Genomic DNA, 461,373 nt, shown 5'->3' on the forward strand with positions numbered 1-461,373 from the left:
GCGACCGAAGTGCGCGCGGCGGGGCGTGCCTTTTTGAATATGCGCGCCCGGATCGAGCGTCAGATCGAGCAGCGCACGATGATGCTCTCCGGGGTCAGTCATGACTTGCGCACGCCGCTGACCCGGATGAAGCTGAGCCTGTCGATGCTGGAGGATGCGGACCGGAAAGAGCTGGAGCAGGATGTGGAGGAAATGTCGCGCCTGGTGAACAGTTTTCTCGATTTTGCGCGCGATGATTCCGAAGCGGAAGGCACGGAAGACTGTGATGCAACCGATATTGCCCGTCGGGTGATCGACAAATTTGCCCGGGCGGGAAAAGAGGTGCAGAGCGGCCCGCTTCAGGCGCAGGGCAGGATCCCGCTCAGGATTGTGGCCATTGAACGGGCGCTGGAAAACCTTTTGGGCAATGCGATGAAATATGGCAGTCAGGTGCGCCTGTCCGTGCTTGAAGGGCGGGGGGACCTGCGCTTTGTCATCGAAGATGACGGGCCGGGCATTCCCGCAGATCTGCGCGATGAGGCGCTGAAACCCTTTTCCCGCCTCGATGCCGCCCGCAATCAGGACAAGGGCAGCGGGGTGGGGCTTGGCCTTGCCATCGCCAATGATGTGGCGCGCAGTCACGGGGGGCATATGCGGCTGGGGGAAAGCGCCGATCTGGGCGGATTGAAAATCGAACTGGTTCTGCCGCGGTGAGAACGAGTTTTGCCCCCTCGCACGGGATCTGATGTACCAAGCTGATGTCGCAAACGCGCCCTGTCCGGAGCGTTTTGGCAAGTCCTGTCGCGGTCCCTCTACTAATCTGATCCTAAAAGAAGGCCAAATGGGAGGCGCCGATGACCCAACATATCTCGCAAATTCAGGCCAATTTTGGTCATTGGCAGGAACGGGTTGACCTCGCGGCCGCCTTTCGCTGGACCGCTCGGCTGAAGTTTCACGAGGCGGTGGCAAATCATTTCTCGCTGGCGGTGAATGAGGAGGGCACGCAGTTTCTGATGAACCCGAACCAGCGTCATTTTGCGCGGATCAAGGCGTCTGACCTGTTGCTGCTGGACGCAATGGACCCAACGACCATGGAGCGCCCGGATGCGCCGGATCCGACGGCCTGGGGCCTGCACGGGTCGATCCACCGGCTGTGCCCCCATGCGCGTTGCGTGATGCATGTGCATTCGATCCATGCCACAGTGCTGGCCTCTCTGGAGGACAGCAACCTGCCACCGATCGACCAGAACACCGCGACGTTTTATAATCGCTATGTGATTGATGAGGGCTTTGGTGGGTTGGCGTTCGAAGAAGAGGGGACACGCTGTGCGGCGATGCTGTCTGATCCGAAGGTGAAAACCATGATCATGGGCAATCACGGCGTCTTGGTCATTGGCGACAGCGTGGCCGACACGTTCAACCGGCTTTATTACTTCGAACGCGCTGCGGAAACCTATATCCGTGCGCTGCAAACGGGCCAGAAACTGCGGATCCTGTCGGATGACATCGCTGAGAAAACCGCGCGCGAGCTGGAAAACTATCCCGATCAGGCCACCCGCCATCTGGAAGAGTTGAAGGCGATTTTGGAGGAGGAAGGATCGGATTTCGCCAGTTAGATCCGATCCCGGGCGCCGATCTGAGCGCAAAACACATCATTCAGATAGGCTTGGTCATTGATGCGAAAATGGGTGTTGCCGATCTTGCGAAAACCGAGCTTTTCATAAAATTGAATGGCGTTTGTATTTTCAGAGTTGGTTGCCAGCCAGACCGCTTCAATTCCGCGCGCTCGGCAGACCTCAAAGACCTGATCCAAAAGCGCCTTTCCGGTCCCACGCCCATGATGACGTGGTTGCACGTAAAGTGTTGTGATTTCGGTTGTCGGGGTGCCATTTATGGGAGCAGGCTTGTTCCAGCTTATGCGGGCAAAGCCGTCGATCCCTTCTCTATTCTCCGATACGATGACATGTTCCATCGGGTCGCGCAGCATTGCCGCGATCTTGTCCACGGTGAATTCCTGCAGGGCATAATCGGCAAATACCCCGTTGATCCCGTGCTTCAGATAGGTGCCGATCCAGACCTCAAGCGACAATGCGGCAATGCTGGAGGCATCACTCTCGTTGGCTTTTCTGAGGAGCATCTCTTTCCCTGACAGTATAGAAGAAAGTCTGGTAGGCCCGGCAGGATTTGAACCCGCAACCAAAGCGTTATGAGCGCTCTGCTCTAACCGTTGAGCTACAGGCCCACCTTGCCCCCTAGGTATCAAAGTTTCGCCCCGCGTCAAGCAGACCGTGGACTCTTTCCTTCATGTAAGCTATCGCGTGCGTGAAAATATGAGCTTCGATCTTCGGGGGACGACATGAGCGACGGCAAGAACGGCATCACTTACGCAGATGCAGGTGTGGATATCGACGCAGGCAATGCGCTGGTGGAGCGGATCAAACCGGCCGCCAAACGCACCAATCGCCCCGGTGTCATGGCAGGGCTTGGCGGTTTTGGCGCGCTGTTTGACCTGAAAGGGGCAGGGTTCAAGGACCCGGTTCTGGTGTCGGCCACGGATGGGGTCGGAACCAAGCTGCGCATCGCAATTGATACTGGAAACGTGGACACGATCGGCATTGACCTTGTGGCAATGTGCGTGAACGACCTTGTCTGTCAGGGCGCAGAGCCGCTGTTTTTCCTTGATTATTTTGCAACCGGAAAGCTGGAGATCGACACCGCGGCCCGGATCATCGAAGGCATCGCCAAAGGTTGTGAACTGTCGCGCTGTGCGCTGATTGGCGGCGAGACCGCCGAAATGCCGGGCATGTATGATGAGGGCGATTTTGACCTTGCCGGTTTCTCTGTCGGGGCGATGGAACGTGGCGAAGTGCTGCCGCGCGGTGTGCGCGAAGGGGACGTGCTTCTGGGCCTGGCCTCGGACGGGGTGCATTCGAACGGCTATTCGCTGGTGCGCAAACTGGTTGAAGTGTCCGGCCTTGGCTGGGAGGCAACCTGCCCGTGGGATGACAGCATCACCCTGGGCGAGGCGCTTTTGGCTCCGACCCGCCTTTACGTGACCCAAGTGCTCGAGGCGATCCAGTCGGGGGGTGTTCATGCGCTGGCACATATCACCGGCGGTGGTCTGACCGAAAACCTGCCGCGCGTTCTGCCCAATGGCCTTGGCGCACTGGTCGATCTCGACGCCTGGGATCTGCCACCCGTGTTCAAATGGCTTGGCGCAACCGGTGGCATGAACGACGCCGAAATGCTTAAAACCTTCAATTCCGGCCAGGGCATGGTCCTGGTTGTCGATGCCAGGGAAGCCCAGAAAATCACCGACCTGCTGACCAAGGCAGGGGAGCGTGTCAGCCGTCTGGGTGTGATCCAGAAGGGAGAAGGCGTGAAATATCTGGGCTCGCTTCTGTGAGCAGCGCCGCCGGACACGCCGACAAGAAACGGGTCGCCATCCTGATTTCAGGGGGCGGCTCGAACATGGTGACGCTGGCGAAATCCATGACCGGCGATCACCCGGCGCGCCCCTGTCTGGTTCTGTCGAACGTGCCGGACGCAGGTGGGCTTGAAAAGGCCCGCATGATGGGAATTCCCACGGCGGTTGTCGATCATCGCGACTTCAAAGGTGATCGGGAAGGGTTTGAAAAGGCTCTGAATTCCGAGCTGGAGAGGCATGCGCCCGATATCATCTGCCTGGCGGGGTTCATGCGCATCCTGACCGAAGGTTTTACCGGCCATTGGGCCGGGCGCTGCCTGAATATCCACCCGTCACTTTTGCCGAAATACAAGGGGCTTGATACCCATCAGCGCGCAATTGATGCGGGCGATAAGGTGGCCGGCTGTTCAGTGCATGAGGTAACTGCCGAGCTGGATGGTGGCCCGATATTGGGTCAGGCACGTGTTCCGATCCTGCCCGGCGATGACGCCGCAGCTCTGGCTGCGCGGGTGTTGGTGGAGGAGCACAGGCTCTATCCCACCGTGCTTGAACGCTTTGCGCGCGGGGATAAAACACCTGTCCAACTGCCCTGAGACCTGCCCGATACGACCTGTCGCATCCGGTCTGTGCCCCTCGGGCTTTTCTTTCCGCAAAATTCCCCGTAAACACGCGCAAACTGGCAAGATCTATTGATCAGGATATTCGAATGATAACGATCACCACCACCGACGCCCTGGCCGAATTCTGCGCGCGGGCCGCGCAGCATCCTTATGTCACGGTGGATACCGAATTTCTGCGCGAACGCACCTATTATTCCAAACTGTGCCTTGTGCAGATGGCGGTGCCCGGTGACGCGGAAGAGGATGCGGTGCTGGTGGATCCGCTGGTGGACGGCCTGTCGCTCGAACCGATGTATGAGCTGTTCCGCGATGAACGGGTGGTGAAAGTATTCCACGCAGCCCGGCAGGACCTCGAAATCTTTTTTGTTGAGGCCGGCGTCTTTCCAAAACCGCTGTTCGACACACAGGTCGCGGCCATGGTTTGTGGCTTCGGGGATCAGGTGGGATATGAAACGCTTGTGCGCAAAATTGCCAAGGCGCAGCTGGACAAATCCAGCCGTTTTACCGATTGGTCACGCCGCCCGCTGACCGCGGCGCAACAGAATTACGCGATCGGCGATGTGACCCATTTACGGGTGATCTACGAATGGCTTGCCAAAGAGCTGGAAAAATCCGGTCGTGGCGCCTGGGTCGAAGAGGAGCTGTCGGTTCTGACCGATCCCGCGACCTATACCATCCACCCGGAAGACGCCTGGCAGCGCGTGAAAACCCGCACCAATTCGGGGCGTTTCCTGGGGATCGTGCGCGAACTTGCCCGGTTTCGGGAATTCTACGCCCAGTCCCGAAATATCCCGCGCAACCGGGTGATGAAAGATGACGCGCTGCTGGAGCTTGCGTCGACGAAGCCTGCGAATATTCAGGATCTCGGCCGGTCGCGCCTGTTGCTGCGCGAGGCCCGCAAAGGCGAGATCGCGGACGGGATCCTCAAGGCCGTGGCGGACGGGCTGGCCTGCCCGCAGGAAAACCTGCCGAAAGTTACCGACAAGGCCAAGGAAAAACTGCAGGTCAACCCCGCGCTGGCCGACCTTCTGCGCGTGCTTCTGAAAGCGCGCTGCGAACAGGAGAAAGTGGCGCAGAAACTGATCGCCTCTGCCGCAGACCTTGATGCGCTTGCGGCGGGCAAACGGAATGTTCAGGCGTTGAAGGGCTGGCGCGCGCAGGTGTTTGGCAGCGATGCTGTGCGCCTGTGTGATGGAAAACTCGCGCTTGCCGCGAAAGGTCAGCGCGTCGAAGTGTTCGAAGTCTGAACAGGGTGAAAGAACGGGGCATTACCCCCGTTCAAACCCCCGCTCAAACCTATGAGACTGCCCAGATTAAAGGGACTACGGGCGCAGCGTTTTGCTGTTCCGTGTTCCGATGATGCGGATGGATTTCACCTCGCGCAGCGCATTGTGGGACAGGAATTTGCCCACATGGATTTCGCGCTGCTGCGGGCGACCATTATTGGTATGTTCGCGCGGTTCTGAAATGCGGAACTCATAGGTCAGCACGCCATCTTCCGGCTCCCCTTCATTCAGGGCCTCAAGCGACGCATCCCAGTATCCAAGACGCGGCGGCAGGCCGGTTGCGCGCACGATCACTCCGCCGGGGCTGTTCATGGCCTCAACTCGGGTCACCTGATCAATCAGATACCGCCGGTCCAGATCCTGCTCAAACCCGCCAACAGGGATCAGGGCCACTTTCTTCGGACCAGAAGGGGCAAACCATGTCGTAGGGTTGAGGCTGGCATTTCCGCTGCAGGCGCTCAGCGACAGAACAAGGGTTGGGATCAGGATGAGGGGGGCAGTCAAACGCATCTGCATCAAAGCTCCTAAAGCGTTTCGGGACAAAGCTGCGACAGATGCCCATCCCGAAAGGCCCACAATAGTTTTATCTCTTGCCGCGTTTTGCCTTGTCCTCTCTCAGGTCGAAACCAAAACGCTTTAAGGGTCTGCTACAGGGGTAGCCGATGCAAAAGGGTTTGAAAAGAGCACCTTTGCGGGGCTGGACCTTTTCCTTCGAACCGCTTAGCTAAATCGGACCAAACCCCGGCATCGGGGCGTTTGACGGAGAGACAGATGGCCAGCGCAGCTTTTGAAGACATTGTTGAAGATTTCGAATTCCTCGATGATTGGGAAGATCGCTATGCGACGGTGATCGACATGGGGAAATCCCTGCCGGAAATGGCAGAGGCGCTGAAGGTTCCCGCAACCAAAGTGGAAGGCTGCGCCAGCCAGGTCTGGCTGCAACCAATGATCGAAGATGGCGTGTTTCGCTTTATCGGCGACAGTGACGCGATGATCGTGCGCGGGCTGATTGCGGTTCTCGGGGCGCTTTATAACGGGCTTACACTGTCCGAGGTCGGCGCGGTGGATGCCCCGGCTGAACTGGCGCGTCTTGGTCTGAACGAACATCTTTCGTCGCAACGCTCCAACGGGGTGCGCGCCATGGTCGAGCGTATTCGCCTTCACGCCAGCGAAGCCGCCTGACCAAATTGTCGGCTTGATTTCACGAAGGGCTACCGCTGCCCCCCGAAATTTGCCGCTTTTTCTTGCGTCAAATACCTCGGGGTGAGCGCGCAGCGCGAGGGGCAGAGCCCCTTGGGGCTTCACTTAAAGCGTTTCGGGATAAACCTGAAACACATGCCTATTCCGAAACGCCCACGACATAGAGATCTCTTGCTGCGCTTCGACTTTTCCCTGTCTGAGGTTAAAGTCGAAACGCTTAAGCCTGCAGGACCGCCGTTTCCAGATCGCCATACCCCGTCAATTGACGGCTATAGTCCAACCCAAGCATCTGTGCTGCCGCGCGGGCCTTTTCGTCGAGTTCGGGATTGTCCGTCTGCGCCAGGTACACCAGCCGGGTATAATGACCGAAATACATGTCGCGCAGCTCGGGATGGCGGTCGAGCCCAAGCGGCTTTACCACAAAGCTTTCAAACCCACGGGCCAGAAAGTCGGTCAGGTAGAACACATCAATTTCACCCTCCGCGCGGGCTTCAAACGCGGCATTTCCCTCAAAAAAAGAGTAGCAATGCGGGCCGCGGATCATCTCGATCCCGCGGCTGGCGCAGATCTCGGCAAGTTTCCCACCGGTGCCGCAATCGGCATAGGCCAGAAACACGCTCTCATAATTGCTTTGGTGTTTGTCCAGCGCCTCTTCGACCGCGGCCGGGATCTTGTCCGGACTGTTATGCAGGATCGCGGGCAGGCAGGTCAGCGTGAGGTGATCCAGATTGTTGGCGCGGATGATCGCGAGGATTTCATTGGCCAGCGCCCCGCAGGCAAGAACCAGAACCTGACCCTTCTCGTCGCGGGGGACCAGCCCGTCCCGCGTCAATGTCTCGTCGCTAGGATCTGATGGCAAGGAAAAGGGCATGGGACCTCCTTGGGCCATGGGACGTCTGCCCCCGGCCGGTTCTGTTCGCGTGTCAGATCAGTATTCCTGTCGACCTCATTTCGGGCAAGAGGAAATACGCCAGTTTCCGCCACGCATTCGACCTGCCGGGTGGAAAATTCAGTCTTTCTTGTCAGGGTTTAGCGCGCGAAAGGCGATGCTCGCCAACATGATCAGCGGCAAGACGGCCATCGCAGTCTGCCCATCCAGCTTGCCCGAGGATGCGGCCAGCCCAGCCACCAGAACCGTCAGCCCTCCGGCTGAGATCACCAATGCGAGAAGGAAAAGATACCGCAGTTTGCTCATGCAGCAAATGTGGGGGCTTTGCGGGGGAAAGGGAAGGGGCAAAACGAAAAAGGCCCCGCCAATCTGGCAGGGCCTGTTCCGTAAACTTGTCGGGCGCTTAGCTTGCGACGCCCTGGTTGTGTTTGCGCGACATGAAGTCCTTGGCCATTTCCACGGCCACAGCAGCGTCACGGCAGTAACCGTCAGCGCCAATCGCCTTGCCGAACTCTTCGTTCAGCGGCGCGCCACCGACCAGAACGGTGTAATCGTCGCGAATGCCTTTTTCGACCATCGCGTCAATCACAACTTTCATGTAGGGCATGGTGGTGGTCAGCAGGGCCGACATGCCAAGGATATCCGGCTGCTCGGTCTCCAGCGCTTCCAGATAGTTCTCGACCGGGTTGTTGATGCCCATGTCGTGCACTTCGAAACCTGCGCCTTCCATCATCATCGACACAAGGTTCTTGCCGATGTCATGAATGTCGCCTTTCACGGTGCCGATCACCATTTTACCCATGCGCGGGGCACCGGTTTCAGCCAGAAGCGGCTTGAGGATCGACATGCCGGCTTTCATTGCGTTGGCTGCCAGCAGCACTTCCGGCACAAAGAGGATACCATCGCGGAAATCGGCGCCAACGATGGTCATCCCGGCCACCAGGGCCTCGGTCAGGATGTTGTAGGGCTGCCAGCCGCGTTCCAGCAGAATATTCACACCTTCTTCGATCTCTTCCTTGAGACCGTCATAAAGGTCGTCGTGCATCTGCTGAACAAGCTCTTCGTCGTTCAACTCGCTCAGGATGATATCTTCTTCGTCCGACATGATTGCCTTTTCCCTTGGCTGAAACTCTGCGTTCTTTAACAAATGCGACAAAATGGCCGCGTCGGTCTGAACCGATTACGACACTGAGTGCGCTTTCAACGACGCGAAGGCAAATGATTTATTCGCATGGAAAACGTGAGGTTCTTTCAAATGTTCCCTAAATGTTCTATGGGGGGATATGGAAAGATCAAAATTCCGACAGGTTTCAGCTGATCAGCGCCGCGGACGCGGTGCAACCTGCAATCCGGCAGGGCGGTATGAGGCGTTTGAGCGGGAAAAGATCTGCGACGGATGGGACATTCAGCCAGAGCGCAGCTTGCGCACCGAGGTTCATATCGAATCGCCGCGCCAGATCATCACCCGAAACACCTCTCCCGACCTGCCATTTGACCGCTCGATCAATCCCTATCGGGGGTGCGAACATGGCTGCATCTATTGTTTTGCCCGCCCCAGCCATGCCTATCTGGGCTATTCCCCCGGTTTGGATTTCGAAACCCAGCTGATCGCCCGGCCAGGCGCCGCAGACCGGCTTGCGGCTGAGTTGCAGCGCAAATCGTATCACCCCAAACCGATTGCCATTGGCACCAATACCGATCCCTATCAGCCGATCGAACGCGACTATCGGGTGATGCGTGGCATCCTGAACGTGCTGTTGGAACACCGACACCCGGTCACAATCGTGACCAAGGGGTGCTTGATCGAGCGGGATTTGGACCTGTTGTCGGACCTCGCGCGGTTAAACCTCGTGCATGTGGGTGTGTCGCTGACCACGCTGGACCCGCATGTGTCGCGCCGGATGGAACCGCGCGTGCCGGGACCAAAACGACGCCTCGCCATGATCTCGGCCCTTGCCAGCGCTGGGATCCCCACTCGGGTCATGGTGGCGCCCGTGGTGCCGGCACTGACCGATCACGAGCTTGAAGCGATCCTGACCGCCAGCCGAAAGGCCGGTGCGCTGGCCGCGAGCTATATCCTGCTGCGCCTGCCAGAGGAGGTGTCTCCGTTGTTTCAGGACTGGCTGCTTGAGGCGTTTCCTGATCGCGCTGAGCGGGTGATGGGGCGGATGCGTGACATGCGCGGCGGCAGGGAGTATCACGCCACGTTCACTCAACGCATGGTCGGGCAGGGCGAATATGCCCGCCTTCTGTCTCATCGGTTCCGGATTGCCTGCCGCCGGTTGGGTTTTGTCCGGGACCTGCCCGCTCTGTCCTGCACGCAGTTCCGGGTTCCACCAAAATCCGGGGATCAGCTGTCTCTGTTCTGAGGGGGAATGGCAAAAAGGACCCGAGCAGCCGCACGGGTCCTGTCCTGAATTTGAAATCCGGTGGTGTCAGCCGCGACGGCGGCGCCCGCGGCGGGCAGGTGCCCCGTCATCCTCTCCGGTGCCGTCAGACGCAGATGAGAACCCACCAAGCTTTTCCGCGATCTCTTCCAATGTCGGACGGGTATCGCTTTTCGGACGGGTTTCAAGCGCCTCGCGCATGGCGCGCAGATGCTCCGCCGTGGTGCCGCAGCAGCCGCCGATAATACGTGCGCCGCAATCGCGGGCAATCACCGCGTAATCGCCCATCAGGTCCGGGGTGCCGTCATAGTGGATATGACCATCTACATATTTCGGAATGCCCGCATTGCCCTTGGCAATAATTGGGCGTTCCGTGCCCTGAGCGGCAAAGCCCAGAACCGTGCGAAGCAGATCCGCGGCCCCCACGCCGCAATTGGCTCCGAACGCAATCGGCGGGTTGGGCAGGCTTTCGACCTTCAGCGCCAGATCAGCTGAGGTCACCCCCATCATGGTGCGCCCGGCCGTGTCAAAACTCATCGTGCCGCACCAGGCCATGCCTGCCAGCTCAGCCGCCTTTGCAGCTGCTTTGTATTCGTCAAAGGCCGAGATCGTCTCAACCCAAAGCACGTCAGCGCCACCGGCTTTCAGACCTTCGGCCTGTTCGTGGAACATTTCGACCGCGCCATCAAAGGTCAGGCTGCCCATCGGTTCCATGATTTCACCGGTCGGACCAACTGATCCGGCCAAGATCACCTTGCGACCAGAGGCATCCGCGACCTCACGGCCCAGCTCGGCCGCTGCCTTGTTCAGTTCGAAAACGCGCTTTTCTGCCCCGTGCAGCTTCAGGCGCGACGCGTTGCCACCGAATGAGTTGGTCAGGAAAATGTCCGATCCGGCGTCGACGGCGCCGGCATACAGCGCACGGATCTTGTCCTGCTCGTCCACATTCCAAAGCTCTGGTGCATCGCCCGAGGTCAGTCCCATGTTGAACAGGGTGGTGCCGGTTGCGCCATCCGCCATCAACCAGTCACGTTCTGCAAGCAACTCTGTCAGCGCATCTGCCATATTGGTCTCCGATCTTTGCGAGGCGACCGCCGCGCGTAAACTTGGGGGCATCTGCCCGCCAGATTGTCTGTTGCGTGCTACCTGCCACGGATTTCGTGACAGCGCAAATTCATTCCGTTCATCGAGATGATGAAGACCGTTTTATATCCGGTTTTATACCGGGCCAGCTTTAGGCCTGAGCGGAGGCGCGTCAGGTCTGGGTCATGCAGGCAAACCTAAGGGCGGGACGGGGGTGTTTCCCGTCCATTGTCGGTATCACTGCGGTCGCGAGATTTCGCGCATAACATCCAGCGCGCCCGTCACCAGATCACGTCGCTTTGGCGCCGCCGCATAAAGCGTTTCCCAATTGGGGGCAAAACATGTCTTGAACTGGCGCAGCCCGGCCGCCCCGGTGATCCGGTCCAGCCGCTCGCGAAGCCAGTGAAACACTTTGGGCTCGGTGGATTGTTTTTCATAAGGCACCGCTGCCAGTGACAGGCGATCATATCCTTCTGACGCCGCCTGCCGGATGGCTGCGACCAGCAGGAGATGCATCGTGCCATCTGGTGCCTTGGCGCCCATGCGCATCAGGTCCAGAACCTGCTCCTGCGCGTTTGTATGCAGGGTGATGAAACCGACCAGCTGGTTGTTCTGATAGGCCAGAAAGACCTGGGCATAGGGCAGGGTGGCTGGGGACCAGACGCCCATGGAAAACCCTCTTTGGCCGCCGCGATCAGTGCTCCAAGCCTCTGCAATATCGTTCATATCCGCGATCGGCAGGTTGCTGCCGCCCAACTGGACCCGCAGTGCGGCTTTTTCGGCCTGTCTCAGTTTTCGGCGCAATTGGCGACGTTCGGCCCCCGCGGTGGTAAAGGTCTGTGGATTGAGCCATGCCTCGCGCGCGATGGGTAGGGTTTTCCATCCGTTTTTGCGGGCCAGAGCGGCAAAGCGTGGCCCGATCTTGTAGAAAAATGGCGCGCGATACGTCTCCTGAGCAAGGCGGCGTGCCTGTCGCAGGTAATCCTTTGTGATGCTGTCTGGTGTCAGAGGGTCTGACAAAAGGATGAGGCTTTGCCCCGACAATTTTCCCATTCCTGTTGAGACCGGACCCGTCGTGTCACCTCCGCATTCAACTGCGGCCAGGTTGCCGTGACGCAGCAGCGCGGCCTCGGCGCGCGGGGCGTTTGCCACCTGATGATGCAGGTGGGCGGGCAGTTGGGGCGCGCGCGCGATGTGGGTGATCCTGGCGGATTGGGGGGTGTCACCGTCCGGGCGCGCAGCTTTGCGTGGCCCTCGCATCGTCACAACAGCGGCGATCAGCGCGGGGGTCGCATAATATACGGCCCGAAAGGCGAGGATACCGGCCAGAACCGGCTCTTGTTCCAGATGAGGGAGCAGGACCAGAAGGGTCAGTTCAAATGGCCCGACCCCACCGGGTGTGCCGGATATCAGACCGGCCCCGAGTGCGACGAGATAAGCGGCCATCAGCGGCAGGATCCCGATGGTGCAGTTTTCCGGCAATATCACCCAGAGGGCCGCACCTGCCGCAACCGTATCAAGGGCGGCCAGAGCCACAAAGGCGGCCATGGCGCGCAGGGGAGGCATATTGAAACGCGACAAAAGGGCGGGGCGCCAGAGGGACAGGATCATGAGAAGGCCCGCCCCGCCAAATGCGCCCCAGCCCAAGGGGCGGATCCAGTGGATGCCGGCAAGCTCAACCGGAATGAGCAGGAGGAACACCGCGGTCACCACCGCCCAGGCAGAGAGAAAGGACAGGGCCACCATCATCGAGATATGCAATGCCCTGAGCAAAGTCAGCTCCGGCAGCATACGCCATCGCACGAAGGCAGAACTGATCACGCCAAACCCAAAGGTTTGGGACAGGGCGATTGCGGTTGCCCCCGATATCTGCGCCTCACGGGAGGCGACGGGCGTGCCGATCAAACGGTGCACCACACGGTCATATCGCCCCACGGCCCAGAAGGAGATCGCGGAAAATAGGGCTGCCCCCACCCATTGATGGGGCTGAACCGTTACAAGAGAGGCATGGATATAAGCATAATCAAGCCCCGCGATCCGGTCCCACAGGAGGGCAACGATCGCCACGGCAAACCCGAGCGGCAGCAACTGGCGGACCAGCAGGCGGATCAGGTCCAACCCGGTCTCCTCAGCTGGCTGCATTATGCGCGATGGAAACTCCGCCACGGGGCGCGCACGCTGCGAAAGTTTTCGAAGTTTCAGGATATGTCTGTTCTGTTTTTTCAAGTCGCTCATGAAGCCTGCCTGCCGTTTGATCAGGCCCATCCCGATCAGCCTCCCGGCCTGTGCCACTGTGTGGGCTGGGAGCAAACAGGTCGTTAACAGATCAATTTATAGGTAGATTTTCATAGGCCTGGGGCAGGGGACACATATCCTGATCGGGTTCTGATCGGGCCTTTTTCAGACCAGACATAAAAAAAAGGCGCCCCGCGCGGGACGCCTTTTTGAGCCGTGTGGGCCGCTTACGCGTCGCCCATCATCTCTTCTTTGACCTGTGCCAGGATCTCAGCGCGTTTCGCGCGGACCTCTTCGGCGGTCACGGTGTTCAGGTCGCCCACAACCTTGCGCACGACGTCCTCATGGCCAGCCTCTTCGAAATCGGCAACGATGACTTCTTTTGCATAGGCTTCGGCTTCATCGCCGGTCTTGCCCATTTTCTCAGCCGCCCACAGGCCAAGCTTTTTGTTGGCGCGCGCCTCGGCTTTGAAGATCATTTCTTCGTCATGAGCAAACTTGGCTTCAAAAGCTGTTTCGCGGTCGTCAAAAGTGGTCATTCCGGTTTCCCTATCCTTGGGTGAATACTCTGTTGTCTTTGATATGCCAATCGCGGGCCAGTCTCGCAACCCCGCTAGCGCTCTCACCGGCCAGAAATTGCATTTGTTTTGACAAGAATAGCAGGAAACACGGGATAATTCTGCCCAATTCTTGCCTCAGCGCAAGGAAATGCGTATAGCGCGTGCAACAGGCAGGAGTCGCGTGACTCCTGCAGGCTGCACTTCAATGGCGGAGATCCCATGGCACGGCGCAAAAAACTTTACGAAGGCAAGGCAAAGGTTCTGTATGAAGGGCCGGAAGCGGGCACTCTGGTGCAGTATTTCAAGGACGATGCCACTGCGTTCAATGCCGAGAAAAAAGACGTGATCGAAGGTAAGGGGGTGCTGAACAACCGCCTGTCCGAGTTCTTCATGAACGGCCTGACCCAGATCGGTGTGCCGAACCATTTCATCAAGCGCCTGAATATGCGTGAACAACTGATCCGCGCGGCCGAAATCGTGCCGTTGGAGGTGATTGTCCGCAATTTCGCCGCAGGTTCCATGGCCAAGCGCCTCGGGCTTGAGGAAGGCACCAAACTGCCGCGCCCGATTGTCGAGTTTTCCTATAAGGATGATGCGCTTGGCGACCCGCTGGTGCCGGAAGAATATATCATGGCGTTCGGATGGGCGTCTCAGCAGGAACTGGGGGAAATCGTCGACATGGCGCTGCGCGTGAACGACTATCTCTCTGGTGTCATGTTTGGTGTCGGCATCAAGCTGATCGATTTCAAAATCGAATTCGGTCGGGTCTATGATGGTGATTTCCCGCGCCTGATCCTGGCGGATGAAATCAGCCCCGACAGCTGCCGCCTTTGGGATATCGAGACCGGGCAGAAGCTCGACAAGGACGTGTTCCGCCGTGATCTGGGCAGCCTGACGGATGCCTATACGGAAGTGGCCCGTCGCTTGGGGGTGCTGCCCTCGAACGTGACCCATGCCAACACCAAACCGACCCTGATCAACTGATCCCTTTCCGGCGCCCCGGCAAAACGCGTGGGGCGCCGCAAGACCTAAATCCCGGGCAAAATTCATGCAGAGTTTTGGTCCAGCGCTAAGAGAAGGAAGTGCAGATGAAAGTCCGTGTAGACGTGATGCTGAAAACCGGCGTTCTTGACCCGCAAGGCGAGGCCGTGCGCCATGCGCTTGGCAATCTGGGGTTTGACGGTGTGGAAAAGGTGCGTCAGGGCAAGGTGATCGAACTGGATGTGGCCGAGGGCACGTCGGAAGATCAGATCAAGGATATGTGCGAAAAGCTGCTCGCCAATACCGTGATCGAAAACTACGCCATTCAGGTGCTGTGATGAAAGCGGGGGTCATTGTATTTCCGGGCTCGAACTGCGACCGCGATCTTGCGGTGGCGTTTGAGCGGGCCGGCGCCGATGTGACGATGATCTGGCACAAGGACACGGACCTGCCCGAGGGGCTGGATATTGTGGGCGTGCCGGGGGGCTTCTCCTTTGGGGATTACCTGCGTTGCGGCGCCATTGCGGCGCAGTCGCCGATCACCAGATCGCTGATCAAACACACCGAGCGTGGTGGTTATGCAATCGGGATCTGCAACGGGTTCCAGGTGCTGACTGAAACCGGCATCCTGCCCGGTGCTCTGATGCGCAATTCGAACCTTAAGTTCATCTGCAAACCGATTGGTTTGAAAGTGGAAAACACGGATTGTGATTTCACCGCCGGCTATGAGCAGGGGCAGGAAATCACCGTACCGGTTGCGCATCACGACGGCAATTACACCGTGACGGATGAAAAGCTTGCGCAGCTGCGTGACGAGGGGCGGATTGCCTTTACCTATACCGACAACCCCAATGGATCGACCGGCGATATCGCCGGGGTGATTTCCAAAAACCGTCGCGTCCTTGGTATGATGCCGCACCCGGAGCGCTGCGTGGACAAGCTGCATGGTGGCACCGATGGGGTGGCAATGTTCCGCTCGTTGGTGGACGCTGTGGTGGCTGTTTAAGCAGATCGTCTTGTGACCCCCGGCCATGGCGCGTAAACTTGCGCCATGGCGGACAACACCCAGAAACGCACCCAGAAATTGATGACTGATGCTCCCGCTCCGCGCCCCGGGGTCTCTCTCAGGGGACGGTTGGCGCTGCTGGTCCTGGTCAGTCTGGCCGCTGCGGTTATTTTCTTCTCCAATCGCTGGCTGACCGAACGCTATACCGAAACCACCCGCAACCGGGCTGAACTGCGGGTGGCGCTTTATTCCGGCAACCTGATCAGTGAATTGCAGCGCAATTCGGTTGTGCCTCTTCTGTTGTCGCGCGACCCAGCCCTGATCAACGCCCTGAATTCCGGGGATTTTGCCCATAGTTCTGCCCGGCTGATTTCCTATCTGGATGAGATTGAGGCAAAGTCGCTTGTGCTTCTGGATGGGGATGGGCGGATTGTGGCGGCGACCAATCGGGAAACGCTTGGGGAAAGCCATCGTTCGGAGCCGCATTTCGTGGATGCGCTGCGCAGCTCTGAAACCGTGTTCTCGGCGGTGCCGACCGAGGCAGGGGCCTATGAATTCACCTATTCGCGCAAGATTGAAGCCGGCAACAAGGTGATTGGCGTGATTGTGGTCGAGGTCGACCTGCGCAAGTTTGAAAAAAGCTGGGCCGGGATCTCGGACGCTGTTCTGGTGACCAATTCCGAAGGGAATGTGATCCTGGCCACCGAAGCCCGCTGGCGTGGCAAGCCAGAGAATGAAGCGCTGGAGGCGGTCCCGGCAATGGCCGCGATCCGGCGCAATTTCCGCAATTCCGCCGAATGGACCGCGCTGCCCTCGGAAATGCTGTTCCTCGGGGAAGCGGTGATGCGGCAGGAGGCGCGGGTCCCGTTTCAGGGCTGGCGCATTGCGTCTTTCACCTCCTACGCCTCGGTGCGTGAAAAGGTGAATGCGGTTCTGTCGCTGGAAATCATGGCCTTTGCCATGCTGCTGTCGCTGACCTTTTACCTGATCAGCCGCCGGGCCCAGTTCCGGTCGGTTCGCTTTGCGCAGGAATCCGCAGATTTGCGGTTGCTGAACAACCAGTTGCAGCGCGAAATTGCCGAACGTCAAAGGGCTGAGAAGAACCTGCAGGTGGCTGAGCAGACACTGGCGCAAAGCTCGAAACTTGCCGCCCTTGGCGAAATGTCCGCTGCCGTCAGCCACGAGCTGAACCAGCCTCTGGCGGCGATGAAAACCTATCTTGCAGGGGCCAAGCTGCTGCTGCAACGCAAACGGCCTGACGAAGCCCTGTCCAGTTTCCAGCGCATCGATGATCTGATTGAGCGCATGGGCGCCATCACCAAGCAGCTGAAATCCTATGCGCGCAAAGGGGGCGACGCGTTCGAACCGATGGATGTGCGCGAATGTGTGTCTTCCGCGCTGTCGATGATGGAGCCTCAACTGAAAAGCCGCGAGGTGCGCATCACCCGCAATATTCCACGAGATCCGGTTATGGTGATGGGGGATCGGTTGCGGCTTGAACAAGTGTTGATCAATCTGATGCGCAATGCGATTGACGCGACCAAGACGGTTGAAGCGCCGCAGGTTGATATTATCGTCAGCCGCGGGGATTACGCGTTGATTTCAGTGCGCGACAATGGCGATGGGGTGACGGATCTCGACAACCTGTTTGAGCCTTTCTACACCACCAAGGCCCCCGGAGACGGGGTTGGGCTTGGCCTTGCGATCTCTTCCGGCATTGTCAATGATTTCGGTGGGCGGTTAACCGCTCGTAATGGCCAGGATGGCGGTGCGGTGTTTGAAGTCGAGTTGCCGCTGCTGAAAGAAGACGACAGTGATATTGAAGCCGCCGAATAAGGTGGCCATATGAATGCAGTGCCCGTGAGGGAAAGAGGAGTGGTCATGGCCCAGGTAATGAAAATTGCAATCGTCGATGACGAACAGGATATGCGGCAGTCAATTTCTCAGTGGCTGTCCCTGTCGGGATTTCAGACCGAAACCTACCCGTCGGCAGCGGATGCGCTGAAAACCATCGGCGCGGATTATCCGGGTGTCGTGGTGTCGGACATTCGAATGCCCGGCATGGACGGGATGGATTTTCTGAAAAAACTCATGTCGCTGGACAGTTCGCTGCCGGTGATCATGATCACCGGTCACGGCGATGTGCCGATGGCGGTTGAGGCGATGCGGGTCGGGGCGTTTGATTTTCTCGAAAAACCGTTCAACCCCGACAATATGACAAGGCTGGTCAAGAAAGCATCCCATAAACGCCGCATGGCGCTGGACGCGCGCGCGTTGCGAAAAGAGCTGGGCGATGGCTCGACCATCATGAAAAAGCTGATCGGGGCCTCCCCGGTCATGTCGCGCCTGCGCGAAGATATCCTCGATATCGGTCAGTCAGACGGTCATGTGCTGATCGAGGGGGAAACCGGCACCGGGAAAACCCTGGTGGCGCACGCGCTGCATGCGGTTGGGGCAAAAGCGGGAAAGAAATTTGTTGTGGTGCCCTGCCTCGGCCAGGACGAAGAGGATCTGGGCCGCCGCCTGTTTGGCCCCATGGAAGAGGGCGGACAGCAGCCTTATGTCGAAGAGGCGCGGGGGGGAACCCTGGTGCTCGAAGATATCGAAGCATTGCCAATGGCGCTGCAGGCCCGGCTCCTGACCTGGATCAACGATCAGGGCACCCCGGCCGAGACCCGCATTGTCGCAATCTGCAACCTGCAGGAGCAGGGCAAAACCTGCGAAGATTGCCTGCGACCGGATCTGTTCTACCGTCTTGCCGCCATGAAAATCACCCTGCCTCCGCTGCGCCAGCGCGGCGAGGACATTCTGATGCTGTTTACCGGTTTTGCCGACCAGTTCGCAGAGGAATATGGATGCGCCGCCCCCACCGTCAGCGTGCAGGAAGCAGCCCAGCTGATGCAGGCGCCCTGGCCGGGCAATATTCGCCAGCTGATCAATATTTCGGAACGTGCCGTGCTGCAGTCGCGCCGTGGATCGGGCACCATTTCGTCCCTGTTGATGAATGATCACGAAGAGGCGCAACCGGTGATGACCACCGAGGGCAAGCCGCTCAAGGAATATGTGGAAGCGTTCGAACGGATGCTGATCGACAACACGATGCGCCGCCACAAAGGATCAATTGTCGGCGTGATGGAAGAGCTTTGCCTGCCGCGCCGCACCCTGAACGAGAAAATGGCGAAATACGGCCTGCAGCGCGCCGATTATCTGCAATAAAACGTTTCGACTTTAACCTGAGACAGGGAAAAGTCGAAACGCAGTCAGAAATGTCAATGATGTGGGCGTTTCGGAACAAACATATGTGTCAAGTTTATCCTGAAACGCTTCAGGCGCAGCCGAACCAGATCAAAACCCAAAAGGGGCACCAATAGTCGGCGCCCCTTTTTTCTTGCTGAAAATACCTCGGGGTGAGGCTGAAAGCCGAGGGGCAGAGCCCCTGAATTTCCCTGATGATGGTCGATTACAGCTCCTGACACGCGCCTTACGCGATCAGTCCTCTGGCACGCCGTCCAGCCCCTTCAACCCCTCCAGCATAACCGCCAGCTTGTCTTCATACTGGCGCCAGCGGCCGATCGAGGAATTGTAAAGCGGCTGGCGGGCCTGGTGGATCGACAGGGTCTTCACCTTCCGCTTGTTTTCATAGAAGGACAGGCAGGCGTCCTCCCAGTCCAGCTCACAGAATTTCAGCAGCTTGCGCACCTCAGTTTCCGGGTCCGAGACCAGCTTTTCATATTGGATCTCATAAATCCGGTCCGCGGCCAGCTTGCGCCATGCAGCCAGATACTCAGTAAACAGGCGATAGACCTCAACCAGATCTTCCTGGTCATTGGTGTAGGTATGTGCCCCGCGCACGAAGCGGTTTTTCAGCATCGAAAACAGGTTGTCGCGTGGATCACGGCGCAGGGCGACAATCTTGGCTTTGGGAAGGGCGAGCCAGACCAGCGGCGCCACTTTATAGGTCGAGATCGATTTGTCCGTGACGATATCCGTGTCCGGGAATCGTTTCAGCACCGCTTCGCGATACTCGCGCCCGATCTTTTCCAGCGTTGCGTTGGGCAGATCGTTGATGGAACCGCCATTTGCGACCACTTTATTGGCATGGGTAAACCCGATTGTGTGAAACAGGGACATCTCATCCCCGCCGGTGACACGGGAATGGCTGGCCAGAATCTGCTCGACCAATGTGGTCCCGGATCTTGGCATCCCGGTGATGAAGATTGGGCTGTCCTCCTGATAGCCCACCTGACCGATACGTGACATGTCCATCCCGTCGACAAAGCGCATCATCTTGGTGAAATCGGTCTGCTCTTTTTTCTTGTCATGGGGGAACGCCTCCAGCGCCATGGCATTGGCGGCCTCCAGATAGGGCCAGACCTTGTCGAACTGCTTGTTGTCTTCCATCAGTTTGACCAGCGCATAGGCCAGATCCACCCGTGCGGGCAGATCGGGGTCATTTTCCCACAGCGACAGCATTTCCTGGGCGATCGGATCCTCCAGCGGCAGCTTGCGCCCGCCGCCGATCTGGCGATACACCGCGCCGGATTTCAACCCGGCCTCCAACGCGGTTTTCAACAGGGTTTCGGCCTCTTCAAACTTGCCTCTCTGCTGCATCAGGTTGCCAGTGATCGTGACCACACGCGTATGGGTCGGCGCGCGTTCAAAGGCATCGCGCGCAAGTGCCAGCGCCTCTTCGGGCTTTCCGGACTGATCCAGCGCAACCGCGCGCAGCGCCGTTTGCTCAGGCGTGTTTCGGATCGCTTCTGGCAGGGCATCATAATCCGCCAGCGCTTCATGCGGGCGTTCCAGCATGATCAACGTGTCAATGCGCAGAAGACGCCCCAGCTGATTGCCCGGATCGATTTCCAGAAGGCGATCGAAATAGGGCACTGCGTCATGCGGGCGGCTCAGTTCTTTCAGGACAAATCCCATATTGCCCAGAAGTTTTGGATTGGAGGGAACCTGTTTATGCGCCTGTTCCAGCAACTCATGCGCTTCGTGAAACCGCGACTGTGTGGACAGAAGCTCACCGTAATTGATCATTGCCTCCGCATAATCCGGGGCGATCTCAAGCGCCCTGCGGTAAGCGGCTTCAGCTTCGCCGGGTTTGCGCATGGCGGTCAGGGTGCCGCCGAGGATCAGTTGAATGATCTCGTTTTCCGGATGGGCGGCGGCCAGGGCCAGGGCTTCTTCATTGACCGCTGCCACGTCGCCAGAGTTGAACCGGGTCAGCAGCTCATTGATCTTGGCAGAGGGGATGCCCACGGATTTGCGTACCGTGTCGGAATTGCTGCGGGTCATCTGCGCCAGAAGTTTCTTCTGCCCTGACGCCGAAATGCCCACCTTTTTCATCAGTTTCTGGGCGCGCTTGACCGCGGCCTTGTCCCCGAGCATAGACAATGCATTGGCATAAAGTGACCAGATTTTCGGATCACGTGGAACAAGCCGCGTCGCCTCGTGAAAGGCGCTGACCGCATCCTTGAAACGCCCCTGTGTCATCGCCGTCTGCCCGGACCGCAACGCTTTTTGCGCCTGGGCAATCGCCGGGTTGGCCGACGGGGCAGGGGCAGGACGCCCGGATGCCTGGCTGGCCAGCGGAAACATCGGGGGTCTTGAATTGTTTTGCGACATGGTGTTGGGTCTCCGCGAGCAGGCCATCCGGGCCGGGCCAAATTCTTCCTACTGGCTATCGTGACAGCCATGGAGGCGCAAGAGGGGCGCAGGCAATAGCGCAACCGCGGCGCGCATTTGCCGTTATTATTCTTGACTTATCCCGATTTTCCACCGATAAGCCGCCAATCCGGCTGAGGGATCCCTTTGCCGGAACGATTAATCTCTGCCCAAACGGGCGCGCCGTTCGAGGCATTGGTGGGACCAACCCACCGCCGAAACACCGGGAGATCCGGGGCCGTAGGACGCGGAAAATGAAGGAAGACCAAATGTTTGCGGTTCTGAAAACCGGCGGCAAGCAATACAAGGTTCAGGCTGGTGACATCCTGCGCGTTGAAAAACTGGCTGCTGAAGCTGGCGAAACCGTCCAGTTCAACGAGATTCTCATGGTTGGCGCCACTGTTGGCACCCCGGTCGTCGCTGGCGCCGGTGTGCAGGCAGAAGTGATCGACCAGATCAAAGGCGAGAAAGTCATTCACTTTGTGAAGCGTCGCCGTAAGCACAGCTCCAAGCGCACCAAAGGTCACCGTCAGCAACTGACGCTGGTGAAGATCACCGAAGTGCTGGAAAACGGTGCTGACAAATCGGGCGTGAAAGCTGCGATTGGCGCAGGTTCGGTTTCGGGTGCTGCGGCCCCGGCGGCCAAAAAGGCTGCTCCGAAAGCCGAAGCCGCTGCTGACGATCTGACCCAAATCACGGGTGTCGGCCCCGCCGCCGCCAAAAAGCTGGCAGATGCCGGCATCACCACCTTCGCCCAACTGGCCGCTGTCGACGTCGAAACCTTCGATGCCGTCAAAGTGAAAGCCGAGTGGGTTGAGCAGGCCAAAACTCTGGCCTAATCTTAACTAAGGAGAGATAGCATGGCACATAAAAAAGCTGGCGGTTCATCCCGTAACGGCCGCGACTCAGCCGGTCGTCGCCTTGGTGTAAAGAAATACGGTGGCGAAGCCGTCATCCCGGGCAACATCATCGTGCGTCAGCGCGGCACCAAGATGTGGCCGGGCGCCAATGTGGGCATGGGCAAAGACCACACCATCTTCGCAACCAGCGAAGGCAAGGTGCAGTTCCACAAAGGCCTGAAAGGCCGCACCTTTATTTCGGTTCTCCCGGTGGCGGAGGCCGCTGAGTAAGCCGAAACCTGCAAGGTTTGAAAAATCCAGGGGCCGGCGTGATCGCCGGCCCTTTTTCTTTGGTCCGACGCCTCCCATATGGGGTTTAGGAAAATTTAACCATTTTGACGTCATGCTCCTCGCGCGAACCATGGTGGGGCAGGCAATCAACAGGCAATTCCGGGGCATGGTCCAGCCTGGACCCCGGCTGGAAGTCAGAGCTTTTCGAGGAGGGAAAGCCATGATGCATGATATGATTACCAATCAGCCCGTGATCGAAGCAGATCGGTTCGTGCTGCGCCCGGTGCGCAAATCCGATGCGGGTCCAATGGCGCTTTATGCCAGCGACCAGCGTGTCGCCAACGGCACCCGCTCGATCCCCCATCCTCTGCCGCCCGGTGCGACCGAAGGGTTCATTGCCCGCGCGCTTGAAAGCACACGCAAGCAAGAGGTCTGGGTGATGGATGGCGCCCGGGATGGCCAGCGGGAAGTTCTGGGGGTGATCACACTGTCCCGTCTTGATCGCAACCAGTCAGAACTGTCTTACTGGGTGGCGCCTGCTTTCTGGAATGGCGGCCTCGCGTCCGAGGCGGTTCGGGCGCTGATCGAGGCCAACCCGCTGGATAACAGCACGATCTTTGCCTCGGTCTTTCAAGACAGTCCCGCCTCAGCCCGTGTGCTGACCAATGCAGGGTTCGAATATATCGGGGATGCAGAAAGCTTTTCCGTCTCGCGCAACGCCGCGGTGCCAACCTGGACCTATTCGCGCAAGCTTGCCTGAGGACCGGATGAAAAGGGTGGGGCATGTTGATCGAAACTGAGCGGTTCACGCTGCGCCCTCTTTCGGTGCGGGATCGTGACCAGGTGGTGAAGGGGCTGAATGACTACGAGGTCACAAAATGGCTGACCGTCGTTTCCTTCCCCTATGGTCCGGCAGATTTTGACGGGTTCTTGGCGTTTCTTGAAGACAAACCCGTCCATGAGGCGCTGGCCATCTGCAAGGGAGAGGGTGTTCTGGGCGTGATCGGGATTGGCGACAGTCTGGGATATTGGTTGGCCCGCTCTCATCAGGGGCAGGGCGTCATGACTGAGGCGGCGAGGGCACTGGTCGATTGGTATTTCTGCAATACGGATGCCGACACTCTTTTGTCCGGTCATTTCCATGGCAACCATTCGTCGCGGAATGTTCTGACCAAACTTGGATTTATGTCCACCGGGCAGGTGGAGTCGGCCTTTTGTGTGTCGCAGAACAAGACCCTGGATCTGGTCAAGCTCTGCCTGACGCGTGCGGATTGGGAGGAGCGGACATGATGACGCGCCTCGTAACCCGGCGACTTATGATGCGCCGGACGGAGCCCGCGGATCTGGAGGCCCTGCACGCGCTTGTATCGCATCATGATGTGGTCAAGATGACGGCAACCTGGCCCTGGCCTGCGGAGCGCGATCATACCCGCGTCCGCTGCGTGCCCTCAGATCCGCAATTGGGCATGGTGGGACAGGTATTTCACAAAGGTGAGCTGGTGGGCAGTATGGGGATCGCGTCGCGGGACGGCCAACTGCCCGAAATGGGCTATATGTTCGCGCCTGCCCATTGGGGCCGGGGATTTGCCACGGAGATGGGGCAGGCGCTGATCGCGCATTGCTGGCAACGCTATGACTGGACCGAAATATCGGCCTGTGTGTTCGGGGACAACCCCGCCTCGGGCCGGGTGCTGGAAAAGCTTGGCTTTGTTGCAACCGGCCCCTGTCGGGGATATTGTCGGGCGCGCGACGCGGAGCTTCCGACACTCACCTATCGCCTGTCCCGCCCGTAAGCCCACGGTTTTCGCGGCTTATTGCGCACAAAGCCCTGCAAAGACTTGAGCACGCGCTCATTTCCCTCTATCGCCAGTATTCACTACCACAGCCCACCAGAAAGGCACATGTCATGAAATTTCTCGATCTCGCCAAGGTCTATATCCGCTCTGGTGGCGGTGGGGGGGGCTGCGTGTCTTTCCGGCGCGAAAAGTTCATCGAATATGGCGGACCGGATGGCGGTGATGGCGGCAAGGGCGGGTCCGTGATTGCCGAAGTGGTCGAGGGGCTGAACACCCTTATTGATTTCCGCTATCAGCAACATTTCTTTGCCGATAATGGCCGCCCCGGCATGGGTAATCAGCGCACCGGCGCGGATGGTAAGGATATTGTGCTGCGCGTGCCGGTCGGGACCGAGATCCTCGACGAAGATCAGGAAACCGTGCTTGCCGACCTGACCGAAGTGGGGCAGCGCGTGGTGCTGGCCAAGGGCGGCAATGGTGGCTTTGGCAACCTGCATTTCAAATCCTCGACCAACCAGGCGCCGCGTCGCGCCAATCCGGGGCAGCCGGGGGTGGATCGCACCATCTGGCTGCGCCTGAAATTGATTGCAGACGTCGGGCTTCTGGGGCTGCCCAATGCGGGCAAATCAACCTTCCTCGCGGCGACCTCAAATGCGCGCCCCAAAATTGCCGACTACCCGTTCACCACGCTGCACCCCAACCTCGGTGTGGTCGGCGTGGATGGCGCGGAATTTGTGGTGGCTGACATTCCCGGCCTGATCGAAGGCGCCTCCGAAGGGCGCGGTCTCGGTGACCTGTTCCTTGGTCACGTGGAACGCTGCGCGGTGTTGCTTCACCTCGTCGATGGCACATCTGATGATGTGGCGGGCGACTGGCAGACCATCATCACCGAGGTCGAAGCCTATGGGGATATCCTCGGGGGCAAGACCCGCGTGACGGTTCTGAACAAGGTGGATGCGCTGTCGGATGAGGAACTGGCAGAAAAACAGGCTGAGCTTGAGGCCGTGGCCGGCCCGGTCCTGCTCATGTCCGGGGCGGCGCAGAAAGGCACGATCGATGTGTTGCGGGCGCTGCGCCGGGAAATCTCGGAAGATCGCATTCGCCAGAAACCCGCAGAGGAGCCCGAGAAATGGCAACCCTGAGCGGGACACTGGCCAACGCCCGGCGCATTGTCGTCAAGATCGGGTCGGCATTGCTGGTTGATGCGCAAACAGGGGCCCTGAAATCGGATTGGCTGGCGTCGCTGGCAGAAGATGTCGCCTGGCTCAAGGGGCGGGGCGCTGACGTGGTTTTGGTGTCTTCCGGCTCCATCGCGCTGGGACGAGGGGTGCTCGGGCTGACACCGGGAACCCTGTCGCTGGAACAGGCGCAAGCGGCTGCCGCCGTGGGGCAGATCCGTTTGGCCCGTGCCTATGAGCAGGCGCTGGCCCATCACGGTGCCACCACCGCACAGGTGCTGGTCACGCTGGAAGACAGCGCAGATCGCCGCCGCTACCTGAATTCTCGTGCCACGCTGGAGACGCTGCTGTCCCTGGGCGCGGTGCCGATTGTGAATGAAAACGATACGGTAGCAACGGATGAGATCCGTTTTGGCGACAATGATCGCCTCGCGGCGCAGGTTGCCGTCACCATCGGTGCCGACCATCTGGTGCTCCTGTCGGATGTGGACGGGCTTTATACCGGAAATCCGCGGGTCGATGCCTCTGCCACCCGGTTTGACGTTATTGACGAGATTACCCCGGACATCGAAGCGATGGCGGGGGATGCGGGAACCGGTCTGTCAAAGGGTGGCATGAAAACCAAGGTGATGGCCGCCAAAACCGCAACCGGGGCAGGTTGCGCCATGACCATCACCGAAGGGTCGCGCTTCAATCCCTTGAAAACGCTGGAAGAAGGGGCACCGAGCACTTTGTTTGTTGCACGCACGGACCCCAAGACATCACGCAAGAAATGGATTGCGTCGATGAAGCCGCAGGGCGATATCGTTGTGGATGCGGGTGCTGCCCGTGCGCTGGGTCAGGGAAAGTCCCTGCTGCCCGCCGGTGTCAGTGCCGTCTATGGCAGTTTTGGTCGTGGGGACAGCGTGACCATTCATGGCCCGGATGGGGTGCATATCGGGTCGGGTCTCAGCCGCTATACCGCAGACGAGGCCCGCGCCATTGCCGGAAAACGCTCTGACCAGATCGAGGCGGTTTTGGGCTATTCCGGCCGGGCCGCACTTATTCATCGGGACGATATGTCCCTGTAAATCAAAAAGCTAAACGAAAAACTTCACACGGAGAGTGAGATGAGCGACGACATCAAGACGATGATGACCCAGATCGGTGAACGCGCAAAAGCTGCGTCCAGGGAACTGGCCTTCGCTCCATCCGAGGCAAAGGAAACCGCGCTGATTGCGGCCGCAGAGGCCTGTTGGGCGCGGCGGGATGAAATCATTGCCGCCAATGTGCAGGACATGGCGTATGGCCGTGAAAAAGGGTTGTCGGATGCGATGATGGATCGCCTGATGCTCGACGAAGACCGGATCCAGGCGATGTGTGAGGGGTTGCGCACGGTTGCCCGGCAGGATGATCCGGTCGGACAGGTGACCGAAGAATGGGATCGCCCCTCGGGGCTGCATATCAAGCGGGTGCGCACCCCTCTTGGTGTGATTGGCGTGATTTATGAAAGCCGGCCGAATGTGACCGCCGACGCGGGCGCGCTCTGCCTCAAGGCCGGCAATGCCGTCATCCTGCGTGGGGGATCTGAAAGCTTCCATTCCGCTGGTGTGATCCATGCCTGCCTACAGGATGGGCTGCGTGCCGCCGGGTTGCCCGTGGATGCCATTCAACGCATTCCGACCCGTGACCGCGCCGCCGTCAGTGAACTTTTGACCATGACCGACCATGTGGACGTGATCGTGCCGCGCGGGGGCAAAGGGCTGGTTGGTCTGGTGCAGCGCGAAGCCCGCGTGCCGGTTTTTGCCCATCTCGAAGGCATTGTGCATATCTATATCGACAAGGATGCAGACGCGGAGAAGACCGCGCGCGTGGTGATGAATGCCAAGACCCGACGCACCGGCATTTGCGGAGCTGCGGAATGTCTGCTGATCCATAAGGACGCGCAGGAGCTGGGCCAGAAAGTGATCAATGATCTGATGGCCGCCGGGGTCGAAGTGCGCGTGGGCGCCGGGCTGTCCGGCAGCGTTGCCGCAACCGAAGATGACTGGGGCAAGGAATATCTTGACCGCATCATCGCCGCCAGGCTGGTTGAGGATGTGGATGGGGCCATTGCCCATATCAACCGGTATTCCTCGTCTCACACCGATGCGATCATGACGGAAAATGACGCCACCGCGGCACGGTTCTTCACCCGGCTCGACAGCGCCATCCTGATGCGCAATGCCTCCACCCAGTTTGCAGATGGGGGCGAGTTTGGCATGGGGGCCGAGATCGGCATCGCCACCGGCAAGATGCATGCGCGTGGACCGGTGGGGGCAATGCAGCTGACCAGTTTCAAATATCTTGTGGAAGGTGACGGCACCACCCGCGCCTGATCCCGCTTTGAAAATCAGCAAAAAGGGCGCAAAAAATCCCGCGCCCTTTTTCTTGCGCCAAATACCTCCGCCGGAGGCATTGCGCGCAGCGCAAAAACTACTTCAGAATATCACGTTGATCGAATTGTCAGTCAGGGTGACCTCGGCCTGGCGCCCCTGCCGCGCCAGTTCCGGTGCAATCAGGGCATAATGAACCTGCGCGGGCAGAACGTTGGTGGTTTGGTCCGGCTCGGTAATCAGCGCCCAAAGTGCGGGATCGGTGTTGAACCGGTCGGCCTCGGCCCAGAGGCTCCAATGCCCGTCCTGTTCCGTCACCACGATCTTGCCGCCCCAGGGCATTGCCGTTTCCATACATTGCAGGACGAGAAACGCGAGCTTGACCTGACCGCGCGGCTGATCGCCAACCGGGGTCCAGTGAATTTCAACCCTGCGCCCTTCGCCTCCCGCGGAAAGCACCGCACGGATTTCACGTTCAGCCACATTTTGCCCGTCATTGGCAGATCCGAAAGCCACGCGGAAAAACCGGATCCTTGCATTGGCATTCTGCACACTTTCCGAGATCAGAGCCATCTCCGGGCTGTCCCCAAGGCCAGACAACTCCAAAAGCTCAACCCCATTGCTGATTGCGCCCAAAGGGCTGATAAGGTCATGGCAGATCCGTGATCCGATCAGGGCGGTCAGGTCTCTGGTCTCGGTGGTCATGGGGTGCTCCTGTCAGGAAAGGCTAGATATGAATTCACTTCTGGAACCGGGGATGCTCGTGCGCCATCCCATGCAGCCTGATTGGGGGCTTGGGCAGGTGCAAAGCAATATTGGTGGCAAGGTGACCGCCAATTTTGAACATGTCGGCAAACAGGTAATTGATACGAACGTGGTAGAGCTCATGCCGGTTTTCGATAGTGATGACACTCAATCCTAGACAATTGGTTAAGAAGCGGCAACCAATGCGTGTGCGTGGCGGCGTTGCATCGCGTAAGGGCTCGACGTAAAACCGCGTTGGAAACCGGTGCCGGTGTATGAGGACAAAGCGACATGCAAGGGGCAGAGCCTGTGTTTGAGCTGAGATTGGCGCGTGATGCGGCGGATCTGCGCGCAGCCCAGCGTTTGCGCTATGATGTGTTTGTGCGGGAACTGGGCAGCGGCGGCCCCCTCGTGGACCACGACCAAAAGCTGGAAAAAGATGTGTTCGATCCCTATTTCGATCACCTGATTCTGTTTGACCACGCGCGCGCTGGGTCTCCTGCGGTTGGGGTGTATCGCCTGATGCGGGGCGAGCGGATGACAGCAGAGCAGGGCGGTCCGGGCCGGTTCTATTCCGAAGATGAATATGATCTGACCGTGCTCAAAACCTCGGGTCGGAAACTGCTGGAGCTTGGGCGATCCTGCGTGCATCCCGATTATCGTGGCGGCACCGCCATGCTGCATCTGTGGAACGGTCTGGCCAGCTATGTCGCTGAACATGAAATTGAAATCCTGTTCGGGGTCGCCTCGTTCCATGGCACGGATATCGACGCCTTGAAGGGGCCTTTGTCCCTGTTGCACCATCGCCATCTGGCCCCGCCAGAGCTGCGGACCACGGCGCAGCGTGACGTTTATCAATCCATGAACCTGTTGCCCGAAGACCAGATCGACCGGCCCGCCGCCATGCGCGCTGTGCCTGCGCTGATCAAAGCCTATCTGCGTGTCGGTGGATTTGTGGGAGATGGCGCCTTTGTCGATCACGGCTTCAACACCACCGATGTCTGCCTGATCATGGATACCAAGCGGATGAGCGCCAAGCACAAAGCCTATTACACCGAGGGCAAGACCGGCCCCAGAAATACGGGCCCCAGAAATACGGGCCCCAGAAATACGGAGCAGAAGACATGACCGCTCTTTGGCGTGGGGAAGAGGAGCCAGGGGCGTTTCGTCCCGGATGGGCAGGCGGCATTCGGGCTGTCCTGCGCGGTGTGCCCCTGGCCATCCTCGTCTTTGGCGGCCTGCTGGTGCTGCTGCTTGTGCGCCTGATTGAGCGCCCCTTGTTTGGGCTGCATCGTCCGATCACCCCTTATATCACGCAGTTTGTCTGTCGATCGGCGTTTTTCGTGCTGGGCATCCCGTTCTCCGCGCGTGGTGGGCAAATGCGCGAAAAGGGCGCGGTGGTGGCCAATCACGGGGGGTGGCTTGATATCTTTGCCCTCAACGCCAAGAAACGGGTCTATTTCGTGTCAAAGGCCGAGGTCGCTTCCTGGCCCGGGATCGGCTGGCTGGCCCGCGCGACCGGTACGGTGTTCATCAAACGTGACCGTAAAGAAGCGGCCAGCCAGATCGGAATATTTCGGGATCGTCTGTCCGCAGGGCATAAGCTTTTGTTCTTCCCTGAGGGCACGTCTTCGGACGCGCGCCGCGTTCTTCCTTTTAAATCAACGCTTTTCGCGGCGTTCTTTGCACCTGAACTGCGCAGTTTCATGTGGGTTCAGCCGGTCACGGTGCGGTATTTTGCCCCCGAAGGAGAAGACCCGCGCTTTTATGGTTGGTGGGGGGATATGGCTTTTGCCCCGCATCTGCTGCAAACTCTGGCGGCCCGGCGTCAGGGCCGGGTTGAGGTGGTCTATCACAAACCGGTCAAGGTGACCGATTTTGCAAACCGCAAAGCTCTGGCAGCCCATTGCGAACATGAGGTGCGCAATGGGCTGGGAGAGTTGGATGTCGAAACCACGGATCCCGCGGTGCTGGCGGATCTGGGCAGCGTGCACCAACCCTGAATTGCCGGTTTTCCAACCGGAATTTTGCCGCTAGATTGCCGGGGAAAGGATATACCAAGAGCAGCTGTCGGGTATATCTGTTACATCAATACAGCGTTTCGGCTTTAACCTGACAAAGGGAAAAACCGAAACGCGGCAAGAGAGATCAATAATGCGGGCGTTTCGTGATAAACCATGTCTCAGGTTATCACGCATCGCTTTAGGGTGAAAAAGATGACAAAACGATTTGCGATGATGTCCTGCCTGTTGGCGATGGTGGCTCTGGCGGGGTGTGAAACGGTCAAGGGCGCGTCACGGGATGTGCATTCCGTGGCCGAGACCGTGCAGGGCTGGTTCTGAGCGGTTTTCCACATTTACCCGCTGAAAATGAAAACCCCCGCCTGCCTGTCAGCAAAACGGGGGGAATTTTCGCGCTCTTGTCTGTGGTCTGATCAACCGGCCAGTCCCTCGTCCATGGCGTTGATCAGGGTTTTCAGCGCGGTCACGGGATCTTCCATGCGCCAGATCTCTTCTCCGATGGCAAAAAAGTCGGTGATCGGGGTCAGGGCGCGGATGATATCTGCATCGAGCGCCCCCTCGGCCACAACCGGCACTTCGATCATCTCGCTCCACCAGCCAAACAGCGCGGCCTCTGCGCGGGTGCCATCGCCAAGGGTGGACAGGCCCGCGGGGCCAAAGCTGACATAATCCGCGCCGTTTTCGCCTGCATTCATGCCTTCATGGCGGGAATTGGTGCAATAGGCGCCGACAATGGCATCCTGCCCCAGATCGGTGCGGGTCTTGCGCACGCGGCGCGCGCCATCACCCAGATGGACCCCGTCCAGACCAAGGCGTTCCACCATCAGGGCATGTTCCGAAATTACGATCGGCACGTCGCGCGCATGGGCCACTTCGCGGCACACATCTGCGGCGCGCAGGATCCGGTCCTCATCCGAGGTGGCCAGCGTCAGGCGCAGGCAGGCGATTTCGGCACTGTCAAGCACACGGGCCAGATCGGTGGGGAAGGTCGACAATTCGAATTCAGGCGGGGTCAGCAGGTAGATCTGCGGGCGTTCCAACTCTTGTGCTTCAGCCATATCATGATCCTTTCCGGGTGGTCCGTCCCAATTCTTTTTGCGCTTATTGAGCCAAATCGCATATTTTGCAAGAGGCGGGTGGCGTGACCTCTCTCAGGAGGTCTATTTGGCGGGCAAAGTGGCGACAAACCCCTGTGCCAGTTGCAAAAGCTGTGCACGGGTCTGGTTGTTTTCCAGCGCGTCAGGAGAGACATCGACAAATCCGCCCATCCGGCGCCCGGTGAACGCCATCGGCACCACCCCGTCCAGCGCCAGGGCAAGCCCTTCATTGTCCTTGCCCACGCGATACATCGCCCCGTTTTTGTGCACGCCGCACAGCATGTTTCCCGCCAACAGGAAGGCCACACCGCCAAACATCTTCTTTTCCGAAATGTCGGGCAGCCCAATCAGATCCCGAGCCAGGATTTCGTAGGTTTCCATATCATAGGCCATGGCGCCTCCTTGCAATTCGGGTCGGGGCCAGCGTATCACGGCGCGACGTTTTGGAAAGGTCTTGGTCATGAGCGAAATGGGTCCTGATCCCGCAATTGTGCTGGTACGCCCACAAATGGGCCAGAATATCGGCTCGGCTGCGCGGGCAATGCTGAATTTCGGGTTGGAGCGGATGCGGGTTGTCGCCCCGCGGGACGGCTGGCCGAACCCGGATGCGGTGGCCATGGCCTCGGGGGCCGGGCGGGTTCTGGATGGCGCAACGGTGCATGACAGCGTGGCTGATGCGGTGGGGGATTGTGACTTTGTCTTTGCCACCACCGCCCGGTCACGGGAATTGAGCAAGCCGATTTTCAGTCCGGAAGCGGCGATGGAATACACCCGCCAGATGCAGCGCGAGGGTCGCAAGGTGGCGATCCTGTTCGGGCCTGAGCGCACCGGGTTGGAGAACGAGGATGTGGCGGTGGCCAATGCGATCATCACCGTGCCGGTGAATCCGCAATTTGCCTCTCTGAACCTGGCGCAATGTGTGCTTCTGACCGCTTATGAATTCCGTCGTCAGGCGGTTGATGTGCAGCATGAGGTTCTGTCGATGCCCACGACAGAGACGGCCACGGTGATCGAGGTGGACAAGCTGGCTGAGCATTATGAAACCCGTCTGGATGAGCACGGGTTCTTTTTCCCTGATACCAAGGCTGAGGTGATGAAGGTTGCCCTGCGCAATATGTGGAGCCGCATGCCGCTGACCCGGCAGGATGTGCAGATGTTTCACGGGATCCTGCGTCAGCTTTTGCGCAAAATCGACGGAAAATAACCTCATTTCCTGTCAGAAATGAATGGCCTAGCCGGTCCAATGGTGTCTTCGGCTGGGCGCCTTTGGGGCAATGTGCGCGATCAGATTGCTTTTCGTGCGGCCATGACCCAGATCCCGGCCAGCACCAGAGAGCCCAGCGCGTTCAGGTTGGCCATGGTCACGCCGAACAGCTCCCACGGGATTTCATCACACCGCACCAGCGGGGCGGTGAGGATTGAGTTCAGCAACTCCTCCTGCGACAGCTCGCCAATGGACGACCCACCCGAGCAGGAGCTTGGCCCCTCCCAGAGTTTGCGCTCAACCCCGGAATGATAAAATCCGATGCCGGAGGTGGTCAGCGCCGCCAGGGCGCCAAGCCAGGCAATGATACGTTTTTGCGTGGCAATCGCCGCGCCGCCCAGCGCAATGGCCGCTGCATGAGGCCAGCGCTGCCACAGGCACAGTTTACAGGGCGTGTAGCCAAGCGCCTGAAAGGCGAAAGCCCCGCCAAGCACAAGGATCGACCCCAGCGTCGCAAGTGCCACAAGTTGGGTGAAGGTCAGGTTGCGGATCATGTTCATAGGTATTTCACCAGATAGAAGCCCCCAAACAGGAGCACGATAAAGACGGTAAAGACAAGACCAAGACGGCGTTCGATAAAGTCCCGTATGGGTGCGCCAAACTTCCACAACAACCCCGCGACGATGAAAAAGCGCAGGCCGCGTGCAATCACCGAGGCCACCATGAAGACGGTAAAGTTAAGCCCGGTGGAACCCGACAGGATGGTGATCACCTTGTAGGGGAACGGGGTGACCCCCGCGATCAGCACCGCCCAGGCCCCCCAGTCATTATAAGTGCGGGCAAAGCTGTCGAAACTGTCGGTCTTGCCATAGAATTCCAGCACCGGACGTCCCACGCTTTCAAATACGCCCCATCCGATCAGATAGCCGAACATCCCGCCCAGAACCGAAGCGACCAGGGCCACAGATGCGATCACAAAGGCTTTGCGCGGGGCGGCGATGATCATCGGGATCATCAGAATATCGGGCGGAATGGGAAAGACCGAGCTTTCCAGAAAGGCCACAATGGCCAGCGCCCAAAGCGCGCGCGGATGTTCCGCAAGCCCCATTGTCCAGTTGTAAAGACGCCTGATCATACCCGCTCTCAGCTTATCTGCCTGAAGTCCCGTTCGGTGTTGGGCACCACGAAACATGCGCAAGGGATGAGGTCAAGTCTTGTTGCGTCATGCGGGCTTGTGACCGGGAAAAGGTCGGGTAAACTGATCGTGAGTTCAATGTGGGAGAGTATCATGAAGTGGAAGGGACGGCGCGGCAGCCGCAATATCGAAGATCGGCGGCGGGCCGGGGGGCGTGCGCGCGGGGGGCTTCAACTCGGAGGCTTCGGCATTCTTGCGGTGCTCGCAATCGGCTATTTCACCGGGGTCGATGTCACCCCTTTGCTGCAGGACAGCCTGTCACCGCAAGCCCCACAGCAGGTCGAGATTTCGGAGGCGGACCGGCAAGCCGGGGAGTTCGTGTCCGTCACGCTTGCGGATACGGAGGAGGTCTGGTCAGGGATTTTTCGCGACCAGCTTGGGGCCGCTTACAACCCGGTGACGCTGGTTTTATACAAAGGGGTGACGCAAAGCCCCTGTGGCGGGGCCTCGGGTGCTACTGGACCGTTCTATTGTCCGGGGGACCGCAAAGTCTATCTCGATACGGCATTTTTCACCACCTTGTCCCGGCAATTGGGGGCAAAGGGGGATTTTGCTGCGGCGTATGTCGTGGCGCATGAGGTGGCCCATCACGTGCAAAACGAGCTGGGGATCCTTGGAAAAGCCAATCGTGTGCGCCAACAGGTCAGCCAGGAGGAAAGCAATGCGATTTCGGTGCGGATCGAATTGCAGGCTGATTGTTTCTCGGGACTTTGGGCGCGGGAGGCCGAACAGAAATTCGGAACGCTGGAACGGGGCGATTTGCAAGAGGCGGTGAATGCGGCCCGTCAGATCGGTGATGACACGCTTCAGCGCAATGCGGGGCGCACCCCGATGCCGCATACTTTCACCCATGGCAGTTCCGCCCAGCGCGCCGCCTGGTTCGAGCGCGGATACGGCACGGGTGACATTCAGGCCTGTGATACCTTTTCGGCCAACAGGCTGTAGACAGGGGATTATCGCGGGAGAGTTTTGCAAAATCCGTTCGGAATCTTTCGAAATATAACGCGTTAAGAAAAATGTTGCTTATGCAACGAATTCCTGCTTTGAATGCGGATAAGAGGGTAAGTAAAGCCGACCGCACGGTCGAAAGTGCTTGCCTAAGAGCGCCAAGCCTGCTCTTATCACAAAGACGGATCGGTCACGGCAGCAAGAGGAGCACCGGGACCGGGCTGTGAAACACATGCGTTTTGGGAGGAACGAAATGAAACTAACCTTGAAATCCGCTCTTGTCGGTGTCGTGGCTCTTGGGGCTTCGGCCAGTGCCAGTTTTGCCCAGGAAGTGACCCTGCGCTGCCAGCACTTCCTGCCGCCAAAGGGCTCGACCCCGCTCTATTTCATGGCACCCTGGGCCGAGAAGGTAGAGAAAGACAGCGGTGGCCGCATCAAGGTCGAGCTTTACCCGGCGATGCAGCTGGGGGGTAAGCCGCAGGCGCTTTATGATCAGATCCGTGATGGCGTGATTGATTGTGGCTGGGCTCTGCCTGCCTATACGCCGGGCCGTTTCCCCGAAGCTGAGGCCTTTGAACTGCCCTTCATGACCGGACGCAACGCCGCGGCGTCGTCGAAAGCCGCTTGGGAGTTTTCAGAGAAATACCTGATGGAGCGGATGGGTGACGTCAAACTTCTGGCCACGCATGTGCACGGTCCGGGCGTCATCCACAAGAAAGGCGAGCCGGTCATGCAATTGTCCGACTTTGACGGGCTGAAACTGCGTGGACCGTCGCGTCAGGCCAATGCGCTGTTTGAAACGCTCGGGGCGACCCCGGTTGGCATGCCGCTGCCGACCTTCCCGGAAAGCCTGTCGAAAGGCGTGGTCGAAGGGGGCGTGATCCCGTGGGAAATCGTACCGCCCCTGAAAGTGCATGAGCTTGCCGACAGTCACACCGAGATCCCGGGCGACCGGTCGCTTTACAACACCTTCTTCATCTGGGCGATGAACAAGGACACCTATGCCGGCCTGCCGGATGATCTGAAAGCCGTGATCGATGCCAACTCAGGTCTGGAAACCTCGGCCTGGGCAGGGGCCTCTTTTGACAAAGGGGATGTGATCGGTCGTGAGATTGTTGCCGGAACCGATAACAAGATCCATGAGCTGAGCGCCGAACAGGTGGCCGAGATCAAGGCGATCGGGGATGCCCAGATCGAAGCCTGGGCTGCCGACATGACCTCAAAAGGTCTGGACGGTGCGGGCATGGTGGCCGACGCCAAGGCGTTGGTCGCAAAATATTCCGATCAGTGATCCGCTAATAAACACATCCCTCCGGGCAGGCCGAGATGCCTGCCCGGAGTTTTCTTGAGAACCACCCGAAACATAGCGGGTCGAGAAAGAGGGAGGGGGCATCATGGCAATCGCCAAATCCGCAGAGCAGCGCGTTGGTCGCCTGATGGAATTTCTAAGTCGCTGGATGGCCTATTCAGGGGGCGCCGTGCTGGTTGCCATCGCCATGACCACCGTCATATCCATCGTTGGGCGGGCCTTGTCAGGCTTTGGGCTGACCCCGGTCAAAGGGGATTTTGAAATCGTTGAAATGGGCTGTGCCGTGGCGGTTTTCGCCTTCATGCCCTGGTGTCAGTACAAGCGCGGCCACGTGACGGTTGATATTTTCATCTCGCGCCTGTCCGACCGCAAGCAGGCCCTGTTGGGGTTTATCGGCGATGTTTTCCTGACCGGTGCGGCATTTATCATCCTGTGGCGCCTCTGGCTCGGGTTTGGTGAGAAGTTCCCCTATGGCTCTGACACGTTCCGCACTCTGTTTGGCCTCGGGTCCAAGCCCTTCTTTGCGGAAAGCTCTTATGAACTGGAAGTGCCGCTGTGGATCCCGTTTGGTCTGTGCACCATCGGGGCTGCGTTTTTCCTCGTTGTCGCCACCTATACCATGTGGCGATCGCTCAATTGGGTTCTGGATGGCAAGGAGAGCCACGTATGACCGGTATCGAACTTGCCATCCTCGCCTTTGCGCTCATGCTTCTGGCGATTTTCCTGCGCCTGCCGATTGGTCTGGCCATGGGGCTGACCGGGTTTTTCGGGATCTGGTATATGATGGGGCACCCGAAAGTGACGCTGAGCCAGTTGAAAACGCTGTCTTATGACACGTTCAGCTCTTATTCCCTGTCGATTGTGCCGCTGTTTTTGCTGATGGGGCAATTTGCCACCAAATCCGGCATGTCGGGGGCGCTGTTCAATGCGGCATCCGACTGGCTGGGGCATCGCAAAGGCGGTGTGGCGATGGCGGCCGTTGGCGCCTGTGCAGGCTTTGGCGCGGTTTGCGGATCGTCGCTGGCTACGGCCTCAACCATGGGGCAGGTGGCCCTGCCGGAAATGCGCAAGCGCGGCTATTCTGACGCGCTGTCGACCGGTGTTCTGGCGGCGGGCGGCACGCTGGGCATCCTCATTCCGCCCTCGGTGATCTTGGTGATCTACGCGATCCTGACCGAGCAGAACATCGTCAAGATGTTCATCGCAGCCCTTGTTCCGGGCATTCTGGCCGCACTTGGGTATATGCTGACCGTGGCGGTCATGGTGCGCATCAACCCGGACAGCGCCACCACGGCGGAACGTGTGCCATATGCCCATCGGTTCAAGACGCTCCTGTCGATCTGGCCCGTTGTGTTGATTTTCGGACTGGTCATGGGCGGGATTGCTGGTGACTGGAACTGGACCAAATCCGGGGTGCAGGCGCTGTTTACCCCCACTGAAGGCGCGGCCGTGGGCGCGGTTGCCACCGGGCTTTACGGGGTGATGACCGGCGGGCTGACCTGGAAAGGGTTCCTGCAATCTGTCCTCGCCACGGCGCAATCCACGGCGATGATCTTTTTCATCGTGCTGGGCGCGCAGATCTTCAATTCCTTCCTCGCCTTTACCCAAGCGCCGCAGCAGCTGGCCGAATGGGTGGCCGGGCAGGGATATGCGCCGCTTCTGGTGCTGGCGATGATGCTGGTGGCCTACCTGATCTTTGGCTGCGTGATGGACAGCCTGTCGATGATCCTGCTGACCATCCCGATCTTTTACCCGATCATTGAAGTGCTTGATTTCGGGCTGACTCCGGAAGAAGCCGGGATCTGGTTTGGTATCCTTGCGCTGATCGTGGTGGAGGTGGGGCTGATCACACCGCCGGTGGGGATGAACCTTTTTATCATCAACTCGATGGCGCGCGATATTCCCATGGCACAGACCTATCGTGGCGTGGCCCCGTTTGTCCTGTCTGACCTGATCCGTGTTGTGGTTCTGGTGGCCTTTCCGGGCATCACCCTCTGGCTGGTCGGTGTGTTGTTCTGATCCGAAGGTGTTGTCCCTGGCGCCAGCGTGACCCCGTTTCGTGAAAAACCGAAGCGGGGTCATACTTTATCCAAAAACCGCAATTTCCCCCGTTGACCTCCCCGCGTGGCGATTGTATCCGATGTGAAGTGCCCAAGTGGCGGAATGGTAGACGCAGGGGATTCAAAATCCCCCGCCTTTGCGGGCGTGCCGGTTCGAGTCCGGCCTTGGGTACCACACTCCTCGCCAACCCCGAACCGCGGACCGATGCAAGGTCCGGCTGTTGTGGAGGGGTAATTATGTCCGATCAAAAGAAACTGGCTGATCTGCTGCATCTGCGCGGGCAGGGGCTTTCGAAAGGTGACCCGATCGCCCCACCTCTGGTGAGCAGTTCAATGTTCCACCTGCCAGGTGCTCCGGACGGGTTTGCGGCCTATGGCCGGGTGGATAATCCGACATGGGAAACCCTCGAACATATGCTGTCCCACCTGGAAGAGGCACCCTGTGTAGCGTTTCCCTCGGGCATGGGGGCAATCTCGGCCGCGCTGTTTGCCACGGTCCGGGCCGGGGATCGGGTGCTGATCCCATCTGACGGATATTACGTAACTAGGGTTCTGGCACGCGAATTCCTTGCGGGGCTCGGGGTGGACGTGGTTGAGAAACCCACAAGGGAATATGACCGGGAAGATATGGCCGGTTATCAGGTTGTCTTTATCGAAACCCCGTCCAATCCGGGACTGGATCTATGTGATCTTGCAGAGGTGGCACAACGCGTGCGGGCGTCTGGCGGGATTTCGATCGTGGACAACACCACAATGACCGCTCTGGGGCAGCGACCGCTGGATCTGGGGGCGGATATCGTCGTGGCGTCGGATACCAAAGCTCCGGGGGGGCATTCGGACCTGTTGATGGGCCACGTGGCCACGCGCAACGACGCGTTGCTGAACCGGGTCAGGGACTGGCGCAAGATGTCGGGCGCGATCCCAGCGCCACAGGCGGCGTGGTTGCTGCATCGAGGTCTGGAGACGCTGGAGGTGCGGTTTGACCGGATGTGCCTCTCCGCCGGAAAGATCGCAGCGGCCTTGAGATCACATCCTGCACTGTCGGATCTGTGCTATCCGGGGTTGGAGGACCACCCGTCCCACGCGTTGGCTCAGCGGCAGATGACGCGTTTCGGCTTCCTGGTGACATTGACCCTTGCGGATGAGGACAGCGCGGAGCGGTTCATCAATGGGTGTGATCTGCTGCGCCCGGCCACCTCGTTCGGAGGTGTGCACAGTTCGGCTGAACGGCGCGCGCGCTGGGGGGATGCTGTGCCGGCAGGGTTTGTGCGGCTCTCGGTCGGTTGTGAGCCAACAGAGGCGCTTCTGGAGGCGCTGAGAACCTCTCTGGACAAGCTGTAACCTGTTTGGCACGCCTGCGGGGCCAGCGGCTTGTGCGGCGCCCGACATGTCTGAAAAAGACCGCTGTTGCACAGCCCTTATAGGTAAAAACGCGAGCGTCTTACGGGGAGAGGAGCGTTTTCCTCTCTCTTAAAGCGTTTCGGTTTTAACCTGACACAGGCAAAAAAAACACTGGGCAAAACCGAAACGCGGCAAGAGATATCAATGTCATGGGCGTTTCGGAATAAACATGTGTCTCAAGTTTATCCCGAAACGCTTTAAGCGAGGTTCGTAGGTTCTGGAATTTGCCCGGCTCTCGAATCGGATCTGCCGAGAAATGTTGTTTCTGAATTGATTTCAATGTTCGGGGAAACCGGAAATTGGCGCCCGGAAAACGGGTTTTTCCGGGTCAGATCGCTGTCGAGTTTAAAAAAATTTTATCGTTAATGTTTACCTTAAGTCACCTTCGCGACTATCGCTTAGATCGAAACAAACCCGCGCTTAAGGAGAGGTGGTCTGGGTTAAATTACATCCTAAAGGCGGTGTGAAATTGCCGGTAGCCGCCTTTTCTTGCAGAATGCAACATCTCTGGGTTGTAATTCCGGGTTTGGATGGAAACAATTCTTTTCATGGTTAAGTTGTCATTCCCTCTTCGGTTCCATGAAAATTAACCATTTCGAGACGTTACGGGCAGGTCGGTTGCATTTTTCCCCTTTGGAATGAGAGTAGATTTCGATAAATTGTAACTGCCCGACTGGGGGGTAATGTCATAAGGCCACGGGGGCGGCCGCACGTAAAACATGGAGAAGTCCGTGTATCGAGTGTGTCCGTAATTTGTGCTGCACAGCCATTTGACAGGGTGACGCATGAAAGCAGGTAGAGGTATTCTACCGGTGGTTCATGCTGCGGCTTTGTCTGGCCCGACTTCTCCTCAATAGGGTGTGTAAGGAGTGTGTTCGTATGACTGGGTCGGTTTCTGCTAACCGGCCAGCAAAGTCAGGCGAGCTTGGGACGAAATAGACGCGATGTGGTCCGACATGTCGAGACCGTGCCGGAACAGGGTCAACCTGGCAGGTACGCCTCATCGGTTGGAAACAGAGGTTGGATCGTCCTGCGCATCTCTTACGCGGTAATGTGGGGTTTTGGCACATTGGTTATTGGGAATGCCAAGTGCTTTTGGGGTTGAGAGGAACGTTAGGTGAATAGTGGTTTTTTCTGCATGTGCAATCGGGGGGCTCTTCGTCCGTCCTTGGTATATGCGCTGCCAGTTCCGGACAATTTTCATCAAACGCCGTTTGGTCATACCAAGCGTGAGCTTGCCGTGTTGTCAGAACGGCTTTTCGACGGAATATCCGGCGTACTCTCTTCTATTTATGTGATTTTTGCTGCCAAGCCTGGGACCGCAGCGGATGTGAGCAAAGGGACCAATTGAAATGACTGCCTATACTTATCCGACATTGATCTATCTTGGAAATTTTGCCACGACCGACAGCTATGAGGGGGATTATACCTCTGAATATGCGGGTAATCTTGTGGGGGTATCCAAGGATTACTCTGAAATGCAATTGGTGCAGGTCACCGCGGTCGATATCGATCATGACGGTGTCATGGAAGACGATGAGTGCAACCCCAATTGCGATTACATCAGCTACAATCTGGGATCGGGTTCCACCAGCCAGTATACCGATGGCACGATGGAGCTGAAGGTCCTGCTGACCCTGGCCGATGGCTCTCAGAGCTATGTTGATGTGGTGGCCATGCAGATGCAGAACGGTGACCTGTTCATCTCTGATCTGCTGAACGGAGGCACGTTGGATAATCTTGAGATCTCGAATGTCGAGATTGTTCAGGTCAATGGCGCAAACTATTCCGGCTGGTATACCAATCAGAGCGTGGACAATACCACGCTGGTTGCACCCGACCCCCAGCAGGACGGGATTGTCGAGGGGACTGAAGGCGCGGATGTGATTGATGTCAATTACACCGGTGATCCCGATGGCGATATGATCGACAATGGCGATGCGATCCTGCCAGGCGAGGCGCCGCAGGATGATATTGTCATCGCAAAAGGGGGCGATGACCTGGTGAAATCCGGCGAAGGCGATGACGATGTTTTCGCGGGCGCTGGGGATGACACCGTTTATGGCGGGGCCGGGAATGATCTGATTTATGGTGACAGCGACAATGCGTCGGGCACCCAGACGGTTCGGGAAAGTTTCGAGTGGGACAAAGCCCCGGATCCCCATGACAACACAAGCATTGATAATGACGACTTGCTGACCAGCTTCACCCAGAATACGGGCAATGTGGATGTGAGTTTCACCCTCGTGAACCAGAGCTATGGCTCGGTGACCGAATTCTCCACCGACCAGCAGAACATCAGCGATATCCATGGCGATGGTGAGGTGATCAACGCCAACAGCTCGCTCGACAACGTGTTGAATGGGGCTGGGAACACCGCGACCTACAAGCTTGAGTTCTCGTCGGATGTTGAGAATATTTCCTTCAATATCAATGATATTGATGGTGATGGTGTTGTAAAGGTTTATGCCTATGTGAATGGGGAGCGGGTCGAGGTTGATATTGATGGCGGCTCCAAGCTGCTGCTCAAGGACACCGACGGTCATGCGGGTAATGAGACCATCGACAGCACCGGTGGCTATCTTGAAGACACCAGCGATGAGTATTCTGCGACGATCTCTATCGCGGGGCCGGTCGACAAGATCGTGATTGTTCATTCGCAGGATGGCGACAACAATTCGGGCATCAATATCACCGATGTGTATTTTGATGCCGAGGGCAGCGGTGGATCTGGTCTCGGGGCTGGAAATGACGTGCTGCATGGCGGTGAAGGTGATGACACCATCCTGGGTGAGGCCGGGGATGACAGCATTACCGGTGGCACGGGCAATGATGTGATCGGGCAGGCGCCCAGCACCGGCCCTGGCCCGGAACTTCTTTTGAACGGCTCATTCGAAGACGGCACCCATTCGGCCAACTCGGTTGATGGCCTGACCGGATGGAATACTGTCACGGGGTCGCCGGACAGTGCCGATGACGGCACCGGCGCGGAATCCTGGAACCCGGCGCTGGATGCGTCCGATGGCACCGGTTACGTGACGATGTGGAGCTACACCACCGGGCCACAGGAGCAGATTTCACAAACGCTGAGTGAAGAGCTTCAGGCAGGGGCGGAATACACGTTCAGCTTCAAAGCCTATTCGACCGATTATATCAACGGGCAGTGGTTTACCCCGTCTGACATCCCGGTGACGTTCGAAATCCTCGATCAGAACGGCAATGTTCTGGGCACAACCACCGTGCAGGGGACGGATTACGAGGATTATCAGATCACCTTTACCGCGCCTGCGGGCGTAACCGGCATTCAGCTGCGCCCGAATGGCACAAGCGACAATTCCGGCACCTATCCGGCTGTCACTCTGGACGAGGTGTCGCTGACGCTGACAAATGCGGAGACCACCGATGCGGGTCTTGGCAATGACACGATGGATGGGGGCGAAGGGGACGACCTGATCTATGGTGGTGCGGATAATGACACGATCATTGGCGGCACCGGTCAGGATACGCTGCACGGGGATGATGACCGTGACCTCTTCATCGGCGCCAATGCCGGTGACTTCGTCGATGGTGGCGAAGGCGGGGATGATTTCGATACGCTGGATCTGTCCGGGTCCGGTCCGCTGCGCGTGGATTATGACCCCAGCAATCCTGAAAACGGGACGGTTACCTTCTTTGACCAGTATGGCACCCCGACCGGTACCATGGATTTCATCAATATCGAGAATGTGATCCTGCCTCCGAACCAGGGACCGGATGCCAATGATGATCTGGCAACCGTGGACGAAGACAGCTCGGTCGTGATTGCCGTTCTGGATAATGACACCGATCCGGAAGGGGACCCGCTGACGGTTACCTCGGCCTCGGCCGACCATGGCACTGTCACAATCAATCCAGACGGAACCCTGACCTATACCCCGGACCCCAATTACAACGGGCCGGACAGCATCACCTATTCCGTTTCGGATGGAAACGGTGGCACGGATACGGCCAGTGTTGATGTGACTGTGACCCCGGTGAATGACGCGCCTGTTGCGGTCGATGACAGCGCGACCACTGCCTATAACAGCTCCGTGGTGATCCCGGTTCTGGACAATGATACGGATGTGGATGGTGACCTTCTGACCGTGATCAGCGCCAGCTCGCCGGATGGGGATGTGACAATCAACCCGGATGGAACGCTGACCTTTGACCCGAACCCGGGTTTCGAAGGAGAGGCGACCATCTCGTATACCGTGTCTGATGGCAATGGCGGCACGGATAGCGCCAATGTGACCGTAACGGTTGAAGAGCAGCCCCTGGACGGGATTGTTCAGGGCACCAATGGCAATGACCTGATCGACGTGAACTATACCGGCGATCCCCATGGCGACATGATCGACAATGGCGATGCCATCTTGCCGGGGGAAGATCCTGACGATGATATCGTGCTGGGGTTCGAAGGGGACGACACGATCTTGTCCGGCCTGGGCAATGATGATGTCTATGCCGGCAGCGGGGATGACTCGGTTGAAGGTGGCGTTGGTGACGACCTGATCTATGGCGACAGTGATTTTGATCCCACTGCCGGGGCCGAAGCGGTCACCGTCTCCATCAACATTTCGAATGCAGCGTTCGAGAATGAAGTCTTTGCCTACACGATTGATCCGGACACCGGAGAGATCACCAATGTGGTGACACTGACGCCGAACGCCCATGACAATATCGGTGATAGTTTTGAATATACCACCATCCCAGGTGCCACGATCGGTGTCGGGATTGTCAGCCCTGAAGGCACGTTCTACTCGTCCGGCTATGGCGATAATGTGGATCTGAACCCGGATGGGCTTGTGCACACAACCGGCGTCAGCGAAAACCCCGATGGCTCGATTTCCATTGGTTTTGAAGATCTGAACGGGTTGGGGGATGCGGATTTCGACGATGTTGTCGTGACCATTGACCTCACCAATTCGGGTGTGACCTTTGACAATGCCCATTACGAATACAGCTCACCTGTGCCGGGTGAGGTGATCGACACCGGGGCCAATGGCAATGACACGCTGAATGGCGGCGATGGCGACGATACGATCCATGGTGAGGGAGGCGACGACCTGATCGATGGTGGTGCGGATGATGACGTCATCACCGGCGGTGACGGCTCCGATACGGTTCTGGGCGGGGACGGCAATGACCTCATTGACACCTCCGGATCGGAACCTGCCTCGGATTACGGGTTCGAACCCTATGTCCCGCAAGACACCGATATGGAAAATGACCGCGACAGCGTTGATGGCGGGGCGGGCAATGACACCATCTCGACCGGAGATGACCGCGATACCATTACCGGCGGCACCGGGGAAGACAGCATTGACGGTGGTCTGGATGATGACATCATCGACGGTGGCGCGGACAATGACTCGATCATTGGTGGCCACGGGGCGGATAATATCGACGGCGGCACCGGCAATGACACGATCTGGGGTGGGCTTGGCTCTGGTACGGATGATCTGAACATCATCGACGCCAATGATCCGCGCCCGGACAATGGGCTGGATACGATCCATGGTGGCGAAGGCCATGATGTCATCTACGGTCAGGACGATGACGATATCCTGTATGGGGATGCCGGCAATGACACGATCGACGGTGGTATCGACGAAGACAGTATCTATGGCGGCGAAGGTGATGACAGCCTGCTGGGCGGTCAGGGCGATGACCTGATTGACGGCGGGGCCGGCAATGACCGCATGTTCGGTGGCGATGACCGGGATACCTTTGTCAACGTAAATGCCGGCGATTACGTGGATGGCAACGAAGGCGGAGATGATTACGACACGCTTGATCTGAGCGGCTCTGCGCCCGACAACGGCTCACTCCATGTCACCTATGACCCGAACAATGCCGAAAACGGTGTGGTCGAGTTCTTCGATGAAAACGGCATCAGCACCGGCACGATGGAGTTCTTCAATATTGAGAACGTCATCCCCTGCTTCACACCGGGCACGCTGATCGCAACGCCGAAAGGTGAACGCCGGGTCGAAGAACTTCAGGTTGGGGATCGCGTGATTACCCGTGACAATGGCATTCAGGAAATCCGCTGGACCGGCGCCAAACCGATCAGCTGGCAGGAAATGCAGGGGGCCAACCACCTCAAGCCGATCCTGATCACGGCGGGCTCTCTGGGCAATGGGTTGCCGGAACGCGACATGATGGTCAGCCCGAACCACCGTGTTCTGGTCGCAAACGACCGCACCGCGCTTTATTTTGACGAACGCGAAGTGCTGGCCGCGGCCAAGCATCTGGTCAACAACAAGGGGATCTTCCAGGTCGAGCCGCGCGGCACCACCTATCTCCACTTCATGTTCGACAATCACGAAGTGGTTCTGTCGGACGGGGCATGGACCGAAAGCTTCCAGCCGGGGGATCATTCGCTCAAGGGGATCGGAAATGCGCAGCGCAACGAGCTTTTCGAACTCTTCCCGGAATTGGAAACACGGGAAGGGCTGGAAGATTTCTCAGCGGCCCGCCGCACGTTGAAAAAGCATGAGGCGGAATTGCTGAAATGAGGAAACAGTCGATCTAGAATCGCTTTCTTCAGGTTTCCGCGGGGGCTGAAACCAAGGGGCTCACGCATTAGGCGTGGGCCCTTTCCATGTTTTCATCCCCCGCGTGAAAATTGGACAATTCCGCGGCAGAATTCTGGTGGCTTGATGGGTAAAACACTGAAATTTAGTCGAATTTATCTGTAATTCATGCTGTCTGTTCACATTTTGGGCATGTTTGATCAGTAAGTTCGAGGGACGAAGTGTTTTTCCGAGGTGAGTCAATGTTACTTCTCCGCAATACAGGCCGGTTCGTTGAAAATGAACTGAGTTATCTGGACGTTTTGCAAACCCATGGAGAGCCAGTCTCCTCGGTGAGCCGCGCGTCTGAGAAATTCAGCACATCCGGCCTGTCTTGCAATACGCCGGTAAAAACCGCTCGCGGGACCGTGCTGGCGCGCGACCTTCGTGCAGGAGATCTGGTGCAAACGAAGGATCACGGATTTCAACCGCTTCGTTGGATCGGCCGCTCCCGTCATACCGCAAGTGATGCCGCTTTGGTTCGGGTGTTGAATGACGACTACAGCCGCAGTCAGATGTTGATGACGGCGGAGCATCTTGTGTTGTTTCACTCTGCCCATGCGGAGCTTCTGTTCGGCAAGTCAGAAGTGCTGTGCCCGGCGCGGGGCCTGTCGGTTTCGAACCGGCTGGAATTGGAAATCTCGGCAACGCCAACCATGTGCCACCTGCTGTTCGACGGGTTCGAACTGATCCATGCAGGGGATTTCTGGGTTGAAAGCCTTGTGCCTGACATGGCGCGGATCAAAACAGTCGCCCCGAATTTCGCAAGTGAGATCATTGCCGCTCTGCCGCGGCTTGCGCATGATCAGTCGATTGCCAATTATCTGCAGGATCGGATTGTGCTTGATGAGCGCGAGGCCGGTGTTCTGGTTCAGCTTGAGCAGGACCGCTGCTGATACCTAAAGCGTTTCGAGATTAACTTGAGACACACATTGATTTCGAAACGCCCACGACATTGAGATCTCTTACCGCGTTTCGGTTTCCCCCTGTATCAGGTTAAAACCGAAACGCTTTACCCAATCTTCCTCGGTATCGAGATCCAGAATGGCGGCGTCGCCGGGCAGGGGGATCAGATGGGTCTTTTCCCCGGCCAGTATCTTCTGTGCCCCATGGTCACCGGATAGCTGTGCAATCCGGCCAAACAGACGCCGGGGCAGACGGACAGGATGGCCCGGCGTGTTTTGGCTCGAGCTGTTCTGGCACGAAGCACCACGCCAGATTTCATCCGATTGCCCCGCATGGGCGACGGTTTGCATGTTACCTGATGTAATTTTCGGCATGTCCGCAAGAACAATCAGAACACTGTCATACCGGCCATCAATATGTGCCATGGCCGTAGAGAGGCTCTCTCCGATACCAAGATGTGCGTGAGGGCTGGTGACCGGGGTGATCCCGCATGTGCGGGCAATGTCCCAGCGACCGGGAAAACTCTGTTCCGGTGGCAGGATCAGAACAAGATCCAACCCGCTGCCGCGCACCGCGTCGATCCGATCTTCGAGAAGGGTCTTTTGCAAGCCTGCCCGCGGGACGGGCAACAAAAGCTTGTCAATTGGGGGCTGCCCCCCCATCCGCTGCGACTGGCCTGCTGCCAGAAGAACAACACAAGGATGGGGGGACGCCGTCATTTTAGCAGGGCCTATTTTTCAGGGATCAGGCCACGCGGGCTGAAACGCAGCACCAGAAGCAGGACAATCCCCATCGAGAACAGGCGCATATGTGCGGCGCTGTCCAGCAAATGGGCCTTGAGTGCGGAGCCATCCGCCATTCCCATCGTCACCACCTGCATCAGCCAATTGCCGATCGGTTCCACCTTGATCCAGAAGAACCAGATCAGCAGACCGCCCAGAACAGCGCCAAAATTGTTCCCTGACCCGCCAACAATCACCATGACCCAGATCAGGAAGGTAAAGCGAAGCGGCTGATAGGTGCCCGGTGTGAGCTGACCATCCAGCGTGGTCATCATGGCGCCAGCAAGGCCACAGATCGCGGATCCCAGCACAAAGATCTGAAGATGGCGTTTGGTGACGTTTTTGCCCATCGCCTGTGCCGCGACCTCATTGTCCCGGATCGCGCGCATCATCCGCCCCCAGGGCGACTTCAGCGACAATTGCGCCAGAACCAGAAGACCTACGAGAATGACGGTGAAAATCAGGCCGTAGGACAGTTTCACCGCAATGGTCGAGGCGGTGGTGACATCCACGCCAAGACCTTCGGACTTTGCGATGAACTCTGCACTGTTTTGCAGGTCGATCTCATAGGGCACGGGGCGCGGCAGGCCGATGACATTTTTCACCCCGCGCGCAAGCCAGTCTTCGTTCTTGATCACTGCAAGCACAATCTCGGCAATGCCCAGCGTGGCAATGGCAAGGTAGTCAGACCGCAGCCCCAGCGCGGTTTTCCCCACCAACCAGGCCGCCCCTGCCGCCAAAAGGCCGCCCACGGGCCAGGCGAGGATCGCCATATAGCCGTGATCCTTGTAGCCGTCGGGGCCGCCGGGGTTCAGGCCCCCGATATTGCCGGTCGAGGCCGGATTGATGGCTTCGACACCGGCGACGCCTGCATCAAACACATAACGGAACAGGAAGAACCCCGCAGCCAGAACAGCAAAGAGAACAAGCCCCCGCACCCGTCCAGGGGCCATGCGTTTGAAGGTCATGATCCCGGCGACCACCGTGGCGGCCCCCAAAATGAGGCCAAATACGATCCGGAACCCACCCGCAGACCAGGCGCCCGGCGTTGCAGGCATCGAGATCAGCACGGTGGCCAGACCACCAAGGGCGACAAACCCCATGATCCCCACGTTGAACAGCCCGGCATAGCCCCATTGCAGGTTCACCCCCAAAGCCATGATCGCCGAAATCAGCGCCATGTTGAGAATGGCAAGCGAGGTGTTCCAGCTGCCGGAAAAGACCCAGAATGTCGTGCTTCCTTCCAGCACGAACAGAACGGCCATGATGGCAAACAGGAGTGGCGTGCGCATGTCTTTCGTCATACCGATTGCCCCTTGAAAAGCCCGGTGGGCTTGATCAGCAGAACCACGATCAGGATCACGAAGCTGACCGCGAATTTATAGTCGGTGGAAAGAAGCTGTGCGAGTCCGGAAGGTTCCAGTGCTTCCGGCAACAAGTACGTTGCCACTTTTTTCCACGCATAGGTGATTGTGACCTCGGAAAAAGCGATCACAAACCCGCCAGCAATGGCCCCCAGCGGATTGCCCAGACCGCCAACAATGGCAGAGGCGAAAATCGGCAGAAGAAGCTGGAAATAGGTGAAGGGTTTGAAGCTTTTGTCGAGGCCATAAAGAACACCGGCGATGGTGATCAGTGCTGCCACGATGACCCAGGTTACCATCACAACACGTTCCGGGTTGATGCCGGACAGAAGCGCCAGATCTTCGTTATCAGAGAAGGCGCGCATGGATTTGCCGGTCCGGGTCTTGTTCAGGAACCAGAACAGAAACGCCACAACCAGCACGGCGGTGATGATTGTAATCCCTTGACTGGTCTTAAAGGCCAATCCCTCGCGCAGACCCGTCATCTCTTTGAAATCACGGGCTTTAATGATGAAGCGGGCACCATCGGCAAACCGTTGTTCACCGGGGCCGATCAGGAAACGCACCACCCCGTTCATGATAAACATCACCCCCATGGAGGCCATGACGAACACAATCGGTTTGGCTTTCACCCGTCGGTAAAAACGATACACAACCCGGTCGGTGGCCAGCACCATGAGCGCCGTGCCGAGAATGCCGAAGGGCAGGGCAAGCAGGGCGGTGGGCAGCGGGTCAATCGAGACGCCCATCGACTGGAACCACCAGGTTATGAAAATCGTCACCATCGCGCCAAATGCCATGCTGTCACCATGGGCAAAGTTGGAAAAGCGCAGGATGCCATAGATCATCGTGACCCCCAGCGCGCCAATGGCAAGCTGCGAGCCGTAGGAAATGGCGGGGATCAGAACAAAGTTACTGAGCGCCACAATTGCATTGAGGAAATCCATTGATCAGCCCCCCAGGAAAGATTGGCGGACCTCGGGGTCGGCCAGAAGGGATTTGCCGGTGCCGGTATGCGCATTGCGCCCCTGAACCAGAACATAGCCTTTGTCTGCGATCTCAAGGGCTTGGCGGGCATTCTGCTCAACCATCAGGATCGAGATCCCGGTCCGTGCCACTTCAATGATCCGGTCAAACAGCTCATCCATCACAATCGGGGAAACGCCCGCGGTGGGTTCATCCAGCATCAGAACGGTGGGTTTGGTCATCAGCGCGCGGCCCACGGCCACCTGTTGACGCTGACCGCCCGAGAGCTCACCCGCCGCCTGGTGGCGTTTTTCGCGCAGGATCGGGAACAGCTCATAGACCTGTTCAATGGTTTCCGAAATATCATCGGTGCGGATAAATCCACCCATTTCCAGGTTTTCTTCTACTGACATGGAGCCAAAGATATTGTGGGTCTGCGGCACAAAACCCATGCCCTTGCGCACACGCGCCTGCGGCGTCAGGCGGGTGATGTCTTCGCCATCCAGTGTCACCGATCCCTGGCGCAGGTTGAGCATCCCAAACACGGCTTTCATGCCGGTCGATTTGCCTGCACCATTGGGGCCGACGATCACCGCAATCTCTCCTTTATCAACGGAGATGGTGCAATCATGCAGGATGTCCGGGCCATGTTTGCCATAGCCACCGGTCATCCCTTCACCAATAAGGAAGGGGGCCGTCATTACGCGTCCTCTTTCTTGTTCTTGAGCCCGGTGCCGAGATAGGCCTCGATCACCTGCTCATTGGCCTTGATCTCAGCCAAGGTGCCCTGAGCGAGAACCTTGCCCTCGGCCATGCAGATGACCGGGTCGCAGAGTTTCTCGATGAAATCCATGTCGTGTTCAATCACGACAAAAGTGTATCCACGCTCTTCATTCAGGCGTTTGATCGCATCGGCGATGGTGTAAAGCAGCGTGCGGTTCACGCCTGCGCCAACCTCGTCCAGAAACACGATCTTGGCGTCGACCATCATGGTGCGACCCAGTTCCAGAAGCTTTTTCTGCCCCCCCGAGATCTCGCCCGCCCGGAGGTCAGCGATATGAGAAATGGTCAGAAATTCAAGAACTTCGTCGGCCTTGGCCCGCAGGGCGCGTTCCTCGTCGGCGATGCGTTTGCGGCCAAACCAGGTGTTCCAGAGCGCCTCACCCGACTGCCCGCCCGGCACCATCATCAGGTTCTCGCGGCAGGTCATCGAGCCAAATTCATGCGCGATCTGAAACGTGCGCAGAAGGCCCTTGTGAAACAGTTCATGCGGCGGCAGGCCGGTGATGTCTTCGCCCGCCATGGTGATCCGGCCCGAGGTCGGTTTCAGCACCCCGGCGATCACATTAAACAGCGTCGTCTTGCCCGCGCCGTTAGGACCGATCAACCCGGTGATCGAGCGATCTTCGATCCGCATCGTCGCACCATCCACGGCCCGAAAGCCGCCAAAGTGCTTGTGAACGTCTTCTATGACGATCATGTCTTCCCCTCTCACAACCTTAAGATGGTCGTGTATCTTACTGAAACAGCCCGGAAAAACTCCGGGCTGTTTCATTTTGGTTATGCCAGCAGGATCAGCGGTACTTAACCGTTTCGATCTTACCGTCTTTGATCTCGATCTGGCGGTATCCGCCCGAGGCTTCGCCACCGTTGATCAGCTCAACCGCGGTTGCGCCCACATAGTCGATGTCGCCGCCATCTGCCAGGATCTGCAGACCTTTGGCCAGCTCACCCGGATAGATCTTTTCGCCCGGCGCGTTGGCAACCATTTCCACCTTCGACATGTAGTCGGCGGATTCGGCGGAACCCGCAGCCTGCATGGCCAGAAGGATCAGGGCCGCAGCGTCATAGCTTTCGCCGGTATAGGGGCTGCCCACGGTGAATTTGTCGCCGGCAAGCTCGGCAAAGGTGGCCGCACCCGGGCTGTCGGTGCCAGCCAGCTGACCGGTCGAACCTTCAACTTCGGCGCCGAAGTTCTTTTCAAGGTTTTCACCGATCATGCCATCGGGGAAGTGGAAGCTGTCAAAGGCGCCGGTGTCGAGGGCACCGCGCACGATGCCTGCGCCACCCTGGTCGACGTAACCGGCAACCACCAGAACGTCACCACCAGCCGATGCCAGGGCGCCAACTTCTGCGGTATAGTCGGCCTTGCCATCTTCATGGGCGGCCACGATGGTCACTTCGCCGCCAGCAGCTTCAAACGCGGCTTTGAACGCGTCGGCCATGCCTTTGCCGTAGTCATTGTTGGTGTAGGTCACGGCAACCGAGCCCACGCCGTTTTCTTTCAGAATGTCGGCCATGACTGCGGACTGACGCGCATCCGACGGGGCGGTGCGGAAGAACAGACCGTTATCTTCGGCGTCGGTCAGGCCCGGCGAGGTGGCCGAAGGCGAGATCATCACGATACCGTTCGGAACAGCCACATTGGCCAGAACCGCACCGGTGACGCCGGAACAATCCGGACCAACCAGACCTTTGACACCATCCGAGGTGATCAGTTTTTCAGCAGCAGCGGTGGCTGCGGCGCTGTCGACGCAGGTCGAGTCCGCACGCACCGATTCCACGGTCTTGCCACCCAGCAGCAGGCCCGAGGCCGACACTTCAGCCATGGCCAGCTCAGCACCACCAGCCATATGCGGTGTCAGGCTTTCGATCGGCCCGGTATAGCCCAGGATCGTGCCCAGCTTGACCACATGGTCATGTGCCATTGCGGTGCCGGTCATCAGAGCGGTGGCGGCAGTCGCCATCAGCATCTTTTTCATATATCTTTCTCCCAATTGGAAAATTCTCCCAACCGTCACATTAGGACCGAATAGGGGAAATGAAAAGACCCGCATGCGAAGAAATGCAGTGGAAATCCGTCAGGTTTCAGATGCAATTCCGCCCGGTTCAGGGCAAGGAAATATAGCGTAATCTGAATGTGGTTTCTTGCGGCAATCCAACGGTTTGCTCGGAGTTTCGCAAGGCGGTGAGGGTCGGGACCTCATCGGTTGGACTGGAGGAGACCTCCTGCGCTGCACCTAACGCAGCGTCAAGGGTGTCGGGCCGAAACGTGGTTGCGATATCGGCAAAACGGGTGCGGCGAAGCTGGTCACATCGGTCCTGATTACAGAGAAAACTGAGAACAGGCCGGTAAATGCCTGTAAGCGCGTTCGTGCTCAGAACCTGCCCATCCTGTCTGGCCAGCAGCACGTTCTGATCAGGGTCAAACGGGGTTCGGTCAAGCGTCAGGGTCAGGTGATACTCCGTATCCGGTATGGCAAGGTCATTTGAGATACGTGCGCGGATGTCGGCTTCGATATCGCGCGGGTTTGCACCTTGCTCAGTCCGGCTCTCCCAGATGTAGGGCAGATCGACAGACAGGGAATGGGTGAACTGACCGGCCAGGGTGGGGCGTGTGACCCAAAGATCGTCCGGGTTTCGATCCACCCTTTCGATCTGCGTGGCGGCCTGATGATAGGGAAGGACCTCATCGACCATGTCGACCCTTTGGGCGACGGTGACGAGCGGGGTCAAATCCATCCGGTTGGCATTGCAGAACGCATATTCGCGGAGGAGATTATCGTCTTTCACCGCCCACAGAATTTTACCGCGCTCTGAGCCGCAATACATCGGTTGATGAGGGGTGGAGAACAGGCTTTCAAACAGGCGATCACCATAAAATCCGATGGTCAGGGCAGAAGCGTCAGAGGGCGTGTCGATCAGATACCACCCTTTGCGCCCGTTTCGAAACACAATACGCTCGGTCGTTTCCAAATCGACCAGCGTGACCAGATCCACCCGGGGCAGGTGGCTGGTGTCTTCGCCCCAGATCATGTTGTAAAAGGAGAAAAGCCCGTGCCCAAGAACCAGCACGATCCAGGTCACATAGGCACATGCCGCCAAAACCAGCGCGGCGATCACTCGGATGAAAATCTTCTTCATACTGATAAAATGGCGATACTGGTCAAACTGGGCAGAAGGTCAGGTTTTGGCAGATCCTGATTGGCTGCCCCGTTCCCGATAGGGGGTTGTTTCATAATGCGACCGGTAGCATTTCGAGAAATGCGAGGGGCTGGAAAACCCGCAGGCCAGCGCCACATTGATCACGCTCATATCCGTCTGCATCAACAGGTTGCGCGCTTTTTGCAGGCGCAATTCCATGTAATAGCGTTTGGGAGAGCGGTTTAGATAGCGCCGGAACAGGCGTTCAAGCTGCCGGGTGGACATGCCGACTTCTGAGGCCAGGATCGACGGAGAAATCGGTTCCTCGATATTGCCTTCCATGCGCTGGATCACTTCGGACAGTTTGGGATGGCGCACCCCGATCCGCGTGGGCACCGACAGGCGCTGGCTGTCCCGATCAGTTCGAATAGACGTGTAGATCTGCTGGTCAGCCACGACATTCGCAATATCTTCATCCTGCTGTTGTGCAATCAGCTTCAGCATCAGGTCAATTGACGCGGTGCCGCCCGCAGCAGTCATGCGCGGCCCGTCGATGACAAAGACCCGTTTGGTCAGGTCGACATCATCAAATTCTTCCGCAAAACTGTCGTGATTTTCCCAATGGATGGTGGCGCGTTTGTCCGACAGAAGCCCCGCCCGGGCCATGATATAAGATGCGGTGCACAGCCCTGCGACCTGAACCCCACGACGTGCTTCGCGACGGATCCAGTTCAAAAGCTTTGGGCTGCAGTTGTTTTGGACATTTACACCAGAGCAGATCACGACCACGTCGTCGCGCTTCAGCTCTTCCAGATCCCCGTCCAGATTAAAGCTGGCCCCGGCGGAGCAGCTAACCGTTTCACCGCCTTCACCAAGCAGTCGCCATTCGTAAAGATTACGTCCCGCCGCCCGGTTGGCAATACGCAACGCATCCAGAGCACCAGCAAAGCTGAGCAGGGTGAATTCGTTCACCAGCACAAAAACAAACCGAATGCTCGGATTTGTCTGTGGCTTCTCCTTGGGCAGGCTCTGGTTCATTGGCGACTCACTTGCTTGATGAGGCTGAATTTTGACATGAAGGACACCACACCAGTTTTGACCGGCAGCTTCAAGACGTTTTGCCGCCAGGCAGACACATTCTTGAAACATATCACTGTTTGCACCTCGGACATAGAGGCGCTATCAAGAGGGCCTTATTGCCCCGGAGGAGGGGGCTTGATTGAACATGGAGCAAAGATGATGACGGATTGGAATAAGTCGGCCTGGCGTGAAAAGCCAAGAGTTCAGATGCCCGACTATACCGACCCGGCTGCGTTGGCCGAGGTCGAAGCGCAGCTTGGCAAATATCCTCCGCTGGTCTTTGCTGGCGAAGCGATCCGGTTGAAACAGGAATTGGGCAAGGCATCCCGCGGCGAAGCGTTTCTGCTGCAAGGCGGCGATTGCGCCGAAAGCTTTGCTGACTTCTCGGCTGACGGCATTCGTGACACGTTTAAAGTGATGCTGCAGATGGCCATGGTTCTGACCTTTGGCGCCAAGGTGCCGGTGGTCAAGGTGGGCCGTATGGCCGGGCAGTTTGCCAAACCGCGTTCGGCACCGACCGAAACCGTGGATGGGGTGGAACTGCCCAGCTATCGTGGGGATATCATCAACGAGCTGGATTTCACCTCAGATGCCCGCATTCCCGACCCGAAGAAAATGTTACAGGCCTATACGCAGTCGGCGGCAACACTGAACCTGTTGCGCGCCTATTCCACCGGTGGTCTGGCCGATGTGCACCAGGTGCATCAATGGACGTTGGAATTCACCGAGGGGGGCGAGGCCGAAAAATATCGCGCCATGGCTGAGCGGATCCAGGACAGCCTCGATTTCATGAAGTCGGCAGGCGTGACCTCGGACCGGATGCACACGCTGCAGACAGTGGATTTCTACACCTCGCATGAGGGGCTGCTGCTGGAATATGAAGAGGCCCTGACCCGTCAGGACAAAACCACCGGCAAAACCGTTGCTGGTTCCGGCCACATGCTGTGGATCGGCGACCGGACCCGTCAACCGGACGGGGCACATGTTGAGTTTCTGCGCGGCGTGATCAACCCGATCGGGTTGAAATGTGGCCCGACCACCACCGCAGATGACCTCAAAGTGCTGATGGAAAAGCTGAACCCGGAAAACGAAGCCGGGCGCCTGACCCTGATTGCGCGTTTTGGGGCTGGCAAGGTGGGCGAACATCTGCCGCGCCTCATTGAGACGGTGAAATCCGAAGGGGCCAATGTGGTCTGGTCCTGCGACCCGATGCATGGCAACACGATCAAATCGGCCTCTGGCTATAAAACACGCCCGTTCGACAGCGTGCTGAAAGAGGTGCAGGATTTCTTTGCCGTGCATCAGGATCAGGGCACCATTCCGGGGGGCGTGCATTTCGAAATGACCGGCACCGATGTGACCGAATGCACCGGCGGCGTGCGCGCCGTGACGGATGAGGATCTTTCGGATCGCTATCACACTGCATGTGATCCCCGTCTGAACGCGTCTCAGTCGCTGGAACTGGCATTCCTGGTGGCAGAGGAACTGTCGGCGCTTCGTCAACCGAACGAAACGCGCAAGGCCGGATGAGGCCTCACGCCGAAACGCTTTAAAAGGAAAAACCCTGGCTTCGCCGGGGTTTTTCTTTTTTATCAATGATTTGTTGAAATAACTTCAAGTATTCTTATGCAAAAGCTGCCGCAGCTACCAAGGTGCAGTCTACGGCCAACGCAGGCTCACTCTTCACCTACCAGCCAAAGATGGCCGCGGCGGATGGTTTTGCCGGTTCCTACTTGGCCTTCGGTGTTGCCTGTGTCCTTGTCTTTTGTAGCATTTTGCCGGGAGGAAAGACCGAGATCACCTTCGGCGGCCGGGAAGCTGTATGCATCCTCTGTGTGGCGAAAGATCGGGTGCAAACTGTCCGCGACACTGGGCGGTTCATCCACGATAATGTCCCTGACCGACAGGTCCTGAAAGGTAAAGCGGCGAGGGGCACGGTCAACGCCCCCCTTGATCTGTAGTGCACCAAGAGCACGGGTTACCCGGCCCTGATCATCCAGCATCGGCGCCATGAAAAGCTGCGCATCCAATGCTTTACGGGTAAAGCTACCTTTGCTTGTCAGGCTGGCATGAAGGGTGGCAGGCCCGTCAAACAGACGCCCCAACGCCTCCTGAATCTCGGCCCGCGCCTCGGGCATGAACAGGGATGAGATCGGCATTCCGCGCATTTCCATCCCCAGAATATCATTCAGACCCTGGCCGGACAGGCGGATCTTGGCCATGCCCGGTGCGATTTTCTCCAAAATGAAGGCGTGTTCGAGAATGCCGGAAAGGCCGCGCGGGTCAAGTTCGGACCGGGCTGGCACCAGGCGCTTGCCGCGCAGCCCTTCCCAGTATCCCTCGGCCTGTGCCACTGCCGGAAATTTCATTCCGGTGCGCGCAGCGGTGATTGAAATCACATTCCCGTCTTTTACATAGTCGATCTTCATGTCTCTGTCCCTCAGGCCGGTCTGGATGGGTGACGCCTGAAAGGCGTGACGCTGAGAGCCTTCTGGCTGCTTGTTCCAGTGCTGACCGTCTGCTAACTGAAATCGAGGTAATGCTTACCACATTCTTAATATGGCATATTCTGTTAAAATGTGGTGATAAATCTTATCAAATGGTTAACTGAACAGGATGCCCCATGGCCCAATCAATGACAGGTTTCGCAAGCGCCACCGGAGATAACGGAACCTATAGCTGGAACTGGGACATCCGCTCGGTCAATGCCCGCGGTCTGGATCTCCGGCTGAGGCTTCCGGATTGGATCCCCGGACTGGATGAAGCCATTCGCAAAGCTCTCAAAGGGCATGTGACACGGGGGAATATCTCACTTGGGCTGCGTGTTTCGCGAGGGGAAGAAGGCGGGCAGGCCGCGATCAGTCCTGCCGGGCTTGCGCAGGCGCTTGGCCTGCTGGGAACGATCCGCGCAGAGGCTGAGAACCGGGGACTGCCCGTGGCCCCTGTCAGCCCGTCAGATATTGCCACCATGCGTGGCGTGCTTGAGGTGAAGTCGGGCGGAGAAGAGGAGGTCGGTGCGCTCATGAAAGCTCTGAACGCGCAAATTCCCGACCTCATCCGCCAGTTCGTAGCCGCGCGTGAAGGGGAAGGGGCTGAACTGGTTGCGATCCTGTCTGCCCAGCTGGATGAGGTGGCCGAGCTTGTGGATCAGGCAGAACTGCTTTTGTCTGAACGGCAGGAGGCACAGAAGACCCAGCTAGCCGATGCCATGGCGCGGGTCTTGGACAACACAGACGGAATTGAGCCGGACCGGGTCGTGCAGGAGCTTGCGTTAATTGCCGTCAAATCCGATGTGCGCGAAGAAGTGGACCGCCTGCGCGCCCATGTCTCCGCCGCGCGCGAACACCTTGCAAGTTCGGTGCCGGTGGGGCGAAAGCTCGATTTCCTCATGCAGGAGTTCAACCGCGAAGCCAACACGCTTTGTTCAAAGGCGCAATTCAACGCGTTGACCACGGTTGGGCTGGACCTCAAACATGTGATCGATCAAATGCGTGAGCAAGTGCAGAATCTGGAGTAAGTCCCATGGCCAATTTCGAAAACCGTCGCGGTTTGCTGATCATCCTGTCCTCGCCCTCAGGGGCCGGGAAATCCACCCTTGCCAGACAGTTGATGCAATGGGATGACAGTTTGCGCTTTTCAGTGTCGGCCACGACCCGCGCCCCGCGTGAGGGCGAGGAGAACGGCGTGCATTACCATTTCGTGGACGAGCCCACGTTTAAGGGCATGGTGACAGAGGGTGAGATGCTGGAACACGCCCATGTGTTCGGCAATTTTTACGGGTCCCCCGCCGGCCCGGTGCGCGACGCGATCGAAAGCGGTCGTGATGTCCTGTTTGACGTGGACTGGCAGGGCGCCCAGCAGATTTCCAACTCGGCCCTGCGTGACCATGTGCTGTCGATTTTTGTGCTGCCGCCCTCGATCACGGAACTGCGGCGTCGTCTGGTCAGCCGGGGACAGGACAGTGACGAGGTGATCCAGAAAAGGATGCAGAAAAGCTGGGACGAGATCAGCCACTGGGACGGGTATGATTATGTTCTGGTCAATGATGACCTGGAGGCGACGTTTGAGCGGTTGAAAACCATCGTGTCCGCGGAACGCCTGCGCCGGGCGCAGCAGCCCGGACTTCTGAACTTCGTGCGCGGGCTGCAATCGGAATTTGAGGAGAATGAAACATGATTTATGCATTGGATGGCGTAACACCCGAGATTGATCCGGCGGCCTGGGTGGCCCCGGATGCCAATCTTATCGGTCGGGTTCGGATCGGTGCCAAGGCGTCGGTCTGGTTTGGCTGCACCCTGCGCGGCGACAATGAGCTGATCGACGTGGGCGAGGGCACCAATGTGCAGGAAAACTGCGTGTTCCACACCGACCTAGGATTTCCGCTGACCATTGGCGCCAATGTCACCGTTGGCCATAAGGTGCTTTTGCATGGCTGCACAATTGGCGATGGCAGCCTGATTGGCATGAATGCGACAGTGATGAATGGCGCAAAAATCGGCAAAGGATGCCTGATCGGGGCAGGGGCGCTGGTCACCGAAGGCAAAGAGATCCCGGACGGGTCGATGGTGCTGGGCAGCCCCGGCAAGATCGTGCGAGAGATCGACGAGACGACAAAGCAGTCACTTCTGGCCTCAGCCCATCATTATCAGGTCAACGCAGCGTATTTTGCCAAGTGCCTGAAACCGGTTGGCTAAGCGGCTCGGAGGAAACTTGTTTCTCTGGTCAATCCTGAGACGCCTTAACGGCGCAGACATGTCTAAGGAACCGTAAATCCACCGTAAATCCATGAAAAAGGGCCACCCAAATGGGCGGCCCTTTCACCTTTTTCAAACGCGGGGTGGCTTATGCCACGGCGCTGGCATTGTCTTTCAGCCAGCTCATCACATTCTCCGGCGAGCTTTCGCCATAGGGATCTTCGCCGTGATTGTCTTCGCGGCCCGGCTCTTCGAACCATTTTTCAACAACACCATCCTTGATGATGGCGGCATAACGCCACGAACGGTCGCCAAAGCCCAGGTTGTCCTTGGCCACCAGCATCCCCATCAGGCGGGTGAACTCACCCGAACCGTCGGGGATCACTTTGACGTTTTTCAGTTCCTGGTTGCGCGCCCAGGCGTTCATGACAAAGCTGTCATTCACCGACATGCAGTAAATCTCGTCGATGCCCAGTTTTGCGAATTCTTCTGCGCCCTTTTCAAAGCCCGGAAGCTGGAAGGTCGAACAGGTGGGGGTAAAGGCCCCCGGCAGCGAGAACAGGATCACGCGTTTGCCGGCGAAATAATCATCCGAGGTCATGTCTTGCCAGCGGAACGGGTTGTCACCGCCGATGCTTTCATCACGCACACGGGTTTTAAAGGTGATGTTGGGAACGCGAACGCCTTCTTTCATCTGTCTTGATCCTTCATAAAAGTTCAACTTCTGGCAGGGGAAGAATCAACGTTCCCCTGCGGTTCGCGACTGTTTAGAAACATTCCAAAATCCACTCAATGACTTTCTTTGTCGCAGTTGGGAAAAATCGCAAACGTAACAGAATTGCGCCGAGCGGGGCGGTTCATGTCGGTTTCATGCGCGCCAATTTCGCCAAGCCATGCATTTTTCACATTCCCGCATCCCTGCCGGTGCAGAAGGGTGACAGGCTTCCCCATGCGGCGTATATAATCGGGGAAATCGGAGGACCATTCATGCGTGATCTTAAACTTCCTGAAGAGCGCCACCCGGAAAAAGCGCATCGCAAGGACAACGCTCAGCCCAAGAAACCCAGCTGGATCCGTGTGCGTGCGCCCGGCGGCAAGGGCTATGCCGAGACCCACAAGATCATGCGTGAAAACAAGCTTGCCACGGTCTGCGAAGAGGCTGCCTGTCCGAATGCCGGGGAATGCTGGTCGCAGGGTCACGCCACCATGATGATCATGGGAGAGATCTGCACCCGCGGCTGCACCTTCTGCAACGTGGCCACCGGGCGACCGGATGATCTGGATGTGTTCGAACCGGGCCGCGTGGCGGATGCGGTAAAAAAGCTGAACCTGAACCATGTGGTGATCACCTCGGTCGATCGGGATGATCTGGAAGATGGCGGGGCCGAGCATTTCGCCCAGACCATTCGCGCCATCCGTCACAAATCTCCGAACACCACAATTGAAATCCTCACGCCGGATTTTCTGAAATGCGACCCGTCGGTTCTGGAAACGGTGGTGGCGGCCAAACCGGACGTGTTCAATCACAACCTTGAAACCGTGCCGGGCCTTTATCCGACTGTACGCCCCGGTGCGCGCTATTTCCACTCATTGCGCCTGTTGCAGCGGGTGAAGGAGCTGGACCCGTCAATGTTCACCAAATCCGGCATCATGGTCGGGTTGGGCGAAGATGCGCAAGGTGTGCGGCAGGTGATGGATGATATGCGTGCGGCGGACGTGGATTTCCTGACCATCGGTCAATATCTGCAGCCCACACCGAAACACCACGCGGTGGAGCGGTTTGTGCATCCTGATGAGTTCAAGGATTACGAGAAAGCGGCCTATGGCAAAGGGTTTACCATGGTGTCGGCAACCCCGCTGACACGCTCGTCCTATTTTGCCGGGAATGATTTCGAACGGCTGCGGGCCAATCGCGAAGCTCAGCTGGCGGCAAAATCCTGACAGGACAGATCAGGGGCGCTGCCCCTCGACCCTCCGGGTCTCACCCCGAGGTATTTCAGGCAAGAAAAAGGGCGCGCGGTTTTCCGGGCGCTCTTTTTCGTTGTGTGATTAGGGGCGGATTTTGCTTTGTGAGCGGAAGTCCTGCATCCAGCCCGGCGCGCCGAAGAAATATTCCACGGCAAACAGGGCAAGGCACAGCACCAGCACGGCCAAAAACAGTTTCACGCGTTTTTCAGAGGGCGGGTTTCGCGCCCATCGGGACATCCGCCAAAGCCAGCGCGGGTTCATCGGTCAGGTCTCTTCGACAAAACGCACCTTGCCGATAAACGGCAGGTTCCGGTTTCGCTGCGCATAGTCGATCCCGTAGCCAACGACAAATTCATCGGGGATTTCGAAGCCGGTCCAATCGGCCTTGATGTCCACTTCTCGACGGGATGGTTTGTCGAGCAGGGCAATCGTGCGCAGCTTGCGCGGGGCCTTGGCTTCGAGAAGTTTGATCACCTGGGTCAACGTGTGGCCGGTATCGACGATATCTTCGACCACCAGTACGTCGCGCCCGGCAATTTCGCCCCGCAGATCCTTGAGAATGCGCACCTCGCGTGAGCTTTCCATGGCATTTCCATAGGATGAAGCCTCAAGGAAATCGACTTCAACCGGCAGGTCGAGCTCTCGCACCACATCTGCGATAAAGACAAAAGAGCCACGCAGCAGCCCGACCACAACCAGTTTGTCAGTGCCCTCAAACTCCTCATGAATGTCATGGGCCAGCTGCTCCACTCGCGCCGCAATCCGTTTTGCTGAGATCAGGGTGTCAATCACATAGGCAGGTTGGGTCATGGCGGATCCTTGCAGGTTTGCTGGTATTTTTCGGGGCATCCCCCTTGATTTCCGAGCGCATAATTAGGACATGTTCCGCCACGATAGAAGGGAAAAAGCACATATGCCAACCCATGGGGAAAAACGGATCCTGCCTTATACGCCGGGCCAGATGTATGAGCTGGTGGCTGATGTTGCGAAATATCCGCAATTCCTGCCGTGGAACTCGGCTGCGCGGGTGCGCAAGCGGATCCCGCAACCGGATGGGACGGAAGTGATCGAGGCCGATCTGGTGATCAGTTTCAAAGTGTTTCGGGAGCGGTTCGGATCGCGGGCCCTTCTGGATCCGAACACGCCGCGCCTGGATATGGAATATCTGGACGGGCCGTTCAAATATCTGCGGTCCCATTGGCAGTTTCATCCGCATGAAACGGGGTGTGAAATCGAGTTTTTTGTCGATTTTGAGTTCAAGAGTGCGGTCTTGCAGAAAGTCATTGGCTTGGTGTTCAACGAGGCTATGCAACGGATCGTGCGGGCGTTTGAACTTCGGGCACAGGAACTTTATGGCCCTGCGATAGGGTGAGCCTTGGTGGTGGCTGGGCGGTCTAGACGGAGCGCTTTTCATCAAGCCCTTCATCGCGTGTCCCGCGCGGCCCAGCGCTCGAATTACGTATCGCGTTGCGCAAGCGGGTGGTGTTCGAGCACCAGTGACTTCAACCGTTCCTCCAGAACATGGGTATAGATCTCGGTCGTGGCGACATCGGCGTGGCCCAACAGCGTCTGAATGGTGCGCAGGTCCGCCCCATGCGCAAGAAGATGGGTGGCAAAGGCATGGCGCAGCCGGTGTGGGGTCACCAGATCCGGAGATACGCCCGCCGCCACCGAAATTTCCTTGATCAGGCCAAAAAAACGATGCCGGGTCAGATGGCCTAATTTTCCCCGCGAGGGAAACAGGAACGGGGAGGGGGGGATCTTTTTCTCAATCCGCTGCGTCTCTTCCTGTTCATCGCGGAGCGAAAGCCAGTCTGCAAGCGCATCGCGCGCGGGCGAAGACAGCGGCACCATCCGTTCTTTGCCCCCTTTCCCTTTGACCAACAACATGCGCGGGTCACCACGCGCGCTGCTGACCGGCAGTCCGACCAACTCGCTGACCCGCATTCCGGTGGCATAGAGCAGTTCCATCAGGCAGGTGTTTCGGCATCGGTCAGAGGGGGAACGCCCAAATTGCCTTGCCGCCGCCAACAAGGCATCAACCTGTTGTTCGTCCAGTGTTTTTGGCAGGGATTTTACGCGTTTGGGCCCTTTGATCTGCAAGGCGGGATTGTCGCTGCGCCATCCTTCTTCATAGGCAAAGCGAAAAAGCCCTTTGATCGAGGACAGGCGGCGCGCGCGCGTTGACTGGGCCAGCCCAAGCGCATCACATTCCACCATGAAGTTTTCAATATCTTCACGGGTGACGTTGGAAAATCCCTTGGAGCCAAGGTGATCGGAAAAGGTTTTCAGATCCCTCCCATAGGCAAGCAGCGTGTTCTGCGCACCGTCCAATTCGGCCGCCTGCGCTTCGAGAAAGGCTGATATCCAGCGTGCGTTGTGATCAGATCCGGTCATCCGCGGCGATCCAGTATCAAGAATTGCAAAGCAGCGGCGCGGGCCGTGTCCTCAAGACCAATCTGGCGGAAAAAGGCGATTGCATCACTCACCTCGTCCAGATCACCCAAAGAGCCGTTACTGAACAGGGCGATGGCGCGCAGGATGGCCTCTCCCACACGATCTTGATCCACAAGGCCGCTGAGACGTGTTGGCATGGTGCGGGCAGCAAACCCTTCCAGCACCGCTTCGGTTTCGGCATCTACTGGCACAACCGATGTTGTGTCCCCAAGTGCGATCGCGCGCAGGATGGCGGCACGTGGGGCGGGCCCCGGATCTGCCGGAAGCTGGCGCGCGATCTGTTCGGAGGCGTTGGACATCAACCCCATGCGAAGGGCCACCCATGCCGCCTCTTTTGCGAGAGGAAACCGGTTAAGTTCAGGTCCAAAAATGCGTGAGAAGGGTAGCTCCAGATCGACCTCTTCCAACCGGGTCCAAAGCGCAGGCAGCAGGACGTTCAGCGTATCAATGTCGCGTGTTTTCAAAGCCGTATCAAGGGCCTGCACAGCGGCCATCCGATCCCAGACGCCCCCAGAGGCCGCCGGTTTGCGCTCGGTGTAAAGGCCAAAGATCTGGTTGTCGCTGACGGCTCCCACTCGGGCCAGACGTTCACCCGCTTCCGCGCGTGCTTTCCAGCCGATATTGGCGCGAAGATCTGCCTGCGCAAAGGCGAGAGGCAGGGTGTGGGTGGCAATATGCTGGCCGATTGCCTCGTAAAGACGGAAGGTCAGAGGGGTCGGATTTCCGGGCTTGGGCAAGAAGGGATCACCTTCGAACAGGTCAGGGTCCAGAAACCAGGACAAAAGAAGGTCCTGCTCTTGCGAGATATACCCCAGCGCCCGCGCCGTGCCCAAAGACAGGACCGCCGCATCCCAATCCCCCTGACGAGCAAGGCAAAAGATCCGCGCAGGAAACGTCGGGCTGAGGGCAGGGGCATTGGCAAGGTGGCGACAGGTCAGGTCTTCCTCCCCCAAAAGCAGCGCCGTATCAAACCCACGGCGAAAACTGGCGGGGGTTGTCAGTCCTGCGCGCGCCAAAAGCGCATCGGCCTGATCAAGAGCACCAATATTCAAGAGCCGGTCCACTCGGGCCAGGAACAGCCGGTCATCAGCCAGCGATGTGCCCTTTGGGGGATCAAGTTCGGCCAGAAGAAGGCGGTTCAGAAGGTCCTGCAGGGCTGGCAGCAGGTCAACCGGAAGGCCGCTGATCCGGCGCGCAAGGTCATCCGCGCGCGAGGCCCCCCAGAGATCGGACTGAAATCCGGTCACATGGCTGGGCAAAAGGCCAACCGCGTCGGTTTTTGTGCGTGCAAGAGGGGACACTGTCACCGCGGCCACCGCGGCCGTCTGCGCCACATCGCTTTCGCTGCGACCGCTTTGGGCAGAAGGCGGTGTCGGGGCGGGGAGGGTGATGCTGTTGGACAGCCAGTCAATGGCCGAAAGCGGCTTGTCTGAAGCCCCCTGCTGGGACACCGGCGCGTGCGAAGATTGTTGCGCCATTACCAGTCCGGGTGCACCCAAACCGGACAGGGTGCCCGTCGCCAGCGCACAGACCAGTGACCGGGCAAGCGACCGTGTCAAAACACGGCCCAGCTTTGCCGGGTTGCCTGTTCGCCCAGGTTCAGAAGGACACCCCCTCTTAGCCATCGTTCAAGATCACCGACATGCTCTGCGGTGTGGCATCAGGTGACATGTCCCCAAGGTAGGCGTATCCCAATACGCCGATGCCAGACACGATCGACAGAAAAAGAACGAGTTTGATAATGCGAAGTGCCATGGTTTTCCCTTTTTTCTCGCCTCGCGGTTGCCTCGGTTCATTTTATATATGGCTTTTGCGGCAAGATCACGCCATTGAAGTAAAAACTTCGTAATTCGGCAGATGGGCGCCCCTTTGAGCAAGACTGTGACATATGAACTGAAGAAATCCGTGGTCATGGTGGGCATGATGGGGGCTGGAAAAACCGCCGTCGGACAGGCGCTGGCCAACCGTTTGGGCGTTGCCTTTCTGGACAGTGACGAAGAGATTGTCAAAGCGGCCAACATGTCAATTGCCGAGATCTTCGAACGCGACGGAGAGCCGTTTTTCCGCGATCGGGAAAGCGAAGTTATCGCACGCCTTCTGGAGACGGAACGGGCGGTTCTGTCCACCGGCGGCGGGGCATTTCTGGCTGAGCGGAATCGGGATGTCATCACCGAGATGGGCGTGTCCGTCTGGCTCAAGGCGGATCTGGACCTGCTGTGGAACCGAGTGAAACACAAAGACACCCGTCCCCTTCTTCGCACCGCTGATCCCAAGGCCACATTGACCGAGATCTACAACGCCCGCGTGCCGGTCTATGCCCATGCGGATCTGGTGGTTGAGGCCCGGTCGGAATATGCAATCGGGGATATGGCGGATGCGGTGATTGCCGCCCTTCTGACCCGTCCGGATGTTTTGCAGGAGGTATGAGATGACCACAGTTCACGTTCCCCTCGAAGGGCGCGCCTATGACGTGCGCATTGCCCCCGGGCTGATCAACCGTGCGGGGGCCGAAATCGCTCCTTTTCTGCCGCGCCCGAAGACGTGGATTGTAACGGAAGAAACGGTTGCCGGTCTGCATTTGGATACGCTCAAAGCCGGGTTGGCTGCCGAAGGGATTGAGGCTGAGGCGCTGATCCTGCCACCGGGAGAGGGCACAAAAAGCTGGCCATATCTCATGCAGGTGGTCGAATGGCTGCTGTCGCAAAAGGTTGAACGCAAGGATGTGGTTCTGGCCTTTGGCGGCGGGGTGATCGGCGATCTGGTGGGCTTTGCCTGCGCGATCCTGCGCCGGGGCGTGGGGTTCGTGCAGATCCCGACCAGCCTTCTTGCGCAGGTAGACAGCTCGGTCGGGGGAAAAACCGGCATCAACACGACCCATGGCAAAAACCTTGTCGGCGCTTTTCACCAACCCTCGCTGGTGCTTGCGGACATCTCGGTGCTGGGCACGCTGACCCAGCGCGATTTCCTTGCGGGCTATGGCGAAGTGGTGAAATACGGCGGACTGGGTGATGCGGAGTTCTTCAGCTGGCTTGAGGAAAACGGCCCGGCGCTCGCCGCGGGCGATATGGCATTGCGCAAAGAGGCCGTGCGCCATTCTGTGCAGATGAAAGCCGATATCGTGGTGCGCGATGAAACCGAGCAGGGAGACCGTGCGCTTTTGAACCTCGGCCACACATTTGGTCACGCATTGGAAGCCGCCACCGGCTATTCCGACCGCCTGCTACATGGCGAAGGGGTTGCGATCGGATGCGCGCTCGCCTTTGAAACCTCGGCCCGGATGGGGCTGATCAGCCAGGAAAGCCCCTCGCGCTGGCGCGAACATCTTGCGTCCATGGGCATGAAGAAAGACCTGTCGGACATTCCCGGCGATCTGCCGGACGCAGAAGGGCTTATTGCACTGATGGCACAGGACAAAAAGGTTCAGGCCGGAAAGCTGCGCTTTATCATGGCGCGCGCGATAGGCGAGGCGTTTGTCACCGATCAGGTTGATATGGAGATTGTGCGCGGTGTTCTGAACGACGCGCTGGCGGGTCGGAGCTGATCCCGCTCCGGTCTCGCTCGCTCAGCGCGCGCTCAATGCAGTGTCAATCAATTCCAGCGCGTGGCGTGCTGCGGCAAGGCGCACTTGCGCGCGCCCACGGGCGCCGAATTCCACGGTTTCCGTTGTCACCGCAGTTGTCCCCCCAGTGGTTTCTGCAAGCCCGAAACAGACCCGGCCCTCGGGTTTGTGATCGGATCCACCGGGGCCGGCAATACCTGTAATCGAGACGGCGATATCCGCAGCTGAATGCGCCAGAGCGCCCAAAGCCATTTCCGCAGCGACCTCTTCGCTGACCGCCCCATGGGCGGCAAGGGTCTTTGCCTGAACCCCCAGCATTTCCTGTTTCGCGTCGTTTGAATAGGTGATGAACCCACGATCAAAAACATCGGAACTGCCGGGAATTTCCGTGATCCAACAGCCTACCATGCCCCCGGTGCAGCTTTCAGCCGTTGCCAGTTTCACACCTTTGCTGCGGCACATGTCCAGAAGGCCCGCGACAAGGGGATCACCGGTGAGGGGCGTGGTCGGAATGGGCATCAGAACCTCATCGGGGTTGGGCCAATGATCACCATATGGGCGATATAGGCCGCGAGAATCACGGTGATCGCGGCGGCAATACCCGCATAGACATCATCCAGCATGACACCTTTTGCATCCCCGCGCCGATCTGCTTTTCCAATCGGCCCGAACTTGGTGATGTCAAAGAACCGGAACGCCAAGAAGGCCACGATCCAGCCCGGATAAAGCTGTAAAATATCAGCCCCCATGATCCGCGCTCCGAAAGACACCGGGAAAAGTGCAATCCACATCCCCACCACTTCGTCGATCACCACTTCAGACGGGTCGTGATTGTCGCTCCTCATGGTGTAAATCTCTGTCGCTTTGAGGCCGATGAGATAGGCCAGAATGGTGGCGCCGGTCAGGGCAATTGGCCCCCCGATCATGTGCAAAAGCCATCCCACCGGCAGCGCCGCCAAAGTGCCCCAGGTGCCGGATGCGGGTTTCAAAAGACCAGAATAGCCGAAGGTCGCAATCAGCTTGGCGGTGGATCTGTTCATGACTTAATCCTTGATCAACGTGGCGACGGCCATGGAGGCGATCCCCTCTTCCCGGCCAGTAAATCCGAGCCGTTCTGACGTGGTGGCCTTGACCGAAACCCGGTCCGGTTCCAGCCCCATAATGGTGGCAAGGGCCGCTCGCATGGCGATGGCATGAGGGCCAATCTTCGGCCGTTCGCAGATCAGGGTCACATCCACATTTGAAATGCGATACCCCCGATCACGGACCCGACCGACGGCATGGCGTAGGAAAATATCGCTTTCAGCACCTTTCCACTGCGGATCACTGGGCGGGAAATGCTGGCCGATATCGCCATCCGCCAAGGCGCCGTAAATCGCATCTGTCAGCGCATGCATGCCCACATCCGCATCGCTATGCCCTTTCAGCTTCCGCTCATGCGGAATTTTGACGCCGCAAAGGATCACATGATCGCCCTCTTCAAAGGCGTGCACGTCATATCCCTGACCCACCCGAATATCCATCTTGCTGTCCCTTACGTGATGCTTTGCAACAATAACTCGGCCCGTGCGAAATCCTCGGGCGTGGTGATTTTCAGGTTCTGCTCCTCGCCCGCCACGATCGTGACGTCAAGCCCTGCATGGCGTGCGACTTCGACATCATCGGCGGCCCCGCCCGGATGGGCGCGATGTGCGGACAGGATCTTGTCGAAATGAAACCCCTGTGGGGTCTGTGCGCGATAAAGCCCTTCACGGTTCTGGGTGCCGGAAACTTTACCATCCGTTCCCCGCCAAAGCGCATCCGTGACAGGAAGGGCAGGGGCCGCCCCCGGGCTGAGGGTGAGCGCATCCAGGACTGCGTCGATCACCTTGTCCGACACAAGCGGCCGGGCCACATCATGGATTAGCACATAGTCCGGGTTGGCGCCGATCAGGGCTTCCAATCCACGCCGCACCGATTCATCGCGGTTGGCACCGCCGAAAACTTCCGCCATCTCGGGAAGGTCAGGTCCTTTGGGAAGGCGATCCCAGATCAGGGTTTCGCAGAGTTTCCGATCTTCCGGGTGAATAACCAGCGCAACCATCGAGATACGGGGATGGTTGCAGAACCTTCGGATGGTGGCCTCCGCCACGGACCCGTCGCCCAGTGGACGCCATTGTTTTGGCAGCCCGGCGCCGGCCCGTGTGCCCCGGCCTGCGGCAACAATAACCACGGCCACTTTCGGGGGAATGGAGTGTGTCTGGTGTGTCATGACGCCCTGTTTAAGATGTTTCTGCGAAAAACTGTATCGAAGATTTCAACACGAACGCCCAGCGGAACCTTTGCCTCCATATCCCGAACGTTTTGCGAACCTGCCACGAAAGAGATCAAAAGCCGATAGAGCGCCATAGAAACCGCCTAAAAAATGTGCAATTCATAAATGAGGGCCGATCCCCGCAGGCAAATTCTTGTTTGGTTGCAGGGACCCGCGCATGATTTTCGCAATTGCTCAAGGATTAGGCATGCCTCTCTCTATCGGACATATCACGCTGCCGTCGCCGGTTATTCTGGCGCCCATGGCGGGAATCACCGACTTGCCGTTTCGCCAGCTTGTTGGCGGTTTCGGGGCCGGTCTGGTTGTGTCCGAAATGGTCGCCAGTCAGGAAATGGTGCAGGCCAAGCCGGGGGTGCGGGAACGGGCGGAGCTGGGGTTTGGCCTCTCTGACACCGCGGTGCAACTTGCTGCCCGGGATGTATATTGGGCCGGTGAAGCGGCACGGATGGTTGAGGCCAATGGTGCCCGGATCATCGACATCAATATGGGGTGCCCAGCCCGAAAGGTGGTCGGCGGAATGTCCGGCTCTGCGCTTTTGCGCGATCTCGATCATGCGCTGCGCTTGATTGAGGCCATTGTCGGCGCGGTGCAGATCCCGGTCACGCTCAAGACACGTCTGGGGTGGGATGACGCGATGCTGAATGCGCCGGAGCTTGCTGGACGCGCCGAAGCGGCTGGCATCCAGATGATCACCATCCACGGCCGGACCCGATGCCAGTTTTACAAAGGACGGGCCGATTGGTCGGCGATCAGGCGGGTCAAGGAGGCGGTATCGATACCGGTTATTGCCAATGGGGATATCGTGGACAGCAAAACCGCCCGCGAGGCGCTTGAAAAATCTGGTGCGGATGGGGTGATGATCGGGCGCGGTGCAGGGGGGAAGCCCTGGCTCCTGCAACAGGTGGCCCATGATCTGTTTGGCGCGCCTGCCCCCGTGATCCCGCAAAGCGAAGATCTGGTCCGCATGGTTCAGGACCATCATCGTGCCAGCCTTGACTTTTATGGCGAGGAGCTGGGCGCGCGGGTGATCCGCAAGCATCTTGGCTGGTATATGGATACGGCCTGCACGCCCGCGGACCTGCGCCGCCGGATCCTGTCCTCGCGTGATCCGGTCGAAGTGACCGGGTTGCTTTCGGACGCTTTGCTGCAAGAGGTGCCCGCATGAACGATCTTCTGTGGTCCGCATTGCCCATTCCAGCGCTGATCCTGTCAAAGGATGGGCTGGTTGAAGAGGTCAATGCCGCAGGCGAAGCTCTGCTCAATCAATCCGAGCGGGCCCTGCTTGGACGTGGGATGATCGAGGTGCTGCAACTTGGACCCGAACTTGGGGACGCCATCGAGAGGGTGCGCGCATCGCAGGGAACGATGTATGCGGATGCGGTCAAGTTCACGCCGCATAACGCCCCACCCGGCGAGGTGAACATCCAGATCTCACCAATCGGGGAAGGGGCGTTGCTGCTGTTGCATCCGCGACAGCCGGAACAGTTGGGGCAGGAAAAGGGCAGCAAGGCCGCGCGTCAGGCGATTGGCATGGCGGAAATGCTTGCCCATGAGATCAAGAACCCGCTTGCTGGTATCACCGGAGCGGCACAGCTTCTATCCATGGGGCTCAGCCCGGAAGATCAGGAGCTGACGGATCTGATTGTAGCCGAAAGCCGCCGCATCGTGGCGCTGCTGGATCAGGTGGAACAGTTTGGCGATTTGCGCCCGCCGGTAAAACACCCGGTCAATATCCATGACCTGCTGGATCGCGCCCGGACCACGGCTCGGGTGGGATTTGCCGATGGGTGCAGCATCAATGAACTGTATGACCCCTCACTGCCCCTGACCTTTGTGGATGAAGACCAGCTGATGCAGGTTTTTCTGAACCTGATCAAGAACGCGTCCGAGGCTGCAGGCAGTGCCGGGTCCATCACGTTGCGCACCTTTTACGATGCCGGGTTGCATCGGCGCGCTCCGGATGGCACCCGAGAGCCCCTTCCGCTTCAGGTCGAGGTGATTGATGACGGTCCGGGCCTGCCCCCGGACATTGCCGATCATGTGTTCGATCCTTTTGTGTCTGGCCGGGAAAATGGCACCGGCCTTGGGTTGGCGCTGGTGTCAAAGATCCTCACCGATCACGGCGGGCTGATCACCGTCAACAGTCAACCGGGCCGAACCGTGTTTCGGGTGTCGCTGCCGGTGGTGCCCAATCCCGGACGGGCCAGGAAATAAGGAGTTGAGACAATGGACGGAACCGTTCTGATTGCCGATGACGACCGCACGATCCGAACCGTGCTGACCCAGGCGCTGACCCGCGCAGGCTGCCGGGTGCATGCCACCGGATCAATGATGACGCTGCTGCGATGGGTCGAAGAGGGGCGCGGGGACGTTGTGATCTCAGACGTGATCATGCCCGACGGGAACGGGTTGGAAAACCTGCCAAAGATCTCTGAAATGCGTCCCGACCTTCCGGTGATCGTGATCTCTGCACAGAACACGATCATGACGGCCATTCAGGCGGCCGAGGCAGAGGCATTCGATTATCTGCCCAAACCCTTTGACCTGCCGGACCTGATGAAACGTGTCGGGCAGGCGCTGGAGCGAAAACGCCTGCGTGCGCCTGCAAGCCCGGTTCAGGGGACCTCCACCACCGGGTCGGACCTGCCGCTTGTGGGGCGCAGCCCGGCAATGCAGGACCTTTATCGCCTCGTGGCGCGGGTGCTGAATATTGATCTTCCCGTGTTGATTACCGGGGAAAGCGGCACCGGAAAGTCGCTGATTGCCCAGGCCATACATGATTTCTCAGCCCGCAGTGAGGCCCCATTTGTGGTGGCGACCCCGGATGATCTGCGGCCAGCGGATGCCTTATCGGATCTGACCCGCCGGGTTGGCGGTGGCACCATTCTTTTTGACGGGATCGGGGATCTGGATGGCGAGGCTCAGGCGCGCCTGTCGCGCTTTCTGGATGGGCTTGGCGCATGCGGAAATGGAGGCCCCCGGGTCATTGCCATCTCTCAGGGCAATCTGTCAGAACGCATTCGGCAAGGGGCGTTTCGCGAAGACCTTTATTACCGTCTGGCAGGGGTCGTGATATCCGTGCCGGCCCTGCGTGAACGGCTGGAAGATATCCCCGCCCTTGCGGCGCATTTTATCCAGCGCACCGCACAGGATGGTATTTTGGAACGGCGTCTGTCGAATGAGGCGCTGGAGGCGCTGCGCGCACATCCCTGGCCCGGGAACCTGCGCCAGTTGGAAAACCTGATGACCCGCCTGCTGGTCACCGGGGGCGAGGAAGACATCTCCCTGACCGAAATCAAGACTGCCCTGTCCGGCGATCTTGCCGTGCGCTCCCCCAGTCAGGCCCCCGATGAGCGGCTTTCCGCCTCTGTCGCGCGGCACCTCAAGCATTACTTCGATCTTCACGGCGGGACATTGCCTCCACCCGGTCTTTATCAACGTATTTTACGTGAAATCGAGCTTCCCCTGCTGGAAATCGCGCTGGATGCCACCAGCGGCAATCAAGCCAAATGTGCCGATCTGCTTGGCATCAACCGCAATACCTTGCGCAAAAAGATCACCGACCTCGGAATAGAGGTGACACGCCGCCGGAAGTTGATGTAAAAGAGCAACAAGCGTTGCAAATTGGCACTGGGTCGCTGCGATCCGGGGCAGGAGACGTGAAGTGGTCGGACAAACCGGCGCAGACGTGGTGCTGAACTCGGTGTCACAAAAGTGGCAGTAACGAGCAGCCTGCAGGTTTTGGGGGGCAAATACGTTGGCAGAGCGCAAGATGCGCAAAACCAGCCTTGAGCGGTATATCGCGGCGCGCAACTGGCGCCGCTTGCGCACGATATCGGCCCTTGGCCTGATCATGATGGGACCACTTCTGGCGGTGGGCACTTTCCTTGTGCTTGGGCCTTTTGGTCAGGGCGGGGAAAGCTCCGCGTTGCGTCTCATCCTGATGGCCGATCTTCTTTATGTGATCGTCGTGGCCGGACTTGTTCTGGCAGGTATCGTTCGAATGGTTGGTGCGCGCCGGATGGAAAACGCCGGGTCGCGGTTGCACCTGCGCCTGACCGCGGTTTTTGCCGTTATCGCGCTGAGCCCGACCGTGCTGGTGGCGATCTTTGCCATGCTCACGCTGAATTTGGGGCTCGAGGGCTGGTTTTCAGAACGCGTGCGCCTTGTGGTGGGGAATTCCCGCGCTGCAGCTGAGGCCTATAAAGGGGAAAGCCGCGAGGGGCTTGTTCAGGATGCGCGTGCGATCAGCAATTTCCTTGTGACCCAGCGACAAAGGCAAACCCTTTTGACCGAGGGTGAACTCGGCCAGCTTCTGACAACGGCCCAAGAGCGGATCCAGCGCGGGCTGAGCGAAGCCTTTGTGCTCAATTCCGATGGCGACATTCGGGTGCGCGGCAATCAATCCTATCTGTTCAACTATGACCGCCCCGAAGAAGAAGAATTCAAACAGGCGATGGCAGGGCAACCGGTGGTGATCGAAGACTGGAGCCAGAATGAATTTCGCGTTTTGCTTCTGCTGCCGGGCTTCTCCGACCATTTTCTTTACCTGACGCGCGAGGTGAACGGAGAGATCCTGGACCTGGTCGATGAAACACAGGAAGCGGCCAGACTTTATACCCAACTGGAAAGCCAGCGGGGGAAAACCCTGTTCCAATTTGGTCTTATTTATCTGGGATTTGCGCTGATCCTGATCCTTGCCGCAGTCTGGATGGGCATGTGGTTTGCCGAACGGCTGGCGCGCCCGGTTGGGCGGCTTGCGGGGGCTGCAAAACGGGTTGGGGCCGGGGATCTGGATGTTCAGGTGCTGGAAGAGCGCGGAGATGACGAAATTGCCATGCTCGCACGGTTTTTCAACCAGATGACCCGGCAATTGAAAGGGCAGCGTCAGCGGCTCTTGGACAATACGCAGCAAATTGATGAACGTCGGCGCTTGTTTGACAGTGTTCTGAGTTCCATCACCGGCGGGGTGATGGGGCTTGCGGCCGATGGGTCGGTCACCTTTGTCAACCGCGCCGCCGAACGGCTGCTGGATGTGCAGGATGAAAGCGGACAGGAACATCAGTTGGAGCTGGTTGTGCCCGAGTTTCAGCCCATGCTTGATGAGCTGCGTAACAGCAATCGTGAAAGCGTGCAGAAAGAAGTGCGTCTGACCCGCAGCGGCAAGCAGGAAAGCTTGCTGGTGCGCATTGCCCAACGGCGCAATCAGGATGGTGAGTTGGAAGGCTATGTGATTGCCTTTGATGACGTCACCGATCTGGTATCTGCGCAACGTATGGCCGCCTGGGGCGATGTCGCCCGAAGGATTGCCCATGAGATCAAGAACCCGCTCACCCCAATTCAATTGTCGGCGGAGCGGATCAAGCGGAAATTCTCTCGTGTTGACGGGGTGGATGTTGACGCCCTTGAACAATACACGGATGTGATTGTTCGCCAAACCAATGACTTGCGGCGCATTGTTGATGAATTTTCGAAATTCGCCAGGATGCCGGAACCTGAGCGTAGACGCACGGATCTTGTGGCTTTGACCCGGGATGCGGTGCTTTTGCAGCAGACAGGCCAAGAGGGTATCTCGATACACGCTGACCTGCCGGAAGAAGAGCTTTGCGTGGATATTGACCCGACCATGATTGGTCAGGCCCTGACAAACCTTATCAAAAACGCCGGTGAAGCCATTGAAAGCCTTCAGGAACGTGGCGCACCTGACGGGCATGATCCGCAAGTCCGGATTGCGATGCAAAAAGAAGAGGACGGGGTGCGGATCACTATTGCCGATAATGGGATTGGCCTGCCTGAAGACCGTGCAAAGCTTTTTGAACCCTATGTCACGACACGCGACAAGGGGACCGGGTTGGGGTTGCCGATCGTCAAGAAAATCATCGAAGAACATGGCGGGACGCTTGATCTTGAAGATGCCCCCGTCTTTGGACATCAATCTGGCACTGGGCAGCTACGCCCCGGGGCCATGGCTGTAATTTGGTTGCCGGTGGATGACCCCCTGGTGGCCGCAGTGAGTTAAGGAAAGAGGATAAGATGAGTGACACCAGGGGCGATATTCTGATTGTCGATGACGAGCGGGACATCCGCGAGTTGATCTCGGATATTCTTGAAGATGAGGGGTTCTCAACCCGTATTGCTGGCACCTCGGACGAGGCGGTGGCGCAGGTAAAATCCGAACTTCCCGCGCTGATGATCCTCGATATCTGGTTGAAAGACAGCGACATGGACGGGATCGACATCCTGAAAATGGTCAAGCGCGAACACCCGGAAGTGCCGGTGGTGATCATTTCCGGGCATGGCAATATCGAGATTGCCGTCGCGGCGATCAAACAGGGGGCTTATGACTTTATCGAAAAGCCGTTCAATATCGATCAGCTGATGGTGGTGATTTCTCGCGCGATGGAGGCCAGCAACCTGCGACGCGAAAACACCGCACTGAAACGGCGTGACGGGTCCGCAAAAGAGATGGTTGGATCAAGTTCAGCCTTCAAGGCTTTGAAAAGCAACCTTGATAAAGTCACAAAGTCAAATGGCCGCGTGCTGCTATCCGGCCCGGCCGGGTCGGGGAAAGAGCTGGCAGCGCGCTATATTCACACCCATTCAGACCGCGCCGCAGCCCCGTTTGTGGTGGTCAATTCCGCAGCGATCGACGCCGACCGGATGGAAGAGGTGTTGTTCGGGCGCGAAACAGTGGAACGCGGGGTGGAACCCGGTCTTCTGGATGAAGCCAATGGCGGGGTGATCTATTTCGATGAGGTTGCCGACATGCCGCTCGGCACCCAGTCCAAAATCCTTCGCGTTCTGGTCGATCAGCGTTTTCAGCGGGTCGGGGGACATGATAAGGTCAGCGTAGATATTCGCGTTATTTCAAGCTCTAACAAAGACTTACAGCATGAAATTAATGAAGGAAACTTCCGCGAAGAGCTCTTTCATCGACTGAATGTCGTGCCGATTGCCGTTCCTGCTCTGGCCGATCGCCGCGAAGACATCCCAGAGCTTGCCGCGCATTTTCTGGAAACGATCAATGCTGAGCAGGGGCTGGCCCTGCGCAGTTTGAGTGAAGACGCTGAGGCAATGCTTCAGGCAATGAGCTGGCCGGGCAATGTGCGCCAGCTTAAAAACGTGATTGAGCGGGTGTTGATTCTGGGCGATGGCACCGGCCCCATTCAACCGCATGAGCTTCCAGGAAATGACCCGGCTGAAGCTGCGGGCGAGGATGGTGGCCTTTCGCGTGCGCTCCCGTCGGCCCTGGCAACCCTGCCACTGCGCGAAGCACGGGAAGCGTTTGAGCGGGAATATCTGCTAACTCAGATCAACCGTTTTGGTGGCAATATCTCGAAAACTGCGAATTTTGTCGGGATGGAGCGCAGCGCCCTGCACCGCAAACTGAAATCTCTTGGCGTTGTGACCGGCAACAAGGCAGGCGCACGCGTGGCATATATTGCCGGAGAAAGCGAAGAGGAAACCGCCTGAGATCCGAACTGAAAGTGTCGCCCCGTTCAGGCCGTCGCGGCCTGGGCATTGGGGGTGCTTGACCTTGTTGTGTTGCAATGGCAGACCTTTTGCTGACAGGGCGCCGGACAATGGCACTGGGCAAAGACAGTCGGTTCAGCCTCATGTTGACTGGGGTTGCGCCGCCGAAACGAGCTGAAGGAACAGTCGGCCATGAAAGTGATCATTTGCGGAGCAGGGCAGGTCGGGTGGCAGATCGCGCGACATCTGTCGGCGGAAAACAATGACGTCACCGTGGTTGACAACAATCCGGTCCTCGTTAATCGTGCCACGGAAACTCTTGATGTTCAAGGTGTTACGGGGTTTGCCTCCTATCCGGATGTGTTGGAACGGGCAGGGGCACCGGATGCGGATATGATCATCGCCGCCACCCATTCGGATGAGGTGAACATGGTCACCTGCCAGGTGGCCCATTCGGTTTTCGCAGTGCCGCGAAAAATTGCCCGGCTGCGCAGCCAATCCTATCTCGATGCGATTTATTCCGACCTGTATCGGCGTGATCACCTGCCGATTGATGTGGTGATCAGCCCCGAGCGCGAGGTGGCAGAGGCGGTTCTGAAACGGCTGACCGCCCCATCCGCGTTTGACATCGAGAGTTTTCTGGACGGTAAGGTGCAGCTGCTGGGCGTGCAGCTTGATGACGATTGCCCCGTGCTCAACACCCCGCTGCGCCAGCTGACAGATTTGTTTTCGACCTTGTCGGTGATTGTTGTCGGTGTGCGGCGCGAGGGGTCTTTGTTTGCCCCCGAACCGGGAGATCAGCTTTTCGGCGGCGATCAGGTTTATGTGTTCACCCGTACCGAAGATATGGATCGCACGATGGAGGTCTTTGGCAAGACTTCAAAACGCCAAAACCGTGTGGTCATTCTGGGCGGGGGAAATGTTGGGCTTGCGGTCGCCAAAGCGTTGGAAACCCGGACCGACCGGATCAGGGCCAAAGTGGTTGAGCTTAACCGTGTTGTGGCAGAGAAGGCCGCGGATGCGCTGGAACGCACCGTTGTGCTTTATGGCGACGGCATGAATATGGAGCTTATGAAAGAGGCGGGTGTGCCCAAAGCGGATGCTATTCTCGCGGTGACGGATGATGACAAGGTCAATCTGCTGACCTCGGTCCGCGCCAAATCCGTTGGGTGTCAGATGTCGATCTGCCTGATCAACGATCCCACCCTTGCCGGGTTGATGGAGCCCTTGAATATCGACGCCTATATCAACCCGCGCACCCAGACGGTCAGCTCGATCCTGCGCCATATCCGGCACGGCAAGGTGCGTGAGGTCTATTCGCTTGGCGATGCCGAGGCCGAGGTGATCGAGGCGCAGGTTCTGGCCACCTCACCCGTGGCTGGCAAAGCGATCCGGGATGTGGATTTTCCGGAAGGGGTGCTGGTCGGGGCGGTGCTGAAGGGGGATACCGTCCTGAAGCCAACCGGTAAGATGCGGCTGGATGAAGGGGATGTGGTCACGATTTTTGCAATGGCGGAAGACGTCCCTGAAGTGGAACGCCTGTTGCAGGTTCAGATCGATTACTTCTGATGTCGCGCCTGCCATCCTCCTCTCTTGTTGGCAGGATACTGAACCTGCCATTGCTGGTGATCCTGATGGGGATCGGGTCGACCTCAATGCTGGTCCCGGCAGGATATGGGTGGTTCTCAGGCGAGTTTTTTGAGAGCCGGGTGTTCTTTTACGGAGCCATCCTGTTTGGATTTCTGACGTCCTTCCTGGCGCTTGCCATGGCGGATCGACCGCGCTCCAACCGGCCCCGGCGCCACCTGATGGCGCTGCTGGGACTGTTTGTGCTTTTGCCCATCATGCTTGCGGTTCCTTTTCACCAGGCCCTGCGCAACACCAGCTTTCTTAACGCTTATTTCGAAATGGTCTCGGCCCTGACCACCACCGGGGCAACCCTGTTTGATACCCCCGACCGGCTTGCCGAAACCCTGCACCTCTGGCGCGCGCTGGTCGGTTGGATGGGCGGCCTGTTCATCTGGGTCAGTGCCATTGCCATTCTTGCCCCCATGGCCCTTGGCGGTTTCGAAGTGCGCGCACGGTTTAGCGCCCGACAGGACGCTGGGGGTATTGGGGGCGGATTGAGCCAGATCACGAATGTGGCAGATATTTCCCAGCGCATTCGCGCCTATGGGCTAAAGCTGTTTCCGGTCTATGCCGGGTTGACCTTGGTCCTCTGGATTGGCCTGATCCTGGCCGGTGACAGCGCCTTTGTTGCCGCCTGCCACGCCATGTCGACCATGGCCACCAGCGGGATCTCTCCTGTTGGTGGCCTGACCAATAGCGGGTCTGGGTTTGCGGGCGAAGCGATTATCGCGGTGTTTTTCATCTTTGCGATTTCGCGCCTGACATTTGCCACTGACATGCAATCGGAGAACCTGCGCAGTCTTCTTGGGGACGCGGAAATTCGCATGGCGTTCGCGGTTATTTTGATTGTCCCGGCCTTCCTGTTCCTGCGCCATTGGATTGGCGCGTATGAAGTGGATGAAGAAACCAATATTCTCGCGGGCCTGACCTCTCTGTGGGGATCGGTTTTCACGGTTCTGTCCTTTCTGACCACAACCGGGTTTGAAAGCAGCGCCTGGGCCGCTAGCCGGGATTGGTCAGGCTTGCAAACGCCGGGTCTGGTCCTGACCGGGCTTGCTCTGATTGGCGGCGGCGTTGCGACCACCGCCGGGGGCGCGAAACTCATGCGGGTCTATGCGCTGTACCTGCATGGACGACGCGAGTTGGAGAAACTGGTTCACCCGTCATCGGTGGGTGGCAGCGGAACCGACGCGCGCCATATGCGGGGACGTGGTGCCTATATGTCCTGGGTGTTTTTCATGCTTCTGGCAATGTCGCTGGCCATTGTCACACTGGCGCTGTCCTTTACCGGTCTGGATTTTGAAAGCACGATGATCCTGACCATTTCCGCCCTTACCACCACGGGGCCACTGGCCCAGGTGGCGTCCAGCACACCTTTCTCTTATGCGGATCTGTCCGACCCCGCCAAGGTCATCATGGCCGGGGCGATGGTCCTTGGACGGCTTGAGACATTGGCAATTATTGCACTTTTCAATCCCGATAGCTGGCGCCGCTGACGCTTTCCCGGCGATTTTGTCGCTATAGGTGCATTTTGCAATACGTTTGGGGCTGGAAACCTTCAAATTCACAGGTCATATTAGAAGAATAGGACTTTCCTGCCGTTTCCCGGCAGCACGAGATAAAAAGGACAAAAAACGATGGCTGCGGATAAACAAAACCTGCAAGACGCCTTTCTGAACCATGTGCGCAAATCGAAGGTTCCCGTCACGATTTTCCTGATCAATGGCGTCAAACTTCAGGGCGTTATTTCCTGGTTCGACAATTTCTGCGTTCTGCTGCGCCGGGACGGTCAATCGCAACTGGTTTACAAACACGCGATTTCGACGATCATGCCGGGCGCTCCGATCAACCTGTATGATGGCGAAGACAGCTGACCGACCTCGTTGAACAGGAGAGCCTGCCCACACGGGCCTGGGTTCTCCATCCCGAACTGACATCCGACCGCGCCCGCCGGACCGCTGGTCCTGCGCTGGAAGAGGCCGTTTCTCTGGCCGCTGCCCTGCCACATCTGGTGGTTGAAGGGTCCGAAATCGTGCGTATTTCCCGCCCACATCCTGGCCACCTGTTCGGATCGGGCAAGATCGAAGAGCTGAAGGCGCGCCTTCAGGCGGCCGAAGTTGAGCTTGTGCTGATTGACGGGCCGGTCAGCCCGGTGCAGCAGCGCAACCTTGAAAAGCTCTGGAAAGTCAAAATCCTCGATCGGACCGGGCTCATCCTTGAAATCTTCTCGGATCGCGCCCGGACACGGGAAGGGGTGCTGCAGGTCGAAATGGCCGCGCTGAGTTACCAGCGCACCCGACTGGTGCGCGCATGGACCCACCTGGAGCGCCAACGAGGCGGACTTGGATTTGTTGGCGGCCCCGGCGAAACCCAGATCGAAGCCGACCGCCGCGCCATTGATGATCAGCTCAACCGGCTGCGTAAACAGCTTGAGAAAGTGGTGAAAACCCGCGAATTGCACCGTGCGGCGCGGGCCAAGGTGCCGTTTCCCATCGTGGCGCTTGTGGGCTATACCAACGCCGGGAAATCAACGCTTTTCAATCGCCTGACCGGTGCGGACGTGCTGGCAAAAGATATGCTGTTTGCCACGCTCGACCCGACGATGCGCAATATCGAACTGCCGGGCAGTGGCCGCAAGGTCATTTTGTCGGACACGGTGGGGTTCATCTCGGACCTGCCGACCCAGTTGGTGGCTGCGTTTCGCGCCACATTGGAAGAGGTTCTGGCCGCAGATTTGATCCTGCATGTGCGCGATATCTCGTCTGAGAACACCGACGAGCAGGCGGCGGATGTGGAAAAGATCATGGAAGATCTGGGGGTGGATGAAAACACGCCCAGCCTGGAGGTTTGGAACAAAACCGATCTTCTGGACCCCGAGGACGCAGATGCCCGCAGGCGCGAAGCTGCACGCAACGACGATATTTTCACCCTGTCCGCCATAACGGGCGAAGGGTTCGAAGAATTGTTGGAGGCGGTGGAAACCCGGCTGGCATCACCGCGTGAAACCACAGACGTTGATCTGGCGTTTTCCCAGGGCAAGCAGCGCGCGTGGTTGTTCTCGCAAGGGGTGGTGGACGCGGAAGAACAGACCGAAACCGGCTGGTCCCTGACCGTCACCTGGACCGAGCGGCAGAAAGCGGAATACGCGGCACTTTGACCAGGGCTCTCGGGGGCAGACTATCCTCTGATGGCTGGCCCCCGAGACCGGTTTTTAAAAATCCCGGATCACTTTTCCTTGGGCAGCAGGCGGGTAATACCAACCGCCGCCGCCCGCGCAAGATCGGGATCAAGGGACATCGGGGTGTATTCTCCGCGCCGCCAAAGTTCCCCCAGATCATCATAGTGACGCGAAAGCGGGTGACCGGACTGGCCGGTGGCGGTGACAAAAAGAGAACTGTCAGGGTCAGCTAGGTCATAAACGCCGCGATATCCTGCCCCGTGCACGTTTTGAAACGGATCATCGCCACGACCGGATGTTTTTCCGCGCATCAAGGTATTGTCCCCGCCAGAGGTCGATTGCCGGATATTCACGAAATACTTCAGAAACGGAACCTTTCCCAACACCGGATGATCCTGCGTGGCGATATGATAATCCCCCCAGCGCAGGCTTTCCTGTTCGCCACGCGTGTTCTCCTCCAGCCAGAGCAGCGCATCATCCAATGCGGCCCGGGCAATGTCGGTGCAGGTTTCCACCGGGGCAGACTGGATCACATCACACCAGACAGACGCCCCTTCGATGTCCCGAAAAACCCGCTCGATAAAAATGGGATCGGCATGGGGGAACGCCTCGGTCAACGGTCCAAGCTCATCGCGGATCAACCTGTTTTTCAGGGCCTGCATCCAGGCGGAATAGATCAAGGGCTCCGGCATATGTTCGTTCATCTCACCATTCCAACTGGCCAGCAGGTCAAGCGCGCGCTGGCACTTGCGATCCTGCGTGCCCTCTGGGGCGGCCTCGCCGGTAAACCACAGATCGGCCCCCACCAAAGGCAACAGCGTCCGGGCGGTGGGGGAAACCGTGTCCAGCTGCGCTTCGATAAAACTGTCGCGCGTGTGCACGGCACGGGCCTGCATCAGGCGGGTCCAGCGCTGGATACGCTGGCTGTCCCCCCAAGAGTAGCTCATGTGAAGCGGGAAGGGGCGTTCGATCACCTTATTGTTGGTGTTGCCGACAATGCCCCCTTTGGGTTGCACGAATTCCGGGTTGGCCGAATAGGTTTCCACCCCGTTCCAACGGTTTTCCGGCTTCCACCCGAGGCTCGGCATACGTCCCTTGGTCTGATGATCCGCATCCCGGCGGGGCATCGCCCCGATCACCTTCATCGCGATCTGACTTTTGTCTGCCATGGTCAGGTTCAGGCTCGGGGCCACAAAATCCGCGCCGGCTGACAGGCCCTCGCTGATTGTCATGGCGCGCATCAGTCGGATTGCCGCGCTCATGGAGCGGTCACGTGGCGCCAGCAGTGTCCAGGACAGCGCCGCCACATGGCCCGGTGGGGTAACCGAGGACAGATCATACATGTTCCCCGGTAAAACGGGACCATTATCTGACCATTGCAGTTGCAGGGTAACCGGCGCCTGATCCTTGACCTTTACAATGGTTGGACGGGTGACGAGCTTTGCGAACCCGTCAGGCGTGCGCACTTCCTCCGCATTCTCGGGGTTCAGCTCCTCCATGAACACATCCTGATCATCCATGTAAGAGGAGGTGATGCCCCAGGCAAAATCGTTTGAACGTCCCACAAGCACAATTGGCATGCCGGGAATGGTGCCCCCGATCACCCCTCCGGTCGATAGCTCCAACCGCGCAAGGTACCAAAGGCTGGGGGCGGTAAAACTGAGATGCGGATCATTGGCGAGAAGGGAGGCACCTGCGGCAGACCGGCTGGGCGCGGCGGCCCATACGTTTGACGCACCTTCCAGCCCGCGGGCAGGGCTGGGCCAGAAATCGGGCAACTGATCCACCGGGTGAAAAGCGGCAAAGTCCGGGCCGCTGTCAAACAGCGACGCGTAATCAGGAAGCGCAGCCACGCCGGTGCCGGGCATGTCCGGCATCACATCACGCAGACGCTCCTCAGGCAGGGCAAGAGAAACGCGCGCGCGCAGCACCTCGTCTTGAAGCTGGCCACCCTGCTGCACCCCCATGAGTTTCAGGACCGCAAGGCTGTCGGCAGGTTGCCATGGGGAAATTCCGGCTGGGAACAGGAAGAACTCCGGCGCCCCTCGTCCTAACGCATCGGTGTTGATCCGGGACAGATAGGCGTTCACACCCGACGCATAGGCCGACAGCGCCTTTTGCGCGTCACGGTCCTGTTCTGCCACATCCTGCTGGGCAAGGCGGTAGATATCGAGCCGCCGCATCAACTCATCCGTTTTGAAGGTGCGCTCCCCGAACAGTTCGGAAAGGCGGCCCTGTGCGGTGCGACGCAGCAGCATCATCTGCCAAAGCCGGTCCTGGGCGTGCGCATAGCCAAGCCCAAAGAACACATCACTGTCGTTCTGACCAAAAATATGGGGGATATTGGCGTTGTTGCGCACAATCTCCACCGGCGCGGTAATGCCGGGGGTTTCTCGCGTGGTGGAGTAATCGGGCAGGGATTGCGCCGCAAGGTAGTAGACCAGCCCGGTTCCCAGAACTGCCAATAAAAGGGCTGCCGATACGATCCGGATCAACCAGCGAAACACTATTCCCATTCCGAGCCTCTTGTTGACGTTTTGGGTCTGAGCGGTAACTACTGTGCCTGACAGGGAAAGACAACGAAAGGGCGTTGCAATGGCAAAATGCGCATTTTTGGGCTTGGGCGTGATGGGCTATCCGATGGCGGGGCACCTCGTTGCTGCGGGGCATCAGGTAACGGTTTACAACCGCACCACTGCCAAGGCCGAAGCCTGGGCCAAGGAATATGGGGGAAAATGGGCCTCCACCCCGCGTGAAGCGGCGCTCGGCGCGGATTTTGTCATGGCATGTGTGGGCAATGATGACGACCTGCGCGCAGTGGTGCTGGGTGAAAATGGTGCGCTGGCCGGCATGAGAGACGGGGCGGTTTTCGTTGATCACACGACGGTATCCGCCAAAGTGACGCGCGAACTTTATGCCGCTGCCCGGTCTGCAGGTGTCAGTTTTGTGGACGCACCCGTCTCTGGCGGGCAGGCCGGGGCGGAAAACGGTATTCTGTCGATCATGTGCGGGGGCAATGACACCGCCTATTCAGCCGCGGAACCGATCATGCAGGCCTATGGCCGCACGGTAAAACGTTTGGGCGAAAGCGGCGCCGGGCAGCTGACAAAGATGGTCAATCAGATCTGCATCGCCGGTCTGGTGCAGGGCCTGTCCGAGGGGCTGCATTTTGCCGAGAAAGCCGGTCTTGATATTCGAGAGGTGGTCGATGTGATCCAGGGCGGGGCTGCTGGCAGCTGGCAGATGGTCAACCGGCATGAAACCATGGCGGATGATCACTTTGAACACGGTTTTGCAGTTGACTGGATGCGCAAGGATCTTGGGATCTGCCTCGACACGGCAAATGAAAATGGCGCAAGCCTGCCGGTCACGGCGCTGGTTGATCAGTTCTATAAGGACGTCCAGAAAATAGGCGGTGGGCGCTGGGACACATCCAGCCTGTTCAAGCGGCTGAAAAGCCTGGACTGATAAAAGCGTTTCGACGTTCACCTGAGACAGGGGAAAATCGAAACGTCGTAAGTGCTGTCATTATTGTGGGCGGTTTGGTTCAAAACAAAAAAGGGAGGCGTCATGCCTCCCTTTTTCATTGGTCCAACCTGTTTGGGTCAGGGAATGATACGGGTGTATTTTGCCCCTTCGAGCGAGGCGCCAGCCAGCGCCCCGGCCTGACCAAAGACAACGGCAACCACCGGATCGGATGAGGTGATCGTGTCGGCCGTGAGCCGATCGCCCTCGGTCTGGAAAGCGTATTTGATATCCGCAGAAGCCACCCAACCGGCAGAGCGGCGGAAATCCTGCAGCGCCTCTTGCGTCATAAAAAACAGTACATGGGCATATTGCTGCGCGCCGATCTGGAAGCCGATGCTGGCCTGAGTTTGCGAGTAGTAATCGACCGTGACATCATTGATCAAAAGCGCCCCGCGCCCATAAGCGCCCCCAACGATGAACCCTGCCTCGGTCACCAGCGGCATTACCAGCATCCCGGACGCTTTCGCGGCAAGATCCCGCATGCCCGGATACCGGTTGTAGAGATAGTTCAGGGTCTGGGCCACGCGGGCGTCAATCTCGGCGCCGCCCTTGGACCCCACGCCATTGGCACAGCCCGCCAGCGCGAGCCCCGTGCCGCCAAGCGCCACGATAAAGCCACGACGGGAAAATTCTGAATTCTGTTCTGACTTGCTCATATTTAGCCTCGTATCGCCAAATTCGGGGAGCTGACCTGCCGGATCAACACCACCAGCGCCCCTGCCTGTTTTCGTTTGGTGCCGGAGTTATTCCGTGTCATTCCGGTTCTGCGAAAACTATAGACCAGCCATGCGTGGCTGTCACGCAAAGAGGGCACCGCCCGGGGAGGGAACGGCGGAAAACTGCGCGAAATGCGTATTTTAGACGGCGCGGCGCAGGGCGCCGGGATCATTCCCCAGACAGGGCGCGTGCCATGCGGGGGGCGTAATAGGTCAGGATGCCATCACAGCCCGCCCGTTTGAAGGCCATCAGGCTTTCCGCCATCACCTTGTCGCCATCCAGCCAACCATTTGCCGCCGCGGCCTCCTGCATCGCGTATTCACCTGACACCTGATAGGCAAAGGTCGGCACACCGAATTCGGATTTCACACGGCGACAGATATCGAGATAGGGCATTCCCGGTTTGACCATGATCATATCTGCGCCTTCCATCAGGTCCCGTTCAACCAGGCGCATCGCCTCGTCAGAATTGGCGGGATCCATCTGGTAGGTTTTCTTGTCACCTTTCAATGCCCCGGAGGCACCAACCGCGTCGCGGAACGGCCCATAATAGGCCGAGGCATATTTGGCGGTGTAACTCATGATGGTCAGATTGCGGAAACCTGCGGCCTCGATCGCCGCGCGCATTGCGCCAATGCGGCCATCCATCATGTCGGACGGGCCCAGAATGTCGGCCCCGGCCTCGGCCTGGGCCAGGGACATTTTCACCAGCGCCTCAACCGTTTCGTCATTGAGGATCTCTCCCTCCCTGACAATGCCGTCATGGCCGTTGGCATTGTAGGGGTCCAGGGCCACATCGGTCATGATGGCAATATCGGGCACCGCGTCCTTGATTGCGCGAATGGCCCGGTTTGAGAGGTTTTCCGGGTTCCAGGCCTCTTCGCAGCCTTCGGTTTTCAGCGCCGGATCGGTATAGGGAAACAGGCACATGGCGGGGATTCCCAGATCTGCTGCCTCATGGGCGGCTTCAACCAGCAGATCAATGGATTTGCGGGTCACGCCGGGCATCGAGGGGATCTCTTGCTCGACATTGTCGCCATCCACCACAAACACCGGCCAGATCAGATCATTGACCGTCAGGCTGTTTTCGCTGACCAGATCACGCAAGGCCTGCGACGAACGGGTGCGGCGCAGACGGGTCATGGGGAAGGGGGCGACGGTGCGCGAAGGGATCTGCCGGCTCATCTGGCTCTCCTGTCAGTGGACCGGGGGTGCCCCGGCGGGATGGCGATGTAGGCCTTGAACGGGTCGGATCCCCAACCCGAAAGACATGGTTTTCCTTGCCATGCGCGCTGCGCTGCCACAACCCCCTGTTTGGGACCAGACCGGGAAACCCGTCGCAAAACCGGTCTGGTCAAGACCGAATGGCGGGCGTATGGTCGCGCAAAGCCCCATCATGACATGAGGCCCTGACAGAATGAGGCAGACCCGGCACGAGGCAGGTTAGACCATTGGACTGGTATTCGACCCTTTTTGAAATCATCGACATGCGCTCCTTTTCCAACCTTTGGTATTGGATTGCGCTCGCCGTGCTCTGGTCAACCGCCAGCCACTGGGTGCTGGGCGTGCCCTTTGACATGGTTCAGCGCGCTGACCGGCACGAAGGGCAGGTGCAGCTTGACCTTGAGGTCCTGGTGCGGATCTATTGCAACCGGATCCTGTATATCGCTGCGATTTCAGGGCTTTGGCTTCTTGGGTTGGCCTGTGGTCTTCTGACCATGCTGTTGCTTTTGGGGTTCTACTACGGGGTCGAGTTCGCCCAGGCCGTGTTCCTGATGGCTTTCCCGATGAGCATCGTGGGAATGCTGACGATCAACACGGCCCGGATTATCACGGAGCAGGCGCTGGAGGGACCCTCCCTGCGCAAGCGCATGTCCCGGCATCGGTTTCAGGTCCAGCTCATCGGTATGCTGTCGATTTTCATCACCTCGATGTGGGGCATGTATCAAAACCTCGCCCTGAATGTCTGGGGCTGAATGTTTGGGGCTGATCCCAGCTTGTTGGTTGAAACGCATTGAATTGCAGGATGTTTTCGCAGGATGTTTTCATGACACATGTTCTTCTGTCCGGGGCCCCCGAAGGCTTTGACGCCCAATTGGTGCTGAAAGAACTGGAGCGTTCCGGCAAACCGGTGCTGCATGTGGCGCGCGATGACAAGCGGATGGCGGCGATGCAGGCGGCGCTGTCTTTTTTTGCCCCCCATGTGACGGTGATCACCTTGCCCGGTTGGGATTGTCTGCCCTTTGATCGGGTGTCCCCCAACGCAGATGTGTCTGCCACGCGGATGGCCAGCCTGGCTGCGCTGGCCACCGGGGCCCTTCAGGGCCGGTTCGTGCTTCTCACCACTTTGAATGCAGCCATGCAACGGCTGCCTGCCCGTGACGTGCTGGCCGGAGCGAGCTTTTCTGCGCGGGTGGATTATCAGCTGGATATCGACCAGCTTCGACGTTTTCTGGTGCGCATGGGCTTCACCCAAAGCCCCACGGTGATGGAGCCGGGGGATTTTGCCGTGCGCGGCGGCATCATCGACATTTTCCCTCCGGGGGAAAGCGGACCGGTGCGGCTGGATATGTTTGGGGATGTTCTGGATGGTGTGCGCCGCTTTGACCCGGCCACCCAGCGCACAACCGAAAAACTGACCGGGATTGATCTTGCCCCTGTATCCGAAGTGTTGATGGATGAGGCCTCGATCACCCGGTTTCGGCAAAACTACCGGATTGAGTTCGGCGCAGCCGGCTCCGATGATCCCCTTTACGAGGCGGTCAGCGCCGGGCGCAAACATCAGGGTGTCGAACATTGGCTGCCCTTTTTTCACGAGCGCCTTGAGACCGTGTTTGACTATCTGCCAGAGGCCTCGGTGATGCTGGATGACCAGTTGACCCCGGCGCGTCTGGCGCGATGGGACGGGATTGTCGACCAGTATGAAACCCGCAAAATTGCCATGTCTGCAAAAAACCGGATGGATACGGTCTATAAGCCGTGCCCGCCGGGGCTTCTTTATCTTGATGATCCAGCCTGGGAAGAGGTCGTCAAAGACCGGCGGGTGGTGCAGTTCGCCGCTCTTCCGCAGGCCACAGGACCGGGTGTCGTGGATGGGAGCGGTCGGATCGGCCGCAATTTCGCCCCGGAGCGCCAACAGGAAAATGTCAATCTGTTTGAGGCTTTGACCAAGCATATTCGCGCGAAATCCACCACGCCAACCGTGGTGGCCAGCTATTCCGAAGGCGCACGGGAGCGGCTTCAGGGGCTTTTGGCGGATGAGGATCTGACAGGCACCACGCTGATCGACGATTTCCGCGATGTGCCGGACAGCGGCGCAGGTGTTTACCTTGCGGTCTGGCCGCTGGAACATGGGTTTGAAACACCTGATCTGACGGTGATCTCCGAACAGGATGTGCTGGGGGACCGGCTGATCCGCGCCCCAAAACGCAAGCGCCGGGCGGAAAACTTTCTGACCGAGGCAAACGCCCTGTCCGCCGGGGATCTGGTTGTGCATGTGGATCACGGGGTCGGCCTTTACAAGGGGCTTGAAACCATCACCGCGATGGGTGCCCCTCATGAATGTCTGCTGCTCGAATATGCGGGGGGGGACCGTCTGTTCCTGCCGGTTGAAAACATCGAGCTTTTGTCCAAATTCGGTCAGGACACCGGATTGCTGGACAAGCTGGGCGGCGGGGCATGGCAGGCGAAAAAGGCCAAGCTCAAGGAACGGATCCGGGAGATTGCCGACAAGCTGATCCGTCTGGCAGCAGAGCGCGAACTGCGCAAGGCGCCGGTGCTGGAAGCCCCGCACCATGCCTGGGAAGAATTTTCTGCCCGTTTCCCCTATCAGGAGACCGAAGACCAGCTTGCCGCCATCGAAGACGTGATCGAGGATATGGCGATGGGGCGCCCCATGGACCGGCTGATCTGTGGGGATGTGGGGTTTGGCAAGACCGAGGTGGCGATGCGTGCCGCATTTGTCGCCGCCATGTCCGGGCAACAGGTGGCCGTGATTGCCCCCACAACCCTGCTTGCCCGTCAGCATTACAAAAGCTTTTCCGAACGGTTCCGCGGTTTCCCGATCAATGTCGGGCAGCTTTCTCGCTTTGTCAGCGCGTCAGAGGCCAGGCGCACCCGTGAAGGCATGTCCCGTGGCACGATGGACATCGTCGTGGGCACCCATGCTCTGCTTGCCAAAGATGTGCGGTTTGAAAACCTTGGTCTGTTGGTGGTGGATGAAGAGCAACGCTTTGGCGTGAACCACAAGGAGCGCCTGAAAGAACTGCGCTCGGACGTGCATGTGCTGACCCTCAGCGCGACCCCAATCCCGCGCACCTTGCAGATGTCGCTTTCCGGTGTTCGGGATCTGTCGATTATCGGCACCCCGCCGGTGGACCGGCTGTCGATCCGCACCTATGTGTCTGAATTCGACAGCGTGACCCTGCGCGAAGCCCTTCTGCGCGAACATTACAGGGGCGGGCAGAGTTTCTTTGTTGTCCCGCGCATCAAGGACCTGCCAGAGATCGAGCAATTCTTGCAAAACCATGTGCCGGAAGTGAGCTTCGTGGTGGCGCATGGGCAGATGGCCTCGGGCGAGCTCGATGATCGGATGAATGCGTTTTATGATGGGAAATATGATGTCCTGCTGGCCACCACAATTGTGGAAAGCGGCATCGATATTCCGACCGCCAACACGATGATCATCCACCGGGCCGACATGTTTGGACTGGCCCAGCTTTACCAGATCCGGGGCAGGGTCGGGCGTTCGAAAACCCGCGCCTATGCCTATCTGACCACAAAACCGCGCAGCCCGTTGACCGCCACCGCGGAAAAACGTCTCAGGGTGCTGGGATCGCTGGATACTTTGGGGGCCGGGTTCACGCTGGCCTCACAGGATCTGGATATTCGCGGCGCGGGGAACCTTGTTGGCGAGGAGCAATCCGGGCAGATGCGGGAGGTGGGCTATGAGCTTTACCAGCAGATGCTGGAAGAGGCGATTGCCAAGATCAAATCCGGCCAGCTTGAGGGGCTTTCGGACAGTGATGGCACCTGGGCCCCGCAGATCAACCTCGGGGTGCCGGTTCTTATCCCGGACAATTATGTGCCCGATCTTGACGTCCGCCTTGGCCTCTATCGGCGCCTGTCTTCGCTGTCGACCAAGGTCGAGCTGGAAGGGTTTGCAGCGGAGCTGATCGACCGGTTTGGCCCGCTTCCGAAAGAAGTGAACACGCTGATGCTGGTGGTGCGGATCAAGGGCATGTGCAAACGGGCAGGGATTGCCAAGTTGGACGGCGGACCAAAAGGCGCAACCCTTCAGTTCCACAACGACAAATTTGCCAGTCCGAAAGGTCTGGTCGAGTTTATCCAGGCGCAGAACGGGTTGGCCAAGGTCAAGGACAACAAGATCGTGGTGCGGCGTGACTGGCGCAAGACCTCAGACAAGATCAAAGGCGCGTTTGCAATTGCGCAGGATCTGGCGATCAAGGTAAAAGAGGCGCAGAAACAGGCAGGAACAAAGCAATGATGCGCATCATTCCAGTTCTGATAGCTGCAATTTTGGGGTTTGGCGGGGCAGGCTATGCACAGGATGCGCCGCTTTCGACCACTCTGTCTCCGGCGGAGAGGCTGAACCAGCTGAGGCAGTCCCCCTTTCGCATTGCCCAAGCCTATGATTGCCGGAATGTCAGTTGCAAGAAACTGTCCAGCTGCGCTGAGGCCTGTTACAAACTGAAGGTCTGCGGGCAGAAAATCCGTGACAGAGACCGCGATGGGATACCTTGCGAAAACCTGTGTTCTCAACCCTGCCCATAGGCCGGCCATAGAAAGGGAACAAGCTTAGCCAACGCCTATCTGAACGGCTTAATCCGGGTTATGGCGGTCGATCTGGATCAATATCGCGCTGAGTGTGGAACAGATCACCACGCCGATGAGAAGCGGAATGGGGGTTCCGTTGAACGCCTGACCGATCGGTGCGGCAATCAGCACGGAAAGCATTGTCGGCACAGCGCCGATCACGGCAGCGGCCGTTCCCGCAACATGACCCAGCGGTTGCATGGCCAGCGCATTCAGATTGCCAAAGCTCAGACCATTTACAAAAAACAGCGTCGTGGACCAGCAGACGAACAGCCAAAGCGCCACGGGTCCGCCCGGCGCCATGATCGCCCAATATCCAAGCGTCATAGCTGCCAGAACGGCCTGGGCGGCAAATCCGATCAGCGCAAGGCGTCGCATTCCGATCCGCAGAACCAAGACCGAGTTAATCGCCCCGGACCCTGCCGACAGAATGGTCACCAGGGCAAAATAAAACGGAAAAGACGTGCCGGTCCCTAAAACATCGACAAAGATCTGCTGCGCTGAGCTCAAATAGGCCATCAACTGGGCAAAGGCCAGCAAGATCACCGTCATGTAAAGCAGGGTCACCTTGCTTTTGAAAACAATCACAAATGCTTCCAACACCGGGCGCAGGCGCAGCGGGCGTCGTTTCTCAACCGGGTGCGTTTCCGGTTGGCGAAGCAAGAACCAGCCAAGGATCACGAAGGCCACCAGCGCATAGGTGGTAAACAGGTGGCGCCAGCCAAACCCGAGGATGATCCATTGTCCCAGCATGGGTGCCACGGCGGGCACCAGCACGAAAAAGGTGAATGCCATTGAGTTCACCTTGGCCATGGTGCGCCCTTCATAAAGGTCACGCGTGAGCGCCATTGCATTGGTGCGCGGACCAGCAGCACCCAGCCCCTGCACAAAGCGCCAAAACAACAGCGCCTCGATGGATTGCGCGCTATAGGCAGCGGCTGAGGCCAGCATGTAAAGCACAAAGCCGGACCCCATGGAAAGCCGTCGCCCATAGGCATCGGACAGGGGGCCAAAGAACAATTGCCCCAGGCCAGCACCAACGACAAAGGCGACAATCACCAACTGCGCCCGGTTCACATTGTCCGGCACCATATGGGCGGCAATCTCGGGCAGCGCAGGCAGGATCGAGTCGATTGAAAAGGCCACCATCGAAAACAGCGCCGCAAGCAGGATGATGAACTCCCCCATCGGCAGCGGTTTTTGCGGTGTCGGGAGGATACTCACAGATCGCCCTCGGAAGGGGTGGAAAGCTGTTCCATCAGCTCATCAATCACCTGCATCCACAGCTCAGCCGGTTGCGCACCGGGCACCACATGCTGGTTGGCGATGACAAATGTGGGGACAGAATTCACCCCTTTGTGCCGCGCATCCGCGTCGCGTGCCGAAATGTCATCTGCATCCGCATCCGAGGCCAGCAGCCGCACAATCACATCGCGCTCCATTCCGATATCCGCGCCGAGATCCGCCAGAACCTCGGGGTCGCCAATGTCCATCCCCTCGACAAAATAGGCTTTGAACAGGCGATCGACCATGGCGTTCTGCTTTTCTTCCAGCGCCGCCCAATGGATCATCCGATGGGCATCAAGCGTGTTCGGGGTGCGTTCGATGGCGTCCAGATTGATCGACAGACCACTTGCCTCCGCCTCTTTCACCACTGGCAGGTAAGCCTGAACCGCGCCGTCCTTGCCGCCAAATTTCGCCCCAAGATAGCTGCGGCGATCCATGCCGGCTTTCGGCATCTCCGGGTTCAGCTGAAACGGGTGCCATTGGATCAGGAACGGATGATCCGGGCGCGCCTCTAGGGCGCGTTGCAGGCGTGTTTTGCCGATATAGCACCAGGGGCAAATCGGGTCTGAAAAAACATCAAGGCGGATCATGGCACTCTCCTTTTCACCCGTTGGACTTATCCCCTGCAGCGACCAAAGGAAAGGGTTCCGAAAGGGAGGTCGTGATACGACTTACCACGTCACCCCCTGTTACCTGCCTCAAACTCCTCTCGCAGGCGGGCGCGAAGGATCTTGTTGTTGGCCCCGCGCGGGATGGTATCAACGGGGATGAACAGGCGCGGGCATTTGTAATGCGCCAGCCGCGCATGGGCATGATCTGACAATAGTTTTTCGTCCACCACACCGTCCTCAGGCAGGTAGAAACAGGCGATCAGGGTGGCATCTGCCTTGATGGCGACCTCAGCACAGGCCGCTTCATGCACGCCGGGATGCAGCGCCATGGCGGCCTCGACCTCAATCGGAGAGACCCGAAAGCCACCTGCATTCATAATATCATCTGAGCGCCCTTCGAACCGGATCGCTCCGTCTTGCTCCATGACAACCGTGTCACCGGTCACAAACCACTCTCCCTGAAACCGAAGTTTCGTGGCCTCTTCTGCGCCGACATATCCCAACATCAGACCTGGATCCGTTTCATGCACCGCCATAATGCCCGCAACGCCACGGGGCACCGGCAGGCCGTCGTCGCCAAGAACCGCAACATGCCGCCCGGCCTGCGGATAGCCAAGCGTGCCTTTCGGGGCGGGATGCAGGGGGCTGCCGGAAATGAAGGTGGAGCATTCCGACATGCCATATGCCTCATAGATCTTCTTGCCGGTGCGCGCATTCCAATCCGCACGGGTGGTCGAGGGAAGTTTTTCGCCCGCTGACAGGCTGTGACGCAGCTGGGGCAGGTCAGGCAGGTCATGTTTCATCATCTGACGATAGACCCCCGGTGCGGCGGCAAAGATTGTGGCCTCATGACGGGCCAGAAGGGCGGTAATCTGCTCCGGTGTGCTGCCAGGGGCCGGGATCAGCGACGTGGCGCCAACCGTCCAGGGATCCATCAAGCCGGTGCCCAATGTATAGGTCCAATTGAAGGCGCCTGCATGCATCATTCGGTCATCTTGAGAAATGTCATACCAGCCATCCCACATCATCTGCCGGGCCCAGATCGCCCGATGTGCATGGGCCACGGCACGGGCCTGACCGGATGTGCCGGAAGTGAAGATGATATAAGCGGGGCGGTTCGGGTCTCCCATATGCGGACCTACCGGGGCAAGCCGGGTCATATCATGCAATTCCTGCACGGTCAGAACCGGCAAACTCTCTGTTTTTGGATCCTCTACTGGCAGGGCAATCCCTTCGGATGCGATGACAAGGCGGGGGGTCACCAGGGCGGCCATTTTGGTGATCTCAACCTCGGTCAGTTGGGACGAGGTGGGAACAGGCACAAGCCCGGCATGGATCGCAGCAAGATAGGCCAGCGGGAAATCCACCGTGTTTCCAAGCCGCAAAAGCACACGATCGCCGGGCTGCAGACCTTTGCGCAACAGCCCCGCAGCCACCCCTTCGACCGACCGCGCCAATTGGGCGTAGGTCCAGATCGTATCTTTGCCCTCTGCTGACACAACCGCCAGCGCAACCTTGTCCCCCATATCTTTCGCATGGCGCAACACATAGGCCGCCATATTGAACGGCGAAGGGGCAGGCGAGAGCGGGCGGGTCGGGTGGTGTTGTGACAGCATGTCCCACATCTGACAGTGGTTACAGGTGGTTGCAATAGGCGCAAAGGGGTGCCAATAGAAAAGAATGAGCGACAAATCGACCCCTAGCCTGATACAGCTTGCCCGCGAAAGCGGCGAAGAGAGCCAGGACCTGAGCCCCCTTAACCTGGGTGAACGTGTGCGCGATCTGCGTAAATCCCGCGGCTGGACGCTGGAGCAGGCGGCCGGGCAGGCCGGACTTGCCCGTTCCACCCTGTCCAAGATCGAAAACGGACAGATGTCACCGACCTATGAGGCGTTGAAAAAACTCGCGGTTGGGCTAGAGATTTCCGTGCCGCAATTGTTCACCGCGCCCAAGGCGGCCCATGTGTCAGGTCGCATGACCGTGACCAAATCGGGCGAAGGGGCTGCCCATCCGACCGCCACCTATGAGCACGAGCTGCTGGGCGGGGCATTGACCAAGAAAACCATGTTGCCCTACCGCGCCCGGGTGCGTGCCCGCAGTTTTGACGAATTTGACGGTTGGGTGCGCCATGACGGCGAGGAGTTTCTATACGTGCTGACCGGGGCGGTGCAGCTGCTGACCGAGTTTTACGAACCGGTGCAGATGAAACGTGGCGACAGTGCCTATTACGACGCCTCGATGGGCCATAATGTGATATCCATCAGTGAAGAAGATGCGACAATTCTCTGGGTGACATCCCTGGCTTAGCCGGATCAGGGGCGCTGCCCCTCGCGCTATGCGCTCACCCCGAGGTATTTTAAAGCGTTTCGGGATAAACTTGAGACACATGTTTATTCCGAAACGCCCACGACATTGAGATCTCTTACCGCGTTTCGGTTTCCCCCTGTATCAGGTTAAATCCGAAACGCTTTAGGCAAGAAAAAGGGGCCGGATCAGGCCCCTTTGGTGTTTCTGCTCCGAAAGAGCGGCATCTCTATTCCTCGTACCACCAGGTTTCTGGCTGGAACCCGAGATAGTCGCCATACATCTGGATCCGGTCCGGGAACTTCAACTCTTTCACATGTGCGATGTGAGACATGTTGTCATAACCCAGCGGGATCACGAAACGGCTTGCTGTCAGCACCCGGTCCAGAGCTTTTGTCGCCGCGAGAAAATCTTCCCGGCTCTCAGAAGTGAGCATCACGTCGATCAAACCATCAATGGCGGGGCTTTTCACCCCCATCCAATTGCGCGTTCCCGGCTTGTCCGCACTTTCACTTCCCCAATACAGACGCTGTTCATTGCCGGGGCTCAGAGACAGGCCGCGCCAGTAATAGGCCATATCAAAATCATAGGCGTTGGTGCGTTCCTTGTATTGGGCACTGTCCACCGATGTCACGGACGGCGTGATCCCCAGTCGTTTGAGGGCTTCGACAAAGATATCAATGGTCTGGCGCGTTTCGGTTGCGCCGTTTTTCAAAAGAATATCGAAGGTGAAGGCCGTTCCCTCTGCATTTTTCATCACCCCGTCCTGAACGGTCCAACCTGCCTCTTCCAGCAACGCCACGGCCCGTCGCAGCCCTTTGCGATTGCGTTCCGTTCCATCTGAAACGGGTAGGGTGTAGCCCTCAAGCGCGCCCTCTGGCAGGTCATCAAACTGAGACAGCAGTTCTTTGACACGGCCTTCGGCGGGCACACCAGGCGACATGCCCAGAACGGAATTGTGGAAATAGGACTGGATGCGCTTTCTGCCCCCGCCATAGAGGGATTGGTTGATGAACTCATAATTGAAGGCCTGGATCAGGGCTTCGCGCACGCGGATGTCCTGAAACACGGCACGGCGGGTGTTCATGACATAGCCTTTGATCCCGGTCGGGCGCTGATGCGGGATGTTGGAGAGAACGATATCACCCGACTGCACCGCGGGGAAATCGAACTGGGTGGCCCATCTTTGCGCATTGGTTTCTCGATAGGTCGTGGCCTCACCTGCCTTGAACGCTTCGAAAGTGACATCGCCATCGCCATAATAGTCGAAACGGATTTCATCGAGATTGGCCTGACCACGCATGAAAGGCACATCCTTGCCCCAGTAGTCCGGATTGCGTCTGAGGGTAAGGAACCGCCCCGGTTCGAACTCTCCGATCACATAGGGGGAGGAGCCAATTGGGACCAGGTCCACGCCGGAAGTATCAAATTCACGCCCTTCCCACTGAGCCTTTTTCAAAACCGGACGCAGCCCGAGCAGAAGCGGCAATTCACGATCCGCCTCGTGGAATGTGAACCGAACCGTTCGCGGCCCGGTCTTTTCGGAGCTTTTGATTTTTTTCCAGGCCCCAAGATAGCGTGGATCCCCTTTGGTCCCGACGGTTTCGAACGACCAGATCACATCCTCGACCGTGACCGGGGTCCCGTCAGAGAACCGCGCCTCCTCCCGCAAGGTAAATTCGACCCAGGATCGGGCCTCGTCGGTCTCAATCGATTCGGCCAACAGCCCGTAAAGCGAGAAAGGTTCATCCCAGCTGCGTCCCATCAGGGTTTCAAACAGCATGAAGCGCAGTTGCCAGGGGGCAGACCCTTTGCGAATCAGCGGGTGCAGCGAATCAAAGCTGCCAGCCTCGGCAAAAATGATCTTTCCCCCTTTCGGTGCATCTGGATTAACATGGGGGAGAGACACAAAATCCTGTGGGAGAGCCGGTGCGCCATACATAGCTATGCCATGTTGGGGCTCGGCCTGGATCTGATTTGCGCTCAAACAAACAACGGCCCCCATCGTGCAGGCAAGCCGCAGTTTTCGGAAATAATCTGATTTCATATGAGCAACAATCCTCGATCGACCTGTTTCAACTTGGAAAAACCCTAGCCCTGTCAAATAGTCTTTTCAAACTTTTAGCTTGGAACCCGATGAGTTAGGCGGTATAAAGTAATCACTGCTCGATAGGTTTCTTGCCTGTATGAAACCTGCCTCAATAACTTACGCCCGCCTCGTGCGGGCGTTTTTTTTATGGCTATTTTCCACTGGTCTTACGCAACGGATTTCACGTCGACGTCCGAAGAATCACCTTGGCCAGACATCGTTGAAAATGGGCAACTCGCGAATTTGGGGGGTGGGTAAAAAAGGGATGGTGCAGGTATCAGGGCGGGTTATGCTGCGACTGCAAAGCATACTGATATTGTGAAAGGGATTCCCATGGCCATCACCACATCACTTGAGGGCAAAACCGCTGTCATTACCGGGTCGAACTCCGGGATTGGTCTGGGCGTGGCGCAGGAACTGGCCCGGGCCGGGGCCAATGTGGTGCTGAATTCCTTTACCGACCGCGACGAGGACCACGCAATTGCCGCGGAGATCGCTGCGAAATTCGGTGTGATGGCGCGCTATATCAAAGCGGATATGTCAAATGGAGAGGAGTGTCGCGCGCTGATCGAAACAGCGGGGGCCTGCGATATCCTGATCAACAACGCGGGTATTCAACATGTCGCCCCGGTCGAGACCTTTCCGACGGAGAGATGGGATGCGATCATCGCCATCAACCTGAGCTCTGCCTTTCACACAACTGCGGCTGCGCTCCCTATGATGCGTAAGGCCGGATGGGGGCGGGTGGTCAATATTGCCTCGGCCCATGGATTGACCGCATCGCCCTATAAATCCGCCTATATTGCCGCCAAACATGGGGTGGTGGGCCTGACCAAAACCGTGGCGCTGGAAACGGCAGAGGATCCGATCACCTGCAACGCGATCTGCCCAGGTTATGTGCTGACCCCGCTGGTGGAAAGCCAGATCCCTGACCAGATGAAAACACATGGAATGGACCGCGATCAGGTCGTGCGCGAGGTGATGCTGGCCCGCCAGCCGTCAAAGGAGTTTGCCACGGTGGAACAGATGGGCGGCACAGCGGTATTTCTTTGTTCCGATGCTGCGGCGCAGATTACCGGCACCAGCATTTCCGTGGATGGTGGTTGGACGGCCCTCTAAGGCGAGCACCTCGTGCCCATCGCATCAATTGGAGCGGTTTCAGGAAATTGAACCGCTCCAGACACCATGGACCAGTCCAACGGCAATCATCCACATGGTCAGACCGATGCCAATGTCGAGCACACGCCAGGAAGACGGGCGCGTCATGATCGGGGCCAGAAGGCGGGCGCCGTATCCCAGCGAAAAGAAAAAGACGAAACTGGCACTCACTGCGCCCAGACCAAACAAAATACGCGCATTCCAATCCTCAAAACTGGTTGAGATCGCACCGATCAGGCCAAGCGTATCCAGATAGACATGCGGATTGAGCCAGGTGAAGGCAGCTGCAATTGCCAAGGTCGCCTTGAGCGAACGGGCACGTCCCGTCAGTTCCATCTCATACTGCCCTTTGAGGGCCGCGACAAAGCGCAGGACGCCATAGGTCATCAAAAACACGGCCCCCATCACCGCCATCAGGACCGGTAACATTGGCACGGCAGAGACGAGCGCCCCAAATCCCAACACTCCGGCAACGATCAACAGTGCATCTGACAATGCACAAAACAGAACCAGAGGAAACACATGGTTGCGCAGCAGCCCTTGCCGCAGGACAAAAGCGTTCTGCGCGCCAATTGCGAGGATCAACGAAAATCCCGTGAGAAAACCGGTAATAGCAGCCGTCATTTTCCGGTGATTTCAAGCGGTTGCGACGGGTCCTTCGGGTTCGGGTAGACAAGGCCCGCTGAAATGACCAGCTTGGCGCTGTCTTCCACCGTCATGTCCAACTCAACCACCGAATGGCGTGGCACGAACAAAAGAAACCCTGAGGTCGGGTTCGGCGTGGTGGGCAGAAAGACCGAAATAATGTCCTCATCCACCGGGATACGAGCGTCAATTTCGCCTTTGGCCTTGGTGGAGATGAAGGCAATCGCCCAGATCCCCTTGCGCGGATATTCAACCAGACAGGCCTTGTCGAACTTGGCTTCCGTCGACTGGTTGAACACGGTTTCTGCGATTTGTTTCAAACCATTATAGAGCGACCTGACCACAGGCATCCGGTCAACGATCCGCTCCCCCCAGGACAGAAAAGACCGGCCAATCAACCCCTTGGTGATCCAGCCGACAATCACCGTGAAGATCAGGAACACCACAACGCCAAGGCCGCGCACATTCACACGGACATCCTCACCAAACACCCAGCGGAACCATTCGCTATCGCCAAAAAACCGGTCGATCAGCGCGTCCGGGTGATAGGCTGCGGGCACAAAGGGAAGCACCCAGCTGTCAATCCAGCCCACGAAGGTCCAGATCAGCCACATCGTCACCGCAATCGGTGCAACGACAACCAGCCCCGCAAGGAAGTTGTTGCGAAGCCCGGTGAACAGGCGCCATTTGCTGCGGTGGTTGGGGTCGGTCATGCTGATCTCTTTACGTGTCGTCAGAGGAACTTAGGGTGTTTTCGGCGCGGGTCAATGGGGCAGGGGCGCGATTGCGCCCCAATGAGGGGGCGATCTGCCCTTATGTCAGTTTCGCAAAAGCCGCGGCAATTTCGGCAGCCAGGGCAGCGTTGTTCTTGACCAATGCAATATTGGCTTCAAGAGACCGGCCTTCCGTGGCTTTGAACATCGCATTCAGCAGGAAGGGCGTCACCTCTTTTGCGCTGACGCGTTCGATTTCGGATCGGACCAGCGCGTCTTCGATCACCGGCTGAATTTCCTCACGCGGAATTTCGGCCTCCTGCGGGATCGGATTGGCAATCAACTGCCCGCCCGGCAATCCCAGATCCCGGCGCATCTGTCCCGCACGGGCAATGTCTTTTGCACAATCCAGACGCAACGGCGAAGGCAGACCGGAGGAACGGGACCAAAAGGCTGGAAACTCGTCCTGACCATAGGTGATGACGGGAACCCCAAGGGTTTCAAGGACTTCCAGCGTCTTTGGAATGTCAAGAATGGCCTTTGCCCCTGCTGCAACCACCGTGACGGGGGTGGCGGAAAACTCACGCAGGTCAGCGGAGATATCAAAGGTCTCCTCAGCGCCGCGGTGGACGCCGCCAATGCCACCCGTGGCAAACACGCGAATACCCGCAAGATGGGCTGCGATCATCGTCGCCGCCACGGTGGTCGCCCCGTAACCGCCCATGGCCAGACAGACCGGCATATCAGCGCGACTGACCTTGGCGACGTTATCGGCTTGTGCCAGCTCCATCAGCTGATCGTCGGTCAGGCCGATATGCAACTTGCCATTCATCACCGCAATGGTGGCCGGGACGGCACCACCGGCCCGCACCACCGCTTCGACCTCGCGCGCGGTTTCGACATTTTGCGGATAGGGCATCCCGTGGGTGATGATTGTGCTTTCAAGCGCCACCACAGGGGTTCCGTGGGTCAGGGCTTGCGCCACGTCGGGTGCGTAGGTGAGATCAAACATCAGACGTCTTCTCCTGAGACATATTTGGCTGCGATTTTCTGTGCGGCATCAAGGGCGGCTGCGGGGGCGTGTCCTTCGCGCTCGGCGGCGATATGGGCGGCCATGAACGTGTCGCCGGCCCCGGTGATCCGGCGCACCCGGATTGCGGGGCAGGGGGCGGTGATCACACCACGGTCCATATGCCCTTCCGCCGCGAGATTGCCACCATCGGTGACGATGGCACGGGTTGCCCCGGCCTCAAGCAGGGCCTGCGCGCCCTGCGACGCGGTTGCCGGCGCACTATCGGTCAAGAGGCCCGCCTCTTCGCGGTTGACATAAAGCGTGACCCCGGGATGGGCCATCAGAGGGCGAAGACGCTTGGCCTTTCCGGGGCTTGCCGGGGCCACACGGAGATCGGCCTGTGCGAAACTGGATCGTGTGGCAATGTCTGACAAAAGATCAACGGTCAGGTTGCCATCCAGCGTGATGATCCCCTGATAAGGTGTGTCTTCCGACCCCAGGATACCGTTTTCCAATGGCGCCAGTATTGCATCCCCAGCTGCTTCCAGAGAATGGGCATCAGCCACGGCTGCCACCAGACCCGCGGGCCCCTCGATCGCCATATACCGGTCGGTTGGCAGATCATCGGGCCGGTATATATAATCGGTGACCATACCCAAGTTTGCAGCCTGGGCCAGCAGATCGTCCCCTTCGTGATCCCGGCCAATTGCGGTCATCAGCGCGGGCGTCAGGCCAAATCGGGCAAAGGTCATGGCGATATTCATCGCCACGCCCCCCGGCAGGCGCGAGATGCGCCCCGGTTGATCGGACCCGATCCGCATATCGATTGTCGTGCGTCCGATCACATCCCAAAGGACGGATCCGATACAAAGAATGTCATGTGTCATATTCTCTCTCTGCCGATGTTTGCGGTAAAGGACAAGATGGGAACCGGCGAAGGGGGGCGGAAATGACCTTGTGCAGAGTATCGTCCGATGACATTTCTTAGAAAACTAGAAAACTAGAAAACTAGAAAACTAGAAAACTAGAAAACTAAACGACTACCGACTGGCGTCGGTAGGATTTTCGATATGGTTTTCGAGATACTGAAGTACGACGTCTTCGGTAATGGCGCCGTTGGTGGTGGAAAAGTAGCCTCTCCCCCAAAACCGCCTGCCCCAGTAGCGCCGCTTCAGATGCGGGAATTCGCGCTGTACCTTATGCGACGACCGGCCCTTCATCTTGCGCATCAGGTCCGAAATGGCAATCTTCGGCGGCACCGACACGAACAGATGCACATGATCGGATGACAGTACCCCACGCAAGATGTCGACACCGTTCTCGGCGCAGACCTGCCGGACGATGTCACGCACTCGCAGCTGCACGTGGCCAACCAGCACCTTGTAGCGGTATTTGGTCGACCACACCAAGTGATAGCGGTGGTAATACACGCAGTGTTTGCCAGTGTCATATTGCATGATCTTATCCTCGGGAAAAATGAGCCGCCGGTGAGGCCATGGCTCATTTTTCCCGAGGATAAGATCATAACACGATTCTTTCGCGCTGAAGCGCACCCGTCTGGAAGACGGGGGGTCTGACCCAAGGCGTGGATACTAGGGTCAGGATGCATTGATTTTTGTCGCACGGCGTGATTCACAGTTCGGAAAACGGAGCGGTGACATGAGCGATCTTTACTGGTTGAACGAAGCGCAGATGGCCAAGCTGGCGCCTTTCTTCCCGAAGTCGCACGGCAAGCCACGTGTGGATGACAGGCGGGTGCTGTCTGGGATTATCTTCATAAACCGCAATGGGTTAAGGTGGCGGGATGCGCCAGAAGCCTATGGCCCTCACAAGACGCTCTACAGCCGCTGGAAGCGATGGAGCGAGAAAGGCATCTTCGCCCGGATGCTTTTGGAGCTGGCCGATCAGGGTGGCGAAACTGACACGCTGATGATTGACGCGACCCATCTCAAGACACACCGCACCGCCTCCAGCCTGGGCCTGAAAAAGGGGGGGCCAATCACAACCCCTGCCGCCTGATTGGTCGTACGAAGGGCGGAATGAACTCCAAGCTGCACGCCGTCACCGACGCGATGGGGCGGCCCTTGCGTCTGTTCCTGACGGCAGGCCAGCGCAGCGACTACATCGGCGCACGGGCTTTGCTGGATGCCCTGCCGCCCGCCAAACACCTGTTGGCGGATCGGGGCTACGATGCCGATTGGTATCGCCAAGCCCTTGAAAACAGGGGGATCAAGCCTTGTATACCATGTCGGAAGAACCGCAAGGTCCCGATCCCGCACGACGAGCTGCGCTATCGTAAACGCCACAAAATCGAGAACAGCTTCGCCCGCCTCAAGGATTGGCGACGCGTCGCGACGCGCTATGACAGGTGTCCGAAGGTCTTCCTGTCAGCATGCGCCCTCGCTGCTGTAGTCATCTTCTGGTTATGAATCCTGACCCTAGAAAACTAGAAAACTTGTATTCTGGTTTTCTGCCCGAAATATACCCCGATCCGGATCAAGGGGGTTGCCACCTGTCCATTCCCCCTATATACGCGCGCCTGTTAATCCACAGGCGGAATGCGGGCCTATGGGGGAGACATCCCCATAACGTCCACCGGTTGAGGGCTCCGAAAAGCAACGGACCTTCGAAACATTTCGCCGAGGTTGAAACCGGAAAAGGAAAAGAACATGGCACTGCCTGATTTCACTCTCCGTCAGCTGCTCGAAGCTGGCGTACACTTTGGTCACCAAACTCAGCGTTGGAACCCCCGTATGGGCCCGTTCATCTATGGTGAGCGCAACGGGATCCACATCCTCGACCTGACCCAAACCGTCCCGATGCTGGACGCCGCTCTGAACGCCGTGCGTGAAACCGTTGCCAAAGGTGGCCGGGTTCTGTTCGTCGGCACCAAGCGTCAGGCGTCGAAAGCGGTTGCAGAAGCAGCTGAGCGTTCGGCCCAGTATTACATGAACCACCGCTGGCTCGGTGGCACGCTGACCAACTGGCAGACCGTTTCCAAATCGATCCAGCGTCTGAAAGAGTTTGACGAGAAACTGGCTTCGGGCGCTGAAGGCCTGACCAAAAAGGAACGTCTGGGCATGGAACGCGAGCAGGCCAAACTGCAGGCCTCGCTGGGCGGCATCCGCGAAATGGGCGGTGTTCCGGATCTTCTGTTTGTCATCGACGTGAAAAAAGAAGCACTGGCGATTGCCGAGGCCAACAAGCTGGGCATCCCGGTTGTAGCCGTGGTCGACACCAACTGCCCGCCGGAAGGTGTGGATTACATCATCCCGGGCAATGACGACGCAGCCCGCGCGATCGCTCTTTACACCGACCTGGCTGCCCGCGCAGCTCTGGACGGCATGTCGGCCCAGATGGGTGCAGCAGGTATCGACCTGGGCGAGCTGGAAGACGGCATGACCGAAGAAGCCGTGGCTGAAGAAGCCACCGCCGAGGCCGCTGACGCCTAAGCACGATTGGAAGACGGGCAGGGGACACCCTGCCTGTCTCATCGTTTGGCATCCAAGACTGATGTCACAGAATTGATACCGGCTTGGGCTAGGACCCGGCCGAAGATCCTCAAGGAGAGTTAAGATGGCAATCACTGCTGCACTCGTAAAAGAACTGCGCGAATCCACCGGCGTTGGCATGATGGACGCGAAAAAAGCCCTGGTCGAAAACGACGGTGACATGGAAGCCGCTCAGGACTGGCTGCGCACCAAGGGTCTGGCCAAAGCTGCCAAGAAGGCCGACCGGACCGCTGCTGAAGGCCTCGTGGCCGTGGCTGTGGACGGTGGCAAAGGTGTTGCCGTTGAAGTGAACTCGGAAACCGACTTTGTCGCCAAGAACGCTGAATTCCAAACCATGGTTTCCGGCATTGCAGGTGCTGCGCTGAACGTTGCAGACTTGGAAGCGCTGAAAGCTGCTGATCTGGGTGGCAAATCTGTTGCTGATATCATCACCGACAAAATCGCCACTATCGGCGAAAACATGTCGCTGCGTCGTATGGCATCGGTCGAAGGTGATGTCGTGGCCTCGTATGTCCACAATGCTGCTGCGGACGGCATGGGCAAAATTGGCGTTCTGGTTGCGCTGAAAGGTGGCGACGAAGCATTCGGTAAGCAGGTTGCCATGCACATTGCGGCCGCCAACCCGCAGGCGCTGAACGAAGCTGAGCTGGACGCCGCTGTTGTTGAAAAAGAACGCACCATCCTGACCGAGCAAGCCCGTGAAAGCGGCAAGCCCGAAAACATCATTGAAAACATGATCAAGGGTCGGATGAAGAAATTCCTCGCCGAGGTGACACTGGTGGGCCAGGACTTCGTTCTGAACCCCGACGTCACTGTTGAGCAGGCTGCCAAGGATGCCGGTGCTGAAATCGTCGGTTATGTCCGTATGGAAGTTGGCGACGGTATCGAAAAAGAAGAAACCGACTTTGCTGCTGAGGTTGCTGCTGCCGTTAAGGGCTAAGCCGACGCAAGGGCAGGGTATCTGCCAAGAAAATTGAAAAGGGGTCGGTCATCCGGCCCCTTTTTTCGTGTTGGAGGAATACCCGGCCAATAAGGCATTTTGGAATAGACATGTTTTCCCGCTTCCGCAGAACGCTTTAGTAGGTTTGCATGGCGGAAAAGAAACGCGGCGCTGACGGGGAATGTCAGCGCCGCAAACATACCGCGGGACAGCGGTGATGCTATTCTGGGTAAGAGGGCGTCTGGTGCCTCCGGTAAAAATCCTCCTTCGACACCAGCCCTCGGTTTCCCGAAAGAATGAAACGGTTGCTGAAATTACAGCGCGTCCACCCCTCTATGTTCCAAAGGCTAAAGCCACCACTCACGTAACGTGTTCAGTATCGGAATTTTAGGATTATTTTAAAAGTCCGGTATTCCTTACCGTAATTTTACGTATAAGAAACAATAAAGCGTTTTTTCTTATTGTTGGATCATATCAACATGTAAAAACGCCCATGTCTTCTCGATGTTTCGTGCGTTTTGAGAACATGCTGTGATTCAACCTAATCTCAAAACGCTTTAGGATCTATTTTGAGTTTTCTTCGCCACCAGCGACAACATAGATCTGATTGAAAAATGACGCCTTGGCGACCGCCTGTGCCGTTGTGTCCACGCCAAGTTTTTCACGGGCAATGCGAAGATGTTTTTCAATGGTGGCAGGCGACACATTCATAATGATCGCAATTTCGACATTTGTCTTGCCATCCGACACCCATTCCAAGGCTTCCCTTTGACGCGCTGTCAGAGTTTGTCTTTGAGTTTCAATGGGTAACGAGATTATCTTAAGGTGCGTTACATTGGCGAACACCTCAATATCCCGACCATGTTCCGCCCAGATTTTATCTGCATCATCCTGCGTCAGACCAGTCTTTGCAGTGGCGGCAATCACTCCGCGCGTCCGCGAAAAGGCGGTTGGAAATGACAGGGTGTATCCGGCGGTTATGTCCATACGGCGATTGACATCAAGCACCTTTTGCTGCCGCTCTCCCATCAAATCCGAATGTTCTGCAATCCAGCGCCAGGAACAGGCTCCTGTATTGTTAGACGCCCAGAGAGCCATGGGAGAATGCAGATACATCTCATCATCGGTGTAGGCTTTGAGATACTCAGGATCGTGGTTGGACAGCAAAAGGATGTCTTCTCGTGGCCCGAAATTTTTCGGTGAGAAAAACCGAGAATAGCCGTAAATGATCCGGTCAAACCCATATGATGCAAAGGTTTCTCTTTGAATCTGCCAGACATCCTGCAGCGAAACGCTATTGCAGACATCATGAAGGAGATCCGAAAACCTCATGGGTCAGCTCTTTTTCAGATGTGCCAAAAGTGCATCAATCGCAAGGGGATAGCCATCGGAGCCAAACCCGCAAATCACCCCGATCGCGGCCTTGGCGATATAGGAGACATGACGAAATTCCTCGCGCGCATGCACATTGGACAGGTGCAATTCGATCACCGGCAGTTCGGTCGAGAAAATGGCGTCCATCAGCGCGATCGAACTATGGGTGTAGGCGCCAGCATTCAAAACGATCCCATCATGGACACCTTTGGCGGCATGGATGGAGTCGATCAAGGCACCTTCATGATTGGATTGCAGGCAACAGCATTCGGCGCCGCGCGTCTTTGCATGGCTCACGCATTTCGCTTCGATATCCGCAAGCGTTTCCGACCCGTAAATCTCCGGCTGTCGCGTACCCAGCAAGTTCAGGTTAGGCCCGTTAAGCACCAAAATAGATGGCATTTCTCATATCCCTTGTTCCATGCCAACTTAGTCACCTCTATAATGCTTTGTCGAGGACAGTTAGGAGCAAGCCAGTCCTTTTCCACACTCAATTCAGCCATATACTTTACATAATATTGATTATGCGACTTTTGGGATGTAGCCGCAAAGCTAAAATGTCACCCGTGAGCAATTCAGGAATGTCACTCTACCCTCAAAAATCATTGAGGGTGAGCGGATATGGGATGGGTGGTTATGAGCGAGCGCGAGTTGAACCGCGTGGAAGTGCTGGTGCAGGTCGATGATGGTCGGCTGAGCGTCGACAACGCGGCGAACATGTTAGGCCTGACGCGTCGGCAGATATTCCGGCTTTTAAAGCGGTATCGTCAGGACGGCGCGTCGGCGATCCGGCATAAATCTCGTGGTCGCGCGCCGAACAACCAAATCCACGCAGCCAAACGCGACTATACGCTGAGCGTCATCAAGGAGCAATATCCTGACTTCGGCCCGACCTTGGCAGCTGAGATGCTGGCCGAACATCACGGGTTCAAAGTCTCGCGCGAGACGGTGCGCAAATGGATGCAGGAAGATGGGATTTGGTTGTCCCGCAAGCAACGCCGGACGTTCCACCAGCCACGGCTCCGCCGTGAGTGCTATGGCGAACTGATCCAGATCGACGGATCGGATCACAGATGGTTCGAAGACCGGGGCGATCCCTGCACCTGAAGCATGGACGTCCGGTGGCCTTCTACAGCGACAAGTACACGGTGTTTCGGGTTCCAAAGCCCAACGAGCACATGACAGGCATGACGCAATTCGGGCGTGCCCTAGCCGAGCTGAACATCGAGACCATCTGCGCCAATTCTTCGCAAGCCAAAGGCCGCGTCGAGCGTGCAAACCGCACCTTACAAGATCGCCTGGTCAAGGAACTGCGCATCGCAGGCATCTCAAACATGGAAGACGGCAACGCGTTCCTTGAGGGGTTCGTGAAGCACTATTCGGTCCGACTTTGTCATGCTCGCCAACGAGTGCTGGCCTCAATGCCACCATCACCTGTTCCGGAAGCTATCTTACAACAGCATCAGATACAGTGGTGACCGCGGCGGGAACCATTACGCTGACGACTGGAAGCTCGGTTACCTTGTATTACAATGTCTCCGCAGCAGACTCGCAGCCGAACACACCCTATTTCAACCCGGGCCCCGCGCCCACCACTGCAACCAATGGCAACAGTGTCACACTGGCATTGGTAACACCCTCTGGCATTACGCCGACGTTATCCAGCAATACCCCCTCGGTCTGCACGGCATCTGGTTTGACCCTTAATATGGTTGGCCTCGGAACCTGTACGGCCATTGCAACCGGACCTGAATCACTGCCGTTTTACACAGAAGGCACCCTGAACATTTCAATTACGGTCACAGATAGCGAACCTCCCGTTATTACACCACCTGCAGATCAGAGCTTTTCCACCGATCCAGGCCTGACTACGGCAACGCGCGATGTGACATCGCTTGGATCGGTCACGGACAATGTGGATAGCGGCTTGGCCATCACCTACAAGGTGGGAAGCACAACCCTGACTGGGCCCTACGCCTTCCCGCTGGGGGTCACCACCGTGACCATGGACGCCAGCGACACTGCCGGAAACGCGGCGGTTCAGCAAAGCTTTACCGTGACCGTGACCGATAGCGAACCGCCAACGGTTGGTATCACCGGCGCGCCGGGCGACTTCATCGGCACGGCGCTCTTCAACCTGACGATCACGTTTTCTGAACCGGTGTCAGGTTTCGCCACCGGAGATATCTCGCTTAGGAATGCCAATGTTGTGACGTTGACCGGGTCCGGCACCACCTACGCGGCGCAGCTGAAAGCAACCGGGGCTGGGGATGTAACCGTTCAGGTGCCCGCTGGTGCGGCGCAGGATGCGGCGGGCAATGGCAACCTGGCCTCGGAGGTGGTGACAATCAAAAATCTGAACGTCGAAGAGACACAGAAGAAGATTGCCCAGTTCATGTACGACCGCTCCAATCAGCTGATCGCCAACCAGCCCGATCTGACCTGCTTCCTGTCAGGAGGCTGCGGCAATGGCGGGATCAACGTCACCTCAACCCGCAACAAGCTGGCCTTCGACTTGAAATCAGGGGCGGGCTGGCCAGTCTGGTTCCGGGTTGGCGGATCAAAATCAACCAGTGGCACCGCCGAGGACACCTATCTGTTCGGTGCCTTCGGAACACATCGATATGTCGGAGCGAATACCTTGGTGGGGATGATGCTCGAGGTGGACCATATCGACCGTTCCGAGGGCACAGGGGAGATCGGCGGCACCGGCTGGCTGGCGGGCCCCTATGTGGTGACGCGCCTGCCAGACCAGCCGCTGTTCTTTGAGGCAAGGGCGCTGTGGGGTCGTTCCAATAATACGATCCGCCCGTTTGGCACCCATGAGGATGCGTTTGAAACCCACCGCTTTCTGGCCCATCTGAAACTCTCCGGGCAGGTTACGCTGAACGATCTGACCCTGATGCCTCACCTGACCGGCAGCTATGCCAAAGACACCCAGCTGACCTATGTGGATGGCTTGGGCAATACAGTTCCCGAACAAGGTGTTGACGTCCGGCAGGTGGCCTTTGGTCTGGACTTCTCCAAACCCGTATCCGGCGCGACACGGGACTGGATGTTTGGCGGCGGGGTCTCTGTGAGCTACTCCCCGAAGTTTGGACAGTGTCGGGCGTAAGTTAAGCTACTCTCTGCTCCTGCTGATCGGGTTTGGTTTTGTTTTTTCTCAGCCAATAGACCACGGCTGGGGGTTTGCCGCCAAGGGCGGAATGGGGGCGCTTGCGGTTGTAGAACTCGATCCACTTACCGACGCCGGCTTTCGCCTCTGATCCGGTTTCCCAGGCGTGCAGATAGACGCACTCGTATTTCATGCTCCGCCAGAGGCGTTCCACGAAGATGTTGTCGAGGAAGCGCCCTTTGCCGTCCATCGATATGCGGACACCTGATCGCCGCAAGCTGTCGGTCCAGGCGCAGGACGTGAACTGGCTGCCCTGGTCGGTGTTCATGATCTCGGGTGGGCCAAACCTGGCGATGGCCTCGTTCAACGCTTCGACGCAGAAGTCCGCCTCCAGTGTGTTCGATATGCGCCAGGCCAACACCTTGCGGGTGTGCCAGTCGATGATCGCCACCAGATACAGGAACCCGCGCCGCATCGGCAGGTAGGTGATGTCTGCTGCCCAGACCTGATTGGGCCGACCCACTCGCAAAGCTCGCAGCAGATAAGGATATGTCTTGTGCCCCTTCGCTGCCTTGCTGGTGTTGGGTTTCTGGTAGATCGGCATCAGGCCCATCAGCCGCATGAGCCGCCGGATGCGCTTCTCGTTCACCAGATGGCCCTCATTGCGCAGGTGCCAGGTCATCTGCCGGACACCAAAGAACGGCGTTTCCAGGAACTGCTCGTCGATCTGACGCATCAGCATCAGATTCAGCGCCGTCTCGCCCTTGGGCTGGTAGTAGAACGACGAGCGCGAGATCGACAGCAGCTTGCACTGCCTGCCGATGGACAGGTCGGGATTGGCAGGCTCAACCATCTTCCGTCTCACTTGCCGATCCACGGCTTGAGCTTTCGTGACAAAAAATCGTTGGCCACGGCCAGCTCCCCGATCTTCGCGTGCAGTTCCTTGACCTGCTCCTCGTCAATCTCAGGGGCTTTCTTGCCGCCGCGCTCAAAGACGCCGGACGCACCTTCCAAGAGCGCCCGCTTCCAACTGTGGATCATCGTCGGGTGGACGCCAAACCGGCTCGCCAACTCAGCGACCGTCTGTTCACCCTTCAGCGCCTCAAGCGCCACCTTCGCCTTGAATTCCGGCGAATGGTTCTTCCGTTTCGACATCTCTGATCTCCTTCTCATCGAAGACCAGCAGACAACAAATCGTAGCTTACGTCAGTGTCCGAATGTCAGGGGGTAGCTCACTGCAATCCATTCCAGTAGCTCCGGGTCGGGCTTTGCCCAGAACGTCGTGCCAGAAACCGACGGCACCCGCGCGCGCGTCAAACTGTCAGCCTCCACCGTTCTAAACAACGGCGCACAGTTTGACATCAGCGGGTATTACGACGGGATCGGGCTTGATGACTATGAAAGCTATGGCCTCGAAATGGGCCTGAACTGGAAGTTCTAAAACTGATGGGGGCCACAGGAAGGCCCCCACTTGCCCACAAGGTTTAGCTCTCATTAAGGGGGGATGTAGTGCTGTAGAAGACCATCCTACCCTCTTTTGAGTGTTGCTGTCATGCGTTTCCAATGCAACATCGGACACAATGTGCTCATTACGACCATTCTCTGCAGGTTTGGTGAAAGGCGGCTTTTCGATAGCTCAGCGAAAAAATTATGGCTTCTAGTGTCTCAGAAATTCAAAACACTAAATAGCTGATTTGCTTAAGTATACATCTCACCATTTAGGTGATCCGACACGTGTGTCGGGGTGCGTAAATGGTGAACCTTATGAATGAGATTCATTTCCTCTTCAATTCTGTGACTCGCTTCCAAGCACCCGACGTCAAGAAGAATGCCCTAGCCCCATCTATTCCACTTTCTCGGGAAACCCCGCGCGGTTCTCGATGACGGTTGCACCACTACGCATCTGTTTGGTTATGATCCAGTCTGGGTCAGAGCGTTGGTTTACAAATCAAGGTTTTCCTCCTCCGCAAACACACACATACAGCCGTTTTTCATGCGATCATGCAGTTGGAATGCCACGCATACGGGACCCACAGAAGTTCAGATTCCCCGGCAGCAGCCCCTTACCGGTTCCAAATTAATCTTGGGTTGTGCCCGTCCTTGCGTTAACGATTTAAGAGTTGATTAGTCGTTTGTGAGGAAAGCCAGTGCGTGGAATTATCTCCAATCTTTTTAATATCCCAAGAGTTTCCAATGCCATTTCCAAAGACCTGCAGCGATTGCATACGGTTGAGCGCGGGTTGGGGGACAAGGCGATCGCCTATGTTCTCAAGGATAAAGGTGGCAGTGTCCTGTCGACGCTCGCCAATGTAGATGCGTCCAAAATCCTTGGGCTCCATAGCAATTATTCCGACGAACCCGGCGACAAGGCCCGCAGGCTGTTCCTGGCGCGTCAGGCACAGGACGCGACGGTTCTGGCCCGCTATGGCGAAGTGCTGGCCGCTGCAAGTGGTGGCGAGAAGGACTATCTGGCCGGGTCGAAACACGCCCCCCTGCCCCTGCGCATCCTGTTCACCAAGGCCGGGATGGGACTGATAAAGTCCACCAATTCCTGGCCGCGCAAAATGATTGATGCAGGCTCTTGCGTGCTCACCCCAGAGTTTTGTGTCGAAATTTGCGAAGCCGCCGGAGGCTGCGCAGAAGATCTGTTTGATATCCTCTATAATGACGACGGGCGCTGGCGCAGCAGTGATGACATTCGCCGATTGACCGAGGTTTTCGACTTTGCCCCACTGGCGCGCAGCCATCAGCAGGATCTGCTGGCGGCGGGCCGCCGCATGGGCGCGGGTGGCAAGGTGCTGTTGATCACGCAGATGCGCAAATGGGAGATGTTCTCCGACCCGGAGGCGCGCACATTTCTGATCGACATGAGCGCCGACAGCGCAAAATCCGTGCGCCACGAAGCCGTGCAGGCCATGATGACCCTGCCCCAGGATCAGATCCTTCCCATCGCTAAAGACAAGCTTGACACCGGCGCCGCCACCATCCGCGCCGCCATGGTCGATCTTCTGGCAGGCCTGCGGTCCGACGCGGGATTTACCCTGTTGCGCGACCACCTGAAATCCGAAAAAACCGCCCGGATCAAAGCCGCGATTGAAAGTGCGCTGACGGTTGAGGAGGTCTCGCAGGCAGATGAGGAGGATGAGGCCGACCGAACCTCCTATCTGGCACTGGATGGAAGCCGGGTTGAGATCCCTCCCCTGACCCCGCTTTCCAAGGAACCGGATGTCACCTTTGGCGCCGAGGATGAAAAGAAACTTCTGGACATCATCACCAGGGAAAATATCGAAATTGACCGCCGCAACGAGGCGCGCAAGGGCAAATACAACTTTGTTGAACCACGCCTGAAACCCTCCATGGCCACACAGATTATCAAACTGTTCAACGGCACCGGCGCAGATCTGGATCGCAAGGGGCACACAAGGCTGTGGCAGTTTCTGAATTTCACCGCGCGGGACAAATGGACGCTCGACGCCCTCTCGCGCATGTCACCCGACCGTGCTTTGCGATTTTTCACCGCCACCGAACGGGATTTCTATGCGGCCTTCCACCTGAGTGAATGGGGCGCCGTTCAAAGCGGGCTGGTGCGCTATGTGAACAGCGAGGATGCGGATTATCGCAATCTCGAAACCCTGAATGTGGAAATGGGCCAAATCCAGTCCGGCCCGTGGAACAACCGCAAGACCCGCAAGGCCATGCCCGGCGATCTGATCCGGGGTGAGCTGGGGCGCGAATGGGGCAATTATGATGTGATGGACCTCAACCGCGATGCGCTCTGGCCGTTGCTGGCAGAAAGCTTCGACGTTTTTGACGAGGCATTTGGCCTGCGCGCCGCCGGTGAACCCGCGCCGCGCAAGCTGCGCGCAATCCAGTTCCTGCAGCTTTTGCCAAAGACGCCACAACGCTATTACGGCCCGCTGCTGGAGGTCGCAACCGGCACCACCAAATCCGGCCGGGCCGAGGCCCGCGCGATGCTGGAAGGGGCGCCGGGATTGGAAGAGCGCGCCATTGCGCTGCTCAACGACACAAGGCAGGACGTGCGCGCCGGGGCCGCCGAATGGCTGGCGGATCTTGGCGTCAAAGAGGCGGTGAAACCCCTGAAGGCGCGCCTGAAAAAGGAAAAATCTGATCTGGCCAAAGCGGCAATCCTCACCGCACTTTCCCGTCTGGGGGTGGAACTGTCCGATTATGTCGGCCCCAAGGCGCTGATGACCGAGGCAGAGGTGATCCTGAAAAAAGCCAAGTTCGACAAGCTCGATTGGTTGGTCAGCGACCACCTGCCCGCCTTGAAATACAAAGGTGGGCAAAAGGTGCCGGCAGAGGTGATCAAGGCCTGGATCTTCCTCGCCAACAAGCTCAAGCAACCGGGCGGCAACACGCTTTTTGACATCTATCTGGCGCAGCTTGCCCCGGACAGCGCCAAGATCCTGTCGACTTGGATTTTTGACGCCTGGATCAACTATGACACGGTGCGCCCGGGCGATGACGAAGCCAACGCCTATGCCGAACAACATGCGGATCAGAACTGGAAAACCTATCTCCGCTGGGACAAGAGCTATACCCGCGAACAGGCCTATCGCGGTCTTTATAACAGCATCAAAACCCAGTATCTGAACTCAGGCGCAGCCACCAAAGGCGTGCTGGCGCTAACCAAACATGTGGATCCGGCCCATGCGGCTGCCTCGGTGCGCAATTACCTGAAACAGCACGGGTCACGCACATCTCAGGCCTCGTCCCTGCTGGAGGTTCTGGCCGCGAAGGGCGATCCGCTCTCTCTGCAGATCGTGATTTCCGCCGCCACGCGATTGAAGCAAAAAGGTGTGCAGGCCCATGCGGGCAAGCTGATCGAAGCGGTCGCAGAAGCGCGCGACTGGTCGATGGACGAACTGGCCGACCGCACCATTCCCACCGCTGGGCTGAATGATGACGGCGTGCTGGAGCTGCCAATCGGGGAAGAGGAAAAACCTTATTCCGCCCGGTTGGATGAGGATTTCAAGCTGGTGGTGCTGAACCCGGATGGCAAGCAGATCAAAGGCCTGCCAGCCGGGGATGATGACACCACCAAGGCCAGCAAGAAACAGCTTTCGGCCTCGAAACGTGAGTTGAAACAGGTGATCACCCTGCAAGGGGAACGGCTTTACGAAGCCCTTTGCGCCGAACGTCGCTGGCCGGTGGCGGATTGGATACGCGATTTCCGTGATCATCCCCTGATGGGGCGTCTGACCGAACGGGTGATCTGGCTGGGTGAAGATGCCGACGGCAAAATCATCACCGCCTTCCGCCCCACCGCCGAAGGCGACTATGTGGATGCGGATGACAACGAGGTGACGCCCGACAGCTTCACCACCATCCGCCTCGCCCATGGCGCGCTACTGTCTGACGACGCGGCAAAGGCCTGGGCCACTCATCTGGACGATTACGAGGTCAAACCGCTCTTCGCCCAGTTTGGCCGCCCGCTTCTGGCGCTGGACGGCGAGATGGGCAATGAGACCCGGATCGAGGACCGCAAGGGCTGGATCACCGACACGTTCAGCTTCCGGGGCGCCAGCACCAAGCTGGGATATGAACGTGGCGAGGCACTGGATGGCGGCTATTTCAACGAGTATATCAAGACCTTCCGCAGCGCGGGGCTTTGTGCGGTAATCGAATTTTCCGGCAACTGCCTGCCCGAAGAAAATGTCGCCGCCGCGCAGATCCATCTGGAGTTTGCCAAGCTGCACGGTGCCGGTCGCCGCGGGCGCACAGTGCCCTTATCCGAGGTGCCACCGGTGCTATTGTCGGAATGTTGGAATGATTACCGGGACATGGTTGCCAAGGGCAGTTTTGATCCCAACTGGGAAAAGAAAATGCCATGGATGTAACCGCAGACACCGCTCAGAAACTGCCTGCCGAAACACGATACGAGGCAGAGCTTGCCCGCCTGCGCGCGGCCGACCAGGATCCAAAACCCGCAGGATGGGCGCTGTCCCCCCGCGCGGTGCGCCGGTTTATCCTGGGCGATAAGGGGCTGGACGTCAGCCGCAAGTTTTATGGTGACGACCCGTTGGTGGATCGTTGCATTGTGGCCCTGATGGGGCATCAGGGGTTGATGCTGGTGGGGGAACCGGGCACCGCCAAATCGCTCTTGTCCGAACTCCTCGCCGCCGCCATCAGCGGCAATTCACGGCTGGTGGTGCAGGGCAGCGCCGGGGTGATCGAAGATCACCTGCGCTATGGCTGGAACTATGCGCTGCTGCTGGCCGAAGGACCCAGCGACCGCGCCCTGATCCCCTCGCCCGTGATGACCGCCATGCAAGGCGGCCAGATCGCCCGGATCGAGGAACTGACCCGCTGCGCCCCCGAGGTGCAGGATGCGATGATCTCGCTCCTATCGGAAAAAACCGTGGCCATGCCCGAGTTGGGTGCAGGGCGCGAAGTACGTGCAGAACGCGGCTTCAACGTGATCGCCACCGCCAACCTGCGGGACCTCGGCGTGAACGAAATGTCCAGCGCACTCAAACGACGGTTCAATTTTGAAACCGTGGCCCCGATCGCTGATGCCGCCTTTGAGAAAGAGCTGATTGCCCGGCAGGTGAGCGAACGGATGGCGGAATATGACCTGAAGGCGGATCTGCCCGAAGATGTGCTCGACGTGGTGGTGTCGGTCTTTCGGGACCTGCGCACCGGGCGGGCTGACGACGGCGCGGTGGTGGCGCAGCCCAAATCCGTCATGTCAACGGCAGAGGCGGTGAACGTGGCACACGGCGCGTTGCTGGACGCCAGTTACCTGTCAGGCGAAGCTCCCACCGGCGCCCATGTGGCGCGACAATTGCGCGGCGTGGTGTTCAAGGATGATGCTGACGATGCCCGCAAACTGCGCGCCTATGTCGATACCATTGCCCGTGCACGAGGCCGCAAAAGCCGCGCTTGGGCGGCATTTCACAGGGCCGCCAAGGATGATGACTGACGGACGATCCACGGCGGCCGCGCGGGGTGAGCATGCGGGATGAGGCGCTGATCCATCAGGTGCATGACCGGCTGTTTCAACCGGAGACGGGGCTGTATCTGGCCCCGATCCGTCACCATTCGCCCGCCTGCGCCTGGGCCGTGCGGGCCATGATCCGCGAGCTGAAACCATCGCGTGTGTTGATCGAAGCCCCCCATGACCTGTCCCATCTGATCCCGCATCTTCTGGATCCCGACACCGTGCCCCCTGTGGCGGCGGCCAGTTTGCTGGATCAGAAAAACGGCCCCCGGCTGGCTGCCTATTACCCGTTCTGCGCCCACTCCCCCGAATGGGTGGCCCTGCGCGAAGGGGCAGCGGTTGGCGCGGATTTACAGTTCATCGACCTTGGGTCAGACGTCAAGATGGCCGGGGAGGCAGACGATCAGACCGGCCCGCGCGCGCTTGTGCGTGAACAGGGGTTTAACAGCGGTGACTACGTGCGCGCGCTTTGTGAGCGGCTTGGCTGTCGCGATGGGTATGAGCTTTGGGACCACCTGTTTGAAACCCGGCTGGGCGAAACCGACTGGCGCAAGTTCCTGGGGGATGTGGGGGCCTATTGCGCCGCCTTGCGCGCCGCCACCCCGGACGAGGAAATTGCAAGCGGTGAAGACCCGGCACGCGAGGCCCATATGGCCGCCTGCCTGCGTGACGCCCTTGCTGAAGGGGTCATGGACGGCCCGGTTGTCTGCGTGATCGGCGGGTTTCACGCTGGACCTCTTCTGTCTCCGTCCGAAACGGCGGGCAAGACCAAGGCAGGGGGCAAATCCGATGCGGCCTCTTACCTGATCCGCTATGGGTATAAGGAGCTCGACGCGCTGATGGGATATGGCGCGGGCCTGCCCCAACCCGCCTATTATCAGACGCTGTGGGATCACGCTGAGGCCTGCGGAACAACTCCCAACTGGCCTGCCCTCGCCCATGAGATCGTCGCGGATTTTGCGTCCGAGATGCGGGATGCAGGGTATGGCATCCCGGTGCCCGCCCAGGTCGAGCTTCTGCGCACGGCAGAAACGCTGGCCCGGTTACGGGGCCGCCCCGGCGCATTGCGGCACGACCTCTTTGACGGGCTGACCTCCTCACTTTTGAAAGGTGAGGCCAGCGGGGCAGATGTCTGGCGCGAACGATTTACCCTTTTCCTGCGCGGCCATGCCCTGGGTGAGGTCAGCGATGCAGCAGGCCAGCCACCGATTGTGTCAGATGCCCGCGCCCGCGCACGGCGTCACCGCTTTGACGTCACCGACGGGCAACGGCGCGAGCGTAGCCTGGATATTCGCCGCAAACCCGCCCATCTCGCCGCCTCGCGTTTTGCCCATGCGATGGCGCTGCTGGACACGGGGTTTGCCACACGGCAGGGCGGGCCGGACTTCCTGAACGCCGTGCAGACCGGGCTGTTGTTTGAACATTGGGACTATGCCTGGTCGCCCCGCGTCGAGGGGCAGTTGATCGAGGCTGCACTCCATGGTGACACATTGCCTGCCGCCTGCCTGGGCAAGCTCAATGCCCTTCGCGTTGCGTTGGCGGATGAAGGACGGGCCGATGATCTGTCGGCATTGATCACGCTGTTCAAGAAGGGACTTCTGGCAGGGTTGGGCACGGATCTGACCGGGTTTCTGGGTGAGATTTCCGGGGCGGTCACCCGATCAGCGGATTTTCCCGATGCCGCCAGTGCAATGGTGGAGTTGCACGCAATCGAAGCCTCTCGCGGGCCGCTATCACTGCCTGAGAGGCTGGCGATTGCCCCCACCATGCAACAGGCTTTCTCGCGCATGATTTATCTGTGTGACGACCTGCCGAAGATGCGAGAAGAGGCGATCCCGCCCTGTCTGGACGCGCTGCGCCTGTTGTCCGAACTGATGCGCGGTCCGGGGGGAAAACACTTTGACGCCGAACTGTTTGAAGGGGCGCTGGACCGGGTGGCAAAGGCGGACCCCGCTCCGGAGCTTTTGGGTGCCATCACCGCCATCGCGGTGGAAAGCGGGCGCAAGCCGGATCATACCCTGCCCGATCTTATCGTCGCGCAATTGACCGGCAGCGCCCTTGACCTGCCCACGCGGCTTGCCGGGTTGCGGGGCGTTCTGGCGGTGGCTCCATCCCTGCTGTGGACCATCGAAGGCATGTTGGGCGCGTTGGATGACTTTCTGACCGGTCTGGAAGATGACGGATTTCTGGAGGTGCTGCCCCATCTGAGACTGGCCCTGTCCGCCCTTTCACCACGCGAAGCGGATCAGGTGGCCGCCGCCCTGTCCCGTCGCCATGGCGGCACAGTGGGAGAGTTTACCGCACATCATCACGATGTGGACGCGCGTGAGGCCGCAAAGGGGGCACAGATTGATACCGCCCTGCGCGCGGCGCTTCGGGAAGATGGGTTGTTGGATTGGATCACCGGAGGTGCGGCATGAGCGAACGCGATCCCGATCACGCCAAACGCCGCTGGCGCCTTGCCCTTGGCCGCTATGCCGAACGGCAGTTGGGCGGGCTGTCCGGGTCTGACGGGCGCGCGGACCGGGCGCTTGATTATCTTTATGGCCGCGAATACGAGAAACGCGGCTTGCACCGCCCGTCCGGTCCGGGATCACTTGATCCGACCCAGATGAAGGCGCTGGACTGGCTGGGGGAGGCGCGCAAGCTCTTTCCGCAGTCGGTGTTTGAGGTGATGCAGGACCACGCGCTGGACCGCTACGAATTGTCCGATCTGCTGGATGACCCAAAGACGCTGGACAGTCTGGAACCCAATCAGGACCTGCTGAAAACCCTGCTCAGTTTCCATGGCCGCGCCAAGCCCGAGATGAAAGACAAGCTGCGTCAGGTGGCAGATGCGGTCATTCAAGATATCCTGCGCCGGTTGAAATCGGATGTTCAACGTGCCTTTTCCGGGCGGCGCAACCCGTTCAAACGGTCCCATGTGACCTCGGCTGCGAATTTTGACTGGCGCGGCACCCTGCGGCGCAACCTGAAGAATTACGACCCGGAAAGCGGCCGGATCATTGCCGATGATCTGCGTTTCATCGCGCGGGAGCGACGACACCTTCCCTGGTCGGTAGTGCTGTGCGTGGACCAGTCGGGGTCGATGACCGACAGCATCATCCATTCCGCGGTCATGGCCGCAATCCTGTCTGGCCTGCCCGGCGTGAACGTGTCGATGGTGCTGTTTGACACCTCGATCCTTGATGTCACCGACCGGCTGACTGATCCGCTGGAAACGCTTTTGTCGGTGCAACTGGGGGGCGGCACCGATATCGGCCGTGCTGTTGAATATTGCGAACGCTTCGTGGACACACCCGAGCGCACCGTTTTTGTTCTGATCTCGGACTTTGCCGAAGGGGCCAGCCCGCGTCGGCTCTATCGTTCCGTGGCGCGGATGAACGAGGCAAAGGTGCGGATGATTGGCCTGTCGGCGCTGGATGATCTGGGGGATCCCTATATGGACAAGCAGATTGCCGGGCGTCTTGCGGGGCTGGGGATGAAAATCGGCGCAATGACCCCGGACCGGCTGGCGGTGTGGCTGGCAGAGGTGATGCGATGAGCTTACCGGATCTGATTGCTTCCTTTGATGATGCCGCACTGGTTGCGCTGGCCAATAAGGGGCTTTTGCGTCGCGCAACCAAGGCCACAGGCGAGGCAGAGGTGCTGCACTATGATGCAGGTGGCGCGGATCTGACCATCAGTGGGCAGAGCGTGACGATCCCTGCGGCGGGGCCGCAATCCGCCACATGTGACTGCCCCGCCCCCGGTATGTGCAGCCATATCCTGACGGCCATGCTGGTGTTGCGGGATACACCTTCGGACACCCCTGCCCCCGCGCCGTCAGAAGAGGACCCACAGGAAAAGGCGCCCACACCGGAAATGCCGCTTGCCGCCACAGCTACGGCCACCGCTACGGAGGGGCTGGTGGCGCTGAAAGCGGATGTCCTGCAGAAATTTGCGGGGGCCGATCTGGACGGGGCAATGATGTTGGCCGGATCCGCCCGGATCGAAAACCGCGGGCAAAATGCGCAGGTCAGTTTCGCCACACCAGAGGCTTCGGTGACATTTGTGGCCGGGCAACCGCTCTCTGCCGCGCTTTACAAGGGGCCTGCCACCCGCAAACGTTTGGTGGTGGCCGCAGGGGCCATTGCCATTCGCGATAGGGCCGGGGTGGCAAGAGGGGGGATCGATACCCCGTCCTCCAAACCGGATTTGACCGGACCTGATCAACCTATGCTGACCGAGATCGCCACGGCACTTGAGGCCGCGATTTCGCAGGTCTTTCATGGGTCTGCCCAACTGGCGCAGGAACGGTTTCTTGATTTGGCAATATCCGCCAAGGTGCAGGCCGCCCCGCGCCTGACCGGACAGCTTTTGACCCTGTCGACCCTGTCGGGCTGGGCAGAGGTTGGTGATATCCGCTTTGAAGGCGGGCGGTATCTGGCGGCATTGGCGCAGGCCTACGCTCTGGTCAAGGCACTGGCACAGACGCCTGACGATCCCGCCCTTCTGGGTGTGGTGCGCCGAAGCTATGCCCCTGCCCCACCGATGGATCTTTGGGCTTTGGGGGCGAAAGGGTGGACAAGCCCCAATGGCGCACGTGGCCTGACCCTGTATCTTCTGGACCCCAGGACAAGTGAATTCCACCCCGCCACCATGGCGCGTGGTGCCGGAATGGATGCCGGTTTCACACCAGCCCGCGCCTATGCCAACCCGTTCTGGGGGGTGCCCTCTGTGCCGGGCCTGACCGGGAATGTGGTCACGCTGGAACACCCGCATTTGTCCCCGGACGGGCGGCTTTCAACGGCGGATAAGATAACAGCGCAGGTCAATGGTCCCCTGTCCCCTGCCCGCCTACAAGATCATGAAGCCTGCATAAGGAACTGGGGCGCATTGCGCGCCACCCTGCGCAACCGGATTGGACAGGGGCTACGACGGGGCGCCTCCCCCCTGCCCGCACTGATCGCCCCGTCACGCATCGATGAGCCGTATTTTGACGATATCAGCCAGCGCTATCGCTGGCGGGCGCAGGATCTGTTCGGCGCGGTGGTCGAGCTTTCGGCCCGCCCGCAAGACATGGATCACCTGACCCATCTGCATCTGCAGTTTCCCGGTGCGGCGGCACTGTTGATTGTGACCACTCTTATCGGGGACGAGCTGCTGCATGAACCGGTGGCGCTGCTGCGACCGGATGGATTGGGGCTGACCACCACCAATCTCGATTTTCAACCGGCTCCTGAGGGCGGGATCCTGACACGCGCCAAAGGTGGCCTGCTGCGCGGGTTGAAACATTTGCGGGGAGCCGAGCTTGCAACCCATGACAGCGGGTTTGCGGCCCAGGTGCTCAGCCATCTGGCCGAACAATGCAGGCATCTGCAGCCCGATCATCTGGCCGATCTGGCCCGCGGGGCTGAGGCGCGTCAGTTTCTGCTATTGGCGGATGCGCTTGATCGGTTGCGTCAGGATCAGCCCCCCGCCCAGATCCTCGCCACCGCCTATCTGTGCCATGAGATGATTGTGATGACCGCGTTGGGGCAATGAGCAATCCTGCACGGAACCAGGCCCGTTGGAATTGTGAAAGGTCACGACACCGAAAATCCGCGCCAATCTGACGTATAAAAGCAAAAGGGGCAGGATCCCTCCTGCCCCGATGAAATCAGTTCTACCCCTCAACCAAGGGAATACCCGGTTCCACGAACCGTGCGGAGGGGATCTTCGCCCCCATGTTTGCACAGCGCCTTGCGCAACCGTCCCACATGCACATCCACCGTGCGGGTGTCGACATAGACATCCCGGCCCCAGACCCGGTCGAGCAACTGCTCGCGGCTCCAGACCCGCCCCGGTTTTTCAATCAGGGTTGATAACAGGCGAAATTCGGTGGGACCAAGTTTGATCGGTTCGCCATCACGGGTCACGCGATGACTGTCCCCATCCAGAACAATCCCTTCAAACTCAAGCTGTTGACCAATGGCTGCCGGGCGGGTGCGGCGCAGCTGGGTGCGAATGCGCGCCATCAATTCAGACACCGAAAAAGGTTTGACCATATAGTCGTCAGCCCCGGTTTCCAGCCCGCGCACCCGGTCCATCTCCTCGGATCGCGCCGACAGCATGATCACCGGGATCGTGCGTGTTTCCTTCCGGGCTTTGATCTGACGACAGATCTCGATCCCTGATACTCCGGGCAACATCCAGTCCAGCAAGATCAGGTCGGGCATGACCTCATCCACCATGACCAGCGCGTCATCCCCATTGCTCGCCATCATCACCTCATATCCCTCTGAGGTCAGATTGTAGCGCAGGATTTCGCGTTGGGCGGGTTCGTCTTCGACCAAAAGGATACAGGGTTTGGACGTGCTCATGTTTCGCGCTCCACCCCCATTTGTGCGTCCAGATTATAGTTGACCGAATTTCCCTTTGGTCGGGCTTCTTCCGGCATTTCACCCGTCACAAGATAGATCACCTGATCAGCGATCGAGGTCACGTGATCCCCCATCCGTTCGATATTCTTGGCGATGAAATGCAGATGCATACAGGAGGAAATATTGCGTGGGTCCTCCATCATGAAGGTCAGGAATTCACGAAACAGAGCGTTATACATCTGGTCCACTTCGATATCCCGGTGGCGCACATCCTGTGCCAGATCCACATCACGACGGATATAGGCATCAAGAACATCCGACAGCATCAGCCGCACTTCCTTGGCCATCCGCTTGATCGCCCCGGATGCCCCGTCAATCGGTTGCATATGCACCAGAACCGTGGTGCGTTTGGCCATGTTCTTGGCATAATCGCCAACCCGCTCAAGGTTCGCGGCCACCCGCATCACGGTGAGAACGGTCCGCAGATCCGAGGCAATCGGCTGACGCAGGGCCAGAAGGCGTGCGCATTCTTCCTGAATCTTGGTGTCGAGCGCATCAATCTGCTTGTCTGCCTTGCGAACCTTTTCCGCCAGTTCCTCATCACGCATTTTCAGCGATCTGGCCCCTTCGCGGATGCTGTCTTCGACCAGCCCGCCCATTTTCATCACATGCGCCTGAATTTCTTCAAGGTCACGGTCAAACGCGGAAGCGATATGTTGATCAATCATTGTCTGGTCCCCTGCCCTTATCCGATCCGGCCCGTGATATACGCTTCTGTGCGGCTGTCTTCGGGATTGGTAAAAATCTTGGTCGTGTCATCATATTCCACCAGGTTGCCCAGATGGAAGAAAGCGGTTTTCTGGCTGACCCGCGCGGCTTGTTGCATCGAGTGGGTAACGATCACCACCGCAAATTTCTCGCGCAACTCATCAATCAGCTCTTCCACCTGAGCGGTGGCAATCGGATCCAGCGCCGAACAGGGCTCGTCCATCAGCAAAACCTCGGGCTCCGTGGCCACGGCGCGGGCAATGCACAGACGCTGTTGCTGCCCCCCCGACAGGCCGGTGCCGGGCGCATGAAGCCGATCCTTCACCTCGTCCCAGATTGCCCCACGCCGCAGGGATTTCTCAACAATTTCATCCAGTTCCGCTTTGTTCCTGGCAAGGCCATGAATGCGCGGCCCATAGGCGATATTGTCATAGATCGACTTGGGGAACGGGTTGGGTTTCTGAAACACCATGCCAACCTTGGCGCGCAGCTGCACCGGATCGACGCGTTTGTCGTAAATATCCTCACCATCAAGCAGGATGTCACCGGACACGCGACAGATGTCGATCGTGTCATTCATCCGGTTCAGACAACGCAGGAAGGTCGATTTCCCGCAGCCTGACGGCCCGATAAAGGCGGTCACGGTCTTGTCCTCGATCTCGACATTCACGTCCTTGATCGCATGGGTGTCACCATAATGGACCTGCACGTCGCGGGCCGAGATCTTGGTGGTTTTCATATCCACGGTGCTTTCGATTTTCGTCATATCGTTCATGTGTTTATCCCCTCTCTTACCAGCGGCGCTCGAACCGGCGGCGCAGAAGGATTGCGATGATATTCATGCTCATCAGGAACGCGAGCAAGATGATGATCCCGCCCCAGGCGCGTTCGTAATAGGCCGGGTCCGCCCGTTTTGCCCATTCATAGATCTGCGCTGGCATGGCCGAGTTGGGGCTGAGGAACCCCTCAATGATCCCATCCGGGCGGTTTGAGGCAATATAGCCAACCATGCCGATCAGAAGCAGCGGGGCCGTTTCACCAAGCGCCTGCGCCAGACCAATGATCGTGCCGGTCAGGATGCCGGGCATGGCCAGTGGCAGAACATGGTGAAACACGGTCTGCATCTTGGACGCCCCGATGCCCAAGGCGGCCTCGCGGATCGAGGGCGGCACCGCTTTCAACGATGCGCGGGTCGAGATGATGATTGTTGGCAGGGTCATCAGCGTAAGCACCAATCCTCCAACCAGCGGCGCAGATTGCGGCAGATGGGCAAATTGAATGAACACCGCCAGACCAAGGATACCAAACACAATCGACGGAACAGCGGCGAGGTTTGAGATATTTACCTCGATCAGGTCGGTAAACCAGTTTTGCCGTGCGAATTCCTCAAGGTAAATCGACGCGGCAACACCAATCGGCAACGCCGCGGCCAACACGACAAGCATCATGTAGAAACTGCCCAACATCGACACCCCGATCCCGGCCTGTTCAGGACGGCTTTCAGAGGCGTCCGCCCCGGTTATGAAACCAAGATTGAAGCTTTTGCGCAGCGCCCCAGCATCGCGCAGCCCATCCACCAGATCCAGGTGATCCGGGGTCAGGTTCTTGTCGCGCGCAAGGCTGTCCCGGCTCACACGGTCTTTCAGGTATCCATCCACCCGCGACGAGGCCAGCAGCTTGAATTCCACAGTGTCACCAATGCGGTCCGGGTTGGCGATGACAAAATCACGGATCTGTGCCGCAGCGCCAGAGGACAGGAGCTTGCGAAGTTCCTTGCCCTTTTTGAACGGGCTTTCGATCCCGGCCGCATCCAGTGCGCGTTTGATCGCTGCGTCAATCAGCGGATTGTAGCCAAAGGTCGTGACCTTCTTGATCTTTTCGATGTCCCTTTGACCGGACTTGTCCAGCTTGGCTTCCAGCAGCTCGACCTGCAAGGTGATGGTGGTCTGCTGGAACGCGCCGACCCCTTTGAAAAAAATCGACGAGATCAGGACAATCAGAAAGACAAGGCCGATTGCAATGGCACTGATACCATAGGCTCGGAAACGGCGCTCTGATGCATTGCGTTTGCGGGTGCGCTCATCTTGTTCAAGAAGCGAAGATGATCCCTGCCTGGCCTGCTCCGGCAGGTCCTTTCCAGACAGGCCAGTTGCGGTAAAGTCGGTCATTCATATTGCTCCCGATATTTGCGCACGATCATCAGTGCCACCACATTCAGCCCGAGTGTGAGAATGAATAGGGTCATGCCCAGGGCAAAGGCCACCAGCGCCTCGGGCGAGGCGAAATCCGCATCCCCCGTCAATTGCGAAACGATTTTGGCGGTCACCGTGGTCATTGCTTCAAATGGGTTCATCGACAGGCGGGCGGCCGCCCCTGCCCCCATCACCACAATCATGGTTTCGCCAATCGCCCGGCTTGCGGCAAGAAGGATGGCGCCGACAATGCCCGGAAGGGCCGCGGGCAGAACCACCTGGCGCACGGTCTCCGACTGGGTTGCACCCAACCCGTAAGACCCGTCGCGCATGGCCTGTGGCACAGCATTGATGATGTCATCGGACAGGGATGACACGAAGGGGATCAGCATGATGCCCATCACAAGCCCCGCCGTCATTACCGAGCGCGCACCCTGCATCCAGCTCAGCCCATCCCGGCCAAACACTTCAACCAGAAGGGGCCCCACCACGGTCAGGGCAAACAGACCGTAAACAATGGTTGGAATGCCTGCCAGAACCTCAAGCAATGGTTTGGCGACCGCACGGGTTTTGGCATTTGCATATTCCGACAGGTAAATTGCGGCGAACAATCCGATCGGAACTGCCACCGCAAGTGCCACGATCGAGATGTAAATGGTGCCCCAAAGAAGCGGCAGGATGCCCAGATGTTCAGAACCGCCGCGCCCTTCGGGGGACCAGGTCAGGCCAAACAGGAAATCCGAAACCGGAAACATGCCAAAAAAGCTGACCGTGTTGAAAATCAGCGACAAGACAATGCCCAGCGTGGTCAGGATGGCAATCGACGCCGCGCCAACCAGAACGGCAAGAATACCGCGTTCAACCAGGTTGCGGGCGCGCAGATCCCCATGGGTTTTGAGCAAGGCTGCCAGAAACCCGGCCAGAGCAATCACGAGGACACCCCCCGTCATCACCCAATTTCCTGTCTGTGTTTTCTCACGGTAGGCACGGGCAGCGATGAGAACCTCTTCGCTGACATCCGATCCAAGGGCGACACCGACCTCAGCCAGCAAAGCGCGGATGTCAGTTGTTGTCGTCGACAGGGTTTGCACCCCGTCCCGCGCCAGCACGCCCTGATCCAGTGCGGCCTCCAATCCTTCAGAGACGCGTCTCACATCACTCATGATCAGGTTGAGAGCCCCCGCATCGTCATACGCGCTTTCGGGGATCATCGAGGACACAGCCCCGTTTATGATCAGCGGTTGCGCGACGACCCACAAGGCCAGAACCAAAACCGCTGGCACAAAGGCCAGCATGGCGACATTGAAACCATAGTAGTTGGGCAGGGAATGCAGGCGCCGACGATCCCCCTGAACCGATTTGAGCGCCCTGCCCCGGCCAATGGCAAATCCGATGGCAGCCAGAGCCAGTATGATCAGGAGAAGGGTGAAAGCAGACATTGGACCTGTCTCATAAGGAAAAAGCGGATCTTACCCCGATCCGGTGGGGGATGGTGACGCAGGGAAGCCCCGCGCCACCAGAGAGATTTAGTGGGTCAGAGCAGTTTCTGAGGCGACAGCTTCCTGGGTTGCAGCCAGTTCTGGATCTGCCACCAGACCGTATTCCGACAGCGGACCATCCGGGCCGGCAATCTCGTCCGAGACGAAGAATTCAGCATATTCCTTCAGGCCCGGGATCACGCCGATATGGGCTTTCTTGCTGTAGAAATAAAGCGGACGCGACACCGGGTATTCGCCGGTTGCAATTGTGTCGGTCGACGGGGTCACACCGGACATGGTTGCCACTTGCAGCGTGTCGGTGTTGTTTTCGTAAAACGCCAGGCCGAAAATGCCGATGCCGTCCTTGTTGGCGTCGATCGAGGCGAGGGTCTCGGTGTAGTCGCCGTCGATATCCACCGATTTGCCGTCGGTGCGCACCTTGTAGCACATCTTGGCGGCGGCTTTTTTCTTGGCTTTCTCGCTGTCGCCTTCAGCAGCGGCCAGGAACACGTCATAGGCACCGGTGGCCTTGCACCCGGCTTCCATCACCTTCACTTCGAACACTTCGCGGGTGCCGTGTTTGGTGCCGGGAATGAAGGCGGCAATGTCCACGGCGGGAAGGTTTGCGTTGAACTCGTTCCAGGTGACAAAGCTGTTATCAACCAGCTTGCCATCCACCATCACCTGTGCACCAAGCGCATTGTAGATGTCAGCCGGTTCAAAGGCCGAGAAGTCCGGGCCGGTCAGTTGCGAGGCAAACACGATGCCATCATAACCGATACGCACTTCGATGATGTCTTTCACACCAGCTTCGGCGCATTTGGCGATCTCTTTATCCTTGATCTTGCGCGAGGCATTGGCCACGTCGATGGTGTTTTCACCAACACCTTCGCAGAAGCGTTTCAGGCCAGCCGACGACCCACCTGATTCAACAACCGGGGTCGGGAAATCGAAGTTTTCACCAAACGCCTCGGCCACAATCGACGCATAGGGCAGAACAGTGGACGACCCGGCAACCTGCACCTGATCACGAGCGGTAGCAACGGTTGCGGTTGCGGCCGTAATGGCCAATGCGGAAGCGGTCAGTTTCACGAAAGACATTGTCTTCTCCTGTTTTCATCACGTCACCAGCCTTGGTGACCTGGCGCCGTGCTAATGCGCTTGGACAAAGCTTTTGTGACGCTTGTGTAACAGGAGTATGACAGGTGACATTTTTATGAACTTCAGCCCACGGATCCGTTCAGAAAAGGGCTTCTTGAACCCTTGCAGGCACGGAAACCGTGTGTTCGGGGGGCGAGGCAAGCGTATCTGCCACGGACATTTGCCGCCGCCCCAGGTCTTTCGAAGCATAAAGCGCGGTATCCGCCCGCCGATACACAGCTTCCAGATCGCAAGGCCAGTTGAAATGCGTCAGACCACTTGAAACCGAAAAGCTGGTTTCCTGGTTCAAAACGTCTGTAATTTTCTGGCCCAACTGGGTCAGGTGGCGATCCTGTTCCCGCAGGCTCATATGCTCCCTGCTGCGCGCCGGAAGCTGTAGCAACAGAACAAATTCATCGCCGCCAAGACGAAAGCAAATCGCCTCGCTTGCCCAGCTGGAATGCACGATCTCAACGAGACGGCAAAGGGCTTTATCCCCGGCCACATGCCCTTTCGCATCGTTGAGCTGCTTGAAATTATCCATATCAATCACCAGCATCGCAACCCGTCCGGTTTTGATATGAACATCAAGATACTGATCCAGATAGCGCCGATTGTAACACCCTGTCAGCGGGTCCGTGATGCTTTGCTGCCAGGCCCGAAACCGCAATCCGTTCATCACCTGAACGAGAATGAGCAAAAACCCCCATGTTCCGGCAAAAGCGGGTGCAAACCGCAAAGCAAAGCTCAGATCCCCCTCGATATAGATGATGGCGGTTCCGCAGGTCAGCATGATGGCTGCATAAAGGTTCACAACCCCCGTTCTTGCGATCAGGAAGGAGCCGACAAGGGTGGGAAAGGTCCAGATTAAGGTCGAACTTGTCATCAGGTTGGCCACGCTCAACTGAGCCACGGCAATAACCAGAAGAATCACATGAGGGGCAAGGGGCAAGCTTCTGGATTTCAAAAAAGCGATCTGATCCACGATGATCAAACCAACTGGAACAGCTGAAATGAAAGCCGGCAGATATGCCCCGATCATCAGATACCGCAGGCAAACCGCCAGCATCATCACCTCGGCCACCAACGCAACCCATTGGGCAAGTTGTTTTGTATCGTGCAGATCCGGCATGCCCCGTTGAGCAAGAGGACCTTTGATCGGTGACGGAAGAGATACGGCGTCAGACTGGTGCATATCCATGTGTTTTTGCCACCGCAAAATTACTGGTTAATTTAAATTTTGCAGGATCTAACAATTTATTGGTGTGCTTTGTCCATATAAAACTCAACCTATGCGCGGCAATGTCACGATAAAGCGGCTGCCTTTTCCCACGTCGCTTTCAATCCTGAGCCGACCACGATGCCTGTTCAGGATATGCTTGACGATCGCCAGACCAAGACCGGTGCCGCCCATTTCACGGGATCTGTGCCCATCTACCCGGTAAAAACGCTCGGTCAATCGCCCGATATGATGGGCGGCGATGCCTTCCCCCTGGTCAGCAACCGTGACGGAAAGAACCGGACCTTTCATGCCCGGCTGGTCCCTACGGGTTTCCAGGAAGATCTCCACAATCCCGCCTTTGCGCCCGTATTTCACCGCGTTTTCGATGAGATTGGTAAAAACCTGAAGCAGCTGATCGCGGTCCCCGGGAACCTTATCGTCAATATCCTGTGGAAGTAACAGGTTCAACGTCACGTCCTGTTCGTCAATCTGCGGCCTCAACATGCTGACAGCCGCCGCAAGGATTTCACGGATGGACTGCGGATCGGTCGGGCGCACCCGCTCCATATCTTCCACCCGGCTGAGAGACAGCAAATCACCAACCAGCCGGTTCATCCGGCCAGCTTCCTGTTCCATAATGTCCAGAAAACGAAGACGGGCCTCGGCATCTTCTCGTGCCGGTCCCCGCAGGGTTTCAATGAAACCGGACAGGGCCGTCAGGGGCGTGCGCAGTTCGTGGCTGACATTTGCCACGAAATCAGCCCGCATCTGCCCGGCCTCTTCCTTATGGGTGATATCCAGAAAACTGAGCACAACACTTCCCTGAAGACCGGGCGTCACGTGGGTTTCATATATCACGTCGCGCGTGGCTTCATTTGTCAGATAGCGAACCGGCGAGGCCAGCTCTCCTGTCAGTGCATTTTCAATCCGTGCCAATAAAACCGGCTGGCGCAGCACCGCAGCATATAATCTGCCAAGCGCCCGTGCACCGAACAGGTCCTGCCCTGCGCCGTTCAATTCGCAAATCTGCCCATCCGCTGCAATTTCCATGATCGGAATGGGGATGGCGTCATATTTTCCCGCACTGGCCAAATCCACACTCCTCAGTTTGGTGTTGCCATGTTTCGCCAAGTTTTGCGCCCGAATTTGACGACCTGTAAAGAGGGGGAATTGGCACCCGGTCAAATTTCACCTGAAAGGAGAATTGAAACCTCCACAACACCCTCTATAAATAGCGACATGTCTCCGGCAAGGCAGCATATGACCCCAGACCGCGAAACCACTGCGGCATAACAACAAAACTGGACCAGAGATGATTGCACAGATCGACACGTCACATATTCTTGCAGTCGGAGATCTTGTAGCGGGGGATGTTGAAACCCTGCCCCTTCCGGATCGGGACCGTGTCAGCTTTGTCGAGTTTTCCGATGTGACCGAAGAGCTGATCCATCATCTCGATCCGGGATTGGTGATCTCATTTCTGATGAGCCGAAGCTTTGATTGCCTGGACCTTGCCCTGCAACTGCAGGCCATCGGTTTTCAGGGAAAATACCGGGTTATGGCGCCCGAAATCACCAATCCCAAAGTCATCAAGTCAGAGATATCAACGCAGGCGCCGGGGGTGGATTTTGATATTGTGACAGGTCTTGATACGCTGTAAATTCGCAATCCGGGCCAAGCAACTCACGAGTTTTTAGTTGCCAGCTCCACCCGCCAGCCTCGCCCAATTTTTGACCAGATTTGAGCCCTGTTTGTTCCTTTAATAAATCAAATCGTGGTCTTCTCCGCCCACCTGGTCAAAATGCCGCTTCAGATATTTCAGGGCCACTCTCAGCATGAATTTTCCGGATCTAGCAGGCATGTTCAGCTCTGCCTCCATCCGCTCCATACCCTTTTCATGGCAGCAAACACCCAACACCATTTCCCCAAGTTCCGGCCCAAGTGCATCCATTGCGGCGACAAACCGGTTGCGGGCATCCAGCATCCTGTCCGCGCGTGACCCCTTACCTGTTGGCACCTGGCGCAATCCGGCCATGACACCACTCCAACCGGATTGGGGGGACGCCTCCAGCTGAGCTAGTGCAAAATCCCGTTGAATGCGGTCTCCGGTCTGGACCAGATCTTCGGACAGGTAAGGTTGTCCATTCGAGCGGCTGCGTGCCAGAACACGCAACGGCGTATCTGCACCAACAGTGCGGCGTTTGCGCGTTGCGGCCGAGGCATTTTTTCCTGCGCGGTCCGGGCGTAAAAATGCACCGCTTTCGGAGGTGCACCCCGACGCCTTTCCTTCCGCCTGCGCCATCATCTTGTTCAACGCAGAGCGTCCGGCAGGGGTAATCCGATAGCGCGACACAGCCCCTGATGAAGTGCCGCTGATCCAATCCCGCAGTGCAAGAATTTCTGCGACCTCACGCGGCGCTTTGCACAGTTGAACCGGGTTCTCACCTTCGCGCAAATCCAGAACGACAGCCGTGTCCACGCCTTTTGTGATCGCAAGAAGCGTGCCTTCCTTCATAAGACCACGCAACACCCGGAGCGCATGTTTGCCAATCACGCCATTGCTCCCTTCGAGATCCGAGACAGGCACATCGCTTTCCTCAAGATCTCCGACCGGGGCAACCTGGTCACACCAGTTCAGGGCCATCTGGGTCAGAAAATTGTCAATCAAGGGATCGTCGCGGCGCGTTTCGGTTTTCTGAACCTGACGCAGCACGGTCGACGCATGCACACCTTTCTGGCGCGCCAGAGCGCGGATGGTTTCCCCCCGCTCCGTATGCTCAAGATACAGTTTCACCGCAGTTGGCAGCCAGGGAATCATGTCCCCGATCGCGATATCCAAATGTTTCGAGCTCGAAAACTCCATATGTCCCCCTTTGAAGTGGTTCGGAAACCGGTGATCCACTCCGGTTGACGCTCTACTAGCGGTTGCAGAACAGGTATATTTGCTAGCACGCGTTTGGTTACTGATTTCTTAATTGTTCAGGGCTGGGACCAGTTTTGTTGCGAAAAGTGAAACAATTATTAAAACCTGCGTTCGCTGGAATCGCGCAACGCAACACCTCTTAGGGTTGAGTATTGTTGTCATCAACAGGACGAAAGGAAACAGTATGACCGATGCTTTGGACCTCTTGAAATCGCTGCGCCGCCCCCGTCTTCTGATCCGCGCAGCCCGTTTCGGAATGATTGATTACAACCGCGATAGGGATCTGAAACGATTGATGAAATCACCCCGCACCCCATCGCCCGCCTCCGCGGTGGACGGGTTGATTGTCGAAGAGGCCCGCCTCGAAGCGACTCGCCAGGCCGGAGATGCCTCTTACTCGGTTGGACGACATGTGGAAGTGTTGATTGCCTTGATGGCCGAGGCACGCCTGCTGCCACGAAAGCTTAAAGGGGTATAATGTTGAAATAGTGAAAGGGGCCTTTGTTAAGACCCCTTACCAGCCTGCTAACGCGTTTCGGAAGAAACATGTGTCTCAAGTTTACCACGAAACGCTTTAACCAGGCAGAACATTCCCAAACAACTGAAGCCCAGTTGGGAAATTCGAGATTTGCCCCGCCAAGACCAACCTTGCCGGGGCGTTTTCCTTATGAGAAGGCGTCAGGCATCGACGCTTTTTTCTGCGCGATGAAATCGGTCAGCCCCTCATGGATCGCAGGATCCATTGCCGGTTGCTGATAGTCCGCCAGCATTTTCTCAACCTTTTCCGCAGCCAGTTGATAGGTGTCCTTGCCACCTTCCTCTTCCCAGGTCTCGAACGGTTTGTAGTCCAGAACATCCGACCGCCAGAACGCCGACTGGAAATTGGCCTGCGTGTGGGCACATCCAAGGTAATGGCCGCCCGGCCCCACCTCACGAATGGCATCCATCGCCTGCGCGTTCTCATCCGAGGTCACACCGCTGGCAATACCATGCAGCACACCCAGTTGATCGGCATCCATCACGAACTTCTCAAAGGACGACACCAGGCCGCCTTCCAGCCAGCCACAGGAGTGCAGCATGAAGTTCACGCCCGACAGAAGGCCCGCATTCAGCGAGTTGGCGGTTTCATAGGCCGCCTGTGCATCGGGCAGCTTTGAGCCGTTGAACGATCCGGCAGACCGATAGGGCAGCCCCAAACGACGGAACAGCTGGCCACAGCCATAGGTCACTTTCGACGCTTCCGGGGTGCCGAAGGTGGGTGCGCCCGAGTTCATGTCGATTGAGGATACAAACGTACCGGCAATCACCGGAGCACCTTTGCGGATCAGCTGCGAATAGGCCACACCAGCCATCACTTCTGCCAGCACCTGGGTCAGCGTCCCGGTCACCGACACAGGCGCCATGGCCCCGCCAACGATGAAGGGTGAAATAATGGCGGCCTGGTTGTTCTCGGCAAACACTTCCAGCGCGCCCATCATCACATCATCAAACTGCATCGGCGAGTTGATGTTGATCAGCGAGGTGGTGACGGTGTTTTGCTGGACAAACTCCTTGCCGAACAGGATGCCACACATGTCGACGGTATCTTGCGCACGTTCCGGCGCGGTCACCGACCCCATGAAGGGTTTGTCGCTAAGCTCCATATGCGCCATCAGCATGTCAAGGTGGCGCTTGTTCACAGCCACATCCGTGGGTTCACAGACCGTGCCGCCCGAATGGTGCAGCCATTTCGACATATAGCCAAGCTTCACGAACTTGCGGAAATCTTCCATCGTGGCATAGCGACGGCCGCCATCAATATCGCGCACGAAGGGCGGGCCATAGACTGGGGCCAGAACCAGGTTATTGCCACCAATGACCACGTTGCGGTCCGGATTGCGGGCATGTTGGGTGAACTGGCTCGGAGCGGTCTTGCACAGTTCACGCGCCAGACCACGAGGGATGCGCACGCGCTCGCCTTCGACATCTGCCCCGGCCTCTTTCCAGCGGGCCAGAGCCGCAGGATTTTCCACGAAATTGACGCCAACCTCTTCCAGAACGGTTTCGGCGTTGTATTCGATGATCTCAATCGCCTCATCATTCAGAATCTCGAGATTCGGAATGTTGCGCTCGATATATTTGGCGGTTTCGAATGAAACTGCACTGCGTTCTGCGCGGCGGGCGGCGCCCCCGCCCCCACGACCCCGTCTGCGTGCGCGAGCTTCGGTCATGTCAACTCCTCCGATATGTCGGTGTAAATCCTGTTTTCATAGGATTTATACCGCACGCCCCGGCAAATCCCGCCTGAAACGGCGCGTAGGGGGCAAAAACGACATATTGGCGGAATGGCACTATAAACCTGTTAAGAAAATCGACCGAGAATCTCACTAGACCGCGCGCTCGGGACTTGCGAAAAACCGCCCTCTGGAATAAGGGCATGACATGACAGATCAGAGCCACGACCGCCTTCTCATCATCGACTTCGGCAGCCAGGTCACGCAGCTTATCGCGCGTCGCCTGCGTGAGCTGAATGTTTATTGCGAAATCCACCCTTATCAGAATGTCACCATGGAGTTTGTGCGCGATATGGCGCCCAAAGCGGTGATCTTTTCCGGTGGGCCCGACAGCGTGACCCGCGAAGGGTCCCCTCGTGCCCCACAGGAGATTTTTGACTATGGGGTTCCCATCCTGGGCATCTGCTATGGACAGCAGGTGATGATGCACCAGCTTGGAGGCCGTGTCGAAAGCGGCCATGGCACCGCCGAGTTTGGCCGCGCCTATGTCAAGGAAACGCAGAAACTGGACCTTTTGAAAGGCTGGTATGCGGAAGGTGACGAACAGGTCTGGATGAGCCATGGCGACCATGTCTCTGAAATCGCACCGGGTTTCGAAGTTTATGGCACCTCGCCCAACGCGCCTTACGCCATCACGGCCGATCAGGAGCGTCACTTCTACGCGGTGCAGTTCCATCCCGAAGTGCACCACACGCCAAACGGCGCAAAGCTTTACGAACAGTTTGTGAAACTGGCGGGTTTCAAAGGCGACTGGACCATGGGGGCCTATCGCGAAGAAATGATCCGCAAGATCCGCGAACAGGTTGGTAACAAGAAGGTCATCTGCGGATTGTCCGGCGGCGTTGACAGCTCGGTCGCGGCGGTGCTGATTCACGAAGCCATTGGCGATCAGCTGACCTGCGTATTTGTTGACCATGGCCTGTTGCGCAAAGGTGAGGCTGAAGAAGTCGTCACCATGTTCCGCGACAATTATAATATGGCACTGATTCACGCGGATGAGCAGGAGCTTTTCCTGGGCGAACTGGAAGGCCAGTCGGACCCGGAAACCAAGCGCAAGATCATCGGCAAGCTGTTCATTGACGTGTTCCAGAAACACGCCGATACGATTGATGGCGCTGAGTTCCTGGCCCAGGGCACCCTTTACCCGGATGTGATCGAGTCGGTCAGCTTCTCCGGTGGTCCCTCGGTCACGATCAAGTCGCACCACAATGTGGGTGGTCTGCCGGAAAAAATGGGCCTGAAACTGGTCGAGCCGCTGCGGGAACTTTTCAAAGACGAAGTGCGTGCCCTTGGGCGTGAACTTGGCCTGCCGCAAAGCTTTATTGGTCGCCACCCCTTCCCCGGGCCGGGCCTGGCCATTCGCTGCCCCGGAGAAATCACCCGTGAAAAGCTCCATATCCTGCGCGAGGCAGATGCGGTTTACATCGACCAGATCCGCAAACACGGCCTCTATGATGAGATCTGGCAGGCCTTCGTGGCGATCCTGCCCGTGCGCACCGTGGGCGTGATGGGCGACGGGCGCACCTATGACTACGCCTGTGCGTTGCGCGCCGTGACTTCAGTTGATGGTATGACAGCGGATTACTACCCGTTCAGCCATGAATTCCTTGGCGAAACCGCCACGCGGATCATCAATGAGGTCAAGGGCATCAACCGCTGCACCTATGACATCACCTCGAAGCCTCCGGGCACCATCGAGTGGGAGTAAAGGCGCGCGTAGTAGCAACATTTAACGGGTTTATCATGCTCCAGACACCTCATATTTTCTATGTATTTGATCAGGGCTTTCGCTACTGTTCAATTCTTTCAGCCTTTTCAGTCTTGCGCCAGCGGCGCGAGAAGGAAACGCGCATAACTCTGCTCACCCCTGAAGCTTTGCCAGGCGTTTCAGAGGCTGTGAAAGCGTTAAGCAAGTGTTTTAAGCATGCTGAAGTCAGAAATATCGTCGATCCAAAGATGAATTTTGACATCAAAGCAGGAAACCGACTGCCTCCAGCGACTTATGGACGGGTATTGCTGCCGGACCATGCAAGCGATCGTGTTATCTATTTGGATGGTGACACATTGGTTACTCGTGACATTGGTGAGATCTATAAGGTAGATCTTGGCGATGCGTTGGTCGCCGCCGTGCGTGACCTTGCTGTGGAAGAACGGATGTATCGTCATCGAAAGGGTGAGAAAGTTAAGTCACGACGCCTGTTTGAAATGAATTCAGAGCATCCCGAGCTTGTTGATCTGGAAACCTATTTCAACGCGGGTGTCGTTGTCATGGATCTGCCACGCATTCGGTCAGAAGGTTTGATAGAGCTGATCTTCAACATTGATCGCGCACGCATTTTCAAAGAGAAGTACCGAACCAATTTTGACGATCAGGACTGGCTGAACCATTGCTTCAAGGGGAGAGTCCATTTACTACCGCAAGAATGGAATGTCTTTCCCAAAAATCGGCAAACCGCCGAGCTTCCCTATCCGAAACAGCGTCAGGTTGATTATGCGAAGGCCCGCGAAAATGCAGCCCTCATTCACTATGTGACAAAAAAGAAACCATGGCAAAGCTGGCGCCTGAAGGTTTTCGGAGCGCGGAGAGCCTACTATAAACTATATGCACAAGTGATGCAGGAAATGGAGCAGGAGCTTGGCCCCTGCGTGAAGGATTTGTTACGCTAACTGACCTTTCCTGCGTGTCAGAACAGGGAAGGTCAGGTGATCTTCTCGAAAGGAGCTATCGGCATCTCCACTCCCCTTGGAAACCGTGGCGTTTTCACTTGAAACTCGCTTTTCGATCCGGGCTTTGTTAGTCCTGAAACATGACGGAACAAATTCAGATATCTCTTACCGGCTATATAGATGTGCCCGAGGACCGGCTGGCAGCTGTGACCGCCGCTCTACCCGCGCATATTGCCCTGACCCGTGTGGAACCTGGCTGTTTGTCGTTTGATGTCATTGCCAACGAGGATATTCCCGGCCGGTTCAATGTCACGGAAAAGTTTGCCAGCCGCGCCGATTTTGAGGTCCACCAGCAGCGGATGCGCACATCACAATGGGCCAAGATCACCGCAGGCATTCCCCGCCACTACCAAATCACCGAGACCCCCGGATGACCGCAACCACGCGCGCGGCAATCTGGATGAGCGGCGCAATCCTCTCTTTCTCGGCAATGGCCGTTGCGGGCCGAATGGTCAGCGCCCAGCATGACACGTTCGAACTGATGCTCTATCGGTCAGTTGTTGGTTTTGTCGTTGTGCTTGGCTATGCGACCCTGTCGGGGCGCCTCTTACATATCGGGCGGGACCATCTGCCGCGACATGTCCTGCGCAATTTCGCCCATTTCACCGGGCAAAACCTGTGGTTCTACGCATTGACCCTGATCCCTCTGGCGCAGGTCTTTGCGTTGGAGTTCACCTCGCCGCTATGGGTTGTGATCCTCGCACCGTTTCTGCTGCAAGAACGATTGACCGGACGAAAGGCGCTCGCCGCTGGGGTTGGATTTCTGGGAATATTGCTGATCGCCCGCCCAGACAGCGGCTTGTCGCTGGGAACCATGGTTGGTGCTCTGGCGGCCATTGCCTTTGCACTGACCGCTATTCTGACACGAAAACTGACCCAGTCAGCCAATCGCCTGACCATCTTGTTTTGGTTGACCGCCATGCAGCTCGTCTTTGGACTGGTCTGCGCCGGATGGGATGGCAATATCACCCTGCCTGCTTTGCCCAACATACCATGGTTCATATTGATCGGACTGGCCGGGCTTCTGGCCCATCTCTGCCTGACCAGTGCCCTGTCGCTTGCGCCTGCAAGTCTCGTCATCCCGATGGATTTCGTCCGGCTGCCGCTGATTGCCGCAGTTGGTGCCTTGTTTTATGGCGAACCCGTTGGGTTTGGGCTTCTGGCAGGATCCGTTCTGATTGTATTGGGGAATCTCATCAACCTAGGAAGTTTCCCCAATAGGTTGTTTTTTAAATAAAATCAGTGCCTAACAAGGCAGTGTGGTAAATTGGCACCCGCCATTCGGTGCAAGCCCGCAACTGACCCAAGGTAATAATTGACCGCCCCCTTGCCCAACTTCTAGTTTTCGTTGCAATGACAAAAAACAGGATAAGCCTTTTTCCGCCGATGGCCATTCACCACTCTGGCTGGCGGTGAAGTGGCAAATTGCTCTCAGGGAGGAAACATGAAGAGTTTTGCGTTAACGGCCGCATCTGTTGCTTTGACGGCCACCACGGGGATTGCAGGCGGGATCGACCGCTCGGGTCAGGATATCTCTATCCTGTTTGAAAAAGGCAACCACGTTCAACTGACCTTCGCATCTGTCAGCCCCAATGTGGAAGGCACCGCAGTTGCAGGACCTGCTGACTTCTCGCAGTCGGCAGTTGACTACAAGACCTTTTCCTTTGGGGTCAAAAAGCAGATCAATGAAAACCTGAGCTTTGCGATCAAGATGGATGAACCTTATGGCGCGGATATTCGCTATAAGGACGGTGCCTTGAGCCAGCTGGGCAATCTTCTGGCCGCGGGCGCCAGCCTGCCGGTTGGTCATCCCATTCACACCGCTCTGACATCAGACCCACAGGGGCGTGCGCTGATTGACAGCAAGGCAATCCGCACGTTGTTGCGTTACGAATTCGGGAACGGTTTCAGTGTTCATGGTGGCCTGCGCGCGCAACGCGTAAGCGGCGAAATCCTGTCCAGTGACGGGCTTTTGCAGGCGAGCAGCTCGTTTGACTTCGGTTATTCGGCCGGTGTGGCCTATGAACGCCCGGACATCGCGCTGCGGGTCGACCTGACCTATAACTCGGCAATTGATCATGATCTGGCCGGCACCCATAACCTTGCCCCTGCAACCGGTAAAGTGCGCGTTCCGGAGAGTTACAACCTGAACTTCCAGACCGGCATTGCGCAGAACACGCTGTTGTTTGGTAAGATCCGCCATGTGGCCTGGGCAGGGACCAAGCTGCAGACGTCCTCTGCTTTTGGCGATATCGACTGGGTGGAATTCACCGAAGATTCGACCTCGTATGAACTTGGGCTCGGCCGGAAACTGAACGACAGATGGTCGATTGCCGCAACGATCGGGTATGAAGAAGGCTCGGATACCGGCACCACGTTCCTGGCTCCGACCGGGACCAGCAAATCTTATGGCCTGGGCGCAAGCTATACCGGGGATGGCTATAAGATTTCGGGTGGTTTGAAATATGTGACTTTCGACAAGAAAACTGTGACCTCCTCGTCAGGTCTGAGCTCGACCTTCGAGGGCGATGCTCTGGCCGCCGGTCTGTCGCTCGACTTCACGTTCTGAGCGTCACGACCCTTCAAAATGCAAACCCCGCGCCCGAAAGCGCGGGGTTTTTTCTTTGTTCACAATGTGATGGCTTTGCTACCTTCGCTGCGTCACTTCAGGGGCGCACGCACGAGAAGCATTTGACCCCCGCCGCGCCACAGCTTACCAAAGACAAAATCGCAAGGCACAGCAGGGACTATCAGGCATGCTTTATCAATCGTCTCAGGACTGGCAATCCGCCACGCACAAACGGGTGCTGTTCTTTGGCATGTCCGGGCTAGGAAAAACATATCTTTCCAACATGTTACGAGATCATGGTGACTGGTTCCATTATTCGATCGACTATCGTATCGGCACCCGATACATGGGCGAACACATCGCCGATAACTTCAAAGCTGAAGCGATGAAAGTGCCGTTCCTGCGGGAACTTTTATTGTCGGACAGCATTCGAATCTCGTCGAAAATCACCTTCGAGAACCTCAAACCCATGGCGACCTATCTGGGCAAACCCGGAGACACCGCCAAGGGCGGCCTGCCCTATGAGGAGTATTGTCTCAGACAACAGCAATTCAAGCAGGCCGAAATCTCGGCGCTTCTGGACACGCGCAGCTTCATTGACAGGGCGGACCGCATTTATGGCTATCCGCATTTCATTTGCGATAGCGGCGGGTCGATCTGCGAGTGGATTGACCCGACCCTTGGCGCTGACGATCCCATCCTGAAGGCGCTGAGTGAAGATTGCCTTCTTGTCTGGCTGCGCGGGGATGACCGCCATACGGCGGAACTGGTGCGCCGGTTTGACAAGGCCCCAAAACCGATGGCCTACCAACCGGAATTCCTTACCAAAGCATGGAATGAATATCTAAGTCATTCCAATTTGTTAGAGAGTGACGTTGACCCTGACAGCTTCATTCGCTGGACCTATGCCCAGGCCCTTGCCCATCGCCAGCCGCTTTATCAGCACATGGCGCAGTTCGGCGTCACCCTTTGTGCCGAAGATGTGGCGCAGATTAAATCTCCTGATGATTTTGACCGAATGATCGGCGCCGCGCTGGACGCGGCCTGATCCACTTTCTTGACAGTTCATCTGCACACCCCATCTTACCCGTAATCGTTACCCACAGGAGCAAACCATGCCCATCAAGATCCCGACCAACCTTCCGGCCATCGACGTGCTGACGGATGAGGGCGTGATGGTCATGTCGGAAGATCAGGCCGCCAAGCAGGATATCCGGCCCATGCGGATCGCCCTCCTCAACCTGATGCCCAAAAAGATCGAGACCGAAACGCAGTTTGCACGCCTGATCGGCGCGCATCCGCTTCAGATCGAACTGACATTGCTTCGCCCATCGGAACATATCTCGAAAAACACGTCCGAAGCTCATATCGGCGCGTTCTATCAAACTTGGGAAGACGTGAAGGATCAGAAGTTTGACGGTCTGATCATCACCGGAGCCCCAATTGAACATCTTCCTTTTGAGGAGGTGACCTATTGGGATGAAATCAGTCAGATCTTTGACTGGACCCAGACCAATGTGCATTCCACCTTTGGTGTCTGTTGGGGCGCGATGGCGATGATCTACCATTTCCATGGGGTCAAGAAACACATTCTCGACGCCAAGGCATTCGGGTGCTTTCCGCAACAGAACCTGGATACGACCTCGCCCTATTTGCGTGGCTTTTCAGATAGCTGCGTGGTTCCGGTCAGCCGCTGGACGGAAATGCGCCAGGATGAGGTGGACGCTGCTCCCGGGTTGAAAACCCTGCTTGGATCGGATGAGGTTGGCCCGTGTCTGATCGAAGACAAAGCCCATCGGGCCCTCTATGTATTCAACCACTTCGAATATGATAGTTTCACCCTCAAAGGCGAGTATGATCGGGATGTGGCCAAGGGCGCGCCCATCAACGTCCCGATAAACTATTATCCGGCCAATGATCCGACCCGGACGCCTGAAAACCGGTGGCGCAGCCATGCACATTTGCTTTATGCCAACTGGATTTCGGAAATGTATATGACCACGCCGTTTGACATGAACGAAATCGGAAAATCCATCAAGGATCGCCGCCGTTAAGGGCCAAAAGGCTTTGAGCCCCCTTCCGCATCTGGGGGCTCATTCAGCCAAGGTTTGGCAAACTTCATACGCCGCCTGTTATTGTGGCTTCCCCAACAGGTGGAGCGTGAGTTAATCGCATTTACATACGGATGCTCTGCCCTCATAATGGCGTGAAATCAGGAGGTTGCAGCATGTCCCATTCCCCCGAAACCCTGCCGTTCGAGGGTGCCATTTCCAAATATTTTCACGACACCTTCCCCGCTGATCTGCGTAAGGCTCTGCAGGAGGCAGGTAAAAAAGACATTCTGGACCCAAGCTACCCCTATGACCGGCTCATGGATCGCGACACATATGAAGCCGAAATCAAGGCGTTGCAGCTGGAGCTGGTCAAACTTCAGGCGGATGTAAAGGCGACTGGCAAACGTGTGATTGTCGTGTTCGAAGGGCGCGACGCTGCTGGCAAAGGGGGCACGATCAAACGCATCCGCGAAAACCTCAACCCCAGGGTTGCCAAGGTGGTGGCCTTGTCAAAGCCCACTGAGCGCGAACAGGGGGAATGGTATTTCCAACGGTATATCAAACACTTGCCAACTGCCGGAGAAATCACCCTTTTTGACCGGAGCTGGTATAATCGCGCAGTGGTCGAAAAGGTATTTGGCTTTTGCACAGACACCCAGCGCGACGCCTTTTTCCGACAATTGCCAGAATTTGAGGACATGATCGCAGACGAGGGGATCCATTTCGTGAAACTCTGGCTGAATGTCGGACGCTCCGAACAATTGCGCCGCTTCCTCGCCCGCGAAAAGGATCCGCTAAAACAATGGAAACTCAGCTGGATTGATGTCGAAGGCCTGAACCGATGGGACGACTATTCGCAGGCCATCGGTGAAACTTTCGATAAAACGCATCGCTCTGTCACACCCTGGACCATCATCCGCTCTGATGACAAACGTCGCGCCCGACTCGCGGCCTTGCGGGCGGTGCTGCAGGGGATCGACTATTCAGGCAAGAACCCAGCAGTGGCCTGTGCACCTGATACGGAAATCTGTGGCGGCCCAGAGGTTTGGCATGTCTAAACGCGGCTATCACCATGGAAACCTGCGGCAGGCCCTGGTCGAAGCGGCGCTTGCATTGATCGAGGAAAAAGGCCCGACCGGCTTCACCCTGTCTGAAGCTGCAAAGCAGGCGGGTGTCACCCCTGCCGCGGTCTATCGCCACTTCAAGGGCCGTGAAGACCTGATCGCCGAGGCCGCGCGCCAAGGCTATGAAATTTTTGCCGATTTGATGGAGTTTGCCTATTCCAAGGGGCAGCCTTCTGCGCTGTCCAGTTTCGAGGCAACCGGTCGCGCCTATCTGGCTTTCGCCCGTAAATATCCCGGCCACTACATCTCAATGTTTGAAAGCGGCGTCTCGGTGAACCACTCCCCAGAACTGGCAATGGTCGCCAATCGCGCCATGGGCGTGCTCGAAAAAGCCGCGGGCGCTCTTGCTGAGCACATCCCGCAAGAAAAACGCCCACCGGCAAAAATGGTCAGCGCCCATATCTGGGCCATGAGCCATGGGGTTGTGGAACTGTTCGGGCGCGGAAGCCCCGGGCAGAAAAGCCCCTTCCCACCAGAAGAACTTCTGGAAACAGGCATAGGCGTTTACCTGCGTGGCCTTGGTCTGATCAAACCGGACGAGTAAAACGTTTCAGGACAAATTCGAAACATATGCTCATGCCGAAATGCCCGCACCATTGAGATCTCCGACGGCGCCCTACCCTGATTTTTTCCGCCCCTTATTTTCTGGTCAGAAATATCCCGGGGTGAGCGAGCTTGCCTCGCGAGGGGCAGCGCTCCTCCTCCTTAAGTGTTTCGACTTATTATTGAGACACAATAATGAGGCAAAACGCTCGAAACCTACTGATGTTGCGGGCGTTTCGAAATCAACTAGTGACTCAAGTTAACCTCGAAACGCTTTAACAACTTACGCCAACAGCTTGTGACAGAGCTCCAACCCGTCGATCAACGTATCTACGTCGTCACGGGTGTTATAAAGGCCAAAGGACGCGCGCGCAGTCGCTGCAACCCCAAGATGTTCCATCAGCGGTTTGGCACAATGATGGCCTGCGCGCACCGCAATCCCCTTTTTGTCGAGAATGGTGGAGATGTCATGGGCATGGGCCGCGCCTTCCATGGTCAACGAGAAAATTGCGGCTTTGCCCGGAGCAGTGCCCTGCACATTAACCCAGTTGAGGCCTGACAGGCGTTCCTGGGCATATTTGGCCAGATCAGCTTCATGGGCGGCAACATTCTCCATTCCCAGCCCCATGAGATAGTCCAGCGCAGCCCCCAGACCGATTGTCTGCACGATGCCCGGCGTTCCGGCTTCGAACTTCAGGGGCGCGCTGGCATAGGTCACATGATCTTTGGTTACCTCGTCAATCATGTCGCCGCCGCCCATGAAGGGCTGCATTTCAAGGGCGCGATCCCTGCGCACATAAATTGCCCCGGATCCCGAGGGCCCATAGAGTTTGTGACCAGTAATGGCATAGAAATCGCACCCGATATCCTGCACATCGACCGGCATATGCACCGCCCCTTGCGATCCATCCACCAACACCGGAACACCTTTTGCGCGCGCTCCGGAACAGATGGCTTTCACGTCTACAACCGTACCCAACACGTTGGAGCACTGGGTTACGGCGATCAGCCGGGTCTTATCCGAGATTGCGCCCAGCACTTTTTGCGGATCAAGTGACCCATCCAGTTCCGGATCAACCCATTTCAGAACAACCCCCAGACGTTCCCGCAGAAAGTGCCAGGGCACGATATTGGCGTGATGTTCCATGGTCGAGAGGATAATCTCATCCCCGGCCTGCATCCGGGGGGCGGCCCAAGCGTATGAGATCATATTGATCCCCTCGGTGGTTCCGGAATTGAAGATAATCTCATCTTCATGGGCGGCATTCAAAAACCGCTGCACAATGGCCCGCACGGCCTCATAACGTTCAGTCGAGAGGTTTGAAAGATAGTGCAGACCACGGTGAACATTCGAATATTCCTCGGCATATCCGCGCGTGATCGCATCAATCACCACCTGTGGTTTCTGCGCCGAGGCCCCATTGTCCAGATAGGTCAAAGGTTTTCCGTTCACCTCTCGGGACAGGATCGGGAAATCTTCACGGATCTTGGTGACGTCATACATGATCATTCTCCGAACTGAATGGGTTCTACGCCCAGAAGGACAAGTAGGAAAGACAAGGCAAACACCACCAAAACCATGGAGGTGGCGATCCCGGCAAAGACCAGCCCAGCCGAGCGAAAGCCGTGACTCTCTGCAATGAAATGGCTCAGGATCCAGAAAAAGAGGACGGAACTCATCACCATGAGGATGCCAGCAAGTGCAGGGGCAAACAGCGAAAACACCAAGGATGCCAGCTGGAATACCAGCAGGACAAATTCAAGCCAGATGGCAATGGTCAAAGCGTCATCAAAACTGCCCTGCCCGCCGGCCAGGCGACCAATCAGATAAATCATGAAAACGCCTGAAACCAGAAAGGCCGCTTCAATTGCACCCAGGACCATCGGGTCCGACAAAACAGGTCCGAACACGGCCGCGTCGACCGGATAGAGCAAATGGCTGACCACCCCTGCGGCGGCCGCAAACACCAAAAGCAGCCACAAACTCAGCCAGCGCGCCTTCCGGGAAACCGGAAGATCAAACAGATCGCGCGCCACTTTGCGCGGCTCGGGCACGGTTTGCAGGATCATGCCAAACAGGTAACCAGGTTCAAATCTCATGGCATTTTCACTCTTTAGGCCATTCCGCCTGACGGAAATTCACCGACCAGAATATCAGGAAGGTCAGAAAAGCGATGATGCCGGTCAGTTGCATCTGGATGCCCGGACCAATGAAACCACCGACCAGCCCCCACAAAAGCCACAGCGGGGTGGCACAAAGGAGGGACCAGAACAGCGCAAATCGGGCGCCAAACGCCGTGCCACGCGCCTTGAACAAACGCGCAATGCCATGGCTGATTGACCCGATCGCATAAAGTACCAAGGGCATGATGAACACCCAGGCCAAAAGCACGGACCCAAGCAGCATGTTCAGTTCCTGCCCTGTTTCATGGGCAATCCGGGCCTGCATGGGCCATTGCGACACGAAAACCAAAACACAGGCCGCCATCAGGATCGCCAGAGACCGGTCCTCGCGCACACCTTGTTGCATCCGGTGCTGAAACACCGACCGGGGACTGCGATAGCTTTTCAGCACGTCTTTTATGACCGACATATCCGGCCCTTTCCTAACTGTCAGCCGGACCTCTCCGTCCGTGATGGCTGCGGCCCATTGATCGGATCAGAGCCGCAGACCCATCAGATCAGCTGCGGTGCCGTTCCAGCCAGGCCTCAAGCCGCGACACGATATCGTCGGCAATCGCCTCATCCTCGATCTCGTCGATGGCATCCGCCAGAAAAGCCAGAACCAGAAGGTCGGTGGCAATCTTTTCCGGCACCCCGCGAGAGCGCAGATAAAACAAAGCTTCTTCGTCGATGGCCCCAGAGGTGGAGCCGTGCGAACAGGCCACGTCATCGGCATAAATCTCAAGCTCGGGCTTGGCAAGGAACTGGCTGTCCTCATCCAGAAGAAGAGATTGGGATTTCTGGTATCCGTCCGTTTTCTGAGCGTCCGGTTTGACCAGAATCTTGCCCTGGAACACTCCGGTGGCGCCGTTTTTCAGCACCTTCTTGAACACCTGACGGCTTTCGCAATTTACCGCGTCATGGGTGATGAAAACGGTGTCATCGTGATGAAACGCCCCGTCATTGCCATCGCCCAGAGCGGCCCCTGCGATATGCGCCACCGCATCATCGCCCAGCAACTCGATCACCGCCTCATTGCGGGTGAGTGCACCATTGACAGACATGGTAAAGCTCTTGAACACGCTTTCCGCCTGCAAACGGGCAAAAAGATGGGTGGAAAGCTGGCGCTCATGATCGCGGCCTTGTGCGCGAACATGATGGAATTCTGCTTTGGCCGCCACATCCACCTCGGTCACCTGTGACAGGCGCGAAGCCGCGGTGCCATTCTCCAGAAGGGTCAGCTTGGCGCCCTCTTCCAGCTTGATGACATGGTGCAGAACCGCGTCAGATGTCTCTGACTTGTGGCGATAGACCAGACTGACCGGACGCGACACCTGAGAGGTGACGCGGATCAGAACACCATCAGTGGCCATGGCGGTGTTATGGGCAGCCAACGGGCGCTGAACGGGGGTATGCCCGCGCGCTTCAAGCACGCCAAAGAGCTGTCCGGCCCAATGAAGGTCGGCCTCTTGCGCTGTTGCCAGACGCTCAATTTCCAGCCCTTCGAGGGTCAGGTCATCTGAGGCCTCTGCATCAAATACACCGTCGACAAAGACGATTTTCAGGCGGTCAATCGCGTCATAAACCGGCGCTTCGCCTTCGTAATCAAAGACGGAGGCGCTGGCGGCTTCGCCGGGAATCAGCCCATCCGGGCGGGTCCATTTCCAGTATTCGTCACGACGACCGGGCAACCCCATCTCTGCCAGACGTTGGGCGGCCTCATCCCGGGCTTTGCGGGCCCAGGCGCCAGAGGCCGGGCGATTTTCCACGGTCAACAGACCGTCTTTCTGTGCGGGGGCCGTGCTCATGCGTCCAGCTCCGCCAGAATGTCTGCGTATCCGTTGTTTTCAACCTCAAGGGCCAGCTCCGGCCCGCCGGTTTTCACAATGCGGCCACGCGCCATGATATGCACCACATCCGGTTTGATGTGATCCAGCAGGCGCTGATAATGGGTGATCACCAGGAAGGAGCGACCTTCGTCGCGCAGCGCATTCACGCCCTCGGACACCAGCTTCATCGCGTCCACATCGAGACCGGAATCGGTCTCATCAAGGATGCACATCTTCGGCGCAAGCATGGCCATCTGCAAAATCTCGTTGCGCTTCTTTTCCCCGCCCGAGAAGCCCACATTGACGGGGCGTTTCAGCATATCGGCGTCGATTTTCAGATCTTTCGCCTTGGCGCGCACGAATTTCAGGAAATCTGCGGCAGACATTTCCTCTTCCCCGCGTGCTTTGCGCTGGGCATTCACCGCGGTGCGCAGGAAGGTCATGTTGCCCACACCCGGGATCTCAACCGGGTATTGGAAGGCCAGGAACAGGCCGGCAGCGGCGCGTTCTTCCGGTTCCAGCTCCAGCAGGTCTTCTCCGTCTAGGCTGGCCTCGCCCCCGGTCACTTCATAACCGTCACGCCCCGAAAGCACATAAGACAAGGTCGACTTGCCCGACCCGTTCGGGCCCATGATCGCATGAACGCTACCTGCGGGCACTTCCAGATCAACGCCCTTGAGGATCTGCTTATCCTCTTCTTCAAGTTTAACTTGCAGGTTTTTGATTTTAAGCATGTTTATCCTTTCAGAGATCCAAGGCAGCCAAGTCTTGCGCACGCAGTGATGCGGGGAACGCAGCCAGCAAACTGGCTTTGGACGCCTCGATACCATCTTGATATGAGAGTGTTTGGTCTTTCAGCGTGGTGACCCACGCCGGGATGTCGGTCAGCTTCACCGGGCAGGCAAGCGGTCGCTCGATCCCGGTGGCATAGTCATAGAATTTCAGTTTGGGCATGGCATGGATGGCCACGGGCTCCAACCAGGTGTTGGGAATGCCAAAACTATCCGCAACCACCAGCCCGTGCAGGCTGGAAGAAATCACATGGGCACAGCACGCGATCTCGGCGACGACCTCACGGGCACTGCGGCGCGGATCAATCAAAAACAACGCAGGTTCCGCGGTCAAAACAGCCGCCAGTTCCGGGCTGTCCACATGTTTCATATGGGGAATGATCCCAATGCGGTCGATCCGTTCCCCCTGCGCCCCAAGCGCCTCTTGCGCCAAAAGGCCTGGATCCCCAAACCGATTATGTTTGAGGCCCAGAAATGTGGCGGTCAAAGGCCCGCGCACAAGACGGGTATCAACATATGGCAGAAAGTCTTTTGGCACCGGGAACATCAAACCCGTGCCCCAGATCACCGGCCGGTTCCCCTTGGGGGATCCATCCTTGAACCGATTGCGCACCCCTTGCAGCACCGACCCCAGAGCCACCATGTCGGCAGCATCCTTGGGGGCCCAGCTTACCTCTCGTCCGGACACGAAAGAAACCACTTCGCGCGACAGGTCGTCGCCGAAATTCGGTTCATCCTTCCACCAGTAAAGCTTGAGGGGCGTTGCAGACATCGGGGTGATCTCAGTGAAACTTGCTCATGTATTTCAGCGCGACCCGAGCGGCAGCCCAGCCCAGGAAAATCCCCAGCGGGATCCAGATCATCGGGTTCATCAGCGCCTCGGGGTTGAGGTTGATGATGACCACCGCAATCAGCCCGCCAAGGGCGGGGAAACCGAAATGAATGATGCTTTCTAGCCCATCACGCAGATTACTCATGATCTTTCCTCTCTGTCCCACCGATCAAGGTGCCCATTCAGCTGAGCTTCCTCGTATCTCAGGGCGAATTCCTTTTGTTCGAGCTCGCTCAACTCTTTTCGCAACGCTGACGCTTTCGCCATCTTTCTTTTGTTGATCCGCACACGGACAATCACCCACAAAACAGCAAAAACAGCAGCTCCAACAATTGCCAAAATAGGGGTATGAGCCACGCCCAATCCCCCAAGGAAGAAGCGCAAGGCCAGCCAAACCGCCAACGTGACAGCAATGGGACCTGCTGTTTCAAAGCCGTGATGGCGGCTTAAAGCAGTTTCCTGATGCCCATTTGTGTCATGGCGGCTGCGCATTTACCCCACCGATCCTTCCAGTGAAATCGCCACAAGTTGTTGGGCTTCCATGGCAAATTCCATCGGCAGCGCCTGCAGAACTTCCTTGGCAAACCCGTTGACGATCAGCGCCACGGCCTCTTCTTCGTCCATCCCCCGCTGGCGGCAATAGAACATCTGTTCTTCGTCCACCTTCGAAGTTGTCGCCTCGTGCTCGACGCGTGACGAGTTGTTCTTCACCTCGATATAAGGCACCGTATGCGCCCCACATTGATCACCGATCAAAAGGCTGTCGCATTGCGTATAGTTGCGCGAGTTCTTGGCTTTCGGGTGCATCGACACCAGACCCCGATAGGTGTTCTGTGCCTTGCCTGCCGAAATCCCTTTCGACACGATGCGCGATTTGGTGTCACGCCCCAGATGCACCATTTTGGTGCCGGTATCGGCCTGCTGATAGTTGTTGGTGATCGCGATCGAATAGAACTCGCCCTGGCTTTCAGCACCGCGCAGGATACAGGAGGGGTATTTCCAGGTCACGGCGGAACCGGTCTCGACCTGCGTCCACATCACTTTTGACCGGTCACCCCGGCAATCGGCCCGCTTGGTCACGAAGTTATAGATGCCGCCTTTGCCCTGTTCATCCCCGGGGAACCAGTTCTGAACGGTCGAGTATTTCACCTCGGCGTCTTCTTCTACGATGATTTCCACCACCGCGGCGTGCAGTTGTGCGGTGTCGCGTTGCGGTGCGGTACAGCCTTCCAAGTAGCTGACATAGCTGCCTTTATCGGCGATGATCAGCGTGCGCTCGAACTGGCCGGTGTTTTCCGCGTTGATGCGGAAATAGGTGCTGAGTTCCATCGGGCAGCGGGTGTTGGGCGGGATGTAGACAAACGATCCGTCCGAGAAAACGGCCGAGTTCAACGTGGCGTAGTAGTTATCCGTGACCGGAACCACGGAGCCCAGGTATTTTTTCACCAGCTCCGGGTGTTCTTTGATCGCTTCTGAAATCGAGCAGAAGATCACGCCCGCTTTTTTAAGCTCTGCCTGAAAAGTCGTACCAACGGACACGGAGTCAAACACAGCATCCACCGCGACCTTACGCCCTTCGGCAGGCATGTCCTCGGCGCCTTCAACACCGGCAAGGATCATCTGCTCTTTCAGCGGAATTCCCAGCTTCTTGTAGGTCTCCAGCAGCTTGGGATCCACCTCATCCAGCGATTTCGGCTTTTCTTCCATCGATTTCGGTCGGGCATAGTAATACTGGTCCTGGAAATCGATTTCCGGATAGTTCAGCAACGCCCAGCTGGGTTCCGCCATCTTTTCCCAACGCTGGAACGCGGCAAGACGCCATTCGGTCATCCATTCGGGTTCTTCGTTCTTTTCGGAAATCAGGCGCACGATATCGGGGTTCACGCCCTTGGGCGCATACTCCATCTCGATCTCGGTTTCCCAACCGTACTTATACTTTCCGGCAAGCGATTTGACCGCCTCGACGGTTTCCTCTTCCACGCCTTCCTTGACGTTCAGTTCATCAATACCGGACATCTCACCCTTTCGATCCGCCTGAGCCCTTGCGGGCGCGGAATTTTCCATATTCCCGACCCCATGCATCTGCAAATGCAAGGATCTGTTCCTCACTTGTATCAGGGCCAATCGACACGCGAACCGCGCAAGACGCCAACCCTTCATCATAGCCCATCGCCCGCAGAACTGCGCTCGATTTCACTTTCCCGGACGAGCAGGCAGATCCGGCCGAAATGGCAAAACCCGCCAGGTCCATCACCATCACCTGCGTCTCGCCCTTCCAGCCGGGGGTGATGAAACAGGAGGTATTGGGAAGCCTGTTTTCGGCTTTCCCGACAAAAATAGTGTCTTTTTCCGATTCCGCAATGGCGTTTTCTAGAATCTTTCTAAGTTCTGCGACTCGTTCGCAAACACCGTTCTCCAGATCAAGCTGAGCCGCTTTAGCAGCCGCCGCAAACCCACTGATCCCAATCAGGTTTTCCGTGCCAGAGCGGCGCCCCATCTCTTGCCCGCCGCCCTTGATCTGCGCCGCAATGTCTGTGCCGCGTTTCACGATCAACGCCCCGATCCCCTTTGGCCCACCCAATTTATGGGCCGAGACAATCGCCATATCCGCCCCACACCAATTGAATGCAAAGGGGATTTTACCAAATGCCTGCGTCGCATCGGTCAACAGCAGCCCGCCCGGCAAGGTCTGGATCACACCCGTTTCCGAATTGGCCAGTTGCAAGGCAGATTTCGCCGGGGCGGTCACAGTTACTGAGCCATTTTCAGACACGTCCAGATCTTCGCTGCACCAGGACCGCACCGCATCATGTTCGACGCTGGCGCAATACAGGCCCTTTCCCGAAAGCGCCAGGGCCGCGGCCTCGGTCGCTGAGGAGGTAAAGATGATATCGGCGCCTTCCGCCCCAAGGGCAGCGGCCAGATCTTTACGCGCGCGCTCCATCATTCCCTTGGCGGCGCGCCCTTCGCTGTGAACGGAAGAGGGATTACCGACAAGATCCATGGCCTGAAGCATCGCCTCTCTCGCCTCGGGACGTAAAGGCGTGGTTGCGTTCCAGTCCAGATAGGTTCGGGTCATGTTTTTCACTGCGTCTTTTCACTGCCGCATCCGAAAGATGCGCCTCACCGTGCATCCATGCTCAATGCGTTGTTTTGCACCGGAGCGGCCTGACAAAAATCAAGCGCGCCGCCGCTTTATGCGATCGGGCCGGCATTTCTACTCGTCATCCACCACCGCAAACAGCGTGGGAACCGCAGGGCACGGGGTCAGTTCGTTCTTCACGACGTCAGACAACCGGGTCTGGTGCAGGAACACATAGACATGGGCGGACAGACCTTCCCAAAGCCGGTTGGTCATCGATTGCGCCCGCGACCCGGACGAGGCCCCCGACGCCCCTGCCCCCTTGTGCAGCGCCGAAACAGTCTCATCAACCGCGGCCAGGATTTCAGCCACGCGAATATCGCTGGCAGAGCGCGCCAGACGATACCCGCCGCCCGGCCCCCGCACACTTTCCACCAGTTCCGCCCGACGCAGCTTCACAAAAAGCTGTTCGAGATAAGGTAGCGAGATATCCTGACGTTTTGACAGATCCGTCAGCGACATCAGTTCACCCGCAGGCATCATCGCCAGATCTGCCAGCGCCACCATGGCATACCGGCCTTTGGTCGAAAGTTTCATCACTGCCCCCTATCTGTCGCCGTCAATCCGCGCCAAAAACATTGACCTTGACCGCGTGGGCCACTAGGTCACTAAAGACGTGCTTGCTCAGGGCTTTGCACCCGAGACTTGCGCACCCCGTATTATGGCGCGCGCCCCAACCCGTCAAGGATTGCAAAGGGGCCTGCGGACAGGAGAGAGCAAAACGAATGCCCGAAGTGATTTTTCCCGGCCCAGAAGGCCGGCTCGAAGGCCGCTACCACCCGCAAAAAACAAAAGATGCCCCGATTGCCATTGTCTTGCACCCGCATCCACAATTTGGCGGCACGATGAACAACAAGGTGGTCTACAACCTCCACTACGCCTTCCACAAAATGGGCTTCAACGTCCTGCGGTTCAATTTCCGCGGCGTGGGGCGTTCGCAGGGGGAATATGATCAGGGCGTTGGCGAACTGTCAGATGCGGCCTCGGCGCTGGATTACCTTCAGTCCATGAACCCGAATGCCAAACATTGCTGGGTGGCTGGATTTTCATTTGGGGCCTGGATCGGCATGCAATTGCTGATGCGCCGACCGGAAATCACTGGTTTCGTTTCCGTGTCCCCTCCGGCAAACATGTATGATTTCAGCTTCCTGGCCCCCTGCCCCAGTTCGGGCCTGATCCTGAATGGCACCAATGACCGCGTGGCCCCACCGGCGGACACCCATGCGCTTGTCGACAAACTGCACGAACAAAAGGGCATCACCATCACCCACACGGAAATCGAAGGCTCGGGCCATTTCTTTGAAGAGCCGCACATGGACACCATGATCACCTGCGTGGACGAATATGTGCGCCGTCGCCTGACCGAAAACACACGCTGAACGCGGCTGGTTTCCACAATTTAGAGGGGGCGGAACATGGATTTTCTGGAACAGGTTGCCGACGAACTGGCAACAGATGTTTTGAAAGTTGTGGACGCAACCGGTGATGAAAGCATTATCACCCGGATTAAGAAAGAAGTCGGGATTTCCTCGACCACTCTGGAAGAGGCGTTCATGACCGCAGTCAGGGTGCGTCGTGCGGAAGTGCGCGGCCGCGCCCTCTTGCGGGAAATCGCAAATGACGCCCTGTCTGAACGCGAAGGTTCAGCCGAGGAATAAATCCGGAAACCAGGAAAGTTAAGAACCCGCGGGCCACAGGATGGCGCGCGGGTTTTAAACTTTTTGGCAGTTGCAAAACCCTGATCAAATGCGGTTTCAGTTTGACGATCAACGCGGAAATATGGCCATTTTGCCCTAATTCCCATCGCCCCTCAGGGCCGTTACAAGCCGATGCCGGTCCTCAAATTCTCGTGAGATTCCGGTGCTAAATAAAACTTTAGATTAAACTACAATAATCCAAAGATACCCCAAACTAACCAGATAGGTAGACGTAACTTTGTCATGATTGTGGCAGAATTTTGACTGTAATTGGGAGCCGATTTTTCACGGCACTTCCTTCTCCGGTCAGCTTCCGAGCTCCGAAGTTTTTTTGAAATAACTTTCTTTTTACGGGGGGTAGAATGTTTAGAACCAGAACATCCACGCTAAGCATGCTCGCTGCTGGCATCATGCTTATTGGATCTGCACAAAGCAGCTTTGCAACTGAATGTACGTTTAAAACGCATCGGGCATCCCTTGATGCAGATATCTTGTGCGGCTGCACAAGTGTGACGACAAAGCTGCTGCGGCACATTCAGAGAAGTGACGACTTTCTCACTATTCTTGAAAAAACAAGCGCGCAATGTCCGGCCTTTGCAAACGCATTGAACGCATTGCCAACGGCAACGATCCCGTCTGCCTTGCCTGACTACGACGATGAACCCAACCAAAAGCCAGGTGGCGGCGGTAGCGGCGGCGGCGGCGGTGATGGCGGCGGTGACGGCGGCGGTGATGGCGGCGGTGACGGCGGCGGTGACGGCGGCGGTGACGGCGGCGGTGACGGCGGCGGTGATGGCGGCGGTGACGGCGGCGGTGACGGCGGCGGTGATGGCGGCGGTGATGGCGGCGGTGATGGCGCGGTGACGGCGGCGGTGACGGCGGCGGTGACGGTGGCGGTGACGGCGGCGGTGGCGGTGACGGCGGCGGTGACGGCGGCGGTGACGGCGGCGGTGACGGCGGCGGTGACGGCGGCGGTGACGGTGGCGGTGACGGCGGCGGTGACGGCGGCGGTGACGGCGGCGGTGACGGCGGCGGTGACGGCGGCGGTGACGGCGGCGGTGATGGCGGCGGTGACGGCGGCGGCAACGGCGGCGGCAACGGCGGCGGCAACGGCGGCGGCAACGGCGGCGGCAACGGCGGCGGCAACGGCGGCGGCAACGGCGGCGGCAACGGCGGCGGCGGCAATGGCAACTCGGATTCCACAAACGGGAACTCAGGCAATTCCAGCGGGAACGGTGGCTGCACGAGCGGTGGGAACCAAGGCAAAAACAACTGCTAAGTCAAACAAACAAAACGGGCGTAGCAAATGCTACGCCCGTTTTCTGTCTGCACCGTTTTTTGGGTGTGAAGACTATTGAAAGGTCTTAACCACCTGCGAAGACATTGACCCAGCGAGCAGGATTGTTCGGATCCTGCATCCGCAAAAACACATAACGGGTATCCTGCCAGCTTCGAATCTTATTCGTCACATTGTCCAGGATCAGATCCCCTTTGGCCGAACGATACACAAGAACCGCATGAGAATTGCGTTTTCGGTCAAGAACCGTTGCGATCAAAAGGCGCTGCGGCGAAATCCCCTGCCGGATCAGCGCATGTTTCTTTGCAAGCGCATAATCCTCACAGTCGCCACCAAGCCGGGAAGGCATGGTCCAGCGTTCCGCAACACCATATTGCTTCTGATCATCCACTGGGCGGATGGTCCGATTGACATGGGAATTGATCTGTCGGACCACCTTCATCTCACCAGGGCTTACGGCGCGATCCGCCGAGCCGGTGGAACAGGCCCATCGATATGTTTGACACAGAGTTCTGGCACCCGGAGGTGCCGCAACCTGCCCCTTGTTCGGGACAAAATAGCCACCAGCTGCGGTTGCGACCTCGGCCCCGCCGAGCATAACCGCACCAACGGCCACGAAAATCATAGATTTAACAGCGCTTGCCACGCGCAATCTGCCCCCCGGCATTACATACTGCTTCATGTCTCTATCCCGCTCCTTGCCTTGCACCTCATACTAAAATGGCTTGGCGTCAAAGGGTTCATTTCATGACAAGTTCCCCTGTCAGGAGTTAAGATAGAGTGTAAATTTGTCCAAAAATGGGCCTGTATGCGGCCAGATAGCTGCATTTGTGCGTATCTGGCTACAATACTTTTTCCCAAGCGCGGATTGTTGCCGATTTAAACATGCAATCACACATGCAATCGGAATGGCTCACAGCTGGTAGATCTCAGAAAACTTGCTTTCCAGATAGCTCAACAACGGCTCAACCGTTATGGAAGATCCGGTTGCATGCGTGATGGTCGCAACCGGTTCACGAAGGCCGCCGTATTTCTGAAGTTTTTCCCTCAACCACCCTGTCGCATAAGTGGCATGACCTTGTGCAAGCTGGGCCTCCAGATCGGGCAGATCCGCACACAGGGCCTGGTAAAGACATCCCGCGTAAATATTGCCCAATGCGTAAGTTGGAAAATAGCCAAACAGCCCGACGGCCCAATGCACATCCTGCAACACTCCGTTCGAAGCTTTGTCGACCTCGTATCCGAAGTCCGTTGCAAAGCGGGCATTCCAGGCATCTTCCAGATCGGCAACATCGAGATGCCCGGTGATCAACCGGCGCTCAAGATCAAAGCGCAACATCACATGCAGGTTATACTGGACCTCGTCCGACTCAGTTCGGATAAAGCCTTTGTTGATCCGGTTGACGGTTCCGTAAAACGCCTCAGCGGATGACGCAGGGGCCTTACCAAATGCCTTTTCCATCTGCCCAAACAGGTAGTCCGTAAACGCACGCGACCGGCCGATCTGATTTTCGTAAATCCTCGACTGGCTTTCATGCACCCCCATTGACACGCCTGTGCCCAGAGGCGTGAAGAGATGCGTTTTGTCGATGCCCAGTTCGTAACAGGCGTGGCCCACCTCGTGTATGGTCGAATAGAAACAGTTGAACGGATCTTCTTCTGCCGTGCGGGTGGTAATGCGAACATCTTGCCCCGAGCCGGACGAAAACGGATGAACCGCCTTGTCCAACCGGCCATTGCGGAAGTCATACCCAAACTTCCTGGCAAGTTTGCGCGCCAGCTTCATTTGCTTCTTGGCCGCGTAAGTGCCGATGAGGGCTTCGGGCTGCCGATCGGCGCCGAGAGCGGCATCGCGCAACGCCACGAGGCGCGGACGCATGGCATCAAACAGGGCCTGTATCTCTGTCCCTGATGTGCCCGGTTCATAGCCCTCCAGAAGCGCGTCATAGAGATCTCCGCCATCCGCAAGAGCCGCGGCGCGCTCTCTCTCCAGCATGACAACTTGTTCAAGAACAGGACGGAAGGCTTTGAAATCATTTGAAGCTCGAGCGTCTGCCCAATGCCGTTGCGCCCCGGACGTCACGCGGGCAATTTCGGTTGCGAGCGCCTCGGGCACGCGGGATCTGCGGGTAAAATCCCGGCGGATATGGCGCAAGTTTGCGCGCTGAGTTTCATTCAATTCATCTTCATCAATGGCCGCCAACCATTCGCCAATTCGCGGATCCGTTCGGCGTTGATGCAGGATTTTCTCAAGCACGGCCATTTCCTCGGCCCGCTGATTGCCCGCACCATCGGGCATCATCGTTTCCTGATCCCAGCCCTGGCGTCCTGCGACCTCACCCAGCGTATTTGTATCGCGCTGGAAGCTCATCAAATCATTGTAATTTTTCATATCAACCTCTTACGGATTGCTCGTTGGGATAGCCGGACATGAACCGGGCATTCAGGATCAAAACAAAGGACAGGATGGCACCAATCTGATGGGTGATGGCCACATGAAGCTGGGCTGCCTGCAACACGGTGGCAATGCCAAGAACGGCTTGTGCCAGCACCATGACTGCGACCAGCGAAAACGCCAGTCGCGTATCCGCATTGGGGGACCGGCGCGATGCGCGCCAGACGATCAGGACAAACACCACCACCAGATAGCCCATCATCCGGTGCATGAACTGAACCAACCCGGCATTTTCAAAGAAATTTCGCCAGATCGGTGAGATTTCAAACGCATCAGGCGGGAAGACCTGTCCTGCCATCCAGGGCCAGTCCACAAAGCTACGGCCAGCATCAATACCCGCCACCAGGGCGCCCAGCAGGATTTGCAGGAACGCAAGATGCAACAGCCCGGTGGACAGGCCCCAGAGCTTCCCCTCACGCGCACGACGCGCCGTCATCAGCTTGGCAGCATCGCGCCCAAGGGAAAGAAGATACCAGGAGATCAGCCCGAGGATCAGAAAGGCGAGCCCGAGATGGATCGCCAGACGGTAAGCCGCAACATCCACCCGTTCCCCTGTCAGCCCTGAGGACACCATCCACCAGCCGATTGCCCCCTGCAGCCCGCCAAGGGCACCAAGCCCAAGGAAACGGGGCACCCAGCCGGTGGGAATGGATTTCGTAACCAGCAAAAGCAGAAAACCAACAGCCCAGACCAGACCAATAAAACGGCCCAACTGACGGTGCCCCCATTCCCACCAGTAGATCTCTTTGAATGCGGCCAGATCCATATGGCTGTTTTGCAGCTTAAATTCCGGGATCTTCTGGTATTTCTCGAACTCCGCACTCCATGCAGCCTCGGACATCGGGGGGAAAGCACCGGTGATCGGCGCCCATTCGGTGATCGAAAGCCCCGAATCCGTCAGCCGGGTCAGCCCGCCGACCACAACCATTGCCGCCACCAGGACAAACAGCATCGCCAACCAGATCCGAACCAGACGACGGTTTCCGCCCGAAGCACCGCCACGATCAATGCCGCCGGTTCGGGCTTCAGGCTTGGCGCCTTGTTCGCTCACGTCTTCGAATATGCTGCGAGGCTTGGTCATGTTGCGCTCTCCTTGATCTGGCGATTGGGGCTGGTCGCGAGTTTGCGCGATACTCCTTTATGTAACCCGGAAAGTGAAGAGCGAAAGCACGGCGACGTCGTCTGGCCCCGTCATCTGGCCCTGTTCGAAATTCCACCCATTTCACCGCCAACAGCCGGGCTTTTGGTTGCCCCCCGCACCTCGCCGATGATATAGAGGGACGATCAAGATATTGTGTGAAACGCACCAGAACGGCGGACAACGTGAGCGATACTCCCGAAAATCCTGAAAACACAGGCGAAATGCCCCCTGAACGCCCCATCTATGACGGGCCACAGATCTCAATCGAAGAGGAGATGAAGACCTCCTATCTCGACTATGCGATGTCGGTCATTGTCAGCCGGGCGATCCCGGATCTGCGCGATGGGTTGAAGCCGGTTCATCGGCGCATTCTTTATGCAATGCATGAAACCGGCAACAGCCATGACAAGCCATATCGCAAATCGGCCCGCCCGGTTGGCGACACGATGGGGAAATACCACCCGCATGGGGATTCAGCGATCTATGACGCGTTGGTGCGGATGGCGCAGCCGTTCTCCATGTCGCTGCCGCTTCTGGATGGTCAGGGCAACTTCGGGTCGATGGACGGCGATAACCCGGCGGCAATGCGCTATACCGAAGTGCGGATGGACAAACCCTCGGCTTCACTGCTGGCGGATATTGAAAAAGATACGGTGGATTTCACCGATAACTATGACGGCAAAGACCTGGAACCCACTGTTTTACCTGCACGTTTTCCAAACATGCTGGTCAATGGTGCTGGCGGGATTGCTGTCGGTATGGCCACCAATATCCCCCCACATAACCTGGGCGAAGTGATTGACGGCACCCTGGCGCTGATCGAGAACCCCGACCTTTCTTCCGAAGGGTTGATGGAATATATCCCCGGACCGGATTTCCCGACCGGCGGCATCATGCTGGGCCGTTCCGGCGCCCGCAAAGCCTATACCGAAGGGCGCGGGAGCGTGATTGTCCGGGCAAAATCGCGCATCGAGGAGATCAGGAAAGATCGCTACGCCATTGTTTTGGATGAGATTCCCTATCAAGTGAACAAAGCGACGCTGATTGAGAAAATTGCCGAAGGCGTGCGCGACAAGCGGCTTGAGGGCATTTCCTCGGTCCAGGATGAATCAGACCGGATTGGTGTGCGCGTTGTGGTCGAGCTGAAACGCGACGCGACCCCCGAAGTGGTGCTGAATCAGCTGTTCCGTTACACGCAGATGCAAACCTCGTTCGGGTGCAACATGCTCGCGTTGAACGGCGGTCGCCCGGAACAGCTCACCCTGCGCGATTTCCTAAGCCATTTCATTACCTTCCGTGAGGAAGTTGTCACTCGGCGTACCGCATTTGAACTGCGCAAAGCGCGCGAGCGCAGCCATATCCTCTGCGGTCTGGCCGTTGCGGTTTCCAATGTGGACGAGGTGGTTGCCACCATCCGGGCCTCGCAGGATCCTGCAGATGCCCGCGAAAAACTGATGACCCGCCGCTGGCCCGCCCATGACATCGCGGAATATATTCAGCTGATCGACGATCCGACCCACAAGATGAACGAGGACGGCACCTATAACCTGTCGGAAACGCAGGCCCGCGCCATTCTGGAGCTGCGCCTGCAACGCCTGACGGCCATGGGTGTGAAAGAGGTCACGGACGAACTTCAGGAACTTGCCGCAAAGATCCGGGATTATTTGGATATTCTGCGGTCTCGTGAACGGATCATGTCGATTATTTCTGGTGAGTTGACCGAGGTACGCAACCAGTTTGCCGTGCCGCGCCGCACCGAGATTGTCGACTGGTCGGGCGATATGGACGACGAGGACCTAATTGAACGCGAAGATATGGTGGTCACGATCACCGCGTCCGGTTGGGCCAAACGCACCCCTCTTGCCGACTTCCGCGCTCAAAAGCGGGGCGGCAAAGGTCTGTCAGGCATGCAGACCAAAGACGAGGATGTGATCACCAACCTCTTTGTTGCCAACACCCATACGCAGCTCCTGTTTTTCACCGATGATGGCATGGCCTACAAGTTGAAGACCTGGCGTTTGCCGCAGGGCGGCCGCACGGCGAAGGGCAAACCGCTGGTCAACATCCTGCCAATCCCAACCGGAGTGTCGATCGCCGCAATCATGCCGGTGGATCGGGATGAAAAGGAATGGGACGACCTGCAGGTGATCTTTGCCACGTCCAAAGGATCCGTGCGTCGCAACCGCTTGTCTGATTTCACCAATGTGAAAGCAAATGGCAAAATTGCGATGAAGTTTGAAGGCGACGACGAAGGCACCCGCCTGATCAACGCGCGGATTTGTGATGAGAATGACGACGTTATGCTCGTTACCTCATCCAGTCGCGCCATTCGCTTCCCGGTCACGGATGTGCGCGTTTTCAATTCGCGCAGCTCAACCGGTGTGCGGGGGATCAAGCTGGTCAATGAAGGGGATGAAGTGGTTTCGATGTCGGTGATCCGACACTTTGACGCCACCCCGGACGAGCGCAACGCCTTTATCAAACGGTTCCGGACTGAACTGGGGGCAGATGAAAGCGATGCCGGAGAAGAGCTTTCTGGTGACCTGTCGGAAGAGCGGTATCAGGAAATGCTGGCTGCCAATGACCTTCTGGTCACGCTGAATGAAGGCGGGGCTGGCAATCTGACCTCGTCCCATGATTACCGCGTCAGCGGCCGTGGTGGCCAGGGTGTCGGCGCGATGAAAGGTGGCAATATCGTTGCCTGTTTCCCGGTCGAGATCAGCGATCAGATCATGCTCGCCACGTCGAAAGGCCAGTCCATCCGCTGCCCGGTCAACGGGATTTCCTTCCGCTCGCGTGCTGCAGGTGGCGTGAAAGTGTTCAACACCGGCAAGGGTGAAAGCGTTGTTTCAGTGGCGCGGGTTGTGGAAAGCGAAGACGAGGAGGTCCAGGTGGATGCGCCTGCGCCCCACGAAGCACAGCCCGATGAGGCACAATCCAGCGATCTGTCGTAAGAAGCCGGCCGGGTTGCCCCGGCCCTTCCCCCCAAACGCGGCCGTTTCGCCCCGAAAACAAGACCGGCACAGGGTTACACCTGATGCCGGTTTTTCTTATGGAGCACCGCCTTTTCCACGCGTCTGCTGAACGACACGCCTATTCCAAGGCATTTCGCGAAAAACCTGCCACAAGAGTTCGGCGCGTAACGCATGAAACCTGTTGCGTTTCGCACACGCGAGGCAGGATTTATGGTTCATTTCCAATTGGATGGTTCTCCACATCATCAATCTTCCCTAAGGGACGCTGAAAAGACATTGGGGATAATATGAAACACACAATCGCAATCACCGCCCTTGCCACCTTCGGGACATTGGGGGCTGCTCATGCGGGCGGCCTTGGGACTACCGAAATCGAGCCAACCGTAGATGTTGTGATCGAGGAGACAGCTCTGCTGACCTACGGCCAGTTCAAATTCGAAACCACGATCTTCGACGAAGGATCTCTGACCTCGCTGACGGGGGCAATGGATCTTGATTTTGGTCGCATCGAGGCATCGATTGACGGCAGCACGCTTAAATTCGGTTTTGGCAGCGAAACCATCCTGACCGGCAAACTGGCCTTCGAAGTTGTAGAGGGGGCAGCTCTCTATGTTCATGGCAGCAAATTTGCCGGAGAAACCCTCAAAGGTTTTGGTGCGGATTACCAGAATGATCGCTTTGGCATCAGCTTTCAGCAAAACACGATCAACGAAACCGACCTGAACATTTTCTCGGGCCTTTTCAATATCAACGACAACACAACTGTTTTTGGATCCGTCACATCGGTTGAGGATTTCAACTTCCAGTCCATCGGTGGGCGTTTCGACAACGGTTCCTTTGGGATTGCGGCCGCAACCGCTTGGGGGGAAGAGTTTGAATACGGGTTCAGCTCGCTTGCAGCCACCTATCAGATCCGTCCGAATATTGGTCTGGTTGCCTCGGTTCAAACCACCAATGACGACTGGTTTGACTACGGTTTCTTTAATCTTGGCGCCGCTCTCAACCTGAACGAACATGTCGCCATGGAGGCCCATTACGCCAAGGGCCTGTCGGAGTTTCAAGAAGACAGCTTCGGCTTTGCGCTTGTCGTTCAGACCGGTGACACCCGCAAACGCGTGATCGATCAGGTGATTGAGCTGAACAAAAGCGCCCTTGGCGTATCCGGTGTGGATTTCGGCACGAATGGCATCAGCCAGATCGAAGGTCCGGCTCTTGGCAGCCTGTTTCTGTTCGGCCCGGTCTGATCGGCCCCGCACGAAAAAACGAAGTTCCAAACACCCGCCGCGTCCTTCGGCGGGTGTTTTTACATCAGGACAAGATGCAAGGCTTGCCCACCCCCCATCACGCCTCTATATCCCCCAACATGACTGATAAAACACTTCATATCGTGGGTGGCGGCATGGCCGGATCCGAAGCTGCCTGGCAAGCCGCCCAAATGGGCGTGGATGTGGTAATCCACGAAATGCGCCCAAAGGTGGAAACCTTCGCCCATCGCACGGGCGATTTTGCCGAAATGGTTTGCTCCAATTCGTTCCGTTCCGACGATGATGAACAAAACGCTGTTGGTCTTCTGCATTGGGAAATGCGCCAGGCCGACGGGCTGATCATGTCAACAGCCGACAAACACCGCCTGCCAGCCGGGGGCGCCCTGGCGGTTGACCGTGATCCTTTTGCGGCCGATGTGACCGCCCAGTTGCGCGCATTGCCCAACGTTTCCGTGGAATATGGTGAGATCACCTCGCTCCCCGCTGAGGGAAACTGGATTTTCGCCACCGGCCCGCTCACATCCCCTGCCCTTGGCGAAGCGATTGCCCATGAGACCGGCACCGACCGGCTGGCTTTTTTCGACGCCATCGCACCGATTGTCTATGCAGACAGCGTGAATATGGATGTGGCCTGGCTGCAGTCCCGCTACGACAAGGGCGAGACGGAAGAAGAGCAGAAAGCCTATCTCAATTGTCCAATGACAAAAGACCAGTATGAGGCGTTCATCGACGCCCTTCTGGCCGCGGACAAGACCGAGTTTCACGAAGGCGAAACCGCCACCTATTTCGACGGATGCCTACCGATTGAAGTGATGGCAGAGCGCGGACGCGACACGCTGCGTTTTGGTCCGATGAAACCTATTGGCCTCACCAATGCGCACAAACCCGACGAGAAAGCCTATGCGGTGGTTCAGCTTCGCCGGGATAACACCTTGGGAACGCTTTATAATATCGTTGGTTTCCAAACCAAGATGAAATATGGCGCACAGACCGAAGTCTTCAAGATGATCCCGGGGCTTGAAAATGCCAGCTTCGCCCGTTTGGGAGGCATCCACCGCAACACGTTCATGAATTCTCCCACATTGCTCGACAATCAGATGCGCCTGAAATCGCGCCCCTACCTCCGGTTTGCCGGACAGGTGACCGGCGTCGAGGGCTATGTGGAAAGCGCGGCCATGGGGTTGCTTGCCGGTCGTCTGGCCGCTGCCGAAATCCTCGGATTGGACCTTCCTACCGTTCCGCAGGATACCGCAATGGGCGCGCTTATCCACCATATTACCGGTGGGGCCGAAGCCAAAACATTCCAGCCAATGAACGTCAACTTTGGCCTGTTTCGCCCGGTGGACGGGCTGAAAGGCGGGCGCCGCGGCCGCAAGGATCGCTACAAAGCCTATACAGATCGGGCAAAGGAAAAATGGACGGACTGGCTTTCAAACTTTTCGTAAGAACGTGGCGTAAATGGCTGATTTCATAACACGTTTCGCGCCCAGCCCAACCGGCCCCCTGCATCTGGGGCATGCCTATTCCGCCCTGCTCGCCCATGATGTGGCCCGCGCAAATGATGGGGCCTTTTTTCTTCGGATCGAGGATATCGACAGAACACGGGCACGCTCCCATTGGGAAGAACAGATCTACGAGGACCTCAACTGGTTGGGGATCACCTGGGATGCGGAACCGATACGCCAGTCAGATCGCCTTCCCGCTTATCAAGCGGCGCTCGACAGCTTGTGGAAGCGCGGCTTGGTTTATCCCTGCACCTGCTCGCGCAAAGACATCCTTGCCGCCGGCTCCGCCCCGCAGGAAGGAGCGCCCCCAGCATTTGGCCCGGACGGGCTGATCTATCCGGGCACCTGTCGCCACAAGCCACGGCCAGATCTTATGCCCGAAGGCACGGCGTTGCGCCTGGACATAAGCCGCGCCGTTGACCTCCTCACCCAGGCAGGCGAGAGCAGGCTGCATTTTACCGAAACCGCCGCTCGGGATTTGAATACTCAGGTTCCGCTTCCAGACATGATCGCAAATGTAGGAGACATCGTCCTGTCTCGTCGGGACTTTCTTGGGTCCTACCACCTCGCCGTGGTGCTCGATGACGCCGCCCAGGGCATTACCCACGTGATCCGGGGCGAAGATATCGCACCCGCCACCCAGATACACGTCCTGCTGCAAAGGCTGTTCACCCTGCCCACCCCAACCTATTGCCACCACGGGCTGATCCGCGATGAGGCGGGCAAACGGCTCGCCAAACGAGATGACGCGCGCGCCATCGCCAAATACCGTGAAGACGGTGCAACCCCGTTGGACATCCGCAAAATGGTCGGGCTCTAAAAACCGCTCCCCTTTTTCTTGCTAAAAATACCTCGGGGGTCCGGGGGCAGCGCCCCCGGCACATTGTTGCAGTCACGCCTCCGGCGCCATCAACTCAACCTGTTGTCCCTCACGCACCGCCGTATAGAAACAGGAACGCCGATTGGTGTGACAGGCCGGGCCTGTTTGACGGACCATCACCAGAAGACAATCCTTATCGCAATCGAAACGAAAATCCACCAGCTCCTGCACGTGACCTGAGCTCTCCCCCTTGACCCAGAAGGATTGCCGTGATCGCGACCAATAGGTCACCTTCCCGCTTTCCAGCGTGCGCTCAACCGCTTCTTGGTTCATCCAGGCCATCATCAGAACGTCACCAGATACCGCATCCTGCGCAATTGCCGGCACCAACCCGCGTTCGTCGTATTTCAAAGCTTTCGCGTCGAATTGCATGGCCCGTCCTTTCCATTTTTTGTTCAGCCTCTTATGTAAGGGGCTGCACGGCCCGACACCACCACCCGTTTCAATGCATTTGCGTCAGAAAGCAGAAAAATGAGCGACAGCGACCTGATCAAACTCTATTCAAAACAGATCCTCGCATTGGCATCGCAGATCCCTCATGTCGGACAGCTATCCACACCGGAAGGCGAAGCGAAGGTGCGCTCGCCGCTCTGCGGGTCCACGGTGTCTGCACAGGTGGTCATGAAAAATGGGAAGGTTGCTGACTTCGCCCAGAATGTCAAAGCCTGCGCACTGGGGCAAACCTCGGCAGCTCTGCTTGGAAAAGTCGTGATCGGGTTGGAAAAAGAGGTGATTCAACGCGGTCGTGACCAGCTGGCCACCATGTTGCGTGACCAGGGCCCCGTCCCCACGCCTCCGTTTGAGGGTTTCGAAGTCCTGATCCCGGCGCGCGATTACCGCAATCGCCACGCCTCAATTCTTCTGGCGTTTGATGCAGTGCTACAGGCGATCGAAAATTCTGCCGAAAGTTAACCGGATTTCAAAATTCATTGGCTAGCACTGTTTTGTCCAACGGAGATGAAACGTGCTAGAAAACCAGAACTTCGCGGCAAATCCTTCAGCCCCTCCCTTACAACAAATATCCGAAGATGACCTGTCATTCCTTGCAGAAAAAGGATCGAGGCTTGCCCATGATATCGTGGACATTGCCGGATTTCTCTCTGATGTTGACGAGAAAAGCACGCTCCAGCTGAACTCGATCTCGGTCCTGTCTGCACAGGCGCATGAGGTTGCAAACGCAAATCGTCACGTCAGAAGTGCGATGCAAACACTGCTGGAAAGCGCCCAGTCGACTTTGGCAACCGTGGAAGGGTCAACCGACAAAATCCGTCAAAGTGCGGAACAGTCCAAAGATATCGCTGGATGGGTGAAAAACCTGTCAACACAGATGAGTGAAATGGCGGCATCTCTTTCATCGGTTCTCTCTGCAAATGAACAGATTGCGACCATCGCTGCCCAGGTCAATATTCTTGCGATCAATGCAAAGATCGAAGCGGCTCGCGCCGGGGACAAAGGCCGCGGCTTTGCAGTGGTCGCAGAAGCAATCAACGAACTTTCCGGCAAAACGGCCAAATCGGCGGCATTGATCTCGGAAAATGTCATTGGTCTTTCCGAACAGATCAACAAGCTCAATACAGAAACCAACCAGATTGAGGCAACGGCAGAAAAAGTCCTGGACGACAGCCAGAAAACCGATACGGCAATGGGGCAGATTGCCGAGGCTGCACAGGCATCAAGTGCACAGACCGAAACAATTATGGTAGAAGCGGGAAAAGTCCGCGAAGCGGTCGATACCTTTCTGCCAACCTGTGCGCAGCTTGAAAGCTCGGTGCGCGAAACGGCGGCGGATGTGCATCTTGTCACCGAAAAGGCAAACACGCTGATCGACGCATCTGAAGGCATCGTGCAGTCCACGGTGGCATTGGGCGGAGAAACAGCGGATCGCCCCTACATTGAACGTGTGCGCAAAGACGCAATCCGCGTGTCTGAGCTTCTGAGCCACGCCGTGGCCTCTGGCCAAATCAGCGAAACAGATCTGTTTACCCGACGATATGTCAAAATTCCCGGAACCAACCCGCAGCAGGTCCGGGCACCTTTCACCGAACTGACCGACCGACTTTTGCCTGCAATCCTAGAAGACACTCTGAACAGTGACCCGGCCATTGTGTTCTGCGCCGCTGTGGACGATCAGGGATATCTGCCCACTCATAATAAGAAATTTTCACAGCCACAGGGGAACGACCCGGTCTGGAACACAGCAAATTGCCGAAACCGTATCATTTTCAATGATCGCGTGGGGTTGAAGGCCGGGCGATCAAAAGGTCCCTTCCTTTTACAAGTCTATCGTCGCGATATGGGCGGAGGTGAGTTTGTACTGATGAAAGATCTCTCCGCCCCTATTTTTGTAAATGGAAGACATTGGGGTGGGTTACGTTTGGGCTACAGGGCTTGATCAGAATTGCGAAAAGCGTGCTCCCGATAAAAAAGCCGCCGCACTTCTTTTCAGAAGGCGGCGGTAGAATGCGGATCAGATCATTCCGGTCATGGAGTGGGATAGAGGCAAACACTCCGGTTTGGGACAGGTGACGGGCAGTGAACCGTCTCAGCATCGAATTGGGACAGGATGCTGTACCGGGTGATCCGCAAGGCAGACAATGGAAATATCACACCAGTCCAGGCAGATGGAGAGACGCAAAAAGGATGATGACAAGAGAAACACACCCCACCAGATCCTGCAAAAACGTTGCGGATGACCGGGACAATACTTCCATAACCTGTTTCATCATAGCTGCTCCTCCTGCTCTCATCATGTGATATTAACCTTTGTTGCTATTTTGTTCCCATACCACACCCTTCATGTAAAGAACTTTTTAAGAACATTTGTGAACTTTTGGTGAAAAAATTACTAACCTACTGAAATCAAACGAATTGCCTGATCTTGCCGCATCAACCACAGAAGAACGCGCGCCGCATGGCCACGTTCAGTTTCCAAACCGGGGTCATTTGCCAGCAAAAGCCGCGCATCTTTTTGCGCCACCGCCATAAGTCCAGACTGATGCTCCAGATCGGCAACCCAGAACTGAGGAAGCCCGGATTGGGCTGTCCCGATCAGATCCCCTGCCCCCCGCATCTCCAGGTCCGCTTCTGCGATCACAAAACCGTCCTCGGTATCTCGCATCGTCGCCAGACGTTTTTCCCCACCCGCAGTCAGAGGTGGCTGATACAACATCAGACAGGTCGAAGCAGCCTGCCCGCGCCCAACCCGACCTCGTAACTGGTGCAACTGGGCGAGGCCAAAATGCTCCGCCCCTTCAATCACCATGATCGTCGCATTGGGAACATCGACCCCCACCTCGATCACAGTTGTTGCCACAAGCACCTTCGTCTCACCGCGTTGGAATCGAGACATGGCCTGATCTTTCTCGTTCCCTGCCATTTGCCCATGAACCAGGCCGACATTGCCTTCCCCCAATGCCGCGCGCAGATGTTTGAACCTTTCTTCAGCGGCCGTCAGGTTCATGACTTCGCTTTCATCCACCAAAGGGCAGACCCAGTATGCCTGAGAGCCGGTCTCGATCGCGGATCGCAGTCGGGCCACCACCTCTTCCAAACGGCTGGACGGAACCAACACTGTCTTGATCGGTTTGCGACCCGGCGGTTTCTCATCCAGAACCGACACATCCATATCGCCATATTGGGCCAATGCCAGGCTTCTGGGGATAGGCGTTGCCGTCATCACCAGCACGTCAGCCGCAATTCCTTTTTCCCCGAGCTGCATACGCTGCGCAACGCCGAACCGGTGCTGCTCATCCACAACAGAAAGCCTCAGATCGTAAAATTTGACATCCTCCTGAAACACCGCGTGCGTGCCAACCAGAATATGAATGTCCCCGCGCGCCAAGGCGTCAAGTTTTGCACGCCGTTCGCTTCCTTTGTCGCGCCCGGTCAGGATCTCGACAACCACACCTGCGTGCTCCGCCAATGGACGGATCCCCTGCAGGTGTTGGCGTGCCAGAATTTCTGTCGGGGCCATCATGACACCCTGACCGCCGGCTTCGACCGCAATCAGCAACGCCAAAACCGCCACCAGAGTTTTCCCTGCGCCTACATCCCCCTGCAACAGACGATTCATCCGGTTGCCGGATGCCATGTCCTCTGCGATTTCCTTCACCGCCCGAATTTGAGCCCTGGTTGGTTCATATGGAAGATGTTCAAGAACCCTGTTTTGCAGCTTACCCGTTGAAAGGCTGACCTGCCCCACACCCCGCCTCACTTTGGACCGGGCCAGCGCAAGCGTTAACTGATGTGCAAACAGTTCGTCATAAGCCAGACGGCGCCTTGCAGAAGACAGGGGGGACAGATCATCTGGCCCGCTTGGGGCATGAGCTTGCCGCAACGCATCTTGCCAGTCAGGCCAATGCTCCTTCGCCTTCAACCCCGGATCAATCCATTCCTTGAGGACTGGCATACGCGACAAGACTTCTCCAACCGCCCGCAACATAAGTTTGGATGTCACCCCGGATGTCAGCCGGTAGACCGGTTCAAAATCGGGAATCTTACCAACTTCCGCTGGTGTCACGATGAAATCCGGATGCGCAATCTGCAACTGTCCGTCAAAAGCCTCGACTTTGCCGGAAACCACCCGTTTCTCACCAACTGGCAGCTGTTTGTTCAGCCAATCCCCATTTGCATGGAAAAAAACCAATGTGAAACTGGTTAGGGCATCACTGACCTCGACCCGATATGGGGCCTGCCTGCTGCGCCCCGGACGATGCGCCACCACCTCGATTTCAATTGTGGCCACTGTTCCCGGCTCAACCTCGGCAACCGAGGCACGAAATTTGCGGTCCACACCTGAGTAGGGCAACGAAAACAATAAGTCGCGCGGGGCATCAATTTTCAACACGCCAAGAGCTTTTGCAGTTTTTGCACCGACTCCCCCCAGACTTTCCAATTCAGAAAACAAAGGAAACAGGATTTCTGGGCGTGCAGTCATGTCATTTCCCCTCAATCAACGCCAGCCACGCATCCTCATCCAGTATTTCGACCCCCAACTCAGCGGCTTTTCGCGCTTTGGACCCGGCACCGGGACCAGCGACCAGAATATCGGTTTTTCTGGATACCGAACCGGAAACCTTTGCCCCCAAGCCTTCGGCCCGAGACTTGGCTTCGGCGCGGGTCATTTTCTCCAATGTGCCTGTAAATACCACGGTTTTCCCGGCAACAGGGCTTTCAGATTGGGGCAATTCGGGGGCCAAGATAGACAAATGCCCAACCAAAGCTTCGAAAACCTCTCGTTCTGCCGAGTTGGCAAAAGCGTCGGATAAAGACAGGCCGACTGTGGCACCGATTCCATCAATACCCGTCAGTTCATTCCAGGCGGTCACAGAGTCCGATGGGACGTTACAGTCCGCAACAGCAACGTCGCGCGCCGCCTTGATTCTGGCCCGGCGATTTTGTTGTCTGGCCTGACGCCTTTCGTCTTCTTCGGCCAGATCCGCCGCCCGATATGCCTGTGCTGCCGGGCGGGCCATATCTACCGTTTCGGAAAGGGCCTGCCAGGTGCGGAAGTGTATGGCCAGGTCACGCGCAGCGACCTCACCTACATGACGTATCCCCAACCCGAAGATCAATTTGGCCAGTGGGATAGAGCGTTTGGCCTCAATAGCGGCAAAGAGGTTGTTTGCCGAGACCTCTCCCCAGCCCTCCCGGTTTTTCAGTTTTGAAAGGCTGCCCGCATCACGGGTTTGCAAGGTGAAGATGTGGTCAGGCCGCGTGATTGGCAGTGCATCATCCGCGTAGAACATTTCAATTTGCTTCGCCCCCAAACCATCAATGTCAAACGCACCGCGAGAGACAAAGTGTTTCAATTTTTCAATAGCTTGCGCCGGACAAATAACCCCCCCTGTACAGCGGCGCACGGCATCACCCTCTTCCCGGACGGCAGGAGAACCGCATTGCGGGCAGGTTTCGGGAAAGACGTAGGGCGTTGCTCCCTCTGGGCGTTTATTCAGGTCAATATCAGACACTTTCGGGATCACATCCCCCGCCCGATACACTTGAACCCAGTCCCCTATGCGAATGTCCTTCCCGCCTCGGATTTCCGCCCCGTTATTATCTTTGCCATTTATGTAGTCTTCATTGTGCAACGTTGCGTTGGAAACCACCACGCCCCCCACGGTCACAGGGGCCAGTCGGGCAACCGGGCTCAGCGCACCAGTTCGCCCAACCTGAATGTCGATATTTTCCAATCGCGTCCACGCTTTTTCTGCGGGAAACTTATGCGCAATTGCCCATCGCGGCGTTGTGGACCGATACCCCAGGCGGGTCTGATATCCGAGGTCATCCACCTTATAGACCACCCCATCGATATCATAGGCAAGCGTGGCACGTTGCGCTTCGATCAATTGATAATGGCTTAACAGTTCTGCAACAGAGCTACAGGTCTTGGTCAGCGGATTGGTCTGAAATCCAAGTTCTGACAAGCGCTGGATTGCGTCACTTTGTGTGTGTGCCAAGGGGGAAGAACACTCTCCCCAGGCATAGGCAAAGAAACGCAACGGTCGTGACCGGGTAACGGTTTCATCAATCTGACGCAACGAACCTGCAGCGGCATTGCGCGGGTTGGCAAACACCTTTTCACCAAGCGCACTCTGCCTTTCATTCAGGGTTTCGAAATCCGCATGTGACATGTAGACCTCGCCGCGAACCTCCAGGATATCCGGTGCACCAACCAAGGCATGTGGAATATCGGGAATGGTCTTGGCATTGGAGGTGACGTTTTCGCCAATTTCCCCGTCTCCACGGGTCGCGGCATAAATGAGTTCCCCATTTTCATATCGCAACGACAGCGACAAACCATCGATTTTTGGTTCGGCTGTGTAACTCAGGTCAGCATGGTTCGGCAGACCAAGAAACGACCGGATTCTGTCGTCAAACTCCCATACATCCTCATCGGTGAAGGCATTTCCCAACGACATCATACGCTGCATATGGCGGATCTTTGAAAACCCCGTGGCTGGCTGAGCCCCCACCTTTTCACTTGGACTGTCAGTGCGTTTCAAACTGGGAAATCGGGTTTCAATCGCTCTATTTCGCGTCTTGGCAGCATCATACTCTGCATCGGAAATTTCTGGGGCATCTTCCGTGTGGTATTTGATGTTCGCACGATTGAGCAGATCAGCAAGCCGTTTCAGTTCCTGCTTAGCTTGATCTTGTTCCAGATCCTGGACAGAAATTTTGGACAGGTCTGGCGTCATGGTTCAGCTCCGAGTTGGTCTTATTTTCTCTCACTTAAAACGGAGCGACAACCAAGGTCCAGCTTCTTCCGACAGCACATACGGGCTAAACCAGAAAACTTAATGCCTTTCCAGTTTTTGCTGAGCTCCAACAATAACTGGAAATGCTTTGGTCAGATCGAAATTGAAAAACCCGGTGGCAAAACACCACCGGGCAATCGGAAACCTGAGATTGCGGAAACAGGCCACGTATAGAGAGCTTTAACGTTACGCTCCCATGGCGATCTGCGCATCGAATTCTGCGGGCTCGGGATCGCGCAGAACATAGCCACGTCCCCAGACAGTTTCGATATAGTTGTCGCCATCGGTCGCATTGGCGAGTTTCTTGCGAAGTTTGCAGATGAAGACATCAATGATTTTCAATTCCGGCTCATCCATGCCGCCATAAAGATGGTTGAGGAACATCTCTTTTGTCAGCGTCGTGCCCTTGCGCAGCGACAGAAGTTCCAACATCTGGTATTCTTTCCCGGTCAGATGAACAGTCCGCCCATCCACTTCCACGGTTTTTGCGTCGAGATTGACTGCAATCTTACCTGTTTTGATAACCGACTGGGAGTGGCCCTTTGACCGACGGATAATCGCATGAATGCGTGCAACCAGTTCTTCCCGGTGGAACGGTTTTGTCATGTAGTCATCTGCCCCGAAACCGAAACCTTTAATCTTATTTTCGGTATCATCGGCCCCAGAGAGGATCAGAATCGGCGTTTCGATTCGTGACATGCGCAGCTGGCGCAGCACCTCATGTCCGTTCATATCGGGCAATCCCAGATCCAGAAGAATGAGATCATAGTCATAGAGTTTCGCAAGATCGATGCCCTCTTCGCCCATATCGGTCGAGTAGACATTCAGATTTGCATGGGTCAGCATCAATTCAATGCTACGAGACGTGGTTGGGTCATCTTCCACCAGCAAAATACGCATATCGGGGTTCTCCGCTAGATATTACTTCCGATTGCAAACAACATCGCCTGAAATGGTTAACCACCCGTTACCCTAAAAGAACTTTTAGCGAATTCCCCTCAGGGTTGTCTATATTTTTGCAATGCAGTGACCCGTAAAGCTGCTTCTCCATGGGATTTTAGAGCGGTCTGCCACTCCTGAAGCTCCTCTTTTGACAGGCCATACAACTTCATGGCTTCATCCTCCCCGATCAACCCATAGGCGATCCCCTTGACCACTGCAGACTTACGGCTCGCCACCCAGCGACGCGTTTTGGCAGACGGCAGGTCCGCCCGAGACATGATGGTTCCGTCTGGCAAAGTGACAGATCGGGGTCCCTCAACTTTCTTGAGATACATGATTGCTCCCTTTTTCGCTCCCATTGGCTACATATCTGGGCAGTTTGCCCTGACAGGTTTAAAGAGTGGTGAAGCCCCCTCTTGTTGTTCCTTCGAATTTTCCTATATTTTGGCGGTCTTCTGGAAAGGACCTGTTATGACTTCTGACACGTTGGTTAAGGCTGCCACTGTTAACTCGCTGGGATTTGCCAAACCCCCGGCAGAAACCCGTGTGGTTGTGGCCATGTCTGGTGGCGTGGACAGTTCGGTTGTCGCAGCCCAGCTGGCGGACGAAGGCTATGACGTCGTAGGCGTCACGCTTCAGCTTTATGACCATGGCGCGGCGCTGGCGAAAAAAGGCGCCTGCTGTGCCGGGATCGACATTCACGACGCACGCCATGTGGCGGAAAGTATGGGCTTCCCTCATTACGTGCTGGATTATGAAAACATCTTTCAGGATGCCGTAATCGAAGAGTTTGCCGACAGTTATCTGGCCGGCGCCACCCCGGTGCCGTGCATTCGCTGCAATGAGCGCGTGAAATTCAAGGACCTTCTGGAAACGGCACGTGATCTGGGGGCTGATTGCATGGCAACCGGGCATTACATTCAGCGAAAAATGGGGCCACGTGGCCCCGAACTGCATTCGGCCGCCGATCCCAACCGCGATCAGAGCTATTTCCTGTTTTCCACCACCCAAGAGCAGCTCGACTATTTGCGCTTTCCCCTTGGGCATTTGAAAACAAAAGAAGAAACCCGGGCGCTTGCACGTAAATACGGGCTGGAAGTGGCTGACAAACCTGACAGTCAGGACATCTGCTTTGTGCCGGAAGGAAACTATGCCGGGGTGATCGAGAAACTCCGCCCCGGTGCCGCAGAGCCCGGCCAGATTGTTCATGCGGATGGCCGGGTTCTGGGCGACCATCACGGGGTGATTCACTATACAATCGGCCAGCGTCGCGGGCTGGGCATCGGCGGCTTGTCTGAACCGCTTTATGTGGTCAGGCTGGATGTGGAGGCCAAGCAGGTTGTGGTTGGTCCAAAAGACCTGTTGGCCACGCGGATTGTCCCTGTGCGCGAAATCAACTGGCTGGGGGATGAGCCGTTCACCAGCCGGAAGGAATGGCATATGGGGGTCAAGATCCGCTCAACCCGCCCCCCGCGCGAGGCAATCCTCCGCCCGATTTCCGAAACAGAAGCTGAGGTTGAGCTTCTTACACCGGAAGAAGGGGTCAGCCCCGGGCAGGCCTGTGTGTTTTACGACATGGGCAGCCCCCGCATTTTCGGCGGCGGTTGGATCTGGCGCGGTTAACTGTTTTTCGGGGGAGGGGTACCATATGTCCCTTTCCCGAAAAGCCCCCCTATCCGACATCTCTGCCTGCGGTCTGATGTCCCCCTGTTTCAGGTCAAACCCGAAATGGATTAAGCTCCCAAAAGCAATTTTCCCCAAATGACTTGATCAATGTCGTTGTCCTTTCCTTTGCAGGAGGGGAAGATCCGCCAAACAAACCCGAAAGGAATTTTCATGCGCCTGACCACAACCGCCCTTGCCCTTACGCTCACCACCTTTGTGGCATTGGCCCCGGCACATGCCGAAGGAGAGACCCACACCCAGAAAGTTGCCCTGGCTGCTGGCTATATCGAAGCCACGCTGCAGGATATCGACATGTCCGCGATGATCCAGACCATGTGGAAACCTCTGGTGGCAGATATCCAATCCAAGGGCATCCCGCTTGATGAGGGGCAGATCGCAAAAATCGACCGGATTTATCAAGATGAAATGACCGAGCCCATGTATGAGATCATGCGCGCGCAGGCTCAGGTCATGGCGGATGTATTTACCTTTGAGGAAATCAAGGCGCTTCGGGATTTCTATGCAACCGACCTTGGCCGCTCTGCCATGTCCAAACTGCCACAGCTTGCAGAAGTTCAGACGCCGCAGATCATGAAGATGGTGCAGGAAAAAATGCCCATGATCATTCCGCGTGTTCAGGAGATTCTGGTGGAAGGTGTCGAAACCCAAGGTGCCCAGCCGCAGTAACTGATTGGCAGGGCGGGGTTATCCCCTGCCCTGTTCCACCACGCCCAGAACCGCACGTGCAGCGCGCAGCCCGGGCGCTTCGCCCCCTTTTCCCAGGCGCTCCATGGTCAGATCCATCGCATAATCCTGCGACTGGCGGTGGGTCAGCACCTCCTCAAGCGCGGGAATGATATTTTCCACCTGACAATGTTCGGCCAGAAATTCAGGCACCGCACGCGTCTCGGACACCAGATTGACCAGCGTGACCGTGTCGATCAACAAAAGATTGCCAATCACCAACCGGCTGAGCCAGCTCATCTCATAGGCAATCACCATCGGTGTGCCGGCGGCTGCAAGTTCCAGTGACACCGTGCCAGAGGTGGCAAGGGCCAGATCAGCCGCACGAAACGCAGCCCGCTTGGCATCCTGATCTTCAGGAGCAATCAGAATGGGTTGCACCGGCCATTTCGCCGTCTCTGCCCGCACCAGATCAACCACACCCTGCGCCATTGGCAAAACGACTTTCAATCCCGGATGGGATTTCGCCAATTCTCCGAAAACCTGCCCGAAACGTTCCGCCCCCCGGGCAATCTCACCTTTGCGGGACCCGGGCAGTGCCAGCAGCAACGGACCGTCGCCCACATCGTGAATATCCCGAAAGGCCTGCGCCTGATGGGCGGTGGCCTGTGGCTCGGCCACAACCGGATGGCCAACAAAGTCACATCCCATGCCGGCCTCATGCATATATTTCGGCTCAAACGGCAGCAGCGCCAGAACATGGTCCACATGACGCGCCATCTTTACCGCCCGTTTTGGCCGCCAGGCCCAGACCGACGGGGCCACATAATGCACGATCGGGATCTCGGCCCCGCCTTCGCTTTTGACGATCTTGGCGACACGCAGACAGAAATCCGGGCTGTCGATGGTGATCAGAACATCGGGGCGGAGCCGCAGCACCTCAGCCGCCACTTCGCGAATGCGCCGTTTCAGATGGAAATATTTGGGCAGAACCTCGGAAATGCCCATGACCGACAATTCGCTCATCTCGAATTGCGACACCATCCCCTCCCCCTGCATGGCGACGCCGCCGACACCGGCAAACGACACCTCAGGGGACAGGGTTTTCAGACCCGCCATAAGTGCCGCCCCGAGGCGATCACCAGACGGTTCCCCCGCTATCAGAAAGACCTTCATGCCTCCCCTTTCCGCATCTCCAGAAACAGGTCAAGCTCCTCGACCAGACGGATCACTTCCGGCTGATCCAGAACCAGCACCTGCCCGGCCGGGATCACAATACCGCCAAGCCCGGCCCGCGCCACATTGCGCACGGTTTCGGGGCCAATTGTGGGTGTATCCATGCGGCTGTCCTGCCCGGTTTTGGGCCGTTTGACAAAGACCCCCGGGGCACCGAGTTTCAACTTTTCCGGTGTCTCGGCCACGTAAGACAACAGCGCATCCGTGCCCTGGATGCTTTCAATCCCCAGGCATTGCCCCCCTGCCACAACGGCACATTGGGCCACATCCAGCGGATCCAGTGCGCGCAGGATCGCAAAGGCTCGGTCCGCATCCGCGCGGTCCTGTGCGCTCATCTCGCGCCCGGCATTCTGGGCCTGCCCGGTCAGGGCTGAGGAGACATCTGAGGCGGACACAACTTCAAACCCCTGCTCTTCAAAGACGTCTGCCACCAGCCGCAACACGGTGTCATCCCCTTTGCCCAGCACCGCTTTCAGGCGCGGAAACAGGGCCAGCGTGGTCATGTCCATGCGCAGCGGGTTGAGTTTCGGGCGTGACACATGGCCCGCAAAGCAGACACGCTTTACCCCTGCCCGGTGCAGAAGCCTGAACAAAGCCCCCAGTTTTTCATAAGACGCTTCGGCCAGGTCCCCCCCGTCGGGACGGATCACATCTATCCCCTTCAAGGACACGAACAGGGCTTGTGGGTTGGCCGCATGAAGGGTGCGGGGCAGATCTCCTGCCCCGGCGATGATCGCAAGGCGACCGGGTGTTTCACGATCGGCCAGCACGGTTTACTTCGGGGTCAGAAAGCCGCGATCGCTTTCGCCCAGAATAAAGCGGGTCATTTCGCGCACAAAGGCGCTGTCCGTTTCTTCATCAAGGCGTCGGGCGCGGTCTTGAAAGCTGCCTTCCCCTTGTTTGAGCGACAGGAACGCAGCGCGCAATGCCGTGATATCGGCACGCGCCACCCCCCGACGTTTCAGTCCCACAAGGTTGAGCCCATCCAATTCGCCCCGCGGCCCCTGCACCAGTGCATGAGGCAGGACATCAGCGGTCACCATCGACAAAGCCCCGATAATGGCGCCCCGACCAATCCGCACCCATTGGTGCAAACCGGACAATCCCCCGACAATCACGTCATCTTCGATCACCACATGGCCCGCCACGGCCACATTGTTCACAAGGATCACATTATTGCCAATCTGGGCATCATGGGCGACGTGGCATCCTGCCATAAAGAGCCCGTCATCCCCCACCCGGGTCACAAAACCACCCCCTGCGGTGCCAGTGTTCATGGTCACATGTTCGCGGATCCGGTTGCGTTTGCCGATTATCAGCTTTGTGTCTTCGCCCGAGAATTTCAGGTCCTGTGGGATCTCACCAATCACCGAAAAAGGAAATACGACCGTTTCATCGCCAATTTCCGTGTCCCCGGTCACGACAATATGGGACTTCAGGACAACTCCCTGGGCAAGTTTAACCTGCGGGCCAATATGGCAGAACGGCCCAATCTGGCAATCCGGCCCGATGACCGCGCCATCCTCGATGATCGCGCTGGCATGAACCTGAGCGGAGGGGTCAATCGCCATGGATCAGCCCTTTCCGCCAGTCACGTCAATCATTGCCATGAAGGTGGCCTGACAGGCGATCTCATCGCCAACTTTTGCAACCCCGTCAAATTTCCAGACCTTGGCGCCACCGCGCACAGTGGTCACATCCAGGGTCAGAACATCCCCCGGCACCACCTTGCGGCGGAATTTGGCACTGTCGATCCCCATGAAATATACCACGGCACCGGTCCCCACCAGATCAAGCGACAGGGACACCATCACCGCTGATGTCTGTGCCATGGCTTCGATGATCGTCACGCCGGGCATGATCGGCAGGCCCGGAAAATGGCCCTGAAAATGCGGCTCGTTCATGGTGACCATCTTGATCCCGCGGGCAAACTCTCCCTTGCGGATATCTTCGACCCGATCCACCAGCAGGAACGGATAGCGGTGCGGAATGCACTCTTGGATCAATTGAATATCAGCAGTGGCGGGCACATCAACCATGGTCATGTCCTTTTCAACTGGTCCCGACAGGCACAATCCGGCCCGGAACCAAAGTGTTTGTTTTCATATTGTGATTACCAAGCCAGCGACGGTGAAACAACGCCAATCCGAAGCGAGATCACACCAATTGCGCAAAGCGACAGCCGGGACCGCCTCAATTGCCATCGCCTGCGTCAGGGTCAGCCTCCGGGGGGGATGCCGTATCTGTCCCGTTTTCGCTTTCTGACGTGGCAGGGGGCGATGGGACGGCAGGCCCTTTTGACCCCGTTCCATCGCCCAACAGCCGGTCGATCAATGCAATGGCCTGATCGGTGATGTCGATATTCTGCGTCGTCAACAGGATTGCCCGTCGATCCACGATCACAACACCACCACGCTCGCGCACAACAGCCCCCAAAATCGGGCCAATCCGGTCGAAATAGGCCTGTTGCTCACGTTCGAACCGCTCGGTGAAACTGCGCTCCTGCTCAGGGCGTTGTGCCCGCAGGGCCTGGACCTTTTCGTCAAACGCATCGGCCAGCGCACGAAACGCCTCTGGGCTGAGGCGCGCGCGTTCCTCGGTCAGGCGCTTTTCCTCTGCCGCGAGGGAGTCATCCACCCGGCGCGCCTCAGAAGCCAGTCGCGCGCGTTCCGCCTCCAGTTCCTGCAAAATACGTCGCCCATATTCCGACTGCGTGAACAGCCGGTCGCGATCAACTGTCAGGATATGAGAGGCCTGCGCCGAAACAGATGATGCGGGCGGTGCAGCCGTTGCAGGTTGGGAAACAGGCGCGCCGCTATCCTGCGCAATGGCAAGGCCTGTCGCAGCGCCAATCCCCATCATCACACCAAGGGCTGTGACCAGTGTCCGGGCGGGTGTCCCCACTGTGAGACCTTGACGCGCGCGCCGGGTCTCGCTCGGTTTTGTCCGCCCCATACGCATCGGATCAGAAACTGGACGAGATGGTAAGCTCGAAATTGTTCTCTTCATCATAGGATTGTTTTTCAAGAACATGCGAGAAGTTCAGGCGCAGCGGGCCAATCGGTGTTTTCCAAAACAGCGACGCCCCGATGGAGGACCGCAGATGGGCATCGTCGTCGATCGCGCCTCCCAGATTATCATCCAGCCCCCAGAGGGTGCCCGCATCCAGGAACAAGCCGCCTGTCATACCGTATTCTTCAGGCAAGCCAATCGGGAACTCCGCTTCAAGCCGGGCCACCGCGTAGAAATTGCCGCCAAGCGCATCCTTGTTGATTGCCCCAAGGTCACGCGGCCCCAATCCGTTGCTGGCAAAACCACGCAACTTGGACGGGCCAAGATGGAAGCGATCCGTAAACCGTGACACCCCGCCGCTTTCCAGCCCGGCAAGGGCCCCACCTTCCAAAGTGGCAGACAAGGTGACCTGATCATTCAAAACCTTGGTCTGGGCACGAGCAAGCGCCTCGGCCTTGATATACTGATAATCCGACCCCAAACCGCCAATATCGGCGCTGGCGCGCAAGAGCACGCCCGCGTTGGGATTAAGACCCGTGCGACGGCTGTCGAAACTATAGGTCAGACCCGCGCCAAATCCGATCTGATTTCCGCGTGCAATTTCGTTTTTGATGATCTGAGAACTGTCGCCGGTTGAACTTGCTTCCGACATTTCGGTGCCTTCGACAAACGCCCGGACGCCAAGGCGACCATTGTCACTGATCGGAAAGCTCAGCGACGGGCGGAACAGGATTTCCGTGCTGTTGAAATCAGAGTTGTTTGTCGTGTCTTCGGTGAAATGACTGTCAATGCCGAAGGTCAGATCACGTCCCAGGAACCGGGGTTCGGAGAAGTTGAAGGTAAAGCTCCGGGTGCTTTTTGCTGTCGACAGGCCAAGTTTCAGGAATTGCCCACGGCCTAGGAAATTGCGCTGCGTATAGGCAAGGCTCAGGCCGAAACCGTTTTCCAGACTGTAAGCCCCGCCAAAGCTCAGGCTGCCGGTGGGACCTTCTTCCACATCCACATCCACAACAACGCGATCAGGCGAAGATCCCGGCCGGGTCTTCACATCGGCCTTGGTGAAGAAGCCAAGGGCACGAATGCGTTCGGCACCCTCACGAATTTCGCGCGGGTTGAACGGATCCCCTTCCACCGTACGGAACTGGCTGCGCACCACCCGGTCAAGCGTGGTTGCGTTGCCCTCGATATCAATGCGTTCGACCACAATCCGCGGGCCGCGCGTTACGTTGAACTCGATATCCAGCGACAAATCACGTTCGTTTCGGGTCACAATCGGTTCAACGCGAATAAAGTTGAGCCCCTTGCGAAGCGCCAGACGCTCCATCCGTGCAATCGTGTTTTCGATTAGGCGCGGAGAGTAGACCACCCCCGAGCGCAGCTTGGAGGCGGCGGCAAACTCGTCCGCATCAACCTCAGGCTGGTCCGTTGTCGTGGTGATGTTACCGATCGTGAACTGCTGCCCTTCCTGCACCGAAAAAGTGATGAAGAACGCGTCACGGTCCCGCGCGAATTCGGTGCTGGCATTCAGCACCTTGAAATCGACATATCCGCGCGACCGATAGAAATCGGTCAGCACCTGCTTGTCGAGTTCAATGCGCTCCGGGATATAGCTATCCGCGCGGATCAGGGCACGGAAGATACCCGCCTGTTTGGTTTCCAGAACGCGGCGCAGGCGCGCATCGGAAAAGACACGGTTGCCCACAAAGGACAGGCGTTCAACCTCAACCGGTTTGCCTTCGGTCACTTCAAAAACCACATCCACGCGATTGTTGGCGCGTCGAATGATGCGCGGAGTGACAGTGGCGGCCAACCGCCCCTGCGCCCGATACATCTCAATAATGGTCTGGGCATCCTGTTCGGCGGTGCTCGGGCTATAGACATAACGCGGTTTCGTTTTCAGAAGAGGTTCGAAAATCTCATCTTTCAGGCGGCGGTTACCTTCGACGGAGACAACGTTGACGGTGGGAAATTCCTGAACCCGGACCACCAGCTTGCTACCTTGCGGCAAAAGCTCGACCTTTTCGAACAGACCGGACCCGATCAGACGCTGATAGGCGTCGTTGACCTCGGCCGCTGAGACCGTCTGACCACGGTTGATTCCCAGATAATTCAGGATCGTTGCGGCCTCGATCCTTTGCGCCCCTTCGATCTCAACCGTGTTGAATGCATAGGCCTGTGCGATGGTCGGGGTGACATACCCACCGGAAGCTGCTGTTATTCCCAGCAAAATCGCAACTGAACTGCGTTTTGCAAAACTTGAAAACCTGTCTTTGCTGCACAGGGTTCCGCACTTCAGACTGCCTTTATTATTCATAACTTAGCTTCCGCTCAAACATCCCATTTCCAATTTTGAATAAAGGGTCGGCGGGAGCATGTCAAAGACGGAAAAGCGCCCCGGCAAGAGGGCGCTTTGAAGGGCTCACATATGTTTCAGCTTGAGGCCATGCAGCAAAAGTTTGGCGCACGCCTTTCAGGGAGGCGATCCTACAGGAACAGGTTCACCATGATCGACGCAAGGGACAGGGCGACAAGGATGGCGCCCGCGCTTAGGAAACGGTCGAAATTCAATCCCAGCAGCAGGGACAGGCCGCGATAGCCGTTGTGCAGTCCGTTTTGAATATGGTCCATCTCACTCTCCTGAAACAAACACCCATTACGGGCGGTAACAAGAGATTAACCGCAGGAATGTGGCGCAATTTTCGGCAGAATGTGGCATTTTCAAGGCAATCGCTCCGCGCCTGCCCGCTCCTCTGACCTGCCCACCTTAGCAGAACAGGTCGTTGGTCACCCCAAACACCATCAGCGACAGAACAAGCGACAGACCAATGATCAGAAGGATATTCATCACCTTGTCACTGGGTTTGCGCCGGGTAACGGCCTCATAAGCAAAAAAGACCAGATGCCCGCCATCCAACACCGGGATCGGGAACAGGTTCAACAGACCAACCGCGGTTGAAAGCATCCCGATAAAGGCAATAAAGCTGGATACCCCCTGTGACGCGGCCTGCCCTGACACCTGGGCAATACCAATCGGGCCGGACAGGTTGCAGCTGGAAATCTTGCCAGAGATCATGTGCCACAGGCCAGACAGGCTGGAACGGATAATATAGATCACCCGATCCACCCCGCCCTCAAGGCTTTCCAGAACACCGGGCGTGCGCGTGGCCGGTTCAAAAATCAGCCCTGGGGAGACACCGATCAACCAACGGGTTTCAAATCCACCCTCTGGCAGCGGAAGATCCTGACGACGGGGTGTCAGTGTCACCTCAAGGCGCTCCCCGTCACGATAGATACCCAGGGTCAGAGGGGCACCTTCCCCGTTCACCACCAGATCGCGCAGCCCTTCAAATGTTGCCACCCGATTGCCGTCAACCGTCTCGATCAGATCATCGCGACGCAGACCAGCCTCAATCGCCGCAGATTTCGGCGTCACCGAGCCGATCAGAGCCGGGAAAGGATGTGGCCCTATGACCACAACTTTCTTGCCATCCCGGTTCAGGCGGTATTCCACAACGGGCGTGTTGGGAAGTTGAGTGGCGAAGGTGTAAAACTCCGACAGTTTGGGTGTCTCTGCCCCAGCGATGGACAGAATCTCATCGCCGGGCTGCAAGACATCTTCCACGCCCGGCAAGGGTTTTGCCTTGCCCACGGTCAGCGGATCCGTGCCGACCCCGACCCACATCAATATCCCGCCAAACAGCAGGATCGACAGGATGAAATTGAAGATCGGACCGGCCGCAACGGTCGCGGTGCGGGCCCAAAGCGGCGCCCCCGGCATGGTGTGGCGACGCTCCTCTGGCGAAAGCTCTGCCAGAACCTCTTCATCGGCACCGCCGGAGGCCGCATTGGCGTCCCCAGCAAATTTGACATATCCGCCAATGGGATAAGCGGCGACCTGCCATTTGGTGCCATGTTTGTCCACGCGCGAATACAGCACCGGCCCCATGCCGATGGAAAACACATCCGCCTTGATCCCGGACCAGCGCCCAACGATGTAATGCCCATATTCGTGCACCGCCACGATGATGGTCAAAGCGACCACAAACGCAAGCACCGTGAAGGCCAGATTGCCAAAATCCGGCAGGAGTGAAATGAGATCCATGATTATCCTTCCAGCACGGTAGTAACGGGACGAGAGGCGCGCGCGGCAATCAGCTCTTGCGTCCTGATACGGGACATCTGGTCAGCGGCCTGCACATTATCAAGGGTCATGGCCGCACCGATCAGTGTTCTGTCGCCAGAAAGGTCAGAGAGCGCCTCTTCAACCAACCCCGCCATTTCCATGAAACCGACCTGGCCCGAGATGAACCCGTCCAGAGCCACTTCCTTGGCCGCATTGAACACCGCGCCCGTCAGCCCCCCGGCCGCCATCACTTCGCGCGCCAGACGCAAGGCCGGATATCGCACTTCATCCGGCGCCCGGAATTCAAGTGTCGCCACGCGGGCCAGATCCAGCCTCTCAACCGGCAGGTCCCGCCGTTCGGGCCAATGCAGCGCGTAACCGATGGCATGACGCATATCCGGCGCACCCAGATGGGCCATCAGGGCGCCATCGTTGAACCCCACCAGCGCGTGGACCAGGGATTGCGGATGAACCAGCACCTCGATCTTTTCCGGATCAATCTGGAAAAACTCTTTTGTTTCGATAACTTCCAGCGCCTTATTGAACATAGAAGCACTGTCGATTGTGATCCGTTGTCCCATGTCCCAATTGGGATGAGAGGAGGCTTCGGCCAAGGTGGCTGAGGCAAGCCGTTCAAGCGGCCAATCGCGGAATGCACCGCCGGAGGCCGTGATGATGATCCGTTCAACCGCGTCCATATCTTCGCCGACAAGGCCCTGAAACACGGCGGAATGTTCACTGTCCACCGGCAGGATCCGCGTGTGATGCGCCTGTGCCGTGGCCATGATCAGGGGCCCCGCGGTAACCAGGCTTTCCTTGTTGGCCAATGCCAGCGTCGCCCTGTTTTCCAGCGCGCGCAGCCCGGGCAGAAGTCCTGCAGCCCCGACAATTGCCGACATGACCCAATCCGCCGGACGACAGGCCGCTTCTTCAATCGCACCCGCCCCGGCCGCTGCTTCCACGCCAGACCCCGCCAGCGCGTCACGCAAGGCAGGCAGGTTGCGTTCATGGGCTGTCACCGCCACATCCGCATTCAGACGCCGCGCATCATGGGCCAGTTGGGACACATTATGCCCCCCGGTCAATGCAACAACGTCATACCCCTCTGGCTCACGCGCAATAAGATCAATGGTGGATTGGCCAATGGAACCGGTTGCTCCAAAGATTGAAATTCTGCGCATGGATCACCCCGCCACGAACACCGGAACGGCCATGGCCAGCGACAGAACGTAAATCAGGGCGGCTGCCCCAATCATGGCATCAAATCGATCCAGCACACCGCCATGGCCGGGGATCAGGTTAGAGCTGTCCTTGACACCCACATGGCGCTTGATCGCGCTTTCAATCACATCCCCCATCTGCCCGGCAAATGCGGCCAGAACCGAACCGATCATCCAGTAAAGAGACGTTCCCTCGGAGGCAAAGAAAAGCCCAATCAAAGAGGCGCCAATCCATCCGGCCACCGTTCCTGACCAGGTTTTCTTGGGGCTGACACGGGGCCAGAATTTCGGCCCGCCAAGGATGCGTCCCGCAAAATATCCTGCAATATCAGACACGATCACCACCAGCACCAGCCAGATCACCAGCTTGCCATGGGACAATTGCAAAAACCCCAATGCCGCCAGCATGATCAGAAACCCGTATCCCAGTGCCAGATTGCGCCGGTCCGGCAACAGATAAGCCCCCAGCATCGGTGCCACCAGAAGGCCAAGCCAGGTCCAGCCAAAGCCACCGGACGCCATCAAACGCAACCCGGCCAGTTCGACGGCAAAAGCCGCTAGAACGCCGACCCCAATTGGCACCAATGCATTTGTCGGGTCCAAAAGCCGGATCAGTTCCCAAAAGCACAGGCCAATCACCACCGCGATCAGGGTGACGAAAACAACGCCTCCCATCCAGATCGCTGTCCCGGCCACCAGCGCCATCAACAGCCCGGCACCGGCGCGCGGGCCAAGATCCATCCATTTCGATCCGGTTTTCACATCTGACATGCGGTTCCTTTTCTGCTGATCATCAGCAGTCCTTGGGCAGCGTCGATCCCCGGATCGCCCTGCGGTTAGCGGTTATTCGGCTGCGGTGTCCACGCCCCCGAACCGGCGATCCCGTCCGCCAAAGCGCGTAACGATCCGGCCAAAAAGTTCGGCATTGAAATCCGGCCAGAGCGTATCAAGAAACTCATATTCCGCATAAGCCGACTGCCAAAGAAGGAAATTGGAAATCCGCGCCTCACCAGAGGTTCGAATGACCAGATCAGGATCCGGCAAAACACAAGTATCCAAATACTTTGCGAGCGTTTGTTCATCCACCTGATCTGCATCGATCCGCCCCAAAGCGGCATCCTGCGCCAGACGTTTCACGGCGCGGGCCACTTCGTCACGGCCGCCGTAATTCAGCGCGATGGTCAAATGCACACGATCATTGTCGCAGGTGAGTTCTTCCAACTCGTCCATCAGCTTTTGCAGCTTTTCATCGAGCCGCACACGGTCCCCGATAAAGCGCACCCGCACGCCTTCATCACGCAGCGCACGGGCTTCTTTCTTGATGTAACGGCGAAACAGGCTCATCAGTCCGGATACTTCCGACTGGGTGCGTTTCCAGTTCTCTGTCGAAAAGGCAAAGATGGTCAGGTATTTGACGCCAAATTCGGGGCAGGTTTCCACAATCTCGCGGACCCGCTTGGCTCCGGCACGATGGCCGAAAAGGCGCGGCTGGCCGCGTTTTTGCGCCCAGCGGCCGTTGCCATCCATGATGATGGCCACATGTTCCGGCGATGTCTTATCCTTGCCCACGCGGCCCCTCCTGACAGGTCTGAAATCAGACCTGCATGATCTCTTCTTGCTTGGTTTCCAGCGCCTTATCGACCATTTTGACATGTTTGTCGGTCAGTTCCTGGACCTCATCATGCCACATCTTGTGATCGTCTTCGCTCATCCCATCCTTGGCGCGTTTCAGCTGCTGCATCCCGTCCTGGCGCACATTGCGCACAGCGACACGGGCGCTTTCGGCATATTGGGCGGCCACGCGGGTCAGTTCGCGGCGACGTTCTTCGTTCAGCTCGGGGATCGGCAGCATGATGATCGTGCCATTCAGCTGGGGATTGATGCCCAGACCGCTTTCACGGATCGCCTTTTCTGCTTTCCCTACCAAAGATTTGTCCCAGATATTCACCGTCACCATCCGCGGCTCCGGCACGTTCACGGTGCCGATCTGGTTCAGCGGAGTGCGCGCGCCGTAGGCATCCACCATGATCGGATCCAGCATCGAGGCCGACGCGCGCCCGGTGCGTAGCGATGCAAATTCAGATTTCAGCGCGCCAATGGCGCCTTCCATACGGCGTTCCAGATCATCCAGATCCAGTTCAAATTCTTCGTCAGCCATCTCAGGCGTCCCCTTTATCCATCTGCTCTTGTTTTCGAGCGTCTTTTCATACCTATAGCCCTCCCGCACGGGCCTTGTATAGGGCGGCCCATTTGCAGCGGAAAAAACTGTGTCTTATGGGCAGGTCCTTGCCCAATCCGGTCGGTTGCCCCAGCCAGATCAGCCGCCCACTTTGGTGTAAGTGCCCTGCCCCGACAGGATGCCTTTGAACCCACCCGGTTCGTCCAGACCAAACACAACCAGCGGCAGGTTGTTATCTCGCGCCAGCGCAATGGCAGAAGCATCCATCACGCGCAGGCGCTTGGCCAGCACGTCATCATAGCTGACATGGTCATAGCGCACCGCATCTGCATGTTCTTTGGGATCCTTGTCATACACCCCGTCCACACCGTTTTTGCCCATCAAAATGGCTTCACAGGCCATTTCATTGGCTCGCAAAGTGGCGGCCGTGTCGGTTGTGAAATAGGGGTTCCCGGTTCCTGCGGCAAAGATGCAGACCCGTTTTTTCTCAAGGTGGCGCACCGCCCGGCGGCGGATATAAGGTTCACAGACTTCATCCATGCGAATGGCGGAGATGACCCGAGTGAACACCCCCATTCCTTCCAGCGCAGACTGCATCGCCAGCGCGTTCATCACGGTGGCCAACATCCCCATGTAATCCGCAGTGGTGCGCTCCATCCCCTGGGCGGACCCGGACAGGCCACGGAAAATATTCCCGCCCCCGATCACCATACAGATCTCAACCCCCATCTCGGCCACGCTTTTCACTTCGCGCGCGATTCGTTCAACGGTGGGCGGATGCAGGCCAAACCCCTGGTCCCCCATCAACGCTTCGCCAGAGATTTTCAGCATCACGCGCTTATAGGTGGTCGCGGGGGTATCGCCGCTTTCTTCTGAGAATACGGCAGCAGAGGTATCAGTCATGGGTGGAAAGTCCTGAACAAGAAGATTGTCTTGCCCGGCAAAATGGCCCAAACAGGCGAAACTTTCAATGCGTATACGGGCCGTCTTTCGAAAAAACGCCGTCCCTACGCCACCTGGAAACCCGCAACCCGAGCCCCACAGTCGAAAGCCCCGCCGTGCCAGATCCCCTTCCCTTCGACATTCGCACCCTCCCGCCCAACCGCCCGGTGCTGATTGCCGGGGCAACCGCTTCGGGCAAATCCGCCCTCGCGATGGAGATTGCCGAAACCGGTGGTGGGGTGATTGTGAATGCAGATGCGTTGCAGGTGTTTTCCAACTGGCGCATTGTCACCGCGCGTCCTTCGCCGGAAGAAGAGGCACGGGTGCCACACCGCCTGTATGGGCATATCCCGGGCGATCAGGACTATTCCGTCGGGCATTGGCTGCGTGAAGTGGCCCAGATCCTGCAAGGCCGGGACCGTCCCATTATTGTTGGCGGCACCGGGTTGAACCTGTCCGCCCTGACCGAGGGGCTGGCCGATATTCCTCTGACTCCGCCAGAGGTGCGGGCGGAAGGGGAAACCCTCTTGGCCACGCAGGGGATCAGCGCCCTTTTGCGCGCCCTGGACCCGGATACGCTTGCACGGATCGACCAGCGCAACCCGGCCCGCGTGGCCCGCGCCTGGGAGGTGCAGCGCAGCACCGGGCGAGGGCTGGCGTCGTGGCAGGACGACACACCGCCCCCCCTGCTTGCGCTGGCAGATTGCACCGCCATTGTCCTGCAAGCCGACCGGGACTGGCTGCGCAACCGGATTGAACGTCGCTTTGACCTGATGCTGGAGGGCGGCGCCCTCGACGAAGCGCGGGCAAACCTTGAGAACTGGGACCCGAAGGCCCCCCATGCCAAGGCCATCGGGGCCCCCGAACTGATTGCCCATCTGAAGGGTGAACTGAGTTTGGAAGACGCACGCGAGGCGGCAATCATCGCCAGCCAGCAATATGCCAAACGCCAACGCACCTGGTTTCGCAAACGCATGAAGCACTGGCAGGCGATTCCCCTGCCCTGATGGCCACGCGCGCGCCTTCGCCTTGAACAGATCGAACCTCCTGTTGTGTTAACCATCTGACAACACCCGGTCCAAGTTACCCACAATTGTCCACATTTTTTGTGGATAACCTTGTGGAAAATCTCCACAGCCCCTTATTTTGCAGCGACAAAACGGCATTTTTGACCTAATATTTAAGCCTGCCTGCTTTCATGCACCGCTGCCTGCCGGGGTCCACACATGTCACAAATGCAACCAGAGACACGTTCTTTGCCCTCTCCTTTCCGCGTCGTCCCCTTGGCGCGGATGAGCAAAGGGGGACGATGGCGAACCGAAGCGATGCGCTCCTACGGTGCGCCCGTTTTGATCTGGTTCACCCGTGGTCAGGGACGGATCACCGTGAATGGCGTCACGGCAGGATATGGCCCACATAATTGTATCTTTGTGCCCGCCGGCATCATGCACGGGTTTGAGGTTTCAGCCCAGGTCAGCGGCACAATGGTTGTCTTTCCACAAGCCAGCGAAGAGGAGCTGTCACTGCCGCTTGATCCGTTTCACCTGCGCCTGCGTGACGGCGACCGGCAGATGGAACTCAGCCGGATGATTGATGACCTGCAAAAAGAGATGGACCGGTTTGACGCAGGCCATACCGAACGCGCCCATCGCGCGATGATGTGCCATGCTGGTTTGATTTCGGTCTGGCTGGATCGGCAGGTTGACCACCAACGCTCGGATGAGGGCCAATCCCCGACACAGGTAAAATCCGGCGCGCGATTGGCCAATGCTTTTGCAGCCCTTGTTGAGCAGGATTTCCACAGTCCGAAATCCGTGCGGGACTATGCCGGCGCGCTGGGCGTGACCCCGACCCATCTCAGCCGGGTTTGCAACAGGGCCTGTGGGCGGTCGGCCTCGACCATTCTCGCGGATCGGGTCCATTACGAAGCACGCCGATTGCTGAGCGAAACCACGCTTCCGGTGAAAGACATCGCGCGCAGCCTCGGGTTTGCCTCCGCCGCCTATTTCACCCGGTCCTTTCAGAAACACACCGGGGTGACGCCCTCGCAGTTCCGTGCGACGCACTGACGACGCACTGTCCCCGACCGCCTTTTGGCGCGACAGGTTGGCTGAAGATAAAAGAGGTCAAAAAAGCGCGAACATCACCCGCCGAGGATCGCCTTTACATAACCGCGCGTTTCCCGATAGGGCGGCACACCGGAATACTTCTCGACCGCCGCGGGCCCCGCGTTATAGGCGGCCAGCGCAAGGCGCCAGGATCGGAACTTGTTGTATTGCTGACGCAGATACCGGGCGCCCCCTTCCAGGTTTTGTCTGGGATCATGCGGGTTCACCCCAAGTTTGCGCGCAGTGAAGGGCATCAGCTGGGCCAGCCCGATCGCTCCGGCATGGCTTTTTGCACGGGGGTTCCAGCCGCTTTCCTGCTGCACAAGGCGCAAAAACAGGTCCTCGGGAATGGAATGTTTGCGTGCGGCCGCCTTGGCCATGGAAAGGTATTGACCGCGATAGTTCCCTGAAAACCGCGGTATCCCCTCTGCGCCACCCTGTTCCTGATCCGCATTGGGCCGCAACCGGGTCGACCCGGCATATTGCTCAGCAGCCCGTGTGTCCAGCACATCCAGTTGCGACGAAAAATTGGCGCGCCCCGTTGAGCTGGAAAACAGCCCATCCGAAAAGGCCGGTGCCACCGGAAGCGACATCAAGCAAAGACCAAAACCAATCCTATGAAAAACGCTGCGCTGAGACATGTTTCTCTCCAAACTTCTGCAGGCAATATAGTTAAAAATTGCAACGCGACAATGGCCGCGGCGGTTTTATGCCCATAGGCCGCAAAGTCGGGCTTCCCAAAACACCCGGGCGCACCATTTGGCCAATGCATCTGGCGCCAGCCAGCGCCCCATCGGACACGCGCACCATTTTTGAATTCCTCCGGCTGCCCGCGCGGAGCGAATTCATCCACAGGAAACCGTTTTCACCTTGGGGCGTATCTGTGTAACGATATGCGAAATGTGAAGAATCGAAAGGAAGCCGTCCATGGCAGGCTCGCTCAATAAGGTAATGCTGATCGGCAATCTGGGCCGTGACCCCGAAGTCCGCTCCTTCCAGAACGGCGGCAAAGTGTGCAACCTGCGCATCGCCACCTCGGAAACCTGGAAAGACCGCAACACCGGCGAGCGTCGCGAGCGCACGGAATGGCACTCGGTCGCCATTTTCAACGAGGGCCTGGTTCGGGTGGCAGAGCAATATCTGCGCAAGGGATCAAAGGTTTACATCGAAGGTCAATTGCAGACCCGCAAGTGGCAAGATCAGTCCGGCAATGACCGCTATTCGACCGAAGTTGTGCTGCAGGGTTTTGGATCGACCCTGACCATGCTGGACGGACGTGGCGAAGGTGGCGGCAGCGGCGGTTATGGCGGCGGCCAGAGCGGCGGTTATGGCGGCGGCTCCCAAGGCGGGGGTGGCTATGATCAGGGCGGTGGCTTTGGTGGCGGCAATCAAGGCGGCGGGCAATCCTCCTCCGGCGGCGGGTTTGACGACGAAATCCCGTTCTGATTGGACACGGGACCTTCATCTCAACAGTTCAAAAAGCGCCCACCGGCAGGTCGGGCGCTTTTTTGTGGTCCGTCTTTTAGTCCGCAACGGGAATGAGTTTCCAACCAGCATTCAAAGCACAGCTTTCCACCGCCGGGTCCTGCGCCGGTCTGTATGATGCAAAGTTTCTGGAAAAACGCGTACCCAATTTCGGGTGATGGCGGAGGAGGTGGGATTCGAACCCACGGTAGACTTTCACCTACGTCGGTTTTCAAGACCGGTGCATTCAACCACTCTGCCACTCCTCCGACCCGGGAACTCATAACGGCAAGGTTTTGATTCTAAAACCCCCTTTCCGGGCCAGTTTGATCACCTCTGCGCGCCCGTGCATGCCAGTTCTTGCCCATTCTTCGCACGGGACTTTTCACAAAAGGAACATGCCGCTACTATAGCCGCAATTGGGCGGAAACGGCGAAAGAGCCAGCAAGAATTTTAGGGGCATAACATGGCAAGAAAGACCACTTTGAAAGTGGCGATGATCCTGACGGGCGCATTGACGGTTGCGGGATGTGACGACACCAATCTTCCGGGTTTTCTGAAGAAAAACAACAACTCGGATGGCGCAACAGCCACCGCTGGCACAACCAGCCGCACCGTGGAACGGGATGTCGAAGCGCCCGAAGTGTTTCAGATGTCGGAAACCGGCTTATGGGATGGCCGCCCCAGCCTCGGAGGTGTGTGGGTGGCGCATTCCGATGCCAAGGACCCGGAGCGTGTGATCATTCGCAATGAAGCAAACGGGAAATTTGTGATCGGGGCCCTGTTCCGGCGCGAACGTGACGTGCCTGGCCCGCGCTTTCAGGTGTCATCTGACGCGGCTGAGGCATTGGGCATGCTGGCGGGCAATCCGGTCAACCTCTCGGTGACCGCGCTGCGCAAAGAAACCGTCCAGCCAGAGCCCGAAGTTGATGACACTCCTGTCCCTGCACCGGATGCGCTTGAAAGTGGCGAAATCAGTGAAAACACGCTGGACGATCCGATTGCCGCCGCGTCTGCCGCGCTGGATCGGGCTGAAGCCACGGCCCCTTCGGGCGCTGCCGCGGCAAAACCCACTGCTAAACCCGCAGCAAAGCCAGCTCCGAAACCCGTGGCCACCCCGTCCAAACCATCCGGTCTTGCAAAACCCTATATCCAGATCGGTATTTTCAGCGTGGAAACCAACGCCAAGAACACCGCAGAAGCCATGAAACGCGCAGGGATGCTGCCCACGATCAAACCAGGTTCCACCAGTGGAAAATCGTTCTGGCGTGTGATTGTCGGTCCAACCACCAGCAGCGCCGAACGCTCCTCGATCCTGAAGAAAGTTCGGGATCTTGGCTTTGCCGACGCCTATTTCGTGAGCCACTGACATGACCAGAAGTGACATGACCAGACACACCGTTCGCCACTTTCGCCTATCTGCTCTGATCACCGCGATGGTGGTTTTTGTCATCGCCGGCCTGCCCGCCCGTGCCTTTGATACCCGAGCCTCTTCCGCCTATGTTCTGGATGTGACCACGGGCACCGTTTTGATGGAGAAGAACGCCGACGTGGCCTTGCCACCGGCCTCAATGTCAAAGCTGATGACCATTGCCCTTCTGTTCGAAGCACTTGAGGACGGGCGCGTTTCGATGAATACCCCGTTTGCTGCCTCGCAGCGGGCGCAGGACATGGGCGGGTCTACCATGTTTCTGAACAAGACCGACCGCCCGACAGTGGAAGAGCTGATCCAGGGCATCATCGTGCAATCCGGCAATGACGCCTGCGTCGCGGTGGCCGAGGGGCTCGGCGGCACGGAAGAGGCCTTTGCCCGGATGATGACGGAACGGGCCAAAGAGTTGGGGATGGAGAATTCCAGTTTCGGAAATTCCTCCGGCTGGCCGGACCCGCGCCAACGCATGTCGATGAAAGACCTCGCCATTCTGGCCAATTACCTGATCACGAAATTCCCGCAATACTACCCCTATTTTGCGCAGCGTGAATTTCATTACAAAGGCCGCGCACCTGACAACCGCTTCAACCGGAACCCGCTTTTGCCGCTGGGGATCGGTGCGGACGGGTTGAAAACCGGTCATACGGAAGAAGCCGGGTACGGGCTGGTGGGATCTGCCCGTCAGGGAAATCGCCGCATTGTGTTTGTTCTTTCTGGCATGAGCTCCTCCAAGGCGCGTGCCGAAGAAGCGGAGGCAATCGTGAACTGGGCCTTCCGTCAGTTTGCCATCAAGACCCCAGTGAAGGCCGGGGAAAAAGTGGCCGAGATTCCGGTCTGGCTCGGCAATGTCAATTCGGTTGGCCTGACCGCTGCGGAGGATGTGTCACTGCTGGTGTCTGCGGTCGGACGTGACCCGCTCAAGGCTGAGATCAAATGGGTCGGCCCAACCGAAGCGCCTATCAGCGCCGGTCAGCAACTCGCTGAAATGATCGTGGAACGCCCCGACCTGCCTGACCAGATTGTCCCACTTGTCGCCGCAGAAGATGTTGCCGCCGCCGGGATCGGCAAGCGCATGGGCGTGGCGGCACAACGCATTCTGGGCAAGGTCATGGGGCAGGACAGCGCCCTGACCTCTCTCCTCAACTGACAGGTCAGATATGATCAGCAAAAACGGGTCGGGGCTGTTCATCAGCTTTGAAGGTATTGACGGGTCGGGGAAATCCACCCAGGCACGCCTGCTGGCAGAGCACCTGCGGGCAGCGGGCCATGATGTGGTGCTGACACGCGAACCGGGCGGCAGCCCGGGGGCCGAGGAAATTCGCGCCCTGGTGTTACAGGGGGACCCCGACCGCTGGTCGGCAGAAACCGAACTTTTGTTGTTTACGGCGGCAAGACGGGATCATCTTGAACGGCTGATCCGCCCTGCCCTGTCTGCGGGTAAAATCGTGATCACAGACCGTTTCGCCGACAGCACACGGATTTACCAAGGCACCCGCTCCGGCGATCTGCGCGCCACGGTGGATCAACTGCACGCGCTGATGATCGGGCAGGAACCGGATGTGACCTTTCTGATCGACATGGACCCGGAGGTCGGTCTGGCGCGCGCAAAAAGCCGCAATGGCACCGAGGAACGGTTTGAGGATTTCGGTGCGGATCTGCAAAAACTGATGCGCAAGGGGTTTCTGGCACTGGCCAATGACGCCCCGAAACGGTTTCGCGTGGTGAACGGTGCGCGGGACATGCAGAGCGTCGCAGCAGAGGTGGCCACGCTCGCCGACGCCGCTCTTTCAGAAAGCCCGGACCGATGAGTGCCGCAGACGAGATCCCCCAACCGGACTGTATCGAAGGCGTGCCGCATCCCCGTGACGCCTTGCAGCTGATTGGACAGGGGGCGGCCGAAACTCGCTTTCTCGAGGCGTTCACTTCGGACCGGCTGCACCATGGCTGGCTGATCACCGGACCACGCGGCGTGGGCAAGGCCACGCTGGCCTGGCGCATCGCCCGATTTCTTCTGGCCACCCCTCCTGACGATGGGGGAATGTTTGCCGCCCCGCCCCCGCAAAGCCTCGACATTGCCGCCGATCATCCGGTTGCGCGCCGGGTGAACGCCCTGTCCGACCCCGGCCTGTTCCTGTTGCGTCGTCCCTGGGATGACAAGCTCAAACGTCACAAACAGGACATCACCGTTGATGAGGTTCGCAAACTGAAAAGCTTCTTCGCCCTCAGTGCGGCAGGTGGTGGACGTCGTGTGGTGATTGTGGATGCGGCGGATGAGATGAACAGCTCAGCTGCAAACGCATTGCTGAAAGTGCTGGAGGAGCCGCCAGCAAATGTTGTGATGCTTTTGGTCAGCCACCAGCCCTCGCGACTGTTGCCGACCATTCGTTCGCGCTGCCGCGAGTTGCGCCTACCCCCGCTGGCGCCGGACGCTCTGGCGCAGATCATGAACGGGCTTGACGAATATCCCGGTCCGGATGAGATGCAGGCGCTGGGGGCATTGGCCGGGGGATCCGTGGGCGAAGCCCTGCAGCTTCTTCAGGTGAACGGGTTGGGGATCTATGGCGAGCTTGTGCATATTCTACATTCCGCCCCCAATTATGACCGGCCAAGGGCCTTGAAACTGGCAGATGGGGTGGCTGGCAAAGCCAACGCCTCCCGGTTTGAGGTCACACTGCGACTGATTGACCTGTTCCTCGCGCGTCTGGCCCGCCATGGGGCCGGAATGCCGGCACAATTGCCTGCAGCAGATGGGGAAACGGCTTTGTTTGAACGACTTGCGCCGCATCCGCGCGCCGCACGCAATTGGGCGTCCTTGCAGCAGGAGCTGTCGGCCCGTGCCTCTCATGGCAAAGCCGTCAATCTTGACCCGGCCGCCCTGATCCTTGATATGGTTTTCAAGATGAATGAAACGGCGGCCCGTTCGGTCGCATAAGAGGCGCTTGATACGCATGTCCGACAGCCCGATCCCCACCCTCACCGACAGCCACTGCCACCTGGATTTTCCTGATTTCGAGGGCGAGCTGGAGGAGATCATCGCGCGCGCCGAAAGCGCCGGGGTGACCCGGATGGTGACAATCTGCACCAAAATGCAGAACCTTGCACAGGTTCAGGCCATTGCCGATGCGTTTGACCCGGTTTTCTTCGCAGCCGCCACGCATCCAATGTCCGCCGCCAGCGAGCCGATGGTCACGGTGGAGGAACTGGTGGCCTTGGCAGATCATCCCAAATTTGTCGCCATTGGCGAAACCGGGTTGGATTACCACTATACGGCCGACAGCAAACCGGTTCAGATCGAAAGCCTCTTGGTGCATATCGAGGCGGCCCGCCAAACCGGTCTTCCGCTGATCATCCACGCGCGGGATGCGGATGAGGACATGGCGCGGATCCTGCAAGAGGCGCACACCGATGCTGCCTTCAACTGCGTGATGCATTGCTTTAGTTCAGGTCCGGCCCTCGCCCAGGTGGCGATCGATCTGGGGTTTTACCTGTCCATGTCCGGCATCGCTGCCTTTCCACGCAGTCAGGACCTGCGCGATATATTTGCCGCAGCTCCGGTTGACCGCATCCTGGTGGAAACCGACGCGCCCTACCTTGCCCCGCCCCCCAAACGCGGGAAGCGCAACGAACCTGCCTATACGGTGCATACCGCCCGGGTAGGCGCCGATGTTTTCGGCCTCAGCTATGAGGAATTCGCCGCACAGACCCAAGCCAATTTTGATCGCCTGTTTTCCAAGGCGGCCGCTTACAAGGCCCCAGCCAGATGAGCGGTTACAGCTTCACCATTCTGGGCTGCGGCTCATCCGGGGGGGTGCCGCGGATCGGCGGGCTTTGGGGGGAGTGTGATCCGAACAACCCGAAAAATATCCGCTCTCGCTGCTCGGCCTTGGTGACGCGAACCGGAGAGGATGGGGGTGTGACCCGCATCTTGATCGACACCTCCCCCGACATGCGCCATCAGCTTCTTACCGCTGGCGTGGGCGAGGTTGACGCCGTGGTTTACACCCATAGCCACGCCGACCACATGCATGGCATCGACGACCTTCGCATGGTTGTCTACAACATGCGCAAACGGGTTCAGGTCTGGGCGGATGGCCCGACACAGAACGACCTGATGTCGCGCTTTGGCTATGCGTTTGTGCAACCCAAGGGCTCAAGCTATCCGCCGATCCTGGACCTGAACACAATCGACGGAGACGTGGTAATCGAAGGGGCCGGAGGCGCAATCCGTATGACCCCGTTTGAGGTGACCCACGGAAATATCGACGCGCTGGGCTTTCGGATTGGAAAACTGGCCTATCTGCCAGATGTCAGTGAAATCCCTGAGGCCGCACGCCCTGCCCTGCAGGACCTGGATATCTTCATTATCGACGCCCTGCGCCGCACGCCGCATCCAACCCATTTCAATCTGGATGACGCGCTGCTCTGGATCAGCCGCGTGGGCGCGCGCAAAGGGGTGCTGACCAATATGCATATTGATCTGGACCATGCGACAGTCGAAGCGGAAACGCCGGATCACGTGGTTGCGGCCTATGACGGGATGGTGATCCCGTTCGAGGCATAGATGGGGGCCCTGATTGAGGTCATTTTACCGGTCTTTCTGGTGATTGGGATTGGCTATCTCGCCACTTGGCGCAAGATCATCACCGCGGACGCCGTTGAAGGCTTGATGTATTTTGCCACCAATCTCGCGGTGCCGATCCTGCTGTTCCTGGCCATTTCACGTCTGGACCTGAGCGCAAGCTTTCAACCCCGCCTGATGATCAGTTTCTACACCGGCGCCGTCAGCGGCTTTTTCGCCGGGCTTCTGGGCGCGCGGTTCCTGTTTTCCCGCCCCTGGCCGGACGCGGTGGCAATCGGGTTTGTCACCTTGTTTTCCAATTCGCTCCTGCTTGGCCTGCCGATTACAGAGCGCGCCTTTGGCCCGGACGCTCTGGGGGCAAACTTCGCCATTATCTCAATCCATGCGCCGACATGTTATGTGATCGGTGTGATGGCGATGGAGATTGCGCGCTCGCAAAACAAAGGGCTTGGAGCAGCATTTCTGGGGTTTCTCCGTTCAATGGCAAAAAACGGGCTGGTGATCGGGATTGCCTTCGGATTTGTGGTGAACCTTGGGGGCTTTTCCTTGCCGGCCGTGGTGCTGGACGCATTTTCACTGATTGCCAAAGCTGCCATTCCCGCAGCCCTTTTCGGACTGGGAGGGGTTCTTTATCGTTATCGACCCGAGGGCGACATTCGAACCGTGGCCTATATCTGCGCGGTCTCTCTGGGGCTTCATCCGGCCATGACATGGATGGTTGGGCGTCTGCTTGACCTTGACGAAATGGCGTTTCGCTCCGCCGTCATAACCGCCGCCATGGCTCCGGGCGTCAACGCCTATGTTTTCGCCAATCTCTATGGGGTCGCAAAACGAGTGGCGGCCACGGCGGTTCTGGTGGCCACGATCCTATCCATCCTCACCGCCTGGGGGTGGTTGATGGCGTTAAACCCTTAAAGCGTTTCCTGCTCTTATCAGATCACAGAAATCACCGGAAACGCCTTAAAGCCTCAGCGCACATCCCCCCTGAGGCCATGGGCAATATGCTCTGGCAGATCCGCCAATGCCCGCCCTCCCCGTCCGCGCAACCGGTCAAGAAGCCCCCACTTTTGCGGCAGGAACTCCAACACGCAGCGTTCAATCCGCGTGGCCTGAAGCAATTCAGGCTAAGAGGCCAGGGTAATGCCGGATAGAATCGGGCTGTCCGAGGTCAGCCGGGTGAGGTAACCCATCCCGATACGCAGGCTGTCCTCTTGGAAAGAAAGCATTGTGACACCATCAACCTGCGCAAGGAAAATGCCTTTGAACTCCCGCCCCGAGCGCACATCATGGCGGGTCAGGATCTTGTCATTCCCCGGATCGGACAGGGCGCGAAAGACCGTTGCACGGTCCAGCTTATAGATGCGCATGGTGAAAGAGTTCACCCAATCGGGATGGAGCGACGATCGTTGCCAATATCGGTGAATGCCAAGAGGAACCGGCAAGGAAAGGGTCAAACGATCCTGAGAAGACACAACATGCTGGCGAAAGGCCGCATTGGTAATCCACGGAATACCCTGCGCGTTAAAGACATCCTCCAGATCCGCAAGGGGTTCGAGCAGGATACGGGCATCCACCTGAAAATACGCGCAGATCTTGTGCAGAATATCCGGGCGGGGACTGGCCTGTCCGGCCAGGTAGCGATTGAACTGGGTTCTGTTCACGCCGATCTCCCGGCAGATCTGTGTCACGGAACTTGGCGCGCGCGCGACGAGTTCGCGCAGGTTGCGCGAAAAGACCTGGTAGATTTCCCGAGGGCTATACTCATTTTCGGTCTGTGACATCACCTACCCCGAAGCCTCTCAACTTCCCTTGACTGTGTTTTATGAGTGTGACCTGAGGGACGATCTTTGACGCTGATTAACCCCAGATTGCATCGCAGTTCGACATTCAACCTTTACCACATCCCCTCGCAATATGCAAAACATGCCCCGAGATTTTGCAAAACTCCAGATCAAAACGATATTTCTCAAATATTTTCAATACGTTTTGGGTCATATCGTTATGCAACTATCTTTGGGGGCTCGGTATTTTTTCACTATGCCCCCTTAAATTCACCTCATCTCCATAAATTCTCTTGCCCGAAAGCCCACTCCTTCGTATTGTCGACCAAACGGTCGGTTTTGCGTCAGACCATCACGCAGACCGAAGGATCTGGGAGGACCTGATGACCGCATTTATCTGTGATGCCATCCGCACACCGATTGGCCGCTTTGGAGGTGGCCTGTCCGGGATGCGCGTGGATGACCTTGCCGCAGCCCCAATCAAAGCGCTGATGGCGCGCAATCCGGACGTGGATTGGCAAAGCTTGGATGATGTCATCTATGGCGACGCCAACCAGGCGGGTGAGGACAACCGTAATGTGGCGCGCATGGCCGCTCTTCTGGCCGGGTTGCCGGTTGAGGTTCCCGGCACCACTGTAAATCGCCTTTGTGCTTCGGGTATGGATGCGGTGGGCATGGCTGCGCGTGGCATCAAGGCGGGGGATTATGATCTTTGCATCGCGGGGGGTGTCGAAGGCATGAGCCGTGCCCCCTTCGTGATGCCCAAGGCCCACAGCGCCTTTTCCCGCGCCAATGCGGTCTATGACACCACAATTGGCTGGCGCTTCGTGAACAAGGCAATGGATGCCGCCCATGGAACGCATTCCATGCCACAAACAGCTGATAACGTCGCCGAAGACTACGATATCTCGCGCGAAGATCAGGACGCTTTTGCCGCCCGCAGCCAGGCCCGTTGGCAGGCCGCACATGAGGCTGGCCGTTTTAACGACGAAATCACCCCGGTCACCCTGCCCCAGCGCAAGGGCGACCCGCTGATCATCGACACGGACGAACATCCCCGCCCCGGCACCAGTGCCGAAAAGCTTGCGGGCCTCAAGGGCGTGAACGGCCCGGACAAAACGGTCACCGCGGGCAATGCCTCTGGCGTGAATGACGGGGCCGCCGCGATGATCATCGCCTCGGAAGCCGCCGCTGCGCGCAACAATCTCAAACCCATGGCACGGGTTGTGGCCATGCAGGCTGCGGGTGTTGCCCCCCGTGTGATGGGCATCGGCCCGGTGCCTGCGACGCGCAAGGTTTTAGCCAAAGCAGGGCTGACCATCGAGCAGATGGATGTCATTGAACTCAACGAAGCTTTTGCCTCTCAGGGGCTCGCAACTCTCCGGGCTTTGGGGGTGGCAGATGATGCGCCCCATGTGAACCCCAATGGGGGCGCCATTGCACTGGGCCACCCACTTGGCATGTCCGGTGCGCGCCTTGTCATGACCGCCGCCTACCAGCTGCAACGCACGGGAGGGCGCTACGCGCTCTGCACCATGTGCGTGGGTGTTGGGCAAGGGGTTGCGCTTATTCTCGAAAGGATCTGACAATGTATGCACAGATGATCAAAACCGCTCGTTCCGGTGTGAAGACACGCGAGGAAATGTCTGATCAGGAACGGGAATTTCAGGACCGCATTGATCGCGGCGAAAAGATCGAGCCAAAGGATTGGATGCCGGATGATTACCGCGCCACACTGATCCGCCAGATCGGTCAGCACGCCCATTCCGAGGTGGTCGGCCAACTGCCGGAAGGCAACTGGATCACCCGCGCCCCCACGCTGGAGCGCAAGGCAATCCTGCTGGCAAAAGTGCAGGACGAGGCCGGTCATGGGCTCTACCTCTACTCCGCCGCCGAAACTCTGGGCGAAAGCCGGGACGAGCTGGTGCGACTGCTGCATGAAGGCCGGATGAAATACTCCTCGATCTTCAACTACCCGACGCTTAACTGGGCCGACATTGGCGCCGTGGGCTGGCTGGTGGACGGGGCCGCGATTGTGAACCAGGTGGCGCTGCAACGCACCTCTTACGGGCCCTATTCACGTGCAATGATCCGCATCTGCAAGGAAGAAAGCTTCCACGCCCGCCAAGGCTATCACGCGATCATGCAGATGGCGTTCGGCACGCCGGAACAGAAGAAAATGGCACAGGACGCGGTGAACCGCCTGTGGTTCCCGGCGATCATGATGTTCGGACCCAACGACAGCGAGTCGACCCATTCCGAACAATCCATGGCCTGGAAAATCAAGGTTAAATCCAATGACGAGCTGCGCCAGCAATTTGTCGACCAGACCGTGCCGCAGATCGAATATCTCGGCCTCGACCTGCCGGATCCCGGCATCAAATGGAACGAGGAGCGCGGGCATTACGACTTCTCGGATCCGGATTGGAGCGAATTTTTCGACGTGATCAAGGGCAATGGTCCCTGCAATGTCGACCGACTGAAAGACCGGGTGAATGCCTGGGAAGACGGCGCCTGGGTGCGTGACGGTCTTCTGGCCCACGCCCGCAAGAAATCCGCGCGAACCGCAGCAGAATAAGGGAGAAATCAGATGAGCAACGAATGGCCCCTTTGGGAAATCTTTATCCGCGGTCAGCACGGGATGAGCCACCGCCACGTGGGCAGCCTGCACGCCCCTGACGCGGAAATGGCGATCAAAAACGCCCGCGACGTCTATACCCGCCGCAATGAAGGCGTGTCGATCTGGGCCGTTGAGGCCGCCCATATCGCAGCCTCAAGCCCGGAAGAAAAAGGCCCGCTTTATGAGCCGTCCAATTCCAAGGTCTATCGCCACCCGACCTTTTTCGACATTCCCGAAGAAGTGGGGAGCATGTGATGGCAGATCAGGACCAACTGTTTCAGTTCCTCCTGCGCATGGGGGATAACTGCCTTGTGCTGGGGCACCGCGTCAGCGAATGGTGTGGTCATTCCCCGGTGCTGGAGGAAGATATTGCGCTGGCGAACACCGCGCTTGATATGATCGGCCAGACCCAGCTGTGGCTGGGGCTTGCGGGTGAGGTTGAGGGGAAAGGCCGGTCGGCCGATGATCTGGCCTTCCTGCGCGACGTCTGGGATTTTCGCAACGTGCTTCTGGTCGAGCTGCCCAATGGCGATTTCGGCCAGACCCTGATGCGCCAGTTCCTGTATGACGCCTGGTCACAGGTCATGTTGTCCAAGCTGCAGAATTCAACCGATGAACGCATTGCCGCAATTGCCGAAAAAGCCTCGAAAGAGGTGGCTTATCATGTGGAACGTTCGGGGGACACGGTGATTGGTCTTGGGGACGGGACCGAGGAAAGCCACAACCGGATGCAGGCCGCCCTGGAGTATCTCTGGCCCTATGTTGGTGAGATGTTTGCAGGGGATGCGGTGGATGACGCCATGGTGGCGGCAGGTATTGCCCCGGACCCGGCCAGCCTCAGGGCGGAGTATGACGCCAAGGTGCAAGCGGTTCTGAGCGAAGCCACGCTCAGCATTCCCGGCAGCACCTATGCCCATAAAGGGGGGCGCACCGGCTATATGCATACCGAGCATCTGGGTCACATGTTGTGCTCCATGCAATGGCTGCAACGGGCTTATCCCGGGGCCAGTTGGTAATGACCCACCCCTCGGTTGATACGATCTGGACCTGGCTTGACCAGGTGCCGGACCCGGAAATTCCGGTCATATCCCTGGTGGATCTGGGGGTCATCCGGGATGTGCGTTGGGAGAAGGACAGTGAGGGCGATATGCTGCATATTGCCATCACCCCAACCTATTCCGGTTGCCCGGCCACCTCGATCATCAACCTCGATATTGAAACCGCGTTGCGCGACCGCGGGATCACCCGGCTGACGCTGTCACAACAGCTTTCGCCAGCCTGGACCACCGATTGGCTGAGCGAGAAAGGGAAGGCAAAGCTGGAAGACTACGGCATTGCCCCCCCCTCGCCCGGCGGCACCCCGGATCGTTGCCCCAATTGCGGCAGCAAGGATCTGGAACGGACCAGCCAGTTCGGCTCCACCCCCTGCAAGGCACTTTGGAAATGCAAAAGCTGTCTTGAACCTTTCGACTATTTCAAATGCATCTGACGCGGTTCGGCATTCCGCAACCGGGATACCGAAACATCTGAGGAGAGACCCATGGCGCGCTTTCACAAACTGACCGTGACCGACATTCACAAAACCATCCGGGACGCGGTGGTGGTGACCCTGACCCCGGACGACCCGGAGAGCTTTGATTTCACCCAGGGCCAGTATCTGACCTTCCGTCGCGACTTTGACGGGCAGGAACTGCGCCGCAGCTATTCGATCTGCGCAGGCAAGGATGACGGTATCCTTCAGGTCGGCATCAAACGCGTCGACGGCGGAGCGTTTTCCACCTGGGCCAATGAAGAGCTGGCCACGGGGGACACCATTGAGGCCATGCCGCCGATGGGCAATTTCCATACGGCAATCGAACCGGGAAGCGCGAAATCCTATCTCGGCTTTGCGGGGGGATCGGGCATCACACCGGTTCTGTCGATCATCAAGACCACCCTGGCCCGCGAACCTTTGTCCGATTTCACGCTGGTCTACGCCAACAAATCTGCCACCACCATCATGTTCCGCGAGGAGATCGAAGACCTCAAGAACCGCTATATGGGCCGCTTCACCGTGATCCATGTGTTGGAGGCCGACACGCAGGAAATCGACCTTTTCACCGGGTTGGTGAATGAGGAAAAATGCGCGCTTCTGTTCAAACAGTGGATCAATATCAAATCCATAGACACGGCGTTCATCTGCGGCCCCGAACCGATGATGCTGGGCATTGCCAAATCCCTGCGCGAGCACGGGCTGTCTGATGGCCAGATTAAGTTCGAACTCTTCGCCTCGGCCCAACCGGGCCGTGCCGCCAAGAAGGCCGTGTCGAAAGGCGCGAGTTCCGGCACTGGCACCGAAGCGGTGATCAACCTCGATGGTTCGTCGCGCACCATCACTATGGACGCCGACACCTCGATCCTCGACGCAGCCCTGGCCGAAAACATGGATGCGCCTTACGCCTGCAAGGCCGGGGTCTGCTCGACCTGCCGCTGTAAGGTCCTGGAAGGTGACGTAGACATGATCGCCAACCATGCACTGGAGGATTACGAGGTCGAAAAGGGCTATGTGCTCTCCTGCCAGGCCTATGCGAAATCCGACAAGGTCATCGTCGATTTCGACCAGTAATCAATCGGTTAAAAGACATATTTCAGGGAGATACACCATGAGCGAGATGAGCATCACCGACTATCTGGCCCAGGGCGGCCAGCTGACCAGCCCGGAAAATGTGCCGGCGCGATACCGGGCGGAACTCATGCGGCTGATGGCAAGCTTCGTGGACAGCGAGCTGGCAGGGGCTGCGGGTTTTGCGGATATGATCAATGCGGGTCCGGGTATCAAGGAACGTATCGCCGCAGCCAAGATCGTGCTGGAAAAAACCGATAATGCCGACAAGGTCTTGAAGATCATGGGCGAATTTGGTGCCAATACCGACCGCTACGCCACCCACCACCCCTGGACAGACCGCCTCGCCCGAGAGGCGGATATTGGCACCGCCCGCAGCGCACATGACATGCGCCTGTCTGTGTTCAACTACCCCCTGACCTCATGGGAAGACGCGGTGGTGATGAATATGTTGATGGGTTTGGCAGTGTCCGTACAGCTGAGCGAACTGTGTCGTGTGTCTTATCAGCCCCTCGCCGGGACGTTCCGGGACATCATGCCGGTTGAGGTCAACCACACCGATCTGGCCATTGAGGGCATCGAGCATATGCTGGCCGCGGGCGCGGACAAGGCTGCGCTGCAAAGCTCGGTCGATTACTGGTGGCCGCGGGTCGCCGCAAGTTTCGGCCAGACCGTTTCCTCGCGTGCAGAACAACTGACCCGGTTTGGCCTGCGTCATTCCACCAATGCCGAATTGCGTGAGGAATGGGACAAGGCCGCGTCGGAACAGTTGGAAGCATTGGGGCTGTCGGCCCCCTGACCCGACCCGCCCCAAGATTTGTCCCCGACATACATAAGATTTCCTGATCCTGAGAGGACCAAGACATGACGATCATGAAAGTAGCCAGCTTCGCCGCTGGGCAGTGGGTTGCACCCGGTAAAAATGCCCGCCCTATTCATTCCGCTATCACCGGTGCCCGGATCGCCGAAGCGGGTGGCGGGTCACTCGACATGCAGGCCATGCTGGACCATGGCCGCGATGTTGGGGGCGCAAACCTGCGCAAGATGGGGTTTCATGATCGCGCCAAGATGCTCAAGGCGCTGGCGATGCATCTGGGCGCCAATAAACAGGCGCTGTATGATCTGAGTTTCGACACCGGCGCCACCCAATCGGACCACATGATCGACATTGATGGCGGCGTGGGCACAATGTTTGTCTTTGCCTCAAAAGGGCGGCGGGAAATGCCCGATGGCGACATCTATATTGATGGTGATATCGAACAGCTTTCCCGAAACGGCACCTTTCTGGGCATGCATATTGCCACGCCCCTGCAAGGGGTGGCGGTGCATATCAACGCGTTCAATTTTCCGGTCTGGGGCATGTTGGAAAAGCTTGCCCCAACCCTGCTGGCAGGTGTGCCGGCCATTGTGAAACCCGCCACCGCAAGCTGTTATGTGACAGAAGCCTGTGTGCGGATCATGCTGGACAGCGGCATCCTGCCCGAGGGCGCCCTGCAATTGATTTCCGGGGGCACCGGAGATCTGCTTGATCGTCTTGGTCCGCAGGATGTGGTCAGCTTCACCGGCTCGGCCCAGACCGCCTCACTGCTGCGCTCCAACCCCAATATCCTGAGAAACTCGGTGCGATTTGTTGCCGAGCAGGACAGCCTGAACGCGTCCATTCTGGGCCCGGACGTCACACCCGACACACTCGAATTTGGCCTCTTCATCAAAGAGGTCCATCGCGAGATGACAACGAAGGCCGGGCAGAAATGCACCGCCATTCGCCGGATCATTGCACCTGAAGCACAGGTTCAGAATGTGATCGAAGCCCTCTCAGACCGGCTTGCGAAAACCGTTGTGGGCGATCCACGCGCGGAAGGGGTTCGGATGGGGGCTCTGGTCTCAGCGGGACAGAAGCGCGACGTGCTGGAAAAGGCGGCGCAGATTGGCACCGAGGCGGCGCTGGTCTATGGCGACCCTGACGACACGGGTTTTGCGGGTGACGTAGATGCAGGTGCCTTTGTCAAACCGATGCTGTTTCATTGCCAATCGCCCGACACGGCCAGCTTGGTGCATTCAACCGAAGCCTTTGGCCCGGTCTCGACCATCATGGGATATCGCGACATTTCCCATGCAATTGAGTTGGCGAACAAGGGCGAAGGGTCGCTGGTCGCTTCCGTCATTACCGCCTCTGGCGAGGTTGCGCGAGAAATGGCCCTTGGGGCGGGAGCTTTTCACGGGCGCCTCTATTTCAACAACGCGACCTCGATGAAGGAAAGCACCGGGCATGGCTCGCCCCTGCCCCATATGGTGCATGGCGGTCCGGGACGCGCGGGCGGCGGCGAGGAAATGGGCGGCGTGCGTGGTGTTCTGCACTATATGCAACGCACCGCCATTCAGGGCAGCCCGGACATCCTGACAACCATCGGCAATCGCTGGGTGCCGGGAGCGACGGAAATCACCGGTCCAGCCCACCCGTTCACGCGCAAATTCGGTGAGCTGTCAATCGGCGAGACCCTGCACACGAAATCGCGCAAGGTGACGTTGGAAGACATCGAAACCTTTGCCCATTTCACCGGCGACACATTCTATGCCCATATGGACAGCGACGCTGCGAAACGAAACCCGTTCTTCCCGGACCGGGTCGCCCATGGCTACCTATTGCTCAGTTTTGCGGCGGGTCTGTTTGTCGAACCCAACGAAGGGCCGGTTCTGGCCAATACCGGGCTGGACAACCTGCGCTTCATGAAACCGGTAGAGGCCGGGGATAGCATGAAAGTGCGCCTGACCGTGAAGGCAAAGACCCGTCGAACCGAGGATTATGGCGAAGTGCGCTGGCATGTGACCCTCACCAATCAGGATGATGAGCTTGTTGCGGAATATGAGCTGTTAACCATGAACGCATACTGACAAACAGGCTTGTGTGACGGGAACATTTCTTTCACCAAGCCCGCTTTGGCAACAAAAAGACGACCGCGCGGGGATTGTTCCATTCCGGCGCGGTCATTGTTTCTAGAATATAATTAAATTCCAAAATAACCGAATTTCCACTTGTTTTGCCCAATTCAACGAAACAATGCCCTCACTCTGCCACAATTTCGCCCCAGTTTACCTTGACCCTTAGTAAAGCGGTTTTAGCAAGTTTTCGATTTGAGGCTCTTATGAGAGGATAGCTACGATGGCTTGGGCAACAGGCAACATCATGAAAAATTTCTGCCGCAGCGAACGCGGCGCCATGACCATCGAAGCGGTGATGTGGCTGCCGGTTTTTGTTGTCATGATGGCGTTGGTTGCCGACGTGTCCTTTGTCTTCTTCCGCCAGTCCACCATCCTGCGCGTTGTGCAGGATGCGAACCGGGCTTTCTCGATCGGTCGGCTTGAGAGCGCCGAGGCGACACAGGCCTATGTTGTCAGCGCCCTGTCCGACCTGTCATCGGGGGCAAGCGCCGTCACCACCCTGAGCTCTGGTATCATCACGACAACCGCATCAATCCCCGTTTCTGACCTGACCGCAGTAGATGCCTTTGATTTCCTGAAGGGATATCATGTTGGTGTCACCGCGCAGCATTTCCTCGAATACTAGGGGCGCCGCGTCATGAAACGTCCTGAAAACATGCGAACATTCCGGCAAAGCGAAGACGGTGCGTTAACCGTCTTTGGGCTTTACATCTTTGCCACCATGATCCTTTTGGCGGCAATTGCAATTGACATGACGCAGCTGATCACGGCGCGCACGCAATTGCAGGTCACTGCCGATCAGGCCGCCCACGCGGCCCTTTATTCACGTGACACGAATTCTGCGGAAACTGCCAAATTGGCGGCGTTGAACATCGTGGAAACCGCGATGCCAAAGGACAAGTTTGGCCAGATCATCACCCTTGAGGATATCACTTTTGGAACATTCGATTACGTCAGCGGCGGGTTCCTGGAGGATCCCACCTCGCGAAAATCTGTTCTGATCAACAGCGGACGGCTGAGCGAAACAGGCAATCCCGTCACCACCCTGCTGCTCGACCTCATCGGTTACAGCTCCTATGACATGACCGCGCAATCCATCTTCACCACCTATCGGCCTGCCTGTTTCCGAGAAGGTTTCGTGGCCAATGACGAGGTCGACATTCAGTCCAACAACGCGTTTACGAACGGGTTTTGCATCCACTCGAACTCATATGTATCCTTGAATTCAAACAATATTTTCGACGAAGGCACTGTTGTTTCAATGCCGAATTTGGCGGATCTTGATTTGCCGAATTCAGGCTGGGAGACCAATGAAGGCCTGCAATCTGCGCTTCGCGAGGGCAGCTATCGCCTGCGTATTATCAACAAGCTGGAAGACATCATTGACGGCCTTCTGAATGCCGACCCGGATGTTCTTCCGGATTATGTGGATGAAACCCTCTCCCCCATCTACATGACCCCCCCTAGCGGTAAGGGGCTGAGCATGAGCGATTTGACCGCTGGGCGTGTGCATTACCTTGATTGCCACAATAACGGGGTGTTGAAGCTGTATGACGATTCAAAAACTGTCATGGCAATTTCAAATGTGGTCATCCTCACGCCTTGCGAAATTCAGTTTGGGCAGGAAGTGGTGATCGAAGATGCGATCATCGCCACCACCAACACCTATGTGAAAGCGATCACCTCCAGTTCGAACCTGCAGATCGGTCGTGATGACAATTGTGCTGCCGGGGGCGGCGCCCAGATCCTGTCCATGGGCGGGATGGAGTTCAGCTCTGGCCTCAGCATTTTCGGCAGCCAGCTTCTGGCAAAGAAAGACATTGCCTTTACAGCAAATGCAGACGGTATTCAGGGCGCATCGATCATTTCCGAGGGATCAATCAGTGGGACCTCCAACATGAATATGGGCTTTTGCGGAACCGGAATGGAATCAAATTTCGAAGCCGAGTATTTCCGTCTGGCGCATTGATCCCCCTGCCCCAGGCGCCTCAGAACACCAGTATCCCCCCGGGGCGGTTCGGCCCCGCTCACACGACGTCAGACCACCAATAGCAATGGCACCTATTGCCGCCGCCAACTCGTTTGAAGCAGCTGTGATGAGGTGCGTTCTTCCATCCCAGCCTTGCCCAAACCTCAGGAGATGAGAGCGGTCGCAACCAAACGCAAATTGCCACGGTTCCAGTGCCTGCGACGTTCATACTGTTCGGGTTGAATGGCGCACCTAGCACGATTCGAACGTGCGGCCTCTGCCTTCGGAGGGCAGCGCTCTATCCAGCTGAGCTATAGGTGCGTTGAGGTCGGTATAGGACAAGCGCCAAGGGCCTGCAATATGAAAAGGGCCGCCCAATGGCGACCCTTTCCGAAATTTTTCTGCTCTGGAAACGAATTAACGCTTCGAGAACTGGAAGCTCTTACGGGCTTTGGCCTTACCGTATTTCTTACGTTCCACAACACGCGAGTCGCGGGTCAGGAAGCCAGCGGCTTTCAGAGCGCCACGCAGCGAGGGTTCGTAAAGCTGCAGAGCTTTCGAGATACCGTGTTTCACAGCACCTGCCTGGCCCGACAGACCGCCGCCTTTAACGGTGGCGTATACGTCGAATTCACCTTCCACACCGGCAACCTGGAACGGCTGGCGCAGGATCATCTGCAGCACCGGACGGGCGAAATAGGCGTCCATGTCCTTGCCATTCACGGTGACCTTGCCGGAACCCGGCTTGATCCACACGCGGGCAACAGCGTCTTTACGCTTACCGGTGGCATAGGAACGACCCAGCTCGTCACGGACGGGCTCACGGGGGGCAGCAACTTCAATAGCGGCTTCGGTGCCTTCAACGACAGCGTTCAGCTCATCAAGCGATTTGATCTCTTCAGTCATGATCAGCCCTCACGCGAGTTTTTCGGGTTCATGGATTTGACGTCCAGCACTTCCGGGCTCTGGGCCTCATGGGGGTGCTCGGCGCCAGCGTAAACACGCAGGTTGGTCATCTGCTGACGGCTCAGCTTGCCGCCCGGCAGCATGCGCTGCACGGCTTTGATGACCAGACGCTCGGGGTGGGCGCCCTCAAGGATCTGACCGGCAGTGCGCGACTTGATGCCGCCCGGGTAACCGGTGTGCCAGTAGTGCACTTTGTCGGTGCGCTTCTTGCCGGTCATCTGGATTTTGTCCGCATTGATCACGATGACATTGTCACCCATGTCCATGTGCGGAGTGAACGAGGCTTTGTGTTTGCCACGAAGACGCATTGCGATGATCGACGCAAGACGGCCCAGAACAACGCCCTCGGCGTCGATCAGGATCCATTTCTTGTCGATATCTGCAGGCGTTGCAGAGAAGGTTTTCATGTGTTCAGCCCTGATTGGGTTTCGGATGGGGTGTTTTTAGTGATTTCTGAATGCGGGTCAAGCGCCAAAACACTTATTAAATCATTCAAAAACAATGGGTTGAAAATATGGTATTATTTTACCCCATTCCTACAACGGTCTTTTCCCCCGTTCTGCACAGGGTTTTACTCTGGCCGGAACACTTCGTCCTTCACCAATGCCTTGATTGTCCGCAAAACCAGCCCGGCAATGACAACAACCAAAAGGACAAGCACCAGCACGGCAATTGTCTGATGGGTCCGCGACCCATCCAGCTGCGAAAACCGGAAAGACGCGATCGAAAGGGCCGCCAGCGGAAAGCTGAGTGCCCACCAGCTGAGCGCAAAGGGCATTTTGACCAGACGCGGAACCTGGGCCAGCACCAGCGCCGCAAAGATATAGCCTGCATTCATCAGCATCCGCGCAAAGCCATCCACCTCACCCACCATGCCCACATAAGCGATGAATGCGACAGCGGGGGGCGCGATCAGGATCACCATGGTCGGAAACAGGCGCGCCACAATCGGGTCATGGAAAATCAACCGGTTCATCACAAGGGTCAGCAGGACAATCCAGAACAGGATCCCGCCAGAGAAAAACAGCCAGGATGTCTCGATATAGCCGATCCGTGCCCCCAGAACTGGTACAATCACGTTTCCAACTGCCGGAATGAACCAGGCGGGCGTCAGGTGCCCGACCTCAAAGGACCGATGTGAAATCCAACCGGAAACCACCGCGATGGTCAGCGCGCCCTGCCCCACCACGCCGGCCAGCCAGATCCACTCGGCCAGTTCCGGTGCATGGGCATGGGTGGCCGTGGCCAGCAGCAGCAGGGACACCGTAATGGTTGGAAAGAACGCCAGTTTGACCGGGTGATGCCATTCCTCGATCACCATCCCTGGATAGCGCAGCGCCTTGGCAAGGTAGAAAACTGTCACAATCCCCATCACCGTGACCGAAATCAGCCAGACCAGCGATGACACCGCCCCCATCCATGGATACACAGGTGCCCCGGCATGCAGAGCCAGAGTAAGCCCCATCAAGCCCATGACAATGGCAAAAAACGTGACCGGAAAATGCGCGAGGCGCGAAAACTCCGGCGGAGCGGTCTGGTCAGACATGACATATTCCTTTTTCAGACTATATCCCAGATCTGCCCAACCCTTCCGTGAGGGTCAAGCCCTCTCTGGCGGGATCGAGTAGGTCAATGTTGCACGCGCAACAGGCGCATCATCCCCTTCGGAATGGATAAGAACATCCCCGACCGCAAGCACCCTTCCCAGCTTGTGCAAACGGCAATGGGCAACAAGGTCTGCATCGGAACGAGGTTTGCGCATGAAGTCGATGGAGCAATTGGTGGTGACCGCCAGCGCCTTGGGGCCGATCATGGCAAGAATGGCCAGGTAAACAGACACGTCCGCTAGGGCAAACATTGTCGGCCCCGAGACAGTGCCCCCCGGCCGAAGATGCTTCTCTGCCACCCGCTTGCGCATGGTGATCTGCATCGGCGCGACATCCGCCACCTCGAAATCATCCGCCACCTGCGGGAATTGCGCATCCAGAAAGGCCGCCAGCTCCGCCCGGTTCATTTTCAGCTCCATCGGCCCCCCTAACTGCCGCAGCGTCATTTCAACTTCACGCGCATTCCTCTGGGAAATACGCGGGATGTCCCTATCGTGACGACAAGACCCAAGGGAGGACAAGATGGAAGATCCAATACTGATCCGGAACGACGCTGCGTCAGTTGCAACCGTGACACTGAACACCCCCGGCACATTGAACGCGCTGTCGGATGAGATGCTGGCTGCTCTGAGCGAAGAATTGGAACGTATTGCCGCCGACCCCACAATCCGTGCGGTGATCCTTGCCGGTAGTGGCAAAGCCTTTTGCGCAGGCCATAACCTGAAGCAGATGACTGCGGCGCGGGCATCCAAAGACGGCGGCAAGGCCTATTTTCAGGATCTGTTTTCCCGCTGCGCCAGCATGATGGTGCAAATTACCCGTATGCCGCAGCCGGTGATCGCTCAGGTGCATGGCATTGCCACTGCGGCCGGGTGTCAACTGGTGGCAAGCTGCGATATGGCGGTTGCGGCCGAGGGGACGCGCTTTGGTGTGAACGGGGTCAATATCGGTCTGTTCTGCTCCACCCCGATGGTGGCACTGACCCGCAACATTCCCCGCAAGCTGGCGTTTGAGATGCTGACCACCGGCGAGTTCATTTCTGCCGATCGCGCGGCCGAACTGGGGCTTGTCAATCATGTGGTGCCACATGAAGCCCTTGAGGAAGAAACCCGCAAGCTTGCGGAAAAAGTAGCCTCAAAACTCGGCGCTGCGGTAAAAATTGGCAAATCTGCTTTCTACGATCAGTTGGCCATGGGATTAGAAGATGCCTATGGCTTTACTGGCGAGGTTATGGCGCAGAATATGATGTTCCGCGACACCGAGGAAGGCATCAACGCCTTTATCGAAAAGCGGGCGCCGAACTGGAACCAGAGCGAAGAATAAGGGGCGCTGCCCCTCGGCCTTGCGGCCTCACCCCGGGATATTTTCAACAAGAAAAAAGCGGCAACGGGGTGAGGTTGACCCTATCCCCGTCAAACTGCGCGATGTGACCGGGGGGCAGTTCGATCCAATCCAGTTCGCCCTTCTCCAACGGTTCACTGACAACCGCCCATCCCTGGCGGGTTGGCGACCAGCGGTAATAGACAGAGGGTGCGATATGGTCTGAGCTTGCCCGTGCCGCCCACAGTTTTTCTCCGTCTGAAAAGGCTGCTGACAGGCGCATATGCGGTGTTGCCCCTCTTTCTTGAGACAGCGCAGAAAGTGTGCCCGCCGCGCGGGCCAAGGCCTTTGCCGGGTCACGGTCCAGCCCTTCGGCCAGAGCCAGCAGGAACAGAACTTCACTGTCGGTGGCGCCTTTCCGGCTGGGGTAAAGCACATCGGGAACGGCCATATCCGCCTGTTTCCGGAAATGTTCAAACCCACCGAATTGGCCATTATGCATGAAGCTCCAATTCTCATGCACAAACGGGTGGCAATTGTTGCGGCTGATCGCAGAACCGGTTGAGGCGCGCACATGGGCCAGAAACAGGCCTGACTGCACCTGCCTGCAGACTGCGCGCAGGTTGGGATCGGACCATGCGGGATAGATGTCCCGATACAGGCCCGGTTCAGGGCGCGCATCATACCAGGCCAGCCCAAACCCATCCCCATTGGTGGCGGTTTTACATTCCGTGGCGTCCTGACTTTGTGCAATCAACGAATGGCCCGGACGGGTCACCACATCCTCCAAAAAGATCGGCATCCCGAGATAAGCAGCCCAACGGCACATATTTCCCCCTCGCCCCGAACATGAGGCCATAACGTTGATTTCAGAGATTTGACGTGGTGGCGATCAAGGCTGCCTTTGTCTGGCGCCTGTATAGTCGCCTCTTTCGCCCATGAAAAGGGCCGCGAAGGAAGTGTCAGGTGTCGCCAGCAAGCTTGACGCAGCACAGGCGGAGGGGCAGACCGGAGGCATTGCGCATTTGTTGAGGTCACCTATGCCCTATCTTGTCCTGATTCTCGCTGTTTTTGCAGAAACCATCGGCACCTCTGCTTTGCAGGCCAGTCAGCAATTCACCCGTCTTGGTCCTTCGATCACCGTGGTTGTCGCCTATGGGATCAGCTTTGCCCTTTTGGCCTGGGTGTTGAAGTTCATGCCGGTGGGCATCGCTTATGCGCTCTGGTCCGGTCTTGGGATTGTGTTGATTGCGGTCATCGGCTTTGTGGTTTTTGGCCAGAAACTGGACCTGGCCGCTGTGATTGGCCTGCTCCTGATCGTGGCCGGGATTGTCGTGATCAACCTGTTTTCGGCAAGTTCCACCCATTAACGGGTTTCGACTTGAACCCGACACAGGGAAACGTCGAAACACCGCAAGAGATCCAAATATCGTGGGTGTTCCGGTTAAACATGGATTTCAGGTTCCTTCCGGAACGCTTTAACGCACGATAAACAGGTGAAACAACGATTTGGACTGGCAATTCGCCCCAAGTCACGCTATTCGCGCGTCAACTTCCTATCAAAAGGCGCGCAACATGGACCTTCGCAATATCGCGATTATCGCTCACGTTGACCACGGCAAAACCACGCTGGTTGACGAACTTCTGAAACAATCCGGCGCATTTCGCGAAAATCAGGCTGTGGCTGAACGGGCCATGGATTCGAATGAACTGGAGCGCGAACGCGGCATCACCATCTTTGCCAAACCGACCTCGGTCGAATGGAAAGACACCCGTATCAATATCGTTGACACCCCCGGCCACGCCGATTTCGGTGGCGAGGTAGAGCGGATCCTGTCCATGGTAGACGGGGTTGTGCTGCTGGTGGACGCCGCAGAAGGCCCGATGCCGCAGACCAAATTCGTGACCTCGAAGGCGCTGGCACTGGGCCTGCGCCCGATTGTGGTTCTGAACAAGGTCGACAAGCCCGATGCCGAACCCGACCGTGCGCTGGATGAGTGTTTTGACCTCTTTGCCTCGCTCGGGGCCAATGAAGACCAGCTTGATTTCCCGCATATGTATGCCTCGGGCCGCAATGGCTGGGCGGATGCGGATCTGGACGGGCCGCGCAAAGACCTGCATGCGCTGTTCAACCTCATCGTCAACCACGTTCCGAAACCCAAGCAGATCGCCCACCAGGACGAAGATTTCTCGATGCTGGCAACCACTCTCGGGTCCGACCCCTTTGTGGGCCGGATCCTGACCGGCCGCGTTGAAACCGGTCGTCTCAAGGTTGGGGCCACCGTTCAGGCCATTTCACGCATCGGGCAAAAGATCGAACAATTCCGCGTCACCAAGATCCAGGCCTTCCGCGGATTGTCCCAGCAGGACATTGAAGAAGCGGTCGCCGGCGACATCGTGTCGATTGCGGGCATGTCCAAGGCCACCGTGGCCGACACGATCTGTGCGCTTGCCGTGGATGAACCGCTTGAAGCCCAACCCATTGACCCGCCCACCATCACGGTGACCTTTGGCATCAATGACAGCCCGCTTGCTGGCCGTGACGGCAAGAAGGTGCAATCGCGCGTCATCCGCGACCGGCTGCACAAAGAAGCCGAGTCAAACGTGGCGATCAAGATCGAAGACACCCCCGGCGGCGAAGCCTTTGAGGTGTCAGGTCGTGGCGAACTCCAGATGGGTGTGCTGATCGAGAACATGCGCCGCGAAGGGTTTGAACTGTCGATCTCGCGCCCGCAGGTGATCATGCGCGAGGAAAACGGGCAGAAAGTCGAACCGGTGGAAGAAGTCACCATTGATGTGGATGACGAATATTCCGGCGCCGTGATCGAAAAGATCACCGGAGCACGCAAGGGGGAACTGGCCGAAATGCGCCCGGCGGGCGCCGGCAAGACCCGCATTATCGCCCATGTGCCATCGCGCGGCCTGATTGGCTATCATGGCGAATTCCTGACCGACACACGTGGCACCGGCGTTCTGAACCGCGTGTTCCATGGCTGGACCCCGTTCAAAGGATCCATTCCGGGCCGTCGTGCTGGTGTGCTGATCTCGATGGAAAACGGCACGTCAGTGGCGTACGCACTGTGGAACCTGGAAGAGCGTGGCAAGATGATGATCGGCGCGCAGGCCGACGTGTATCAGGGCATGATCATTGGCGAGCATTCGCGCGAAAACGATCTGGAAGTGAACCCTTTGAAGGGTAAGAAACTGACCAACGTGCGCGCGTCCGGCACCGATGATGCGGTGCGCTTGACCACACCGATGACCCTGTCGCTGGAAGAAGCGATTGCCTATATCAATGACGACGAGCTGGTGGAAGTGACCCCCAACAATGTGCGTCTGCGCAAACGTTATCTGGATCCGCATGAGCGCAAGCGGATGGCAAAAGCCAATCAGTAACCAGACACGTAAAAAGGGGCCGAAAGGCCCCTTTTTACATCTTAACGGCGGGCGCGAGACCTACTCAGTGGTCTCAACAATCAGCAATTCCCGTTCAGACGCATCGCGCGCATGGCTCAGCGCCTCTTGATATTCCGGCGAGTGATAACATTTCTCTGCCGCCTCAACGCTGTCAAACTTCGCCACCACATTGCGAGGACGTTCCTTGCCTTCAAGCTGCACATAGCGCCCGGCGCGGGCAATGAAGTGCCCCCCATGTTTGGCAATGGCCGGCCCCGCCAGCTTGGCATATTTGCCATAGGCCTCTTCGTCGGTCACGGTCACATGGGCAATCCAGAGTGCGGGCATCGGTCTCTCCTTACACGCGGTCAAAAAAAGGTCGCGCCAACATGGCACGACCTTCCTGTTCTTGCGAGCGGTTTCTCCCGCGAAATCAGCCTGCGATCACCGCTTCAGCTGCTTTGATGGCCCCTTGGGCATTCTCCGCCGAGGCACCGCCACCTTGAGCGAGTTCCGGGCGGCCACCGCCCCCCTTCCCGCCCAGTTCGGGCACAGCAGCCTTGACCAGATCAACCGCCGACAACCTGTCGGTCAAATCGGCCGTCACACCGGCGGACACAGCCACCTTGCCGTCATTATCGGCAATGATCAAAACCGCTCCGGATCCAAGCCCGTCCTTGTGCTCATTGACCAGGGTTTGCAGGTCTTTGCCCCCAACGCCCTGCACCACGGCAGCCAGGAATTTCACCCCGTTGATCTCTTTGGTCTCAGCACCGGCACCCGATGCCTTGGCCAGCTCACGTTTGAGGTTGGAGATCTCGGCATTCAGCGCTTTGCGCTCGTCCATCAGCCCTTTGATACGATCCACAACCTCTTCCGGCTTGGCCTTCAGCATTCCCTGAAGCTCCGCCGCGCGCGCCGTTTCTTCTTCAATATAGGCAAAGGCGGCCTTTCCGGTCAGGGCCTCAATCCGGCGCACACCGGCCGAGCTGGCCCCTTCCGACAGGATAACGCAGACCCCGATTTCACCGGTCTGAGACACGTGTGTGCCGCCGCACAGCTCAATCGAATAGGTCTTGCCATCAGCACCTTTTCCGGTTGGGGCATGCCCCATGGAAACCACACGCACCTCATCCCCATATTTCTCGCCAAACAGCGCCTGGGCGCCCATATCGCGTGCGTCATCCGGGGTCATGATCCGGGTTTCGACCTTGGTGTTCTGGCGGATGTAGGTGTTCACCTCACGCGCCACATTCGACAATTGCTGTGCGCTCATGCCCTTGTTGTGGCTGAAATCGAACCGCAGACGGTCATCGGCATTGAGGGAGCCACGCTGGGCCACATGTTCCCCCAACTCATTGCGCAGCGCCTCGTGCAGCAGGTGCGTGGCGGAGTGGTTGGCCCGAATGGCCGAGCGGCGCAAGTGATCAACCGCCAGTTCAGCGCCCTGCCCGGTCTTGATCTCACCCTCTTCCACCTTGGCGAAATGGATGAAGACTTCTGCCACTTTCTTGGTATCGGTTACACGGGCTGACCCGCTCCCGGTGCGGATCAATCCGCTATCCCCAACCTGACCACCACTTTCGGCGTAGAAGGGTGTTTGGTTCACAACAATCTGAACCTCGTCCCCAGCTTTGGCCGCATCCAGTTGCGCGCCGCCAGAGACAAGCGCCAGCACCTGACCCTCCGCATGTTCGGTGTCATAGCCCAGAAACTCGCTCACCCCGTGCTCTTCCGCAAGGTCGAACCAGATGGTCGCGTCTGCGGCCTCACCGGAACCAGACCAGGCAGCGCGGGCGCGGTCCTTTTGCGCCTGCATCGCGGTATCGAACCCGGCCTGATCCACGCCACGGCCTTTTTCCCGCAGCGCATCCTGGGTCAGGTCAAGCGGGAAACCGTAGGTATCATACAGTTTGAACGCGGTTTCACCGGGCAGATCTTCGCCTTCCCCCAGCCCCGACAGCTCGTCATCAAGCAGTTTCAAACCGCGATCGAGTGTCTTTTTGAAGCGGGTTTCCTCGTTCAGAAGCGTTTCTTCGATCATGGTCTGCGCACGGCCAAGCTCCGGATAGGCCTGCCCCATCTGTGCGACCAGTTCCGGCACCAGGCGATGCATGACCGGATCTTTTGCCCCCAGCAGATGCGCGTGACGCATGGCCCGACGCATAATGCGACGCAGCACGTAACCACGCCCTTCATTTGACGGCAGAACCCCGTCCGCCATCAGGAAAGATGTCGAGCGCAGGTGGTCGGCAATCACTCGATGATGCACGTTCTGATCCCCGTAGGGATCCACATTTGTTGCATGGGCCGAGGCCTCAATCAGTGCTTTGAAAAGATCGGTGTCATAGTTGTCATGGCTGCCCTGCAAAAGCGCGCCGATCCGTTCCAACCCCATGCCGGTATCGATCGACTGCATGTCCAATGGCACCATCGAGCCATCCGCGAACTGTTCGTTCTGCATGAAAACGATGTTCCAGATTTCAATGAACCGGTCGCCATCTTCTTCCGGACTGCCCGGAGGGCCACCCCAGATGTGATCGCCGTGATCATAGAAAATCTCTGTGCAGGGGCCACAGGGACCGGTCGGCCCCATCTGCCAAAAATTGTCATTGGTGGCGATGCGGATGATCCGATCTTCCGGCACACCGACCTTTTTCCAAATCTCAAACGCCTCGTCATCGGTGTGATAGACGGTGGTGTAGAGCTTGTCCTTCGGAATATCGAATTCGCGGGTGATCAGTTCCCATGCAAAGGGGATTGCCTCATGTTTGAAGTAATCCCCAAAGCTGAAATTCCCCAGCATTTCAAAAAACGTATGGTGGCGCGCCGTGTAGCCAACATTGTCGAGGTCATTATGTTTGCCCCCTGCGCGCACACATTTCTGCGCAGTCGTGGCGCGCACGTAATCGCGCTTTTCCACCCCGGTGAACAGGTTCTTGAACTGCACCATGCCGGAGTTCACGAACATCAGCGTCGGGTCATTGCGCGGCACAAGTGGCGAGCTGTCCACCACCTCATGCCCCTGCTTGTCGAAGTAATTCAGAAAGGTCGAGCGAATATCGTTCAGGCTGGCCATGTTCTCTTGCCTCTTGTGTGCTTTCAACGTGGTTTACCCGGCCCCGCTTCCCCTGTCCACTGGCCATATGAAAATCATCTGGCACATAAAACAAAGGCCGGGAACACCCCGACCTTCGCTGTTTTCTCAGGATATTTGATCAGAATGCCTCAGGCTTCCAGCAGCCCGTCATCCTCGTCACGCTCCTCTGGCGGCATGTCAAAGTCCAGACCATGTGCCGCACGGATCTTGTCTTCGATCTGAAGAGCCGTGCGTTTGTTTTCGCGCAGGTAGGTCTTTGCATTTTCGCGCCCCTGACCGATGCGCTCATCACCATAGCTGAACCAGGAGCCTGACTTCTCAACAACACCAGCCTTGACGCCGAGGTCCAGAAGCTCCCCCATTTTCGAGATGCCCTCACCATACATGATGTCGAACTCGACCTGTTTGAACGGCGGAGCAACCTTATTCTTGACTACTTTGACCCGTGTGGCATTCCCCACCACCTCGTCGCGATCCTTGATCTGACCGATACGGCGAATATCCAGACGGACCGAACTGTAGAATTTCAGCGCATTGCCACCCGTCGTGGTTTCGGGGCTGCCAAACATCACGCCGATTTTCATACGGATCTGGTTGATGAAAATCACCATGCAATTTGAGCGGGCAATCGAGCTGGTCAATTTTCGCATGGCCTGGCTCATCAGGCGGGCCTGCACGCCAACACTGCTGTCGCCCATGTCCCCTTCGAGCTCTGACTTCGGGGTCAAGGCAGCCACCGAGTCAACAACAACCATGTTCACGGCCCCCGAGCGCACCAGCGTATCAACGATTTCCAACGCCTGCTCGCCTGTGTCTGGCTGGCTGATCAGAAGCTCGTCGAGATCCACCCCCAGCTTCTTGGCATAAAGAGGATCCAGCGCATGTTCTGCATCAACAAACGCACAAACGCCGCCCTTTTTTTGCTCCTCGGCAACACAATGAAGTGTCAGCGTGGTCTTGCCTGAACTTTCCGGACCATAGATCTCGACGATCCGGCCTTTTGGCAGACCACCGATCCCCAGCGCAATATCCAGCCCCAATGAGCCGGTAGATGTGCTTTCGATTTCAGCAACCGGATTATCGGCCCCGAGTTTCATGATGGAACCTTTGCCGAACTGACGCTCGATCTGGGCCAATGCGCTGTCGAGCGCCTTTTGCTTGTCGCTATCGCGTTTCATGTCAAAAATATCCGCAGTCGCCATTGTTTCTTTCCTTATTTCACATCGGGTGAACTGCGGCAACACAATCGCATGTTCACAAGATGTTCCCACCAAGATATAAAGCACAAAACAGGAACATTACAACGTGTTATTTACCAATATGAATTTTCCCCAAATAAGGTAACCAAGTCGTTAACGTTGGAAGAAACAAAATATTGCGTTGTTTTTATTAATGTATTTGCTGCTGAACTGTCGCAGTAAGTTCCGTGAGAGAGAACGGTTTCGGGAGGAACACCGAGTTGGGAACACGCGCCTGATGCTCAGAAACCGAATCCTCTGCATAGCCAGACACGAATACCACCTTCACACCAGGGCGCTTCTCCATCGCCTTCATCACCCAGGTCGGTCCATCCATACCGGGCATGACCACATCAGTCACAAAAACATCAACTGACAATGACGGGTCTTCGAGGATAGAAAGCGCATCTTCGGCACTTTCCGCCTCCAACACGGTATACCCTCTCATCCGCAATGCTCGGGAGGCAAAAGCACGCACAGGTGCTTCATCCTCTACCAACAAAACGACACCACCCGAGCTATCACGGCTCAGATCATGGGTTGGGTTGGGCAAACGCGTGTCCGGACCAGCAGCAGGAGTTTCATTTCCATTGAGCGACACTGCCCCAGTAACCTGAGAAACAATTGTATCAATTGCTTTGTCCTGCCCAGGGTCATTCACATCCTCAGACTGTGCGGACACCGCGTTGGTAAGCACAAGGGGTTCCAGCGATGAGGACGGTCGCTCAGTAGCGTCGATATTCTCGGCTGCCGCCCCCTCTTTTTCAGAATGCGCGTCCTTGGAAGTTTCCTTCCAAACGGGGAAATAGAGTGTAAATGTGGTCCCGGATCCGGGCACGGAATCCACAAAAATATAGCCGCCCGTCTGTTTGATGATTCCGTAGGCCATGGACAGACCAAGCCCCGTCCTTGCCCGGACTTCTTGGTGGTAAAAAAGGGCTCAAAGATCTTGTTGATCTTATCTGAACCAATTCCCGTCCCATGGTCGATGACACGCACCGTTACATATTCACCAGGCGGCACTGTCGCGCGATCACGCTCCAACGCGCTGTCAAGTATGACATTTCGAGTTTCCACCCGCACGGTCCCACCGTCCGGCATGGCGTCGCGTGCATTGACCACGAGGTTCATGATCACCTGGTCCAACTGGCGCCGGTCCGCCCGGATCGCCAGCAGTTTCTCATCATGATCCAGCTCCAGCAACACGCGCTCCCCGACAAGACGATTTAGAAGGTGAGTCAAATCTGACAGCGTATCTGACAAATCGATCACTTCCGGGCGCAAAGTCTGTTTTCGCGAGAAAGCCAGAAGCTGACCAACCAGGGACGCAGCACGGTTGGCGTTCTGATGGATCTGCGTAAGATCCGAGTATTCCGGATCCGCCTCATCCCGACCGGTCAGCAAAAGATCACAATGCCCCGATATGGCGGTCAGCAGATTGTTGAAATCATGCGCAACACCACCTGCCAATTGCCCAATGGCCTGCATTTTCTGACTTTGCACAAACTGGGCTTCGAGGTTCTTGAGCTCTGTTGCGTCCTGTATGACCGCCACCAGAGTGGGACCGTCTTCATCTGTCATCTGACTCAGCGAAATCTGCAGGAACACTTCCTCATCCGGCTTTATCGCACGCACGACTTCCGTTCTGCCCAGATGGCGCCCAGCATGCGCTTCGGCCAGCCAATCGGAGACCGGACGACCAAGCCCCTCCACCTGCTCAGACAAAAGACTGCCAACCGCATCCTTGTCCGCCAGAAGGTCACGCGCCCGTTTATTGGCCATGGAAATCTTGCCCTTGGCGTCCAGCTTCAGCAGTGGCACAGGCAGGACCTCAACCCCAGCCCATTCTCCGCTTGACATATTGGGCGTGGCATCCGCCGGCAGCAGATACATTTCCTTGCGCGCGGCAGAACAATTTATTTCATACACCACCACGGGCACGGGGCCGGTCTTACCCGACACCTGCACCACAACACCGGAACGGACCGGTGTTTCAACAAAAATTCGATCCAGCGTGGTTTCCCGCCCTCCAAGCAGCAAACGAGCCGCTTCATTCATGAACAGGATTGTGCCGTTCTTGGAAACCGTCAACATCGGCAGAGCGATGTTTTCCCCTGATCGGCCAGCAACGCTGCGCTCTCCGATCTCATCCACCCGCCAAATGAACCCGGCTTCCTGCATCCTATGCACAGTAAGCCTTATATTTCCGCGCCTTATGACCACATCTTCCGATGCGGAACTGGTGGCTTCGGCGCGGCTTTGCAATTTGCTCAACACAGCGGAAGGTGACGCAAACAGGTCATGGAAGGCCCGCGCCAGGGTCTGCCCCGGTTTCGCTTCAAACTGCGCCCCGGCAGCAGCGTTTGCATAGATGATTTCACCTTCGCCATCGGTGACCAGAACCGGTGCAGCATCATTGCCGGCACACATTTCAACAGAAGCAAATATTTTCGCCACCTGCACGCGATGCCAGCGGCGAATGCCCAAGACAAGAAGCGCGAGAGATAACAGTGCCCCCCCACAGATAACCGCCGCAAACCGCCCCAGATCGGGCACTCCTGGAAGAGCAATCGCCCCAGCCAGCACAATCAATGCCAGAAGCACGATATAGCCGACGCGCGGCGCGAGATCCTGGGCGACAACTACCATTTGGTGAGGGGACAAGGCAGATCGCACCACGTGGATCCCTTTCATGCGAGTTCAGGTGCCTCTTTATGCGGCGTCTATCGTTAACACGGCATTAACGCTGGACAAGGGGACCACAGAAAAAGGCGAACCAATCCCCTCAGGGTTGATCTAATCGCGTGATTAATCGCGCGTCAATAGAGCAACGTAAAACCCGTCCCCGCCTTCAAGCGGTGTGAACTGACGCTCATTCCTCACAGACCATCCCGACGGCCTGTTGATCATTTGAAGTTGGTTTTCCACATCGAACAATGAGCACGTGGCATAACCGATCCGCCCATCACCCGACACAAATGACGAGATAGTCTTTATAATTGAGGCCTGTATCTTGCAAAGCTCATGCAGTTTATCTGCCGTCAGGCACCACTTTCCCTGTGGATCCCTGCGCCATGACCCGCTCCCGGAACACGGAGCATCCGCCAGAACCAGATCAAAAGGAGGGCGCTCCGATAACGCCTCTGTGGTGCAACATTCAATCTGGACACCCGCCCGCCGGGCCCGTTCGGGAATATCCTTCATGCGACGCGGTGAAACATCATGGGCAACCACTTCGACCCCAAGGGCTGCCATCGCAAGCGATTTGCCCCCGCCCCCAGCGCAGTAATCCAGAACCCGCATTCCCGGCCGCAGGCCAAGCTCTTCAACCAGAGCTTGCGATGCCGCATCCTGAAGCTCAACCAGCCCCATCTGATAGGCGTTCGATTGCGAAACACGCCGCGGATTTTCAATCACTTCAAGTGCGGTCGATGCCAGAGGATGAGCGCGGGCAACAATGCCATCGCGCGCCAAGGCATCAATTGCCTCCTCCCGCGTCAGGCGCGCGATGTTGACCCTGAGAAACACGGGTGCCCGATCCCGCAAACAGGCCAGCACCGGATCACAGTTTTCCCCCAGGCTTCGCTGAAACAGGTCGTAGGCCCAGTCCGGGCAGTCCAATGCCTCAGCCGTGGTGAGGGTTGGGGCGTGTGCGGCCTCTGCTTCAGAGAGCGGCTTGGGCGCATGACCTTCCCCGGTGAAAATCGTATCCAACGCTTGACCCTGCCCCCGCAGCAGGCCGATCAGGGTTGAACGACCATCCTCTCCTCCTCCCAAAACCTGAGAGGAGCGAAGGCGGCGCAGCGCGTCGAACACGTGATCCCTGATCGCCGCACGATCCTTGGACCCGGCAAAACGATGGCCGCGCGCCCAGCCAGACAGGGCCTGCTCAGCCGTATCACCTGACCGGATCAGGTCCATCACTTCCATCGCGGCACTGATGCGCGCGGCGGGGGTCATTTCTCACCCCGAATTGGTTCAATTATGCCGCGCAACATCTTGTTATATCACCCAATACGATAGTTGGGGCTTTCACGGGTGATCTGGACGTCATGCACATGACTTTCCTTCAGGCCCGCGCCGGTGATCTTCACGAAATTGCAGTTCTTGCGCATTTCAGCCACGGTGCCGTTGCCGGTATATCCCATAGCTGCCCGCAAACCGCCCACCAGCTGGTGAATGACAGTGCCAGCCGGACCTTTGTAGGGCACCTGCCCTTCGATCCCTTCAGGCACCAGCTTGTCACTGGCAGCGTCTTTCTGGAAATACCGGTCAGCAGATCCGCGCGCCATGGCCCCCAGCGAGCCCATGCCCCGATAGGCTTTGAACGAGCGGCCCTGATAGAGGATCACCTCACCCGGGCTTTCATCCGTTCCTGCGATCATCGACCCAACCATGGCGCAGGACGCGCCTGCTGCGATGGCTTTGGCAAAATCACCTGAAAACTTGATGCCCCCGTCCGCAATGACCGGCACATCCCCTGCGGCCTTGGCGCAATCTGAAATGGCCGTGAGCTGCGGCACACCGACACCTGCCACCATCCGCGTGGTACAGATCGAGCCCGGCCCGATACCGACCTTCACCGCATCGGCTCCCGCCTCAATCAGCGCCTTGGTCGCCTCTGCCGTGGCGACGTTCCCGGCCACGACCTGCTGGTCAGGCTTATAGGCCTTGATGCGTTTGACCGCCTCAATCACCCCTGCGGAGTGGCCGTGCGCGGTGTCGACCACAACGATGTCTGCGCCCGCGTCAATCAGTGCCTTAGAGCGTTCAAACCCGCTTTCCCCCACGGAACTGGCGGCAGCCACACGCAGACGGCCCAGATCATCTTTACAGGCGGTTGGGTTCAGCTTGGCCTGTTCGGTGTCTTTCAGGGTCAGCAGGCCGGTCAATTTGCCGCTTCCGTCAACCACGAGAAGTTTTTCGATCCGGCGTGCCTTCATCATTGACTTGGCTTCTTCCAGCTCCGCCGGCTCCTGCAGCATGGCCAGATTGTCCGCGGTCATCATCACACGGACCGGGGTATCATCAGAGGTGGCAAAGCGCATGTCGCGGTTGGTTACGATCCCGACCACGCGCCCGTCGCCATCCACCACCGGGAAACCGGTGACGCGATACCGCTCCTGCAGCGCCTTGGCATCGGCAAGGGTCTGGTCCGGTGTGAGTGTAATCGGATTGTAGACGATACCACTTTCAAAGCGTTTCACCCGGCGCACCTGACGCGCCTGTTCCTCGACATCGAGGTTCTTGTGAATGACCCCCATACCGCCGGCCTGCGCCATGGCAATGGCCATGCGGGCCTCGGTCACCGTGTCCATCGCCGAAGACATCAGCGGGATGTTCAGAGAGATCGATTTCGTCACCTGCGTTGAGGTATTGGCCGTCGAGGGCAGCACATTACTGGCCGCCGGCACCAGCAGGACATCATCAAAGGTAAGAGCCTCGCGAATCTCCATGAGCGTTCTCCTTGGGAGTTTTCGTTTGGCACGTCCCTATCTCATGCGATTGACCATTTGGAAAGGGTTGTTTTGATTTTTTTGCCTCTGGCGGCGATATTTGCATTTTCAGGGACAAAACCTGCCCAAATACTCTGTGGGTAGTTTTGGATTTTCACATTGACTTTGCACAGCCCGACATGCCCCCGTGCGATAAAAGCGAGTAACATGGAAAGAACAGATGCGGGTTTCGACAAGGATCGCGGGCATTCTGGACGGGGGTGACGATGGCTGGGGGGTCTTTTACCGGGCGCGTGCCATGGTTGAGGCCGGAGAGCAGGTCACCGAATTGACCATTGGCGAACCTGATCGGGCCACCGATCCGTCCATACTGCACGCGATGTATCAGGCAGCCCTGAACGGCCATACCGGCTATGCTGCCATTCCCGGAACCAACGCGTTGCGCGATGCGGTGGCGGCGCGGGTCCAGACCCGCACCGGCGTTCCCACCAGGCGCGAGAATGTCATGATCACCCCCGGTGGTCAGGCGGGGCTGTTTGCCGCCCATATGGCTGCCTGTAACGAAGGCGACCGCGCGCTGTATCTTGATCCGCATTACGCCACCTACCCCGGCACGATCCGCGCCGTCGGGGCGCAGGCGGTGCCGATTGCCACCAATGCCGATAACGGGTTCCAACCCCGCGCCGACGACATTCGCGCCCAGGCCAGCGGCGCGCGCAGCCTGCTGATCAACTCGCCCAACAATCCAACCGGGGTAATCTATACTCGAACTACTCTGGAAGGGATTGCCGAGGTCTGCCACGACGAAGACCTGTGGCTGATTTCTGACGAGGTCTATGACACGCAGGTCTGGCAGGGCGAACATCTGTCACCCCGCGCCCTGCCCGGCATGGCAGAGCGAACACTTGTGGTGGGATCCATGTCGAAAAGCCATGCCATGACCGGCAGCCGGATCGGTTGGATCATCGGACCGGAACAGGCCATAGGGCACCTCGAAACACTGGCGATCAACACCACCTATGGCGTGGCCGGGTTCATTCAGGACGCGGCACTTTTTGCCCTGCAACAGGGCGAAGGGTTCGAGGCCCGGATTGCAGAGCCGTTCAGACGACGCCGGGAAGCGGCGCTTGCCTTGATCGAGGGGCAGGATCTGGTGCGCGTCGTGCCTGCGGATGGGACCATGTATCTGATGCTGGACATCCGGGCGACCGGGTTGAGTGGCAAAGAGTTCGCCGAAGCATTGTTAACGTCAAAACGGATTGCCGTCATGCCGGGAGAGAGTTTCGGCACGGCCGCCGCCGGGCACATTCGGGTGGCCATGACCGTGGAGGACCGCAGGTTCCAATCCGCGCTCAGGGATATCTTGCAGTTTGCCCAAACCTGCACAAAGGAGTGAGAAATATGAGAGACATCGGAGCTGAATTTCGCGCCCTTCACCAGAGGGGAAACCCGTTTATCCTCGCAAATGCCTGGGATATCGGCAGTGCCCGTCTGCTCGCCGCCATGGGGGCACAGGCGATCGGGACCTCCTCTGCGGCACATGCCTTTACGCTGGGGCGACCGGATATGGGACATGTCAGCCGGGAGGAGGCACTGTCCCATGCACAGGATCTGGTCGCGGCGGTAAACCTGCCCGTTTCCGGTGATTTCGAAAACGGATTTGGCGATGATCCCGACACTTGTGCTGAAACCGTCAGGCTTGCGGCAGAGGTCGGGCTCGCAGGGATATCGATCGAAGACACCGCACTTCCTTCAACCACGCCATACTCCCGTGACATGGCGATCGAACGGATCCGGGCCGCGAGTGCGGCCGCGCGCGCCCTGCCCGGCGATTTTGTGCTGCTGGCCCGCGCGGATGGGGTGATGAACGGGGAATACGACCTTGACGAAGCCCTTGCCCGGGTCAGGGGATATGAAAAGGCCGGTGCCGATGCGGTTTACGTGCCCCTGCCGGGAACACTTACGGATCAGGCCCGGGTCAGCGCCGCCACGGCATTGCCGGTCAATGCTCTGGCCGCGGGGCCGTTCACCGACATCTCACGCGCGCAGTTCGCAGAGGCGGGGGTGGCACGGATTTCGCTGGGGTCTGCCTTGGCGCGCGCCACGCATCGGGTGATCCATGATGCGGCCAGCGCAATGTTTCAGGACGGTGATTTCTCGCCGCTCGGCAAAGGTATTGCCGGCACGACAATCGACGCGCTTCTGACCCGCTGACGGGCCGGGGACCCTGCGCACGCAAGATCAGGGGCGGGTGACATCCGCAGTGACATCTGCGTCGTAAATCCAGCGAAACCGATTATAAACAAGGTGAGGCACGAAGCGCCCGGCCAACCGCAGCGCGGTGTAACCGATCATTCGGGCCGCCGGATTTCCATAGTGGTAGTTGCGGGCATTCTTATTCGCGGCTTCCACGATGTGACGGGTGCGTGGACCGCGGCGGGCCTGATACAGCGCCCCTCCCCGCTCCATCCCTTCGTGAGACAGGCAATGGGCCAGCACCCAGGCATCCTCGAGCGCCATCACCGCCCCCTGCGCCATGAAGGGCAGCGTGGGATGGGCCGCGTCCCCGAGCAGCACCATGTGCCCCCCCTTGCTGCCCTGATACCAGACCGGAGCAACCTCGTGCCGGTGAAGCCCCCAGACCTTCACATCCTCAACCCGCTCCAAAAGCGCCATGGCATCATCGCAGAACCCTGCAAAGGCGGCGCGCAGATTGGCTGGGTCATCCGGAGTATTCCACCCCTCATCCACCCAGGCGGCTCTCTCCTCAACGGCGACGATGTTGACCAGCGACCCGCCACGCAGCGGATAGGTGACCATGTGGCGTCCCGGCCCCATAAAGACGGTGGCCTCAGCCTGTTCGCGCCCGGTGGCCGGGACAATGGCGCGCCAGGCCACCTGCCCGGTGAAAAACGGATGTTCCACTCCGTTAAGCTTGCCGCGCACGATGGAATGCAACCCGTCCGCCCCCACGAGGAACGCACAATGATGCGCGGAACCGTCTTCAAAACGCACGCCGACCCCCGCGTCACCATCTTCGACGTCAACCACCTGCTGGTTCAGGCGGATCTCGACCCCTTCGCGACGCGCAGCATCCGCCAAAAGGCCGATCAGGTCAGCCCGGTGAAACAGCAAGAACGTGTCATCCGGGGCAATGGCGCCAAAGTTCAGATCCACCACCTCACGTCCCGACATGCCATCACGCAGCCACACCCCCTTGGAGCGCATGCTGGCCTCATATGCGGCCTTTTCAAGCCCAAGCGCCTGCAGAACCCGAAACCCGTTGGGGCTGATCTGCAATCCGGCCCCCACTTCGGTGATCTCCGGGGCCTGTTCAAGGACGGTGACATTTGCCCCCTTCTGTGCAAGCGCAATCGCCGCCGTCAGACCGCCGATCCCGCCACCAAGAACGGTGATGTCGTGATTTTGTAGCTTTGTCATATCGTCATGTCCGGTCTGGCGGTGATTTGGTCTTTGTCTGGGGTATTTTCAACGGGATAGGCTTCAACGGCAAGCCGCTGAAAGGTCACACCCGGAAAAAGACGTTGACCCGGAAAGCAAAAGCCCGGGCGAACCCGGGCAATTCCTTGGTGATCGTGAACGGATCAATCGTCGCGATGCACTTTTTCGCGGCGCTCATGGCGCTCCTGTGCTTCCAGGCTCAGCGTCGCAATCGGACGTGCGTCCAGTCGCTTCAGAGAGATCGGATCTCCGGTCTCTTCACAATAGCCGTATTCGCCTTCTTCAAGACGGCGCAACGCCTGTTCGATCTTTGCCACCAGTTTGCGCTGACGATCCCGGGTCCGCAATTCCAGTGCCCGGTCGGTTTCTTCCGAAGCACGGTCTGCAATATCGGGAATGTTTCGCGTGTTGTCTTGCAGGCCTTCAATGGTGTGACGGCTTTCATCAAGGAGCTCAGCTTTCCACGCTTCCAGTTTGCGGCGGAAATATTCCTGCTGTCGCTCATTCATGAAAGGTTCGTCTTCCGCAGGCTGATAATCGTCAGGCAGGAAAACTTCCGCTTTCATCTCTATATCCTTTTGCTCCCGGACAGCCATGGCTGACATCTCCATCTGCTCGCGCCGCCCGGTTTCCTCCTGAGCGTTCGTTTACACCCCTGCCGTGCCAATGTCACTAGTGGAAAACGCCTCATTCCCTCTCTTCTGATCAAAACTGTGAAACAGCCCGGAAATCCCTGTAAAACCGGGGAAACTGCGCTTCAAACGGAATGCCAAGGCACACAAAACCGGATCAAAATCACCCAATCGCCCCGATCCGCCTGCACATCACGTAGCGTTATCCTCTCCGGCGGGGCGGCCCCATTCGGTGCGACTTGCAAAAACGGCGCGCGCTCTTTACCTCAGGGACGGAAATGACAGCTAAACAGGACCGGACCCCATGACCGCACGATTTGAAGGCACTTCCGACTATGTGGCCACGGATGATCTGAAAGTGGCGGTGAATGCCGCCGTAACCCTGCAGCGCCCCCTTTTGGTCAAAGGGGAGCCGGGCACGGGTAAAACCGAACTCGCCCGCCAGGTGGCCACTGCGCTGGGGGCAAAGATGATCGAGTGGAACATCAAGTCCACCACCAAGGCGCAGCAGGGCCTTTACGAATATGACGCCGTATCGCGCCTGCGCGACAGCCAGCTGGGCGATGAGCGGGTGCATGATATTTCCAACTACATCAAACGCGGCAAGCTGTGGGAAGCCTTTGAGGCGGACGAGCGCATCGTTCTGCTCATTGATGAAATCGACAAGGCAGATATCGAATTTCCGAACGACCTGCTGCAGGAACTCGATAAGATGGAGTTCCATGTCTACGAGACCGGTGACACCATTCGCGCCCGTCATCGCCCGATCATCATCATCACCTCCAACAATGAAAAAGAACTGCCGGACGCCTTCCTGCGCCGCTGTTTCTTCCATTATATCCGCTTTCCGGACATGGAGACGATGGCCAAGATCGTCGAAGTGCATCACCCGGGGATCAAACCGCAGCTTCTGACCACTGCATTGACACAGTTTTACGAGATCCGCGAACAGACCGGGTTGAAAAAGAAACCCTCCACCTCAGAAGTTCTGGATTGGCTGAAACTGCTGCTGGCAGAGGACATTTCACCCGAGGATCTGAAACGTGACGGCGCCAGTGCGCTGCCCACATTGCATGGGGCGCTTTTGAAAAACGAACAGGATGTGCATCTGTTTGAACGGCTTGCCTTCATGGCGCGCGGGCGCCGCTGACAAGGTGCAAACAGTTTAAATCCAAAGGCGGCCTGCGGGTCGCCTTTTCTTTGCGCCCAATGCTGGCATCTCTTGCCAAGGAACCCGACAGTTTCCCGCCGCCCACAACGGGGGTTATCCACAGAATCACCAAACCATCCCGTCAGCAGCGATTTCGTGAAGAATTTCCAAACACGCCCACTGAGACTTGTAGAGGATGAGTTATCCACAACAAGATATTGATTTTCCATTGGTTCCAATACGAAAACAGTCTTTTTACGCCACATTTGCCCCGCTCTTTTTCTTTCTTTAACCCGGTTTATTAACTAACCTGAGATTATGCCTGGGGGGGCATAGTAACGGTGTGATTGTATTGTTATGGGAAGCAATGCTCACAATTCCGTTCGGACGCTGATGCGATCCGCCAAGTCCTGTCGTCCTGACCCGTGGGAAGGTCACATGACATGCTGGCGGGGGATTGTCGGAGACAGGGGTCTTGAAACCGCTCCTTTCCGTCATGTGTTTGCGCACCCGAACGATTGCCACCCGTGGACGCGGGGTCTCAGCAGGCAGTTTTCGCTTGGCTGGGTTGTTTTTTGTCGTGTCCGGCAAAGGGTGGTGGATGTTTGCATCAAGATGACCGCAGCGGGGCTGCACCTTGCCAGTTCAGCCGAACCTGCCTTGTGTCATCGCGCAAATGCCCGCCGAACAGAGGCTCCGCCTGGGCCATTGTTGACGCGGATTGCGCAACCACACCCCCATACCGTCAACCATACCGCTCGAAAGACCTATCTCCGGGGGCGCACGACATCGTGCCACGCTCTCGGATCACGAAGGAGCTGACGATGCGGAAGAAAATTCTGGGGGTCGCGATGGCCCTGACTGGGCTGGTTTTGTCTGGTTGCATGTCCCCCAGCGGGACAGGTGCGGGCAACGGCGCCGGTGATGTCACAGCGCGACAGGTGCCGAATTTCTCACCGGCCCTTCCGCCGATGAAAGCGTTCAGCAATACCTCCATCCCACGTCCGGAACGGCGCAACTCAGATATCGCGGGCGATTTCCTCGACCTCAGCTTTCAGCTTGAAAGTGGACGCCCCCTGCCCGTTCTCAGCCGGTTTGAGGGTCCCGTTACAGTAAGAGTTCTGGGGCGTTACCCCGGCCAGATGCAACAGGATCTGACCCAATTGCTGCAACGCCTGCGCATTGAGGCGGCCATTGATATTCGACAGGTTGACAGCGCACGCCCCGCAGCCCTCACCGTTGAGGTTGTCCCAAAGGCCGAACTCCAGCGCCTTGTGCCCCATGCAGCCTGTTTCGTGGCTCCGAATGTGGCAAGCTGGCAGGAATACAAATCCTTCCGCGGAACAATTGTGACAGACTGGACCCAGCTGCGCACCAGAACAAAGATGTCGATCTTTTTGCCTGGAAATGTTGCCCCACAAGAGATGCGCGATTGTCTGCATGAAGAGATGGCCCAGGCTCTTGGCCCGGTTAACGACTTGTATAGATTGACAAATTCCGTTTTCAACGATGATAATTTTCACACCGTCCTGACGGGGTTTGACATGCTGATCCTGCGCGCGTTTTACGCGCCAGAGCTGCGCTCGGGCATGACACGCGCTCAGGTGGCTGCACAATTGCCGGCACTGCTCGCCCGGCTGAACCCGGCGGGTGGTATCGGTCTGCCACGTCACCACCCGCCTGCCCCGCGAGAATGGAAAAACGCCATTGAAACCGCGCTGGGACAGGGACGTAGCCAGGTTCAAAGACGTGCCGCCGCGATCAAAGCCGTGGAGATTGCCCGGGCGCAAGGCTGGCAAGGCCCCCGGCTTGCTTTCAGCCTATTTGTTCAGGGTCGCCTAATATTGGCCAGCAACAGCAGTGGTGCTTTTGATGCCTTCCGTCAGGCCGATCGTATTTACAGTGCCAGCCCCGGAGCACGCCTTCAGGCCGCTCATATGGGAGTTCAGCTGGCGGCCTATGCCCTGTCTTTTGGCCAGGCCGAGGAAGCCATCGACATCGTCAATCGCCACATCGCCCCTGTGAAATCCGCAGAAAATGCCGCCCTTCTCTCAACCCTTCTGATGCTGAAGGCAGAGGCGCTGGACCTTGCAGGCCGCGACACCGAAGCCCAGCTGGTGAGGCTCGACAGTCTGGGCTGGGCACGGTATGGCTTTGGTTCGACGGATCAGGTAAGCGCGCGGTTGCGCGAAATTGCTGCCATTTCACCGGGTTGACCCCTCGGGCCTGCAACGGACCCTTGCGGGAAACAGACGGCAAGGGAGAAGGCCATGGGTATCATCGCAGCCCTGCTTGCAGGAGCAGCCATTGGCGCCTGGCGGGCGCATAAGCGTGGAGGAACCGGGTTTGACCTGGCCCAATACGCAGCGGTTCACGGCATTATCTTTGCCCTCCTGGCCATTTTTGCCTCTGTCATCTTCGCAAGGTAATCTGCTGATGTTTCTTCCTTTTTTCGAAAATCTTCGGGCCTGCCGCGTTCCGGTTTCCCTGCGCGAATATCTGACTTTCCTTGAGGGCATCAAGTCAGGTCTTGTCACCTATGACATTGAAGGGTTCTACTATCTTGCCCGCACCTCGATGGTGAAAGACGAACGGAATATCGACAAGTTCGATCAGGCCTTTGCGATGAGCTTTGAGGGGCTGGAGGCGATCAGCATGGAGGAGATGCTGGAAGCCGTCGATATTCCTCAGGAATGGCTTGAAAAAATGGCCGAGAAATTTCTGACCGAGGAAGAAAAGGCCGAGATTGAGGCGCTGGGTGGGTTTGACAAGCTGATGGAGACGCTGAAAGAGCGTCTGAAAGAGCAGGAAGGCCGGCACCAGGGCGGCAACAAATGGATTGGCACGGCTGGCACGTCTCCGTTCGGGGCCTATGGCTACAATCCCGAAGGGGTGCGGATCGGGCAGGACCGCTCACGCCACCAGCGCGCGGTGAAGGTCTGGGACAAGCGGGAGTTCAGAAATCTGGACGGCGATGTGGAACTGGGCACACGCAACATCAAGGTGGCCCTGAAGCGCCTGCGCAACTGGGCCCGCGACGGGGCACATGAAGAACTGGATCTGGACGGCACCATCCGCGCCACGGCGGAACATGGCTATCTTGACGTAAAGACCCGGCCGGAACGGCATAACGCCGTGAAAGTCCTGCTGTTTCTGGATGTCGGCGGATCCATGGATCCGCATATCAAGGTGGTCGAGGAACTGTTTTCCGCCGCACGCGCGGAGTTCAAGCATCTCGAATATTACTATTTCCACAACTGCCTCTACGAAGGGGTCTGGCGCGACAATGCCCGGCGCTGGAATGATCAGACCCCGACCTGGGAAGTGCTGCGCACCTATGGGCCGGATTACAAATGTATCTTTGTGGGCGATGCCTCCATGTCCCCTTACGAGGTCGCCTATCGCGGTGGTGCCAACGAGCATTGGAACGATGAAGCCGGCCAAGTCTGGCTGCAGCGTGCGCGCGAGCAATGGCCAAATCACATGTGGATCAATCCGACACCTGAGCACCATTGGCGCTACACCCAGTCCATTCAGATGATCAATGAGATTTTCGAGGGGCGCATGGTCCCAATGACGCTGGAAGGCATTGATCGCGGGATGCGCGATCTGGGGCGTTAAACCTCCTGTTGCAAACCGCGCAGATCCTGTTCTTCCCGCTTCAGATAGGGGTCGTGCAGAAAGGTCCCAAAAGGCAGCAAACTGGCCAGCAATGCCCAATTGACCCGTTCGCTCGACAGTCCCCCCAGCCCCGCTGCAACAAACAGGGCGGCAATATAGGCAATGAACAATCCCCCATGCACCCTGCCGGCCAGCGTAACACCCGCATCCATTTCAGCCCAGTATTTCAACGGCATGGCCACAAACAGCAACACAACATAGCTCCACCCTTCGATTGAGGCGACATATCGGAATATCCGGATCCAACGGGCTTTGGTCATAATATCGGTCCCTGAAGCGTTTCGAATTCCACCTGAGACGGGGAAGGTCGAAACACCGGAAGAGGTTTCAATGTTGTGGGTGTTTCAAAACAACCACGTGTTCCAGGCCCCTCCCGAGACCCTTTGTTCAGCACCCTTCATCAGATAGGCGCGCGACCGTCTTCAAGACACCCGGCGAAATGTCGCAACGACAGGCGACGGAAACGGGGCAACAAGAAGTATAAGATATGAAACCCACAAGGAGGATCGCGTGAAACGCCTATTGAACACGGTAAAAATCCAGCTTCAAACCATGTGGCGCGCTGCTCCGGTGGCAACCGCACTGTTGATCCTTTGCCTGATTGCAGGCGGCGTTTTCGCAACCCGCACCATCAGCGAAGCCGTATATTGGAGCAATCCCGATCATCACAATCAACCGCTTGCCGGTTGGATGACCCCAAGATACGTGGCCCATTCCTGGCGCATCCCACGCCCTGACATGATGGAGATCATGCAATCAGCGGTGCCGGGTCTTGATCTTGAAAACGGCCCCCGATCGCTGAATGATATCGCGGCGAAACATGATCTGGCACTGAATGAATTGCTGCAAAGGATCGACACGGGGCTGTCGATCTATCAAAGCGAGCACCCCGCCGGGGAAGCGGGCCAATGATGACCACGGAAGCCGTTTTTGCCCTGCTGACCACCTATGGACCATGGGTGGTCTTTGTTGCCGCCTTTCTTTCTTGTCTCGCGCTCCCGATCCCGACCTCTTTGATGATGCTGGCAGGCGGGGCGTTTTCTGCTGTTGGAGATCTGGATCTGGTTCTGGTTGCAGCCATGGCATTTGCGGGCGCGGTGATAGGGGATCAGACCGGATTTGCACTCGGGCGTTGGGGTGGACCGGCTGTCCTGCGCGGCCTGACCCGTCGCCCTGCACGCAAACGGGTCCTGCAACGGGCACAAAAGCTGATCGACCGCTTTGGTGGCCTTGGCGTATTTCTGTCCACATGGGCGGTCGCTCCGCTTGGCCCATGGGTCAACTTCACCGCAGGCGCGACGGGGCTTTCGTGGGGACGCTTTACCCTTTGGGATCTGTTCGGAGAGGTTGTCTGGGTCTCACTTTACGTGGGCCTCGGATATGGGTTTGCCAATCAGGTTGAATATCTGGCCGGTGTCATGGGAAATCTGGCTGGCTTTCTTGCCGCTCTGACCCTGGCAGCTCTCCTTTTCTCATGGATCCGCGCCATGGTCCGCAGTCGAAAAACCTGAAACGAACCGGTTGGTTCCTCTTTCCCAAAACAGGTTTTGCCCCCATATAAGCTTTATGCTGAAACTCCTCCCTATCCTTCTGCCTGTCCTTTATGGCTATGTGCTGTACCGGTTTTCGGTCTGGCGCACCCATCGCGAGCTGGACGAGAATTCTTCGGAACTGGCAGATGCGGGATTGAAACAGCTGACCGATCAGATGGCACGTGCCCTCGACCTGCCCCGGATCCGGGTTTTCGTCTATGAAATTCAGCCGATCAATGGCCTGGCCGCGCCGGATGGACGGATTTTCATCACCCGCGGGTTCATGGAGGAATATCGCAATGGCCGCGTCACCGGACCGGAACTGGCCTCGGTGATTGCCCATGAACTGGGTCACGTGGCCCTTGGACATGCCCGCAAACGTATGATTGATTTTTCCGGGCAGAACGCATTGCGCACGGTGCTGAGCATGATGCTGTCGCGCTTTTTGCCCGGCGCCGGTGTCTATATCGCCCGCTTCCTGACCCGCCTCGTGGCGGCGGGGCTTTCGCGGGGGGATGAATATGAAGCGGATGAATATGCCTCCGCGCTCCTGCTCAAGTCAGGCATTGGCACAGAGGCGCAGAAATCCCTGTTTGGGAAGCTCGATCACCTCACCAAGGGACGCGGCGGGGTGATGCCTGCATGGTTGATGAGCCATCCGAAAACCGCAGATCGCATAGCAGCGATTGAGAAAAACGAGGCCAAATGGTCGGTTGAAACGCATTGAAACCGGGCGGACCGCGTCAACCCAGCCTCTCCAACGCCTTGCCCAAACGTGGCAGGCGCGCCTTTTTCATCAGGCTGCGCAGCGTCCAGCTGTCCTCGCCCGATAGGCGACGTGCCTCCGCCAGAACCCGCTCAGCCAGCGCGGTCATCTCATGCGGGTGGGTGTCGACGAAATCACGCAGGAACAGGTCCGGGCTTTCGCGGCGCAGCCCCTCTTCCGCCAACACATGGCCCGGAAAATCTGCGCGATTAAGTGTCAACAACACATCGGCCCCTGCGGCTATGGCCGACGCCAGAACATGAATGTCATTTTCATCGGGCAGGTAAAGCCTGCGCATGTCCCCCTCTCGTGGGGGCACGCTGGCTGATGGCCACCGGGCATTCAGCTGGGCAATCTCACCCCGCGCAAACATCTCTTGTTCCGGACCAAAGCGCGCTGCGGCACGGGCCCATTCCTCTAGGATACGCGGTGACCAGAAGGGGGCAAACAGACCGGCCTCAGCCGCCCCCAACACCATTTCGCGCATCACCGTCGGGTAAAGCACGCAGGCGTCGATACAAACCTTCACGGCAACATCCGGTAAAACAGCGCCTTGAGATAGCCGCTTTCCGCAAGCTGTGGGTGCTGGGGGTGATCAGCGCCCGCATATCCGGTGTGGATCAGTTGCGACACACGCCCGGCCCGGCCGATCCCGCGGTTCGAGGCATTGCGGAACTTGTCCACGGTTGCCGCATGCGAACAGGAACACAGCCCAAGATATCCACCGGGCGCCACCAAGGGCGCTGCCAGCCGTGCCACGCGTTCATAAGCCCGCAGCCCCGGTTCCAACGCCTTTTTCGACGGGGCAAAGGCGGGCGGATCGCAGATCACCACATCAAACTGCGCCCCTTCCTCGGCCAGTGCCGTCAAGACGTCAAAGGCATCCCCCTTGCGGGTGGCAAACCGATCTGCGGCCCCCATCGCATCGGCTCCACCCGCAGCAAGCTCCAGCGCCGCCGCCGATCCGTCAACCGACAGGGCGGATTTCGCACCGCCCGCAAGGGCCGCCAAGGCAAAGCCCCCAACATGAGAGAACACGTCCAGAACCCGCGCCTTCCTGGCAAGCCCCGCCGCAAATGCGTGGTTGGGGCGCTGGTCATAGAACAAGCCCGTTTTCTGCCCACCCACCAGGTCGGCCAGATAGGTTGCGCCATTCATCGACACCGGGACCGGCGCCTTGGGAAGATCCCCAAGCAGCACGGCATTTTCATCCCCCAGCCCCTCCAGCACCCGGGCACGCCCGCCTGCGTTTTTAACGATGGTGGTCACGCCGGTCACTTCAGCAAGGGCGGCGGTCAGATCATCCAGCAGGAGCTCAGCCCAGGCAGCGTTAGGCTGCACAACCGCAACGTCGCCGAAACGGTCAATGATCACCCCGGGAAGCCCGTCTGCCTCTGCATGCACCAACCGATAAAACGGCGCGTCGAACAGGGTTTCGCGATGGGCCAGCGCCGCAGCCAGTTTTCCGCGCAGCCAGTTGCGATCTATCTGCGCCTCGGGATCGCGATCCAGCACACGCGCAATAATGCGCGAACCGGGGTTGATCGCCACCGTGGCCAAAGCCGCCCGGTCGCCATCCTCGAGCACCGCAATTGTTCCTGCAGCCAGTTTTTTTGTCCGGCGATCGGTGACAGCTTCATTGTCGTAAACCCACGGGGCGCCATGGCGAATGGCGCGGGCGTTGGCTTTTGGTTTAAGGCGGATTGTGGGGCGCGTATCAGTCATGCCCGCCTGTTAGCCGGTTTTGCCGGGGGGGCCAATGAAAAAGGCGGCTGACGCCGCCTGTTTCGGTCTGTTCCGCTGAAAGGTCGCCAGCTTACTGAGCTGCCTCGGGAGCAACCGCAGCAACGGTGGTCTGCGGCATATGGGGAACAAAATCCGCAGGCAGGAAATCTCTCGGGCGGGTCATTTCCTGATAAATGACGGCTGCCAGATGAGCGGTAATCCGAACTTTCTGCGTCTCACCCCGTGCCTCTGCGGCCAGCGCCTCTTCTCCGCCAAAAGCGCGCAGGTCGTTTTGAATTGTGCGTTTGGGTTCCAGGATCATCCCGGTTTTTGCGTCCAGAACCGTAAGGTCGAAGCGCAGCGCATGGGTGCCCCCGTAGGTATAACGCGTGCGCTGGGTCAGGGCATGGAACTCCTGCAAGGTGATCTCAAGAACCACCGGACGCCCTTTGTTCAAGGTGCTGACCCCGCGATCAAACGCGTCGTCGAGGATCACCTGAACCTGTTTGTAGCGATCCCCAAGCGGGTCTTCGCGCCAGACAATGTCGGCTCTCGGCTTCAGCGAGTTGGCCTCGGAAACGGTAAGGGTGCGCGGCACGGTCACACGAACATCCGTGACATTATATTCAACGGTTTTGGGCTGTTGTGCCTCGCTTGCCGCCCCCAGTTCGAGATTGGAAGGTTGCGCCCGCGTCACTTCCCCTGGTTTCATACAGGCCGACAAGGCCGCGATGGCCACCATGCCAAGAAAGAGCTTACCCAGTTTCATGCTCGCCTCCGATTGATGCGATGGAAGTGCATTCTGCACATCCTTTTTCGTAGGATCTTGTTAACCAATTGAGGCAGCATTAAGGAAACCGCAGGGTAACCCTGTGACAAATGCACTATCAATCTGAAAAACCACATTTTCTTAATTGCCCGGAAAGCCCCCCTGCATCACCTGGCCGCACTTGTTAGCGATAGCAGATCCTGCTATTCACTCCTTGCGCTGCTCCGTTCCCAAACTCACCCAAAAGGATCGCCATGCTGAATTCCCAGATAGACAAGGTTACAGAACGGATTGAAACACGTTCCAGACATACCCGCGCTGCCTATCTGGCCAAGATCGACGCCGCAATTGCGAAAGGGACAGCACGGGGGCATTTGGGATGTTCGGGACAGGCGCACGCCTATGCCGGGGCAGGACCAGACCAGACCAGTCTTGCAGAGGGGACAGCCCCGAACCTGGGCATTGTCACCGCGTATAACGATATGCTGTCGGCCCATGCCCCCTATGCCACCTACCCCGACCTGATCAAACAGACCGCGCGAGAGATGGGCGCCACCGCGCAGGTGGCAGGCGGGGTGCCCGCCATGTGTGACGGCGTCACCCAGGGCGAAACCGGCATGGAGCTGAGCCTGTTTTCCCGTGACGTGATTGCCATGGCCGCAGCCATCGCGCTCAGCCACAACACCTATGATGCAGCGCTTTACCTTGGGGTTTGCGACAAGATTGTTCCCGGTCTTGTCATGGCCGCCGCCACTTTTGGCCACATCCCCGCTGTGTTCCTGCCCGCAGGCCCGATGACCTCTGGCCTGCCAAATGATGAAAAAGCCGAGATACGGAAACGCTTTGCCAAAGGTGAGATTGACCGAAAAGCCCTGATGCAAGCGGAAATGGCCGCCTATCACGGCCCCGGAACCTGCACATTTTACGGAACCGCCAATTCCAATCAGATGCTGATGGAGTTTATGGGGCTGCATCTTCCGGGATCAAGCTTCGTCAACCCTCACACCCCCCTGCGCGATGCGTTGACCCGCGAAGGGGTGCGCCGCGCAATTGAAATCGCAGCACCTGACCGGCATACACCCGCCGCCCATGTGCTGGATGTCCGCGCCTTCGTGAATGGGATTGTCGGGCTGATGGCAACAGGTGGATCCACCAATCTGGTGCTGCATCTGCCTGCCATGGCCCGCGCGGCCGGGGTGATCCTGACACTTGAGGATTTTGCGGATATTTCCGCCGCCGTTCCACTGATGGCCCGCGTTTATCCCAATGGGCTGGCGGATGTGAACCATTTCCACGCAGCCGGCGGCCTTGGATACATGATCGGCCATCTGCTTGAAGCGGGGCTTTTGCATAACGATGTCACTACGGTGGCGGGACCGTTGGAAAACTACGCAGTTGAAGCCAAGCTCGCAGGTGAAAGAGTACGCTGGGAACCTGCCCCACGCACCAGCCTGAACGACAAGATCCTGCGCCCTCCCTCCGAGGGGTTTCAGCCGACCGGGGGGCTGGCCAAGCTGGATGGAAACCTTGGGCAAGGCGTGATCAAAACCTCCGCCGTGGCAGCTGAGCGCCACATTATCGAAGCGCCAGCGCGGGTCTTTACCGATCAATCAAGCGTGAAGGCAGCCTTCCAAGCCAATGAAATCACAACGGATACTGTCTTTGTCGTACGTTTTCAGGGGCCGCAAGCCAATGGTATGCCTGAGTTGCACGGACTGACCCCGGTTCTTTCCGTGCTACAGGATCGCGGTCTGAAAGTGGCCCTTGTGACAGACGGGCGCATGTCCGGGGCTTCGGGAAAGGTTCCTGCGGCCATTCATATTTCGCCCGAAGCCGCAGCAGGTGGTCCGATCGCACGGGTCCGGGATGGCGACCTGATCCGTCTTGATGCCACCACCGGCCAGCTTCAGGTTCTGGCCAACGGGTTTGCGGATCGCGCGCCTGAAACCAAGGACCTTACCTCCAACGAAACCGGTATGGGGCGCGAATTGTTCGCCGCGTTTCGCCAGCATGTCGGCCCGGCCACCACCGGCGCCTCCCCGATCCTGACAGGAGATGACACATGACACCTGCTGCCGCCGCCACGGCCTTCAGCGAAGACATCTGCACCCGGGCGCCTGTTATTCCGGTCCTCGTGGTGCATGATCCGGCCCATGCACAGCCGCTGGCCCGCGCGCTTGTCGCGGGCGGGCTTCCGGTGCTGGAGGTTACCCTGCGCACGCCTGCCGCCATCGAAGTGATCGCGGAAATGTCTCAGGTGGAAGGGGGTATTGTCGGGGCCGGAACTGTTCTGACCCCAACCCATGCTGCCGATGCCAAAACCGCTGGCGCCAAATTTGCCGTATCCCCCGGCGCAACCGATCTTTTGGTCGACAGTTGCGAAGCCGTGGAGCTGCCGCTTTTGCCAGGCACCAGCACAGCCACCGAAGCCATGCGCCTTCTGGAACGCGGGTATTCGGTGCAGAAATTCTTTCCCGCAGAGGCCGCCGGGGGGAGTAAATTCCTGAAATCCCTGGCCTCTCCCCTGCCCCAGATCCGGTTCTGCCCAACCGGAGGCGTGAGCCTTGCAAATGCATCGGACTATCTGTCGCTGCCCAATGTTCTGTGCGTGGGCGGGTCCTGGGTTGCCCCGCGGCAGCTGATCGAGACCGGAGATTGGGACGGCATCACAACACTTGCCCGCACCGCCGCAAAACTAGGCTGATCCGGCCAAACGGGTTAACAGTATCTAAAGCGTTTCGGGATAAACTTGAAACACATGTTTATTCTGAAACGCCCACGACATTGATATCTCTTGCCGCGTTTCGGTTTTGCCCTGTGTCAGGTTAAAACCGAAACGCTTTAGGACGCGCGAAAGCGCTTACCAGCGGCCAAGCGCGGACAGCCACAGAAGACGCGCGCGGCGGGAAAACTCCGACCCGCCCAATGCGCCCGCAGCGGCCAGATCAGGAGAGGATTTGGCGCGGGTCAGGATGGCTTCCGCCCGCCATCCGCTGCGCAATGCGCCCGACCCTTTTCGTGGCAAAGATCTGCGGGCCGCTTTCAGCTCCGCCAGACCTGCAATTGCCAGTTCGGCGATGACTTCATCACTCGGAGGCACATGGCCACGACCCACGCGCGCAAGTTCTGGCAGGGAATTCAACCAGTTCGAAACACCCAACGCGGTGCCGAGTCTCACCAACCCCTCCCGGTCCCCGTCTGCACTCGCGGCCATCAGCGCTCCGCTGGTGGCCTTAGCATAGTCCAGGATTGAGGGGACACCCTGCCGGCCGATCCCGTCCACATCCCCTTCCCGAGCATCCACCATCTGCTCCAGCAACCCACGATCAAGCTGGCCCGTGGCAATCAGCTCTTGCAACGGCGTGGCCACCTCATGTGCGACAACCGTTTTGCCTTCAATCACGTCGCGCCAGAATTGCAACCGCACCAGGGCGACCATCGGCTCATTCGACATGAAGGGCGCGCGGGCAATTTCAAGATTGAAGGCGTAAAGCGGGAACAGCCGGGCGCGTTCGTCGGGACGGCCGGTCATCGCCGCCAGAAACCGATCCGGATCGCCCTTCTGCACCATCTGCGCACAGGCATTCAGCGCCTCATGAGCTGTCATGACGCCACTCATACCGCTTTGGCCCCGTCGCGCAGGAGTTTCCAGATGATGGCGTCCAGAAGCGCCTCAAACGAGGCATCCACGATGTTCGGGCTGACGCCAACCGTCGACCAGCGGTGCCCGGCCCCATCTTCACTGTCGATGATCACGCGGGTCTGCGCCTCGGTCCCGCCTTGCGTGATGCGCACCTTGAAGTCCACCAGCCGCATGTCATCAATGATCGACTGATAGGGACCCAGATCTTTGCCAAGCGCCTTGGCCAGCGCGTTGACCGGACCCCGATCGGTGCCGCTCTCATCCATGCTTTCTGAGACCGACAGCTTCTTTTCGCCGCCTATCTTGATCACCACAATCGCTTCGGACAGGCTGACCATCCTGTTGCGCTTGTTCTTGCGCCGCTCAACCGTCACCTTGTAGCGCTTGACCTCGAAAAACTCGGGAAGTTGCCCAAGGACCTTGCGCGCCACCAGTTCGAAAGACGCCTGTGCGCTGTCATAGGCATACCCTTTTTCCTCACGCTCTTTCACCCGCGTCAGGATATCCGCAAGCCGCGGATCCCCCTTTTCGACCGTGATCCCGGCATCCGCAAGCCGGGCGCGCAGGTTGGATTGCCCCGCCTGGTTCGACATCGGCACAATGCGCGTATTGCCCACTGTTTTCGGCGGGATATGCTCATACGTGGTGGGATCTTTCAGAATGGCACTTGCATGAAGCCCCGCCTTATGGGCAAAGGCCGACGCACCAACGAAGGGCGCCGCCTTGTTGGGCACCCGGTTCAGGATGTCATCAAGCTGGCGCGACAGGCGGGTCAGCCCCTTCAAGGCCTCCCGGCTGACCCCAAGATCAAACTGGCTGGCATAGGGTTCTTTCAACAGCAGTGTCGGGATCAGGGTGGTCAGGTTGGCATTGCCACAACGCTCTCCGAGCCCATTCAGCGTGCCCTGAATTTGCCGCGCCCCCGCGTCGATCGCGGCCAGCGTGCAGGCCACCGCATTGCCGGTGTCGTCATGGGTATGGATGCCAAGGTGATCGCCGGGAATGCCCGCATCTATGACGGCCTTCGTGATCTCGAACACCTCATTCGGCAGCGTGCCGCCATTGGTGTCACACAGCACAATCCAGCGCGCACCAGCGTCATGAGCGGCCTTCAGGCAGTCGATCGCATAGGTGGGGTTTGCCTTGTAGCCGTCAAAGAAATGCTCGGCATCATAGAGCGCCTCGCGCCCTTGCCGCACCATGTAGTCCATCGTGGCACGAATGTTTTCGACGTTTTCCTCAAGCGTGATGCCAAGCGCGGTGGTGACGTGAAAATCATGGCTTTTGCCCACCAGACAGACCGCAGACGTGCCCGCATTCATCACCCCCGCCAGCACATCGTCGTTTTCGGCTGAACGCCCGGCCCGTTTGGTCATGCCAAAAGCGGTAAAGGTCGCGCGGGTTTTGGGCGCCTTGTCAAAGAACTCGCTATCCGTTGGGTTCGCCCCCGGCCAGCCACCTTCGATGTAATCAATGCCCAACCCGTCCAGCGCCTTGGCGATCTGGGTCTTTTCCGCAAAGGAAAACTGAACACCCTGCGTCTGCTGCCCGTCGCGCAGCGTGGTATCATAGAGGTAGAGCTTCTCGGTCATCTGGCGCCTCTCGTGTCATCATCATCGCCCCCGCTTTGCGCCCGGCCCGAGGGTGGGTGCGGTTTCGCGCCCGCCCTGGGGGGCGGGGCGGGCGCGAAGCGGGACACGCCCGCGAGTCAGTGCCTAAATCCCGTCCAGCTTCGCCGCATCGAATGTCGGGCCGGGTTCCAGCTCCACCCCGTCTTTCGACATGCGGATCTGTACACCTGCCTCAGTCAGGGCGGCTTTCAAAGCATCCACGGCAGAGAAGTCCTTGGTTTCCATTGCAGTCATACGGGTTTCATGCAGCTTGTTTTCTAACAAACGAAGAACCCGATCATCTCGAACTGGAACCGTACCTTTTACAATCGAGGCGAAGTCTGTCAGCTTAAGCCCGAGAAAGTCCAAGGAAGCACGCAGTCCACCAGCATCACCTTGCTTGTATAAGTCATGCATGAAGGAAATTGCCTTGGGTGTGTTTAGATCATCAGCAATGGCATTTACCAGATCTTCCGGAATGGGCGTCTCAGTCTTAGGGGAAATGGCAACAAATGCACTCCACTTTTCAAGCGTTTTGATAGCCTCACCGCGCTTTTTCTCGGTCCAGTCCATCGGCTTGCGATAATGGGTTCCGAGGAAGACAAAGCGGATCACCTCGCCGGGCACGCCCTGGTCCAGCAGGTCGCGCACGGTGAAGAAATTGCCCAGGGATTTGGACATTTTCTTGCCCTCAACCTGCAGCATTTCATTATGCATCCAATAGCGCGCGAAATCGCCTTCCGGGTGGGCGCATTTCGACTGGGCAATTTCGTTTTCATGATGCGGGAATTGCAGGTCGTTGCCGCCGCCATGGATATCGAAAGACGCGCCCAGCAGTTCCAGCGACATGGCAGAGCATTCGATGTGCCAGCCGGGGCGGCCGCGCCCCCAGGGGCTGTCCCAACCGGGCAAGTCATCACTGGACGGTTTCCACAGCACAAAATCCATCGGATCACGTTTGTTGTCCGCCACTTCAACCCGCGCCCCGGCGATCATGTCATCCACCGACCTGCCAGACAGCGCGCCATAATTGTCATAGCTTTTCACGGAAAAGAGCACATGCCCCGCCCCGTCCGGATAGGCGTGCCCCTTGGCAATCAGCTCCTCGATCATCGCGATCATCGGCGCGATATATTCAGTTGCGCGCGGCATCTGGTCGGGTTCCTGCGCACCCAATGCGCCCATGTCCTTGAGATACCAGTCAATGGTCTCGTTCGAGCGTTCATGCACCAGTTCTTCAAGCGTGCCCTCGGCGCCGGCCTCTTTGCGGGAAAGCGCGGTGGCGTTGATCTTGTCATCCACATCGGTGAAATTGCGCACATAGGTCACATGATCCGCGCCATACACATGACGCAGCAGCCTTTGCAGAACATCAAACACCACAACAGGACGCGCATTGCCCAGATGGGCGCGGTCATAAACGGTCGGGCCACAGACATAGAGGCGCACATTTTCGGGGTCCAGCGGCTCAAACACCTGCTTGGCGCGTGCCTTGGTGTTGTAAATCTTAATCTCTGTCATATCGGCCTCTTGTCCCGCCCCATGCGGCGAATTGTATACGTCTGGACACACCACTTTTGTGGCGGGTTTAGCGACTTCACATTGATTTGGAAATGAAGAAACGACCCGCCGAGATATCTCAGCAGGGAATGCAGCAAATAATGAGGGTGCTTGTCCGTTTCATGAGGGCTTGGTAGCAAGGTTTTGGTCCCAGAGCAAGTTTGGAGTGTAGGATGTCCCGAGCCTTTGCAACCGCGCTGTGTCACGCCCTGCCGGGCGCAGAGCTGACCCATCCATTTGGGAAAACGCCCGAGGATCACGATATCTGGAAGGTGGGAGGCAAGATCTTTGCGGCCATGTCCGTCGATACGGATGGCGTTTCGGTGAAATGTGCCGATGTGGCGACAGCAGACATGCTGAAAGAGGCCGGGGTTGCGGAGAAGGCGCCCTATTTCCACAAATCCTGGGTGCGGGTTCCGTTCGGGGCGGGCGAAAATGAACTTCGTCACCGGATTGAACGCTCTTATGAGATTATTCGCAAATCCCTGAGCAAAAAGCTACAGGCAACCCTGCCCCCCTGGGAGGATGGCTAAAGCGTTTTAAGTTTACCCCGAAACGCTTTAGGCCTGAGCCGCATTGGTTTTCACGGCCAGCACGCCCTTTGCCCAAAGCTTCAGGATCCGGAAGGCGATCGGCGGAACGATCAGCGTGGCGAAAATCAGGCTCAGCCCCCCGAGCAGACGGAAAACCTCTCCACCGCCCGCAAGCCAGGTGATCTGCATCAAGGTCGAGAACGCCACCAGAGGGAAGGTAAAGGCGCTCCAGAATGGGCTGAACCCATCCGCCGTCAACCAGCGGGCGGAGGCCACCAGCACCGCAAAAACCACAATTGCGACCCACGCCAGAGCCTGTCCAAATTGCGCATCCCCCAACAGATAGGCCACCGTTCCCAAAAGGCTGACGGGTGCCAGATGGATGGCCAGAAGGGGGCGCAGAGGTGCGGGAACCGTTTTCTTTGCAAAGGCCAGTGCACTGGCCCCATAGATCCCGGCCGCAATCACAAAAGTAACCCAGAACACGGCCTGCGCATAGATGTGCAAACCAAGCGGCAATGCGGCGATTGGCCCGACAATGAAGCCGACAAAGGTGAGGTGCCAGACAGGTGTGACCGCCCGCCCCTCTGGCGCGGACGCAATGAGAATGCGCAACACTGTCAGCACAACAGCCAGATGCCAGAGCCCGGCGAGACATAGGGTCACCAATGCCCAGAACGGCGAATAGATGACCAAGGCCGCCGCCATCAGATACCCCGCCAGCCCCATCGAGGCGAGACCGGCCCGGCCCGGAAGAACCCGCAGATCTTCAACGAACACACCGGGGCGCCGGGTGAGCTTGATCAGATAGGCCGCGACCGAAAACAGAAAAAGAAGCGTCACAGCCCCCAGGATCATCTCTCCGATTTCCGATGGCATCGCAAAGCTTTCAGAGGCGCGGCGCCATGCCAGCCCCAGTCCGAACAAACCAAAAAGCGGTGGGAACATGGCAGGAGGGGTGCGCTGGAACAGCCCGGCCTTGGGCGGGATCGGCTTGGGCGCAGGAAAATACGGTGCTTTCTTCTGTGGCGCGTCAGACATGCTGGGATCCTTTGGTGTTTCCAATTGGATAAAACGCAGGCTGCGCAGAGGAAAGGGTGAAACCCCCAGCTTGCCTTTTTGCCGCAGGCAATCGGTCGGGAGATCCGGTCAGAGATCCTGTTGCAGCAAGGCCTGCCCTGCTGCCACCCCCAGCCGCCGGGCGAGGTCTTCGAACATCGGATCAAACCCCAAGAACAGAACATCGTTCAGATGCCGTCCCGCTGGGCTGTCGGATATCTCGGCCAGCTCTTCCAATGCCTGTTCAGACAGCGGACCATATGCGAGCGACAGATAACCATAAAGCCACTCGGCCGTATCAAGCCGAAGTGCATCTTCCTCGCTCATGACCTCATCAAGAATGGCGCGTTCATCCAGCACCATCCCCTCATTCGGGCCCGATTGCGCAAAGGCGGTGAGGAATGCGAAATTGCTGTTGAGCGCCCCGACAACATTGCGCTCGATCAGCTCCCCATCCCGGATAAGTCTGCGGATAAGATCGGCGCGCGCGCCCACATTGCCACCACCATACCAGGCCTCTCGCGCGGCTTCGTCCACCCCCGGCGCAAGATAGGCGCGCCGGGCTGAAATCTCGAGGTCGATCACCTGTTGTCCGGCCTCGCTTTCGTAGTAAGCTAGGACCGCGCCCAGATCACGCCCAACCATTGCCTGCTGCAGATCGGCGCGCACCTGCGCTGTCATCCGCTCCAGATCATAGATCTGATCCACCTCGCGCTGCCAAAACCGATCACTTGGCCGCCCAGTCAATTGCTCTGCCGCCTCAAGCGCGTAGCTATGGCCCTCTTCGCGCACGATTGTCAGGGTTTCCTGCAGGTGCAGCGCGTTCCAGAACCGGTCGAATGAACTGGCCTGCGCCGTCGCCACACTGGGCAACGCCGCCCCAAGCATCACAGAGTTGCCATCACCCTTAGGGCCAGAACATGCCATCGACGGACAGGTTGCATTAAAGCTCCGATTCCGGTTGCAGACGGCCAAGCTGGGTGGCCAGACGTTCATAACGATCCGCCATGATCTCGTATTGCACGGCGTTCAGGATTTCATAGACCTGCATCATCTGGGGCGATTGCAGAGCGGAAAGATAATCAATCAGCTCCTGAACGCTGAGGCTGCGATAGGTATAGGCGTTGGCGACAAGGCCATGAACCTCAATGCTCCGCCGCATCTCTCCTTGTTGCGCCATCAGCATACCGCGCAGATCCTCTTCGCCAATTTCAAGATCCGTTGCGCCCGCAGCCGCGGCCGCCATCAGATAGCGGACCTGGATTTCGACAATGGACCGGATCGCGACATCAGTGCTTCCAACCGATTGCGACATTGCCTTGAAGACATCAAGGCGCGGGCTTCTTTCCTCAAGCAGCTCATCGACAAGTTTTTCGCCCTCGGTCTGCCGGATTGCGTCTTCAACCATGTGGCTTTCATTCTCAACCGCCACGACGCGTTTTCCCAGATCGCTGCCATAAAACACCACACCATGATCAAGCAGATCCGCAGGCATCACCGCTTCGATCATGTCAACCGCGTCATCGACCATCTTGTCAGGAGCAAAGACCTGCTCTGCCAGACGCACCCAATTGCGCCCGAACTGATCCGGGGCGGCCCCCGTCAGCGCAGGCCCAGCCATGGCCCCTTGTTGAATTGAGGCAATGGCCACATCAAAGCCGGTCACCTCAAGAAATTCGCGAATTTTGTCCCGATCCGCGCCCGGCTCGCTGCCTTGCGCAAAGCTTGTCTGGGCCGGGGAAACTGCGACCAGAAAGAGGGTCAGAATAAGGCTAAGAACTCTTTGAAACATCTTTGTTTTATCTCCGTACACAAAGGCAGGTTTACAAAAGCCTAGACTGCGGGCGGGATCCGGACAAGGGGGACAAAAAACCAAAGGAGTGGAAAAGCGCCGACTTTTCTTCCTCATTTCAGACTTTTCTCAAAATTGGGGGTTGCGCATCCGGTTTAGTCGATCTAAATCCCCCTCACCCCCCGCGGAGAGGTGCCGGAGTGGTCGAACGGGGCGGTCTCGAAAACCGTTGTGGGTGCAAGCCCACCCAGGGTTCGAATCCCTGTCTCTCCGCCATTTTATCCCGACCTTGCTCCTTAACATTGATGTGAAGCGCCCAGTCGCATTGTTAGGCTCACTTCACAATCGCTTTGCTATCGGTTGAACAACAGATGGGTCTGTTTCTGGATGGGCCAAAACTGCTTTTTTGCTTTTTGCGTGAAAATATTTAGTCACCAACTCTCCATTCTGAAAGCACTTAGGGCGCAGACTGCCGCTCATAGCATTGACGAAATAGTCCGACATTCAAATTCCGTTGCCTCAGACACCAACTCCAATACACAACACTACCTTTACATCGGCTTGCCCGATGACAGCACGCCGGAAGGTGAACTCAGGTGGCCGCGAATTGTCGGATCAATTTGCAAACTTTTTGCAGAATAAATGCCGCACCGTTCAATCGCTTCTCGCGCAGTTATGCGCTCATCGAGACGTTTCCAAATTGTCTTGGCCGCATAGGGATGCGCATAGGGCCGCCATGCAACTCCCATTGTGACACCACGCAGATATTTCAGCTGTTGACGATGTGCAGAATAAAGAATGGTTTGCGCAATACTGCCCTCGCGCGTGCGCTCATGCTCGGTCACAAAAATCCTGGTTCCGCGCATGGTGACAAGCCCATCATATCGAGAAATCTGGCGGATACTTTTGTCCACTGAAATGGCGTTTTCATAGGATCGACAGGTAATAAACCCATCTTTTTCACCGATCCGGATCAGTGAAACGAAGATCTTTCCTTCCCAGGAAGGCGTGCAGAAGTGAGAATGATAAAAGCCCAGATAACGACGAAGGTTTTTCTGCTGCCCTCGATAGGGAGAAAGGAAAGCGTCAGTTGTGTTTTCGCCGGTGCCCAGAGCGGCACTCCGCAATATGTGATCCAATTCTGCCGGATCACCAAACAGTTGCTTCTCGTTCAAGTCAAAATGGCGGGCAATACGGCGCAGATTATGTGCGGATGGCATCGAACTGCCGTTCAGATACCGATTAAACTGTTGTCGGTTGATCCCAATCTCACGACAGATCTGAGAAATGCTCCCATGCTCAGCGCAAAGGAATCTCAGGTTTTCAGAGAAATTTTCACTCATAGGGTCAAAACCTTTCGCGAATTGACGCGGGTTAGATGCAAAAAGCGTCAATTCACATAAGTTTGCACAATTTATTTTCCATGTGAAGCAGTCATTCTCTTTGCAATCCAAGTTTGAAGGCCCAGTGGATATGACGACAGAAAAGATCGAAAACCTATGGATTCCACTGCCGGATGGACGACAGCTCGCAGCGCGTCTCTGGCTGCCGGGAACAGCCCCATCGCCGGCCATCCTGGAATATCTGCCCTACCGCAAACGCGATGGCACCGCGTCGCGAGATGAAACCACCCATACCGTGTTTTCCGATGCAGGTTATGCCTGTATCCGGGTCGACATTGCGGGAACCGGAGACAGCGCAGGTCAGTTTGACGACGAATACTCCGAGCAAGAACTGCGTGATGGCGAGGCCATTTTGGATTGGATGGCCCAGCAAGAGTGGTGCGACGGCAATATCGGCATGATCGGGATTTCATGGGGGGGCTTTAACGGGCTGCAATTGGCCTTTCGTCGCCCTCCCTCACTGAAAGCCGTGGTTACCGTTGCGTCAACCGCTGATCGTTATGCGGATGACATCCATTTCATGGGGGGCTGTCTGTTAAGTGACAACGTCAACTGGGGCAGCCAGATGTTTGCTTATCTCACCCGCCCCGCCGATCCGGAATTGCGGCCGGACTGGCGCAAGGATTGGATCGCGCGGATGGAAAATGTGCCGTTTTCAGCCGCAGATTGGCTGCGCCATCCCTCACGGGATGCGTTTTGGAAACATGGATCCGTTTGCGAGGATTGGAGCGCGATCAAAGCGCCGGTTTTGGCAATCACAGGCTGGGCAGATTCATATGTGAACACCCCTGCTTCGCTTGTCGCCAATCTCAATGCCCCAAGCAAAGCTCTGGTTGGCCCCTGGGAGCATCGCTATGCGCATTTGTCCAAACTTAACCCTGCGGATTTTCATTCCGAAGTGATCGGCTGGTTTGACCGCTGGTTGAAGGGCGAGGAGAACGGTGCCGAAGATCTGCCAGACTATCGCACCTTCATGCAGGAGCATTTCAATCCCGTTGCCCAAAACGGCCCGCGCAAGGGGCGCTGGATTGCCGAAGACAAATGGCCCTCTCCGAATGTGACCCCTCGGGTTTGGCATCTAATCCCCGGTGGGTTTTCCGAACACCCCTCATCGGAAGTGATCCCCGTTTCCAATCCGGCTCATCTGGGCCAAGCCAGTGGCTATTTCTGCCCGGGGATGCGGATAGACAATGAGCTTGCGGGGGATCAATCTGAGGACGACGCGCTCTCAGTCTGCTTTGACACCGACCCTCTGAAGGCCCCTCTTGAGCTGCTGGGGCGAGCCGTGCTGAAGATCCGGTTCACCGTGGATAAACCAGTGGCACAGATTGTTGCGCGGCTATGTGATGTGTCTCCTGAAGGGGTATCGCAGAGGATCACCTATCGCCCTCTCAACCTGTGTAGCCATAAAAGCTTTGAAACACCTGAGCCCTTGGAACCTGGGCAGCTTTACGAAGCAGAAATCGAACTGAATGAATGTGCACATCATTTGCGAGAGGGCCATGTGTTGCGCCTTGCCCTCTCAACGTCATACTGGCCCATTGTCTGGCCCTCACCGGAAAATACAAACGTTTCTTTGAACCTCGAAGGGTGCGCCCTTGTGTTGCCGGTGCGGGAGGTTGCGCAGGAAATGGACCCAGCACCGCCCGGTCCCGCTTTGGACCATCCTGTTCTGGATTGCGAAACTCTGCGTGCACCTACTGGCACGTCAGAACAAAAGGTTACGGCAGAAGGCCGCGCTGTGCTTGATACCTTTGACGACTACGGTAAGTCACTCGACCCCGATCACGGATTGATCACCGGGAGTGATGTGCGGATGCATTTCAGCATTCACCCCAACGACCCCACCTCTGCCAAGTTTGAGACCTGCTGGAATTTCACGTTCGAACGGGAGGGTTGGCAGGTCGCCATCAAAACCGAAAGCCACATGCATTGCGATAGGGAGAACTTCTACCTTCACAGAAAACTAAGCGCCACCGAAGGCGCAGATGAAACCAAAGTCCTGATGAAGGAATGGTCACAAACCATTCCCCGCGGACTTCTTTGAATTGCTTCCAGGGAGGAAAAGAACATGAAAATCGAATGGACAAAGGCGCCAATGGGGCGTCGGAGTTTCCTGAAGGGGGCCACCGCATTTGGGGCCGCTACAGCCTTGCCAATAGGGTTGGCGGAAACTGCTTTTGCGGCAAGTGACGGCGTGCTGCGGGTGCGTGCCTATGGCGATGCGCCCAACATGGACCCGGCGCACAGCGTTGGCGTGACCGAAGAAGAGGTGCATGCCGCAATCTACAACAAGCTGATCCAATACAAGCCCGGTCGCGAATGGGATTGGCAAATGGATGCAGCCTCGATGATCGAACAGGTTGACCCCACCCACATCAAGTTTGCCCTGCGCGACAACATTGGCTTTACCAATGGCTTTGGCGCCATGACCGCCGAAGACGTGAAATTCAGCTTTGAACGCATTATCGCCGACGCCACCGAAAGCCCGAACAAACCGGACATGGGGCCGCTGAGCCACGTTGAGGTGACTGGCGAACGTGAGGGCACCATTGTTCTCAAAGAGCCCTTTGCCCCTCTCTGGTCCATCGCGCTGCCCTATATCACCGGCAATATCGTTTCCAAGAAGGCCGTTGAGGCCGCCGGTGGGCGGATTGGCAGTGACCCTGTGACCGAAAGCGGACCTTATCTGCGCTCCAGCTGGGCCGCCAAGGAAAAAACCGTGTTGCAACGCACCCCGGACTGGAAAGGCGACGCACCCGCCTGGGATACGATCGAGATCTTGCCGATTGATGATGAAAACACCGCCGAGATTGCATTTGAAGCGGGCGAACTGGATTTCACCCGTGTCTCGCTCGGGTCCGTGGATCGGTATCGCGGGGGCGTGCCAAATGGCGGCACACTGGTTGAAAACCCGTCGCTTTATTACGTTTGGCTGGGGATGAACCTGGATCATCCGAAATTGCAGAACCAAAAGCTGCGTCAGGCCATTCAACACGCCATTGACGTGCCGACCGTGCTGGAAGCGTCATACTTCGGTGCCGCCGCTCCCTCGACTGGTATCATCGCGCCGGGGCTTGCGGGCAACCGGGCGCAGGGGCTGGTGCCGCCTGAAGCAAATATCGAAAAGGCAATGGCACTGCTGGCAGAGTCGGGCGAAACCAATGTTACCCTCACCCTCGATATTCTGAACAAGACCACATACACCACTATGGCGCAGGTCATTCAGGCGATGCTGGCACAGATTGGCATTACACTTGAGGTGAATGTTCTGGAAAGTGGCGCCTTCTGGGCCAGTGGCGACAATGAGAACTTGCAGCTTGTGCTGAACCGTTTCTCGATGGCACCGGATCCGTCTTACGCGACCGCCTGGTTCATCGAGGAACAGGCAGGCATTTGGAACTGGGAACGTTTCCGCAATGCAGAGTTTGACCAGCTGCACGTAGAAGCCGCGCAGGAAACCGACAACGCGAAGCGCGATGCGATGTATCAGCGTGCGCAGGACCTGATGGAAGAAAGCGGAGCCTATCGTTTCCTCACCCATGAGGCCACCCCGGTGATCCATTCTGCCCGCGTGGCTCCGGCCTTGCGTCCGGATGGGTTGGCGCTGCTGCGCTATTTCGGAAAAGCCTGATCTCTCCCCGGGCTTATGCGCGGCTGCCGCTCTTCCCGGAGGTGGCCGCGCAATTCATTCCTGGCTCAAAAGGTGCCTGACCTCATGTTGCAATATGCCCTTCGCAGATTTGCCCTTGCCGCACTAATTGTCTTCGTGGCGGTGACCGCCATGTTCTTGATGATCCGTGCTGTGCCCGGTGATCCGGTTCAAATTATGCTCGGCCCGCGGGCCACGCCCGAGTTGCAGGCGCGGCTGACGGCCGAGCTGGCACTGGATCAGCCGATCTGGCGGCAATTGGTCATTTTCTATGGAAATCTATTGCAGGGCGATCTGGGCACCGATGTGTTTTCCGGCCGTTCCGTGACCAATATCGTGTTTCAGCAACTACCGCATACGCTATCGTTGATCTTTGCCTCGATCCTGTGGTCGGCGGCACTTGGAATTGGCCTTGGCGCTTATGCAGCAGCCCATCCGAACACATTGATTGACCGGGTCACCGCCGCCATATCTGTCGCCTTCGTCGCCGCCCCCGCCTTTGTGGTTGCCCTGTTGTCCCTGCTGATCTTTGCGGTGAAGTTGCAGTGGTTTCCCGCCATTGGCGTTGGGGAAGGGTTTTGGGGCAAGCTCGATCACCTTGTCCTTCCTGCCTTCGCCATTGGTCTGAGCTGGGTGGGGTATGTCGCCCGATTGGTCCGCGCGTCGATGCTTGAGGTCATGGGGGAAAGCCACATCCGCACAGCCCGCGCCTTCGGCATTAGCGAGCGTCGCGTTGTGCTGAGCTATGCTCTGCGTATCGCCATCCTGCCCGTCGTGACCGTGATCGGTGTGGGCATGGGTTTTTTGCTCAGTTCTGCCGTTTTTGCCGAGATCGTTTTTGCCCGACCGGGCCTTGGCAAGCTTGTGATCGACAGCATCACCACTCGAAACTACCCGATTGTGATGGGATCCGTGCTCGTTTCCACAACGCTGTTTGTGGTCTCAACGGCGCTGGCCGACCTGATCAACGCCTGGCTCGATCCTCGTGCCCGGACCGCAACCTAAGGAAGCCGCAGACATGTCAAAATCTCGCTCTGAACTTAGCCTGATCCTGACCGGTGTCGCCCGCGACCCACTGGGGCTGATGGGATTGATCATCGTGGGCACGATCATATTCTGTGCCCTGTTTGCCGCTTGGATCACCCCGCATGATCCGATTGGCATGAACATCAAGGATCGCCTTCAAGGACCGTCCCTCACCTATCTCCTGGGCACTGACCAGCTGGGGCGCGACACGTTTTCGCGGGTAATCATGGGGGGGCAAGTCGCCCTTAAGGTCGCCCTACCCGCGGTGTTTGGCGCGATGATCATCGGGCTGACCCTGGGCATGATTGCGGGATACGGTCCAAAATGGCTCGACAATCTCCTGATGCTGTTCTTTGACACCATCCGCTCGTTCCCGACAGTGATGTTTGCGCTGGCGGTGGTGGCGCTGGTTGGACCGTCTTTGCAAACCGTTGTCTTTGTGGTCATGGCCACGTCAATCCCGACCTACGGGCGAGTGGCCCGCACCCAGACACTGACCCTTCGCAATTCAGAGTTCATTCTCGCGGAACGCTCGATGGGGGCCAGCATGGCGCGCATCCTCGGCGTCCATATGCTGCCCAATATTATTGGCGTTCTTGCTGTGCTCGCCGCGATGGACATCCCGACCGTGATCGCGCTTGAAGCCGGGCTGTCCTTCCTTGGCCTTGGCGTAAAACCCCCGACCCCAAGCTGGGGCGCCCTGCTCAAGGACGGGTATGCTCTCATTCGCCAAACCCCCTGGCTGGTGGTCGGGGGCGGTCTTCCGATCATCCTTGCAACCCTTGGCTTTACCTTCCTGGGTGAAAGCCTGCGCGACGTGGTGGATCCGAAATTGAGGAAACAGCGATGAGCGATACACTTCTAAAAATTGACAACCTCAGCGTGGATTACGAAACCGCACGAGGGGACCTGAAGGCACTGCGCGACATCACCTTCGATGTGAACCGCGGTGAAATTGTCGGCATCGTGGGCGAAAGCGGTTGTGGCAAGTCCACGCTGATCTCTTCGATCCTGCGGCTGACCGCGCCAAACACGCGGTTTCGCGAGGGCGAAGTGCGCTTCAAGGGGCGTGACCTGTTGACCCTGCCGGAACGCGAGATGCGTGCCCTGCGCGGGGCCGATATGTCGATTGTGTTTCAGGATCCGATGCAAACCATAATCCGGTGCTTTCGATTGGCCGGCAGATGGTGGATATTCAGCATCGCTCATCCGCATCCAAGGCAGAAAAACGCACCCGTGCTGCCAAAATGCTGGGCGCTGTGGGGATCCCCGATCCCAAGGCACGGCTGGACCAATTCCCGCATGAGTTTTCCGGTGGGATGCGCCAGCGGATTGCCATTGCCATGGCATTGATGTCTGAACCGGATCTGTTGATTGCCGACGAACCCACAACCGCACTGGATGCCACGCTGGAAGTGCAGATCATCGAACGCCTGCAGGAATTACAGCACGAGCTGCATTGCGCGATCCTTTTCATCTCGCACCACCTTGGCGTGATTGCTGAACTGTGTGACCGGGTGGTGGTGATGTATGCGGGTGCCGTGGTGGAAAGCGGCGACGTGCGCGAGATTTTCCACCACCCCAAACATCCCTACACCCGCCGCCTGATTGATTGTGACCCCGGCCACATCAACACACGCGCCCGGGTTCTGCCAACCATTCCGGGTGAAGTGCCTGATTTGGCCAACCTGCCGGGGGGCTGCATTTTCCGCGACCGATGTGATCAGGCGCTGCCGCGCTGTGCCGAAAAAGTGCCGCCGCTTAGGCAGCTTAAAGACGGACATCAAGCTGCTTGCTGGCTGAACCATGAGGAGGCAACCACATGACCCTTCTGGACGTGAAAGACTTACACACGAGCTACGGTGCCGTGAATGTATTGGCCGGGGTCAGCTTCAAGGTAGAGCCGGGCGAAACCTATGCGCTGGTGGGCGAAAGCGGATCAGGGAAAACCACGGTCATCCGCGCGATTGCTGGACTTGCCCCTGCACAGGAGGGCTCGGTTCTATTTGACGGTCAACAGATCCGCGGCTTGCCGGAGCGTGCCATGCGCCCCTTGCGCAAGGACATTGCGATGATGTTCCAGGACCCGGTCGGCAGCCTGTCTCCGCGCCTGACAATCCGCAGCCTGATCACCGAACCCTACCGCATTCAGGGCATGAGCGACCGGGATCTGGATGCGGAAGCAAAGCGCCTTCTCGAAATGGTCAACCTGCCCGCCCATTTTGCCGACCGCTACCCCTATCAACTGTCAGGGGGCCAAGCCCGTCGGGTCGGCGTGGCGCGCGCCCTGGCGCTGGAACCGAAACTGATCCTCGCGGATGAACCCACAGCCGGGCTGGATGTCTCGGTTCAGGGCGAACTTTTGAACCTGATGAACGAGCTTCGCGAAAAGCTGGGATTGGCGATGGTGATCATCACCCATAACCTTAATGTGGTGCGCCATGTGGCCGATCGGATGGGGATTATGTATCTGGGGCGACTTGTTGAAGAAGGGGACACCGAAACCATCTTTGCCGATCCACGTCATCCCTACACGCACTGCCTACTGTCTGCGAATCCGGAACCGGACCCGGATGCACGACTTGATCGCATTGCGCTTAAGGGGGAACCGCCCAGCTTGCTCAAGCGCCCTTCGGGCTGCGAGTTCCGTGAACGCTGCCCCTTCGCAAAACCCTTCTGCACCAATGTTCCGCAGTGGGAGGTCGAAAACGGGCACGGGTTGCGCTGCCTTTCCCCAATGCTTGCCGGAAAAGCCGCTTAACCCCTGCACTTCTCACACACCAACCACGTATGAGAGCCCCTTGTTCTGAGCTGAGATCAAAGATGACATCAACACTCTATTTCAATGGCCCGATCCTGACGATGGACGCGCACAACACGATGCCAGAGGCCGTCCTCACGGAAGGGCAGACCATTCTTGCGGTCGGATCGGAAGCCGAACTTCGCGCAGTCATGCCCAAGGACTCGTTGATGCATGATCTTGACGGGTGCACCATGATCCCAGCCTTCATTGATCCGCATGGCCATTTCCCGGACCCCGGTTTCATCAAGCTGTTTCGCGTCAATCTGGCCGCTCCGCCACGGGGCGATTGCACTGACATCGCATCCGCATTGACCTTGTTGTCACAGAAGGCGACCCAGACCCCCGCCGGTGAGTGGGTGATGGGTGTTTCGCTGGACAATACCGCCATTGCCGAAGGCCGTCTGCCGACACGGGACGAACTTGACCAAGTTTCGACCGCACACCCGATCTGGGTGATCCACGCCTCGGGTCACAATGGATCTGCAAACTCGCTTGCCCTTCAGATGCAAGGCATAGATCGACATACGCCTGACCCTTTGGGTGGACGGTTCGGCCGCGACCCCGATACCGGCGAGCTCACCGGACTGATTGAAGGTATCTCGGCGATGGGGGAGATGGGCAACACGGATTTCCTGATCGACCGGGATCGGTTCTGGCAAGGATTCAATGCCACACGGGACGAGTATCTGACGCATGGGGTGACCTATGCCCAGAATGCTTGGGCCACACGGGAAATGCTGGACCATTTCGCTTCATTACCTGCGAATGAGGATCCCGGGTTTGACCTTATGCTTTTGCCAATTGGAGAGCTTGAACCAGCGCTAACTACGGGTGCCGATGCCATCAGTTGGCCGGGCAATCCGCATTTCACGCTGGGGCCGAGAAAGCTCTTCACCGATGGTGCGTTCCAGCTGCAAACCGCTTATCTTAGCGCTCCCTACCATAAACCACATGATCCCGCTCATCCTTGCGGCATGCCCTATGTCAGCGAAGAAGATCATCGGGCTCAGGTGAAAAAGCTGCATGATCTTGGGTATCAGATCCACTGCCATTGCAACGGGGATGCAGGCGCAGAGATGTTCATCAATGCGGTTGAAGAAGCCCTGCGAGGGGCTCCACGTGCGGACCATCGTCATACGATTATTCACGGGCAGACTCTAAGGGATGATCAGCTGCAGCGGATGGCAAAGCTTGGCATCACCGTCAGCTTCTTTTCCGCCCATATCCATTTCTGGGGGGACCTTCACCACGATACGCTGCTTGGGCCGGATCGTGCCGCACGGATTTCCCCCACGGCCTCAGCGGAAAAGTTTGGCGTGCGTTACACGATCCATAATGATGCCTCTGTCACGCCGACACGCCCAATCCACCTCGCACATTGCGCCGTGAACCGCATGACCTCTGGCGGGCGCGTTCTGGGGGAGGAGCAGAAAATCGGCGTCATGTCGGCCCTGCGGGCACAAACCATTGATGCCGCCTGGCAGGTTTTTCAAGAAGACAGCCGGGGATCAATTGAAACAGGAAAACTGGCCGATTTTGCCATCCTGTCGCGAAATCCGCTGGAGACACCAGAGCGTTTGGTCGAGACGAAAGTTTCCACGACGATCCGTCGGGGAATGATCACGCATTGAGCTGATCACATCACAAAGGGCGCGGGAATTCCCAAATGACACGCAAGCGGATTGCCATTGCCGGGTTCCAACATGAAACCAATTGCTTTGGCGTGACCAAAGCAGGTCTTGCGGAATTTGAAATGGCGGATTCCTGGCCCGAAATGCTGTCCGGAGCATGCGTCTTGTCTGAGACGCGCGGTATGAACCTCCCGATTGCGGGCTTTGCCTCGGCCGCCGAAGAGGCCGGGTTTGAACTTGTGCCCATCCTCTGGTGTGCCGCCGAACCCTCAGCCCATGTTACCAATCAGGCGTTTGAAACAATCACTGGCATGATCCTACAAGGGCTAAGGGAGGCGGGTCCGCTCGACGGAGTTTACCTTGATCTGCATGGGGCAATGGTCACCGAAAGCCTCGCAGATGGAGAAGGAGAAATTCTGCACAGGGTGCGAGAATTGGTTGGGCCGGATGTCCCGGTGGTGGCCAGCCTCGATCTGCATGCAAATATCTCGGTGACTATGGTGGAGCAGTCTGATTTTCTGACCATTTTTCGCACCTATCCTCATCTGGACATGGCACAAACCGGTGCACGGTGCGTTCCGATGCTGAACCGCCTTATGAACGGAGAGCGACCTCACAAAGCTTTTCGTCAGGTGCCCTACCTCATCCCCTTGCACGCACAATTCACAGGCATCGCTCCTTTTGACGGCTTGTATGGCCTGCTTCCAGAGTTGACCGACAGGGGTGTCCACGCTGAGATTGCGCTTGGTTTCACTGCGGCGGATTTCCCCGACACCGGTCCGTCTTGTGTGACATATGCCGAAACGCAAGAAATGGCACATAAAGTGGCAGATCAGATTCTGACCCGGTTTCAACACATCGAATCCGAGATTGATCATTCCATGCTGTCTCACGATGAAGCCGTTCAAGCCACACGTCACAAAAGAGACAAGCCATTGATATTGGCCGACGTTCAGGACAACCCCGGTGCAGGCGGCACCTCTGACACCACAGGGTTACTCAGGGCGCTCATGGACGGGAAATGCCAAAAGGTCCTAATGGGATTACTGCATGATCCCGAGACCGCCGCCAATGCTCATGCAGCGGGATTGCATGCCAAATTTCGCGCCCGACTTGGAGGCAAATCAGATCTCGCAGGTGTGACGCCGATCGAATGCGAGGTCGAAACTCTGGCATTAAGCGACGGATCTTGCCGCTATACGGGTGAAATGTATGGCGGTGGAGTTGCGACATTGGGCAAAAGCGCGGCACTCAGGCTGATCGGGTCAGACGCCAGCATTGATGTTGTCGTCACAAGTCTCCGCAACCAATGTCTTGATCTGGCGCATTTCACACATTTCGGGTTGGATCCCCGGCAATACAGAACCGTGTGTGTCAAAAGCACTGTGCATTTTCGGGCGGCATTTGATCCGATTGCCAGCGATGTGAGATCCGTCTCCTCACCTGGTGCATTCATTTGCAACATTGGTGATATCTCATATCGAAACCTCCACGAAAATAAGGCACGGTTCCACAAAGCAGCCATGGGTGCCAAGTTCCGAGAATGACCTGTGCCCCATATTTCAAGACAAAGCCTCGTTTCTAAACGAAGCGTGAGTAGCGCAGCTCACTCTACTCGCTATGACACTTTTCTATGACACCCCTGCCCGCTTTCGATGCCGAGATTGCCGAATTCGCCGCGACCAAGTCCTTATTTTATTGATGTGAGCGATCTGGCTATGTCCTCAGAAACGGTCTCGAAAACCGTTGTGGGTGCAAGCCCACCCAGGGTTCGAATCCCTGTCTCTCCGCCACTATTTCCCTTGAGATTGCTTGAAAAGCCCTCCCTCAACCCGGCGGGATTGTCAACGACCCATCGCCTTGTTGAACTTGGTCAGGAACAAATCTCTGCCCTTGATGAGAGAGGTGGGGATATCCCCGACAGTCAGGTATGACAGGTAAGACGCGCCACGTTTCGGCCCGAGAGGAAGCAGGATCGGCGGACGCGCCCACGGGGTATACGGCCTCAGCTCCTCGACCGTTTTCCTCCTGAGTAACGCGCGAAACGTCTTGATCAGCCAGGGCAGCTGTCGCGTGGTGGCCACCACGGTCATCGCATCCCCGATATCCGCAACATCACCCGCCGCAAAAACGTTGGGATAGCGCGAAGGGCGCATCCAGACATCCACTTTGACCCGGTTACAGCTGGCGATTTTCACACCTGGCAGGCTGGTGAGAAGATCAGATTTTGCCTCGGCCCCCAGAGCGGGAAAAACAAGGTCGGCCTCCAGCTCCTGCCCATCTGCCAGTTGCACCTTTCCCGCATAGGGTATGGTTCGATTTTCAAGATCAGCTGCGCGCTGCCCAAACTGGATCTTAACACCTGCTGCGTGAAGCTTTCTGGTTATTGTTTTCCCGAGTGACTGGGGAAATTCCGGAAACAGCCGGGTGGCGCCGGAAATCAGGGTAAGCGTCTTATCTGGAAAGGCGTGAGAGATTTCGCCAGCCAGTTCCACCCCAACGGCCCCTGCCCCCACAATCAGGACCGAGCGGGCATCCAGCAGTTGCGCATGGACCCGATCCAATTCCTTTCTGAGTTCCAGAAGATCGTGGGATTGCGGCCGAAACGGCACCGCGTTTCTGGCCCCTGTCGCCACCACGATAAAATCTGCCGGGACGGTTTCCCCTCCCTCCAGACGCACACCGTCGGGCAAAACCTGCGTGGCCCGGGCCCGTATGACCCGGCCGTGTTTCAACAGCTTGTCATAAGGGATCAGCGCCCGATCCAGAAGACCAGGATTGACCACGGCCCGCAACATGGCAGGCGCATGGACAAAATGGCTTTGCGCTTCGATCAAGGTAACATCGGCCAGCGCGTCCAGCGCCCGGGCCAGTTCGAAACCGATAAACCCACCCCCAATGATCACAACGCGTTTCGACAAAAAGACGGCTCCTGTTTGATGCTGATTGCGAGGCCCGTTCGGGGTCACGCCCCTCTCTTTTGGCACAGGGAACCATCGGGGAGCCATAGGTATTCCCGGACTGAGGCAGAATTCCAGCCATCAGCATGCACCTGCACAAGCGCAGCTTTGAAAGTTATGGCTGTAAAAAAGGTGTGAGCTTGACGCTCAAGACCTGCCCAGAAAATCTTGCGGGCAGGCCTAGCTGGATCAGGCAGCGTTTTGCGCGTTTGCCACAACCACATCAACGACGACATTTTCAAAATCGTCCACCGCACGGCCTTCAAGCGTCATCACCTTTACCGAGCGGTAGAACATGTCGACACCGGTCCCGTCAGCGTTTTCCTGGAAACTCACGTGATCGGGGGACGGGTCATCATCTTCAACGATCACGCCGAGAGTGTCCAAACCGCTTTCGAAATCGGTCACAACCGGCGCGTTGCCTTCTTCGGCGCCGTTTTGGATCGCATAGAACATATCGGCTTTTTCGCCGCCTATCAGAACGTCGGACGCCCCACCGACCAGGGTGTCTGCCCCCCACCCTCCGGACAAGGTATCCGCTGCAAGGTCATCGATTATGTCCGTGCCATCCGACGAAAAGCTCCCGCCCCAAAGCGCATCAGCGCCTTCATGGCCAAACAACTGATCTTCGCCGTCGCCGCCAACCAGAATATCGTTGCCTTTGCCGCCGCTCAGCAGGTCATTCCCCGCCCCGGCAAAAAGGGCATCATTGCCCGCACCGCCGTAGATCTCGTCATCTCCTGCACCCGTGCTTGCAACATCGTCGCCATCACGCAGAGTTACCAAAGTGTCGTTCTTGCTGTTTTGCTCGTTGACCACATCAGCATCTGAACTGCCGTTGACCGTCACAGGCCCGTCACCATTCGAACCACTGTCGTCCGTGTCCCCGCCATCACCATCCGTCACCGTCACATCAGGGGTTTCAGCATCTTCCACCTCATCATCATTGTCGGACCAACTGTCGATGATAAAGCCACCTGCAACCAGGGGGATCAGGGCAAACAACCACAACATGGCGACTCTCCAATTTCATTTTTCAATTATGAATAGAACGTAAAGAGCCAACCTGTGGTTGACAATGTCAAAATCGGGCAAAAATATGGCGCCTCGTTTCCCAATCAGAAACAGTTGCATTCTGCGGGTCTTGCCCCCTCAAGCCGCGGTTGGCATTTCCGCAACTTTTAGCTTCAGAAAACTGAAATCCATTCCCTGCGTGGTCAGGTTGTCCCCGGCCACATGAACAATTGCCTCCTCCTCGCCAGCCTGAATGGTCAAAGCAATCCCCTCAGGCGTCGTTTCGGCACTGACCTCGACCTCGTCTCCATCGTCAACACCCTGAAGGTAAATAATAATCTGGTCTTCATCCGGATCAAAATCTTCGATACTGGGAACATCATCATTGTTCATGTCATGAATAAGATGAAGGCTGTCCGCGCCTGCGCCCCCAATCAGCGTTTCATCACCATAGCCGATCAGCGTGTCGTTCCCCTCTCCTCCTTTCAGAAGGTCAGGAGCATGATCGTCGAACACCTCACCATAGGTTTCGCCCAGCGTATTACCTGACAGGAAGTCATCCCCTGCCCCCCCCTCAATCACATCTTCCCCACCTCCGCCAATGGCAACATCATCACCTTCCCCGACAGAAATGAAATCATCCCCTTCGGTGCCGACCACGGTGTCATCCCCTGCATGCGCCACAAGATCCAGCCCCATGTCCTGAGAGCTTTTATCAATGAGATCATCCCCTTCCGAAGGCTTGTCACTCACCTCCTCAAGGCTTCCCATCATACCCAGAGCCAGGCCAAGCAACGGCAGAACCAGCGCGACACCAAACATTTTCAACCTCCAGCACAGCGAACTTTCAGTGGCAGGCTGGAGGGAAATCTCTAAAAAACGACTAAATGGAGAATTGTTTCCAAATTAAAAATAATCGGAATTTGTCTAAAATTGTATTTATCGACATGACGCCCCGCCACAAACGAAAAAAGCGGGCCGAAACCCGCTTTTCCAATCCCGAAAGGTATTGGGGTCAGCGCGGCGCCATGCGGATTGCTCCATCCAAGCGGATCACCTCACCATTCAGCATCGGGTTTTCCACGATATGCCGGGCCAGAGCGGCAAACTCATTCGGATCGCCCAGACGGGACGGGAATGGGACCTGCGCGCCAAGGCTGTCCTGAACTTCCTGCGGAAGCCCCGCAACCATCGGTGTTTTAAAAATTCCAGGCGCAATGGCCATCACGCGGATGCCGTCGCGCATCAGGTCACGCGCCATCGGCAGGGTCATGCCCACGACCCCCCCTTTTGACGACGCATAAGCCAGCTGACCAATTTGCCCGTCAAACGCTGCGATGGAGGCGGTATTCACGATGACACCCCGTTCTCCGTCCTCGGTAACCGGATCGGCAGAGGCCATGCCAGCCGCCGCCTGACTGGCGCAGTTGAACGTACCAATCATGTTCACGGCAATGACTTTCGCAAACAGGGCCGCATCATGGGCCACGCCCTTGGACTGGGTCTTGGCCGCAGGTGCAATCCCGGCGCAGTTCACCATGATCCGTTCCTGACCATGGGCTGAGCGCAGCGTTTCAAACCCCGCAGCCACAGACGCCGCGTCAGACACATCCACCTTGGCAAAGGCACCACCAATTTCTGCGGCCATGGCCTGCCCGGCATCTTCGTTCAGGTCAAAAATTCCAACTTTGGCCCCGGCTTTGGCAAGTGTACGGGCAACGGTGCCCCCCAGGCCTGACGCCCCACCGGATACGACGGCAACAGTGTTTTCGGTAATCTGCATTTGGGTCTCCCAACCTCTACCACGGCTCAGTCCGATCCCGCTTAACAGGAATTGCACAACCGTTCAATTCAGCGGAAAAATGACGCAGCGTCCTGCATCCGGCACGCTTTGCCCCCATCCACAGGTCCAAGCGACTGCATGGCTGCAAACTGGGTCAGATAGACATCCCCACTGAGCGATTTAAGGAAATAGGTGTGCGACAACCGGTCCATGACCGGTCCCTTGACCTCAGAAAGGCTGAGAGTGATCCCCATGTCCCGAAGGCGCAGGTTCAGCTCCTCCAATGTCTCAAGCGCTGAGAGGTCAATCTCATTCACCGCTGAACACATCAGGACGACATGCTTAACCTGCCCACGAGAAACCCGCTCCAGAAGATAGTCTTCGATAAATCGGGCATTGGCAAAATAGAGGTTTTCATCAAGACGCAGGGTGACAAGGGCCGGATGGGTCCAGACATCATGCCGGTCGATATTGCGAAAATGCTGGGTGCCAGGCAGCAACCCGACCTCGGCGATATGCGGGCGCGAGGTTTTGTGCAGGTAAAGGACAATCGACAGAACCACCCCGGCAGAGACGCCAAGCTCGACCCCGAACCCGAGGGTCAGCAGGATGGTGACCAGAACGGCGGCAAAATCCCCGCGATGATACGACCAGGTTGCCCGCAGAATTTTGAAATCCACCAGGCTGAGCACAGCGACAATGATCGTGGCAGACAGCGTGGCCTTGGGCAGAAAATAAAGAAACGGCGTCAGGAAAAGTGCTGCAAGCGTGATGCCAATTGCCGTGAACGCCCCCGCAGCCGGGGTCTCGGCCCCCGCATCGAAATTCACGACCGAACGCGCAAACCCGCCTGTGACCGGATACCCACCACTCATGGCGGCTGCGATATTCGAAGCGCCAAGCCCTACCAGTTCCTGATCGGGCACAATGCGCTGGCGTTTCTTTGTGGCCAGCGTCTGGGCCACGGACACGCTTTCGACAAAACCGATGATCGAGATCAAAAGCGCAGCACCGATCAGGTCCGACCACAACCCGAGATCGAAACTGGGAGAGGTCAGCGGGGGCAGCCCCTGCGGCACCGCCCCGACAATTGCAACTCCGCGCCCCTGCAAATCGAACTGCCATGAGAGCCAGGCCGTCACGACCACCGCCCCAACGGGCCCGGCTTTGGTCAGAATATCAGCCAATCGCGGACTGGCGCCCAACCGGGTTACCGCAGATCTCAGCCCCTTGCGCACCCAAAGCAAAAACGCCACGCTCCCCCCTCCAAGGGCAAAGGTGATCAGGTTGATCTCGTGCAGATGGGTCAGGATTGTCGACACGATCTGAAACAGCGAATGACCATTCGCCTGAATGCCAAGGATATGTTTCAGCTGACTTGCGGCAATCAGCAGGCCAGAGGCGGTGATAAACCCTGCAATCACCGGATGGCTGAGGAAATTGGCCAGGAAACCAAGACGAAACACCCCCATGATCAGAAGAATGCCCCCCGACAAAAACGCCAGTGTCATAGCCGCCAGTGCGATCTGCGCCGGATCACTCAGCCCCAGCTTGCCGATTGCCGCGGCCGTCATCAGACTGACCACCGCAACCGGCCCCACCGCAAGCGCACGAGAGCTGCCAAATATCGCATAGGCAATCAGCGGAAGGATCGAGGCGTAAAGCCCCATTTCCGCAGGCAACCCGGCCAGAAGCGCATAGGCCAGAGATTGCGGGATCAGCATGATGGTCACGATCACTGCCGCCATGGCATCCGCCGACAGGTCCTGACGGCGATAGCTGCGCCCCCAATCCAATATCGGAATGTGGCGGGACAGGCCCGCCCGGCAGGGTTTCAAATCAAACATGGAAAATCCGGGGAGAGAAACAGGATTGAAAACGCCCCGCCAATGGGCGGGGCGGGATAGGTTATCGGTTGGCTTCGCAAGTCATCCAAAGGATTTCACAACGGGTGCCAGAGCGGCAATAGGCAAAGATCGGCCCCGGGGCTTCCTCCATCAGCCGGGTAAATTCGCCCATCACTTTCAAGGCGTCTTCGCGGTTGCTCATGGGCAGGAAAGAAGTTGCCATGCCTTCCGCTTTGGCAGCCGCCTCGATTTCGGCCCAGCTCGGCTGTCCCGGGTCTTCGTTATCAGGTCGATTGCAGACCAGGGTCGTAAACCCGGCCTGTTTGATCGCCGCCACATCCGACACCGCGATTTGCGGCGCCACGGTCACGCGGTCGCTCAGCTTCTTTGCCATCATTTTGCTGCCCTCATTTTTCCCGAAAGGATCCTGTTTACCGCCACCGGATGGGGTTTCTCCAATCTGTCAAAGCGTATTCACCGGCACCTTGAGAAAGGTGCGGCCATCCTTGTCCGCCGGTGGCATTTCTCCGGCGCGCATATTGACCTGCAATGAAGGGATAATCAACTTGGGCATATCAAGTTGCGCATCCCGTTCCGTGCGGAAGGCCACGAATTCTTCTTTCGTCTTGCCACCTCCGACGTGGATATTGTGCATCTTTTCCGCCCCAACGCTGGTTTCCCACTGAATGTCACGCCCGTTGGGTCCATAATCATGGCACATGAACAGACGGATCTGGTCCGGCAGGGCGAGGACTTTCTGGATCGAATCGTAAAGAACGGCTGCGTCCCCACCGGGAAAATCCGCACGCGCTGAGCCGCCATCGGGCATGAACAGAGTATCCCCCACAAAAGCGGCATCCCCGATCACATGCACCATGCAGGCAGGCGTATGGCCCGGCGTGTGCATGACAAACGCCTGCATCGTGCCGATCATATAGGTGTCGCCCTCTTCAAACAGGCAATCAAACTGACTGCCGTCCCGCTGAAACTCCGTCCCCTCGTTGAAGATTTTTCCAAACACGTCCTGCACCACGGTGATTTTGGACCCAATGCCGAGCTTGCCGCCCAGCTTGCTCTGAATATAGGGGGCGGCGGACAGGTGATCCGCATGGACATGGGTTTCGATCAACCACTCAAGCTCAAGGTCGTGCGCCTGAATATGGTCAATGATCTGGTCGGCATTTTCATGGGTGATCCGACCGGCGAAATAATCGATATCCATAACGCTGTCGATCACCGCGCAGGCGCGGCTTTGCGGATCTTTCACCACATAGGAAATTGTGTTGGTGGCAGGGTCGAAAAACCCCGTCACCTCAGGGATCAGATCGGTGTTGATGGGATAATCGCTCATGACACGTCCTTTCTCAGCTTGGAGTTTGTTCGGGAGGGGATATGGACAGACGCGCCTGCCGGGCAATGGCCCACCGCGCCACAAACAACCCCGCCAGCATCGCCAGCACAAAGAGTGCCACATCTGAATTTCCGGTAGAGAGCACAGGAAGGGCCGCCCCGGGACAGAAGCCTGCCAGCCCCCACCCCAGCCCGAACGTGACGCTGCCCAGAACCAGTTTACGGTCGATCATGCGCGTGCCCGGCAAGGTGAAACTGGCTTCCAGAACCGGGCGCCCCCGACGAAACACCCACCAGTAACCGGGAATGGTGACCGCAAGTGCCCCCCCCATGACAAAAGCCAGGCTGGGGTCCCAGCTTCCGGCAATGTCAAAGAAGTTCAGAACCTTGGCGGGGTTGGCCATGCCGGACACGGAGATCCCGAGGCCAAATATCGCGCCAATGACAAAAATCAGCAGCAAAGGCATCGCATCACCCTCCGATCACGTGGCGGGTGACATAGACCATGACGGCCGTGCCCAGCATGAAACAGGCCGTGGCCACAATCGAGCGCGGGGAAAAGCGCGCCATGCCACAGACACCATGGCCGGAGGTGCATCCCGACCCGTAAGTCACCCCGATCCCGACCACAAACCCACCAATGATCATCGACAAACGACTGACTGGAACGTCGATGGCCGGCAATGATCCCGCCATGAACAGGTAGAGAAACGGCCCGCTCAACATTCCGGCCAGGATCGCAGCACGCCAGGCCCAATCGCTGGAGTTTCGCGGGGCCAGAAACCCGGTCAGGATACCAGTGGCCCCAAGGATATTTCCCCGGGCCCACATCAAAAAGACCGAAGCAACACCGATCAGCAATCCCCCGACGGTGGATGCGAGAGGTGTAAATTCCGTTTCCATGGCGCGTTTCTCCTTATGTTGACGCTCCTCCACCCTCACTGTGCAAAGAAGCGCCGTCAACTCTCCGGTTTCCGATACCGGTAGGGGGCGTTACTCGGCCACCGCTTCGCGCACGATGCTGTCGAGCAGCGCCTGAACTTCCTGCATGGGGCCATCTGGATATTTGCGATAGCCCACTTCCACCTGACCTTCGCGGTCGGAGACGAAGATTCCGTAGGGGCAAAACGCAAGGTTGGTCGGATCTGCTTCCATCACCCGGCGGCTCACCACAGCCGAGCAGAAAACGAAAATATCCGCATTATCGAAAAGCTTCACATCAGACCCTACATCTGCTGCCGTGCGCGCCAACATCTCTCCCACATGGCTGGTATAGTCGATCTTCAGACCGGCCCCCACAATTGCACTTTCAACGGCAAAGGTGGCGTCATCGAACGCGCCATCAAATTTATATGTGATCGACCCGCTGTGCTCCATTTTCTGGTGACCATCTGCAAAGGCGGGAACGGTCAGACAAAGTCCGGTCAGGGTGGCGGTAAGCAACATGCGCATAAGGAAAACTTTCGTGACAGAGTTTGAGATGTCACCGCCATGTCCGGGGCAAATCCGGTTGGCAGCGGGTGATATTGTGAACATATTCATTTTTTAGCATACAGGCAATATCCTACCCCTTTCGGTCGCAGGATCTCGCTTCGGAGTCCTAAGAACGTTTCGGGACAAACCAGCGACGCATGCTGGTTCCGTCATTCCGGTAGGATTGAGTTCGGTTTACGGCCATTCGGGGCTATCAGAACAAGAGGTCAGGAGTATTTCCGTTTATAATCCTACACTTACCAACCGAACTAAAACAGATCTCAACGCGCCCCAGACGAAAAAACGCCAGGGCGGACCCGGCGTTTTCCTGTTTTGTCAGACAGCGATTTTCACTGGCTGTTTGATTTGAGGAACTCAAGAACGGCGGTGATATCTGCGTCCTTTTTCAGACCTGCAAAACTCATCTTGTTCCCCTTGAGATAGCTCTTGGGGGACGCAAGATAGCCCGAAAGCGTCTCTTCATTCCAAACCAGCCCGTCAGAACCGGCGGCTTCCATGGCTTTTGAGTATTTGAACCCATCCACGGTGGCCGCGGCCCGTCCCCAGATGCCATTCAGGATCGGGCCGGTGCTGTTCTTGGCCTTTTCACCGACCTTGTGACAGGCCTTACATTTCTTGAAGACCTTGGCCCCTTGTTCTGCGAGTTCCGCGTCAATTGTCAGGGCTGCGGTTTCTACTTCTGCGGCAGGGGCTGCGGCTGGAGCCACCTCTTCGACCGGGGTCGCAGCCGCCGTTTCCGCGGGCTCAGCGCCAGCATTCGGGTCCCCTGGGAACACCACATGTTTGGTGATTGTCACAGCCGCCGGTTTGCAATCTGCCATGCAGCGATTGGTAAACTTGCCCAGTTCCGTCGCCTCGCGGTCATCCACGATGAAGCCCTCTGCATTCGGCATCTCAACCGAGAGGAATGTCTCTTTCGACAGGGTGAAATCATCATCCACCAGGTCGTTGGAATAGAGGATATAGGCGACAATCGCATAAACGTCGTCATCAGACAGGGTCTGCGCCCCGCCAAACGGCATGGACCGGCGCACATAGTCAAAAGTGGTCGACAGATAGGGCCAGTAGCTGCCCACCGTTTTCAGCGGATCCTCGTCCGCCAGCGTATCCGCCCCGCCCGAGAGCTTTGGCCAATTGTCCACCCCTTCGGCAAAATCGCCATGGCAGACCGCACAATTGTCGGCAAACACGGTTTCGCCGGTCCAGACATCCCCCGATCCTTCCGGCAGGTTCGACCCGTCCGGGAAGACATCCAGATCCCAAGCGGCCACTTCTGCCGGGGTCGCGGCGCGGCCAAGACCCAGTTTTTCAGCCATGGCAGGTGCGGCGGTCAGGGCAGCAACCGAAGCCGCCATCAGGAATTTAGGAAACTTCGACATTGTTGGCCTCCCCGTTCGCATTGACATGCCAGGTCTGGATACAGTTGTTGTGATAGATCGAATTCAGGCCCCGCACCTCGCGCAGCTGCGCCTTGGTGGGTTGCACGTAACCGGTTTCATCCATCGCCCGCGACTGCAGGAACATCTCTTCGCCCTGCCAGTTGATATCGAGGTAAAAGCGGGTCAGCGCCATCGGTTTGCCCGGTTCTGCCAGACGGGCCTCTTGCCAGGTCACGCCACCATCAAGTGAGACATCCACCGCAGTGATCGCACCACGGCCAGACCAGGCCAGACCGGTGATCACCAGCGGACCTTTGCCATGTTTGATCGGCATTTGCGGGCTGGGGCTTGTGACAACGGATTTCGCATCCATCACCCAGGTCCATTTGCGCGAGGTGCCATCTTCCAGCGTGTCGGTGTATTTCGAGGTCTCTTCGCGGCTTTCCACCGGCTTGTCCATGATCTCGATCCGGCGCAGCCATTTGACCCACATATTGCCTTCCCAGCCGGGCACAACCAGACGGACCGGATAGCCATGTTCCATCCGCAGGGCTTCACCATTGGCCTTGAAGGCGATCATGCAGTCATCCAGCGCCTTTTCCAGCGGAATGGACCGCCCGTTTGACGAGGCATCGGCGCCTTCGACATAGACCCATTTGTCCTTGATATCGCCCGCCGCATCCATGCCCGCCTCTTCCAGAAGCGTGCGCAGGGTGACGCCGGTATATTCCATATTATGGATCATGCCGTGAGTGTATTGTGAGCCATTCAGCTGCGCGCCGGCCCATTCCATACCGGTATTAGCGGCACATTCGAGAAAGAAGGTCTGGGTCACGCGCGGGAAGCGTTCGAGGTCCTCATAGGTGAAAACCAGCGGCGTATCGACCAGCCCGTTGATCATCAGGCGATAATCTTCCTTCTTCAGCGAAATCGCGCCCGAATGGTGGCGTTCAAACGCACAGCCCTGCGGGGTGATCGTGCCGTCCAGCGCGTGGATCGGCGTGAAGTTGATCGACGAAATCGTGTCAGCGGTCAGCCATTCCACATTGCGGCGCACCACGTCGCTTTCGAATTCGATCGGCATCCCGTAAGGCGAGGCATCCACCCCGTCGCCAAGACCCGAGGCCCATTCCTGCACCTCGGTGATCAGCGGATCATCCCCTGCTGCCTGTGCGGCACCGGCGGCACCAATTGCCACCCCGCTGGCGGCGGCCCCTTTCAGGAACCCACGGCGGGATGTCTGCACCGACCCGCCTTGATTGTTGGAGCTGTCACTCATCTGGCATCTCTCCCATTGCATCAAGTTATTCGCCTATATGCATGTAAAGGCGTTAAAAAATAGCCCGGATACATCCCTTGAACGGGGGGCCTCCGGGCCGAATGACTTAGGCACCAACCACGCTGACCGAGTTGTTCGGATCAAGTTTGATCGTGCCCTGTTTGCGGATATGGCTTTCCACCACGTCCCAGATCTGCGGCCCTTCGGTGCCTTCATTGACCGAGGCCCAACCGGCCACGACATAGTTTTTCGCCGGATCAATCGCTTCACCTGTTTTGAGCAGCGTCATCTCGGTGATGCGCGAGCCTTGCGGTTTGCTCACATCAATCCGGTAGCCCATACCGCCGATGCGCACCATGTCGCCGCCCTGCTGATAGTAGGGATCGGGGTTGAACAGGTTATCGGCCACATCTTCGAGGATCGTGTGAATGAACTCACCGGTCATTTCCGTGCGGTAGGCTTCTCCGTAGGACATCGAGGTCACGTTCCAGATATCTTCACGGGTGATGTCCTGCCCCGGCAGAATGCTCGGCCCCCAGCGCACGCCGGGCGACATGGCGATGTCGGCTTCACGCTCATTGATCAGCGCGTCACAGATCAGGTCATCCCACGATCCGTTGAAATTGCCGCGACGATACAAGAGCGTATCGGTGGTGCCGATCACCTCATTCAACTCAGCCTCATAAGGCGCGCGCTGCTCATCAATCAGCTTGGTGATTGTGGCGTCCGGGGTGATCACATCAGCGAAGATCGGGATCAGCTTGTGGCGGATGCCCATCATCTTGCCATCGCGCACATCCAGATCCACGCGGCTGACGAATTTCGAGTTTGAGCCCGAAGCAATGATGAAGGTCTGTTCGACCTGCACCGGCTCGGGCAGCGCGTCATGGGTGTGGCCTGACAGGATCACGTCGATGCCGGTCACGCGGCTTGCCATCTTCTTGTCGACGTCGAAACCGTTATGGCTGAGAACAACAACCAGTTCGGCGCCGGCCGCGCGCACTTCGTCCACCATCGCCTGCATGTTCTCGTCACGGATGCCGAAGGAATATTCCGGGAACATCCAGCGCGGGTTGGCAATCGGCATATAGGGGAAGGCCTGACCGATCACGGCCACCTTCACGCCGCCACGTTCAAAGAACTTGTAAGGCTTGAACAGCTCGGCAGGTTCATCCCATTCTGCGTCAAAGATGTTCTGACCAAGGGCTGCGAAGGGCAGCCCCTCGACGATTTCGTTCACGCGCTCGGACCCCAAGGTGAACTCCCAGTGGAAGGTCATCGCATCAGGTTTCAGCGCGTTCATCACATTGACCACGTCCTGCCCTTGCGTATGGTGACAGGTGTAGGAGCCATGCCAGGTATCGCCCCCATCCAAGAGCAGCGCATCGGGACGATCAGCACGGATCGCGTTCACCACGGTCGCCACCCGGTCCATGCCACCAACCTTGCCATAGGCCTGCGCCAGAGAGGAAAAGTCGTTATATGTCAGCGCATAAGCCGACGGTGACCCATCCTCGATCCCATAGGCCTTGCGGAAATCCGCACCGGTCACATGGGGCATCTGGCCGTTGGCCGCGCCAACACCAAGGTTGATCTCGGGCTCGCGGAAGTAGATCGGTTTCAGCTGGGCGTGGATGTCCGTGATATGGATCAGGCTGACATTGCCGAACGTATCGAAATTCAGAAGGTCGTCTTGCGTCAAGGCCTGCTTGGCTGCCAGTTTGGCCCAGTTGCCAAAGCCCGATGCGCCATAAAGTGCCGATGCGGCCATTGAGACCTGGAGAAAGTCGCGACGAGAGATCATGTGCGGTTTCCTAGAGTTGGGCGGGGCGTTATATGCAAAACCCCGAATATATTCAGCTAAAGAAATCCCGCCCGAACCTGCGCCCGGGCGGGATCAAACTCAGTTACGGACCGAAGGCCCTTCAACCGACAGACCATTGCCACGCGACGCCACATAAAGCTCCAGCGCAATGAACTCATCCGAGCCGGGGCTGAAGGTTTCGGCACGCGTATCACGCACACAGCCCTTGAAGCGCGAATGCACCCCGTTGAGCTTGGCATTTTTCAGGCGATATGTCGGGAAGCCATTGATCTGACCCTGTGACAGGTGGTCAGCACGGATCATGTTGCCATAGTTCTGCTCGTGGCAGTTGGCGCAGGACAGGTCCAGCTGACCGGTGCGGGTATAATACAGCTCTTTGCCCAGTTCCCAGGTTGCCTGGGCGGGGCCATCAATGGCCACGTTCACCGGCATGCCACGCGACACCGAGGCCAGCAGCGCTTCGATATCAATGGCCTCGGAGGCATCCGTTTTCCACGGTTCCGCGCCCATCGCGTTCTCGCGGCAATTGTTCACCGCCATCTGAAGCGTGAACACCGTTTCGGCCTTATCATTCCACTTGGGATAAACGGCTTTTACACCAGCCATCTTTTCCGGTTCACCATGACAATCAGCACAGGATTTCCCCTTGCTGCCATCCACGGTGTTCCAGATTTCGATCCCGTTTTCGACACCGAGCATCCCGGGATTGTCGAAATCATCCTGTTGCATGGTCTGGGTCTGGTCAGAGCGGAACACCCAGCCCGAAATCACCTCGTCCAGACTGTCAGCCAGATGCGCCGGTGCCGCGGTGCGGGTGACGATGTCGATCTCACCATTGATGATCAGTTCCGCATTTTCATCAGCACTGGCGAAACCCGCCCCCATCATGGCGCCGGCGGCCAGCAATGCTGTCATGCCATATTTCATATGTTTTACCTCCCTAAGGCGTTACGACCCTTTTCGGTGGGTTGGCGCAAATGCGCTCTTGTTATGGGGCTCCGCCGCCGCGTCCCCTGGCGGCGGGCCTTCTTTTGTGAGGCCTCAGGCGACCTTGATCGGTTTGGTTTCTTCGTAAACAGACCCGTCATCATCATACCAGGTGAATTTGAAATCACCTGCGGCATCCACCTTGGCTTCAAATTCGAAATACGGGTTGGTGGAAATCGCGCTTTCCATTGCCACATCCACAACCAATGCGCCGTTGAACTCGCAGGTAAAACGGTTGATGATCGAGCGCGGGATGACGTTGCCGTCTTTATCCTTGCGCTGACCCGATTCCATCTTGTGGCTGATCAGGGTCTTGAGCGTCACCACATCGCCAGCAGCAGCCGACTTGGGAACTTTCACGCGGGGTTTTACACCTTTTGCCATGTCTTCATGCTCCAATTTCTTGAGCGGTCACAATCCCGAAACACAAAACCGGTTTCCAATTTTGCCGGGATTACACCGCGTTTAGCCGCCGCAGCCGCCGATGGTGACCTTCACGGTCGATTGCGCCTGAACAAAACTGCCATCAGCCATCTTGGCGATCGCAACCACATCCTGGGTGCCGGCCAGACGAATACGGGTCGACGCCGCTTGCGAACCGGCCGCCGGGCCAAAGTTGAACTGGGCCACGCCCGGTGTCGGGTTGCCAGCAGCCAGAATAAGGATCGAAGCCGCACCGGGTGCGTCCACAGAAACCGGAACGGTGTTGCCGTTTTCCGCGATTTCCGGAGCGGTCAGCGTGATGCCCCCTGCCCCCAGTTCTGCGCCCCCGGTAAAGGCGGCGATCGCCTCATCGGCGGCCGCACTTGCCCGCATCGGCAGCATGGCCACGGCAGTCGCACCGAGACCAAGAGCCAGAGCTTCACGACGTGTGAATTTCATTTCTCTCTCCTGTGAGTATTTTTTGTCAGCTCTCTGACACGCTTATTTCAGCGTCATCAGATAGGCGACGACATCTTCGATCTGCTGTGCACTCAGCAGCGGCTCCACCTCGCCCTCATGGGCTTTACCGGTATAGGCCTTGCCCAGACGATTGAACCCGTCGGTCTTGTAAAAGGACGGCATGACCGTGTCTTCGAAAAGAACCTTGGCGTTCACCAGGATGCCGCGCAGCTCAGCGGCGGTCCAGCGGTCGCCCGCCCCATCCAGCAGCGGCCCCACCTCGCCGTGGAACGGCACATCAGCAAGATCGGTGATTTCGTGACAGGCAATGCAATTGCCCATGGATTTGGTCGAGACGACCTTGGCGCCTTCCATGACGTCGCCGGGAACCCCGGTCAGCGACATGTCCACCGCGCCATCTTCGTTGAATGCGACAGCGCCCGGCGCCACCACTTCGGCCTGCACCGTTCCCGCCAGCGTTGCGCCAGCAAACAGAACGGCGAGCGTGATCTTTGTCCGCTTCATAATACCTCCCATGACCGTTGTGAGGCCAAGTTACGCATGTGAAGTAATTTTCGCAATATCAAATTCTATTATTTGAATTATTCTTTTAAATTGGTGAAATATTCTTCCGAAGCACCCAGACAAAACAGATGTATCCTGTTGTATACGGGGCATATTTGCTGCGGCGGCCGCCCCCTCGCCGACCTGGCAATTCACCACCGACACCCGGCGCGGGCACGCGTTGTGCCATCAGGGCAAGATCCATTTCGCGGGGCAGATCCGGGGATCACTGACGTGATTCCTCTTCCTCACCCAAGACGGATCAACGCCGGGAACCAGTCGATCAGCCATTGCCCAATTACACTGACCTGCCCCGAAGCAATCAACACCGCAAAAAGGATCAACATCCCCCCCATTACCTTTTCCATCACGGGAAGATATTTGCGATGGCGCGCCGCCCAGCGGATGAACCCTTTGGCAAAGAATGCCGCCAAAACGAACGGGGCCGTCATCCCGACGCCATACACCGCCAGCAATAACGCACCGCGGGTCAGATCCCCCATCCCCGACGCAATCATCAGGATCGACGCCAGAACAGGCCCCACACAGGGGGTCCAGCCGAAGCCGAATGCCAGCCCCATCAGATAGGCGCCGACAATCGAACTCGGATCCGCACCGCTGTCCAGACGGGCTTCTCGATACAGGATCCCGATCCGCCAGATCCCCAGAAAATGCAGCCCAAAGACCAGCAGCAGCGCCGCCCCCACATAGGCCAGAACAGGTTTATATTGCGCAAAAGCCGTCCCCAACGCCGTGGCGCCCAACCCAAGAAGCACAAAAATACTTGTCACTCCCAAGGCAAAGGCAATTGCAGCGAGGATCAAGCGCCGTTGGGCCCCGGGGGCAATCCCCCCTTCCTCCTGCAACTCACTCATCGACAGGCCGGCCAGATAGCTTAGATAGAAGGGCACCATTGGCAGGATGCAGGGGCTGGCAAAGGACAGAAGACCGGCCAGCGCCGCCCCTGCAAAACTGATCTCGAGCATTTCCATCCCCACCTGCTTACCGCTGCTTGCCCCCAACGGACACCGAACACGGCTTGCGGTCAAAACATATTCAACTTATGTGTTGTATTGAAACAAGGTCAACCGGGGTCTCTTCATGCGCCGCACATTTTCCAAGATTGCCGCCGCTTTCATGGTCTTCGGGAGCTTTGCCCTGACCGCTGAGGCGGCCGAACTGGTGATGGTGGAAGAACCCGGTTGCGCATGGTGTGCGCAGTGGGAGCATGATCTGGGGGCAATTTACCCAAAAACTCCGGAAGGCAAATTTGCCCCGTTGAGCAAACTGGATCTGCGCGCAACCCGCAAAGAGACGCTCGGGTTCACACTGGCCCGCCCCGTGTCCTTCACCCCGACCTTCCTGCTTGTGGAAGACGGTCAGGAAATGGCGCGGATCGAAGGATATCCGGGGGAGGATTTCTTCTGGGGGCTGCTGGAAAAGATGCTGCTGGAACACACGCGTTTTGCCCAGCCGGAAGGTTGATATCCGACCCACGGCCTCCCCTCTCTACACGGATCCGTGATTGTTGCGAAACCTTTGCAATTCAATCAAGCTCTTCTATATAGTATACAGACGCGCCCCGGACGCAATGACCGGGCTGTCTGCGCATGGGCCGGGTTCCTCTTGGCACAGCGCTGCACAAACACTCCCCGGCGGGCCCACCGCCGGAGCAACCAGAGGATCGCAAGATGGCCCTACCCGTCATTCGCGAAGACATGACAAGCGAAGAGTTGGATCAGATGATGTCCAGCGCCTGTGACGCATCGACCCTGCTTAAGGCGATCAGTCACGAAGGGCGTCTGATGATCCTGTGCCATCTGGTCACCGGCGAGAAATCCGTAACCGAGCTGGAAAAACTGCTTTCGGCCCGTCAGGCCGCCGTGTCACAGCAACTGGCCCGACTGCGTCTGGAAGGGTTGGTAACCCCCCGGCGCGACGGCAAGACCATCTACTATTCCTTGACCGACGACCGCCCCCGGCGCATCCTCGAAGTGATTTACGAGATGTTCTGCACGGTTGGAAAAACGGACACGCAAAAGGCTGCGGAGTAACCGCAACGCCAACCCTATGGTCACCGCGGGACCGAGCGGCCGGACAAAACATCTGAAACCATGACCGAACGGCGCAGCTGTAAACCAGTGTGCCCGACGTGAACAACGTCTGTGCGGGATTATCCCGGTCAGGAAATTTTGGTTTGTTTTGGGAGGAACGACCATGCTGGACTGGATTTCAGACGCCAACCTGGCAGCGATTGTGGGGCTGGTGGGGGGCATCCTTCTGGGACTGTCTGCACGGCTTGGCCGCTTCTGCACGCTGGGTGCTATCGAAGATGCACTTTATGGTGGGTCACGGGTGCGCCTGATGATGTGGGGGGTCGCCATCGGCGTGGCAATGATCGGAACCTTCACGCTGATCGGGACAGGCATGCTCAACGCTGAGGACGCCGTCTATCTGCGCCTGGGATGGAACCCGCTGGCGTCGATCATCGGCGGATTGGCCTTCGGCTATGGCATGGCCCTGTCCGGCAATTGCGGCTTTGGCGCGCTGGCCCGGCTGGGCGGAGGGGATCTGCGCAGTTTCGTGATTGTGCTGGTCATGGGCCTGTCAGCTTATGTGGCCATTTCCGGCCCTCTCGCACAATTGCGCATCTGGCTGTTCCCCGAGACACCCGCAGAGGCGACATCCCTGCCCTCGCTGGCCCATGGGCTAAGCACAACAACAGGGCTTTCCCCCTCCGCGATTGGCATCGGGATCGGCGTTCTCATTCTCGTCACCATGCTCGCCAGCCCGGAATTGCGCGCGGCAAAAGACAAGATCTTCTGGGGGGCAATCGCGGGGCTTGCGGTGGTGATCGGCTGGGGGGGAACCTTCTGGGTCTTCACCAACGGGTTTTCAGCAACCCCTGTGGAAAGCCATACCTATTCTGCCCCCATTGGCGACCTGATCATCTATCTGATGACCTCTTCCGGGAATGACCTGAATTTTGGTGTCGGATCTGTGGTCGGGGTCCTGCTTGGGGCCTTTCTCGGCAGCCTGCGGCTGGGGCATTTCCGGTGGGAAGCCTGTGAAGATCCGCGCGAGTTGAAACGGCAAATCCTCGGAGCGGCGATCATGGGGGTTGGCGCGGTGGTTGCCTTCGGGTGTTCCATTGGTCAGGGGCTGTCGGCCTTTGCGCTTCTGTATTACGGCGCACCGGTCACCTTTCTGGCCATCGTCGCCGGGGCAGCCATCGGGCTGCGCCACCTGATTTCAGGTTTTGCCATCGCTGAATAGGCATCTTACGCCGGCGGCAGGCCAAAACGGGCATTCAGGCCAAATATGCGGGCCAAGTATTCAGGCCAGACATTCAGACCGGTCAATCCTCATGAAGATTGACGGAACACTGCGTATCAGCTGCAAAATTTGCCGCTTTTGACCTTTTCACCACCCGCCCTGCCTTATAGGGTCGCGCGACAACGGATCTGCAACGCGCGAGACAGACCAGATGAAGAGTTTCAATCCCGGCCCGGAACATGCCGCAGAACTGAGGGGTGTTCTCGGGACCTTTCCGACCGGTGTCACGGTTGTGACCACCTCTGCCCCGATCGCAGGGAAGCGGCAGCCCGTCGGCATGACGGTGAACAGTTTCACGTCGGTTTCCCTCGACCCGCCATTGGTGTTGTGGTGTCCCGCGCTTGTCTCGGCCCGCCATGATGTTTTTGTCGCGGCAGAGCATTTCGCCATCCACATTCTTGCCGAAACCCAGCGCGAACTGGCGCAGCATTTTGCCCGCAATGGCGATGATTTCACGCGAGTTCCTCACCAAATCGACGATCATGGTGTCCCGCATCTGGAAGGATGCGTGGCGCGTCTGGATTGTATCACTGAGCGCGTGATGGACGGGGGAGACCATTCGATCATCCTCGGACGGGTGCTGCGCGCCAGTCACGATATGTCTGCCTCCCTTGCCTTTCGAGCAGGCAAGTTCGGAGCCTTCAGAGAGGAGGCCTGACGGCCCCCTGCCGCTCTCCTGCCACTTTGGCGGGGTCTCAGTTCATCAAGATATTGGCCCGCGCGTAACTGCCTGACGCGGTTGCCCCGTCATCATAGGTCAGTGTCACATCCACCTGCTCAACCGAATTGAGCGGGAAATTCAGGAAAGGCAGGCTGTCCGTTGCCTTGATGGCGTTGGGCTGGGCTTCGTCCATATAGCACGGCTCCAGCTCAAAAACCTGCACATCGCCCCCATTCACGGAAAACTGCACCTGCTCCAACCCACACCGCCACGCGAGGAGATGGGTGAAATAAAGCAGGTCCTGCCCATCATATTCCCGCAAAGCCACCCAATTGGCCTGCGTGGCATCAAGGATGGGACGCACTTCTGCGGCGGTGGTGAAAGGCTGCGATACCGCCGGGCTGGCAAGTGCCCCTAACACGGTCATCCCCAATACGGATAATTTCGGAACAAGTCCCATCATGATTACTCCTCACATGCAGGCGAAATCCTGCGCAGACAAAGGCTTGCCTGAGATCCACGCGACATTCACGTGAAAGCGCCCCTATGCGGCGCCTGCTTTCCCACCTATACTGCCCGAAAAGACCAAAGCAGGCAAAGAGCAATGGTAAAATCGGCAAAAAAGCGAGCAAACCCAAAGCGGACCGGCACCGGTGCGCAGAAAAAGGCCCCCTCCAAGGCGCGCGCCCCAAGTGTTTCGGGCGACACTCCCCAAAAGGCTGCTTTCAACATCATGATTGTTGGGCAATCGGGCCGTCTTTCCTATGAGGCATTGCTTTTTGTGGCCTCGTTGCGCCAATCCGATCCGGAGTTTTCCGGCCGCATCTTTGTTGCCGAACCCCAACCCGGCGACGCGTGGCCCGATGATCCGCGCATTCGCCCTTCGGTGCGGGAGGCGCTTGAGGACATGGGGGCAGAAATCCTGCCGTTCCAGAACCACCATTTCGGGGCAAGCTATCCAAATGCCAATAAGATCGAGGCGCTGCTTGAAATGCCCGAAGGCGAGCCTTTCATCTTTTTTGACAGTGACACGGTGGTCACCGGAAAACTGTCTGACATAGATCTGAATTTTGATCGCCCCTCCGCCTCAATGCGGCGGGAAAACACCTGGCCAAAGATAGAGCTTTACGGTCCGGGATATGCCGACACATGGCGTGCGCTTTATGAAAAGTTCGACCTCGACTTCGATGGCTCACTTGATCTTGGCCAGCCGGACGAGCATTGGGAACGCTATATGTATTTCAATGCGGGCTGGTTCTTTGGCGCCTGCCCCCGTCAGTTTGGCGCCCGTTTTCTGAACTATGCGCTGGCAATCCGCGACGATGCGCCCGAGGCGCTGGTCTGCCAAGAGCTGTATCCCTGGCTCGATCAGATTGCCCTGCCCCTTGTGATCTCATCTTTCGGAGGCGGCCGGCCGGGTCCGGAGCTGGCGGGGCTGGACGGCGATATCACCTGCCACTGGCGGGTTCTGCCGCTTGCTTATGCGCGCGAAAGTGACCGGGTGATCGAGGTCATCGAAACGGCCTCGGCGCCGAACAGGGTCAAGAAGGTGCTGAAAGAATATGAACCGATGTTGCGCATGATTTTTCAGGGGCGTGGCCAAAAGGTGCGCGCCATGTTTGACCGCAATGACCTTCCCCGGCGCGAACAGATCCTTCGCAACAAGATCAAGCGCGAAGGGTTCTGGCTGCGCTGAACGCCCCAAATCTTCGCCAGCGGAAAATCAGCTGGCAAAGACTTGAGAAAGATCCCGGAACCCTTTGACCTCAATGGGATTTCCGGATGGGTCGTGAAAGAACATGGTCCATTGCTCTCCCGGCTCACCTTCGAACCTCACAGTGGGGGCAATCACCCATTCCACCCCGGCTGCCTCCAACCGGTCGGCCAGCGCGCGCCAGTCCTCATAAGGCAACACGACGCCGAAATGCGGCATCGCCACCATATGTACGCCAACTTTCCCGCTCTTCGTCGTCGAAAAAGGGGGGCCCAGATGCAGGCTCAACTGGTGCCCGAAAAAGCTGAAATCCACCCAGCTGTCGGTCGACCTGCCCTCATCGCAGCCTAGAATGTCCCGATAAAATCTGCGGGTTTGATCCAGATCCGTTACGTGGATGGCAAGATGAAAAGGTGTCAGCATATCCGGTCCTTCTGAGAGAATGCATCCCCCGACAGGTCCATCATCCGGGGAATACAATGACATTGTCCCTAAAGCGTTCCGGGATCAACTTGAAGCACAGGGTTGTTCCGAAACGCCCATCCTACGCGGCAAACTTGCCCCGTCGTCACCTGCACCTGCAATATTTTGTTACAAACCCCGCCTCACCACGAAACGACATCCCAAAAAGCATGCCATTTACGGAATATTTTTTCGCGCTTTGAAAATGCTGCAAATCCCCTCCCCTTTCCAATGGCGGGTGCACCCTGTTATTGAAGCGGTTTCGTCTTTCGCCTAGCCTGCCGGCAACGAGTTTAGGGAGACAGACATGACCGAAGAACGTCAATTGGGTTTTGACACGCTGCAAATTCACGCCGGAACCGCTCCGGATCCGGCAACAGGCGCCCGTCAGGTTCCGATTTACCAGACCACCGCCTATGTATTCAAAGACGCCGAACACGCCGCGCGCCTCTTCAACCTTGAAGAAGTCGGCTATATCTACTCGCGCCTGACCAACCCGACCGTGGGGGCGCTGCAAAACCGGATTGCCGAACTCGAAGGCGGCGCGGGCGCTGTCTGCTGCTCTTCTGGTCACGCGGCCCAGATCATGGCGCTGTTTCCGCTGATGGGACCGGGGCTGAACATCGTGGCCTCGAACAAGCTTTATGGCGGCACAGTCACCCAGTTCACCCAGACGTTCAAACGGTTCGGCTGGGAAGCCAAGCTGGTGAACTTTGATGATCCGGCCGCCGTGGAAGCCGCGATTGACGACAACACCCGCGCGCTTTTCTGCGAAACCCTTGCCAACCCGGCGGGCGTGCCCACCGACATTCCGGCCATGGCCGATATTGCCAACAAGGCCGGCATTCCGTTGATTGTTGACAACACCTCAGCCACCCCCTACCTGGTGCGCCCGATCGAGCTTGGCGCCACCATTGTTGTGCATTCCACCACCAAATACCTGACCGGCAATGGCACCGTGACCGGCGGGGCAATTGTCGACAGCGGCAAGTTCGACTGGATGCAAAACGACAAGTTCCCGTCGCTCAGCCAGCCGGAACCGGCCTATCACGGGCTGTGTTTCGGTCAGGCGCTTGGCCCGATGGCCTATACGTTCCACGGCATCGCCATTGGCCTGCGCGACCTCGGCATGACGATGAACCCACAGGCCGCGCATTACACGCTGATGGGGATCGAAACCCTGTCGCTGCGGATGGAAAAACATCTGGCCAATGCGCGCAAAGTGGCAGAATGGCTGGAAGCGGATGACCGGATCGACGGCGTGACCTGGGCCAGCCTCGACAGTTCACCCTATAAGGCGCTGGCCGATCGGATCAGCCCGAAAGGCGCCGGTGCATTGTTCACCGTGGCGGTCAAGGGCGGATATGATGCCTGCACCCAGCTGGTCGACAGCCTGAGACTGTTCAGCCATGTGGCCAATCTTGGCGACACCCGCTCGCTGATCATCCACTCGGCCTCGACCACCCACCGTCAGCTGAGCGAAGAGCAGCAGGTGATGGCGGGTGCGGCCCCCAATGTGGTGCGCCTGTCCATTGGAACCGAGGATGCCGATGACATCATCGCCGACCTTGATCAGGCGCTGGACACCGCCTGCTCCTAAAGCGTATCGGGATAAACTTGATACACTTTAAGATCTTACCGACAAAAAGGAAGAGCCGCCCCATCAGGCGGCTCTTTTTATTTACAACGCCTTACAGAGCGTTATTAATTTTCAACGCCCAGAGAAAATTCCATCAGAACCTGCGCTGAGATTTCGATTTCCCCTGCCGCAATCGGCATCTTCCCGTCTGCCTCCATCGACATGCGCGCCATACCGAACTGGGGCGACGGAGAGGCGCCCCCTTCGCTGATCCGCAGCACCGGCCCAAGCGATACTCCCGCGGCCTCAGCCAACAGATTGGCCTTGTGAACCGCGTCTTTGACCGCCGCGGCACGGGCCTGATCCTCGGCAGCCTGCCGGTCGCTCAGATCAAAACTCAATCCTTCGAACTGGTTGGCCCCGGCACGCATCACCTGGTCGAGAACCGGTCCCAGATCTGTGAGGTCGCGCACGACAATTGTCAGCGTCGATATGGCCTCGAACCCGACCTGTCGAGGGGAGGTATTACCAGAATACTCCATCATGGGCGAAAGACGCAGCTGGGTGGTTTGCATATCCTTTTCGGCAATGCCCGCCTTGCGCAGGTTTTCCAAAACCGAGGACATCGCCACGGCAACCTGACCGCTGGCCTCTGCCGCCTCTTTTGCCTGCTGACGCACCCCCAGACGGATCCGCGCGAGATCGGGCGCAACCGACACCGTGCCATGCCCGCTGACCTGCACCTTTGGCAATGGGTCTGTATCCGCCTGCGCCGCACCTGCCATGCAGAGCGCAATCCCAAAAACAGCAAGTAATTTCTTCATGTTACTCTCCTATCTCACGCCAGCTTGCGCCATTTCCCGCCTTGTTCAATCAATTGCACCCTCCCACTCTTTCCATGGGCAATTTCCTGCTGTAGTTTCGGCTTGGCAGGCGGTTATTGGACCTAAATTGCAAGCGGGTATTGGGCTGGCTGGGTCCACTCGTGTTTTGGCAAATGCCACAGGATCAGAAAGACGCAATAGCTGCGGTGACGTACGCATGGAACGACGCCGGAGATGCGACAAGGGAAAAGAACACCGGTATGACGCCAGGATTTGCGCTTGATCTCACCCATGAGGGAATCGCCCTGATGCACCGCGGAAAGGGCGGCTGGTCCCTTGTTGGCGAAGTTAAGCTGGATGCAGCGGACCTGCCTGCGCAACTGGGCATGATGCGCCAACGGGCCGTGGATCTGAACACCGGTGGATTTGCCACCTCGCTGATCATCCCTCCTTCTCAGCTGCTGTTCACAACCATGACTGCCCCCGGCCCCGACGACATCACCCGCGAGGCCCGCATCCGTGAAGGGTTGGAAGGGCTAACCCCCTACCCGGTCGATGAGCTGGTGTTTGACTGGTATGCCGATGGCGACATGGCCCATGTGGCGGTTGTGGTTCGCGAAACCCTGAAGGAAGCGGAAAGCTTTGCCGTGGAAAATCGGCTGAACCCGGTTGCTTTCATGGCACGCCCGCATGGCAGCTATGAAAGGGTGGCCGGTTTCGGCAAAACGGTCTGCGCGGCGGAACACCTGCCGGAAGGGGCCACGGTGGACCTTGACGAGCTTGCCCCTCCAATCCTGATGGGCACCGGCACATCCCTTTCCTCTTTGGACACGCCTGCTTTGGACGCGACCCAGACGGGCACGCCGGAGGTGAGTGCCAACGCCCCTCTGGCAGAGCCTGAAGAGGACGCGTCGACACAGGATGGCGAAAAGCAGGATGATGCCACCCCGACGGCAGATACCGCCCCTGTTCTGGCGCCTTTTCCCCCCGACTTTGTTCCCGAAGAAAAAAGTGGTTCCAAACAGCCTCACAAGGATGCTGGCAAACCCGGCGACCAGAGCCTTGCTGGGCAGAATACTGAACAGAACACGGACACGCAGGGCAGTGACAAGCGCCCGGACGCACCGACCTCGGCTCCCCGCTCCGATATGGCTCCACCTTCCGCCCTTGGCAGCACCTCCAAGCCCCCCTCTTCGGACACGGACAACAAAACATCTGCAGCAACATCCGACACCCCCGCATTCGCAAGCCAGCGTAGTGGTCAGGATGCACAGGCGGCTGGAAAGACCGACCCCACGGTTCCAACAAAAACCGTTGCGACCCGACTTCACATCACCCCCCCTGCAGCCCCCACACATCGGCCGCAAGAAGTGCATGTGCCCGTGACAGCCCCCTCGCTGGAGGGTGCGGAAAACAAGACAATCACTCCCCCGGCTGAGGGCACCCTGACGCCGCAGAAAACCGACAACACCGCACGGCCACACAGGGCGAAAGCTGCCAAGAAACCTGGAAAACCGGCGCCAGAAGGCTCCCCTTCTGTCAACAAAGACAGGGCGGACAAGCCCCCTGTCGCAGCACCAGCTCAACCGGCAAAGCAGAAACAGCCCGCTCAGAAAACCAGCCCAGGCGCCACCGCAACTCAGTCAAGTATGGCTGTCGCGCCGCCACCCGGAGCAATGTCAGGCGCCCCCAAAGCCCCGCAGCCCGGCAAAGCCCACCGGTCCCCTTCTGAGACCGACGCGATGACGGTCTTTGGTGCGCGCCGCAGTGACACGCCTGCGGGGCGGCGCAAATATCTCGGGCTGATTTTGGTGCTCGGTTTGCTCCTGATGATGGCCATTCTGGCCGTATGGTCGATGTTCTTTCTATCGGATCAGGCCAGCGAACTGTTCCCCGACCAGCCTGACCAGTTTGAAAGTGCGATCACAACCGGACCAGACAGCATTGACGCGGCAGAGCTGGAGGCCGAGCCGGAAGCGGCGGAAGATCTGGACGTCACAGATGCTGCGGCGCCTGAAGGGTTTGAACAGCTCTCTCAGGAAGTCGCAGCAACACGTTACGCGGCCACGGGCATCTGGGAACGCGCCCCCGATGCCATCACCGGTCCGCCTGCCGGGGCCATTGACGACCTTTATGTTGCCTCGATTGACCCGGAAGGTCTTGCCCATGATGCGGTCGCTTTGCCCGACATTCCTCTTCAGACCTTGACCTCGGGGACGCAGACCGGTGGCAGCCATCTTGCCCCACCCCCAAAAGGGACCAAATTTGACCTGGATGAGAACGGTTTTGTGCGCCCAACGGCCGAAGGCAGCCTGACGCGTGACGGGGTTATGGTTTTTGCGGGGCTTCCCCCCCGAGTGCCGCCAATTAGGCCGGACGGGCTTTTTGAGGAAACCAGCCTGCCTGCCCCCGTTTCGGCGGATCCCGCCCTGGCGGGCAAACGCCCACAGCTCCGTCCTGAGGGGGTGGTTTTGACTGAAGAGGAACGGTTGTTTGCAGGCCGTACCCGTCAGGAACTGGCCACACCAGCACCGACCCTTCGCCCAGCCGGGCTGATTTCTCAGGGGCAGGCTGTCGCTCAGGCTGAGAGCATCGCAAATGCTGTGGAAAACGCAGCCCAGGCCGCATTTGTCAGCCCGACGGAACAGGCCATCACCAGATCGCTCCTCCCCCGCCCGCGCCCCGGTCGCTTTGATAAAATCGTCTCCTCTGCGCCTCCGGTCGCGGATGCATCAGACGGATCGGTGGTCATTGCGGCAACTCCGCCCAATCAGGTTGTCACCCCTGCCCTGCCGACCCGCGCATCTGTGGCCAAACAGGCCACGATGAAAAATGCGATCCCGCTGCGCAAGGTTGCGTTGATTGGCATCTATGGAAGTGCTGCAAAGCGCCAGGCATTGGTGCGATTGTCCAACGGTCGTTATGTCAAAGTTGGCGTGGGAGATCGTCTGGATGGCGGACGGGTGGTGTCGATCTCTGAAGGGCAGCTTGTCTACAAAAAGGGGTCCCGGACCAACACACTGAAAATTCTTCCCTTCAGCTGACCTTGACACTTGCAGACACTCCGCACCATCTTGCAATTTCTTGCGTGATCCACCTGCACGAACTATGTTTTGTGAAAAATTTCTGCAGGAAATGCTTATGGATCACCTAGATGCCCGCCTCTTGTCGGCACTCCAGAGAAATGCCCATCTCACCGCCCAGGAACTGGGGGAAATCCTGCACCTGTCACCCAGTCAGGCAGGGCGCCGCAGACAACGTCTGGAAGAACTTGGTATCGTCAAAGGATATACGGTGCGTCTGGATCCGCTGGAGCTGGGCCTGTCTGTGCAGAGTTTTATTCAGGTAGAAATGTCGAGCCACACGCCAGAAGCGGCACAAGCTTTTTCACGCATGATCGAAACCCATCCAGAGGTGGTTTCGGCCTGGACCCTGACCGGGGCGGCGGACTATCTGCTGCGGGTCTATTGCGCGAACTTGGCTGCGCTCAATCACCTGATCCATGATGTTCTGTTGCCACATCCTTCAGTCGCGCGTGTCCAAAGCCAAATCGTGATGAACCAGTTGAAATCAGACGCCCCTTTGCCCGTGTCTCCGGACATTTAAGCGACGTTCTGGCAGATTTTTGTCCAGTGTTAACCAAGCGGGAAGGTCTGCCACATAGACTCCAGAGCAGCCATTTCTTACTCTGGATGTCTAACCGTGACCATGATTGAGCGCCGCAAGGATTTTCGCCCTGAAACAGGCGAGGCTCCATTTCATCTGAATGAAATTTTCTTCTCACGAACCGATGAGCGTGGGATCATTCGCTCAGGCAATGACATTTTCAAACGCGTGGCACATTATGAATGGCCAGAAATAATCGGCCATCCACACAACATCATTCGCCACCCGGACATGCCCAAGGGCGTCTTCTGGCTGATCTGGGATGAGCTGAAAAAAGGCAATCCGATCAGCGGTTATGTCAAGAACCGATCTAAAGACGGGCTGCATTACTGGGTTTTCGCCGCGATGCTTCCCTTCGGCAACGGGTATCTGTCTGCGCGGATCAAACCGTCCTGCGGCAAGCTTAAGCTGATCGAAAACCTATATTCCGAAGTGCTGCAAACGGAACAAAATACATCCATCACGCCGCAGGACAGCGCCACGCTGCTGCTCGAAAAACTCGCGGAACATGGCTATGCAAGCTACAAGCAATTCATGGCCCAGAGCTTGGTCGAGGAAATGATTTCGCGAGATAAGAAACTGGAATATCCCCGCGACCGCACCATTCATAATTTCCAACAAATGCACCAGCTTTCTGGGGAATTGCTTCAACAGACACAACAGCTCATTCAGCAATTTGAAGCGATGCGGACCGTTCCCCATAATCTGCGTGTAATCGCCTCGCGGCTGGAACCCACCGGAGGGCCTGTTTCGACCCTCTCGCAAAACTATGGCATCATGTCACGGGAAATGTCGCAATGGTTTGAAACACATGTTTTGGGGGAGAACAGCAACTTTTCAACCATTCGCGGAGCGGTGGAAAGCGCGATGACCATGTCGGGCATGGCAAAACTCTTGAAAGAATGCGCAGCGCAATTGCACAAGGAACGCCGCAGCATGGGGGAAAATGTGTCAATCACCAATGAACGCCGTTACATGGACGAAATTTCTGCGCGATATGTCCAGAAATGTGACACCTGCTTTCACGAGGTGAAACACGAAGCCGAGCGCATCACCAAGGCCTGCGCCATCATGAACCGTCACGTTCTGGGCCTGTCGACGACGCGCGTCATGTGTAAAATAGAAAGCGCCCGCCGGCCTGACGCCGGGGACGCTCTCGATGACATCATCTCTCAACTGATGACATTCCAAAACCGGATCAAGCACCAGCTGGACAGCATTGCAACGCTCGGAGAAGATATTTCGCAACTGCGTGTCTGACACCATATTCGAGTGACAAAACCGGGTTGCGAGGCCCCTTACCCGTCCGAGACACCTGCTTCGGCAAAGGTCGCCATCCCGGAATGGCAGGCAATCGCGCCTTTCAGGACACCAATGGCAAGCGCCGCACCGGAGCCTTCCCCCAGGCGCATCCCAAGCGACAACAGCGGGGCTTTGCCGATATGCGTCAAAACACGCTCATGCGCGGCTTCTGCAGAAACATGCCCTGCCACAGCGTGATCCAATGCCCCCGGCACCACTGCCGACAGACAGGCCGCAGCAGCCGAACAGATAAAGCCATCAAGAATGACCGGAATACCCTCAACCCGCGCACGCGCAATTGCACCTGCCATGGCAGCAATTTCACGCCCGCCCAGACAGCGAAGGGCTTCCAGACCATCTTCCGAAGCTTGCGGATTTGCCGCCAGACCTTCTGCAACCACGCGGGTTTTCAGATCAATTCCCGCATCATCCACCCCCGTGCCACGCCCGGTCCAATCGCCGGGGGCTCCGCCAAACAAAGCATGCGCAATGGCAGCGGCCGAGGTGGTATTTCCGATGCCCATTTCCCCGGTCACCAGAAGATCACATGCGGGATCAACCGCCTCCCAGCCCGCATTCAGCGCCGCAACGACCTCGTCTTCGCTCATGGCGGGGCCCTGCGTGAAATCGGCAGTGGGTTTATCCAGCGACAGGGCATGCACATCCATTTTTGCCCCAAAAGCTTTCGACAACTGATTGATCGCCGCCCCACCATGCTGGAAATTCAGAACCATCTGTTCGGTCACTTCCGCCGGGAATGCAGAAACACCCCGGGCGGTCACACCATGGTTTCCGGCAAAGACAATCACCTGCGGCGCCTCAAGCGCCGGTCGCCCGTTGCCGCGCCAGCTTGCATACCAGATAGCGAGGTCTTCCAGACGACCAAGCGCGCCCGGTGGCTTTGTCAGCTGTCCATTGCGGTCCTGGGCTGCGGCTTCGGCGGCGGTGTCTGCCCCGCGTGCCCCATCCAAAAGCGCCTTAAACTCCGCAAGTGTGGAAAATGACTTGTCTGACATGGTCCGATCCCCGATTGATTCCTCGCTCTCTCCTCTTTACCGAGGAGAGGTGGAACGAACCAGATCACAAAAGACTTAATATGGCGAAACACGACATGCCCCTTCTTCACCCACAGGACGTGCCCGCCGCCCTTGGGCTGCTCAGCCGGTTACCTGTGCCGGTGAATGGCACCCTGGCCCTTGAGCGCGGGGCGCAAAGCGCATGGGCCTGGCCGCTTGCGGGTCTGCTGATTGCCGCCATCCCCAGTATCGCCGCACTTGCGCTCATTTGGATCGGATTGCCCGCCCCTTTGGCAGCTGTCAGTTTTCTGACGGTCCAGATCCTGATCACCGGCGCGCTTCATGAGGATGGGCTGGCCGATTGTGCGGACGGGTTTTGGGGCGGGTATGACCGTGTCAGACGGCTGGAGATTATGAAAGACAGCCGCATTGGCGCCTATGGTGTGATCGCCATTGGACTATCTCTTGCGGCGCGCCTGCTTGCCCTGACTACGATTCTGACAGCGGATCTGGCCGCAGGTTTGGCGGGGCCTTATTCCGCTGCCATCCACCTGATGGCCATCGGCATGATCAGCCGCCTGCCAATGGTGGTGCTCATGCATCTGCTACCCAATGCGCGCGGCGACGGGCTGGCGCAATCGGTTGGCCGCCCCCCCGTTTCGATCGTCTGCATCGCCACCTCCCTCACCCTCGTGCTGGGTTTTGCGCTGCTTGGTATGCAGCTTCTGCCCATTCTGATCTGGACAAGTGCGGCGATGGCTCTGCTGGCTTTGGTCGCCAAGCAAAAAATAGCAGGCCAGACCGGCGACGTTCTGGGGGCTAGTCAACAGATCTCAGAAATAATCGGGCTGTTTGTTGTCGCAAGCCTGCTGACATAAGAAATCCGCCGCCTGCAGGACACAGGCGGCGGATCCAGATACTCACACTGATCGGTCCGGTTTACGCGGCGCGCGAGGTCAGGACATCGCTGACTTTTTTCTGCGCGGCCAGCTCATCACCACCAGCAACTGCAGCCACTTCGCGGGTCAGGCGCTCAAGTGCAGCTTCATACAACTGACGCTCGGAATAGCTCTGTTCACGCTGGTCGTCATTGCGGTGCAGGTCACGCACCACTTCAGCGATGGCAATCAGGTCACCCGAGTTGATCTTCTGTTCATATTCCTGCGCACGGCGCGACCACATGGCGCGCTTGACCCGGGCTTTGCCCTTGAGCGTGTCCATCGCCTTGGTGACTTCCGCATCACTTGCCAGTCCCCGCATGCCCACTTCCGTGGCCTTGTTGGTGGGGACGCGCAGGGTCATTTTGTCTTTTTCAAAGGAAATGACGAACAGCTCCAGCTGAATTCCGGCGATTTCCTGCTCCTCGATCGACAGGATCTTACCAACCCCATGGGCTGGGTAGACCACATAGTCGTTCGGGCGGAAATCATTCGTTTTCTTGCTCATACAAGTCTTCCTTCACAAGTCTGGTCATTTGCACGGTGCCGAAGACGCTCCTCAACAGACGACAAAAACACCGCGGGGGTGCAATCGCGCCCCTCGGCATGGTCATTTGATCGGAACATCCCCCGGACAGAGAGTGGCGCGGCCCATCTGACCATCTGCACCACCCTGATCCTATGTTTGGATCCTGGCTTTCATTGGCGACAGTATATCAAAAAAACAGACCAGACGAAAGAGCAGCCGCGTGCCACCCCGCACCACCCGTTGTAAATCAAAGGATTAAAGGGTTGGTGTCGCGAAATTCGCCCCCGATATCATGACCGGCAGGCGAATCAGATCTTTGGCAGGCTGAGATTACTGCTCGGCAGGTGCTTCCGAAAAATGGGTTTCGAGCTTGTTCTCGACACCATCCAGGTCTTCAGCCTCCGGCAGCGGGTCTTTGCGCTCAACAATCACCGGCCAAAGCTCGGCATATTTACGGTTGAATTCCACCCATTTTTCCGTTCCCGGCTCAGTATCAGCCCGGATCGCATCTGCAGGACATTCCGGTTCACACACGCCACAGTCGATGCATTCATCCGGATGGATGACCAGCATGTTTTCACCCTCATAGAAACAATCCACGGGGCAGACTTCGACGCAGTCGGTGTATTTGCAGGCGATACAGTTGTCTTGAACAACGTAAGTCATGATGCATCCTCAAACCTTTGGCTGTGCCCCACTTATTTGAAGGCGCCGGATCAATCAAGCGGGGGCTGCCCGCTTTTCATCAAGTTGCGACGATCTTTCTTCGTTGGGCGCCCTTTTCCGTCAAATTTTGGCGCAGCCCCCATATTTGGAGGAAAGTCGTTTTCCCCCTGTGGCGGGCTCAGATCCTCATACAGGGTCTGAGCCTCAGACGCCGGACCACGCCGCACGGATAGCAGGGAAATTCTGACCACGCGCACAAGGCGCGCCTGCGGGAATGTCAAAACGTCGCCCGGGCCAATCTGGAACGCAGGTTTGGAGATCTTCTCTCCATTCACCCGCAGATGCCCCGCCGCGATCAGCTCGGTGGCCAAACCGCGGGTTTTGAAGAACCGCGCATGCCACAGCCATTTGTCGGCCCGCATCCGGGCAGACACGCCGCCCGGAGGAGTTTCTTCACTGGGCGTTGCCGCCACTTACACTTAACCTTTGTCCTTGAGCGCCAGAAGCGCCGCGAACGGATTGTCCGGATCAACCTTCTTGTCGCGGTTCGACGGCCCGGTTGTGTAGGTCTTGGGTTTATTGTCGCGTTGGGGTTTACCCCCTTTGCCCCGACGATCGCCCTGCGGTTTGCCCCGCGGCTTACCGCCATCACGACCACCTTCACGGCGTTTGCCACCCTGGGCTTTGCGATCCCCTTGCCGCTCACCGCTGTCGCGGCGACCACCTTGGTTGCGCGCGCCCTGACGGCGGTTGAACCCGCCCCAGGTGAACGTAAAGAACGTTTCCATCTCAGCCACGTCTGCCGCAGCCTCTTCGCCTGGCGTTTCTGAGGGGGTTTCTTCCGGGGCATCCACCGGAATTTCCGCAGGGGCGTCCGCAGGCGCCTCTGCCGGCGTTTCTGACGGTTGTTCCACCGGTGGTTCCCCAGGCGTTTCCTTCGGATCCGCACCAGCTTCGGCTTCTGCCTCAGCCTTCACTTTCACCCGCTCACCTTTTTCGGCCTTGTAGCCCAGCCCCTGCATCAGGTCCGCAAACTGCTCCAAGGTCATGCCGGTAATCGACAGCATATCCGCCTTGGCTTCAAAACCGCTGCGGCTATCCTCAACACGCAGCTGGTCGGCCAGGCGTTCCAGCATATCAATGCGAATCGCACGCGCACCTGCGGGACGATACCCGGACAGAAGATAGGCCGACGGGTCCACTGCCTCGATCACCGGGATGGTAACGAGGCCGGGGGGCGGCGCTTCGGGGAATTCCTGCAGATTTTGCCACAGCGAATGCAGCACCAGACGCAGCCGGGTCGGTGCCGGTTTCAGCAAAAGCGGCATGAAAATGGTGAACTGACCAAAGCGGATGCCATGTTTGCGCAATGCCCCACGGGCGTCCTGATCAAGATCCTTGACCTCCCCCGCGACCTTGTCGCGCGGGATAATGCCCAGCTCTTCGACCATGCGGAAGGCAAAGCCACGGGCAAGACCGGACAGGGTTTCATCTTTCTGCATCGCCAAAAGCGGCTCAAACAACGCGGCCACTTTCCGGTCGATGAAGTGCTGCAAACGGCGTGCGACTTTTTCAGCCACATCCGCCCCGGCTTCTTCATCCACAAATGCCTCGACACGGGGTTTCAGAACATCGTCACCTTTGACGAGTTTCCCGACCGCGTATTCCCCCCACATCAGGCCACCTTGCTCGGTGAAATCCATTTCCGTATCGGGGGCATTATAGAATCGGTCTGCCCGCAGATGGAATTCCGGTGCCAGCGCCTGAAGGCTGGCCGCACGCAGTGTTTTTGCCTCTTCGGGGGATTGCGAGGCATCCTGGCTAAACCGGAACCCTTCCAGACGGCCAACAAACTGGCCTTCTACCGTCACTTCACCCTTGTCATTCACGTCAGCCACGAGGCTCTCCTTCTGCTTCAACCGGCGCAGAAGCACAGAGGTGCGCCGGTCAACAAATCTTTGGGTCAGCGCATTATGCAATGCGTCCGACAATCGGTCTTCTACAGCACGGGTGGCCCCGCGCCAATGGGCAACATCACGTAACCAGTCGCGGCGTTGCGCCACATATGTCCAGGTGCGAATAAACGCCAACCGTTTCGACAATGTGTCAATATCGCCATCGGTGCGGTCGATGCGTTTCACCTGTCGCGCGAACCAGTCTTCGCGAATCTCTGCGTGCTGGTGCAGATCCTTAAACAGGCTGGTGACGAGGCTGGCATGTTCACCATGGCTGATGCCGCGGAAATCCGGCAGGCGACAGACCTCCCACAAAAGCTGGGTTGAGGCACCATCGGTGGCACGGGCAGACACTTCTTCGTCGGCAGATACCAGTTTCAGCGCAATGAGGTCATCGGCGTCTCGGGCGCGGGTCAGGTGTTCGTTACCGCTTGGCGCCTCAAGCGACCGGATCAGCGCCTCGGGGGTGCCCATCTGCAGATCGCCATTGCGCCACATCAGTTTTTTCTGCGGTGTAAAGCGATGCGACGTAATGGCCTCAACCACCTCTTCCGCCATCGGCGGAGCCTCTCCGGTGACACCGAACGAGCCATGGTTCATATGCCGACCAGCGCGGCCCGCAATCTGAGCAAGCTCATGCGGGAATAACGGGCGCATCCGGCGGCCGTCGAACTTCTCCAGCGCGGAAAACGCCACATGGTCGATATCGAGGTTCAACCCCATCCCGATCGCATCAGTGGCCACCAGGTAGTCCACATCGCCGTTTTGATACATCGCCACCTGGGCGTTGCGGGTGCGCGGGCTGAGCGCGCCCATGACCACCGCAACCCCGCCTTTTTGTCGGCGCATCAATTCCGCAATGGCATAGAGGTTATCAACAGAAAACCCGACAATGGCCGAGCGCCCCGGCATCCGGCTGATCTTTTTCGATCCGCCATAGACCAGTTCGGAAAACCGCTCACGGCGCAGAAATTCGACCTTCGGCACGAGGGCCGCAATCACCCCGCGCATCGTATCCGACCCGAGGAAAAGCGTTTCATGGGTGCCACGCATATGCAGAAGGCGGTCGGTAAAGACATGGCCGCGCTCGGGATCACAGCACAGCTGGATCTCGTCAATGGCCACAAAATCCGCCCCGATGCCCGGTGGCATCGCCTCAACCGTGCAGACCCAATATTGCGCCCGATCCGGCACGATCCGCTCTTCGCCGGTTACCAGCGCCACCACATTTGGCCCGCGCAACCCAACCAGTTTGTCGTAAACTTCGCGTGCCAGCAGACGCAGGGGCAGGCCGATCACACCGGTGCGATAGCTGAGCATCCGCTCAAGCGCGTAATGGGTTTTCCCGGTATTTGTGGGCCCAAGCACCGCAGTGATGCGATTGCCGGCACGGGCTGTATCGGAAACCATCTGTTGGCCTTTTTTGCGGGCTGGTTGCGGGTCAGAGATCAGTTGCCAGCTGTTTGGTCAGCCGGGCCACCGCCTCTTTTACGTCCGGATTTCGCGGATGTATAGCAAGGACTTCGTGGTAGATTTCCAAGGCCCGGTCAGGTTCATCCAGGATTTCCATAACCACGGCAACCCCTTGCAGCGCATCAAAATGACGTGGCTCCAATGCCAGGGTCCGGCGCAGACTGTCCAGCGCGAGCCCATAGCGTTCTGCGCGGAAAAATGCCGTGGCGCGCAAATGCCAGCCCTCGGCAAACTCGGGGGCATGATCGGTCACCGCCCCCAGATGTGAGAATGCTCCCTCAAGATCGCCCGCTTCGATGGCGGATTTGGCCCGCATATAAAGCAGGTCAACCGAGGCAGAGCCACTTTGGGCCCAACGGCTCTGGATCGCCTGTTCCAGCGCCTGCCAGTTGCTGTCATCCGCCTGTTCCAATTGGGCATAAAGGGCATCCAGCGGCACCTCTCTCTGATCTTGCGCCGGAGCACTCACCGGCGTCAGCAGAACCAGTGCGGATATCAGTAAAAAGAGATGACGGAGACGGGACATGACCAAGGCTAGCGCGCATGGAATGACAGGACAATGGGGAAGCATTCCCCCTCCATCAACAAACCTCACATTCCCAAACGTCAGCGAAAAAATGAGTTTACCTCAACGTAAAGTCTAGGTTAGCGTTTCGGTAACACCTATATGACTAAAGCAGTTCGGTATTGACCTGACAAAGGGAAAACCCGAACCGCGGCAAGAGATATCAATGATGTGGGCGTTTCAGAATAAACATGTGTCCCAAGTTTATCCAGAAACGCTTCAGGTAAAGTGACCAATGGAGGATAGCACGTGAGCGACGTGATCACTGCGGCCGTAGCGGCCCTGAGCGAAAAACTGACCGGCGGATTTGACGCTGGCACCGCCAAATTCGAGATTGAAGGCGAAGGTGCCATCATCCTCGACAGCAACGGTGTGCGCGCAGGTGACGATGAGGCGGATGTTACCCTGAAAGCTGATGCCGATGTCTTCGAAGACATTCTGTCCGGGAACCTGAACCCGACCACCGCCTTCATGACCGGCAAGCTGAGCGTGGATGGCAATATGGGGCTGGCGATGCAGCTGGGCAGCGTCCTGAGCTGATCCCCTCTTCCAAGGGCGGCGGATCACGCGATCAATCTGCACAAGAGGCACCATGCTGAACGCACCGCTTTTTCATGATATTGCACAGGGTCCCGATGGCGGGCAGGCCTATTGGCTGACTGCGACGGATGCTGTGCGCCTGCGGGCCGGCCATTGGCCGGCCGCATCCAGCTCAAACCTGCGGGGCAGCGTCCTTCTGTTTCCCGGACGCACCGAATATATTGAAAAATATGGCATTATCGCCAAAGAACTGTCTGAACAGGGATATCATACCCTGACGGTGGATTGGCGTGGACAGGGGCTTGCGGATCGCCCAGAACAGGACCGCATCCTTGGACATGTTGGGGATTTTGCAGAATACCAGCTGGATGTGCAGGCTTTTGTGGATCTGGCCCGGCAACTTGACCTCCCACGCCCTTGGTACCTGATCGGTCATTCCATGGGGGGCTGCATCGGATTGCGGGCCCTATTGAACAATCTTCCTGTTGAGGGGGCCATTTTCTCTGCCCCGATGTGGGGGATTTCCATGGCGCCTGTATTGCGACCAGTGGCGTGGAGCCTGAGCTGGGCCCTGCATATGAGCCCGTTCAAACATATGCTGACCCCCGGCACCCAGCGCGAAACATACCTGTCTCTTGCCCCGTTTGCCGATAACCTGCTGACCACGGATCCAGCGATGTATCGCTATATGAAGGCCCAGGCCGAGGCGCATCCGGAGCTGACATTGGGGGGGCCGACGGCAGGCTGGTTATACGCCGCATTGTCAGAAACCCGCGCCCTGATGTTAACCCCGCCACCAAAGGTCAGAACCGTTACCTTTCTGGGCAGTTGCGAACGGATCGTCCAAGCGTCACCGATCCATGACCATATGCAACGGTGGCAAGACGGCAAACTGGTCATGATCGAGGGGGCGGAACACGAGGTCCTGATGGAAAGCGCGGAAATCCGGCAACGGGTCTATGACAGCTTGTCCTGCCTGTCCGCCCAACGGCCCTCCGTTCCGGAACCGGCACAATAAGATCGCCATGTTCAGCCCGATTTTGCCAGTGACCACTCGGAATCGCGGCCTTCCCACCGATCCCAAAGTGCATCTGTAAAAATTACATTACATCAGATCCGTGGGTCAGGTAGTTGACCATCCGGGCGGTTGAGGCATCCAGCCCATCGACACCCTGCGCACCCGTCACCACCGGCGCCAGCGCCGTGGCCAGTTCTTTGCCCAGCTCCACCCCCCATTGATCGAAGGAGTTGATCCCGAGGAGCACCCCTTCGACAAACACCCTGTGCTCATAAAGCGCCACGATCTGACCAAGCACGCGCGGTGTCAGTTTGGGGTAAAGCAATGTGGTTGAAGGGCGGTTGCCGGGGAATTCCCGGTGGGCAGCCTGACGGATCAGCTCCTCCCCCTCAAAACCTGCGGCGCGCATTCGGGCTTCGGCTTCTTCCCGGCCCCGGCCCATCATCAATGCCTGCGACTGAGCCAGGCAATTGGCGACCAGAAGTTTGTGCTGATCTGCAAGGTCAGGCTCATGCCCTTCCCGCGCCACCATGAATTCGCAGGGGATCACAGCAGTCCCCTGATGGATCAGCTGATAAAACGCGTGCTGCCCATTGGTTCCGGGTTCACCCCAGACCAGCGGGCCGGACACCACTTTCAGTGCTGTCCCATCCATCGCCACACGTTTGCCGTTCGATTCCATCTCCAATTGCTGCAAATAGGCAGGCAAACGTGCAAGTCGCTGCTCATACGGCAAAACAGCCCGCGTGGGATACCCACAGATCTGATGGTGCCAGATCCCTATAAGGGCCAACATCAGTGGCATATTTTCGCGCCCTTTGGCGGACCTGAAATGGGTGTCCATCGCCCGTGCCCCGGCCAACATCTCGGAAAACCGATCTGCTCCGATCGCGATCATGATCGACAGACCAATTGGTCCCCACATGGAATAGCGCCCACCAACCCAGTCTTCAAAACCGAACACGCGCTCAGCCGACAAGCCCCATTCGGCGGTCTTTTCTTCATTCGAGGACAGGGCCACAAAATGCAGTGCGGCGGCAGCGTCGCCAACCTGATTGGCGATCCATTTGCGGGCCACCTCAGCATTGGTCATGGTTTCGACAGTGGTAAATGTCTTTGACGCCACGATCACCAGGGTTTCCGCCGGGTCGAGGCGGCGCAGCGTGTCGTGAATATGCGCCCCGTCGAGGTTTGAGACGAAATGCACGTCAGGCCCGTCATGATAAGGCGCCAGCGCCCGGACAGCCATCACCGGGCCAAGGTCGGACCCGCCAATCCCAATGTTCAGAACATGCCTGAAACGCCCCCCCGATGGGGAGCGGATCTGTCCCGCCCGCAGCCGGGTCGAGAAATCGCGCATCCGTTCCAGCGTCGCCTGAACCTCGGGCACGACATCCTGCCCGTCCACCATGATCCGCCGCGCCGTGGTGGCGCGCAGCGCAGTGTGCAGCACCGCCCGGCCTTCGGTTTCGTTGATGGGGTCACCGGAAAACATGGCCTCACGCCGATCTTCCAACCCGGTCTCTGATGCGAGTTCCAGAAGAAGTGACACGGCGTTGTCATCCATCGCGGTTTTTGACCAGTCAAGCACCATATCAAGGGCTTCGGTCGAAAACATCTCTGCCCGGTCGGGCGCGTCGAAAAGGTCAATAATACGCTGAGCTTGATGCGCGGCCCGATGGGCTACAAGCTTTTCAAATGTCATACTGCACTCTGTTTGATAGGGTCGAAACCTGCACTGCACTGAACCGACTATACACATTCCCCACGGGCTGACCATATGCCCCGAACATCACGCGGCCCAATGCACGTTCAGCGCCCCAAGCAGCGCCTTGATGGGAGCATCCAGCGCATCCTCTGCCTCCATCGCCTGCGCAAGCGCATCACGCTTGGCCTGACCGGTGATAATCAGGTGCTTATTCACCGCCGAGTTCAATGCCCGCGCGGACAACGTGACGCGCGGCTCCTCTGCACCGGGAGCGTTCATGGTCAGTGCCGCGGGCGCTTCATGCGACAAAGCCTGTGCAAGCTGGTCACCGCCGGGAAACAAGCTGGCCGTATGCATATCGTCCCCCATCCCCAACACGGCGACAGAGAGCGGCAGGCAGTTCTCCACCTGATCGGAAATCTGCGCAATCACCTGATCGGGCGTGGCCCCGGCGTGATAGAGGGGCACAAGATTGGCGCGGGCCGCCCGGCTGGTCTGCAGCCGGTCCCGCAGCATGGCCGTGTTGGAACGCGGATGCGTTTCCGGCACCCAGCGTTCATCGGTCAGCATCACATCCACCCGCGCCCAGTCCAGATCCGCTGCACAAAGCGCGTCAAAAACCGGACCTGGTGTCGTGCCGCCCGGCACCGCCAGGCTGGCGCGTTCTTCATGTTCCAATGTCATCACAAGCTCAGATGCGATGCGGTCCGCCAGATCCAGCATCATCATGTCCTGGTCGGGGTAATCAATCAGCTTCATTCGCGCAGCTCCCTCCAACGACGTCCGTCTTTATGTAGTAACATCAATGCCTCATCCGGCCCAGACGTGAATGGGTCATAGGAATGCGGTTTGTCGCGACGCGCCTGCCAGCCTTCGATGATCGGATCTGTCCAGGCCCAGGCTGCCTCCACCTCATCGCCACGCATAAACAGGGTCTGATTGCCGCGGATCACGTCCATGATCAACCGCTCATAGGCATCCGGCACGTCAGCTACCTCTTCACCCAGGGCTTCTGCAAAGGTCATGTCGAGCGGCACATCGATCAGCCGCATCCCCCCCGGCCCCGGTTCCTTGATGGTCACTTTCAGATCCATGCCCTCATTTGGCTGCAACCGGATCGACAACTCATTGGCTGACTGGCCGGTATCTTCCTCAAAAATGGAATGGGGCGGCTCTTTGAAACGAACCACGATCTCAGACATGCGCGCGCGAAGACGCTTGCCCGTGCGCAGGTAAAACGGCGTGCCGTTCCAACGCCAGTTCGATACGTGCAGCTTCATTGCGATGAAGCTTTCCGTATCACTGGCATCGACTTCCGCATCCCCCGCATACGCAGGAACTTCGTCGTCGCCACGATACTGCCCTCGCACCAGATCTTCAGGCGCCACCGGATCGAGGGCCCGGATCACCTTCAGCTTTTCATCCCGCACCGCATCGGGATCGAATTTCGAGGGAGGCTCCATCGCCGTGAGGCACAAAAGCTGCATCAGGTGGTTTTGCACCATATCGCGCATCGCCCCCGAGCGGTCATAATAGGCCCCGCGCCCGGCGACCCCAACGGTTTCCGCAACAGTAATCTGGATATGGTCCACATATTGCGCATTCCACAGCGGCTCAAACAGCATGTTTCCAAACCGCAGCGCCATCAGGTTCTGCACCGTTTCCTTGCCCAGGTAATGATCAATCCGATAGATCTGGCTTTCTTCGAAATGCCGGGCCAGCGTGGCATTGAGCGCACGCGCGGTTTCCAGATCATGCCCGAAAGGTTTTTCAACCACGATCCGCGCCTGCGGGCCAGCAATTTCATGCCCCCGAAGGCGTTCGGCGATCGGCCCAAACAGGCGCGGGCCAACCGAAAAGTAAAAAGCCTGCACCACGTCCTTGCGCATTTCTTGGGCGAGATGCGCCCACCCCTCATCCCCAAGCGCGTCAATCGCCACGTAAGAAAAAAGATCAAGAAACCCCTTCAACACACTGGGATCACATTTCTTTTTCGACACAAACTCGCGCACGGAAGTTTCAACAAAGTCCCGATACCCCGCACAATCAAGCACTGACCGGGCCGCGCCGACAATACGCGCCTCCGCCGGGATCTGCCCATCACGATAGCGGCGATAAAGGCCCGGCAGGATCTTGCGACGGGCCAGATCACCGGTCCCTCCAAAGATGACCAGATCGAAAGGATCCACAGGGATAACGCGCGAAACCATGAAGCTCTCCGTAACTTATCTGTCGCAAACCACGTGCTGGTTCGTGATCATCCATCCTGCGTGGGCTTACAAGCGGCCATGACACACAGAAGTTCGAACATGATCGACGCTCCTAGATAGGCTGTTGCGCCAGCGGGGTCAAATGGCGGCGACACCTCAACCAGGTCGGCGCCGACAATCTTTACCCCCTGAAGGGCACGCACCACCTGAATCGCCTGATAGGAGGTCGGTCCCCCCACCTCTGGCGTGCCGGTGCCCGGCGCAAAGGCGGGGTCCACGAAATCGATATCATAGCTGACATAGGTATCCCCCTCACCGACGATTTCGCACGCCTCGTGCATCACATCGACAACGCCACGGGCATGGAACTCCTCAATCGGGATCACGCGAATGCCCACTGCATTGGCAAAATCCCGGTCCTCGCTATCATATGCTGTGCCACGGATCCCGATCATGACCACGCGATTTGGGTCCAGCAGCTCTTCTTCAACCGCGCGCCGGAACGGGGTGCCATGGGTATACATGGTGCCATCAAAATAGGAATGGAACAGGTCGGTGTGGCTGTCGAAATGCACCATGCCCAGCGGGGCATCCCCGCTCAGCGCCCGCAAAATGGGTAAGGTGCACAGGTGGTCCCCTCCGCCAGTCAGCGGCCGGATCCCTGCCCGCTTCACCCGGGTGTAAAAGATCTGCATCCGCTCAAGACTGTCCATGACATCGGCGGGGTTTGGCGCCACATCCCCCAGATCAGCACAGTTCATCATTTCAAACGGGCGTATACCGGTGGCGCCGTTTTGCGCCCGGATCATGGTGGACATGTCCCGCAACTGGCGGGGGCCGTGGCGCGGGCCTGGCCGGTTGGTGGTGCCGCCATCCCATGGCGCACCAATCAGCCCCACATCCACTTCTTTGATCCGCTCATGATCCAGATCGACATGCGGCAAGCGCATGAAAGTGGGGATGCCCGCAAAGCGTGGCAGGTCAAACCCCGAGACGGGTTTGAAAAAGTCATCGGTTTTCTGATTGGTCATCTGAGCCTCCCTTTGGGACAGGCTAACCCGATCCAGACATCCCGTCTTCACTTTTCAGATGGGACCGCCTGTCCATCAGGCATCCAACTCTGCATCCCAATAAAGGAAATCCATCCAGCTTTCATGCAAATGGTTCGGAGGAAACTTGCGCCCGACATTGCGCAGTTCTTCCGCAGTGGGTTGGCGAGCGGGTTTGCGCAAGCTCAGACCTGACCGATGCAGAGGTTTGCACCCCTTTTTCAGATTGCATTTCTGGCACGCCGCGACCACGTTTTCCCAACTGGTCACGCCACCTGATGCCCGCGGCACCACGTGATCGAAGGTCAGGTCGCCTTTGCCCCCGCAATACTGGCAGCAAAATTCATCCCTCAGAAATAAATTAAAGCGCGTGAAGGCCACGCGCTTTTGGGGTTTGACGTAATCTTTCAGAACCACAACCGAGGGGATCCGCATTTCCATACTCGGGGAATGAACCAGTTCATCATATTCCGCCAGAATATTGACCCGATCCAGAAACACCGCCTTGATCGCCTCCTGCCAGGGCCAAAGCGAGAGCGGATAATAGGACAAGGGCCTGAAATCCGCATTCAGGACCAAGGCCGGGTGTTGCTTTATCCGCCCCGGTTCCCTCGTAAACTCTGTTCTGAAATCGCCATCCATTTGGGACTCCCCCACCGCCCTGTGCTTAACCTCTTTGGTTCACGGGGCGGGAGCTCCCGCCCCTGCGCTTGGTTCAACTATATATAGGAACAGAAACCAAACAACCCCCAAGATAGAGGGTTGGGTGAGCTATAACCGCAAGAGGTGACAAAGATGTGACGGACCAAATGACCGTGACTGGCACTTATTGATCGCCTTCATTTCCCATCTGCATCTTCTGAATGCCGAGCTTATCAAGCATGAATTGCAACGCAACCGACAGCCCGTCCATGGCAATGCCATGGCCAGTGCCCTTCATAATGAACCCATAGGTTTCAAACCCGTTGGCCTCAAGAATGGTGCCACTTTCGCTGAAATGTTGCGGCGGGACCATATCGTCCTGATCGCCATGAACCAAAAGCACCGGCGGCTTGCTGACAATATGGGCTGCAAACTCGTCCGGCTCCAGCATCCGCCCCGAAAAGGCCACGATACCGGCCACCGGTTCGGCGCGTTTCGGCAACACGCGAAGGCTCATCATCGTGCCCTGAGAGAACCCGAAAACAATGAGTTTTGAGGGGGTTATCCCCTCCTCTTCAAGCACCCCATCCAGAAAAGCATTGATGTCGGCCTCGGCCATTTCCGCGCCACGCATTGCGTCTTCTTCCGACGATCCATCAAGCCACGGGATGGGAAACCACTGATAGCCAAACGGATTGCCCGCACATTTTTCGGGCGCGTCAGGGGCAATGAATGTGGTGTCCGGTAGATGTTCGGACAGGGGATCCGCCAGCCCCAGAAGGTCCGCCCCATCCGCACCATACCCATGCAGGAACACCACCACGGATTTGGTTGTGCCCGAAGCCGCAGGGCGGCGTTTTGCATCCAGAATGCGAGTCATCAGCGGATCCCTTCCCTTTGTTTGATCACCCGGTAATAGGCCCACAAGAGCCGCGCTGCAACGCCCCTCCATGGGGACCAGGCCTCTGCCATCACTTTCAGTTCACGATCTTTTGGGCGCGCAGGCAGATCAAACATCTCTTTCGCGGCTTCCTGAAGGGCCAGATCCTTAGCTGGAAAGATATCCGCACGCCCCAGCGAAAACAGGGCATAGATCTCGGCGGTCCACTCTCCGATGCCGGTGACCGCAGTGAGCGTCGAAATCACCTGATCAGAAGAGGCAGACTGCAACGCCGCGTAATCAATCCCCGCATTTGCAAGGGCCTGCGCATAGCGGATTTTTGGACGAGACAGGCCAAGTTGCGCCAGATCTTCGGTGCTTGCCTGCGCAACCCGCTCGGGCGTGACCAGCCCGGCCCCCTCGATCCGCTCCCAGATGGCCTGCGCCGATGCGGTCGACACCTGCTGAGAGACGATCGCGGACAAAAGCGCCGCAAACCCGTCCGATCTCAGCCGCAACGGGATTTCATCAATCTGCTCAAGGGCTTTCGCAAATCTTGGCTCACATTCGACCAGCCAATCGGCCCCTTCTTTCAAGCAGGCCTGCCCTGTGATCACACGCTCCATCATTGATGGGCCTCTGCCCAGGCCATGACCTCGTCCAATGTCGAAACCGTCTCTGCATCCGGCCCATACGGACGGGCGATCATGGCCACCTTCACCCCAAGCGCCCGCGCGGCGTCAAGTTTGGCGCGCGCAGCTCCCCCGGCGTTTTTGGCAACCAGCCAGTCCACGCCAAGCTGCTTCAGCAAAGCGGTTTCCGCCGCCAGGGTAAAAGGCGGACGTCCGGTGATCCATCCGCCGGACAAGGGAAAGGGTTCCGGCCCATCATCCACCTGCCTGCAAAACAGAACCCGGTCCGGCAACGCCATGGCGATATCCTCGCTCTGCCCGCCAGTGGCGAGGAACACCCTCGACTGTTTATCAATCAAATCAGACAGTTGATGTATATCTTCAACAATGTCCCAAATTTCACCGGGGGTCGGTGTCCACGCGGGGCGAGAATATCTGAGATAGGGGATCGACAAGGCGGCGCAAATCTCGGCACTCCGCTGACTGATCCGGTCGGCAAAAGGGTGCGTGGCGTCGATGACAAGATCAAATGCCTGATCCGTCATATAGGCGGCTTGCGCCTCCCGACCACCAAACCCACCTATGCGTGTGGGCACCGCCATTGGCCTGGGCTGCCGCGTGGCACCGGCAAGGGACGCAATCACCTCAAACCCCGCCTTGGCAAGACGGTTTGCCAGCTCACGCGCTTCTGCAGTTCCCGCAAGCAGCAGGACACGCCGCCGGCTCATCCGCCCACCTGTGCGATGATGGTGCCCGGTCGGTCGATGATGACGATATCCGCGACACAATCCGTGTTGCGCAATATGTGTCGCACCTGCGCCAACGCCTTTTTCGCCACAATATCGACCATTATTTTTCCATGTTTTTCATATACCTGAAGCGCTGTATTCATCCCCCGGACATCATCATCGCCAAGCCAATCCGCCAGCAGATCAAAGTCCACCTGACTGCGGCGCGAATGCAGATCACGCGCGCCCTGTGCGAGTTTGGTGATCTTGCCGATCCCGCCCCCTACCGTCACCCGGCCCACCGGATGTTTGGCAAGGTATTTCAGCATGCCCCCGGCAAAATCCCCCATGTCGATCATGGCGCCTTCACTCAGGCCATAGAGGGATTGCACAGTGGCCTCTGAGGTGGCCCCGGTGCAGCCAGCCACATGGGGCAACCCGGTGGCCCGCGCCACATCGACACCACGGTGGATAGAGGCAATCCAAGCTGCACAGGAGAACGGCCGCACCACCCCCGTGGTGCCGAGGATCGACAGCCCGCCAACAATTCCCAGCCGCGGATTCCAGGTCTTTTGAGCGAGGTCCGCGCCTCCCCGCACAGAAATGGTCACATCAAGGTCAGGCGCGTGATCGTATTGGCGGGCGGCGGCCTCGATCACTTCGGTGATCATACGGCGCGGCACCGGGTTGATTGCGGGCTCTCCCGGGGGCACGGGCAGGCCCGGCTTGGTCACCATACCCACGCCTTCCCCCGCGAGAAAACGAATGCCCTGACCCGCAGTGCCAGTGCGCACATGGGAAAGAATCAGCGCACCGTGGGTGACATCCGGATCATCGCCCGCATCCTTGATCACCCCGACCTCGGCCCAGCCCTGACCATGATGCGCAACTTCAAGGTCAAACTCGGGCATCTCGCCTTTGGGCAAAGTGATCGACACCTTGTCCGGAAACGCCCCGCCCCACAGGTGATGCACCGCCGCACAGGTGGCAGCGGTGGCACAGGCTCCCGTGGTCCAGCCACGGCGCAATTGAACTGGATTTGTCTCGGTCATCGGCGTGACCTTACCAGTGTCTTTTCGCGCCGCCAATCGGCGTTTGCGCCATTTGAGAGCACAAGCGCGGCAGTGTAGCGGTGTGGCGGTGGCAGACAACTGAATGTCGCAAGACGGCTTTCGCCCGGTCGAACTCCCACCTATAAGGGCGCCATGCAAAACGAACTCTCTTTTCCTGCCTCTCTTGCCGGAGGCGCATGGCCCGAAATGAAACCCGGCTGGGTCTGGCTGGTAGGCGCAGGCCCCGGAGATCCCGGCCTGTTGACGCTGCACGCTGTAAATGCGCTGCGTCAGGCAGATGTGATTGTCTATGACGCGCTGGTTCAAAAGGTCATCCTGGACTGGGCGCGCCCGGATGCCGAGGTCATCTATGCCGGCAAACGCGGTGGCAAACCCTCTGCCAACCAGCGTGATATTTCGCTGCAACTGGTGGATCACGCCCGTGCAGGCAAGCGCGTGTTGCGCCTGAAAGGGGGGGATCCGTTTGTCTTCGGGCGTGGCGGCGAAGAAGGACAGACACTGGTTCAGCACCAGATCCCGATCCGCATCATCCCCGGCATCTCTGCAGGGATTGGCGGTCTGGCCTATGCTGGCATCCCGGTCACCCATCGGGACGTGAACCAGGCGGTTACCTTTGTGACCGGGCATGACCAGTCCGGCAATACGCCCGGTTCTCTGGACTGGAGTGCTATTTCCAAAGGGTCGCAGGTCATCGTGATCTACATGGGCATGAAACATCTGGGGCGGATCCGCTCCGCCCTGATTGCCGCCGGGCGCGAACCGGAAGAACCCGTTGCCATTGTCACCAATGCCACCACACCAGAGCAGCGCGTGCTGGAAACCACCCTGATCACCTGTGTCGAAGACGCCGAAGCTGGTGGCTTTGGTGCCCCGGCAATCATCTGCGTCGGGCGCGCGACATTGATGCGTCAGGCGCTTGACTGGCAGGCGATCGCAGAAGGCATGGCGCCGCGCAACACCGACCCGCTTGGGCGGGGACGCCCGGCTGAGGACCGCTGAGATGGCCGCCGCGCAATTGCCCCATCCGCAGGGTGTGATCATTGCCGCCCCCAATTCGGGGTCCGGCAAGACCACGCTTACCCTGGGAATTTTGCGCGCCCTGACCCGTCAGGGGCATCATGTCACCGGGGCGAAATCCGGGCCGGACTACATCGACCCGCGCTTTCACGCCGCTGCCTGCGGGCGGGACTGCCTGAATTTGGACGCATGGGCAATGCCTCCCGACCGGGTGCGGGCATTGGCAGGACAGAGTGGTGATCTGCTGATCATCGAAGGGGCCATGGGGCTGTTTGACGGCGCCCCGCCAGTAGGCAAAGGCGCCACCGCGGACCTTGCCCGCATTTTGAACCTTCCGGTCGTTCTGGTGGTGGATTGCGCACGTATGGCGCAATCACTTGCCCCGCTGATTGCCGGGTTTGCCGCCCATGATCCCGATGTGCGGGTCGCCGGAGTGATTCTCAATCAGGTTGGATCCGCCCGCCACGAGGCAATGCTGCGCGCTGCCATGGCACGGATCGAACTGCCGGTTCTGGGCGCAGTCTATCGTCAGGATCAGATGGCGCATCCCTCACGCCACCTTGGGCTGGTGCAAGCGGGCGAGCACCCGGACCTGCAGGCCTATCTGGACCGGGTTGGCGACGCGGTGAGCGACGCGATCGACCTCGAAGCCCTGACCTCTCTGGCAACCACCCTTCCCAACGCACCAACGGCTGCACGCCTAACCCCTCCGGGCAGCCGCATTGCTGTGGCACATGATCGCGCCTTTGCGTTTGCCTATCCGCATATTCTGGCCGATTGGCGGGCGGGTGGTGCGGCAATCCTGCCGTTTTCACCGCTGGCGGATGAGGCCCCGGCAAAAGATGCGGATTTCATTTTCCTGCCCGGGGGTTACCCGGAACTTCATGCGGCCCAACTGGCAGCTGCACAAAACTTCAAATCTGGTATGCACGCCGCAACCTGCCCCATCTATGGCGAGTGCGGAGGTTACATGACCCTCGGCCAAACCATTGAAGACAAAGATGGAAATACCCATGAGATGCTTGGCCTCCTGGGACTTGAGACCAGTTTCTCCAAGCGCAAGCTGCACCTCGGGTATCGGCAGGTCAGCACGGATCACGGGCCCTTTGCCGGGCGCTGGAACGCACATGAGTTCCACTATGCCACCACAATCCGCGCCGAAGGAACCGCCCTGTTCGAGGCCACGGATGCCGAGGGACAAACGCTTATTCCAATGGGTCTCATCCGCGCCAATGTCAGTGGCAGCTTTGCCCATCTGATCGACAAAGCGGATTGATTTTTTGGCGACAATTTGCTTGGTGCTTGGGGTTGACCCCTTCATGTCAGGCTTATTGACCCATGACCGATATTAATGCCCCTTCCATGGCGGATGACAGCCGCGCCAGGCGAAATGTAACCATTCTGGTGCTGGCCCAGGCCATTCTTGGCGCGCAGATGCCGATGATTTTCACCATGGCAGGTCTGGCGGGACAGTCGCTGGCGTCGAACCCCTGTTGGGCAACACTGCCGATTTCACTGATGGTGGCCGGGTCGATGGTCTGGGCCAATCCGATCAGCTGGGTGATGCAGACCTATGGTCGCCGGGTTGGATTTTGGGTCGGCACGGGTGGAGGGTCGCTCGGCGCAGCCATCAGCGCCTATGCATTGATGCAATATGACTTCTCGCTCTTCCTTCTGGGGTCTTTCCTGATGGGCCTGTATCAATCCGCACAGGGTTTTTACCGGTTTGCCGCGGCAGATACCGCCTCACCCGAATTCCGCCCAAAGGCCATTTCCTATGTGATGGCGGGGGGGCTGGCCTCTGCCATTATCGGCCCTCAACTGTTCAACCTGACCAATGACATGCTGGTGGTGCCCTTCCTTGGTGCCTACCTGGCGATCATTGCCATCAACCTTGCGGGCTCCTTTCTCTTCCTTGGCCTCGACATTCCCAAGCCGGAAAAACCACATGTGGACGCCCCCAGGGGCCGCACCAGGATCGAGCTGCTGCGGGATCCGGTGATTGCCGTGGCCATTATTTGCGGCATGGTTTCATATGCTTTGATGAATCTGGTCATGACCTCTACCCCGCTGGCCGTTGTCGGCTGCGGCTTTGAGACCGACATGGCGGGAAATATCGTCACCGCCCATGTGCTGGCCATGTTTGTGCCCAGCTTCTTCACCGGACATCTGATTGCCCGCTTCGGGGTGCGCGCCGTGATTGCCTCTGGGCTGGTCATCCTCGGGCTGGCGGGGATCGTCGCGCTTCAGGGGGTCGAACTGGAGAACTTCTTCCTTGCCCTGGTCCTGCTTGGGATTGGCTGGAACTTCGGCTTTGTCGGCGCAACCACCATGCTGGCCGGCGCACATAAACCCGAAGAACGCGGGCGGGTGCAGGGGATGAACGACATGATCGTCTTTGGCTGCGTGACCGTAGCCTCGCTCGCCTCTGGCGGGTTGATGAACTGTTCGGGGGGAACCGCCGTGGAAGGCTGGAGTGCTGTGAATATCGCGATGGTGCCGTTTCTGGCACTGGCAGGCGCATCTCTTATCTGGCTGATGCTGCGCCCGAAAGAGGCGTTCGATTAACCGGGCTGCGCCTTTTGGGTCGACTAGGGTGACGGGAGACAAAGGGGCTTTGCCCCCGCTTTCGCAAATTGCCTTTCACCTAAAACATCTCGGCACCTGCCCCGTTTCAGCCAATGGCACAGGCGGGGTTATGTGCCACCGGTCTCAGGTTTTCACCCGCGCGCTACGCCCGCCGCGGCGGCCGGTTGTTGCAGCAGGTTCCAGAGCAGCCCGCATGACCGACGTCATCGGATGGTCCGGGGCGTCCGCGCCGTAGGTCTCAAGCAACAACGCAATCCGTTCGGCCTGTGGCAGCTCATGTTCGTCAAACAGCGCCCAATCAAGGAAGATCGACCGGCACTCTTCGGACCGGATCCCGTCAATCCGGTAGCTTTCGCGGATCAGACCACGTTTATCGATGGCGGCAATCAACTCGCTCATGTCCTCTCCCTCCTCACGCATGGGCCCCTCTCCTCATGCCGAAACCGATCCCGCCATCACCGGCGGATGCGACAGCACCTCTTCGATTGCTTCCGCTGCACGGGCGGCACGGGTTTCAACCTCGCTCACCAGCTCGCCCTCATCCTCGACCCCGGTTTCGCGCAAGAGCAGGTCCTGTCCGCCCTGCCCCAACGCCTGCAGATCCAGCGGACCATCGCTGAGCAGTTTGGACGCGGCCTGCAACCGCCACATTAGGTCATGGCTGTCTGCCATGGCTTGCCCTTGGGCGTCAGTGAACCAGCCAATTGCGACCCCCTGCGCGATCTGTTCCCGGGGCGTGCGTGCCATATCCGGGGACAGGAGCGAGGCGGATTGCGCCACCAGTTCCACATCCTGCAGGTGCCCCACCCCCAGCTTGGCTTCAAGCGCCCCACCGCCTTCGCCTTTCGCAGCGGCAATGCGCGCCCGCATATCAATCACATCCTGCACAACCTTGACCGGATCGCGATCAAAGCTCAGCACGTCCTGGCGAACCGCCTCATAGGCGGCCGCAACATCGGCAGGCCCGGTGACCACCCGCGCACGGGTCAGCGCCAGATGCTCCCATGTCCAAGCCTCGTCGCGCTGGTAGGCGCGGAAACTGTCGATGGACGTGGCCACTGGCCCCTGTCGACCGGATGGGCGCAGGCGCATATCAATCTCGTAAAGCTTGCCTTCTGCCATCGGCGCGGAAACTGCGGTGACAAACGCCTGGGTCAGGCGGGCGTAATAGGGCTTGGTGGCCAGCGAACGTTTGCCATCCGACATGTCCTGCCCGTCTGCATCGTAAATCACAATCAGATCAAGATCCGACGTCGCCGAAAGCGAGCGCGCGCCAAGGCTGCCCATGCCGACAAGCACCGCCCCTTTCCCCGGCGGCGGGCCATGCTTCACGGCAAAATTCGCCACCACCTCGGGCCAGAGCGCCCGGATCACCGCATCGGCAAGGTCGGTATATTGCGCCCCGGCCTCGCGCGCGTGGATCAATCCGCGCAGGAAATGCACACCGATGCGGAAATGCCATTCCTTCATCCAGCGCCGGGTGGTGTCGAGCTTGACCTCGTAATCCGGCGCCTTTGAAAGTCGGTCCTTCAGCATCCCGGTCAGGGCCGCTTCTCCGGGCCAGGGTTCGAAAAACCCGCCTCCGATCACCGCATCCAGCACCTGGGCGTTGTGGCCAAGATAGGCGGCAAGGGCCGGCGCGGTGGCGGCGATATCGACGATCAGGTCCACCAGGGTCGGATTGGCTTCAAACAGCGAAAACAGCTGCACCCCAGCCGGCAATCGGCTGAGAAAGCCATCAAACTGGATCATCGCATCATGCGGACGGGGGGCCGCGGCCAAACGCGCCAAAAGATCAGGTTTCAACCGGTTGAAAATCTCGACCGCGCGCGAGGATCGCAGGCAGGAATAGGTTTCCCACCGCGACACAATCTCGGCTTCGCTTTCCTCCAGCTGGGGCACGGATGCGCCGGTGTCATCGGGGGCAAAGAAGCCTTCAGTTACCTCATGCACCTCGGTCAAAGCATCGTGGATACGGGATTTCAATGCCTCGGTATCCCCCTCGCCCATCATCCGCGCAAGGCGATCGAACTCCTCAGGGTTTGAGGGGAGTTTATGGGTCTGCGCATCGCGAAACATCTGAACCCGGTGTTCAACCTCGCGATGGAACCGGTAATGGCGGGTCAAAACCTCAGCCGTCTCATCCGGGAGCCAGTTGGCTGCGGCAAGGGCGGCCAGCCCCGGCACGGTCTGGCGAGAGCGCAGGGTTTCATCGCGCCCGCCCGCAATGATCTGGCGGGTCTGGGTGAAAAACTCGATTTCCCGAATGCCACCGCGCCCCAGCTTCATGTCATGGCCGGGAAGGGTGATATCACCATGCAGCCCTTTATGGGCCCGGATCCGCAACCGCATGTCATGGGCGTCCTGAATGGCGGCAAAATCCAGATGCTTGCGCCAGACAAAAGGGCTGAGCCGTTTGAGATAGGCCTCACCTGCGGCCAGATCGCCCCCACAAGGGCGCGCCTTGATATGCGCCGCCCGTTCCCAGGTCCGCCCCAGACTTTCGTAATAGCGCTCTGCCGCCTGCATCGCCACGCAGACCGGGGTGACCGAAGGATCCGGACGCAGACGCAGGTCGGTGCGGAACACATAGCCATCCGCCGTCAGTTCAGACAGCATCGCGCTCATCCGGCGGGTGGCCTTCACATGGCTTGCGCGCGCGTCGTGGAAATCGAGATTGTCGAACCGGCTGTCATCAAACAGCATGATCAGGTCAATGTCGGACGAATAATTGAGCTCATGCCCGCCCATTTTCCCCATGGCGAGCGCAACCATACCGCCTGCCGTGACAATGTCATCCTCGGTCATGCCTGGCAATTTGCCGCGCCGGATTTCCTGTCCCACCTGAAACTTCATGGCAAGATCGGTCGCGTGCCCGGCAAAATCCGTCAACGCCCCGGTGACCTGTTCCAGTGACCACACCCCCGCAAGATCTGCCAGACCAGTGAGCAGGGCCACACGTTGCTTGGCAATTCGCAGCGCGCTGCGCAACGCGCTGTCACTGTCGCCGTCGATCGCCTGCATCGCCTCTTCAAAAGCGTCCTCAGGGCTCTGAGACAAGGCCGCGCGCAGCCAATCCGCCTGTTTTTCCATCAAACCCCGCAAATAAGGCGAACAGCCGGCGGTGCCGGCCAGGACCTCACGCAGCTCGGGGGAGAGATCTTTGAAATGGTCGGCAATCTCTCCGGCGGGTTCGGTTTCATATGCGATTGGAGAACGCGTGATGCGGGCGGAGAAAGGTTCTATTGTCATGGGGCAAAATTGCCCCCGCGACACCGCCGGGTCAACAGCGCAAAGGGGGGCTGCGACATTTCTGTGTTTTCTTTTTGCATCCTCAGGTTAAAGGCGAAATACTTCGGGGCTGATGAACGAACGGAAGGGCAGACATGTCAAAAAGCCTGAAACGGGTGCGGGCCGCACTGGAAACACATGGGATCGCGGTTGAGATCAAGGAAATGGCCGAGAGCACCCGCACCGCCCAAGAGGCAGCCGCCGCAGCGGGCTGCGCGCTGGATCAGATCGTGAAATCCATTATGTTCCGGGGGGAAAACTCCGGGAACCTCTTCTTGTTTCTGACCGCGGGCGGCAATCAGGTCTGTGCGGACAAGGCCACCGCCCTGGCGGGAGAACCTCTGGGCAAAGCTGATGCGCGATTGATCCGGGATCAGAGTGGATTTGCAATCGGTGGCGTCTCCCCCGTTGGGCACCTGACCCCCATTCGCGCATTCTGCGATCCCCGATTGAATGAATTTGACCTTGTCTGGGCTGCCGCAGGCACACCGCGCCATATTTTTGCAGCCCCTCCGGCGGATGTGATCCGCGCGAGCGGGGCAAAACTGGCCTGTTTTACGGCTTAAGCGCGGTATTCGGGCCATTATTTCGCAACAGACAGAATGCAAAGCATCATTTTATATTTAATGTTTTCAATCGGGTAACTGAAAAATGTAAAAAACATTCACATTCACCCTTGCACCCCCTTCGTAAGCTCCCCACATGCAGTAATGTGAAAGGCATTCACATACACCGAAACAATCCTACGGAGAACCACCATGTCCACCGCCGCCCAATCGCATATCAGCCCCGCCCCGCAAGGCTGGTTTTCGCGCGCCGAGAGCTGGCTGGATCAACGTGGCAAAGGCGCCTGGATCGCTGCCATGGTTGTGTCCTTCATCCTGTTCTGGCCCGTCGGCCTCGCCCTTCTTGCCTATATGATCTGGAGCAAACGCATGTTTTCGAAATCCTGTTCCCATCACCGCCACCACATGTCAGGCGATCAGCATTTCGCCCGTCGACACGGGTTCCGCAGTTCTGGCAACACCGCCTTTGACGCCTATAAGGCAGAAACCCTGCGCCGGTTGATGGATGAGCAGGAAGCCTTTGAAAACTTCCTCGAACGCCTGCGGGCCGCCAAGGACAAATCGGAGTTCGACCAGTTTATGGACGAGCGCGCCGATGCCACCCGTGATGCGGCCGTAAAGGCAGGTGACGATTTGGCAGATGAGGCCGATACGCTTGATGAACCGGGCAAAAACGAGAAGTAACACCTTTCCTCCCTTCTCTCCTGCCCCACCCCGCGCGCCCCGCAACCTGACTTAATGGGGCGCGCTTTTCCTTTGCGTCACAACCCGGTAAAGAAAGAAAATGACCCATACAGATAATGCGCTTTGGGGGCTGCCTGATCCCGCCTACCAGCCTGAATATTATGAAAGTGTTGCCCTGAAGCGCCTGATGGCCTGGGGCGTGGACGTGGTTGTGATCTTCACCCTTTCGGTGCTGGCCAGCCTGCTGAGTTTCGGGATCGGCTTTTTCCTGTTTGGGCTGGTCTATTTCTCGGTTGGTTTTGTTTACCGGGTCCTCACGATCTCTGGTCGGTCGGCCACATTGGGCATGCGCCTGATGGCCATCGAACTGCGCACCCATCGCGGAGACCGGTTTGATCCGATGACGGCGATTTTCCACACGCTGGGCTATTATATCTCAATGGCGACATTTCTGTTGCAACTGATCTCTCTGGTGATGATGTTCACCACCCCGCGCGGTCAGGGTCTGATCGACATGGTGCTGGGCACAACCGCCCTAAACCGGCAAGCCCGCCAATAGCGCCAAAAACGGGGACAAAACGGCTGTGACAATCAGCCGTTTACCCTTTTCATGCTATGGGGTTGAAGGAACCCGCCTATTGGCGTTACCTTTTTGGAAACCATGATTTACACGGATGACCATGCGCCATTCCCTTCCCCTTGCGCCGCAGTTTTATGTGACTGCGCCCCAGACCTGCCCCTATCTTGAGGATCGGCAGGAGCGCAAACTGTTTACCGCGCTTCAGGGGGAACACGCATCCGAACTGAATGACAGCCTATCCAAGCAGGGGTTCCGCCGCTCGCAAAATGTGCTCTATCGCCCCTCTTGTGCGGAATGCAATGCCTGCCTGTCGGCCCGAATTCGGGTTGAGGATTTCATTCCGACCAAAAGCCAGAAACGCACGGTGCGGAAAAATGCAGCCCTGCAGCGACGGGCCCGCGCACCTTGGGCGACCGAAAACCAGTTTGACCTGTTTCGCACCTACCTTGACAGCCGCCATGCGGATGGGGGCATGGCGGATATGGATGTGTTCGAATTTGCGGCGATGATCGAAGAAACCCCGATCAAGACGCGGGTGATTGAATACCGTTCCCCCAGCGATCAGCGCAAAGGAGACCTGACCGCGGTCTGCCTGACCGATGTGCTCGATGATGGGTTGTCGATGGTGTATTCCTTCTATGACCCGGATCTGCAGGATCTGTCTCTGGGCACCTACATGATCCTTGATCACATTGAACTCGCCCGCGAAGTGGGTCTTCCCTATGTCTATCTGGGCTATTGGGTGCCCGGCAGCCCGAAAATGGATTACAAGGCCAAATTCTCCTCTCTCGAAGTGTATCGCCACGGAGAGTGGGAACCGTTGCAGGACCCGAAAGCCTATGAAGTGGACCAGCATCCGCTCTCTACTGATCCGATTTCAGAGCAGGTTGCAGGGATCCAGCTGCCCAGCCTGCCAAACACGGATCATTAAAGCGTATTGGGTTTCTCCTGAGAGGGGAGACGTCGAAACGCGCCATGAGATACCCATACTGTTGACGCATCGGGATATACGCCGCCCTGAACGCATTCCATGCCGCCCTGCGTGTCCGTCACAGAAAGTCTGCGCAGAATTTTGACCGCCCCCGACCAATTTCCGCCAGCCGATTTTCATTTATTACCAGACTGAGCAATAATATTCCCAAATAATTCAAAAAAACCGACCCTGCGACATTTTATTCGTCATTTTCGCTGTTGACGCCCCTGCCCCCCCCTCATAATGTCGCGCAAGAAGTCACTCCCCATCCGGGGATGCTAAGAAAACATGGAACATAGGGACCTTCCCCAATGAACATCCTTCTGGTCGTCGTAGGAACATGGCGCATGGGCCGGTAACGGAACCTGAAGGTAACCCCATGCGCCCCCGAAGATCGGGGGTTTTTTTTTAGCACTTCACAAAATTTGGACGCGTGTAGACGGAGAGTAAGATGACACGTCAAATGACCGGAGCGAAAATGGTGGTTCAAGCCCTTAAGGATCAGGGTGTGGACACGGTATTCGGCTATCCGGGGGGGGCCGTCCTACCTATTTATGACGAGATCTTCCAGCAAAACGACATTCGCCACATCCTTGTGCGCCACGAACAGGGGGCCGTTCATGCGGCCGAAGGCTACGCCCGTTCAACCGGAAAACCGGGTGTTGTGCTGGTGACCTCCGGCCCCGGTGCCACCAACGCGGTGACCGGCCTGACCGATGCGCTTTTGGACTCGATCCCGCTGGTGGTTCTGACAGGCCAGGTGCCGACCTTCATGATTGGCACCGATGGTTTCCAGGAAGCGGACACGGTGGGCATCACCCGCCCCTGCACCAAGCATAACTGGCTGGTGAAAGAAACTGACAAGCTGGCGGACACAATCCATCAGGCGTTCCACGTGGCCAAGTCCGGCCGCCCGGGCCCGACGCTGATCGACATCCCGAAAGACGTGCAGTTTGCCACCGGCACATATACCGCCCCGTCAAAAACCGATATTTCCCATTACGCCCCGCAACTGCGTGGCGATCTTGAGGCGATCACCGCACTGGTTGACCTGATGGAGAGCGCCAAGCGCCCCATTTTCTATACCGGCGGCGGCGTGATCAACTCGGGCACCGCGGCCTGTCAATTGCTGCGTGAACTGGTGGATGCCACCGGTTTCCCGATCACCTCAACCCTGATGGGGCTTGGGGCCTATCCCGCCTCGGGCGAGAAATGGGTTGGGATGCTGGGCATGCATGGTCTTTATGAGGCCAACATGGCCATGCATGACTGCGATCTGATGATCAATATCGGCGCCCGTTTCGACGACCGGATCACCGGGCGCGTCGATGCCTTTTCACCGAAATCGAAAAAGGCGCATGTGGATATCGACCCCAGCTCGATCAACAAGGTGATCCATGTGGATCTGCCGATCGTGGGGGACGTGGGGCATGTGCTTGAAGATATCCTCAAGGTCTGGAAGGCACGTGGTCGCAAGACGGACCGCGAGGCCATCGCCAAATGGTGGGGCCAGATTGACGAATGGAAAGCGCGTAAATGCCTGACCTACAAGCAAAATGACCAGATCATCCAACCGCAATATGCGCTGGAACGACTGGAAGCCCTGACCAAGGACAAGGACCGTTACGTGGCCACGGAAGTGGGACAGCACCAGATGTGGGCTGCTCAGTTCCTGGGCTTCGAAGATCCGAACCGCTGGCTGACATCCGGCGGGTTGGGCACGATGGGTTATGGCCTGCCGGCAACCGTGGGCGCACAGGTCGCCCACCCGGACAGCCTTGTCATCAACGTGGCGGGGGATGCCTCCTGGCTGATGAATATGCAGGAAATGGGCACGGCCGTGCAGTTCCGCCTGCCAATCAAGCAGTTCATTTTGAACAATGAACGCCTGGGCATGGTGCGCCAGTGGCAGGAGCTTTTGCATGGCGAACGCTATTCGCATAGCTGGTCCGAGAGCCTGCCAGATTTCGTGAAACTGGCCGAAGCCTTTGGCTGCAAGGGCCGTCAGGTGTCGGACCCGGCAGAGCTGGATGACGCCATTCAGGAAATGCTGGACTATGACGGGCCGTTCATTCTGGATGTTCTGGTCGAAAAACACGCCAACTGTTTCCCGATGATCCCGTCGGGGGCCCCGCATAACGACATGTTGATGGGTGAAGCGGAAACCCAGGGTGTTATTGGCGCTGCTGGCGCAACTTTGGTGTAAGGAGACGAAGAAAATGTCTGCACTGAAAATCAAAAAAGGCTCGTCGCGCAAATCGGCCTATGATCTGCGGGACCCGCATTCGGAAGTGATCGAGCGTCACACTCTGGCCTGTGTGGTCGACAACGAAGCAGGCGTTCTGGCGCGTGTGATCGGGCTTTTCGCCGGTCGCGGCTACAATATCGAAAGCCTGACCGTGGCAGAGGTGGATCATCAGGGGCACCGCTCGCGCATCACCATTGTCACCACCGGCACCCCCTCGATCATCGAACAGATCAAGGCCCAGCTGGGGCGGATTGTTCCGGTGCACGAGGTCCACGATCTGACCGTTGAAGGGCCGGCTGTGGAGCGTGAACTTGCCCTGTTCAAGGTGGAAGGCAGTGGGGACAAACGGGTTGAGGCTCTGCGTCTGGCAGATATTTTCCGCGCCAATGTGGTCGACAGCACGCTGAACAGCTTTGTGTTCGAAATCACCGGCACCACGGAAAAAATCGATGCCTTCGCTGAACTGATGCGTCCGCTCGGATTGCTGGAAGTGGCCCGGACCGGGGTTGCCGCGCTGTCTCGCGGAGACAGCTGACACCTGCCCCTTGAAGGATGCTCAATATTGGCCTGCACCGATTGGTGTGGGCCATTTTCTTTCAGGAGAGGTCTCTTAAGAGAGGCAAGATACGCAGCTAAACAGGGGCGGGCTGCTTTACGCAACAACCCTCAGATGGCCGCCGGATTGAGGGATCGGGCGCACACCGCCATCCTGTGGCTCCTGGTTTATTGCCGTGGGGGTGTCCGGTTCAGCCTGATCGCTTACCGGGGCGTCCCCTGCCCCGCCCACCTGCTCTGTTTTATCAGCTTCGGCCCGCAGCAAAACCTGCACATCCAAAGCGGAGGAGCACGGACGGTGGCTCAGAATCTGGCAAACTTCTCGCATGCCGCCAGCGTCACGAACGTCGCAAAGGATCTGATCTCCTGCCTCCAAGTGGTCAAACCCACTTCGAACCAGCGTGTCTGAGGTGATACAGGCCAGAGGGCCCTGATCATCACACCATACCAAACCGATCTTCTTGTCCCTCTTGTACCAGAGAACAATACCGTTCATGACCTGCTCCATTCTTTTAGGGTAACTCTATTCACCGGTTACGAGACCCGCCAGCGGAGTTTTGACTTCGGCGCACACAATTTCGGCGTCACAATCCACGAACTTGACGCGAAAGAGCGTCAACTCCACAACAGCCGAGGTGCTTTCCGACTGCCCCCTGCCACGCGATCTTGGGTCACGAAGGCCATTTACGCAAGGGAAAGTAGAGTTAAATTGTCCTTCCGAAAAAGAAAGGACGCCCGCAGGCGCCCAGTTTCGCTGATAAGGCTCGTCGTTCACTGCCCGTCGTATTTATTGCCTGCGGCCTTATCCGCGTCGAGGACGAGCGCACCCGCCCCGCGTGAGGATGGGGGGCAAAACCGCCCACCCTAACCCTTGCGCCCAGCCCAAAGAAGGGGAATTAAGGCGCAAATTCAATCAGCTACACCCAGACGTTCCCCCGCAAGTGTTGCATTTCATACAGGTGCCATTGCGCACCAGCGTGTAATTCCCGCATTCGCCACAGGGATCCCCCTCATAGCCCTGCATCTTTGCCTTGGTCCGTTGGTCCATCGACATGACCATACCCGACGCATCGGCTGCATCGCTTGTCGAAACAGTTGAAATGTCCGTTGAGGGCGCACGATCCAGCGCAGTTTCCGGGACCAGCGTTTCAAGTGCCACCACCGGATCGGTTCCGTTCAACGACACATCCTGTCCGCCCTGCAGAACCACCAGCTCTTGCGGCAGCCGTTTACGCAGATATCCGGTAGAGCTGATTTGTTTCAGCACTTCCAAGGACTTGGAGGCAGCACTCTCGGACATTTCCTGAACATTGGAGACACCCTCTTCCTGCCCACGACCCAAATCGTCGAAACTGGCGCCTGACGGTTTTACATGGGCCAGATCAGTGCGATCGAGATAGGACACAGCCAGTTCGCGGAAGATGTAATCGAGGATCGAAGTGGCATTCTTGATCGAGTCATTGCCCTGCACCATCCCCGCCGGTTCAAATTTGGTGAAGGTGAACGCGTCCACGAATTCTTCAAGCGGCACGCCATATTGCAGGCCAACAGACACCGCGATGGCAAAATTGTTCATCATCGCCCGGAAGCCTGCGCCTTCCTTATGCATGTCGATGAAAATCTCACCCAGATTGCCATCTTCATATTCACCCGTGCGCAGATAGACCTTGTGGCCGCCGACAATCGCCTTCTGGGTATAGCCCTTGCGCCGTTCCGGCAATTTCTCGCGGCCGCGCGCCACCTCTTTGATCACCACTTTCTCGATGATCTTTTCCGCCAGAACCACCGCTTTTTCCTGCGGGGTGCCCGAGGTCAGAACCTCTTCTGCCTCCTCGTCATCTTCGACCAGCGACGCGGCCAGAGGTTGGGACAGTTTCGATCCGTCGCGGTAAAGCGCATTGGCCTTGATACCAAGCGACCAGCTTAGCTCATACGCTTTCTGGCAATCCTCGATCGTGGCGTCATTGGGCATATTGATCGTTTTGGAAATGGCGCCGGAAATAAAGGACTGCGCCGCGGCCATCATGTGGATGTGGCTGTCAACGCTCAGGAAACGCTTGCCTTTTTTACCACAGGGATTGGCGCAATCGAAAATGGCATAATGCTCTTTCTTCAGGAATGGCGCCCCTTCAAGCGTCATCGTCCCGCAGACGTGATCATTCGCCGCCTCGATGTCCTGACGGGTAAAGCCCAGATGGGAAAGCAGGCTGAACCCCGGATCATTCAGCTTTTCTTCCGGGATGCCCAGCACATTGGTGCAGAACTCCTCACCAAGGGTCCATTGGTTGAACACAAAACGAATGTCGAAAGCAGAGGGCAGCGCCGCCTCGATCTTTTCAATCTCGTTTGCCCCGAACCCATGCCCGATCAGCGTGGTGTGGTTGATCGCCGGACCATTGCCCAGGGTGCCATGCCCCACCGCATAGGACACGATCTCTTCGATCTGTGCCGAAGAATAGCCCAGTTTTTCGAGGGCCGCGGGCACCGAGCGGTTGATGATCTTGAAATACCCGCCCCCGGCAAGCTTTTTGAACTTCACCAGCGCGAAATCCGGCTCAATCCCGGTGGTGTCGCAATCCATCACAAGGCCGATTGTGCCGGTCGGGGCAATGACCGAAACCTGCGCATTGCGGAACCCGTGTTTTTCGCCAAGAAGCAGTGCTTCGTCCCAAGATCCCATCGCCAGCTCAACCAGACGGGCATCGGGACAGTTGGCGTGATCCAGTGGCACGGGAAGAACCTCAAGCTGCTCATACCCATCCGACGCGCCATAGGACGCGGTGCGGTGGTTGCGGATCACCTTGAGCATATGTTCGCGATTGCGGACATAACCGTCAAACGCCCCCAGCTCTCCCGCCATTTCAGCCGAGGTGGCATAGGCGACGCCGGTCATGATCGCGGTCAGCGCCCCACACAGGGCACGCCCCTCAACCGAGTCGTAGCCAAGCCCCATATTCATCAGCAGGCCACCGATATTGGCATAGCCCAACCCGAGTGTGCGGAAATCATGGCTGAGCTGCGCAATCTCTTTCGACGGGAACTGCGCCATCATCACCGAGATTTCCAGCGTCACGGTCCAAAGCCGGGTCGCATGCATGTAATCCTCAGCCTGAAACACGCCGTCCTTCAGGAAGGTCAGCAGGTTCATCGACGCGAGGTTACAGGCGGTGTCATCAAGGAACATATATTCCGAACACGGGTTTGAGCCGCGAATCTCGCCATCTTCCGGGCAGGTGTGCCAGGCGTTGACCGTGTCGTGATATTGGATGCCGGGATCGGCACAGGCCCAGGCGGCGTGACCGATCTGATCCCAGAGATCGCGGGCGGAAATCGTCTTGGCAACGGCGCCATCGGTCCGGCGGATCAGTTCCCAGTCCGCATCATTTTCAACCGCTTTCAGAAAGGCATCGGTTACCCGGACCGAGTTGTTGGAGTTCTGCCCCGAGACGGTGGCATAGGCCTCGCTATCCCAATCGGTGTCATAGGTCGGGAACTCAATCGCGGCAAAGCCCTGCTTGGCGTAATCCAACACGCGCTTTACGTAAGCTTCTGGGATCGCAACCTTTTTCGCGGCCCGAACGGCGCCCTTCAGGCTTTCGTTGACCTTCGGATCATAGGCGTCTTCTTCCGCCCCGTCCCAGGCGCGGATCGCGGCGAAAATGTCGTTCAGATGCGCTTCGTGCATCTTCGAGCCCGCGACCAGAGAGGCCACTTTCTGCTCTTCCTTGACCTTCCAGTTGATATATTCCTCGATATCCGGGTGATCAGCATCAACAATCACCATCTTAGCGGCGCGCCGGGTGGTGCCCCCGGATTTGATCGCCCCCGCAGCCCGGTCCCCGATCTTGAGGAACCCCATCAGGCCAGAGCTTTTGCCGCCGCCTGACAGGGCTTCGTTTTCGGCCCGCAGGCTGGAGAAGTTCGTGCCGGTGCCTGAACCGTATTTGAACAGGCGCGCCTCGCGCACCCAAAGATCCATGATCCCGCCATTCCCCACCAGATCATCGCCAACGGATTGGATGAAACAGGCATGGGGTTGAGGATGCTCATATGCGCTGGTCGAACGGGTCAGTTTCTTTGTCGCATGATCGACATAGTGATGCCCCTGGCTTGGCCCATCAATCCCATAGGCCCAGTGCAGACCGGTGTTGAACCATTGGGGCGAGTTCGGGGCGGCCCGCTGGCTTGCAAGCATGTGGCGCATTTCGTCGAAATACGCGCGCGCATCCTCTTCCGACGTGAAATACCCGCCCTTCCAGCCCCAGTAAGCCCAAGCCCCGGCAAGCCGGTCGAAAACCTGTTTGGCTGAGGTTTCGCCACCAAACCGCGCCTCTTGCGGCAGTTCATCCATGGCTTTTTCGTCCGGAACCGAGCGCCAGAGGAAGGATGGAACCCCCTTTTCCTTCACCCGTTTCGACACTGCCGGAACGCCTGCTTTGCGGAAATATTTCTGCGCAATCACATCCGAGGCAACCTGGCTCCAGGAAGCGGGAACTTCGCAGTTTTCAAGCTGGAACACGATGGTGCCATCAGGGTTTCGGATCTCGGATGAAGTGGTGGTGAAATCCAGGTCAGCATAGGCATCCGCCCCGGCTTTGGTGAATTTGCGCTCAATCTTCATCTTGCCCTGTCATCCTTATGCATGCGGTATGGCCATTGGCCACTCTGTCCAAAAATATCTTCGATATCACCAGCCAATGGTAGAAACGGGATCTTTCCTGCGCATTGCCACAAGGTCAGGACCACAACAGCAGTCCTCATATGCAATGCCCTCTGTCCCACCGCCACCAAGCCACCATATATTGTGGCCATGTGATCGACCCCCACAACGTGGCGTAGGACCACCTCAGTCGTCAATGATATTTTAAGATATATCCACAGCTCTTTTTCATTGACCCAACACGGCAGTTTTGCCGTTGGGAATTAACCTTTTGATTCCCTTAAAACACAACCCTCGCGTGTAGCCTTATTTTTCTGATAACTGGGTTGGATGATCCGCTCTTCTCATGACGCCGCCTTCCATTATTGTGTCGCCCCCCCAACTCCGGAGCTGTGGAAACCCTGTGCATGGATACGCAAATCTGAAAACTGGAGCCTTCCCCCCCCAAACCGCCCGGGGAAAGCAGCCTCTTGATGAAAGCGCCCCCCCCTCGCGCGCGCCTCAGGGAGGGCACGGTTTCTTTTGCATTGTCGCGATTGCCATTCTATTTTCTGTTTGCCTGAAGGGAACGATCCATTCCTTTCAGCACATGCTGAAAGCGTTTTGGTTTCAAGCCTAGGGACGGAAAACCGAAACGAAGCATAGGTTGTGAGTGTTGTGAGTGTTTTTTGATAAATATGTGTCTCGGGGTTATCCCGAAACGCTTTAGATAACGGAACACCAAATGCAGAAGTTATTTATCCATATTGGTTTTGAGAAAACAGGCACGACTTATCTACAACGATGTTTTGAGCAGCATTCAGACTGGCTGGCGTCCAACAATTTCATTTATCCTTGGGGTGAAAACCAGCGCTATTACCTGCAGCAACATGTACCGCTCGCCTGCTATTGGATGGGGGTGACACGCAACTGGTTGCCGCGAGAAAAGCAACCTGACGAGGGCACTTGGCAGCAGTTTCTGGAAGATATTGCCCCTTTCCCCAACCACAATATCCTGGTTTCGTCCGAAGCTTTGGGATCAAAGGATACCAAACCCGAAAGTATCCTGCGCATGGCGGAGATCCTGCAAGATTTCGAGGTGAAAATCATTGTCTATTTACGGCCTCAATTTGACTATGCGATTTCGATGATCCAGCAAGTTAGGAAGCACGGCGGCGTCGAAGTCTCACCAGAGTTCTGGGCGTCGGGAACAGCCCCCATGCTCGACTATGCAGCGCGTCTCAAACCCTTTTTCGACGCGTTTGGAAAAGAGAATGTAACGATCAGGCAATACGACCAAAGGCAGTTTCAGAAGGGCGATCTGTTTCATGACTTCCTGTCGACCCTCTCACTGGAGTTCGAAGGAAGCCTCCCACCGCAACGGGTCAATAAATCCATCAGCCTGGAGGAGATGGAAGCGCTGAAATCAGTCAACCGATATCTGACCAGTGTCTATTCCAACAGCGACACACGATTTGAGGACCATCAGGTCAGAACTATCATCCGCAACTGGCTGGCCCAGATGCCCAAGAACGTAACGCCAATTTTTCATGGTATTGACCCCGCTTTGCAGGCGAAAACCATTGAGCATTATGCAGAGATGAACGCCGATCTCATGGGGGTGGATTTTGACCACATCCTTTATAACGATTACGAGTTTAAAACCGTAGATACCGAACAGGTGCTCGCCAAACTCACGGTTCTGATTGCCCGACAACTTGTGAAGGAGCGGCGGGAAAGGGCAAAGGGTTCGCCCCGATCTGAGTAAGGCCCGGGAACCATCTTCCGACAATTTTCCGTGACACCACAACCTATTCGCCAGAGAGAACAGAGAGGTGCTCGGCTCGCAAATGGGTAAATCAGGTTATGGACAAAAGCGACACACGCCTGACCCCGCGTGCGCCCCACGACACTTCTGGGCGGCCTAGAAGCAACAAAATGGAAGATAGAGAAGATGGTCGGGACGGCAAGATTCGAACTTGCGACCTACGGTACCCAAAACCGTCGCGCTACCAGGCTGCGCTACGCCCCGACAGGAGGACAGATAACGATCTCTTTTGTGTGAGAAAAGCCCTAAACGTCGGAAAAGTGAGAAATCTTGCCAGAAAATTTTCAGGTGACAGCCAGGAGCTTGCGTCACTCGGAACAGGGCCAGGCCGCAAGGCTTTGCACAACGAAAGGAGAGCGCAATTCGCTGCCTTCTGAAATGCCGATCTGCCGCGCCAGCCCCCCGTTGATTTCCAGAACATAGCGCACATCCTGCCCCCCGTTGACGGGGGTCAGGTCCCCGGGCTGCGCATTTTCATGCACATAAGTGACCCGCCCATCAGAAGAGAGAAAGATCATGTCCAGCGGGATCAGGGTGTTTTTCATCCAAAATGCCACCTGATGCGCAAAGGGATAGACAAACAGCATCCCCTGCCCTTTTGGCAGTTCTTCACGAAACATCAGCCCCTTGGCGCGCTCCCGGTTGCTCTGGGCCACTTCAACGGAAAACCCGGCCTGCCCCCAGACCCCGCGCAGATCTACGCGATCGGAACGACACTCGGCCTGCCCCGGCAAGGCCAGACAGATCAGCAAAACTGAAAGCAAAAACCGCATGAACCAGATCCCTTATCGCCCTGCCCGCATTCAAAACGCAAAGGCAGGACAAGATCAACTGGTTCAGTTCACGGCAGAATCCCAAGCCGATACGACAAGCGCAAGTTTTCCGCGTTTTCCCTGAACCGTGCGCAGGCAAATCGCCTCTCCGGGCTGCAGATCTGCCAAACCGGACCGGCGCAGAACCTCGATATGAATGAATACGTCTTCATCCGAGCCAAAGATATTGGCAAAACCAAACCCTTTACCCTTGTCAAACCACTTCACGCGGGCGGGCTCAATCGGGCCTGCATTTTCGAGATCAATCTCACCGGTCTGCTCTTCGCTCAGCCCCGTCAGATCAGGTGTTTCCGGCGGCGTTATCGACCGGACAAGAACAGCCTGACGACCACGCTGGGTGTCCTGCACTTCAATCTCAATCCCGGCCCCGTCCGCAACGGAGCTTTGCCCATAATTTCTCAGGACATTGGCGTGAAGCAGAATATCTGCGCCACCCTCATCGGCAATCACAAACCCAAATCCCTTGGTGGGATCAAACCACTTTACATGTCCATGCAGAACCACTGTGTTCTGCACCTCAGACTCGTGCGTCATCTGGTCACCCTAAAAGTTCACATCCCCACCTATAGTTTTGAAACAATTGGTGTGTGCCCGCAAGCCAAAACTACCTGTCCTTTTAGACAGGTTTTGACCGGTAACCCTGCATGAACAACGCAAAAATTTACTTTCTTTTAAGGATTCAAACGGGTCACAACCCAGTTCGGATTGCCCTTTTCGCGTGTCCATCGAAAGCGGTCATGCAACCGGAACGCGCCATCCGCCCAGAACTCTATCTCAACCGGGTGAATGCGATATCCGCCCCAGAAAGGCGGACGTTTCGGTGATGGCCCATGGGTGGCGGTGACTTTGGCAACCTCAGCCATCAGCGCGGCACGAGATGAAAGCGGCGCGCTTTGGTGCGAGGCCCATGCCCCGAGGCGGCTTTTCAGCGACCGGGAGCTGTAATAGGCATCGGCCTGCGGCCCCTCCTCTCGTGTCACCGTGCCGCGCACCCGGATCTGTCGGCGCAGCGATTTCCAGTGCATTACAAACGATGCCTTACCGGTGGCTTCGATCTCCTGCGCCTTGGCCGATCCATAATTGGTATAGAACACGAATGCGTCATCCTCGATCTCTTTCAACAGCACCATTCGGGAATTCGGCATCCCCTCCGGATCCACCGTGGAAAGCGCAATGGCATTGGGGTCATTCAGCTCGGACGCTTCCGCTTCGATCAGCCAGTGGCGCGCAATTTCAAATGGGTTGTCGCCCGCAAAGATCCCGTCCCGCTCAGACATGTCACTTCCTTTCCGAACCAATATAACAGATGCCATTAAGGCGCATTTGTCTCGCGATTGTCAGCCTAATGTATCTGGCCTTTCCAACCAGACTTGCAGTAAGATGGGCAATCGCCTAAATGGGCTTAAACCAGAAATGTGGAACGGGGAACAGAGAATGTCGACCGGTTTGATGAATGGCAAGCGCGGCCTGATTATGGGGCTCGCAAATGACAAATCCATTGCATGGGGGATTGCCAAAGCCTGTGCGGATCAGGGTGCAGAGCTTGCCTTTTCCTATCAGGGGGACGCTTTGAAAAAGCGGGTGGCCCCGCTGGCGCAACAGCTTGGGTCGGATATTGTCGAACCCTGCGACGTGTCGGATGCCGCTTCGATTGACGCGCTTTTTGCCACGCTGGAAGAGAAATGGGGAAAGCTGGATTTTATCGTCCATGCCATTGGTTTCTCGGACAAAACTGAACTTCGCGGGCGGTATATCGACACCAGCCCCGAGAACTTCCGCCTGACCATGGATATCTCTGTCTACAGCTTTACGGCCGTGGCCCGCCGTGCGGCGGCGATGATGCCTGATGGCGGTTCGATGCTGACACTGACCTATTACGGTGCCGAACAGGTGATGCCGCATTACAATGTGATGGGTGTTGCCAAAGCCGCGCTTGAGGCCTCGGTCCGCTACATGGCCGAAGACCTGGGCAAGGACAATATCCGTGTGAACTCGATCTCTGCCGGCCCGATCAAGACGCTCGCCGCCTCCGGGATCGGGGATTTCCGCTACATTCTGAAATGGAACGAGCTGAACTCGCCCCTGCGCCGCAATGTGACGATTGAAGATGTCGGCAAGTCCGCGCTGTATCTGCTGTCCGACCTCGGCAGCGGTGTCACCGGTGAAACCCATCACGTGGATGCCGGCTATCACGTTGTCGGCATGAAAGCGGTCGATGCGCCGGATATCGACGTGGCCACCGGCCGCAAGTGATTGAAAGGGACTGTTATGAATGATCGTCTGCCCCATGAAAAAGGGTTCCACATCAGCTGGGACCAGATCCATCGCGATTCCCGGGCGCTGGCATGGCGTCTGGATGGACAGGGCCCGGATGATGGCGCATGGCGCGCGGTTGTGGCCATTACCCGTGGCGGCATGGCCCCTGCGATGATTGTCAGCCGTGAGCTCGACATTCGCACCGTGGATACGATTTCCGTGCGCTCCTACCACCATCAGGCCCAGGGCGAAGCGGAAGTCCTGAAAGCGCCGGACGAAAAGATCATGGGCGACGGCGAAGGCATCCTGATCATCGACGATCTTGTCGACAGTGGCAAAACTCTGGAACTGGTGCGGCAAATGTATCCGAAAGCGCATTTCGCAACGGTTTATGCCAAGCCCAAGGGCCGCCCTCAGGTGGACACGTTCATCACTGAAGTCAGCCAGGACACGTGGATTTTCTTCCCCTGGGACATGGCCCTGCAATATGTCGAACCCTATCGGGGCAAAGACTGACCGCCACGGAAAAGCAAACTGGCAGGCAAACTGACAGACAAAAAACACCCCGGTCCCGCGACCGGGGTTTTCTTTTCCCCCCTGAACATCATGCAAAAAAGGTGCCCATGCAAAGCATTGGACACCTCAGAATTGTCAGTTCATCAAAAAAGACGACAGGCGTGTTATTCAGCAGCTTCCGGCGCATCAGGCGCTTCGGGCTGCGATTGCGCGCCCCCGCCCTGATCGTCGGATTTCACATCCGCTTTGGGCTTGGCCGGGCGGCGCGGTTTGCGCGGTTTGGCCGGGGCCTTTTTGGGCTTGCTCTCAGGGGTTTCGACCAGACCGCTATCTTCGGGCGCCTCGATCAGATCAGGTTGCTCAGCCCCTTCCAGAGTGGCATCAGCGGGCGCGTCAACGACGTCGGCGGATGTATCTGCCTTACGCTCCCGTTCGTCCTTTTCACGTTGCTGGCGCTCACGGTTTTGCTGTTCTGCCTGCTGGCGCCGGGCATCCACCTCGCGCTGCGCTTCTGCCAGAATGCGCGTATAATGCTCAGCATGCTGCTGAAAGTTTTCACCGGCCACCCGGTCATTCGACAAGAAAGCATCGCGTGCCAGCTGGCTGTATTTCTCGATGATCTGCTGCGGCGTGCCACGCACCTTGCCCTCTGGGCCCGAGCTGTCAAATACGCGGTTGATGATATTGCCCGGATTGTTCCGGTTGCGGTTCGACTTATTGCGCGAGCGGGACTTCGAAGATCTCATTAGCTTTTGCTTTCAGCCTTGTCACAGGCAAGTGGTCGCAAGGACCAGTGTTGTCTCGGACAGGGCGCGAAGGCGCATCCACAGGTCCGTTTTTGGGGCTTAAAGTCGACCGATGTCCCAAAGGACTACCGCCATCGACATCTCTTTCGTAACCATCACCGACAGGAGAGACAAGTGCAATCTGCCTGTTTCATACGGAAAACGCGTTTTTTCCACATTTTTGCGCATCATTTTGCGCAGCCAGAGACCAAAATGCGGGATGATCTATTGCAGTATAGCACAAACCACCCGATCCCGGCCATCCATGTCCTGTTTGATCTGAACATCGGACAGGCCAGCCCCCCCGAACATCGCGGCCACCGCTGCCCCCTGCGTGGGACCAATTTCAACCATCACCCGCCCGCCCGGTTGCAAAAAACGGATCGATTGAGCGGCAATTTCTCGATACGGTTCCAACCCGTCCCCGCCCGGCGTCAGCGCCATATGCGGCTCCCAATTCAGCACATCCGGTGCGAGAGCCGCCATCTCGTCCGCAGCAATATAGGGGGGATTGGAGACGATCAGGTCAAATCGACCGTCCACGGGGGCAAACCAGTTGCCTTTGAGAAAGGAAACACGCGGCAGAACGCCAAGGGCCCGGGCATTTTCGCAAGCCACCTCAAGCGCCGCTGGTGACAGGTCCACCCCCACCCCCTGCGCGCCCTCACGTTCCGCCAGAAGTGTCACAAGGATGCAGCCTGATCCCGTGCCCAGATCCAGAACCCGCCCGAACGGCTCCTGCAGGGCCAGTGAGACCAGTTCTTCGGTCTCAGGGCGCGGATCCAGCACATCCTGAGTGACGCGGAAATCACGCCCATAGAAATGGCGTTTGCCCACGATCTGAGCCACCGGCTGGCGGGCAATCCGGGCCTCGATGGCTTGGTCGAACCTTTGTTTCTGATCCGCGCTGAGTGGGTCAGGCAGCGCCAGCGTCAGACGTCCGCGATCAATCCCCAGCGCGTAAGCCAGCAGCGCGCGCGCATCCCCCGCGCCACCCTCAATACCCGCCTCAGAAAGCCGCCGCACACCCTGCACCAGCAGCATCTGCGCCGTCAGATCAGACGCAGTCATGTGTCCATCTCAGCCAGTTGTGCGGCCTGGGTTTCGGCAATCAGCGCGTCAATCACCTCATCCAGATCCCCGTTCATGATCTGGTCAAGCTTGTAAAGCGTGAGGTTGATCCGGTGATCCGTCATACGCCCTTGCGGAAAATTGTAAGTGCGAATCCGTTCCGATCGATCCCCTGAACCGACCTGTGATTTCCGGTCCGCCGAGCGTTCATCGTCAATCCGCTGCCGCTCCTGATCATATAGTCGGGTTTTCAGAACCTGCATTGCGATCTCGCGATTGCGATGCTGGGATTTTTCGGAACTGGTCACAACGATGCCGGTTGGCAAGTGGGTGATCCGCACCGCGGAATCGGTTGTGTTCACATGCTGTCCCCCCGCGCCCGAGGACCGCATCGTATCAATGCGGATATCATTTGCGTCGATCTGGATATCCACATCTTCGGCTTCCGGCAGAACCGCCACGGTTGCCGCAGAGGTATGGATCCGCCCGCCACTTTCGGTTTCCGGCACGCGTTGCACCCGATGCACGCCACTTTCAAACTTGAGACGTGCAAAGACCCCCTCGCCCTTCACATGCGCGGTGACGTCTTTCACTCCCCCCAGTTCCGACAGGGACTGCTGCATGATTTCGAACTTCCAGCCCTGAGTTTCGGCGTATCGCTGATACATCCGCAGCAGATCACCGGCAAAAAGCGCCGCCTCATCCCCCCCGGTACCGGGGCGGATCTCAATCATTGCCGGGCGACTGTCCGCCGCATCCCTGGGCAAAAGTGCAAGCCGCATCCCCTGCTCAGCCTCGGGCAGACGGGCGCTCAGCTGGGGCAGCTCTTCTTCCGCCAGTTCCCGCATCTCCGGATCGCCCATCATCCCCTCGGCCTCTTCGATATCGGCCAGGAGCTGTTTATAGGCTGCAATTTCCTCCACCACGGGTTTCAGCTCCGCATATTCACGGCCAACCGCGGCGATTTCATCGCCGGACAGACCTTGTGACATGCGCGCTTCGAGAAATTCGAACCGCTCGGTGATCGCGTTGAGTTTTTCCAAAGGAACCATGAAGATCGGTCTGTCTTATTGCCGGGTTTTGGTCAAGAGGCCGGACCGTGATATACTGACCTCATGCGCCATTTCCTTCTTATCGCCATGCTTGTCGGCCCGGCAGCCCAGGCAGATGTGACCGCCCCCAGTGGGAGGGTGATCGACTGTTATTGCACCGATAGTCAGGGCGGACGGGTGGAGCTGGGTCAGGAAATCTGCCTGTTTGTGGACGGGCGCGCCTTCATGGCCTTATGCGACATGAGCCTGAATGTCCCGATCTGGCGCGACACAGGCCGTGCCTGCCTCTCGTCCCGGTTGGGCATAGAGCAGCTTGAGCCAGTTGGTGAGCCGGGCAGCATTGACCCCAAGATCTGAGCGGCCGATCACCAGATGCGAATGGATATGCAGATGCCCGTCTGCAATCCAGATCCGGGTGATGTCAGGAAAGCCGAACAGGCGCGAGCGATGCACGAAACTGTATCCATCGGCAGCGGGACGTTCTTCCGTGCGCGGGGTCTCTCGAACCAGATCCAGCAAGCGCGCGACACCACCTTGCGGCAATTGCCCCAGTGGCAGCACGTATTTCACGCCACCTTCCAACATGTGCTGACCACGGGTTTGCGGCCCCGGATGGTCCGCCAGACGCCCGGTGGGAAGCGGTGCCCACCGACTATAGCCGGCCAGTGCCACCACCCCCAGCATCGCCAATGCGACAATCCCTGCCAGCAGCCAAATTCCAGTTTGCATTCCGATCACCTCTGCACATTTCGCGCGGCGCACTATCATGGCTTGGGGCAGGATGCGAGCCTTCCTCAACGGAAATCTCGAGGCAGGGAAGAAAACCGCCGAGTGTCAGTTTCCGCGCGGGTTTCCCTAATATGATCATATGTCGGACAAAAAGAGCGTCAGCGTCGTGTCCAGGCCCAGAGGTTCAGAATCTCCATCGCCACATGCGCCCCGGCAATCGCGGTGGCCCCGGTGGTATCAAAAGGCGGGGACACTTCAACCACATCCCCGCCAACCAGGTGGATGCCAGCAATGTCGCGCAGAATGATCGATGCCTGCGCGGAGGTCAGCCCCCCCCAGACCGGTGTTCCGGTCCCCGGTGCAAACGCCGGATCCAGACCGTCAATATCAAAGGTCAGATAGGTCTGATGTGTTCCCAGAATAGATTTGATCTTCTTCGCCACCGCCTGCGGACCGGTCTCATGCACTTCACGCGCATCAATGATGTTCACACCAAGCGTGTCCTCGTTTGTGGTGCGAATACCCACCTGGACCGAGCGCCGGGGGTCAACAATCCCCTCTTTCACCGCTTTGTAAAACATGGTGCCATGATCCACCCGCGTAAGGTCATCATCGGGCCAGGTGTCGGTGTGCGCATCGAATTGCAACAGGCTCAAAGGGCCATATTTCTTGGCATATGCGCGCAAGATCGGATAGGTGATGTAATGATCCCCGCCCAGCGTGAGCGTTGCACAATCCTGATCCAGAATACCGGCGATATGTTGTTCCAGCGTGGTCGGAAACTGGGCCGTATTCGCATAGTCAAACGCCAGGTCTCCATAATCGGCGATGGCAAACTCGCTGAGAACATCAAAGCCCCAACCATAGGCCGGATCAGGAGATTGCAATGCCGACGCTTCGCGGATCGCCCGTGGCCCCAGACGGGTGCCGGGGCGGTTGGTGACAGCCTGATCAAACGGCACCCCGGTCACGGCAATGTCCACGTTGCGCAGATCCTTGGTGAAGGTGCGTCGCAAAAAGGATGTGACCCCTCCAAAGGTGTTTTCAAAAGACAACCCCTTGAACCCATCACGGGTGATCGCGGTGTCCACCTCTTTGCTGGCGTCTTCCAATGCCATGGTCTTCTCCTGTTGGATGTGGCCCTTGTCTGACCAATGCTTTTGGCCTGCCTAACACATTGCGTGCAGACAATCCAGAAATTTGATCAAATAAAGATCACGTCACAGGCTGCCGCTTTTCAACCAGTCGCGCAAAGAAGCTGGCCCCATAAGGGGAAACGTCGTCGTTAAAATCATATTCCGGGTGGTGCACATACGGCCCCTCGCCCTGCCCCAGAAACAGGTAAGCCCCGGGCCGCTCTTCCAGCATATAGGCAAAGTCCTCGGCCCCCATGGAGACACCCCCCTTTCCATCAACCCGCGCCTCACCAGAAAGCTCACGGGCAATCCCAAGCGCAAATTCGGTCTGCTCGGCATGGTTCACAGTCGCGGGATAGCCGCGATCATAGACCACCTCTGCCGAAACATCGAACCCGGCAGCAAGCCCGGCCACAATCTCGCGCACCCGCCTTTCCGCCAGGTCCCGGACCTCTGGTGTGAAAGAACGGATCGTCGCCTCAAGCCAGGCGGTTTCCGGGATCACGTTATCCACTGTGCCGCCATGCACCTGCGTGACGGAAATCACCAGCTGCTCCATCGGCGGCAGGTTGCGACTGACAATGCTCTGCAGCGCCTGTGCAATCGAGACCAGCGCCATGATCGGATCACGGCATTCATCCGGATGCGCCCCGTGCCCCCCGACGCCTGTCACGTTGACCCGCAGCGTATCCACCGCTGCCATCAACGGCCCAGGGGAGGTGATGAAACTGCCCAGCTCTTCCCCGGGAAGATTATGAAGCGCATAAACCTCCTGAATGCCAAATCGGTCCATCAGGCCGTCATCGCACATGTATTTTGCGCCGCCGAAATTCTCCTCGGCTGGTTGGAAAATCAGCGCCACGCGCCCTGAAAAATTGCGGGTTTCCGCAAGATATCTGGCCGCGCCCAGCAGCATGGTTGTATGGCCGTCATGCCCACAGGCATGCATCATGCCGTCCGTTTGCGACGCATAATCCAACCCGGTCATTTCTTGCATGGGGAGGGCATCCATATCGGCGCGCAAACCAATGGTTGGGCCTTCTCCCTGTCCATTGATCACGGCCACCACCCCCGAGACACCAATTTTCTCGTGAATTTCATCCACGCCAAACTCTCTCAGCCGCTCCACCACATAGGCGGCAGTCTGGTGACATTCGAGCCCAAACTCCGGATGGGCATGCATCCAGCGCCGCCAGGTCTTCATATCCTCGCCAAAATCAGCGATACGGTTGATAACGGGCATGGGCACCTCCTTTAACTCACGCCTGGCAACTGAAGGCAGGCTTTCCCGAAACGAAGGGCAATTGCAATGACGAATACATCTGACCAGATCGTGCACAACCCCAATGGCGGGGTGGAGAGGCTGCGTGAAATCATGCGGCGCCTCAGGGATCCTAAGTCGGGATGCCCCTGGGATATCGAGCAGGACTTCTCAACCATCGCGCCCTATACGATCGAAGAGGCCTATGAGGTGGCAGATGCAATCGAACGCCAAGCCTGGGAGGAATTGAAAGGCGAGTTGGGGGATCTGTTGTTTCAGTCCGTTTTCCACGCGCAGATGGCCGAGGAAAAAGGGCTGTTCAGCTTTGATGATGTGGCCGATGGCATGTCAGACAAAATGGTTGCCCGCCATCCTCATGTTTTTGGCGACGAAAGCCGGGATAAATCCGCCGAACAGCAGACACGGGATTGGGAAACCATCAAGGCAGCGGAACGCGCGGCAAAGGCGCAAAAAGGCGTGCTGGACGGTGTCGCCATTGGCCTGCCCGCCCTGCTGCGCGCTGCCAAATTGCAAAAACGCGCAGCCCGCGTTGGGTTTGACTGGCCCGAAACCACGCAGGTCCTCGACAAACTTCAGGAAGAGGCACGCGAATTGGTCGAGGCAAAAAACCGGCTGACCCAGGATGAAATCCACGAGGAAATGGGGGATCTGCTGTTTGTCATCGCCAACCTTGCCCGCCATCTGGACGTGGAACCGGAAGAGGCGCTGCGCAAGGCCAACGCCAAATTTGAGCGGCGATTTTCCTATATTGAACAACGCCTTGCTGAACAGGGCCGGCAGCCGGAAGACAGTTCATTGGACGAAATGGATGCCCTTTGGAACGAGATCCGAGCGGCAGACAAACTGAAAAACGGGTAAAACCGGCAATCTTTTGCCTGATTTTTTTAATCAGGTATTGACCTAAGTGTTTTTGTCGGGTTTAAGACGCGCAACGAAATTGATGCTCCAAGGAGTCGCATGATGACCTTCGCCCGCACCCTCACTGCTGCACTTGCCCTGACCACCGCCCTGCCCGTCATGGCCTCGGCCGACGAGGTGAATGTTTATTCCTATCGCCAGCCCGAGCTGATCCAGCCGCTGATGGACGCGTTCACCAAGGAAACCGGCATCGACGTCAACGTGGCGTTTTTGCAAAAGGGCATGATTGAGCGCCTTCAATCCGAGGGAAAACGTTCGCCCGCCGACCTGGTGCTGACCACCGACATCTCGCGTCTGAATGGCGTTGTGGAAGCGGACCTGACCCAGCCTGTGCAATCCGACACACTGGAAGCAAATATCCCGGCTGAGTTCCGTGACCCTGCAGACCAGTGGTTCGGCCTGACCTCGCGCGCGCGCATCGTCTATGCCTCGAAAGACCGTGTGGCCGAAGGGGACGTGACCACTTATGAAGATCTGGCCGATCCGAAGTGGAAGGGGCGCATCTGCACCCGTTCCGGCACCCATTCCTACACTCTGGCGCTGGTTTCGGCCTATCTGAAACACCACGGTGAAGAGGCCACCAAGACCTGGCTGGAAGGGGTGAAATCCAACCTCGCCCGCAAACCGCAAGGCAATGACCGCGCACAGGTCAAGGCGATCTGGGCCGGCGAATGTGACATCTCGATTGGCAACACCTATTACATGGGCAAGATGCTTTCGGATGAGGAGCAGAAAGCCTGGGCCAACAGCGTGAACGTGGTCTTCCCGGTCTTCGAAGGGGACGGCACCCATGTGAACCTGTCGGGCATGGCATTGACCAAATACGCGCCGAACAAGGACAATGCTGTGAAGCTGATGGAATTCCTGTCCTCGCCGGAAGCGCAGGAAATCTATGCGGCGCAGAACTTTGAATACCCGATTGCACCGGGCACCGAGGCGGATGACCTGGTGAAAAGCTGGGGCAGCTTTACCGCTGACAGCCTGAACCTGATGGAAGTCGCCAAGGAACGCCCCGCCGCATTGAAACTGGTGCAAGAGGTTGATTTCGACGGCTAAGCTCCGCGCCACCCCTCTGACATAAAGAAAAAACCGCCCGGAGAAATTCGGGCGGTTTTCTTTTATTCCAAGGCGCGCTGCAGCATGTCAGCCACCTGATCACACAGCGGCAAGCGCGCTTTAAACACATCCTCATAAGGCACAAACCGAGCCTCCAAAGCGTCATCAGCCGCTGAGGGTTCCCCGCCGTCATAGCGGCACTTGATCCCCAGAAGAACGTAATGAAACGCCGGTTCACCCTGCCCCGGAAGCGGTGGTTTGATCACCTCCTGCAGGTCCAAAAACAGCTCAGCAGAGGCCCGCACCCCGGTTTCTTCGAAAAGCTCCCGACACGCCCCCTCTTCAAGCGTTTCACCATATTCCAACCGTCCACCGGGAAAACCCCAAAGACCTGCATCCGGCTCATTCTTTCGCTTCACCAAAAGCACGTCCTGACCACGCAGAACAATCGCCAGGACGGCCAGGACAGGTTTGGGCATCACAGCATATCCTTGAGATAACGCCCGGTGTGACTTTCCACGACCTTTGCAACCTGTTCCGGTGTGCCCTTGGCCACAATCGTGCCCCCGCCGTCGCCGCCCTCTGGCCCAATATCAATGATATGATCCGCCGTTTTCACCACGTCGAGATTGTGTTCAATCACCACGACGGAATTTCCCTGATCCACCAATTCATGCAAAACTTCCAATAGCTTACGCACATCTTCGAAATGCAACCCGGTGGTGGGTTCATCCAGAATATAAAGGGTGCGTCCGGTTGAGCGTTTTGACAGCTCCTTTGACAGTTTCACCCGCTGCGCTTCGCCACCGGACAGGGTGGTGGCCTGCTGCCCCACCTTGATATAGCCCAGACCAACCCGCATCAGCGCGTCCATCTTTTCCCGGATCGTGGGCACCGCCTGAAAGAACTCCTGCGCATCCTCGACGGTCATATCAAGCACATCTGCAATCGACTTGCCCTTGAAAGTGACCTCAAGCGTTTCCCGGTTGTAGCGCGCACCTTTGCAGGTTTCGCAGGTGACATAAACGTCGGGCAGGAAGTGCATTTCGATCTTGATGACCCCATCCCCCTGGCAGGCCTCACAACGCCCCCCTTTGACGTTGAAGCTGAACCGGCCCGGCTTGTATCCACGGGTTTTCGCCTCGGGCAGCCCGGCAAACCATTCGCGGATCGGGGTAAAGGCGCCGGTATAGGTGGCCGGGTTCGAACGCGGCGTACGCCCGATCGGACGCTGATCGATGTCGATCACCTTGTCCAGATGCTCCAGCCCCTTGATGGTCTCACAGGGCGCAGGTGTCTGCCGCGCCCCATTCAGGCGCATCGAGGCGGTCTTGAACAACGTCTCGATGGTCAGCGTGGATTTCCCCCCGCCCGACACCCCGGTCACACATACAAACTTGCCCAACGGGAAATCCGCCGTCACATTTTTCAGGTTGTTTCCCGTGGCCTTTTTCACGGTGATTTTCTTGCCATTCCCCTTGCGCCGTTCTGAAGGGACCGGGATTTCACGCACACCGGTAAGGTATTGACCCGTAATGGAATCAGCGGTTTCGGCAATTTGCTGCGGCGTGCCACGGGCGATGATCTCGCCCCCGTGCACCCCTGCCCCCGGCCCGATATCCAGAACGTAATCTGCCTCACGAATGGCCTCTTCATCATGTTCGACCACAATCACCGTATTGCCCTGATCACGCAGGTTCTTGAGCGTTTGCAGCAACCGCCCATTGTCGCGCTGATGCAGGCCAATCGACGGCTCATCCAACACGTAGAGCACCCCGGTCAGACCCGATCCGATCTGGCTTGCCAGCCGGATCCGCTGGCTTTCCCCACCCGAAAGTGTGCCGGAATTGCGCGCAAGGGTCAGATACTCAAGGCCGACATTGTTCAAGAAACCCAATCGTTCGCGGATCTCTTTTACAATCGCGCGGGCGATCTCTGCCTTCTGCGGCGAAAGCGACTTTGGCGCCTCTTCGATCCATGCCAGAGCCTCCCGGATCGAAAGCTGCACGACTTGCCCGATATGCATCAGGTTCTCTGCCGGACCGATTTTCACCGCCAGCGCCTCGTCCTTCAGACGATAGCCGCCACACGCCCCACAGGACCGGTTGTTCTGGTAGCGTTCAAACTCCTCCCGCACCCAGTTGCTGTCGGTTTCGCGATAGCGCCGTTCCATATTGGGAATAACGCCTTCGAATGGCCGCGTGACTTCATAAACCCGCCCCCCTTCATCAAATCGGAAGGGGATCTCTTCCCCACCAGATCCGTAAAGAAAGATCTGCTGCACATGTTTTGGCAGATCCTTCCAGGGGGTGTTCCGGTCAAATTCGTAGTGTTTCGCAATGCTCTCAATCGTTTGCAGAAAGTAGGGGGATTTGCCCTTGCGCCAGGGCGCCAGCGCCCCGTCATAAACTTTCAGGGTGACATCCGGCACCACAAGGCGTTCATCGAAAAACAGCTCTTTCCCCAGACCATCACATGCTGGACAGGCCCCGAACGGGGCGTTGAAGGAAAACAGGCGCGGCTCGATCTCGGGGATGGTAAAACCACTCTCCGGGCAGGCAAAATTCTCGGAGAACGTGAAACTTTCCGGCTCCCCCTCTCGCGGGGCTGTTTCCAGAACGGCAATGCCATCAGCCAGATCCAACGCGGTGCGGAAACTGTCAGCCAATCGCTGCGCCATTCCCTCGCGCACCACAATCCGGTCCACGACAACATCAATATTATGGCGAAACTTCTTATCAAGCGTGGGGGGCGCATCCAGCTCATACATCTCCCCATTCACCTTGACGCGCTGGAAGCCCTTCTTCTGAAGCTCTTGAAATTCCTTCCGATATTCACCCTTTCGATCCCGCACGATCGGGGCCAGCAAATAGGCACGCGTGCCCTCCTCCATCGCCATGACCCGATCCACCATATCCTGAACCTGCTGCGCCTCAATCGGCAGGCCGGTGGCAGGTGAATACGGCGTGCCCGCACGGGCAAAAAGCAGGCGCAGGTAGTCGTAAATTTCCGTGACTGTGCCGACGGTTGAACGCGGGTTTTTGGACGTGGTCTTTTGTTCGATGGAGATCGCGGGCGACAGGCCTGCAATATGATCCACGTCCGGTTTTTCCATCATATCAAGGAATTGGCGCGCATACGCGGACAGGCTTTCAACATAGCGTCGCTGCCCTTCCGCATAGATCGTATCAAAGGCAAGCGAGGATTTCCCCGACCCGGACAGGCCGGTGATCACCACCAACTCATCACGCGGAATATCCACATCAATCGACTTGAGGTTATGTTCGCGCGCCCCGCGCACCTGGATTTCCTTAAGCTCGGCCATTTTGCCCCCTTTGCCGCGCAGATCTCTCCTGCACGGCCATGTTCACTTAGCTTTAACCGATAGGGCAAACAGCCCATCGGGACAATCGAAAAGTGAGAACATAGACGGAACATCTAGACAAGCGGCAAGAATTCACCAACTCATATCTCTTTTTTTGAATATTTATAGGGAGGTCATATTGACCGCCCCCTGCACCGCTCTATATGCCTTGCACAAGTATCAAGAGAGGCAAAACATGTTCGGGTTCATGATGGGCGGCGCGAAAATGGCTCCGCAAGACGCGGTTCGTAAAGCCAAGGCAGGCGAAATCACCGTGATTGATGTTCGCGACGCCGGTGAAGTGCAGATGACCGGCAAAGCCAAGGGGGCACTGGTGGTTCCCCTGTCCGTGATGCCGTTTCAATGTGACCCCAAAGGGCCAGATTTCAACACGGCGATCGACCCTTCCAAACCCGTCGCCCTTTACTGCGCCTCAGGTGCACGCTCAGCGATGGGCATCCGTATCCTGAAGAAACTGGGATATGATGAGGTCTATAATATCGGTGGCCTCGGCCATTGGCATCAGGCAGGTGGCGAGGTCACCCGGTAAAATCCCGACAATGGAAAAACCCGCGCCAGATCAGCGCGGGTTTTCTTTAATATCAGACCCTTAGATCAGATATGTAATGCGCGACCATAGGCGTCAAGCACGGCCTCATGCATCGATTCACTGATCGTTGGGTGCGGGAAGACCGTGTGCATCAGCTCTTCTTCCGTGGTTTCGAGCGTCTTGCCAACCACATACCCCTGGATCATCTCAGTCACTTCGGGGCCCACCATATGGGCGCCCAGCAGTTCACCGGTTTTGGCGTCAAACACGGTTTTGATCATGCCTTCGGCATCCCCCATGGCAATCGCCTTGCCGTTGCCGATGAAGGGGAAGCGCCCAACCTTGACCTCATAGCCCTGCTCTTTCGCCTTAGCCTCCGACAGTCCGACCGACGCCACCTGAGGGTGACAATAGGTGCAGCCTGGAATGCTTTCTGGTTTGACCGGATGGGCATGCAGGCCATTGATCAGCTCGGCAACCATCACCCCTTCATGGCTGGCTTTATGCGCAAGCCACGGCGCACCGGCAATGTCGCCAATCGCATAAAGGCCGTCCACACCGGTGCGGCAATAGGCGTCGGTGACCACATGGGTGCGGTCGATTTTCACACCAAGCTCTTCCAGCCCCAGCCCTTCGACATTGCCGACAATGCCGACCGCCGAAATCACCGTGTCAAATTCCTGCTTTTCAACCTTACCACCCACTTCGATATGGGCGGTCACCTTGCCCTTGGCGCGGTCGAGCTGCTTGACCATGGCTTTTTCCATGATCTTCAGCCCCTGTTTCACGAAAGATTTCTTGGCAAAACCCGAAATCTCCGCATCTTCCACCGGAAGCACGCGATCCATCACCTCAACCACAGTGGTGTCCGCCCCCAATGTGTTGAAAAAGCTTGCAAATTCGATACCAATCGCCCCGGAGCCGATCACGAGGAGCTTCTTGGGCATACGCGGCGGGTTCAACGCGTGGCGATAGGTCCAGACCAGATCGCCATCGGCCTCGAGCCCCGGCAATTCCCGCGCACGCGCGCCCGTGGCAAGGATGATGTTCGGAGCCGACAGCTCTTCGACACCTTTGTCTGTTTTGACCGAAACCTTGCCCTTGGCAGGAAGGGACGCATCCCCCATCACCACGGTGATCTTGTTCTTCTTCATCAGATGACCGATCCCGGAAGACAGCTGCTTTGCCACACCGCGAGAGCGTTTCACAATGGCTGGCAAATCGTAATCAATCTTGTCCGCCGACAGGCCAAACTCCTTGGCGCGATGCATCAGATGAAACACTTCGGCCGAGCGCAGCAGCGCCTTTGTCGGGATGCATCCCCAGTTCAGGCAGATCCCGCCCAGGTTTTCACGCTCGATGATGGCCACGTTCTGACCCAGCTGGGCCGCGCGGATCGCAGCGACATAGCCCCCCGGTCCAGCACCAACAACAATTGTATCAAAGGATTTCGCGGCCATGGTTTCCTCCTGGTTTAGATACCGGTCTGCAAATATAGTTTGACATTAAACTATTTTGTTCAACGGATCAATGAATTTGACGGAAAAGTCCAAATCAAGGCATCTCCTTGAAAAAACGCCAAATTCCGTCGCTCCATGATCAGTGTGCTGCTTTTTTCACCTCAGGCCAATAAAAAAGGCTGCACCAAAAGTGCAGCCTTATCAGGTCTGGCCGGTTCGACAGCCCGTATTCAGGCGGTAAACTGGTTCAGGATCGCGGCATAGCCCCCTTCTGCCTGAAACGCCATTTCGGGCCCGGTCGAAGGTCGCGCCAAGACATCGTTACGATAGGGAAACCGACCGAAACGGCGGATCACTTCGCGATGCACCCGGGCATGCAGGACATTGCTGCCCGAAGCGCCCCCTTCCATCCTTGTCAGCATCAGGCGCACACAACGCTCCTGATCCGGGAGGTTTTCACTATGCATCAGGGGAAGATAAAAGAACTGACGCTGCGGTTCGGGAACGCGCTTGTCCCAACCTTTTGAGATCGCTCGCTTGGCCGCAGAGCGCGCCAGATGATCGGTCGCAAATGCCTTGCCACTGCCGCGGAACATATTTCGCGGCAACTGGTCCATAAGGATGATATAGGCCAGCGCGCACTCCGCATCCCTCATCCAATCGCTATACGCTCCGCCCTGCGCAGCCTCCCATTCTTTTTCAAACCGGTCCCGAATACGGGCATCAAGCTCTTCTGATCCCTGATACCACCCATCCGGTCCAACGTCGTTTACCCAGAAGTCAATAATTTCACTCGGCGCACACATTGTGCCCTCCTCTACGCCTGCTCGTTCATGGAATCGTTACAAATCCCACCACGCATGCGCAATATCTTTCCTTAACCAGGTAACATCTTGAAATATTCTTCCCGAAAAAATGTAACATTCCCGCCATTCTGGTGAACGGAGCGGATCGGGATGGCCGCTCCACCGACAAAACCATCAGTGGAGCGGGCTGGCAGGAGCAGTGGTCATGGGACAGTCAACCCTGCGCCATGTCTCCTTCATTTGCCTCTTCGGCCCATACTTCCTGTGCCATATCAACCGCCACGGGGGAGGCCGCAGGCGACATGGTCATATAGCTGCTGGTGTCATCCATGGCAGGCGCCGCGCGCCGGGTGGACCGCCACAGGCCATATCCCAAAAGCAGCAGGAGAAGGGTCCCCATATAGACAAAAAAGCCCAGCGGGCCCAGCACACTCATGATCCAGCCGGTCACAACCGGCCCCATGATTGCGCCGATACCGTTCACGAAAATCAAGCCCGCAGACGCGGCCGCCATGTCATCAACATCCAGATAATCGTTCACATAAGCCAGCAGCAGCGCATAAAGCGGGTTGGTCATACCGCCGACAAAAAATGCGGCCACCAGGAATGCGTAATAACTGGAGCCCGCAAACAGGGGGACAAACGACGCCACCCCCGCGATGCCGGCAACAACCAGGATCAGCCGCCGACGATCCGCCCGGTCAGAGATCCAGCCAATCGGGTATTGCAGCACCAGACCGCCGATATAGAACATCGACACGAAAAACGAGATTTCCCCCACCGACATGCCGATTTCACTGCCAAACACCGCCGACATGCCAAACATGGCCGCATAAACACCGCCGACCACCATGATGCCGACAAAGCCCAGGGGAGACAGTAAAAACAGCTCACGCAGGCTCATCCCCTTGGTGTTTTCAAATGCGGGGGTCGGACTGATTGACAGAAGGATCGGGGCAAAGGCGATCGACACAAGCACCGAAGGCAGGATGAACAGCATAAAGCCGCCGGGATCCCCCAGCACCAGAAGATATTGCGCAGTGATGATCCCCACCATCTGAACAATGAGATACAGCGACAATGCCTTGCCGCGGTTTTCGTTGTCAGCGGCATTGTTGAGCCAGCTTTCAGCCGTCACATACACGCCGGAAAAACAGAACCCGATGACCACGCGCAGGGCGGTCCAGGCGATGGGGTGGGTCATCGCGGGATATAGGATCAACACAGCCGAGATGAACGATCCGAGGGCCGCAAAGACCCGCACATGACCAACGCGCCGGATCATCAGCGGCGTCAGACGTGACCCGAACAGAAAACCCGCAAAATAGCCCGACATGACAATGGACATGTGAAACGTGGAAAACCCTTCGATCCCCCCGCGAATCCCAAGCAGCGTGCCCTGGACGCCATTGCCAACCATCAACAGCATCATTCCCAAGAGCAGCGCCCATGAGCTTTTCAACACCTGAAACATATCCGCCTCCTAAAGCGTATCGGGATAAACTTGAGGCTCATGCTTACCCCAAAACGCCCACATTTCTGATATCTCTTACCACATCTCAGCTTTGCCCTGTGTCAGGTTCATCCTGAAATGCTTTGGTCCTCGGCAGAGACAAACCGATCTCTCAAAATAGAGAGGATCTGTATCAAATATCTGACAATCACGACCTGTTAAAGTCGCGTTTCGTCACCCGGCCCCTCCGGGAAGCAGCAAAGAGGAATCGCCATAAGAGAAGAAGCGGTAGCGATGCGTGATCGCATGCTGGTAAACCGCGCGCATCCGGTCCTGCCCCATCAGGGCCGACACCAGCATCATCAGGGTTGATTTCGGCAGGTGGAAATTGGTCATCAGCCCATCGGCGATTTTAAAACCATATCCGGGCATGATGAAAATATCCGTCTCTCCCGCCCAGGCGGCAATCTGCCCCTGCGAGGTGGCTGCGCTTTCAATCAGTCGCAATGCGGTGGTGCCCACCGGGATCACCCGACCGCCCGCCGCCTTGGTCGCATTGATCTCCTCCGCCGCGCTTTCGCAAACATGCCCCCATTCCGCATGCATCTTATGGTCCCGCACATCATCCACCTTGACCGGCAGAAACGTCCCCGCCCCGACATGAAGCGTCACCTCGGTGATCCCGACGCCCATCTCAGCCACACGGGCCAAAAGCGCCTCGTCGAAATGAAGTGAGGCCGTCGGGGCGGCGACCGCGCCGGTCTTCTTGGCAAAGACGGTCTGATAATCCACGGCATCCTGCGCGTCAGCCGCGCGCTTGGCCGCGATATAAGGGGGAAGCGGCATTTCCCCGGCCTCTTGCAAGGCAGCGTCAAAATCCGCCCCGGACATGTTGAAGGCCAATACCCCCTGCCCGTCTTCCTTGTTCAAGAGCGTTGCATTCAGCCCCGCGGCAAACGCGATCACCTCCCCCTCACGCACCTTGCGCAGGGGTTTGATCATCGCACGCCAATGCCCGTTAGCGGTGGGAGACAAAAGCGTCACTTCGATTTTTGCCTGTCCTTCCCCAGGCGCCTGCCCCGCGCGGCTGCGGGTCCCAAACAGGCGGCCGGGAATGACCTTGGTATTGTTCAGCACAAGCCGGTCACCGGGACGCAGCCAGTCACACAGGTCACGCACATGGGCATCCACCTGCCCCTCCGGGGTCGCCACAAGCATCCGGCTGGCCGGACGCGGGCGCACAGGACGGGTTGCGATCAGCTCTTCAGGCAGGTCGAAATCGAAATCACTCAGTTTCATCTGGTATTCTTGTCCGGGATCAGTTCGGTTGAGACGGTTTGGGCGGCGGTTTGCGACGGAAGATGTCTCTAAAGATCCCCGGCGTAAAAAGCGAGAGCAGATTTACGTTTACATTCGGCTGATCCGGCGTGCCCTCAAGGCTGTAATTGAACCCGACCAGCCCCTCGCCTTTGCGCGCCATGACCCGACCGACGGAGTTCACGAAATAGAAGGGGGACACCACCCCCTGCATCTCCATCCTGCTGCTGCCCAGATGATAATACCCGTCCATCGAAATCCCCATGGACGGCCCGACTGCCGAACTGCGATAGACCGAGACCTTTTCGGGATCGAGGCGGAAGCGGCCCTCGACCTCATTGAACTGAATGCCCTGCCCGCCCAACTGCTGCAACAGCCCGACAACAGAGATGGCCGAAAGGAGCTCTGCCATGGCCGGGGCCTCCCTGACCGAGATATCCGAAATCTTGACTTCACCATCATAAGTGCCCTTTGCACCACCAGGCGCCAGAACAAGGTTCATCTTGCCGCCTTCGGCGGATTTGAACACCCCCGCCGCTTTCATCACCCCCCCCGCATTGGCCGAGGTGATGCGAATGGCTGTTCCGTTGGCCTGTGGGGCCACCACCCCCGAAATCGCAGGGCCATTAGCAACGCGGGCCTTAAAGGTGCCGGTGGTGCCGTTATGCTGTGTGAAATCCCCGGCAAACCCGGTCAGGACAATTCCATTCGACACGATCAGGCGATCGAGCTGCAGATCAATCGGCACTGCCCCTTGAACGCTGCCCCCCCCTTTGCCACCGCCCAGGGTGGCCTTGCGCATATCCAACGTGCCCCCCCTGACCGAAATCGCAGGGGGCACGCCCTTGCCGCGACCAACCAACGTGACCGGAGCTTCGAGCCACCCTCCCAGACTGACCTCGGAAAACTCGGCGGCTTCCAGCTCTTTTTCGGCATTGAAACGCATCTGCCCAACTGCGGAAAACCCGGGTGCCTTGATTTCGAGGGACGGAATGGCCGCCGGTTTGCTCAACACCGCCTCCAGCCGCAAATCCCCTTTGGCGGCACTGGGTTTGGACCAACCAAGTGCGCTGATCGCGAGGCCCACGCCCCTCAGGTCAGATCGGGCCGTCAGGCGTGGCGGCGTATCTGGCGCAAGCGTGATCTCATAGGACAGCGTGCCGCGTCCGCTCAGCGTTCCCTTGGGCAGTTCGATCTGAAGTTCATCCAGCAGCCGCTGGTCCAGCGGCAGGTCACCGGTGACACGTGACGCCTGCCCGCGCCCGGTTTCCGGGTCCAGCGGCATGACCCATTTTGTGCTGAGCGGCGCCTTGCCCAAACGCCCCTGCCCGGTCAGGATGATGGCGTCATTGCGGGCCGAAAGCTCACCGCTTTTCAGTCGTAAAACCTCTTCAGGGATCAGGCGATCGCTGACCACATCGCGCAGGGTTGCATTCAGGTCATATTCCGCCTCTTGCGGGCGCAGTTTACGCTTCAACACCAGATGGATAGGCCCGGTAAGCGCGAACCTTCCGCCGGACACCATATCCGGTCCAAGTGTCTTGCTGTGCTTGAAGATCCGAAACGGCGGTTTGGACAGCACATCAAGCGCGGCCGGCACCGCACCACGCAGGTTCAGATCCACCCGCGCAGGCGCCGGTTTGGTCTTCATGTCAAGAACAACAAAACGCGTTCCGGCAATATCTATCGCCTCATGCCCCTCAGGGCGCACCACCCCTTTGTCAGCGGCCACAATCAATTGGTTGTTTTCAATATAGAGCCGACCCGACGCCTTTTCGACCGGCACCATGTCACGCACGACGGTTGCTTTGAGATCCTTGAAATCCGAACTGACCGCCACAACCGGCTTCTGCCCCGGCTTCACCCGAACCGAGGCGCTCACATCCTCAAGATAACCGGAATGGACATTTTCTTTGGTCCATGTGCGGGATTTGAGGCTTTTCTCGCGGATCGGCCAGAAGGTCACCACCTGCTCCGGCGTCACTTTCTTCGCAGTCAGATCCAGCGCCAGATCCCAGCTTTGATTGCGCACCGCAGCGCGCCCGCGACCGGTGGCTGTCACCGGGTTCACCCCATCGTCATAGCTGACCGATAACGCCCCCAGATCGAGTTCAAAAGGATCGAGCCGCAGACGAAAATCCGCCTGCCCACCAGCAAGATCAACCGGCCCCTCAAACAGGTCTGGCGGAGAAATCCGAGCCGATGACAGCGCCAGTTGGCCGATCAGTTCCGCAGGCCAGCCCCGATCCCAGCCACGCAGATAGGCATGACCGTCAATCTGTGCCTCCCCCCAATCGGAAAGGACAGAAATCTCAGCAAAATCAATACGCTCCCGTTCCGGGTCGTAATCCATATAGACCTTGCCACCGTCAAACCGGATCGGTGCAACCCCCTCACCCGGCGTGATGGCCCCTTCGCCAAACTCCAATGTGCCCGCCAGGTCTTCGATCCCGCCTGCATCATTGATGACCGTATGCAAAGCGCCGGAAATCGGGGCGTCCACCACAGACAGGAACGCCATCACCGGGGATTGGGCCGCGATGTCCTGAGCAAGTGCGTTCTTGAAGGTCGCGGTCATCGTGGCCCCGGTGCGCCCCTTGAACGCGCGGAACCCCAAGATGGTCTCGGCCAGTTCCTCGGTCTGGTTGAACACGTCAAAGGCGACGCTGATATCCACCGCTTCGTCGTTATGGGTAACCTTGAGCCGCCCATCGGTCACCTGCCACAACCGGCCCGAGCGGGCATCCTCAAGCGTAATTGTCAGGGCTTCGGTTGTGATATCCTCAAGCCCGGACAGCTTGCCGGACGAAAATTCGCTGTCGATCACGTCGAGAATGGTGGCAAGATCCCCGGTTGCCCCGCCACCGGCCCCGAAACTCAGATCAAACTCACCATTGGCGCGTCTGCGAAGGGTCACCTGCGCGCCATGCAGGCGCAGCCAGGCGGGTTTGATCTCACCGCGCACCACATCGCGAAAATGCATGCCCCCTTCAACCGCATTCAATCGCGCCACTTCCAGACCGGTCTGATCCTTGATGCCCACATCCACCATGCGCAGACGGGGGATCCCCTTGGGGCTGAAACCGAACTCCAGCCGGTGCAGGGACAGGTCCGCCTTGTCCGTCTGTTGATTGATCACCGTTTCGACCTGCCGCGTCAGCCAGTCCGGCAAGGTCACAACCCGACCCGTCAGGGACATGGACAGCATGATCGCGAAAAGCACAGCCCCCACGGCCAGAAGCACGGTCCAGATGCTCAGATGCCATTTCAAATGGCGGCGTCTGCGGGCTTTTCGCGCTGCAATTGGGCACATCGGGCCATCGGGGCCATCCACAACCGGGCCATGGCGGCCTGAAATCGGCGCGGTATTGTCGGGCAGGCCCTGGTCGTGCTCGATCTTCGGCACAATATCGACCGTCGCGCCACCATCCTTGCCGCCATCCTCGCTGCCCGTCACGGGCGCGTGGGGAATATGGTTGTCTGATGTGCCCATATGTGCCGAGCGTGCCTTTCACCAACTGCTCCGAAAACCGCCCCTCGGTTTGGTCTTTTTCACCAGACCTTGCCCCGATTGACCGCGCCCTTTCATATTGCGCTTTTTGGCCGTAAAACAAAAGCCTGTGAATAGCTAAACCGCATCGGGAAGGAAGCCAAGCAATGGACGCAACCCCTTTGGAAACAGGCGCAATTGCGCCAGATTTCACATTGCCCCAGGACGGGGGGGATCCGGTCACTTTGTCACGGGTCGCAACAGACGGCGCACGCGCGCCCGTTGTCTTGTTTTTCTATCCCAAGGACAGCACCCCCGGCTGCACCACCGAGGCGCAGGATTTCTCATCCCTTCTGCCCGATTTCCAGTCGCTGGGCGTGCAGGTCTTCGGGATCTCGAAGGACAGCCTGAAACGTCACGAGAACTTCCGGGCCAAGCAGGCACTAACCGTGCCTCTTCTGTCTGATGCGGACGCGCAGGTCTGCGAGGCTTATGGAACATGGGGCGAGAAAAAGAACTATGGCCGGGTTTATCTTGGCATCACCCGCACCACCTATCTAATTGATGCAGAAGGTAAAGTCGCCAAAGCCTGGACCAAGGTCAAGGTCAAGGATCACGCCCAGGCCGTGCTCGAAGCCGCGCGCGAACTGGTTCAACAATGACCCGGCCCCAGCTTTCCAAACCGCTGGCCCAGATGGCCGAAGAGGTGCTGCGCACCGCTGATGGTCGCGAAAAATGTGCCCTGTCACGCCGTTACGCCGCAGAATGGTTTGCCGCGCGCACCGGTGAAGATCTGCCGGAGATCGGAACCGCCTCTCCACCGGATTTTCCCGCCCGACCGGACCATCCCGAACTGAAAGATCCGCGTGACGTGCCCAAGCGCAAACCCGGCAGCCCGGAAGGCCGCATCGCGCTTCTGCATGCCGTGGCGCATATCGAACTGAACGCCGTGGACCTGCACTGGGACATCATAGCCCGGTTTTCCCATATCAAGATGCCCCCCGGTTTCTTTGACGACTGGGTCAAGGCCGCTGATGAAGAAAGCAATCATTTCAATCTTGTCTGCGACCGACTGGAAGCCCTTGGCAGCCATTATGGCGCGCTGGCGGCCCATGCGGGCATGTGGCGCGCCGCCGAAGACACAAAAGAGGACATCATGGGGCGCCTCGCGGTGGTGCCGATGGTTCTTGAGGCGCGCGGGCTGGATGTGACCCCCGGCATGATCAACATCTTCCGGTCCGCAGGCGATTTGGACACCGTGGCCGCGCTTGAGGTGATCTATGCCGAGGAGGTTGGCCATGTGGCCTATGGGTCCAAATGGTTTCATTTCCTCTGTGGCCGCCATGACCTTGATCCCAAAGACACGTTTCACGGGCTGGTCCGCCGCTACTTCCATGGCGCGCTCAAACCACCCTTCAACGAAGAGAAGCGGGCCGAAGCCGGGTTGCCCCCTGACTTCTACTGGCCGCTTGCCGAAGAGACACCGAAACGCGCAGGGGGCACGCCCCCATAACCACAGACCCACCCGGGATCGGATCGGCGGCATCCTGCCCGGATTGCGACATAACTGCCTTGAGGGGCAAATTTTCTTGCACCAACGCCGGTCGCACGGTAATCCCTTTCCGAACATTTAACGGGCCACGCGAAAAAGGTCCGAAAATGCCGGGGAATGGGAAGCCTCAACCGGGGCGAAAAGCGAGGTCTGTCTTGAAGACACGTCTGATCGACAAAATGAATCACGGGCTGGAGCGTTTCTTTCCGGAGCAGCGCCTATTCCTGCGATCGGATGATGGCACCCGGTTTATTCGCCTGACCCCCATGACACAGCTGATCGGCTGGACCGGTTCAACCCTGTTTGTCGCATGGTCCATTATCGCCACCGCCGTGTTTCTGATGGACAGTATCGGTTCGGGCAACCTGCGCGATCAGGCCGAACGCGATAAGCAGCTTTATGAAAAGCGCCTACAAAGCCTGTCGGCCGAACGTGACACCCGGGCGGAAGAGGCAGCGGCAGCCCAGGCACGTTTCAGCAAGGCGCTCACGGAAATCTCGGACATGCAAAGCGAGCTTCTGGCCTCGGAAGAACGCCTGCGCGAACTGGAAACCGGTATTGGCGTCATCCAGGGCACCCTGCGCCGCACGCTGAGCGAACGGGATGATGCGCGCGACAGTCTTGAGGCCATGATTGCCGAGAAAGCCGGTGAAGAACAAAAGGCCTCACCGCTTCAGAAACAGGCGCGTGACACCCTGACATTCCTGACAGCCGCCCTCGAAAACACCGCGGTCGAACGGGATCTGCTGGCAGAGCAATCCCTTGAAGCGCAGCAATACGCTCAGGAAATGTTCTATGAAAGCCGTCTGCGCGACGAGCGCAACGACCAGATTTTCCGCCAGCTTGAAGATGCGGTCTCGGTCTCGATGGAACCGATGGACAAGATGTTCCGCCAATCCGGCATGTCAGTGGATCACATCCTGAGCCAGATCAAACGCGGCTATTCCGGTCAGGGCGGGCCAATGACGCCGCTGATCCTCTCGACCCGTGGCGGCGAACCCGATGCCGATGCCACGCGCGCCAACGAGATCCTGAGCCGGCTGGATCAGATGAACCTTTACCGCATTGCGGCACAGAAAATGCCCTTCGACATGCCGGTGAAATCCGGTTTCCGCTTCACCTCCGGGTTTGGGCGGCGCTGGGGACGCATGCATAATGGCACCGATTTTGCAGCGCCGATCGGCACACCGATCTACGCACCGGCCGATGGGGTCGTTACCTTTGCCGGCTGGAGCTCGGGATATGGCCGTCTGGTCAAGATCCAGCATGAGTTCGGAATTGAAACCAGATATGCGCATCAATCTGCCATTCGGGTGAAAAAGGGCCAAAGGGTATCGCGCGGCGACAGAATCGGTGATATTGGAAACTCTGGGCGGTCCACCGGACCACATCTGCACTACGAAGTGCGAGTCGGCGGCAAGCCCATCAACCCGATGATCTACATCAAGGCAGGACGAGATGTTTTCTAAATCCAGGATCAATGAACCGGGCCCCAAGGCCGGCGACACCGACGCAAAAGCAGCCGCCCCCGAAAAGCCCGCCATTCCGACCCCTGCAGCCCCCCCGGCCGCAGCCCCCAAGGCAAAACCGCCTGCATCCACCCTGTCCTCGGACATCGTCATCAAGGGTGACGTTCGCTCGACCGGCGATATCATCGTCGAAGGCACCGTCGAAGGGGATATTCGCGCCCATCAGCTGACGGTTGGCGAAGGCGCCACGGTCAAGGGTGAAGTGGTTAGTGACGATGTGGTCATCAATGGCCGGATCATCGGCCGCCTGCGCGGGTTGAAAGTGCGCCTGACCTCGACCGCACGTGTCGAAGGCGACATTATTCACAAGACCATCGCCATTGAAAGCGGCGCGCATTTCGAAGGATCTGTGCAGCGTCAGGATGATCCGCTGTCCAAAGGTGCCAAGCCGATCCCATCGGCCCCTGTGGCCCCGGCAGCTCCCAAAGAATAAGCACTTTGACACATGCAAAAAGGCCGCCCCGGGGCGGCCTTTGGCGTTGCAGGCAGATGCCTTTTCTTAAAGCCTTGCCAGATATTGTTGGATCACAGCAATACCTGGAAACGCCCCCTCAGCCCTCAAAACTCATGGTGCGACGGTAAAGATGCCAGGTGGCATGGCCCAGCACCGGCAGCGCGATGAAGAGTCCGAAAAACAGCGGCAGCATCCCCAGTATGGTTATCACCGTCACGATCCCTCCCCAAAAAATCATCGGCACAAGGTTCTGCATGACCGCCTGAAAGGAGTGGATCATCGCCGAGATAAAATCCATTTCACGGTCCAGTAACATCGGCAGGCTGCACACGGTGATCGAAAACGCCACAAAGGCCATGGCGCCCCCCACCAGCGTTCCCACCGCCAGCATGGAAATCCCGTTTCGGTTCAGCAGCGCGTCCTGCCAGTTCGAGGTGATATTGGTCATGGGCTGCAACCCCATGAACAGCATGAACACAATATGCGCGACAAAGATCCAGAACAAGAACCCCATGATCAGCACCATGGCAATCGACGGAAATTGCCTGTCTTTCTGATTGACGACAGACCCGAGGATCTGGGCCCAATCCAGCTCGCCCCCCTGCTCCAACCGGCGGCTGACCTCGTAAAGCCCAACCGCGAGAAACGGCGCGAGGAAGGGAAATCCGAACGCGACCGGGATGATCCAGTAGCTTTGCCCCATCACCTCAAACTCAAGATAAAGAACAATTCCACCCAGCACATAAAACAGCGCAAAGAAAAGACCAAAGGCCGGGGCACGCCTGAAATCGGTCCACCCATTCCTGAGTGCTGCCATCACGTCAGAGATTGTAATCTGGTTAATCGTTGGAGGCGCAGAAGCCTCCAGTTCCGTTGCATCCGTCATTCTTTCTCCCTGCGTTTTTTCTTTATCTCGCGCGTGGTTACGAGTGTTACGAGGGAATGGCCTTCCGTCAAGTTCCTGAACATGTGAATTTGTTGCAATGGATATAAAAAAAGGGGCCGCGAGGGCCCCCTTTGCACAGATCCGCCAACCAGATCAGTCGGTGGCGTTTGCTTCGGCACGAGATTTGCCCGCAACGTCCTGGGCCAGAACAGCGGCCATGAAGGCATCCAGATCCCCATCCAGAACCCCTTTCGTGTCCGAGGTTTCGTGGCCGGTGCGCAGGTCTTTGACCATCTGATAGGGTTGCAGGACATAGGAACGGATCTGGTTGCCCCATCCCGCGTCCCCTTTGTTTTCATGCGCTTCGTTGATGGCAGCGTTGCGGCGGTCCAGCTCCATCTGATAAAGGCGCGATTTCAGGGCCTTCATCGCGATATCCCGGTTCTGGTGCTGCGATTTTTCCGAGCTGGTCGTGACGATCCCCGTCGGGATGTGGGTGATCCGCACCGCCGAATCCGTGGTGTTCACGTGCTGACCACCCGCACCGGATGACCGGTAGGTGTCGATGCGAATGTCAGAGGGGTTAACCTCAATCTCGATATTGTCATCCACCACGGGATAGACCCAGACCGAGCTGAAGGACGTGTGACGTTTCGCAGCTGAATCGTAGGGCGAAATCCGAACCAGGCGGTGCACACCGCTTTCCGATTTCAGCCAGCCATAGGCATTGTGGCCGGAAATCTTGTAGGCCGCAGACTTGATCCCGGCTTCATCGCCCGCACTTTCCGATTGCAGTTCAACCTTGTAACCATGCGCTTCGGCCCAGCGGACATACATACGTGCCAGCATCGACGCCCAGTCGCAGCTTTCCGTGCCGCCTGCACCTGCATTGATTTCAAGAAACGTATCGTTGCCGTCTGCTTCACCGTCCAGAAGCGCTTCAAGCTCAGCCGCGGCAGCCTTTTCGACCAGCGCCCTCAGACCGGCTTCTGCCTCTGAGACAACCTCGTCATCCTCTTCCATTTCGCCCAGTTCAATCAGGTCAATATTGTCCTGCATGTCCTGCGCCATGGATTTATAGCTGTTCACCGCATCCAGAAGCGTCTGACGATCCCGCATCAGTTTCTGCGCCCGCTCCGGATCGTTCCAGAGGTCGGGATCTTCGGTCATCGCATTGAACTCTTCCAGCCGGTGCTCAGCTGTTTCCCAGCCGATCCGCTCGCGCAGGAGGGCCAGAGATTTCTCGATGGCATCTACGTTTTTCTGAGCTTCTGCCCGCATGGGTTCATCCTCTGTTTCAATTCCGTTCCCCGCAATAGCAATCAGCGGGGCGTTGGGCAAGTTGTGATCCGGGGAAGGGTTGGGGGAAGGATGGAATATTTTAGCCGGTTGAGCGGCGGCGCGGGCACGACCGGGGCTCTGCCCCTCGCACTGCGTGCTCACCCTGGGATATTTCTGTCCAGAAAATGAGAAGGCCCAGGCAGCGCGCGGCCATTGTGAAAAAGATGCAGCTTTTGCGGCTGGATTGAGAGCGACACCCGCCGAGAGCGCAGCCCCGTGTGATCGCCGGGCAGCTTGGCGACGATCTCGGACCTATCGGCGTTTTCTATGGCAAGATGGACATGGCTGACATCCCCAAGAGCTTCGACCCGCTCCACAGAGGCGCTCAGAAGGTCGGGTTCGGGAGACAGGGCGATATGTTCAGGACGCACGCCAAGTGTGACGAAAGCGCCTTCCAGATCCGGGCTGGAGGGTATAGGGACGCGCACCACCCCGCCCCCGGCAAGTGTAACCTCGGTGTCTGCCCCGGTTCGGCTGATCTGTGCAGGCAGCATGTTCATCTCAGGACTGCCGATAAACCGCGCCACAAACTCGGTTTGCGGGTGGTCATAAAGCTCCATCGGTGTCCCGATCTGAACAATCCCCTGATCTGAGAGCACCGCCACCCGGTCCGCCAGTGTCATGGCTTCGATCTGGTCATGGGTCACATAAATCATCGTGCTCTCGGGCATCTCGGCCTTGAGCCGCGCAATTTCGCTCCGCATGGAGACCCGAAGCGATGCATCGAGATTAGAAAGTGGTTCGTCAAACAGGTAGAGTTTCGGATCACGCACCATTGCGCGACCAATTGCAACCCGCTGCTGCTGGCCGCCGGACAATGTTTTGGGCAGGCGATCCAGATATGGCGACAGGCGCAGGCGTTCTGCGACCCCGTGAACCTTGGCCTTGATTTCGGGCTTTGGGTGCCTGGCGATTTTGAGCGCATAGGCCATGTTGTCAAACACGCTCATATGCGGATAAAGCGCATAGTTCTGAAACACCATGGCCACGCTGCGGGCGTTGGGCGCAATGGGGCCCACCTCCTTGCCCGCGATATGGATGGCCCCATGTGTGGGCTTTTCCAGACCGGCAATCAGGCGCAAAAGCGTGGACTTACCGCAGCCCGATGGGCCGACCACCACAAGCAGTTCCCCCCGGTGCAGCTCAAGATCCAGATTGCGCAGCACGCTGACGGATCCGAAGGATTTTGAAAGGCTCGAGATTTTCAGCCCGATCTGTTCATGTTCCCTGCCCTGCATGTTGGTCATTCTCTTGCCGCCGCCCCGCTCAGAAGGCCGTGAATGAAACAACGTTGCAAGACGAAAAAGACCAAAAGCGGCACGATCATCGAGACGAAAGCGGAGGCGGCCAGCAATTCCCATTCGCCGCCATGTGTCCCCATCATTTCAACGATCCGGCCTGTCATCACTAGATGCTCCTCTCCCGCCCCCAAAAACACGCGGGCCACCAACAGATCGTTCCAGACCCAGAGGAATTGAAAGATCGACAGGCCTGCCAGCGCGGGGAATATCAGCGGCAGGACTATCGTGTGGAAAATCCGCAATTCCCCCGCCCCATCAAGGCGCGCGGCTTCGATCAGCTCAGCGGGCAGCCGCGCCATCGCAGCGCGCAGCAGAAAGATGGCGAAGGGCAGGCCAAACCCGGTATGGGCCAGCCAGATCCCCGGATAGGATTTCCCCAGACCCGATTGATTGTAAAGAGACAGGAGCGGGATGAACGCGATCTGAAGGGGCACCACCAGCAACCCGACAATGCTGGCCAGAAGCAATGGCCGACCGGGCAACTCCATCCAGGTCAGCGCATAGGCCGCAAATGCGGCAATCAGCACGGGCAAAATGGTGGATGGTAGCGTGACGGTGAGCGTATTGACAAAACTTTGCCCCATCCCTTCGGCGCGCAGCACCTTGAGATAGTTTTGCGCCGTGAATTGCGGCGGGGTGTCGACCACGACAAAGATCCGCTGCGGCGTCAGTCCCTCCGGCCGTTCCGGGTAGGTGATGACAAAATCACCACTCTCCTCAACCCGGACCTGATACCCGGAGCGATGGACAGCCACCTGCCCGGCGCGCATGGCCGACGGGGCCGCGGCGGTCAGGCCGAACCGCAGCACCCTGCCCTGCTTCCCATCGAGGAGATTGCCCGTCAGCACCCAATCCTCCCCCTGTCGGATCGCCCCTTGTGGCGCAGGCGCGCGCAGTTTCAGGACCTGCTCAGAGGGCTGCAGCGCCGTCCACCACCCGCTTGCCGATACCGCATCCCGATCCCGAAAGGAGCTGACCAGCAGCCCAAGTGTCGGCATGATCCACAATAGGACCAGCAGAACCGCGACAGAATTTGCGACCCAACGCAGGGGAGTATGATGCGACACACCTCTCATCAGCGCGACGCGCGGCCTGTGGATCGGATCATCCAGACCATCACAGGTGTCACCAGAAGCATGATCACCACGGCAACCGCAGACGCCCGCCCCGGATCGGCCGCCCGAAACATCCAGTCATACATGAGATTGGCCAGAACCTGTGTGCCCCATTGCCCATTGGTCATTGCAAAGACAATATCAAAGACCTTCAACACCGTCACCGTGATGGTGGTCCAGACCACTGCAATCATTCCCCGGATCTGTGGCAGCTGGATCTGCACAAAGATCCGAAACGTCCCTGCACCGTCAAGGCGGGCGGCCTCTTGCGTGTCCGTGGGAAGCGTTTTCAGCGCGGCAGACAGGACCACCATCGCAAATCCGGTCTGGATCCAGATCAGAATGGCCATCAGAAAAAACGTGTTCCAGATGGGCGTGGCAATCCAGGCCTGCGGCGCGCCACCGGCGCCCGTGACGATGGCATTCAACAGGCCGATCTGGTCGCCCTGCCCTGCCCCTCGATAGGCATAAACAAACTTCCAGATCACCGCCGCGCTGACGAAACTGATCACCATGGGCATGAAAATCAGACTCTGAACGGCACCTCCCCAACGGATCCGGTTTGTCACCCCTGCCAACACAAGGCCAAGCGCGGTCGAAACCGCGGGGACGACAATCAGCCACAGGATGTTGTTGCCAAGGCTTTCGCGAAACTTGTCGTCTTGCGCAAGCCAGACATAATTGTCAAACCCCACCCAATTGCCGCCTACATCCATCACGGACAGGCGCAATGTCTGGAATACGGGGTAGACAAGGTAGATCAACAGCAGCACCAGCGCGGGCAGCAGAAATAGCCAAGGCCGGATCAGACCGCCCCAGCGCAAGTTGCGGTGCGCGTTTTTACCCCTGCCGGGCAGGCAGCAGTCCAGAACAAAGTTCGACAGGAGGAAATACCCTGCGCAGACAGACAGGCCGATCACGATCAGACCAGTTGCGGCAAAGATCTGCGCCATATCTTCCTTTCCACATGCCGGTGCAGCCCGGGACGCCCCAGGGGGACGGGCGGATTACTTGAGTGTGTCCCAGGTCTTCTGAATGTCGCGCGCCACAAATGCGGCCTCCTTACCGCTGGCATAATCGATCATGCCGGTCCAGAACGCCCCCGCCCCGATCGCGGCGGGCATCAGGTCGGAACCGTCAAAGCGAAACGTATCCGCATGAAGCAGAATATCGTTCATCTTGGCCAGGGTGGGATCGGTGTAAACACTTGCATTCACACCTTTATGCGGGGTCAGAAAGCTTTTCTGCGCCATCCAGACCTCATGCGCGATTGGCGTTTTCAGAAACTCCATGAAAGCCTGCGCCGCGGGGCTGTCTTTCGTGATCACCCATAAAGAACCGGACCCAAGCACTGGCTTGCCCAGATCTTTGTCCGCAAAAGCCGGGAAGTAGAAGAAATCAGCGTCCAGCCCAACGTCGACACTGTCAGGGAAAAAACTCGGAATAAAGCTGGCCTGACGATGCAGGTAGCAATGGGGTGGCGAGGCAAACAAGCCTTGGGGACTGTCGCGAAAATCGGTGGTGGCCACCGCCTGCGCACCCCCGGCAACATAGGCATCATTGCGCGCGATACGGCCAAACGCCTCGATCGCACTTACCACTTTCGGATCATCAAAACGCATATCATTGCGCACCCAGGCGTCATAGTCCTCGGGTGAAAAACTGCGCAGCATGAAATCTTCGACCCAATCGGTTGCCGGCCATCCGGTGGCCCCGGCAGAGCCGAGACCGATACACCATGGGGTGCCCCCATCCGCCACAATCTGATCCGTGAGGGCGATCAACTCCTCCATCGACCCCGGCACGGAATAGCCTGCCTCCTCAAAGTTTTCCGGCACATACCAGACCAGCGATTTCACATCGACCTTATAGACAAACCCGTAAAGCGCCGGTGCTCCCTGCGGTCCCCGAAACGTGCCAAGATCCACCCAGCTTTGACCGGCCGCATAATTCTCAAGCGTCCAGGTGACCGTGTCCTCGGACAATGGGGTCAGCTTTCCCCGCGCGGCAAACTGCTCAACCAGCCCCGGCTGAAACAACATGGCGATGTTTGGGGGGCTCCCCGCTTCAATATCGATCACGATCTGCTGTTCGATACTGTCAGATCCCGCATAGCGCACATCTGCTCCGGTCGCCTGTTCGAAATAGGCAATCACATTTTCCAGCATCTCCTGATCTGGGCCAAGCCAGCCCCCTGAAATCGTCAGAACGTCTCCGGACAGATCCAGATCGCTCAAGGCGTGATAACTGCCCCAGGAAAAGGCTCCACTGCCTGGCGGAAAGATCAACGCCTCTTCAGCGTGGGCGGTTCCGCCCCCCAAACAGATCGACGCAACAGCCCCAGCAACAAGAACCTGCCTCATATACCCCTCCAAGCCCACCAAATGGCGCATATTTGCCCGAGATTGGCCCCGGATGAACCATGGCCCGCCAGTGCCGACCAGTGATTAAAAATTCGCGCGTCTCACTCTCCTTGTCAATGTATTGTGCGCAAGTTTTACAACCAATGCGAATATCCTGCCCGCTCTGAAATCCCGGCCCTACTCCCCCTCCGCAGGGCACGGCCACGTTGCGCAACAGGCCAATGGAACGGACCGCGATACGGCCTGGGGCAGCTCTTCGCGGGAAATTGCTGTCGTCGTAAGCCAATTTTTAACCCCCGCTGTTTTACACCTGTTTCAACTGGAACAGGAAAGGGCGAATTGTGACACAGATTTGCACCCATGCTGCGGGGGCGCCGACATGAGCGACACGACACTTCTCCTCGACCCAAAGCTCGACTTGCGCGCCGCCGCCCCGCTAAAGGACGCCATATTAGAGCTGCGCGGACAGGACCTGACCTTGGACGCAGCTGGGGTTACCCATCTGGGCGCACTTGGCCTGCAGGTCATTCGTGCCGCAGCCAAAACATGGGCTGCCGACGGAAAATCGCTGGACCTGATCAACGCATCAAACGAGTGCGAAGACCAGATGACCCTTCTGGGCTTTTCTTCAAAGACGATTTGCCAATGGGAGGCCGTGTAACATGCAGGTTCTGGCAGTGGATGACAGTCGCACAATGCGGGATATGGTCAGGCTGACCCTGAAAAGCCAGGGGATCGACGCCCATCTTGCGGAAGATGGAATGCATGGGCTTGAGGTGCTTGAGGATATTGCCCCGCCCGATGCGATCATCACCGATATCAACATGCCCCGCTTGGATGGGTTTGGTTTCATTGATGCCGTGCGTGCGCAGGACAGGTTCAAGGCAATCCCCATTCTTGTGCTGACCACTGAAAGCGCAGAAGACATGAAATCACGCGCACGCGCCGCCGGAGCCACCGGCTGGATCGTCAAACCCTTTGATCCTGACAAGCTTGTCAAAGCTCTCAAAATGGTAGCGGGGTAAGGCACATGTCGGATCCGATGGCTGAAATCAAGGCTTCCTTTTTCATCGAATGTGAAGAACTCTTGGAAGGTCTGCAGGATGGTTTGCAGGAAATGGATGACGGGCAGCCAGACAGCGAGACGGTCAACGTCGTTTTCCGTGCAGTTCATTCAATCAAAGGCGGCGCCGGCGCCTTTGGCTTGGACAACCTGGTAGACTTCGCCCACCATTTCGAAACAGCATTGGACGAGGTTCGCGCGGGCAAACTCATCGCCGACCAGGATGTGCTCAAGCTCTTTTTCCAATGCAGCGATATATTGGCTGACCTTGTCCGCGAAGCGCGCGATGGCGACCCTCATGAGGCAAGTCGAACCGACCCCGCAGTCGCCAACCTTTCCAAGCTGGTGGGGGACACAGCGTCGCAACAGGAAGAAGACGTTGATTTCCAGCCCATGGCGTTGTCCCTGGATCTGTCTTCGTTTGAAACAGCTGCCCCCGCAGCGTCTCCCCCACCCGGCTATCAAATAACTTTCAAACCAGAAAATGAGCTTTACGTTCTTGGAAATGAACCCCTTTTCCTGCTCCGGGCCCTACGCGACCTGGGCGACATTGAGGTGTCATGTGAGAGTGAGGGGCTCCCGAACCTTGAAGACCTCGATCCCGAAACAGGGTACATGACCTGGAAGATCAATCTTGAAACGTCAGAGGCCGAAACAGCCATCACCGAAGTTTTCGAGTTCGTCGAAGGCATCTGCATCCTGCAAGTCTCAACCTTGGATGCTCCCCTGTCGTCTCTCTACGATGACCTGCCGCCACTTGAAAACCTGACCCCTGGTGACAACGCGCCATTCCCTGACCTCCCTCCACTGCCCGCAGCACTTTCAACTGCCGAAAGTTTCTCAATGCCCCAGGAGCCCCCAGAGGAGCAAAAGTCCGCCAAAGACGGCGACCTGTCTTCACCGGTTTCTCCTCCAACAACTGAACCTGAGCGCCCCTCCCCGACTACCCTTCCGAAGGACATCACAAAGCCCGCGTCAGGCAGCACAACCCCGCGGGCAACGGTGCGGGTTGATCTCGAACGCATTGACCGGTTGGTCAATCTGGTTGGAGAAATTGTGATCAATCAGGCAATGCTGACACAAAGTGTCGAAGAAGCTGGGCTGCCCCCAAATTCAACCGTGCGCACTGGTCTCGAAGAGTTCCTGCAATTGACCCGCGACATCCAGGAAAGCGTGATGATGATTAGGGCGCAGCCCGTCAAATCTCTCTTTCAACGCATGGGGCGTATTGTCCGTGAAGCATCAGCCGCGATTGGAAAGGATGTCCGCCTCAACACGGATGGTGAGAATACAGAGGTTGATAAGACGGTCATCGAGCGGCTGGCTGATCCCTTGACACACATGATCCGAAATGCAGTCGATCATGGCCTGGAAGAGAACAGGGACCGCGAAGCCCGTGGGAAACCCTCTCAAGGACAAGTTTCACTGTCTGCGACCCATCGGTCTGGCCGTGTGGTCATAGAAGTCTCTGATGACGGGGCTGGCATCAACCGCGAAAAGGTTCATAAACTCGCGGTAGAGAAAGGCTTGGTTCCCGCAGATCTGCAGCTCACGGAAAGCGAAATTGACAACCTTCTGTTTTTACCAGGGTTTTCGACGGCCTCCGAGGTTTCCAACCTTTCGGGGCGCGGTGTCGGAATGGACGTCGTCCGCAGTGCCATCCAGGCACTGGGAGGGAGGATCTCGATTTCCTCCGAACAAGGTAAAGGAACAACCTTCTCCATTTCGCTCCCCCTAACTCTTGCAGTTTTAGACGGCATGATCGTCACCGTGGCGAAGGAAACCCTGGTTGTTCCTCTTAATTCCATCTTGGAAACACTCACTCTTACGGGTCCTGATCTGAAAGAGTTTGGCCCGGAAACACAGGTGGTGAACATCCGAAACACATTCGTCCCGCTACTCGATCTGGGTGCAGAACTTGGTTATCGCGAACCATTGGACAGCTACACGGGCACCGTAGCATTGCTCATCACCCAAGAGGACGGCTCGCGTGCAGCCCTAGTGGTCGATGCAATTGATGACCAGCGTCAGGTAGTCATCAAGGGGTTGCAAGACAGCTATGGACGAGTTCCAGGAATTGCGGCCGCGACGATCCTCGGCGACGGCAAAATTGCTCTGATCCTCGACCCGGTCGACCTAGTTTCCAAAGCCAGTGGACGCACGCGCCCAGCCTCCCCCCATGCCACAATCGCAGGATAACCTCATGACTGAAGCTACAAAAAACCTCGACACCCATAGCGATGGCGATGAAATTGAACTCCTGTCATTTCTGGTGGGCGGACAAGACTATTCAGTCGATATCATGAGTGTTCGCGAAATTCGCGGCGGCGCACAGGCAACTTCCCTGCCCCATGCGCCGAGCTATGTGAAAGGGGTAATCAATCTTCGAGGGACTGTGCTGCCAATTGTAGATTTGGCAAAGCGGCTTGGCATGCATGAAGACAAAAACACCGAGCGTAATGTTATCATTGTCGTAGCAATCGGTGAACGCACCGTTGGCTTGGTGGTCGATGCCGTATCAGACATCCTAGCTATTTCCGAACAGGACATGCAGCCCCCCCCTGAGATGCGTGCAGACCAGAAGCGCAACTTTGTTTCCGCGCTTACAATTGTGGAAGATCGCATGATCCGCATCCTTGATCTCAATGCGGTGCTTCCAGAAACCAACGAGGAAGCCGCGTGACTGTTGAGCATCATCATAGCACACAGAGTCTCTCGGGGCCGGCACTGGACGAGCATTCCTTTCAACGCATCGTCAAATTTGCGTACGAAACTGCCGGGTTGTCAATTTCCTCAAGCAAGACAGCCATGGTCCGTACAAGATTGGCCCGACGCCTCAGGGATCTCAACTTCAATAGTTTTTGTGATTACTGCGACTACTTTTTAAGCTCTGGAGGAACACACGAAAGATCGGAACTGATCTCAGCTCTCACCACCAACGTGTCGCACTTTTTCCGCGAACAACATCACTTTGATATCCTTTCTCGTGAGGTGATCCCTTCCCTCATGCAATCAAACCGCTCGCAAAAACCTATTCGGTTTTGGTCAGCGGGCTGTTCGAACGGACAGGAGTCTCTTTCTTTAGCAATCACACTTCGAGAAAGTGGATTGGCCAGCCGGGCTCATGATCTCAAAATCTTGGCAACTGATATTGACCCCCGCGTCATCCGCTTTGCCCAGGCATCAGAGTATTCAGAAAGAATGCTGGATGGCGTCCCACATCATCTAGCCGAAAAATACTTTTCCCGGGTCAGTCAAAACTTGAATCACGATTTGGTTTGGAAAAGTAAAAGTACAATTTTGGACCTGATTTCTTATCGCCAACTAAACCTACTGGAACGCTGGCCCATGAAAGGAAAGTTTGACGTCATATTTTGCCGAAACGTCGTTATCTATTTCGACCAGAAAACTCAGGATATCCTGTGGGAGAAATTCGCCAACGCCCTTCGGCCGGGCGGGTGGCTATTTCTTGGGCACTCCGAACGGATTTCGGACAGCTACCAAAACAAATTCAGCACATTTGGCACCACGGCATATCGTTTGCAATACGAAATGCATCCTTTGAAAAGGCAGAATTGAATGGCACTTAGAGATCAACTGCGAATAATTGTTGTGGATGACATGTCCACAAGTCGCGGTATCATTACCCAAGCTCTGGAAGCATTTGGTGTGAGACAGATTGAGACTGCAAGCGATGGCCAAGATGCTTTGCAGAAAATTTCTACATGGCCGGTCCATCTGGTAATCTCAGACATGAACATGCCAGGGATGAACGGTTTGCAATTACTTCATGCTCTTCGCTCGACACCTCAGACAAGGGGGGTAGGTTTCTTGCTGATTACTGGCAAGGCAGATCGGGAAATAATTGAGTACGGCAAAAAGCTCGGCATGAACAATTTCGTAAAAAAGCCTTTCCAGCCAGATCAGCTTCGCATCGCAATTGAAGCCATTGTTGGCAGGCTGTGAGGGGCTGAGCTATGGGAATAGAAACACCACCTCATCACCCCAACAAGCTTGTAATACGAGAGACTTTGTCTGCAGCATCTGCAGAGCTCTGTACGCTGGCTGCATTGAGCAAAGAAATTCAGTGGGCCATCTCGTCACTTTTGGAAAAAGCTCAGCACCCCGATCTTTTCGTCGAACTCCAGATACTGCAAGACATTGATCGACTACAGCAAACTCTGGTTGATCTCGGGAACATGATGCGCGTTTTGAGCGCAAACTCCGCATTCAATTCAATAGACAGAGAAACGTTGATGCAAACTGTTCAACTCGAAAGTTTGAAGGCTAGGCTATTCGTTGGGAAAAACGCCGTTTTTGAGCAATCGGATGGCGAGGTAACCTGGTTATAAACCGGTCGCCTCATTGATTAACCGTGATGACCTGAGCCCCAAGTTTCCCCCAGTTCACGGAGCGTCCTTGGGTTTGGTTTGGTGGCGTTACACGGCCAGTTTGTCCATGTTCATTTTCTCTGCAAATTCCCTCGGCGTCAGGTTTCCGAGCCCCGAGTGCGGTCTGTGGGTGTTGTAATCCTCCTGCCATGCTTCCAACACTTCCCGCGCTTCGGCCAGTGAGCTGAAGAGCGTTTCGTTGAGGCATTCGTCGCGTAGCTTGCCGTTGAAGCTTTCGATGAATGCGTTCTGTGTCGGCTTTCCCGGCGGGATGTAATGCCAGTCGATCCCGGCTTCCTGAACCCACCGCAGGATGGCCATGCTGGTGAACTCAGTGCCAGTTTCTCACGGGTATACTTGGATTTGTATTTGTAGAACGTGCCCTGGCTAATCCCCCTCTCGGGATATTGCTGTGCAATACCCTGCCGGGCAATGCATAGCGCCTGCACACGTCAGCAGTTCGCTCGCCAGCTTCCTGCTCCTTGAGCATCTGCATGATCTGTTCGTCGGTGAAACTCGTCTTCATTTGTCCGTCCTTAGGTTGGGCGAAATCTACACAAAACTGGAGGAAATTTAGGGACTTAGGTCACAATTCAACCCACACCATTCAGATAGAGTTGGTCAAGTTAAGGATCAGCGATACCGCTCATCATGAATTTCAGAACAATTCAACGTCGTTGCGTTTTACCATACCGTGTTTGATCAGCGGGAGATCCCTTGCGACCATTTTTTGACGGACACAGCCAGTTCCTGGCCAAAAATCAAGACGACGCGCTTTGTTTCCCCCCAGATCCCCCCCCACGTACGGGATATTCTCTTTTTTGAGAAAACTTATGACAAATTCACCATTCCTCACGCCGGCATCTGAAAGGCCTGCAATCATTTGTGCGCCTCCAAAAACTTTTGCCTTCATGTTATTTCTGCGCGCGCCCATATGAATCATACCGTTTATCAGTAGTTCCATCCCATTCACACCGTGCCCGAAAACCTCTTCGGCATTCTGAGTGTCATCACAAAAAAGCACATGATTCATGCCGCCAATTTCTGATGATTCATCCCACAAACAGGCAGATACACATGACCCCAACAACGTGGAGATAACCGCATCTGGTCCCTTTTCTATCGCAAATTCACCTTGAGATATGTAGGTTCGCACAACTTTATTGTTTGGTAGAGAGAACTGCGTCATTTCAACTCGTCCTCTTCAAACCGGAACACATATCAAGAATGGCGTTTGGGAGTTGAGCGAGAGGTAAAACGACGTCGACACCTCCTTTTTCGATTGCAACCCTTGGCATTCCGAAAACTACAGAGCTTTCTTCATCCTGAGCGAGGCAAGTCGCCCCTTGGGCTTTTAGCCGAGCCATACCTTCCGCACCATCATTTCCCATGCCAGTCAAAATGACCCCGACGACCCGATTTGCTATAGCTTGGGCAGACAGCATCATTTCGTCTACAGACGGGCGGTGCCCCGTTCGTTTAGGCGCTTTAAGAAGGTGAATTTTCGGATCCAGAGGATTGACCAATACCAAATGCGTTTCGCCTCCTGGCGCTATCAAAATCTCTCCAGGAAGCGGTCGGTCTCCTTCTTTTGCCAACCGAACTTTTGGCTTTGCAATTCTGTTTAGCCGATCGGCAAATTTGGCTAAGAACTGTGCTGGCATATGTTGGGTAATCAGAATGGGAGGACAGTTTGCTGGCATTTTTTGAACCAGAAACTCCAACGCCTCCACTCCTCCCGTAGATGCCCCAATCAAAACGGTTTTTCCGTTCCAGTTACTAAACGCCTGTTGCGGTGTCAGGTTTTTACTTCTTGCACACCCAACTGGACCTATGTGTGCTTGCGCTGCGGCGTGGATCGTTTGCGGGAGGCACTCAAGTGAACTTTGCCCTGCACCGGGGCCTGGTTTCAATATGCATTCAAAAGCACCTAATGATAATGCTGTGATAGCAGATTCACTGCCCTCAGAAGTCAATGATGAGAACATCACAACCGGCATAGGCTTTGCGCGCATCAATCTACGCAAGAACTCCAACCCGCTCATCCCTGGCATTTCAACGTCAAGCGTCATTACATCCGGAGATTTGGATTTCACCAATTCCCGAGCTTCCAACGCCGACGCTGCCTCCCCCACAACTTCTAAGCGAGGGTCGTTTTGAAGACAAAAGCGTATCAGGCTTCGCATTGTCGGACTATCATCCACAATAAGAACGCGTGTAGGCTGTTTCTTTGCGGAAACGCTCCATGATCCTTTAAGATCAAAACTCATCCCAATCCTCATAGGCATGGTCCGTTTCGATCTGCTGTGCGATTGCTACGGAGCCTTGGGGGGCCGGGAGGGGATGGAGGGCGCTCTCTTCGGTTTGTGAAGCCGGTTCGACAAAAACATCACTTTCAATGATTTGTGCTGCAGGTCGTTCCGCCTGACCAGTTTTGAAACGGGACATGGTGCTGGTCAGCGTTTTGGCCTCACATGTCAAAGAATGGCTGGCTGCAGTTGTTTGTTCAAACATGGCCGCATTTTGCTGCGTCACCTGATCCAACTGGTTTACCGCCTCATTGATTTCCGCAAGACCAGCGCTCTGCTCTCGTGCAGATATGGCTATTTCACCGACATTCCGGCTGATTTCACTGACACTTTCCACAATCCCGACCAGGGCTTCTCCCGCTTGGTCCACCAGATGCACGCCACGTTTCACCTGGCTGCCAGAGGCCGAAATCAGCTCATTGATCTCTCGTGCGGCGTCAGAAGAACGTTGCGCCAGGGCCCGCACTTCCGAGGCGACCACTGCAAAGCCCCGCCCCGCCTCACCGGCTCGTGCCGCTTCAACCCCGGCATTCAACGCCAACAGGTTGGTCTGGAACGCAATATCGTCAATCACGCCGGTAATTTTCGAGATTTGCAGGGACGAGGTTTCAATCTCGCCCATGGCCTCTACGGCCTCCCGCACGACCTCGCCAGAAACTTCTGCATTTTTCCGCGCGCTTTCAACCACTTCATTGGCATGCGCTGCACCATCTGCGGCGGAACGCACCGATGATGTCAGCTCATCCAGCGCCGCGGCTGTCTCCTCCAGCGTGGCTGCCTGCCTTTCGGTTCGCTGTGACAGATCATCCGCTGCATTCGAAATCTCGGACGCTTCCCCCTGGATCATCTCAGCATTCTCAACCACCCCACGCATCGCTGTAAGAAGGTTGTCAACAGCCCGGTTGAAATCATGGCGAAGCTGCTCGTAATTCTCAGAGAACGCATCCGAGATCTCGGTGGTCAGATCCCCGTCCGACAAACGGCTCAACCCCTCGCGCAGCGCGTCAACTACACGGTTCTGGGCCGCCTCCATCTCAGCCCGACGAACCTCCGATGCCTCTATCTCCCGCCGCGTCTCCGTAACATCCGTCGCTATCAAAACGATACGCATCAACCGACCATCAAGGTCCCGAACCGGAACAAACCCGCCGTCAACAACCAATGGCGAACTATCACTTCCTGTCAAAACAAAGTGGTCATACAGAGATGCGCCTTGGGAAACATGTTGGATCACCTGTTGAAATTGCTCACTATTTCCATCAGAGCCGGAATAAAGCTCCTCGAAAGCCAACCCAGACAGGCTTTCAATCTCTCTTCCCAACAGATCAGAAAAGTGAGCATTGCAGCTCATGATCTCTCCATCCAAATTGAGATCAACCTTAATCTGGTTTTCGTCAATCGCCTTCATCAGCGCTTGGTTTACAAAACTGTCCGAAATATCCGACCACTCCGCCACATATCCGATGACATCTTCTTCCGCATCACGGACATCGTTGATCATCACGCGATAGCGACTTTCACCAACGACAAGATCAACCATGCAAGGGAGATTTTCAGCGGCTGCAATTCTGTCCAGAACCGTCGGATCTGTTGCCGCCTGCAGAAACGTTTCCAAGCTTTCCCCTTCGGCACCACCTTCCGGGAACCCCGTAATACAACTCAGAAATTCTTCTCTTTTTTCGACAAAAAGCGCCTCCATGGCTGGGTTGACCTCTTGAATGGTCAAGGTATCATCCGTCATCATGAGATTGGTAGAGACATCCCGGAATGCAGTACTTCGGAACTGGTTTTGCTTTTCAAGCTCGGCACCTGTAGCAAGTTCGCCCGCAAAGTCACATAACGCTCCGGCCAAATTCCCCATCTCATCACCATGGGCAGCAGCTTTGATTTCCACATCATAGTGCCCTTTGGAGATTTTTCGGACCGCTGTCCCAATTTGTTTGAGCGGCCCGACGACAACCTTTTGAACTCCGAACATGATCAGAACAAGCGCTACAAGAAAAACTGCCGCCGAAATCGCAGTCGTACGCACTTGTTCAACGCGCACGAGTTCTCGGGTTTTCTTTGCATTCCAAGCGAATGCCAGAACTCCATAGAACTTTTTCCCATCTGCAGAATGTATAGGATAAGCATAATAAAGACCGTCACTCGCCTCTTGCGAGCGTTGCGTTTGCACCGCCTCCGCAACCAGACCTTCCAAAAGCGGCATGTCAGTCAGCTCTGGTCCCATCTGGGCCAGAACGCGGCCATTCTTCGCGGCGGCAATGACTGTAGGGGAATAAGGATCTTCAGGATCAACAACTGTCATCAGCCGGTTCTGTATCCCGTTGGCACTCATCACCTGAAAAGACCCCAGCAAACTCTGTCCCAGCAAACGGGTAATTTCCTGATTTTTCGCCGAGGTAAGTTTATCAACGACCTCGTCACTCCCCTTCAAAGAAAGAAAAACCATAAAGAGAGCTGCAACGCCTATGGATGCAACGATCGTCGCTGTCAGTTTGACAAACACGGAGTTCAGTTTCTTGGGTGAAAATTTTCCATGAGCATCGGTGGTCATATTTGGTCCCATTCCTTTTGCCGTGCAACCTCGTGAATTGGTCTTTCGCCAGACTAAGGTGTGGAGTGTTGAAATGGGGTTAAAAGCAACCAGTAAGAAACGCGCGCCTAAAATCACGCTAAGTGTTTGCCTTCAAATATATTTTCAAGGCAAATTCATCACCTGCGCGCTGACTAATTCCACATTAGTGGATATTTGGAACTATCTCTCTCATGCCCTTGGCAGGACATGACTTCAATTCCGCATTTCGTTTCAGAGCCTGCTCCGCTACACAGCAAGGCGAGGATTGTTTTCAAAGGGGACGAGCAGATGCAGGACTGGAGCAATTTCTTACTTGGTATTCTCTTTTTCTTCCTCAGCCACTCGATCCCCACCCGGCCGAAGGTCAAACACCGCCTTGTAAGTATCCTCGGCAAACGGGACTTCACGCTGGCCTATAGCATCCTATCCATTGCAGCACTGACCATATTGATCCTGGTTGCCCGAACCGCCCCCCATATTCCAATCTGGCATTGGGAAAGCTGGCAGAACCATCTGGCCCTGACCTTAATGTTTTTCGCAATTATCCTTGTCGCGCTATCGGTCGGGCGCCCCAATCCCCTATCTTTCGGGGGCAGTGACAACGCACTTTTTGATCCGAATAATCCGGGCATTGTCGGTTGGTTCCATCATCCGCTACTTGTCGCACTTCTGCTTTGGTCAAGTGCACATCTGGTGGCAAATGGCGATCTTGCACATGTGATCATGTTCGGACTGTTTGGATTGTTTTCCCTGCTTGGCCGGACAATCATCAACAAGCGAACACGTCGAGAATTGGGAACTGAGACCTGGGAGGCATTGCGCAAAACTCGCCTTGGTTTCAAACCAAGTATAAACGGGAGTATCCGTTTCGCTCTGGGCATTGTGCTTTTTGCCGCAACAGTTTGGGCACATGAGTTCATCATCGGCATTTCTCCCCTACCCTGACAAAACAGCGGGGTGCCCCAATCATTGTTCCTAATGGCCGGCAACGGCACCGTCTCGGTTAAGGCTCGCCAATCCGCTTTTCCCAATTGTCTTTTCCCAATTGTAATGAGAACACGTGCTGCGCCCTGACACTAGGAAACCACCCAAATTGGGCAGCCTAGTAGCACTTACCTGCCGTTTCCCGCCAAGGCACATCTCTGTAATTTCTTTTCCCCCATGTCGACCTTCTGCCTAAATTGCAGAGCAGAGTATCCCCCCAAAAGGGGGGCACTAAATTGCGATCTTGAATAAGTTCTACCTAAACACACAGAAACTGGCCTTAATGCCGCATTACACGCAATATCATTACAAAGCGCCCTGTTACGTATTTCGAACTCGTCTCGGACTTCATACACTGAAAGCACCAGTTCTCCCATTGTTCAGACCGGGCTTTCTCCATCCCCAACCCACATAAGGCACATATCCAGCAAAGCAGATTTATTTATTGGTTTGGTCAAAAAATCATCCATACCCGCGGACAAGCATTTTGTTCGATCATCCTTTCTTGCATTGGCCGTCAAAGCAACAATGGGACACCGCGTTTGTTCGGTTTCTTGCTCCCAAAGACGTATTTCTTTGGTTGCCTCAATCCCGCTCAAGACTGGCATGGACATATCCATCAAAATTACGTCCGGGGGACACGCTTTGTAACTGTCAACTGCCTGCCTTCCATTTTCCACAAACTCAGTAGAAATCGGCGTCCCCTTCAACATACTCCGGACCACCAAGCGGTTTGTTTTATTGTCGTCCGCCACGAGAACACGGAAGGCCGGTATGCTTTCATCAAAGCCGCCCCCGGCCTGTTGATCCGGATCTTCAGCAGTCGCAGGATGTATCGCTGACCAAATTGTCTGATTCAATGCTGCCATACGCAGGGGTTTCTGAACCACCGCAGCAATACCCAGAGCATTTCGAACATCAGCCGAAATGCTTTGATCGGCCGAAGATAGAACAATCACGGGTGTGTCTTCATGCAAGCCACTCGTTCGCAACCGTTGAACCATTTCTATGCCTGTCATTTCTGGCATCTGATAATCTAGGACAATGACATCAAACCCCGCCCCTTGTTCGGCAGATTGTTGAAGTATTTCCAAGGCCTCTTGTCCCGATTGCGCCAAAGTCACATCAGCATGCCAGTTACCCAGTTGCTCCCGAAGAATGTGCAAATTGAGGGGAAGATCGTCGACGACCAGCAGCTTGTAATTTTTTAGATCTCGGCTCTCGACTTTCATATATTCAGTGGGACGCTGCACGGGCTGAAGCGGTAAGGTTACTGTAAAAGTAGTGCCTTTTCCGAATGTTGACCGCACTTCAATCTCTCCCCCCATCAGCTCGACGAGGTGGCTGGAAATTGCAAGTCCGAGACCGGTTCCTTCGTATTTTCGGGTATTAGAACCATCGACCTGCTCAAACGCGCGGAAGATTTTTTGGATCTGATCCTCTGGGATACCTATGCCAGTATCGGTGATGGCAAAAACCAGCTTCAAATCACCATTGTGGTCGGCCGTTGAAACATCCACGCAAACATGTCCCTCAGACGTGAACTTAACCGCGTTACCCGCAATGTTTGTTAAGATCTGTCGCAAGCGTACGCTGTCGGCAAAAATTCCGTCTGGGACATCTGTATGATATCTCAACACGACTTCGACACCTTTCATACCCGCGCTGACAGACAGCATGCTCATCACTTCTTCGCAGGTGCGCCGCAAGTTGAACGGGGTCGGATCAAGAGAAAACTTCCCGGCCTCCGCTTTTGAGAAGTCCAGGATGTCGTTGATAATGGACAGAAGCGACGCAGCGGAGCTGAGGATCGTGTCAGAGTAGAGCTTCTGATCCGTATCTAACTCGGTGTTTTGCAGCAAATCCGCCATTCCAATAATCCCGTTCATGGGAGTTCGGATTTCGTGGCTCATATTGGCGAGGAACTCTGATTTGCTTCTGTTGGCATCGTCAGCTGCATTCCGTGCCTTCTCCAGCTCTTTTTCACGTGCATCACGGCTTCGCAAGTTGGCCTGCAGAACTTCAACAGAGGCGTCCAGCGCTTTTAACTCCCTCCCCACAAACCATGGCATGGACTGTTTCTGGACGAACCGCCCGGACAGAACGCTGGACATCCTCGCATGGGTTTTGCGCAATGGGCGCAATGCAAACAAATGGGCCAGAAGCAGGAACAGGGCTGAAAGGGAGGACACGGTCAACAGCGTGTTCAAACGGGTGTGGCGCACTTGCTGTTCAATCAGCTGCGCCCCTTCGCGGGTGGACCACGCCACCTGCATCTGCCCAAAGCTCTCTCCTTCAAAGACAATATCACTATTGAAATCAACAAGTTCATGTTCAGCTCGTTCCTCGGTGGAACTCGCTGACGCAATCGGTCGTCCTTGGTCATTGATCAAGCGGATCGAAACCATCTGCGGGTAGCGATTGATGGCCTGTCGCATCGCCGTTTCCAGAACCGGAACATCTTCGACGATGATATCCTCGATCATGGCCCCGCTCAGCAGTGAGACCGCCAGTTCCGCCTGCTCACTCAACCGTTTGTTCAGCTCTACCACACGCGTGCTCCGCTCAAGCTCCCCCAGCAAAAGAGCAACCCCACCTGCAGCAAGCAGCATGGACAGAACAATCTGCGTATAGACACCGTTGAGCTTCATCTTCACACCAAACCCATCAATTAAAATGACGCGCTGTGTTGCATGGCATCGCGAACGAGTTGGTAATCCTCGTCAGTGCCCGCCAGGAAACCGTTTTTCGAGATTTCCCGAACCCGCTCATCGTTCTTTTCTGCCAGCATCACATCTTGCATTGCCTGCCTAACCCGATCTGGCACTTTCGGGTGGGCCAGCCAAGGCTTGGTAACATTGTCAAAGTCAAACAAGACACGCAAAGGCACCCCTTTTTGAACCAGCTTCTTATACGTGCTTTCCTTGAGCGCACCGGCATCGAATTTACCTGCGCCCACGGCCTCTCCAACCAGATCATGACGGCCAAGGAAGCTGAAACCAGACAGGTTCGCAGCTGAAACGCCCGCATTCAGCAGGTGGGACTGCGCCAAGTACCGACCAATAGTTGACAGCTCATCACCGAAGGCAAAGGAATGCCCTTTGAGATCTGCAAGGCTGTTGAATTCACTGTTTTCATGAACGGCGATCACCCCCTTGAAACGCTTTTTACCCTTCTTGGATTCCATCGCGACAATCTTGACCTCGGGGTTCATCTCGGTCACCGCGACGTAAGAGGCGGGACCGAAACGTGCAAAATCCACGTCGCCATTGGCAAGCTGTGCAATGCCGTCTTCATAGGTTTTGGAGATTTTCATCCTGATATCGACGGGCTCCCCCAGACGTTCCGACATCCGGGACGCGAGGAACGTCAAGAAAGGTTTGTATTTCTTAACCGTTGCCGTGGGTTTGTCCGCGGCATAGGTGCCAAAAACAAGTGTGATATCAGCCCGTGACTGACCGGGAACAAGGCTGAAAAGGAGCACAAGAGCAACGGCAGCAAGACCGTCAGCAGAGCGTTGAGCCCAGGTATTTAACAGGGTTCGAACCCGACCGGTGAGGTGGTTACAGTTGTCTTCTTGCATCACGCGACCCTCCAATAAGCCCCGGTGCCACGTGACCAAACAGGTCCTGCGGCAGGGCGATCAGGGTCAACCTTAAGGACAAAAGGAAAACAACTTCTTAAGCATAACCGGGAAGATTTCCTCACCCCACCCAGTCATAGATCTCCAGACTGTCGGTAACGTCACAACCGCCACAATCACGCGAGCTCGCGCAACTGCCGCAAGTGGCCCTCAAGTTCTGCCGGCGGATCACACCCTTCGCGACCCAATGTGCCAGCATTCCCCTGACCGCATCGGGCGGGCGCCTGAAATGGTTTGAAATCTCAATCAGGCTGACGGATTGTCGCGATTTCACATAAGATCTGAGATCTAAGAGCAAGGCACCTCTCCTTCATCAAACGGATCCGGGCGTTGGACCTCGGCCCGGCATCTCAAGCGCCCCAATGCGGCGCCCGGCCCGTTTCAAAAGCAAAAACAGGACCAGCAGTGCCCCCAAAATCCCGGCCATCCACATTCCTGTCGCCAGCGGATGGCGGGCAAAGGTCGCAATCTGGTAATACAGAACGGCCGATCCATAGGCCATCGCCATGGTCCACCCCCCGGCAAACATTGCCCATCCCGGGCTGGTCTCACGCCAGATTGCCCCAAGCGCCGCCACGCAAGGCATGTAGAGCAGGATCAGGAGAAGATAGGCAAATGCGCCGGCCTGACCATCAAACAGCGTGGCCATTGTGCCGAAAACAGTCCCGGACACCTCTTGTTCCGCCGCAGCAATTTCAGGAGAGCTGACATCGCCGATCTTCAAACCCAGCGGATCACTTGCCATGCCCAGCCCCGCTTTCAGGTTCGGCACGATGGTGGACACAGCGTCCCCCACCCCTTGCACAAGCGAGAAGGAAGCGGGCTCCCCTGCCCCATCCTCGGCCAGATCGGTATATAAGGTATTGAGCGTGCCAACCACGGCCTCCTTGGCCAGTATCCCGGTAAAGATCCCGACGGTGGCGGGCCAGTTCTCTTCGCTGATACCGATAGGGGCAAAAATCGGGGTCAGGTTGCGCCCCATAGCCGAGAGGACAGAGGCCTCGCTGTCTTCATTCCCAAAGGAACCGTCGGTGCCCCAGGAGTTCAGAAAGGCCAGCACGGTCACCATGACCACAATCACCTGTCCCGCTTCGGTCAGAAAATCACGCAAACGATGCCAGCTGCGTTGGAAAATGCCGCGCGCAGAGGGCCAGTGATAGGCGGGAAGCTCCATGATAAACGGGGTGGGTTTCCCCGGCAAAAGGGTGGCCTTTAGCATCAATCCGGTGCCAACAGCAGCCAGAAGCCCCAGAAAATACAACAAAAATACCAAGTTCTGTCCGCCGGTCGGAAAGAAGGCAGCCGCAAATAATGCATAAACCGGCAGGCGTGCCCCACAGGACATGAACGGTGCCATCATCACGGTCAGTGTCCGGTCGCGCTGGCTGTCCAGCGTACGGGTTGCCATGATTGCCGGCACGTTGCAGCCGAACCCGACGATCAACGGGACAAAGCTTTTGCCCGGCAGGCCGATCATCCGCATGAAACGATCCATCACGAAGGCGGCGCGCGCCATATATCCGCTGTCTTCCAGCACCGAGAGGAACAGAAACAGGCAGGCCACGATGGGAATGAAGGTTGCAACCGTCTGGATGCCGCCGCCCACCCCGGTGGCCAGCAAGGTTTCCAACCAGCCCGGCGCACCAAGCTGGTCCAGAAGCGCAGCCAGCCCATCAACAAAAAGGGTGCCTGCCAAAATGTCGAAGAAATCAATGAACGCACCACCGATATTGATGGTGAACATAAACATCAGATACATGATCAGCAGGAAAATCGGAATGCCCAGCACCCGGTTCAACACCAGCCCATCCAGTTTTTCAGACAGCGAACGGCCGAGTTCCGAACTGCGCTGCACCGTGGCGCTGGTGATCTCCGCGACAAAGTCATATCGCCCGCAGGCAATCAACGTATCCGCGTCAATCCCGCTTTCCGCCTCGATTTCTGCCCGCAAGGTTTTTGCGGCCTCCGCGGTGCCCGGATCAACCAAGGTGGGGCAAAGCTCATCCCCTTCCAGATGTTTGATCGCAAGCCACCGGCGGCTGCCCGCACCGACATGGAACCCGGTTTCCGCATCCAGCCTGTCGATCGCCTGTTCAATCTGGTCGGAAAACCGTGTGGTGGCACGAGGGGGCTCTGGATTGCGCGCGGCCGCCACCATCTGCTCCACCAGCCCCTCCAGCCCGGTCTTGCTGGCAGCACAGGTCGACACCACCGGACAGCCCAGCTTTCGCGACAACGCATCGAGATCAATATGGATGCGCCGTGTTCTGGCGATATCCATCATGTTCAGCGCCACCAGAAGCGGCGTGCCCATTTCCAGAAGTTGTACGGTCAGATAGAGATTGCGTTCAAGGTTCGATGCATCCACCACATTGACCACAAGATCGGGCTGTTCCGTCAGGATAAACTCACGGGCAATCCGCTCATCCAGCGACGCTTCCCCGCCGACGATGCTCAGTGAATAGACCCCTGGCAGGTCGACCAGATCTATCCGAGTGTCCTGATGGGAAAAGGTCCCGACCTTTTTCTCAACCGTCACGCCCGGCCAGTTGCCCACATGTTGATGGGTACCGGTCAATGCGTTGAAAAGTGTGGTTTTTCCGCAATTCGGGTTGCCGGCAATGGCAATGGTCAAACCGCTCATGACAAGACCTTTTTCACGATCAGCACCTCGGCTTCATCCTTGCGCAGGCTGAGTGCATATCCCCGGATCCTGATTTCCACCGGGTCCCCCAGCGGGGCAACGCGGGTTACGCTGAACTGGGTGCCAAGGGTCAGTCCCATTGACAGAAGCTTGCGGCGATACGGCAATCCGCCAGGGCAGAACCCCACCACGCTGGCACTGTCTCCGACCGCAAGATCTTTTAGTTTGATGTCCATTCCGGGCCTCGCCGCGCGCGATTAATCAGACAATTTTTGTAAGCTATTAGATAAACCACCCGTCAAGTCCTTGATTTAGGTCAATTTGGCCTCCTTCCCCTTGGTCAGCCCCCACAAAAAAGCGGCAGGGTTTGATCCCCAAGACAGGCACCGCTCCGCACGCGGGCAATCATGGCCTGTAGAACGCTCGCATTTGACGGCCAATGGAGATCCCTCCCCCCCTGCAAGATCCCTCGCAAATACGTGGCAAATAAGGGAGTTTTGTTGCCTGATCCGCTGTATTCCGCTACGCTTCTTACAGGGGAAAGGAATTGAATATGAAGGATTTTCAAACCAACACCGCGCCGAAAGAAATTTCCGAAACCGGCCTTGATACACATTTTCTGATTGGACTGATTGCCAAGATCATGAACGAAGGCGGCACAATGGTGGCCGCGCAGATTGCCGGCATTGTAAAGCTCTCGCCCATACTCGTGCGACAGATCCTGAACAAGATGCAGGAGCTGCACCTGATTGAAGCCCGCGGATTGGAAAGTCAGGATATCAAATCAGACATCCGCTACGCGCTCACCGATCGGGGCAAGAAAGAGGCCTATGAGGCGCTTCTCATGTCGAAATATGTCGGCCCTGCCCCCGTCACGCTTGAGGCGTTCTGGGCGCAAATCAAGGATCAGACCATCAAGCATGAGGTCATTCACCGGGAAGAGCTGGAACGCGGCCTTTCCCATCTTGTGTTGCCCGACGGGATGATCAACCAATTGGGCCCGGCGGTGAATTCAGGACGATCAGTTCTGCTTTATGGCGAAGCGGGGAACGGGAAAACCTCGATCGCGGAAGCATTGGGAAAGGTGTTTTCCCAACAGATCTTTGTTCCCCACGCCTTTATCGTCGGCAGTCAGGTTATCCGCTTCTTTGACGAAACACTGCACGACGAGGTAGACGAGGACGAGGCGGAAAAACGGGCCCGCGACCAGCGGTGGGTCAAGATCGAACGCCCGGTTGTCGTCACCGGGGGCGAGTTGACACTCGATATGCTGGATCTGCAATTTGACGAACATTCCCGCCTTTATGAAGCACCGATGCATCTCAAGGCATTGGGGGGCGTGTTTGTGATCGACGATTTCGGGCGACAGAGATCCTCGCCCACCGAGATCCTGAACCGCTGGATTGTCCCTTTGGAAAGTCATTTCGACATCATGTCCCTGCATACCGGGCAGAAATTCCGGGTGCCGTTTGACCAATTGGTGATGTTCTCGACCAACACCCTGCCCGAAGACCTCGCTGATGATGCTTCGCTGCGGCGGATCCATTTCAAGATCTTCGTGCCCAGCCCAACCCGCGAGGATTACCTGCATATTTTCAGCAATCTTGCCAAAGTGCGCGGACTGGATTTCGACGGGGCGGTTCTGGGGCGGTTCTTCGACAGCCACTATAAAAAGCGCAATGTGGTGCCTTCCGGGGCGCATCCGGGGTTCCTGATTGATCACGTCAAGGCGCTTGCAGCCTTCCTTGGGCAACCCGCAGAGCTTAGCGAGGATTTCCTCGACGTGGCCTGGAAAAACGTGGCCGTGGCGCGGCGCAAACGCAAGATTACGGATCTGTCCCTGTAAAGGCACTTACCGCTCCTAAAGTGTTTCGACGTTCACCTGAGACAGGGAAAAGTCGACACACTGTCAAAGATAACAATGTTGTGGGCGTTTCGGAATAAACTGTCCGTCGTCAGATAATTTGGGACAGCTGAGCGCGTTTCGTTTTGGAGGCTCTGGCTCATCCTTGATTGAGTTTATGCGTTTTCAGTTTGGTGGCGCAAGCGCCGGGTGAGCATGGTTTTTCGTTTGATCTCCTCTCGCTGTTTCAGGATCTGCTTATCGCGCCCGAAGTAGACATCGGCGGGGGTCAGGTTGCCCAGGCTCTCGTGATAGCGCTGGTTGTTGTAGAACTCGACGAATGCGTCGATCTGCCGTTCGAGGTCACCGGGCAAGAAGTAATGCTCCAGCAGAACGCGGTTCTTCATGGTCTGATGCCATCGCTCGATTTTGCCCTGAGTCTGGGGGTGGTAAGGTGCGCCGCGGACATGCGTCATGCCCTTGTGTTCGATATAGTCCGCCAGATCTCCTGCAATGTAAGATGAGCCGTTATCACTGAGCAGCCTGGGCTTGGCGACCACGGTTGCACTGTCACAGCCGGAGGCTGCAAGTGCCAGGTCGAGTGTGGCGGTCACGTCCTCAGCTTTCATCGTCGCACAAAGCTTCCAGGCGATGATGTAACGGCTGTAGTCGTCCAGGATCGTGCTGAGATAGAACCAGCCCCACCCCAGAACCTTGAGGTAGGTGAAGTCGGTCTGCCAGAGTTCGTTGGGACGCGTCGTCTTATCCTTGAACTCATTGGCGGCCTTCATCACGATGTGCGCCGGTGCCGTGATCAGATCCTCCGCCTTCAGGATACGGTAAACCGATGATTCAGAGACAAAATACTGCTTCTCATCGGTATATTTCACCGCCAGCTCCCGGGGCGTCAGATCCTCATGCTCGAGCGCGAACTCGATAATGTCCGCCCGGGTCTCATCCGGAAGGCGGTTCCACACAGACCCAGGATGGGGTGCCGTATCGTCAAGCGCGTCAAGCCCACCTTCGGTCCAGCGGTCATACCAACGATAATAGGTTGTGGTGGGTATGCCGAGCATCGCCAGCGTCTGACGGGCAGGCAGATGCGAAGCTTCGACAGTGCGGATGATCTCCAGCTTTTCCGTTGCGGGATACCTCATACCTCGTACTCCCCATCCCCGATCATGCTTTTTTTGAGCAGACGGTTTTCCAGGGTCAGTTCAGCAACGACCTCCTTGAGCGCCGCTGATTCTGAGCGCAGTTCATTGACCTCAGGCGAGGTCGCCTGGCGCGCGGTATCACCGGCCAGACGCTGCTTGCCCGCTTCTAGGAATTCCTTCGACCATGTGTAATACAGGCTCTCGCTGATGCCTTCCCGGCGACACAGCGCGGCAATGCTTTCCTCGCCGCGCAGACCCGCCAACACAATCCTGATCTTCTCTTCGGCTGAATACTGTTTGCGCGTCTTGCGGCGGATGCCTTTGACCAGCTTGTCAGCCGCGTCCTTCGATGTTCCGGATTTCTTGTTCATCTTCGCTCCATAATGGCTGCGATGAACCAGAAATCCTCCGTTACGAAAACCTCAAATCTGTCCCACAAGCGCTGACGTCAGACATGGATGGGTGGCAACATACCACTCGGGTATGATGTGCGCGACCGTAAGCTGGTAGTGAATGCCGAGGAAGCCGACACCGTCGTGGACATCTTTACCCGCTTTGTAGAGGTCGGATCTGCTACCGTTCTGGCGAGAGAACTACGCTCCGAAAGGTTGCGCAGCAAAAAGGGCACCTTGATTGACAAAGGTTACCTCTACCGCCTGCTCAACAACCGCGTGTACCGCGGCGAGGCCGTGCACAAAGGCACAGCATATCCAGGCGAGCATGATGCCATCATCGACGCGCGGCTTTGGGATCAGGTGCATGACATCTTGGGGGAAAGCCCCCGAAAGCGCGCCAATAACAGCCGCACGCAGACGCCGGCGCTGCTGAAGGGACTGCTGTTCACCGCCACCGGCGCGGCCATGACGCCCTCCAGCACGAAGAAAGGCACGCGCCGGTATAGGTACTACGTGTCGATGGACCTTCTGAAGAACCGTGAGACGCCCGACAACGGCATACCGCGGCGCTTGCCAGCCGACACGGCCGAGGGAGCAGTCATTTCCGAAATCCGCCGCGTTCTGCGCACCCCTGAAACCACAGCACAGGTTATCGCCAAATTGGACAGAGATGACATTCCAGATGCTGACGCCATTGCAGCCCTGCAGAAGTTTCCAGAACTCTGGGCGCAGCTGTTTCCTGGCGAACAGGCGCGCATTATCCAGCTGCTGGTGCGCCGCGTCACGGTGACCGCTGAGGGCCTGGTCATTGACCTGCGCACCGATGGCATCGCCGGTGTTATGCGAGATCTGATGACGCCGCGCCAACTCGAGGCTGCAGAGTGATGGGCGAACCCGACACCATCCAGGTCTTCGTGCCCCTCAAGGTGCGCAAGAAAAACGGGCGGCCGAAGATCCTGCCGCCCGCAGATTACCTGCCCAGTGAGGACCAGACCCAAGACCCGCATATCCTGCGCGCCATTGGCCGCGCTTGGGCCTGGCGGCGGCGGATGGAGACAGGTGAGTTCGGCACGATCCAGGAATTGGCCGAGGCTGTGGGTTTGGCTGAGCGCCATGTCAGCCGCCAGTTGCGACTGGCATATCTCGCGCCGGAGGTGTTGAAGCGGCTGGTGTTTGGTCGCGAGGTTTCGGCCGTGACTGTGATGCAGTTGTCGGAGTGCGCGGGATTGCCGTGGGCGGATCAGGCCGGCGTGGTGTTTGGGGCACCGAATTAACGCAAACGGCCCAAAGACGCCAGCCAAGCAGGCCCGGCACTCACCTGCGACGTCCACCAGAGCGGCCATTCGCCCAAAGTGTGGAAATTTTGAGTGTTGGGGCTCCATAAGATCTTGTTGTTGCTTTCTTTTTCGGAAGAATACCAATGGGATCAGTGCTTTTCCGGGTCACTCGTGTTGGCCTGCTTCCTAGGCCTTATGTCCTCGAGCGCTGCGTAGAATGCAGGCAAAACCAGAAGGATCAGAACCGTCGAGGCCAAAAGTCCGAAAACGACCGAGATGACCAGCGGTTTAAGCGTCTGGGCCTGGGTCGAGGTTTCCAGCAGCAAGGGCGCCATTCCCATGATCGTGGTTGAAACCGACACGAAGATCGGTCGGAAGCGGGCGCGTACGGCCTCGCCGGCGGCCTTAGCGGCAGAAAGCCCGCCGGCGCGGCGATCATTTATCACACCGACCAGAAGGATCGCGTTGTTCACCACGATCCCCGCCAGTGACGCCGCCCCCACGAGTGATGGCATGGAAATGTTGTAACCCATCAGGACATGACCCCAGATCACGCCCAGAAACGCCAGTGGTATGGTGATCATCACAATCAGCGGTTCCACATAGCTGCGGAACTGAAAGCTGAGCACAAGGAAGATGCCCACCAGCCCGATAAGAAAACCGCGTAGGATCGAGGCGACGGTTTCCGCAGAATTCGCGGCCTGACCACCGATGTCAAAGCCAAGACCGTGGGTGGTGGCCGCCAGACCGGGCAAGAAGCCCTCCGCCAACCGGGCGGTGATCGCGTCTGCATTGCCGATACGGCCGTCCACATCGGCAGCGATGGTCAGCGTGCGCAATCCGTTGCGGCGGGTGATGGAGCCCCAGCCGCGTGCCTCTTCGATGGTGGCGATGCTGGACAGCGGCACGGTGCCGCCACCGAGTAGGGCGATTTCGAAAAGGCTCAGGTCAGCGCGAGTGGTGCGGTCCTCATCGGCCAGCCGCACCTCAAGATCCCAAGCCAGATCGCCGCGCCGGATTTCCGAAAGCTGGGTGCCAAGAAAGGCCGCCCGCAGTTGGCTTGCCACGTCCGTCGCGGTCAGCCCTAGGGCCTCGGCGCCCTGCGACAGGCTTAGCCGCAATTCAGGCGCACCGGGGTGCAGGTCAACAATCGCGTTGCGAACCCCGGCGTAGGTTTCAAGTTCCGCCAAAGTCGCGCGACCTGCGGCCTCTAGTGTCGCAAGGTCTGGGTTGGTCAGACGCAGTTCCACCGCAATCCCCTGCGGGCCGATCCCCGGCTCGGTCAGGATCAGCGAGTTGACACCGGGCAGCGGTCCGATTTCTGCGCGCCACAGCGACACGATTTCGTCCAGCGTGCTGTTGCGGGTCTCGGCGCTCAGCAGGTCTACCGCGACGGTGGCGACATGGGCGCCCGTCTCGCCCGCCGAAAGGTTGCGGCCCAGGCGGGTGATGCGGCGGATCACAAGGGGCCGTGCCTCGGTCTGTTCAGGGGTCAGGCGGGCGTTCACACGGTCAAGCGCGGCCTCGACCTGTGCGACGGCCTCGGTCGTGCGAACCAGCGAAGTGCCTGCAGGCAGCATCAGCCGCGCCTCGAGCACATCGCCGTCGATCTCGGGCATGGCTTCGCGCTTGACCATGCCGCCACCGAGCGCACCTATGGTCAGGATCAAGGCACCGATGGCCAGCCCTGCGACCAGCCAGCGCGCCTTGATCGCGGTATCGGCCAGACCGCCGACCACTTCGCGAAAAGCGTCAAAGCCCGCGTCGAAGCCTTTGCGGAAGCGGGAGGGGGCAGTGTCCTTCATCCCACCCTTCAGGTGATGGGGCAGGATGAAAAAAGCCTCGATCAGCGACGCGGCGAGCGCCGCCAGCAACACGACCGGCAGAACCTCGAGCACGGCACCCAACTCGCCCGCGAGGAAGGCCAGAGGCAGGAACACGGCAAGCGTCGTCAGGAAGGACGAGATCACGCCGGGTGCCACGGCGGCTACGCCTGCCGCCACGGTCTCGACCGTCGCGCCCTTGGCGGCCTGCACGGCGATGGAATCCGCAATCACGATAGTATCGTCCATAACGATCCCGATCGCCATCAAAAGTGCGACCAGTGTCATCATGTTAAGGCTAAGCCCGGTCAGCGCCATCCAGACAAAGGCCCCAGCAAAGGCTACGGGCAGGCCCATCGCGGCCCAGATCGCGAAACCGGGGCGGAAGAACAGGCTCATCACGACGACCACCAGAATAAGACCGACGACCCCATTCTGCACCAGCATCACAAGACGGTCGCGGATGATGGAGGTCACGTCCTGCACGACCTTGACCGTGATCGTATCGGGCAGGCGGGCGGTTTCGGCGTCCACCAGTTCTGTTACGCCATCCAGCACGCGCAGCGCGTCTGCATCCAGTGCCTTGGCCACGTCTAGGACGATGGCGGGAGTGCCATCGACAAAGGCGCGGTCCTGTGTTGGCTCAAAGCGTTCTTCGATCACCGCCGCGTCGCCCAACGTCAGGGTCGCGCCGTTCGGCAACACCATCACGGGAATCCTGGCAAGCGCCGCAGCCGTGTCGCGCTCGGCTGTAAAGCGCAAGGTGAGGTCCGCGCCCGGCCCCTCCAGCGTGCCTGCGGGCAGGTCGATGTTCTGCGCGGCGATGGCGGCGGCCAAGACGGCGGGTGTCAGCCCGTGGCTTTCCAACACGGCACGATTGGCGGTGATCAAAAGCGTCCGGGTGCCAAGGCCCCCGCGTGTCACGCGGGCGACACCCGGCAGGGCAGTCAATTGGTCCGACAGGCCGTCGGCATAGAGGTCCAACTCGCCCAGTGGCAGATCGCCCGAGATGGCAACCGACGTGACCGGATCATAACGGTGCAATTCGCGCACCACGGCAGGATCGGCGCGGTCCGGAAAGCTTTCGATGGCCGAAACCTCGGTCCGTAGCGAATTGACAAAACGCAGCGCGTCATTGCCGGGCGCCATGGTTGCCACGGCGCGCGCGCGGCCGGTCTGCGCGGTACAGTTGAATGTCTCCAGCCCCTCGACACCCTGCACCCCGTCCCAAAGCGGTGCGCAGATTGCGGTCTCTACATCCTCGGCTGCGGCCCCCCGGTAGGGAACGGTGATCTCGGCTTCGACAGCGCGGAAATCGGGGAAAGTCTCGCGCAACAGGCCGGGTGCCGCAAAGGCGCCGGCGGCGAGGAACAGCAAAAGCAGCAGATTGCCCGCCGTGGGGTGACCGGTGAACCAGCGGATCATTGTGAGGCCTCGACAGGCGTCAGCGCCATGCCCGGGATGGCCGGGGCGATGTCGTCGATCACCACTCGGTCGCCGGGGGCGAGGCCATCAGTGATGGCCACAAGGCCATCTTGTGCGAAAGAGGCAGTGACGGGACGCAGTTCCAGCAGATCGCCCTGACCTGCGATGCGCACCCTTCCGCCATGCAGCGCGCCCTCGGGGATCAAGACGGCACCCGTCATGCCAGCACCCAAGAAGGACATCTGCACTTGCATGTTCGGCACCAGCGGCAGCCGTCGAGGCGGGTCGGCGCCTTCATAGGGGGCATCAACCGTGACCACGACTGGCACGGTGCGGGCGCGGGCATCCAAGGCCCCCTCGATCCGGCTGATGCGGGCGGTCCAGACCTGCGTCGGGTCAGATAGCGGGCTGAGCGTCACGTCAATCAGCGTGGGCGGACCATCGCGCATCATGTTGGCAAGGGTAATGCCCTCGATCGCATTACCGATCAGGCGGCGAAAACTGTCGATCGGTAAATGCGCCACCACCTCGGCCGCCGCGATTCCGTCGCCCCGGATCACCACTTGGCCGGGGGCGACGGTCTGAAAGCGTTCGGCGGCGACTTCGGTCACGCGCAGATCAAAGGGGGCGGTCAGCACGGTGCGGTCAAGAGACCGGCGCGCACGGTCGATGGCGGCTTGCGTTCGCGCGATCTGGGCCACGATCCGCGCCTCGCGGGACGGGATCAGCGCCATCGCGTTTTCCAGTTCCGCGACCGTGCGGCGGGCCAAAAGGGTGGCGCGCTCCGCCTCGTCCGCGCGCGATTGCGGAACTGTGCCCTGCTGGGCAAGCGTCCGAATGCGCGTCAGGTCAGCCCCGGCCAATGTCAATCGTGCGCGTTCCAGATCAAGTATCCGGCCCGTATTGGCGGCCTCGGCGCTCAGCAGCGTGGCTTCGGCGGCAAGCGCGGCGAGGTCGGCCTGCGACTGTGCCAGCGCCAATTCATAGTCGGCAGGGTCAATCCGCAGCACTTCGGTCCCCTCTGGGATCAGGCGGCCGGGTTCAAGATCAGGATGGCGCCAGATCACTTCGCCCTGCACCTCAGCCACGGCGACCCAAGTGTCGGCGGCCCGCAGGTTGCCCCATGCCGTCGCCTTCGGGCGGATATCCTGTGCCACGGCCGTCATCACCCGGACGGGCAAAGCGGGCGCGTGCCCGTCGATCTGCGCCGGGCCCGGCGCGGACGAGATCATCCAGACCGCAGCAGCGATCCCGAGCGCGATGGGTGGCAAGGCAAGGAGGGGTGACAAACGCATCGGATCAGCCCTGCGCCTTGCGCATCCGCGCCAAGGTGCCGTCGTGCAGAACAAACTGGTGGTAAAGCGCGCCAACAACATGCAGCGCGACCAGCGCCAGCAGGATGATTTTCATCACATTATGCCCCTGCGCCGCAGCCTCGACCCCGCCAAACCATGCGACCGATCCGCTGACAGGCATCAGGATCATCAGCGCATAAAGCCCGACGTGGGTCAGTTTGGCGAGAATGCCCTGCACCTTGCTGGCCTCAATCGGCGGGGGCACCCCACGACGAGCGCGCAGGGTCAGCCGCCACAGCGCGAAGATCATCACCAGCGCGCCGCCCGCCACATGGGCCAGCACGAGCGGGTCGAACCCCGCCTCAACCCCATCCGTGACACGGTCCCATGCGGCTGACATGGAGTCCTTGAATAGGTATTGCTGTGCGATCAGCGCGAAGACAAGCCAGTGCAGACCGATCTGCAGACGAGAGTAGCCGGTGGGTGCGTTTGTAGCGGGCATGTGGGGTCCTTTCAGTCTGCACGTGCGACTCGGGATGATAGTTGCGCTTTCCTACACTATATGTTAGTTAGTGATAACTAACAATAGGTGATGTATGTCTGGTCGTCGAAGCGCGGAAGACCGCAAGGTGCAGATCGTGGCCGAAGTGCTTCGAATAGCCGATGAAATTGGGCCAGACCGGCTTAGCACCACCGATGTCGCGCGCGCCATTGGCATCAGCCAGCCTGCGATCTTCCGGCATTTCCCCACCAAAGGCGCGCTCTGGCTGGCCGTGGCCGAGGATATCGGAGCCCGCCTGCAGCGCGACTGGGCCGCAGCCGAAGCTGCCGCCGACGGGCCGCGTGCACGCCTGAAGGCACTGATCACGGCACAGCTGGTAGCTATTGCCGACACCCCCGCCCTGCCTTCGATCCTGTTTTCGCGTGAGTTACAGGTAGAAAACCACGGCCTGCGCGACGTGTTTCGGGGACTTTTGGCTGCGTTTCAGGGCCACCTTGTTGCCGCGATCCGCGACCTGCAGGCGGCCGGCGATTTGTGTCGTGATGTCTGCCCCGAGGACATTGCCATACTGCTGACCTCGCTTGTGCAGGGCGCTGCGATCCGCTGGACGCTTGGCGAGCGGGGCTTTTCGCTGGTTGATGAAGGGTTGCGTCTGTTTGACGTGCAGGTGGCAATGCTGCGCAGAATGGAGCGGGATTCCGATGCCTAAATCACGTCTGATGGCCCACATTGCGGGCGGTGTTGCGATTGCTTTTGGCGCGCTCACCATAGTCTCTGGTGGCAGAACGCTGCTGGGACTAGCCGACATGGGGGCAGTCGTGCCCTTCGTTTTGTGGTTCAACACGTTGGCCGGACCCGCCTATATACTGGCGGGCCTCGGCCTCTGGCAGGCGCGAAGATGGGCGTTCCTCCTGTCGCTTGCAATCTTCGCGGCAACGCTTTTGGCTTTTGCGGGTTTAGGTTTGCATATCATCAACGACGGCGCTTTCGAAATGCGCACCGTCTTCGCCATGGGCTTTCGCAGCGTCGTGTGGGGTGGGACAACGCTGGTGGCACGCCTGAAAGTTTGAAATCATTAGACTGAGGCCGCCTCGTGCATCTTGTAGACAGGCGATGCCAGTGTAGCGAGTGACCGCTTCCACTGAAGCTGCAAGTCCAGCGCCGTGCTGCCGAAAGGCGGCTCTCCGCCCAAAACGACCGCCCTAAGACCCGTCCCGCGGTTTGCATCGTATTTCGATACCACTTGAGACTTCGAAAAGGGCGCTTGCCCGAAAACGCCAAGACTCTGAAAATACTATACTTTTTGAATACGCCCTTCTGAAGGCCAGGGGCGGTCGGTTAGAGACAAAGCGGGTTCAGAGACCGATTTTGGGTATTTAGCCAGTCTCCGAAGGGCGGTCGCAACGGCTAAACCCCTTTGAAACCAAAAGAAAAAAGGGCCCCATAAGGGCCCATCATCGGTTTCGGCAAGTGTAGGTGGCGGAGGGAATGACACATGCAACGAACTCTCTCTCGTGCCAGCGTCGGACCCCGAGGGACCCACGCGAAACCCTGCGCAAATCTGACGCTCATTGGAAAATCAGCCGATCAGCCAAGCCCAAAAACATCCGGGCTGTGGAAGGGTTGCCACAATGGCGCCTCCCGGCAGGCCATCCCAGTAATCGCCCTTTTCTGCTCAAAACTGCACACTCCATGACAACCCCCCGAAATTACGCAAGATTTCGATTGAACACGAAACGACTCCCCGCTAGCGTGTGATCAGCACAAAAAATGGGCGCGCATATTAATCATACGCGCCGAGTCGGGAGTGCGAAGTGGATAACGACAAGTCGGAGCTTCGTTGGGGAGTCGCGCAGCGCCTCGAGTTCATCGAGTTCCGACTATTTTGGGAGGGGCATGTGAACCGCAGCGATTTGATGGAGCAGTTCGGGCTATCGGTAAACCAGGCGTCGGCCGACCTGAACCGCTATATCGGCTTCGTCCCGGACAACATGGTCTACGACAAGAGCGCACGGACCTATGTTCGTGGCCCGGAGTACGCACCGCACTTCCTGAAACCCGACGCGAGCCGCTACCTCGCGCAGCTTCGTTCTTTGGCCGACGGCATTATGGATGATGACGACACTTGGATCGCTGAACTGCCTTCCTATGATGCCGCACCGACACCGGCGCGTGGGGTGAACCCGATCACACTACGATCCGTCGTTGGTGCAATACGGCGCTCTCAGGCCATTGAGGTGAAGTATCAGTCCCTCTCGCGGCCTGAGCCAAGCTGGCGGTGGATCGCGCCTCACGCCATCGGGTTCGATGGCTTTAGATGGCACACACGGGCGTTCTGCAAGACCGACGAGGTCTTCAAGGACTTCCTGCTTTCGCGCATACTCCAAACGCGCGGAGTCGAAGCCAGCGAAGTCACGGATGCTGCCGATGCGGACTGGCAACAGCACGTCACGCTTGAGATTGGGCCCCACCCTGAACTCTCCGAGAACCAGAAAAAGGTGATCGCGCTGGATTATGGGATGCAAGGTGGCAGTGCGAAGATCAAGGTTCGGCGCGCTCTGCTTTATTACGCACTTAAGCGCCTTGGCCTCGATATCGATCCCGGCACCAGGAAGCCACAAGATCAACAGATCATTTTGTTAACACCTCACACGGACTTGAACCGTGCTGAGACCGAAGTTTGAGGGGGCCTCGATGCTAGGGCTTAAATTAAGAGATGAGTTCCTAGGGCGGCGCCTGAAGGGCACGGCAATCGAACTCTCCAACGAGTCGAATACGGGTGCTACTCAGGTACTTGCGGAAAGCTTTTTGGAAATAACGTACCCAACCCTCGATCTTCTCAAGGGCATTGAGGCCGTTGGTCCAAGTCAAGGCCGCCCTGTTGTTGTGATCGGGGAACGTGGGCTCGGTAAATCTCACTTGATGGCGGCTTTATACCACACTGTAAATGACCCTACATCAACCCACGCATGGTTGTCGGATTGGTCCGGCAAACTTGGTGATCCGCAAATAGGTGCCATACCGCTTCGTGAAAAAATGCTGGTGATCGGAGAGAGCCTACATCGCCAGCGTTATAAATTTCTATGGGACATCCTTTTTGATCGCCATCCTCATGGAACGTATATCAAGGGGAAATGGGAAGGAATGGGATCGGCCAAGCCGGACATCCCATCCGATCAACTGATACTTGAGCTCCTCCATCATACCCCGATGATGCTCCTTCTGGATGAATTCCAGACTTGGTTCGACGGGCTCACTAACACCAAGCAATATCCCTGGAAGAACTGGGCGTTCAATTTCATTCAGATCTTGTCCGAAATTGCGAAGGAACATCCCGACCTGCTTGTTCTTGTCGTCTCTGTTCGAAACGGCACCAGTGACGCCTATCAGCAGATACACCGTGTGAACCCCGTTCAGGTAGACTTTCGAGCGGGCGGTAGTCCTGACAAGATACAGAATGATCGCCGTAGAATGCTGCTGCACCGGCTGTTCGAAAACAGACTCCAAATTGGAGACGCGGCGGTTGATGGAATTTTAACAACCCATGTTTCTGAATTCTTCCGGCTGCTCAATATCCCTCCAGCTGAGCAGGACCGAAAGCGGCATGACTTCAAGGAATCTTGGCCTTTCGCCCCCCATCTTTTGCAGCTTCTTGAAGATCAGGTTCTGGTAGCGACTGACGCCCAAGAAACACGGGATTTGATCCGCATTTTGGCAAGTCTTTTCAAAAGCGGCGGAGAGAGCACGCCCATTCTGACATCTGCAGATTTCAAGCTGAACGATGATGCTACCGGGATTGGCGCTTTGCTCGACTCCGTCGCAAATCAGCAGCATCGCGCCCTGCGCGATAAAGCGCGCCGAAACCTGACGTCGGTTGTTGAAGCGGTTCCAGACCATATAGCCAAAGCGCCTCACCTTGAGGATATCGTTGGGGCTTTGTGGCTGCGTTCAATCGCAGTGGGCAACCTGGCGGGAGCGGAACCCGCTGTCCTTCAAGCGGATATCACGAAAGCCAAAAAAATCGATGATAACGCCTTTCAGGTAGAACTGGCGACGATCATCGAGAACAGTTTCAACATCCATCAGGATGGAACGCGTCTTGTCTTCAAGGAAGAGGAGAACCCTCAAGCCAAAGTTATGGCGTCCGCTCGGAACGACAAGCTCTTCACCGGCGGCGCCGACTTGGTACAGCTGGCGAAAGAAATCCGATACGTTATCGGTGGCACGGAGGAGGTTGCAAAGAATTTCCGCGTCATTGCCCTCCCGCGAAATTGGATGACCGATCCATGGACTGGTCTCGAGGAAGGCGAGCATCCTGACAAATGGGACGAAAGACTGCCCATCCTTGTTTTGCCCGAAGAGCCTGATCGTCTGAATGAACGTCTGGGTCAATGGCTGAAGGAACACCTTCAGAAGCGGCGCAACACAGTTCGTTTCTTGCTACCACGCTCAGGGTTCACAAACGCCTTTTATGACAGGGACCTGCTTATTCTCGCTCGCGCAGAAATGAAAGCTCAGGAGTGGGGTTCGCAAAACCCGGAGTATCGAAAGCTGCAGACGAAGTACCAAGGCGAGCTCCGCGACATCCTAAAAAAACGATTCGATCGCTTTGCCGTCCTGCACCGGTGGAACTTTTCCGATACGTCGCAATGTGTTTTCAGCATTGAATCGCTTAAAGAACAAGGCTCAAAGATCCCTGATGCTATTGAAGCTGCAATGACAAGCGATCTGTTCGTGCCCGAAGATTTCCAGGATTTGGTCTTGGAGGCAGCGAACAACAACAGCTCCGTTGGAAAGCTGCTGAAAGAACTACAAGAACCCCGCCCTTCTGGACAAGACTGCATTCCGTGGCTTGGTGAAACCGCTATGAAAGAGAGGATCATTCGGCTTTGCGCACGCGGGAAAGTCGCAATCAATCTTCGGAGCATGGAATATCTGCAAGCTCAAGCAGGAGAAGACGAAGATACCGCTTGGAAAAGACTAAGGTCCAAACTTGGATTAACGGGGCGCCAACTGGACGAAGTCTTCCTTCTGCAGCCATCCGCAGTTCCTTCGACAGGCGGATCCGCACCAGTAGCCCCGCCCGCTGGTGATCCACCGGCCGGGGGACTCTTTGGAGGACCCGGCGCAGGCGGCGAGCCGCCTTCGGATGGCCCTACTGGGACCGAACCAGCCGAACCTGGGGGAGCGCCGGTGCCAAGCCCGGGCGGGATTTTCGGCGGCGGGACCAGCGGTGGGCGCACACCGTTGTTCAGCCCACCCACTTCGCCGCTCAATCTAATCGGAAAAATGGAAGGCTGGGGCATTGGCCCGGCAACACCGGTGAAGGAAGTGACGCTGAAGGTATCCACTGCAACCGGCGCGCAGCTCAAAGAGCTCCTGAAGAAGCTACCTGACGGCATGACGTTCGAGATTTCGTTGGACAAGGAGGATAGCTAATGGCGCTTGACACCCAGCACCTCGGCGATCTGACGATTGCGACGGATGAAGAAGCTTGGCGAGCGGTGATTGATCGCGTGCTGGAGACTTGCTGCGCCCCCTTGAGCGTCAACAGTGCATCGGCCGAGGTCACACGTCGCGACCGCTCGATTGGAGAGCTGGACCATTTCCTGTCATCAGTCGCATGGGATCTTTGGGAAGCGTTCGGAGACGTAGTCCCCCGCAACGCCGATCAGGTCAGCGATTGGTGGGCCAAGCCGTACAGCAAAAAAGCAGTCTTGATCCTAGACGGGCTCAGCTTGCGGGAAATGCCGTGGCTCATTGAGGGAGCGAAGGAACGTGGCTTCACCCTGCACGGCTCTACAGCCTATGGGGCGGAGATCCCGAGTGAGACGAACGCTTTTGCCAAGGCGCTTGGTTTTAACAGTCGCAGCCAGCTACAGAACAACGGTGGCGGCATGCTGCATCGGCTCGCGCCTGCGCAAACCGAATGCATAGACCTTCCCTGGAAGGACTGCGGCGACCTGATCGATGCTTCACCCAACTGGGTTTTCTGGCATCAATGGCCCGATACAAAGCTGCACGCGACCGCCGGGGCTGGACAAGGCCTCAGCGTTCTCACGAACGATATCTCCGCGCAGCTTACCAGCGATGACTTTTGGGCGTTCTTGGAACGTTTGGCGACGGGCCGCCGCCTCCTTATCACGTCTGACCACGGCTACGCCGCAACGGGTGAATTTTTCGATGCCCCAGACGAACAGGCGGCTTTTTTGAAGAGCACCCTGAAAAGCGGTCGGCTTGTGCCTGGCGATCACGACCCGGGGCCTTTTGTTCCCCCGGTCGCGCTTCAGGCCAACAGCCCACATGGCCCGCACCTGCTGGCCCTCGGGCGTTGGAAATGGAAGAGCCAGGGCGGCTACCCGACGCTGGCGCATGGCGGCCTCTCCCTGCTCGAGATGCTCTGCCCATTTATTGAATTGACGAAGTAAGGATTTACCGCTCATGGCGACGAAGAAAGAACGCATTGCACAAGAAGTCGCCCGAGCCGTTGGAGCAGGAAAGCCTGTCGCGATGGAGACAGTGGATTTCAGCGATCCAAACCGCCCGAAAACCTGCCTCGAGGTCGATTTTCCAATTTTGAATGTAAATGCTTTGTCTGCTATCGAAGCCTCTTCGGGCGGTACAAAAAAACCGATTTACCAAATGTCTAAATGGTGGGCCCGCAGGCAGCCCAGCGTTTTCCGCTCAATGTTGATTTCCGCCGCGACCAGAGCTCCCGATGATCCGTCTCATGCCGCGAAACTAGTTTGGGATAATCACTACAGCAACCACCAGAAAAAGGGTGCCTTCAAGCATCTGAAGGTCGCCGACATCTTCATGGGCGGCGGCACCACACTGGTCGAGGGTTCGCGCCTCGGAATGCAAATGTCGGGTAACGACCTGAACCCTGTGGCATGGTTCGTAGTCAAACAAGAACTGGCAGATATAGATCCGGACGAAGTTCAGCGGTTGCTTGCCGAGGTTGAAGCCGATGTGAAGCCGCAGATCATGCCGTTTTACTATTGCGACGGTCCGAGCGGCGAAAAAGGGACATGGACGCATAAGTCAACCGGAGAAGTGATGGGGCAAGATTTTGACCCGTTGGCACTGAAGCCGGGGGAGAGGAAGGATTACGAATACGATGGCCCTGAAATAGTCTATACATTCTGGGCCAAACATGGACCTTGCCAGGTGACGGGATGTGGCCATCGGACACCAATTATGACCACACCTGTAATGGCCGTGAAAAAAATGTCGGTTAAATATTGGCCGCACACTTGCTCATCATGCAGTGCGGAGTTCGACATAGAAGAAACAGAGGCGCGGATGGCACCTGACGTGCCCCTTCAAACTGCACCTGAAGAAGGCTCTTACTCAATACTTGACTGCAAAGGTTGCGCGACTTGCCCAACCTGCGGTCACCTCGAAATGGTTAAGCTCGGCAAGGGCAAGAATAAAAGCGTCCAACTCTCTCTGCTAGTTCTCCCAGAATGGTTGGCTGGCAGCCCCTGTAAGGCGCCTGACGGCTCAGAATTCGGAGGCTCACCTCAAGACGAGGCTAAGTCCACCGCAGCTTGGAACAGTGAAAGATCCAAACATTCCGGGCTTATGGAAGTGCGAGGTCAGCTACCAGAAACAGTGACCTGTCCGAAAACTGGTTTGAACTTTTCCACAGGAAAGAAAGGAGGAACCGTTCCTAAGAAGTCAACCTTCACCTGTCAAAAGTGTGGAACGTCACAAGACGTTCTGAAATCGATTAGTGCAACGGAAAAAACAGGGCCGACCGGCTCTTACGCATTTCATGGACACTCGCCTAGCCGAAAATCTGTATATTCTGGTAGATTTTTCGCACCTTTTTCAGCCCTTCAAGCTCGTCAATATGCTGCAGTCATTGAAGAGTGGGCCAAATTGAAAGATACCTCTCTATCCCAGTATTGGCCACGATCAGAAGTTCCATACGGGTTCATGACCCATCTAAACAATGGAGGCATTCCGAACCACGGATATACACACTGGTTTACAATGTTTAATGAAAGACAATTGTTAACCAATGCCATTTTGCTGAAATCAATTTGCGAAGTTGGTGATTTTGATTGGTCAGTACGTGAGTATGTTCTGAGTATCTTTCAGCAGTATATCCGCAATCAGTGTATGTTCACAATTTGGAATACTCAAGCGGACCAACTTGAGCCGATGTTTTCCAATAATAACTTTCACCCGAAAGCAACGGTGGTCGAAAACAACGCTTTTGCGCCATTTGGCCGGGGGAACTGGCATGGCTGTAAGAAATCTTTGGGCGCCACATTGGAATGGCAGAAAAACCCTTGGGAGACTGCCTCTAAAGCTAATATTTCAATTACAAGCCCAATACTAGCTGAGGAAATCTCTGGTAAATCTGAGAAAGCTTACCCTCAAGACCCGGTAAATGGTGCTGAAATATTTCAGTCATCATCGACCGAACTTTCCCATTATGAGGACGGCTCATTGGATTTAGTTATAACAGACCCTCCATTCGGGGGTCTTTTACACTACTCAGAGCTATCTGATTTCTTTTATGTTTGGCTCCGCTTGCCTCTGAGAGAGAAGTACCCGGAAGTATTTTCTCCAGAGTATACTCCGAAATCGATGGAAGCTGTTTCCAACAGAGCCCGTGAGCCTGAAGACCCAGACGGTTTCTATCAGCGCTTGCTGACCGCTTGCTGGGCAGAGGCGAATCGGGTCCTCAAACCCGGTGGCATGTTGGCATTTACCTTTCATCACAGTGCTGATGCGCCTTGGATATCTGTACTGGAATCTTTGTTTGACGCCGGTTTCTATCTGGAAGCGACTTACCCGATCCGTAGTGACGAGACCAAAGGTGAAGGTAGCAAGCCGGGAACCTTCGGTTCTCAACAGATCGAATATGACATCATTCATGTTTGTCGAAAGCGCACTGAAGAGCCCAAGGAAGTCAGCTGGGGCCGTATGCGCCGTGAGGTCCTAGCCGATGTGCGCCAGCTTCAAGGCTTGCTCGAAAATCACGCCCGTGCTGGTCTGCCCGCCGCCGACCTTCAGGTGATCCGTCGCGGCAAGGCGCTTGAATACTTCTCGCGCCACTACGGCAAGGTTTACGTCGACGAAGGCCGCCCGATCTCGGTCAAGGACGCTTTGGTCGGCATCAACCAGCTGATTGACGAAGATGCCAACAAGGCCTCGGAACCACCTCCTGTCATCGCAGAACCCATCACCCGGCAGTTCCTGCGCATCTTCGATGGCAAGACCGAGCTCGCCCGCGACCAAATGCAGAAACTGCTGCGCGGTTCCGGTATCGCGCCGGACGAATTCGTCAACCGAGGCTGGTGCGGCGAGGTGAAGAAGGTGTTCCACCTCGCTGATCCGCTGGATTTCGCCCGCGATTGGCAGGGCAAGCACCGTCGTCGTCTGACCGCCGATCTTGATCAGGCGTTAGTGATCATTGGCGCATGCTATGACGGCAGCGGCATCAATGCATCGGACACGCTGAAGAACGAAAACTTCAAGCCACACCCCGCCCTGAAAAGCCTGCTCGAATGGCTGAGCAAGCGGGGTCAGACGCAATCGATGCGAAACGCTGCGTCACGGGCCCTGACCATCTACAACAACTGGGCCGCCAGCAACAAAGACCAGGTCCGGCAGCTGTCCCTGTTTCAGGAGGACTGACCATGAAGCAGCTGCATGACACGGTTTGGCAACGGCGCGGCGTAAGCTGGATCTGGGAGAACGACGCCTTCTCCGAGGTCACCAAGGCCGGAGAGGTTTTCAGCCTCCGTGAAATGATCCGCGCGTCGAACAACTGGCCTGACGAACTGCCCAGCAATGACGGGAACACGCTGGTTGTTGCGGGCCTCGATGCCTGCCTCGATCTGTTGTCACCGACGAATGCTGAAGAATGGCTCGCGGACACGCTCAAGCACGTCATCCTGTCCTTTCAGGACTTCTATCAAGGTGATGGAGCACTGGTGTTCTGGCTCCCCGGTAGTCAGCGGCGGCTGCAGATTCAAACGGCGAACGATGCTGTCACCTGGAAATGCTCAGCACCTTTCGGAGGGGAAACGCTGGATTTCGGCCGACTGCTGTGGGGCGAAGCACGGGAATACCCACAGGAAATCATCCTCGCGAATGGCAACAAGCCTGCCGGGCTCTTTCACCTGCGGATCACCTGAGCATGCAAGTTGAAGAGATCACATACTCCCCCGGCGAACGGATCAACCACTCGGATCATGGCGCAGGCGTCGTTCTGGAAGCGCCCAGGGACGGCTATCTGCGCGCATTCTTCAGCGGTGGTGAGCGCCGCGTACCCGTCGCCAGCATCCATCGCGAACTGTCGCGAACCGAGCGCATTCTGCGATCTGTCGAAGGAACTGCTGATCGGGCGAAGAAGGTTTGGCTGTCCTATGAGGCACATGCTTTGCCCGCGATGGAGAGCGCCTCAGCACTTACCTCAGCAAGGATTGATCTGCTGCCCCACCAGGTTGTTCTGACGCACCGGATCGCAACAGCCTCCCCCCGACGATTTCTAATTGCCGATGAGGTTGGCCTCGGTAAGACCATTGAAACTGCGCTAGTCCTTAGAGAGCTGGCCAGTAGAGGTGAATTGGATCGAGCCCTCATGGTGGTTCCTGCAGGACTGGTAAACAACTGGCATGAGGAATTGAATGACGTTTTCAATCTTGATTTCGAGGTGTTCGGCTCCGAGGGTGATATTACGGACCGAAAGACAAACGCATTCGCCAAACATGACCGGCTGATTGCCAGCATCGATACGTTAAAACGTCCCGCACGTATCAAGCGGCTTCTCGACGCGCCTCGATGGGACCTGGTTGTTTTTGATGAAGCCCACCATCTGACGGCGCATCGCACGGGTGGAAAGGTCAGAAAGACCGAGAACTATAAGCTTGGTGAAGCTCTAAAAGGCCATACCCGAGACCTTCTTTTGCTCTCTGCAACACCACACCAAGGCAACCACTTTCAGTTCTGGATGTTGGTCCAATTGTTAAATCCAACGCTTTTCAACAATCCCGAGGATATGCTTGAGAACCGTCATCGCTTGAATACCGTGATGTTCAGGAGAACAAAGGCAGACGCGTGCAAACCAGACGGAGATGCCTTGTTTGCGCGTCGCTGGGTGCACACCGAGTCTTTCCTGATGGGAGAAGAAGAACGCAGGTTTTACGAAAAGCTAAGAGAGTACTTAGAGGATGGTTTCGATTTAGCGAAGCGGCAAGGAAATCAAGGTCGTGCGCTTGGATTCCTGATGGCGATCTTCCAAAAGATTGCAGCATCAAGTTTTGCAGCCGTGCGAAGGACGCTAAAGCGCAGGATGCTGATGCTTACTTTGCACGAAGCACTGCTACGCGACCGAGAGCTGGACATTGAAGGTCGGGAACGTCTCTACGACGAAGCCCGAGAATTAATCCACGCAGAATGGGGATTAGAGCGGGATCCGATCAGCCGAAGTGAAGTTGACCGGGTGATGGCGGATTTGAAGTACCGATTGGCGAAGAAGCTGGACGAAGAAGCACTTGAAATGGCTTCCGACCCGTATGGCAGCGAATTTGCCTCGTCTCATATCGAAGACATAGCGTCCGCTGCGGTAGAACTTCATCTGCCTGAAGAGCGGTTACGCATCGCCGATCTGCTTTCTTGTTTCCCAAGCCAACGCGAGACCAAAGTTCAGAAACTGCTGGATGGCCTTGGTGTTCTTTGGAGGCAGAACTCCAACGAGAAAATCGTGATCTTCGCCACATACCTAGGCACCGTTGATCTCCTCGCCCGCGAAATCGAAGAAGTATACCCAGGGCAAGGCGTCGCGGTGCTACGAGGTGGCGATCATGGCGCAAAAGTCGCCGCCGAGCGTCGCTTCAAACAGAAGAATGGTCCTCGAGTGCTTGTCTGTACGGCGGCAGGCAGGGAGGGAATCAATCTTCAATTCGCGCGCATCTTGTTCAATTTTGATCTCCCTTGGAACCCGATGGACATGGAGCAGCGGATCGGACGAATTCACCGATACGGCCAAATGCACACCGCACAGGTCTACAATCTCGTCTTATCCGATACGATTGAAGGACGGATCTTTCTGCTGCTCGACGATAAGCTTCAAGAAATTGCCCGTACTCTCGGCAAGGTAGATGCCGAAGGGAATGTGGCGGAAGATCTTCGATCGCAAATACTTGGACAGCTCTCCGAGCGGTTGAATTACGACCGCTTGTATCAGGAGGCGTTGGGCGATCCGGAGCTGAAGAGGACGGCCGTGGAATTGGAGGCCGCTTTGGCCAATGCGCGCGAAGCGAGGGAGGTGGTATTTGATCTGTTCCAAGATCTCGATGGCTTCAGCTTGGATGACTACAAGCCCTTTTCCGATGTCACGTCTGGTTTGGGGCGCTTGGTCGATTTTCTCTCAACAGCATTCGCAGGACGCAACCTCAACGTAGTCATGGTTGATGAGCAAACGTTGGACCTTATTGGAGCAGACGGAGCCCGCCAGAAAAGGTTCACCCTCAACCGAGAAACAGCTACGACAAGCGATGACTTCGACCTTTTGGGATTGGATCATCCGGTCGTCCAAGAAGAATTGGGCCGCTGGCGCAGTGTCACTCCCGAAGAGTTAGGCGTCTCTTTAGATGGTGGAGATTTTGGTCAGGGGGTTCTCTCGGTTTGGATGGTTGAGGCTTCGAATAGCGCGGGAGAGCGGAAAACTACGATTCAACCTATTGCCGTGAATCTGGATGGGCAACGGATACCGGCCGCTGAACGCCAGGTAGAAGCTGTTCTTCGCGCAAAAACTTTGCCTCCCATCATGAGTATTGAACAACGTCTTGAACTTTTTCACCGGCATGTTGAGCCTACTCTGCAGAGGGAACTGAAGCACAAAGGCGCGGCCAGTGGTGATGGAAGCTATTCTGCAGAACTGATTGGCTATGTTGAGTTTTGTTAATAAATATATGCCTATTGCGGTAGGCAAATAAGGAGTTGCGCCCTCAAAACAGCGTAGTCCCCCATCATCTCGACGACAGCCGATCTTTCCGGCAGCAGAGCGAGTTCCTCCGTCGCTCGATTCCGAATTTCCCGAAGTATTCCACGACCGGCGGACATGCCGCCGAGCCGGTCGCTTCAAAACCCGCCGTCGCGCAGCCCGCCAACCAACTCGCCCCGATTACGAGAACGGCGAGCCGCCGCTTCCAGAATCCGGCGTTGAACTGCCATTCACGGCCACGACCCAAGCGCCAAACGCCCCACTCTCATCACTGACCCTGCGCTCAATCCGCGCCGCTTGCTCTGCGGCCTCAATCGCATCCAAGACCTTCGCCTGCTCGGCATCAAACTTGGCAGCCTCAACCGCACTTTCGGTCCGATGGTTCAACCCCGTGGTGCTGTCATGCCAGACGAATGCCTCAAAACCCGCAAGATCATCATGCGCTGGATCCACCACCTCCCAGGTCTCTGCGCCGCCCTCGCCGAACCGCACACCGTTGATCACGCGCGCCGCGGAATGGTCCAGCCGCAATTCAGCGTAGCGGCGCCGATCATAATCCTGGGCCGCGGCCAGGCTTTCATGCAACTGCCCATCGGCCGTGCGGAATACGTCCTCTTCTATATGATCCCCAAAATACATGATGGCCTCGGGGCGGCCGCGCAAGTCGTAGCACCACTGGAGCCAGCCCTGGGCGGTGTTATGGCCGGGTTCACCGCTTTGGGTCGCCTCAACTTCAAGCTGATCCATCATGCCGAGCATCAGCTGATAGCCTTGTGCGTAATCGAACTCGGTCACGCCGGCCTGCGCAAACACGCGTTCAAGCACGGCATAGGCGCCGTCACAGACGCCCATGTCTTTAAAGAATTGTAGGGACGTTTTCATCCAACTGCTCCATATGCCCGATCTGACCCGCCCAGCCAGGTCACCGCATGCCCGTTTGTTTTAATGGCCTTGCCGCCTGCGGCGCCGAGGTTGCCGCCTTTCTGGGTGGCAAAATCAATTGTTTGCGTTCCAGAACCACCCGCAGCACCCCATCCACCCCCACCACCAGACGTCGCTGTCACGGGGGACGTCGAGTTATCAGAGGTATTTAAGTTGACATAAACCACAAACGCATCGCCTTTGCCGGGCTGCCCCGGCCCGCCGCCAGGTGCTGCAAACACCGTATCGAACGCGGCCCCAAAAGGAGGGGTCGGTCGATAGTCCGGCTGACCAGCCACCACAGTTATACTCAGCCGGCTGGCATTCGCGATCAGTTCTCCAACACCACCACTGGTGCCCGGCAGAATGCGTCCACCACCCTGACCCGAGATGCCACCAATTTTGAGCGGACCTCCACCACTGCCACTGCCCATTTTTTATCCTCCTAAATACCGCCACCGGCTGTGGCGCCGGCGCCGGCCGCACCCCCGGCTCCGCCATGGCTCGGGATGGTTGCGCCAGCCCAGTTGTTGGAATTTGTTGCCACTGATCCAGGCTGGCCGATCGCACCACCGAGGCCAAGGGCGCCCATCACAAGACTTGATGTATTGCCATAAGGCATGGCCCCGCCGCGGCCACCACCAGCACCACCGCCACCGGGGCTGTGTACGGGCGTGGTGAAGAAAGCGAGGGGGCTGCCGGTTGCCGCAGCCCCTCCGCCACCGCCGCCGCCAATATACCCGGTGGCATTATCAATGGTGATCGGGCCGGTCAGACCAATCGCAGGACCACCTGACGTCGGCGCGACATAGCTGGTGCGGTCGGCAAGCTGATAGCCTCCGTCGCCACCTTTCCCCATGATAAATCCGCGGTTGACCAGCGTCAGCCCGCCGGGGAAGGCCCCGCCCATGTCGAGGGCCGGGATCGTGGTGTTATCCGACCAGATGTAAATGCCCGCGGCCACCGTTACTTCGACCTTACTCGTGCCATCCCAGCCCTGCGCTTGCAGATATGTGCGCAGGTGCAGCTCCTGCTGATGGCTAGTGATCGTGTGCGTGAACTGGGCAGATTTGCCGCGCAGCGTGCCGAGCCCGATGGCACCATTGGCCACACCTGCAAGCCCGCGCACTCCTGCGTCCCCGAGCGAGACCGTGGCGCCAGCGGTGCGGCCGAGCTCGGTGTTCACCTGGCTCAGCGAGATCGGTCCTGTCGATGGAAGCGCCATGGATCACAGGCTCCCAAAGGCGGTGACATCGCCCAGAACGGTCAAATTTCCAGAACCATCGAGCGTCATGACGTCGGTACCATTGTAGCGGAAGGTCAGGCTTGATCCCGCGGCATGGGCCGTAAATGCGCCCCAACGGGCGCCGACCTCAATGATCTCCTCGCTGCCGTCGACGCGTTTAAGAAACAGCTTACCGTCGCGGGTGTTGATCGCCAACTCGCCCAGATCCAGCTGCGCCGTGGTTGGCACCTTTGTGGCAATGGCGGATCGTTTCATACGGATTGTGCTGGCCATGGGACCTCCTGCGGTTCAGCCTCATGTGAGGGAAGGATCAAAGCGGATCAGAACGTGCCGCCATCAAGCGCGATGCCGGTAATGCTTCCGCCGGTGATGGCCACTGCGTTTGCTGCTTGCGTTGCAAGCGAGCCGAGCCCCAGATTGGACCGCGCGGTGCCCTTATTGGGCAGGTCTGCGAGGTTGGAACTTGCGGCCAGTTTGCCGGCCAGCCCATTGGTCACGGTGCTTGCGAAGTTTGGATCATCGCCCAAGGCAGCGGCCAACTCATTCAAGGTGTTCAGCGCGCCGGGGGCAGCATCAATCAGTGCGGCGATGGCCGCTTGGACAAAAGCGGTGCTCGCGATCTGGGTTGTATTGGTGCCGCTGGATGCCGTGGGTGCGCTTGGCGTGCCGGTAAAGGCAGGCGAGGCTAGTCCTGCTTTGCCATCAATCGCAGCCTGTAAGCCGCTGACTTGCGAGATGGCATGGCTATGCGCCGCTGGTGCAAAGGTTGACGGTTTGCCGGTCACACCAGCCCAAGGCACGCTGTCTGCCGCCTCAGCTGCGTCGACCTTGCCGTCATTGTCGCTGTCATAGGTAGATTTGAGCATATCCCCAGCGCCAAAGCCCGCCAGCGCGGTTTGCACGAAGGCTGTCGTTGCCAGCTGGGTCGTGTTGGTCCCGCCTGTTGCCGTGGGTGCTGTGGGTGTGCCAGTCAGTGCTGGTGATGTCAGAGGCGCTTTTACGTTCAACGCCGCCTGCAACCCGGTCACATCCGAGATGCCGTGACTGTGGCTATCGGGGGATTTCCCATCAAGAGCGGACTGCAACCCGCTCACCTCGGAGATCGCATGACCGTGGGTGGCCGCCGCTTTGCCCGCAAGCCCCGCATCGAACTGCGATTTGCGCACAAGATCGGTGCTGCTGCTGGCGTCCTGGCTCGACTTGGGCACCAGCGAGAATGTTTTCGCGCCACCGATCGTCTGGCTACCCGCCCGGGCCACAAACCCGCCAGCGCCTGCCAGCGGCACAATGGCTGTGGCATTGCCTGACCCGTCATCGCCCTTTCCGATATAGAGCGTGTCGTCGACCTCGTTATGGGCGACCTCGCCGGATTTGAGCGCGGCGGGCGCGCCGGCATTGCCGGCCTGGCGGCGTTTGAACTGGATCGTATTGGCCATCAGAAGAAGCCTCCGTTGATAGGTGTGTTGGTGGGCAGGATGGTGATGCCGGGATCGCCCTGATCGCCTTTGTCACCGGGTGGACCGACCTTGCCCTCCGGGCCAGGCTGGCCGCCAAGGCGGATGCGCAACGGCCCGGTGACCACCCTGACCTTGATGGGGGCGGTGATTGTGATGGGCCCTGTTTGCGAGATGGCGGCACTCATGAGGCAAGCCCGCGCGTCACCGGCAGGATGACCGGCAGCTCCAAGAGAAAGCCCAGATGCAGATCGAGCGCGAGATCGGTGCGTACCAGGTCCAGAACGACACGTCCGAGCGCGAGACCCGCTGTTTGCTCCGGGCGCAAAGCCAGTTCCAGCACGGTATCGCTGATACGCATGATCCCGTGATCGGCGCTGGTGAGCGTGGCCAAGACCTCCTCCGCGTTTGGGCGCTCACGGATTTGCCCTGCATAACTTGCGCCCTCGGCAAAGACTGGTGCTTCCGCCTCAATCTGCAGCCGCCATGCGTAGCCGATCAGCACGGCCGGGCCTTCCGTGACAGTGGTGGTTGTCATGGCCGCCACCCGCACAGCCGTGCGCCGACCTCGTTATGCGCCACGATCTGCGCAAGCGTCACGTCGCTCAAAACATCATGACGCGACGGGCGGATAGGCTCTGCCCAGTCGCAATCCTCATACATGCTAGCCGGATCAATCGCGCATCCAGCGGTCAGCACGGCGCTCAAGATCAGCGCGGTCAGCGTTTTGCACGTCATGGCGGATGTCCTTTGAGGTTTGCATGGATCTGACCCGCGCATCGGCACGGCGGATGGCAAAGTTCGCCGCTGCGGCTTGGCGGCCCTGGCGGACGGCGATCCAAAGGGCGGCGAGGAGCGCCAAAGCCAGCGCGCCGTAAAGAACAGCCCGCCTGCCGAGATCACTCAGGAGCGCATGGACGATGCTGATCATGGCGTGCGTCCTGTCCGGTGATCTTCAATGCGGGCGGAGCGCGCCTTCAACCCATAGAGAATGACACCGACGAACATCGCTATCCCGATCCATGGCAAGGCAACGGCCAGCCACGCCTCAAGACCTGCGAGTGCGAAGATCCGCGATGCTGTATCCCGGGCCTGTTCGGCCTCACGCAATGCTGGTGTGATCTGAGAGGTGATGGACCCTGCAGCCCCCAGAACTCCGAGGCCTATTTGCGCATTCGCCGCCGTCACGATCCGGCTGTCCTCGGGTGCACCCGCGGCCCGTTCCGGTGCGACCGCTCGTTGCGACGCCAGGGCCAAAGCCTCTTCCAGTGCCACATCAATGATTGGCACCAGCGGCAGTGCCGCGTCATCGCGGAACGCGAGGATTGCAGCACGGGTACGTGGCCCGATCACCCCGTCGATGGTGCCGACCTCGTGGTATCCGAGATCTTTCAAGCGGCGCTGCACGGCCTTGACGGACATCCTCGCTGAGGCCGCGACATGCCCCGCCCGCCGGACACCCAAGAGCTTCGAGACGGGATAGCGTTTCACATTCACCGCATCAGACTGATTGCCGCCAAGGCCCCAGACCCATGCCCCCTCAATGCGATCGATGAAGAACACATGCCCTTGCCAGCTCGAAGACCCCCGCGGGATCACACCGATATCACCGGGCTGCGCGTCCGCGATCTCAATTGGCACGCCCCAATCGAGATAAGACCGCGCGGTCAGCTTGCGCGTCGAGCGAATGCCGGCCTTCTCCAGACAATGCCCGACGAAAGCCGCACACCAGGCAACGCTGTCGTGCTCCACCCAATCATGACCGACCGAAGCGTACATCTCCATCACGGTGGGGTTGTTTGCGGGGCCCGGGCCCTCGGTGGTGCCGATATACCCGCGGGCAATTTCAAAAGGTGTCATGATGCTCTCCCATGCAAATGGAAAGCGCCGCCCCGAAGAGCAGCGCTGGATGTGTGTGTTCGTGGTTGTGTTCAGCAGCGTGCGGTGCGGCTCACTTCTTGCGGCAAAGCCAGGCTGTCATCAGGGCCTCCGCACCGCGCGGTCCCAGATACGCCAGCATGGCCACAAGCCCCGTGCGCACGGGCTGGCCAAGATCGAAGTGGCTTGCGATAGCCTCGCCAATGATAGCCATGCCGATGGCGACAGGGATTTCCCACAAGAGCTCCTTGCCAAAAAATCGCCGCCGACCCAGCTTGACCTCGCCGGAGTGATACATCAGTCGCCCCGTAAAGGCGCCGATTAGCGTGGTCACCGCCCCGCCAAACAGGCTGTTCAGTGTTTCTAGAAAGCCCGGCTCGGTCATGGGCGCCTCCCGTGGTCGTGTTTATTTCGTGGTCTTGATCAGTATTCGCCGCCGTCGAGCAGCGGCTCAAAGGCAGCATCAGCCACATTGCGCAGCTTGAGCGTCGGTGGCGTGGTGCTGGTATCCAGCCACAGCATGCCCGGCGCGGTGGCCGCAGGTTCCACCGCCCCACTGTTGGTGGAGCGCAACGCTGCAACGATCTGGTTGATCTGAGCACGCACGGCCGCCCCGTTGTCGTTGATGATCACAAAGCTGGGTGCTTGGGACACTAGGCCACCTCATCTGCTATCAGCCGCAATTCCGAGACGATCGGCGTAAATGCCGGATCACTGGTTCTCAGCCAGGCCCGTGCCTCAACCGCGTGCGCCTCGATTTCGCTGTTGTCGATCCGCCCCCAAGGGCCCCAGACGGGGTTTGCGCCTGCCGGATCGTCATCGGTTTCACGCACCTCGAGTACCACGTCGATATCAGCGCCCTCGGAGCCATCAAAATCCGCCCAGGCATCGATGGGCGTCATGCGGTCATCAATATAATCCGACAGGGCCGAGGCCCCGACCAGGATATCCGAGCGCAACCGCACGCGCTTCAGCGACCCAAAATCGAGGAGGCTATCGAACTGGTAGAGCCCTTCGTTTGAAAGAACGACCGGGCTGCCTGCTGTATCGATCCCGGTTTCCAGTTTCAGCGTCCCGGCGGTGGTCACCAGACCTGTTTTTAGGCCAGGGAAGCTTGGTTCCGCCGCCAGTGTATTCAGCTGCGCAAAGCTCAGGATCTGCACGCCCTTCGTGCTAACCGTACTGACAGGACCAATTCGGCCCTCACTGTCTTCAGCCCGCAGCAGGTAGGTCCCGGGTTTCAGGGGCACGACCGCAATCGCCTCGCCGCCCGAGACCCGGTCCATCAGCGTGGAGTTCGCCCATGTGGCCGCCATTTCCTTGCTGTGCCGGATAATGACATTGCCCCCTACGCGCACATCCACATCAACGGAACGCTGCCATTTCAACACGGCAAGACCGCCCGCGGACTGGATGGTCAGCCCGGTTAGTGCCGCCGGCGGCGCCGTGAGCCCCACGATCTCCAAAGCCCCCTCGCGCCAGATCGACGAGACCCCCAGCACCGAGATCGCTTTGATCCGCACGTCCCATTGGCCCGGCTGGATGTCGCGCAATTCCATCACCGTGCCAGAGGTGCGGCCACGGTCCAGCCAGTCGCCGCCATTGCGCCGCGTCTCCACCTGATAGGTATCGACAAAGCCCGAGGCCGCGGGCTCCCAGGCGATATGTGCCAGAACTTTCACCGCCGAGCCGTCCCGTGTGACGTAAAGCTTTTCACTGATCTGCGGCGCACCCGGTGGCGCGATGTCAAAAGCCGTTGGCAACGTCGTGCGTGGTGCTGCCGCATAAATCTGTTCTTCCGAGGCATCCCAGTCGTAAATGAGGGGAGAAGTTTCCCGCAGGAGGAGTCCCGGCGCCAGACGCGGGCCCGGTCCAACTTGTGTCAGATCCAGCCGCACCGCCTCAACCTCAAAGGGCTTGCCCTCTGGCAGGTCCGCGCCGCCAAAGCCCCATCGATCATAGTGCACATATGTGGCCTCGCCTGCGGCAACGCGCCAAGCCTTCAGCTTGCCAGCCACCTTCAGGCGCATTTGCCGCCGCGCGCGTTCCAGCTCGATCTTGGCCAGTCGCTGCGCCATAGAAGCGGAGATCGTAAAGGGCAGCGAGATATCCCGCCAGACCCGCTCGCCATTGTCTTCCAACCGGTAGGCCTCACTGGCATAGGCCGGAAAGTCATCAGGCTGCCAGCTGTTTTCAGGGCTCACGAACTGGCCGCGCACCGCATTAAAGTTTGACGCGCGGCTCTGCCGCGTGGTGAGCGTCATCCCGCCCTCGCGGACATCATCTGCCGTAATCGTGGTTTCTGGCACCCGGTAGGCCCCCGCTCGCATCCGCCATTGGCCCGCTTGCCAGATGCAGCGCCCGGCCATGGCCGTAAGCATCGCCTCAATAATAGTCTTGGGCGTCTCAGAGAGCGAGCGGAGGGAGCCGACCTAGCACCCAACTCTCTCTCGTTCCAAGCCATTGAAATCATTGATCTCAACTTGCGAACTTTTGAGATATGCCTCGGAAGGATCAGGCAACCAACCGACCTAAGCTTATACTGAAGATGACCTGTGCGCGGTGCCCCGCATCGTGATGCTTGCAGATCACCGTGAGGATAAAGGCCCTGTCATCCCCCCCTGCCCCGGCTAAGTGAATGCCATCCTCAAGAACCTGCGTTTTTCGCTTTCTTGAGAGGGGTGCCAAAATGTAAGCGGGCCACATCACGTTGACATAGCGGCATTTTTTTAAAGGCCACGGTGGAGCCCGGCAAGATGAATTCGACCATATCCCTCCTTCTGGTCTTCTTGAACCAGTTCTTCATGCCGCGGCACAACGCGCAACTGAGGCTGCTGAAGGCCCAGATCGCGATCTTGCGGGCACGCATCCCGACGCAACGGATTATCCTGTCGCCCTCCGAGAAGGCCGAACTGCTGCGCATCGGAGAAGAGTGCGGGCACGATATCGACGGGCTGATGGAAGTGGCAAAGCCCGCGACCTACAAGCGATGGCTCGCCCAGATGCGTGGTGGACGCCCATTTCAGGCCGTTGGACGGCCGCGCCTGACGCAGGAACTGCGCGACGTCGTCATCCGCATTGGCTCTGAAAATCTCCTATGGGGTTACAAGCGGATCGCGGGCGAGCTGAAAAAGCTGGGGCTCTACGCTGGTGCCAATTCCGTCAAGCGCATCCTGAACGAGGCGGGCATCCACCCGAGCCCTGAGCGGCGAAGGAAAAATCCTGCCCTGCCGTGGACAACCTTCATCCGGGCGCACATGGAAACCATGGTCGCCTGCGACTTCTTCTCGAAGACCGTGTTTACGCTACGCGGGCCGAGGACGGCCTATGTGCTGATGTTCATCCATCTCGGCAGCCGCCGCGTCTTCTGCAGCGCGCCGACCTATGCCCCCGACTCGGCATGGGTCACCCAGCAGGCCCGCAACACGTTGATGTGGTGCGAAGAACAAGGTATCACGCCGGAGTTCCTGATCCGCGATGCCGACACCAAATTCAGCGCCAGTTTCGATACCGTCTGGGAGTCGGAGGCCGCTCGTGTGATCCAGATCCCGCACAGGGCGCCCGACGCAAACGCCTTCGCGGAATCGTTCATCGGCACCATCAAGCGCGAATGCCTCGATTTCTTCATCTGCTTCAGCCGGTCCCAGCTCGATTACATCCTGCGGACCTGGGTGCGCCATTACAATGTCGAGCGCCCGCATCGCGGACGCGACATCGGGAACAACGTACTGCAAGTCGATTTCAGGCCTGTGCGGGACGGCCCGATCCAATGCAATCGCCAACTCGGCGGCATTGTCACATCCTACACCCGCGATGCGGCGTGATTATCATGGCAGAGCTAAAAATCCTAAAGAGAGCCCGCGCCGATTTCGTCTGGTCGGGTTTAACCACACCCTACATCGTTTCGCGATAACGACAGATTATGCCTTGCTTGGACTTTGGCCCCCTTTCTCAGCGAAAGCCACGGTGGGAAGCACAGTGCCAAGCTGGAGGGACTTCAGAGCAGAGGCGATCCGTTTGGGCCGCCTGATCGCGTCAATAAAGCTGAGCCGCTGCACGATACTCTCCCGAAATCATGGCGCGCGAACACCACGGTGTCACTGTTTTGTGCGGCGTTCCATGACGGTTTCGAGCAAGTAAATCAGAAAGCTCGGTTTGCTCCATCCGGTGATTTCCTTGCACAGAGCTTTGACCCGGTGCAGGCGCGGATGATAGGGCTGCGAACCGGCTGGCTGCATTACGGGCTTCTGGCTATCCTCTCGGCGACGATTGTGGCGATGCTATCCTCGGTGGGAATACTCCTCTCCGTAGCCGACCTGATCGCCCCGGGCGCCATCGCCTTTCTTCTTGCGCGCCGTTTCGCGGCACTGCTGGTGACTTCAATCATTGTGGCGTTGATCGCCGGAATCACCGGGATCTACGCGGCCTTCTGGCTCGATACTGGCCCCGCACCGAGCATCGTGCTGATCCTGACCGGAATGTTCCTTGTCGCTTTGTTTGCGCAGCAGCGGCGCGAACGCCGAGCAACCGCGCAACAATAGATATCGCCGATCCGCGTGACAGTCGCGACAAGGTGTTTCTGAGCGCCCTCGTGCATGCCCCGGCATTTTAACCTTTTCCACGGTCGGCTCCGACCTATTCCTTATCCGAATCAACGTCTTCCCTGGCTTCAAACCACTCACCCACCCTCTCTGGACACAACTTGGTAAGCCTTGAACTGCACCAATATAGAACATACCATGAACGCATGGTTAAGCGCACCCTCACCGACAAACTGGCGATTCTCGCAGATGCCGCGAAATATGATGCGTCCTGCGCCTCCTCCGGGGGGCAGCAGCGCAATTCCAAGGATGGCAAGGGGCTTGGCTCGGCGGGCGGTTCGGGGATCTGCCACGCCTATACGCCCGACGGGCGCTGTATTTCGCTGCTCAAGATCCTGATGACCAATTTCTGCATCTATGACTGCGCCTATTGCGTCAACCGCGCCTCCAGCCGCGTCGAGCGGGCGCGCTTTACCGTCGAAGAGGTCACCCGCCTCACCATCGAGTTTTACCGCCGCAACTATATCGAAGGGCTGTTCCTCTCCTCGGGCATCATCCGGTCGCCCGACGACACCATGGCCGATATGGTCCGCATCGCCCGCACCCTGCGCGAGCAAGAGAACTTCCGCGGCTATATCCACCTCAAGACGATCCCGGACGCCTCGCCCGAGCTGATCGCCGAGGCCGGGATCTGGGCCGACCGGCTTTCGATCAACGTCGAATTGCCGACCGAAACCGCGCTGAGCCAACTCGCCCCCGAGAAATCGGCCCGAACCATCCGCAGCGCCATGGCCGACGTCAAAACCCGGCGCGAGGCCAGCCGCGAGCGCAGCCACAAGGGCACCCGCCCCCGCGCCTTCGCGCCTGCCGGGCAATCGACCCAGATGATCGTCGGCGCGGATGCCGCGACGGATGGGCAGATCCTCGGCAATGCCGCCTCGCTTTACGGCGATTTCCGCCTGCGCAGGGTCTATTATTCGGCCTTCTCGCCGATCCCCGACGCCTCGCGCCTGCTTCCGCTCAAGCGCCCGCCCCTGATCCGCGAGCACCGGCTCTATCAGGCCGACTGGCTGATGCGCTTCTACGGGTTCAAGGCGCAGGAAATCGCACCGCAAAGCGGGATGCTCGATCTGGAGATCGACCCGAAACTGGCCTGGGCGCTCGGCCACCGCGAGATGTTCCCCGTCGACGTGAACCGCGCGCCCCGCGAATTGCTGCTGCGGGTTCCGGGCTTCGGGACACGCTCGGTGGACCGGATCATCGCCGCGCGCCGCCACCGCAGCCTGCGCTACGAGGACCTGCTGCGGATCGGCTGCGTCCTGCGGAATGCGCAACCCTTCATCACCCTGCCCGGCTGGTCGCCCCGCGCGCTCACCGACAGCGCCGATCTGCGCGCTCGCTTCGCCCCGCCACCCGAGCAACTGAGCCTCTTCTGATGCGCGTGATCTCCCTGCCCCGGATCGGCACCGTTCCCGCCTGGCGCAGCCATGCCCGCGCTCTGGCGGCCGGGGGCGTGCCCCCCGGCGCGGTGCTCTGGCAGCTCGACGCCCCCGAGGGCGCGCCCAGCGACCTCTTTGCCGGCGCTCCGGCACCCGAGCCCCCTGCCCCGCCCGTGACGCTCACGCTCCCCCGTGAGGCCGTGAGCGCCATTGAGACCGCGCTGCACCATTCCGACCCCGAGCGCTTCGCCCGCGCCTATGGGATCGTTCTGCGGCTTGCGCGGGGCGATCTGCGGTGGGGCGACCGCTCCGATCCGGCTCTGCACCGCCTGCTTGCGCAGGAAAAGGCCGTGCGCCGCGACATTCACAAGATGCACGCCTTCGTCCGTTTCCGCGAGATCTGCGCGCCCGAGGCTCCCCGCCGCACCTTCGCCGCGTGGTTCGAGCCCGATCACCCGATCGTCGAGCCCGCGAGTTCGTTCTTCGCCAAGCGCTTTGGCGACATGGACTGGATCATTGCGACGCCCACGCTCACCGCGCGTTTCGTGTCCGGCACCCTGAGCTTCGAGGAAACCCGCGACACCGCGCCCCCAGCCCCGGACGCGACCGAGGCGCTCTGGCGCACCTATTTCACCCATATTTTCAACCCGGCGCGGCTGATGGTGTCCGCGATGACCTCGGAAATGCCGCGCAAATACTGGAAGAACCTCCCCGAGGCCGACCTCATCCCCGAAATGATCCGCACCGCACCAGAGCGCGCGATGGGCATGATCGAGGCCGCGCCGACAGTGCCGCCAAAGCGCGCCGAAAAACTGCGACGCGGCAAGGTTTAGTATTTATTATCAATATATTACGGGATTTTGAGGGCGGCCACCCTACCCCGCCAAGGCTTGCGCTGCCTCTGGCATCCGGGCGAGGCTCGCCGCCAGCCGGTCACGCCATTTCGGCCCCCGCGACAGCGCATCCTCATAGGCTTCGCGCAGCTCCTGCGGACGGTCCTCGGCCAGCGCCGCGATGAGGTGCGCATTTCGCGGAAGTTGGGCAGTGATTTCGCGTGATCATGGGCACGCATTTCACGGCATCTCGGGCAGCCATTTCACGCCCTCGGGCAGGCTGGCCAACAGGTGTCATTGAGTCAGGGCGCGACGCCCTGGTCAAGGGTTTTCATCGTGCTCATTTTTCTGCGCATGCTGTCGCCGGTGAGCGTGAGCCGGTGTGCATTGTGGACAAGGCGATCAAGGATGGCATCTGCGAGGGTGGGATCTCCGATTACCTCGAACCATTGATCGACAGGCAACTGGCTGGTCACGATGGTCGAGCCACGACCTTGGCGGTCATCGAGGATTTCAAGCAGGTCACGACGCTCGGTTGGTGTCAGAACTGATAGCCCCCAGTCGTCGAGGATCAGCAGTTCAGTGCGTTCGATCGCCTTAAGCGCAAATAAACTCGATGGCAGGCTCAAAGCTAAAGACGCCAAGCCAAAAGCGAAGAGTAAGGCTGCTGCTCCTAAGGCACCAATGCCTATCCCAAAGTCCAAGGTTAAACCCGCTAAACCATCTCAATCTCCTGAGCCCGCTAGAAAGCCCGTGATCAACGCGATCTCCACCGGTATCTCGCAGGCAGACTTTGATCGTCTAAAACCGCAGTCCCCACAGGCTCCGATCAGCTCAATCGCGTCTTAATGGCGTCTAAGACACGCTGTGCGGGCCCTGTGTGGGGTGGACGATGGTGATGCTAGGCCAGTGTAGCGGCGCACTGGGTTGACGCTGTACGCCTAAATTTGAGCCTTCATCGTACGATTTGGGTGGTTTGGATGTGCTGCAGAAAATAGTTGTAAGAATGGGAGACAGACATAGTTCTGATAATTATGATGAATTATTAAATAATTTCAGTTACTTGAATCATTCCCGCCGCTCATATCAAAAGGCGACCGAAAGGCCGCCTTTTGATATGTCACTGTGGTCAGAACCTATGTTCAAGGTTAAGCGCGAAGCTTGATCGATTGCTGTTACCCACTCGATCCATGATCACGCGGAACTCCGCTGTGCTGAGGCCATCGTCAGATACACTGCTGAGCCCTATTTCTGCACCTCCCCCACAGTGTTCGGTACGTGCTGTGGACATGGTGCGTTCACAGATCGCACGTGGTGCAAAGCTCAGCTGACTGTTACTTTCCGCTACAGTGTCTGCCTCTAGGGCCCAAATTATTTCAGGCCTTAGGGTGAGGTTGGCAATGCTAACCGTACCTGCGTCCAGGCTCAGTGTTTCATCCACAAGCCCATATGCACGGCCCGTAAAGCCCACATTACCAATCCAGGTCTTGCCGTAGCTGAACGCCAGCTCAGGACGGAACTCGTAACGCTCGTATTCATAGACGCCTGACAGTGCTGCACCGGCTGTGGCTGTGCGTGTGGTGTAGTCGCTTTCAAGCGCGAGCACGTTGTTGGCCATCTCAAGGTTGTTGCGGCCAATGCCGTAGCTGAGGAACCCGTCGAGGAAGAGCTCGTCTGCCAGCTGGTGAACGGCATAGCCACCCGCTGTCACAGCAATTCGCTCTTGGTCACCTTCGAACGCACCTGAGATGTTGGAAGTGGCCAGTTCGCCGCCAACAAAATATCCCAGCATTGTAGTGTCAGTGGTCATCTGCTCCCACGCTACGCGAGCAGAGAGGGTCGCAGTGGTGCTGTTGGTGTCAGCGTCGTGCTGTACGTCAAAGTCACCGAAGAACAATCTACGTTGTGTGCCGTCGTAGTTGCCCGTCTGTTCGAAGAAGCTGCCACGTGTGCTGACTGTCGTACCGCTCAAATTAAATGAGCCGTCTATGTCGAACGGCACGGCGTTGCGCGAAACAACACCTGCTTCGCAGTCAGCAGAAGCTGAGCCATTTCCACATGAGCTACGCTCGCGAACATCGCTTACAAATCGGTCACGTGCTCCTCGAACCATTCGTTGATTTGCCGCAAGAGAGCTTTGAAGCGACCGCTGCGCCTCTTGCACAATTGTAGCGTTGATGGCTTCCAGCGCTTCTTCGAACGCCTGCTGAGGTGAAGGCATTGCAACAGAGACAAATGCTGATGATGGTCCGGCACCGACACTGTTTACGGCTCGAAGTCCCAACTGATATGTTTGACCGTTATCTACTGAGCTGATCGTAAAGGGACTTGTTGTAGTCGAAGCACTAACCCAGTTTTGACCACCATCAAGCGTGTATTGATAGTCTGAAATCGCAACGCCCCCATCTGATTGAGGTGGAGTGAACACCACTTCAATTTGCCCGTCGGCGCTAGTTGCGGTGACGTTTTGTGGCGCAGTGGGCACTGTACCTCCTGTCACTAGACCACCAACTGTTGCCCCTGTGAGCCCCCCAGTACTGCTGAATGCGAGTGTGTAGTTTTCTCCTGTCGTTCCTGCGAAGGTGAGATCTGTGAAGGTGATCACGCCGTTTGAAGCAGTCACGGTTTGGGTTCCGCCAAGTGTACCGCCTGCGCCCGAGCCAATTGACACAGTGACCTGTGTGGAGCTGTCGCCTGTTACGACGTTCCCTTGGGCGTCTTGAACCTGAAGCACAGGCTGTGTGGTCAGCAATTGGCCATTCGGGCCAAACACAGGTTGAGTAACCAAGACGACCTTGGATGCTGCACCCGGTCCTGTGAGCGTGAGGTTCAAAGACGCTACAGCCGTCAGTGACCCAGCATCGTCAAAGCTCAGCGTGTAGGTTTCAGAGGTCAAACCGGTCAAAGTAAGGTTGCTGAAGGTGACAACGCCGCTTGATGCGGTAACCGTTGTAGTGCCCCCAAGTGTCCCACTTGCGCCACTGCCAATCGTAGCTGTGATTTGAGTGCTGCTGTCAGAAGTGACAACGTTACCATCCGCATCACGGATTTCCAAAACCGGCTGTGTGCCCAAGGCCGCGCCATTCGCAGCCGCAACAGGCTGAGTGGTGATCGCAAGCTGTGATGCTGAGCCAGCGCCCGTCAAACTAACAGTCGAGGTCACTGCAGTGAACACGGGCGTCGCAGCCGTATCAACAAAACTTAGCGTATAGGTCGTGCCAACGGTGCCCGAAAGTGTCAGACCGCTGAAGGTCACGACGCCATTCACGGCTTGTACAGTCGTGGTGCCGCCAAGCGTTCCTCCAGAGCCGCCACTGATCGAGACAGCAACGGATGTTGTACTGTCAGAGGTCACAACGTTTCCAAACGCATCACGGATCTGAACGACAGGCTGTGTGCCCAAAGCCGCGCCGCTCGCAGCCGCAACAGGTGCTGTCGATACGGCTAGCTGAGTGGCAGGACCTGCATTTGCCGATGCTGAGGATGACGTCGCCCCTGTGAGCCCCCCAGTACTGCTGAATGCGAGTGTGTAGTTTTCTCCTGTCGTTCCTGCGAAGGTGAGATCTGTGAAGGTGATCACGCCGTTTGAAGCAGTCACGGTTTGGGTTCCGCCAAGTGTACCGCCTGCGCCCGAGCCAATTGACACAGTGACCTGTGTGGAGCTGTCGCCTGTTACGACGTTCCCTTGGGCGTCTTGAACCTGAAGCACAGGCTGTGTGGTCAGCAATTGGCCATTCGGGCCAAACACAGGTTGAGTAACCAAGACGACCTTGGATGCTGCACCCGGTCCTGTGAGCGTGAGGTTCAAAGACGCTACAGCCGTCAGTGACCCAGCATCGTCAAAGCTCAGCGTGTAGGTTTCAGAGGTCAAACCGGTCAAAGTAAGGTTGCTGAAGGTGACTGTCCGTCGTCAGATAATTTGGGACAGCTGAGCGCGTTTCGTTTTGGAGGCTCTGGCTCATCCTTGATTGAGTTTATGCGTTTTCAGTTTGGTGGCGCAAGCGCCGGGTGAGCATGGTTTTTCGTTTGATCTCCTCTCGCTGTTTCAGGATCTGCTTATCGCGCCCGAAGTAGACATCGGCGGGGGTCAGGTTGCCCAGGCTCTCGTGATAGCGCTGGTTGTTGTAGAACTCGACGAATGCGTCGATCTGCCGTTCGAGGTCACCGGGCAAGAAGTAATGCTCCAGCAGAACGCGGTTCTTCATGGTCTGATGCCATCGCTCGATTTTGCCCTGAGTCTGGGGGTGGTAAGGTGCGCCGCGGACATGCGTCATGCCCTTGTGTTCGATATAGTCCGCCAGATCTCCTGCAATGTAAGATGAGCCGTTATCACTGAGCAGCCTGGGCTTGGCGACCACGGTTGCACTGTCACAGCCGGAGGCTGCAAGTGCCAGGTCGAGTGTGGCGGTCACGTCCTCAGCTTTCATCGTCGCACAAAGCTTCCAGGCGATGATGTAACGGCTGTAGTCGTCCAGGATCGTGCTGAGATAGAACCAGCCCCACCCCAGAACCTTGAGGTAGGTGAAGTCGGTCTGCCAGAGTTCGTTGGGACGCGTCGTCTTATCCTTGAACTCATTGGCGGCCTTCATCACGATGTGCGCCGGTGCCGTGATCAGATCCTCCGCCTTCAGGATACGGTAAACCGATGATTCAGAGACAAAATACTGCTTCTCATCGGTATATTTCACCGCCAGCTCCCGGGGCGTCAGATCCTCATGCTCGAGCGCGAACTCGATAATGTCCGCCCGGGTCTCATCCGGAAGGCGGTTCCACACAGACCCAGGATGGGGTGCCGTATCGTCAAGCGCGTCAAGCCCACCTTCGGTCCAGCGGTCATACCAACGATAATAGGTTGTGGTGGGTATGCCGAGCATCGCCAGCGTCTGACGGGCAGGCAGATGCGAAGCTTCGACAGTGCGGATGATCTCCAGCTTTTCCGTTGCGGGATACCTCATACCTCGTACTCCCCATCCCCGATCATGCTTTTTTTGAGCAGACGGTTTTCCAGGGTCAGTTCAGCAACGACCTCCTTGAGCGCCGCTGATTCTGAGCGCAGTTCATTGACCTCAGGCGAGGTCGCCTGGCGCGCGGTATCACCGGCCAGACGCTGCTTGCCCGCTTCTAGGAATTCCTTCGACCATGTGTAATACAGGCTCTCGCTGATGCCTTCCCGGCGACACAGCGCGGCAATGCTTTCCTCGCCGCGCAGACCCGCCAACACAATCCTGATCTTCTCTTCGGCTGAATACTGTTTGCGCGTCTTGCGGCGGATGCCTTTGACCAGCTTGTCAGCCGCGTCCTTCGATGTTCCGGATTTCTTGTTCATCTTCGCTCCATAATGGCTGCGATGAACCAGAAATCCTCCGTTACGAAAACCTCAAATCTGTCCCACAAGCGCTGACGTCAGACACAGAGCCCATAATGACCGATGCTGCATCTTGCACAAAGAGCAGCGAAGCACCGAATACAGACATTGGTCCCGGAAAAGCCGACCCTAAGCTGCAGCTGACCGATGCTTGATTTCGCCGCGGCGTGGCTTACCAGACCGATTTTGGCTGCGATGCAGAAAGCACTCCGCAACCAGTTCGTCGAGCGACAGGTGCTTATACAATCTCACCCGTGTCCAACCGAGCCAGCCAATCCGTCGCGTCATCAACTATTTTTTTTCGTTGGCCTACGTCGCGCTTGTCCCAACTCCGATAAATAACGGCCATCCTCGGATTGTTTAGAAATCGGTCCCGATGGCGTTCGATGAAGTGCCAGTAGAGAAGATTGAAAGGGCAAGCCCGCGCGCCCGTCTTGGTCCTAACGTCATACTGGCAGCCCGTACAATAGTCGGACATCTTGGAAATGTAGTTACCCGATGAAACATACGGCTTGGATGCGACCAACCCGTCGTCTGCGTACTGGCTCATCCCAATAGTGTTGGGCGCTTCGACCCATTCGAACGCATCGACATATACGGAAAGATACCATTCGTGCACCTCCCCGGGATCAAGGCCGGCAAGCAGGGCAAAATTGCCAATAACCATCAGTCTTTGGATGTGGTGCGCGTAGCCGTGTTCCCGGGTCTGCCCCACAACCTCGTCAACACAGTGCATGTGTGTTTCGCCCCCCCAGAAGAAAGCAGGGAGCGGACGACTGTGGTCGAGCATATTTCGGGACGTGTAGTCCGGGCCTTCGAAAAAGTAGATGCCCCGCACATATTCGCGCCATCCAATTATCTGCCTGATGAATCCTTCGGCCGCATTCAGAGGTGCCTTACCTGCACGCCAGGCCGCCTCGGCCCGCAGGCAAACTTCCATTGGAAGCAAAAGACCAAGGTTGAGATATGGCGAGATGACCGCATGCCAAAGCCACGGGTCGCCCATGACCATGGCGTCCTGATAGTCACCAAATGACGGAAGAGTATGGGATATGAAGTGGTCCAGAACCTCAAGTGCCTGTTCCCGATCCGTCGCGAACTCGAAGGGGTGCAATTGCCCGAAATTCCCTGCGAAACGATCCTTGACGAGGTCAAGCACCTCGGCAACAACAGCATCGGGTGGAAAACCAGGCGGTTTAGGAGGGCGGGCGTCTTCTGGTGCAGGCTTGCGGTTCTGGTTGTCATAGTTCCATTTGCCACCGGCTGGTGCGTTTCCGTCCATCAGCAATCCTGTCTTGCGGCGGACATCCCGATAGAACCACTCCATTCGAAGGTGCTTGCGGCCTTTTGCCCAGTCGGCGAAATCCTTGGGCGAAGTGACAAAGCGGTCATCGGGTAGCTGGCGCATGACGAGTGGCAGATCGTTCAGCGCGGCGATCAGCCGCCATTCTCCGGGCGTCGTGGCGATAACTTCCTCGACAGCAAACTCCGAAGCACGGCGGACAAGCTCTCCGGGAATTGAGCCTGTGTTGGCCTCATCGTCGAGCCTGCTATAGGCGACTGTCCAGCCGTCTTCTCTCAGGGCCATCGCAAATCTGCGCATCGCGGCCAGAACCAGCGCGATTTTCTTGGGATGATGCGGGACGTACGTGGCCTCGGTCATGACTTCGGCCATGATAACCACGTCACGTTCTTTATCAGCCATTCGCAGCGAAGAGATGTCAGTGCTGAGTTGATCACCAAGCACCAGGATGAGACGCGGCTTCACCATGGGACGGGTTTCCCCGCCCAATCGAAAAAGCCACCGTTGTCGGCTGGAGTCAGCTGATCAAGAACCGCAACAAGGTTTGCGGCCGCCTCGTTTGGCGTCACTTTTGCATGCCCAGAGTAAGCCTTGGAGAAGGGCGTCTCTACGGTGCCCGGATGCAAAGACACTACAATGGCCTGTTTGCGCTTTCTCGAGATCTCGATAGCCGCCGTGCGCACGATCTGATTGGCTGCAGCCTTGGACGCGCGGTAGCTGTACCACCCCCCAAGGTGGTTATCACCGATCGACCCGACACGGGCAGTGAGAACTCCCACCACGCATTGTGCGTCTTGCGGCAAAAGCCGAGGCAGGTGTTTCAAAACCAACGCAGGGCCAATGGCATTCACCGCCAAGACGCGCGCTAAGTTTTCTGCCTCAATCTCTGCAAGCGACTTCTCGGGGCGTGCGCCCTCGGGGGCCAGAATTCCGCTGGCAATCAAGACCGTGTCGAAAGGTCCTCGCAACACGCTCATGGCCCTCTCGACGCTGGTGGGATCAGTTAGATCCAATCCGTCGCCTGCGCGCGACAGCCGCGTCACCTCGGAACCATATGTTGCGAGAGCCGCGGAAAGCGCCGTGCCAATCCCACCCGAGGCCCCTATGACAAGTGCGCGGCGCGTCATCCCGACCTCACCTTGCGCGACCTGCGACAGCGCTCAGAACAATACCGTACGTCGCTCCATGATCGAGGCCATTTCCCAATCCACGAAAACGGCCGACAACTCACCGGACAGGTTTTGAATGGCAACTCGCTTTTCCGCACGGACCTATACCCCTTATGGCTGAACCCCGAGTGACTTACGGGTTCGCTTAATTTCAATTGTTACGACCCAAACCCCGATCAAGATCAAAAACAAGCTCGAACAAGAGTGTTTTTGAACCATCTGCGGGCGGCCTTCGTATTTAAAGACAATCAAGAAAGCGCGTAGATATGACCGAACCAAAACCCATCATCATCTGGTTTCGAAAGGACTTCAGGCTTGCCGATCACAAGGCGCTTTGTGAAGCCAGCAGAAGCGGGCGCCCGATCATTCCAGTGGTTGTTCTGGATGAGGTTACAGAAACTTTCGGAGCGGCCCCCAAATGGCGCCTGGCCCAAGCGATTGAGCACTTTAACGATCGGCTAAAGGCGGTTGGATCAAGGCTGATCTTGCGTCGCGGAACCGTCGCAGACGAACTGCTTGCCCTGGCACAGGAAACCGGTGCGGGGGACATCTGGTGGACGCGGGCCTATGATCCTGACGCGATTATGCGTGACACCAAGGTCAAATCAAGCCTGAAAGAAGCGGGGATTGGAGCCGAAAGCTGGCCCGGCCACCTTTTGTTCGAACCCTGGGCCGTGACGACCAAGCAGGGCGGATTCTTCAAGGTCTACAGCCCGATGTGGCGTGCCGTAAAAGACCTGGATGTCGCGCCGCCTGACCCCGCGCCACTACGCCTTATGGCGCCCCAGAAGTGGCCGGACTCTGATCGACTTTCGGGCTGGGCGCTCGACAAGAGTATGGATCGGGGGGCAAAGGTCTTGGCCCGACATGCAAACGTTGGCGAATCCGCAGCCCATGCACGCCTTGCCAACTTCCTGAGCGGGTCAATCGGTGCCTACAAGGAGCGTCGCGACTACCCGGCGCAAAACGCAACCTCCCGCCTGTCTGAAAATTTGGCCTGGGGTGAGATCGGCCCGCGTACGGTCTGGCATGCTGGACTGCGTGCGCATCTGGAAGGTCAAAGAGGGGCAGAGCATTTCCTGAAAGAACTGGTATGGCGCGAATTTGCATATCATCTGGCCTTTCACACCCCCGAGATCACTCACAAGAACTGGAGATCGGAATGGGACGCCTTCCCCTGGTCGGACCATGAGGACGAAAAAGTTCTGCGATGGAAACAGGGGCGGACGGGTGTTCCCCTCGTCGATGCAGCCATGCGGGAGATGTACGTCACCGGCCACATGCACAATCGCGGCCGCATGATTGTTGGATCCTATCTCACCAAACACATGCTCAAGCATTGGCGTATTGGACAGAAGTGGTTCGAAGAATGCCTGATTGACTGGGACCCCGCGGCGAATGCGATGGGATGGCAATGGGTTGCGGGGAGCGGCCCAGATGCCGCGCCCTATTTCCGCATTTTCAACCCGGAAACACAGGCCCAGAAATTCGACGCCGAGCAGACGTACATTCAAAGATTTGTCGCCGAACGCGCGCCGGACCCCGGTCCAGAGGCTTTGGCGTTTTTCGACGCCTGCCCGCGTGCGTGGGGGCTGTCGCCGGATGATCCTCACCCGACCCCGATCGTTGGACTTGCCGAAGGGCGGCAGCGGGCTCTTGCAGCTTATGAAGCCCGTTGATCCTTGCAACAGGCCACGCGTTCAATTCAGTTTCTCGATGATGAAATGAGAGCAAAATGCAGAAAACAAAAGAACACGTCGTTGTGAGGCCTATAACAGCTCAGGGCAGCACGGGAGATGCTGTGCCCAGCATCTACTATGATGGCTCCTGCCCTCTTTGCACCGCCGAGATCAATCACTATGCGTCCAGGATTGGCAGGAGCAAACTGCAACTGGTCGATGTTTCGATGGAAGGTGCCGACCTGAAGTCCGACCTTGGGGTCGAAGACGCCATGAGCCGGTTTCATGTTCGCAAACCGGACGGGGAACTTCTTTCCGGGGCAAAAGCCTTTGTTGAAGTCTGGCGGTTGGCGCCGGGTTGGACATGGGCTGCCCGATTGGCAAGTATCCCAGGTGTGCTGCCCATAATGGAGGTGTCGTATAGGGGTTTTCTTGTGGTCCGCCCGGCAATCTCGGCGCTTGCCACGGTCCTTGGCGTTCAAGCCGCAAATCCACAACCGACAAGATGCAGGAAAACAGGCGATTTGGACGTTTAAAAAGACGCCAACAACCAGGTTGGCGCACCCATTCCGGTTTGAAACCGCATTAAGAGGACTGCTTTTATGTTGAAACTAGAAGCAAACTGGGAGTTTGTCGCTGATACCGTCATGGGCGGTGTTTCAAACGGGCAAATTGCCACGCAGGTTGTGGATGGACGCAGCGCGACACGACTGACTGGCATGGTTTCACTGGAAAACAACGGCGGCTTCATTCAGATGGCAACGGACCTGAAGCAGGACGGTTCAGCTCTGGTTGCAAGCAACTGGGACGGCATCGAGATTGATATCTGCGGTAACGACGAGATTTACGATCTTCGCATTCGAACAGATGACTTGAACCGGCCATGGCACTCGTTTCGCGCACCATTCCGTGCGACAGCACAATGGAAAATTGTGCAATTCCCTTTTGCGGTCTTTGAACCTCATAGGACAGACCAAGGTTTTGACCCCGCTAAATTGCGCCGAATTGGCATCGTTGCCGTGGGCCGCGTTTTTCAAGCCGACATCGCAGTTTCGGGTGTCAGGTTGTTTTAGCCGACGATCGGCCTTGGTCTTCGGCATATCCTTTTTCGACGTCTCGCTCGTGTGGACACCATCGCTTGGGAGGTCGCAGCAGCCGCGCCGCCTTGCATTCAACGCGTCCGTTTCGGGGCCGCTTGGATCAAGAAACGCGACACCCTTTTCGACGTTGGGCTGACAATCTGACCATTGCCCGCAATTCAGCGTTCATTTCTTCTCAAACATGATGATCGCTTCGCCGATGCGAACGCCAAATCGGGAAACATAGGCCCGGTTCAAAACCCGGCCGTCTGTCAACAACCACATCCAATCATCGAAATCGACCCGCATCGTTCCTTTTCGAACCGGCAGGTCGATGCGATAGGTCCAGTTGAACGTGTCACCGTTTTCTCGGCCTGTAGCGATCCCCAAGACACCGGGGGCTGTGCCTTTCCAGGTGTCCTCGCCGGTTTTTTCAAGCGTCCAGATGCGCTGTTCGGTGTCCCCATCGTCATAGGTGAAATCTTCGACCAACTGCAGGATACGACCGTCCCAGGTACCCAAGATTTGGACGTCAAACCGTCGTTGGACATTGCCGAACACATCCTGGAATTGACCATGGGCCACGGTTTGGCCCGCGAAGAAGTCTTCAAGGTTCAGGGTCCGGTCGGAAAGCGGCTTGTCGTCGAGGTCAGGTGTGCCGGAACAGGCCATCAACGTGAAAAAGGCGAACAGGGCGAGCATGTTTTTCATAGGGGCTTTTCCGAAAGACAAGGTTTGGCGGGGTTTGGCGCGCAAGGGATCGGACACAGTATCCAGAGTTACGTGGCGTGGTTCCAGGTCGAACGCGGCGGCCGACGCAGCACGTAGCCCAGGCACAGCGCCACGATTCCAACCGCTGCCAACAAGATGACAGGTCGGTTTTCCGATGATGCGTTGGCCGAAATCACACCGGACAAGGCCCATATCACCGCCAAGGGATAGGCCAATTCGGCCGGGCGCAAGGATTGCACGATCAAGGCCACCACCAAAACGGCAACCAGCATCGCCACCGCCGCGGCCTGTGCACTCAGCACACCGTAGCCGCCGAGAACAACGCCTGTGCCAACACCGGTCGCCGCCGTTAGCCACCCGGCGTAAAGCGCGACCGGGCGCACCTGCCATACTGGGGTTTCTTTCCCAGCGCGAAGCATGGCCAAAACGGCGGACACCGCCATGGCAAAGATCATCACAGTTGCCAGGATCGGCGCGGCGTTCGCGGCGGCAATCCAGAAAGTGCCTAGACAAAGGCTGATCAACAGCGGCGGACGCATTCGGTTCCAATGCACATCCCGCGGCGCGTTCAGCAGCCCCCAGATCGCCCCAAGGATCAGCCAGGCATAGATCACACCCCAGATTCCAAACGCCCACCCGGCAGGTTGAACCGGCCAGAATTCCAAGACGACAGGAAACTGCTCGGGCCGGTAGCCGGCAAAGCCGCTTGTCATAAACGGCGACAGCGCAAACGCAATTGTCAACACAACAACAGCAATCGCGAGAAAGGGGGTTTTACGGGGCATCTGGGCGGGTCCTTCTGTTTCGGGGCCGACGCCGGTTCAGCGTTGCGCTTCAGGATCCGGGCGCATGGTTGCGACCAGTTCGGCCACCTTTATGCCAAACTTGCGCATTTCGGACTTGTTCATGATCACGCCGTTATCGGTCAGATAAAGCCAGTCGGTTGCTGTCAACGTATGACCACCTGTGTCTTCGGGTAGAATGATCTGGTATTCCATCTTGATGGTTGATCCCGACACGACGCCACGCGCTTCGCCAACGATGTCATCGGCCGTGGCGGTGAATGTGTTACGATGTGGAGACTTTGGTGGATCACGACCTCACAAATATGTGATGTAAGTAATTGAAAACAAAAAATAAGCCTCCAAAAACGGCGACTTCTTCAGGTTGCCGATGATCAGGCAAGTCTAAATTTGAAACAGTGGCTGCAATAGCCTTGGCACCAGTGAACGGAACCGCAGTCGCGCGTCTGTTGAAGCAAGACAAATACAAGGGTCTCCGTCGTCGGCAACCGGTGTGTGTTCAAGATGTTCATCAGCAATCTCAAGATCGCCAATACCAAAACGGCCGGTTTCGTCGCTAAAGCTGCCTTGCAAGACCAGCGTCAATTCCAGCCCGTTGTGACTGTGATCGGGTACAGCCTGCCCCGGCGGAATATAGAGCAGGCGAACCGAGCCATTTGAATCGGCAGACAAGATATCCTGCCGGACGCCCATCCCAAGAGTTTTCCACCGCGGCTCACGCCCCCTCAAGGCTTCCATTACCGGACTGGGAAAGATCCCTTTGCGTTCAAAAACCGGCTCTGGCGGAAACGGATCATCGAGCAGCGAAAAAATATTGTCTTTCAGAGTGGATGATACCGCGACTGAAGGCGTATCTTCCAGAATGGCACCTCCAACAGATTGATGCGCGCCAAGTGCTACGCGACATTGTTCACATAGTGACACATGGCTGGCCACGGCTACCGCGAATGCATGCGGAAGATTGCCGGCGGCATAGCCCGCCAACATGGCATCGGGGACATGATGGGTTATGACACTCATTGCTTGAGGTCCTTTAACTCGTGTCTGAGGCGCTCCAATCCCAGCCGGATGCGCGACTTAATTGTTCCAAGGGGAAGACCCGTTTGCGCACTAATCTCCTTATGAGTTAGTTCGCCAAGATAGGCCTGTTCTATGATCTCGCGTTGCTCGATTTTGAGCCCGGCAAGCGCTCTTCTCAGTTGTGTGGATTCCTGTTCCAGCCCGAGGATCTGGCTGGCGTCGGGCGCTGCACCCGGCTCTTCCTTCAATTCTTCCGGCATGGGGCGATTTTCCTTGCGCGCAAGGTCGATCTGACGATTTCGGGCGATTTGATAAATCCAGGCGGAAACCTGCGCGCGGTGCGGATCGAATTGTGCCGCTTTACGCCAAACTGTCAGCATCACATCCTGAACGATTTCTTCGGCTTGATGCGCTGACGCCCCCGAGCGGATGATGAACCCTTTGAGCCTAGGCGCAAAGTGATCGAACAAAGCAGAAAATGCGGAGCGATCCCGATTGTCCCGTACCGCAATCATCCATTGGGTCTGCTGCGAAATCTCGATCTTGCTTTGAGACACAGTTGTTCTTTCACGGCTTGGAGGCAGTCTAGGCCGTTGATCGGCGTAAGGAGTGTCACGAATTTGTGTCAGCATATTCTGTTTACGGCGAACTGTGAATCCCGGATCACTTTTTTCTGACAAATAGCCCCAGAAAGCCGAAATAGGTGATCGCCTTGGGCTCAAAAGATCTAAGTAGTGTTTCAGGCATGTCAAAAGAAGACTGATCGACGCCCAACCAACACATCTGCTGCGCGTTCGGCCTTGGTTGCAACCGAGTCGGGCTGACCATTCTGCTAAGTCAGCATTCAACGCCACGAAACCTTTGCTCATGAACGCAGCGAGTGTCCGGTTTCCGCCTATGGTGCTTGTTGCTTTGGCCGCGAACCACACCAAGCGGACCTTGATGACAATTTACTGAACGACAGCTTGGTCCGCATCTCTCTCCTTGATGCTTCCCGCAGCGAATGACCGCTCCGCCTATATCGGCCGACCTACGCCCGTCCCGCGGTTTGCATCGAATTTTGCTACCAGTTGAAACTTCGAAAAGGGCGCTTGCCCGAAAACTCCAACACACTGAAATTGCTTCACTTTTTTAATGCGCCCTTCTGAAGGCCTAGGGCGGTCGGTTAGAGACAAAGCGGGTTCAGAGACCGATTTTGGGTATTTAGCCAGTCTCCGAAGGGCGGTTGCAACGGCTAAACCCCTTTGAAACAAAAAGAAAAAAAGGCCCCATAAGGGCCCATCATCGGTTTCGGTAAGTGTAAGTGGCGGAGCGGAAGGGATTCGAACCCTCGAGACGGTTCCCCGCCTACACACTTTCCAGGCGTGCGCCTTCGACCACTCGGCCACCGCTCCGCCGGTGTTGCTATAGCGAAAGACCAAGGGTTTCAAGCACCTTTCGCAAAATTGCCGAAAAACTGTTCTTGCGCGAAAAACCCTCGCCCTGTGCGCCTGCCCAAAGTTGGATTTACGCCTCCAGATGCAGGGCCACGCGGCGATTGATCCGCCCTTTTTTCTCAATCTTACCAATGCGAACCCGGCCGATTTCCCCGGTGCGCCGCACATGGGTGCCCCCACAGGGCTGCAAATCCACCTGCGTGTCATCATCCGAACCGATCCGCACCAGACGCACCCGTCCTGCCCCTTTCGGGGGCTGAACCGACATGGTTTTCACCAGACCGGGATTGGCGGCAAGTTCCTCATCCGTAATCCACTGCTCGGACACGCACAGATCACGGGAAATCAGCGCGTTCAGCGCCTGTTCCAGCGCCAGCTTGTCTTCGGGCGGGGTTTCCATGGCGAAATCCAGACGCGATTTCTCTGCCCCGATCTGGCCGCCCGTCACCGGCAGGGGAATCACCACGGACAGCAGGTGCAGCGCGGTGTGCATCCGCATGTGACGCAATCTGAGATCCCAGTTGAGATATTGGGTGACCTCGCTGCCAATCGGCGGCAGCGCCTGCCCCGCCTCAGGCACCAGAACCGGTCCTTCGGGCGACTTCACCGCAGTGGCAATCGCCACCTGTTCCCCGCCCCATCTCAGATGCCCTGCATCACCGGGCTGACCACCGCCTGTCGGGTAAAAAAGGCAGCGGTCCAGAACTAGTCCACCCTGGTCGGTATGGGCCACAACCCGTGCCGTGGCCTCCCTCAGATAGGCATCCTGCATGTAAAGCGGTTCACTCATCACCCTCTCCCTCCACAGCTTCGCTTGCGCCGTCCTGCATATCGTCAATGGTAAACTCATCCGGAACGGGCCGGACCGGGGCGGGCGCCGTTTCCTCACGCGGGGGGACCGGGCGCAATGCCTCCGGATTGCGGATCCACAGGTCGCGCTGCGCGAACGGGATTTCGAATCCCTCTTCGGCAAAACGGCGGGCAATTTCATGATTCAATTCACTTTTCACCGAAAGCGAGAAGTTGACGTCACTCAGGATCGCCCGCACCTCGAACTCCAGCGCATCCGCCCCGAAATTGGTGAACAGCACTGAGGGAGGCGGGTTCACCGTCACCATCGGATGCGCCTCGGCAATCTCGCGCAGCACCTGTTCGACCCGTTTGGTATCGGTTCCATATCCAACCCCAACCGGCAGGATGATCCGCCCGATTGCGTTGCCACGGGTATAGTTCGTAACCACGCCGGAAATCAGGTCAGAGTTGGGCAGGATCACATCCGAGCGGTCAAAGGTCTCGATCCGGGTTGAGCGCACGGAGATATCGCGCACATAGCCCATCTGCCCGCCCACTTCGATCCAGTCCCCTTCGGAAATCGGACGCTCCACCAGCAAAATAATACCGGAAATGAAGTTCGAGACGATGTTCTGGAGGCCGAACCCGATCCCCACGGACAGCGCCCCGGCAACAATCGCCACCGAGCTGAGATCCAGCCCCGCAGAGGTGATTGCGATCAGCGCCGCGAGGAAAATGCCCAGATATCCCACCCCCGCCGAAATGGCATTCTGCCCACCGATATCCAGCTTGGTTTTGGGCAGGACCGACGACTTCAGCATGGATTGCAACAGGCGGGTCAGCATGTAACCAACAAGGAACACGGCCGCGAAGATCAGGAAACTGCGCGGTGTCAGGCGGGCATCCCCCAACTGGATACCGTTCATGACAACGGTCCACAGTTCGGTCAGGTCAGTGACACGCGCCCCCCAGATCAGCGCCAGAAGCGGCAAGGTGGCGATCACCAGCGCAAACGAGATGAGAACGGGCCAGAGCGCCTGCCCCGCCTCCTCTTCATCCTTGCGCAGGATCACCCCGTAAAGGCTGACAACAAACCGGTGCAGCACCTCAAGCAGGGCCAGCAGGCCAAGGGTCAGAACCCAGGGGATCAACACCTCGTCCGCCAGAGATTGATACCCGACCGCCGCAACCGTCGGACCGGAAAAGCCGACCAAAGTGGTGATGGTGCTGACAAGCCCCAGCACAGAGGAGCGGAAACTGGCACTCTCTTCATCGCGCGCGCGCAGCTTCGCATGAAGGCGCAGAAGACGGCCAAGCCGCACCAAAAGCACCCCAAGCCCAAGATAGATCGGGAAAATCAGAACCGCATAGGTCGCCTCTGAATACCCCTCGTGATCCGCAAGGGTCTGCAGCACCAGTTTCAGGGCCAGCAAGGCACCAAGCAAGGCCACATCGAACCGGGCTTCTGCCCGCGCCACCGTCGAGGGCATTTCCAGAACAGGCCAGTCCGCCCCTTCGACACCGAACACCCGGTTGCCCAGCCAGAGGCTTCCGAACACAAGCACGGCGACCGAGGGAAGCGTGTCGGCCAGAACCTGTCCCCGCAGCCCCAAAATACCCACAAGATTAAGCGCCTCGACCAGCAGGACCATGCCCAGCAGCGGGGCCAGAACCTGCCCGATCGAAACGACAAACCCAACAACCCCGCGCGAGCTTCCCCTGCGTCGGGCCCGCAGCGCGTCCCCCATGCGCATGACCCAGATACGCCCGCGCAAAAGCAACACCGCACCAATCACCAGCAACACGACGGTCAACGGCAGATCCTCAAGCAGATCCGCCCGCTGGGCATCGCTGCCGAAATTTGATTTCACCTCGCTGGCAACCAGATGCAGCGAGGCCCCCAGATCCTCAACCGCGGCGGGCCAGAGCACCGGATTGACCGGGGTCGGCCCCAACCTCAGCAACTGGTCGGCCTGCCGCGCCCTCAAGAGGCTGTCAATCTCACCGATCAGCACATTGGCGCGGGAACGGGCCTCTTCGGCCGCTTGCACCGGGGCCTGGGCTGCGCTGAGTTCCTGGGACAGCTCCTCACGTCGCTGGGTAAGGATCGCTGGTTCCGTCCCCTCACCTTCCGGCTTGGGGCCGAGCGTGGCAATTTGCGTCTTTAGCGTATTGATTCGAATGTCATTTTCGCTCTTGGCCGCAGAAAATAATCCACGCCAATCCACCAGTTCGGCCCGCAGGTCCCGCATCACCCCGTCAGAGGCCCGCCCCACCTGAAGCGCCTGTTCAACCCGGTCAGCGAGCTTGCCCCAGGCGGTGTAATCAGGGCTGCCATCGCTTCGCAACACATAAAGCTTCTGGCCTTCGTCGCCATTCGCCTCCGGTGTGGCAGGCACAGGAAAGGGCGCTGCCGAACTGGCCGCGCCCTGTTGTGCCACCCCTTCCGGCGTCCCCGCCAGAAGACCCAGCACAAGGACAAAGAGGAGAAGGAAAATGCGCATCATCAGATGTCCTCGAACACCTCGGGCAGCAGGGCAGGTTCGCGATCAAGCCACGCGGGCACCGGCAGCCCTTTTTCTTTCAGGAAAGAGGGATTGAACAATTTGGACTGATAGCGCGAGCCATAGTCGCAGAGCATGGTCACGATCGTGTGGCCCGGTCCCATCTCGCGGGCCATGCGCACGGCACCGGCGATATTGATCGCTGACGATCCGCCCAGGCACAGGCCTTCCTGCTCGACCAGATCAAACACGAAGGGCAGCGCCTCGGCATCCGGGATCTGGAAACACATGTCGGGGGTGAACCCTTCGAGGTTGGCGGTCACCCGCCCCTGCCCGATCCCTTCGGTGATCGACCCACCGGTCGCGGCAAATTCGCCTGTGGTGTAGAAACTGTAAAGGGCTGCCCCTTCCGGGTCAGCCAGGCCGATTTTCACGCCCTTGGGCTGCAGCACCTCGGCCACCCCTGCAAGCGTGCCACCTGACCCGACCGCACAAGTGAACCCGTCCACCTTGCCATCGGTCTGGGCCCAAATCTCAGGCCCGGTGGTTTCCACATGGGCCTGACGGTTGGCCACATTGTCAAACTGATTGGCCCAGATCGCACCATTGGGTTCCGTCTCGGCCAGTTTGGCGGCCAGGCGCCCGGAATAGCGCACATAGTTGTTGGGATTGCGATAAGGGGCGGCGGGCACCTGAACCAGTTCGGCCCCGGCCAGACGCAGCATATCCTTCTTTTCCTCGGACTGGGTTTCCGGGATCACGATCACGGTCTTGAACCCCATGGACGCCCCAACAAGCGCAAGGCCGATGCCGGTATTGCCCGCGGTGCCTTCGACGATCGTGCCGCCCGGTTTCAGGTCGCCGCGCGCAATCGCATCACGGATGATGTAAAGGGCTGCACGGTCCTTGACCGACTGGCCCGGGTTCATGAACTCGGCCTTGCCGTAAATGTCACAGCCGGTGGCCTCGCTTGCCGCTTTCAGACGGATCAAAGGGGTGTTGCCAACCGTTTGTGCCAGATCCTGTTTGATATCCATTATGCCCCCTGCCGGATGTATTTGGGTTGTCGCGCGCGGAACGGATCCGCAGAACTCTTCTCATGTGTAAGTGCGCACTGCGCGGGTTTCAAGCAGCCCTGCGCAACCGATCACGGTTTTGCGACAGCCACATGGCAGACAGGAGCAGCGGTGCATTGTCCACTTCGCCCGTCCCGACCAGTTCCATCAGCCGGTCAAACGGGATGACGTGGCTGCGAATATCCTCCGCCTCCCCCAGAACGCCGCCAATCCCGGCGGCACTGTCAGGCAGATCACACAGCGCCACGTAGGAATAGAGATATTCCGTAACCGCCCCGGGACTGGGATAGTAATTGCCCACATGTTCGAGCGCACCGATGGTCAGGCTGGCCTCTTCCAGAGCTTCGCGCCGCGCCGTGTGCTGAGGCGTTTCCCCCGGATCAATCCGCCCGGCAATGGGTTCGAGCAACCATGGATGCTGATCACCGCGCATGTAAGGCCCAACCCGAAACTGTTCGATCACCAGAACGGTATCGCGCACCGGATCATACGGCAAAACGGTGACCGCATCCCCACCAACAAAACCCGCGCGGTTCACCAGCGGGCTCATCGTGCCATCGAAACGCGGAAAGGAAAGATCCTGCTCTTCAATGGCGAAATAGTTGCTATAAGGCCTTGATTTTCTGCGCACATCCAGATCGGATGCGGTTCGCTTGCTGCGCAGGTCCGTTGGGGTGGAGAGGGAGGCGGCGCGCTGTTTCGACGCCGCCCGCAGGCGGATCATGGCAAAGCGCGCCGCAACCTCCTCCGGTGAGAGCTGCCCCATATAGGACATCACTTCTTCCGCGGCAAACAGCGTGATCTCTCCCCAGTCACGGGCCCAATCATCCAGCGACCAGACCGGGCCAGGGGTCCACTGACCCTCTTCGGGGAAATAAACCTCGGCAGTAGCAGTCCCCCCAGATGCCTGCACCGCCATCTCAACCAGCGTGTAGGCAAAGCCCCCTTCGTAGTGATCAAGCCGGGCGATGGCCTCGTCAGACAGGCCGCTGACCAGCATTCCCTCAGCACGCGCGCCCGGTTCGGCCTGGATCATCGGAAAGATCTGATCCTTTGCCCAGTAAACCGCATGATCCGGCAAAGACGCCTGTTCAGCGCGATAGGTCTCGCCCTCGAGCACAAGCTCCAACAACGGCCGAAAACAAAGTGTGCCGTAGAAAAACAGGGTTTTCATTGACTTTCCTCGATCAGGACCAGCGGCGGGCGACCACACCGGTCAGCCAGCCCCCGAAGACACTGCCCAGCACCAGCGTGGCAATCACGTCCATCTGGGCAATATCATAGCCGTAATCAACCGCGATTTTGACCGCAGCACGCAGGGCTTCGACCGGGCCATCATAGGCGTTTCGCAGGGTTTTGCGCAGCATCTCGTAGATCGAGAACACCAGAAATCCCCAAAAGACCAGCAACGCCCCCGAGGACAGGCCAATCCCGACCGGCTCACCCAGTCCGCGCCCGATCCGATAGCCGGTAAAGCGCCAGCCAATCACCAGCCCGAGACCCGCAAGCCCCACGGGAAACAGGGTATAATCCCGCCCTTCCGCCAGATAGGGAATGATCAGGTTGCCGACCATAAAGGCAAGGGCCGCGAAAAAACCGGCGGCCACGAGTTTTGCTGCGGTGGGCATACGCTCTCTCCTCTGATCTCCCTGCCCTCTTGCGGGGCATGGATCTATATCACCCGTTCAGCCCGGCTTTTGCAAGGTCACCTGCACCACATCGCAATTTCCCGAATGAAAAGATGCAGCACAGGAGGTCAGATAGAAATTCCACATGCGCCGGAACCGGTTGTCAAACCCCAGCTCGGCCACGCGGGTCCATTTTGCATTGAACACATCGTGCCAGCGGCGCAGCGTTTCAGAATAGCTTTCGCCAAATGTGATCTGGTCCCGAAAGGCAAGCCCTGCCCGGGCGACCTCTTCGCGCAGACGGGTTTTCGACGGGAGCATCCCCCCCGGAAAAATGTATTTCTGAATGAAATCGACGCCCTTGCGATATTGATCAAAGCGCCGCTCGGTGATGGTGATGATCTGCAACACGGCCTGCCCCCCCGGACGCAGGCAGTTGCGCACGGTTTCAAAATAGGTTGGCCAGTATTTCTCTCCCACCGCCTCGAACATCTCGATCGAGGCGATCCCGTCATATTTGCCGGTCTCGTCGCGGTAATCCTGAAGTCGGATCTCGACCAGGTCCGACAGGCCCGCCCGCGCGATCCTTTCCACGGCGAAATCATGCTGCTCTTGCGAAATGGTCAGCCCGGTGACACGCACGCCCCGCTTTGCGGCAAACTCGGCAAAGCCGCCCCAGCCGCATCCGATCTCCAGCACGTGATCACCAGGCCCCACCCCCATTTGTTCGAGGAGAGAGGCGTATTTCTGTTCCTGCGCACATTCCAGGCTTTCCTGCCCCGAGCGAAACAGGGCGGAGGAATAGGTCATCGTCTTGTCCAGCCACAACGCATAGAACGCATTGCCCAGATCATAGTGATAGCTGATATTTCTTTTCGCCTGACGTTTGGAATTGCCATTCATCAGGTGGCGCATCCGCTCGTAGGATCGCACAAAGATCATCCCGGGAAAACCGTCATAAATGATCTCGTTATCATCTTGTAACAAATCAAGAAAAGCCTGCAGATCCGGGGTCGACCAGCCGCCCTCGATATAGGCATCGCAAAAGCCCAGATGCCCTTCGCGGATCAACCGGGCAAAAACGTCCGCTTCGTGTATCCTCAGCTCCGCCACCTGCCCCGGCCGCGCGCCAAAAGCGCGAAACCGGCGCCCATCCGGCAAGACGAAATCAAGCTGTCCGGTATTCATCCGGCCCGCGCGGTCAAACACACGGGCAAAATAACGCGGCAGATCAGGCTGCCCCCTGGTCTCCGTCAGGATCATGGCTCCCCCCAAAATCCAATGTGAAATCCAATGTCTTGAACACCACAAGGCGAAAGCGTTTCGAGATTAACTTGAGTCACAAGGTGATTTCGAAACGCCCGCAACATCAGTAGGTTTCGAGCGTTTCGCCTCATTATTGTGTCTCAATAATAAGTCGAAACACTTTAGGCGGTTCAGGGGGGAACGGACAAGAGGGTGGTTTTGCGCATGCAGCAAGAGCTACAATGACTGGCCTTTTGCCAGATCTCGTTTGCACTGCTCTGGTCCGCTTTTCTGTGAGGAATAGGCCGTGACGCCGCAGGTGGAGCATCTGAATTGCATCAGGTTTGGCGTGGACTGCCCAACCTGCACCCAGCGACATGATCCGGACCGAAACGCGCGGCGGGCTCCCGTTCCAGCCCCCGCACGCCTGCCCTGCAGGTGGTGCAGGATCAAAAAGACCACGACGAAAGTCAGCGCGAATATCAATACCAGCAGCGACATGGGGCAATTCTATCAACGAACTGCCCCAATGCACCAGCCATCACAGCACCTGATCAAGCGCCTCGATCAGTTTGGTCACCTCTTCCTCGGAGGTGTAATGGGTGAAACTCACCCGCAGCACCCCGTGGGACGGGTCCACGCCCTGGGCTGCAAGCGCGCGCACCGCGTAGAAATCCCCTCCTCCGGCCATGATGCCAAGAGGGGCAAGCCGTGCCGCCAGGTCTTCCCCTGCGATTTGCGACGCCAGCGCCACGGTAGGTGCGCGCGCCTCTGCCTGATCTGGCCCCAGCAGCCGCACCGAGTTCTTGGCCTTGGCGTAATCCAGAAGCGGTTGCAGCAGTTTCACCTCATGCGCACGCATCAGGCCATGGGCGGCCCGGGCGGCCAATGCCCCGCCTTCGCGAACGCCATGCTCTGCGGCCAGCGCATCCATATAATCTGCCATGCCGGCCGAGGCGGCAACCTGCGCGTGGTCTGGCCCGGCGGGGGTCAGGCGTTTGTAAAGGCAATCGGCGTTGAAGTAATGCGCCTGATTGGGAAGCGCCTCCGCCAGGGCGCGGCGGATCACCATGATGCCCTGATGCGGACCATAGGTCTTGTAAGCCGAGAACAGGTAGATATCCGCGCCCAGATCCGCCACATCCACAAAGCCATGCGGCGCATAGCTGACCCCGTCGACACAGGTGTAAGACCCATTGGCACGCGCCTTTGCGCAGATCGCTTTCACGTCATTGATCTCTCCCACCACATTTGAGCAATGGGGAAAACAGACCAGTTTGACCTTCTCGTCCAGAAGATCATCCAGCTGGCCCGGATCGAGATGACCGGTTTCGGGATCAACCTGCCATTCGCGCAGCTCAAACCCTTCCTCTGCCAAGCGGCGCCATGGGCCGGTATTGGCCTCGTGATCCTGATTGGTGACGACAATTGCATCACCCGGCTTCAGGAACCTGCGAAACGCATTGGCCAGAACATAGGTGTTCTGCGTGGTTGATGGCCCGAATGACAGCTCATCGCTGTCCACCCCCATCATCGCCGCCAGACGCTCCCGCGCCTCATCCATTTCCGCCCCCGCCAGGGCTGAGGCCTCGTAAGGGGCGTAGGGTTGCACTTTTCGCTGGGTGTAATAGCGGGTTAGCCGGTTGATCACCTGTTGGCAGGTATAGGACCCGCCCGCATTTTCGAAAAACGCCTGCCCCTGCAGGCTGGGTTCCGAAAAGGCGGGGAATTGCGCCCGCACCCAGTCGATGTTCAGCCCATTGTTTTTCCTAGTGGTTTCAAGATCTTTCATCTCTCGCTCCCCTATCGCGGCACCATGCCACTGTTGACTTCAGGGAGCGTGGGACAGCGGTCCGGGGGCTCCCGTTCCGGCAGGTCCTCCAGCCAGCCACGCGGGATGTCTCTCCGCGGGCAGCCATGCACTGAGGGCACATGACAAATTCAGATGAAGTGCTAGCCAGAGCGGAGACACGGGTCAAGAGGTGAGATGAAAAAGGGCCCCCGGATGGGAGCCCTTTGACGTGACATGTCCTGAGTGGACAGGCCGCGTTATTTTGTACGCTCACCGCGCAGACCCAGGAAGATCGAAACGCACATCAGCACGAGAACGATGGCAAAGGGGAACCCCGTAGCAATCGCTGCCGCCTGCAGCGCTGCCAGCCCGCCGCCCAACAGCAGGGCAATGGCGATGGCACCTTCGAGGATACACCAGAACACACGCTGCGCGGTCGGCGCATCGGTTTTGCCACCGGCGGTAATCTGGTCGATCACCAGCGAACCGGAGTCGGACGAGGTGACGAAGAACACGATCACCAGGATGATGCCGATAAAGCTCAGCAGGCCGGTCATCGGGAACGCTTCGAACATGGTGAACATCTTCAGCTCAAGCCCGGCATTGGACAAAGCTTCGCCTGCACCCGACATGACCTGATCCAGAGCGGCGCCACCAAAGACGCTCATCCAGATCGCGCCCACAACGGTGGGAATGATCAACACGCAGGTGATGAATTCGCGCACGGTGCGGCCACGCGAGATGCGGGCGATGAACATGCCAACGAAAGGTGACCAGCTGATCCACCAGGCCCAGTAGAAGGCGGTCCAGCCCTGCATGAAGTTGGTGTCTTCGCGCCCGATGACCCCCGACAGGGACGGCAGGTTCACCGCATAGGCCCAGAGGTTGTCGAAGAACCCGGTCAGGATCGCCACGGTCGGCCCCACGATGATCACCAGCAGCAACAGGATGGCTGCCAGCACCATGTTCAACTCGGACAGGCGCTTCACCCCTTTGTCGAGCCCCGCCACAACCGAGACCAGCGCAAAGATGGTGATCGCAACAATCAGGAGCACTTTCATGCCATCAGAAACCGGCACGCCAAACAGATAGTTCAGACCGGCCAGCGCCTGTGTAGCGCCCAGACCCAGCGACGTGGCAAGGCCAAAGATGGTGGCAAACACGGCCAGAACGTCGATCACATTGCCTGCAAGACCCCAGGTGGCTTCTCCGAAGATCGGGTAGAAGACCGAGCGCATGGTCAGCGGCAAGCCTTTGTTAAAGCTGAAGAATGCAAGAGCCAAAGCCACAACCGCATAAACCGCCCAAGGGTGCAGACCCCAGTGGAAAATGGTGGCTGCCATGGCCAGATCACGCGCCGCTTCCGGGTTGTCGGCAGCGGCCCCCAGCGGAGCCCAGTCAGTGCGCGCCCCTGCTTCGGCAGCGGTGCCGCCAAGGGAGCTGCCGTAATGCGAAATCGGTTCAGCGACCCCCCAGAACACAAGGCCAATCCCCATGCCAGCGGCAAACAGCATCGAGAACCATCCCATATAGCTGTAATCCGGCTTGGCATCCGCACCACCCAGGCGCACTTTGCCATAGGGGCTTACGATCAGCACCAGCGAGAAAATTACAAAAATATTCCCGGCGAGCATGAACACCCAGTCAAACGAGCTGGTCAGCGCGGGGCGCAGCCAGCCAAAGAACCCTTCTGCACTGTCCTGAAACACCAGCGTGAAAAACACGAAAGCGAGAATGACAGCTGCGGAAATGGCAAAGACCGGGTTGTGAAAATCAAGACCAAAGATCTGGACGTTGTCCTGACCGACCTCATAGTCAGTTTCTGTTTCTTGGGACATATATCCCCTCCCTACTTGCTTGATGCTGCGAACCTGTCGGGTGGGGGGATTTAAATATGGGTTCAAGCGCCCTTTTTTCAACCGAAACCGACATCCATGTCGCATATGGCCAATGGTTTCGGCCGAGGTGCCGGTTTCACAAAACGGATCTGTGGTGATCTGGACCGGTTGTTGGGCAGGCCGTTGGGCAGGCAGGTGGACTGGCCGCTAATTGTCCGAACGGAGCGTTCGGTCCGGGGCCAGAAATCAGCCGCCCGCGCGCGTCTTCCGCGCGGCAATGTCCTGCAATTCCTGATCTTCCGGCCAGCGTTTCAAGGCGGCTTCCAGCAAATCACCGGGATAATAATCTCCCTCGGCCATCGGGTTGTCCCGCAAGGTCTCCAGCGCAATCGGTCTCAGGATCTCAGCCCCGATATCCTGTGCGATCATGATGCGCAGATTTTCCACCGTGAACTGGCCGATCGGTTTTTGCCGCAGCGCGGTTGTGGTGGCAACCAGATAGGAGGCGCAGCAGGGCACCGGCCAGCGCTGCCCGTCAATCTGTTCAAGGGACAGGTCGCGGGGGATCCTGTCGGGGGAGGTGCTTTTTGCCGCCATGAGCTTGTCCTCATTGTGTTTTTCAGGGTGACGTTCAGACGTGAAATTCCGGGCGCTCCCAACACATATAGGAACGGGCCACGGTTGGGCGGATGCGACATTTTCCCCTGCCCCATTTCCGCCCACACCAGACCGATTTGCAGATAATGTCACACCACCATCTGATAACGGGCCGCATCATCCGGCAGCGCCCTGAACCCGGCGGCTTCGTAGAAGGACTGCGCCGCCGCATTGCCCGCCTCTGCCGCCACGGTGAGAAAATCGGCTTCCATCTGGTGGGACAGATCCCGGGCCGCCGTGAGCAACGCCCGCCCCACGCCCTGCCCCCGCAACGGGCGATGCACAAACAGGTGATGAAGCTCCATCCCGCGCGCCCCGAATTGCAGCCGCGCCTGCGGACACAGGGCAGCATAGCCCACCAGTCCACCATGATGCTCAGCCACCAGAATGCGAAGCCATGGCGCCTGGCCAAGACAGTCACGCGCCAGCCCCGATTGCGTGACCCGCGCCGTATCCCCGTGATGACGCGCGAGGCTGCTGACCAGATCGCCCAGCGCGCGCAGATCCCGCGCCTCCACAGCCCGAATTATCAGATTATCCATGTCTCTTTTCCTTTCTGACCCCGAGGAGGGGTTGAAAAGAAAAAGACCGCCCTCGGGGCGGTCGATGTCGGTTTGATCGTTGTCACATTGATCGTTTTTCGCACATGCTTGCCACCCGTTCTATGAGAACAGGGGATAATAGGCAAAACTGTGCATGTGTCTGATCATGTGGCCCTCATGCCGCATATGTCGGGGCGGGTCAAGCCCGCCCCGCGCCGTGTCAGCCGTTCACATCCACAACAACACGCCCCTTGACCTGCCCTTTCAGGATATCTGCGCCCAGCGCAGGCAGATCGTCCAGTGTGGCCGGGTGGATCATCGCCTCAAGCTTCTCCATCGGCAGGTCTTTGGCGATCCGTTCCCAGGCACGCAGGCGATTGTCATAGGGCTGCATGACCGAGTCGATGCCCAACAGGTTCACACCGCGCAGAAGGAACGGGATCACCGTGGCAGGCAATCCGGCACCGCCGGCAAGCCCCACGGCAGAGACGGAGGCGCCGTATTTCATCTGCCCCAGCACACGGGCCAGCATGTCCCCGCCCACGGCATCCACGCACCCGGCCCAGGTTTCACGCTCCAGCGGACGTTTGGTGGTCTCATTCAGCTCTTCGCGCGGCACGATGGTGGTGGCCCCCAGAGATTTGAGGTAATCCGCCTGATCCGGGCGACCGGTCACGGCGGCAACTTCATATCCCAGATTTGCAAGGATCGCGGTAGCAACCGAGCCAACCCCTCCGGCAGCACCGGTGACCAGCACGGGGCCATTGCCCGGCTTCAACCCGTGATCTTCCAGCGCCATCACAGCCAGCATTGCGGTGAACCCGGCGGTCCCCACCGCCATCGCCTGACGGGTGGTCAGACCTTCGGGCAGCGGCACCAGCTTGTCCGCGTCAATGCGCGCCTTCTGGGCATAGCCGCCCCAGGTCACTTCGCCCACACGCCAGCCAGTCAGCACCACCTTGTCGCCGGGTTTATAGCGGTCATCGTCAGACGCCTCGACGGTGCCCGCATAGTCGATCCCCGGCACATGCGGATAGTTGCGCACAAGCCCACCGCCTTTTGCAGACAGGCACAGCCCGTCCTTGTAGTTCACGGTGGAATACTCAACGGCCACGGTCACATTGCCCTCGGGCAGGGCGTCCTCACCGATCTCCTTGATCTGTGCGGCTGCCAGCCCTTCGCCGTCCTGTTCCATTACCAGTGCTTTAAACATCCTCATCTCCTCTTCTCGGGACCTCATGTCAGAGGCGTCCCCTTTATATCCAGAAAGTATCGTAAACCGTGGCCGCGCGGGGGCCATCCGGGGTGATCACATCCAGCTCTGTCCCGCTGTTCCAATGGGTCATGCGCACCATACCGATGGCAACACCGGTGTTGAAATCAGGGGAGTTGGCGGCCGAGGTCACCTGCCCCACCTGCCTGTCCCCATCCATCAGCGGCCAGGCCCGGTCACAGGGCGGAATGGGTGTGCTGCCCCCGCCCCCGGTGTGGATCTCAATCGCGCGCACCTGTTGCACCGGGCCTTCCTTGGCCACACGCAACAGCGCATCACGCCCCACACAGCCCAGCGCGCTTTGGGTCGCGCAAAACCGCCCGAGACCGGCCTCATGCGGGGTATTTTCACGGGTCATGTCGTTGCCGTAAGACAAAAGCCCGCCTTCAACGCGCTCAATGCCATTGGGGCAGCCTGCATGCACGTCCATGCTCTTGCCCGCCTCCATCAGCGCATTCCACAGCGGCATTGCGATGTCAGAGCCGTCCACATAGATCTCAAACCCACCCTGCTTGGAATAGCCCGACCGGGCCACCACCAGTTCACGTCCCTGGAACGCCAGCCGTTTGTAGCGGAAGAACCGGATATCGCGCACCGCGTCGCCAAAGACCGCCGCCACCAGATCGTCCGATTTCGGCCCCTGAATGGCAAGCGGTGACACATCCGGTTCCTCCACCAGCACATCCAGCCGGAACCCATAGGCCAGCCCCTTGACCCAAAACAGCAGATCACTGTCGGCAATGGAAATCCAGAACCGGTCCTCGTCCAGCTTTACCGCCACCGGATCGTTCAGCATCCCGCCTGTCTCATCCACCATCGGCACATAGAAGCATTGTCCGTCCTGCATCTTGGACAGGTCGCGCGGGGTGAGCATCTGGATCAGGCGGGCAGCATCGGGGCCCCTCACCTCGACCTGACGCTCACAAGAGACATCCCAGACCTGAACGGCCTCTTTCAGGTGACGATAGTCTTCCTCCACCGACCGAAACACGGTCGGCAGCAGCATGTGGTTGTAAACCGTATAGCCTTTGACCCCGGCAGCTTCGACACCGGGGGAAAAAGGCGTGCGCCGCAAACGGCGGGACGGAGAGATCAGCGGGGCATTCTGTGCCATGGGTCGCGCTCCCTTGACGTGAACCCAGCCGCCTTAGCGACCGGGGCCTTTCCAATCAATCTGGCAAATCTCGGCGGATTTGCCGTCGAAGTCCCAGACCCGTCCAAAGGCACGCACACGGGCCTCGTCGGCTTTGGCCACGGTGATATCCGGCCCCATCCAGTAATTGGTATTGGTGATCACCTGATCGGCCCCGCCCTTGCCCGGAACCGGGGTCACGGACCCACGAATGGCTTTGCCAACGATCAGGCGACGGGTGTTGCCTTCGGTTTCAAACGATACCAGCGCGCGTTCTGCACCCAGAAACTCGCTGACCAGCATTTTAAAGAGACCCGTGGTGCCTTTGGCCGCCCCAGTGAAAATATGGCAGAGCGCTTCAAACGCATCATCATCCGCGCGCTCATCAATATAGGCGGCGGCTTTCCAGTTGCCACGCGCCATACGACCGGGGATCTCCAGCAAAAGCCCCACATTCAGCCCCGACAGGTCAACGCCGCCATAATTGCCGCTGTCGATGCGGATCCCGGCCCAGCCCATGCAATAGCCTTCTGTCGGCGGGTGATCCCCCAGGCTGACCACACAGGGGCAGAACACCGTGCAGTTACAGTTGAGGATCAGCTCTCCCTTGATGGCCCATTCAACCTGACCGATTTGCGTCCCGTCCATTTCTCTCTCCCTTCCTTGCGCGCCCTAGATCAGGGTCAATGCGCCATTGGTAATCACCGCAAGCCCCAGGATCGTCAGTCCCCAGCCCAGCGGTTTGGTGATATAGCGGCCCAGTTCCGGCAGCTTTTCGAAAATCATGATCAGGGTGGCGAGCCCCATGAAGGCGATGTTCATCACCCCGCCCACAAAGCCAAGCAGCATCAGGGCCCAGCAACAACCAAGGCAGACCGCCCCAAGGCGCAGGCCAAGCGAGACCGCGTTCCAGCGGCTTTCACGCCAATACTGCATGTAAAAACTCATCGGATGGCGACATTTGGACAGGCAGCTCTCTTTGAGGGATGAGAACTGGTAAAGCCCCGCCCCCACAAGCAACCCGCCGGACAGCCAGGCCGACAGGCTTCGCCCCAGCGGTGACAAAAGTCCCGCCTGAAACAGCAGCAGCTGCGCGCCTGCCGCCAGCAGCGAAAAGCCGAGCCATACCGCAAGATAGCCCGCGATCAGCTCACCAAACCCCTGCCGACTGGCCGCACCAGACGCAATCATGTCATCATAGGTGGCCAGCGCAGGCAGTGCGGTCGGCGCCATCATCGCCGCGGACATGATCATCCACATAAGCGCAAGCCCCCAGAACCCGGCCTGATCCGGCGACACGATACAAAGCGAGCGCCAGAACTCGGCCCCATAGATCTGCGCCATCTCCATCTGGTCAGACGGCACCGCCATCGCGTAAAGCACCATCCAGCCCAAGGCGACCAGCCCGAACAGCGCCAGCCAATGGGGGGCTGCCATCTGTCGTATCCTGTCGGCGATCTGCATCGGGACCTCTCCTGACTCGAATTGTCTTACATTTAAAACTATGCCCATCATGCAATTGTCTGACAAATGAATTTTACCGACCCCAAAAGTGACGTAGCGTCCAGTTGACCCGGACCGGCATTGCCCCCTAAACAGTTTACATGAGTGCGAGCAAACCCACCCCGCAAGACCTTTCGGCACAGATTGCCAGTGACATTCGCGATGCGATTATCGCGGGGGATCTGATTGTGGATCAGCGCCTGCCGTCCGAGGCAGAACTGTCTGAGCAGTTCTCCGTCTCGCGCCCGACCGTGCGCGAGGCGTTGAAACGGCTGGCGGCGCAGAACCTCATCCGCACCCAAAGGGGCGCCACCGGCGGTGCTTTCGTCAACCGCATGTCCTTTGAGGATGCCTACGGCCAGCAGATCACCACATCAACGCTGCTCTTGTCGATGAACGAGGTGAGTTTCGAGACCGCCTGTGAGGCACGCTTTGCGCTGGAACGCGCCTGTGCGCCACTTTCGGCAGAGCGTCGCACGGCCGATCACCTTGCCACCATGCGCGCCGAGATCATGCGCCAGTCCCAACCGGGCCTCACGGACGAAGCCTTCTGCGCCTCGGACGTGGCCTTTCACCGGGCGCTGGTGGATGGCGCGGGCAATCCGGTTCTGTCTTACCAACTGGCCGGTGCCGTCGAGGCGATGCAGCCGCTCATGAACATGATCACCTATACCCAGCGGGACCGGGATCGGATCATTGCCCTGCATACGCAGATCGCTGATGCCATTGAGGGAAGAGATCAAACCGAAGCCGATTCTGCTCTGGGCAAGCTTTCGCAATATACGGTCGAGTTGGGGCGTAATCGCCTTTCGGCCTGACGCGCTCCGAAAGAAGTCATCACTTTGCTCTCCTGTCGCTCTGCCTGCGGATGGCAAAAAGCAGCCAACACCTCCACTTTATGCCCAATCGATTGGCAAAGACCTGTTGCTATCGCCTAGCATATTGGAATGAAAAAGTTCTTGAGTCTGTTTGCTGTTGTCCTATTCGCGTGGATTGCTTGGAGCGTCACCCCGTTTCAAACCCGTCTCATCGTGAATGGATATCTTCGCAATATGCTGGGCATTTCCCTCCCAGCGCAAAGCTTTGACACAGTGACCCGGCAGACGGCCTCGGATACGGTCCCCCAACACACGCAATATGAGATCCCGGTCTGGACACAGCAATTGCTGCACTCCGCGAGGTCTCAGGTCGGTGTGACAAGATACTATGATGGCAGTTATGCCGCGATTGGCTATCCCGGTGGTGATATTGACCGCAAAACAGGGGTCTGCACGGATGTTGTCATACGCGCATTGCGCGATGCCCATAACATCGACCTTCAAGTTGCTATTCATGAGGACATGAAACAGGCTTTTTCCAGCTATCCGAAGAACTGGGGGCTGTCCCAGACCGACCGAAATATAGACCATCGGCGCGTCCCGAATATTCAGACCTATCTGGCGCGGCAAGGGTATTCATTGCCCATCTCCGACACAGCACAAAACTATCGGCCAGGTGACATCGTGACCTGGACGGTCAGCGGCTCCCTTCCACATATTGGCATCCTGTCAGATAAATTGGATCCTACAGGCCAGCACCCGCTGGTCATTCACAATATCGGAGCCGGCACACAGGAAGACAATATCCTGTTTTCCTTCCCAATCACCGGACATTATCGCCTTAATCCCGGCACCTGACCCCTTTTCAATTCCGTCTGCACCCCTTACATATGATCTGTCCCCTCGGGGACTATGGACATAAACGCGCTCGTAATAAGCGGATCGGACCCGGGGGCGGTACCCGGCGCCTCCACCATAACACACTCAGGGGCATCCTTCGTTTGGGGAAAACCTTGATATCGTGGGGGCGAAATAGGATCGACGGACGTCTAAAGGGGTTAGCTTTGTTTCGGTGAGATACCACCGTTATCGGTTCACTTAAGCTAGTTGCAAACGACAACAAAGCTCCGGCAATGGCTCTGGCTGCGTAAGCAGTTCGGGTCGCCGAAACTTAAGTCCTTATGCCTAGCCGCGTAAGGCGGGGTTCGCAGGTACCTGGCAACAGAAACCTGCACTTTCCCCCGCCTGTTGCCCAAACATAGTCTGGCCCTTCCCCTGGCGAGCGCCCCCTTACCCGAAGCGTTTCAACGGCAACCAAGGCAAAGGGGATCCAACCGCAGCAAGAGAGATCAACAAGCTGATTATAACGGTATAAAAATGCGCCTTAGCCCTACCCATAAACAGTTTATAATCAAAAGGATTATTGCGTTTCACCAAACCACCACAGGCCCGCATTTCCGCACAAAATCAACCGTTGTGACTTCACAAAGATTTTTCGTTCAACGCTTTATTTCACCGAAAATTCGCTTATGCTCGAACCACGAAACATCCCTGATACGATGGGCCAACCAAGGGTGAGACAAGGATGAGAAATGTCCGGTTCAATTGACTATGGAAACCTCATGCATAACGCCATGCGCAGTCTGATCCGGACCGTGCTGGAGGATGTGGCACGCAACGGCCTGCCCGGGCAGCACCATTTCTTTATCAATTTCAACACCCGCCACCCGGAAACCGAGCTGGCGGACTGGATGTATGACCGGTTTCCAGAAGATATGACCATCGTCCTGCAGCACTGGTTTGCGGATCTGGAAGTGGGCGAAGACGGGTTCAACGTGACCCTGAATTTCGGCGACTCACCCGAACCACTTTATGTGCCGTTTGATGCGATCAACACATTCGTGGATCCCTCGGTGGAATTCGGATTGCGGTTCGAAACACAGGACAGCGAGGAGCATCACGCCAATCTGCATCTGGCAGGTGAGGATGATGATGTATCCGGTGTGGATGAGGCCGATCTGTCACCTGCATGCGGCAAGGCCAATCCAACCGATGCGGAGGACGAGGCCGATGATGATGCGGCCCATAAGGACGCTGACGTGGTCAGTCTCGACAGTTTCCGCAAATAACATGGCGCCCGGCGTCAGGCCGCCCGCGCACCGTCACCCAACAGACATGGTCCGCAATTTGGACCCCCATTTCAGCTGATGAGTTGGGTCGTCAGTAGATAATTGTGCACAATTGCATGCAATGTTGGCGCTACCTCTCCCCTTTCCCACCTCTGCCCCATTGAATTTGGTGCGTATTCGGGTAGAAAAGCGTCGGTTTCTTTTGAAAAAAGGCGCAAGACATGACCGAGACCCGCACTGAATCCGACAGCTTTGGCCCGCTCGAAGTTCCCACAGACAAATATTGGGGGGCTCAGACCCAACGCTCTCTGATGAACTTCCCGATCGGCTGGGAAAAGCAGCCCGTCGCCATCGTGCGCGCTCTTGGCGTGATCAAACAGGCCTGCGCCGAAGCCAACAAGGCATCCGGCAACATGGACCCGGCCATTGCAGACGCCGTTATCCAGGCTGCAAGCGAAGTTGTGGCGGGCAAGTTTGACGACAACTTCCCGCTGGTCGTCTGGCAGACCGGGTCCGGCACCCAGTCGAACATGAACGCCAACGAAGTGATCGCCAACCGCGCCATCGAAATCATGGGCGGCGTGATCGGGTCGAAAGATCCGGTGCACCCGAACGATCACTGCAACATGGGTCAGTCCTCGAACGACACTTTCCCCACCGCGATGCATATCGCCACCGCCATGTCGGTGCGTGACGTGCTGCTGCCGGGGCTTGAGAAACTGCTGGCCGGGCTTGAGGCCAAGCAAGAAGAGTTCAAGGACATCATCAAGATCGGCCGCACCCACACCCAAGACGCGACCCCGCTGACCCTGGGCCAGGAGTTTTCGGGCTACGCCCATATGATCCGTCAGGGCATCGCGCGTGTGAAAGCTGCGCTTCCCGGCATTTACGAACTCGCTCAAGGCGGCACCGCTGTGGGCACCGGGCTCAACACCAAACAAGGCTGGGGCGAAGAAGTGGCCGCCAATATGGCGCGCATCACCGACCTGCCCTTCGTGACCGCACCGAACAAGTTCGAAGCACTGGCCGCCCATGACGCCATGGTGTTCATGTCGGGCGCCTTGGCCACCGTGGCCGGCTCCTGCTACAAGATCGCCAATGATATCCGCTTCCTGGGATCCGGCCCGCGCTCGGGTCTGGGTGAGCTGATCCTGCCGGAAAACGAGCCGGGCTCCTCGATCATGCCGGGCAAGGTGAACCCGACCCAGGCCGAGGCGCTGACCCAGGTCGCCGCCCATGTGATGGGCAACAACGCTGCGATGACCTTTGCCGGTTCGCAAGGGCATTTTGAGCTCAACGTCTACAACCCGATGATGAGCTACAACCTGCTTCAGTCGATCCAGCTTCTGGGCGACGCGACCGACAGCTTCACCGAGCGGATGTTGAATGGCATCAAAGCCAATGAGCCGCGCATCGACAAGCTGATGAAGGAAAGCCTGATGCTGGTCACCGCACTGGCCCCGACCATCGGCTATGACAATGCCACCAAAGTGGCCAAGACCGCGCATAAGAACGGCACCACCCTGAAGGAAGAGGCGATTGCGCTTGGCTTTGTTGATGAAGGAACCTTCGACGCCGTGGTCCGCCCGGAGCAGATGATCGGCCCGAAGGCCTGATCCATGAAACCGGTCAACCTGAACCGGTATCGAAAAGAAAAAGCGCGGGCCGAACAAAAGGCCCGCGCAGACGAAAACGCCGTGAAATTTGGCCGCACCAAGGCTCAAAAAGCGGTGGAGAAGGCCGACAAAGACCGGGTGATCCGCCTGTTTGACGGCCACAAACGGGAGGATGACACATGACCACCCGCCCGCAAAAACACTCCCTCACCTTACATGGCCACCGCACATCCGTGTCCCTGGAGCCAGAGTTTTGGAAAGCTTTTCAAGCCATTGCCAAAGAACGCGGCCTTGCGCTCAACGCTCTTGCGGCAGAGGTGGATGAAACCCGCGGTATGGATCGCGGGCTTGCCTCGGCGATCCGTGTCTATGTGCTGACCCATCTGCAGAATAAGGCCGCCCGTTAAAGGCCAGCCGGCTCTGCCCCGTCACCTGTCCTTCGGATAAAGTGCGTTTCTCAGCTTCGCAGCCCGCAGCCGTTGCAGACGCTCTTCTTCGCTGAGGGCTTTATCCTCCCCATCCGGTTTGAGAATATCTCCGAACATCTCTTCCAGCTCATCGCGGGACACAGAGCTGCCCGGTTCCCCATCAGAACAATTCTTCTTGCGCCGGTCTTTCATGGCTCCCCAAACCTCCCATCCGGATCCCCGTTCAGAGGATCCCGCTCCCGACATGTTTCTCCACATCCCAGACCCTCCTCATTGGATATTGGACCAAATACAGGTCAAATTTAAGAGGTGGATCCATGCAAATCTCGGGGAAATTCCGGCCACACTCCCCCTGCCGGGTCAGAAACAGCCAAGTGCATGGATTTTAACCTGACGACAGAAAACACCCGATACGCGTCAGGATACTGTGCGAGGGACCAATTTCAGCCAAATCCCATCTTTGCCCCGGACGGTCAGATGGGCCACCGGCATGGCCGGTTTTTCCTTCACGATTTCAAAATGATAAGCCCGCACCAACAACGAGAGGATCAGCGGCCCTTCAATCATCGCGAAAGCAGATCCCGGACAGACCCTCTGCCCCGCCGAGAAGGGATAATACGCCGCCCGCATGCTCTCTTTGCCGTCAGGGGTAGAGAACCGCGCGGGGTCAAACTCATCCGGCCGATCCCAGATCCGCTCGTGGCGATGGGCATGCCAGGGGCTGAGCACAATCTGGCTCCCACGGGGCACGTTGCGCCCCCTGAACTGCTCGGGACAGGCCGCCTCCCGCACCATCATCGGCACCGGAGGATACAGCCGCATCGCTTCCCGAAACACATCTCGGGACAGTTTCAGTTTCGACATGACCGAGAAATAGATCTTCTCCGGATCAATTGCTGTCAAGGCTTCCCGGGCCACCCGCTCCTGCCACTCAGGGTAAAGTGCCAGCAGATAAAGGGACCAGGCGAGCGCCGAGGCGCTGGTTTCATGCCCCGCGAGGAAGAAGATCGCCACCTGATCCACCATTTCCTCCGTGTCGAACCGCTGGCCCGTTTCCGGGTCCTGCGTGGTCATGATTTTTGTGGCAAGGTCGTCCGGCGCGGTCCCCGCCTCAATGCGCGTCATACGCTCTTCTGTCAGCCGGGTGATCAGAGCGCGAATGTCGCGCGCGGTTTCACGGGTCTGACGCGAATGAAAGCGTGGGAACCATTTGGGCAAGGGCAGAATGGCCCCGAGATTGACCACGGGCTGCGCGCGCTGGTGGTCCTTGAACCGGTCAAAAACAGCGCCAGCCACCTCATGTTCAATCGGGATCGAAAACAAGGTGCGAAAAATCACATCCGCCGCCGCATGGCTGGTTTGCAGTTCAATTTCAACAGGTTGCCCATTGGCAAGCGGGGCAAGCCGCGTCACCGCTGCAACGCCCGCATCCCACATGGCGGGAAACACTTCGCGCACCCGCCCGCCTTCAAACGCCGGATCAATGATGCGACGTTGCCGCTTCCACGTCTCACCATTGGTGATGAAAACCGAGTTGCCCAATAGCGGCGCAAGACCTTCACGGATTCGGTCAGATTTCGGGAAATCATCCGGCCGCCCCTTCAGGACCAGATCAATCAGCTCCGGGTCATTGCACATGAAACTGCGAAAAAACGGCGTGCGAAACTCAGCCATCCAAGCGCGATACAGCCGCGCTGGCTGGGCGGACAGAATGTCTTGCCGAAACAGCTTGGCATAACGGCGCAGCGATACGCGCCCGGATCGGGCGGGGGGTTTGGGGGGAAGATGCGGACAGCTCATCACGGTTCCATACTGGTATATTTCGATATGGAACGGTCGATACGGCTGCCCGATGGCTTTCGGTTTTTATAACGTTCAGAAAGGCTTATCGGGCCAGCCGTGATGCGAAAATAGTCGTAATCCCGTGGCCTGTCAAAGGCGCAGAGATATTGGAAATGCAGTCGGAAGAACCGCCATCTCAACGCCTTCCAGCGCGCCGGAGACAAGGTCTGCGTGAAAGCCGCAGAGAACACGATCGGCCAGCGTTTGCCCGTCTTGGGCGCCACGCCCGAAACCGACACCGGGTCGCATAAAGCAAAGGCACAGCCATCCCCCGGCGCCGTCACGTCGATCCAGGTGATCTGGTCTGATTGGCTCATCGCATGCAGATCGCGGCGCAACCGCCAGGCCTCAGGCAGAAACGACACCATCGGCACCACTTGCCCAAGCGTCAAAAATCCCAGCTTCGGCCCCCCTTCAGCCACGCGCCCATCGCGCAGCAGATCCGCCAGGATCGACACGCCCAGATGTGCGCCAGAAGAATGACCAACCACCAGAACCTCATCCACATCACTTTGCAACGCAGCACCGACCTGACCCGCAAACGCCGCAATCCGCGCCTCAAGATCCGGTGGATTGGCCCCTTTGGTCGCCGCCGAATAACTGTAATCATGCATCAGGTAATAGACGTATAACTTGCTGTCGATCCTGCGAAACCAGACAAGAACCGCAAGGACAGTTGCGATCCCCACGACCGCCCCCGCACTGATCGCTGCAGCACCGCCAATCACCCCGCGCAGACCCAGCGTGATCAGCCCCCCAAGCACCCAGGCGATCAGAAGCGCCAGGATCAATTGCAAAAGCAACATGCCCACCGGGTAAAGCGCTGCAATCACCGGCCCCTTGCGCAATCGCATCAACCGCCCAAGCGCGCCCGAGCTGATGTAAACCCAAGCCGTGCGGGCCATCATCAGATAGGTGCGGGGAATATTCAGATCCATGCTGGTGCGGACAATGTCGGACCAGACCAGAACATCAAACTCGGCCTCGGTTTCCACTCCGTCCATACGCGACGTGACCTGCCAGCCATAAGTGTCGCCGCCCTGACGGCCGATCAGATCCACCTCATAGCCGGACACCGCCCCCTGACGGGCACTTTCCTTACGATAGAGCTCGCGATACCGACGGGGATGAATAGGATCGTAGCCGGGAATATAAAACACCCGCCGCCTGCACACATCTTGAGTGTTTGAAAACTCTGCGACCATCTCCCGGACCCCTGCTTTGCCCAGAAGATAGCGGCGGATTTGGGCCAAAGTAAGCCCCGGACAGCGCTTTCCCCGCGGCCACACTGGCTTTTTCTTGCTATAAATACCTCGGGGTGAGCGCAAAGCGCGAGGGGCAGCGCCCCTTCCGGCCTATCCCAAACTTGCCAGCGCCGGGAAGGTTTCCAAAAGCCAATAGGAAAAGGCCGAGAACCCACCGGTGAGAATCAGCAGCCCGATGGTCCACAGCAACAGCCCCATCACCCGCTCAATCCGCTCCATATGCCGCTTCATAAAGGCAATCACCGGCCCCATGCGCGGGAAGAACGCTGCGACCAGCAGGAATGGAATGCCCAGCCCCGCCGCATACACCGCCAGCAGAAGCGTCCCATGAGAAACGGATCCTTCCGTCGCGGCCAAGGACAGGATCATTCCCAGTTGCGGGCCGATGCAGGGCGTCCAGCCAAAGGCAAAGGCCAGCCCAAGCAGGTAGGCCCCAAAGGCGCTGCCCCCCTGGTCCCCCGCATCCATCCGCGCCTCACGATTGAGGAAGGGAATGTTGATCACACCCAGGAAATGCGCCCCGAAGATCATTACCAAAACACCGGCAAAGGTGTTGAAATAGCTCTGATTTTGCAAAAAGAACGAGCCAAAGACCGATGTGGTGAACCCCAGAAACAGAAACACTGTCGACAGGCCCAGCACGAAAAACCCAGCCGTCAGCAAAACCTTGCCCTGCCCCGATTTGCCTTCGGTCATCTCCCCCATCGACACACCCGACATATAGGCCAGATAGGGCGGCACGATCGGCAGCACACAGGGGCTGAGAAACGACAGGACACCGGCCACGAGGGCCACGATCATTGCAGGCAGAAGGGCTGCATCTATGAGGTCAATTCCAAACATGATCCTCACATAGGCCAATGCGCAGGCGCTGTCACCTGCCAGATGGTCACATCCGCGCGAGAGAGATCCGCGACAGATACTGGACAGGCAGCGCCTGGCCTTTTATGTCTCCCCCATGACCTATGATGAAACCCTCGACGCCATTGGGCTGCTCTGCCCGCTTCCGGTTCTGAAAGCCCGCAAGCGGTTGAAATCCATGCAAAACGGCCAGGTGCTTCGTCTTGAGGCCACCGATCCCGCCGCAGTGATTGACGTGCCGCATTTCTGCGCGGAACAGGGGCATGAGTTTCTGGGAGAGGCCCCCGCAAAACTTGGGGATCAGGACGTCACCCATTATTTCATTCGCAAAGGCTGACGCGAAGCGGGCTACGGATCGCAACGCGCACAGGCGGCCCCCCGAAAAGAAAAAAGCCGGGCAGATGCCCGGCTTTTTCGTATCTTCGCCATGTACGACCTTACTGGCCCAGCGACCACCAGCCTTTGCGCTTGGGCTTGGGGGGCGTGTCCTCTTTTACAGCGGTCGTTGACGCCTCTTCCGTCACAGGGTCTGCCATGGGTTCTGAGGGGGCCACGCTTGCCGCTTCAGAGGGCGTTTCGGCGGCTGCCTCATCTGCAGGCGCAGGGGTGGGTTCCACGGTGACGCCCACCGGCTCTGCTGCAACCACGGCCTCTGCCGAGGTTTCTTGCTCAGCACTTTCAGGCGCAGGTTCCACGACCTCGGCCGCTTTCTTCTTACTGGTCGAAGTCGAACGTTTGCGCGTGGTCTTCTTCGGCTTCACCTCACCTTCGGCAGGTGCATCGCTCGCCGCCTCAGTGGCCTCGCCTGTCACCGCATCAGCACCCTGCTCAGAAGAGGCGACCTCAGCCTCTTTCTTTGCCTTGGAGCTGCTCGACTTTTTCCGGGTTGAGCTGCTTTTACGCGTGGTTTTCTTGGGCTTATCTTCCGCAGGCGACACAGCGTCAGAGGCGTTTTCCCCAGCCTCTTCCCCAGCCTCGGGCGCAGCAGCTTTCTTCTTGCTGGTCGAGCTTTTCTTGGTTGTTGAGCTTTTTCTGGTCGTCTTGCTGGTGGATTTGCCGCTGGTTTTCTCCGGCTTGGCAGCGTCTTTTTCTGCCTCGTCAGCCGCCTCGGCAGGGGATGCATCCCCGCCGGCATCCGCACCCTCACTGGCCGCGTCACCTGGCGCTTCGCCGTCCGATGCCTTTGCGTCTTCGGCCCCGTCAGCGTTCTCATCCGAACCGTCGGTGGTCTCTCCGTTTTCGCCGTTCTCACCGTTCTCGCCATTTTCGGAACTGGAGCTGCGACGGCGGCGGCGACGACGGCGGCGCTTCTTGGGCTTTTGCTCCTCGTCCCCTGAGGGGGTCGAAGCCTCTGCCGGCGCGTCCTCGGAAATCACCTCGGCCTCTTCCACCTCGTCAATCTCACTCATCAGTGAGGCATCCGCCGAGACCAGCGCAGCCGCTTCCGGCACCACCCGGGTGGCGGTCTTGAACTTCTCGATGGCGAAATCGGGTGAAATCAGGAACGGATCGGCTTCGATCCGCACCGCCATGCCATAGCGCGCTTCGATCTGGGCGATATGTTCACGCTTGTTGTTCATCAGGAAATTGACGATGCCAACCGGTGCTTTCACCAGAACCTCGCGTGAACGACGACGCACGCCTTCCTCTTCCAGCTGACGCAGGATATTGAGAGCCAGATTGTCGTCGGACCGGATCAGACCGGTGCCGTGGCAATGATTACACGGCTGGGTCGTGGCCTCGATCATGCCGGGGCGCAGACGCTGGCGCGACATTTCCATCAGACCAAAGCCCGAGATCCGGCCCACCTGAATGCGCGCGCGGTCGGTCTTGAGCTTGTCTTTCATCCGTTTTTCAACGGCGGAGTTGTTGCGGCGTTCATCCATGTCGATGAAGTCGATCACAATCAGCCCGGCAAGGTCGCGCAGACGCAGCTGGCGCGCCACCTCTTCGGCGGCTTCCAGGTTAGTCTTGAGCGCGGTTTCCTCGATCGAGCCTTCCTTGGTGGCCCGACCCGAGTTCACATCAATCGCCACCAGAGCTTCGGTCACGCCGATCACGATATAGCCACCGGATTTCAGCTGCACCGTCGGGTTGAACATGCCCGAGAGGTAGCTTTCCACCTGATACCGCGCAAAGAGCGGCATCTGATCCTGGTAGTGTTTCACGTTTTTCGCGTGGGACGGCATGATCATTTTCATGAAGTCCTTGGCGGTGCGATAGCCGGCGGCGCCTTCAACAAACACCTCGTCGATCTCACGCGAATAGAGGTCGCGGATCGTGCGTTTGATCAGGTTGCCTTCTTCATAGATCTTGGCCGGGGCAATGCTTTCCAGCGTGTGGGTGCGGATCTGCTCCCACAGGCGTTGCAGATATTCATAATCGCGCTTGATCTCGGTCTTGGTGCGCTTGGCGCCCGCGGTGCGGATGATCAGACCTGCGCCCTGCGGCACGTCGATCTCGGTGGCGATTTCCTTGAGTTTCTTGCGGTCGGTGGTGTTGGTGATCTTGCGCGAAATGCCCCCACCGCGCGCGGTATTGGGCATCAAGACGCAGTAACGACCTGCCAGAGACAGATAGGTGGTGAGCGCGGCCCCCTTGTTGCCACGTTCTTCTTTTACAACCTGCACCAGCATGATCTGGCGCACCTTGACCACTTCCTGGATCTTGTAACGTTTCTGGCGCGGTTTGCGGCGCGGACGGATGTCTTCTGAGCTGTCATCATCCGCAACGCGTTCGATCTGATCGTCTTTTTCGTCAGCTTCGAGCGGATCATCTTCGTCGCCGTCATCGTCGCCATTGCCATCATCAGCATGGTCGGCGTCTTGCGCATCATTGGCAAGGTCAGCGGCCTGATCTTCGGCAGCTTTTTCAGCCACATCACCAGCATCCGCGCCCTCTTGAGCAGATGTCTCCACCGGGGTCTCTGCTGCGGGCGTGTCCTGCGTGTCGCTCTTTTCGCCGTCGTCCGCCTGCTGTGCGTCCGTTGCATCCTCTGCCGGTTCCGCAACCGGGGTCTCATCAACCAGATCCATCGGCGAGTGGCCTTCAAGCGTGTCCGCGCCACC

424 protein-coding genes, 7 tRNA genes, 1 other RNA gene and 6 pseudogenes (2 of these 438 only partly in view) are annotated in these 461,373 nt (G+C 57.8%); 199 read left to right on the forward strand and 239 right to left on the reverse strand.

All coding sequences use genetic code 11. The features are described from left to right. Positions 1–693 carry the 3' portion of an ATP-binding protein gene (locus tag XMD517_RS02675; RefSeq protein WP_173487408.1) on the forward strand. It extends 621 nt beyond the left edge of the window, so the window shows 693 of its 1,314 coding nt (coding positions 622–1,314); the start codon falls outside the window, past its left edge; its stop codon occupies positions 691–693. A 140-nt stretch (positions 694–833) separates the two neighbouring features. Next, entirely contained in the window at positions 834–1,595 is a 762-nt protein-coding gene (locus tag XMD517_RS02680) for a class II aldolase and adducin N-terminal domain-containing protein (RefSeq protein WP_173487409.1), read from the forward strand. Here the strand turns inward: XMD517_RS02680 and XMD517_RS02685 are convergent. Continuing rightward, positions 1,592–2,116, reverse strand: a complete 525-nt coding sequence (locus tag XMD517_RS02685) for a GNAT family N-acetyltransferase (protein WP_173487410.1) — start codon at positions 2,114–2,116, stop codon at positions 1,592–1,594. The genes XMD517_RS02680 and XMD517_RS02685 overlap by 4 nt on opposite strands. Positions 2,117–2,145: 29 nt before the next feature. Next, positions 2,146–2,221 (reverse strand) — tRNA-Ile (locus XMD517_RS02690). A gap of 114 nt (positions 2,222–2,335) precedes the next feature. Between XMD517_RS02690 and purM the strand changes: the two genes are divergently transcribed. From purM to rnd, 3 genes are all read left to right on the forward strand, one after another. After that, on the forward strand, positions 2,336–3,385 hold the full coding sequence (gene purM / locus XMD517_RS02695; RefSeq protein WP_173488085.1) for a phosphoribosylformylglycinamidine cyclo-ligase: 1,050 nt from the start codon (positions 2,336–2,338) through the stop codon (positions 3,383–3,385). Beyond that, positions 3,382–3,999, forward strand: coding sequence for a phosphoribosylglycinamide formyltransferase (gene purN, locus XMD517_RS02700; RefSeq protein ID WP_368493376.1), 618 nt, complete (start codon positions 3,382–3,384; stop codon positions 3,997–3,999). The genes purM and purN overlap by 4 nt, the downstream gene beginning before the upstream one ends. Positions 4,000–4,112: 113 nt before the next feature. Beyond that, a complete protein-coding gene (gene rnd, locus XMD517_RS02705; protein WP_173487412.1) occupies positions 4,113–5,273 on the forward strand; it encodes a ribonuclease D in 1,161 nt (386 codons plus the stop codon). A 75-nt stretch (positions 5,274–5,348) separates the two neighbouring features. On the opposite strand, the gene XMD517_RS02710 is transcribed toward rnd, so the two are convergent. Continuing rightward, complete coding sequence (locus tag XMD517_RS02710; RefSeq protein ID WP_173487413.1) at positions 5,349–5,828, reverse strand: hypothetical protein; 480 nt, start codon at positions 5,826–5,828, stop codon at positions 5,349–5,351. A gap of 255 nt (positions 5,829–6,083) precedes the next feature. Between XMD517_RS02710 and XMD517_RS02715 the strand changes: the two genes are divergently transcribed. Then, a complete protein-coding gene (locus tag XMD517_RS02715) occupies positions 6,084–6,494 on the forward strand; it encodes a SufE family protein (protein ID WP_173487414.1) in 411 nt (136 codons plus the stop codon). A 235-nt stretch (positions 6,495–6,729) separates the two neighbouring features. Here the strand turns inward: XMD517_RS02715 and XMD517_RS02720 are convergent, their stop codons facing one another. The 3 genes from XMD517_RS02720 to XMD517_RS02730 form a co-directional block, all read right to left on the reverse strand. Then, on the reverse strand, positions 6,730–7,383 hold the full coding sequence (locus XMD517_RS02720) for a DUF1638 domain-containing protein (RefSeq protein WP_173487415.1): 654 nt from the start codon (positions 7,381–7,383) through the stop codon (positions 6,730–6,732). Positions 7,384–7,521: 138 nt separating this feature from the next. Beyond that, the gene (locus XMD517_RS02725; RefSeq protein WP_173487416.1) at positions 7,522–7,707 is read right to left on the reverse strand and encodes a hypothetical protein; all 186 of its coding nucleotides are present in this window, start codon (positions 7,705–7,707) and stop codon (positions 7,522–7,524) included. A gap of 97 nt (positions 7,708–7,804) precedes the next feature. Continuing rightward, positions 7,805–8,506 (reverse strand): B12-binding domain-containing protein, encoded by a 702-nt coding sequence (locus tag XMD517_RS02730; RefSeq protein WP_173487417.1) that lies wholly within the window; start codon positions 8,504–8,506, stop codon positions 7,805–7,807. Between the two features lie 178 nt (positions 8,507–8,684). Here XMD517_RS02730 and XMD517_RS02735 point away from each other — a divergent pair, with 178 nt between their 5' ends. Beyond that, a complete protein-coding gene (locus XMD517_RS02735; RefSeq protein WP_173487418.1) occupies positions 8,685–9,770 on the forward strand; it encodes a PA0069 family radical SAM protein in 1,086 nt (361 codons plus the stop codon). Positions 9,771–9,836: 66 nt separating this feature from the next. Here XMD517_RS02735 and bmt read toward each other — a convergent pair whose 3' ends face one another. The 3 genes from bmt to XMD517_RS02750 all read right to left on the reverse strand — a co-directional run bounded on the left by bmt (position 9,837) and on the right by XMD517_RS02750 (position 13,645). Further along, on the reverse strand, positions 9,837–10,853 hold the full coding sequence (bmt, locus tag XMD517_RS02740; protein ID WP_173488086.1) for a betaine--homocysteine S-methyltransferase: 1,017 nt from the start codon (positions 10,851–10,853) through the stop codon (positions 9,837–9,839). Between the two features lie 255 nt (positions 10,854–11,108). Then, a complete protein-coding gene (locus tag XMD517_RS02745; RefSeq protein ID WP_173488087.1) occupies positions 11,109–13,106 on the reverse strand; it encodes a phosphatidylglycerol lysyltransferase domain-containing protein in 1,998 nt (665 codons plus the stop codon). A 227-nt stretch (positions 13,107–13,333) separates the two neighbouring features. Beyond that, positions 13,334–13,645 carry a DUF1476 domain-containing protein gene (locus XMD517_RS02750; protein WP_173487421.1) on the reverse strand — a complete coding sequence of 104 codons (312 nt, stop codon included), beginning with the start codon at positions 13,643–13,645 and terminating at the stop codon, positions 13,334–13,336. A gap of 240 nt (positions 13,646–13,885) precedes the next feature. Between XMD517_RS02750 and purC the strand changes: the two genes are divergently transcribed. The 5 genes from purC (at position 13,886) to XMD517_RS02775 (ending at position 18,869) form a co-directional block, all read left to right on the forward strand. Then, a complete protein-coding gene (gene purC / locus XMD517_RS02755; RefSeq protein WP_173487422.1) occupies positions 13,886–14,650 on the forward strand; it encodes a phosphoribosylaminoimidazolesuccinocarboxamide synthase in 765 nt (254 codons plus the stop codon). Between the two features lie 104 nt (positions 14,651–14,754). Further along, the gene (gene purS / locus XMD517_RS02760; protein ID WP_055191851.1) at positions 14,755–14,985 is read left to right on the forward strand and encodes a phosphoribosylformylglycinamidine synthase subunit PurS; all 231 of its coding nucleotides are present in this window, start codon (positions 14,755–14,757) and stop codon (positions 14,983–14,985) included. Further along, entirely contained in the window at positions 14,985–15,653 is a 669-nt protein-coding gene (gene purQ, locus XMD517_RS02765) for a phosphoribosylformylglycinamidine synthase subunit PurQ (RefSeq protein WP_173487423.1), read from the forward strand. Before purS ends, purQ begins: the two co-directional genes overlap by 1 nt. Positions 15,654–15,734: 81 nt before the next feature. Then, positions 15,735–17,489, forward strand: a complete 1,755-nt coding sequence (locus XMD517_RS02770; RefSeq protein WP_173487502.1) for an ATP-binding protein — start codon at positions 15,735–15,737, stop codon at positions 17,487–17,489. 45 nt (positions 17,490–17,534) lie between these two features. Next, on the forward strand, positions 17,535–18,869 hold the full coding sequence (locus XMD517_RS02775; RefSeq protein WP_055191855.1) for a sigma-54 dependent transcriptional regulator: 1,335 nt from the start codon (positions 17,535–17,537) through the stop codon (positions 18,867–18,869). 273 nt (positions 18,870–19,142) lie between these two features. On the opposite strand, the gene XMD517_RS02780 is transcribed toward XMD517_RS02775, so the two are convergent. Beyond that, on the reverse strand, positions 19,143–21,254 hold the full coding sequence (locus tag XMD517_RS02780) for a tetratricopeptide repeat-containing sulfotransferase family protein (RefSeq protein ID WP_173487425.1): 2,112 nt from the start codon (positions 21,252–21,254) through the stop codon (positions 19,143–19,145). A gap of 335 nt (positions 21,255–21,589) precedes the next feature. Here XMD517_RS02780 and XMD517_RS02785 point away from each other — a divergent pair, with 335 nt between their 5' ends. From XMD517_RS02785 to XMD517_RS02820, 8 genes are all read left to right on the forward strand, one after another. Then, entirely contained in the window at positions 21,590–22,159 is a 570-nt protein-coding gene (locus tag XMD517_RS02785; protein WP_173487503.1) for a 50S ribosomal protein L21, read from the forward strand. Positions 22,160–22,180: 21 nt separating this feature from the next. Then, a complete protein-coding gene (gene rpmA, locus XMD517_RS02790) occupies positions 22,181–22,450 on the forward strand; it encodes a 50S ribosomal protein L27 (protein ID WP_055191863.1) in 270 nt (89 codons plus the stop codon). 220 nt (positions 22,451–22,670) lie between these two features. Further along, positions 22,671–23,210: a GNAT family N-acetyltransferase gene (locus XMD517_RS02795; protein ID WP_173487426.1), complete on the forward strand. Its 540-nt coding sequence runs from the start codon at positions 22,671–22,673 to the stop codon at positions 23,208–23,210. A 23-nt stretch (positions 23,211–23,233) separates the two neighbouring features. Further along, positions 23,234–23,740, forward strand: a complete 507-nt coding sequence (locus XMD517_RS02800; RefSeq protein ID WP_173487427.1) for a GNAT family N-acetyltransferase — start codon at positions 23,234–23,236, stop codon at positions 23,738–23,740. After that, on the forward strand, positions 23,737–24,243 hold the full coding sequence (locus XMD517_RS02805) for a GNAT family N-acetyltransferase (RefSeq protein WP_173488088.1): 507 nt from the start codon (positions 23,737–23,739) through the stop codon (positions 24,241–24,243). The genes XMD517_RS02800 and XMD517_RS02805 overlap by 4 nt, the downstream gene beginning before the upstream one ends. Positions 24,244–24,356: 113 nt before the next feature. Continuing rightward, the gene (obgE, locus tag XMD517_RS02810; RefSeq protein ID WP_173487429.1) at positions 24,357–25,388 is read left to right on the forward strand and encodes a GTPase ObgE; all 1,032 of its coding nucleotides are present in this window, start codon (positions 24,357–24,359) and stop codon (positions 25,386–25,388) included. Then, positions 25,376–26,494 (forward strand): glutamate 5-kinase, encoded by a 1,119-nt coding sequence (gene proB / locus XMD517_RS02815; protein WP_173487430.1) that lies wholly within the window; start codon positions 25,376–25,378, stop codon positions 26,492–26,494. Before obgE ends, proB begins: the two co-directional genes overlap by 13 nt. A 39-nt stretch (positions 26,495–26,533) precedes the next feature. Beyond that, positions 26,534–27,781 carry a glutamate-5-semialdehyde dehydrogenase gene (locus XMD517_RS02820; protein WP_173487431.1) on the forward strand — a complete coding sequence of 416 codons (1,248 nt, stop codon included), beginning with the start codon at positions 26,534–26,536 and terminating at the stop codon, positions 27,779–27,781. A gap of 102 nt (positions 27,782–27,883) precedes the next feature. Here the strand turns inward: XMD517_RS02820 and XMD517_RS02825 are convergent, their stop codons facing one another. Further along, positions 27,884–28,483 carry a histidine phosphotransferase family protein gene (locus XMD517_RS02825; RefSeq protein ID WP_173487432.1) on the reverse strand — a complete coding sequence of 200 codons (600 nt, stop codon included), beginning with the start codon at positions 28,481–28,483 and terminating at the stop codon, positions 27,884–27,886. A gap of 28 nt (positions 28,484–28,511) precedes the next feature. Between XMD517_RS02825 and XMD517_RS02830 the strand changes: the two genes are divergently transcribed. The 4 genes from XMD517_RS02830 (at position 28,512) to XMD517_RS02845 (ending at position 30,864) form a co-directional block, all read left to right on the forward strand. Next, positions 28,512–28,700, forward strand: coding sequence for a DUF3553 domain-containing protein (locus XMD517_RS02830; RefSeq protein WP_055191879.1), 189 nt, complete (start codon positions 28,512–28,514; stop codon positions 28,698–28,700). A gap of 113 nt (positions 28,701–28,813) precedes the next feature. After that, positions 28,814–29,650: a GNAT family N-acetyltransferase gene (locus tag XMD517_RS02835; RefSeq protein WP_173488089.1), complete on the forward strand. Its 837-nt coding sequence runs from the start codon at positions 28,814–28,816 to the stop codon at positions 29,648–29,650. Continuing rightward, on the forward strand, positions 29,647–30,525 hold the full coding sequence (locus XMD517_RS02840) for a 1-acyl-sn-glycerol-3-phosphate acyltransferase (protein ID WP_173487434.1): 879 nt from the start codon (positions 29,647–29,649) through the stop codon (positions 30,523–30,525). The genes XMD517_RS02835 and XMD517_RS02840 overlap by 4 nt, the downstream gene beginning before the upstream one ends. 213 nt (positions 30,526–30,738) lie before the next feature. Continuing rightward, a complete protein-coding gene (locus XMD517_RS02845) occupies positions 30,739–30,864 on the forward strand; it encodes an entericidin (RefSeq protein WP_173488090.1) in 126 nt (41 codons plus the stop codon). A 92-nt stretch (positions 30,865–30,956) separates the two neighbouring features. On the opposite strand, the gene XMD517_RS02850 is transcribed toward XMD517_RS02845, so the two are convergent. Together XMD517_RS02850 and XMD517_RS02855 are read right to left on the reverse strand one after the other, a co-directional pair. Then, positions 30,957–31,601 (reverse strand): thiamine phosphate synthase, encoded by a 645-nt coding sequence (locus tag XMD517_RS02850; RefSeq protein ID WP_173487435.1) that lies wholly within the window; start codon positions 31,599–31,601, stop codon positions 30,957–30,959. A gap of 102 nt (positions 31,602–31,703) precedes the next feature. Beyond that, positions 31,704–32,033 carry a TfoX/Sxy family protein gene (locus XMD517_RS02855; protein WP_173487436.1) on the reverse strand — a complete coding sequence of 110 codons (330 nt, stop codon included), beginning with the start codon at positions 32,031–32,033 and terminating at the stop codon, positions 31,704–31,706. Between the two features lie 67 nt (positions 32,034–32,100). Between XMD517_RS02855 and XMD517_RS02860 the strand changes: the two genes are divergently transcribed. Then, entirely contained in the window at positions 32,101–32,844 is a 744-nt protein-coding gene (locus tag XMD517_RS02860; protein WP_173487437.1) for an RNA methyltransferase, read from the forward strand. An 80-nt stretch (positions 32,845–32,924) separates the two neighbouring features. Here the strand turns inward: XMD517_RS02860 and XMD517_RS02865 are convergent, their stop codons facing one another. Both XMD517_RS02865 and XMD517_RS02870 read right to left on the reverse strand, forming a co-directional pair. Continuing rightward, the gene (locus tag XMD517_RS02865) at positions 32,925–33,404 is read right to left on the reverse strand and encodes a disulfide bond formation protein B (protein ID WP_254449887.1); all 480 of its coding nucleotides are present in this window, start codon (positions 33,402–33,404) and stop codon (positions 32,925–32,927) included. Then, the gene (locus XMD517_RS02870; RefSeq protein WP_173487439.1) at positions 33,401–33,979 is read right to left on the reverse strand and encodes a YqaA family protein; all 579 of its coding nucleotides are present in this window, start codon (positions 33,977–33,979) and stop codon (positions 33,401–33,403) included. The genes XMD517_RS02865 and XMD517_RS02870 overlap by 4 nt, the downstream gene beginning before the upstream one ends. 153 nt (positions 33,980–34,132) lie before the next feature. Between XMD517_RS02870 and XMD517_RS02875 the strand changes: the two genes are divergently transcribed. The 9 genes from XMD517_RS02875 (at position 34,133) to XMD517_RS02910 (ending at position 47,252) form a co-directional block, all read left to right on the forward strand. Continuing rightward, the gene (locus XMD517_RS02875; RefSeq protein ID WP_173487440.1) at positions 34,133–34,984 is read left to right on the forward strand and encodes a neutral zinc metallopeptidase; all 852 of its coding nucleotides are present in this window, start codon (positions 34,133–34,135) and stop codon (positions 34,982–34,984) included. A gap of 256 nt (positions 34,985–35,240) precedes the next feature. Continuing rightward, entirely contained in the window at positions 35,241–36,278 is a 1,038-nt protein-coding gene (locus tag XMD517_RS02880; protein ID WP_173487441.1) for a TRAP transporter substrate-binding protein, read from the forward strand. Between the two features lie 103 nt (positions 36,279–36,381). Beyond that, on the forward strand, positions 36,382–36,966 hold the full coding sequence (locus tag XMD517_RS02885; RefSeq protein ID WP_173487442.1) for a TRAP transporter small permease: 585 nt from the start codon (positions 36,382–36,384) through the stop codon (positions 36,964–36,966). Beyond that, on the forward strand, positions 36,963–38,315 hold the full coding sequence (locus XMD517_RS02890) for a TRAP transporter large permease (RefSeq protein ID WP_173488091.1): 1,353 nt from the start codon (positions 36,963–36,965) through the stop codon (positions 38,313–38,315). The genes XMD517_RS02885 and XMD517_RS02890 overlap by 4 nt, the downstream gene beginning before the upstream one ends. A gap of 130 nt (positions 38,316–38,445) precedes the next feature. Continuing rightward, positions 38,446–38,531, forward strand: a tRNA-Leu gene (locus XMD517_RS02895). A 62-nt stretch (positions 38,532–38,593) separates the two neighbouring features. Beyond that, positions 38,594–39,697: a cystathionine gamma-lyase gene (locus tag XMD517_RS02900; RefSeq protein ID WP_173487444.1), complete on the forward strand. Its 1,104-nt coding sequence runs from the start codon at positions 38,594–38,596 to the stop codon at positions 39,695–39,697. A gap of 1,177 nt (positions 39,698–40,874) precedes the next feature. After that, a complete protein-coding gene (locus XMD517_RS15615; protein ID WP_173487445.1) occupies positions 40,875–41,108 on the forward strand; it encodes a hypothetical protein in 234 nt (77 codons plus the stop codon). 1 nt (position 41,109) lies between these two features. Beyond that, positions 41,110–46,299, forward strand: a complete 5,190-nt coding sequence (locus tag XMD517_RS02905; RefSeq protein ID WP_173487446.1) for a Hint domain-containing protein — start codon at positions 41,110–41,112, stop codon at positions 46,297–46,299. Positions 46,300–46,559: 260 nt separating this feature from the next. Further along, positions 46,560–47,252 (forward strand): Hint domain-containing protein, encoded by a 693-nt coding sequence (locus XMD517_RS02910; RefSeq protein WP_173487447.1) that lies wholly within the window; start codon positions 46,560–46,562, stop codon positions 47,250–47,252. A 69-nt stretch (positions 47,253–47,321) separates the two neighbouring features. Here the strand turns inward: XMD517_RS02910 and XMD517_RS02915 are convergent, their stop codons facing one another. From XMD517_RS02915 to XMD517_RS02950, 8 genes are all read right to left on the reverse strand, one after another. Then, the gene (locus XMD517_RS02915; protein WP_173487448.1) at positions 47,322–47,981 is read right to left on the reverse strand and encodes an NTP transferase domain-containing protein; all 660 of its coding nucleotides are present in this window, start codon (positions 47,979–47,981) and stop codon (positions 47,322–47,324) included. Between the two features lie 11 nt (positions 47,982–47,992). Next, a complete protein-coding gene (locus XMD517_RS02920) occupies positions 47,993–49,348 on the reverse strand; it encodes a branched-chain amino acid ABC transporter permease (RefSeq protein WP_173487449.1) in 1,356 nt (451 codons plus the stop codon). Continuing rightward, positions 49,345–50,355, reverse strand: coding sequence for a branched-chain amino acid ABC transporter permease (locus XMD517_RS02925; protein WP_173487450.1), 1,011 nt, complete (start codon positions 50,353–50,355; stop codon positions 49,345–49,347). Before XMD517_RS02925 ends, XMD517_RS02920 begins: the two co-directional genes overlap by 4 nt. Before the next feature lie 3 nt (positions 50,356–50,358). Further along, positions 50,359–51,075: an ABC transporter ATP-binding protein gene (locus XMD517_RS02930; protein ID WP_173487451.1), complete on the reverse strand. Its 717-nt coding sequence runs from the start codon at positions 51,073–51,075 to the stop codon at positions 50,359–50,361. After that, the gene (locus tag XMD517_RS02935) at positions 51,075–51,854 is read right to left on the reverse strand and encodes an ABC transporter ATP-binding protein (protein ID WP_055192362.1); all 780 of its coding nucleotides are present in this window, start codon (positions 51,852–51,854) and stop codon (positions 51,075–51,077) included. The genes XMD517_RS02930 and XMD517_RS02935 overlap by 1 nt, the downstream gene beginning before the upstream one ends. Positions 51,855–51,948: 94 nt before the next feature. Next, a complete protein-coding gene (locus tag XMD517_RS02940; RefSeq protein ID WP_173487452.1) occupies positions 51,949–53,136 on the reverse strand; it encodes an ABC transporter substrate-binding protein in 1,188 nt (395 codons plus the stop codon). A gap of 127 nt (positions 53,137–53,263) precedes the next feature. Beyond that, on the reverse strand, positions 53,264–54,298 hold the full coding sequence (locus tag XMD517_RS02945; protein ID WP_173487453.1) for a hypothetical protein: 1,035 nt from the start codon (positions 54,296–54,298) through the stop codon (positions 53,264–53,266). A gap of 39 nt (positions 54,299–54,337) precedes the next feature. Continuing rightward, a complete protein-coding gene (locus tag XMD517_RS02950; RefSeq protein WP_173487454.1) occupies positions 54,338–55,336 on the reverse strand; it encodes a GlxA family transcriptional regulator in 999 nt (332 codons plus the stop codon). A 201-nt stretch (positions 55,337–55,537) separates the two neighbouring features. On the opposite strand from XMD517_RS02950, the gene XMD517_RS02955 reads away from it, so the two are divergent. Further along, complete coding sequence (locus tag XMD517_RS02955) at positions 55,538–56,908, forward strand: class II 3-deoxy-7-phosphoheptulonate synthase (RefSeq protein ID WP_173487455.1); 1,371 nt, start codon at positions 55,538–55,540, stop codon at positions 56,906–56,908. A 146-nt stretch (positions 56,909–57,054) separates the two neighbouring features. Here XMD517_RS02955 and XMD517_RS02960 read toward each other — a convergent pair whose 3' ends face one another. Continuing rightward, positions 57,055–57,807, reverse strand: a complete 753-nt coding sequence (locus tag XMD517_RS02960) for a PAS domain-containing protein (RefSeq protein ID WP_173487456.1) — start codon at positions 57,805–57,807, stop codon at positions 57,055–57,057. A 194-nt stretch (positions 57,808–58,001) separates the two neighbouring features. Here XMD517_RS02960 and XMD517_RS02965 point away from each other — a divergent pair, with 194 nt between their 5' ends. The 3 genes from XMD517_RS02965 to XMD517_RS02975 are packed head-to-tail and all read left to right on the forward strand — an operon-like array spanning position 58,002 to position 60,072. Beyond that, positions 58,002–58,895, forward strand: coding sequence for a YicC/YloC family endoribonuclease (locus XMD517_RS02965; protein WP_254449810.1), 894 nt, complete (start codon positions 58,002–58,004; stop codon positions 58,893–58,895). Positions 58,896–58,900: 5 nt separating this feature from the next. Continuing rightward, positions 58,901–59,554: a guanylate kinase gene (gene gmk / locus XMD517_RS02970; protein WP_173487457.1), complete on the forward strand. Its 654-nt coding sequence runs from the start codon at positions 58,901–58,903 to the stop codon at positions 59,552–59,554. Continuing rightward, a complete protein-coding gene (locus tag XMD517_RS02975; RefSeq protein ID WP_173487458.1) occupies positions 59,551–60,072 on the forward strand; it encodes a gamma carbonic anhydrase family protein in 522 nt (173 codons plus the stop codon). The genes gmk and XMD517_RS02975 overlap by 4 nt, the downstream gene beginning before the upstream one ends. 148 nt (positions 60,073–60,220) lie before the next feature. Here XMD517_RS02975 and XMD517_RS02980 read toward each other — a convergent pair whose 3' ends face one another. Beyond that, positions 60,221–60,766, reverse strand: coding sequence for a peroxiredoxin (locus XMD517_RS02980; RefSeq protein ID WP_173487459.1), 546 nt, complete (start codon positions 60,764–60,766; stop codon positions 60,221–60,223). Positions 60,767–61,059: 293 nt separating this feature from the next. Between XMD517_RS02980 and lipA the strand changes: the two genes are divergently transcribed. Beyond that, a complete protein-coding gene (gene lipA / locus XMD517_RS02985; protein WP_173487460.1) occupies positions 61,060–62,013 on the forward strand; it encodes a lipoyl synthase in 954 nt (317 codons plus the stop codon). A gap of 291 nt (positions 62,014–62,304) precedes the next feature. Here the strand turns inward: lipA and hpt are convergent, their stop codons facing one another. Further along, on the reverse strand, positions 62,305–62,850 hold the full coding sequence (gene hpt, locus XMD517_RS02995) for a hypoxanthine phosphoribosyltransferase (RefSeq protein WP_173487461.1): 546 nt from the start codon (positions 62,848–62,850) through the stop codon (positions 62,305–62,307). Between the two features lie 103 nt (positions 62,851–62,953). Between hpt and XMD517_RS03000 the strand changes: the two genes are divergently transcribed. Continuing rightward, complete coding sequence (locus tag XMD517_RS03000; protein ID WP_173487462.1) at positions 62,954–63,412, forward strand: type II toxin-antitoxin system RatA family toxin; 459 nt, start codon at positions 62,954–62,956, stop codon at positions 63,410–63,412. A gap of 83 nt (positions 63,413–63,495) precedes the next feature. On the opposite strand, the gene XMD517_RS03005 is transcribed toward XMD517_RS03000, so the two are convergent. Genes XMD517_RS03005 through XMD517_RS03015 form a run of 3 tightly spaced genes read right to left on the reverse strand, consistent with a single transcriptional unit; the run spans position 63,496 to position 66,252 of the window. Further along, positions 63,496–64,437: a site-specific tyrosine recombinase XerD gene (locus XMD517_RS03005; protein WP_173487463.1), complete on the reverse strand. Its 942-nt coding sequence runs from the start codon at positions 64,435–64,437 to the stop codon at positions 63,496–63,498. Then, entirely contained in the window at positions 64,434–66,056 is a 1,623-nt protein-coding gene (locus tag XMD517_RS03010) for a hypothetical protein (protein ID WP_173487464.1), read from the reverse strand. Before XMD517_RS03010 ends, XMD517_RS03005 begins: the two co-directional genes overlap by 4 nt. 58 nt (positions 66,057–66,114) lie before the next feature. Then, positions 66,115–66,252 carry a hypothetical protein gene (locus tag XMD517_RS03015; RefSeq protein WP_173487465.1) on the reverse strand — a complete coding sequence of 46 codons (138 nt, stop codon included), beginning with the start codon at positions 66,250–66,252 and terminating at the stop codon, positions 66,115–66,117. A 102-nt stretch (positions 66,253–66,354) separates the two neighbouring features. On the opposite strand from XMD517_RS03015, the gene XMD517_RS03020 reads away from it, so the two are divergent. Together XMD517_RS03020 and aroB are read left to right on the forward strand one after the other, a co-directional pair. Continuing rightward, positions 66,355–66,924 carry a shikimate kinase gene (locus XMD517_RS03020; protein ID WP_173487466.1) on the forward strand — a complete coding sequence of 190 codons (570 nt, stop codon included), beginning with the start codon at positions 66,355–66,357 and terminating at the stop codon, positions 66,922–66,924. A gap of 1 nt (position 66,925) precedes the next feature. Then, a complete protein-coding gene (aroB, locus tag XMD517_RS03025; RefSeq protein ID WP_173487467.1) occupies positions 66,926–68,038 on the forward strand; it encodes a 3-dehydroquinate synthase in 1,113 nt (370 codons plus the stop codon). A 21-nt stretch (positions 68,039–68,059) separates the two neighbouring features. On the opposite strand, the gene XMD517_RS03030 is transcribed toward aroB, so the two are convergent. From XMD517_RS03030 to ispD, 4 genes are read right to left on the reverse strand one after another with little or no spacing between them, the layout of a single operon-like run. Further along, complete coding sequence (locus XMD517_RS03030) at positions 68,060–68,575, reverse strand: CinA family protein (RefSeq protein WP_173487468.1); 516 nt, start codon at positions 68,573–68,575, stop codon at positions 68,060–68,062. Then, positions 68,575–69,096 (reverse strand): phosphatidylglycerophosphatase A, encoded by a 522-nt coding sequence (locus XMD517_RS03035; protein WP_173487469.1) that lies wholly within the window; start codon positions 69,094–69,096, stop codon positions 68,575–68,577. Before XMD517_RS03035 ends, XMD517_RS03030 begins: the two co-directional genes overlap by 1 nt. 3 nt (positions 69,097–69,099) lie before the next feature. Beyond that, positions 69,100–69,579, reverse strand: coding sequence for a 2-C-methyl-D-erythritol 2,4-cyclodiphosphate synthase (gene ispF, locus XMD517_RS03040; RefSeq protein ID WP_173487470.1), 480 nt, complete (start codon positions 69,577–69,579; stop codon positions 69,100–69,102). 11 nt (positions 69,580–69,590) lie between these two features. After that, entirely contained in the window at positions 69,591–70,307 is a 717-nt protein-coding gene (ispD, locus tag XMD517_RS03045; protein ID WP_173487471.1) for a 2-C-methyl-D-erythritol 4-phosphate cytidylyltransferase, read from the reverse strand. A 250-nt stretch (positions 70,308–70,557) separates the two neighbouring features. Between ispD and dusB the strand changes: the two genes are divergently transcribed. From dusB to hflX, 9 genes are all read left to right on the forward strand, one after another. Then, positions 70,558–71,535 carry a tRNA dihydrouridine synthase DusB gene (gene dusB, locus XMD517_RS03050; RefSeq protein WP_173487472.1) on the forward strand — a complete coding sequence of 326 codons (978 nt, stop codon included), beginning with the start codon at positions 70,558–70,560 and terminating at the stop codon, positions 71,533–71,535. Then, positions 71,532–72,584, forward strand: coding sequence for a nitrogen regulation protein NR(II) (locus XMD517_RS03055; protein WP_173487473.1), 1,053 nt, complete (start codon positions 71,532–71,534; stop codon positions 72,582–72,584). Before dusB ends, XMD517_RS03055 begins: the two co-directional genes overlap by 4 nt. Positions 72,585–72,596: 12 nt before the next feature. Beyond that, positions 72,597–73,973: a response regulator gene (locus XMD517_RS03060; RefSeq protein WP_173487474.1), complete on the forward strand. Its 1,377-nt coding sequence runs from the start codon at positions 72,597–72,599 to the stop codon at positions 73,971–73,973. A gap of 169 nt (positions 73,974–74,142) precedes the next feature. Continuing rightward, positions 74,143–76,389, forward strand: coding sequence for a PAS domain-containing sensor histidine kinase (locus tag XMD517_RS03065; RefSeq protein ID WP_173487475.1), 2,247 nt, complete (start codon positions 74,143–74,145; stop codon positions 76,387–76,389). Positions 76,390–76,403: 14 nt separating this feature from the next. Continuing rightward, a complete protein-coding gene (locus XMD517_RS03070) occupies positions 76,404–77,843 on the forward strand; it encodes a sigma-54 dependent transcriptional regulator (protein WP_173487476.1) in 1,440 nt (479 codons plus the stop codon). A gap of 192 nt (positions 77,844–78,035) precedes the next feature. Beyond that, positions 78,036–79,412, forward strand: a complete 1,377-nt coding sequence (gene trkA, locus XMD517_RS03075; RefSeq protein ID WP_173487477.1) for a Trk system potassium transporter TrkA — start codon at positions 78,036–78,038, stop codon at positions 79,410–79,412. Further along, positions 79,412–80,968, forward strand: a complete 1,557-nt coding sequence (locus tag XMD517_RS03080) for a TrkH family potassium uptake protein (protein ID WP_173488092.1) — start codon at positions 79,412–79,414, stop codon at positions 80,966–80,968. Before trkA ends, XMD517_RS03080 begins: the two co-directional genes overlap by 1 nt. A 141-nt stretch (positions 80,969–81,109) precedes the next feature. Then, a complete protein-coding gene (hfq, locus tag XMD517_RS03085) occupies positions 81,110–81,346 on the forward strand; it encodes an RNA chaperone Hfq (RefSeq protein ID WP_055192264.1) in 237 nt (78 codons plus the stop codon). Further along, entirely contained in the window at positions 81,343–82,629 is a 1,287-nt protein-coding gene (gene hflX, locus XMD517_RS03090; RefSeq protein ID WP_173487505.1) for a GTPase HflX, read from the forward strand. The genes hfq and hflX overlap by 4 nt, the downstream gene beginning before the upstream one ends. A gap of 68 nt (positions 82,630–82,697) precedes the next feature. Here the strand turns inward: hflX and XMD517_RS03095 are convergent, their stop codons facing one another. Beyond that, a complete protein-coding gene (locus XMD517_RS03095) occupies positions 82,698–85,166 on the reverse strand; it encodes a penicillin acylase family protein (RefSeq protein ID WP_173487479.1) in 2,469 nt (822 codons plus the stop codon). A gap of 43 nt (positions 85,167–85,209) precedes the next feature. Between XMD517_RS03095 and XMD517_RS03100 the strand changes: the two genes are divergently transcribed. Then, positions 85,210–86,118: an NAD(P)-dependent oxidoreductase gene (locus tag XMD517_RS03100; RefSeq protein ID WP_368493377.1), complete on the forward strand. Its 909-nt coding sequence runs from the start codon at positions 85,210–85,212 to the stop codon at positions 86,116–86,118. Between the two features lie 137 nt (positions 86,119–86,255). On the opposite strand, the gene XMD517_RS03105 is transcribed toward XMD517_RS03100, so the two are convergent. Together XMD517_RS03105 and hemB are read right to left on the reverse strand one after the other, a co-directional pair. Further along, a complete protein-coding gene (locus XMD517_RS03105; RefSeq protein ID WP_173487481.1) occupies positions 86,256–86,834 on the reverse strand; it encodes a YSC84-related protein in 579 nt (192 codons plus the stop codon). A gap of 229 nt (positions 86,835–87,063) precedes the next feature. Next, on the reverse strand, positions 87,064–88,080 hold the full coding sequence (hemB, locus tag XMD517_RS03110) for a porphobilinogen synthase (protein WP_173487482.1): 1,017 nt from the start codon (positions 88,078–88,080) through the stop codon (positions 87,064–87,066). 266 nt (positions 88,081–88,346) lie between these two features. On the opposite strand from hemB, the gene XMD517_RS03115 reads away from it, so the two are divergent. Together XMD517_RS03115 and mfd are read left to right on the forward strand one after the other, a co-directional pair. Next, positions 88,347–88,871 (forward strand): component of SufBCD complex, encoded by a 525-nt coding sequence (locus XMD517_RS03115; protein ID WP_173487483.1) that lies wholly within the window; start codon positions 88,347–88,349, stop codon positions 88,869–88,871. Positions 88,872–88,942: 71 nt separating this feature from the next. Further along, a complete protein-coding gene (gene mfd, locus XMD517_RS03120) occupies positions 88,943–92,401 on the forward strand; it encodes a transcription-repair coupling factor (protein WP_173487484.1) in 3,459 nt (1,152 codons plus the stop codon). Between the two features lie 335 nt (positions 92,402–92,736). Here the strand turns inward: mfd and XMD517_RS03125 are convergent, their stop codons facing one another. The 3 genes from XMD517_RS03125 to XMD517_RS03135 all read right to left on the reverse strand — a co-directional run bounded on the left by XMD517_RS03125 (position 92,737) and on the right by XMD517_RS03135 (position 96,244). Then, positions 92,737–93,954, reverse strand: coding sequence for a multidrug effflux MFS transporter (locus XMD517_RS03125; RefSeq protein ID WP_173487485.1), 1,218 nt, complete (start codon positions 93,952–93,954; stop codon positions 92,737–92,739). Next, a complete protein-coding gene (locus XMD517_RS03130) occupies positions 93,951–94,607 on the reverse strand; it encodes a DsbA family oxidoreductase (protein WP_173487486.1) in 657 nt (218 codons plus the stop codon). Before XMD517_RS03130 ends, XMD517_RS03125 begins: the two co-directional genes overlap by 4 nt. An 89-nt stretch (positions 94,608–94,696) precedes the next feature. Further along, positions 94,697–96,244, reverse strand: a complete 1,548-nt coding sequence (locus XMD517_RS03135; protein ID WP_173487487.1) for a class I adenylate-forming enzyme family protein — start codon at positions 96,242–96,244, stop codon at positions 94,697–94,699. Between the two features lie 64 nt (positions 96,245–96,308). Here XMD517_RS03135 and XMD517_RS03140 point away from each other — a divergent pair, with 64 nt between their 5' ends. Continuing rightward, a complete protein-coding gene (locus XMD517_RS03140; protein WP_055192243.1) occupies positions 96,309–96,935 on the forward strand; it encodes a helix-turn-helix domain-containing protein in 627 nt (208 codons plus the stop codon). Between the two features lie 226 nt (positions 96,936–97,161). On the opposite strand, the gene XMD517_RS03145 is transcribed toward XMD517_RS03140, so the two are convergent. Beyond that, the gene (locus XMD517_RS03145; protein ID WP_173487488.1) at positions 97,162–98,979 is read right to left on the reverse strand and encodes an extracellular solute-binding protein; all 1,818 of its coding nucleotides are present in this window, start codon (positions 98,977–98,979) and stop codon (positions 97,162–97,164) included. A 375-nt stretch (positions 98,980–99,354) separates the two neighbouring features. Here XMD517_RS03145 and XMD517_RS03150 point away from each other — a divergent pair, with 375 nt between their 5' ends. Beyond that, on the forward strand, positions 99,355–100,140 hold the full coding sequence (locus XMD517_RS03150) for a 3-hydroxybutyrate dehydrogenase (RefSeq protein ID WP_173487489.1): 786 nt from the start codon (positions 99,355–99,357) through the stop codon (positions 100,138–100,140). A gap of 39 nt (positions 100,141–100,179) precedes the next feature. On the opposite strand, the gene XMD517_RS03155 is transcribed toward XMD517_RS03150, so the two are convergent. The 5 genes from XMD517_RS03155 to tnpA all read right to left on the reverse strand — a co-directional run bounded on the left by XMD517_RS03155 (position 100,180) and on the right by tnpA (position 104,006). Beyond that, positions 100,180–100,803 carry a LysE/ArgO family amino acid transporter gene (locus tag XMD517_RS03155; RefSeq protein ID WP_173488093.1) on the reverse strand — a complete coding sequence of 208 codons (624 nt, stop codon included), beginning with the start codon at positions 100,801–100,803 and terminating at the stop codon, positions 100,180–100,182. Then, positions 100,800–101,537 carry a DUF502 domain-containing protein gene (locus XMD517_RS03160; protein WP_173487491.1) on the reverse strand — a complete coding sequence of 246 codons (738 nt, stop codon included), beginning with the start codon at positions 101,535–101,537 and terminating at the stop codon, positions 100,800–100,802. Before XMD517_RS03160 ends, XMD517_RS03155 begins: the two co-directional genes overlap by 4 nt. 100 nt (positions 101,538–101,637) lie before the next feature. After that, on the reverse strand, positions 101,638–102,549 hold the full coding sequence (locus tag XMD517_RS03165) for a pseudouridine-5'-phosphate glycosidase (RefSeq protein WP_173487492.1): 912 nt from the start codon (positions 102,547–102,549) through the stop codon (positions 101,638–101,640). Further along, complete coding sequence (locus XMD517_RS03170; protein ID WP_173487493.1) at positions 102,549–103,436, reverse strand: PfkB family carbohydrate kinase; 888 nt, start codon at positions 103,434–103,436, stop codon at positions 102,549–102,551. The genes XMD517_RS03165 and XMD517_RS03170 overlap by 1 nt, the downstream gene beginning before the upstream one ends. Before the next feature lie 153 nt (positions 103,437–103,589). Further along, positions 103,590–104,006: an IS200/IS605 family transposase gene (gene tnpA / locus XMD517_RS03175; RefSeq protein WP_173487494.1), complete on the reverse strand. Its 417-nt coding sequence runs from the start codon at positions 104,004–104,006 to the stop codon at positions 103,590–103,592. Between the two features lie 202 nt (positions 104,007–104,208). Between tnpA and XMD517_RS03180 the strand changes: the two genes are divergently transcribed. From XMD517_RS03180 to tsf, 3 genes are all read left to right on the forward strand, one after another. Beyond that, positions 104,209–104,978 (forward strand): IS5 family transposase gene (locus tag XMD517_RS03180; RefSeq protein ID WP_254449811.1). Its coding sequence is split into 2 segments (ribosomal slippage): positions 104,209–104,545 and positions 104,545–104,978, totalling 771 coding nucleotides; the frame shifts between segments, so codons are not numbered across the junction. 240 nt (positions 104,979–105,218) lie between these two features. Then, a complete protein-coding gene (rpsB, locus tag XMD517_RS03185; RefSeq protein WP_173487495.1) occupies positions 105,219–106,001 on the forward strand; it encodes a 30S ribosomal protein S2 in 783 nt (260 codons plus the stop codon). A 124-nt stretch (positions 106,002–106,125) separates the two neighbouring features. After that, entirely contained in the window at positions 106,126–107,001 is an 876-nt protein-coding gene (gene tsf / locus XMD517_RS03190; RefSeq protein WP_173487496.1) for a translation elongation factor Ts, read from the forward strand. 564 nt (positions 107,002–107,565) lie between these two features. Here tsf and XMD517_RS03195 read toward each other — a convergent pair. Together XMD517_RS03195 and aroQ are read right to left on the reverse strand one after the other, a co-directional pair. After that, on the reverse strand, positions 107,566–108,333 hold the full coding sequence (locus tag XMD517_RS03195; RefSeq protein WP_173488334.1) for a LuxR family transcriptional regulator: 768 nt from the start codon (positions 108,331–108,333) through the stop codon (positions 107,566–107,568). Positions 108,334–108,336: 3 nt separating this feature from the next. After that, positions 108,337–108,777: a type II 3-dehydroquinate dehydratase gene (gene aroQ / locus XMD517_RS03200; protein WP_173487498.1), complete on the reverse strand. Its 441-nt coding sequence runs from the start codon at positions 108,775–108,777 to the stop codon at positions 108,337–108,339. A gap of 219 nt (positions 108,778–108,996) precedes the next feature. Here aroQ and XMD517_RS03205 point away from each other — a divergent pair. Further along, positions 108,997–109,841: pseudogene (locus tag XMD517_RS03205) on the forward strand (helix-turn-helix domain-containing protein); the annotation flags it as partial. A gap of 8 nt (positions 109,842–109,849) precedes the next feature. Further along, positions 109,850–111,490, forward strand: coding sequence for an Ig-like domain-containing protein (locus XMD517_RS03210; RefSeq protein ID WP_173488335.1), 1,641 nt, complete (start codon positions 109,850–109,852; stop codon positions 111,488–111,490). A 1-nt stretch (position 111,491) separates the two neighbouring features. On the opposite strand, the gene XMD517_RS03215 is transcribed toward XMD517_RS03210, so the two are convergent. Next, a protein-coding gene (locus tag XMD517_RS03215; protein ID WP_371732405.1) for an IS3 family transposase occupies positions 111,492–112,645 on the reverse strand; the annotation gives its coding sequence in 2 pieces (ribosomal slippage) (positions 111,492–112,378 and positions 112,378–112,645; 1,155 coding nt in all). 127 nt (positions 112,646–112,772) lie between these two features. On the opposite strand from XMD517_RS03215, the gene XMD517_RS03220 reads away from it, so the two are divergent. The 6 genes from XMD517_RS03220 (at position 112,773) to XMD517_RS03245 (ending at position 123,980) form a co-directional block, all read left to right on the forward strand. Then, positions 112,773–112,931: a hypothetical protein gene (locus XMD517_RS03220; RefSeq protein WP_173487158.1), complete on the forward strand. Its 159-nt coding sequence runs from the start codon at positions 112,773–112,775 to the stop codon at positions 112,929–112,931. A 706-nt stretch (positions 112,932–113,637) separates the two neighbouring features. Then, positions 113,638–117,351, forward strand: a complete 3,714-nt coding sequence (locus tag XMD517_RS15835) for a DUF4132 domain-containing protein (protein WP_173487157.1) — start codon at positions 113,638–113,640, stop codon at positions 117,349–117,351. Then, complete coding sequence (locus XMD517_RS03230; protein WP_173487156.1) at positions 117,342–118,436, forward strand: AAA family ATPase; 1,095 nt, start codon at positions 117,342–117,344, stop codon at positions 118,434–118,436. Before XMD517_RS15835 ends, XMD517_RS03230 begins: the two co-directional genes overlap by 10 nt. Positions 118,437–118,468: 32 nt before the next feature. Next, a complete protein-coding gene (locus tag XMD517_RS03235) occupies positions 118,469–120,874 on the forward strand; it encodes a DUF5682 family protein (protein WP_173488040.1) in 2,406 nt (801 codons plus the stop codon). Further along, the gene (locus tag XMD517_RS03240) at positions 120,871–121,998 is read left to right on the forward strand and encodes a VWA domain-containing protein (protein WP_173487154.1); all 1,128 of its coding nucleotides are present in this window, start codon (positions 120,871–120,873) and stop codon (positions 121,996–121,998) included. Before XMD517_RS03235 ends, XMD517_RS03240 begins: the two co-directional genes overlap by 4 nt. After that, positions 121,995–123,980, forward strand: coding sequence for a hypothetical protein (locus XMD517_RS03245; protein WP_173487153.1), 1,986 nt, complete (start codon positions 121,995–121,997; stop codon positions 123,978–123,980). Before XMD517_RS03240 ends, XMD517_RS03245 begins: the two co-directional genes overlap by 4 nt. A 128-nt stretch (positions 123,981–124,108) precedes the next feature. Here the strand turns inward: XMD517_RS03245 and phoB are convergent, their stop codons facing one another. The 8 genes from phoB to XMD517_RS03285 all read right to left on the reverse strand — a co-directional run bounded on the left by phoB (position 124,109) and on the right by XMD517_RS03285 (position 132,690). Then, positions 124,109–124,798 (reverse strand): phosphate regulon transcriptional regulator PhoB, encoded by a 690-nt coding sequence (gene phoB / locus XMD517_RS03250; RefSeq protein WP_173487152.1) that lies wholly within the window; start codon positions 124,796–124,798, stop codon positions 124,109–124,111. Beyond that, complete coding sequence (gene phoU / locus XMD517_RS03255; protein WP_173487151.1) at positions 124,795–125,526, reverse strand: phosphate signaling complex protein PhoU; 732 nt, start codon at positions 125,524–125,526, stop codon at positions 124,795–124,797. The genes phoB and phoU overlap by 4 nt, the downstream gene beginning before the upstream one ends. Positions 125,527–125,543: 17 nt before the next feature. Continuing rightward, on the reverse strand, positions 125,544–126,341 hold the full coding sequence (gene pstB, locus XMD517_RS03260; RefSeq protein ID WP_055192175.1) for a phosphate ABC transporter ATP-binding protein PstB: 798 nt from the start codon (positions 126,339–126,341) through the stop codon (positions 125,544–125,546). Between the two features lie 16 nt (positions 126,342–126,357). Beyond that, complete coding sequence (gene pstA / locus XMD517_RS03265) at positions 126,358–127,734, reverse strand: phosphate ABC transporter permease PstA (RefSeq protein ID WP_173487150.1); 1,377 nt, start codon at positions 127,732–127,734, stop codon at positions 126,358–126,360. Next, complete coding sequence (gene pstC, locus XMD517_RS03270) at positions 127,731–129,197, reverse strand: phosphate ABC transporter permease subunit PstC (protein ID WP_173487149.1); 1,467 nt, start codon at positions 129,195–129,197, stop codon at positions 127,731–127,733. Before pstC ends, pstA begins: the two co-directional genes overlap by 4 nt. Before the next feature lie 87 nt (positions 129,198–129,284). Next, positions 129,285–130,337 (reverse strand): substrate-binding domain-containing protein, encoded by a 1,053-nt coding sequence (locus XMD517_RS03275; RefSeq protein ID WP_173487148.1) that lies wholly within the window; start codon positions 130,335–130,337, stop codon positions 129,285–129,287. A 139-nt stretch (positions 130,338–130,476) separates the two neighbouring features. Next, complete coding sequence (locus XMD517_RS03280; protein ID WP_173488039.1) at positions 130,477–131,577, reverse strand: diguanylate cyclase; 1,101 nt, start codon at positions 131,575–131,577, stop codon at positions 130,477–130,479. A gap of 84 nt (positions 131,578–131,661) precedes the next feature. Beyond that, positions 131,662–132,690, reverse strand: coding sequence for an ATP-binding protein (locus XMD517_RS03285; RefSeq protein ID WP_254449751.1), 1,029 nt, complete (start codon positions 132,688–132,690; stop codon positions 131,662–131,664). A 220-nt stretch (positions 132,691–132,910) separates the two neighbouring features. Between XMD517_RS03285 and XMD517_RS03290 the strand changes: the two genes are divergently transcribed. Then, positions 132,911–133,258 carry a hypothetical protein gene (locus tag XMD517_RS03290; protein WP_173487146.1) on the forward strand — a complete coding sequence of 116 codons (348 nt, stop codon included), beginning with the start codon at positions 132,911–132,913 and terminating at the stop codon, positions 133,256–133,258. A 99-nt stretch (positions 133,259–133,357) separates the two neighbouring features. Here the strand turns inward: XMD517_RS03290 and XMD517_RS03295 are convergent, their stop codons facing one another. Beyond that, positions 133,358–134,461, reverse strand: a complete 1,104-nt coding sequence (locus tag XMD517_RS03295) for a DUF6456 domain-containing protein (RefSeq protein WP_173488038.1) — start codon at positions 134,459–134,461, stop codon at positions 133,358–133,360. A 244-nt stretch (positions 134,462–134,705) separates the two neighbouring features. Between XMD517_RS03295 and XMD517_RS03300 the strand changes: the two genes are divergently transcribed. Beyond that, complete coding sequence (locus tag XMD517_RS03300; protein ID WP_055192159.1) at positions 134,706–134,999, forward strand: DUF6477 family protein; 294 nt, start codon at positions 134,706–134,708, stop codon at positions 134,997–134,999. A 187-nt stretch (positions 135,000–135,186) separates the two neighbouring features. On the opposite strand, the gene XMD517_RS03305 is transcribed toward XMD517_RS03300, so the two are convergent. Next, positions 135,187–136,731 carry a trimethylamine methyltransferase family protein gene (locus XMD517_RS03305; protein ID WP_173487144.1) on the reverse strand — a complete coding sequence of 515 codons (1,545 nt, stop codon included), beginning with the start codon at positions 136,729–136,731 and terminating at the stop codon, positions 135,187–135,189. Between the two features lie 211 nt (positions 136,732–136,942). Here XMD517_RS03305 and guaA point away from each other — a divergent pair, with 211 nt between their 5' ends. From guaA to XMD517_RS03350, 9 genes are all read left to right on the forward strand, one after another. After that, positions 136,943–138,502, forward strand: coding sequence for a glutamine-hydrolyzing GMP synthase (gene guaA / locus XMD517_RS03310; protein WP_173487143.1), 1,560 nt, complete (start codon positions 136,943–136,945; stop codon positions 138,500–138,502). A gap of 35 nt (positions 138,503–138,537) precedes the next feature. Next, complete coding sequence (locus XMD517_RS03315; protein ID WP_173487142.1) at positions 138,538–139,461, forward strand: glycosyltransferase family 8 protein; 924 nt, start codon at positions 138,538–138,540, stop codon at positions 139,459–139,461. Between the two features lie 140 nt (positions 139,462–139,601). Further along, entirely contained in the window at positions 139,602–139,895 is a 294-nt protein-coding gene (locus tag XMD517_RS03320) for a putative quinol monooxygenase (protein WP_173487141.1), read from the forward strand. Beyond that, a complete protein-coding gene (locus XMD517_RS03325) occupies positions 139,892–140,758 on the forward strand; it encodes a DMT family transporter (RefSeq protein ID WP_173488037.1) in 867 nt (288 codons plus the stop codon). Before XMD517_RS03320 ends, XMD517_RS03325 begins: the two co-directional genes overlap by 4 nt. Positions 140,759–140,965: 207 nt before the next feature. After that, a complete protein-coding gene (locus tag XMD517_RS03330) occupies positions 140,966–142,090 on the forward strand; it encodes an OmpP1/FadL family transporter (protein ID WP_173488036.1) in 1,125 nt (374 codons plus the stop codon). Between the two features lie 187 nt (positions 142,091–142,277). Further along, complete coding sequence (locus XMD517_RS03335; protein WP_173487138.1) at positions 142,278–143,138, forward strand: ATPase; 861 nt, start codon at positions 142,278–142,280, stop codon at positions 143,136–143,138. 67 nt (positions 143,139–143,205) lie between these two features. Further along, positions 143,206–144,144, forward strand: coding sequence for a homoserine O-succinyltransferase (gene metA / locus XMD517_RS03340; protein WP_173487137.1), 939 nt, complete (start codon positions 143,206–143,208; stop codon positions 144,142–144,144). Positions 144,145–144,317: 173 nt separating this feature from the next. Continuing rightward, positions 144,318–145,202, forward strand: coding sequence for a polyphosphate kinase 2 (gene ppk2 / locus XMD517_RS03345; protein ID WP_173487136.1), 885 nt, complete (start codon positions 144,318–144,320; stop codon positions 145,200–145,202). After that, positions 145,195–145,812 (forward strand): TetR/AcrR family transcriptional regulator, encoded by a 618-nt coding sequence (locus XMD517_RS03350; protein WP_173487135.1) that lies wholly within the window; start codon positions 145,195–145,197, stop codon positions 145,810–145,812. Before ppk2 ends, XMD517_RS03350 begins: the two co-directional genes overlap by 8 nt. Positions 145,813–146,094: 282 nt before the next feature. Here the strand turns inward: XMD517_RS03350 and XMD517_RS03355 are convergent, their stop codons facing one another. The 11 genes from XMD517_RS03355 to XMD517_RS03405 all read right to left on the reverse strand — a co-directional run bounded on the left by XMD517_RS03355 (position 146,095) and on the right by XMD517_RS03405 (position 155,105). Beyond that, the gene (locus XMD517_RS03355; RefSeq protein WP_173487134.1) at positions 146,095–147,315 is read right to left on the reverse strand and encodes a cysteine desulfurase; all 1,221 of its coding nucleotides are present in this window, start codon (positions 147,313–147,315) and stop codon (positions 146,095–146,097) included. 2 nt (positions 147,316–147,317) lie between these two features. Continuing rightward, entirely contained in the window at positions 147,318–147,911 is a 594-nt protein-coding gene (locus tag XMD517_RS03360) for a Yip1 family protein (RefSeq protein WP_173487133.1), read from the reverse strand. Positions 147,912–147,918: 7 nt separating this feature from the next. After that, the gene (locus XMD517_RS03365) at positions 147,919–148,404 is read right to left on the reverse strand and encodes a YIP1 family protein (RefSeq protein ID WP_173487132.1); all 486 of its coding nucleotides are present in this window, start codon (positions 148,402–148,404) and stop codon (positions 147,919–147,921) included. 88 nt (positions 148,405–148,492) lie between these two features. Further along, positions 148,493–149,782 (reverse strand): SufD family Fe-S cluster assembly protein, encoded by a 1,290-nt coding sequence (locus XMD517_RS03370; protein ID WP_173487131.1) that lies wholly within the window; start codon positions 149,780–149,782, stop codon positions 148,493–148,495. Then, on the reverse strand, positions 149,779–150,537 hold the full coding sequence (gene sufC, locus XMD517_RS03375; RefSeq protein WP_173487130.1) for a Fe-S cluster assembly ATPase SufC: 759 nt from the start codon (positions 150,535–150,537) through the stop codon (positions 149,779–149,781). The genes XMD517_RS03370 and sufC overlap by 4 nt, the downstream gene beginning before the upstream one ends. 10 nt (positions 150,538–150,547) lie before the next feature. Continuing rightward, a complete protein-coding gene (locus tag XMD517_RS03380; protein WP_173487129.1) occupies positions 150,548–151,366 on the reverse strand; it encodes a polysaccharide pyruvyl transferase family protein in 819 nt (272 codons plus the stop codon). Positions 151,367–151,376: 10 nt separating this feature from the next. Then, positions 151,377–151,571: a hypothetical protein gene (locus tag XMD517_RS03385; protein WP_173487128.1), complete on the reverse strand. Its 195-nt coding sequence runs from the start codon at positions 151,569–151,571 to the stop codon at positions 151,377–151,379. Then, positions 151,568–151,918, reverse strand: coding sequence for a hypothetical protein (locus tag XMD517_RS03390; RefSeq protein ID WP_173487127.1), 351 nt, complete (start codon positions 151,916–151,918; stop codon positions 151,568–151,570). The genes XMD517_RS03385 and XMD517_RS03390 overlap by 4 nt, the downstream gene beginning before the upstream one ends. Beyond that, the gene (gene sufB / locus XMD517_RS03395) at positions 151,919–153,442 is read right to left on the reverse strand and encodes a Fe-S cluster assembly protein SufB (RefSeq protein WP_173487126.1); all 1,524 of its coding nucleotides are present in this window, start codon (positions 153,440–153,442) and stop codon (positions 151,919–151,921) included. It abuts the gene before it with no gap. A gap of 1 nt (position 153,443) precedes the next feature. Further along, complete coding sequence (locus XMD517_RS03400) at positions 153,444–154,505, reverse strand: cysteine desulfurase family protein (protein WP_173487125.1); 1,062 nt, start codon at positions 154,503–154,505, stop codon at positions 153,444–153,446. A 138-nt stretch (positions 154,506–154,643) separates the two neighbouring features. Beyond that, positions 154,644–155,105 carry an Rrf2 family transcriptional regulator gene (locus XMD517_RS03405; RefSeq protein ID WP_173487124.1) on the reverse strand — a complete coding sequence of 154 codons (462 nt, stop codon included), beginning with the start codon at positions 155,103–155,105 and terminating at the stop codon, positions 154,644–154,646. Between the two features lie 188 nt (positions 155,106–155,293). Here XMD517_RS03405 and XMD517_RS03410 point away from each other — a divergent pair, with 188 nt between their 5' ends. The 3 genes from XMD517_RS03410 to XMD517_RS03420 all read left to right on the forward strand — a co-directional run bounded on the left by XMD517_RS03410 (position 155,294) and on the right by XMD517_RS03420 (position 157,623). Continuing rightward, positions 155,294–155,947: an alpha/beta hydrolase gene (locus XMD517_RS03410; protein WP_055192119.1), complete on the forward strand. Its 654-nt coding sequence runs from the start codon at positions 155,294–155,296 to the stop codon at positions 155,945–155,947. Between the two features lie 36 nt (positions 155,948–155,983). Further along, positions 155,984–156,226, forward strand: a complete 243-nt coding sequence (locus tag XMD517_RS03415) for a hypothetical protein (RefSeq protein ID WP_173487123.1) — start codon at positions 155,984–155,986, stop codon at positions 156,224–156,226. Positions 156,227–156,675: 449 nt separating this feature from the next. Further along, complete coding sequence (locus tag XMD517_RS03420) at positions 156,676–157,623, forward strand: hypothetical protein (RefSeq protein WP_173507582.1); 948 nt, start codon at positions 156,676–156,678, stop codon at positions 157,621–157,623. Positions 157,624–157,629: 6 nt separating this feature from the next. Here the strand turns inward: XMD517_RS03420 and XMD517_RS03425 are convergent, their stop codons facing one another. The 3 genes from XMD517_RS03425 to ctaA all read right to left on the reverse strand — a co-directional run bounded on the left by XMD517_RS03425 (position 157,630) and on the right by ctaA (position 161,098). Beyond that, positions 157,630–158,244, reverse strand: coding sequence for a transglutaminase-like cysteine peptidase (locus XMD517_RS03425; protein WP_173487121.1), 615 nt, complete (start codon positions 158,242–158,244; stop codon positions 157,630–157,632). Between the two features lie 231 nt (positions 158,245–158,475). Next, positions 158,476–159,954 (reverse strand): carboxypeptidase M32, encoded by a 1,479-nt coding sequence (locus tag XMD517_RS03430; RefSeq protein WP_173487120.1) that lies wholly within the window; start codon positions 159,952–159,954, stop codon positions 158,476–158,478. A gap of 1 nt (position 159,955) precedes the next feature. Then, positions 159,956–161,098, reverse strand: a complete 1,143-nt coding sequence (ctaA, locus tag XMD517_RS03435; protein ID WP_173487119.1) for a heme A synthase — start codon at positions 161,096–161,098, stop codon at positions 159,956–159,958. A gap of 242 nt (positions 161,099–161,340) precedes the next feature. On the opposite strand from ctaA, the gene gyrA reads away from it, so the two are divergent. The 4 genes from gyrA (at position 161,341) to gluQRS (ending at position 167,723) form a co-directional block, all read left to right on the forward strand. Further along, entirely contained in the window at positions 161,341–164,112 is a 2,772-nt protein-coding gene (gene gyrA / locus XMD517_RS03440) for a DNA gyrase subunit A (RefSeq protein ID WP_368493362.1), read from the forward strand. A gap of 308 nt (positions 164,113–164,420) precedes the next feature. Then, positions 164,421–165,377, forward strand: coding sequence for a hypothetical protein (locus tag XMD517_RS03445; protein ID WP_173487118.1), 957 nt, complete (start codon positions 164,421–164,423; stop codon positions 165,375–165,377). 119 nt (positions 165,378–165,496) lie between these two features. After that, entirely contained in the window at positions 165,497–166,843 is a 1,347-nt protein-coding gene (gene trmFO / locus XMD517_RS03450) for a methylenetetrahydrofolate--tRNA-(uracil(54)-C(5))-methyltransferase (FADH(2)-oxidizing) TrmFO (protein ID WP_173487117.1), read from the forward strand. 13 nt (positions 166,844–166,856) lie between these two features. After that, positions 166,857–167,723 carry a tRNA glutamyl-Q(34) synthetase GluQRS gene (gene gluQRS, locus XMD517_RS03455; RefSeq protein WP_173487116.1) on the forward strand — a complete coding sequence of 289 codons (867 nt, stop codon included), beginning with the start codon at positions 166,857–166,859 and terminating at the stop codon, positions 167,721–167,723. A 72-nt stretch (positions 167,724–167,795) separates the two neighbouring features. On the opposite strand, the gene hisI is transcribed toward gluQRS, so the two are convergent. Then, entirely contained in the window at positions 167,796–168,155 is a 360-nt protein-coding gene (gene hisI / locus XMD517_RS03460) for a phosphoribosyl-AMP cyclohydrolase (protein ID WP_173487115.1), read from the reverse strand. 99 nt (positions 168,156–168,254) lie between these two features. Here hisI and XMD517_RS03465 point away from each other — a divergent pair, with 99 nt between their 5' ends. Next, entirely contained in the window at positions 168,255–168,695 is a 441-nt protein-coding gene (locus XMD517_RS03465; RefSeq protein ID WP_173487114.1) for an iron-sulfur cluster assembly scaffold protein, read from the forward strand. 166 nt (positions 168,696–168,861) lie between these two features. Further along, positions 168,862–170,175: a methyl-accepting chemotaxis protein gene (locus XMD517_RS03470; protein WP_368493361.1), complete on the forward strand. Its 1,314-nt coding sequence runs from the start codon at positions 168,862–168,864 to the stop codon at positions 170,173–170,175. 453 nt (positions 170,176–170,628) lie between these two features. Here XMD517_RS03470 and recG read toward each other — a convergent pair whose 3' ends face one another. The 4 genes from recG to XMD517_RS03490 form a co-directional block, all read right to left on the reverse strand. Beyond that, entirely contained in the window at positions 170,629–172,719 is a 2,091-nt protein-coding gene (recG, locus tag XMD517_RS03475) for an ATP-dependent DNA helicase RecG (protein WP_173487113.1), read from the reverse strand. A 1-nt stretch (position 172,720) separates the two neighbouring features. Beyond that, positions 172,721–174,982 (reverse strand): NAD-dependent DNA ligase LigA, encoded by a 2,262-nt coding sequence (gene ligA / locus XMD517_RS03480; RefSeq protein WP_173487112.1) that lies wholly within the window; start codon positions 174,980–174,982, stop codon positions 172,721–172,723. 246 nt (positions 174,983–175,228) lie between these two features. Further along, positions 175,229–175,942 carry a response regulator transcription factor CtrA gene (gene ctrA, locus XMD517_RS03485; protein ID WP_173487111.1) on the reverse strand — a complete coding sequence of 238 codons (714 nt, stop codon included), beginning with the start codon at positions 175,940–175,942 and terminating at the stop codon, positions 175,229–175,231. A 98-nt stretch (positions 175,943–176,040) separates the two neighbouring features. Then, on the reverse strand, positions 176,041–176,319 hold the full coding sequence (locus XMD517_RS03490) for a DUF1153 domain-containing protein (RefSeq protein ID WP_173487110.1): 279 nt from the start codon (positions 176,317–176,319) through the stop codon (positions 176,041–176,043). 136 nt (positions 176,320–176,455) lie between these two features. Between XMD517_RS03490 and mnmA the strand changes: the two genes are divergently transcribed. After that, positions 176,456–177,607 (forward strand): tRNA 2-thiouridine(34) synthase MnmA, encoded by a 1,152-nt coding sequence (gene mnmA / locus XMD517_RS03495; RefSeq protein WP_173487109.1) that lies wholly within the window; start codon positions 176,456–176,458, stop codon positions 177,605–177,607. A gap of 213 nt (positions 177,608–177,820) precedes the next feature. Further along, positions 177,821–178,336, forward strand: a complete 516-nt coding sequence (locus XMD517_RS03500; RefSeq protein ID WP_173487108.1) for a DUF2059 domain-containing protein — start codon at positions 177,821–177,823, stop codon at positions 178,334–178,336. 18 nt (positions 178,337–178,354) lie between these two features. Here XMD517_RS03500 and lpxB read toward each other — a convergent pair whose 3' ends face one another. The 13 genes from lpxB to pyrH all read right to left on the reverse strand — a co-directional run bounded on the left by lpxB (position 178,355) and on the right by pyrH (position 191,006). Continuing rightward, positions 178,355–179,509: a lipid-A-disaccharide synthase gene (gene lpxB / locus XMD517_RS03505; protein ID WP_173487107.1), complete on the reverse strand. Its 1,155-nt coding sequence runs from the start codon at positions 179,507–179,509 to the stop codon at positions 178,355–178,357. After that, on the reverse strand, positions 179,506–180,339 hold the full coding sequence (locus XMD517_RS03510) for an LpxI family protein (RefSeq protein ID WP_368493360.1): 834 nt from the start codon (positions 180,337–180,339) through the stop codon (positions 179,506–179,508). The genes lpxB and XMD517_RS03510 overlap by 4 nt, the downstream gene beginning before the upstream one ends. Before the next feature lie 3 nt (positions 180,340–180,342). Next, a complete protein-coding gene (lpxA, locus tag XMD517_RS03515; RefSeq protein WP_173487106.1) occupies positions 180,343–181,140 on the reverse strand; it encodes an acyl-ACP--UDP-N-acetylglucosamine O-acyltransferase in 798 nt (265 codons plus the stop codon). Between the two features lie 3 nt (positions 181,141–181,143). Next, positions 181,144–181,608, reverse strand: coding sequence for a 3-hydroxyacyl-ACP dehydratase FabZ (gene fabZ, locus XMD517_RS03520; protein ID WP_371732391.1), 465 nt, complete (start codon positions 181,606–181,608; stop codon positions 181,144–181,146). Between the two features lie 154 nt (positions 181,609–181,762). Beyond that, positions 181,763–182,473, reverse strand: coding sequence for an OmpH family outer membrane protein (locus tag XMD517_RS03525; RefSeq protein ID WP_173487104.1), 711 nt, complete (start codon positions 182,471–182,473; stop codon positions 181,763–181,765). 61 nt (positions 182,474–182,534) lie between these two features. Next, a complete protein-coding gene (bamA, locus tag XMD517_RS03530) occupies positions 182,535–184,895 on the reverse strand; it encodes an outer membrane protein assembly factor BamA (protein WP_173487103.1) in 2,361 nt (786 codons plus the stop codon). Between the two features lie 170 nt (positions 184,896–185,065). Further along, entirely contained in the window at positions 185,066–185,209 is a 144-nt protein-coding gene (locus tag XMD517_RS03535; protein ID WP_173487102.1) for a hypothetical protein, read from the reverse strand. Between the two features lie 136 nt (positions 185,210–185,345). Continuing rightward, positions 185,346–186,683 carry an RIP metalloprotease RseP gene (gene rseP, locus XMD517_RS03540; RefSeq protein ID WP_173488035.1) on the reverse strand — a complete coding sequence of 446 codons (1,338 nt, stop codon included), beginning with the start codon at positions 186,681–186,683 and terminating at the stop codon, positions 185,346–185,348. Between the two features lie 2 nt (positions 186,684–186,685). Further along, positions 186,686–187,885: a 1-deoxy-D-xylulose-5-phosphate reductoisomerase gene (gene dxr / locus XMD517_RS03545; RefSeq protein WP_173487100.1), complete on the reverse strand. Its 1,200-nt coding sequence runs from the start codon at positions 187,883–187,885 to the stop codon at positions 186,686–186,688. A 3-nt stretch (positions 187,886–187,888) separates the two neighbouring features. Then, positions 187,889–188,695 carry a phosphatidate cytidylyltransferase gene (locus tag XMD517_RS03550; RefSeq protein WP_173487099.1) on the reverse strand — a complete coding sequence of 269 codons (807 nt, stop codon included), beginning with the start codon at positions 188,693–188,695 and terminating at the stop codon, positions 187,889–187,891. A gap of 72 nt (positions 188,696–188,767) precedes the next feature. Further along, positions 188,768–189,493, reverse strand: coding sequence for an isoprenyl transferase (locus XMD517_RS03555; protein ID WP_368493359.1), 726 nt, complete (start codon positions 189,491–189,493; stop codon positions 188,768–188,770). A gap of 25 nt (positions 189,494–189,518) precedes the next feature. Then, positions 189,519–190,082: a ribosome recycling factor gene (gene frr, locus XMD517_RS03560; RefSeq protein ID WP_173487097.1), complete on the reverse strand. Its 564-nt coding sequence runs from the start codon at positions 190,080–190,082 to the stop codon at positions 189,519–189,521. Positions 190,083–190,241: 159 nt separating this feature from the next. Then, a complete protein-coding gene (gene pyrH / locus XMD517_RS03565; RefSeq protein WP_173487096.1) occupies positions 190,242–191,006 on the reverse strand; it encodes a UMP kinase in 765 nt (254 codons plus the stop codon). A 155-nt stretch (positions 191,007–191,161) separates the two neighbouring features. On the opposite strand from pyrH, the gene miaA reads away from it, so the two are divergent. After that, the gene (gene miaA, locus XMD517_RS03570; RefSeq protein ID WP_368493358.1) at positions 191,162–192,052 is read left to right on the forward strand and encodes a tRNA (adenosine(37)-N6)-dimethylallyltransferase MiaA; all 891 of its coding nucleotides are present in this window, start codon (positions 191,162–191,164) and stop codon (positions 192,050–192,052) included. A 285-nt stretch (positions 192,053–192,337) separates the two neighbouring features. Next, the gene (locus XMD517_RS03575) at positions 192,338–193,114 is read left to right on the forward strand and encodes an AraC family transcriptional regulator (RefSeq protein ID WP_254449752.1); all 777 of its coding nucleotides are present in this window, start codon (positions 192,338–192,340) and stop codon (positions 193,112–193,114) included. Positions 193,115–193,188: 74 nt separating this feature from the next. On the opposite strand, the gene XMD517_RS03580 is transcribed toward XMD517_RS03575, so the two are convergent. Further along, positions 193,189–193,746: a lytic transglycosylase domain-containing protein gene (locus tag XMD517_RS03580; protein ID WP_055192487.1), complete on the reverse strand. Its 558-nt coding sequence runs from the start codon at positions 193,744–193,746 to the stop codon at positions 193,189–193,191. 334 nt (positions 193,747–194,080) lie between these two features. Here XMD517_RS03580 and ssb point away from each other — a divergent pair, with 334 nt between their 5' ends. Beyond that, positions 194,081–194,599: a single-stranded DNA-binding protein gene (gene ssb / locus XMD517_RS03585; RefSeq protein WP_173487094.1), complete on the forward strand. Its 519-nt coding sequence runs from the start codon at positions 194,081–194,083 to the stop codon at positions 194,597–194,599. 197 nt (positions 194,600–194,796) lie between these two features. Here the strand turns inward: ssb and XMD517_RS03590 are convergent. Then, positions 194,797–194,886: transfer RNA gene (locus XMD517_RS03590), tRNA-Ser, on the reverse strand. Between the two features lie 197 nt (positions 194,887–195,083). Here XMD517_RS03590 and XMD517_RS03595 point away from each other — a divergent pair. Genes XMD517_RS03595 through XMD517_RS03625 form a run of 7 tightly spaced genes read left to right on the forward strand, consistent with a single transcriptional unit; the run spans position 195,084 to position 201,543 of the window. Next, entirely contained in the window at positions 195,084–195,986 is a 903-nt protein-coding gene (locus tag XMD517_RS03595) for an SPOR domain-containing protein (RefSeq protein WP_173488034.1), read from the forward strand. A 1-nt stretch (position 195,987) separates the two neighbouring features. After that, on the forward strand, positions 195,988–197,196 hold the full coding sequence (locus XMD517_RS03600) for a D-alanyl-D-alanine carboxypeptidase family protein (protein WP_371734352.1): 1,209 nt from the start codon (positions 195,988–195,990) through the stop codon (positions 197,194–197,196). Between the two features lie 10 nt (positions 197,197–197,206). After that, positions 197,207–197,857, forward strand: a complete 651-nt coding sequence (gene tmk, locus XMD517_RS03605) for a dTMP kinase (RefSeq protein ID WP_173487092.1) — start codon at positions 197,207–197,209, stop codon at positions 197,855–197,857. After that, on the forward strand, positions 197,854–198,981 hold the full coding sequence (locus tag XMD517_RS03610) for a DNA polymerase III subunit delta' (RefSeq protein ID WP_173487091.1): 1,128 nt from the start codon (positions 197,854–197,856) through the stop codon (positions 198,979–198,981). The genes tmk and XMD517_RS03610 overlap by 4 nt, the downstream gene beginning before the upstream one ends. A gap of 16 nt (positions 198,982–198,997) precedes the next feature. Beyond that, positions 198,998–199,813, forward strand: coding sequence for a TatD family hydrolase (locus XMD517_RS03615; protein ID WP_173487090.1), 816 nt, complete (start codon positions 198,998–199,000; stop codon positions 199,811–199,813). Further along, positions 199,810–200,610: an MBL fold metallo-hydrolase gene (locus XMD517_RS03620; protein WP_173487089.1), complete on the forward strand. Its 801-nt coding sequence runs from the start codon at positions 199,810–199,812 to the stop codon at positions 200,608–200,610. Before XMD517_RS03615 ends, XMD517_RS03620 begins: the two co-directional genes overlap by 4 nt. After that, positions 200,611–201,543 carry an AEC family transporter gene (locus XMD517_RS03625; protein WP_173487088.1) on the forward strand — a complete coding sequence of 311 codons (933 nt, stop codon included), beginning with the start codon at positions 200,611–200,613 and terminating at the stop codon, positions 201,541–201,543. Positions 201,544–201,752: 209 nt separating this feature from the next. Here the strand turns inward: XMD517_RS03625 and XMD517_RS03630 are convergent, their stop codons facing one another. Next, positions 201,753–202,409, reverse strand: coding sequence for a helix-turn-helix transcriptional regulator (locus XMD517_RS03630; RefSeq protein WP_173487086.1), 657 nt, complete (start codon positions 202,407–202,409; stop codon positions 201,753–201,755). Between the two features lie 383 nt (positions 202,410–202,792). Here XMD517_RS03630 and pcaF point away from each other — a divergent pair, with 383 nt between their 5' ends. The 10 genes from pcaF to XMD517_RS03680 all read left to right on the forward strand — a co-directional run bounded on the left by pcaF (position 202,793) and on the right by XMD517_RS03680 (position 212,540). Continuing rightward, positions 202,793–203,995, forward strand: coding sequence for a 3-oxoadipyl-CoA thiolase (pcaF, locus tag XMD517_RS03635; protein ID WP_173487085.1), 1,203 nt, complete (start codon positions 202,793–202,795; stop codon positions 203,993–203,995). A gap of 2 nt (positions 203,996–203,997) precedes the next feature. Continuing rightward, the gene (gene paaA / locus XMD517_RS03640; protein WP_173487084.1) at positions 203,998–204,987 is read left to right on the forward strand and encodes a 1,2-phenylacetyl-CoA epoxidase subunit PaaA; all 990 of its coding nucleotides are present in this window, start codon (positions 203,998–204,000) and stop codon (positions 204,985–204,987) included. A gap of 12 nt (positions 204,988–204,999) precedes the next feature. Beyond that, on the forward strand, positions 205,000–205,284 hold the full coding sequence (gene paaB / locus XMD517_RS03645) for a 1,2-phenylacetyl-CoA epoxidase subunit PaaB (protein WP_055192062.1): 285 nt from the start codon (positions 205,000–205,002) through the stop codon (positions 205,282–205,284). After that, positions 205,284–206,045, forward strand: a complete 762-nt coding sequence (paaC, locus tag XMD517_RS03650; protein ID WP_055192060.1) for a 1,2-phenylacetyl-CoA epoxidase subunit PaaC — start codon at positions 205,284–205,286, stop codon at positions 206,043–206,045. Before paaB ends, paaC begins: the two co-directional genes overlap by 1 nt. Beyond that, positions 206,045–206,518 (forward strand): 1,2-phenylacetyl-CoA epoxidase subunit PaaD, encoded by a 474-nt coding sequence (paaD, locus tag XMD517_RS03655; protein ID WP_173487083.1) that lies wholly within the window; start codon positions 206,045–206,047, stop codon positions 206,516–206,518. The genes paaC and paaD overlap by 1 nt, the downstream gene beginning before the upstream one ends. Before the next feature lie 51 nt (positions 206,519–206,569). Then, positions 206,570–207,634: a 2Fe-2S iron-sulfur cluster-binding protein gene (locus XMD517_RS03660; RefSeq protein ID WP_173487082.1), complete on the forward strand. Its 1,065-nt coding sequence runs from the start codon at positions 206,570–206,572 to the stop codon at positions 207,632–207,634. A 37-nt stretch (positions 207,635–207,671) separates the two neighbouring features. Beyond that, positions 207,672–208,430, forward strand: a complete 759-nt coding sequence (locus tag XMD517_RS03665; RefSeq protein ID WP_173487081.1) for a Phenylacetic acid catabolic protein — start codon at positions 207,672–207,674, stop codon at positions 208,428–208,430. A 65-nt stretch (positions 208,431–208,495) separates the two neighbouring features. Continuing rightward, positions 208,496–210,523 (forward strand): phenylacetic acid degradation bifunctional protein PaaZ, encoded by a 2,028-nt coding sequence (paaZ, locus tag XMD517_RS03670; RefSeq protein WP_173487080.1) that lies wholly within the window; start codon positions 208,496–208,498, stop codon positions 210,521–210,523. A 268-nt stretch (positions 210,524–210,791) separates the two neighbouring features. Further along, complete coding sequence (locus tag XMD517_RS03675; RefSeq protein WP_173487079.1) at positions 210,792–211,196, forward strand: TadE/TadG family type IV pilus assembly protein; 405 nt, start codon at positions 210,792–210,794, stop codon at positions 211,194–211,196. Between the two features lie 12 nt (positions 211,197–211,208). Continuing rightward, positions 211,209–212,540, forward strand: a complete 1,332-nt coding sequence (locus XMD517_RS03680) for a TadE/TadG family type IV pilus assembly protein (RefSeq protein WP_173488033.1) — start codon at positions 211,209–211,211, stop codon at positions 212,538–212,540. A gap of 244 nt (positions 212,541–212,784) precedes the next feature. Here XMD517_RS03680 and XMD517_RS03685 read toward each other — a convergent pair. The 5 genes from XMD517_RS03685 to XMD517_RS03705 form a co-directional block, all read right to left on the reverse strand. Then, positions 212,785–212,861: transfer RNA gene (locus XMD517_RS03685), tRNA-Arg, on the reverse strand. Positions 212,862–212,957: 96 nt separating this feature from the next. Continuing rightward, complete coding sequence (rpsI, locus tag XMD517_RS03690; RefSeq protein ID WP_173487069.1) at positions 212,958–213,446, reverse strand: 30S ribosomal protein S9; 489 nt, start codon at positions 213,444–213,446, stop codon at positions 212,958–212,960. Between the two features lie 2 nt (positions 213,447–213,448). Then, the gene (rplM, locus tag XMD517_RS03695; RefSeq protein ID WP_055191983.1) at positions 213,449–213,913 is read right to left on the reverse strand and encodes a 50S ribosomal protein L13; all 465 of its coding nucleotides are present in this window, start codon (positions 213,911–213,913) and stop codon (positions 213,449–213,451) included. Between the two features lie 164 nt (positions 213,914–214,077). Further along, positions 214,078–215,052, reverse strand: a complete 975-nt coding sequence (locus XMD517_RS03700; RefSeq protein WP_173487068.1) for an SLAC1 anion channel family protein — start codon at positions 215,050–215,052, stop codon at positions 214,078–214,080. Between the two features lie 54 nt (positions 215,053–215,106). Next, a complete protein-coding gene (locus XMD517_RS03705; RefSeq protein ID WP_055191979.1) occupies positions 215,107–215,532 on the reverse strand; it encodes a PaaI family thioesterase in 426 nt (141 codons plus the stop codon). Between the two features lie 103 nt (positions 215,533–215,635). Here XMD517_RS03705 and XMD517_RS03710 point away from each other — a divergent pair, with 103 nt between their 5' ends. Further along, entirely contained in the window at positions 215,636–216,436 is an 801-nt protein-coding gene (locus XMD517_RS03710) for an enoyl-CoA hydratase (RefSeq protein ID WP_173487067.1), read from the forward strand. Between the two features lie 43 nt (positions 216,437–216,479). On the opposite strand, the gene XMD517_RS03715 is transcribed toward XMD517_RS03710, so the two are convergent. Then, positions 216,480–217,262, reverse strand: coding sequence for a class II glutamine amidotransferase (locus tag XMD517_RS03715; protein ID WP_173487066.1), 783 nt, complete (start codon positions 217,260–217,262; stop codon positions 216,480–216,482). 211 nt (positions 217,263–217,473) lie between these two features. Between XMD517_RS03715 and XMD517_RS03720 the strand changes: the two genes are divergently transcribed. Then, positions 217,474–217,803 (forward strand): multidrug efflux SMR transporter, encoded by a 330-nt coding sequence (locus XMD517_RS03720; RefSeq protein ID WP_173487171.1) that lies wholly within the window; start codon positions 217,474–217,476, stop codon positions 217,801–217,803. Positions 217,804–218,008: 205 nt separating this feature from the next. Further along, positions 218,009–219,829, forward strand: a complete 1,821-nt coding sequence (typA, locus tag XMD517_RS03725; RefSeq protein WP_173487065.1) for a translational GTPase TypA — start codon at positions 218,009–218,011, stop codon at positions 219,827–219,829. Between the two features lie 60 nt (positions 219,830–219,889). Here typA and XMD517_RS03730 read toward each other — a convergent pair whose 3' ends face one another. The 6 genes and pseudogenes from XMD517_RS03730 to guaB form a co-directional block, all read right to left on the reverse strand. Continuing rightward, the gene (locus XMD517_RS03730) at positions 219,890–220,177 is read right to left on the reverse strand and encodes a DUF1330 domain-containing protein (protein ID WP_173487064.1); all 288 of its coding nucleotides are present in this window, start codon (positions 220,175–220,177) and stop codon (positions 219,890–219,892) included. 85 nt (positions 220,178–220,262) lie between these two features. Continuing rightward, positions 220,263–222,908: an alanine--tRNA ligase gene (gene alaS, locus XMD517_RS03735; RefSeq protein ID WP_173487063.1), complete on the reverse strand. Its 2,646-nt coding sequence runs from the start codon at positions 222,906–222,908 to the stop codon at positions 220,263–220,265. A 149-nt stretch (positions 222,909–223,057) separates the two neighbouring features. After that, positions 223,058–224,131 (reverse strand): recombinase RecA, encoded by a 1,074-nt coding sequence (gene recA / locus XMD517_RS03740; RefSeq protein ID WP_173487062.1) that lies wholly within the window; start codon positions 224,129–224,131, stop codon positions 223,058–223,060. Between the two features lie 187 nt (positions 224,132–224,318). Then, a pseudogene (locus tag XMD517_RS03745) lies at positions 224,319–226,816 on the reverse strand (ATP-binding protein). A 159-nt stretch (positions 226,817–226,975) separates the two neighbouring features. Continuing rightward, complete coding sequence (locus tag XMD517_RS03750) at positions 226,976–228,127, reverse strand: RsmB/NOP family class I SAM-dependent RNA methyltransferase (protein WP_173487061.1); 1,152 nt, start codon at positions 228,125–228,127, stop codon at positions 226,976–226,978. A 47-nt stretch (positions 228,128–228,174) separates the two neighbouring features. Next, complete coding sequence (guaB, locus tag XMD517_RS03755; RefSeq protein ID WP_055191956.1) at positions 228,175–229,623, reverse strand: IMP dehydrogenase; 1,449 nt, start codon at positions 229,621–229,623, stop codon at positions 228,175–228,177. A 220-nt stretch (positions 229,624–229,843) separates the two neighbouring features. On the opposite strand from guaB, the gene XMD517_RS03760 reads away from it, so the two are divergent. Further along, positions 229,844–231,019, forward strand: coding sequence for a pyridoxal phosphate-dependent aminotransferase (locus XMD517_RS03760; protein ID WP_173487059.1), 1,176 nt, complete (start codon positions 229,844–229,846; stop codon positions 231,017–231,019). A gap of 5 nt (positions 231,020–231,024) precedes the next feature. Continuing rightward, complete coding sequence (locus tag XMD517_RS03765; protein WP_173487058.1) at positions 231,025–231,837, forward strand: oxaloacetate decarboxylase; 813 nt, start codon at positions 231,025–231,027, stop codon at positions 231,835–231,837. Positions 231,838–231,864: 27 nt separating this feature from the next. Here XMD517_RS03765 and XMD517_RS03770 read toward each other — a convergent pair whose 3' ends face one another. Together XMD517_RS03770 and dksA are read right to left on the reverse strand one after the other, a co-directional pair. After that, complete coding sequence (locus tag XMD517_RS03770; RefSeq protein WP_173487057.1) at positions 231,865–233,064, reverse strand: FAD-dependent oxidoreductase; 1,200 nt, start codon at positions 233,062–233,064, stop codon at positions 231,865–231,867. Between the two features lie 164 nt (positions 233,065–233,228). Beyond that, the gene (gene dksA, locus XMD517_RS03775) at positions 233,229–233,651 is read right to left on the reverse strand and encodes an RNA polymerase-binding protein DksA (RefSeq protein WP_055192480.1); all 423 of its coding nucleotides are present in this window, start codon (positions 233,649–233,651) and stop codon (positions 233,229–233,231) included. A gap of 370 nt (positions 233,652–234,021) precedes the next feature. Between dksA and XMD517_RS03780 the strand changes: the two genes are divergently transcribed. The 4 genes from XMD517_RS03780 (at position 234,022) to XMD517_RS03795 (ending at position 238,488) form a co-directional block, all read left to right on the forward strand. Next, complete coding sequence (locus tag XMD517_RS03780; protein WP_173487055.1) at positions 234,022–234,867, forward strand: MoxR family ATPase; 846 nt, start codon at positions 234,022–234,024, stop codon at positions 234,865–234,867. An 824-nt stretch (positions 234,868–235,691) separates the two neighbouring features. Continuing rightward, positions 235,692–237,083 (forward strand): DUF2927 domain-containing protein, encoded by a 1,392-nt coding sequence (locus XMD517_RS03785; protein WP_173487054.1) that lies wholly within the window; start codon positions 235,692–235,694, stop codon positions 237,081–237,083. Positions 237,084–237,137: 54 nt separating this feature from the next. After that, positions 237,138–237,296, forward strand: a complete 159-nt coding sequence (locus XMD517_RS03790) for a hypothetical protein (RefSeq protein WP_055192479.1) — start codon at positions 237,138–237,140, stop codon at positions 237,294–237,296. Between the two features lie 7 nt (positions 237,297–237,303). Next, the gene (locus XMD517_RS03795) at positions 237,304–238,488 is read left to right on the forward strand and encodes a VWA domain-containing protein (RefSeq protein WP_055191946.1); all 1,185 of its coding nucleotides are present in this window, start codon (positions 237,304–237,306) and stop codon (positions 238,486–238,488) included. Here the strand turns inward: XMD517_RS03795 and XMD517_RS03800 are convergent. After that, positions 238,485–238,808 (reverse strand): DUF3817 domain-containing protein, encoded by a 324-nt coding sequence (locus XMD517_RS03800; protein WP_173487053.1) that lies wholly within the window; start codon positions 238,806–238,808, stop codon positions 238,485–238,487. The two genes, XMD517_RS03795 and XMD517_RS03800, sit on opposite strands and share 4 nt — an antisense overlap. 250 nt (positions 238,809–239,058) lie before the next feature. On the opposite strand from XMD517_RS03800, the gene XMD517_RS03805 reads away from it, so the two are divergent. The 3 genes from XMD517_RS03805 to XMD517_RS03815 are packed head-to-tail and all read left to right on the forward strand — an operon-like array spanning position 239,059 to position 240,807. Continuing rightward, the gene (locus tag XMD517_RS03805; protein WP_368493357.1) at positions 239,059–239,460 is read left to right on the forward strand and encodes a hypothetical protein; all 402 of its coding nucleotides are present in this window, start codon (positions 239,059–239,061) and stop codon (positions 239,458–239,460) included. After that, complete coding sequence (locus XMD517_RS03810; RefSeq protein WP_173487052.1) at positions 239,457–240,059, forward strand: DedA family protein; 603 nt, start codon at positions 239,457–239,459, stop codon at positions 240,057–240,059. The genes XMD517_RS03805 and XMD517_RS03810 overlap by 4 nt, the downstream gene beginning before the upstream one ends. Positions 240,060–240,114: 55 nt before the next feature. After that, positions 240,115–240,807, forward strand: coding sequence for a M48 family metallopeptidase (locus XMD517_RS03815; RefSeq protein ID WP_173487051.1), 693 nt, complete (start codon positions 240,115–240,117; stop codon positions 240,805–240,807). Between the two features lie 16 nt (positions 240,808–240,823). Here XMD517_RS03815 and XMD517_RS03820 read toward each other — a convergent pair whose 3' ends face one another. The 3 genes from XMD517_RS03820 to XMD517_RS03830 all read right to left on the reverse strand — a co-directional run bounded on the left by XMD517_RS03820 (position 240,824) and on the right by XMD517_RS03830 (position 243,340). Further along, positions 240,824–241,375, reverse strand: coding sequence for an RSP_2648 family PIN domain-containing protein (locus XMD517_RS03820; RefSeq protein ID WP_173487050.1), 552 nt, complete (start codon positions 241,373–241,375; stop codon positions 240,824–240,826). Continuing rightward, on the reverse strand, positions 241,372–242,571 hold the full coding sequence (locus XMD517_RS03825; protein WP_173487049.1) for an RSP_2647 family RNA methyltransferase: 1,200 nt from the start codon (positions 242,569–242,571) through the stop codon (positions 241,372–241,374). Before XMD517_RS03825 ends, XMD517_RS03820 begins: the two co-directional genes overlap by 4 nt. Positions 242,572–242,662: 91 nt before the next feature. Further along, positions 242,663–243,340, reverse strand: coding sequence for a DUF6778 family protein (locus XMD517_RS03830; protein ID WP_173487048.1), 678 nt, complete (start codon positions 243,338–243,340; stop codon positions 242,663–242,665). Positions 243,341–243,594: 254 nt separating this feature from the next. On the opposite strand from XMD517_RS03830, the gene edd reads away from it, so the two are divergent. Continuing rightward, positions 243,595–245,406, forward strand: coding sequence for a phosphogluconate dehydratase (gene edd, locus XMD517_RS03835; RefSeq protein ID WP_173487047.1), 1,812 nt, complete (start codon positions 243,595–243,597; stop codon positions 245,404–245,406). Then, a complete protein-coding gene (gene eda, locus XMD517_RS03840) occupies positions 245,403–246,044 on the forward strand; it encodes a bifunctional 4-hydroxy-2-oxoglutarate aldolase/2-dehydro-3-deoxy-phosphogluconate aldolase (protein ID WP_173487046.1) in 642 nt (213 codons plus the stop codon). Before edd ends, eda begins: the two co-directional genes overlap by 4 nt. Before the next feature lie 156 nt (positions 246,045–246,200). Here eda and XMD517_RS03845 read toward each other — a convergent pair whose 3' ends face one another. The 3 genes from XMD517_RS03845 to cysS form a co-directional block, all read right to left on the reverse strand. Continuing rightward, positions 246,201–246,947: a squalene/phytoene synthase family protein gene (locus XMD517_RS03845; RefSeq protein WP_173487045.1), complete on the reverse strand. Its 747-nt coding sequence runs from the start codon at positions 246,945–246,947 to the stop codon at positions 246,201–246,203. Positions 246,948–246,955: 8 nt separating this feature from the next. Beyond that, positions 246,956–248,575 (reverse strand): citramalate synthase, encoded by a 1,620-nt coding sequence (gene cimA, locus XMD517_RS03850; protein WP_173488032.1) that lies wholly within the window; start codon positions 248,573–248,575, stop codon positions 246,956–246,958. A gap of 123 nt (positions 248,576–248,698) precedes the next feature. Further along, complete coding sequence (gene cysS, locus XMD517_RS03855) at positions 248,699–250,114, reverse strand: cysteine--tRNA ligase (protein ID WP_173487043.1); 1,416 nt, start codon at positions 250,112–250,114, stop codon at positions 248,699–248,701. Positions 250,115–250,326: 212 nt separating this feature from the next. On the opposite strand from cysS, the gene XMD517_RS03860 reads away from it, so the two are divergent. Further along, the gene (locus tag XMD517_RS03860) at positions 250,327–250,686 is read left to right on the forward strand and encodes an MmcQ/YjbR family DNA-binding protein (protein WP_173487042.1); all 360 of its coding nucleotides are present in this window, start codon (positions 250,327–250,329) and stop codon (positions 250,684–250,686) included. Positions 250,687–250,713: 27 nt separating this feature from the next. On the opposite strand, the gene XMD517_RS03865 is transcribed toward XMD517_RS03860, so the two are convergent. From XMD517_RS03865 to XMD517_RS03875, 3 genes are all read right to left on the reverse strand, one after another. Then, on the reverse strand, positions 250,714–251,727 hold the full coding sequence (locus tag XMD517_RS03865; RefSeq protein ID WP_173487041.1) for a tellurium resistance protein: 1,014 nt from the start codon (positions 251,725–251,727) through the stop codon (positions 250,714–250,716). A 108-nt stretch (positions 251,728–251,835) separates the two neighbouring features. Continuing rightward, positions 251,836–252,636, reverse strand: coding sequence for a DUF2059 domain-containing protein (locus XMD517_RS03870; protein WP_173488031.1), 801 nt, complete (start codon positions 252,634–252,636; stop codon positions 251,836–251,838). 52 nt (positions 252,637–252,688) lie between these two features. Next, entirely contained in the window at positions 252,689–253,537 is an 849-nt protein-coding gene (locus XMD517_RS03875; protein WP_173488030.1) for a DUF2059 domain-containing protein, read from the reverse strand. Positions 253,538–253,723: 186 nt separating this feature from the next. Here XMD517_RS03875 and XMD517_RS03880 point away from each other — a divergent pair. After that, positions 253,724–253,813: transfer RNA gene (locus tag XMD517_RS03880), tRNA-Ser, on the forward strand. 275 nt (positions 253,814–254,088) lie between these two features. On the opposite strand, the gene XMD517_RS03885 is transcribed toward XMD517_RS03880, so the two are convergent. Then, positions 254,089–254,880, reverse strand: a complete 792-nt coding sequence (locus XMD517_RS03885) for a helix-turn-helix transcriptional regulator (RefSeq protein WP_173488028.1) — start codon at positions 254,878–254,880, stop codon at positions 254,089–254,091. Positions 254,881–255,010: 130 nt separating this feature from the next. Here XMD517_RS03885 and XMD517_RS03890 point away from each other — a divergent pair, with 130 nt between their 5' ends. The 9 genes and pseudogenes from XMD517_RS03890 to XMD517_RS03925 all read left to right on the forward strand — a co-directional run bounded on the left by XMD517_RS03890 (position 255,011) and on the right by XMD517_RS03925 (position 265,599). After that, on the forward strand, positions 255,011–256,987 hold the full coding sequence (locus tag XMD517_RS03890; RefSeq protein ID WP_173488027.1) for a CocE/NonD family hydrolase: 1,977 nt from the start codon (positions 255,011–255,013) through the stop codon (positions 256,985–256,987). 24 nt (positions 256,988–257,011) lie between these two features. Then, complete coding sequence (locus XMD517_RS03895) at positions 257,012–258,574, forward strand: ABC transporter substrate-binding protein (protein WP_173488026.1); 1,563 nt, start codon at positions 257,012–257,014, stop codon at positions 258,572–258,574. Positions 258,575–258,658: 84 nt separating this feature from the next. Next, complete coding sequence (locus XMD517_RS03900) at positions 258,659–259,597, forward strand: ABC transporter permease (RefSeq protein ID WP_173488025.1); 939 nt, start codon at positions 258,659–258,661, stop codon at positions 259,595–259,597. Positions 259,598–259,610: 13 nt separating this feature from the next. Beyond that, positions 259,611–260,468, forward strand: a complete 858-nt coding sequence (locus tag XMD517_RS03905) for an ABC transporter permease (RefSeq protein ID WP_173488024.1) — start codon at positions 259,611–259,613, stop codon at positions 260,466–260,468. After that, a pseudogene (locus XMD517_RS15675) lies at positions 260,465–260,704 on the forward strand (ATP-binding cassette domain-containing protein); the annotation flags it as partial. The gene XMD517_RS03905 and the pseudogene XMD517_RS15675, both read left to right, overlap by 4 nt. A gap of 98 nt (positions 260,705–260,802) precedes the next feature. Next, the gene (locus XMD517_RS03910) at positions 260,803–261,444 is read left to right on the forward strand and encodes an ABC transporter ATP-binding protein (RefSeq protein ID WP_254450019.1); all 642 of its coding nucleotides are present in this window, start codon (positions 260,803–260,805) and stop codon (positions 261,442–261,444) included. Further along, positions 261,441–262,379 (forward strand): ABC transporter ATP-binding protein, encoded by a 939-nt coding sequence (locus tag XMD517_RS03915; protein WP_173488023.1) that lies wholly within the window; start codon positions 261,441–261,443, stop codon positions 262,377–262,379. Before XMD517_RS03910 ends, XMD517_RS03915 begins: the two co-directional genes overlap by 4 nt. A 62-nt stretch (positions 262,380–262,441) precedes the next feature. Continuing rightward, positions 262,442–264,052, forward strand: coding sequence for an amidohydrolase (locus XMD517_RS03920; protein WP_173488022.1), 1,611 nt, complete (start codon positions 262,442–262,444; stop codon positions 264,050–264,052). Between the two features lie 35 nt (positions 264,053–264,087). Continuing rightward, positions 264,088–265,599: a M81 family metallopeptidase gene (locus tag XMD517_RS03925; protein ID WP_173488021.1), complete on the forward strand. Its 1,512-nt coding sequence runs from the start codon at positions 264,088–264,090 to the stop codon at positions 265,597–265,599. Between the two features lie 297 nt (positions 265,600–265,896). Here the strand turns inward: XMD517_RS03925 and XMD517_RS03930 are convergent, their stop codons facing one another. The 18 genes from XMD517_RS03930 to XMD517_RS04015 form a co-directional block, all read right to left on the reverse strand. Then, the gene (locus XMD517_RS03930; protein ID WP_173487032.1) at positions 265,897–266,973 is read right to left on the reverse strand and encodes an NAD(P)/FAD-dependent oxidoreductase; all 1,077 of its coding nucleotides are present in this window, start codon (positions 266,971–266,973) and stop codon (positions 265,897–265,899) included. A gap of 228 nt (positions 266,974–267,201) precedes the next feature. Continuing rightward, positions 267,202–268,026: a calcium-binding protein gene (locus tag XMD517_RS15805; protein WP_173487031.1), complete on the reverse strand. Its 825-nt coding sequence runs from the start codon at positions 268,024–268,026 to the stop codon at positions 267,202–267,204. Positions 268,027–268,164: 138 nt separating this feature from the next. Continuing rightward, positions 268,165–268,848 carry a calcium-binding protein gene (locus XMD517_RS03940; RefSeq protein ID WP_173487030.1) on the reverse strand — a complete coding sequence of 228 codons (684 nt, stop codon included), beginning with the start codon at positions 268,846–268,848 and terminating at the stop codon, positions 268,165–268,167. A gap of 193 nt (positions 268,849–269,041) precedes the next feature. Continuing rightward, positions 269,042–269,809: an SDR family NAD(P)-dependent oxidoreductase gene (locus XMD517_RS03945; RefSeq protein ID WP_173487029.1), complete on the reverse strand. Its 768-nt coding sequence runs from the start codon at positions 269,807–269,809 to the stop codon at positions 269,042–269,044. Between the two features lie 68 nt (positions 269,810–269,877). Then, a complete protein-coding gene (locus XMD517_RS03950) occupies positions 269,878–271,656 on the reverse strand; it encodes a SulP family inorganic anion transporter (RefSeq protein ID WP_173487028.1) in 1,779 nt (592 codons plus the stop codon). A 61-nt stretch (positions 271,657–271,717) separates the two neighbouring features. Then, complete coding sequence (locus tag XMD517_RS03955) at positions 271,718–272,053, reverse strand: TIGR01244 family sulfur transferase (protein WP_139231508.1); 336 nt, start codon at positions 272,051–272,053, stop codon at positions 271,718–271,720. Positions 272,054–272,119: 66 nt separating this feature from the next. Beyond that, entirely contained in the window at positions 272,120–273,007 is an 888-nt protein-coding gene (locus XMD517_RS03960) for an MBL fold metallo-hydrolase (RefSeq protein WP_173487027.1), read from the reverse strand. 13 nt (positions 273,008–273,020) lie between these two features. Then, positions 273,021–273,473 (reverse strand): DUF6691 family protein, encoded by a 453-nt coding sequence (locus XMD517_RS03965; RefSeq protein ID WP_173487026.1) that lies wholly within the window; start codon positions 273,471–273,473, stop codon positions 273,021–273,023. A 4-nt stretch (positions 273,474–273,477) separates the two neighbouring features. Continuing rightward, positions 273,478–273,909 carry a YeeE/YedE family protein gene (locus tag XMD517_RS03970; protein ID WP_173487025.1) on the reverse strand — a complete coding sequence of 144 codons (432 nt, stop codon included), beginning with the start codon at positions 273,907–273,909 and terminating at the stop codon, positions 273,478–273,480. A gap of 90 nt (positions 273,910–273,999) precedes the next feature. Beyond that, complete coding sequence (locus tag XMD517_RS03975) at positions 274,000–274,383, reverse strand: DUF302 domain-containing protein (RefSeq protein WP_254449770.1); 384 nt, start codon at positions 274,381–274,383, stop codon at positions 274,000–274,002. A gap of 446 nt (positions 274,384–274,829) precedes the next feature. Then, positions 274,830–275,879, reverse strand: coding sequence for a c-type cytochrome (locus XMD517_RS03980; protein WP_173487023.1), 1,050 nt, complete (start codon positions 275,877–275,879; stop codon positions 274,830–274,832). Beyond that, complete coding sequence (gene soxC, locus XMD517_RS03985; RefSeq protein ID WP_173487022.1) at positions 275,863–277,158, reverse strand: sulfite dehydrogenase; 1,296 nt, start codon at positions 277,156–277,158, stop codon at positions 275,863–275,865. Before soxC ends, XMD517_RS03980 begins: the two co-directional genes overlap by 17 nt. A gap of 106 nt (positions 277,159–277,264) precedes the next feature. Beyond that, on the reverse strand, positions 277,265–278,962 hold the full coding sequence (gene soxB / locus XMD517_RS03990) for a thiosulfohydrolase SoxB (protein WP_173487021.1): 1,698 nt from the start codon (positions 278,960–278,962) through the stop codon (positions 277,265–277,267). A gap of 99 nt (positions 278,963–279,061) precedes the next feature. Then, positions 279,062–279,910 carry a sulfur oxidation c-type cytochrome SoxA gene (gene soxA / locus XMD517_RS03995; protein WP_173487020.1) on the reverse strand — a complete coding sequence of 283 codons (849 nt, stop codon included), beginning with the start codon at positions 279,908–279,910 and terminating at the stop codon, positions 279,062–279,064. Between the two features lie 114 nt (positions 279,911–280,024). Then, entirely contained in the window at positions 280,025–280,354 is a 330-nt protein-coding gene (gene soxZ / locus XMD517_RS04000; RefSeq protein WP_173487019.1) for a thiosulfate oxidation carrier complex protein SoxZ, read from the reverse strand. A gap of 81 nt (positions 280,355–280,435) precedes the next feature. Further along, positions 280,436–280,852: a thiosulfate oxidation carrier protein SoxY gene (soxY, locus tag XMD517_RS04005; protein ID WP_173487018.1), complete on the reverse strand. Its 417-nt coding sequence runs from the start codon at positions 280,850–280,852 to the stop codon at positions 280,436–280,438. Positions 280,853–280,894: 42 nt separating this feature from the next. Next, a complete protein-coding gene (gene soxX, locus XMD517_RS04010; protein WP_173487017.1) occupies positions 280,895–281,377 on the reverse strand; it encodes a sulfur oxidation c-type cytochrome SoxX in 483 nt (160 codons plus the stop codon). Between the two features lie 287 nt (positions 281,378–281,664). After that, entirely contained in the window at positions 281,665–282,402 is a 738-nt protein-coding gene (locus XMD517_RS04015; protein WP_173487016.1) for a cytochrome c biogenesis CcdA family protein, read from the reverse strand. Between the two features lie 115 nt (positions 282,403–282,517). Here XMD517_RS04015 and XMD517_RS04020 point away from each other — a divergent pair, with 115 nt between their 5' ends. From XMD517_RS04020 to XMD517_RS04035, 4 genes are all read left to right on the forward strand, one after another. Continuing rightward, on the forward strand, positions 282,518–282,901 hold the full coding sequence (locus tag XMD517_RS04020) for a thioredoxin family protein (protein WP_254449754.1): 384 nt from the start codon (positions 282,518–282,520) through the stop codon (positions 282,899–282,901). Between the two features lie 206 nt (positions 282,902–283,107). Next, entirely contained in the window at positions 283,108–283,470 is a 363-nt protein-coding gene (locus XMD517_RS04025; RefSeq protein WP_173487015.1) for a helix-turn-helix transcriptional regulator, read from the forward strand. 163 nt (positions 283,471–283,633) lie between these two features. Then, the gene (locus tag XMD517_RS04030; protein ID WP_173487014.1) at positions 283,634–284,692 is read left to right on the forward strand and encodes a YeeE/YedE family protein; all 1,059 of its coding nucleotides are present in this window, start codon (positions 283,634–283,636) and stop codon (positions 284,690–284,692) included. Positions 284,693–284,903: 211 nt separating this feature from the next. Beyond that, the gene (locus XMD517_RS04035; protein ID WP_173487013.1) at positions 284,904–285,410 is read left to right on the forward strand and encodes a flavin reductase family protein; all 507 of its coding nucleotides are present in this window, start codon (positions 284,904–284,906) and stop codon (positions 285,408–285,410) included. Positions 285,411–285,447: 37 nt separating this feature from the next. On the opposite strand, the gene XMD517_RS04040 is transcribed toward XMD517_RS04035, so the two are convergent. After that, the gene (locus tag XMD517_RS04040) at positions 285,448–285,876 is read right to left on the reverse strand and encodes a hypothetical protein (RefSeq protein WP_254449755.1); all 429 of its coding nucleotides are present in this window, start codon (positions 285,874–285,876) and stop codon (positions 285,448–285,450) included. 270 nt (positions 285,877–286,146) lie between these two features. On the opposite strand from XMD517_RS04040, the gene XMD517_RS04045 reads away from it, so the two are divergent. Continuing rightward, positions 286,147–287,109, forward strand: a complete 963-nt coding sequence (locus XMD517_RS04045) for a hypothetical protein (RefSeq protein ID WP_173487012.1) — start codon at positions 286,147–286,149, stop codon at positions 287,107–287,109. 27 nt (positions 287,110–287,136) lie between these two features. On the opposite strand, the gene XMD517_RS04050 is transcribed toward XMD517_RS04045, so the two are convergent. After that, positions 287,137–287,550, reverse strand: coding sequence for a VOC family protein (locus XMD517_RS04050; protein WP_173487011.1), 414 nt, complete (start codon positions 287,548–287,550; stop codon positions 287,137–287,139). Positions 287,551–287,896: 346 nt separating this feature from the next. Between XMD517_RS04050 and XMD517_RS04055 the strand changes: the two genes are divergently transcribed. Further along, entirely contained in the window at positions 287,897–289,189 is a 1,293-nt protein-coding gene (locus tag XMD517_RS04055; protein ID WP_173487010.1) for an O-acetylhomoserine aminocarboxypropyltransferase/cysteine synthase family protein, read from the forward strand. 104 nt (positions 289,190–289,293) lie between these two features. On the opposite strand, the gene XMD517_RS04060 is transcribed toward XMD517_RS04055, so the two are convergent. Then, complete coding sequence (locus XMD517_RS04060; protein ID WP_173487009.1) at positions 289,294–289,992, reverse strand: SIMPL domain-containing protein; 699 nt, start codon at positions 289,990–289,992, stop codon at positions 289,294–289,296. A 260-nt stretch (positions 289,993–290,252) separates the two neighbouring features. Here XMD517_RS04060 and XMD517_RS04065 point away from each other — a divergent pair, with 260 nt between their 5' ends. The 3 genes from XMD517_RS04065 (at position 290,253) to XMD517_RS04075 (ending at position 294,918) form a co-directional block, all read left to right on the forward strand. Further along, on the forward strand, positions 290,253–293,036 hold the full coding sequence (locus XMD517_RS04065; RefSeq protein WP_173488020.1) for a hypothetical protein: 2,784 nt from the start codon (positions 290,253–290,255) through the stop codon (positions 293,034–293,036). A gap of 91 nt (positions 293,037–293,127) precedes the next feature. Continuing rightward, positions 293,128–293,598, forward strand: coding sequence for an Lrp/AsnC family transcriptional regulator (locus tag XMD517_RS04070; protein ID WP_173487166.1), 471 nt, complete (start codon positions 293,128–293,130; stop codon positions 293,596–293,598). A gap of 102 nt (positions 293,599–293,700) precedes the next feature. Beyond that, the gene (locus XMD517_RS04075; protein WP_217360520.1) at positions 293,701–294,918 is read left to right on the forward strand and encodes a PAS domain-containing protein; all 1,218 of its coding nucleotides are present in this window, start codon (positions 293,701–293,703) and stop codon (positions 294,916–294,918) included. A 38-nt stretch (positions 294,919–294,956) separates the two neighbouring features. On the opposite strand, the gene cobT is transcribed toward XMD517_RS04075, so the two are convergent. Then, positions 294,957–295,976, reverse strand: coding sequence for a nicotinate-nucleotide--dimethylbenzimidazole phosphoribosyltransferase (gene cobT / locus XMD517_RS04080; protein ID WP_173487006.1), 1,020 nt, complete (start codon positions 295,974–295,976; stop codon positions 294,957–294,959). 95 nt (positions 295,977–296,071) lie between these two features. Here cobT and cobS point away from each other — a divergent pair, with 95 nt between their 5' ends. Beyond that, positions 296,072–296,854 carry an adenosylcobinamide-GDP ribazoletransferase gene (gene cobS / locus XMD517_RS04085; RefSeq protein WP_254449756.1) on the forward strand — a complete coding sequence of 261 codons (783 nt, stop codon included), beginning with the start codon at positions 296,072–296,074 and terminating at the stop codon, positions 296,852–296,854. A 61-nt stretch (positions 296,855–296,915) separates the two neighbouring features. Here cobS and XMD517_RS04090 read toward each other — a convergent pair whose 3' ends face one another. From XMD517_RS04090 to XMD517_RS04110, 5 genes are all read right to left on the reverse strand, one after another. After that, entirely contained in the window at positions 296,916–297,422 is a 507-nt protein-coding gene (locus XMD517_RS04090) for a CarD family transcriptional regulator (protein ID WP_055192522.1), read from the reverse strand. 351 nt (positions 297,423–297,773) lie between these two features. Next, positions 297,774–298,109: a ferredoxin FdxA gene (fdxA, locus tag XMD517_RS04095; protein WP_173487004.1), complete on the reverse strand. Its 336-nt coding sequence runs from the start codon at positions 298,107–298,109 to the stop codon at positions 297,774–297,776. Between the two features lie 50 nt (positions 298,110–298,159). Beyond that, a complete protein-coding gene (locus tag XMD517_RS04100) occupies positions 298,160–298,531 on the reverse strand; it encodes an RNA-binding S4 domain-containing protein (protein ID WP_173487165.1) in 372 nt (123 codons plus the stop codon). A 57-nt stretch (positions 298,532–298,588) separates the two neighbouring features. Continuing rightward, positions 298,589–301,474, reverse strand: coding sequence for a helicase-related protein (locus tag XMD517_RS04105; RefSeq protein WP_173487003.1), 2,886 nt, complete (start codon positions 301,472–301,474; stop codon positions 298,589–298,591). A 31-nt stretch (positions 301,475–301,505) separates the two neighbouring features. Next, positions 301,506–302,063: a tetratricopeptide repeat protein gene (locus XMD517_RS04110; protein ID WP_173487002.1), complete on the reverse strand. Its 558-nt coding sequence runs from the start codon at positions 302,061–302,063 to the stop codon at positions 301,506–301,508. Positions 302,064–302,351: 288 nt separating this feature from the next. Here XMD517_RS04110 and XMD517_RS04115 point away from each other — a divergent pair, with 288 nt between their 5' ends. Both XMD517_RS04115 and XMD517_RS04120 read left to right on the forward strand, forming a co-directional pair. Further along, a complete protein-coding gene (locus XMD517_RS04115; RefSeq protein WP_173487001.1) occupies positions 302,352–302,642 on the forward strand; it encodes an SCP2 sterol-binding domain-containing protein in 291 nt (96 codons plus the stop codon). A 52-nt stretch (positions 302,643–302,694) separates the two neighbouring features. Beyond that, on the forward strand, positions 302,695–303,660 hold the full coding sequence (locus tag XMD517_RS04120; protein WP_173487000.1) for an alpha/beta fold hydrolase: 966 nt from the start codon (positions 302,695–302,697) through the stop codon (positions 303,658–303,660). Between the two features lie 82 nt (positions 303,661–303,742). On the opposite strand, the gene pgi is transcribed toward XMD517_RS04120, so the two are convergent. The 9 genes from pgi to XMD517_RS04165 form a co-directional block, all read right to left on the reverse strand. Then, complete coding sequence (gene pgi, locus XMD517_RS04125) at positions 303,743–305,365, reverse strand: glucose-6-phosphate isomerase (RefSeq protein ID WP_173486999.1); 1,623 nt, start codon at positions 305,363–305,365, stop codon at positions 303,743–303,745. Positions 305,366–305,452: 87 nt separating this feature from the next. Then, positions 305,453–306,127: a 6-phosphogluconolactonase gene (gene pgl / locus XMD517_RS04130; RefSeq protein ID WP_173486998.1), complete on the reverse strand. Its 675-nt coding sequence runs from the start codon at positions 306,125–306,127 to the stop codon at positions 305,453–305,455. Beyond that, the gene (gene zwf, locus XMD517_RS04135; protein ID WP_173486997.1) at positions 306,124–307,578 is read right to left on the reverse strand and encodes a glucose-6-phosphate dehydrogenase; all 1,455 of its coding nucleotides are present in this window, start codon (positions 307,576–307,578) and stop codon (positions 306,124–306,126) included. The genes pgl and zwf overlap by 4 nt, the downstream gene beginning before the upstream one ends. Before the next feature lie 47 nt (positions 307,579–307,625). Further along, positions 307,626–308,609: an agmatinase gene (locus XMD517_RS04140; RefSeq protein ID WP_173486996.1), complete on the reverse strand. Its 984-nt coding sequence runs from the start codon at positions 308,607–308,609 to the stop codon at positions 307,626–307,628. Between the two features lie 75 nt (positions 308,610–308,684). Continuing rightward, a complete protein-coding gene (locus tag XMD517_RS04145; protein ID WP_055192533.1) occupies positions 308,685–309,269 on the reverse strand; it encodes an HNH endonuclease in 585 nt (194 codons plus the stop codon). A 184-nt stretch (positions 309,270–309,453) separates the two neighbouring features. Continuing rightward, on the reverse strand, positions 309,454–310,149 hold the full coding sequence (locus XMD517_RS04150) for an alpha/beta hydrolase (protein ID WP_173486995.1): 696 nt from the start codon (positions 310,147–310,149) through the stop codon (positions 309,454–309,456). After that, positions 310,149–310,778, reverse strand: coding sequence for a DNA-3-methyladenine glycosylase (locus XMD517_RS04155; RefSeq protein ID WP_173486994.1), 630 nt, complete (start codon positions 310,776–310,778; stop codon positions 310,149–310,151). The genes XMD517_RS04150 and XMD517_RS04155 overlap by 1 nt, the downstream gene beginning before the upstream one ends. Continuing rightward, positions 310,775–311,509: a cobalt-precorrin-6A reductase gene (locus XMD517_RS04160; protein WP_173486993.1), complete on the reverse strand. Its 735-nt coding sequence runs from the start codon at positions 311,507–311,509 to the stop codon at positions 310,775–310,777. The genes XMD517_RS04155 and XMD517_RS04160 overlap by 4 nt, the downstream gene beginning before the upstream one ends. After that, the gene (locus XMD517_RS04165; protein ID WP_173486992.1) at positions 311,506–312,561 is read right to left on the reverse strand and encodes a cobalt-precorrin-5B (C(1))-methyltransferase; all 1,056 of its coding nucleotides are present in this window, start codon (positions 312,559–312,561) and stop codon (positions 311,506–311,508) included. Before XMD517_RS04165 ends, XMD517_RS04160 begins: the two co-directional genes overlap by 4 nt. A gap of 153 nt (positions 312,562–312,714) precedes the next feature. On the opposite strand from XMD517_RS04165, the gene cobA reads away from it, so the two are divergent. From cobA to XMD517_RS04180, 3 genes are all read left to right on the forward strand, one after another. Continuing rightward, complete coding sequence (cobA, locus tag XMD517_RS04170; RefSeq protein ID WP_254449757.1) at positions 312,715–313,581, forward strand: uroporphyrinogen-III C-methyltransferase; 867 nt, start codon at positions 312,715–312,717, stop codon at positions 313,579–313,581. Position 313,582: 1 nt separating this feature from the next. Further along, complete coding sequence (locus XMD517_RS04175) at positions 313,583–314,875, forward strand: cobyrinate a,c-diamide synthase (RefSeq protein ID WP_173486991.1); 1,293 nt, start codon at positions 313,583–313,585, stop codon at positions 314,873–314,875. A 62-nt stretch (positions 314,876–314,937) separates the two neighbouring features. Beyond that, entirely contained in the window at positions 314,938–316,167 is a 1,230-nt protein-coding gene (locus XMD517_RS04180) for an MFS transporter (RefSeq protein WP_173486990.1), read from the forward strand. A 144-nt stretch (positions 316,168–316,311) separates the two neighbouring features. Here XMD517_RS04180 and XMD517_RS04185 read toward each other — a convergent pair whose 3' ends face one another. Beyond that, positions 316,312–316,608 carry a hypothetical protein gene (locus tag XMD517_RS04185; protein ID WP_254449758.1) on the reverse strand — a complete coding sequence of 99 codons (297 nt, stop codon included), beginning with the start codon at positions 316,606–316,608 and terminating at the stop codon, positions 316,312–316,314. Between the two features lie 12 nt (positions 316,609–316,620). After that, positions 316,621–319,440, reverse strand: coding sequence for a glutamine-synthetase adenylyltransferase (locus tag XMD517_RS04190; protein WP_173486989.1), 2,820 nt, complete (start codon positions 319,438–319,440; stop codon positions 316,621–316,623). A 134-nt stretch (positions 319,441–319,574) separates the two neighbouring features. Between XMD517_RS04190 and XMD517_RS04195 the strand changes: the two genes are divergently transcribed. The 6 genes from XMD517_RS04195 to ilvN all read left to right on the forward strand — a co-directional run bounded on the left by XMD517_RS04195 (position 319,575) and on the right by ilvN (position 325,065). Then, a complete protein-coding gene (locus tag XMD517_RS04195; RefSeq protein WP_173486988.1) occupies positions 319,575–320,045 on the forward strand; it encodes a YbaK/EbsC family protein in 471 nt (156 codons plus the stop codon). A gap of 192 nt (positions 320,046–320,237) precedes the next feature. Further along, positions 320,238–320,729, forward strand: a complete 492-nt coding sequence (locus XMD517_RS04200; protein WP_173486987.1) for a DUF2852 domain-containing protein — start codon at positions 320,238–320,240, stop codon at positions 320,727–320,729. A 100-nt stretch (positions 320,730–320,829) separates the two neighbouring features. Beyond that, positions 320,830–321,288, forward strand: coding sequence for an RDD family protein (locus XMD517_RS04205; RefSeq protein ID WP_055192696.1), 459 nt, complete (start codon positions 320,830–320,832; stop codon positions 321,286–321,288). 121 nt (positions 321,289–321,409) lie between these two features. Then, entirely contained in the window at positions 321,410–322,240 is an 831-nt protein-coding gene (locus tag XMD517_RS04210; RefSeq protein ID WP_173486986.1) for an arginyltransferase, read from the forward strand. A gap of 493 nt (positions 322,241–322,733) precedes the next feature. Next, positions 322,734–324,488, forward strand: coding sequence for an acetolactate synthase 3 large subunit (locus XMD517_RS04215; protein ID WP_173486985.1), 1,755 nt, complete (start codon positions 322,734–322,736; stop codon positions 324,486–324,488). Between the two features lie 13 nt (positions 324,489–324,501). Further along, positions 324,502–325,065, forward strand: a complete 564-nt coding sequence (ilvN, locus tag XMD517_RS04220; protein WP_173486984.1) for an acetolactate synthase small subunit — start codon at positions 324,502–324,504, stop codon at positions 325,063–325,065. Between the two features lie 117 nt (positions 325,066–325,182). Here the strand turns inward: ilvN and XMD517_RS04225 are convergent, their stop codons facing one another. Both XMD517_RS04225 and XMD517_RS04230 read right to left on the reverse strand, forming a co-directional pair. Continuing rightward, positions 325,183–325,581 (reverse strand): hypothetical protein, encoded by a 399-nt coding sequence (locus tag XMD517_RS04225; RefSeq protein WP_173486983.1) that lies wholly within the window; start codon positions 325,579–325,581, stop codon positions 325,183–325,185. Between the two features lie 417 nt (positions 325,582–325,998). After that, positions 325,999–329,706, reverse strand: a complete 3,708-nt coding sequence (locus tag XMD517_RS04230) for a vitamin B12-dependent ribonucleotide reductase (protein ID WP_173486982.1) — start codon at positions 329,704–329,706, stop codon at positions 325,999–326,001. Positions 329,707–330,469: 763 nt separating this feature from the next. Here XMD517_RS04230 and XMD517_RS04235 point away from each other — a divergent pair. Then, complete coding sequence (locus tag XMD517_RS04235) at positions 330,470–331,492, forward strand: hypothetical protein (RefSeq protein ID WP_173486981.1); 1,023 nt, start codon at positions 330,470–330,472, stop codon at positions 331,490–331,492. Between the two features lie 187 nt (positions 331,493–331,679). Here XMD517_RS04235 and XMD517_RS04240 read toward each other — a convergent pair. From XMD517_RS04240 to pdxH, 4 genes are all read right to left on the reverse strand, one after another. Further along, positions 331,680–331,756: transfer RNA gene (locus XMD517_RS04240), tRNA-Pro, on the reverse strand. Positions 331,757–331,860: 104 nt separating this feature from the next. Beyond that, a complete protein-coding gene (locus tag XMD517_RS04245) occupies positions 331,861–332,325 on the reverse strand; it encodes a DUF192 domain-containing protein (RefSeq protein ID WP_173486980.1) in 465 nt (154 codons plus the stop codon). Between the two features lie 63 nt (positions 332,326–332,388). Next, positions 332,389–332,919, reverse strand: coding sequence for a cold-shock protein (locus XMD517_RS04250; RefSeq protein WP_173486979.1), 531 nt, complete (start codon positions 332,917–332,919; stop codon positions 332,389–332,391). A gap of 137 nt (positions 332,920–333,056) precedes the next feature. Continuing rightward, the gene (pdxH, locus tag XMD517_RS04255; protein ID WP_173486978.1) at positions 333,057–333,662 is read right to left on the reverse strand and encodes a pyridoxamine 5'-phosphate oxidase; all 606 of its coding nucleotides are present in this window, start codon (positions 333,660–333,662) and stop codon (positions 333,057–333,059) included. 157 nt (positions 333,663–333,819) lie between these two features. On the opposite strand from pdxH, the gene fabI reads away from it, so the two are divergent. Further along, on the forward strand, positions 333,820–334,638 hold the full coding sequence (gene fabI / locus XMD517_RS04260; RefSeq protein WP_055192550.1) for an enoyl-ACP reductase FabI: 819 nt from the start codon (positions 333,820–333,822) through the stop codon (positions 334,636–334,638). Positions 334,639–334,653: 15 nt separating this feature from the next. Next, positions 334,654–335,157 (forward strand): xanthine phosphoribosyltransferase, encoded by a 504-nt coding sequence (gpt, locus tag XMD517_RS04265; RefSeq protein WP_173486977.1) that lies wholly within the window; start codon positions 334,654–334,656, stop codon positions 335,155–335,157. 164 nt (positions 335,158–335,321) lie between these two features. Here gpt and XMD517_RS04270 read toward each other — a convergent pair whose 3' ends face one another. The 6 genes from XMD517_RS04270 to XMD517_RS04295 all read right to left on the reverse strand — a co-directional run bounded on the left by XMD517_RS04270 (position 335,322) and on the right by XMD517_RS04295 (position 341,173). Next, positions 335,322–335,903, reverse strand: a complete 582-nt coding sequence (locus XMD517_RS04270; RefSeq protein WP_173486976.1) for a DUF4167 domain-containing protein — start codon at positions 335,901–335,903, stop codon at positions 335,322–335,324. A 264-nt stretch (positions 335,904–336,167) separates the two neighbouring features. Next, positions 336,168–336,998: a peptide chain release factor N(5)-glutamine methyltransferase gene (prmC, locus tag XMD517_RS04275; RefSeq protein ID WP_371732392.1), complete on the reverse strand. Its 831-nt coding sequence runs from the start codon at positions 336,996–336,998 to the stop codon at positions 336,168–336,170. An 11-nt stretch (positions 336,999–337,009) separates the two neighbouring features. Beyond that, positions 337,010–338,065, reverse strand: a complete 1,056-nt coding sequence (gene prfA, locus XMD517_RS04280) for a peptide chain release factor 1 (protein WP_173486974.1) — start codon at positions 338,063–338,065, stop codon at positions 337,010–337,012. Positions 338,066–338,296: 231 nt separating this feature from the next. Further along, the gene (locus XMD517_RS15840; RefSeq protein WP_173486973.1) at positions 338,297–338,794 is read right to left on the reverse strand and encodes a DUF1499 domain-containing protein; all 498 of its coding nucleotides are present in this window, start codon (positions 338,792–338,794) and stop codon (positions 338,297–338,299) included. 158 nt (positions 338,795–338,952) lie between these two features. Further along, a complete protein-coding gene (speB, locus tag XMD517_RS04290) occupies positions 338,953–339,912 on the reverse strand; it encodes an agmatinase (protein ID WP_173486972.1) in 960 nt (319 codons plus the stop codon). 97 nt (positions 339,913–340,009) lie between these two features. Further along, entirely contained in the window at positions 340,010–341,173 is a 1,164-nt protein-coding gene (locus tag XMD517_RS04295) for a M20 aminoacylase family protein (protein WP_173486971.1), read from the reverse strand. A gap of 66 nt (positions 341,174–341,239) precedes the next feature. Here XMD517_RS04295 and mazG point away from each other — a divergent pair, with 66 nt between their 5' ends. Together mazG and XMD517_RS04305 are read left to right on the forward strand one after the other, a co-directional pair. Further along, positions 341,240–342,070 carry a nucleoside triphosphate pyrophosphohydrolase gene (gene mazG / locus XMD517_RS04300; RefSeq protein WP_173486970.1) on the forward strand — a complete coding sequence of 277 codons (831 nt, stop codon included), beginning with the start codon at positions 341,240–341,242 and terminating at the stop codon, positions 342,068–342,070. 102 nt (positions 342,071–342,172) lie between these two features. Continuing rightward, positions 342,173–343,186 carry a Fe(3+) ABC transporter substrate-binding protein gene (locus XMD517_RS04305; protein ID WP_173486969.1) on the forward strand — a complete coding sequence of 338 codons (1,014 nt, stop codon included), beginning with the start codon at positions 342,173–342,175 and terminating at the stop codon, positions 343,184–343,186. A 62-nt stretch (positions 343,187–343,248) separates the two neighbouring features. Here the strand turns inward: XMD517_RS04305 and XMD517_RS04310 are convergent, their stop codons facing one another. Both XMD517_RS04310 and uvrA read right to left on the reverse strand, forming a co-directional pair. Next, positions 343,249–343,665: an NUDIX hydrolase gene (locus XMD517_RS04310; RefSeq protein ID WP_173486968.1), complete on the reverse strand. Its 417-nt coding sequence runs from the start codon at positions 343,663–343,665 to the stop codon at positions 343,249–343,251. After that, a complete protein-coding gene (gene uvrA / locus XMD517_RS04315) occupies positions 343,665–346,511 on the reverse strand; it encodes an excinuclease ABC subunit UvrA (protein WP_173486967.1) in 2,847 nt (948 codons plus the stop codon). Before uvrA ends, XMD517_RS04310 begins: the two co-directional genes overlap by 1 nt. A 235-nt stretch (positions 346,512–346,746) precedes the next feature. On the opposite strand from uvrA, the gene XMD517_RS04320 reads away from it, so the two are divergent. Next, a complete protein-coding gene (locus tag XMD517_RS04320; RefSeq protein WP_173486966.1) occupies positions 346,747–347,100 on the forward strand; it encodes a rhodanese-like domain-containing protein in 354 nt (117 codons plus the stop codon). Positions 347,101–347,165: 65 nt separating this feature from the next. On the opposite strand, the gene lpdA is transcribed toward XMD517_RS04320, so the two are convergent. The 5 genes from lpdA to XMD517_RS04345 all read right to left on the reverse strand — a co-directional run bounded on the left by lpdA (position 347,166) and on the right by XMD517_RS04345 (position 355,629). Then, on the reverse strand, positions 347,166–348,560 hold the full coding sequence (gene lpdA / locus XMD517_RS04325; protein WP_173486965.1) for a dihydrolipoyl dehydrogenase: 1,395 nt from the start codon (positions 348,558–348,560) through the stop codon (positions 347,166–347,168). Positions 348,561–348,790: 230 nt separating this feature from the next. After that, positions 348,791–349,366: a DUF924 family protein gene (locus XMD517_RS04330; protein ID WP_173488019.1), complete on the reverse strand. Its 576-nt coding sequence runs from the start codon at positions 349,364–349,366 to the stop codon at positions 348,791–348,793. Positions 349,367–349,580: 214 nt separating this feature from the next. Continuing rightward, a complete protein-coding gene (locus XMD517_RS04335) occupies positions 349,581–350,840 on the reverse strand; it encodes an MFS transporter (protein WP_173486963.1) in 1,260 nt (419 codons plus the stop codon). A gap of 213 nt (positions 350,841–351,053) precedes the next feature. Next, the gene (queA, locus tag XMD517_RS04340; protein WP_173486962.1) at positions 351,054–352,118 is read right to left on the reverse strand and encodes a tRNA preQ1(34) S-adenosylmethionine ribosyltransferase-isomerase QueA; all 1,065 of its coding nucleotides are present in this window, start codon (positions 352,116–352,118) and stop codon (positions 351,054–351,056) included. 19 nt (positions 352,119–352,137) lie between these two features. Further along, positions 352,138–355,629: an AsmA-like C-terminal region-containing protein gene (locus XMD517_RS04345; RefSeq protein ID WP_173486961.1), complete on the reverse strand. Its 3,492-nt coding sequence runs from the start codon at positions 355,627–355,629 to the stop codon at positions 352,138–352,140. A gap of 164 nt (positions 355,630–355,793) precedes the next feature. Here XMD517_RS04345 and bcp point away from each other — a divergent pair, with 164 nt between their 5' ends. From bcp to XMD517_RS04365, 4 genes are all read left to right on the forward strand, one after another. Further along, positions 355,794–356,288, forward strand: a complete 495-nt coding sequence (gene bcp / locus XMD517_RS04350) for a thioredoxin-dependent thiol peroxidase (protein ID WP_173486960.1) — start codon at positions 355,794–355,796, stop codon at positions 356,286–356,288. After that, the gene (locus tag XMD517_RS04355) at positions 356,285–357,139 is read left to right on the forward strand and encodes a ferritin-like domain-containing protein (RefSeq protein ID WP_173486959.1); all 855 of its coding nucleotides are present in this window, start codon (positions 356,285–356,287) and stop codon (positions 357,137–357,139) included. Before bcp ends, XMD517_RS04355 begins: the two co-directional genes overlap by 4 nt. Before the next feature lie 194 nt (positions 357,140–357,333). Continuing rightward, positions 357,334–358,647, forward strand: a complete 1,314-nt coding sequence (locus tag XMD517_RS04360; protein WP_254449878.1) for a M23 family metallopeptidase — start codon at positions 357,334–357,336, stop codon at positions 358,645–358,647. Then, entirely contained in the window at positions 358,637–359,140 is a 504-nt protein-coding gene (locus tag XMD517_RS04365) for a polymer-forming cytoskeletal protein (protein WP_173488018.1), read from the forward strand. Before XMD517_RS04360 ends, XMD517_RS04365 begins: the two co-directional genes overlap by 11 nt. Positions 359,141–359,258: 118 nt before the next feature. On the opposite strand, the gene XMD517_RS04370 is transcribed toward XMD517_RS04365, so the two are convergent. The 6 genes from XMD517_RS04370 to XMD517_RS04395 all read right to left on the reverse strand — a co-directional run bounded on the left by XMD517_RS04370 (position 359,259) and on the right by XMD517_RS04395 (position 366,167). Next, the gene (locus XMD517_RS04370) at positions 359,259–360,047 is read right to left on the reverse strand and encodes a DUF2189 domain-containing protein (protein ID WP_173486957.1); all 789 of its coding nucleotides are present in this window, start codon (positions 360,045–360,047) and stop codon (positions 359,259–359,261) included. 153 nt (positions 360,048–360,200) lie between these two features. After that, positions 360,201–361,328, reverse strand: coding sequence for a peptide chain release factor 2 (gene prfB / locus XMD517_RS04375; protein ID WP_055192501.1), 1,128 nt, complete (start codon positions 361,326–361,328; stop codon positions 360,201–360,203). A gap of 158 nt (positions 361,329–361,486) precedes the next feature. Beyond that, complete coding sequence (locus XMD517_RS04380) at positions 361,487–362,635, reverse strand: ABC transporter ATP-binding protein (RefSeq protein WP_254449760.1); 1,149 nt, start codon at positions 362,633–362,635, stop codon at positions 361,487–361,489. Next, positions 362,632–363,765 (reverse strand): carbohydrate ABC transporter permease, encoded by a 1,134-nt coding sequence (locus XMD517_RS04385; protein WP_173486956.1) that lies wholly within the window; start codon positions 363,763–363,765, stop codon positions 362,632–362,634. Before XMD517_RS04385 ends, XMD517_RS04380 begins: the two co-directional genes overlap by 4 nt. Further along, positions 363,765–364,757 (reverse strand): carbohydrate ABC transporter permease, encoded by a 993-nt coding sequence (locus XMD517_RS04390; protein ID WP_173486955.1) that lies wholly within the window; start codon positions 364,755–364,757, stop codon positions 363,765–363,767. Before XMD517_RS04390 ends, XMD517_RS04385 begins: the two co-directional genes overlap by 1 nt. Before the next feature lie 54 nt (positions 364,758–364,811). Next, positions 364,812–366,167, reverse strand: coding sequence for an ABC transporter substrate-binding protein (locus tag XMD517_RS04395; RefSeq protein ID WP_173486954.1), 1,356 nt, complete (start codon positions 366,165–366,167; stop codon positions 364,812–364,814). Positions 366,168–366,546: 379 nt separating this feature from the next. On the opposite strand from XMD517_RS04395, the gene XMD517_RS04400 reads away from it, so the two are divergent. Genes XMD517_RS04400 through XMD517_RS04430 form a run of 7 tightly spaced genes read left to right on the forward strand, consistent with a single transcriptional unit; the run spans position 366,547 to position 371,582 of the window. Beyond that, positions 366,547–366,828, forward strand: a complete 282-nt coding sequence (locus XMD517_RS04400; protein WP_173486953.1) for an STAS domain-containing protein — start codon at positions 366,547–366,549, stop codon at positions 366,826–366,828. A gap of 1 nt (position 366,829) precedes the next feature. Beyond that, positions 366,830–367,192, forward strand: a complete 363-nt coding sequence (locus XMD517_RS04405; RefSeq protein ID WP_173486952.1) for a response regulator — start codon at positions 366,830–366,832, stop codon at positions 367,190–367,192. A 5-nt stretch (positions 367,193–367,197) separates the two neighbouring features. Continuing rightward, positions 367,198–369,429, forward strand: a complete 2,232-nt coding sequence (locus XMD517_RS04410) for a chemotaxis protein CheA (RefSeq protein WP_217360514.1) — start codon at positions 367,198–367,200, stop codon at positions 369,427–369,429. Between the two features lie 4 nt (positions 369,430–369,433). Next, a complete protein-coding gene (locus XMD517_RS04415; RefSeq protein WP_173486951.1) occupies positions 369,434–369,913 on the forward strand; it encodes a chemotaxis protein CheW in 480 nt (159 codons plus the stop codon). Next, positions 369,910–370,809, forward strand: coding sequence for a protein-glutamate O-methyltransferase CheR (locus tag XMD517_RS04420; RefSeq protein ID WP_173488017.1), 900 nt, complete (start codon positions 369,910–369,912; stop codon positions 370,807–370,809). The genes XMD517_RS04415 and XMD517_RS04420 overlap by 4 nt, the downstream gene beginning before the upstream one ends. Continuing rightward, positions 370,810–371,196, forward strand: a complete 387-nt coding sequence (locus tag XMD517_RS04425) for a response regulator (protein WP_173486949.1) — start codon at positions 370,810–370,812, stop codon at positions 371,194–371,196. 11 nt (positions 371,197–371,207) lie between these two features. After that, positions 371,208–371,582 (forward strand): hypothetical protein, encoded by a 375-nt coding sequence (locus tag XMD517_RS04430; RefSeq protein WP_173488016.1) that lies wholly within the window; start codon positions 371,208–371,210, stop codon positions 371,580–371,582. Positions 371,583–371,669: 87 nt separating this feature from the next. On the opposite strand, the pseudogene XMD517_RS04435 reads toward XMD517_RS04430, so the two are convergent. From XMD517_RS04435 to XMD517_RS04455, 5 genes and pseudogenes are all read right to left on the reverse strand, one after another. Next, a pseudogene (locus tag XMD517_RS04435) lies at positions 371,670–371,966 on the reverse strand (integrase core domain-containing protein); the annotation flags it as partial. Continuing rightward, on the reverse strand, positions 371,953–372,147 hold the full coding sequence (locus XMD517_RS15845; protein WP_173486946.1) for a transposase: 195 nt from the start codon (positions 372,145–372,147) through the stop codon (positions 371,953–371,955). The pseudogene XMD517_RS04435 and the gene XMD517_RS15845, both read right to left, overlap by 14 nt. A gap of 132 nt (positions 372,148–372,279) precedes the next feature. Beyond that, the gene (locus XMD517_RS04445; RefSeq protein WP_173486945.1) at positions 372,280–372,810 is read right to left on the reverse strand and encodes a chemotaxis protein CheD; all 531 of its coding nucleotides are present in this window, start codon (positions 372,808–372,810) and stop codon (positions 372,280–372,282) included. Position 372,811: 1 nt separating this feature from the next. Beyond that, on the reverse strand, positions 372,812–373,891 hold the full coding sequence (locus XMD517_RS04450) for a chemotaxis response regulator protein-glutamate methylesterase (protein ID WP_173486944.1): 1,080 nt from the start codon (positions 373,889–373,891) through the stop codon (positions 372,812–372,814). Next, positions 373,881–376,487 (reverse strand): methyl-accepting chemotaxis protein, encoded by a 2,607-nt coding sequence (locus XMD517_RS04455; RefSeq protein ID WP_173507583.1) that lies wholly within the window; start codon positions 376,485–376,487, stop codon positions 373,881–373,883. The genes XMD517_RS04450 and XMD517_RS04455 overlap by 11 nt, the downstream gene beginning before the upstream one ends. A 228-nt stretch (positions 376,488–376,715) precedes the next feature. On the opposite strand from XMD517_RS04455, the gene XMD517_RS04460 reads away from it, so the two are divergent. Continuing rightward, positions 376,716–377,453, forward strand: coding sequence for an NnrU family protein (locus XMD517_RS04460; protein WP_254449828.1), 738 nt, complete (start codon positions 376,716–376,718; stop codon positions 377,451–377,453). A gap of 419 nt (positions 377,454–377,872) precedes the next feature. Here XMD517_RS04460 and XMD517_RS04465 read toward each other — a convergent pair whose 3' ends face one another. The 5 genes from XMD517_RS04465 to XMD517_RS04485 form a co-directional block, all read right to left on the reverse strand. After that, positions 377,873–380,143, reverse strand: coding sequence for a response regulator (locus XMD517_RS04465; RefSeq protein ID WP_173488328.1), 2,271 nt, complete (start codon positions 380,141–380,143; stop codon positions 377,873–377,875). Positions 380,144–380,163: 20 nt separating this feature from the next. Then, on the reverse strand, positions 380,164–381,075 hold the full coding sequence (locus XMD517_RS04470) for a PhnD/SsuA/transferrin family substrate-binding protein (RefSeq protein ID WP_173486377.1): 912 nt from the start codon (positions 381,073–381,075) through the stop codon (positions 380,164–380,166). Between the two features lie 121 nt (positions 381,076–381,196). Further along, positions 381,197–381,433 (reverse strand): FeoC-like transcriptional regulator, encoded by a 237-nt coding sequence (locus tag XMD517_RS04475; protein ID WP_173486378.1) that lies wholly within the window; start codon positions 381,431–381,433, stop codon positions 381,197–381,199. 15 nt (positions 381,434–381,448) lie between these two features. Beyond that, positions 381,449–383,779 carry a Fe(2+) transporter permease subunit FeoB gene (feoB, locus tag XMD517_RS04480; RefSeq protein WP_173486379.1) on the reverse strand — a complete coding sequence of 777 codons (2,331 nt, stop codon included), beginning with the start codon at positions 383,777–383,779 and terminating at the stop codon, positions 381,449–381,451. Next, a complete protein-coding gene (locus tag XMD517_RS04485) occupies positions 383,776–384,015 on the reverse strand; it encodes a FeoA family protein (protein ID WP_173486380.1) in 240 nt (79 codons plus the stop codon). Before XMD517_RS04485 ends, feoB begins: the two co-directional genes overlap by 4 nt. A 317-nt stretch (positions 384,016–384,332) precedes the next feature. Here XMD517_RS04485 and XMD517_RS04490 point away from each other — a divergent pair, with 317 nt between their 5' ends. Next, entirely contained in the window at positions 384,333–385,625 is a 1,293-nt protein-coding gene (locus XMD517_RS04490; protein WP_173486381.1) for an AAA family ATPase, read from the forward strand. A 173-nt stretch (positions 385,626–385,798) separates the two neighbouring features. Here the strand turns inward: XMD517_RS04490 and XMD517_RS04495 are convergent. Further along, positions 385,799–387,150, reverse strand: a protein-coding gene (locus XMD517_RS04495; protein WP_371734363.1) for an IS3 family transposase whose coding sequence is annotated in 2 segments (ribosomal slippage) — positions 385,799–386,812 and positions 386,815–387,150 — 1,350 coding nt in all. Because the reading frame shifts where the segments join, the coding sequence is not laid out codon by codon here. A 117-nt stretch (positions 387,151–387,267) separates the two neighbouring features. Between XMD517_RS04495 and XMD517_RS04500 the strand changes: the two genes are divergently transcribed. Both XMD517_RS04500 and XMD517_RS04505 read left to right on the forward strand, forming a co-directional pair. Then, entirely contained in the window at positions 387,268–388,059 is a 792-nt protein-coding gene (locus tag XMD517_RS04500; protein ID WP_371809486.1) for a recombinase family protein, read from the forward strand. Next, complete coding sequence (locus tag XMD517_RS04505; protein ID WP_173488287.1) at positions 388,059–388,448, forward strand: hypothetical protein; 390 nt, start codon at positions 388,059–388,061, stop codon at positions 388,446–388,448. The genes XMD517_RS04500 and XMD517_RS04505 overlap by 1 nt, the downstream gene beginning before the upstream one ends. A gap of 152 nt (positions 388,449–388,600) precedes the next feature. Here the strand turns inward: XMD517_RS04505 and XMD517_RS04510 are convergent, their stop codons facing one another. Genes XMD517_RS04510 through XMD517_RS04520 form a run of 3 tightly spaced genes read right to left on the reverse strand, consistent with a single transcriptional unit; the run spans position 388,601 to position 393,496 of the window. After that, positions 388,601–391,699 (reverse strand): efflux RND transporter permease subunit, encoded by a 3,099-nt coding sequence (locus tag XMD517_RS04510; RefSeq protein ID WP_173488288.1) that lies wholly within the window; start codon positions 391,697–391,699, stop codon positions 388,601–388,603. Then, complete coding sequence (locus XMD517_RS04515; protein WP_173488289.1) at positions 391,696–392,994, reverse strand: efflux RND transporter periplasmic adaptor subunit; 1,299 nt, start codon at positions 392,992–392,994, stop codon at positions 391,696–391,698. The genes XMD517_RS04510 and XMD517_RS04515 overlap by 4 nt, the downstream gene beginning before the upstream one ends. A 4-nt stretch (positions 392,995–392,998) precedes the next feature. Further along, complete coding sequence (locus XMD517_RS04520) at positions 392,999–393,496, reverse strand: cytochrome b (protein WP_173488290.1); 498 nt, start codon at positions 393,494–393,496, stop codon at positions 392,999–393,001. Positions 393,497–393,590: 94 nt separating this feature from the next. On the opposite strand from XMD517_RS04520, the gene XMD517_RS04525 reads away from it, so the two are divergent. The 8 genes from XMD517_RS04525 (at position 393,591) to XMD517_RS04560 (ending at position 406,427) form a co-directional block, all read left to right on the forward strand. Further along, the gene (locus XMD517_RS04525) at positions 393,591–394,205 is read left to right on the forward strand and encodes a TetR/AcrR family transcriptional regulator (protein WP_173488291.1); all 615 of its coding nucleotides are present in this window, start codon (positions 393,591–393,593) and stop codon (positions 394,203–394,205) included. Continuing rightward, on the forward strand, positions 394,198–394,566 hold the full coding sequence (locus XMD517_RS04530; protein WP_173488292.1) for a hypothetical protein: 369 nt from the start codon (positions 394,198–394,200) through the stop codon (positions 394,564–394,566). Before XMD517_RS04525 ends, XMD517_RS04530 begins: the two co-directional genes overlap by 8 nt. 744 nt (positions 394,567–395,310) lie before the next feature. After that, the gene (locus XMD517_RS04535; protein ID WP_173488293.1) at positions 395,311–396,180 is read left to right on the forward strand and encodes a WYL domain-containing protein; all 870 of its coding nucleotides are present in this window, start codon (positions 395,311–395,313) and stop codon (positions 396,178–396,180) included. Positions 396,181–396,190: 10 nt separating this feature from the next. Continuing rightward, a complete protein-coding gene (locus XMD517_RS04540) occupies positions 396,191–398,935 on the forward strand; it encodes a DUF499 domain-containing protein (protein ID WP_173488294.1) in 2,745 nt (914 codons plus the stop codon). Further along, positions 398,935–399,924 (forward strand): hypothetical protein, encoded by a 990-nt coding sequence (locus XMD517_RS04545; protein ID WP_173488295.1) that lies wholly within the window; start codon positions 398,935–398,937, stop codon positions 399,922–399,924. Before XMD517_RS04540 ends, XMD517_RS04545 begins: the two co-directional genes overlap by 1 nt. A 13-nt stretch (positions 399,925–399,937) precedes the next feature. Next, entirely contained in the window at positions 399,938–403,153 is a 3,216-nt protein-coding gene (locus XMD517_RS04550) for a DUF1156 domain-containing protein (protein WP_173488296.1), read from the forward strand. Positions 403,154–403,155: 2 nt separating this feature from the next. Further along, complete coding sequence (locus tag XMD517_RS04555) at positions 403,156–403,656, forward strand: hypothetical protein (RefSeq protein WP_173488297.1); 501 nt, start codon at positions 403,156–403,158, stop codon at positions 403,654–403,656. A 2-nt stretch (positions 403,657–403,658) separates the two neighbouring features. Beyond that, positions 403,659–406,427, forward strand: a complete 2,769-nt coding sequence (locus XMD517_RS04560) for a DEAD/DEAH box helicase (RefSeq protein WP_173488298.1) — start codon at positions 403,659–403,661, stop codon at positions 406,425–406,427. Between the two features lie 219 nt (positions 406,428–406,646). Here XMD517_RS04560 and XMD517_RS04565 read toward each other — a convergent pair whose 3' ends face one another. The 13 genes and pseudogenes from XMD517_RS04565 to XMD517_RS04625 form a co-directional block, all read right to left on the reverse strand. Next, positions 406,647–407,348: a hypothetical protein gene (locus XMD517_RS04565; protein ID WP_173488299.1), complete on the reverse strand. Its 702-nt coding sequence runs from the start codon at positions 407,346–407,348 to the stop codon at positions 406,647–406,649. Further along, entirely contained in the window at positions 407,345–407,821 is a 477-nt protein-coding gene (locus XMD517_RS04570; RefSeq protein ID WP_173488300.1) for a hypothetical protein, read from the reverse strand. The genes XMD517_RS04565 and XMD517_RS04570 overlap by 4 nt, the downstream gene beginning before the upstream one ends. An 11-nt stretch (positions 407,822–407,832) precedes the next feature. Further along, on the reverse strand, positions 407,833–408,612 hold the full coding sequence (locus tag XMD517_RS04575; protein WP_173488301.1) for a hypothetical protein: 780 nt from the start codon (positions 408,610–408,612) through the stop codon (positions 407,833–407,835). A 3-nt stretch (positions 408,613–408,615) separates the two neighbouring features. Further along, positions 408,616–408,906 carry a hypothetical protein gene (locus XMD517_RS04580; protein ID WP_173488302.1) on the reverse strand — a complete coding sequence of 97 codons (291 nt, stop codon included), beginning with the start codon at positions 408,904–408,906 and terminating at the stop codon, positions 408,616–408,618. A 47-nt stretch (positions 408,907–408,953) separates the two neighbouring features. Continuing rightward, positions 408,954–410,069: a head decoration protein gene (locus XMD517_RS04585; protein WP_173488303.1), complete on the reverse strand. Its 1,116-nt coding sequence runs from the start codon at positions 410,067–410,069 to the stop codon at positions 408,954–408,956. Then, positions 410,069–410,275 carry a hypothetical protein gene (locus tag XMD517_RS04590; protein WP_173486894.1) on the reverse strand — a complete coding sequence of 69 codons (207 nt, stop codon included), beginning with the start codon at positions 410,273–410,275 and terminating at the stop codon, positions 410,069–410,071. Before XMD517_RS04590 ends, XMD517_RS04585 begins: the two co-directional genes overlap by 1 nt. Further along, positions 410,272–410,625 carry a hypothetical protein gene (locus XMD517_RS04595; RefSeq protein WP_173488304.1) on the reverse strand — a complete coding sequence of 118 codons (354 nt, stop codon included), beginning with the start codon at positions 410,623–410,625 and terminating at the stop codon, positions 410,272–410,274. Before XMD517_RS04595 ends, XMD517_RS04590 begins: the two co-directional genes overlap by 4 nt. Beyond that, positions 410,622–410,825 carry a hypothetical protein gene (locus tag XMD517_RS04600; RefSeq protein WP_173488285.1) on the reverse strand — a complete coding sequence of 68 codons (204 nt, stop codon included), beginning with the start codon at positions 410,823–410,825 and terminating at the stop codon, positions 410,622–410,624. Before XMD517_RS04600 ends, XMD517_RS04595 begins: the two co-directional genes overlap by 4 nt. After that, on the reverse strand, positions 410,761–411,018 hold the full coding sequence (locus tag XMD517_RS04605) for a hypothetical protein (RefSeq protein WP_173488305.1): 258 nt from the start codon (positions 411,016–411,018) through the stop codon (positions 410,761–410,763). The genes XMD517_RS04600 and XMD517_RS04605 overlap by 65 nt, the downstream gene beginning before the upstream one ends. Beyond that, the gene (locus XMD517_RS04610; protein ID WP_173488306.1) at positions 411,015–411,947 is read right to left on the reverse strand and encodes a TIGR02594 family protein; all 933 of its coding nucleotides are present in this window, start codon (positions 411,945–411,947) and stop codon (positions 411,015–411,017) included. Before XMD517_RS04610 ends, XMD517_RS04605 begins: the two co-directional genes overlap by 4 nt. Positions 411,948–412,038: 91 nt before the next feature. After that, the gene (locus XMD517_RS04615) at positions 412,039–412,350 is read right to left on the reverse strand and encodes a phage holin family protein (protein WP_173488307.1); all 312 of its coding nucleotides are present in this window, start codon (positions 412,348–412,350) and stop codon (positions 412,039–412,041) included. A gap of 38 nt (positions 412,351–412,388) precedes the next feature. Then, the gene (locus XMD517_RS04620) at positions 412,389–412,619 is read right to left on the reverse strand and encodes a hypothetical protein (RefSeq protein WP_173488308.1); all 231 of its coding nucleotides are present in this window, start codon (positions 412,617–412,619) and stop codon (positions 412,389–412,391) included. After that, a pseudogene (locus XMD517_RS04625) lies at positions 412,619–414,361 on the reverse strand (phage tail protein); the annotation flags it as partial. The gene XMD517_RS04620 and the pseudogene XMD517_RS04625, both read right to left, overlap by 1 nt. A 360-nt stretch (positions 414,362–414,721) precedes the next feature. Between XMD517_RS04625 and XMD517_RS04630 the strand changes: the two are divergent. The 4 genes from XMD517_RS04630 (at position 414,722) to XMD517_RS04645 (ending at position 418,778) form a co-directional block, all read left to right on the forward strand. Further along, the gene (locus XMD517_RS04630) at positions 414,722–415,789 is read left to right on the forward strand and encodes an integrase core domain-containing protein (RefSeq protein WP_173486670.1); all 1,068 of its coding nucleotides are present in this window, start codon (positions 414,722–414,724) and stop codon (positions 415,787–415,789) included. Positions 415,790–415,903: 114 nt separating this feature from the next. Further along, on the forward strand, positions 415,904–416,506 hold the full coding sequence (locus tag XMD517_RS15695) for a metal ABC transporter permease (protein WP_254449889.1): 603 nt from the start codon (positions 415,904–415,906) through the stop codon (positions 416,504–416,506). A gap of 206 nt (positions 416,507–416,712) precedes the next feature. Next, on the forward strand, positions 416,713–417,942 hold the full coding sequence (locus tag XMD517_RS04640; protein WP_173486395.1) for a putative DNA modification/repair radical SAM protein: 1,230 nt from the start codon (positions 416,713–416,715) through the stop codon (positions 417,940–417,942). Then, a complete protein-coding gene (locus XMD517_RS04645; RefSeq protein WP_173486396.1) occupies positions 417,942–418,778 on the forward strand; it encodes a TIGR03915 family putative DNA repair protein in 837 nt (278 codons plus the stop codon). Before XMD517_RS04640 ends, XMD517_RS04645 begins: the two co-directional genes overlap by 1 nt. 302 nt (positions 418,779–419,080) lie before the next feature. Here the strand turns inward: XMD517_RS04645 and XMD517_RS04650 are convergent, their stop codons facing one another. The 6 genes from XMD517_RS04650 to XMD517_RS15700 form a co-directional block, all read right to left on the reverse strand. Next, positions 419,081–419,482, reverse strand: a complete 402-nt coding sequence (locus XMD517_RS04650; protein ID WP_371734362.1) for an ATP-binding protein — start codon at positions 419,480–419,482, stop codon at positions 419,081–419,083. A gap of 425 nt (positions 419,483–419,907) precedes the next feature. Further along, a complete protein-coding gene (locus XMD517_RS04655; RefSeq protein ID WP_173488309.1) occupies positions 419,908–422,658 on the reverse strand; it encodes a fibronectin type III domain-containing protein in 2,751 nt (916 codons plus the stop codon). 94 nt (positions 422,659–422,752) lie between these two features. Further along, positions 422,753–424,104 (reverse strand): IS3 family transposase gene (locus XMD517_RS04660; RefSeq protein ID WP_371734363.1). Its coding sequence is split into 2 segments (ribosomal slippage): positions 422,753–423,766 and positions 423,769–424,104, totalling 1,350 coding nucleotides; the frame shifts between segments, so codons are not numbered across the junction. Positions 424,105–424,381: 277 nt separating this feature from the next. Continuing rightward, a complete protein-coding gene (locus XMD517_RS04665; protein ID WP_171006817.1) occupies positions 424,382–425,914 on the reverse strand; it encodes a cryptochrome/photolyase family protein in 1,533 nt (510 codons plus the stop codon). Continuing rightward, positions 425,908–426,573: an SDR family NAD(P)-dependent oxidoreductase gene (locus XMD517_RS04670; protein WP_138015977.1), complete on the reverse strand. Its 666-nt coding sequence runs from the start codon at positions 426,571–426,573 to the stop codon at positions 425,908–425,910. Before XMD517_RS04670 ends, XMD517_RS04665 begins: the two co-directional genes overlap by 7 nt. Further along, positions 426,570–426,713 (reverse strand): DUF2256 domain-containing protein, encoded by a 144-nt coding sequence (locus XMD517_RS15700; RefSeq protein WP_138015978.1) that lies wholly within the window; start codon positions 426,711–426,713, stop codon positions 426,570–426,572. The genes XMD517_RS04670 and XMD517_RS15700 overlap by 4 nt, the downstream gene beginning before the upstream one ends. A gap of 168 nt (positions 426,714–426,881) precedes the next feature. Between XMD517_RS15700 and XMD517_RS04680 the strand changes: the two genes are divergently transcribed. From XMD517_RS04680 to XMD517_RS04690, 3 genes are all read left to right on the forward strand, one after another. Continuing rightward, positions 426,882–428,294 carry a deoxyribodipyrimidine photo-lyase gene (locus tag XMD517_RS04680; protein ID WP_138015979.1) on the forward strand — a complete coding sequence of 471 codons (1,413 nt, stop codon included), beginning with the start codon at positions 426,882–426,884 and terminating at the stop codon, positions 428,292–428,294. Between the two features lie 56 nt (positions 428,295–428,350). Then, positions 428,351–428,830, forward strand: coding sequence for a DUF393 domain-containing protein (locus XMD517_RS04685; RefSeq protein WP_173485013.1), 480 nt, complete (start codon positions 428,351–428,353; stop codon positions 428,828–428,830). A 66-nt stretch (positions 428,831–428,896) separates the two neighbouring features. After that, on the forward strand, positions 428,897–429,367 hold the full coding sequence (locus XMD517_RS04690) for a CIA30 family protein (protein ID WP_173485012.1): 471 nt from the start codon (positions 428,897–428,899) through the stop codon (positions 429,365–429,367). A 192-nt stretch (positions 429,368–429,559) separates the two neighbouring features. On the opposite strand, the gene XMD517_RS04695 is transcribed toward XMD517_RS04690, so the two are convergent. The 20 genes and pseudogenes from XMD517_RS04695 to XMD517_RS04790 all read right to left on the reverse strand — a co-directional run bounded on the left by XMD517_RS04695 (position 429,560) and on the right by XMD517_RS04790 (position 449,307). Beyond that, entirely contained in the window at positions 429,560–430,084 is a 525-nt protein-coding gene (locus XMD517_RS04695; RefSeq protein WP_173485011.1) for a DUF3833 domain-containing protein, read from the reverse strand. 68 nt (positions 430,085–430,152) lie between these two features. Continuing rightward, complete coding sequence (locus tag XMD517_RS04700) at positions 430,153–430,890, reverse strand: hypothetical protein (RefSeq protein WP_173485010.1); 738 nt, start codon at positions 430,888–430,890, stop codon at positions 430,153–430,155. A 36-nt stretch (positions 430,891–430,926) separates the two neighbouring features. Continuing rightward, positions 430,927–431,175: pseudogene (locus XMD517_RS04705) on the reverse strand (DUF3833 family protein); the annotation flags it as partial. A gap of 117 nt (positions 431,176–431,292) precedes the next feature. Further along, entirely contained in the window at positions 431,293–431,928 is a 636-nt protein-coding gene (locus XMD517_RS04710) for a ChrR family anti-sigma-E factor (protein ID WP_173485009.1), read from the reverse strand. Then, complete coding sequence (locus XMD517_RS04715; RefSeq protein ID WP_173485585.1) at positions 431,925–432,560, reverse strand: sigma-70 family RNA polymerase sigma factor; 636 nt, start codon at positions 432,558–432,560, stop codon at positions 431,925–431,927. The genes XMD517_RS04710 and XMD517_RS04715 overlap by 4 nt, the downstream gene beginning before the upstream one ends. Before the next feature lie 672 nt (positions 432,561–433,232). Continuing rightward, positions 433,233–433,322 (reverse strand) — tRNA-Ser (locus tag XMD517_RS04720). Between the two features lie 112 nt (positions 433,323–433,434). Next, entirely contained in the window at positions 433,435–434,154 is a 720-nt protein-coding gene (locus tag XMD517_RS04725) for an alanyl-tRNA editing protein (protein WP_173486404.1), read from the reverse strand. Beyond that, the gene (locus tag XMD517_RS04730; protein WP_173486405.1) at positions 434,147–436,663 is read right to left on the reverse strand and encodes a DUF3772 domain-containing protein; all 2,517 of its coding nucleotides are present in this window, start codon (positions 436,661–436,663) and stop codon (positions 434,147–434,149) included. Before XMD517_RS04730 ends, XMD517_RS04725 begins: the two co-directional genes overlap by 8 nt. After that, positions 436,663–437,697 carry a cysteine synthase A gene (locus XMD517_RS04735; RefSeq protein ID WP_173486406.1) on the reverse strand — a complete coding sequence of 345 codons (1,035 nt, stop codon included), beginning with the start codon at positions 437,695–437,697 and terminating at the stop codon, positions 436,663–436,665. The genes XMD517_RS04730 and XMD517_RS04735 overlap by 1 nt, the downstream gene beginning before the upstream one ends. A gap of 88 nt (positions 437,698–437,785) precedes the next feature. Then, on the reverse strand, positions 437,786–438,910 hold the full coding sequence (locus tag XMD517_RS04740; protein WP_173486407.1) for a gamma-glutamylcyclotransferase: 1,125 nt from the start codon (positions 438,908–438,910) through the stop codon (positions 437,786–437,788). A 13-nt stretch (positions 438,911–438,923) separates the two neighbouring features. Then, the gene (locus tag XMD517_RS04745) at positions 438,924–439,364 is read right to left on the reverse strand and encodes a TrgA family protein (RefSeq protein ID WP_173487919.1); all 441 of its coding nucleotides are present in this window, start codon (positions 439,362–439,364) and stop codon (positions 438,924–438,926) included. A gap of 57 nt (positions 439,365–439,421) precedes the next feature. Next, on the reverse strand, positions 439,422–440,627 hold the full coding sequence (locus XMD517_RS04750) for a cyclopropane-fatty-acyl-phospholipid synthase family protein (protein WP_173487920.1): 1,206 nt from the start codon (positions 440,625–440,627) through the stop codon (positions 439,422–439,424). 523 nt (positions 440,628–441,150) lie between these two features. Continuing rightward, the gene (locus XMD517_RS04755) at positions 441,151–442,401 is read right to left on the reverse strand and encodes an aminotransferase class V-fold PLP-dependent enzyme (RefSeq protein WP_173486410.1); all 1,251 of its coding nucleotides are present in this window, start codon (positions 442,399–442,401) and stop codon (positions 441,151–441,153) included. Positions 442,402–442,658: 257 nt separating this feature from the next. Beyond that, positions 442,659–444,239: a BCCT family transporter gene (locus XMD517_RS04760; protein ID WP_173486411.1), complete on the reverse strand. Its 1,581-nt coding sequence runs from the start codon at positions 444,237–444,239 to the stop codon at positions 442,659–442,661. A 246-nt stretch (positions 444,240–444,485) separates the two neighbouring features. Next, complete coding sequence (locus XMD517_RS04765; protein WP_173486412.1) at positions 444,486–444,836, reverse strand: contact-dependent growth inhibition system immunity protein; 351 nt, start codon at positions 444,834–444,836, stop codon at positions 444,486–444,488. Between the two features lie 149 nt (positions 444,837–444,985). Continuing rightward, positions 444,986–445,438: a GNAT family N-acetyltransferase gene (locus XMD517_RS04770; RefSeq protein ID WP_055191764.1), complete on the reverse strand. Its 453-nt coding sequence runs from the start codon at positions 445,436–445,438 to the stop codon at positions 444,986–444,988. Positions 445,439–445,658: 220 nt separating this feature from the next. Beyond that, a complete protein-coding gene (gene acuI, locus XMD517_RS04775) occupies positions 445,659–446,651 on the reverse strand; it encodes an acryloyl-CoA reductase (protein WP_173487921.1) in 993 nt (330 codons plus the stop codon). Positions 446,652–446,694: 43 nt separating this feature from the next. Next, positions 446,695–447,825: a dimethylsulfoniopropionate demethylase gene (locus XMD517_RS04780; protein WP_173486414.1), complete on the reverse strand. Its 1,131-nt coding sequence runs from the start codon at positions 447,823–447,825 to the stop codon at positions 446,695–446,697. Positions 447,826–447,858: 33 nt separating this feature from the next. Next, positions 447,859–448,491, reverse strand: coding sequence for a DUF1326 domain-containing protein (locus XMD517_RS04785; RefSeq protein WP_173486415.1), 633 nt, complete (start codon positions 448,489–448,491; stop codon positions 447,859–447,861). Between the two features lie 24 nt (positions 448,492–448,515). After that, positions 448,516–449,307: a DUF2182 domain-containing protein gene (locus tag XMD517_RS04790; protein WP_254449698.1), complete on the reverse strand. Its 792-nt coding sequence runs from the start codon at positions 449,305–449,307 to the stop codon at positions 448,516–448,518. 140 nt (positions 449,308–449,447) lie between these two features. Between XMD517_RS04790 and XMD517_RS04795 the strand changes: the two genes are divergently transcribed. The 7 genes from XMD517_RS04795 to XMD517_RS04825 all read left to right on the forward strand — a co-directional run bounded on the left by XMD517_RS04795 (position 449,448) and on the right by XMD517_RS04825 (position 454,316). Then, on the forward strand, positions 449,448–450,164 hold the full coding sequence (locus XMD517_RS04795; RefSeq protein WP_173486416.1) for a FadR/GntR family transcriptional regulator: 717 nt from the start codon (positions 449,448–449,450) through the stop codon (positions 450,162–450,164). A gap of 129 nt (positions 450,165–450,293) precedes the next feature. Beyond that, positions 450,294–451,022 (forward strand): DUF1287 domain-containing protein, encoded by a 729-nt coding sequence (locus XMD517_RS04800; RefSeq protein WP_217360481.1) that lies wholly within the window; start codon positions 450,294–450,296, stop codon positions 451,020–451,022. Beyond that, positions 451,023–451,400, forward strand: a transfer-messenger RNA (tmRNA) gene (gene ssrA / locus XMD517_RS04805). 356 nt (positions 451,401–451,756) lie between these two features. After that, entirely contained in the window at positions 451,757–452,293 is a 537-nt protein-coding gene (locus XMD517_RS04810; protein ID WP_173486417.1) for an SspB family protein, read from the forward strand. A 221-nt stretch (positions 452,294–452,514) separates the two neighbouring features. Next, positions 452,515–453,909, forward strand: a complete 1,395-nt coding sequence (gene fumC, locus XMD517_RS04815) for a class II fumarate hydratase (protein WP_173486418.1) — start codon at positions 452,515–452,517, stop codon at positions 453,907–453,909. Between the two features lie 3 nt (positions 453,910–453,912). Next, positions 453,913–454,092 (forward strand): DUF4169 family protein, encoded by a 180-nt coding sequence (locus XMD517_RS04820; RefSeq protein ID WP_055191744.1) that lies wholly within the window; start codon positions 453,913–453,915, stop codon positions 454,090–454,092. Beyond that, positions 454,089–454,316 carry a ribbon-helix-helix domain-containing protein gene (locus tag XMD517_RS04825; RefSeq protein WP_173486419.1) on the forward strand — a complete coding sequence of 76 codons (228 nt, stop codon included), beginning with the start codon at positions 454,089–454,091 and terminating at the stop codon, positions 454,314–454,316. The genes XMD517_RS04820 and XMD517_RS04825 overlap by 4 nt, the downstream gene beginning before the upstream one ends. Positions 454,317–454,337: 21 nt before the next feature. Here XMD517_RS04825 and XMD517_RS04830 read toward each other — a convergent pair whose 3' ends face one another. The 4 genes from XMD517_RS04830 to XMD517_RS04845 form a co-directional block, all read right to left on the reverse strand. Continuing rightward, positions 454,338–454,529, reverse strand: a complete 192-nt coding sequence (locus tag XMD517_RS04830; RefSeq protein ID WP_173486420.1) for a hypothetical protein — start codon at positions 454,527–454,529, stop codon at positions 454,338–454,340. 225 nt (positions 454,530–454,754) lie between these two features. Then, positions 454,755–456,137: a cytochrome P450 gene (locus XMD517_RS04835; RefSeq protein WP_173486421.1), complete on the reverse strand. Its 1,383-nt coding sequence runs from the start codon at positions 456,135–456,137 to the stop codon at positions 454,755–454,757. Then, positions 456,137–457,384 (reverse strand): hypothetical protein, encoded by a 1,248-nt coding sequence (locus XMD517_RS04840; protein ID WP_173486675.1) that lies wholly within the window; start codon positions 457,382–457,384, stop codon positions 456,137–456,139. The genes XMD517_RS04835 and XMD517_RS04840 overlap by 1 nt, the downstream gene beginning before the upstream one ends. A gap of 150 nt (positions 457,385–457,534) precedes the next feature. Then, on the reverse strand, positions 457,535–458,287 hold the full coding sequence (locus XMD517_RS04845; protein ID WP_173486422.1) for a cytochrome c biogenesis CcdA family protein: 753 nt from the start codon (positions 458,285–458,287) through the stop codon (positions 457,535–457,537). Positions 458,288–458,402: 115 nt separating this feature from the next. Here XMD517_RS04845 and XMD517_RS04850 point away from each other — a divergent pair, with 115 nt between their 5' ends. After that, positions 458,403–458,642 carry a sulfurtransferase TusA family protein gene (locus tag XMD517_RS04850; RefSeq protein ID WP_055192471.1) on the forward strand — a complete coding sequence of 80 codons (240 nt, stop codon included), beginning with the start codon at positions 458,403–458,405 and terminating at the stop codon, positions 458,640–458,642. Positions 458,643–458,742: 100 nt separating this feature from the next. On the opposite strand, the gene XMD517_RS04855 is transcribed toward XMD517_RS04850, so the two are convergent. After that, a protein-coding gene (locus XMD517_RS04855) for a ribonuclease E/G (RefSeq protein WP_173486423.1) crosses the window boundary here: on the reverse strand, positions 458,743–461,373 show its 3' portion. It continues 471 nt past the right edge of the window; 2,631 of the gene's 3,102 nt are visible here — the last part of the coding sequence; its start codon lies off the right edge, out of view — the gene reads right to left on this strand; its stop codon occupies positions 458,743–458,745.

Origin of the sequence: Aliiroseovarius sp. xm-d-517 (assembly GCF_013283135.1) — a bacterium.
GTDB classification, from domain to species: domain Bacteria; phylum Pseudomonadota; class Alphaproteobacteria; order Rhodobacterales; family Rhodobacteraceae; genus Aliiroseovarius; species Aliiroseovarius crassostreae.

Excerpts from the sequence above, each read along its gene's own strand:
- ctrA (WP_173487111.1), bottom strand. The coding sequence starts at position 175,942 with ATGCGTATTTTGCTGGTGGAAGATGACCCAACCACGTCTCGTAGCATT.
- soxZ (WP_173487019.1), bottom strand. The coding sequence starts at position 280,354 with ATGGCAAAAGGTGTAAAACCCCGCGTGAAAGTTCCCAAGTCGGCTGCT.
- XMD517_RS03630 (WP_173487086.1), bottom strand. The coding sequence starts at position 202,409 with ATGTCACAGACCGAAAATGAGTATAGCCCTCGGGAAATCTACCAGGTC.
- XMD517_RS03700 (WP_173487068.1), bottom strand. The coding sequence starts at position 215,052 with ATGTCTGACCAGACCGCTCCGCCGGAGTTTTCGCGCCTCGCGCATTTT.
- XMD517_RS04355 (WP_173486959.1), top strand. The coding sequence starts at position 356,285 with ATGACCCGGCCCCAGCTTTCCAAACCGCTGGCCCAGATGGCCGAAGAG.
- paaZ (WP_173487080.1), top strand. The coding sequence starts at position 208,496 with ATGACGATCATGAAAGTAGCCAGCTTCGCCGCTGGGCAGTGGGTTGCA.
- XMD517_RS04225 (WP_173486983.1), bottom strand. The coding sequence starts at position 325,581 with ATGAACGGTATTGTTCTCTGGTACAAGAGGGACAAGAAGATCGGTTTG.
- XMD517_RS04690 (WP_173485012.1), top strand. The coding sequence starts at position 428,897 with ATGTTGAAACTAGAAGCAAACTGGGAGTTTGTCGCTGATACCGTCATG.
- recG (WP_173487113.1), bottom strand. The coding sequence starts at position 172,719 with ATGACTGCACGCCCAGAAATCCTGTTTCCTTTGTTTTCTGAATTGGAA.
- XMD517_RS04505 (WP_173488287.1), top strand. The coding sequence starts at position 388,059 with ATGGGCGAACCCGACACCATCCAGGTCTTCGTGCCCCTCAAGGTGCGC.
- XMD517_RS03305 (WP_173487144.1), bottom strand. The coding sequence starts at position 136,731 with ATGACCGAAGCTCGCGCACGCAGACGGGGTCGTGGGGGCGGGGGCGCC.
- XMD517_RS02905 (WP_173487446.1), top strand. The coding sequence starts at position 41,110 with ATGACTGCCTATACTTATCCGACATTGATCTATCTTGGAAATTTTGCC.
- XMD517_RS04320 (WP_173486966.1), top strand. The coding sequence starts at position 346,747 with ATGTTCGGGTTCATGATGGGCGGCGCGAAAATGGCTCCGCAAGACGCG.
- XMD517_RS04485 (WP_173486380.1), bottom strand. The coding sequence starts at position 384,015 with ATGGACATCAAACTAAAAGATCTTGCGGTCGGAGACAGTGCCAGCGTG.
- hpt (WP_173487461.1), bottom strand. The coding sequence starts at position 62,850 with ATGACCCAACCTGCCTATGTGATTGACACCCTGATCTCAGCAAAACGG.
- XMD517_RS04755 (WP_173486410.1), bottom strand. The coding sequence starts at position 442,401 with ATGAAAGATCTTGAAACCACTAGGAAAAACAATGGGCTGAACATCGAC.
- XMD517_RS03620 (WP_173487089.1), top strand. The coding sequence starts at position 199,810 with ATGAGCGGTTACAGCTTCACCATTCTGGGCTGCGGCTCATCCGGGGGG.
- XMD517_RS02710 (WP_173487413.1), bottom strand. The coding sequence starts at position 5,828 with ATGCAGATGCGTTTGACTGCCCCCCTCATCCTGATCCCAACCCTTGTT.
- XMD517_RS02840 (WP_173487434.1), top strand. The coding sequence starts at position 29,647 with ATGACCGCTCTTTGGCGTGGGGAAGAGGAGCCAGGGGCGTTTCGTCCC.
- XMD517_RS04180 (WP_173486990.1), top strand. The coding sequence starts at position 314,938 with ATGACCGATATTAATGCCCCTTCCATGGCGGATGACAGCCGCGCCAGG.
- XMD517_RS15845 (WP_173486946.1), bottom strand. The coding sequence starts at position 372,147 with ATGAAGACGAGTTTCACCGACGAACAGATCATGCAGATGCTCAAGGAG.
- XMD517_RS04045 (WP_173487012.1), top strand. The coding sequence starts at position 286,147 with ATGATTGTTGGGCAATCGGGCCGTCTTTCCTATGAGGCATTGCTTTTT.
- ispD (WP_173487471.1), bottom strand. The coding sequence starts at position 70,307 with ATGACACACCAGACACACTCCATTCCCCCGAAAGTGGCCGTGGTTATT.
- XMD517_RS03295 (WP_173488038.1), bottom strand. The coding sequence starts at position 134,461 with ATGGAGTTTTCGAGCTCGAAACATTTGGATATCGCGATCGGGGACATG.
- XMD517_RS04245 (WP_173486980.1), bottom strand. The coding sequence starts at position 332,325 with ATGCGGTTTTTGCTTTCAGTTTTGCTGATCTGTCTGGCCTTGCCGGGG.
- XMD517_RS03420 (WP_173507582.1), top strand. The coding sequence starts at position 156,676 with ATGCTTATTGGATCTGCACAAAGCAGCTTTGCAACTGAATGTACGTTT.
- XMD517_RS03145 (WP_173487488.1), bottom strand. The coding sequence starts at position 98,979 with ATGAAATCAGATTATTTCCGAAAACTGCGGCTTGCCTGCACGATGGGG.
- pstA (WP_173487150.1), bottom strand. The coding sequence starts at position 127,734 with ATGACCGACTTTACCGCAACTGGCCTGTCTGGAAAGGACCTGCCGGAG.
- XMD517_RS04120 (WP_173487000.1), top strand. The coding sequence starts at position 302,695 with ATGCTGAACGCACCGCTTTTTCATGATATTGCACAGGGTCCCGATGGC.
- XMD517_RS04215 (WP_173486985.1), top strand. The coding sequence starts at position 322,734 with ATGACACGTCAAATGACCGGAGCGAAAATGGTGGTTCAAGCCCTTAAG.
- paaB (WP_055192062.1), top strand. The coding sequence starts at position 205,000 with ATGAGCAACGAATGGCCCCTTTGGGAAATCTTTATCCGCGGTCAGCAC.
- XMD517_RS02745 (WP_173488087.1), bottom strand. The coding sequence starts at position 13,106 with ATGAGCGACTTGAAAAAACAGAACAGACATATCCTGAAACTTCGAAAA.
- pyrH (WP_173487096.1), bottom strand. The coding sequence starts at position 191,006 with ATGACTGATACCTCTGCTGCCGTATTCTCAGAAGAAAGCGGCGATACC.
- trmFO (WP_173487117.1), top strand. The coding sequence starts at position 165,497 with ATGACTGATAAAACACTTCATATCGTGGGTGGCGGCATGGCCGGATCC.
- XMD517_RS04305 (WP_173486969.1), top strand. The coding sequence starts at position 342,173 with ATGACCTTCGCCCGCACCCTCACTGCTGCACTTGCCCTGACCACCGCC.
- XMD517_RS03875 (WP_173488030.1), bottom strand. The coding sequence starts at position 253,537 with ATGTTTCAAAGAGTTCTTAGCCTTATTCTGACCCTCTTTCTGGTCGCA.
- XMD517_RS04790 (WP_254449698.1), bottom strand. The coding sequence starts at position 449,307 with ATGCAGATCGCCGACAGGATACGACAGATGGCAGCCCCCCATTGGCTG.
- XMD517_RS02680 (WP_173487409.1), top strand. The coding sequence starts at position 834 with ATGACCCAACATATCTCGCAAATTCAGGCCAATTTTGGTCATTGGCAG.
- XMD517_RS04405 (WP_173486952.1), top strand. The coding sequence starts at position 366,830 with ATGCAGGTTCTGGCAGTGGATGACAGTCGCACAATGCGGGATATGGTC.
- paaA (WP_173487084.1), top strand. The coding sequence starts at position 203,998 with ATGTATGCACAGATGATCAAAACCGCTCGTTCCGGTGTGAAGACACGC.
- purC (WP_173487422.1), top strand. The coding sequence starts at position 13,886 with ATGGCACGGCGCAAAAAACTTTACGAAGGCAAGGCAAAGGTTCTGTAT.
- XMD517_RS02885 (WP_173487442.1), top strand. The coding sequence starts at position 36,382 with ATGGCAATCGCCAAATCCGCAGAGCAGCGCGTTGGTCGCCTGATGGAA.
- XMD517_RS04190 (WP_173486989.1), bottom strand. The coding sequence starts at position 319,440 with ATGACAATAGAACCTTTCTCCGCCCGCATCACGCGTTCTCCAATCGCA.
- XMD517_RS02890 (WP_173488091.1), top strand. The coding sequence starts at position 36,963 with ATGACCGGTATCGAACTTGCCATCCTCGCCTTTGCGCTCATGCTTCTG.
- XMD517_RS03390 (WP_173487127.1), bottom strand. The coding sequence starts at position 151,918 with ATGCGCAGCCGCCATGACACAAATGGGCATCAGGAAACTGCTTTAAGC.
- XMD517_RS03095 (WP_173487479.1), bottom strand. The coding sequence starts at position 85,166 with ATGGGAATAGTGTTTCGCTGGTTGATCCGGATCGTATCGGCAGCCCTT.
- XMD517_RS02875 (WP_173487440.1), top strand. The coding sequence starts at position 34,133 with ATGAAGTGGAAGGGACGGCGCGGCAGCCGCAATATCGAAGATCGGCGG.
- XMD517_RS04060 (WP_173487009.1), bottom strand. The coding sequence starts at position 289,992 with ATGAAGAAATTACTTGCTGTTTTTGGGATTGCGCTCTGCATGGCAGGT.
- XMD517_RS03070 (WP_173487476.1), top strand. The coding sequence starts at position 76,404 with ATGAGTGACACCAGGGGCGATATTCTGATTGTCGATGACGAGCGGGAC.
- gpt (WP_173486977.1), top strand. The coding sequence starts at position 334,654 with ATGAATGATCGTCTGCCCCATGAAAAAGGGTTCCACATCAGCTGGGAC.
- XMD517_RS02850 (WP_173487435.1), bottom strand. The coding sequence starts at position 31,601 with ATGGCTGAAGCACAAGAGTTGGAACGCCCGCAGATCTACCTGCTGACC.
- XMD517_RS04230 (WP_173486982.1), bottom strand. The coding sequence starts at position 329,706 with ATGAAGATTGAGCGCAAATTCACCAAAGCCGGGGCGGATGCCTATGCT.
- XMD517_RS03330 (WP_173488036.1), top strand. The coding sequence starts at position 140,966 with ATGAAGAGTTTTGCGTTAACGGCCGCATCTGTTGCTTTGACGGCCACC.
- XMD517_RS03350 (WP_173487135.1), top strand. The coding sequence starts at position 145,195 with ATGTCTAAACGCGGCTATCACCATGGAAACCTGCGGCAGGCCCTGGTC.
- XMD517_RS03795 (WP_055191946.1), top strand. The coding sequence starts at position 237,304 with ATGTTTCTTCCTTTTTTCGAAAATCTTCGGGCCTGCCGCGTTCCGGTT.
- XMD517_RS04520 (WP_173488290.1), bottom strand. The coding sequence starts at position 393,496 with ATGCCCGCTACAAACGCACCCACCGGCTACTCTCGTCTGCAGATCGGT.
- XMD517_RS04065 (WP_173488020.1), top strand. The coding sequence starts at position 290,253 with ATGACGCCAGGATTTGCGCTTGATCTCACCCATGAGGGAATCGCCCTG.
- XMD517_RS03765 (WP_173487058.1), top strand. The coding sequence starts at position 231,025 with ATGAGAGACATCGGAGCTGAATTTCGCGCCCTTCACCAGAGGGGAAAC.
- bamA (WP_173487103.1), bottom strand. The coding sequence starts at position 184,895 with ATGAATAATAAAGGCAGTCTGAAGTGCGGAACCCTGTGCAGCAAAGAC.
- soxY (WP_173487018.1), bottom strand. The coding sequence starts at position 280,852 with ATGAAATTCACACGTCGTGAAGCTCTGGCTCTTGGTCTCGGTGCGACT.
- XMD517_RS04395 (WP_173486954.1), bottom strand. The coding sequence starts at position 366,167 with ATGAGGCAGGTTCTTGTTGCTGGGGCTGTTGCGTCGATCTGTTTGGGG.
- XMD517_RS02980 (WP_173487459.1), bottom strand. The coding sequence starts at position 60,766 with ATGAAAGAAGGCGTTCGCGTTCCCAACATCACCTTTAAAACCCGTGTG.
- XMD517_RS04515 (WP_173488289.1), bottom strand. The coding sequence starts at position 392,994 with ATGCGTTTGTCACCCCTCCTTGCCTTGCCACCCATCGCGCTCGGGATC.
- XMD517_RS04740 (WP_173486407.1), bottom strand. The coding sequence starts at position 438,910 with ATGAAAACCCTGTTTTTCTACGGCACACTTTGTTTTCGGCCGTTGTTG.
- XMD517_RS03300 (WP_055192159.1), top strand. The coding sequence starts at position 134,706 with ATGACCGATGCTTTGGACCTCTTGAAATCGCTGCGCCGCCCCCGTCTT.
- XMD517_RS03750 (WP_173487061.1), bottom strand. The coding sequence starts at position 228,127 with ATGACCCCCGCCGCGCGCATCAGTGCCGCGATGGAAGTGATGGACCTG.
- XMD517_RS03920 (WP_173488022.1), top strand. The coding sequence starts at position 262,442 with ATGACATCAACACTCTATTTCAATGGCCCGATCCTGACGATGGACGCG.
- rpsI (WP_173487069.1), bottom strand. The coding sequence starts at position 213,446 with ATGACTGAAGAGATCAAATCGCTTGATGAGCTGAACGCTGTCGTTGAA.
- XMD517_RS04335 (WP_173486963.1), bottom strand. The coding sequence starts at position 350,840 with ATGTTTCAGGTGTTGAAAAGCTCATGGGCGCTGCTCTTGGGAATGATG.
- XMD517_RS04050 (WP_173487011.1), bottom strand. The coding sequence starts at position 287,550 with ATGCTGACACCTTTTCATCTTGCCATCCACGTAACGGATCTGGATCAA.
- XMD517_RS04640 (WP_173486395.1), top strand. The coding sequence starts at position 416,713 with ATGGTTAAGCGCACCCTCACCGACAAACTGGCGATTCTCGCAGATGCC.
- bcp (WP_173486960.1), top strand. The coding sequence starts at position 355,794 with ATGGACGCAACCCCTTTGGAAACAGGCGCAATTGCGCCAGATTTCACA.
- XMD517_RS02960 (WP_173487456.1), bottom strand. The coding sequence starts at position 57,807 with ATGAAGATCGACTATGTAAAAGACGGGAATGTGATTTCAATCACCGCT.
- XMD517_RS02915 (WP_173487448.1), bottom strand. The coding sequence starts at position 47,981 with ATGACGGCGTCCCCCCATCCTTGTGTTGTTCTTCTGGCAGCAGGCCAG.
- rseP (WP_173488035.1), bottom strand. The coding sequence starts at position 186,683 with ATGGATCTCATTTCACTCCTGCCGGATTTTGGCAATCTGGCCTTCACG.
- XMD517_RS03760 (WP_173487059.1), top strand. The coding sequence starts at position 229,844 with ATGCGGGTTTCGACAAGGATCGCGGGCATTCTGGACGGGGGTGACGAT.
- XMD517_RS02780 (WP_173487425.1), bottom strand. The coding sequence starts at position 21,254 with ATGTTTCCGCTGGCCAGCCAGGCATCCGGGCGTCCTGCCCCTGCCCCG.
- tmk (WP_173487092.1), top strand. The coding sequence starts at position 197,207 with ATGATCAGCAAAAACGGGTCGGGGCTGTTCATCAGCTTTGAAGGTATT.
- XMD517_RS02795 (WP_173487426.1), top strand. The coding sequence starts at position 22,671 with ATGATGCATGATATGATTACCAATCAGCCCGTGATCGAAGCAGATCGG.
- soxA (WP_173487020.1), bottom strand. The coding sequence starts at position 279,910 with ATGAAATATGGCATGACAGCATTGCTGGCCGCCGGCGCCATGATGGGG.
- XMD517_RS04040 (WP_254449755.1), bottom strand. The coding sequence starts at position 285,876 with ATGATGGGACTTGTTCCGAAATTATCCGTATTGGGGATGACCGTGTTA.
- XMD517_RS03960 (WP_173487027.1), bottom strand. The coding sequence starts at position 273,007 with ATGAGCGATTATCCCATCAACACCGATCTGATCCCTGAGGTGACGGGG.
- XMD517_RS04795 (WP_173486416.1), top strand. The coding sequence starts at position 449,448 with ATGAGTGCGAGCAAACCCACCCCGCAAGACCTTTCGGCACAGATTGCC.
- recA (WP_173487062.1), bottom strand. The coding sequence starts at position 224,131 with ATGGCGACTGCGGATATTTTTGACATGAAACGCGATAGCGACAAGCAA.
- XMD517_RS15805 (WP_173487031.1), bottom strand. The coding sequence starts at position 268,026 with ATGTTGTGGTTGTTTGCCCTGATCCCCCTGGTTGCAGGTGGCTTTATC.
- XMD517_RS03080 (WP_173488092.1), top strand. The coding sequence starts at position 79,412 with ATGTCGCGCCTGCCATCCTCCTCTCTTGTTGGCAGGATACTGAACCTG.
- XMD517_RS04565 (WP_173488299.1), bottom strand. The coding sequence starts at position 407,348 with ATGAAAACGTCCCTACAATTCTTTAAAGACATGGGCGTCTGTGACGGC.
- XMD517_RS03365 (WP_173487132.1), bottom strand. The coding sequence starts at position 148,404 with ATGTCGGTCATAAAAGACGTGCTGAAAAGCTATCGCAGTCCCCGGTCG.
- XMD517_RS04575 (WP_173488301.1), bottom strand. The coding sequence starts at position 408,612 with ATGGCGCTTCCATCGACAGGACCGATCTCGCTGAGCCAGGTGAACACC.
- gluQRS (WP_173487116.1), top strand. The coding sequence starts at position 166,857 with ATGGCTGATTTCATAACACGTTTCGCGCCCAGCCCAACCGGCCCCCTG.
- XMD517_RS03860 (WP_173487042.1), top strand. The coding sequence starts at position 250,327 with ATGTCCCGAGCCTTTGCAACCGCGCTGTGTCACGCCCTGCCGGGCGCA.
- lpdA (WP_173486965.1), bottom strand. The coding sequence starts at position 348,560 with ATGGCCGCGAAATCCTTTGATACAATTGTTGTTGGTGCTGGACCGGGG.
- fumC (WP_173486418.1), top strand. The coding sequence starts at position 452,515 with ATGACCGAGACCCGCACTGAATCCGACAGCTTTGGCCCGCTCGAAGTT.
- aroQ (WP_173487498.1), bottom strand. The coding sequence starts at position 108,777 with ATGCCATCTATTTTGGTGCTTAACGGGCCTAACCTGAACTTGCTGGGT.
- XMD517_RS02860 (WP_173487437.1), top strand. The coding sequence starts at position 32,101 with ATGAGCGAAATGGGTCCTGATCCCGCAATTGTGCTGGTACGCCCACAA.
- XMD517_RS04665 (WP_171006817.1), bottom strand. The coding sequence starts at position 425,914 with ATGGTGAAGCCGCGTCTCATCCTGGTGCTTGGTGATCAACTCAGCACT.
- XMD517_RS03195 (WP_173488334.1), bottom strand. The coding sequence starts at position 108,333 with ATGAGGTTTTCGGATCTCCTTCATGATGTCTGCAATAGCGTTTCGCTG.
- ctaA (WP_173487119.1), bottom strand. The coding sequence starts at position 161,098 with ATGACCAAGCCTCGCAGCATATTCGAAGACGTGAGCGAACAAGGCGCC.
- XMD517_RS04725 (WP_173486404.1), bottom strand. The coding sequence starts at position 434,154 with ATGAGTGAACCGCTTTACATGCAGGATGCCTATCTGAGGGAGGCCACG.
- fdxA (WP_173487004.1), bottom strand. The coding sequence starts at position 298,109 with ATGACTTACGTTGTTCAAGACAACTGTATCGCCTGCAAATACACCGAC.
- dusB (WP_173487472.1), top strand. The coding sequence starts at position 70,558 with ATGCCTCTCTCTATCGGACATATCACGCTGCCGTCGCCGGTTATTCTG.
- XMD517_RS03360 (WP_173487133.1), bottom strand. The coding sequence starts at position 147,911 with ATGAGATTTGAACCTGGTTACCTGTTTGGCATGATCCTGCAAACCGTG.
- XMD517_RS04165 (WP_173486992.1), bottom strand. The coding sequence starts at position 312,561 with ATGACCGAGACAAATCCAGTTCAATTGCGCCGTGGCTGGACCACGGGA.
- XMD517_RS04785 (WP_173486415.1), bottom strand. The coding sequence starts at position 448,491 with ATGGACGGGACGCAAATCGGTCAGGTTGAATGGGCCATCAAGGGAGAG.
- XMD517_RS03675 (WP_173487079.1), top strand. The coding sequence starts at position 210,792 with ATGGCTTGGGCAACAGGCAACATCATGAAAAATTTCTGCCGCAGCGAA.
- XMD517_RS04380 (WP_254449760.1), bottom strand. The coding sequence starts at position 362,635 with ATGACCAACATGCAGGGCAGGGAACATGAACAGATCGGGCTGAAAATC.
- cysS (WP_173487043.1), bottom strand. The coding sequence starts at position 250,114 with ATGACAGAGATTAAGATTTACAACACCAAGGCACGCGCCAAGCAGGTG.
- XMD517_RS02685 (WP_173487410.1), bottom strand. The coding sequence starts at position 2,116 with ATGCTCCTCAGAAAAGCCAACGAGAGTGATGCCTCCAGCATTGCCGCA.
- XMD517_RS03030 (WP_173487468.1), bottom strand. The coding sequence starts at position 68,575 with ATGCCCATTCCGACCACGCCCCTCACCGGTGATCCCCTTGTCGCGGGC.
- XMD517_RS03160 (WP_173487491.1), bottom strand. The coding sequence starts at position 101,537 with ATGACCGACCCCAACCACCGCAGCAAATGGCGCCTGTTCACCGGGCTT.
- XMD517_RS03400 (WP_173487125.1), bottom strand. The coding sequence starts at position 154,505 with ATGACCCGAACCTATCTGGACTGGAACGCAACCACGCCTTTACGTCCC.
- ssb (WP_173487094.1), top strand. The coding sequence starts at position 194,081 with ATGGCAGGCTCGCTCAATAAGGTAATGCTGATCGGCAATCTGGGCCGT.
- XMD517_RS02750 (WP_173487421.1), bottom strand. The coding sequence starts at position 13,645 with ATGACCACTTTTGACGACCGCGAAACAGCTTTTGAAGCCAAGTTTGCT.
- XMD517_RS03230 (WP_173487156.1), top strand. The coding sequence starts at position 117,342 with ATGGATGTAACCGCAGACACCGCTCAGAAACTGCCTGCCGAAACACGA.
- edd (WP_173487047.1), top strand. The coding sequence starts at position 243,595 with ATGCTGAATTCCCAGATAGACAAGGTTACAGAACGGATTGAAACACGT.
- XMD517_RS03290 (WP_173487146.1), top strand. The coding sequence starts at position 132,911 with ATGATTGCACAGATCGACACGTCACATATTCTTGCAGTCGGAGATCTT.
- XMD517_RS04710 (WP_173485009.1), bottom strand. The coding sequence starts at position 431,928 with ATGAGTGTCATAACCCATCATGTCCCCGATGCCATGTTGGCGGGCTAT.
- hfq (WP_055192264.1), top strand. The coding sequence starts at position 81,110 with ATGGCTGCGGATAAACAAAACCTGCAAGACGCCTTTCTGAACCATGTG.
- XMD517_RS04670 (WP_138015977.1), bottom strand. The coding sequence starts at position 426,573 with ATGACGCGCCGCGCACTTGTCATAGGGGCCTCGGGTGGGATTGGCACG.
- XMD517_RS04175 (WP_173486991.1), top strand. The coding sequence starts at position 313,583 with ATGGCCGCCGCGCAATTGCCCCATCCGCAGGGTGTGATCATTGCCGCC.
- XMD517_RS03915 (WP_173488023.1), top strand. The coding sequence starts at position 261,441 with ATGACCCTTCTGGACGTGAAAGACTTACACACGAGCTACGGTGCCGTG.
- XMD517_RS03550 (WP_173487099.1), bottom strand. The coding sequence starts at position 188,695 with ATGTCAGATGTGAAAACCGGATCGAAATGGATGGATCTTGGCCCGCGC.
- XMD517_RS04365 (WP_173488018.1), top strand. The coding sequence starts at position 358,637 with ATGTTTTCTAAATCCAGGATCAATGAACCGGGCCCCAAGGCCGGCGAC.
- XMD517_RS03005 (WP_173487463.1), bottom strand. The coding sequence starts at position 64,437 with ATGACCGGATCTGATCACAACGCACGCTGGATATCAGCCTTTCTCGAA.
- XMD517_RS03325 (WP_173488037.1), top strand. The coding sequence starts at position 139,892 with ATGACCGCAACCACGCGCGCGGCAATCTGGATGAGCGGCGCAATCCTC.
- mnmA (WP_173487109.1), top strand. The coding sequence starts at position 176,456 with ATGACTTCTGACACGTTGGTTAAGGCTGCCACTGTTAACTCGCTGGGA.
- XMD517_RS03595 (WP_173488034.1), top strand. The coding sequence starts at position 195,084 with ATGGCAAGAAAGACCACTTTGAAAGTGGCGATGATCCTGACGGGCGCA.
- XMD517_RS03900 (WP_173488025.1), top strand. The coding sequence starts at position 258,659 with ATGTTGCAATATGCCCTTCGCAGATTTGCCCTTGCCGCACTAATTGTC.
- XMD517_RS04460 (WP_254449828.1), top strand. The coding sequence starts at position 376,716 with ATGACTTCAATTCCGCATTTCGTTTCAGAGCCTGCTCCGCTACACAGC.
- XMD517_RS04030 (WP_173487014.1), top strand. The coding sequence starts at position 283,634 with ATGCTGGACTGGATTTCAGACGCCAACCTGGCAGCGATTGTGGGGCTG.
- XMD517_RS02870 (WP_173487439.1), bottom strand. The coding sequence starts at position 33,979 with ATGATCAGGCGTCTTTACAACTGGACAATGGGGCTTGCGGAACATCCG.
- XMD517_RS03790 (WP_055192479.1), top strand. The coding sequence starts at position 237,138 with ATGGGTATCATCGCAGCCCTGCTTGCAGGAGCAGCCATTGGCGCCTGG.
- gmk (WP_173487457.1), top strand. The coding sequence starts at position 58,901 with ATGGCCAATTTCGAAAACCGTCGCGGTTTGCTGATCATCCTGTCCTCG.
- XMD517_RS03240 (WP_173487154.1), top strand. The coding sequence starts at position 120,871 with ATGAGCGAACGCGATCCCGATCACGCCAAACGCCGCTGGCGCCTTGCC.
- XMD517_RS03065 (WP_173487475.1), top strand. The coding sequence starts at position 74,143 with ATGCGCAAAACCAGCCTTGAGCGGTATATCGCGGCGCGCAACTGGCGC.
- XMD517_RS04610 (WP_173488306.1), bottom strand. The coding sequence starts at position 411,947 with ATGACACCTTTTGAAATTGCCCGCGGGTATATCGGCACCACCGAGGGC.
- XMD517_RS02940 (WP_173487452.1), bottom strand. The coding sequence starts at position 53,136 with ATGAAAAAGATGCTGATGGCGACTGCCGCCACCGCTCTGATGACCGGC.
- XMD517_RS03575 (WP_254449752.1), top strand. The coding sequence starts at position 192,338 with ATGAGCAAAGGGGGACGATGGCGAACCGAAGCGATGCGCTCCTACGGT.
- rpsB (WP_173487495.1), top strand. The coding sequence starts at position 105,219 with ATGGCACTGCCTGATTTCACTCTCCGTCAGCTGCTCGAAGCTGGCGTA.
- XMD517_RS04310 (WP_173486968.1), bottom strand. The coding sequence starts at position 343,665 with ATGCCCAAACCTGTCCTGGCCGTCCTGGCGATTGTTCTGCGTGGTCAG.
- XMD517_RS03955 (WP_139231508.1), bottom strand. The coding sequence starts at position 272,053 with ATGATGGCAAAGAAGCTGAGCGACCGCGTGACCGTGGCGCCGCAAATC.
- XMD517_RS03895 (WP_173488026.1), top strand. The coding sequence starts at position 257,012 with ATGAAAATCGAATGGACAAAGGCGCCAATGGGGCGTCGGAGTTTCCTG.
- XMD517_RS04150 (WP_173486995.1), bottom strand. The coding sequence starts at position 310,149 with ATGACTCGCATTCTGGATGCAAAACGCCGCCCTGCGGCTTCGGGCACA.
- XMD517_RS03660 (WP_173487082.1), top strand. The coding sequence starts at position 206,570 with ATGGCGCGCTTTCACAAACTGACCGTGACCGACATTCACAAAACCATC.
- XMD517_RS04550 (WP_173488296.1), top strand. The coding sequence starts at position 399,938 with ATGGCGACGAAGAAAGAACGCATTGCACAAGAAGTCGCCCGAGCCGTT.
- XMD517_RS04200 (WP_173486987.1), top strand. The coding sequence starts at position 320,238 with ATGTCCACCGCCGCCCAATCGCATATCAGCCCCGCCCCGCAAGGCTGG.
- XMD517_RS03410 (WP_055192119.1), top strand. The coding sequence starts at position 155,294 with ATGCCCGAAGTGATTTTTCCCGGCCCAGAAGGCCGGCTCGAAGGCCGC.
- XMD517_RS04470 (WP_173486377.1), bottom strand. The coding sequence starts at position 381,075 with ATGCAAGAAGACAACTGTAACCACCTCACCGGTCGGGTTCGAACCCTG.
- XMD517_RS03275 (WP_173487148.1), bottom strand. The coding sequence starts at position 130,337 with ATGTCTTTCGTGAAACTGACCGCTTCCGCATTGGCCATTACGGCCGCA.
- obgE (WP_173487429.1), top strand. The coding sequence starts at position 24,357 with ATGAAATTTCTCGATCTCGCCAAGGTCTATATCCGCTCTGGTGGCGGT.
- XMD517_RS03785 (WP_173487054.1), top strand. The coding sequence starts at position 235,692 with ATGCGGAAGAAAATTCTGGGGGTCGCGATGGCCCTGACTGGGCTGGTT.
- rplM (WP_055191983.1), bottom strand. The coding sequence starts at position 213,913 with ATGAAAACCTTCTCTGCAACGCCTGCAGATATCGACAAGAAATGGATC.
- XMD517_RS03280 (WP_173488039.1), bottom strand. The coding sequence starts at position 131,577 with ATGGATATGCACCAGTCTGACGCCGTATCTCTTCCGTCACCGATCAAA.
- dxr (WP_173487100.1), bottom strand. The coding sequence starts at position 187,885 with ATGCGCAGAATTTCAATCTTTGGAGCAACCGGTTCCATTGGCCAATCC.
- typA (WP_173487065.1), top strand. The coding sequence starts at position 218,009 with ATGGACCTTCGCAATATCGCGATTATCGCTCACGTTGACCACGGCAAA.
- XMD517_RS04780 (WP_173486414.1), bottom strand. The coding sequence starts at position 447,825 with ATGGCACAGAATGCCCCGCTGATCTCTCCGTCCCGCCGTTTGCGGCGC.
- XMD517_RS04510 (WP_173488288.1), bottom strand. The coding sequence starts at position 391,699 with ATGATCCGCTGGTTCACCGGTCACCCCACGGCGGGCAATCTGCTGCTT.
- lpxB (WP_173487107.1), bottom strand. The coding sequence starts at position 179,509 with ATGAAGGTCTTTCTGATAGCGGGGGAACCGTCTGGTGATCGCCTCGGG.
- XMD517_RS04580 (WP_173488302.1), bottom strand. The coding sequence starts at position 408,906 with ATGGCCAGCACAATCCGTATGAAACGATCCGCCATTGCCACAAAGGTG.
- XMD517_RS03925 (WP_173488021.1), top strand. The coding sequence starts at position 264,088 with ATGACACGCAAGCGGATTGCCATTGCCGGGTTCCAACATGAAACCAAT.
- XMD517_RS04400 (WP_173486953.1), top strand. The coding sequence starts at position 366,547 with ATGAGCGACACGACACTTCTCCTCGACCCAAAGCTCGACTTGCGCGCC.
- purM (WP_173488085.1), top strand. The coding sequence starts at position 2,336 with ATGAGCGACGGCAAGAACGGCATCACTTACGCAGATGCAGGTGTGGAT.
- XMD517_RS02925 (WP_173487450.1), bottom strand. The coding sequence starts at position 50,355 with ATGGATTTCCTCAATGCAATTGTGGCGCTCAGTAACTTTGTTCTGATC.
- XMD517_RS04450 (WP_173486944.1), bottom strand. The coding sequence starts at position 373,891 with ATGAGTTTTGATCTTAAAGGATCATGGAGCGTTTCCGCAAAGAAACAG.
- cobS (WP_254449756.1), top strand. The coding sequence starts at position 296,072 with ATGCCCCTTCTTCACCCACAGGACGTGCCCGCCGCCCTTGGGCTGCTC.
- XMD517_RS04160 (WP_173486993.1), bottom strand. The coding sequence starts at position 311,509 with ATGAGCCGGCGGCGTGTCCTGCTGCTTGCGGGAACTGCAGAAGCGCGT.
- XMD517_RS02865 (WP_254449887.1), bottom strand. The coding sequence starts at position 33,404 with ATGAACATGATCCGCAACCTGACCTTCACCCAACTTGTGGCACTTGCG.
- pstC (WP_173487149.1), bottom strand. The coding sequence starts at position 129,197 with ATGTCTGCTTTCACCCTTCTCCTGATCATACTGGCTCTGGCTGCCATC.
- XMD517_RS02800 (WP_173487427.1), top strand. The coding sequence starts at position 23,234 with ATGTTGATCGAAACTGAGCGGTTCACGCTGCGCCCTCTTTCGGTGCGG.
- XMD517_RS04205 (WP_055192696.1), top strand. The coding sequence starts at position 320,830 with ATGACCCATACAGATAATGCGCTTTGGGGGCTGCCTGATCCCGCCTAC.
- XMD517_RS04570 (WP_173488300.1), bottom strand. The coding sequence starts at position 407,821 with ATGGGCAGTGGCAGTGGTGGAGGTCCGCTCAAAATTGGTGGCATCTCG.
- XMD517_RS04015 (WP_173487016.1), bottom strand. The coding sequence starts at position 282,402 with ATGCTCGAGATCAGTTTTGCAGGGGCGGCGCTGGCCGGTCTTCTGTCC.
- XMD517_RS03715 (WP_173487066.1), bottom strand. The coding sequence starts at position 217,262 with ATGTGCCGTTGGGCTGCTTATCTCGGGATGCCGATCTTTTTGGAGGAT.
- XMD517_RS04560 (WP_173488298.1), top strand. The coding sequence starts at position 403,659 with ATGCAAGTTGAAGAGATCACATACTCCCCCGGCGAACGGATCAACCAC.
- XMD517_RS04195 (WP_173486988.1), top strand. The coding sequence starts at position 319,575 with ATGTCAAAAAGCCTGAAACGGGTGCGGGCCGCACTGGAAACACATGGG.
- ispF (WP_173487470.1), bottom strand. The coding sequence starts at position 69,579 with ATGGATATTCGGGTGGGTCAGGGATATGACGTGCACGCCTTTGAAGAG.
- dksA (WP_055192480.1), bottom strand. The coding sequence starts at position 233,651 with ATGAAAGCGGAAGTTTTCCTGCCTGACGATTATCAGCCTGCGGAAGAC.
- XMD517_RS04370 (WP_173486957.1), bottom strand. The coding sequence starts at position 360,047 with ATGACGGATGCAACGGAACTGGAGGCTTCTGCGCCTCCAACGATTAAC.
- metA (WP_173487137.1), top strand. The coding sequence starts at position 143,206 with ATGCCCATCAAGATCCCGACCAACCTTCCGGCCATCGACGTGCTGACG.
- trkA (WP_173487477.1), top strand. The coding sequence starts at position 78,036 with ATGAAAGTGATCATTTGCGGAGCAGGGCAGGTCGGGTGGCAGATCGCG.
- purQ (WP_173487423.1), top strand. The coding sequence starts at position 14,985 with ATGAAAGCGGGGGTCATTGTATTTCCGGGCTCGAACTGCGACCGCGAT.
- XMD517_RS04270 (WP_173486976.1), bottom strand. The coding sequence starts at position 335,903 with ATGAGATCTTCGAAGTCCCGCTCGCGCAATAAGTCGAACCGCAACCGG.
- XMD517_RS04830 (WP_173486420.1), bottom strand. The coding sequence starts at position 454,529 with ATGAAAGACCGGCGCAAGAAGAATTGTTCTGATGGGGAACCGGGCAGC.
- XMD517_RS04695 (WP_173485011.1), bottom strand. The coding sequence starts at position 430,084 with ATGAAAAACATGCTCGCCCTGTTCGCCTTTTTCACGTTGATGGCCTGT.
- XMD517_RS04590 (WP_173486894.1), bottom strand. The coding sequence starts at position 410,275 with ATGAGTGCCGCCATCTCGCAAACAGGGCCCATCACAATCACCGCCCCC.
- proB (WP_173487430.1), top strand. The coding sequence starts at position 25,376 with ATGGCAACCCTGAGCGGGACACTGGCCAACGCCCGGCGCATTGTCGTC.
- XMD517_RS04020 (WP_254449754.1), top strand. The coding sequence starts at position 282,518 with ATGCGCCGCACATTTTCCAAGATTGCCGCCGCTTTCATGGTCTTCGGG.
- XMD517_RS02720 (WP_173487415.1), bottom strand. The coding sequence starts at position 7,383 with ATGCCCTTTTCCTTGCCATCAGATCCTAGCGACGAGACATTGACGCGG.
- XMD517_RS04235 (WP_173486981.1), top strand. The coding sequence starts at position 330,470 with ATGCAGAAGTTATTTATCCATATTGGTTTTGAGAAAACAGGCACGACT.
- XMD517_RS03335 (WP_173487138.1), top strand. The coding sequence starts at position 142,278 with ATGCTTTATCAATCGTCTCAGGACTGGCAATCCGCCACGCACAAACGG.
- XMD517_RS02830 (WP_055191879.1), top strand. The coding sequence starts at position 28,512 with ATGAATTCACTTCTGGAACCGGGGATGCTCGTGCGCCATCCCATGCAG.
- XMD517_RS03315 (WP_173487142.1), top strand. The coding sequence starts at position 138,538 with ATGCTCCAGACACCTCATATTTTCTATGTATTTGATCAGGGCTTTCGC.
- XMD517_RS03730 (WP_173487064.1), bottom strand. The coding sequence starts at position 220,177 with ATGCCCGCACTCTGGATTGCCCATGTGACCGTGACCGACGAAGAGGCC.
- XMD517_RS03035 (WP_173487469.1), bottom strand. The coding sequence starts at position 69,096 with ATGAACAGATCCACCGCCAAGCTGATTGCGACCTTCGGCTATTCTGGT.
- XMD517_RS03055 (WP_173487473.1), top strand. The coding sequence starts at position 71,532 with ATGAACGATCTTCTGTGGTCCGCATTGCCCATTCCAGCGCTGATCCTG.
- XMD517_RS04685 (WP_173485013.1), top strand. The coding sequence starts at position 428,351 with ATGCAGAAAACAAAAGAACACGTCGTTGTGAGGCCTATAACAGCTCAG.
- XMD517_RS03500 (WP_173487108.1), top strand. The coding sequence starts at position 177,821 with ATGCGCCTGACCACAACCGCCCTTGCCCTTACGCTCACCACCTTTGTG.
- cimA (WP_173488032.1), bottom strand. The coding sequence starts at position 248,575 with ATGACCGAGAAGCTCTACCTCTATGATACCACGCTGCGCGACGGGCAG.
- XMD517_RS03770 (WP_173487057.1), bottom strand. The coding sequence starts at position 233,064 with ATGACAAAGCTACAAAATCACGACATCACCGTTCTTGGTGGCGGGATC.
- XMD517_RS03150 (WP_173487489.1), top strand. The coding sequence starts at position 99,355 with ATGGCCATCACCACATCACTTGAGGGCAAAACCGCTGTCATTACCGGG.
- XMD517_RS04430 (WP_173488016.1), top strand. The coding sequence starts at position 371,208 with ATGGGAATAGAAACACCACCTCATCACCCCAACAAGCTTGTAATACGA.
- XMD517_RS02715 (WP_173487414.1), top strand. The coding sequence starts at position 6,084 with ATGGCCAGCGCAGCTTTTGAAGACATTGTTGAAGATTTCGAATTCCTC.
- XMD517_RS03430 (WP_173487120.1), bottom strand. The coding sequence starts at position 159,954 with ATGAAAAATTACAATGATTTGATGAGCTTCCAGCGCGATACAAATACG.
- XMD517_RS03970 (WP_173487025.1), bottom strand. The coding sequence starts at position 273,909 with ATGGAAACGGAATTTACACCTCTCGCATCCACCGTCGGGGGATTGCTG.
- XMD517_RS03105 (WP_173487481.1), bottom strand. The coding sequence starts at position 86,834 with ATGAGCAAGTCAGAACAGAATTCAGAATTTTCCCGTCGTGGCTTTATC.
- XMD517_RS04605 (WP_173488305.1), bottom strand. The coding sequence starts at position 411,018 with ATGATCAGCATCGTCCATGCGCTCCTGAGTGATCTCGGCAGGCGGGCT.
- XMD517_RS02820 (WP_173487431.1), top strand. The coding sequence starts at position 26,534 with ATGAGCGACGACATCAAGACGATGATGACCCAGATCGGTGAACGCGCA.
- XMD517_RS03610 (WP_173487091.1), top strand. The coding sequence starts at position 197,854 with ATGAGTGCCGCAGACGAGATCCCCCAACCGGACTGTATCGAAGGCGTG.
- XMD517_RS03140 (WP_055192243.1), top strand. The coding sequence starts at position 96,309 with ATGAGCGACAAATCGACCCCTAGCCTGATACAGCTTGCCCGCGAAAGC.
- XMD517_RS03380 (WP_173487129.1), bottom strand. The coding sequence starts at position 151,366 with ATGTCTGCAACGCCCCTCAAGCTTTACTGGTGGAAGGATGAACCGAAT.
- XMD517_RS03905 (WP_173488024.1), top strand. The coding sequence starts at position 259,611 with ATGTCAAAATCTCGCTCTGAACTTAGCCTGATCCTGACCGGTGTCGCC.
- XMD517_RS03490 (WP_173487110.1), bottom strand. The coding sequence starts at position 176,319 with ATGTATCTCAAGAAAGTTGAGGGACCCCGATCTGTCACTTTGCCAGAC.
- sufC (WP_173487130.1), bottom strand. The coding sequence starts at position 150,537 with ATGCTTAAAATCAAAAACCTGCAAGTTAAACTTGAAGAAGAGGATAAG.
- pgl (WP_173486998.1), bottom strand. The coding sequence starts at position 306,127 with ATGAAGCTGATTGATTACCCCGACCAGGACATGATGATGCTGGATCTG.
- XMD517_RS03425 (WP_173487121.1), bottom strand. The coding sequence starts at position 158,244 with ATGAAGCAGTATGTAATGCCGGGGGGCAGATTGCGCGTGGCAAGCGCT.
- ilvN (WP_173486984.1), top strand. The coding sequence starts at position 324,502 with ATGTCTGCACTGAAAATCAAAAAAGGCTCGTCGCGCAAATCGGCCTAT.
- XMD517_RS04295 (WP_173486971.1), bottom strand. The coding sequence starts at position 341,173 with ATGCCCGTTATCAACCGTATCGCTGATTTTGGCGAGGATATGAAGACC.
- XMD517_RS04555 (WP_173488297.1), top strand. The coding sequence starts at position 403,156 with ATGAAGCAGCTGCATGACACGGTTTGGCAACGGCGCGGCGTAAGCTGG.
- XMD517_RS04765 (WP_173486412.1), bottom strand. The coding sequence starts at position 444,836 with ATGGCGGCAAAAAGCACCTCCCCCGACAGGATCCCCCGCGACCTGTCC.
- XMD517_RS03415 (WP_173487123.1), top strand. The coding sequence starts at position 155,984 with ATGGATTTTCTGGAACAGGTTGCCGACGAACTGGCAACAGATGTTTTG.
- XMD517_RS04825 (WP_173486419.1), top strand. The coding sequence starts at position 454,089 with ATGACCACCCGCCCGCAAAAACACTCCCTCACCTTACATGGCCACCGC.
- XMD517_RS04070 (WP_173487166.1), top strand. The coding sequence starts at position 293,128 with ATGCTTATGGATCACCTAGATGCCCGCCTCTTGTCGGCACTCCAGAGA.
- XMD517_RS02950 (WP_173487454.1), bottom strand. The coding sequence starts at position 55,336 with ATGAACCAGAGCCTGCCCAAGGAGAAGCCACAGACAAATCCGAGCATT.
- XMD517_RS03945 (WP_173487029.1), bottom strand. The coding sequence starts at position 269,809 with ATGCAGATTACCGAAAACACTGTTGCCGTCGTATCCGGTGGGGCGTCA.
- XMD517_RS04035 (WP_173487013.1), top strand. The coding sequence starts at position 284,904 with ATGAAGAGTTTCAATCCCGGCCCGGAACATGCCGCAGAACTGAGGGGT.
- XMD517_RS03830 (WP_173487048.1), bottom strand. The coding sequence starts at position 243,340 with ATGAAACTGGGTAAGCTCTTTCTTGGCATGGTGGCCATCGCGGCCTTG.
- phoU (WP_173487151.1), bottom strand. The coding sequence starts at position 125,526 with ATGATTGATCAACATATCGCTTCCGCGTTTGACCGTGACCTTGAAGAA.
- XMD517_RS03165 (WP_173487492.1), bottom strand. The coding sequence starts at position 102,549 with ATGTTTGATCTCACCTACGCACCCGACGTGGCGCAAGCCCTGACCCAC.
- XMD517_RS03710 (WP_173487067.1), top strand. The coding sequence starts at position 215,636 with ATGGAAGATCCAATACTGATCCGGAACGACGCTGCGTCAGTTGCAACC.
- XMD517_RS04385 (WP_173486956.1), bottom strand. The coding sequence starts at position 363,765 with ATGAGAGGTGTGTCGCATCATACTCCCCTGCGTTGGGTCGCAAATTCT.
- XMD517_RS04110 (WP_173487002.1), bottom strand. The coding sequence starts at position 302,063 with ATGTCCCGTCTCCGTCATCTCTTTTTACTGATATCCGCACTGGTTCTG.
- pcaF (WP_173487085.1), top strand. The coding sequence starts at position 202,793 with ATGACCGCATTTATCTGTGATGCCATCCGCACACCGATTGGCCGCTTT.
- XMD517_RS03625 (WP_173487088.1), top strand. The coding sequence starts at position 200,611 with ATGGGGGCCCTGATTGAGGTCATTTTACCGGTCTTTCTGGTGATTGGG.
- XMD517_RS02805 (WP_173488088.1), top strand. The coding sequence starts at position 23,737 with ATGATGACGCGCCTCGTAACCCGGCGACTTATGATGCGCCGGACGGAG.
- XMD517_RS04630 (WP_173486670.1), top strand. The coding sequence starts at position 414,722 with ATGAATTCGACCATATCCCTCCTTCTGGTCTTCTTGAACCAGTTCTTC.
- eda (WP_173487046.1), top strand. The coding sequence starts at position 245,403 with ATGACACCTGCTGCCGCCGCCACGGCCTTCAGCGAAGACATCTGCACC.
- XMD517_RS04800 (WP_217360481.1), top strand. The coding sequence starts at position 450,294 with ATGAAAAAGTTCTTGAGTCTGTTTGCTGTTGTCCTATTCGCGTGGATT.
- XMD517_RS04545 (WP_173488295.1), top strand. The coding sequence starts at position 398,935 with ATGGCGCTTGACACCCAGCACCTCGGCGATCTGACGATTGCGACGGAT.
- XMD517_RS02900 (WP_173487444.1), top strand. The coding sequence starts at position 38,594 with ATGTCCGATCAAAAGAAACTGGCTGATCTGCTGCATCTGCGCGGGCAG.
- prfB (WP_055192501.1), bottom strand. The coding sequence starts at position 361,328 with ATGCGGGCAGAAGCTCAGAAAAACGTAGATGCCATCGAGAAATCTCTG.
- cobA (WP_254449757.1), top strand. The coding sequence starts at position 312,715 with ATGCAAAACGAACTCTCTTTTCCTGCCTCTCTTGCCGGAGGCGCATGG.
- XMD517_RS02730 (WP_173487417.1), bottom strand. The coding sequence starts at position 8,506 with ATGTCGGACGAAGAAGATATCATCCTGAGCGAGTTGAACGACGAAGAG.
- XMD517_RS03155 (WP_173488093.1), bottom strand. The coding sequence starts at position 100,803 with ATGACGGCTGCTATTACCGGTTTTCTCACGGGATTTTCGTTGATCCTC.
- XMD517_RS04715 (WP_173485585.1), bottom strand. The coding sequence starts at position 432,560 with ATGCTGACACAAATTCGTGACACTCCTTACGCCGATCAACGGCCTAGA.
- fabZ (WP_371732391.1), bottom strand. The coding sequence starts at position 181,608 with ATGGTTGATGTGCCCGCCACTGCTGATATTCAATTGATCCAAGAGTGC.
- XMD517_RS04835 (WP_173486421.1), bottom strand. The coding sequence starts at position 456,137 with ATGAGCTGTCCGCATCTTCCCCCCAAACCCCCCGCCCGATCCGGGCGC.
- XMD517_RS04735 (WP_173486406.1), bottom strand. The coding sequence starts at position 437,697 with ATGGATATCAAACAGGATCTGGCACAAACGGTTGGCAACACCCCTTTG.
- XMD517_RS03665 (WP_173487081.1), top strand. The coding sequence starts at position 207,672 with ATGAGCGAGATGAGCATCACCGACTATCTGGCCCAGGGCGGCCAGCTG.
- uvrA (WP_173486967.1), bottom strand. The coding sequence starts at position 346,511 with ATGGCCGAGCTTAAGGAAATCCAGGTGCGCGGGGCGCGCGAACATAAC.
- XMD517_RS04390 (WP_173486955.1), bottom strand. The coding sequence starts at position 364,757 with ATGGCGCAGATCTTTGCCGCAACTGGTCTGATCGTGATCGGCCTGTCT.
- fabI (WP_055192550.1), top strand. The coding sequence starts at position 333,820 with ATGTCGACCGGTTTGATGAATGGCAAGCGCGGCCTGATTATGGGGCTC.
- speB (WP_173486972.1), bottom strand. The coding sequence starts at position 339,912 with ATGGCATTGGAAGACGCCAGCAAAGAGGTGGACACCGCGATCACCCGT.
- XMD517_RS04600 (WP_173488285.1), bottom strand. The coding sequence starts at position 410,825 with ATGACGTGCAAAACGCTGACCGCGCTGATCTTGAGCGCCGTGCTGACC.
- XMD517_RS04490 (WP_173486381.1), top strand. The coding sequence starts at position 384,333 with ATGAAGGATTTTCAAACCAACACCGCGCCGAAAGAAATTTCCGAAACC.
- XMD517_RS15840 (WP_173486973.1), bottom strand. The coding sequence starts at position 338,794 with ATGCAAACTGGAATTTGGCTGCTGGCAGGGATTGTCGCATTGGCGATG.
- XMD517_RS03320 (WP_173487141.1), top strand. The coding sequence starts at position 139,602 with ATGACGGAACAAATTCAGATATCTCTTACCGGCTATATAGATGTGCCC.
- mfd (WP_173487484.1), top strand. The coding sequence starts at position 88,943 with ATGACACATGTTCTTCTGTCCGGGGCCCCCGAAGGCTTTGACGCCCAA.
- guaA (WP_173487143.1), top strand. The coding sequence starts at position 136,943 with ATGACAGATCAGAGCCACGACCGCCTTCTCATCATCGACTTCGGCAGC.
- zwf (WP_173486997.1), bottom strand. The coding sequence starts at position 307,578 with ATGGTTTCGCGCGTTATCCCTGTGGATCCTTTCGATCTGGTCATCTTT.
- XMD517_RS04745 (WP_173487919.1), bottom strand. The coding sequence starts at position 439,364 with ATGCCCACCGCAGCAAAACTCGTGGCCGCCGGTTTTTTCGCGGCCCTT.
- XMD517_RS04410 (WP_217360514.1), top strand. The coding sequence starts at position 367,198 with ATGTCGGATCCGATGGCTGAAATCAAGGCTTCCTTTTTCATCGAATGT.
- XMD517_RS04525 (WP_173488291.1), top strand. The coding sequence starts at position 393,591 with ATGTCTGGTCGTCGAAGCGCGGAAGACCGCAAGGTGCAGATCGTGGCC.
- mazG (WP_173486970.1), top strand. The coding sequence starts at position 341,240 with ATGACGAATACATCTGACCAGATCGTGCACAACCCCAATGGCGGGGTG.
- XMD517_RS04730 (WP_173486405.1), bottom strand. The coding sequence starts at position 436,663 with ATGATGCGCATTTTCCTTCTCCTCTTTGTCCTTGTGCTGGGTCTTCTG.
- XMD517_RS03355 (WP_173487134.1), bottom strand. The coding sequence starts at position 147,315 with ATGTATGACGTCACCAAGATCCGTGAAGATTTCCCGATCCTGTCCCGA.
- XMD517_RS03615 (WP_173487090.1), top strand. The coding sequence starts at position 198,998 with ATGTCCGACAGCCCGATCCCCACCCTCACCGACAGCCACTGCCACCTG.
- rpmA (WP_055191863.1), top strand. The coding sequence starts at position 22,181 with ATGGCACATAAAAAAGCTGGCGGTTCATCCCGTAACGGCCGCGACTCA.
- XMD517_RS04090 (WP_055192522.1), bottom strand. The coding sequence starts at position 297,422 with ATGAGCAAGAAAACGAATGATTTCCGCCCGAACGACTATGTGGTCTAC.
- phoB (WP_173487152.1), bottom strand. The coding sequence starts at position 124,798 with ATGAGCACGTCCAAACCCTGTATCCTTTTGGTCGAAGACGAACCCGCC.
- XMD517_RS02955 (WP_173487455.1), top strand. The coding sequence starts at position 55,538 with ATGACGGATTGGAATAAGTCGGCCTGGCGTGAAAAGCCAAGAGTTCAG.
- ppk2 (WP_173487136.1), top strand. The coding sequence starts at position 144,318 with ATGTCCCATTCCCCCGAAACCCTGCCGTTCGAGGGTGCCATTTCCAAA.
- paaC (WP_055192060.1), top strand. The coding sequence starts at position 205,284 with ATGGCAGATCAGGACCAACTGTTTCAGTTCCTCCTGCGCATGGGGGAT.
- XMD517_RS03235 (WP_173488040.1), top strand. The coding sequence starts at position 118,469 with ATGCGGGATGAGGCGCTGATCCATCAGGTGCATGACCGGCTGTTTCAA.
- XMD517_RS04055 (WP_173487010.1), top strand. The coding sequence starts at position 287,897 with ATGACCGAAGAACGTCAATTGGGTTTTGACACGCTGCAAATTCACGCC.
- pdxH (WP_173486978.1), bottom strand. The coding sequence starts at position 333,662 with ATGTCTGAGCGGGACGGGATCTTTGCGGGCGACAACCCATTTGAAATT.
- XMD517_RS04455 (WP_173507583.1), bottom strand. The coding sequence starts at position 376,487 with ATGACCACCGATGCTCATGGAAAATTTTCACCCAAGAAACTGAACTCC.
- XMD517_RS02930 (WP_173487451.1), bottom strand. The coding sequence starts at position 51,075 with ATGACGGCCCCCTTCCTTATTGGTGAAGGGATGACCGGTGGCTATGGC.
- XMD517_RS03020 (WP_173487466.1), top strand. The coding sequence starts at position 66,355 with ATGGGCGCCCCTTTGAGCAAGACTGTGACATATGAACTGAAGAAATCC.
- XMD517_RS04820 (WP_055191744.1), top strand. The coding sequence starts at position 453,913 with ATGAAACCGGTCAACCTGAACCGGTATCGAAAAGAAAAAGCGCGGGCC.
- XMD517_RS03600 (WP_371734352.1), top strand. The coding sequence starts at position 195,988 with ATGACCAGAAGTGACATGACCAGACACACCGTTCGCCACTTTCGCCTA.
- XMD517_RS03135 (WP_173487487.1), bottom strand. The coding sequence starts at position 96,244 with ATGCTGTCACAACACCACCCGACCCGCCCGCTCTCGCCTGCCCCTTCG.
- XMD517_RS03810 (WP_173487052.1), top strand. The coding sequence starts at position 239,457 with ATGATGACCACGGAAGCCGTTTTTGCCCTGCTGACCACCTATGGACCA.
- XMD517_RS03980 (WP_173487023.1), bottom strand. The coding sequence starts at position 275,879 with ATGTCGAAGTTTCCTAAATTCCTGATGGCGGCTTCGGTTGCTGCCCTG.
- XMD517_RS04810 (WP_173486417.1), top strand. The coding sequence starts at position 451,757 with ATGTCCGGTTCAATTGACTATGGAAACCTCATGCATAACGCCATGCGC.
- bmt (WP_173488086.1), bottom strand. The coding sequence starts at position 10,853 with ATGGCAGATGCGCTGACAGAGTTGCTTGCAGAACGTGACTGGTTGATG.
- cobT (WP_173487006.1), bottom strand. The coding sequence starts at position 295,976 with ATGTCAGACAAGTCATTTTCCACACTTGCGGAGTTTAAGGCGCTTTTG.
- XMD517_RS04100 (WP_173487165.1), bottom strand. The coding sequence starts at position 298,531 with ATGCGGGCCGACAAATGGCTGTGGCATGCGCGGTTCTTCAAAACCCGC.
- XMD517_RS04155 (WP_173486994.1), bottom strand. The coding sequence starts at position 310,778 with ATGATGGAGCGTGTGATCACAGGGCAGGCCTGCTTGAAAGAAGGGGCC.
- ligA (WP_173487112.1), bottom strand. The coding sequence starts at position 174,982 with ATGACGCCAGACCTGTCCAAAATTTCTGTCCAGGATCTGGAACAAGAT.
- XMD517_RS03130 (WP_173487486.1), bottom strand. The coding sequence starts at position 94,607 with ATGATCCGCCTTGATGTTTTTTCAGACCCGATTTGCCCCTGGTGCTAT.
- XMD517_RS04250 (WP_173486979.1), bottom strand. The coding sequence starts at position 332,919 with ATGACGCACGAGTCTGAGGTGCAGAACACAGTGGTTCTGCATGGACAT.
- XMD517_RS02835 (WP_173488089.1), top strand. The coding sequence starts at position 28,814 with ATGCAAGGGGCAGAGCCTGTGTTTGAGCTGAGATTGGCGCGTGATGCG.
- XMD517_RS02975 (WP_173487458.1), top strand. The coding sequence starts at position 59,551 with ATGATTTATGCATTGGATGGCGTAACACCCGAGATTGATCCGGCGGCC.
- XMD517_RS02825 (WP_173487432.1), bottom strand. The coding sequence starts at position 28,483 with ATGACCACCGAGACCAGAGACCTGACCGCCCTGATCGGATCACGGATC.
- XMD517_RS04540 (WP_173488294.1), top strand. The coding sequence starts at position 396,191 with ATGCTAGGGCTTAAATTAAGAGATGAGTTCCTAGGGCGGCGCCTGAAG.
- XMD517_RS03950 (WP_173487028.1), bottom strand. The coding sequence starts at position 271,656 with ATGTTTGATTTGAAACCCTGCCGGGCGGGCCTGTCCCGCCACATTCCG.
- XMD517_RS04210 (WP_173486986.1), top strand. The coding sequence starts at position 321,410 with ATGCGCCATTCCCTTCCCCTTGCGCCGCAGTTTTATGTGACTGCGCCC.
- XMD517_RS02770 (WP_173487502.1), top strand. The coding sequence starts at position 15,735 with ATGACTGATGCTCCCGCTCCGCGCCCCGGGGTCTCTCTCAGGGGACGG.
- XMD517_RS04415 (WP_173486951.1), top strand. The coding sequence starts at position 369,434 with ATGACTGAAGCTACAAAAAACCTCGACACCCATAGCGATGGCGATGAA.
- XMD517_RS02880 (WP_173487441.1), top strand. The coding sequence starts at position 35,241 with ATGAAACTAACCTTGAAATCCGCTCTTGTCGGTGTCGTGGCTCTTGGG.
- XMD517_RS02965 (WP_254449810.1), top strand. The coding sequence starts at position 58,002 with ATGGCCCAATCAATGACAGGTTTCGCAAGCGCCACCGGAGATAACGGA.
- XMD517_RS04700 (WP_173485010.1), bottom strand. The coding sequence starts at position 430,890 with ATGCCCCGTAAAACCCCCTTTCTCGCGATTGCTGTTGTTGTGTTGACA.
- XMD517_RS03965 (WP_173487026.1), bottom strand. The coding sequence starts at position 273,473 with ATGCCTTTGCTGCTGATTTTTGTCATTGGCGCGATATTTGGCCTCGGG.
- queA (WP_173486962.1), bottom strand. The coding sequence starts at position 352,118 with ATGAAACTGAGTGATTTCGATTTCGACCTGCCTGAAGAGCTGATCGCA.
- frr (WP_173487097.1), bottom strand. The coding sequence starts at position 190,082 with ATGGCTGACGAAGAATTTGAACTGGATCTGGATGATCTGGAACGCCGT.
- XMD517_RS04680 (WP_138015979.1), top strand. The coding sequence starts at position 426,882 with ATGACCGAACCAAAACCCATCATCATCTGGTTTCGAAAGGACTTCAGG.
- XMD517_RS03465 (WP_173487114.1), top strand. The coding sequence starts at position 168,255 with ATGAGCGACAGCGACCTGATCAAACTCTATTCAAAACAGATCCTCGCA.
- XMD517_RS04425 (WP_173486949.1), top strand. The coding sequence starts at position 370,810 with ATGGCACTTAGAGATCAACTGCGAATAATTGTTGTGGATGACATGTCC.
- XMD517_RS04075 (WP_217360520.1), top strand. The coding sequence starts at position 293,701 with ATGATTGAGCGCCGCAAGGATTTTCGCCCTGAAACAGGCGAGGCTCCA.
- XMD517_RS03370 (WP_173487131.1), bottom strand. The coding sequence starts at position 149,782 with ATGAGCACGGCCCCCGCACAGAAAGACGGTCTGTTGACCGTGGAAAAT.
- XMD517_RS04840 (WP_173486675.1), bottom strand. The coding sequence starts at position 457,384 with ATGGTCGCAGAGTTTTCAAACACTCAAGATGTGTGCAGGCGGCGGGTG.
- XMD517_RS04140 (WP_173486996.1), bottom strand. The coding sequence starts at position 308,609 with ATGACCAATCAGAAAACCGATGACTTTTTCAAACCCGTCTCGGGGTTT.
- XMD517_RS04595 (WP_173488304.1), bottom strand. The coding sequence starts at position 410,625 with ATGACAACCACCACTGTCACGGAAGGCCCGGCCGTGCTGATCGGCTAC.
- XMD517_RS03865 (WP_173487041.1), bottom strand. The coding sequence starts at position 251,727 with ATGTCTGACGCGCCACAGAAGAAAGCACCGTATTTTCCTGCGCCCAAG.
- XMD517_RS03680 (WP_173488033.1), top strand. The coding sequence starts at position 211,209 with ATGAAACGTCCTGAAAACATGCGAACATTCCGGCAAAGCGAAGACGGT.
- sufB (WP_173487126.1), bottom strand. The coding sequence starts at position 153,442 with ATGTCCGGTATTGATGAACTGAACGTCAAGGAAGGCGTGGAAGAGGAA.
- pstB (WP_055192175.1), bottom strand. The coding sequence starts at position 126,341 with ATGAACGATATGACGAAAATCGAAAGCACCGTGGATATGAAAACCACC.
- XMD517_RS03405 (WP_173487124.1), bottom strand. The coding sequence starts at position 155,105 with ATGAAACTTTCGACCAAAGGCCGGTATGCCATGGTGGCGCTGGCAGAT.
- XMD517_RS02910 (WP_173487447.1), top strand. The coding sequence starts at position 46,560 with ATGTTACTTCTCCGCAATACAGGCCGGTTCGTTGAAAATGAACTGAGT.
- XMD517_RS02775 (WP_055191855.1), top strand. The coding sequence starts at position 17,535 with ATGGCCCAGGTAATGAAAATTGCAATCGTCGATGACGAACAGGATATG.
- XMD517_RS04845 (WP_173486422.1), bottom strand. The coding sequence starts at position 458,287 with ATGTTTGGAATTGACCTCATAGATGCAGCCCTTCTGCCTGCAATGATC.
- XMD517_RS04585 (WP_173488303.1), bottom strand. The coding sequence starts at position 410,069 with ATGGCCAATACGATCCAGTTCAAACGCCGCCAGGCCGGCAATGCCGGC.
- aroB (WP_173487467.1), top strand. The coding sequence starts at position 66,926 with ATGACCACAGTTCACGTTCCCCTCGAAGGGCGCGCCTATGACGTGCGC.
- XMD517_RS02785 (WP_173487503.1), top strand. The coding sequence starts at position 21,590 with ATGTTTGCGGTTCTGAAAACCGGCGGCAAGCAATACAAGGTTCAGGCT.
- tnpA (WP_173487494.1), bottom strand. The coding sequence starts at position 104,006 with ATGCAATATGACACTGGCAAACACTGCGTGTATTACCACCGCTATCAC.
- XMD517_RS03780 (WP_173487055.1), top strand. The coding sequence starts at position 234,022 with ATGACCGCACGATTTGAAGGCACTTCCGACTATGTGGCCACGGATGAT.
- XMD517_RS03910 (WP_254450019.1), top strand. The coding sequence starts at position 260,803 with ATGGTGGATATTCAGCATCGCTCATCCGCATCCAAGGCAGAAAAACGC.
- prfA (WP_173486974.1), bottom strand. The coding sequence starts at position 338,065 with ATGGTTCCTTTGGAAAAACTCAACGCGATCACCGAGCGGTTCGAATTT.
- XMD517_RS03815 (WP_173487051.1), top strand. The coding sequence starts at position 240,115 with ATGCTGAAACTCCTCCCTATCCTTCTGCCTGTCCTTTATGGCTATGTG.
- paaD (WP_173487083.1), top strand. The coding sequence starts at position 206,045 with ATGACCCACCCCTCGGTTGATACGATCTGGACCTGGCTTGACCAGGTG.
- XMD517_RS02735 (WP_173487418.1), top strand. The coding sequence starts at position 8,685 with ATGGAAAGATCAAAATTCCGACAGGTTTCAGCTGATCAGCGCCGCGGA.
- XMD517_RS04760 (WP_173486411.1), bottom strand. The coding sequence starts at position 444,239 with ATGTCCCAAGAAACAGAAACTGACTATGAGGTCGGTCAGGACAACGTC.
- XMD517_RS02945 (WP_173487453.1), bottom strand. The coding sequence starts at position 54,298 with ATGAAGAAGATTTTCATCCGAGTGATCGCCGCGCTGGTTTTGGCGGCA.
- XMD517_RS04330 (WP_173488019.1), bottom strand. The coding sequence starts at position 349,366 with ATGTGTGCGCCGAGTGAAATTATTGACTTCTGGGTAAACGACGTTGGA.
- lpxA (WP_173487106.1), bottom strand. The coding sequence starts at position 181,140 with ATGGCGATTGACCCCTCCGCTCAGGTTCATGCCAGCGCGATCATCGAG.
- XMD517_RS03975 (WP_254449770.1), bottom strand. The coding sequence starts at position 274,383 with ATGGAGCACAGCGGGTCGATCACATATAAATTTGATGGCGCGTTCGAT.
- alaS (WP_173487063.1), bottom strand. The coding sequence starts at position 222,908 with ATGGCCAGCCTGAACGATATTCGCTCGACCTTTCTGAATTACTTCGAC.
- hisI (WP_173487115.1), bottom strand. The coding sequence starts at position 168,155 with ATGCAATTCGACGCGAAAGCTTTGAAATACGACGAACGCGGGTTGGTG.
- tsf (WP_173487496.1), top strand. The coding sequence starts at position 106,126 with ATGGCAATCACTGCTGCACTCGTAAAAGAACTGCGCGAATCCACCGGC.
- XMD517_RS04645 (WP_173486396.1), top strand. The coding sequence starts at position 417,942 with ATGCGCGTGATCTCCCTGCCCCGGATCGGCACCGTTCCCGCCTGGCGC.
- XMD517_RS04770 (WP_055191764.1), bottom strand. The coding sequence starts at position 445,438 with ATGGATAATCTGATAATTCGGGCTGTGGAGGCGCGGGATCTGCGCGCG.
- XMD517_RS03825 (WP_173487049.1), bottom strand. The coding sequence starts at position 242,571 with ATGACTGATACGCGCCCCACAATCCGCCTTAAACCAAAAGCCAACGCC.
- XMD517_RS03245 (WP_173487153.1), top strand. The coding sequence starts at position 121,995 with ATGAGCTTACCGGATCTGATTGCTTCCTTTGATGATGCCGCACTGGTT.
- XMD517_RS03580 (WP_055192487.1), bottom strand. The coding sequence starts at position 193,746 with ATGTCGCTTCCGGTGGCACCGGCCTTTTCGGATGGGCTGTTTTCCAGC.
- XMD517_RS04145 (WP_055192533.1), bottom strand. The coding sequence starts at position 309,269 with ATGGATGGCGATTTCAGAACAGAGTTTACGAGGGAACCGGGGCGGATA.
- XMD517_RS03535 (WP_173487102.1), bottom strand. The coding sequence starts at position 185,209 with ATGGACCATATTCAAAACGGACTGCACAACGGCTATCGCGGCCTGTCC.
- XMD517_RS03445 (WP_173487118.1), top strand. The coding sequence starts at position 164,421 with ATGAAACACACAATCGCAATCACCGCCCTTGCCACCTTCGGGACATTG.
- guaB (WP_055191956.1), bottom strand. The coding sequence starts at position 229,623 with ATGGAGATTCGCGAGGCTCTTACCTTTGATGATGTCCTGCTGGTGCCG.
- XMD517_RS04850 (WP_055192471.1), top strand. The coding sequence starts at position 458,403 with ATGACCTATGATGAAACCCTCGACGCCATTGGGCTGCTCTGCCCGCTT.
- rnd (WP_173487412.1), top strand. The coding sequence starts at position 4,113 with ATGATAACGATCACCACCACCGACGCCCTGGCCGAATTCTGCGCGCGG.
- lipA (WP_173487460.1), top strand. The coding sequence starts at position 61,060 with ATGCGTGATCTTAAACTTCCTGAAGAGCGCCACCCGGAAAAAGCGCAT.
- XMD517_RS02725 (WP_173487416.1), bottom strand. The coding sequence starts at position 7,707 with ATGAGCAAACTGCGGTATCTTTTCCTTCTCGCATTGGTGATCTCAGCC.
- XMD517_RS03940 (WP_173487030.1), bottom strand. The coding sequence starts at position 268,848 with ATGTTTGGTGTCGCGCTGGTTCTGCCGTTGCTTGGCCTGGCTCTGGGT.
- XMD517_RS03890 (WP_173488027.1), top strand. The coding sequence starts at position 255,011 with ATGACGACAGAAAAGATCGAAAACCTATGGATTCCACTGCCGGATGGA.
- XMD517_RS02855 (WP_173487436.1), bottom strand. The coding sequence starts at position 32,033 with ATGGCCTATGATATGGAAACCTACGAAATCCTGGCTCGGGATCTGATT.
- pgi (WP_173486999.1), bottom strand. The coding sequence starts at position 305,365 with ATGACATTTGAAAAGCTTGTAGCCCATCGGGCCGCGCATCAAGCTCAG.
- XMD517_RS04105 (WP_173487003.1), bottom strand. The coding sequence starts at position 301,474 with ATGGTTTCCGATACAGCCCGTGCCGGCAATCGCATCACTGCGGTGCTT.
- XMD517_RS03705 (WP_055191979.1), bottom strand. The coding sequence starts at position 215,532 with ATGGAGCTGAAAATGAACCGGGCGGAGCTGGCGGCCTTTCTGGATGCG.
- soxC (WP_173487022.1), bottom strand. The coding sequence starts at position 277,158 with ATGAGTGACAGCTCCAACAATCAAGGCGGGTCGGTGCAGACATCCCGC.
- XMD517_RS03800 (WP_173487053.1), bottom strand. The coding sequence starts at position 238,808 with ATGACCAAAGCCCGTTGGATCCGGATATTCCGATATGTCGCCTCAATC.
- XMD517_RS03885 (WP_173488028.1), bottom strand. The coding sequence starts at position 254,880 with ATGAGTGAAAATTTCTCTGAAAACCTGAGATTCCTTTGCGCTGAGCAT.
- XMD517_RS03845 (WP_173487045.1), bottom strand. The coding sequence starts at position 246,947 with ATGACAGCTCATGAGGCGCTGAATGCCTGTGCGCAGATGGTGCAGAAG.
- XMD517_RS04615 (WP_173488307.1), bottom strand. The coding sequence starts at position 412,350 with ATGACCGAGCCGGGCTTTCTAGAAACACTGAACAGCCTGTTTGGCGGG.
- XMD517_RS03060 (WP_173487474.1), top strand. The coding sequence starts at position 72,597 with ATGGACGGAACCGTTCTGATTGCCGATGACGACCGCACGATCCGAACC.
- XMD517_RS03015 (WP_173487465.1), bottom strand. The coding sequence starts at position 66,252 with ATGGCACTTCGCATTATCAAACTCGTTCTTTTTCTGTCGATCGTGTCT.
- XMD517_RS04185 (WP_254449758.1), bottom strand. The coding sequence starts at position 316,608 with ATGCGTGAGGAGGGAGAGGACATGAGCGAGTTGATTGCCGCCATCGAT.
- XMD517_RS02920 (WP_173487449.1), bottom strand. The coding sequence starts at position 49,348 with ATGACGAAAGACATGCGCACGCCACTCCTGTTTGCCATCATGGCCGTT.
- XMD517_RS03385 (WP_173487128.1), bottom strand. The coding sequence starts at position 151,571 with ATGAGTAATCTGCGTGATGGGCTAGAAAGCATCATTCATTTCGGTTTC.
- acuI (WP_173487921.1), bottom strand. The coding sequence starts at position 446,651 with ATGTTTAAAGCACTGGTAATGGAACAGGACGGCGAAGGGCTGGCAGCC.
- XMD517_RS04345 (WP_173486961.1), bottom strand. The coding sequence starts at position 355,629 with ATGGGCACATCAGACAACCATATTCCCCACGCGCCCGTGACGGGCAGC.
- XMD517_RS03170 (WP_173487493.1), bottom strand. The coding sequence starts at position 103,436 with ATGACACATGACATTCTTTGTATCGGATCCGTCCTTTGGGATGTGATC.
- XMD517_RS04465 (WP_173488328.1), bottom strand. The coding sequence starts at position 380,143 with ATGAAGCTCAACGGTGTCTATACGCAGATTGTTCTGTCCATGCTGCTT.
- XMD517_RS03000 (WP_173487462.1), top strand. The coding sequence starts at position 62,954 with ATGCCAACCCATGGGGAAAAACGGATCCTGCCTTATACGCCGGGCCAG.
- feoB (WP_173486379.1), bottom strand. The coding sequence starts at position 383,779 with ATGAGCGGTTTGACCATTGCCATTGCCGGCAACCCGAATTGCGGAAAA.
- XMD517_RS03720 (WP_173487171.1), top strand. The coding sequence starts at position 217,474 with ATGCCCTATCTTGTCCTGATTCTCGCTGTTTTTGCAGAAACCATCGGC.
- soxX (WP_173487017.1), bottom strand. The coding sequence starts at position 281,377 with ATGAAGCGGACAAAGATCACGCTCGCCGTTCTGTTTGCTGGCGCAACG.
- hemB (WP_173487482.1), bottom strand. The coding sequence starts at position 88,080 with ATGAGCCGGCAGATCCCTTCGCGCACCGTCGCCCCCTTCCCCATGACC.
- soxB (WP_173487021.1), bottom strand. The coding sequence starts at position 278,962 with ATGATCTCTCGTCGCGACTTTCTCCAGGTCTCAATGGCCGCATCGGCA.
- XMD517_RS02845 (WP_173488090.1), top strand. The coding sequence starts at position 30,739 with ATGACAAAACGATTTGCGATGATGTCCTGCCTGTTGGCGATGGTGGCT.
- XMD517_RS04025 (WP_173487015.1), top strand. The coding sequence starts at position 283,108 with ATGGCCCTACCCGTCATTCGCGAAGACATGACAAGCGAAGAGTTGGAT.
- XMD517_RS04530 (WP_173488292.1), top strand. The coding sequence starts at position 394,198 with ATGCCTAAATCACGTCTGATGGCCCACATTGCGGGCGGTGTTGCGATT.
- XMD517_RS04750 (WP_173487920.1), bottom strand. The coding sequence starts at position 440,627 with ATGATCCTGACGGAGACCAGGGGGCAGCCTGATCTGCCGCGTTATTTT.
- XMD517_RS04445 (WP_173486945.1), bottom strand. The coding sequence starts at position 372,810 with ATGACGCAGTTCTCTCTACCAAACAATAAAGTTGTGCGAACCTACATA.
- XMD517_RS02935 (WP_055192362.1), bottom strand. The coding sequence starts at position 51,854 with ATGATCGTCATAGAAGACGTTCACAAGCACTTTGGCGGCTTTCGGGCC.
- purS (WP_055191851.1), top strand. The coding sequence starts at position 14,755 with ATGAAAGTCCGTGTAGACGTGATGCTGAAAACCGGCGTTCTTGACCCG.